This is a genomic window from Mesorhizobium koreense, assembly GCF_031656215.1.
GTDB lineage: Bacteria > Pseudomonadota > Alphaproteobacteria > Rhizobiales > Rhizobiaceae > Mesorhizobium_L > Mesorhizobium_L koreense.
Genome location: NZ_CP134228.1, coordinates 3,736,414 through 4,197,786, shown reverse-complemented (window position 1 = coordinate 4,197,786; position 461,373 = coordinate 3,736,414). Strand labels below are relative to the sequence as shown.

At 61.3% G+C, this 461,373-nt stretch carries 423 protein-coding genes, 7 tRNA genes and 15 pseudogenes (2 of these 445 cut by a window edge); 276 read left to right on the top strand and 169 right to left on the bottom strand.

From position 1 onward, the window contains the following. A protein-coding gene (locus tag RBH77_RS19975) for a LysR family transcriptional regulator (RefSeq protein WP_311029310.1) crosses the window boundary here: on the bottom strand, positions 1-623 show its 5' portion. 253 nt of this gene lie to the left of the window's left edge; 623 of the gene's 876 nt are visible here — the first part of the coding sequence; the start codon lies at positions 621-623; its stop codon lies beyond the left edge, outside the window. A gap of 239 nt (positions 624-862) precedes the next feature. Here RBH77_RS19975 and RBH77_RS19970 point away from each other — a divergent pair, with 239 nt between their 5' ends. Further along, positions 863-1,780 (top strand): NADP-dependent oxidoreductase, encoded by a 918-nt coding sequence (locus tag RBH77_RS19970; protein WP_311029309.1) that lies wholly within the window; start codon positions 863-865, stop codon positions 1,778-1,780. 137 nt (positions 1,781-1,917) lie between these two features. Further along, positions 1,918-2,061 carry a hypothetical protein gene (locus tag RBH77_RS19965; protein ID WP_311029308.1) on the top strand — a complete coding sequence of 48 codons (144 nt, stop codon included), beginning with the start codon at positions 1,918-1,920 and terminating at the stop codon, positions 2,059-2,061. 28 nt (positions 2,062-2,089) lie between these two features. On the opposite strand, the gene RBH77_RS19960 is transcribed toward RBH77_RS19965, so the two are convergent. Further along, positions 2,090-2,518 carry a hypothetical protein gene (locus RBH77_RS19960; protein WP_311029307.1) on the bottom strand — a complete coding sequence of 143 codons (429 nt, stop codon included), beginning with the start codon at positions 2,516-2,518 and terminating at the stop codon, positions 2,090-2,092. A gap of 91 nt (positions 2,519-2,609) precedes the next feature. Next, positions 2,610-2,957 carry a metalloregulator ArsR/SmtB family transcription factor gene (locus tag RBH77_RS19955; protein WP_442920459.1) on the bottom strand — a complete coding sequence of 116 codons (348 nt, stop codon included), beginning with the start codon at positions 2,955-2,957 and terminating at the stop codon, positions 2,610-2,612. Positions 2,958-3,203: 246 nt separating this feature from the next. On the opposite strand from RBH77_RS19955, the gene RBH77_RS19950 reads away from it, so the two are divergent. The 4 genes from RBH77_RS19950 (at position 3,204) to RBH77_RS19935 (ending at position 5,537) form a co-directional block, all read left to right on the top strand. Beyond that, on the top strand, positions 3,204-3,746 hold the full coding sequence (locus tag RBH77_RS19950; RefSeq protein ID WP_311029306.1) for a hypothetical protein: 543 nt from the start codon (positions 3,204-3,206) through the stop codon (positions 3,744-3,746). Continuing rightward, the gene (locus RBH77_RS19945) at positions 3,733-4,287 is read left to right on the top strand and encodes a hypothetical protein (protein WP_311029305.1); all 555 of its coding nucleotides are present in this window, start codon (positions 3,733-3,735) and stop codon (positions 4,285-4,287) included. Before RBH77_RS19950 ends, RBH77_RS19945 begins: the two co-directional genes overlap by 14 nt. A gap of 33 nt (positions 4,288-4,320) precedes the next feature. Beyond that, on the top strand, positions 4,321-4,692 hold the full coding sequence (locus tag RBH77_RS19940; protein WP_311029304.1) for a hypothetical protein: 372 nt from the start codon (positions 4,321-4,323) through the stop codon (positions 4,690-4,692). Positions 4,693-4,832: 140 nt separating this feature from the next. Next, a complete protein-coding gene (locus RBH77_RS19935) occupies positions 4,833-5,537 on the top strand; it encodes a polysaccharide deacetylase family protein (protein WP_311029303.1) in 705 nt (234 codons plus the stop codon). A 57-nt stretch (positions 5,538-5,594) separates the two neighbouring features. On the opposite strand, the gene RBH77_RS19930 is transcribed toward RBH77_RS19935, so the two are convergent. The 3 genes from RBH77_RS19930 to RBH77_RS19920 all read right to left on the bottom strand — a co-directional run bounded on the left by RBH77_RS19930 (position 5,595) and on the right by RBH77_RS19920 (position 7,943). Further along, positions 5,595-5,993, bottom strand: coding sequence for a DUF427 domain-containing protein (locus RBH77_RS19930; protein WP_311029302.1), 399 nt, complete (start codon positions 5,991-5,993; stop codon positions 5,595-5,597). Positions 5,994-6,045: 52 nt separating this feature from the next. After that, positions 6,046-7,440: an aminotransferase gene (locus RBH77_RS19925; protein WP_311029301.1), complete on the bottom strand. Its 1,395-nt coding sequence runs from the start codon at positions 7,438-7,440 to the stop codon at positions 6,046-6,048. Between the two features lie 98 nt (positions 7,441-7,538). Then, the gene (locus RBH77_RS19920; RefSeq protein ID WP_311029300.1) at positions 7,539-7,943 is read right to left on the bottom strand and encodes a hypothetical protein; all 405 of its coding nucleotides are present in this window, start codon (positions 7,941-7,943) and stop codon (positions 7,539-7,541) included. A gap of 184 nt (positions 7,944-8,127) precedes the next feature. Here RBH77_RS19920 and RBH77_RS19915 point away from each other — a divergent pair, with 184 nt between their 5' ends. Then, on the top strand, positions 8,128-9,768 hold the full coding sequence (locus RBH77_RS19915) for a fatty-acid--CoA ligase (protein ID WP_311029299.1): 1,641 nt from the start codon (positions 8,128-8,130) through the stop codon (positions 9,766-9,768). A 90-nt stretch (positions 9,769-9,858) separates the two neighbouring features. Then, complete coding sequence (locus RBH77_RS19910) at positions 9,859-10,578, top strand: DUF1499 domain-containing protein (RefSeq protein ID WP_311029298.1); 720 nt, start codon at positions 9,859-9,861, stop codon at positions 10,576-10,578. Here the strand turns inward: RBH77_RS19910 and RBH77_RS19905 are convergent. Then, positions 10,563-11,468 carry an MBL fold metallo-hydrolase gene (locus tag RBH77_RS19905; protein WP_311029297.1) on the bottom strand — a complete coding sequence of 302 codons (906 nt, stop codon included), beginning with the start codon at positions 11,466-11,468 and terminating at the stop codon, positions 10,563-10,565. The two genes, RBH77_RS19910 and RBH77_RS19905, sit on opposite strands and share 16 nt — an antisense overlap. 13 nt (positions 11,469-11,481) lie before the next feature. Then, the gene (locus RBH77_RS19900; protein ID WP_311029296.1) at positions 11,482-12,786 is read right to left on the bottom strand and encodes a UDP-glucose dehydrogenase family protein; all 1,305 of its coding nucleotides are present in this window, start codon (positions 12,784-12,786) and stop codon (positions 11,482-11,484) included. A 163-nt stretch (positions 12,787-12,949) separates the two neighbouring features. On the opposite strand from RBH77_RS19900, the gene RBH77_RS19895 reads away from it, so the two are divergent. The 5 genes from RBH77_RS19895 (at position 12,950) to RBH77_RS19875 (ending at position 18,215) form a co-directional block, all read left to right on the top strand. Then, positions 12,950-13,528 (top strand): sugar transferase, encoded by a 579-nt coding sequence (locus RBH77_RS19895; protein WP_311029295.1) that lies wholly within the window; start codon positions 12,950-12,952, stop codon positions 13,526-13,528. A 473-nt stretch (positions 13,529-14,001) separates the two neighbouring features. Next, positions 14,002-15,516 (top strand): site-specific DNA-methyltransferase, encoded by a 1,515-nt coding sequence (locus tag RBH77_RS19890; protein WP_311029294.1) that lies wholly within the window; start codon positions 14,002-14,004, stop codon positions 15,514-15,516. After that, positions 15,513-16,088: a DUF5681 domain-containing protein gene (locus RBH77_RS19885; protein ID WP_311029293.1), complete on the top strand. Its 576-nt coding sequence runs from the start codon at positions 15,513-15,515 to the stop codon at positions 16,086-16,088. The genes RBH77_RS19890 and RBH77_RS19885 overlap by 4 nt, the downstream gene beginning before the upstream one ends. Beyond that, entirely contained in the window at positions 16,085-17,503 is a 1,419-nt protein-coding gene (gene terL / locus RBH77_RS19880; protein WP_311029292.1) for a phage terminase large subunit, read from the top strand. Before RBH77_RS19885 ends, terL begins: the two co-directional genes overlap by 4 nt. 307 nt (positions 17,504-17,810) lie before the next feature. Then, positions 17,811-18,215: a hypothetical protein gene (locus RBH77_RS19875; RefSeq protein ID WP_311029291.1), complete on the top strand. Its 405-nt coding sequence runs from the start codon at positions 17,811-17,813 to the stop codon at positions 18,213-18,215. Positions 18,216-18,590: 375 nt separating this feature from the next. Here the strand turns inward: RBH77_RS19875 and RBH77_RS19870 are convergent, their stop codons facing one another. Next, positions 18,591-18,926 carry a hypothetical protein gene (locus RBH77_RS19870; RefSeq protein ID WP_311029290.1) on the bottom strand — a complete coding sequence of 112 codons (336 nt, stop codon included), beginning with the start codon at positions 18,924-18,926 and terminating at the stop codon, positions 18,591-18,593. 341 nt (positions 18,927-19,267) lie between these two features. Then, positions 19,268-19,477 (bottom strand): helix-turn-helix domain-containing protein, encoded by a 210-nt coding sequence (locus RBH77_RS19865; protein ID WP_311029289.1) that lies wholly within the window; start codon positions 19,475-19,477, stop codon positions 19,268-19,270. Between the two features lie 134 nt (positions 19,478-19,611). Between RBH77_RS19865 and RBH77_RS19860 the strand changes: the two genes are divergently transcribed. Continuing rightward, positions 19,612-20,193, top strand: coding sequence for a GIY-YIG nuclease family protein (locus RBH77_RS19860; RefSeq protein ID WP_311029288.1), 582 nt, complete (start codon positions 19,612-19,614; stop codon positions 20,191-20,193). 228 nt (positions 20,194-20,421) lie between these two features. Here the strand turns inward: RBH77_RS19860 and RBH77_RS19855 are convergent, their stop codons facing one another. Both RBH77_RS19855 and RBH77_RS24045 read right to left on the bottom strand, forming a co-directional pair. Next, positions 20,422-20,811 (bottom strand): hypothetical protein, encoded by a 390-nt coding sequence (locus RBH77_RS19855; protein WP_311029287.1) that lies wholly within the window; start codon positions 20,809-20,811, stop codon positions 20,422-20,424. Positions 20,812-20,858: 47 nt separating this feature from the next. Further along, a complete protein-coding gene (locus RBH77_RS24045; RefSeq protein ID WP_371832889.1) occupies positions 20,859-21,077 on the bottom strand; it encodes a thermonuclease family protein in 219 nt (72 codons plus the stop codon). On the opposite strand from RBH77_RS24045, the gene RBH77_RS19850 reads away from it, so the two are divergent. After that, a complete protein-coding gene (locus tag RBH77_RS19850) occupies positions 21,009-21,158 on the top strand; it encodes a hypothetical protein (RefSeq protein WP_311029286.1) in 150 nt (49 codons plus the stop codon). The genes RBH77_RS24045 and RBH77_RS19850 overlap by 69 nt on opposite strands. A gap of 116 nt (positions 21,159-21,274) precedes the next feature. Here RBH77_RS19850 and RBH77_RS19845 read toward each other — a convergent pair whose 3' ends face one another. From RBH77_RS19845 to RBH77_RS19835, 3 genes are all read right to left on the bottom strand, one after another. Further along, a complete protein-coding gene (locus RBH77_RS19845) occupies positions 21,275-21,469 on the bottom strand; it encodes a hypothetical protein (RefSeq protein WP_311029285.1) in 195 nt (64 codons plus the stop codon). Between the two features lie 126 nt (positions 21,470-21,595). Continuing rightward, positions 21,596-21,934 (bottom strand): hypothetical protein, encoded by a 339-nt coding sequence (locus RBH77_RS19840; protein ID WP_311029284.1) that lies wholly within the window; start codon positions 21,932-21,934, stop codon positions 21,596-21,598. Between the two features lie 226 nt (positions 21,935-22,160). Then, the gene (locus RBH77_RS19835; protein WP_311029283.1) at positions 22,161-22,442 is read right to left on the bottom strand and encodes a hypothetical protein; all 282 of its coding nucleotides are present in this window, start codon (positions 22,440-22,442) and stop codon (positions 22,161-22,163) included. Positions 22,443-22,635: 193 nt separating this feature from the next. Between RBH77_RS19835 and RBH77_RS24040 the strand changes: the two genes are divergently transcribed. The 6 genes from RBH77_RS24040 (at position 22,636) to rfbD (ending at position 28,855) form a co-directional block, all read left to right on the top strand. Continuing rightward, positions 22,636-23,046 carry a DUF2924 domain-containing protein gene (locus RBH77_RS24040; RefSeq protein ID WP_371832805.1) on the top strand — a complete coding sequence of 137 codons (411 nt, stop codon included), beginning with the start codon at positions 22,636-22,638 and terminating at the stop codon, positions 23,044-23,046. Next, on the top strand, positions 23,043-24,722 hold the full coding sequence (locus RBH77_RS19830; RefSeq protein WP_311029282.1) for a recombinase family protein: 1,680 nt from the start codon (positions 23,043-23,045) through the stop codon (positions 24,720-24,722). Before RBH77_RS24040 ends, RBH77_RS19830 begins: the two co-directional genes overlap by 4 nt. A 719-nt stretch (positions 24,723-25,441) precedes the next feature. Beyond that, entirely contained in the window at positions 25,442-26,317 is an 876-nt protein-coding gene (gene rfbA, locus RBH77_RS19825; protein ID WP_311029281.1) for a glucose-1-phosphate thymidylyltransferase RfbA, read from the top strand. Positions 26,318-26,323: 6 nt separating this feature from the next. Next, the gene (gene rfbC, locus RBH77_RS19820) at positions 26,324-26,878 is read left to right on the top strand and encodes a dTDP-4-dehydrorhamnose 3,5-epimerase (RefSeq protein WP_311029280.1); all 555 of its coding nucleotides are present in this window, start codon (positions 26,324-26,326) and stop codon (positions 26,876-26,878) included. Between the two features lie 16 nt (positions 26,879-26,894). Continuing rightward, the gene (rfbB, locus tag RBH77_RS19815; RefSeq protein ID WP_311029279.1) at positions 26,895-27,968 is read left to right on the top strand and encodes a dTDP-glucose 4,6-dehydratase; all 1,074 of its coding nucleotides are present in this window, start codon (positions 26,895-26,897) and stop codon (positions 27,966-27,968) included. After that, entirely contained in the window at positions 27,965-28,855 is an 891-nt protein-coding gene (rfbD, locus tag RBH77_RS19810; protein WP_311029277.1) for a dTDP-4-dehydrorhamnose reductase, read from the top strand. Before rfbB ends, rfbD begins: the two co-directional genes overlap by 4 nt. A 108-nt stretch (positions 28,856-28,963) precedes the next feature. Here rfbD and RBH77_RS19805 read toward each other — a convergent pair. Further along, positions 28,964-29,285: pseudogene (locus RBH77_RS19805) on the bottom strand (integrase core domain-containing protein); the annotation flags it as partial. 581 nt (positions 29,286-29,866) lie between these two features. On the opposite strand from RBH77_RS19805, the pseudogene RBH77_RS19800 reads away from it, so the two are divergent. The 11 genes and pseudogenes from RBH77_RS19800 to RBH77_RS19750 all read left to right on the top strand — a co-directional run. Beyond that, positions 29,867-30,208 (top strand): annotated as a pseudogene (locus RBH77_RS19800) (phosphomannomutase); the annotation flags it as partial. Positions 30,209-30,235: 27 nt separating this feature from the next. Then, positions 30,236-31,648 carry a mannose-1-phosphate guanylyltransferase/mannose-6-phosphate isomerase gene (locus tag RBH77_RS19795; RefSeq protein WP_311032622.1) on the top strand — a complete coding sequence of 471 codons (1,413 nt, stop codon included), beginning with the start codon at positions 30,236-30,238 and terminating at the stop codon, positions 31,646-31,648. Positions 31,649-31,758: 110 nt separating this feature from the next. After that, complete coding sequence (gmd, locus tag RBH77_RS19790) at positions 31,759-32,748, top strand: GDP-mannose 4,6-dehydratase (protein ID WP_311029276.1); 990 nt, start codon at positions 31,759-31,761, stop codon at positions 32,746-32,748. Positions 32,749-32,768: 20 nt separating this feature from the next. After that, positions 32,769-33,725: an NAD-dependent epimerase/dehydratase family protein gene (locus tag RBH77_RS19785; protein WP_311029275.1), complete on the top strand. Its 957-nt coding sequence runs from the start codon at positions 32,769-32,771 to the stop codon at positions 33,723-33,725. Positions 33,726-33,793: 68 nt separating this feature from the next. After that, positions 33,794-35,038, top strand: coding sequence for a class I SAM-dependent methyltransferase (locus tag RBH77_RS19780; RefSeq protein WP_311029274.1), 1,245 nt, complete (start codon positions 33,794-33,796; stop codon positions 35,036-35,038). 27 nt (positions 35,039-35,065) lie between these two features. After that, complete coding sequence (locus RBH77_RS19775; protein WP_311029273.1) at positions 35,066-35,746, top strand: hypothetical protein; 681 nt, start codon at positions 35,066-35,068, stop codon at positions 35,744-35,746. A gap of 91 nt (positions 35,747-35,837) precedes the next feature. Then, entirely contained in the window at positions 35,838-36,659 is an 822-nt protein-coding gene (locus RBH77_RS19770; protein WP_311029272.1) for an ABC transporter permease, read from the top strand. A gap of 7 nt (positions 36,660-36,666) precedes the next feature. Continuing rightward, positions 36,667-37,407, top strand: a complete 741-nt coding sequence (locus tag RBH77_RS19765) for an ABC transporter ATP-binding protein (protein WP_311029271.1) — start codon at positions 36,667-36,669, stop codon at positions 37,405-37,407. A 280-nt stretch (positions 37,408-37,687) separates the two neighbouring features. After that, entirely contained in the window at positions 37,688-40,135 is a 2,448-nt protein-coding gene (locus RBH77_RS19760; RefSeq protein WP_311029270.1) for an FkbM family methyltransferase, read from the top strand. A 14-nt stretch (positions 40,136-40,149) separates the two neighbouring features. Next, a complete protein-coding gene (locus RBH77_RS19755) occupies positions 40,150-40,560 on the top strand; it encodes a DUF6165 family protein (protein ID WP_311029269.1) in 411 nt (136 codons plus the stop codon). A 95-nt stretch (positions 40,561-40,655) separates the two neighbouring features. Next, a complete protein-coding gene (locus tag RBH77_RS19750) occupies positions 40,656-45,806 on the top strand; it encodes a glycosyltransferase (RefSeq protein ID WP_311029268.1) in 5,151 nt (1,716 codons plus the stop codon). Positions 45,807-45,966: 160 nt separating this feature from the next. Here RBH77_RS19750 and RBH77_RS19745 read toward each other — a convergent pair. Further along, positions 45,967-46,445 (bottom strand): annotated as a pseudogene (locus tag RBH77_RS19745) (transposase); the annotation flags it as partial. Between the two features lie 260 nt (positions 46,446-46,705). On the opposite strand from RBH77_RS19745, the gene RBH77_RS19740 reads away from it, so the two are divergent. The 4 genes and pseudogenes from RBH77_RS19740 to RBH77_RS19725 form a co-directional block, all read left to right on the top strand. Next, entirely contained in the window at positions 46,706-49,168 is a 2,463-nt protein-coding gene (locus tag RBH77_RS19740; RefSeq protein ID WP_311029267.1) for a glycosyltransferase family 4 protein, read from the top strand. 84 nt (positions 49,169-49,252) lie between these two features. Next, the gene (locus RBH77_RS19735) at positions 49,253-50,386 is read left to right on the top strand and encodes a glycosyltransferase family 4 protein (RefSeq protein ID WP_311029266.1); all 1,134 of its coding nucleotides are present in this window, start codon (positions 49,253-49,255) and stop codon (positions 50,384-50,386) included. Then, positions 50,383-51,501, top strand: coding sequence for a glycosyltransferase (locus tag RBH77_RS19730; RefSeq protein ID WP_311029265.1), 1,119 nt, complete (start codon positions 50,383-50,385; stop codon positions 51,499-51,501). The genes RBH77_RS19735 and RBH77_RS19730 overlap by 4 nt, the downstream gene beginning before the upstream one ends. A 319-nt stretch (positions 51,502-51,820) precedes the next feature. Next, positions 51,821-51,961: pseudogene (locus RBH77_RS19725) on the top strand (IS481 family transposase); the annotation flags it as partial. A gap of 544 nt (positions 51,962-52,505) precedes the next feature. Here the strand turns inward: RBH77_RS19725 and RBH77_RS19720 are convergent. Further along, positions 52,506-52,580: transfer RNA gene (locus tag RBH77_RS19720), tRNA-Gln, on the bottom strand. Between the two features lie 196 nt (positions 52,581-52,776). Between RBH77_RS19720 and RBH77_RS24085 the strand changes: the two genes are divergently transcribed. After that, on the top strand, positions 52,777-53,028 hold the full coding sequence (locus tag RBH77_RS24085; protein ID WP_442920458.1) for a transposase: 252 nt from the start codon (positions 52,777-52,779) through the stop codon (positions 53,026-53,028). A gap of 159 nt (positions 53,029-53,187) precedes the next feature. Continuing rightward, positions 53,188-54,543: a mannose-1-phosphate guanylyltransferase/mannose-6-phosphate isomerase gene (locus RBH77_RS19710; RefSeq protein ID WP_311029264.1), complete on the top strand. Its 1,356-nt coding sequence runs from the start codon at positions 53,188-53,190 to the stop codon at positions 54,541-54,543. Position 54,544: 1 nt separating this feature from the next. On the opposite strand, the gene RBH77_RS19705 is transcribed toward RBH77_RS19710, so the two are convergent. Then, positions 54,545-55,972: a phosphomannomutase gene (locus RBH77_RS19705; protein WP_311029263.1), complete on the bottom strand. Its 1,428-nt coding sequence runs from the start codon at positions 55,970-55,972 to the stop codon at positions 54,545-54,547. A 108-nt stretch (positions 55,973-56,080) separates the two neighbouring features. Continuing rightward, a complete protein-coding gene (galE, locus tag RBH77_RS19700) occupies positions 56,081-57,073 on the bottom strand; it encodes a UDP-glucose 4-epimerase GalE (protein WP_311029262.1) in 993 nt (330 codons plus the stop codon). 310 nt (positions 57,074-57,383) lie between these two features. On the opposite strand from galE, the gene RBH77_RS19695 reads away from it, so the two are divergent. Next, positions 57,384-59,186, top strand: coding sequence for an IlvD/Edd family dehydratase (locus RBH77_RS19695; protein WP_371832888.1), 1,803 nt, complete (start codon positions 57,384-57,386; stop codon positions 59,184-59,186). Positions 59,187-59,519: 333 nt separating this feature from the next. Beyond that, positions 59,520-61,643: an SDR family NAD(P)-dependent oxidoreductase gene (locus RBH77_RS19690; RefSeq protein WP_311029260.1), complete on the top strand. Its 2,124-nt coding sequence runs from the start codon at positions 59,520-59,522 to the stop codon at positions 61,641-61,643. Positions 61,644-61,768: 125 nt separating this feature from the next. Here RBH77_RS19690 and RBH77_RS19685 read toward each other — a convergent pair whose 3' ends face one another. Together RBH77_RS19685 and RBH77_RS19680 are read right to left on the bottom strand one after the other, a co-directional pair. Continuing rightward, positions 61,769-63,010 carry an O-antigen ligase family protein gene (locus RBH77_RS19685; protein ID WP_311029259.1) on the bottom strand — a complete coding sequence of 414 codons (1,242 nt, stop codon included), beginning with the start codon at positions 63,008-63,010 and terminating at the stop codon, positions 61,769-61,771. 29 nt (positions 63,011-63,039) lie between these two features. Continuing rightward, complete coding sequence (locus tag RBH77_RS19680) at positions 63,040-63,999, bottom strand: NAD-dependent epimerase/dehydratase family protein (protein WP_311029258.1); 960 nt, start codon at positions 63,997-63,999, stop codon at positions 63,040-63,042. A 297-nt stretch (positions 64,000-64,296) separates the two neighbouring features. Here RBH77_RS19680 and cysD point away from each other — a divergent pair, with 297 nt between their 5' ends. The 4 genes from cysD (at position 64,297) to RBH77_RS19660 (ending at position 69,193) form a co-directional block, all read left to right on the top strand. Beyond that, on the top strand, positions 64,297-65,220 hold the full coding sequence (gene cysD, locus RBH77_RS19675; protein WP_311029257.1) for a sulfate adenylyltransferase subunit CysD: 924 nt from the start codon (positions 64,297-64,299) through the stop codon (positions 65,218-65,220). Between the two features lie 2 nt (positions 65,221-65,222). Then, positions 65,223-67,142 (top strand): sulfate adenylyltransferase subunit CysN, encoded by a 1,920-nt coding sequence (gene cysN, locus RBH77_RS19670; protein WP_311029256.1) that lies wholly within the window; start codon positions 65,223-65,225, stop codon positions 67,140-67,142. Positions 67,143-67,173: 31 nt separating this feature from the next. After that, positions 67,174-67,977, top strand: coding sequence for a 3'(2'),5'-bisphosphate nucleotidase CysQ (cysQ, locus tag RBH77_RS19665; RefSeq protein ID WP_311032621.1), 804 nt, complete (start codon positions 67,174-67,176; stop codon positions 67,975-67,977). A 103-nt stretch (positions 67,978-68,080) separates the two neighbouring features. Then, positions 68,081-69,193: a DegT/DnrJ/EryC1/StrS family aminotransferase gene (locus RBH77_RS19660; RefSeq protein WP_311029255.1), complete on the top strand. Its 1,113-nt coding sequence runs from the start codon at positions 68,081-68,083 to the stop codon at positions 69,191-69,193. Between the two features lie 12 nt (positions 69,194-69,205). Here RBH77_RS19660 and RBH77_RS19655 read toward each other — a convergent pair whose 3' ends face one another. The 4 genes from RBH77_RS19655 to RBH77_RS19640 form a co-directional block, all read right to left on the bottom strand. Next, entirely contained in the window at positions 69,206-70,213 is a 1,008-nt protein-coding gene (locus RBH77_RS19655) for an NAD-dependent epimerase (RefSeq protein ID WP_311029254.1), read from the bottom strand. Positions 70,214-70,315: 102 nt separating this feature from the next. After that, a complete protein-coding gene (locus RBH77_RS19650; RefSeq protein WP_311029253.1) occupies positions 70,316-71,596 on the bottom strand; it encodes a nucleotide sugar dehydrogenase in 1,281 nt (426 codons plus the stop codon). Positions 71,597-71,677: 81 nt separating this feature from the next. After that, a complete protein-coding gene (locus tag RBH77_RS19645) occupies positions 71,678-72,622 on the bottom strand; it encodes a carbohydrate kinase family protein (RefSeq protein ID WP_311029252.1) in 945 nt (314 codons plus the stop codon). 97 nt (positions 72,623-72,719) lie between these two features. Further along, positions 72,720-73,868 (bottom strand): ROK family transcriptional regulator, encoded by a 1,149-nt coding sequence (locus RBH77_RS19640; protein ID WP_311032620.1) that lies wholly within the window; start codon positions 73,866-73,868, stop codon positions 72,720-72,722. Between the two features lie 306 nt (positions 73,869-74,174). On the opposite strand from RBH77_RS19640, the gene RBH77_RS19635 reads away from it, so the two are divergent. The 10 genes from RBH77_RS19635 to bglA all read left to right on the top strand — a co-directional run bounded on the left by RBH77_RS19635 (position 74,175) and on the right by bglA (position 90,416). Continuing rightward, complete coding sequence (locus RBH77_RS19635) at positions 74,175-75,206, top strand: sugar ABC transporter substrate-binding protein (protein ID WP_311029251.1); 1,032 nt, start codon at positions 74,175-74,177, stop codon at positions 75,204-75,206. A gap of 120 nt (positions 75,207-75,326) precedes the next feature. Beyond that, positions 75,327-76,403 (top strand): ABC transporter permease, encoded by a 1,077-nt coding sequence (locus RBH77_RS19630; RefSeq protein ID WP_311029250.1) that lies wholly within the window; start codon positions 75,327-75,329, stop codon positions 76,401-76,403. Then, positions 76,400-77,185, top strand: a complete 786-nt coding sequence (locus RBH77_RS19625) for an ATP-binding cassette domain-containing protein (RefSeq protein WP_311029249.1) — start codon at positions 76,400-76,402, stop codon at positions 77,183-77,185. Before RBH77_RS19630 ends, RBH77_RS19625 begins: the two co-directional genes overlap by 4 nt. A gap of 266 nt (positions 77,186-77,451) precedes the next feature. Continuing rightward, positions 77,452-79,923, top strand: coding sequence for a glycogen/starch/alpha-glucan phosphorylase (locus tag RBH77_RS19620; RefSeq protein ID WP_311029248.1), 2,472 nt, complete (start codon positions 77,452-77,454; stop codon positions 79,921-79,923). A gap of 29 nt (positions 79,924-79,952) precedes the next feature. Further along, entirely contained in the window at positions 79,953-82,160 is a 2,208-nt protein-coding gene (gene glgB, locus RBH77_RS19615; protein WP_311029247.1) for a 1,4-alpha-glucan branching protein GlgB, read from the top strand. Positions 82,161-82,188: 28 nt separating this feature from the next. Further along, positions 82,189-83,454, top strand: a complete 1,266-nt coding sequence (glgC, locus tag RBH77_RS19610) for a glucose-1-phosphate adenylyltransferase (RefSeq protein ID WP_311029246.1) — start codon at positions 82,189-82,191, stop codon at positions 83,452-83,454. A 3-nt stretch (positions 83,455-83,457) separates the two neighbouring features. Further along, positions 83,458-84,903: a glycogen synthase GlgA gene (glgA, locus tag RBH77_RS19605; RefSeq protein ID WP_311029245.1), complete on the top strand. Its 1,446-nt coding sequence runs from the start codon at positions 83,458-83,460 to the stop codon at positions 84,901-84,903. Continuing rightward, entirely contained in the window at positions 84,903-86,531 is a 1,629-nt protein-coding gene (locus RBH77_RS19600) for an alpha-D-glucose phosphate-specific phosphoglucomutase (RefSeq protein ID WP_311029244.1), read from the top strand. The genes glgA and RBH77_RS19600 overlap by 1 nt, the downstream gene beginning before the upstream one ends. A 73-nt stretch (positions 86,532-86,604) precedes the next feature. Next, the gene (glgX, locus tag RBH77_RS19595) at positions 86,605-88,773 is read left to right on the top strand and encodes a glycogen debranching protein GlgX (RefSeq protein ID WP_311029243.1); all 2,169 of its coding nucleotides are present in this window, start codon (positions 86,605-86,607) and stop codon (positions 88,771-88,773) included. A 20-nt stretch (positions 88,774-88,793) separates the two neighbouring features. Beyond that, positions 88,794-90,416 carry a beta-galactosidase BglA gene (gene bglA, locus RBH77_RS19590; protein ID WP_311029242.1) on the top strand — a complete coding sequence of 541 codons (1,623 nt, stop codon included), beginning with the start codon at positions 88,794-88,796 and terminating at the stop codon, positions 90,414-90,416. 9 nt (positions 90,417-90,425) lie between these two features. Here bglA and RBH77_RS19585 read toward each other — a convergent pair whose 3' ends face one another. Both RBH77_RS19585 and RBH77_RS19580 read right to left on the bottom strand, forming a co-directional pair. Continuing rightward, entirely contained in the window at positions 90,426-92,081 is a 1,656-nt protein-coding gene (locus tag RBH77_RS19585) for a pilus assembly protein TadG-related protein (protein WP_311029241.1), read from the bottom strand. A 69-nt stretch (positions 92,082-92,150) separates the two neighbouring features. Continuing rightward, complete coding sequence (locus RBH77_RS19580; protein ID WP_311029240.1) at positions 92,151-92,597, bottom strand: TadE/TadG family type IV pilus assembly protein; 447 nt, start codon at positions 92,595-92,597, stop codon at positions 92,151-92,153. A gap of 188 nt (positions 92,598-92,785) precedes the next feature. On the opposite strand from RBH77_RS19580, the gene RBH77_RS19575 reads away from it, so the two are divergent. Further along, positions 92,786-94,516, top strand: coding sequence for an AMP-binding protein (locus RBH77_RS19575; protein WP_311029239.1), 1,731 nt, complete (start codon positions 92,786-92,788; stop codon positions 94,514-94,516). Positions 94,517-94,632: 116 nt separating this feature from the next. Here RBH77_RS19575 and RBH77_RS19570 read toward each other — a convergent pair whose 3' ends face one another. From RBH77_RS19570 to RBH77_RS19555, 4 genes are all read right to left on the bottom strand, one after another. Further along, positions 94,633-95,730, bottom strand: a complete 1,098-nt coding sequence (locus tag RBH77_RS19570) for an NAD(P)/FAD-dependent oxidoreductase (RefSeq protein ID WP_311029238.1) — start codon at positions 95,728-95,730, stop codon at positions 94,633-94,635. A gap of 85 nt (positions 95,731-95,815) precedes the next feature. Then, positions 95,816-96,631, bottom strand: a complete 816-nt coding sequence (locus RBH77_RS19565) for a methyltransferase domain-containing protein (protein ID WP_311029237.1) — start codon at positions 96,629-96,631, stop codon at positions 95,816-95,818. Between the two features lie 46 nt (positions 96,632-96,677). Next, positions 96,678-96,809: a hypothetical protein gene (locus RBH77_RS19560; protein WP_311029236.1), complete on the bottom strand. Its 132-nt coding sequence runs from the start codon at positions 96,807-96,809 to the stop codon at positions 96,678-96,680. A 75-nt stretch (positions 96,810-96,884) separates the two neighbouring features. Then, positions 96,885-97,091, bottom strand: coding sequence for a hypothetical protein (locus tag RBH77_RS19555; RefSeq protein ID WP_311029235.1), 207 nt, complete (start codon positions 97,089-97,091; stop codon positions 96,885-96,887). Positions 97,092-97,269: 178 nt separating this feature from the next. On the opposite strand from RBH77_RS19555, the gene RBH77_RS19550 reads away from it, so the two are divergent. Further along, the gene (locus tag RBH77_RS19550; protein ID WP_311029234.1) at positions 97,270-97,476 is read left to right on the top strand and encodes a hypothetical protein; all 207 of its coding nucleotides are present in this window, start codon (positions 97,270-97,272) and stop codon (positions 97,474-97,476) included. A gap of 155 nt (positions 97,477-97,631) precedes the next feature. Then, positions 97,632-98,252 (top strand): putative adhesin, encoded by a 621-nt coding sequence (locus RBH77_RS19545; RefSeq protein WP_311029233.1) that lies wholly within the window; start codon positions 97,632-97,634, stop codon positions 98,250-98,252. A 459-nt stretch (positions 98,253-98,711) separates the two neighbouring features. Here RBH77_RS19545 and RBH77_RS19540 read toward each other — a convergent pair. From RBH77_RS19540 to betI, 7 genes are all read right to left on the bottom strand, one after another. Then, positions 98,712-98,788: transfer RNA gene (locus tag RBH77_RS19540), tRNA-Pro, on the bottom strand. A gap of 63 nt (positions 98,789-98,851) precedes the next feature. Then, positions 98,852-100,315, bottom strand: coding sequence for a betaine-aldehyde dehydrogenase (gene betB / locus RBH77_RS19535; protein WP_311029232.1), 1,464 nt, complete (start codon positions 100,313-100,315; stop codon positions 98,852-98,854). Between the two features lie 56 nt (positions 100,316-100,371). After that, a complete protein-coding gene (locus tag RBH77_RS19530; protein WP_311029231.1) occupies positions 100,372-100,518 on the bottom strand; it encodes a hypothetical protein in 147 nt (48 codons plus the stop codon). Positions 100,519-100,610: 92 nt separating this feature from the next. Next, positions 100,611-102,263 (bottom strand): choline dehydrogenase, encoded by a 1,653-nt coding sequence (betA, locus tag RBH77_RS19525; RefSeq protein WP_311029230.1) that lies wholly within the window; start codon positions 102,261-102,263, stop codon positions 100,611-100,613. 45 nt (positions 102,264-102,308) lie between these two features. Further along, the gene (locus RBH77_RS19520) at positions 102,309-102,944 is read right to left on the bottom strand and encodes a glutathione S-transferase family protein (RefSeq protein WP_311029229.1); all 636 of its coding nucleotides are present in this window, start codon (positions 102,942-102,944) and stop codon (positions 102,309-102,311) included. 30 nt (positions 102,945-102,974) lie between these two features. Next, positions 102,975-104,516 (bottom strand): choline-sulfatase, encoded by a 1,542-nt coding sequence (gene betC / locus RBH77_RS19515; RefSeq protein WP_311029228.1) that lies wholly within the window; start codon positions 104,514-104,516, stop codon positions 102,975-102,977. Further along, the gene (betI, locus tag RBH77_RS19510; protein WP_311029227.1) at positions 104,513-105,091 is read right to left on the bottom strand and encodes a transcriptional regulator BetI; all 579 of its coding nucleotides are present in this window, start codon (positions 105,089-105,091) and stop codon (positions 104,513-104,515) included. The genes betC and betI overlap by 4 nt, the downstream gene beginning before the upstream one ends. 169 nt (positions 105,092-105,260) lie before the next feature. On the opposite strand from betI, the gene RBH77_RS19505 reads away from it, so the two are divergent. From RBH77_RS19505 to RBH77_RS19495, 3 genes are all read left to right on the top strand, one after another. Beyond that, positions 105,261-106,427: an acetyl-CoA acetyltransferase gene (locus tag RBH77_RS19505; RefSeq protein WP_311029226.1), complete on the top strand. Its 1,167-nt coding sequence runs from the start codon at positions 105,261-105,263 to the stop codon at positions 106,425-106,427. A gap of 25 nt (positions 106,428-106,452) precedes the next feature. Then, a complete protein-coding gene (locus RBH77_RS19500) occupies positions 106,453-107,466 on the top strand; it encodes an asparaginase (RefSeq protein WP_311029225.1) in 1,014 nt (337 codons plus the stop codon). Positions 107,467-107,537: 71 nt separating this feature from the next. After that, positions 107,538-108,011 (top strand): GreA/GreB family elongation factor, encoded by a 474-nt coding sequence (locus RBH77_RS19495; RefSeq protein WP_311029224.1) that lies wholly within the window; start codon positions 107,538-107,540, stop codon positions 108,009-108,011. A gap of 265 nt (positions 108,012-108,276) precedes the next feature. Here RBH77_RS19495 and RBH77_RS19490 read toward each other — a convergent pair whose 3' ends face one another. The 3 genes from RBH77_RS19490 to RBH77_RS19480 all read right to left on the bottom strand — a co-directional run bounded on the left by RBH77_RS19490 (position 108,277) and on the right by RBH77_RS19480 (position 112,939). Then, positions 108,277-109,269, bottom strand: coding sequence for a magnesium transporter CorA family protein (locus RBH77_RS19490; protein ID WP_311029223.1), 993 nt, complete (start codon positions 109,267-109,269; stop codon positions 108,277-108,279). A gap of 80 nt (positions 109,270-109,349) precedes the next feature. Further along, a complete protein-coding gene (gene scpA, locus RBH77_RS19485; protein WP_311029222.1) occupies positions 109,350-111,503 on the bottom strand; it encodes a methylmalonyl-CoA mutase in 2,154 nt (717 codons plus the stop codon). After that, the gene (locus RBH77_RS19480; protein ID WP_311029221.1) at positions 111,500-112,939 is read right to left on the bottom strand and encodes a methylmalonyl-CoA mutase subunit beta; all 1,440 of its coding nucleotides are present in this window, start codon (positions 112,937-112,939) and stop codon (positions 111,500-111,502) included. Before RBH77_RS19480 ends, scpA begins: the two co-directional genes overlap by 4 nt. Before the next feature lie 198 nt (positions 112,940-113,137). Between RBH77_RS19480 and RBH77_RS19475 the strand changes: the two genes are divergently transcribed. Further along, positions 113,138-114,661: a helicase HerA-like C-terminal domain-containing protein gene (locus tag RBH77_RS19475; RefSeq protein ID WP_311029220.1), complete on the top strand. Its 1,524-nt coding sequence runs from the start codon at positions 113,138-113,140 to the stop codon at positions 114,659-114,661. An 87-nt stretch (positions 114,662-114,748) separates the two neighbouring features. Here RBH77_RS19475 and RBH77_RS19470 read toward each other — a convergent pair whose 3' ends face one another. After that, positions 114,749-115,459: a L,D-transpeptidase family protein gene (locus RBH77_RS19470; RefSeq protein ID WP_311029219.1), complete on the bottom strand. Its 711-nt coding sequence runs from the start codon at positions 115,457-115,459 to the stop codon at positions 114,749-114,751. Between the two features lie 177 nt (positions 115,460-115,636). Continuing rightward, on the bottom strand, positions 115,637-116,299 hold the full coding sequence (locus RBH77_RS19465) for a haloacid dehalogenase type II (protein WP_311029218.1): 663 nt from the start codon (positions 116,297-116,299) through the stop codon (positions 115,637-115,639). Between the two features lie 162 nt (positions 116,300-116,461). Between RBH77_RS19465 and RBH77_RS19460 the strand changes: the two genes are divergently transcribed. The 4 genes from RBH77_RS19460 to RBH77_RS19445 all read left to right on the top strand — a co-directional run bounded on the left by RBH77_RS19460 (position 116,462) and on the right by RBH77_RS19445 (position 119,614). Continuing rightward, positions 116,462-117,340, top strand: coding sequence for a branched-chain amino acid aminotransferase (locus tag RBH77_RS19460; protein ID WP_311029217.1), 879 nt, complete (start codon positions 116,462-116,464; stop codon positions 117,338-117,340). 99 nt (positions 117,341-117,439) lie between these two features. Then, positions 117,440-118,039 (top strand): superoxide dismutase, encoded by a 600-nt coding sequence (locus RBH77_RS19455; RefSeq protein ID WP_311029216.1) that lies wholly within the window; start codon positions 117,440-117,442, stop codon positions 118,037-118,039. 171 nt (positions 118,040-118,210) lie between these two features. Continuing rightward, on the top strand, positions 118,211-118,654 hold the full coding sequence (locus RBH77_RS19450; RefSeq protein ID WP_311029215.1) for a c-type cytochrome: 444 nt from the start codon (positions 118,211-118,213) through the stop codon (positions 118,652-118,654). Positions 118,655-118,672: 18 nt separating this feature from the next. Then, entirely contained in the window at positions 118,673-119,614 is a 942-nt protein-coding gene (locus RBH77_RS19445; RefSeq protein ID WP_311029214.1) for a cytochrome c, read from the top strand. Positions 119,615-119,620: 6 nt separating this feature from the next. On the opposite strand, the gene RBH77_RS19440 is transcribed toward RBH77_RS19445, so the two are convergent. Then, positions 119,621-121,714 (bottom strand): S9 family peptidase, encoded by a 2,094-nt coding sequence (locus RBH77_RS19440; protein WP_311029213.1) that lies wholly within the window; start codon positions 121,712-121,714, stop codon positions 119,621-119,623. Positions 121,715-122,220: 506 nt separating this feature from the next. Between RBH77_RS19440 and RBH77_RS19435 the strand changes: the two genes are divergently transcribed. Beyond that, entirely contained in the window at positions 122,221-122,646 is a 426-nt protein-coding gene (locus RBH77_RS19435) for a Ros/MucR family transcriptional regulator (protein ID WP_311029212.1), read from the top strand. Positions 122,647-122,734: 88 nt separating this feature from the next. On the opposite strand, the gene RBH77_RS19430 is transcribed toward RBH77_RS19435, so the two are convergent. Beyond that, entirely contained in the window at positions 122,735-123,010 is a 276-nt protein-coding gene (locus RBH77_RS19430; protein ID WP_311029211.1) for a cytoplasmic protein, read from the bottom strand. A gap of 315 nt (positions 123,011-123,325) precedes the next feature. Between RBH77_RS19430 and RBH77_RS19425 the strand changes: the two genes are divergently transcribed. Beyond that, the gene (locus RBH77_RS19425; protein ID WP_311029210.1) at positions 123,326-123,652 is read left to right on the top strand and encodes a helix-turn-helix domain-containing protein; all 327 of its coding nucleotides are present in this window, start codon (positions 123,326-123,328) and stop codon (positions 123,650-123,652) included. After that, positions 123,653-124,486, top strand: a complete 834-nt coding sequence (locus RBH77_RS19420; protein ID WP_311029209.1) for a DUF6456 domain-containing protein — start codon at positions 123,653-123,655, stop codon at positions 124,484-124,486. A 12-nt stretch (positions 124,487-124,498) separates the two neighbouring features. Here RBH77_RS19420 and RBH77_RS19415 read toward each other — a convergent pair whose 3' ends face one another. After that, entirely contained in the window at positions 124,499-124,930 is a 432-nt protein-coding gene (locus RBH77_RS19415) for a SufE family protein (RefSeq protein WP_311029208.1), read from the bottom strand. Between the two features lie 93 nt (positions 124,931-125,023). Beyond that, complete coding sequence (locus RBH77_RS19410) at positions 125,024-125,350, bottom strand: DUF5330 domain-containing protein (RefSeq protein ID WP_311029207.1); 327 nt, start codon at positions 125,348-125,350, stop codon at positions 125,024-125,026. 456 nt (positions 125,351-125,806) lie between these two features. Here RBH77_RS19410 and RBH77_RS19405 point away from each other — a divergent pair, with 456 nt between their 5' ends. The 3 genes from RBH77_RS19405 to RBH77_RS19395 are packed head-to-tail and all read left to right on the top strand — an operon-like array spanning position 125,807 to position 128,717. Then, positions 125,807-127,594, top strand: coding sequence for a sensor histidine kinase (locus RBH77_RS19405; RefSeq protein ID WP_311029206.1), 1,788 nt, complete (start codon positions 125,807-125,809; stop codon positions 127,592-127,594). Continuing rightward, the gene (locus tag RBH77_RS19400; protein ID WP_311029205.1) at positions 127,569-128,318 is read left to right on the top strand and encodes a peptidoglycan-binding domain-containing protein; all 750 of its coding nucleotides are present in this window, start codon (positions 127,569-127,571) and stop codon (positions 128,316-128,318) included. The genes RBH77_RS19405 and RBH77_RS19400 overlap by 26 nt, the downstream gene beginning before the upstream one ends. 54 nt (positions 128,319-128,372) lie before the next feature. Beyond that, positions 128,373-128,717 (top strand): DUF1491 family protein, encoded by a 345-nt coding sequence (locus tag RBH77_RS19395; RefSeq protein WP_311029204.1) that lies wholly within the window; start codon positions 128,373-128,375, stop codon positions 128,715-128,717. Between the two features lies 1 nt (position 128,718). On the opposite strand, the gene RBH77_RS19390 is transcribed toward RBH77_RS19395, so the two are convergent. Next, the gene (locus RBH77_RS19390; protein WP_311029203.1) at positions 128,719-129,714 is read right to left on the bottom strand and encodes a DUF2336 domain-containing protein; all 996 of its coding nucleotides are present in this window, start codon (positions 129,712-129,714) and stop codon (positions 128,719-128,721) included. Positions 129,715-129,894: 180 nt separating this feature from the next. Between RBH77_RS19390 and RBH77_RS19385 the strand changes: the two genes are divergently transcribed. After that, the gene (locus RBH77_RS19385) at positions 129,895-130,089 is read left to right on the top strand and encodes a hypothetical protein (RefSeq protein WP_311029202.1); all 195 of its coding nucleotides are present in this window, start codon (positions 129,895-129,897) and stop codon (positions 130,087-130,089) included. Positions 130,090-130,120: 31 nt separating this feature from the next. On the opposite strand, the gene RBH77_RS19380 is transcribed toward RBH77_RS19385, so the two are convergent. The 3 genes from RBH77_RS19380 to RBH77_RS19370 form a co-directional block, all read right to left on the bottom strand. Continuing rightward, a complete protein-coding gene (locus RBH77_RS19380; protein ID WP_311029201.1) occupies positions 130,121-130,660 on the bottom strand; it encodes a DUF1254 domain-containing protein in 540 nt (179 codons plus the stop codon). Continuing rightward, entirely contained in the window at positions 130,657-131,238 is a 582-nt protein-coding gene (locus RBH77_RS19375; protein ID WP_311029200.1) for a DUF1214 domain-containing protein, read from the bottom strand. Before RBH77_RS19375 ends, RBH77_RS19380 begins: the two co-directional genes overlap by 4 nt. 70 nt (positions 131,239-131,308) lie before the next feature. After that, positions 131,309-133,495, bottom strand: a complete 2,187-nt coding sequence (locus tag RBH77_RS19370) for a transglycosylase domain-containing protein (RefSeq protein WP_311029199.1) — start codon at positions 133,493-133,495, stop codon at positions 131,309-131,311. A 337-nt stretch (positions 133,496-133,832) separates the two neighbouring features. Here RBH77_RS19370 and RBH77_RS19365 point away from each other — a divergent pair, with 337 nt between their 5' ends. From RBH77_RS19365 to RBH77_RS19285, 17 genes are all read left to right on the top strand, one after another. Continuing rightward, entirely contained in the window at positions 133,833-135,641 is a 1,809-nt protein-coding gene (locus RBH77_RS19365) for an NAD(P)/FAD-dependent oxidoreductase (RefSeq protein WP_311029198.1), read from the top strand. A 283-nt stretch (positions 135,642-135,924) separates the two neighbouring features. After that, positions 135,925-136,440, top strand: a complete 516-nt coding sequence (locus RBH77_RS19360; RefSeq protein WP_311029197.1) for a hypothetical protein — start codon at positions 135,925-135,927, stop codon at positions 136,438-136,440. Next, complete coding sequence (locus RBH77_RS19355) at positions 136,364-138,814, top strand: baseplate megatron protein TIM-barrel domain-containing protein (protein ID WP_311029196.1); 2,451 nt, start codon at positions 136,364-136,366, stop codon at positions 138,812-138,814. The genes RBH77_RS19360 and RBH77_RS19355 overlap by 77 nt, the downstream gene beginning before the upstream one ends. 38 nt (positions 138,815-138,852) lie before the next feature. Then, on the top strand, positions 138,853-139,059 hold the full coding sequence (locus tag RBH77_RS19350) for a hypothetical protein (RefSeq protein WP_311029195.1): 207 nt from the start codon (positions 138,853-138,855) through the stop codon (positions 139,057-139,059). Positions 139,060-139,140: 81 nt separating this feature from the next. Then, positions 139,141-139,392, top strand: a complete 252-nt coding sequence (locus tag RBH77_RS19345; protein WP_311029194.1) for a hypothetical protein — start codon at positions 139,141-139,143, stop codon at positions 139,390-139,392. Between the two features lie 7 nt (positions 139,393-139,399). Beyond that, positions 139,400-140,068: a response regulator transcription factor gene (locus RBH77_RS19340; RefSeq protein WP_311029193.1), complete on the top strand. Its 669-nt coding sequence runs from the start codon at positions 139,400-139,402 to the stop codon at positions 140,066-140,068. Positions 140,069-140,096: 28 nt separating this feature from the next. Continuing rightward, positions 140,097-141,464 (top strand): ATP-binding protein, encoded by a 1,368-nt coding sequence (locus RBH77_RS19335; RefSeq protein ID WP_311029192.1) that lies wholly within the window; start codon positions 140,097-140,099, stop codon positions 141,462-141,464. A gap of 97 nt (positions 141,465-141,561) precedes the next feature. Next, positions 141,562-142,005: an RT0821/Lpp0805 family surface protein gene (locus tag RBH77_RS19330; RefSeq protein ID WP_311029191.1), complete on the top strand. Its 444-nt coding sequence runs from the start codon at positions 141,562-141,564 to the stop codon at positions 142,003-142,005. Positions 142,006-142,096: 91 nt separating this feature from the next. Then, entirely contained in the window at positions 142,097-143,218 is a 1,122-nt protein-coding gene (ccmI, locus tag RBH77_RS19325) for a c-type cytochrome biogenesis protein CcmI (protein ID WP_311029190.1), read from the top strand. Positions 143,219-143,222: 4 nt separating this feature from the next. Further along, complete coding sequence (gene ccmE, locus RBH77_RS19320; RefSeq protein WP_311029189.1) at positions 143,223-143,657, top strand: cytochrome c maturation protein CcmE; 435 nt, start codon at positions 143,223-143,225, stop codon at positions 143,655-143,657. Positions 143,658-143,665: 8 nt separating this feature from the next. After that, entirely contained in the window at positions 143,666-145,654 is a 1,989-nt protein-coding gene (locus tag RBH77_RS19315) for a heme lyase CcmF/NrfE family subunit (RefSeq protein ID WP_311029188.1), read from the top strand. Between the two features lie 5 nt (positions 145,655-145,659). Further along, positions 145,660-146,121, top strand: a complete 462-nt coding sequence (locus RBH77_RS19310; RefSeq protein WP_371832887.1) for a cytochrome c-type biogenesis protein — start codon at positions 145,660-145,662, stop codon at positions 146,119-146,121. Positions 146,122-146,272: 151 nt separating this feature from the next. After that, positions 146,273-147,802, top strand: coding sequence for a Do family serine endopeptidase (locus RBH77_RS19305; protein WP_311029187.1), 1,530 nt, complete (start codon positions 146,273-146,275; stop codon positions 147,800-147,802). 232 nt (positions 147,803-148,034) lie between these two features. Next, positions 148,035-148,709 (top strand): response regulator transcription factor, encoded by a 675-nt coding sequence (locus tag RBH77_RS19300; RefSeq protein ID WP_311032618.1) that lies wholly within the window; start codon positions 148,035-148,037, stop codon positions 148,707-148,709. A gap of 5 nt (positions 148,710-148,714) precedes the next feature. Beyond that, positions 148,715-150,145 carry a sensor histidine kinase gene (locus tag RBH77_RS19295; RefSeq protein WP_311029186.1) on the top strand — a complete coding sequence of 477 codons (1,431 nt, stop codon included), beginning with the start codon at positions 148,715-148,717 and terminating at the stop codon, positions 150,143-150,145. Further along, positions 150,145-153,105: a bifunctional [glutamine synthetase] adenylyltransferase/[glutamine synthetase]-adenylyl-L-tyrosine phosphorylase gene (locus RBH77_RS19290; RefSeq protein ID WP_311029185.1), complete on the top strand. Its 2,961-nt coding sequence runs from the start codon at positions 150,145-150,147 to the stop codon at positions 153,103-153,105. Before RBH77_RS19295 ends, RBH77_RS19290 begins: the two co-directional genes overlap by 1 nt. 61 nt (positions 153,106-153,166) lie before the next feature. Next, entirely contained in the window at positions 153,167-153,673 is a 507-nt protein-coding gene (locus RBH77_RS19285; protein WP_311029184.1) for an EF-hand domain-containing protein, read from the top strand. Between the two features lie 85 nt (positions 153,674-153,758). Here RBH77_RS19285 and RBH77_RS19280 read toward each other — a convergent pair whose 3' ends face one another. Both RBH77_RS19280 and pepN read right to left on the bottom strand, forming a co-directional pair. After that, positions 153,759-156,080, bottom strand: a complete 2,322-nt coding sequence (locus tag RBH77_RS19280; RefSeq protein WP_311029183.1) for a PAS domain-containing sensor histidine kinase — start codon at positions 156,078-156,080, stop codon at positions 153,759-153,761. A gap of 159 nt (positions 156,081-156,239) precedes the next feature. Beyond that, the gene (gene pepN / locus RBH77_RS19275) at positions 156,240-158,879 is read right to left on the bottom strand and encodes an aminopeptidase N (protein ID WP_311029182.1); all 2,640 of its coding nucleotides are present in this window, start codon (positions 158,877-158,879) and stop codon (positions 156,240-156,242) included. Between the two features lie 127 nt (positions 158,880-159,006). Here pepN and RBH77_RS19270 point away from each other — a divergent pair, with 127 nt between their 5' ends. Together RBH77_RS19270 and RBH77_RS19265 are read left to right on the top strand one after the other, a co-directional pair. Next, positions 159,007-161,313, top strand: a complete 2,307-nt coding sequence (locus tag RBH77_RS19270) for a xanthine dehydrogenase family protein molybdopterin-binding subunit (RefSeq protein ID WP_311029181.1) — start codon at positions 159,007-159,009, stop codon at positions 161,311-161,313. 107 nt (positions 161,314-161,420) lie between these two features. Beyond that, positions 161,421-162,332 carry a DMT family transporter gene (locus RBH77_RS19265; protein WP_311029180.1) on the top strand — a complete coding sequence of 304 codons (912 nt, stop codon included), beginning with the start codon at positions 161,421-161,423 and terminating at the stop codon, positions 162,330-162,332. Between the two features lie 48 nt (positions 162,333-162,380). Here the strand turns inward: RBH77_RS19265 and RBH77_RS19260 are convergent, their stop codons facing one another. From RBH77_RS19260 to RBH77_RS19215, 10 genes are all read right to left on the bottom strand, one after another. Beyond that, positions 162,381-163,268, bottom strand: coding sequence for a uracil-DNA glycosylase (locus RBH77_RS19260; protein ID WP_311029179.1), 888 nt, complete (start codon positions 163,266-163,268; stop codon positions 162,381-162,383). Between the two features lie 46 nt (positions 163,269-163,314). Beyond that, positions 163,315-164,043, bottom strand: coding sequence for a hypothetical protein (locus RBH77_RS19255; protein WP_311029178.1), 729 nt, complete (start codon positions 164,041-164,043; stop codon positions 163,315-163,317). Continuing rightward, the gene (locus RBH77_RS19250; protein WP_311029177.1) at positions 163,998-164,558 is read right to left on the bottom strand and encodes a DUF2269 family protein; all 561 of its coding nucleotides are present in this window, start codon (positions 164,556-164,558) and stop codon (positions 163,998-164,000) included. The genes RBH77_RS19255 and RBH77_RS19250 overlap by 46 nt, the downstream gene beginning before the upstream one ends. A 56-nt stretch (positions 164,559-164,614) precedes the next feature. Then, on the bottom strand, positions 164,615-166,294 hold the full coding sequence (locus RBH77_RS19245; RefSeq protein WP_311029176.1) for an electron transfer flavoprotein-ubiquinone oxidoreductase: 1,680 nt from the start codon (positions 166,292-166,294) through the stop codon (positions 164,615-164,617). A 294-nt stretch (positions 166,295-166,588) separates the two neighbouring features. Then, positions 166,589-167,701, bottom strand: a complete 1,113-nt coding sequence (locus RBH77_RS19240; RefSeq protein WP_311029175.1) for a tyrosine-type recombinase/integrase — start codon at positions 167,699-167,701, stop codon at positions 166,589-166,591. Next, positions 167,584-167,886: a helix-turn-helix domain-containing protein gene (locus tag RBH77_RS19235; protein ID WP_311029174.1), complete on the bottom strand. Its 303-nt coding sequence runs from the start codon at positions 167,884-167,886 to the stop codon at positions 167,584-167,586. The genes RBH77_RS19240 and RBH77_RS19235 overlap by 118 nt, the downstream gene beginning before the upstream one ends. Positions 167,887-168,727: 841 nt before the next feature. Then, complete coding sequence (locus RBH77_RS19230) at positions 168,728-169,315, bottom strand: VPLPA-CTERM sorting domain-containing protein (RefSeq protein ID WP_311029172.1); 588 nt, start codon at positions 169,313-169,315, stop codon at positions 168,728-168,730. Between the two features lie 1,184 nt (positions 169,316-170,499). Continuing rightward, the gene (locus tag RBH77_RS19225; RefSeq protein WP_311029171.1) at positions 170,500-170,697 is read right to left on the bottom strand and encodes a universal stress protein; all 198 of its coding nucleotides are present in this window, start codon (positions 170,695-170,697) and stop codon (positions 170,500-170,502) included. Between the two features lie 47 nt (positions 170,698-170,744). After that, positions 170,745-170,900 carry a hypothetical protein gene (locus RBH77_RS19220; RefSeq protein ID WP_311032617.1) on the bottom strand — a complete coding sequence of 52 codons (156 nt, stop codon included), beginning with the start codon at positions 170,898-170,900 and terminating at the stop codon, positions 170,745-170,747. Between the two features lie 81 nt (positions 170,901-170,981). Beyond that, positions 170,982-171,281 (bottom strand): hypothetical protein, encoded by a 300-nt coding sequence (locus tag RBH77_RS19215; RefSeq protein ID WP_311029170.1) that lies wholly within the window; start codon positions 171,279-171,281, stop codon positions 170,982-170,984. Between the two features lie 457 nt (positions 171,282-171,738). Between RBH77_RS19215 and RBH77_RS19210 the strand changes: the two genes are divergently transcribed. The 7 genes and pseudogenes from RBH77_RS19210 to RBH77_RS19180 all read left to right on the top strand — a co-directional run bounded on the left by RBH77_RS19210 (position 171,739) and on the right by RBH77_RS19180 (position 177,901). After that, complete coding sequence (locus RBH77_RS19210; RefSeq protein ID WP_311029169.1) at positions 171,739-172,167, top strand: Ros/MucR family transcriptional regulator; 429 nt, start codon at positions 171,739-171,741, stop codon at positions 172,165-172,167. Between the two features lie 446 nt (positions 172,168-172,613). Continuing rightward, positions 172,614-172,877, top strand: coding sequence for a hypothetical protein (locus RBH77_RS19205; RefSeq protein WP_311029168.1), 264 nt, complete (start codon positions 172,614-172,616; stop codon positions 172,875-172,877). Positions 172,878-173,195: 318 nt separating this feature from the next. Beyond that, positions 173,196-174,004 (top strand): annotated as a pseudogene (locus RBH77_RS19200) (IS5 family transposase). A 182-nt stretch (positions 174,005-174,186) separates the two neighbouring features. Continuing rightward, positions 174,187-174,384 carry a hypothetical protein gene (locus RBH77_RS19195; protein ID WP_311029167.1) on the top strand — a complete coding sequence of 66 codons (198 nt, stop codon included), beginning with the start codon at positions 174,187-174,189 and terminating at the stop codon, positions 174,382-174,384. Between the two features lie 1,095 nt (positions 174,385-175,479). After that, positions 175,480-175,686, top strand: coding sequence for a hypothetical protein (locus RBH77_RS19190; RefSeq protein WP_311029166.1), 207 nt, complete (start codon positions 175,480-175,482; stop codon positions 175,684-175,686). A gap of 147 nt (positions 175,687-175,833) precedes the next feature. Next, positions 175,834-176,251: pseudogene (locus RBH77_RS19185) on the top strand (DoxX family protein). Between the two features lie 756 nt (positions 176,252-177,007). After that, positions 177,008-177,901 (top strand): hypothetical protein, encoded by an 894-nt coding sequence (locus RBH77_RS19180; RefSeq protein ID WP_311029165.1) that lies wholly within the window; start codon positions 177,008-177,010, stop codon positions 177,899-177,901. 215 nt (positions 177,902-178,116) lie between these two features. Here RBH77_RS19180 and RBH77_RS19175 read toward each other — a convergent pair whose 3' ends face one another. After that, positions 178,117-178,770, bottom strand: coding sequence for a hypothetical protein (locus RBH77_RS19175; protein ID WP_311029164.1), 654 nt, complete (start codon positions 178,768-178,770; stop codon positions 178,117-178,119). 584 nt (positions 178,771-179,354) lie between these two features. On the opposite strand from RBH77_RS19175, the gene RBH77_RS19170 reads away from it, so the two are divergent. After that, a complete protein-coding gene (locus RBH77_RS19170) occupies positions 179,355-179,807 on the top strand; it encodes a hypothetical protein (RefSeq protein WP_311029163.1) in 453 nt (150 codons plus the stop codon). Positions 179,808-179,819: 12 nt separating this feature from the next. Then, entirely contained in the window at positions 179,820-180,236 is a 417-nt protein-coding gene (locus RBH77_RS19165; protein ID WP_311029162.1) for a hypothetical protein, read from the top strand. A gap of 265 nt (positions 180,237-180,501) precedes the next feature. Here the strand turns inward: RBH77_RS19165 and RBH77_RS19160 are convergent, their stop codons facing one another. Further along, the gene (locus RBH77_RS19160) at positions 180,502-181,197 is read right to left on the bottom strand and encodes a PEP-CTERM sorting domain-containing protein (protein ID WP_311029161.1); all 696 of its coding nucleotides are present in this window, start codon (positions 181,195-181,197) and stop codon (positions 180,502-180,504) included. Positions 181,198-181,398: 201 nt separating this feature from the next. Continuing rightward, positions 181,399-183,033 (bottom strand): VPLPA-CTERM-specific exosortase XrtD, encoded by a 1,635-nt coding sequence (gene xrtD, locus RBH77_RS19155; protein ID WP_311029160.1) that lies wholly within the window; start codon positions 183,031-183,033, stop codon positions 181,399-181,401. Between the two features lie 258 nt (positions 183,034-183,291). Here xrtD and RBH77_RS19150 point away from each other — a divergent pair, with 258 nt between their 5' ends. Together RBH77_RS19150 and RBH77_RS19145 are read left to right on the top strand one after the other, a co-directional pair. Next, positions 183,292-184,554 carry a glycosyltransferase family 4 protein gene (locus RBH77_RS19150; protein ID WP_311029159.1) on the top strand — a complete coding sequence of 421 codons (1,263 nt, stop codon included), beginning with the start codon at positions 183,292-183,294 and terminating at the stop codon, positions 184,552-184,554. Beyond that, positions 184,551-185,465: a glycosyltransferase family 2 protein gene (locus RBH77_RS19145; protein ID WP_311029158.1), complete on the top strand. Its 915-nt coding sequence runs from the start codon at positions 184,551-184,553 to the stop codon at positions 185,463-185,465. The genes RBH77_RS19150 and RBH77_RS19145 overlap by 4 nt, the downstream gene beginning before the upstream one ends. On the opposite strand, the gene RBH77_RS19140 is transcribed toward RBH77_RS19145, so the two are convergent. The 3 genes from RBH77_RS19140 to RBH77_RS19130 all read right to left on the bottom strand — a co-directional run bounded on the left by RBH77_RS19140 (position 185,412) and on the right by RBH77_RS19130 (position 189,026). Then, entirely contained in the window at positions 185,412-186,158 is a 747-nt protein-coding gene (locus RBH77_RS19140) for a glycosyltransferase family 4 protein (RefSeq protein ID WP_311029157.1), read from the bottom strand. The genes RBH77_RS19145 and RBH77_RS19140 overlap by 54 nt on opposite strands. Positions 186,159-186,695: 537 nt before the next feature. Further along, on the bottom strand, positions 186,696-187,646 hold the full coding sequence (locus RBH77_RS19135; protein ID WP_311029156.1) for a glycosyltransferase family 2 protein: 951 nt from the start codon (positions 187,644-187,646) through the stop codon (positions 186,696-186,698). Further along, positions 187,647-189,026 (bottom strand): O-antigen ligase family protein, encoded by a 1,380-nt coding sequence (locus RBH77_RS19130; protein ID WP_311029155.1) that lies wholly within the window; start codon positions 189,024-189,026, stop codon positions 187,647-187,649. A gap of 405 nt (positions 189,027-189,431) precedes the next feature. Between RBH77_RS19130 and RBH77_RS19125 the strand changes: the two are divergent. Further along, positions 189,432-189,548 (top strand): annotated as a pseudogene (locus tag RBH77_RS19125) (transposase); the annotation flags it as partial. Positions 189,549-189,781: 233 nt separating this feature from the next. On the opposite strand, the gene RBH77_RS19120 reads toward RBH77_RS19125, so the two are convergent. After that, complete coding sequence (locus tag RBH77_RS19120; protein ID WP_311029154.1) at positions 189,782-190,795, bottom strand: IS110 family RNA-guided transposase; 1,014 nt, start codon at positions 190,793-190,795, stop codon at positions 189,782-189,784. Positions 190,796-190,890: 95 nt separating this feature from the next. Here RBH77_RS19120 and RBH77_RS19115 point away from each other — a divergent pair. Then, positions 190,891-191,200 (top strand): annotated as a pseudogene (locus RBH77_RS19115) (integrase core domain-containing protein); the annotation flags it as partial. 283 nt (positions 191,201-191,483) lie between these two features. Here the strand turns inward: RBH77_RS19115 and tnpB are convergent. From tnpB to RBH77_RS19080, 6 genes and pseudogenes are all read right to left on the bottom strand, one after another. Beyond that, positions 191,484-191,908: pseudogene (gene tnpB, locus RBH77_RS24035) on the bottom strand (IS66 family insertion sequence element accessory protein TnpB). 1,195 nt (positions 191,909-193,103) lie between these two features. Continuing rightward, positions 193,104-194,213 (bottom strand): IS110 family RNA-guided transposase, encoded by a 1,110-nt coding sequence (locus RBH77_RS19100; protein ID WP_311029153.1) that lies wholly within the window; start codon positions 194,211-194,213, stop codon positions 193,104-193,106. A gap of 293 nt (positions 194,214-194,506) precedes the next feature. After that, a complete protein-coding gene (locus RBH77_RS19095; protein WP_311029152.1) occupies positions 194,507-195,727 on the bottom strand; it encodes a Coenzyme F420 hydrogenase/dehydrogenase, beta subunit C-terminal domain in 1,221 nt (406 codons plus the stop codon). After that, a complete protein-coding gene (locus RBH77_RS19090) occupies positions 195,727-196,908 on the bottom strand; it encodes a polysaccharide pyruvyl transferase family protein (RefSeq protein ID WP_311029151.1) in 1,182 nt (393 codons plus the stop codon). Before RBH77_RS19090 ends, RBH77_RS19095 begins: the two co-directional genes overlap by 1 nt. 130 nt (positions 196,909-197,038) lie before the next feature. Then, positions 197,039-198,433, bottom strand: a complete 1,395-nt coding sequence (locus RBH77_RS19085; RefSeq protein ID WP_311029150.1) for an oligosaccharide flippase family protein — start codon at positions 198,431-198,433, stop codon at positions 197,039-197,041. A 399-nt stretch (positions 198,434-198,832) separates the two neighbouring features. Next, positions 198,833-199,112 (bottom strand): annotated as a pseudogene (locus RBH77_RS19080) (IS701 family transposase); the annotation flags it as partial. Positions 199,113-199,233: 121 nt separating this feature from the next. Between RBH77_RS19080 and RBH77_RS19075 the strand changes: the two are divergent. The 4 genes from RBH77_RS19075 to RBH77_RS19060 all read left to right on the top strand — a co-directional run bounded on the left by RBH77_RS19075 (position 199,234) and on the right by RBH77_RS19060 (position 206,537). Continuing rightward, a complete protein-coding gene (locus RBH77_RS19075) occupies positions 199,234-200,094 on the top strand; it encodes a glycosyltransferase (RefSeq protein ID WP_311029149.1) in 861 nt (286 codons plus the stop codon). Further along, a complete protein-coding gene (locus tag RBH77_RS19070) occupies positions 200,091-203,363 on the top strand; it encodes a right-handed parallel beta-helix repeat-containing protein (RefSeq protein ID WP_311029148.1) in 3,273 nt (1,090 codons plus the stop codon). The genes RBH77_RS19075 and RBH77_RS19070 overlap by 4 nt, the downstream gene beginning before the upstream one ends. A gap of 160 nt (positions 203,364-203,523) precedes the next feature. Continuing rightward, complete coding sequence (locus tag RBH77_RS19065; RefSeq protein WP_311029147.1) at positions 203,524-205,224, top strand: type I secretion system permease/ATPase; 1,701 nt, start codon at positions 203,524-203,526, stop codon at positions 205,222-205,224. Next, positions 205,221-206,537, top strand: a complete 1,317-nt coding sequence (locus tag RBH77_RS19060; RefSeq protein WP_311029146.1) for an HlyD family type I secretion periplasmic adaptor subunit — start codon at positions 205,221-205,223, stop codon at positions 206,535-206,537. Before RBH77_RS19065 ends, RBH77_RS19060 begins: the two co-directional genes overlap by 4 nt. 206 nt (positions 206,538-206,743) lie before the next feature. Here the strand turns inward: RBH77_RS19060 and RBH77_RS19055 are convergent. Continuing rightward, positions 206,744-207,015, bottom strand: a pseudogene (locus RBH77_RS19055) (transposase domain-containing protein); the annotation flags it as partial. Between the two features lie 63 nt (positions 207,016-207,078). Between RBH77_RS19055 and RBH77_RS19050 the strand changes: the two are divergent. Then, on the top strand, positions 207,079-207,345 hold the full coding sequence (locus RBH77_RS19050; RefSeq protein ID WP_292236827.1) for a transposase: 267 nt from the start codon (positions 207,079-207,081) through the stop codon (positions 207,343-207,345). Then, complete coding sequence (locus tag RBH77_RS19045) at positions 207,228-208,097, top strand: IS3 family transposase (protein WP_311032616.1); 870 nt, start codon at positions 207,228-207,230, stop codon at positions 208,095-208,097. Before RBH77_RS19050 ends, RBH77_RS19045 begins: the two co-directional genes overlap by 118 nt. A gap of 118 nt (positions 208,098-208,215) precedes the next feature. Here RBH77_RS19045 and RBH77_RS19040 read toward each other — a convergent pair. Then, positions 208,216-208,712 (bottom strand): annotated as a pseudogene (locus RBH77_RS19040) (IS66 family transposase); the annotation flags it as partial. Positions 208,713-209,145: 433 nt separating this feature from the next. On the opposite strand from RBH77_RS19040, the gene RBH77_RS19035 reads away from it, so the two are divergent. From RBH77_RS19035 to RBH77_RS19015, 5 genes are all read left to right on the top strand, one after another. Beyond that, positions 209,146-209,781 carry a VPLPA-CTERM sorting domain-containing protein gene (locus RBH77_RS19035; protein ID WP_311029145.1) on the top strand — a complete coding sequence of 212 codons (636 nt, stop codon included), beginning with the start codon at positions 209,146-209,148 and terminating at the stop codon, positions 209,779-209,781. Positions 209,782-210,019: 238 nt separating this feature from the next. After that, on the top strand, positions 210,020-212,476 hold the full coding sequence (locus tag RBH77_RS19030; protein WP_311029144.1) for a tetratricopeptide repeat protein: 2,457 nt from the start codon (positions 210,020-210,022) through the stop codon (positions 212,474-212,476). Between the two features lie 48 nt (positions 212,477-212,524). Next, positions 212,525-214,093 carry a GumC family protein gene (locus RBH77_RS19025; protein ID WP_311029143.1) on the top strand — a complete coding sequence of 523 codons (1,569 nt, stop codon included), beginning with the start codon at positions 212,525-212,527 and terminating at the stop codon, positions 214,091-214,093. Between the two features lie 28 nt (positions 214,094-214,121). Beyond that, the gene (locus RBH77_RS19020; RefSeq protein WP_311029142.1) at positions 214,122-214,952 is read left to right on the top strand and encodes a CpsD/CapB family tyrosine-protein kinase; all 831 of its coding nucleotides are present in this window, start codon (positions 214,122-214,124) and stop codon (positions 214,950-214,952) included. Between the two features lie 12 nt (positions 214,953-214,964). Continuing rightward, positions 214,965-216,410, top strand: coding sequence for an undecaprenyl-phosphate glucose phosphotransferase (locus RBH77_RS19015; RefSeq protein WP_311029141.1), 1,446 nt, complete (start codon positions 214,965-214,967; stop codon positions 216,408-216,410). A gap of 117 nt (positions 216,411-216,527) precedes the next feature. Here the strand turns inward: RBH77_RS19015 and RBH77_RS19010 are convergent, their stop codons facing one another. The 3 genes from RBH77_RS19010 to RBH77_RS19000 form a co-directional block, all read right to left on the bottom strand. Continuing rightward, positions 216,528-217,367 carry an ExeA family protein gene (locus RBH77_RS19010; RefSeq protein WP_311029140.1) on the bottom strand — a complete coding sequence of 280 codons (840 nt, stop codon included), beginning with the start codon at positions 217,365-217,367 and terminating at the stop codon, positions 216,528-216,530. Positions 217,368-218,342: 975 nt separating this feature from the next. Continuing rightward, on the bottom strand, positions 218,343-219,005 hold the full coding sequence (locus tag RBH77_RS19005; protein WP_311029139.1) for a hypothetical protein: 663 nt from the start codon (positions 219,003-219,005) through the stop codon (positions 218,343-218,345). A 641-nt stretch (positions 219,006-219,646) separates the two neighbouring features. Then, on the bottom strand, positions 219,647-220,132 hold the full coding sequence (locus tag RBH77_RS19000; RefSeq protein WP_311029138.1) for an XRE family transcriptional regulator: 486 nt from the start codon (positions 220,130-220,132) through the stop codon (positions 219,647-219,649). A gap of 106 nt (positions 220,133-220,238) precedes the next feature. Between RBH77_RS19000 and RBH77_RS18995 the strand changes: the two are divergent. Together RBH77_RS18995 and RBH77_RS18990 are read left to right on the top strand one after the other, a co-directional pair. Continuing rightward, positions 220,239-221,397, top strand: a pseudogene (locus tag RBH77_RS18995) (DDE-type integrase/transposase/recombinase); the annotation flags it as partial. A 206-nt stretch (positions 221,398-221,603) separates the two neighbouring features. Then, complete coding sequence (locus RBH77_RS18990) at positions 221,604-222,224, top strand: hypothetical protein (RefSeq protein WP_311029136.1); 621 nt, start codon at positions 221,604-221,606, stop codon at positions 222,222-222,224. Between the two features lie 706 nt (positions 222,225-222,930). Here RBH77_RS18990 and RBH77_RS24080 read toward each other — a convergent pair. After that, positions 222,931-223,111, bottom strand: a pseudogene (locus RBH77_RS24080) (IS91 family transposase); the annotation flags it as partial. A 103-nt stretch (positions 223,112-223,214) separates the two neighbouring features. Between RBH77_RS24080 and RBH77_RS24075 the strand changes: the two are divergent. From RBH77_RS24075 to RBH77_RS18975, 3 genes are all read left to right on the top strand, one after another. Beyond that, positions 223,215-223,379: a hypothetical protein gene (locus RBH77_RS24075; RefSeq protein WP_442920457.1), complete on the top strand. Its 165-nt coding sequence runs from the start codon at positions 223,215-223,217 to the stop codon at positions 223,377-223,379. Between the two features lie 539 nt (positions 223,380-223,918). Further along, positions 223,919-223,995 (top strand) — tRNA-Pro (locus RBH77_RS18980). Positions 223,996-224,175: 180 nt separating this feature from the next. Beyond that, entirely contained in the window at positions 224,176-224,907 is a 732-nt protein-coding gene (locus RBH77_RS18975; protein WP_311029134.1) for a DUF502 domain-containing protein, read from the top strand. Here RBH77_RS18975 and recG read toward each other — a convergent pair. Next, a complete protein-coding gene (gene recG, locus RBH77_RS18970; protein ID WP_311029133.1) occupies positions 224,859-226,967 on the bottom strand; it encodes an ATP-dependent DNA helicase RecG in 2,109 nt (702 codons plus the stop codon). The genes RBH77_RS18975 and recG overlap by 49 nt on opposite strands. Positions 226,968-227,243: 276 nt before the next feature. Between recG and RBH77_RS18965 the strand changes: the two genes are divergently transcribed. After that, positions 227,244-227,528 (top strand): succinate dehydrogenase assembly factor 2, encoded by a 285-nt coding sequence (locus tag RBH77_RS18965; protein ID WP_311029132.1) that lies wholly within the window; start codon positions 227,244-227,246, stop codon positions 227,526-227,528. A gap of 10 nt (positions 227,529-227,538) precedes the next feature. Then, the gene (gene mfd / locus RBH77_RS18960) at positions 227,539-231,039 is read left to right on the top strand and encodes a transcription-repair coupling factor (RefSeq protein ID WP_311029131.1); all 3,501 of its coding nucleotides are present in this window, start codon (positions 227,539-227,541) and stop codon (positions 231,037-231,039) included. Positions 231,040-231,057: 18 nt separating this feature from the next. Here the strand turns inward: mfd and RBH77_RS18955 are convergent, their stop codons facing one another. Next, the gene (locus tag RBH77_RS18955) at positions 231,058-231,741 is read right to left on the bottom strand and encodes a DsbA family oxidoreductase (RefSeq protein WP_311029130.1); all 684 of its coding nucleotides are present in this window, start codon (positions 231,739-231,741) and stop codon (positions 231,058-231,060) included. Between the two features lie 12 nt (positions 231,742-231,753). Then, positions 231,754-233,556, bottom strand: a complete 1,803-nt coding sequence (locus RBH77_RS18950; protein ID WP_311029129.1) for an extracellular solute-binding protein — start codon at positions 233,554-233,556, stop codon at positions 231,754-231,756. An 818-nt stretch (positions 233,557-234,374) separates the two neighbouring features. Here RBH77_RS18950 and RBH77_RS18945 point away from each other — a divergent pair. After that, on the top strand, positions 234,375-235,010 hold the full coding sequence (locus RBH77_RS18945; RefSeq protein ID WP_311029128.1) for an invasion associated locus B family protein: 636 nt from the start codon (positions 234,375-234,377) through the stop codon (positions 235,008-235,010). 99 nt (positions 235,011-235,109) lie between these two features. On the opposite strand, the gene RBH77_RS18940 is transcribed toward RBH77_RS18945, so the two are convergent. The 5 genes and pseudogenes from RBH77_RS18940 to RBH77_RS18925 form a co-directional block, all read right to left on the bottom strand. Continuing rightward, on the bottom strand, positions 235,110-236,375 hold the full coding sequence (locus tag RBH77_RS18940) for an O-antigen ligase family protein (protein ID WP_311029127.1): 1,266 nt from the start codon (positions 236,373-236,375) through the stop codon (positions 235,110-235,112). Then, positions 236,372-237,907 carry an undecaprenyl-phosphate glucose phosphotransferase gene (locus RBH77_RS18935; protein WP_311029126.1) on the bottom strand — a complete coding sequence of 512 codons (1,536 nt, stop codon included), beginning with the start codon at positions 237,905-237,907 and terminating at the stop codon, positions 236,372-236,374. Before RBH77_RS18935 ends, RBH77_RS18940 begins: the two co-directional genes overlap by 4 nt. 111 nt (positions 237,908-238,018) lie before the next feature. After that, positions 238,019-238,570 carry a glycosyltransferase family 4 protein gene (locus RBH77_RS24030; protein WP_371832886.1) on the bottom strand — a complete coding sequence of 184 codons (552 nt, stop codon included), beginning with the start codon at positions 238,568-238,570 and terminating at the stop codon, positions 238,019-238,021. An 84-nt stretch (positions 238,571-238,654) separates the two neighbouring features. Continuing rightward, positions 238,655-239,155 (bottom strand): annotated as a pseudogene (locus tag RBH77_RS24025) (glycosyltransferase); the annotation flags it as partial. Positions 239,156-239,184: 29 nt separating this feature from the next. After that, on the bottom strand, positions 239,185-239,748 hold the full coding sequence (locus RBH77_RS18925; RefSeq protein ID WP_311029124.1) for a polysaccharide biosynthesis/export family protein: 564 nt from the start codon (positions 239,746-239,748) through the stop codon (positions 239,185-239,187). 210 nt (positions 239,749-239,958) lie between these two features. On the opposite strand from RBH77_RS18925, the gene RBH77_RS18920 reads away from it, so the two are divergent. Continuing rightward, entirely contained in the window at positions 239,959-242,085 is a 2,127-nt protein-coding gene (locus RBH77_RS18920; protein ID WP_311029123.1) for a GumC family protein, read from the top strand. Positions 242,086-242,151: 66 nt separating this feature from the next. Here RBH77_RS18920 and RBH77_RS18915 read toward each other — a convergent pair whose 3' ends face one another. Continuing rightward, entirely contained in the window at positions 242,152-243,378 is a 1,227-nt protein-coding gene (locus RBH77_RS18915) for a GNAT family N-acetyltransferase (protein ID WP_311029122.1), read from the bottom strand. Between the two features lie 84 nt (positions 243,379-243,462). Here RBH77_RS18915 and RBH77_RS18910 point away from each other — a divergent pair, with 84 nt between their 5' ends. After that, positions 243,463-244,518, top strand: coding sequence for a polysaccharide deacetylase family protein (locus tag RBH77_RS18910; protein WP_311029121.1), 1,056 nt, complete (start codon positions 243,463-243,465; stop codon positions 244,516-244,518). Between the two features lie 6 nt (positions 244,519-244,524). Here RBH77_RS18910 and hemB read toward each other — a convergent pair whose 3' ends face one another. Together hemB and RBH77_RS18900 are read right to left on the bottom strand one after the other, a co-directional pair. Further along, on the bottom strand, positions 244,525-245,556 hold the full coding sequence (gene hemB / locus RBH77_RS18905; protein WP_311029120.1) for a porphobilinogen synthase: 1,032 nt from the start codon (positions 245,554-245,556) through the stop codon (positions 244,525-244,527). An 89-nt stretch (positions 245,557-245,645) separates the two neighbouring features. Then, on the bottom strand, positions 245,646-246,476 hold the full coding sequence (locus RBH77_RS18900) for a DUF8605 domain-containing protein (RefSeq protein WP_311029119.1): 831 nt from the start codon (positions 246,474-246,476) through the stop codon (positions 245,646-245,648). A 134-nt stretch (positions 246,477-246,610) separates the two neighbouring features. Between RBH77_RS18900 and RBH77_RS18895 the strand changes: the two genes are divergently transcribed. The 10 genes from RBH77_RS18895 (at position 246,611) to RBH77_RS18850 (ending at position 254,761) form a co-directional block, all read left to right on the top strand. Then, entirely contained in the window at positions 246,611-247,654 is a 1,044-nt protein-coding gene (locus RBH77_RS18895) for an enoyl-CoA hydratase/isomerase family protein (protein ID WP_311029118.1), read from the top strand. Between the two features lie 38 nt (positions 247,655-247,692). Further along, positions 247,693-248,082 carry a DUF6163 family protein gene (locus RBH77_RS18890; RefSeq protein ID WP_311032614.1) on the top strand — a complete coding sequence of 130 codons (390 nt, stop codon included), beginning with the start codon at positions 247,693-247,695 and terminating at the stop codon, positions 248,080-248,082. Positions 248,083-248,216: 134 nt separating this feature from the next. After that, positions 248,217-248,732: a transcriptional regulator LdtR gene (gene ldtR, locus RBH77_RS18885; RefSeq protein ID WP_311029117.1), complete on the top strand. Its 516-nt coding sequence runs from the start codon at positions 248,217-248,219 to the stop codon at positions 248,730-248,732. Between the two features lie 387 nt (positions 248,733-249,119). Then, positions 249,120-250,376 carry a L,D-transpeptidase family protein gene (locus tag RBH77_RS18880; RefSeq protein ID WP_311029116.1) on the top strand — a complete coding sequence of 419 codons (1,257 nt, stop codon included), beginning with the start codon at positions 249,120-249,122 and terminating at the stop codon, positions 250,374-250,376. Positions 250,377-250,523: 147 nt separating this feature from the next. Then, entirely contained in the window at positions 250,524-251,837 is a 1,314-nt protein-coding gene (gene glyA, locus RBH77_RS18875; RefSeq protein WP_311029115.1) for a serine hydroxymethyltransferase, read from the top strand. A gap of 68 nt (positions 251,838-251,905) precedes the next feature. Continuing rightward, positions 251,906-252,142 (top strand): AbrB/MazE/SpoVT family DNA-binding domain-containing protein, encoded by a 237-nt coding sequence (locus tag RBH77_RS18870; RefSeq protein ID WP_311032612.1) that lies wholly within the window; start codon positions 251,906-251,908, stop codon positions 252,140-252,142. After that, positions 252,139-252,546: a type II toxin-antitoxin system VapC family toxin gene (locus RBH77_RS18865; RefSeq protein ID WP_311029114.1), complete on the top strand. Its 408-nt coding sequence runs from the start codon at positions 252,139-252,141 to the stop codon at positions 252,544-252,546. Before RBH77_RS18870 ends, RBH77_RS18865 begins: the two co-directional genes overlap by 4 nt. 8 nt (positions 252,547-252,554) lie before the next feature. After that, positions 252,555-253,019: a transcriptional regulator NrdR gene (gene nrdR / locus RBH77_RS18860; RefSeq protein WP_311029113.1), complete on the top strand. Its 465-nt coding sequence runs from the start codon at positions 252,555-252,557 to the stop codon at positions 253,017-253,019. Between the two features lie 3 nt (positions 253,020-253,022). After that, positions 253,023-254,153 carry a bifunctional diaminohydroxyphosphoribosylaminopyrimidine deaminase/5-amino-6-(5-phosphoribosylamino)uracil reductase RibD gene (gene ribD / locus RBH77_RS18855; protein ID WP_371832803.1) on the top strand — a complete coding sequence of 377 codons (1,131 nt, stop codon included), beginning with the start codon at positions 253,023-253,025 and terminating at the stop codon, positions 254,151-254,153. Beyond that, complete coding sequence (locus RBH77_RS18850; RefSeq protein WP_311032611.1) at positions 254,153-254,761, top strand: riboflavin synthase; 609 nt, start codon at positions 254,153-254,155, stop codon at positions 254,759-254,761. The genes ribD and RBH77_RS18850 overlap by 1 nt, the downstream gene beginning before the upstream one ends. Before the next feature lie 37 nt (positions 254,762-254,798). Here the strand turns inward: RBH77_RS18850 and RBH77_RS18845 are convergent, their stop codons facing one another. The 3 genes from RBH77_RS18845 to RBH77_RS18835 form a co-directional block, all read right to left on the bottom strand. Beyond that, complete coding sequence (locus RBH77_RS18845; protein ID WP_311029111.1) at positions 254,799-255,149, bottom strand: ArsR/SmtB family transcription factor; 351 nt, start codon at positions 255,147-255,149, stop codon at positions 254,799-254,801. Then, positions 255,136-255,582, bottom strand: a complete 447-nt coding sequence (locus tag RBH77_RS18840) for an SRPBCC family protein (RefSeq protein WP_311029110.1) — start codon at positions 255,580-255,582, stop codon at positions 255,136-255,138. Before RBH77_RS18840 ends, RBH77_RS18845 begins: the two co-directional genes overlap by 14 nt. Before the next feature lie 136 nt (positions 255,583-255,718). Then, on the bottom strand, positions 255,719-256,450 hold the full coding sequence (locus RBH77_RS18835) for a DUF899 domain-containing protein (protein ID WP_311029109.1): 732 nt from the start codon (positions 256,448-256,450) through the stop codon (positions 255,719-255,721). Positions 256,451-256,617: 167 nt separating this feature from the next. Between RBH77_RS18835 and RBH77_RS18830 the strand changes: the two genes are divergently transcribed. The 6 genes from RBH77_RS18830 to gltX all read left to right on the top strand — a co-directional run bounded on the left by RBH77_RS18830 (position 256,618) and on the right by gltX (position 262,975). After that, a complete protein-coding gene (locus RBH77_RS18830; protein ID WP_311029108.1) occupies positions 256,618-257,073 on the top strand; it encodes a 6,7-dimethyl-8-ribityllumazine synthase in 456 nt (151 codons plus the stop codon). A gap of 5 nt (positions 257,074-257,078) precedes the next feature. Next, entirely contained in the window at positions 257,079-257,579 is a 501-nt protein-coding gene (gene nusB / locus RBH77_RS18825; RefSeq protein WP_311032609.1) for a transcription antitermination factor NusB, read from the top strand. Continuing rightward, positions 257,576-258,781, top strand: coding sequence for an MFS transporter (locus RBH77_RS18820; protein WP_311029107.1), 1,206 nt, complete (start codon positions 257,576-257,578; stop codon positions 258,779-258,781). Before nusB ends, RBH77_RS18820 begins: the two co-directional genes overlap by 4 nt. A gap of 180 nt (positions 258,782-258,961) precedes the next feature. Then, positions 258,962-261,118: a sodium-translocating pyrophosphatase gene (locus RBH77_RS18815; protein WP_311029106.1), complete on the top strand. Its 2,157-nt coding sequence runs from the start codon at positions 258,962-258,964 to the stop codon at positions 261,116-261,118. An 88-nt stretch (positions 261,119-261,206) separates the two neighbouring features. Continuing rightward, positions 261,207-261,557 (top strand): VOC family protein, encoded by a 351-nt coding sequence (locus RBH77_RS18810; protein WP_311029105.1) that lies wholly within the window; start codon positions 261,207-261,209, stop codon positions 261,555-261,557. A gap of 44 nt (positions 261,558-261,601) precedes the next feature. Further along, the gene (gene gltX, locus RBH77_RS18805) at positions 261,602-262,975 is read left to right on the top strand and encodes a glutamate--tRNA ligase (protein WP_311029104.1); all 1,374 of its coding nucleotides are present in this window, start codon (positions 261,602-261,604) and stop codon (positions 262,973-262,975) included. Here gltX and RBH77_RS18800 read toward each other — a convergent pair. Further along, complete coding sequence (locus RBH77_RS18800; RefSeq protein ID WP_311029103.1) at positions 262,893-264,029, bottom strand: DUF2865 domain-containing protein; 1,137 nt, start codon at positions 264,027-264,029, stop codon at positions 262,893-262,895. The genes gltX and RBH77_RS18800 overlap by 83 nt on opposite strands. Before the next feature lie 312 nt (positions 264,030-264,341). Between RBH77_RS18800 and rpsD the strand changes: the two genes are divergently transcribed. Together rpsD and ttcA are read left to right on the top strand one after the other, a co-directional pair. Then, complete coding sequence (gene rpsD, locus RBH77_RS18795) at positions 264,342-264,959, top strand: 30S ribosomal protein S4 (RefSeq protein ID WP_311029102.1); 618 nt, start codon at positions 264,342-264,344, stop codon at positions 264,957-264,959. Positions 264,960-265,053: 94 nt separating this feature from the next. Continuing rightward, complete coding sequence (gene ttcA, locus RBH77_RS18790; RefSeq protein ID WP_311029101.1) at positions 265,054-265,911, top strand: tRNA 2-thiocytidine(32) synthetase TtcA; 858 nt, start codon at positions 265,054-265,056, stop codon at positions 265,909-265,911. Positions 265,912-265,931: 20 nt separating this feature from the next. Here the strand turns inward: ttcA and RBH77_RS18785 are convergent, their stop codons facing one another. The 9 genes from RBH77_RS18785 to phaC all read right to left on the bottom strand — a co-directional run bounded on the left by RBH77_RS18785 (position 265,932) and on the right by phaC (position 276,069). Next, positions 265,932-267,176: a multidrug effflux MFS transporter gene (locus RBH77_RS18785; RefSeq protein ID WP_311029100.1), complete on the bottom strand. Its 1,245-nt coding sequence runs from the start codon at positions 267,174-267,176 to the stop codon at positions 265,932-265,934. 132 nt (positions 267,177-267,308) lie between these two features. Continuing rightward, a complete protein-coding gene (gene grxD, locus RBH77_RS18780; protein WP_311029099.1) occupies positions 267,309-267,644 on the bottom strand; it encodes a Grx4 family monothiol glutaredoxin in 336 nt (111 codons plus the stop codon). Positions 267,645-267,763: 119 nt separating this feature from the next. Beyond that, a complete protein-coding gene (locus tag RBH77_RS18775; protein WP_311029098.1) occupies positions 267,764-267,997 on the bottom strand; it encodes a BolA family protein in 234 nt (77 codons plus the stop codon). Between the two features lie 13 nt (positions 267,998-268,010). Further along, positions 268,011-270,221, bottom strand: coding sequence for a phosphoribosylformylglycinamidine synthase subunit PurL (gene purL, locus RBH77_RS18770; protein ID WP_311029097.1), 2,211 nt, complete (start codon positions 270,219-270,221; stop codon positions 268,011-268,013). A 1-nt stretch (position 270,222) separates the two neighbouring features. Beyond that, positions 270,223-270,630 carry a hypothetical protein gene (locus tag RBH77_RS18765; RefSeq protein ID WP_311029096.1) on the bottom strand — a complete coding sequence of 136 codons (408 nt, stop codon included), beginning with the start codon at positions 270,628-270,630 and terminating at the stop codon, positions 270,223-270,225. After that, on the bottom strand, positions 270,627-271,295 hold the full coding sequence (purQ, locus tag RBH77_RS18760; RefSeq protein WP_311029095.1) for a phosphoribosylformylglycinamidine synthase subunit PurQ: 669 nt from the start codon (positions 271,293-271,295) through the stop codon (positions 270,627-270,629). The genes RBH77_RS18765 and purQ overlap by 4 nt, the downstream gene beginning before the upstream one ends. A 113-nt stretch (positions 271,296-271,408) precedes the next feature. After that, positions 271,409-272,485, bottom strand: coding sequence for an acyltransferase family protein (locus tag RBH77_RS18755; RefSeq protein WP_311029094.1), 1,077 nt, complete (start codon positions 272,483-272,485; stop codon positions 271,409-271,411). A 140-nt stretch (positions 272,486-272,625) separates the two neighbouring features. Beyond that, entirely contained in the window at positions 272,626-273,918 is a 1,293-nt protein-coding gene (locus RBH77_RS18750; RefSeq protein WP_311029093.1) for a YcbK family protein, read from the bottom strand. 312 nt (positions 273,919-274,230) lie between these two features. Beyond that, positions 274,231-276,069 (bottom strand): class I poly(R)-hydroxyalkanoic acid synthase, encoded by a 1,839-nt coding sequence (gene phaC / locus RBH77_RS18745; RefSeq protein WP_311029092.1) that lies wholly within the window; start codon positions 276,067-276,069, stop codon positions 274,231-274,233. A 116-nt stretch (positions 276,070-276,185) separates the two neighbouring features. Here phaC and RBH77_RS18740 point away from each other — a divergent pair, with 116 nt between their 5' ends. The 3 genes from RBH77_RS18740 (at position 276,186) to RBH77_RS18730 (ending at position 279,204) form a co-directional block, all read left to right on the top strand. Then, the gene (locus tag RBH77_RS18740; protein ID WP_311029091.1) at positions 276,186-276,569 is read left to right on the top strand and encodes a hypothetical protein; all 384 of its coding nucleotides are present in this window, start codon (positions 276,186-276,188) and stop codon (positions 276,567-276,569) included. A gap of 64 nt (positions 276,570-276,633) precedes the next feature. Then, positions 276,634-277,851, top strand: coding sequence for an LL-diaminopimelate aminotransferase (locus RBH77_RS18735; RefSeq protein WP_311029090.1), 1,218 nt, complete (start codon positions 276,634-276,636; stop codon positions 277,849-277,851). A 39-nt stretch (positions 277,852-277,890) separates the two neighbouring features. Next, positions 277,891-279,204, top strand: coding sequence for a homoserine dehydrogenase (locus RBH77_RS18730; RefSeq protein WP_311029089.1), 1,314 nt, complete (start codon positions 277,891-277,893; stop codon positions 279,202-279,204). Positions 279,205-279,240: 36 nt separating this feature from the next. On the opposite strand, the gene eno is transcribed toward RBH77_RS18730, so the two are convergent. Next, positions 279,241-280,530 (bottom strand): phosphopyruvate hydratase, encoded by a 1,290-nt coding sequence (gene eno, locus RBH77_RS18725; protein WP_311029088.1) that lies wholly within the window; start codon positions 280,528-280,530, stop codon positions 279,241-279,243. Next, positions 280,508-281,530 (bottom strand): phosphotransferase family protein, encoded by a 1,023-nt coding sequence (locus RBH77_RS18720; protein ID WP_311029087.1) that lies wholly within the window; start codon positions 281,528-281,530, stop codon positions 280,508-280,510. Before RBH77_RS18720 ends, eno begins: the two co-directional genes overlap by 23 nt. A 231-nt stretch (positions 281,531-281,761) precedes the next feature. On the opposite strand from RBH77_RS18720, the gene RBH77_RS18715 reads away from it, so the two are divergent. Then, positions 281,762-282,724 carry an AEC family transporter gene (locus RBH77_RS18715; protein ID WP_311029086.1) on the top strand — a complete coding sequence of 321 codons (963 nt, stop codon included), beginning with the start codon at positions 281,762-281,764 and terminating at the stop codon, positions 282,722-282,724. Here RBH77_RS18715 and RBH77_RS18710 read toward each other — a convergent pair. Next, on the bottom strand, positions 282,701-283,933 hold the full coding sequence (locus RBH77_RS18710) for a UbiH/UbiF family hydroxylase (RefSeq protein WP_311029085.1): 1,233 nt from the start codon (positions 283,931-283,933) through the stop codon (positions 282,701-282,703). The two genes, RBH77_RS18715 and RBH77_RS18710, sit on opposite strands and share 24 nt — an antisense overlap. Before the next feature lie 249 nt (positions 283,934-284,182). Here RBH77_RS18710 and pcsA point away from each other — a divergent pair, with 249 nt between their 5' ends. The 7 genes from pcsA (at position 284,183) to RBH77_RS18675 (ending at position 291,531) form a co-directional block, all read left to right on the top strand. Beyond that, positions 284,183-284,932 carry a phosphatidylcholine synthase gene (gene pcsA / locus RBH77_RS18705; protein WP_311029084.1) on the top strand — a complete coding sequence of 250 codons (750 nt, stop codon included), beginning with the start codon at positions 284,183-284,185 and terminating at the stop codon, positions 284,930-284,932. Next, entirely contained in the window at positions 284,907-285,887 is a 981-nt protein-coding gene (locus tag RBH77_RS18700; protein ID WP_311029083.1) for a quinone oxidoreductase family protein, read from the top strand. The genes pcsA and RBH77_RS18700 overlap by 26 nt, the downstream gene beginning before the upstream one ends. A gap of 118 nt (positions 285,888-286,005) precedes the next feature. Beyond that, the gene (locus RBH77_RS18695; protein ID WP_311029082.1) at positions 286,006-287,577 is read left to right on the top strand and encodes an ABC transporter ATP-binding protein; all 1,572 of its coding nucleotides are present in this window, start codon (positions 286,006-286,008) and stop codon (positions 287,575-287,577) included. Beyond that, positions 287,577-288,689: an ABC transporter permease gene (locus RBH77_RS18690; protein WP_311029081.1), complete on the top strand. Its 1,113-nt coding sequence runs from the start codon at positions 287,577-287,579 to the stop codon at positions 288,687-288,689. The genes RBH77_RS18695 and RBH77_RS18690 overlap by 1 nt, the downstream gene beginning before the upstream one ends. Continuing rightward, positions 288,676-289,650 (top strand): ABC transporter permease, encoded by a 975-nt coding sequence (locus tag RBH77_RS18685; protein WP_311029080.1) that lies wholly within the window; start codon positions 288,676-288,678, stop codon positions 289,648-289,650. The genes RBH77_RS18690 and RBH77_RS18685 overlap by 14 nt, the downstream gene beginning before the upstream one ends. Before the next feature lie 45 nt (positions 289,651-289,695). Then, positions 289,696-290,760, top strand: a complete 1,065-nt coding sequence (locus RBH77_RS18680) for a BMP family ABC transporter substrate-binding protein (RefSeq protein ID WP_311029079.1) — start codon at positions 289,696-289,698, stop codon at positions 290,758-290,760. Between the two features lie 135 nt (positions 290,761-290,895). Further along, complete coding sequence (locus RBH77_RS18675) at positions 290,896-291,531, top strand: glutathione S-transferase family protein (RefSeq protein ID WP_311029078.1); 636 nt, start codon at positions 290,896-290,898, stop codon at positions 291,529-291,531. 26 nt (positions 291,532-291,557) lie between these two features. Here the strand turns inward: RBH77_RS18675 and dprA are convergent, their stop codons facing one another. From dprA to RBH77_RS18655, 4 genes are read right to left on the bottom strand one after another with little or no spacing between them, the layout of a single operon-like run. Continuing rightward, positions 291,558-292,676 (bottom strand): DNA-processing protein DprA, encoded by a 1,119-nt coding sequence (dprA, locus tag RBH77_RS18670; RefSeq protein ID WP_311029077.1) that lies wholly within the window; start codon positions 292,674-292,676, stop codon positions 291,558-291,560. Continuing rightward, entirely contained in the window at positions 292,673-293,260 is a 588-nt protein-coding gene (gene plsY / locus RBH77_RS18665; RefSeq protein WP_311029076.1) for a glycerol-3-phosphate 1-O-acyltransferase PlsY, read from the bottom strand. The genes dprA and plsY overlap by 4 nt, the downstream gene beginning before the upstream one ends. A 41-nt stretch (positions 293,261-293,301) precedes the next feature. After that, entirely contained in the window at positions 293,302-294,588 is a 1,287-nt protein-coding gene (locus RBH77_RS18660) for a dihydroorotase (protein ID WP_311029075.1), read from the bottom strand. Next, the gene (locus tag RBH77_RS18655; RefSeq protein ID WP_311029073.1) at positions 294,585-295,544 is read right to left on the bottom strand and encodes an aspartate carbamoyltransferase catalytic subunit; all 960 of its coding nucleotides are present in this window, start codon (positions 295,542-295,544) and stop codon (positions 294,585-294,587) included. The genes RBH77_RS18660 and RBH77_RS18655 overlap by 4 nt, the downstream gene beginning before the upstream one ends. Before the next feature lie 215 nt (positions 295,545-295,759). Between RBH77_RS18655 and glpX the strand changes: the two genes are divergently transcribed. The 9 genes from glpX (at position 295,760) to RBH77_RS18610 (ending at position 303,484) form a co-directional block, all read left to right on the top strand. After that, positions 295,760-296,740 carry a class II fructose-bisphosphatase gene (glpX, locus tag RBH77_RS18650; RefSeq protein WP_311029072.1) on the top strand — a complete coding sequence of 327 codons (981 nt, stop codon included), beginning with the start codon at positions 295,760-295,762 and terminating at the stop codon, positions 296,738-296,740. Between the two features lie 32 nt (positions 296,741-296,772). Then, positions 296,773-298,560 carry a single-stranded-DNA-specific exonuclease RecJ gene (recJ, locus tag RBH77_RS18645; protein ID WP_311029071.1) on the top strand — a complete coding sequence of 596 codons (1,788 nt, stop codon included), beginning with the start codon at positions 296,773-296,775 and terminating at the stop codon, positions 298,558-298,560. A 196-nt stretch (positions 298,561-298,756) separates the two neighbouring features. Beyond that, positions 298,757-299,929 (top strand): 4-hydroxybenzoate 3-monooxygenase, encoded by a 1,173-nt coding sequence (pobA, locus tag RBH77_RS18640; protein WP_311029070.1) that lies wholly within the window; start codon positions 298,757-298,759, stop codon positions 299,927-299,929. Between the two features lie 12 nt (positions 299,930-299,941). Next, complete coding sequence (pcaC, locus tag RBH77_RS18635) at positions 299,942-300,349, top strand: 4-carboxymuconolactone decarboxylase (protein ID WP_311029069.1); 408 nt, start codon at positions 299,942-299,944, stop codon at positions 300,347-300,349. Between the two features lie 4 nt (positions 300,350-300,353). Continuing rightward, on the top strand, positions 300,354-301,094 hold the full coding sequence (gene pcaH, locus RBH77_RS18630; protein WP_311032608.1) for a protocatechuate 3,4-dioxygenase subunit beta: 741 nt from the start codon (positions 300,354-300,356) through the stop codon (positions 301,092-301,094). A 67-nt stretch (positions 301,095-301,161) separates the two neighbouring features. Then, entirely contained in the window at positions 301,162-301,389 is a 228-nt protein-coding gene (gene relB / locus RBH77_RS18625; RefSeq protein WP_311029068.1) for a type II toxin-antitoxin system RelB family antitoxin, read from the top strand. Further along, positions 301,373-301,639 carry a type II toxin-antitoxin system RelE family toxin gene (locus tag RBH77_RS18620; RefSeq protein WP_311029067.1) on the top strand — a complete coding sequence of 89 codons (267 nt, stop codon included), beginning with the start codon at positions 301,373-301,375 and terminating at the stop codon, positions 301,637-301,639. The genes relB and RBH77_RS18620 overlap by 17 nt, the downstream gene beginning before the upstream one ends. 11 nt (positions 301,640-301,650) lie before the next feature. Then, positions 301,651-302,265 (top strand): protocatechuate 3,4-dioxygenase subunit alpha, encoded by a 615-nt coding sequence (pcaG, locus tag RBH77_RS18615; RefSeq protein ID WP_311029066.1) that lies wholly within the window; start codon positions 301,651-301,653, stop codon positions 302,263-302,265. A 157-nt stretch (positions 302,266-302,422) separates the two neighbouring features. Beyond that, positions 302,423-303,484 (top strand): 3-carboxy-cis,cis-muconate cycloisomerase, encoded by a 1,062-nt coding sequence (locus RBH77_RS18610; RefSeq protein WP_311029065.1) that lies wholly within the window; start codon positions 302,423-302,425, stop codon positions 303,482-303,484. Between the two features lie 38 nt (positions 303,485-303,522). Here RBH77_RS18610 and RBH77_RS18605 read toward each other — a convergent pair whose 3' ends face one another. Beyond that, positions 303,523-304,746 carry a cytochrome P450 gene (locus tag RBH77_RS18605; protein ID WP_311029064.1) on the bottom strand — a complete coding sequence of 408 codons (1,224 nt, stop codon included), beginning with the start codon at positions 304,744-304,746 and terminating at the stop codon, positions 303,523-303,525. A gap of 99 nt (positions 304,747-304,845) precedes the next feature. On the opposite strand from RBH77_RS18605, the gene paaI reads away from it, so the two are divergent. Genes paaI through RBH77_RS18580 form a run of 5 tightly spaced genes read left to right on the top strand, consistent with a single transcriptional unit; the run spans position 304,846 to position 309,046 of the window. After that, positions 304,846-305,286 (top strand): hydroxyphenylacetyl-CoA thioesterase PaaI, encoded by a 441-nt coding sequence (paaI, locus tag RBH77_RS18600; RefSeq protein WP_311029063.1) that lies wholly within the window; start codon positions 304,846-304,848, stop codon positions 305,284-305,286. A gap of 37 nt (positions 305,287-305,323) precedes the next feature. Beyond that, a complete protein-coding gene (gene paaK / locus RBH77_RS18595; RefSeq protein ID WP_311029062.1) occupies positions 305,324-306,634 on the top strand; it encodes a phenylacetate--CoA ligase PaaK in 1,311 nt (436 codons plus the stop codon). Further along, on the top strand, positions 306,634-307,230 hold the full coding sequence (locus RBH77_RS18590; RefSeq protein ID WP_311029061.1) for a TetR/AcrR family transcriptional regulator: 597 nt from the start codon (positions 306,634-306,636) through the stop codon (positions 307,228-307,230). Before paaK ends, RBH77_RS18590 begins: the two co-directional genes overlap by 1 nt. A gap of 47 nt (positions 307,231-307,277) precedes the next feature. Continuing rightward, complete coding sequence (locus RBH77_RS18585; RefSeq protein ID WP_311029060.1) at positions 307,278-308,096, top strand: arylamine N-acetyltransferase family protein; 819 nt, start codon at positions 307,278-307,280, stop codon at positions 308,094-308,096. Between the two features lie 47 nt (positions 308,097-308,143). Then, positions 308,144-309,046: a PaaX family transcriptional regulator gene (locus RBH77_RS18580; RefSeq protein WP_311029059.1), complete on the top strand. Its 903-nt coding sequence runs from the start codon at positions 308,144-308,146 to the stop codon at positions 309,044-309,046. Between the two features lie 30 nt (positions 309,047-309,076). On the opposite strand, the gene RBH77_RS18575 is transcribed toward RBH77_RS18580, so the two are convergent. After that, complete coding sequence (locus tag RBH77_RS18575) at positions 309,077-309,508, bottom strand: PaaI family thioesterase (protein WP_311029058.1); 432 nt, start codon at positions 309,506-309,508, stop codon at positions 309,077-309,079. Positions 309,509-309,596: 88 nt separating this feature from the next. Here RBH77_RS18575 and paaA point away from each other — a divergent pair, with 88 nt between their 5' ends. The 6 genes from paaA to copM all read left to right on the top strand — a co-directional run bounded on the left by paaA (position 309,597) and on the right by copM (position 313,898). After that, positions 309,597-310,592: a 1,2-phenylacetyl-CoA epoxidase subunit PaaA gene (paaA, locus tag RBH77_RS18570; RefSeq protein WP_311029057.1), complete on the top strand. Its 996-nt coding sequence runs from the start codon at positions 309,597-309,599 to the stop codon at positions 310,590-310,592. Positions 310,593-310,597: 5 nt separating this feature from the next. Next, positions 310,598-310,885 (top strand): 1,2-phenylacetyl-CoA epoxidase subunit PaaB, encoded by a 288-nt coding sequence (paaB, locus tag RBH77_RS18565; RefSeq protein WP_311029056.1) that lies wholly within the window; start codon positions 310,598-310,600, stop codon positions 310,883-310,885. Continuing rightward, positions 310,885-311,649: a 1,2-phenylacetyl-CoA epoxidase subunit PaaC gene (gene paaC / locus RBH77_RS18560; RefSeq protein ID WP_311029055.1), complete on the top strand. Its 765-nt coding sequence runs from the start codon at positions 310,885-310,887 to the stop codon at positions 311,647-311,649. The genes paaB and paaC overlap by 1 nt, the downstream gene beginning before the upstream one ends. A 173-nt stretch (positions 311,650-311,822) precedes the next feature. Further along, positions 311,823-312,335 carry a 1,2-phenylacetyl-CoA epoxidase subunit PaaD gene (gene paaD, locus RBH77_RS18555; protein ID WP_311029054.1) on the top strand — a complete coding sequence of 171 codons (513 nt, stop codon included), beginning with the start codon at positions 311,823-311,825 and terminating at the stop codon, positions 312,333-312,335. A 10-nt stretch (positions 312,336-312,345) separates the two neighbouring features. Continuing rightward, entirely contained in the window at positions 312,346-313,425 is a 1,080-nt protein-coding gene (gene paaE / locus RBH77_RS18550; protein ID WP_311029053.1) for a 1,2-phenylacetyl-CoA epoxidase subunit PaaE, read from the top strand. 83 nt (positions 313,426-313,508) lie between these two features. Beyond that, the gene (gene copM / locus RBH77_RS18545) at positions 313,509-313,898 is read left to right on the top strand and encodes a CopM family metallochaperone (RefSeq protein WP_371832802.1); all 390 of its coding nucleotides are present in this window, start codon (positions 313,509-313,511) and stop codon (positions 313,896-313,898) included. Between the two features lie 29 nt (positions 313,899-313,927). Here copM and RBH77_RS18540 read toward each other — a convergent pair whose 3' ends face one another. Together RBH77_RS18540 and RBH77_RS18535 are read right to left on the bottom strand one after the other, a co-directional pair. Next, on the bottom strand, positions 313,928-314,260 hold the full coding sequence (locus tag RBH77_RS18540; protein ID WP_311029052.1) for a lipid-A-disaccharide synthase N-terminal domain-containing protein: 333 nt from the start codon (positions 314,258-314,260) through the stop codon (positions 313,928-313,930). Then, a complete protein-coding gene (locus RBH77_RS18535; RefSeq protein WP_311029051.1) occupies positions 314,257-314,997 on the bottom strand; it encodes a glycosyltransferase family 2 protein in 741 nt (246 codons plus the stop codon). Before RBH77_RS18535 ends, RBH77_RS18540 begins: the two co-directional genes overlap by 4 nt. Positions 314,998-315,208: 211 nt before the next feature. Here RBH77_RS18535 and RBH77_RS24020 point away from each other — a divergent pair, with 211 nt between their 5' ends. Beyond that, entirely contained in the window at positions 315,209-315,502 is a 294-nt protein-coding gene (locus RBH77_RS24020; RefSeq protein ID WP_371832801.1) for a GCG_CRPN prefix-to-repeats domain-containing protein, read from the top strand. Between the two features lie 49 nt (positions 315,503-315,551). On the opposite strand, the gene RBH77_RS18530 is transcribed toward RBH77_RS24020, so the two are convergent. The 3 genes from RBH77_RS18530 to RBH77_RS18520 form a co-directional block, all read right to left on the bottom strand. Next, a complete protein-coding gene (locus tag RBH77_RS18530) occupies positions 315,552-317,201 on the bottom strand; it encodes a thiamine pyrophosphate-binding protein (RefSeq protein ID WP_311029050.1) in 1,650 nt (549 codons plus the stop codon). Next, entirely contained in the window at positions 317,198-318,373 is a 1,176-nt protein-coding gene (locus tag RBH77_RS18525) for a CaiB/BaiF CoA transferase family protein (protein ID WP_311029049.1), read from the bottom strand. The genes RBH77_RS18530 and RBH77_RS18525 overlap by 4 nt, the downstream gene beginning before the upstream one ends. Positions 318,374-318,471: 98 nt before the next feature. Then, complete coding sequence (locus RBH77_RS18520) at positions 318,472-319,404, bottom strand: alpha/beta fold hydrolase (RefSeq protein ID WP_311029048.1); 933 nt, start codon at positions 319,402-319,404, stop codon at positions 318,472-318,474. A gap of 260 nt (positions 319,405-319,664) precedes the next feature. Here RBH77_RS18520 and RBH77_RS18515 point away from each other — a divergent pair, with 260 nt between their 5' ends. Then, positions 319,665-320,273 (top strand): hypothetical protein, encoded by a 609-nt coding sequence (locus RBH77_RS18515; protein WP_311029047.1) that lies wholly within the window; start codon positions 319,665-319,667, stop codon positions 320,271-320,273. Further along, complete coding sequence (locus RBH77_RS18510; RefSeq protein ID WP_311029046.1) at positions 320,270-320,632, top strand: DUF2019 domain-containing protein; 363 nt, start codon at positions 320,270-320,272, stop codon at positions 320,630-320,632. The genes RBH77_RS18515 and RBH77_RS18510 overlap by 4 nt, the downstream gene beginning before the upstream one ends. A 56-nt stretch (positions 320,633-320,688) precedes the next feature. Here RBH77_RS18510 and RBH77_RS18505 read toward each other — a convergent pair whose 3' ends face one another. From RBH77_RS18505 to RBH77_RS18485, 5 genes are all read right to left on the bottom strand, one after another. Then, on the bottom strand, positions 320,689-321,834 hold the full coding sequence (locus RBH77_RS18505; RefSeq protein WP_311029044.1) for a winged helix-turn-helix domain-containing protein: 1,146 nt from the start codon (positions 321,832-321,834) through the stop codon (positions 320,689-320,691). 171 nt (positions 321,835-322,005) lie between these two features. After that, a complete protein-coding gene (locus RBH77_RS18500; RefSeq protein ID WP_311029043.1) occupies positions 322,006-322,593 on the bottom strand; it encodes a sarcosine oxidase subunit gamma in 588 nt (195 codons plus the stop codon). Further along, entirely contained in the window at positions 322,586-325,579 is a 2,994-nt protein-coding gene (locus tag RBH77_RS18495) for a sarcosine oxidase subunit alpha family protein (RefSeq protein WP_311029042.1), read from the bottom strand. The genes RBH77_RS18500 and RBH77_RS18495 overlap by 8 nt, the downstream gene beginning before the upstream one ends. After that, entirely contained in the window at positions 325,576-325,878 is a 303-nt protein-coding gene (locus RBH77_RS18490) for a sarcosine oxidase subunit delta (protein WP_311029041.1), read from the bottom strand. Before RBH77_RS18490 ends, RBH77_RS18495 begins: the two co-directional genes overlap by 4 nt. A gap of 1 nt (position 325,879) precedes the next feature. Next, positions 325,880-327,139 carry a sarcosine oxidase subunit beta family protein gene (locus tag RBH77_RS18485; protein ID WP_311029040.1) on the bottom strand — a complete coding sequence of 420 codons (1,260 nt, stop codon included), beginning with the start codon at positions 327,137-327,139 and terminating at the stop codon, positions 325,880-325,882. A gap of 227 nt (positions 327,140-327,366) precedes the next feature. On the opposite strand from RBH77_RS18485, the gene RBH77_RS18480 reads away from it, so the two are divergent. After that, positions 327,367-327,615, top strand: coding sequence for a hypothetical protein (locus tag RBH77_RS18480; RefSeq protein ID WP_311029038.1), 249 nt, complete (start codon positions 327,367-327,369; stop codon positions 327,613-327,615). A 48-nt stretch (positions 327,616-327,663) separates the two neighbouring features. Continuing rightward, positions 327,664-329,154 (top strand): glycerol kinase GlpK, encoded by a 1,491-nt coding sequence (gene glpK, locus RBH77_RS18475; RefSeq protein WP_311029037.1) that lies wholly within the window; start codon positions 327,664-327,666, stop codon positions 329,152-329,154. Between the two features lie 72 nt (positions 329,155-329,226). Here the strand turns inward: glpK and RBH77_RS18470 are convergent, their stop codons facing one another. After that, positions 329,227-329,682: a BA14K family protein gene (locus tag RBH77_RS18470; protein WP_311029036.1), complete on the bottom strand. Its 456-nt coding sequence runs from the start codon at positions 329,680-329,682 to the stop codon at positions 329,227-329,229. Positions 329,683-329,832: 150 nt separating this feature from the next. Between RBH77_RS18470 and RBH77_RS18465 the strand changes: the two genes are divergently transcribed. From RBH77_RS18465 to RBH77_RS18445, 5 genes are all read left to right on the top strand, one after another. Continuing rightward, positions 329,833-331,065, top strand: a complete 1,233-nt coding sequence (locus RBH77_RS18465; RefSeq protein ID WP_311029035.1) for a 3-methyl-2-oxobutanoate dehydrogenase (2-methylpropanoyl-transferring) subunit alpha — start codon at positions 329,833-329,835, stop codon at positions 331,063-331,065. Next, positions 331,066-332,079, top strand: a complete 1,014-nt coding sequence (locus tag RBH77_RS18460; protein WP_311029034.1) for an alpha-ketoacid dehydrogenase subunit beta — start codon at positions 331,066-331,068, stop codon at positions 332,077-332,079. A gap of 4 nt (positions 332,080-332,083) precedes the next feature. Further along, positions 332,084-333,490: a dihydrolipoamide acetyltransferase family protein gene (locus RBH77_RS18455; protein WP_311029033.1), complete on the top strand. Its 1,407-nt coding sequence runs from the start codon at positions 332,084-332,086 to the stop codon at positions 333,488-333,490. Positions 333,491-333,501: 11 nt separating this feature from the next. Then, positions 333,502-334,896: a dihydrolipoyl dehydrogenase gene (lpdA, locus tag RBH77_RS18450; protein ID WP_311029032.1), complete on the top strand. Its 1,395-nt coding sequence runs from the start codon at positions 333,502-333,504 to the stop codon at positions 334,894-334,896. A 98-nt stretch (positions 334,897-334,994) separates the two neighbouring features. Continuing rightward, positions 334,995-335,070 (top strand) — tRNA-Lys (locus RBH77_RS18445). A gap of 392 nt (positions 335,071-335,462) precedes the next feature. Here RBH77_RS18445 and RBH77_RS18440 read toward each other — a convergent pair. The 6 genes from RBH77_RS18440 to RBH77_RS18415 form a co-directional block, all read right to left on the bottom strand. After that, positions 335,463-335,699 carry a formate dehydrogenase subunit delta gene (locus RBH77_RS18440; RefSeq protein ID WP_311029031.1) on the bottom strand — a complete coding sequence of 79 codons (237 nt, stop codon included), beginning with the start codon at positions 335,697-335,699 and terminating at the stop codon, positions 335,463-335,465. After that, positions 335,689-336,513, bottom strand: a complete 825-nt coding sequence (gene fdhD, locus RBH77_RS18435; RefSeq protein WP_311029030.1) for a formate dehydrogenase accessory sulfurtransferase FdhD — start codon at positions 336,511-336,513, stop codon at positions 335,689-335,691. Before fdhD ends, RBH77_RS18440 begins: the two co-directional genes overlap by 11 nt. 47 nt (positions 336,514-336,560) lie before the next feature. Continuing rightward, positions 336,561-339,449 carry a formate dehydrogenase subunit alpha gene (fdhF, locus tag RBH77_RS18430; protein ID WP_311029029.1) on the bottom strand — a complete coding sequence of 963 codons (2,889 nt, stop codon included), beginning with the start codon at positions 339,447-339,449 and terminating at the stop codon, positions 336,561-336,563. 62 nt (positions 339,450-339,511) lie between these two features. Then, the gene (locus RBH77_RS18425; protein ID WP_311029028.1) at positions 339,512-341,068 is read right to left on the bottom strand and encodes a formate dehydrogenase beta subunit; all 1,557 of its coding nucleotides are present in this window, start codon (positions 341,066-341,068) and stop codon (positions 339,512-339,514) included. Further along, positions 341,065-341,544 carry a formate dehydrogenase subunit gamma gene (locus tag RBH77_RS18420; RefSeq protein WP_371832800.1) on the bottom strand — a complete coding sequence of 160 codons (480 nt, stop codon included), beginning with the start codon at positions 341,542-341,544 and terminating at the stop codon, positions 341,065-341,067. Before RBH77_RS18420 ends, RBH77_RS18425 begins: the two co-directional genes overlap by 4 nt. A gap of 146 nt (positions 341,545-341,690) precedes the next feature. Continuing rightward, on the bottom strand, positions 341,691-342,590 hold the full coding sequence (locus RBH77_RS18415; RefSeq protein WP_311029027.1) for a LysR family transcriptional regulator: 900 nt from the start codon (positions 342,588-342,590) through the stop codon (positions 341,691-341,693). Positions 342,591-342,888: 298 nt separating this feature from the next. Between RBH77_RS18415 and RBH77_RS18410 the strand changes: the two genes are divergently transcribed. After that, positions 342,889-343,284, top strand: a complete 396-nt coding sequence (locus RBH77_RS18410; RefSeq protein WP_311029026.1) for an MAPEG family protein — start codon at positions 342,889-342,891, stop codon at positions 343,282-343,284. Between the two features lie 46 nt (positions 343,285-343,330). Here RBH77_RS18410 and RBH77_RS18405 read toward each other — a convergent pair whose 3' ends face one another. The 3 genes from RBH77_RS18405 to gpt all read right to left on the bottom strand — a co-directional run bounded on the left by RBH77_RS18405 (position 343,331) and on the right by gpt (position 344,935). Continuing rightward, on the bottom strand, positions 343,331-343,636 hold the full coding sequence (locus RBH77_RS18405) for a hypothetical protein (RefSeq protein WP_311029025.1): 306 nt from the start codon (positions 343,634-343,636) through the stop codon (positions 343,331-343,333). A 126-nt stretch (positions 343,637-343,762) separates the two neighbouring features. Continuing rightward, positions 343,763-344,254: an NUDIX hydrolase gene (locus RBH77_RS18400; protein ID WP_311029024.1), complete on the bottom strand. Its 492-nt coding sequence runs from the start codon at positions 344,252-344,254 to the stop codon at positions 343,763-343,765. Positions 344,255-344,434: 180 nt separating this feature from the next. Further along, the gene (gpt, locus tag RBH77_RS18395; protein ID WP_311029023.1) at positions 344,435-344,935 is read right to left on the bottom strand and encodes a xanthine phosphoribosyltransferase; all 501 of its coding nucleotides are present in this window, start codon (positions 344,933-344,935) and stop codon (positions 344,435-344,437) included. A 208-nt stretch (positions 344,936-345,143) separates the two neighbouring features. Here gpt and RBH77_RS18390 point away from each other — a divergent pair, with 208 nt between their 5' ends. The 6 genes from RBH77_RS18390 to RBH77_RS18365 all read left to right on the top strand — a co-directional run bounded on the left by RBH77_RS18390 (position 345,144) and on the right by RBH77_RS18365 (position 351,040). Then, positions 345,144-346,022, top strand: a complete 879-nt coding sequence (locus tag RBH77_RS18390; RefSeq protein WP_311029022.1) for an SDR family NAD(P)-dependent oxidoreductase — start codon at positions 345,144-345,146, stop codon at positions 346,020-346,022. A 9-nt stretch (positions 346,023-346,031) separates the two neighbouring features. Then, the gene (locus RBH77_RS18385) at positions 346,032-346,463 is read left to right on the top strand and encodes a MaoC/PaaZ C-terminal domain-containing protein (protein WP_311029021.1); all 432 of its coding nucleotides are present in this window, start codon (positions 346,032-346,034) and stop codon (positions 346,461-346,463) included. Between the two features lie 96 nt (positions 346,464-346,559). Next, the gene (locus RBH77_RS18380; protein ID WP_311029020.1) at positions 346,560-347,879 is read left to right on the top strand and encodes an NAD(P)H-dependent oxidoreductase; all 1,320 of its coding nucleotides are present in this window, start codon (positions 346,560-346,562) and stop codon (positions 347,877-347,879) included. Between the two features lie 140 nt (positions 347,880-348,019). Next, the gene (locus RBH77_RS18375; RefSeq protein ID WP_311029019.1) at positions 348,020-349,060 is read left to right on the top strand and encodes an ABC transporter substrate-binding protein; all 1,041 of its coding nucleotides are present in this window, start codon (positions 348,020-348,022) and stop codon (positions 349,058-349,060) included. Between the two features lie 67 nt (positions 349,061-349,127). Continuing rightward, positions 349,128-349,940, top strand: coding sequence for an ABC transporter ATP-binding protein (locus RBH77_RS18370; RefSeq protein ID WP_311029018.1), 813 nt, complete (start codon positions 349,128-349,130; stop codon positions 349,938-349,940). Then, on the top strand, positions 349,937-351,040 hold the full coding sequence (locus RBH77_RS18365) for an ABC transporter permease (RefSeq protein WP_311029017.1): 1,104 nt from the start codon (positions 349,937-349,939) through the stop codon (positions 351,038-351,040). Before RBH77_RS18370 ends, RBH77_RS18365 begins: the two co-directional genes overlap by 4 nt. A 3-nt stretch (positions 351,041-351,043) precedes the next feature. Here the strand turns inward: RBH77_RS18365 and RBH77_RS18360 are convergent, their stop codons facing one another. The 3 genes from RBH77_RS18360 to ku all read right to left on the bottom strand — a co-directional run bounded on the left by RBH77_RS18360 (position 351,044) and on the right by ku (position 355,504). Beyond that, the gene (locus RBH77_RS18360) at positions 351,044-351,841 is read right to left on the bottom strand and encodes an alpha/beta fold hydrolase (RefSeq protein ID WP_311029016.1); all 798 of its coding nucleotides are present in this window, start codon (positions 351,839-351,841) and stop codon (positions 351,044-351,046) included. Between the two features lie 289 nt (positions 351,842-352,130). Next, complete coding sequence (gene ligD, locus RBH77_RS18355) at positions 352,131-354,662, bottom strand: DNA ligase D (protein ID WP_311029015.1); 2,532 nt, start codon at positions 354,660-354,662, stop codon at positions 352,131-352,133. A gap of 5 nt (positions 354,663-354,667) precedes the next feature. Further along, positions 354,668-355,504, bottom strand: a complete 837-nt coding sequence (ku, locus tag RBH77_RS18350) for a non-homologous end joining protein Ku (RefSeq protein WP_311029014.1) — start codon at positions 355,502-355,504, stop codon at positions 354,668-354,670. A gap of 334 nt (positions 355,505-355,838) precedes the next feature. On the opposite strand from ku, the gene RBH77_RS18345 reads away from it, so the two are divergent. From RBH77_RS18345 to RBH77_RS18245, 21 genes are all read left to right on the top strand, one after another. Further along, positions 355,839-356,204: an NADH-quinone oxidoreductase subunit A gene (locus RBH77_RS18345; protein ID WP_311029013.1), complete on the top strand. Its 366-nt coding sequence runs from the start codon at positions 355,839-355,841 to the stop codon at positions 356,202-356,204. Beyond that, positions 356,195-356,776: a NuoB/complex I 20 kDa subunit family protein gene (locus RBH77_RS18340; protein WP_311029012.1), complete on the top strand. Its 582-nt coding sequence runs from the start codon at positions 356,195-356,197 to the stop codon at positions 356,774-356,776. The genes RBH77_RS18345 and RBH77_RS18340 overlap by 10 nt, the downstream gene beginning before the upstream one ends. A gap of 9 nt (positions 356,777-356,785) precedes the next feature. Continuing rightward, positions 356,786-357,388, top strand: coding sequence for an NADH-quinone oxidoreductase subunit C (locus RBH77_RS18335; protein ID WP_311029011.1), 603 nt, complete (start codon positions 356,786-356,788; stop codon positions 357,386-357,388). Beyond that, positions 357,388-358,578, top strand: coding sequence for an NADH-quinone oxidoreductase subunit D (locus tag RBH77_RS18330; protein ID WP_311029010.1), 1,191 nt, complete (start codon positions 357,388-357,390; stop codon positions 358,576-358,578). The genes RBH77_RS18335 and RBH77_RS18330 overlap by 1 nt, the downstream gene beginning before the upstream one ends. Positions 358,579-358,621: 43 nt before the next feature. Next, complete coding sequence (locus RBH77_RS18325) at positions 358,622-359,908, top strand: NADH-quinone oxidoreductase subunit E (RefSeq protein WP_311029009.1); 1,287 nt, start codon at positions 358,622-358,624, stop codon at positions 359,906-359,908. Positions 359,909-359,918: 10 nt separating this feature from the next. Then, positions 359,919-361,223, top strand: coding sequence for an NADH-quinone oxidoreductase subunit NuoF (nuoF, locus tag RBH77_RS18320; protein ID WP_311029008.1), 1,305 nt, complete (start codon positions 359,919-359,921; stop codon positions 361,221-361,223). A gap of 114 nt (positions 361,224-361,337) precedes the next feature. Beyond that, complete coding sequence (locus tag RBH77_RS18315) at positions 361,338-362,129, top strand: helix-hairpin-helix domain-containing protein (protein ID WP_311029007.1); 792 nt, start codon at positions 361,338-361,340, stop codon at positions 362,127-362,129. Between the two features lie 103 nt (positions 362,130-362,232). Next, positions 362,233-364,332, top strand: coding sequence for an NADH-quinone oxidoreductase subunit NuoG (nuoG, locus tag RBH77_RS18310; RefSeq protein ID WP_311029006.1), 2,100 nt, complete (start codon positions 362,233-362,235; stop codon positions 364,330-364,332). 73 nt (positions 364,333-364,405) lie between these two features. Continuing rightward, positions 364,406-365,386 (top strand): NADH-quinone oxidoreductase subunit NuoH, encoded by a 981-nt coding sequence (gene nuoH / locus RBH77_RS18305; RefSeq protein ID WP_311032604.1) that lies wholly within the window; start codon positions 364,406-364,408, stop codon positions 365,384-365,386. Between the two features lie 22 nt (positions 365,387-365,408). Beyond that, complete coding sequence (nuoI, locus tag RBH77_RS18300; protein WP_311029005.1) at positions 365,409-365,900, top strand: NADH-quinone oxidoreductase subunit NuoI; 492 nt, start codon at positions 365,409-365,411, stop codon at positions 365,898-365,900. 129 nt (positions 365,901-366,029) lie between these two features. After that, a complete protein-coding gene (locus tag RBH77_RS18295) occupies positions 366,030-366,653 on the top strand; it encodes an NADH-quinone oxidoreductase subunit J (protein WP_311029003.1) in 624 nt (207 codons plus the stop codon). After that, positions 366,653-366,961 (top strand): NADH-quinone oxidoreductase subunit NuoK, encoded by a 309-nt coding sequence (gene nuoK / locus RBH77_RS18290; RefSeq protein WP_311029002.1) that lies wholly within the window; start codon positions 366,653-366,655, stop codon positions 366,959-366,961. The genes RBH77_RS18295 and nuoK overlap by 1 nt, the downstream gene beginning before the upstream one ends. A 1-nt stretch (position 366,962) precedes the next feature. Next, positions 366,963-368,948, top strand: coding sequence for an NADH-quinone oxidoreductase subunit L (gene nuoL, locus RBH77_RS18285; protein WP_311029001.1), 1,986 nt, complete (start codon positions 366,963-366,965; stop codon positions 368,946-368,948). A gap of 1 nt (position 368,949) precedes the next feature. After that, positions 368,950-370,473: an NADH-quinone oxidoreductase subunit M gene (locus RBH77_RS18280; RefSeq protein WP_311029000.1), complete on the top strand. Its 1,524-nt coding sequence runs from the start codon at positions 368,950-368,952 to the stop codon at positions 370,471-370,473. Continuing rightward, entirely contained in the window at positions 370,470-371,906 is a 1,437-nt protein-coding gene (gene nuoN, locus RBH77_RS18275; protein ID WP_311028999.1) for an NADH-quinone oxidoreductase subunit NuoN, read from the top strand. The genes RBH77_RS18280 and nuoN overlap by 4 nt, the downstream gene beginning before the upstream one ends. Continuing rightward, positions 371,903-372,694 (top strand): biotin--[acetyl-CoA-carboxylase] ligase, encoded by a 792-nt coding sequence (locus RBH77_RS18270; protein ID WP_371832885.1) that lies wholly within the window; start codon positions 371,903-371,905, stop codon positions 372,692-372,694. Before nuoN ends, RBH77_RS18270 begins: the two co-directional genes overlap by 4 nt. Next, the gene (locus RBH77_RS18265; RefSeq protein WP_311028997.1) at positions 372,684-374,351 is read left to right on the top strand and encodes a ribonuclease J; all 1,668 of its coding nucleotides are present in this window, start codon (positions 372,684-372,686) and stop codon (positions 374,349-374,351) included. The genes RBH77_RS18270 and RBH77_RS18265 overlap by 11 nt, the downstream gene beginning before the upstream one ends. A 39-nt stretch (positions 374,352-374,390) precedes the next feature. Then, a complete protein-coding gene (gene mce, locus RBH77_RS18260; RefSeq protein ID WP_311028996.1) occupies positions 374,391-374,795 on the top strand; it encodes a methylmalonyl-CoA epimerase in 405 nt (134 codons plus the stop codon). Positions 374,796-374,818: 23 nt separating this feature from the next. After that, a complete protein-coding gene (locus RBH77_RS18255; RefSeq protein WP_311028995.1) occupies positions 374,819-375,085 on the top strand; it encodes a DUF1467 family protein in 267 nt (88 codons plus the stop codon). Positions 375,086-375,257: 172 nt separating this feature from the next. Next, positions 375,258-375,342, top strand: a tRNA-Tyr gene (locus RBH77_RS18250). A 32-nt stretch (positions 375,343-375,374) separates the two neighbouring features. Next, positions 375,375-375,448: transfer RNA gene (locus tag RBH77_RS18245), tRNA-Gly, on the top strand. 62 nt (positions 375,449-375,510) lie between these two features. On the opposite strand, the gene RBH77_RS18240 is transcribed toward RBH77_RS18245, so the two are convergent. Continuing rightward, on the bottom strand, positions 375,511-375,729 hold the full coding sequence (locus RBH77_RS18240; RefSeq protein WP_311028994.1) for a hypothetical protein: 219 nt from the start codon (positions 375,727-375,729) through the stop codon (positions 375,511-375,513). 247 nt (positions 375,730-375,976) lie between these two features. Here RBH77_RS18240 and tuf (RBH77_RS18235) point away from each other — a divergent pair, with 247 nt between their 5' ends. The 10 genes from tuf (RBH77_RS18235) (at position 375,977) to rpoC (ending at position 389,701) form a co-directional block, all read left to right on the top strand. Next, a complete protein-coding gene (tuf, locus tag RBH77_RS18235; protein ID WP_311028980.1) occupies positions 375,977-377,152 on the top strand; it encodes an elongation factor Tu in 1,176 nt (391 codons plus the stop codon). A gap of 116 nt (positions 377,153-377,268) precedes the next feature. After that, positions 377,269-377,344: transfer RNA gene (locus RBH77_RS18230), tRNA-Trp, on the top strand. 260 nt (positions 377,345-377,604) lie between these two features. Continuing rightward, a complete protein-coding gene (gene secE, locus RBH77_RS18225; protein WP_311028993.1) occupies positions 377,605-377,808 on the top strand; it encodes a preprotein translocase subunit SecE in 204 nt (67 codons plus the stop codon). Positions 377,809-377,835: 27 nt separating this feature from the next. Beyond that, the gene (gene nusG, locus RBH77_RS18220) at positions 377,836-378,363 is read left to right on the top strand and encodes a transcription termination/antitermination protein NusG (RefSeq protein ID WP_311028992.1); all 528 of its coding nucleotides are present in this window, start codon (positions 377,836-377,838) and stop codon (positions 378,361-378,363) included. 172 nt (positions 378,364-378,535) lie between these two features. Beyond that, complete coding sequence (gene rplK / locus RBH77_RS18215; protein WP_311028991.1) at positions 378,536-378,964, top strand: 50S ribosomal protein L11; 429 nt, start codon at positions 378,536-378,538, stop codon at positions 378,962-378,964. Between the two features lie 4 nt (positions 378,965-378,968). Further along, entirely contained in the window at positions 378,969-379,670 is a 702-nt protein-coding gene (gene rplA, locus RBH77_RS18210; RefSeq protein WP_311028990.1) for a 50S ribosomal protein L1, read from the top strand. A gap of 374 nt (positions 379,671-380,044) precedes the next feature. After that, complete coding sequence (gene rplJ / locus RBH77_RS18205; protein ID WP_311028989.1) at positions 380,045-380,563, top strand: 50S ribosomal protein L10; 519 nt, start codon at positions 380,045-380,047, stop codon at positions 380,561-380,563. A gap of 54 nt (positions 380,564-380,617) precedes the next feature. Then, complete coding sequence (gene rplL, locus RBH77_RS18200; RefSeq protein ID WP_311028988.1) at positions 380,618-380,998, top strand: 50S ribosomal protein L7/L12; 381 nt, start codon at positions 380,618-380,620, stop codon at positions 380,996-380,998. A gap of 201 nt (positions 380,999-381,199) precedes the next feature. Further along, the gene (gene rpoB / locus RBH77_RS18195; protein WP_311028987.1) at positions 381,200-385,366 is read left to right on the top strand and encodes a DNA-directed RNA polymerase subunit beta; all 4,167 of its coding nucleotides are present in this window, start codon (positions 381,200-381,202) and stop codon (positions 385,364-385,366) included. Between the two features lie 138 nt (positions 385,367-385,504). Then, a complete protein-coding gene (gene rpoC / locus RBH77_RS18190) occupies positions 385,505-389,701 on the top strand; it encodes a DNA-directed RNA polymerase subunit beta' (RefSeq protein ID WP_311028986.1) in 4,197 nt (1,398 codons plus the stop codon). 89 nt (positions 389,702-389,790) lie between these two features. Here rpoC and RBH77_RS18185 read toward each other — a convergent pair whose 3' ends face one another. Continuing rightward, positions 389,791-390,072, bottom strand: coding sequence for a transcriptional regulator (locus RBH77_RS18185; protein ID WP_311028985.1), 282 nt, complete (start codon positions 390,070-390,072; stop codon positions 389,791-389,793). Positions 390,073-390,517: 445 nt separating this feature from the next. Between RBH77_RS18185 and rpsL the strand changes: the two genes are divergently transcribed. The 34 genes from rpsL to RBH77_RS18015 all read left to right on the top strand — a co-directional run bounded on the left by rpsL (position 390,518) and on the right by RBH77_RS18015 (position 413,742). Further along, on the top strand, positions 390,518-390,889 hold the full coding sequence (gene rpsL, locus RBH77_RS18180) for a 30S ribosomal protein S12 (RefSeq protein WP_008837709.1): 372 nt from the start codon (positions 390,518-390,520) through the stop codon (positions 390,887-390,889). Between the two features lie 61 nt (positions 390,890-390,950). Then, the gene (gene rpsG, locus RBH77_RS18175; RefSeq protein WP_311028983.1) at positions 390,951-391,421 is read left to right on the top strand and encodes a 30S ribosomal protein S7; all 471 of its coding nucleotides are present in this window, start codon (positions 390,951-390,953) and stop codon (positions 391,419-391,421) included. A 27-nt stretch (positions 391,422-391,448) separates the two neighbouring features. Further along, positions 391,449-393,539 carry an elongation factor G gene (gene fusA, locus RBH77_RS18170; RefSeq protein WP_311028982.1) on the top strand — a complete coding sequence of 697 codons (2,091 nt, stop codon included), beginning with the start codon at positions 391,449-391,451 and terminating at the stop codon, positions 393,537-393,539. Positions 393,540-393,601: 62 nt separating this feature from the next. Then, on the top strand, positions 393,602-394,777 hold the full coding sequence (tuf, locus tag RBH77_RS18165; protein ID WP_311028980.1) for an elongation factor Tu: 1,176 nt from the start codon (positions 393,602-393,604) through the stop codon (positions 394,775-394,777). 66 nt (positions 394,778-394,843) lie between these two features. Then, complete coding sequence (gene rpsJ, locus RBH77_RS18160; RefSeq protein WP_007066362.1) at positions 394,844-395,152, top strand: 30S ribosomal protein S10; 309 nt, start codon at positions 394,844-394,846, stop codon at positions 395,150-395,152. A gap of 58 nt (positions 395,153-395,210) precedes the next feature. After that, entirely contained in the window at positions 395,211-395,933 is a 723-nt protein-coding gene (rplC, locus tag RBH77_RS18155; protein WP_311028978.1) for a 50S ribosomal protein L3, read from the top strand. Further along, entirely contained in the window at positions 395,933-396,553 is a 621-nt protein-coding gene (gene rplD, locus RBH77_RS18150) for a 50S ribosomal protein L4 (RefSeq protein WP_311028977.1), read from the top strand. The genes rplC and rplD overlap by 1 nt, the downstream gene beginning before the upstream one ends. Then, complete coding sequence (locus RBH77_RS18145) at positions 396,550-396,843, top strand: 50S ribosomal protein L23 (RefSeq protein WP_311028976.1); 294 nt, start codon at positions 396,550-396,552, stop codon at positions 396,841-396,843. The genes rplD and RBH77_RS18145 overlap by 4 nt, the downstream gene beginning before the upstream one ends. A 19-nt stretch (positions 396,844-396,862) precedes the next feature. Further along, on the top strand, positions 396,863-397,696 hold the full coding sequence (rplB, locus tag RBH77_RS18140) for a 50S ribosomal protein L2 (protein WP_311028975.1): 834 nt from the start codon (positions 396,863-396,865) through the stop codon (positions 397,694-397,696). A 15-nt stretch (positions 397,697-397,711) separates the two neighbouring features. After that, positions 397,712-397,990, top strand: a complete 279-nt coding sequence (rpsS, locus tag RBH77_RS18135) for a 30S ribosomal protein S19 (RefSeq protein ID WP_311028974.1) — start codon at positions 397,712-397,714, stop codon at positions 397,988-397,990. 2 nt (positions 397,991-397,992) lie between these two features. Then, positions 397,993-398,382 carry a 50S ribosomal protein L22 gene (gene rplV, locus RBH77_RS18130; protein WP_311028973.1) on the top strand — a complete coding sequence of 130 codons (390 nt, stop codon included), beginning with the start codon at positions 397,993-397,995 and terminating at the stop codon, positions 398,380-398,382. Beyond that, entirely contained in the window at positions 398,382-399,089 is a 708-nt protein-coding gene (gene rpsC / locus RBH77_RS18125) for a 30S ribosomal protein S3 (RefSeq protein ID WP_311028972.1), read from the top strand. The genes rplV and rpsC overlap by 1 nt, the downstream gene beginning before the upstream one ends. 31 nt (positions 399,090-399,120) lie before the next feature. After that, positions 399,121-399,534 carry a 50S ribosomal protein L16 gene (gene rplP, locus RBH77_RS18120; protein WP_311028971.1) on the top strand — a complete coding sequence of 138 codons (414 nt, stop codon included), beginning with the start codon at positions 399,121-399,123 and terminating at the stop codon, positions 399,532-399,534. A gap of 14 nt (positions 399,535-399,548) precedes the next feature. Further along, positions 399,549-399,749, top strand: a complete 201-nt coding sequence (gene rpmC / locus RBH77_RS18115; RefSeq protein ID WP_311028970.1) for a 50S ribosomal protein L29 — start codon at positions 399,549-399,551, stop codon at positions 399,747-399,749. 10 nt (positions 399,750-399,759) lie between these two features. Continuing rightward, entirely contained in the window at positions 399,760-400,002 is a 243-nt protein-coding gene (gene rpsQ / locus RBH77_RS18110; protein WP_311028969.1) for a 30S ribosomal protein S17, read from the top strand. 62 nt (positions 400,003-400,064) lie between these two features. Continuing rightward, complete coding sequence (gene rplN / locus RBH77_RS18105; protein WP_024585433.1) at positions 400,065-400,433, top strand: 50S ribosomal protein L14; 369 nt, start codon at positions 400,065-400,067, stop codon at positions 400,431-400,433. 11 nt (positions 400,434-400,444) lie between these two features. Further along, entirely contained in the window at positions 400,445-400,759 is a 315-nt protein-coding gene (rplX, locus tag RBH77_RS18100; protein ID WP_311028968.1) for a 50S ribosomal protein L24, read from the top strand. Next, positions 400,752-401,309, top strand: coding sequence for a 50S ribosomal protein L5 (gene rplE, locus RBH77_RS18095; RefSeq protein ID WP_311028967.1), 558 nt, complete (start codon positions 400,752-400,754; stop codon positions 401,307-401,309). The genes rplX and rplE overlap by 8 nt, the downstream gene beginning before the upstream one ends. Before the next feature lie 26 nt (positions 401,310-401,335). Then, positions 401,336-401,641, top strand: coding sequence for a 30S ribosomal protein S14 (rpsN, locus tag RBH77_RS18090; protein WP_311028966.1), 306 nt, complete (start codon positions 401,336-401,338; stop codon positions 401,639-401,641). Between the two features lie 12 nt (positions 401,642-401,653). Next, on the top strand, positions 401,654-402,052 hold the full coding sequence (gene rpsH / locus RBH77_RS18085; protein ID WP_311028965.1) for a 30S ribosomal protein S8: 399 nt from the start codon (positions 401,654-401,656) through the stop codon (positions 402,050-402,052). Positions 402,053-402,085: 33 nt separating this feature from the next. After that, the gene (gene rplF, locus RBH77_RS18080) at positions 402,086-402,619 is read left to right on the top strand and encodes a 50S ribosomal protein L6 (protein WP_311028964.1); all 534 of its coding nucleotides are present in this window, start codon (positions 402,086-402,088) and stop codon (positions 402,617-402,619) included. 74 nt (positions 402,620-402,693) lie between these two features. Further along, the gene (rplR, locus tag RBH77_RS18075) at positions 402,694-403,053 is read left to right on the top strand and encodes a 50S ribosomal protein L18 (protein WP_311028963.1); all 360 of its coding nucleotides are present in this window, start codon (positions 402,694-402,696) and stop codon (positions 403,051-403,053) included. Positions 403,054-403,124: 71 nt separating this feature from the next. Then, positions 403,125-403,688 carry a 30S ribosomal protein S5 gene (gene rpsE / locus RBH77_RS18070; protein WP_311028962.1) on the top strand — a complete coding sequence of 188 codons (564 nt, stop codon included), beginning with the start codon at positions 403,125-403,127 and terminating at the stop codon, positions 403,686-403,688. A 26-nt stretch (positions 403,689-403,714) separates the two neighbouring features. Next, on the top strand, positions 403,715-403,912 hold the full coding sequence (gene rpmD, locus RBH77_RS18065) for a 50S ribosomal protein L30 (RefSeq protein WP_311028961.1): 198 nt from the start codon (positions 403,715-403,717) through the stop codon (positions 403,910-403,912). Between the two features lie 19 nt (positions 403,913-403,931). After that, a complete protein-coding gene (gene rplO, locus RBH77_RS18060) occupies positions 403,932-404,405 on the top strand; it encodes a 50S ribosomal protein L15 (RefSeq protein WP_311028960.1) in 474 nt (157 codons plus the stop codon). A 127-nt stretch (positions 404,406-404,532) separates the two neighbouring features. Then, positions 404,533-405,873: a preprotein translocase subunit SecY gene (secY, locus tag RBH77_RS18055; protein ID WP_311028959.1), complete on the top strand. Its 1,341-nt coding sequence runs from the start codon at positions 404,533-404,535 to the stop codon at positions 405,871-405,873. Continuing rightward, positions 405,870-406,454: an adenylate kinase gene (locus RBH77_RS18050; RefSeq protein WP_311028958.1), complete on the top strand. Its 585-nt coding sequence runs from the start codon at positions 405,870-405,872 to the stop codon at positions 406,452-406,454. Before secY ends, RBH77_RS18050 begins: the two co-directional genes overlap by 4 nt. Positions 406,455-406,661: 207 nt before the next feature. Then, the gene (rpsM, locus tag RBH77_RS18045) at positions 406,662-407,030 is read left to right on the top strand and encodes a 30S ribosomal protein S13 (RefSeq protein WP_311028957.1); all 369 of its coding nucleotides are present in this window, start codon (positions 406,662-406,664) and stop codon (positions 407,028-407,030) included. A gap of 113 nt (positions 407,031-407,143) precedes the next feature. Next, positions 407,144-407,533, top strand: coding sequence for a 30S ribosomal protein S11 (gene rpsK / locus RBH77_RS18040; RefSeq protein WP_311028956.1), 390 nt, complete (start codon positions 407,144-407,146; stop codon positions 407,531-407,533). Positions 407,534-407,639: 106 nt separating this feature from the next. Continuing rightward, entirely contained in the window at positions 407,640-408,650 is a 1,011-nt protein-coding gene (locus RBH77_RS18035; RefSeq protein ID WP_311028955.1) for a DNA-directed RNA polymerase subunit alpha, read from the top strand. Between the two features lie 45 nt (positions 408,651-408,695). Continuing rightward, positions 408,696-409,127, top strand: coding sequence for a 50S ribosomal protein L17 (gene rplQ, locus RBH77_RS18030; RefSeq protein ID WP_311028954.1), 432 nt, complete (start codon positions 408,696-408,698; stop codon positions 409,125-409,127). Positions 409,128-409,316: 189 nt separating this feature from the next. Continuing rightward, a complete protein-coding gene (phoA, locus tag RBH77_RS18025) occupies positions 409,317-410,756 on the top strand; it encodes an alkaline phosphatase (RefSeq protein ID WP_371832884.1) in 1,440 nt (479 codons plus the stop codon). Positions 410,757-410,958: 202 nt separating this feature from the next. Beyond that, positions 410,959-412,422, top strand: a complete 1,464-nt coding sequence (locus RBH77_RS18020) for a DegQ family serine endoprotease (protein WP_371832883.1) — start codon at positions 410,959-410,961, stop codon at positions 412,420-412,422. Positions 412,423-412,431: 9 nt separating this feature from the next. Then, positions 412,432-413,742 carry a replication-associated recombination protein A gene (locus RBH77_RS18015; protein ID WP_311028951.1) on the top strand — a complete coding sequence of 437 codons (1,311 nt, stop codon included), beginning with the start codon at positions 412,432-412,434 and terminating at the stop codon, positions 413,740-413,742. Between the two features lie 190 nt (positions 413,743-413,932). Here the strand turns inward: RBH77_RS18015 and RBH77_RS18010 are convergent, their stop codons facing one another. Further along, positions 413,933-416,005 (bottom strand): ASKHA domain-containing protein, encoded by a 2,073-nt coding sequence (locus RBH77_RS18010; protein WP_311028950.1) that lies wholly within the window; start codon positions 416,003-416,005, stop codon positions 413,933-413,935. A 90-nt stretch (positions 416,006-416,095) separates the two neighbouring features. Between RBH77_RS18010 and RBH77_RS18005 the strand changes: the two genes are divergently transcribed. Beyond that, entirely contained in the window at positions 416,096-416,338 is a 243-nt protein-coding gene (locus tag RBH77_RS18005) for a hypothetical protein (RefSeq protein WP_311028949.1), read from the top strand. Between the two features lie 248 nt (positions 416,339-416,586). Here the strand turns inward: RBH77_RS18005 and RBH77_RS18000 are convergent, their stop codons facing one another. The 9 genes from RBH77_RS18000 to RBH77_RS17960 all read right to left on the bottom strand — a co-directional run bounded on the left by RBH77_RS18000 (position 416,587) and on the right by RBH77_RS17960 (position 426,392). Further along, complete coding sequence (locus tag RBH77_RS18000) at positions 416,587-417,567, bottom strand: methyltetrahydrofolate cobalamin methyltransferase (RefSeq protein ID WP_311028948.1); 981 nt, start codon at positions 417,565-417,567, stop codon at positions 416,587-416,589. Between the two features lie 74 nt (positions 417,568-417,641). Next, the gene (locus RBH77_RS17995; RefSeq protein WP_311028947.1) at positions 417,642-418,745 is read right to left on the bottom strand and encodes a methylenetetrahydrofolate reductase; all 1,104 of its coding nucleotides are present in this window, start codon (positions 418,743-418,745) and stop codon (positions 417,642-417,644) included. Beyond that, on the bottom strand, positions 418,742-419,380 hold the full coding sequence (locus RBH77_RS17990; protein WP_311028946.1) for a methylenetetrahydrofolate reductase C-terminal domain-containing protein: 639 nt from the start codon (positions 419,378-419,380) through the stop codon (positions 418,742-418,744). The genes RBH77_RS17995 and RBH77_RS17990 overlap by 4 nt, the downstream gene beginning before the upstream one ends. Then, on the bottom strand, positions 419,373-419,675 hold the full coding sequence (locus RBH77_RS17985; protein WP_311028945.1) for a virulence factor: 303 nt from the start codon (positions 419,673-419,675) through the stop codon (positions 419,373-419,375). The genes RBH77_RS17990 and RBH77_RS17985 overlap by 8 nt, the downstream gene beginning before the upstream one ends. 327 nt (positions 419,676-420,002) lie before the next feature. Beyond that, complete coding sequence (locus tag RBH77_RS17980) at positions 420,003-421,628, bottom strand: ABC transporter ATP-binding protein (protein WP_311028944.1); 1,626 nt, start codon at positions 421,626-421,628, stop codon at positions 420,003-420,005. Further along, complete coding sequence (locus RBH77_RS17975; RefSeq protein WP_311028943.1) at positions 421,625-422,497, bottom strand: ABC transporter permease; 873 nt, start codon at positions 422,495-422,497, stop codon at positions 421,625-421,627. Before RBH77_RS17975 ends, RBH77_RS17980 begins: the two co-directional genes overlap by 4 nt. Next, the gene (locus RBH77_RS17970) at positions 422,494-423,441 is read right to left on the bottom strand and encodes an ABC transporter permease (RefSeq protein WP_311028942.1); all 948 of its coding nucleotides are present in this window, start codon (positions 423,439-423,441) and stop codon (positions 422,494-422,496) included. Before RBH77_RS17970 ends, RBH77_RS17975 begins: the two co-directional genes overlap by 4 nt. A 76-nt stretch (positions 423,442-423,517) precedes the next feature. After that, a complete protein-coding gene (locus tag RBH77_RS17965) occupies positions 423,518-424,999 on the bottom strand; it encodes an ABC transporter substrate-binding protein (RefSeq protein ID WP_311028941.1) in 1,482 nt (493 codons plus the stop codon). Between the two features lie 109 nt (positions 425,000-425,108). Continuing rightward, on the bottom strand, positions 425,109-426,392 hold the full coding sequence (locus tag RBH77_RS17960) for an acetylornithine deacetylase/succinyl-diaminopimelate desuccinylase family protein (RefSeq protein WP_311028940.1): 1,284 nt from the start codon (positions 426,390-426,392) through the stop codon (positions 425,109-425,111). 198 nt (positions 426,393-426,590) lie between these two features. On the opposite strand from RBH77_RS17960, the gene RBH77_RS17955 reads away from it, so the two are divergent. From RBH77_RS17955 to RBH77_RS17940, 4 genes are all read left to right on the top strand, one after another. After that, positions 426,591-427,022 (top strand): L,D-transpeptidase, encoded by a 432-nt coding sequence (locus tag RBH77_RS17955; protein WP_311028939.1) that lies wholly within the window; start codon positions 426,591-426,593, stop codon positions 427,020-427,022. A gap of 96 nt (positions 427,023-427,118) precedes the next feature. After that, positions 427,119-429,968, top strand: coding sequence for a molybdopterin oxidoreductase family protein (locus tag RBH77_RS17950; RefSeq protein WP_311028938.1), 2,850 nt, complete (start codon positions 427,119-427,121; stop codon positions 429,966-429,968). Further along, on the top strand, positions 429,965-430,732 hold the full coding sequence (locus tag RBH77_RS17945) for a 4Fe-4S dicluster domain-containing protein (protein ID WP_311028937.1): 768 nt from the start codon (positions 429,965-429,967) through the stop codon (positions 430,730-430,732). The genes RBH77_RS17950 and RBH77_RS17945 overlap by 4 nt, the downstream gene beginning before the upstream one ends. Positions 430,733-430,735: 3 nt before the next feature. Next, positions 430,736-431,656: a dimethyl sulfoxide reductase anchor subunit family protein gene (locus RBH77_RS17940; RefSeq protein ID WP_311028936.1), complete on the top strand. Its 921-nt coding sequence runs from the start codon at positions 430,736-430,738 to the stop codon at positions 431,654-431,656. Here RBH77_RS17940 and RBH77_RS17935 read toward each other — a convergent pair. From RBH77_RS17935 to RBH77_RS17890, 10 genes are all read right to left on the bottom strand, one after another. After that, on the bottom strand, positions 431,634-432,605 hold the full coding sequence (locus RBH77_RS17935) for a lipid A biosynthesis lauroyl acyltransferase (protein WP_311028935.1): 972 nt from the start codon (positions 432,603-432,605) through the stop codon (positions 431,634-431,636). The two genes, RBH77_RS17940 and RBH77_RS17935, sit on opposite strands and share 23 nt — an antisense overlap. After that, positions 432,605-433,633, bottom strand: coding sequence for a zinc-binding dehydrogenase (locus tag RBH77_RS17930; protein WP_311028934.1), 1,029 nt, complete (start codon positions 433,631-433,633; stop codon positions 432,605-432,607). Before RBH77_RS17930 ends, RBH77_RS17935 begins: the two co-directional genes overlap by 1 nt. Positions 433,634-433,857: 224 nt before the next feature. Then, positions 433,858-435,129, bottom strand: coding sequence for a beta-ketoacyl-ACP synthase (locus tag RBH77_RS17925; RefSeq protein ID WP_311028933.1), 1,272 nt, complete (start codon positions 435,127-435,129; stop codon positions 433,858-433,860). 11 nt (positions 435,130-435,140) lie between these two features. Continuing rightward, a complete protein-coding gene (locus tag RBH77_RS17920; RefSeq protein ID WP_311028932.1) occupies positions 435,141-436,319 on the bottom strand; it encodes a beta-ketoacyl-ACP synthase in 1,179 nt (392 codons plus the stop codon). A 32-nt stretch (positions 436,320-436,351) separates the two neighbouring features. Continuing rightward, complete coding sequence (locus RBH77_RS17915) at positions 436,352-436,639, bottom strand: acyl carrier protein (protein WP_311028931.1); 288 nt, start codon at positions 436,637-436,639, stop codon at positions 436,352-436,354. A 125-nt stretch (positions 436,640-436,764) separates the two neighbouring features. Continuing rightward, a complete protein-coding gene (locus tag RBH77_RS17910; RefSeq protein WP_311028930.1) occupies positions 436,765-437,598 on the bottom strand; it encodes a metallophosphoesterase in 834 nt (277 codons plus the stop codon). 53 nt (positions 437,599-437,651) lie between these two features. After that, entirely contained in the window at positions 437,652-438,419 is a 768-nt protein-coding gene (locus RBH77_RS17905) for a hypothetical protein (RefSeq protein ID WP_371832799.1), read from the bottom strand. Positions 438,420-438,527: 108 nt separating this feature from the next. Further along, a complete protein-coding gene (locus RBH77_RS17900; protein WP_311028929.1) occupies positions 438,528-438,785 on the bottom strand; it encodes a hypothetical protein in 258 nt (85 codons plus the stop codon). Positions 438,786-438,917: 132 nt separating this feature from the next. Continuing rightward, the gene (locus tag RBH77_RS17895; protein ID WP_311032599.1) at positions 438,918-439,292 is read right to left on the bottom strand and encodes a TIGR02301 family protein; all 375 of its coding nucleotides are present in this window, start codon (positions 439,290-439,292) and stop codon (positions 438,918-438,920) included. A gap of 50 nt (positions 439,293-439,342) precedes the next feature. Next, positions 439,343-439,747, bottom strand: a complete 405-nt coding sequence (locus RBH77_RS17890) for an NUDIX hydrolase (RefSeq protein ID WP_311028928.1) — start codon at positions 439,745-439,747, stop codon at positions 439,343-439,345. A gap of 97 nt (positions 439,748-439,844) precedes the next feature. On the opposite strand from RBH77_RS17890, the gene RBH77_RS17885 reads away from it, so the two are divergent. The 3 genes from RBH77_RS17885 to RBH77_RS17875 are packed head-to-tail and all read left to right on the top strand — an operon-like array spanning position 439,845 to position 441,620. Then, entirely contained in the window at positions 439,845-440,594 is a 750-nt protein-coding gene (locus RBH77_RS17885; protein WP_311028927.1) for an SOS response-associated peptidase, read from the top strand. A gap of 42 nt (positions 440,595-440,636) precedes the next feature. Then, complete coding sequence (locus tag RBH77_RS17880; RefSeq protein WP_311028926.1) at positions 440,637-440,966, top strand: hypothetical protein; 330 nt, start codon at positions 440,637-440,639, stop codon at positions 440,964-440,966. 27 nt (positions 440,967-440,993) lie between these two features. Then, the gene (locus RBH77_RS17875; RefSeq protein WP_311032597.1) at positions 440,994-441,620 is read left to right on the top strand and encodes a LysE/ArgO family amino acid transporter; all 627 of its coding nucleotides are present in this window, start codon (positions 440,994-440,996) and stop codon (positions 441,618-441,620) included. On the opposite strand, the gene RBH77_RS17870 is transcribed toward RBH77_RS17875, so the two are convergent. Next, positions 441,617-441,781: a transcriptional regulator gene (locus RBH77_RS17870; protein ID WP_311028925.1), complete on the bottom strand. Its 165-nt coding sequence runs from the start codon at positions 441,779-441,781 to the stop codon at positions 441,617-441,619. The two genes, RBH77_RS17875 and RBH77_RS17870, sit on opposite strands and share 4 nt — an antisense overlap. A 48-nt stretch (positions 441,782-441,829) precedes the next feature. Next, the gene (locus tag RBH77_RS17865) at positions 441,830-441,997 is read right to left on the bottom strand and encodes a hypothetical protein (RefSeq protein ID WP_311028924.1); all 168 of its coding nucleotides are present in this window, start codon (positions 441,995-441,997) and stop codon (positions 441,830-441,832) included. A gap of 137 nt (positions 441,998-442,134) precedes the next feature. Between RBH77_RS17865 and cysS the strand changes: the two genes are divergently transcribed. The 6 genes from cysS to rarD all read left to right on the top strand — a co-directional run bounded on the left by cysS (position 442,135) and on the right by rarD (position 448,041). After that, complete coding sequence (gene cysS, locus RBH77_RS17860; protein WP_311028923.1) at positions 442,135-443,541, top strand: cysteine--tRNA ligase; 1,407 nt, start codon at positions 442,135-442,137, stop codon at positions 443,539-443,541. Beyond that, positions 443,538-443,921 (top strand): VOC family protein, encoded by a 384-nt coding sequence (locus tag RBH77_RS17855; RefSeq protein WP_311028922.1) that lies wholly within the window; start codon positions 443,538-443,540, stop codon positions 443,919-443,921. Before cysS ends, RBH77_RS17855 begins: the two co-directional genes overlap by 4 nt. Positions 443,922-443,944: 23 nt before the next feature. Continuing rightward, positions 443,945-444,439 (top strand): GFA family protein, encoded by a 495-nt coding sequence (locus RBH77_RS17850; protein WP_311028921.1) that lies wholly within the window; start codon positions 443,945-443,947, stop codon positions 444,437-444,439. Continuing rightward, positions 444,436-445,401, top strand: coding sequence for a prolyl aminopeptidase (gene pip, locus RBH77_RS17845; RefSeq protein WP_311028920.1), 966 nt, complete (start codon positions 444,436-444,438; stop codon positions 445,399-445,401). Before RBH77_RS17850 ends, pip begins: the two co-directional genes overlap by 4 nt. Then, the gene (gene cimA / locus RBH77_RS17840) at positions 445,394-447,010 is read left to right on the top strand and encodes a citramalate synthase (RefSeq protein WP_311028919.1); all 1,617 of its coding nucleotides are present in this window, start codon (positions 445,394-445,396) and stop codon (positions 447,008-447,010) included. The genes pip and cimA overlap by 8 nt, the downstream gene beginning before the upstream one ends. A gap of 113 nt (positions 447,011-447,123) precedes the next feature. After that, positions 447,124-448,041, top strand: a complete 918-nt coding sequence (gene rarD / locus RBH77_RS17835) for an EamA family transporter RarD (RefSeq protein WP_311028918.1) — start codon at positions 447,124-447,126, stop codon at positions 448,039-448,041. 4 nt (positions 448,042-448,045) lie between these two features. On the opposite strand, the gene RBH77_RS17830 is transcribed toward rarD, so the two are convergent. Beyond that, complete coding sequence (locus tag RBH77_RS17830; protein WP_311028917.1) at positions 448,046-448,657, bottom strand: LOG family protein; 612 nt, start codon at positions 448,655-448,657, stop codon at positions 448,046-448,048. Positions 448,658-448,769: 112 nt separating this feature from the next. On the opposite strand from RBH77_RS17830, the gene RBH77_RS17825 reads away from it, so the two are divergent. The 6 genes from RBH77_RS17825 to dnaE all read left to right on the top strand — a co-directional run bounded on the left by RBH77_RS17825 (position 448,770) and on the right by dnaE (position 457,215). Beyond that, on the top strand, positions 448,770-450,545 hold the full coding sequence (locus RBH77_RS17825; protein WP_311028916.1) for a LysM peptidoglycan-binding domain-containing protein: 1,776 nt from the start codon (positions 448,770-448,772) through the stop codon (positions 450,543-450,545). A 15-nt stretch (positions 450,546-450,560) separates the two neighbouring features. After that, positions 450,561-450,776 carry a hypothetical protein gene (locus RBH77_RS17820; protein ID WP_311028915.1) on the top strand — a complete coding sequence of 72 codons (216 nt, stop codon included), beginning with the start codon at positions 450,561-450,563 and terminating at the stop codon, positions 450,774-450,776. 50 nt (positions 450,777-450,826) lie between these two features. Further along, entirely contained in the window at positions 450,827-451,165 is a 339-nt protein-coding gene (locus tag RBH77_RS17815) for an ArsR/SmtB family transcription factor (protein WP_311028914.1), read from the top strand. 47 nt (positions 451,166-451,212) lie between these two features. Beyond that, on the top strand, positions 451,213-453,060 hold the full coding sequence (locus RBH77_RS17810) for an ABCB family ABC transporter ATP-binding protein/permease (protein ID WP_311032596.1): 1,848 nt from the start codon (positions 451,213-451,215) through the stop codon (positions 453,058-453,060). Positions 453,061-453,077: 17 nt separating this feature from the next. Then, positions 453,078-453,551, top strand: coding sequence for a GNAT family N-acetyltransferase (locus RBH77_RS17805; RefSeq protein WP_311028913.1), 474 nt, complete (start codon positions 453,078-453,080; stop codon positions 453,549-453,551). A gap of 133 nt (positions 453,552-453,684) precedes the next feature. Further along, positions 453,685-457,215, top strand: a complete 3,531-nt coding sequence (dnaE, locus tag RBH77_RS17800) for a DNA polymerase III subunit alpha (RefSeq protein ID WP_311028912.1) — start codon at positions 453,685-453,687, stop codon at positions 457,213-457,215. A 191-nt stretch (positions 457,216-457,406) separates the two neighbouring features. Here dnaE and aat read toward each other — a convergent pair whose 3' ends face one another. The 5 genes from aat to RBH77_RS17775 all read right to left on the bottom strand — a co-directional run. Continuing rightward, positions 457,407-458,024 (bottom strand): leucyl/phenylalanyl-tRNA--protein transferase, encoded by a 618-nt coding sequence (aat, locus tag RBH77_RS17795; protein WP_311028911.1) that lies wholly within the window; start codon positions 458,022-458,024, stop codon positions 457,407-457,409. 265 nt (positions 458,025-458,289) lie between these two features. Beyond that, entirely contained in the window at positions 458,290-459,633 is a 1,344-nt protein-coding gene (accC, locus tag RBH77_RS17790) for an acetyl-CoA carboxylase biotin carboxylase subunit (RefSeq protein ID WP_311028910.1), read from the bottom strand. A 15-nt stretch (positions 459,634-459,648) separates the two neighbouring features. Further along, positions 459,649-460,110, bottom strand: a complete 462-nt coding sequence (accB, locus tag RBH77_RS17785) for an acetyl-CoA carboxylase biotin carboxyl carrier protein (protein WP_311028909.1) — start codon at positions 460,108-460,110, stop codon at positions 459,649-459,651. 25 nt (positions 460,111-460,135) lie between these two features. Further along, positions 460,136-460,570, bottom strand: coding sequence for a type II 3-dehydroquinate dehydratase (gene aroQ / locus RBH77_RS17780; protein WP_311032595.1), 435 nt, complete (start codon positions 460,568-460,570; stop codon positions 460,136-460,138). A gap of 114 nt (positions 460,571-460,684) precedes the next feature. Next, a protein-coding gene (locus tag RBH77_RS17775; protein WP_311028908.1) for a DsbA family protein crosses the window boundary here: on the bottom strand, positions 460,685-461,373 show its 3' portion. Its footprint extends 133 nt past the window's final position; 689 of the gene's 822 nt are visible here — the last part of the coding sequence; the start codon falls outside the window, past its right edge; its stop codon occupies positions 460,685-460,687.

Sequence of the window (461,373 nt, the reverse complement as noted above, 5' to 3'; positions counted from 1 at the left end):
AGATGGTTCTGCACGCGCGTGCGGAATTCGCATTGGAGCCGATCAAGGTACGGTTGCTCCGCAAGGTCCGAAAGCGACACCCACGCCTTGTTTGCCAAGATGTGTCCTTGCGCCATCGCCAGCAACAGTCGCTCGCGGAACATTTCGACTGTAGCGATCTTGATGTTCCCGGCTATCGGATCCGTGCAGAAGCACCCGTCGATCCGGCCGCTGAGGAGGCACTCCTTTCCCTCGTCGCGCGTGATTGGCTGGAGAACCAGTTCGAGCATGGGCATCTGGAGAAGGGCATGATTTAGGAATCCGGTAATCAGCGATGGTGCGATGGTGTTCACAACGCCCAGCGTCAAGGTTTCGCGGCGGCCGTGAACTTTATTGAGGGATATCGCCCGAACCCGCTGCTCGCGGTCCAGGATCGCCGTGAATTCGGATCGTATGTCGCGGCCGAGCGTAGTTAGGCGACTATCTTTTCCATCGCGATAGACCAACGTTCCGCCCAGTTCTTGTTCGAGTCGCTGTATCGAGCGGGTGAGCGTGGGCTGAGACACCCCGCTCCGCATGGCTGCTTCGGTGAAGTTGAGAGTGTCCGCCAGGTTCAGGAAATAGCGAATCTGGTTGAAATCCATTGTTCTCCCTTCACGGCTTCCAACAACGTCCTTCAGGCCGAGCAAGCGCTGTCGATCGCAGCGATTAACAAGCCGCATGGAAACTATACATGCCGGCTATTGGAAATTTTCGCTCCGCATTGCGACATCCGACATCGACGGCGAACGCTATCCATAGGCTTCGACATGAGATGCCGAACGGCCTTTCCGTGCAAGCAGCATTTCTACCTGCGAAACAAATGACCGAGGAGACAATTCCGATGAAAGCAATCGTAGTGACGGACCAGGCTGCGGGGACGGCCGGGATGAAGCTGGTGGAGCGGCCCGAGCCGCAGGCAGCGATAAACGATGTCGTCGTTCGGGTTCATGCGGCGGGTTTCGTCCCGACTGAGTTGGAGTGGCCTTCGACCTGGGCCGACCGCCGCGGTCGTGACCGGACACCATCGATCCCTGGGCACGAGCTGGCCGGAGTGGTCACCGCTCTAGGCTATGGCACAACGGGGCTGTCGGTGGGACAGCGGGTGTTCGGCCTCGCGGACTGGCACCGCGACGGCACGCTTGCTGAGTACGTCGCCATGGAAGCACGCAACCTCGCGCCACTGCCGGGCGATGTCGACTTCACGGTGGGCGCGAGTTTGCCGATCTCGGGCCTGACGGCGTGGCAGGGACTATTCCAGCACGGCCGCCTTCAGGCGGGCCAGAGCGTCCTGGCTCACGGCGCGGCCGGCGCGGTCGGTTCGATGGTGACGCAACTCGCCCGGGTGGCCGGAGCCTATGTCATCGGTACCGGACGTGCTGCCGACCGTCGGAAGGCGCTCGACTTCGGCGCAAATGAATTCGTCGATCTCGAGAGCGACGCGCTGGAAGATGTTGGCCGCGTCGATCTGGTATTCGATGTCATCGGCGGCGAAATACAAAAACGGTCCGCTGCCCTGATCCGGGCCGGCGGGACGCTGGTGACCGTGGTCGGGCCGACCGAGTCACGGCCCGACGACGGCCTGGCCGTCGACTTCGTTGTCGAGGCCGATCGCGCTCAACTGAGTGAGATCGTCCAGCGGGTGCGGGATGGACGATTGCGGACGAACATCGGCAAAATCTCGGCCCTCGACGATGCCGTCGTCACCTTCAACGCTACCGAGCGCCGCGCGGGGAAGACGGTCATCCACGTTCGACCCTGAGGATTTGGCGAGAACCGCTGGAATCGCGGTAGGTCTAAGCGCTCGCGGGGCTCGTCAAGATTTCCGAGCGCATCGCCGCCCTCGCGGAAACCGATGCCTTCGAGAGGCAGCGGAGAAGCGACGAGGAACTCGCCGGGATGCTGGAGAAGATCGACGACCGCATCGTCTATCTCGCCTACGGCCGTGCGCAGCGTATCCTGGCGCAGCACGGCATCGTCGACAAAGAGGTGGAGCGGCGACTCGCCACCGTCGTCGCCGAGAGGACGCACTGCCCGGACTGACTGCTCGCCGCGTATTTGACGGCTGAGGTCAGTCCGCCTTACAGCGGCGGAATGCCTCTGGCTTTTCGGCGGTCCAGAAAAAGCCGTGCAGCGCCACGTCGATCCTGTCCGGCCCCAGATGCCTGAGGGTCGCGGTGCCGGAACTGACCGGGCTACCGCCCTTCCAGCATTGCGCGGGGAAGGTGACGGCGTCCTTGCTGGTACGAGCGGGTTTCTTCACCTCGCAGCCGATCTCGTAGAACTGGAAGCCGGATTTCACCACTTCGAGCATGTCCACCTCGCCGTTGATCTGCTCGCAGCGGTTCGGGTCCGTGGACCAGTGGCCTATGAAATCGTCGGGTACCTGCGCGGTCGCCGTGGCCGGCAGGGCAATGGCGGCTGCCAGTGTGGCAAACGCGGTCAGCCATTGTCTCGGTGCGTTACGCTCAATCGCGGCCGTTCGTTGAGCAAAATGCATCCGGATATCTCCTCGTGTGATGCCACCCTGTTGAAGCAATTGGCGGGGTCGCGCGGCAGGCCGGCGCCTGCGGGGAAAGGCCGCCGGCCGCTCACGCCAGGCCCTTCTCCTCGGCGTGCGTTGCCTCTTCAGTTTCCCGCGCCAGCGCGGCGCTCTCGCGCCGGATGGGACCGCCGACCGGGCAGATTTCCTGCACGAAGCCGGTGAGCGTGGAGGCCAGCGTGTCGGGCACCTGGCGGTAATAGACATATTTGCCGCGCTTCTCGCTCCGCACCAGGCCGGCATGTTCGAGCAGTTGCAGATGTTGCGAGATCGAAGGCTTCGACATGTCGAAGCGCGAGGCGATCTCGCCTGCGTTCATCTCGCGATGCGCGACATAGGCAAGGATCTTGCGGCGAACGGGTGAGGCAAGAGCCTCGAAGATGATCTGGATCGACATGAGGTCACTATATACTAAGTCAGTTAGGCAATCAATTAACCGTTGACAGATAGACGATAAGCTGATTACCTAAATGATACGAGTTGCGCCGACGTCTTGGCAGGGCCGATCATTTGGCAGGACGGGCGCGATCGAGGCGCTTTTCGGTGCTTCACATTCCGGGGCTGGATTTCAGGGGAAGGAAGGGCGGCAGGAGCAACCTGCTTGAGGCTCGGCGAGCCTCGGGCCGGCATGAAGGATCGAAGGATGCGCCCCTTCTGGAAAACCGTGCTCAGGCTAGCCGCCGATGCCACCGCCACCATCGGCTTCTTCTATCTTGCCATCCAGCCCAGCGCGATCGCGACCGGGGCAGCCGTCGCCAGTGTCGTTGTCTTCTCTGACTTCTTTTGGGGCATCATGGGCCATGCGAGGTCCGGCGCGACTTCCTTCGTCAGCACGACGTTCCTTGTCGCCTGGATGTCGATCTATGTGCTCTTCATCTTTGCCGCCGTAATGGAGGTCATGCGGCGCCTGCTCCGTCAGGAGAAACTGTCGACCTATCTGGCCTCGGCCGCGCTCGGGGTTCCGATCGCCCTGTTGCTGGCCGGCTATTTCGGACCGCTCCGCCCCGGCGCGGAAGGTTTTGCCGGCACGGATGCCATCGTGATCGTCGTCCTGGCCTTGGCCGGGGCGGTGGGAGGAACCGCCTACTGGCTGATAACCGTCAAGCTTCGCGCGATCCTGACGCATTTCTTCAGGCGTCTGCTGTGCGGCGTCGAGCCGCGGGCAACTTCATGTGCATTTTCCTGAGGAGGTTGCGATGACTGTATCCCGCTTTTCCAAGGTTGGCGGATTTTATGCCGCTATGTCGATGGCCATTCTTGCGTCGCCTTTTGCGGTCGGAGGCACGGCGGCTGCCCCGGCGAAGGATCTGCATCAGCACTGTCGCGAGGCGGGCAATGACGACACCATCCGGGAATATTCCCACGCCCTGTACCATGGGACAGTTGAAGCCTTCAGGACACTGTTTCCCGATGCCAAGGGGGCGCTGAGCGATTCCGATTTTCAGACACAGGCGCAATACCGCTGCATGAGCGGAAAGATCATGGTCTGCTTCGTGGGAGCAAACCTGCCCTGCGTGAAGATGAATGCGGATCGGCACAATGCCGGGGCGGAAGCGTACTGCCGTAGTGCCCGGGATGGAGATCATGTTTCCGCCGCGGCTGCCGGTCATGACGCCGTCTATTCCTTCCAGTGCCGTGGCGGCAAAGCGGAAATCGTCGGCGAGCCGTGGGCGCTCGATAAACGGGGCTTCGCAAGCAAGCTTTGGACCGAACTTCCCGATCGCTAGTCCGTGGCGCAGATCGTATGAGAGCCGGGAACTATGACCGACCCCGTCACTGGAGATGAGGGCAAGAAGGCGCTTGCCATCTACATCCTTCTGATCGTGTCTATGATGGCAGTGGGTGTCCTGACGATGCCTGTCGCCGTCATCATGACGTGTTTCGGGCTGATCAAGCGGAGCACACCACGATGGGTGCGTTCGCACTACTGGTTTCAGCTTCGAAACATCCTCGTTTTCGTGATCTCGATTGCAGCCATATTCGCGATGCTGCCCGGCGTGGCGGCCGAGGTGCGATGGGCGGGTTATGTTTTCCTGGCTGGTGTTATCGGTCTCGCGCTCTTCATCGTCCGGTGTTTCTGGGGTCTCGTAATCCTCAACCGGCGCCAGCCGATCCCACTCTGGCTGGTTTGAGCAAAAGATGGATTGGTTGGCCGCAAAGGCGCCATCTTTTCGGCGACAGAGATCGGCCGTTGAATTCGGTGCGATCCTCCATGCGCTTTCCTCGTCTTGTCTTGCTCGCTCTGACTGTTTTCCCGGCTAGCCTTCCTTCGATGGCAATGGCGCGGCCGCATCTGCCGGCGCTGGTTGAGCCAACCCTGCATATTGCGTCAGGCGGCGAAGCCGGCCCGCTCGTCGCGCTCACCTTCGACGCCTGCATGGGCCGAACCGACATGCGCATCCTCAACACGCTGATCGACAACCGCCTGCCGGCGACGATTTTCGTCACTGAGCGCTGGATCAGGAGCAATCGCGGCGTATTCGAGACGATGCTGAAGCATTCCGACCTCTTCGAGATCGAGGACCATGGCGCCAGGCACGTGCCGGCGGTCGACCGGCCTATACGCGTCTACGGCATAAAGGCGGCCGGTTCGGCCGAGGCGGTGCGGACGGAGGTGGCAGGAGGCGCCAATGCCATTCTGGAGGCGAGCGGCCGCCATGCCGGCTGGTTCCGCGGTGCCACGGCGAAATATACGCCAAGCGCGATCGCCGAGATCAGGGGCATGGGCCTTGAGGTCGCCGGCTATTCGCTGAACGGCGACGGCGGCGCCACCTTTAGCGCGCACCTGGCCGAAAAGAGCGTCGCGGCGGCAAAGGATGGCGACGTGGTCATCGCCCATATCAACCAGCCCGGCAGGTCGTCAGGCGGCGGCGTGGCCAAGGGTATCCTCGATCTGAAGACAAAGGGCTATCGTTTCGTGAAGCTCGCCGATGGCGGTGCCACAGGATCGGACGGCACGACCGGCGGGGCGAAGTAGAGGCCGGCTTCAAACAGGCTCATCCCGGCCACGGAGGGATGCTGTCGCCCGGCGTTTCTATGGGGTCCTGGCCCCCGCGTCGATCACGACCCGGTCCGGATAGAAGGCGCCGTGATCCTTGATCTCCAGCATCTCGTCATAGGGATGCTGATAAGCCCACATCACGTCGTTCGCCGCCTGGTCTTGCCCCTTCACCCGCCAGTAGCTGGCGTCGCCTTTGAAGGGGCAATGCGTGGAGGTTGCCGTCTTCTCCAGATGGACGAAATAGATGTCCTCGAAGGGGATGTAGAGGACCGGCTTGTAGTTTGCTTCCCGCAAGAGCTTGGCGTGGTCGGTCGAGGCGATGATGACGTCGTGGAATTTCACGTTCACCACGCCATCGAAGGGCTCGACGGTGATCGTGTGCTCCGGATGGTCGCGAAAGCCGGGGGAGGGGTTCACTTCGAGATTCGGCATGATGGCGTCTCCTTGATCCCGAAGATAGGTTCGGGATCAAGGCATTCCAGCCTCAGGCCGCGCGAAGTTCCTCCTTGCCGACCCAGGCTTCCGCGTCGTCGAGCGCTTTTTCCGTACGGTCGAACAATTCGTTCAACTCCGCCTCGGTGATGATCATCGGCGGGCAGAAGCCGATCGTGTCGCCCATGGCGCGCAGGATGGCGCCGTGGCCTTCGGCGAATTTCGCCATCTGTGCGCCGACGCCCTGTGTCGGGTCGAAGGAGCGCTTCGTCTTCTTGTCGGCCACGAGTTCGACGCCGCCCACCAGCCCGCAATAGCGCGCCTCGCCGACAAGCGGGTGTTCGCCGAGCCTTCTCATCCGCTTCTCGAAAACCGGCGCGAGCGAGCGGACATGACCGATGATGTCACGCTTCTGATAGATTTCGATCGCCTTGACGCCGAGTGCGCAGCCGAGCGGATGCCCGCCATAGGTGAAGCCGTGGCCGAACGTGCCGATCTTGGAAGTCTGGTCGACATAGGCGTCATAGATGTCTTGCGGCACCATCACCGCGCCGAGCGGCGCATAGGCGGACGTCATCTGCTTGGCAGCGGAAATCGTCTTCGGCGTCATGCCGAGCGTCTGGCTGCCCCACCAGTTTCCGGTGCGGCCGAAGCCGTTGATGACTTCGTCGTCGATCAGGAAGATGTCGTACTCGTCGAGTACTTCCTTGATCGCCGGGTAATAGCCCTTGGGCGGCACGATGACGCCGCCGGCGCCCATCACCGGCTCGGCGATCATCGCCGCGATCGTGTCCGGGCCTTCGCGCTCGATCAGGTCGCGCAGCGATTGCACGATGCGCGCCGTGAACTCGGCCTCGCTCTCGCCGGCCCGGCCGAAACGGTAATAATGCGGGCAGTCGGTGTGTAGCACGCGATCGACCGGCAGGTCGAAGGCTGCATGGTTGGCCTGAAGGCCGGTCAGCGATGCCGACATGATGGTGACGCCGTGATAGGCCTTCTGGCGCGAAATGATCTTCTTCTTGTTGGGTCGGCCGAGCGCGTTGTTGAGATACCAGGCGAGTTTCACCTGCGTGTCGTTGGCTTCCGAGCCCGACGAGGTGAAGAACACTTTCGAGATCGGCACCGGCGCGATCTCCTTCAGCTTCTCGGCAAGCTCGATCGCCGGCTCGATGCCCTTGGCGCCGAAGATATGGTAATAGGGAAGCTCCTTGAGCTGCTTCGCCGCCGCGTCGATCAATTCCTTGTCGCCGAAGCCGAGCCCCGCGCACCACAGGCCCGACATGCCCTCGATATAGGCCTTGCCGTGCGTGTCGTAGACGTAGATGCCTTCACCGCGCTCGATGACGAGCGTGCCCGTCGTCTTCAGCTTGTGAAGTGCTGTATAGGGATGCAGCACCGCTTCGATGTCGCGGGTCTGCAGATTGGTAAGGGGTCGCGTTTCAGCCATGATCGCCTCCGAGGGAAGGCGTGACTGTAGCGGCTCCGGCGACAAGCGTTAAGGGTCACGATGCCGCTGGTGCAAGACGCAGGCCTCGCTTGGTCCGATCAGGCCGCGACCGCCAGATGGTCCATCAGTCCGACATAGGCGGCGACGATGCCGGCGACCGGATGGCTGCTTTCCTCGACCGTCTCGACGCGCAGTGCCTCGCCGTCCTTCGGCAGCATCACCAGCACCAGCGCCCGCTCCTCGCCGGAACCGACCGATACCGCCGCCACGCGCTGGCAGTCCGTCTCCGCCGGCAGTGGCATGTCGAAGAGCACTTCGCCGCCGACGCTGTCGACCGCCGCCGTCACCGCCGCCTCGAAACCGGAGGATTGCAGGTCCTGCAATTGCAGCGCAAGTTCGAAGCCCATCGTGTCCGGCTTCTCGGCAACCTGCCCATCGTTATTTGCTGATACAGCGGGTGTTTCGCGGGGTGCTTCGTCCGCCACTACGTTCGACGCGTCCATCGGAGCCTCATATCGCTCACTCGCCCACGCCACCCATTAACAGACCTTAACGGCGAGAATGGCTCAATTGTGGCAACGGGAACGCTTGGCTGAGACGAAACGCCAATGGTCAAATATGTTGAAACGCTGGACTTTCGATCCGTTCGCGACACAATGGGTCAAGATCGGTTTCGGGAGGAACAATATGCAAGGACTGATGCAGGAATGGCCGTTGCTGTGCAGCAAGATCATCGACTATGCGGCACGTCAGCATCCACGCCGCGAAATCGTCTCGCGGTCGATCGAGGGGCCGATCGTGCGGACGACCTATACAGAGGTCCGCGACCGGGCGCTAAGGGTGGCCCAGCGGCTCGATCGTGATGGCTATAAGAAGGGCGACCGCATCGGCACGCTTGCATGGAACACCGCCCGTCATCTTGAGGCGTGGTACGGCATCATGGGCATGGGCGGCATCTATCATACGCTGAACCCGCGCCTTTTTCCGGACCAACTCGCCTGGATCATGAACCACGCCGAGGACAAATGCCTCTTCGTGGATCTCACTTTCGTGCCGCTGGTCGAGAAGATCGCGCCGAACATCCCTTCGCTGAAGAAAATCATCATCCTTACCGACGCGGCGCACATGCCCCAGACTTCCCTGCCTGCTGTGCCTTACGAGGAATGGCTGGCGGAAACGGACGGCGACTACCGGTGGAAAGACCTCGACGAGCATGACGCCGCCGGCATGTGCTATACATCGGGCACGACGGGGGACCCGAAGGGCGTCGTCTACAGCCATCGCTCCAACGTGCTCCATGCACTGATCGCGGTACAGCCCGACGCGATGGGGCTTTCCTCGCGTGATACGATCCTGCCCGTCGTGCCGATGTTCCACGCCAACGCCTGGGGCCTTGCCCAGAGCGCGCCGATGGTCGGCGCGAAGATGGTCATGCCCGGCGCGAAGATGGACGGCGCCTCGATCTACGAGCTTCTGGATACGGAGAAGGTCACCTGTTCGGGCGCGGTGCCGACAGTATGGCTCATGCTCCTTCAATATCTGGAGGAAACCGGAAAAAAACTGCCCTACTTGAACAGGGTGGTGATCGGCGGATCGGCCTGCCCACGCGAGATGACCCGCAAGTTCCGCGACAATTATGACGTGGACGTCATCCATGCCTGGGGCATGACCGAGATGTCGCCGCTCGGCACGCTCGGCACGATGAAGCCGGAGTATGCCTCGCTCGCCGGCGACGACCAACTCGATATCAAGGTCAAGCAGGGCTACCCGCCCTTCGGCGTCGAGATGAAGGTCACCGACGACGAGGACAACGAACGGCCCTGGGACGGCAAGACGTTCGGAAGGCTCAAGGTACGTGGGCCGGCCGTGTCGCGGGCCTATTACGGCGGCGCCGGCAAGGATCAGTTCGACGAGGACGAATGGTTCGACACCGGCGATGTCGCCCATATCGACCAGAACGGCTACATGCAGATCACCGACCGCGCCAAGGATGTGATCAAGTCGGGCGGCGAATGGATTTCAACCATCGACCTGGAGAATCTCGCGGTCGGGCACCCGGACGTGGCGGAAGCGGCGGTGATCGGCGTCAGACATGCACGCTGGGACGAACGCCCGCTTTTGGTGATCGTCAGGAAGCAGGGGAAGAACCCCTCGAAAGAGGAACTCCTCGGTTTCATGGAAGGCAAGATCGCCAAATGGTGGATGCCCGACGACGTGGCCTTCGTCGATGAAATCCCGCATACCGCGACCGGCAAGATCCAGAAGACGACGCTGCGCGACCGTTTCAAGGACTACCGCCTGCCGACGGAGGAGGCGGGAGCCGCGTGAGTTGAAACTCCAGAGACCCTGGTTTACCGGGTGATAGTACGCTTTGAACCGAAAACATCCGGCGCGGCTTTATGGTCGCGCCGGATCGCCTTGTTTTCTCTAGTGCTTTTTGTCGTGTCTGCGCTCGGCCATCGCCAGCAGTTCATCGACACTTTCGATTTCCTCTGGATATTGCTGCTGGTCGCGGCTCTTACCGTCGCGGCCCTTCTGCTCGTGGCGGTGAGCTTTCGCCGGGTGTGGGTGAGAGGCGATCGCGGCGGTGGCGCGGTAGTTGTTGCCGTTCTGGTCTCCCTGCTGGTACTGGCGCCGTTCGCCGTCACAGGGATCAGGGTCTTCTTTTATCCCCGTTTGAACGACATTTCGACGGACCTCGTAAGCCCACCGGTGTTTGCCGTGGCGGCAAAGGCGAGGCATGACCACATGAATCCGGTGCGGCCGATCGGTAGCGAGGCGGCGGCCCGTCAGGTCGCCGCCTATCCCGAAATCACCGGTCGTCGCTATAACGCGTCGCCTGATGATGTATTGAGCGCGGTGGATCAGGTGATCGCCGGCAAGGGGTGGAAAATCGTCTACCACCCGCCACTTGTCGACGGGGAGAGAGAGTATACGCTTGAGGCCGTGACGAGGACTTTCCTGCTCGGTTTTCCTTCCGACGTGGCGATCCGCCTCACTGACGAAGGCGAATCGACCTATGTCGACATGCGCTCGGCCTCACGCTACGGCGAGGGCGATTTCGGCTACAATGCCGCCAGCATTTCCGGCTTCCTCGGTGCGCTCGATATCGAGATGGCTGGTCAAGCCAATCGGTAGATCGAATCGATGGCGACTTCGCCCTCGGTTGCCACCTCCCCGCGCCCCACCAGATCCTCGAGATGCGCCAGGACCGAGAGCCCGGCCGCGCCGTGCAGGCGCGGATCGGTGCTGCGGTAGATCGTCTTCACCATTTCCGGAATGGTGCGGTCGCCTGCCTGCAGCCGTTCGACAATGGCGCGTTCACGCATCTTGCGATGGCCCTTCAGACCGCGCACGAACTGGGCCGGTTTGGCGACCGGTCCACCATGCCCCGGAAGATAAAGCCGATCGTCACGGTCGAGCAGCCGGTCGAGCGAGGCCATATAGTCCGACATGGCGCCATCCGGCGGAGCGACGATCGAGGTAGACCATGCCATGACGTGGTCGGCCGAAAACAGGATGCCGGTGCCTTCAAGAGAAAACGCCATGTGGTTTGCCGTGTGACCGGGCGTGAAAACGCCGCCGATGGCCCAGCCGTCGCCGGAGACGACTTCGCCGTCCGCGAGTTTCCGGTCGGGCCGGAAGTCGGTATCGGCGCTGGCGTCGAGCGGATTGGTTTCGCCGATGCGCAAAGGCCGGGCAGGGCGGTGCGGACCTTCCGCGACCACCGTGGCCCGGGTCGCCTCCTTCAGCCGCGCCGTCAGCGGCGAGTGGTCCCGGTGGGTATGGCTGACGAAGATGTGGCTGACCGGCCGTCCGGCGATCGCCTTGAGGAGTGCCTGGAAATGCGCCTCGTCTTCTGGGCCAGGGTCGATCACGGCAAGCGTATCGCGGCCGACGATGTAGCTGTTCGTGCCGTGGAAGGTGAACGGGCTCGGATTGTTCACTGTGAGCCGCAATATATCGGGCGCTACAGCGACGGCCTCGCCATAGGCCGGCTCAAAACTCATATCGAATTCCAGCGCCATCTACGTTCCGCACCTATCGCCGCCCGATGCTTTCATAGGCGAAACCCTGACTCTCGATCTCCGTGCGCTTGTAGATGTTGCGCAGATCGACCAGCGCCGGCGTCTTCATGCTCTTTTTCAGCCGCTTGAAGTCGAGCGAGCGGAATTCGTTCCACTCGGTAACGATAACCATGCAGTCGGCTCCCTCCGACGCCTCGTAGGCGCTGTCGGTATAGTCGATCGGCGGCAGCAGGTGCGCCGCGGCCTTCATGCCCTGCGGGTCATAGGCGCGGACGCGGGCGCCCGCGTCGACCAATGCCTGCACGACCGCGATCGAAGGCGCCTCGCGCATGTCGTCCGTATTGGGCTTGAAGGTGAGGCCGAGCACGGCGATGGTCTTGCCGCGCACATTGCCGCCGCAAAGCGTGATGACCTTGCGGCCCATCGCCCGCTTGCGCTGGTCGTTGACCGCGACCGCCGTCTCAATCAGCCGGACCGGCGTGCCGAGATCCTGCGCCGTCTTGACGAGCGCCATCGTATCCTTCGGGAAGCAGGAACCGCCATAGCCGGGACCGGCGTTCAGGAATTTCGAGCCGATGCGCTTATCGAGCCCGATGCCCCGCGCCACGTCCTGGACGTCTGCGCCTGCCTTTTCGCAGAAATCCGCCATCTCGTTGATGAAGGTGATCTTCATCGCAAGGAAGGCGTTGGCGGCGTATTTGATGGTCTCGGCCGTGCGCCGGTTGGTGAAGACGAGCGGCGACTGGTTGAGGTAGAGCGGCCGGTAGACGCGGCTCATCACGGCGCGCGCCCGCTCCTCGTCAGCGCCGACAACGATCCGGTCTGGCCGCTTGAAATCCTCGATCGCCGCGCCTTCACGCAAGAATTCGGGGTTCGAGACGACCGCGACGTCGGCCTTTGGGTTGGTCTCGCGGATGATCCGCTCCACTTCGTCGCCGGTGCCGACCGGCACCGTCGATTTGGTCACGACGACGGTGAAGCCGCTGATGGCCTTCGCGATCGAGGCCGCGGCGGAATAGACATAGGAAAGATCGGCGTAGCCGTCGCCGCGTCTCGACGGCGTCCCCACTGCGATGAACACGACCTCCGCTCCGACGACCGCCTCGGCGAGGTCGGTTGTGAAGGAGAGCCGCTTTGCGGCCACATTGTCTGCCACCAGTTGATCCAGGCCAGGCTCGTAGATCGGGATCACGCCCTGCCGGAGTTTCTCGATCTTCGTCTCGTCCAGATCGACGCAGACGACTTCATGGCCGAAATCCGCAAAGCAAGCGCCGCTGACGAGGCCGACATAACCCGAGCCGATCATGGCAATCCGCATGCGTCAGTCTCCAAATTTGTTGGGGGGTTGTTTCGTGAGAAGGGCTCGTTATCACTGAATGGGCCGTGGTGAAAGGTTGGGCGAAGGCTGAAGGTCTCACACTTGATTGCAGTATGTGCATTTATAGCTTAGCCGGTCACGGCGAGCGGAGAATCCCATCGAAATGATCCAGGGTACGTATAGATCGAAACGTATCCTGGATGTCGCGATCTCGGCACTTGGGTTGCTCCTTCTGTCGCCTGTCATCTTGATTGCACTCCTGGCGATACGGTGGACATCACCCGGACCGGGGGTCTTCTCGCAAACGCGAGTGGGTCGAAACGGCGTCGAGTTCCGCTGTCACAAATTGCGGACCATGTATGTAGGTACGGCCTCGGTTCCAACGCACGAGGTATCGACCTCGCGGATCACACCCATCGGCCGGTTCCTGCGCCACACGAAGCTCGATGAACTTCCTCAACTGTGGAACGTGCTGAAAGGCGAGATGAGCCTCGTCGGGCCGCGACCCTGCCTGCCGGAGCAGACGGTCCTCGTGGAGGCAAGGCGGCGGCGGGATGTCGCCGCGCTGCGGCCGGGGATCACGGGGCTGGCGCAGCTTCGTGGCATCGACATGACTGATCCGGAACGGCTTGCTGAAATCGACGCGGGCTACCTGACGGTCGCCTCGTTGCCGACGGATCTTGAAATACTGATCAACACCCTCATCAGCGGCGAGGCGCGCGGCGACAGGGCACGGACCTGACGGAGTTGGCTGTGTTGGTAGTCCTGAGCGGACCGGTCTCCGGCCGATTTTCTCCGGGAAAACGGGAATTTTTGCGCATTTTCGGCCAAGAAGGTCAATTTGCCGCCCAGATAGATAAGTCTAATGAATATGTTAGAAGGCGAATTCCCGTTTACAGAAATACGGGAATTCTAAGCGCCAGAAACGCGAATAGCCGGTCTCAGCTGCGGGAATTCTGTCCTTTCGCGCGTCAAATGCGGCATCCGATAAAGAGCAGATATCGCGCTGCGTAAACGTTGAATTTTACACAATATAACTGGCAATAACGAATAGTTACTACGCGACGTACCGCACTGGCGTCTGGAGATTACATGAGGGATATCTAATGTATGATTTCCTCTTGCCGAGCCTTATATCGGCCGCTTAAACTTGTCGCCAACCAGCTTGCTTTTGCCTGAGTGACACGGGACGTGCACGGAGGCGGAAGGCCGGAAATGGGGCGGAGCGGCTGGCCAGTCCTGGGCGGGATGCCCATCGATGCTGCAGCTCGAGAGGGAGTCTCGCTGCAGTTCTTTTCTGGAAAATTCAAAGCCCGTTTCGGCGGGCGTAGTCAGCTCATGGAGCGGAACATGCGATCGACTCGTATCGAGCGCCGCGATCTGCGGCGGCTCAAGGAATGGCCGGACAATCCGCGCGTCCACCCGCCGCGACAGGTCCGGCGGATGAAGAAAATTATCAGAGAACTCGGCTTTATCGGCACGCTAGTGGTTGATGAACACGGCGTCATCCTGGCCGGCCATCTTCGGAGAGTAGCAGCCTTGGCCGAAGGAATAGTGGAGGCAGACTGCGTCGTCGTCGAGGGGCTTTCGGAGGCAGAAAAACGTGCCTTTATCCTTGCCGACAACAAGCTGGGTTTGGGCTCGACCTGGGACATTGAGCGCGTGCAGTTGATGCTCGACGAAATCGTCCGGCTCGATGTTGACCTGGACCTTCCATTGACGGGTTTTGATGCCGCGGAAATCGACCAGCTGAAAATGGATCTTGCTCCGGAGGAGAAAGGACCGTCGCCGCGCGATGAGGCGATGCCGGAGCTGCGCAAGGGCCCTGCCGTATCACGACGCGGCGACATCATCAGGATGGGAACACATCGGCTCGTTTGCGGGGATAGCCGGGATCCTGAGACCTTTCGGACGCTGATGGGAAGAGAGCAAGCGGCGATCGTCATCAGCGACGCCCCCTACAACCTTGGCGCCAAGCAGATCGGCGGCAACGGCCGCATAAAGCACCCCGACTTCGAGATGGGCGTCGGCGAGATGGGGCGTTCAGATTTCACCGCGTTCCTTGCCGCCACCGTCGCCAATGCGGTCACATTTTGCCGAGACGGCGCCATCCATTTTTACTTCATGGATTGGCGGCATATGCGCGAGATCCTCGACGCTGGCGAGCAGGCAGGTCTGGGACTGAAGAACCTGGTCGTCTGGGACAAGATGGTCGGCGGACAGGGGTCCTTCTACCGCTCGCAGCACGAGCTGATCTTCTGTTTCCGACAGGGGGACGCGCCGCATCAGAACAATTTCGGGCTGGGCGAAGGGGGCAGGTATCGCACCAATGTCTGGAAATATCCCGGTCTCAACACTGGTGGGAAAGGGCGGTTGGAAAGCCTTGCAATGCACCCGACGGTGAAGCCTGTAGAAATGCTGGCGGACGCCCTGATCGACTGCTCGACTCGCGGCGACATTGTTCTCGATTTCTTCGCCGGCTCCGGTTCGACGCTCATTGCCGCGCACAAGACCGGCCGACGAGCCCGGCTCATCGAGATCGACCCGCATTACGTCGACATCATCGTGCGGCGCTGGGAGGTCTATGCACAGGACGACGCGATCTTCGAGGACACCGGTGAGACGTTTCGAGAACGGCAGGAGCGGCGAGCTCAGGAACGAATGACTGTCCGGCCTGGCCGGACGCCGACGTCGCGCGTGGTCTACTTTCCTGGGAGGGCAAGCATATGAGCCGCAAAAAGGACGATGAAGGCCTTGAGCCGGGTGGAGACGGCCTTGGCCGCGACGACATGGCGGCCGATGGTAGCTATCAGGTGGGCTACGGCCATCCGCCGCTTGCGACGCGCTTCCAAAAGGGTAATCAGGCGGCCCGTAAAAAGGGCCGCCCCAAGGGCCGAAGGAGCAATGCGGTCATCCTGAAGGAGATATTGGACTTCAAGGTCGATGCGACGTTTCCCGATGGTACGCGGAGAAAAATATCGCTTTGGGAAGCAGCCGCCAGAAAAATCGCGTTGAAAGCCGTCCAGGGCGATCTGAAGGCCTGGACTGAACTCAATCGCCTCTCCGCAGTCTACGGCATTAACCTGCTGGTTCCTCCGCTGCCGGAGGAACCCGTCAGTGATGAAGAGGCAAACGAGACGCAACGATTCTTCGGCGACTGGGTAGTCTTGAACCCCGCCCTCGCGCTGATGATGCTAAAGGCAACGCCTTGTCCTCCGATAACCTCAAAGATAGAGGGGCGGCCGACGGCGCGCCGGATCGACTTCCGGCTTGCCGGCTGGCCGGGCGAGGAGGCACGATGACGGTTCATGTACCGGTCACGCCTCGCGCCATCCATGACCATGTCCTACGGGCGGATTTTTTTCGATTTGTCGAGCGCGTCTATCGCGAGCTCAGGCCCGCGGATCCCCTCGTCTCGAACTGGCATATCGAGTATCTTTGCCGGGAGGCGATCGACTTCCTCGAAGGCGAGGACCTTCACCTCGTCACCAATCTGCCACCTCGGTCCCTGAAGTCCATCATCCTGTCGATCGCCCTTCCTGCCTATCTCCTCGGCCTGAAGCCGCACCTGCAGATGATCTGCGCTTCAAACAGCCTGGCCCTGGCGGAGGACCTTGCGCTGAAAACGCGGCAGGTCATGAACGCACCATGGTACTGCCGTCTCTTTCCCAGGACATTTATCAGCCGGGGCAACGAGCAGGGGACATTTACGACAGCGGGCGGCTATCGCCGTACGGCCTCGGTTGGCTCCGCGATCACCGGCATCGGCGCCGACATTGCCGTCATTGACGACGCAATGAAGGCGGACGAAGCGGAGTCGGACGCGGCGAGGGAGAAAGCGGCCAACTGGATCAAGTCTTCGCTTCTCTCGCGCGCCAACGACAAGCGCAAGGTAAAGGTCGTTCTGGCGCAGCAGCGGCTTCATGTCGATGATCCCGCGGGCGTCGTTCTGGAGATGCCAGGCACCCGGCACGTCCGGCTTCCGGCGATTGCTGACCGGACGCAAATCTTCCCTCTTGGCGGAAAGCGCATTTACACATGGAAGGAGGGCGAGCCGCTGCAGGCGGTGCGCGAGCCGCTCGGCATCGTCCTTCGCGAAAAGGAACGCATGGGCGCTCGCCGCTTTGCCGCCCAGATGCTGCAGGAGCCGGTGCCGCTGGAAGGCGGCATCTTCAAGAACAGTTGGTTCCACTATTACCTGGAACGACCGGCGATGAAGGCCGGCGACCGGCACATCTTCAGCTGGGATACCGCTATGGTGGATAGCGATAGCGCCGACTACAGCGTCTGCCTTGAGGTACTGGTAACTCAGACCGGCTACTACATCCTGAACGTCATCCGGGATCGCCTCATCTATCCTGACCTTAAGCGCAAGATCGTTGCCCAGGCAGCGGCCCACCCTTCGGCAATCATTCTGATTGAGGACAAAGGATCCGGAATCTCGGTGGCGCAGGATCTTCGTCTTCAAGGGGTGAAAATCGTTTCGTTCAAACCGGAAGGCCCGAAGGGAATGCGCGCCTCTTTGGCCTCCGACCAGTTCGAAGCCGGAATTGTTCACCTTCCTAAAAACGCCAACTGGGTGGGTGAATACGAGGCGGAACTGCTTGCTTTCCCCAATGGACGCAACGACGACCAGGTCGACGCTACCTCGCAGATGATCATCTGGAACGAGAAAAAGAAGCGCAGGCCCCCCACGACCATCTTCGGCAGCTATTGATAACGGTAGGATCTATCCGGATACTAGCCGCCACGGCTAGGAGCGGCGTTAGCGGCCCTCTTGGCTTTACCGTCCGTCCTGACATGAACCGCGCCTATACCGCCTGCAATTCCCATCAACCTCGAAGGAGGCCCGTGAATGAACCCAGCCGGCTACGCCACTGGTAGGCTTGTCACTGGACCACCCTAAATGGAAGCGGTTAAAGCGACAATGACATCGGAGAGGGCTACGCGAGGCCCCTTCCCGCAAGCCATCGGCTGAGGACAGCATCTCCCCACATTCAACAGAGACAAGGAGAAGCCGACTGATGGCGATGACGATTGAGGAAAGACGGGCGAAGAACCGTGAGTACATGCGGCGGTGGCGGGAGGCCAATCCTGAGAAGGCGCGGAGCCAGACCCGAGAGGCCGTGAGGCGGTACGACCGGGAGCATAGAGAGGAGAATCGTGAACGCGCGAGGCAATATCGGGCAACTCCAGAAGGGCAAGAGGCAAGCCGAGAGGCTGTGAGGCGGTACCGCGCCGAGACCGTCAGACCTCGCGTTCAGCGAGTGGCCCGGACCATCGAGATCGTGTTCGGCTTCCTCCCCGAGGAGCGCAAGCAGTCCTACAGCCTATGGCTTCTCGACTATGCGCACGAAGACCGGAACATAGGGCGGGCCCTCCGCCTCCACCGCGTGGACAGCCTCCTGGCAACCTACAGCGGCTTCTAGGAGATACGTGGAAGACACCGCCCCGTTGCACCTTGAGGACCTCGAGTTGTTCGCCAAGCGGGCGGCGCATCTTGACGAGTTGTGGGCAGACGCCCCCGAGCCCATCCACATTGACCGGCAGCTTTTGGCCCTCGCCACCGCTTGACATGAGGTACACCGACGGGCCATCATCAGGTACACTGTAATGGTGCTGCTGCCCCGAGGGAGCCCTTACCGCCAGCTAACAGATTTACCTTATCATTTCCTACCCTATCAACGGCAGCTCGATTTCGCTAGAAGGCCGTCCCGGGGAGCCAATTTTTCCAAGCACTTAGCAGAGTACGGAAAAGCCGAAAAATCGGCTGATCTACAGCATATCTACACAACTCGGCTTCGCTAGGCGCGATCTACACAAGGGATCGCCTCGGCTAAGGAGAGTGCGCTATGGAACAGGTTCCTGATGATTTGATCAGCGTCCTGCAGGCGCAGGCGAACTAGGATTGGCGCCCAATGGCACTGATTTGGGCCCTTCACCTTGCCGGCAATTTGATGACAGGCATCGCCATTGGGCTGGGCGTTGCCATCGGGCTCGTCTTTGCCGCGTAAGAAAAAGCCCGCATGGCGAACCGGACGGGCGATAAGCAGCGTCACTTGCCCGTCATCGCAGTTCCAACGCTTCCGGGCTTTCACTTTGGCGAGCATTCCGTCGACGCTCTTGGCTCGCTTTGCCATAATCTCCTCGAAAAGGTGGAACCCCTTTTTTGTCCGGCGTGCCTCGCATGTTACCGGGATTGCTCGGTGCCGGTGCGACCGGTTGTCCGGGCGCCGGAGGAGTGAAGCTTCGGTCTGTGCGCTCCAGGCTTGGATCCGGAGTTGAACTGTTGCAGCCGGCCGAATTGCCTTTGAACGAAGGAAGGATGTCCCTTGATCGGGAGAGAAGGGGAAACAGGTTCCGCCGCTGCTCCGTCAAACCGGCCACACTGCCTCTCCGCAGAAAACCGCGGCTGTTGAAGGTTACGTACTGGCATAGGGAGCGCACTATCTCGCACTTACCATTTCGCGGGCATACCCCGCTATGCCTTTTTGAAGAGATCGACGATATCGACCTTCAGCGCTTTCGCAATCCGTTCCAGCACATCCACAGACGGATTGCGACGTCCACCTTCAACCTGGCTGAGATAGGTCTGATGGACGTCGGCGCGCTCGCCGAGCTCTTCCTGTGTGAAGTCGAGCCTACGGCGTAAACGCTGAATATTAACCCCAACTCTCTTTCGGGCCTCCATCCGGCCAGAAAGGCGGCGTTAGTGGTGAATTCTCCATAGACGATAAGTAATAATCGAGCATTGCTGCAGGAAGTGGTCCGGTGCTGTCATGCACAGCGAGGGCAGCCAACAAGCGACGCATCATGGAGATTGATATGACTTATAATCTAACCGCCGCACCACAGGCACTACTCTGCCCTGACAAGTTGATACCGGTTTCAATGCTACTCAAAGATTCAGAAACCGTCCCAGCAGAGGCTGGGATTTATGCATGGTGGTTCCGGGGTGAGTTGGCTATTGTCCCATTGGAGGGAACATTAGGAAAAGATGAGTATCGACTTCTTTATATTGGTATTGCCCCCAGGCGCCCGAGCCGAGCAGGCAAAGAAAGCCGAAGCAATTTGCGCAAACGCATTGTGGGCAATCATCTCGGAAATAGTATCAGCCACTCGACCCTTCGTCGCTCGTTGGCCTGCTTGTTGGCGGAGGTAATGGATTTCCGCATCTACCGCGGCTCAGCTGGGAAGATGATCATGTCGCCGGAGGATGAACAGATTTTAACCAAATGGTTGAGCGACAACGCCGCAATATCTTGGCTCTCTGATAATGCGCCATGGTACCTAGAAGACCATCTCCTCGGCAGCAGGCTGGCCCTGCCGCTAAATATCCAAGGATCCAAGCACGGCTTCCGCCGGAAGCTCAAATCGCTTCGAATGGAAATAACGGTGAGCTCATAAAGCGGTTGACCTATTGGGCTTGGGCTCAGCAACGTTGGGCGGGACTCCAGCGGCGCTGACGGGTTCTGTTGTCCTTGGGCCAGTCAATTACAACGTGTCGCGGCTGTGAGACTTGGCCAGAGCTCGCCACTACAATCTTCGGCAACTATAGGTGGGTATTCGGACACCCAGATGACCGGTTGTTCAGAGAATCATCAACGCATTTTGAGAGCTGGAATAGATGCCCGTTCAGGTGGACGACGGCGTTACCCATGCATCGGCTCGGAATCTGGCCAAGCCGTGATAGGCGGAGTGTTCCTCATCAAGCCGTACCTCGTGGTAGTCGGGCCGCCACGAGGAGATGGAAACACCATTCACAATCGGGGTTTCGGCGAATATTACCCACGCTGCATCGATCAGAGTCGAAGCGGCCTCCTTTCCGGTGCTAATCCTGACGTGAACTGTGGCTATGAGGTCGATCGCACCATTTCCGGCACCAAAGGCCGTCGCGCCGATCCAGGCTGCTGGCTGATCCCGTGGCTCCGTCGCGAGTATCCTATCAACTCGCGCAGAAAAGACTGCATCGGCCCGAAGGCGCTCCACCATCGCCGCTTTCAGCTCTTCAGCTGGGTTACCCAAGGCAGTCTCCCCAATGGGCCAGAGGAGCTGTTTATCCCAGATCAGCGCTACAGGCGATGGCACCAGTTTCGGGTATCGCGATAATCCTTCCGCCCCGCCAGGCCCTTTGAAACAAGGATGCGGCCGGCAGTAGTATCGCCCACGGCTATCATGGCAAGTGATCGGCGATAGCGGTCCTTGATCTCGAGATCACGAACATGCGTGTCTGGCCGGCCGAGAAGCTGGCGCAACTCATCTCGTGCCTCAACCCCATGCGCGTCTTCGATCTCGATCGCATCCACACATGCCAGGCGGTATTTGATGCATCCTGCCACCACGTATCGCCATCAACGACGCAGGTGACGTGACGCGCGGCACGGTTGCCGCCATGGCAGACAGGCCATTCTGCGGCACCCGCAGGCATGGCCACGGTGCCCAGCACGCAAGCGGCAGCAATCGCGAGAGCGAAACGTGACATGGCCCCTCAGCCCGGAAAGAACGCATATAGCAGGGCAACAATACCTGCCGCGCCGATGAACGCAATTTGCGTCAGGCGATCGACCGTGCGTCGCCGGCACGCATCCAGGCGACCGTGTGAGAAGGCTAGAGCAATCGCTGCGGCACCGCTCAGCACGCTGAGAACGAGGACCGATCCAAGAACGACATAGAAAGGCAGCATAGAAAACCTCCGTGTGCATTGGAGGTATTATGCGGGCTCCAGTCGGGGGGTGGATAAGTCGGAACGAAAGTGATCAAATCACCGTCGCATATTCCGGGACCCGGTGACCAGTCAGCGCCGGGACGTTCAAGATGATTTTTGAGATGGCGGCGTAGAGCTGCAATCGACTGCGGCATAGGTCGTGTGAAATGCATTCTGCACGGTCCCGGCGATGACAGGGCACTCGCTAGCCTTCTCGATCGCCCTCACGTTTCTCTCATAGATCGCCGGGTCGGGTAAGAGAGAAGCGGCCGACGGAATGTTGGGTGTAGCCATCCACGAATTGTCGCTGCTCGTCTTTATCTTTCTGGCCATGTATTCCGCCCTATCAACGACGACCACTTGAGAGCCTGGATAGTACTCATTCACGGTGCTGCACCCAGCCATGGCAAACAGGCTTGCGGCGGCAAGAATTCGATATTTCATGGAATACGGTCACCCAACCTGGAACGGATCATGAAGTCACATGGCGGCAGAGTCCGGCGAGCTCTTGTATGGGTCATTCGCAGCCGGTGCGTCCACGCGGCGGCACCCACCACGTCGTACGGCTTCTCGGCGAACGCCCCGTCGTTGGGCAGCTTGAGCTGTGCGAGCGCTGACGTTGGCCGGGACTCGAGCGGCCGATGACCTCTGTCGTCTCCTGGCCAGCCAATTATAACGTCTCGCGGCTGCGAGGCTGGGCCAGAAGTTGGCTAAGCAATACGTCCGGATCACAATGTTGAAGCTCGGCGATCTCTTTGGCGGCCTCCTCCAGAGAGACAACATTGAAAAGTTTGGGGCCCTTTCCGGGCATAGGCACCTCGCAGACGTAGCTGTCGGTTCCATGGAGAATGTCAGGTTCGTAAGGAGATAGCGCGTAGATTTTGACGCAGGCGTCATTGTCACCGTTAAGTGGCAAGCGGTGCTTTAGGCGAATTAATTTTTTGATGCGCATTCGCGATATCCCGATCACGGACCCGCCGGCCCGTTCTAGCGAAAGATCATTGTCTGTTACTTCCCTAGATGGTGCCATTACAAGTCCTTTCTCAATCAGAAATCGAAATTTAAATAGAAAAAATTCCGCTACACATTAGGAGTTGAATGTAAGATGAATCGGAGCAATCATTCCATCGGAACGGAGCTGGTATATGAGTAAAAATGTAGAGTGCGTATCGATTGAAGAGGCAAGGGTATCATATGTCGATATTACTGGCACATCTGCGCCAAGAAGCCTAAATTTAAATCTTCTTAACCGAGCAATCTGCTGGCATAAGCAGTGCATTTGCCATAATGTGCCCATGCGGCACAAAAATATCCATGTGAGCGCTAAGCCGGCCCTCATAAAATCGATAACCGTCGGTCCTCCGCCTGGCAGCTTGCTGTTGAAGGAATGGCAAGGCACGGTCCACGAAGTGCGCCGAACGACAGAGGACCAGTATGTCTATAACGGCAAGAAATTCTCCAGTCTCACCGCCGTGGCCAGCTTTATCACGGGTTGCAAGCGTCCTGGACCGAGGTTTTTTGGTCTAGCGGATCAGATCGAGGGGCATCGTCGATGAAGCGTTGCGCAATCTATACGCGCAAATCGACTGATGAAGGATTGGACCTCAAATACAACTCGCTCGATGCTCAGCGAGACGCCTGTCTTGCTTACATTAAGAGCCAGAGCCACGAGGAGTGGGCTCCCGTCGAGGAGCAATTTGATGATGGGGGCTTCACAGGTGGCAATCTCGAGCGTCCGGCCCTCAAGCGACTGATCCGCGAGATCGAACGCGGGCACATCGATGTCGTGCTGATCCATAAAATCGATCGCCTTACCCGATCGCTGATGGATTTCGCCAAGCTTGCCGAGATGCTTGATCGGCACAATGTCTCATTCGTGGCCGTAACTCAGCATCTCAACACGGCTGATTCAGTTGGTCGGCTCAGTTTGAATATTTTGCTCTCGTTTGCGCAGTTTGAGCGCGAAATCGCATCGGAACGAATACGGGAGAAGATCCTGGCTTCAAGGCGGCGAGGGCTTTGGACGGGCGGCCATCCACCGCTTGGTTACGATGCCAAGGAGGGCTCACTTCTCGTCAATGAACAGGAAGCCGAACACGTACGCCATATATACCGCCGATATGTAGATCTTCGATCGGTTGATGATCTAAGGCTCGAGCTTCAGCATGATGGAATTCGCTCCAAAATCCGCCCTTATGGGAAAGGGGGAAGGGGAGGCGGCAAACCTTTTTCGCGCGGTGCTCTCTATGCCATTCTTCGCAATGTTCTCTACAGAGGGAAGATTCGCTGTGGTGACGGCGTTGTCGCCGGAATTCATGATGCAATCGTCCCAACAGATCTGTGGCTGGCGGCGTCGAGAGCCCTTGAAGCTGGGCGGCGCAGGCACGGCCCGGGCCGAAGTTCTTCGCCTGCAGTTCTCCTGGGGAAAATTTTCGATGCTAAGGGACGACGGATTACACGCTCATCGACGTTCAAGAAGGGAAAACAATATCGCTATTACGCGACCGCAGCATCACAACGGCTGCCGGTCGGCGAACGCGTACGAATCCCCTGTGATAAGTTAGATCGAGAAGTGTCCGAGGCTGTCGCGGCAAGAATTGCCGATCACACATGGCTCTTTGCCAATATTTTGACGTCCGCCAGCGACCGGTTGAAATACGCTACAGAGGCCCGCCGCGAGAAGGCTCTTCAGAACAATTGTGCTGCCTCGGAAGGTAGCCAGAACATGGCAGATGCGATCTCAAAGGTGACGATCGGAGATCAATTCACAACGATCGCAATCTCCAAGGCTAAACTTCGAGCCGCGCTGCTCGGCGCATCAAGCCGCCGTGAGAACCAGAATAAAAATGATATTGTGACAATCCAACATCCCACTGTTTTTCGGAGAAAGGGCAAGCAACTATGCGCGATTGTGCCCGGCAGACGCTCAAGGAGGCAGCGCGCCGATGATATTCTCGAAGAGGTTGCTCGAGCAAAAAATTGGTATGCCGGCCTTTGCAACGAAACGTTCCGGAGCCTCGCCGAGATTGCCGTTACTGAGAGAGTGTCGCCTTCGACGATAAGCAGACGAATTACACTAGCGTTTTTGAGCCCAACTATCGAGAATCGAATACGTGCGGGAAAAATTCCGGACCATCTTGATCGGCAGTTGGTCCTCAACAATTGTCCGCTTCCAGGGGATTGGGAGCTGCAGGAAAGGCTATTGTCAGAAAGTGTATTGACTAAAGAGTGACTTTAAAATTTTTGTACATCTATGAATGAAGAAGATTACTACATACAAAAATATTTATATACTCGCGATCAGTCAGCCGAAATTGGATTGAACATAGTTCTATCATGCCTAAGGATGCGCTCCCTTGGTAGGTATCGACCTTATACCGATCCCTTGAGCATTTCGAGTAACGAAATAATGGTCTTCGATAGGGTCAAAGGTCGCCTTTTGGCAGTTTGTGTCTCGGTCGCTTTCGCAAGCCGACGAATAGCACCGCCTCATGTGCGTTTTTCCTTTTCGTTTTCAACTCTTCCAGGTTCACTCCGAAAGCTGGCGTTAGGCGCTGTCGTTGACCCTACGGATGGACTTCTCTGGAACGGTTGGCTTGTACCGGCCGAAGAGATGAAAACCATCAAACAGGTTAGCATCGGGCAAGGGAAATGGCGTGCCACTGTCCGGCTAACGTCCAAGGATGTTTTCGAGCGCTGGAACTGCAGGAGTGCTCGGGAGCTCGTCGAACGATTTGGAGAGGTGTGAGTGGGAACGATCTGGACTGTGGTTAGCACGCTATATTAAGAGGTTGGAATGGGATGCTGATTTCGACTACTTATCTATGAATTTGATCAGCAGGATATCCATGTGCTCACAATTTATCCGAGGCAGGCGTTACAATCTGTGCCTTGGAGCATCGGTATGACTGTATTGTCTTCCTGAAGCTAATGGATCGGAGGTAGCAGGCTGTGAAAGGTATAGTTTTGGCCGGTGGTAGCGGCACACGACTCTATCCTGTGACGTTGGCCGTCTCCAAACAGCTCATTCCGATATATGATAAACCTATGATATACTACCCGATGAGCGTGCTGATGCTTGCCGGTATTCGGGACATTCTTGTAATATCAACCCCACGAGATCTTCCGGCATTTCAGGCACTGCTCGGCGACGGCTCCGGATTTGGCATTAATCTGTCCTATGCCGAGCAGCCACACCCCAGGGGTCTCGCTGAGGCTTTTGTCATCGGCCGCGATTTTGTCGGCGGCGATAGCGTGGCTATGATTCTTGGTGATAACATCTATTTTGGCCAGGGGCTTGCCGAAATCTGCCGGTCTGCCGCAATGCAAACCGAAGGTGCGTCGGTTTTCGCTTACTATGTTGATGATCCAGAAAGATACGGTGTCGTCACTTTCGATCGCGCATCAGGGAGGGCGCTAAGAATCGAGGAGAAGCCGATTGAACCAAAGTCAAACTGGGCAGTCACCGGCCTCTATTTCTACGATAATGAGGTGCTCGATATCGCCTCTGGAATTAAACCTTCTGCTCGCGGCGAACTTGAGATTACTAGCATTAACAACGTCTATCTCGAACGCCGCAAGCTGCAGGTTCATCGGCTAGGTAGAGGATATGCGTGGCTCGACACAGGCACGATCGATAGCCTTCAACAAGCTTCGTCCTTTGTCAGCATCCTAGAGCACCGCCAGGGTATCAAGATCGCATGCCCCGAGGAGATTGGCTTTAATTCCGGCTGGCTCAGCGCCGATCAGGTGATGGCGCGTGCAACACAGCTCGGGAAAAATGAGTACGCCGCTTATTTAAGGCGCGTCGTCAGCGAAGCAGGCTAAGTCGATATGCTTGAAGTCAAGGAACTCGGCCTGGACGGTGTCGTTGAAATTGTACCCCGACGCTTTTCGGACGCGCGCGGCTTTTTCTGCGAGACGTATAACGCCAGTACCTTTGCCGATGCCGGTATCTCTATGTCCTTTGTGCAGGACAACCACTCCTTTTCCGCGGTAAAGGGCGTCCTTCGCGGCCTGCATTATCAGTTGCCTCCGCGCGCTCAGGACAAGCTGGTGCGCGTGACCAGGGGGGCGATCCTGGACGTCGCCGTGGATATCCGGAGGCACTCGCCGGATTTCGGCAAGTGGGTTGCACTCGAAGTCTCAGCGGAAAAATGGAACCAGATCCTGGTACCGAAAGGCTTTGCGCATGGCTTCGTGACGCTAAGCGACGTCACCGAAGTGATCTACAAGGTCACGGATACCTATTCGCCGGGCCACGATCGTGCAATCCGCTTCGACGACCCCGACATAGGCATCGACTGGCCGCTACCGACAGCGGCGCTTGTCCTGTCGGACAAGGATCGTAATGCACCGCTCTTGCGGGCCGCCGATACGTTTGAGTGAGCGGGAGAATAGCCCGATGACGAACTTTCTTGTAACTGGAGGCGCGGGTTTCATCGGATCGGCTGTCTGTCGGCACCTTTGCGCGAATTCCGCAAATCACGTGACAAACGTCGATAAGCTGACCTATGCGGGCAATCTAGCGTCGCTGCGGCCGATCGAAAATCACACCAATCATCGCTTCGAGAAAGCCGATATCTGCGACGGCGCACGCATCCTTGACGTCCTGAGAAACGACAGGATCGACATCATCATGCATCTTGCGGCAGAAAGCCATGTCGATCGATCGATCGATGGACCGGGCGCGTTCATTGAGACCAATGTCGTGGGAACGTTCAGGCTGCTGGAGGCAGCGCTGGCCTATTGGCGCGAACTGCCCGAGCCAGCCAAGTATCGGTTTCGCTTCCATCATGTCTCGACCGACGAGGTCTTCGGCGACCTGCCGTTCGACAACGGTTACTTTACCGAGGAAACGCCCTACGCGCCCTCGTCGCCCTATTCCGCCTCGAAGGCAGCGTCCGATCATCTGGTCCGCGCATGGCATGAAACCTATGGGCTGCCCGTGGTCCTCTCGAATTGCTCCAATAATTATGGGCCGTTTCATTTCCCTGAAAAACTCATTCCTCTAGTCATTCTGAATGCGCTCGACGGACGGCAGCTGCCTGTCTACGGGACCGGCAACAACGTGCGCGACTGGCTCTTCGTGGAGGACCACGCGCGGGCATTGGAACTCGTGGCTGTCAGGGGTACTCCGGGGCAGGGCTACAATATCGGCGGAAGCTCGGAGCGTACCAACCTCGCAGTTGTTGAGGCGATTTGCGACACGCTGGACCGTCGCCGGCCACTCGCCAACGGGCGCCGCTATCGTGACCAGATCACGTTCGTCACCGACCGGCCCGGACATGATCGGCGGTATGCGATCAATGCATCCAAGATCGGGCGTGAACTGGGCTGGACTCCATCGGTCACGTTCGAGGAGGGTCTGTCGCGCACCGTGGACTGGTATCTCGACAACGAATGGTGGTGGGGGCCGATCCGGCGGGAGCGCTACACCGGAAATCGTTTGGGCACGGTGAGGCAAGGCGCGGCGTGAGGCTACTGGTCACCGGCAGGGCAGGGCAGGTCGCGTCGAGCCTGGCCGAGCGGGCGTCAACGATGGAGGACGTGGAGATCATATTCGCCGGGCGTCCCAGACTTGACCTGACCCGCGTAGAGACAATCGCGCCGACGATCGAGGCTGTGAGGCCTGATATCGTTGTTTCGGCAGCGGCCTATACCGCCGTGGACCAGGCAGAGCACGAACCCGAACTGGCCTTTGCCATCAATGCGACTGGCGCCGGCGAGGTGGCGCGGGCGGCCGCATCAGTGGGCGCGCCGATCATCCAGCTATCGACGGATTACGTTTTCGATGGGGCGCTCGACAGACCCTATAGAGAGGACGATGCGCCCGGTCCGCAATCCGTGTACGGAGCCTCGAAACTGGCAGGCGAGGAAGCCGTTGCTGCGGCCAATCCCCGCCATCTCGTTCTGCGTACCGCCTGGGTTTACAGCCCATTCGGTAAAAACTTCGTCAGGACCATGCTGCGGCTGGCGGCGAAACACGATGAGGTCTCAATCGTTTCTGACCAATGTGGTAATCCGACCTCGGCGCTGGATATCGCGGATGGAATCCTGGCCATCGCGCGGCAACTCCGTGAGAGGACGGACTTCGATCAGTGGGGCATTTATCACCTTGCCGGCAGTGGTGCGACAAACTGGGCAGACTTTGCCGTGGAGATTTTTGGCCTCTCGCGCTCCTTAGGCGGTCCGGCCGCGCGGGTAAGACCAATCGCCACGAATGACTATCCGACAATAGCGCGACGCCCTGCCAATTCACGACTGGAGACCAAGAAGTTGAGCCGGGTATTCGGTCATTTCATCCCTGATTGGCGTGGATCATGCCGATGTGTGGTCGGACGATTGTTGCAGCAAGAGAAATGACAAGCGATGCGCTACGCGCCTTCGCTCGTTGCTCAGCCCGCGTCCTACGGCGTAACAGAAACGGACGAGTGTAAGCTGCGGGTGCTTTCGGGACACCTCGTATCGTGATCATAGCTTCTCACGAAGCACCTCGTAAGGCGTCTTTCCGTTGAAGGCGCCGTGTAGTCTGGCGAAGTTGTTGAAGCGTTCCTACTCGTTGAGTTTTGCCACCAGATCGACGTCGCCTTTGTAGCTGAGCAACTGGTAGAATCCCTGTTTGATCCGACCGGTGCGAGCGTTCGATCTTACCGTTCAGCTGCGGCGTGGCGCGCTTGATGTAGGCGTGGCGGATGCCGTAGCCCTCTACCTGCCAGTGGAACTTCGCCTGGAACTGATGGCCATTGTCGGTTCTGATCTCACGAATGCGAAACGGTAAGCTCTTGATGATGTGGTGCCGTTGAAGCCATTCGTTAGAAAATTGGGCTGACATAGCTGTTTCTCTTGCTGAAATGATACAGCTACCGCGCCAAGATGCGAGGATGGCCCACGGCGCCTTCCGAAGCCATTTTCTGGAGAAGAGTGGTAGAGGCAGAGATGTGACGGCAGCGGTTTGAACTTTCTGTTCACCGCCGGCGAAAAGGCCTGGACACCTTCCAAATAGCAGGAAGGCCGCGTATCAGCGGTCTTGGCCCCCGTAATTTGCGATCCGGCTGTGGGCTGGCTCAGCCGGAGATTGACAAGCCACTTCGCGAAACCTAAGCACGGGCCACTTACGGGGTCGGGAGGCTCGGCAGCTCAAGGAGACCTTCTTGAAGGGAATTGCCCTTGTTGGAATCAGAGGAACATCCCTTTGTTCAGTAACATTAGCGACACCTAAGAGAAAACGGCGGGCCGCTCAAATGGCCTTGATCTATGGCAGGCATGCTAGCCGCGGATCCGCACTTGCCGTTGTGCCGTCACAGGCTGCGTAAAGGCGATGTCCCTTTGCTTAACCTGCGCCAGGTCAACTTTCTTCGGGGAGGATGGCGAGCGGTGACTTTGAAGTTTGGTACCAGTGGACTGCGTGGTCTTGTCAATGAGCTTCAAGGGTCGCCGGCATTCACCTACACCCTCGCTTTCGTGCGCATGCTGATGGGGCGGGGCACGTTGCACGAAGGTTCGAGGGTCTACGTCGGCGGTGACCTGCGCGCATCCAGTCCGGATATCGCCCAGCTTGTTCATGCTGCGATCGCTGAGGCCGGCCTGGTTCCAGTCGACCGCGGAGCATTGCCCACGCCTGCGCTTGCGCTTCACGCTAACAGCAAGAGCGCTCCGGCGATAATCGTCACTGGCAGTCACCTCTCCGAAGACAGAAACGGGCTCAGATTCTACCGGGCTCAAATCTTGGAAGGTTGAAGTTTGATCAATATCGTTCCTGTTATCATCAGTGGCGGTGTAGGTTCTCGGCTCTGGCCGATTTCTCGTGCCTTGCATCCGAAACCCTTTATCCCTCTGCCGGAGGGAGGGACGCTCATTCGCAAGACTTATGCCCGCGCCGTAGAAATCGAAGGTGTCGATCATGTTGTGACGGTCACCAACCGCGACCTACTGTTTCTTACCGCGGATGAATATGCGGAGGTGGCAGCGCCAGGCGTGAAGAATACATTTCTGTTGGAGCCGTTCGGCCGCGACACCGCAGCCGCGGTTGCGCTCGCGGCATTGCATGTCACACGACAGGACCCGGACGCCATTCTCCTCGTGCTCCCGGCGGACCATCTGATAGTGGACCATGCCGGTTTTCGCGCGAGCGTGGTGAAAGCGGCGTCGCTTGCGGCTTCGGGCCAGATCGTCACGTTCGGAGTGAAGCCTGACCGCCCTGAAACAGGCTTTGGCTATGTCGAGGCCGAAGGGGATACGGTCCTTCGGTTCGTGGAAAAACCAAATGCGGCCGCAGCCGTCCAATTTATCGCCAGTGGCCGCTTCTTTTGGAACTCAGGCATGTTCTGTTTTACGGCTGGCTCGATGATCGCAGCCATGCAAGATCTTTGCCCGGACGTCTTGTCCAGCGCGCGCACAGCGCTTGACAAAGGCAGGACCAACGATGCGAAAGATCAGCTTATTGTTGAGGTAGACAGGGAAAGCTTCGCGGCTGTTCCGGCCGTTTCCATCGACTATGCGGTGATGGAGAAGGCAAGCAATGTGGGTTTCGTGCCCTGCGGTTTCGATTGGTCGGACATCGGCTCGTGGTCCGTGCTATCCGAGCTTGTTTCGGCTGACGACAGCGGCAACCGAGCCACCGGCGAGGCAATCCTGCACGACGCGGCGAACTGCTACGTGCACAGCGAAGATCGGCTGGTAGGCCTTGTCGGCGTCTCGGATCTTTTGATCATCGACACGCCGGATGCGCTTTTGGTCGCGCACAAGGACAAGGCGCAGGAGGTGAAGGACCTCTACAACCGCCTCGGGGCGGAGGGGCACGACACCGCGACGATGCATCGCACAGTACACCGCCCCTGGGGTACCTACACCGTCCTGGAGGAGGGCCATCGATTCAAGATCAAGCGGATTGAGGTAAAGCCGAACGCTCGACTAAGTCTTCAGTCTCATCATCACCGCTCTGAGCACTGGGTCGTGGTGAGTGGAACCGCGAAGGTCGTCAACGGTGAGAATGAAATCCTGCTCACGACCAACCAGTCCACCTATATCCCATGCGGCCACAAGCATCGCCTGGAGAACCCCGGTATCCTGCCGCTTGTGATGATCGAGGTGCAATGCGGGGAATATCTAGGCGAAGACGACATCGTGCGCTTTGACGATGTTTATGGTCGGGCATAGCTCGGTTAAGGTGATGGCGACACTCTCGCAAATGGCTGACGCGCTTTGGCGCAAGGTGAGCGTTTTGCGGGTTCTTTCAGAAACGAAGATTAAATAGAAACGGCCCAACTATGGCTTCCAAGAGAGCATTTATTACTGGTGCCACAGGGCAAGATGGAGCCTATCTCTCCAAGTTTTTGCTCGAGAAGGGATATGAGGTCCACGGCCTGCTGCGACGCAGCGCTTCAGCCGATGTGGTCGGGTCCCGGCTAAAATGGCTCGGGATCGCGGACAAGATCGAGTTGCATGACGGCAACTTGACCGACTTGTCTGGCCTTATTCGGGTGCTAGGGGAGGTTCGTCCTGACGAAGTCTACAATCTTGCCGCGCAATCTTTCGTCAAGTCGTCGTGGCAGCAACCGTTGTTGACAGGCTCGGTGACCGGCCTTGGGGCGGCCAAAATGCTGGAAGCAGTGCGGATAGTGCGTCCGGAAGCCCGCTTTTACCAAGCATCCTCTTCTGAAATGTTCGGGCTTATTCAGGAGCCCATTCAGTCGGAACAAACCCCCTTTTATCCGCGCTCTCCATATGCGGCAGCTAAGCTCTACGCACATTGGATGACAGTCAATTATCGTGAGAGTTTTGGGCTCCATGCCTCGAGCGGGATTCTCTTCAACCATGAGTCGCCGTTGCGAGGTATCGAGTTCGTTACGCGCAAGATCACCGATGGTGCAGCACGTATCAAACTAGGGCTGCAGAAGCAGTTGGCCCTCGGCAACCTGGATGCCAAGCGCGATTGGGGTCACGCACGTGACTATGTGAAAGCCATGTGGTTGATGCTGCAGCAGGATACCGCGAGCGACTATGTTGTCGCCACTGGCAGCACCCAATCGGTCCGGGAGTTCTGCAAGCTTGCATTCGAGCACGTTGGCCTGAATATGGAAGACCACGTCACGATCGACGAACGTTTTCTGAGGCCTGCGGAAGTTGAAGTCTTGCATGGCGATCCAGCGAAGGCCAAAGAGAAGTTGGGCTGGGAAGCGGAAACGAGCCTCAAGGAGCTTGTCGTTGAAATGGTCGAAGCCGACCTTGAGCGTGTCAGGCGTGACCAGCACCTTTGAGATGGGCTAGCGAGATCGGCATGCGGGTTTTGATCACGGGTGCGCGGGGTTTTGTCGGTCCCTATGTTTTTGATGCGCTACACAGCATTTGCGGCAGCGACATAGCCGTGATTGCGACCTCCAAGGATGGAGGACTGCATCCCACACTCGGCCAGATCGAAGCGCTCGACGTGACCGACAAGATTGCCGTCCAAGAGGCGATCGTTCATCATGGACCGACGCATGTCGTTCACTTGGCTGCCGTCGCGGCGCTTGAAGCCGCGCGGGCCGACCTCGAAAGCACCTGGCGCATCCATGTGCAGGGCGCGCTCAACGTAGCCCACGCCATCCTTGAAAAGGCACCGAAGTGCTGGCTGCTTCATGTAGGATCGGGCTTGGTATACGGCGAAAGTGCAAAGGCGCTCCTTCCGCTCGACGAGAGCGCGTTGCTTGCGCCTGTCGACGACTACGCCGTCACCAAGGCGGCGGCCGATCTCGCGTTGGGAGCGCTCTCGCGTCGCGGTCTCAAATGCATTCGCCTGCGCCCCTTCAATCATACAGGACCGGGGCAAACGGAAGCGTTCGCTGTGCCGGCCTTCGCCATGCAGATCGCGCGGATTGAAGCAGGCCTGGCTCCCCCCGTCATTCGCGTCGGCAATCTGGATGCGGAGCGGGACTTCCTGGACGCGCGCGACGTCGCCGGCGCCTACGCGCGCGTGGTGCTGAGCAGCTCTGATCTGGCACCGAATACGATTTTCAATGTAGCATCCGGCATATCTTGGCGGATGGGAAATATTTTGGAGCGGCTCTTGGCGCAAAGCAGCGTCAAGATCGCCATGGAGCAAGACCTCCTGCGGCTGCGGCCCAGCGACCTGCCACGCATCGTCGGAGACGCAACCCGCGCTCGTAAACAACTTGGCTGGGTGCCCAAACACCGCTTCGAGGCGACCCTTGATGCGGTTCTGAACGACTGCCGCGCACGCGTAACCCAAGCATAGACGGCGTTGAATTGGCTTATAGCAGGCTACACAACTCGCCCCGATCAACAACTTGAGAGTACGAAATCATGAACGAGGTAAGCTATCACGCCATCGAGGCCTGTCGTGTCGGCAAGGACAAGGACCTCGTCTCCGTGCTCAATCTTGGCGAGCAGGCGCTCACCGGTGTGTTCCCCAAATCGGCGTCCGAACCCGTGACGGAAGGACCACTGGAACTGGTCTGGTCACCCTCCAGTGGACTTCTGCAGCTTCGGCATTCCTATGAGCCGAGCGAGATGTACGGCGATAACTATGGTTATCGCTCGGGCCTCAACCAGTCGATGGTCGATCATTTGATGCATAAGGTCCGGTTCCTTGAAAGGCTTGCCACTCCGCGCAGTGGCGACGTCGTTCTCGATATCGGCAGCAACGATTGCACGACCCTCAAAGCCTATTCGGCCGCAGGGCTCACGCGGATTGGCATCGATCCCACCGGCAGGAAGTTTGTGCAGTATTATCCGAATGATGTGAAACTGGTACCGGACTTTTTCTCGGCCGAAGCCTATCGTGGCGTCTCCCAAAAGCGCGCAAAAATCGTGACGTCGATTGCGATGTTCTACGATCTTGAAGATCCCATGGCGTTTGTCCGCCAGGTGGCTGAGGTCCTCGCCGAGGATGGCATCTGGCATTTCGAGCAAAGCTACATGCCGTCCATGCTTCGCCTCAACTCCTATGACACGATCTGCCACGAGCATATCGAATATTATTCTCTTGGAGTCGTCGCGAAGATCCTGGAGGCGGCCGGCCTCAAGATCGTCAATGTCGTCATGAACAATATCAATGGTGGCAGTTTCGCCGTCACCGCCGCCCACAAGGGCAACAAGAGCCTCAAGGCGGATCAAGCGGTCATCAATTGGCTGCTGGAACAGGAAGACCGCATGGGGCTATCCACACCGCGGCCGTTCCGCGACTTCGAGGAACGCGTGTTCCGGCACAGGGACGATCTGTCGCGCCTTATTCAGGCACTCGTCGCCGACGGCAAGAAGGTACTGGGCTACGGTGCTTCGACGAAGGGGAATGTTGTCCTGCAGTTCTGCAACTTCACGGCAGCCGAAATTCCAGCGATTGCCGAAGTTAACCAGGAAAAGTTCGGCCGCATGACCCCCGGAACGCACATTCCGATCATTTCCGAAGCGGAAGCGAGAGCGATGAAGCCGGACTACTTTCTGGTCCTGCCCTGGCATTTCAAGGATAGCATCCTGCGCCGGGAACGTGAATACCTCGCAGACGGAGGCAAGTTTATCTTCCCGCTCCCGGAGATAGAGATCATCTAGAAAAAGGAAATAACTTGGGCGCGGCGAATGATAGTTTTCGTCTCTGGAATGCCTCGAAGCGGATCTACATATTCCTTCAATGTAGTTAAGAGAGCGTTATTGCGTCGAGGGAGTGTTGCTTCTATCCTTGCCGATAAGCGCGAACAGCTCACGTCGGGTGAAACTACCCATGCTATCTATAAGGCGCACGATGCGGACGATGATCTGGTCCGGATGCTGCGCGACGGATTGGTGAAATCGGTCTGCACCATTAGAAAGCCAGAAAATGCTGTTCTGTCGTGGCTCAACACTTTTGGGGGCGAGCCGGCTGAGGTCGTCGATACTGTGATGCTGCCTTGGATGCGTCTCTTCGAACGTATCGCAAAGCATTCCCTTGTCATCGGTATGGAAGAGATCGAAAGCCGCCGTCTTCGTTCAACGTGGAAAATCGGGCGCTACACCTGTGCTAACTATAGTCCAGTTGAATGGATGAACGATTGTCGCCAGCTTAGTAAGCGGCGCGTCTCAACCTTGTTAACGAACATCGAAAATAAAAAGAGAAATATCATCGATCACGGTTGGACTTACTACGATGAGGAGACTTTTTTTCACCGACGTCATATTTCGGATCGGAGGAAATTTGAAAAAAGGTCAGAGGTATTGTTGGAGATTCGGTGCCGCCTCGCTCCATGGTTAGATCGCGACGGCAATCTCGTGCGTTTAGCCTAGAACAAGTGGCAAAGACGGTTCATCAACTTGATGTCACTAAGCCAATAATGTATCGCCTTTCGCGCACAGTCGGGGCCTGGGCAGAACACGCATGATCGGACATATGCTGCCGACTCAGACAGGCTTCCTCACAGAGGCATTCGCCGATATAGGCGTTGCGCTCGAAAAACATCACCTTGCGACGACGTTCAGTTGGCAGGACGTGGCGCAGCGTTACCGACGCTCGCGGGTCGGGGCGTTTTGGCTGACCATCAACATGGGTGTCATGATCGGCGCGCTCGGGTTTGTCTTCGGCACGCTTTTCCGTTCGCCGATGCAGGAGTATCTTCCCTACATCTGCGTCAGCCTGATTTTCTGGGGGTTCATCGCGTCGTCGATCAACGAGGGATGCACTGCCTTCATTGGCGCCGAGGGCGTTATCCTCCAAGTACGCATGCCGCTGTTCACTCACGTGTTGCGGACGCTATACCGCAATGCGATCATTCTTGGTCACAACATTCTCATATACCCTCTGGTCCTCGTGGCCGTCGGGCGCATTCCGTCATGGCACGTTCTCTTTGCGCTGCCTGGCTTTGTCATTTTGGCGCTCAACTTGCTCTGGATCATGCTTATTCTGGGGGTGCTGTGCGCCCGATATCGCGACATGACGCAAGTGATGCAGAATCTCCTGCAGGTCGTTATGTACCTGACCCCGGTGATGTGGATGCCACGCACGCTTCCGGAAGGCTTTTCGCGGCTCCTGCTGGATCTTAACCCTTTCTACCATCTCATCAGCGTGGTGCAGCAACCGCTTCTGGGGGGGAGGCCGTCCACGACCAATTGGGCGGCATGCATAGCGTTCGCGGTCGTCGGCTGGACGGTCGCGCTACTCCTGTTCGGCCGCTACCGTCACCGTATTCCCTATTGGCTTTGAGTATCCTATGGTTTCCATCACTTTGACCGGCGTCTCGGTCGAATTTCCGGTGTTCAACGCGGCAAGCCGCTCTCTCAAGAACCGGGTGCTTAGCGTCGCGACCGGAGGCGCAATCGACCGCCGGGGGGACGGCCATGTCATTGTACGCGGGCTCGAGAATGTCAGCCTTTCCTTGAAGGAGGGGGACCGGATCGGCCTCGTCGGCCACAACGGAGCCGGCAAGACGACACTGTTGCGCGTACTGTCGGGCATCTATAAGCCGACGGGCGGATCCGCGGAGATTCACGGCGAGTGCGTCTCGCTTATAAACATTGCGCTGGGCATCGATCCGGAGGCGACGGGCCGCGAAAACATCAAGCTCCGCGCAGCCATGATGGGCATGCGGCCGGAACAATTGCGGGAACAATTCGACGAGATCGCCGAGTTCACCGGATTGGGTGAATTCCTCGATATGCCATTCCGGACCTACTCGTCCGGCATGCAGCTTCGCCTAGCTTTCTCGACTTCCACGGCGATCCGGCCGGAAATACTCGTCATGGACGAATGGCTCTCCACCGGCGACGAGGATTTCAAGCACAAAGCCGACAAGCGGCTGCGCGAGATCGTCGACACAACCAAGATACTGGTCCTTGCCAGCCACTCGCGCGAGTTGCTGCAGAAGAATTGTAATCGCATTTTGTGGATGGAGCATGGTCGCGTGCTGATGGACGGCCCTACCAACGAGGTCTTGTCCGCCTATTTTGGTTGAGCTCGCCCTGGAACAGACGTAAGCATGAAGAGGTGTAGGCGATGCCAATCGCGGAATCTTACGTTTATCCAGGTCGAGACTCAACTAAGCTGTCAATGGAATGAGACGGTACGATAAAAAGCTGGATCTGATTCAAGGCGTTTGACCCGTTGTCTGTATGAAGTCAACTTAGGAAAAGACGGGATCTGGCAACGGTGGAGTCAACTTCGATGGTAGAGAGTTACACGCGACGGTATCTTCTGTGACTTTTATTTCGTACGCTCAAAACTTTGAAGATGTTATGCTCTGGCGGGCTTTGAAGCACATTCCGCACGGGTTTTGGATTGACGTGGGCGCGGCGCACCCAGACGAATACTCTATCACGCGGGCCTTTAGCGACCGTGGTTGGCGTGGGATTAATATCGAGGCCAATCCACCCTATGTAGCTCGCATCGCGGGAGCACGCCCCCGGGACGTAACTTTGGGCGTCGCTGCCGGCGCCGACACAGGGAGCACACGTTTCTTTGAAGTGGTCGGCACCGGCATGTCGACTATGGATCGAGACATTGCCGAGCAGCATCGATTGGCCGGATTCGAAGTCCGAGAGCACGAGGTTCCGTTACGGACATTGGCCTCGATCTGCACCGAGCACGCTCCAGCAGATATTCATTTCTTGAAAATAGACGTCGAAGGAGCTGAGCGCGACGTTCTGGCCGGGGCTGACTTTACGAACCATCGGCCTTGGATCGTCTTGGTTGAGGCGACGAAGCCGAATTCGCAAGAGCAAAACCATTTGGTGTGGGAGTCATTGCTGTTAGTTGCGAACTATCGGTTCGCGTGGTTCGATGGCTTGAATCGCTTCTACATTGCCGCAGAGTCCTGGAATGATTTGTCGCCTGCGTTCGAGACGCCGCCAAACGTGTTCGATGACTTTGTTCGCGCGACTGACACCGAGCATCTCAACAGGATCGTCGGTGCTGAGAAGCGAGCCGGGCAGGCCGAAGAGCGGGCGGGGCAGGCGGTGGCGCATATCGCGCTGGCTGACGCGCGTGTTGCCAAGGTAGCGGCTCGAGCGGCGCGAGCGGAAGCGCGTGCGGGGCAGGCGGTGGCGGAGGCTGACGCGCGCGCGGGAGAGGCGGAAACACGTATGGCGCGGGCGGAAGCGCATGCGGCAGAGGCAGAGGCTCGCATTGCGCAGTCAGAAGCGCGCGTGGCAAAGGCCGAGGCTCGCATGGCGCAGTCAGAAGCGCGCGTGGCAGAGGCGGAGACACGTACGGCGCAGGCGGAAGCGCGTGCAACTGCACATGCGGCTGAGATGAAAGCGCAATTGTCTCAATTGCGCGCCAGCACTTCCTGGCGAGTGACGGGTCCAATCCGTGCCGTTCGCGAACTCATGCGTGGTCGAGTGGGGCTCGCCTTGCAAGAGATAGGCATGGCACAGTCCACGGTGCAGCGCCTGAAGGGCATCATGTGTGAGGTCAATCGTACCCCCAAGAGAGCTGGGCGGACCGCCCTCAACTTTATCGCTCGTGCAACTTCCCCAATGGCAGCTCCGATGACGGAGCAGGATGTGGCCACGATTGCTTCTGGCCGCCCCTCAGCGTCGCTAAGCGGGCATCGCAGGGTCGGATGGATAACGACATGGAACGTCAAATGTGGCATTGCCGCCGCGGCGGCACATCTCATCGATGGCTTGCCGCAGGAGGATGTGGTTGTCTATGCCGCCCATCAGGAGCCTCGCATCCGGCCTGATGCACAAAACTGCCGTAGGATCTGGTGGCCGGGCAAGGGTGTGAATGGCCTCGCGGCCATACTCGTGAATCTAGAGCAGGATGAGGTCGGTGCGCTGGTCATCCATTTCAATTATGGCTTCTACAATCACGCCGAGCTTGATGCCTTCATCGAAGAGGCAGTCGCCCGTGGTATTGTAGTCATCATGGAGCTGCACTCCACGGTTGACCCTTCAAAAAAAGATCCAGACTTTCAACTAGCTGGCCTAATCTCCGGCCTCAGGAAGTGCCACCGCCTGCTGGCGCACAGTCAAGCCGACATAAACAGACTAAAGGCGCTGGGCTTGGTAGACAATGTGACGCTCTTTCCGCTCGGCATTATTTCCGGAGCGGATCGCCCAGTCGCGGCGCGACAGAACCGACACAGCGCGCTTATTGCTTCATTCGGGTTCTGCCTGCCCGGGAAGGGGCTTCCCGAACTTGTGGAGGCCATGGGAATTTTACTTGGCCAAAGGGTTTCCGTGCGCCTTCTGATGCTAAATGCGCAGTATCCTGCCGATGTCTCGGAAGCTGAGGTGGAAAAGGTAAGAGGAACGATCCGCCAACTCGAATTGGAGGGCCAAATCGAGTTCCGAACAGACTATCTTCCGGACGAAGAATGCTTGCTTTTATTGCAAGAGGCGGATCTGATCGTGAATTCCTATCAGGCGACAGGCGAGGCGGCGAGTGCCGCGGCACGGTTCAGTCTGGCGTCAGGCAGCCCCGTTCTGGTCACTCCGATTCCCATCTTCGATGATCTTGGAGATGCCGTTTTTCGTATGCCGGGTGTCTCGCCGGCCGAGATCGCGCAAGGGATCGTGGAGACACTCCATCATCTGGAACAAGATACGTCGCAATGCCGCTCGGTGCGCGCCGCTGCCGTACAATGGCGGAATGCACACGACTTTAGGCATCAAGGGGCAATTCTCATGGGAATGATCAAGGCGCTCAGTCACGACCTTGGACACGGGCACGCTTAGAGGAGAGTTTGGTCGTGGTAGATATATTGGCTCCCATATCCGTGGGAGAACTCTTTGATAAGATCAGCATCCTAGAGATCAAGTTGAAGCGTCTGGTCGATCCAGAAAAACTTGCGCACGTCCAGCACGAGCTAAGTCTACTCCTGGGGATCGCCAGCCAATCGGGTGTTGCGGATACCGAGGGGATTGCCCCTCTCCTAGCAACGCTGAAGGGGGTTAACACCGCTATATGGGAAGGGGAAAATCAGGTTCGTGATCTCGAGCATCGAGGCGTTTTCGGGAAAGCTTTCCTTGATGCGACTCTTGCTGTCCATCGTCTCAATGACGAGCGCGCGGCCACCAAACGAGCAATCAATATCCTGACCTCATCTTCCATCGTCGAAGAGAAAAGCCATGCTCGGGTGCGGTCGAAAGTAGTGCTGTGATGACGAAAATGAGTAGAGAGTCCGGACGCCGCACTCCCCGAGGCGCTTTCATCAACACGGCCCGGGCCAACTGCAGCATTTTCGAAAGCGGCAGGATGATCTACGAATGCGTTGCGAAAGATGAAGACTATTGGCTCGACTATCTGTCGCTCGATATGTTCGACGTTGATCTTTTTGCCAAGAAGGGAAAAATTCATCGTCTGTCGGCGGATGAGGTTGATGAACCGGCCGATGGGTACGATTTTTGGGTATTTAACTGGCATTTCTTTACTATGGGCTCGATCCTACCTATCGAGGTACTGTCACGACTTGCCGGCCCAAAGTTTTGTATTGTTCTTGAACTCGACCCTCAGGACCCTCTCAAGCTCACCCCGAAAGGTTTCGACGGCTACATCGCCCTCGATCCCCATGTAGAACGGACGTCGAGAATTTTCCCATTCCCACGGCCACTTGAGCACGAGCCCCGTAAGCCCTTACCGTCCGTTACCGACCGCCCACCTGTGATAGGCTCCTTCGGTTTCGGAACGCCAGGCAAGGGTTTTGAACTCTTGGTCGAATTGGTTAACCGAGAGTTCGATCGTGCCACGGTTCGGATCAACATTCCTCCGGGCACATATACCCATTTCTATGCTATCCACGACCAGGAATATCCGAAACACATTGAAGCCATGTGTCGGAAAATCGCCAAGCCCGGTATCGACATTGTTTTCTCCTATGATTTCCTAGATACGGACGCCCTTGTCGATTGGTGTGCAGCGAACGATCTAAACTGCTTTATGTACACGAGGCAGCAGACCGGCCTCTCTGCAACAACTGATCAGGCAGTTGCTTCCGGTCGGCCCCTTCTCACTTTGGCAAATGACACGTTCCGTCACATTCACAGTGACATCCGTCCCTATCCGGAAACCGGGCTCCGAGAGGCGCTCACGAGTACAACCGAAGGCGTGGCGCGGTTGCAGCAGAACTGGTCGCGCGAAAACTTCCGACGCACCTTTCATGAGATGTTGGAGAGCTTCGGGTTACCGCTGCCTGCCTCGAATGCGGCGGCACCCCGTTCCGCGTCCCCGTTAGCGCCGATCGAGGTTCTGCACGTCCATTTTGACAAAGACGAAGGCGGTGATCTTCTCAGCTATAGCCATCGGCTGAGCAATTCGCTCGCGCGCACCGGCGACTGGCGCGTTAAAACCGTGCGAATCGCGGCACCTGTCGATCTTCCGCTGCTCCTGGCCGACACCGAACCGGACGTGATTCTGTTCTCAAAGGCCGATGAGCTAGCTCCGACTGAACTTATGGAAGCTGTGGCGGGCGTGCCAGGCGCCAAGCCGGTGATACTGACCGACGATCCTGCCAGGTGGTCAGGCGGGCCATTCACCGTGCTGGCGAGGCAGCCAATTATCCCCTTTTGCACGGTCACGTCCAGTCTTCGGAAGGGACCTCCGACAATCTGGCTTGTCGGATTCGGCGATACGCGGTCTGAGTTGGAGAACGCGGTCCTGAAGATCGCCTCGGAACTTCCGGAGGCGTCCATTCTGATCGAGGCGGTGCCGGCTCAGCAGGCCGGTCTAGCTGCTCGCTTGGATGCTCTGCGAGCGCAACTTGTTGATAAGCCCTCTCTGCAACTGACCATCCAGCCCTTGCCATCGACGGGCACGGAGTTGATCGAGGCTGTCGGCTCGACTCACCTCACGGTCATCCATCACGACCCGGCCCGCGATGCCGAAATCGAGTCCTACGCGTGTCTCGCCATGATCACCGAGAGACCTGTGGTCTTTGCACGCGCGGCTAAGCAGAACTATGCGGGGAAGGGCGTGATCTTCGAGCAGTGGACCATGCGCGAGCTGTTGAAACTAGGAAACTCCGCGCAGATCAAGCTTCTGGCTGACTATGGTGAATGGAATCTCGCCGCAAATATTCGGGCTCTATGTCCAGTATCGCGGCGGAAATCAGGGAGCACGCTGCGGATGATGCCCAAGAAGGTTCGTACAGCAGCCGAGATATTGGCGGAGTTGGACGATCAGGCCTTTATCCATACAGCCTATGAGACTGTGTTGGGGAGAGCTCCTGATCCGAGTGGCACCGCAGACAATCTGTCACGGCTCGAACGTGGCGAATTTCGGGGGGCGGTGCTTTTGAGCATTGCCCGATCGCCTGAGGCCCGGCAGCGCGGCGTGGACATCCCGGGGATACCGGGACTTGCATGGCGGATGCGACTTCTTCGGATGCCTGTGGTCCGACATATCTTCCGCCGGACCCGCCGTGGTCGCGACCATATCGCGCAGAACGCATTGCGGCGTGGTACGCGAAGCGACAGTCGTTCGGATCCGACGAAGCATCCGCCTCTGACTAACGAGGATAGGGCCCGCAATCCGGCGTCTGCTCCCGCTGCCATGCCAAGGCAAACTGTGCGGTCATCTCTCCCTCAGCAGATCGGCATTCCCCTAGAGATCGTCGCAACAACTCGCATTGAACGGACTGCAATTGATGACGTATTTTTGCTCTTAGGGGTTCACGAACAGTTTGCGGAGGGTGTCAACGAACGGCTCCGTCATCTGAGCACAGCGTGGGCAGCACGCGGTCGGGTTCGGCCGGTAGTCTGGAGCACTGTATCACGGAAACTGCATCGGACGGACATCGGCGGTGCAGCGTTGTTGGACGAGCTAACTCTGGACCCGTCCTCTGATGGAGGGTGGCTTTTGGCGTCCAAGGCCTTGTACGCCGATCCTGGGGGGACGGATCTCGTGGGCGTCGATGTTGTCATGGAGGCGCATCGCCTTGGCTTGCGTACGGCCTTCATCTTCGAGGGGGCCGATGCCTTGCACAAGCAGAATGGACATCACGCAGCCAAGGCCCATGAGGAGTACATGCAGGCGCTCCTCCTCGCCGATGTTGTGCTGCCCGTGTCGTATGATGCCGCGGATGACCTTCTGTTTGTCTTTACGCAGTATCATTTTGCTGATTGGGGGCCGGTGATCGAAACCGTCGTGCCGCCGCCAATGGAAAGCCGACCGGATGCCGCGGCCTGGTCAACCTATGTCCGGCTCATAGGAGGAATTCTCCGGCGGACGTCGGATGCGGCACGCCGCATCAAGGCCTTCTACTACTGGATCTCGCCACTCGCCTCGCCGCCCCGCCTAGCTTTCGCGCAGGCACTGGGGCGGACTCTGGCCGAGATGGGGGTCCGGCTCATTCCAGTCAGGTGGAACGCCGAGACCGGCGACATCGAGGTCGCTATGCCGGCTGGCGACGATGGGTCCATCCCATGGAGCAATTGGGTCGATCCGCTTGCCCACGACGCGCCGAAATGGGTGCTCGCTGCTGCCGACGTCACGACACCCGATCTAAACGAGGCCAGATCCTTCATGGCGACTCGCGGCCTTCGGCTAGCGGTCATCTTCGGAGACGAGAACCGTCCGACGAGCCAAGCGATCTCGGGGATCGAAAGAACGGCGTATGAAGGGTTAGCCGAGGCGGATAAGATTTTAGCGCTTTCCGTGGACAGGTACGAGAACTTGTACCGGTTCTTGCTGTCTTGGCGGGGCAAGGTTCATAGTGCCGAGAATCGCTTTAAGACTTTGCCAGAACCAACCGAAAGGCTGGGTACACAGCGTCGCATCATGCCCCGGAGAGCGGATGTCGGCGCATTGAAATGCCTTGTGTGGGTCCCGGCGGGTCGGCCTGAAATCCTGACCAGGATCCTTGATGTGGCCGACAAAGCTACGCGCCAAACAGGTACGTCACTCAGCATAATTGTCCTTGATGCTTTGACGCCGGACATGGACGATATGGTGGGCGAGGGGTCTACGGTCACTCTCGACTGGTGCGGGGGATTGGAGCGGGAGAACGCCCTAGCAGAGGCCGATTTCGTCATTCATGCGGGAAAGTTTGGTGTGAATGAGCCAGATGTGTTGGATGCGCTGTGGAAAGGGGTGCCCTGCGTGGTCTCCGGCTGCGCGGACGTTGAGCCTGAACTCGGCACAGTCAACGTCGGATTTGAGAATGGCAACAGTTTGTTCGACGCAGTGGTGCGCATAATGTCGCCAGCCTGGCGCGAAACCCTCAGCGACGAGGCGGTGTCGAGGCCTGTCCGTGGTTGGTTGGACTATGCTCGAGCGCTGTGTGAAGAATTAGCCACTGATCAGCGCAACGATGCCCGGCAGTCGCTGGGTAAGTGGAATCAACAGCCATCCGCTTCGCTCATTAAACTAGCCCAGCGGCCAAAACTCTCAATTTGTCTTAGCACTTACAATCGGGCCGGCTGGCTGACGCGCAACCTTGCGAACATATATTCGCAGATTTCGGGCGAGCGGAACGACCTGGAAGTGCTTGTCGTGGACAACGCCTCGCAGGACAACACGCCGGATGTCGTCCAAGCGTTCTTCGATCGCTCGAATTTCCGTTTCCACCGGAATGCTAAGAATGTCGGAATGCTCGGCAACCTAGCGGTAACTGCACAGCGTGCCAGGGGTGAGTACGTATGGATCATTGGCGACGACGACCTAACGCGGGCAGGCTGCATAGCCACAGTGCTGGATGTCTTGCATCGTCATCCCAGGATCGGTCTCGTCTACCTCAACTACGGTTACACATCCGAAGCGAACCCGCTTGGCATTGCCGACCTGCAGAGCTTCCTCAATGCTTATAATGTGCTGGAACCGGCCGGGCCGGATGAACTATCAACGGTGAAGGATCTCGCTGCCAAGAATGAGAATTTCTATACTGCCATCTACTCGCATATATATCGGCGTGACCATGCCATGCGGTCCTATTGTCAGGAAACGAGCGGGCGTCCCTTCTCCTCGATGCTTACTTGTATACCGACTTCGCACTACGTATTGAACTATATGCCAGATGAAGCCGCTTATTGGATTGGAGAGCCGTCGCTGGTTGTGAATTCGAACGTGTCGTGGGTGGACTATGGCACGCTGTTTGATCTCGAGCAGTTGCCGCGTGCCTGGGATCTTGCCGAGCGCAACGGGGCGGACCAAGATGCAGTGGACCGGCGCCGAGCGAATCGGCTGTGGCTCGTTGCTATGATGTGGAAAGATATCTTCGAGAATGACCGGGCCAACAATAGTCCCTATTTCAATGCTGCCCGAGTTTTGATGCGATTGAAGCATTTGCCGGAAATTGATGCCTATGTACCCGAGATGCGCCGTATCTATGCGAAAGCACACGAAGTGGGCCATCCGGCAGCCGGCATGCCGCCTTCCGAACTGTTCAGTGCTTTTCCAATTCCGTGCCCCTGAGGGTCGGAAGCGGATGATGAAGAGCCGAATTCTCGGTGCGACCTAAGAATAACGGATAGTGGGTGACGTGCTCCCCGTTTTGTCCGCGCCTATAAGTTAGCCCTGTTCACGTTGTGGTCCGCTCCCCAACGCGCCCTCGGCAGGGGCTAGAGTTTTCCGGCCGCTTGAGCAGGATATGCACGCGCCGATAGCCGAAACGCACGCGGGTCTGACAAATCTCCCTCATCCGCTGCTCCAGAGCGGCCTGGTCGGGACGACGTGACTTGTATCGGTAGGTCTTCGGGTCGAACAGGATCGCCGCACAGGCACGGCGGATCGAGATTGCCCAGTCCGATCGCATCACGTCGACCAGCGTTCTCTTCCGGCCAAGCCTCAGGTTTTTCGCCGGACAATGTCCTGCAGCATCTCCTTGTCGAGGCTGAGGTCCGCCACGATCTTCTTCAGCCGGGCGTTCTCTTGCTCCAACTCGCGCAGCCGCTTCATGTCCGACGGCATCATACCGGAATACTTCTTCTTCCAGTTGAAGTAGGTCGCTTGGCTGATCCCGGCCTTCCGGCAGATCTCCGCCACCGGCGTTCCGTCTTCGCCCTGCTTGATGATGAACGCCTTCTGCGCGTCCGAAAATTGCGATGCCTTCATCGCTTCCGCTCCTCTCCCAGCCAGGAAAATGGCGCGGAAAACTCTAAGCCGATTCGAGGGCGTTTAGCGGAGGCAGATCAGGCCTCATAGGCAGGATGGTGGCAAACAGCTTCATCGCGTGCATTTGTCGTCTTTTGTCTGTGATCTCCGTGCCGCATTCTTTCTGTGCAGCCCCTCTGCCGACCACCCGGGCCACGAATTTGACAAGCGATGGTGCACTGCAATACCAAACATCGCCTCTTGGAGAGCCGAAAAGCGGAATGATCAAGAAGAAGCGAATTTTCTGGCTGGGCATGCACAAAGTGCTCTCGCAAACCGAACTTCCCCGCCTGCGGGCCCTTGGCTACGAAGTATTCAATCCACCGTATCTGAGTACCGTCCACGATCAGTCCGCCGTCTACGATTGGGTTCCGCCGGACTCCAGCCTGCCGAAGGAGGCTCTCGATATCCTAGCGAGGACCAACTTTTTCTATGATAAGATTCCGCCGGCAGCTGCGGAGGCTCTGAATGCTTATTTCGACGCAGCGATTGTGACGATCAACCCGCTGTGGCTGACCCATCTCCTGAAAGCCTATCACGGCCGAGTCATCTATCGCACATATGGCCAGCCTTACAGTCTGTCGGATGAATTGACCAACTTGGGAGCGCTGCCGCTTATCACGGAGCGGAACGACTTCTGGTTCTCGCCACACTCCGAAAAGGTGATCGAAATAGAGGACGATTGGCTACGATCGCGCATGATGATCGTTCCCTACTGCCTTACGCGCGACGTCCTCGATCGACGAGACACATGGGATCTCGAAGCGTCGGTGCCTGAGTTGGGATTGCTCTGCCCGAGGGTTGCGGACATTCCCTACTACACCACCAACTACCACACCTTGAAGCGCTATTTTCCCGCGAAAGGTTACAGGATTTTCGGCGCGCAGAACGTGCCTGTCCGCGACGAGCAAGTGATAGGGACGGCGGAACGATCCGAGTTCATCAGTCGATTGTCCCAGATGCGCGGATTTGCGTATCACTATCTGGAGCCGACTGTTTGCTATCTCCCGCCGATAGAGTTCATGACGCTTGGCGGTCCCGTGTTGTTCCAAAAAGGCTCTTTGCTTTGCCGGTATTTCTCGGCCGGGGCACCCGGCAGGGCCGACAGCATTGATGACCTGGTGAAGCAGTCGGAACGACTGAGGAAAGGCGACCGCGCTTTCTCGCGCGAACTCATCGAAAGCCAAGCCGAGGTTCGGAAACTGTACCAGCCAGAACATGTGTGGCCGATATTCGACGAGGCCATAACAAGAGCGCTTGGCGAAGCGGGGACGAACCGAGCGCCTCAGTTGATTTATTCGCCAACAGTTAAAATAGAGGCACCGACCGCCGAAACCGTTCTTGTAGCCTTCCACGGTTTTGGGCCGCTCGTGGTCCGCCAAAACGGCGAATACCATTGTGCGGAGGGAATCGCGCGGGTTATCCGTCAAATCGTTCGCGCGCTAGCTGATGTTGGCTTCAAGATCGTCGTCACGAGCCGGAGCGAGGACATTGGTCGAATTCACGGTTTCCTCAAGTCTGCCGCTGGATCCGATCTGAAGATCATGGTGATCGAGCAAGAGGCTCTTGGCGGCGGGAACGCGATAGGCCGCCTTCGCCAGATTGCATCGATGCGGCCATTTTCCGCCAATATAGACCACCTCAGGACACTGTACCACGCACGTGATTTTAAGAGAATGCCGCGCGCGCTTGCATCAATAGCGGCCGTTGCGACTTTCAAGGCCCTGCGCAAAGTGGAGCAAGCGCTGAACAATATTAGGCGTGCGAACTGCGCTATGCCACGTGCCGCATATGTTGATCTGATAAACGCAGACGCGAATATCGACCACGTGCTGATCTCGCACTATCATATGTTTCCCGAGCTTGCCCATCTGGAGGGCAAGAACGTCGTTCTGTATCTCCCTGACTACATGCCTCATTTTTATCAAGGCTCGGCCGAGATGGGCGCCTCGCGCCAATTTGCCATTGTTGGCAAAAAAATGGTCGCCAAGGCGAGTCGCATTCTGACGAACTCCGCGTTCACGGCGTCTTATCTACCGAAGACCACGCTTGCTCCCCGACCAGAATGTATCGTCCACGTCCCCCTGCCGTTTCTGAATGACAGCTCGCCCAGCGCAGAATCCTCTGACCGGCTTGGGACACTGCCGAAGTACTACGCATTTTATCCTACAAGGGACAGGCCCTCAAAACGTCTCACCGATTTCGCAAGGACAGTAGCGATCGTGAACGGGAGACTGAATGCGGCTGGAAGCGAGGATCGACTCGTTGGACTTTTGACCACCCCGCTATCTGGCAGGTCGGCGGCCGGGCCGGAGGAGCATCTGGTTTCGCTGCCGGAGCTCACAGACGCGGAACTCGGATATCTGTACGAGAATGCGCTATGTTTGCTGTTCACATCTGAAATGGAAGGGAACTTCCCGACACAGATAACCGAGGCGCTCCATCTGGGCGTGCCAGTGGTGGCGACGAATATCCCGCTCATTACATTGGAACTCGCAGAGGCATCTGCTTGCTTGGATCTGGTCGATGTCGGCGACTGCGAGGGGTTCGCGGACCGGGTGATGTCGATCTTTGAAGATCGTGCCGCGGTAGTGCTACGGCAGAAAGACGCCAAGGAAACTGCGTCCCGGAAATTTTCTTATGATAACTTCAAATACGGATTGTCTGAGTTATTCAGGCGGTAGCCAAATTTCCTCTCGCGAACGACCACCGTTGACATGTCCAACTAACTATAGTCCATCGGTCCCTCTAAGAAAGACGGAATCCCAGTGACGCGGTTGAAGATCGGGATCGATGGCAGGAATCTGGCATCGGCCACCGACGGTATCGGCCGATTCGTTCACAATTCGATCAAGGCTCTGGCGGCGCTTGGCGCCGATGTGGCGGTTTACGCGCCGGGAGCGGTCAGCGTGAGCTACGACATTCCGCGTGGCGTTTCCGTGCAGCTTGCCGGCTTCAAGGGGCCGGTCGCCCGAACGTATTGGGGTCAAGTCGTGCTGCCCTCCCTGGCTCGGCGCGATCATGTCGACGTGTTCTGGGGTCCGTCGCATCGCCTGCCTCTCGTTCTGGACAGCCGGATCGCACGGGCGGTCACGATTCACGATCTCGTCTGGATGCATGCGCCGGAGACCATGCGTGCTCGTACCTTGATCGGCGAGCGCCTGCTGATGAAACCGGCCTTGAGGACCGCTGATGTCGTGGTCGCGGATTCGACGTCCACAGCGGCCGCGTTGACGCGCGAATTCCCGTGGCTGAAGTCGCCGGTTAGGACGGTAGCCCCCGGCACTGCCGCGCTGCCGGCTCCGGCCGATGTTTCGAGCCTCGAGCCGCTCGGCATAACAAAACCCTACGCGCTTTTCGTCGGCACGCTCGAGCCCCGCAAGAACCTCGGCAATCTGATCAAAGCCTATGGTCTGCTGCCGGCCGGTATCCGCGTCGGCTGCGACCTTGTCATCGTCGGCGGCAAGGGATGGAAACAGACGCGCCTGGCCGACCAGGTGCGCAGCGGCGGGCTCGAGACCAGCATCAAGTTCACCGGCTTCGTTGATGATCGCGTGCTCGCCACGCTTTATGCGAATTGTGTGTTTTTGGCTATGCCGTCGATTTATGAAGGCTTCGGCTTCCCGATCGTCGAGGCCCAGTCATTCGGCAGACCGGTGCTGACGTCGAATACGTCGTCGATGCCTGAAGTCGCCGGAGACAATGCCGTCCTCGTCGACCCGAACGATCCCGCGGCGATTGCCGTGTCATTCGGTCGCCTTTGTACCGACGCGGAATTCCGAAACAAAATCGCCGCCGGTGCGCGCAAGAATGCCGGACGATTTACCTGGGAGAATCACGCCAAAGGGATGTTGCGGATATTTGAGCCGGCCATCCGGCAAAGACGAAGGACCGAGCTTTGAAAGTCCTGCATTTCTTCAAGACATATTGGCCGGATACGTTCGGCGGGGTAGAGCGGACGATCCATGCCATCGCTCAAAGCACGGCTGCTCATGGCGTCGAAACCGAAGTCCTGTCACTGAGCCGTGCTCCGGACAAAAATACAAAACGCCTCGACGGCCACATGGCCCGCAAAGCCAAGCTGGATTTCGAGCTGGCGTCGACCGGGTTCTCGCGCGAGGTCTTCCGCAAGTTCGGCGCGCTGGCCAAACAGGCCGACCTGGTCCATTACCATTTTCCATGGCCGATCATGGATATGGTGCATTTCCAATCTCACCACGGCAAGCCGGCCCTCCTCACCTATCATTCCGACATCGTCAAACAGAGGCTCGTCTTGCCGTTCTACCGGCCTTTGATGATGCGCTTCCTAGCAGACGTCGACGCGATCGTAGCGACATCACCGAACTACCTGGAATCAAGCTCTGTTCTCAGGGCTTTCAAGGCCAAATCGCAGGTCATTCCCATCGGTATCGACGAGGGCGCCTATCCCTCACCAAGCGAGGCCGATAACGGCTGGTGTGGCTCGGTGGTTCCCAAGCCGTTCGTGCTGTTTGTCGGTGTGCTGCGCTACTACAAGGGGCTGAATGTTTTGATCCGGGCCGCTTCTCAGGCGCGGTGCAAGATCGTGATAGCAGGGTCCGGGCCCGTCGAGCGCGAACTCAAACAACAGGCCGAAGCACTGCGCTGCGACAACGTGCTATTTGTTGGCGAGGTGGCGGAGCCGCGCAAGATGGCGCTGCTACGCAATTGTCACGGCTTGGTTTTTCCTTCGAACCAAAGGTCGGAGGCCTACGGGCTTTCGCTGGTCGAGGCGGCGATGTGCGGCAAGCCAATGATTTCTTGCGAAATCGGAACGGGCACAAGCTATGTCAATAGAGCCGGCCAGACCGGGCTCGTGGTTCCGCCATCGAATCCGGCAAAACTTGCCGAAGCGATCAACCGGCTGATTGACTCCCCGGTTGAGGCGGTGAGCTGGGGCCGAGCCGCGCGCGACCGGTATCTCCGCCTATTCACCGCTGAAAGAATGGGGAGATCCTATGCTGAACTCTACCGGCAACTTGAGGGTCGCAATCACTGAGCGATAAGGGCACAGCACGGCCTGCCCCGCTCCGAAGAGGAGACAGCCAATTCGTGTAACTCCCGCCGATACGGTCGTGACGATTGAAGGACCGAGCCTCCCAAAAACCCCTTAAGTGATCTCCTTCACTCCCTGCTGATGCGGCAACTGGACGGCGGGTCAGGTATTTGCAATCTGAAGTGGCGGTCGACAATAGTTAGTCGGGGGCCGTTCTGATAGTATCTACGCGCCTTGAGTCCGGTATTAGCCGATTGTAGATATGTCGGTACTCGCGGGACATTTCTAATAAGCTCCCAATTCTGCGGCAAAGGAGGTGTTCATGAGCAAGGATCAATGCGAGATCACATGCAAGCTTCGTATTCTTCAGCACGCTGAAGAGACTGGGCACGTCGCGAAGACGTGTCGATATTTTGGTGTCGGCCGCAGCAGTTTTTATCGGCGGCGCGACGCCTATGCTGAATGCCGTCGCAAGTATGTTCGCGAGGAAGTGCTTGATCAGGCCTTCGCCAATTTGCTCGACCAGTTACATTTCAATGAAGTGGCAGCCCTTAAAGCCAGCCATGCCGATGAACGCCGGGAGCACGAACAGGCAATTCACCGGTCTCAAGTCGAGTACAAGCGATCGGAGGATCGCCTGCACGCCATGTATCTCGATAAGCTTGATGGCCGCATCGACAACGCCTTCCACGATCGAATGTCGGCACAGTGGCGAACCGAGCAAACGCGGCCGCTTCGCGAGATCGAGCGCATGGTAGCGCTGAGGAATCATATATGGGCGATGGCATCCGCCTTTTGGAACTGGCGCGAAATGCCAGCCGGCTGTTTGTAAAACAGCCCTCTCACGAGAAAAAGGGACTGCTAAATCTGATGCTGTCGAATTGCAAATGGGACCAAGGGTGGTTCGCCCCGCTTTCAGGCAGCCGTTTGATTTACTTTCGGAAACAATCGTATCGGCAACGGCGACAGACGCCAAGAATACGAAGCTATCGCCAGAGCATACAGTTTGGCTGGGGCGCCTGGATTCGAACCAGGGAATGACGGTACCAAAAACCGTTGCCTTACCGCTTGGCTACGCCCCATAAGAAAACTTTCGACGACCCCCGGCTTATACGCAGCCGATAAATAGAGTGCAACGTGCCATTGGCCTATCCGCTGACGCTCTCCATGAGCCCCAACTCTGAAATGGATATGTGAAGGTACTGCGTTTTGAGCTGAAAAGTGCAGCATGACGCATTATGCCGGACTGGATTGACGTGCCTCCCCGGCGTTGGGAGAATGGAGGGTTCCGTGAAGAGATCGAAGTTTTCGGAGGCCGAGATCGCCTTCATTCTGCGTCGGGCGGAGGAAGGAACGCCAGTCGCGAAGGTATGCCACAAGGCCGGCATCTCGGACGCGACGCTTTATATCTATGGACGGCTCTCCCGGTGCAAGCGATTTGAGCAGGTTCCCGGCGGACTTGGGTGCCAACATCTATCCGGCGTCGCCAGGGATGCTGGCGCGCCCAAATGGGTAATCCGCGCGACGTGAGCCTCGATAACTGGGCGGCTTCGAAGAACCATTATAAAAGCTAGGTTCTATTGAAGCGTTACGATCCACCCATGCAATAGAGCGATGGCTACGAAGGGATGCTGATCAATGTTGCTACCGATTGTTTTGGCGGGCGGCTCTGGCACCCGGTTGTGGCCCTTGTCGCGAGAACTTTATCCGAAGCAGTTCCACGTGTTGGCTGGCAGCCACACGATGCTGCAGGAGACCGTAATGCGGCTTCGGGGGCTCGACTGCGAAAGCCCGCTGGTAATCTGCAATGAGGAGCACCGGTTCATCGCGGCCGAACAGCTTCGCCAGATAGGCGAGGATGGCGCCACAATCCTGCTCGAGCCTGTCGGGCGCAACACGGCGCCTGCGATTGCGCTGGCGTCGCTCTATGCGTCGCGCTCGGGAGAGGACCCGTTGCTTCTTGTCCTGGCGGCGGATCTCCTGATCCGGCAGGAGGATCGGTTCCACGAGAGTGTCGGAAAGGCTATTTCGCTCGCCGAAGGGGGCAAGCTGGTCGCATTCGGTATCGTGCCCGACCGGCCGGAAACGGGCTATAGCTACATCCGGCGTGGCGCCTCCCTCGGCAAGGACGGCTTCGTCATCGAAAAATTCGAGGAGAAGCCGGATCGTAAAACGGCGGTGGCTTACGTCAAGGATGGCGGCTGCTATTGGAACAGCGGCATGTTCCTGTTCCGCGCGAGCGTCTATCTGAACGAGTTGAAACGGTTTCAGCCTGCGGTTCTGGAAGCCTGCGAACCGGCGATCGGCGCGATCGAGCAGGATATGGACTTCGTACGGATCGATGCCGGCAAGTTCAGGACCAGCCCGGCGATATCGATCGACTATGCGGTCATGGAGAAGACCGGGGCGGCGGCAATGGTCCCCCTTGACGCGGGTTGGAACGATATCGGCTCGTGGTCAGCGCTATGGGACATCCAGGAAAGAGATGGCGAAGGCAATGCGCTTGCAGGCGATGTCCTGGCCCTCGACAGCAAGAACACTCTGGTGCGCGCTGAGAGCCGCCTAGTCGCCACGGTCGGCGTGGAGAATATGGTGATCGTCGAAACCAAGGACGCGGTTCTGGTTGCGCATAAGGACCATGCCCAGAACGTGAAGGGTGTCGTCGACCGTATCCGCAAGCTCGACCGGCAGGAACATATCAACCATCGCGAGGTCTATCGTCCGTGGGGGCATTACGACTCGATCGACTTCGGCGAGCGCGATCAGGTGAAGCGCATCACGGTGAAGCCGGGCGCCAAGCTTTCAATCCAGATGCACCATCATCGAGCCGAACACTGGGTCGTGGTGCGCGGTACGGCCAAGGTGCAAAAGGGAAATGAGACGATCATGCTGAGCGAGAATCAGTCGACCTATATTCCGCTCGGGGAGGTCCACGCCCTTGAGAACCCAGGAAAGATCCCGCTGGAACTGATCGAGGTCCAATCAGGATCGTATCTTGGCGAGGATGATATCGTCCGCTTCGACGACCGTTACGGGCGCAAATAGCCTATCCGCGGAAACTGCGGACGAGACCGAGCGCCTCGGTGATGAGTGCGTTGGCGCGGGCAAAGGTCGCCGCCTCCGTGTAGCAGCGCATTTCCGGCGCATTGCCCGACGGCCGCAGGTGAACGATCTCGCCGGACGAAAACGTCGCCCGCAGCCCATCGGTGCGATCGACCGAGACGGCGTCGCCGAGTGGCGAGAGGAATTGCTTTAGGGAATCGTTCTTCGCGGCCAGATGCGCCATCAGCGCCTGCGATCGCTCCACCGGGAAATTCTCCAGCCGGTCGCTGGCTGAGATCGGCAATGCCCAGCGTTCCGTCAGAGCGGACAAGGCGATCTTCTCCCGTCGCGCCGATTGCAGTACGGCGAGAATGGGGAGAAGCGCGTCGCGCGTCGGCAGTGCCGTTCCTCTCATGCCGGCGTGGTCGAAGGAGGAACCGAGGAGGAAACCGCCATTGGCCTCGAAGCCGACGACGGTCTTGCCGTTACCCGCCGCCGTCTGCTCCCCGACCCTCTGCATCGCTTCGATCACGAAGGGCGATCCGACCTTCGTGCGCAGAACCTCGAAGCCGAGGTCGGCCTTGATGCCGGAGTTGGAGGTGACCGGCGTGACGACGATGTCCGCACCGACCATCCTTGCCGTCACCAGCCCGATCATGTCGCCACGCAACTGCGCGCCGGTTTCATCGGCGATCAGCGGCCGGTCGCCGTCGCCGTCGGTGGAGACAATGGCGTCCAGCCGGTGCTCTTGCGTCCAGGCGGCGAAGGTGTCGATCGTTTCCGGCGGAACCGCTTCCGTATCGACCGCGACGAAATGCGAAGTGCGTTCCAGCGGTACGGTCTCCGCGCCGATGGAAGTCAGGAGTTCGGTCAGGAAGTCCCGCGCTACCGAACTGTGTTGGTAGACGCCGATGTTCATGCCTGACAGGGCCCCTTCGGCCGCCATCGCCCTGCCTCGGTCACGGTACCATGCCAGGGCCTCGATCTCACGTCGGACGACCGAGACGGGAGTAACGGAAGGTTGCTTGTCGGGCTCGGCCGCCTGGACGATGGCTGTCATAGCAGCCTCGTCCGACTTGTCGATTTCGGCGCCCGGAAGAAAGAACTTGATGCCGTTACGGTCGGCCGGGATATGGGAGCCGGTCACCATCAAGGCGGCCGCCTTGTTGGACCAGGCGAAGCCGGCAAGCGCGGGTGTCGGCAATTCGCCGCAATCGACGATGGTCAGCCCCGTCGCGGACAGAACGTCCGCGCAGATGGCGGAGATCGCGGGGCTGCTTTCGCGGAGATCGCGGCCGATGAAGAGTTGGTCGCCCGGTTGGGCCGCGCCTGTCTCGAACAGACGTCGGGCAAAGGCTCTTGCGTAGGCCGACGTCTGTGGGCCTAAAAGGTCGGTTGCCAGTCCGCGCAGACCGCTTGTCCCGAACTTCATGCGGATTCCTTGCTTATCGAGACCGGCAGAGTAACAAACTTCTCTTGTCGTACGTATGGCGGAAGAAGACGAAAGCCCTAGGCTTTCCGGATGAGATAGCGGCCTGCCTCAGATCGAATTCCTGCGCGAAAGCGCATCTTCCCACCGTAGGGCGTCGCGAACGATCAGATCGAGTTCGTTGCGGGCAGGCACCCAGCCCAGTTCGCGCTGTGCCAGTTCCGAATTGGCCACGATGGAGGGAGGATCGCCCGGCCTCCGCCCGGCCATTTCGACATTCAGATCCCGACCATGGACCCGGCGAACGCTGTCGACGACCTCCAGTACCGAATAGCCGTGGCCGTAGCCGCAATTCGCCACCATGCTGGCGCCGCCTCCGCGAAGGCGCTCGAGTGCGAGCCGATGGGCCGCGGCGAGGTCGCTGACATGGATGTAGTCGCGTACGCAGGTGCCGTCAGGCGTCGGATAGTCCGTGCCGAAGATCTCAAGCTTGGCCCGCTTTCCAAGTGCTGCCTCGCAAGCGACCTTGATGAGGTGTGTCGCTCCCTTCGTCGATTGGCCGGTGCGCCCCTTGGGATCGGCGCCGGCAACGTTGAAGTAGCGAAGCGCGGTGTAGCGGAAATCCGGAAAGGCCGTGGCGGCATCACGCAGCATCCACTCCGTCATCAGCTTCGATCGACCGTATGGGGATTCAGGCGCGAGGCCCGCTTCCTCGCGCACGGGCTCGAGCCCCGCCGCCCCATAAACGGCGGCGGTGGAGGAAAAGATGAAATGCCGCACACCGAGGCGGATTGCCGTTTCGATCAGTGTCCGGCTCTTGCAGGTGTTGTTCTCGTAATAGCCGAGCGGGTCGGCGACGGATTCAGGGACGACGATCGAGCCGGCGAAATGGATGACGGAATCCACTTCATGCTCGCGGATGACCGATTCGAGGAGCGCACGATCTGCGATGTCGCCGACGACGAGATGCGCCTCGGGAGCGACGGCCCAGTCGAAGCCGGTCGAGAGTCGGTCGATCACCACGACCTTCTCGCCGGCGTCGCACAGTTCCCATACCATATGGCTGCCGATATATCCGGCGCCGCCCGTTACGAGCACGCTCATGGGTGACCCCTCATTCCGTCTCTCGTCGCGCTGTTTGCTTGAGATTTGGGGGGAAAACAAGGCGGAATCCTCGCTTTCACGCGACGTGTGGCCTGGGAGCCTATAGCCGCGGGCGGGGATGATCGGTGTCAGCGAAGCATGTGGCCGCAGATGCTCCGCAATCATTTGCACTGAAGCAGACTCAGGGATAATCATTGCGCCGTGAGGCGAGCGGGTCCGGTATTCGGAGCGTGCCCGGCTTCAGCGACATATCAATCAGTGCGTGCGGCAGCTCATGGCTTCGAACCGCCGCCGTGAAGAGGCATCGATGATGAAGAATGGAATGGCGCGTCGGCGGTTGCGTTCGCAGGAATGGTTTGACAATCCCGACGATCCCGGAATGACCGCTCTCTATATAGAACGCTACCTCAACTATGGCCTCACCCGAGCGGAACTCCAGTCCGGCAAGTCGATAATCGGCATCGCCCAGACGGGATCCGACCTTTCCCCCTGCAACAGGCACCATCTGGAATTGGCCAAGCGCGTGCGCGAGGGCATCGTGTCGGCGGGAGGGATCGCTTTCGAGTTCCCTTGCCATCCCATCCAGGAGACAGGCAAGCGCCCCACCGCCTCGCTTGACCGTAATCTGGCCTACCTGTCGCTGGTGGAGGTGCTCTACGGCTACCCGCTCGACGGGGTGGTCCTCATGATCGGCTGCGACAAGACCACGCCGGCCCTTTTGATGGCGGCGGCAACGGTGAATATTCCTGCGATCGCGCTGTCTGTTGGCCCGATGCTGAACGGTTGGCATCGGGGCGAGCGCACCGGTTCAGGCACGATCGTATGGAAATCGCGCGAGCGCCTGGCCGCCGGCGAAATCGGCTATGACGAGTTCATGGATATCGTCGCTTCGTCCGCCCCCTCGACCGGTTATTGCAATACGATGGGCACCGCGACCACGATGAATTCGCTCGCCGAAGCGCTCGGCATGCAGTTGCCGTGCTCCGCCGCGATCCCCGCGCCTTATCGCGAGCGTGGTCAGATGGCCTATGAAACGGGAAAGCGGGCGGTGGCCATGGTCGAGGAGGATCTCAAGCCTTCCGACATCATGACGCGCGAGGCGTTCGAGAACGCCATCGTCGTCAATTCCGCCATCGGCGGCTCGACCAACGCGCCGATCCACCTTAATGCGATCGCACGTCATCTCGGCGTGCCGCTCGACAATGACGACTGGCAAGCCGTCGGCCACAAAATACCGCTGCTGGTCAATCTGCAACCGGCGGGTGAGTATCTTGGCGAGGACTATTGCCATGCCGGCGGCGTGCCGGCCGTCGTCATGGAACTGATGAAGGCAGGGCTGCTGCCGCACCCGGAGGCGGTGACCGCCAACGGCAAGACGATCGGCGACAATTGCGCGGACGTGGAGAATCTCGACCACAAGGTTATTCGGACCGTGGCCGACCCGCTCGTGAAAAGTGCCGGGTTCATCAATCTTAAAGGTAACCTCTTTGACAGCGCTATCATGAAGACGAGCGTCATCTCGGAGGAGTTCCGCAACCGTTATTTGTCGAACCCGGGCGATCTCGAAGCGTTCGAAGCCAAAGCGGTCGTCTTCGACGGGCCCGAGGACTATCACAAGCGCATCGAGGACCCGACGCTCGGCATCGACGAGCATACGATCCTGTTCATGCGCGGCGCCGGGCCGGTCGGCTATCCGGGCGCGGCGGAGGTCGTGAACATGCAGCCGCCCGCCAGTCTCATCAAGAAAGGCGTCCACGCGCTTCCATGCATCGGCGACGGGCGGCAGTCCGGCACTTCGGGCTCGCCTTCGATCCTGAATGCCTCGCCTGAAGCCGCGACGGGTGGCGGACTGGCGCTGCTGAAAACGGGGGATCGCGTCCGTATCGACCTGCGCAAGGGAACCGCAAACATCCTGATCGACGACACCGAACTTGCCCGCCGTCGCGAGGAATTGCAGAAGGCGGGAGGATACCACTATCCCGCTCACCAGACCCCCTGGCAGGAGATCCAGCGCGGTATGGTCGACGAACTCGCGGCGGGCATGATCCTCAAGCCGGCGGCCAAATACCGGCGTATCGCTCAGGAAAAGGGCATTCCGCGAAACAACCATTGAAGACAGCCACCGTGACATTCACTGCGACTGAGCAGACCGCAAAATTTATGACCACGTGGGCGTCCTTAGTGTTGACTTGACGACGGAAGCTTCGGGAAGGGAGAGCGAAATGGCGACCTGGAACTTCTTTTGTACCCACGTTCGGGACGGAAGAACTATTCTCTCGGATCTTCTATTCGCCAAGATCCGCCTGTTTGAGTATGATGCATTGAAGGTGCCTTCGACACGGGCACACAGGAACAGTTAGTCTGATAGATGCGCTCATCCGTACCATCCCTCTCAAACCTTCGCCCTTCCCTGCGGCGCTCGGTTATCATGTTCATGGACATTATCATGATCATGATCTCGGTACCTCTCAGCCTGCTGCTTTCCAATTCGTATCTCTCGTTCAATCCCCTTTCCTGGTATGGTGTGATCGGATGGTTTTTGATTGGTATAGCTGGCCATCTCTTTCTCAGGTTGAATGGGTTTTACAGGATGATGTGGCGGTTCGCATCGACTCCTGATTTCTATAATATCTTAAAAAATTGCGCTATACTGACAATAGGATTGTATTGCACGACACTCATCATTAGATCCGTACAACCAATCACTGGATTGAATGAGCGTGAATTTATTATTTTCTTTTTCGTTACATTCGCGTTCATCGCGACCCCCAGATTGTTCTATCGTTATCTTAGAGAGGGCGCGGGTTGGTTTTACGGAAGCGATGCCGCTTCCGGAAGAGAGTGGAAGCGGGCTTTGTTTTTGGGATCGCTTGAAGAGGCGAATGTCCTCATCAGCTATACCCGTGCCAATCTCCATGATTTCACGCGCATCATCGGCATCATAACCAACGATCCCCGGGCGGCTGTCGGCGCGAATATTCAGAGCGTGCCGATCGTAGGCCATGCCCATCGGGCGTCTCAGACCCTGGACGAATATTTCAAGGACACCGAAGGCGTAGACATCGTCATTTTTGGCCATGAGGCCGACAAGACTTTTCCCTATTTCCCGGAACTGGTCCGCATCGCGCGCAGGGGCGGAGCATCGGTTGAGCAGTTTACAGGCCTTTCCAATTTAAGACGCGGCGGCAAGCTCACTTTGGAAAGAGTCGAGATGGAGACCATCCTTCGCCGTTCGACGGTTCCGTCAGATCACAATCGCCTCGCCTCATTTATGAAACAAAAGAGGGTGCTCGTCACCGGCGGCGCGGGTTCGATCGGCAGGGTTCTCGTCAAGCGCGCTCTGGATCTGGGCGCGGAAGCGGTATTGGTTGCCGATATTTCCGAATTCAATATCTTCAGCCTCCAGGCCGGCTACATAGCGGAAACCGATTTGCCGCGGGTGACGCTGCGCATTCTCGACATCCGTGACGAGCGCCAGCTTTCATTGGCTGTAAAGGCGTTCCGGCCCGACGTCATCTTTCACGCCGCGGCGCTCAAGCATGTGCCGTTGCTCGAGGAGAATTGGGACGCCGCAATCAAGACGAATGTTTTCGGCACGCTGAACTGCGTCAAAGTCGCGGTAGAGTGCGCGGTTTCCCAGTTCGTGCTGATTTCGAGCGACAAGGCGGCCGATCCGCGATCAATGCTTGGCCTGACGAAATTAATGGCCGAATACATTACCAGTGGCATGCGTTCCCGGCATTCCACAGATGCGTCGACGAATTTGATCGGCGTGCGGTTCGGTAACGTGTTCGGAAGTGATGGTTCCGTATCCACCATATTCCAGGCTCAAATCGATGCCGGCGGGCCGGTGACCGTCACCGATCCATTGATGACGCGCTACCTGATGACGATCGGCGAGGCGGTCGATCTCGTCATAGTCGCTGCAGCCGCTTCCGCGTTGGAGCGCCGAGACGTGAGCCACGGCATCTACATGCTGGACATGGGCGAGCCGGTCTCGATCATGACCGTGGCGGAAAACATGATCAGGCTTGCCGGCAAGAGGCCCTACCAGGACATCGACATCGTCATAACAGGGATGCGTCCGGGAGAGAAGTTGCACGAATCGCTCTGCGCGCCCGGTGAACAGATGCTTGATGTAGGTGCGCCAAATATCTTTGGACTGCGCACCCGCGTCTTCGGCTGGGAGGATATCCAAACGGTTCTCAATGGGCTCGGTGCTGCCTTGCGCGATGGCGACAAGCAACGGGCGCGAACGACCATGGAGGAATTTTGCAGCTTCGAGGATGGAGCGCGCCCGTCGGAACCGGCAAACGGCCCGCAGTCGGGACAGTGCGGCGTGAACGGTCATTCCACATCCGATCTCAGGGAAGCCGTGGCGGATTCCTCCGCCGGACTGGCGCAGGCTATCTCTGATGGCGAGCCTGCGCTGTCGGCGGGCAACGGAAAGAGTTTGCCGCATGCATCGTCTGTCATCGCTCTGAACGGGTCGCATCCTTCGTCCGTGCCGGAACGGCCGGGCGAGACGCGTCTACCCTCTGCCCCTATGATCGGAAAAGCCGGTTCCTGAAGCATCCCGAAAACGGACACCGGTTTCGGGAGAACGGCATGCGCAAAATCAGGAAGCTAAAGCGCATGGGGCGAATCTGAACGATCGCGACGCGTTTTAAAGTAGAACCCAATTCCGCCGGAAGATCATCCACCCCCGGAGCGCGAGCCAAGGGCAGGCTCGCCCGAGATGCGGATTTCGCGGGCCGACGTTGCGCCGAACACCAGATAGGCTCCCGTTATTGTCGAGATCATGAACAGCGCGTCCATGATGTCCTGACCGAACATGATGCCTATCGCGCCGGAGAGAAGGAATGCGATTTCCATTCCGGCCAGGAAGGCGAAGCCGTAGGTTCCGATCTCATCTCTTTCGTGCCGTGCCGCCAGGATCAGTGGCGCGAAGATCATCGCCAACACGATCAGGATTCCGAGGATGCCGTCGCGAACGGCATAGTTCAGGAACACATCGTGGTAGTGAGTGTATACTAAACTGTGGCCGATCAGCTTGAGGCTGCGTTCTGCGAGCAGCGGGCCGGCGTTGCCAGGGCCTTGGCCGAAGATAGGCGCTTCCTCGAAAAGTTCCGTGCCCACGCGCCATATCACCAGCCGGCGCCCGAAGGATCCAGAATAATTGTTGGCATCTAGGGCGGTGGTCACATCCTGGACGGCGAGTTCCACCCGTCTTTCGATAAAATCGGCAGACAACACACCGATGCAGGCCGCGAGCACGAGTAAAATTGCGGCGGTGCGGCCGAACCCTTGCGACAGGAAGTGTTTTCGATAAATCAAAAAAACGACGATCGGCGCGATAAATAAGCCGGGCCAAAGAGCTCGCGTGCCGGAGAGGAGGATACACGCTCCCGATGCGCATATGGCCGCAACCATGAGTAAGCGCCGCCTGCCATCGGCGCGCAGGCAGCCGAGCCAGAGGACAGTATAACCGACCGTACTGGCGACGGCGAACGGGACGGCATTGCCGGCGCCTCCTTCGGCGCGCTCGTGAAGGACAAGCATCTGGAAAAGAGAGAAAAGAAGGGCGACAAACGCGCCTATGACTGCGGCGGTTTCGAGAGCATCCCGCATGTCTTCCCGCGACGAGACCGACAGGCGCGAGTAAAGCGGCAGGAAAGACAGGAAGACGAAATTCTCGACGATCTCCTTCAATGTCGGCATGCCGTTATAGGAGATGAAGCCGCAGAACGCCTCGACCACGAAAAAGAGAGCCATAACCAGGGCAAGCATGCGGGCCTGCGGCACACGCGACAATGGAAAGTCGCGGCGGAGGAGGCGTATGACAGCCCACAGAAAAGCCAGCGTCACAAGGACACTCGTCCCGCTGCCGATGACGGCCGAGCATGCCACGGTCCCGCCTATGGCGATCCTGTTCATGACGTCCATCGAAGGAAGGGCCAATCTTTTCAGGGTTCTGCTCCGTTTAGCGGCGGGCGGGCCAGGGCCATGAGCCCGCTGACGCTGTTTTCTGTAGCTATCCAGCCTGTATCTTCAAGTGCGGAGGGATCACAGATCTCTTCGGTAAACATCCCCAGCAACGCCTGCCTCTGTCCAGTAAGCGAAGCGAAGGTTTCGAGCAGGGCCGGCGGCAGGTAAAAGAGGCCGGACGAGCGGCCCGCGCCGTGTCGAAAAGCCGCGATGATTTCCGGGATCGTTACCGGCTTTCTGTCGCTGACGATATAGGCGCCGCTGACAGGCGTCGGATTGGCAAGGGCGTGGATGATGGCGCGGCCGAGCGCCTCGACATCGAGCAGGGAGCGGCGGTTTGCAAGACCAGCGAGTGGGAGCGGGTAGGGCATCCCGGCGAGCCGCAAGAGCTTGCCCAGATTTCCTTTCATTCCGCGTCCGTAGACGGGTGCCGGCCGCAATATCGTCAACCTGTCCGCCGAATTGGCGAATATTTCCGAGGCGGCTATTTCCCCGGCTCGCTTCGAGCGTCCGTAAGAACAGGACGGAGCGGGCGGCGTAGACGCCCCCACGGTGCCTCCAAAACCCTGGCCGACGACGGCGCGGATAGATGATATGAAGACGAACCGGCCAGGGATCACCCGATGAGCTACAGCCGCCAGCCTTTCGGTCAGCCGCGCATTGGCGTTCATGAAATCGTCTTCGCCTGCCGTCGCATTCCCATTGTTCAATGCGGCCGCGTGAATGGTGTGGACCGCGCCGGCAAGAGCCTTCTCGAATGCCTCGTTCGGCGCGTCAAAGGGGGGAAGGATCGCCGAGCGCGATCCATCCCCCGGAAAAAGATTTCTCGACAGGCGACGTACCGTAAAACCGGACTCGCCCAGTTGACGCACGACCGCTTCGCCCACCGGCCCGCGAGAGCCCGTTACCGCAACAATGGGATGGTGGTTGTCAGCCATACGAGCTTGCCGGATCGCACCAGATGAAGGGGCGGGCCAAAACAGCGTTCATGCCTCTCACCGGCTTTTCTCTCCTTGCCAACCTAACAGTGACCATGCTCCCGGTCGAGCCTCGTGGGGCCGATCGACCATTTTGCGGACGCGGGGAAAAAGATTGCGCGAGCAACCGGTTTTACGCAAAAGCCCTTCCACAAAAGGCACGTTGGCTGCCTTCGTCTCCTTGCCACTGAAAGGGTGAAGTGAGAGGCTGCACGCGATTTATGGCCGGGTCCGGCCAGAGAAACTGGAAATCCTTCGATGCCGCAAAGCTCGGCCCTTCTACGCCCGCTCACCCATCTGGATCGCCTTGAAGCGGAATCCATTCATATCTTCCGCGAGGTAGCTGCCAATTTCTCAAAACCGGTGATGCTTTATTCCATCGGCAAGGATTCTTCCGTTCTCCTGCATCTCGCGATGAAGGCCTTCTATCCGGCAAAGCCGCCTTTCCCGTTGCTGCACGTCGATACGACATGGAAATTCCGCGAGATGATCGCCTTTCGCGATCGGATGGCCGCGGAACTGGGGCTCGATCTCATCGTCCACATCAACGAGGAAGGCGTTCGCGATGGTGTCAATCCGTTCGACCACGGTTCGAATTTCCACACCCATCTGATGAAGACCGTCGCCCTGCGCCAGGCATTGGACAAATACGGTTTCGACGCCGCCTTCGGCGGGGCCCGCCGCGACGAGGAAAAGTCACGCGCCAAGGAAAGGATATTCTCCTTCCGCAATTCCGCGCACGGCTGGGACCCCAAGAACCAGCGGCCGGAAATGTGGAGGATTTACAATACGCGGATTTCACCGGGCGAATCGATCCGGGTGTTTCCCTTGTCGAACTGGACCGAGCTCGACATCTGGCAATACATCCTGCGCGAGGGAATTCCGATCGTCCCGCTTTATTTCGCGAAGAGACGGCCGATCGTCGAACGTGACGGCATGCTCATCATGGTTGATGACGATCGAATGAAACTACGTGACGGCGAAAGGATTGAGGAGCGGATGGTCCGTTTCCGCACATTGGGCTGCTACCCGTTGACCGGCGCGATCGAATCGGAAGCCGAAAACCTGGAAGCCATCGTGGAGGAGATGCTTACGGCACAGACGTCGGAGCGGCAGGGCAGGCTCATCGACAAGGACGAGTCCGGGTCGATGGAGAAGAAGAAGCGCGAAGGATATTTTTGACCTTGCAACAGCACCTGACGATCGATCCGGCGGAAGACGTAATCGCCGTGCGTGATTATCTGGCCGGCCAGGAACAGAAGACGCTGCTTCGCTTCCTCACCTGCGGCTCGGTGGACGACGGGAAATCGACTCTGATCGGCCGGCTGCTCTACGATACGAAGCTGATCTTCGAGGACCAGTTGTCGGCGCTCGAGCGCGATTCCAAAAAGCATAGCACGGCGGGAGACGACATCGATTTCGCGCTGCTTGTCGATGGGCTGGAAGCCGAGCGTGAGCAGGGAATCACCATCGACGTCGCCTACCGTTTCTTCGCCACACCGAAGCGCAAATTCATCGTCGCCGATACGCCCGGCCACGAGCAATATACCCGCAACATGGCAACCGGCGCATCCACGGCCGATGCGGCGGTCGTGCTGGTGGATGCAAGACAGGGTGTGCTTCGCCAGACGCGCCGCCACTCGATCATCGCCTCGCTGCTCGGCATCCGCCATGCGATCCTTGCGGTCAACAAGATCGACCTCGTGGATTTCGACCGTGCGACCTTTGAAAGGATCGCTGGGGAATATGAGGCCTTTGCCGGGAATCTCGGCTTCCGGACGGTGACCGCGGTCCCGCTTTCAGCCCGCCATGGCGACAATGTCACGCGGCCTTCCGAACGGACGGCCTGGTACACCGGTCGGGCACTTCTCGATTGGCTGGAGAACCTCGTTCTCGATGACGAGGTGAAGGAGCGTCCGTTCCGTTTTCCGATCCAGTATGTGAATCGGCCGAACCACGATTTCCGTGGCTTTGCCGGTACTGTCGCTTCCGGGGAGGTGTCGGCAGGTGATGCCGTGGTCGTCGCCAAATCGGGCCGTCCGTCGCGGGTCAGCCGGATCGTCGCCTATGATGGCGATCTCGACAGGGCTGTCGAAGGGCAGGCTGTCACCATCGTGCTGGAGGACGACATAGAGGCCTCGCGGGGCAATATGCTCGTTGCTCCCGATGCTCGCCCCGAAGTCTCCGACCAGTTCACGGCCAACATCGTCTGGTTCAACGAGCATGCGCTCCTGCCGGGACGCTCCTACCTGCTGCGCACCGAAACCGATCAGGCGAATGCCGCCATTACAGAACTCAAATACCGAATCGATATCAACAGTTTCGCTCACGAAGCGGCGAAATCGCTGGAGATGAACGAGGTCGGCGTCTGCAACATCTCGCTGCAGTCCCCCATCGCCGTCGATCCCTTCGGCGAGAACCGGGCGACCGGGTCGTTCATCCTGATCGACCGCCGTACCAACGCCACGGTCGGCGCCGGCATGATCGTGCACGGATTGCGCCGCGCGGGGAATATCCATTGGCAGGCGCTGGATGTCGACAGAAGCGCGCGCGCGGCATTGAAGGCTCAGCGGCCTTCGGTACTCTGGTTCACCGGCCTCTCCGGCTCCGGCAAATCGACCATCGCCAACCTTCTGGAGAAGAAACTGCATGCCGCTGGCCGTCACACCTATATCCTCGACGGCGACAATGTTCGTCATGGCCTGAACCGTGACCTCGGTTTCACCGAGGAGGATCGTGTCGAGAACATCCGCCGTGTCGCCGAGGTCGCCCGCCTGATGGCCGACGCGGGGCTGATCGTGCTGGTTTCCTTCATCTCGCCCTTCCGCGCCGAGCGGCGGATGGCGCGGGAATTGATGGGGGAGGGCGAATTCGTCGAAATCTTTGTCGATACGCCCTTCGAGGAATGCGCCAGGCGCGACCCGAAGGGCCTGTACAAGCGGGCGCTGAACGGCGAGATCAAGAACTTCACTGGTGTCGATTCGCCTTATGAGGCACCTGAGAACGCGGAAGTCCATCTCAACACCGAAGGAAGATTGCCCGAGGAAATGGTCGAAGTGCTGGAAAACTGGCTTGCGCGGCACGGCCTTGCCGAAGGCGGCTGAAGTGGCGATCTCGGAAGTTGACGGCGCGGCAATGCTTGCCGTCTTCGAGAATCTGGCGCTCGCCGCCGGCCGCCGGATCATGGAAGTCCGAACTGCCGGCATCGTCGCGGAACTGAAGTCCGATTCCTCGCCGGTGACCGAGGCGGACCGCGCCGCAGAAACGATCATCCTCGAAGGCCTTCGCAACTCCTTTCCAGATATTCCCTGTGTGGCGGAAGAGGAATGCGCTGGCGGCGGCGCGCCGGGCGATCTCGGCGAAGCGTTCTTCCTCGTCGATCCACTTGACGGAACGAAGGAATTCGTCGGTGGAAACACCGATTTCACGGTGAACATCGCACTGATCCACGATGGCGCGCCCGAACTGGGCGTCGTTCTCGCGCCGGCTACCAGCAGGATGTTCAGCGGCCGGCTGGACGGCGCCGAGGAGATTTCTGTCGGACCTGATTTCACGATTGTGTCGCGACACGCCATCGCCGTGCGCTGCGATATCCATCCCCCTCTCATCGTGGCCAGCCGCTCGCATCGTACGACCGAGACGAACGCCTACATTTCCCGATTCGACGGCGCGGAGACCATCTCGGTGGGGTCGTCGCTGAAATTCTGCCTGCTGGCGAGCGGCAAGGCCGACCTTTATCCGCGTTTCGGCCGTACGATGGAATGGGATACCGCGGCCGGCGATGCTGTGCTGCGGGCGGCCGGCGGCATGACTTTCACCCTTGACGGCAACCCTCTCACCTATGGCAAAAGAAACCAGCTGGAAGACGTCGATTTCGCCAATCCGTGGTTCATCGCCCGCTGCGATGGCTCCATGCGACCGATTGTCTTCACGAATTGAAACACTTGCTGGTCTAGATTGATCGCCACTCTCAAGACTTGAATCGGCTGCCGGTCTATCAGCCGAAAAGTCTCACCCACTTACCAGCCCATCCGGAGTTCCCATGCAATTCATCGATCTCGGCGCGCAGCGCGAAAGGCTGAAGGATCGCCTGCAACGCGCGATCGACGAGGTTGTCGCCGGCGGCAAATACATACTCGGTCCGCAGGTCGCGGAATTCGAGAAAAAGATGGCCGCCTATATCGGCGTCGAGCATGTCGTTGCCTGTGCCAATGGCACCGATGCGCTGCTTATGCCGTTGATGGCATACGGCGTCGGGCCGGGAGACGCGGTGTTCGTGCCGAGCTTCACCTTCGCGGCGACGGCCGAGGTCGTAGCGCTTGCTGGCGCGGAACCCGTGTTCATCGATGTCGACCCCGACACCTACAATATCGATACTGCCCAGCTTGAGGCGGCAATCGCCGAAACTCGCAAGGAAGGCCGCCTGACGCCAAAGGCGATCATTCCCGTCGACCTGTTCGGTCTGTCGGCCGACTATTCGGCCGTTGCCTCACTCGCCGACAAGGAAGGGCTGATCGTCATCGAGGACGCGGCACAAGCCATCGGCGGCGAGCGTGAGAATGTCCGTTGCGGAGCGTTTGGCGATGTCGCCTCGACCAGCTTCTATCCGGCCAAGCCGTTGGGCGCCTATGGCGACGGCGGCGCCATGTTCACCAACGATGCCGACCTTGCCGAAAAGCTGCGTTCCATTGCCTTCCACGGCAAGGGCGAGAGCCAGTACGACAATGTCCGTATCGGCCTGAACTCACGCCTCGACACGCTTCAGGCGGCGATCCTGATCGAGAAGCTAGCGATTCTCTCCGACGAGATGGAAGAGCGCCAGAAGGTGGCGCGGCGCTATGCGGAGGGACTGGGCGATGTCGTCAAGGTTCCGGTGATCCCGCGCGGCTACCGCTCGGCATGGGCGCAATATGCGATCGAGACGGAGCGTCGGGATGCGGTGCGCGCCGCGCTGAAGGAAGCCGGCATCCCCTCGGTGGTCTACTACGAGAAGTCGCTGCATCTGCAGAAAGCCTATGAGCACTATCCGCGTGCGTCGGCCGGCCTGCCTGTGTCGGAGACTTTGCCCAACCGTATCCTCTGCCTGCCGATGCACCCTTACCTGTCGGAAGCCGACCAGGGCAGGATCATCGAGACGATCCGCAAGGCTGTATAAGAGGCCAGCCGGTCAGGCTCCGTAATATTCCCGATACCACTCCACGAATCTGGCGATCCCGTCCTCGATCGGCGTCGAGGGCGAGAAGCCGACCGCGTCCCGTAGCGCGTCGATATCGGCATAGGTGGCCTCGACATCGCCCTTCTGCATCGGCAGCATGTTCATCTTCGCTTTCTTCCCGACAGCCTTTTCGATCGCGGCGATGAAATCGAGCAGTCTGACCGGCTGGTTGTTGCCGATATTGTAGAGTCGGTAGGGCGCCGAGGAGATGGCTGGATCCGGTGCCTCCGGATTCCATTTTCCGGAAGGTGTTGCGATACGGTCGGACGCTCGTACTACTCCTTCCGCTATATCGTCGATGTAGGTGAAATCTCGCCTGTGATGGCCGTGGTTGAAGACATTGATCGGCTCGCCTGCGAGTATGTTGCGGGTGAACATGAACAGCGCCATGTCCGGCCGCCCCCATGGCCCGTACACGGTGAAAAAGCGCAATCCCGTCACCGGCAGTCGGTAGAGATGCGCGTAGGAATGCGCCATCAGTTCGTTCGCCTTCTTGGTGGCGGCGTAGAAGCTGACGGGATGGTCGACATTGTCGGAAACGGAGAAGGGAAGCTTTTCGTTCGCTCCGTAAACTGAACTCGACGAGGCATAGACCAGATGCTTGACGCCGGAATGGCGGCAGCCCTCGAGAATGTTCAGGAAGCCGACGAGATTCGACTGGGCATAGGAGTCGGGGTTTTCGATGGAGTAGCGAACGCCGGCCTGGGCGGCGAGATGGATCACGGTAGCGAAGCGCCCTTTCGCGAAGAGCCTCCTCATTTCTTCCGTTGCGGCGATATCCTGCCGAAGGAAAGAAAAACCTTTCCGCCCTTCCAGGCGAGCGAGGCGGGCAAGCTTCAGCTTCGGATCGTAATAGTCGCTGATATTGTCCAGCCCGACCACTTCGTCGCCACGGTCAAGCAGTCGATGCGCGACGGCGGCGCCGATGAAGCCGGCGGCGCCGGTGACGAGTACGGTCATTTCCTACTCCTCAGAGCACGCATCGATCCTGTCGCGGACATCTCTGATCCATATCCCTTTCAAAATCAAAGGCATCCGGCGGAAATGTGAATCACCCTCTTATCAAAGCCGAAGATCGCTGTCCTCGACAGGAAAGACGCTTTTCACATCGAAGAAGATGCCGCCGGGCACGAGGTATCGGCGCAGTGCCTCGGCGCCCAGCGCGCGGAAGCGCTGGTGCGCAACGGCAAGGATCACGCCCTGATACGCGCTTTCCACCGGTTCCTCGACGAGCTGGATGCCGTATTGCCGCTCCGTCTCGCCGGCATCCGCCCACGGATCGTGGACATCTACGGCCATGCCATAGGCCGAGAGTTGCCGCGCTACGTCGATGACGCGCGTGTTGCGGATATCGGGACAGTCCTCCTTGAAGGCGAAGCCCAGGACGAGCACCCGCGCGCCGGAGCGGTTCATGCCGCGCGAGGCAAGCATACGCAGGAAACGGCCGGCGACGGCCTCGCCCATGGCGTCGTTGATGCGTCGGCCGGCGAGGATGATCTCGGGGTGGTGGCCGACTTCCTGCGCCTTATGGGTCAGATAATAGGGGTCGACGCCGATGCAGTGTCCGCCGACAAGCCCTGGCCGGAATGGCAGAAAATTCCATTTTGTGCCGGCAGCATCGAGCACGGCGGCCGTGTCGATGCCGAGCTTGTCGAACAGCGTGGAAAATTCGTTGACCAGTGCGATATTCACGTCACGCTGCGTGTTTTCGATGACCTTGGCGGCTTCCGCGACCCGGATCGAGGGCGCGCGATACGTCCCGGCTTTCACGACCGCGCCGTAGACTGCTTCGATGATTTCCAGCGTCTCGGGCGACGAGCCCGAGACGACCTTTACGATCCTGTCGATCGTATGTTGCTTGTCACCGGGATTGACCCGTTCCGGACTGTAGCCGGCGAAGAAATCCTCATTGAAGCGAAGCCCGGAGGCACGTTCGATGACCGGCACGCAGTCTTCCTCGGTGGCGCCGGGATAGACGGTCGATTCGAACACCACGATATCGCCCCTGCCGATCACTTTCCCAACCGTCTCGCAGGCCGCCATCAGGAGGCGCATGTCAGGCCGCTTGGCGGCGTCGATCGGCGTCGGGACCGTTACCACATGGAAATTGCATTGGGCGAGATCGTCGGGCGAGGCGGTGAAGTGCACTTCCGTGCGCGCCAGCGCTTCCGGCTCGACCTCCAGCGTCCGGTCGATGCCGTTCCGCAATTCCTCGATGCGCCTTGTGTCGTGGTCGAACCCGGTAACCGAAAAGCGCTCGGCGAAAAGCACGGCAAGCGGTAGCCCGACATAGCCGAGCCCGATAATGCCGATGCGGATGTCGTCCAGTTTCGCCACGTCCAACCGGTTCCGTTTACGCCCGGTTGCTCATAGGCGATCTTTGGCAATGAATTCAAACGGATTCAGGGAGCCTCGTCGCTCGTCTCAGGCCGTTGCTACCGGGAGCGCATCCAACTCGTGCCGCCAGGGCGGGTTAGCGCCGGCACGCGAGACGGTGACGGCGGCGACCTGCACTGCGAATTCCAGCGCCTGCCGGATGGAATCTTCGGAAAGGGCGGCAACGGATTCTTTCGAGAGCAGGCCGGAACTGTCGAGCGATGCGAGGATGCCGGCATTGAACGTGTCGCCGGCGCCGACCGTGTCGACGATATCGACCTTGCGGGCGGGTACGCTCATCTTGCCATGCCGGGAGTAGGCGTTGGCGCCGCGCGCTCCATGTGTCACCACGATCAGCTTCGGGCCTCGTTTCAGCCAGCCGGAGGCCGCCTCGTCCTGCGATCCCGCCTCGCCGAACCAGTCGAGATCCTCGTCGGAGAGTTTTACTATGTCGGCCATGTCGATCATGCGGTTCAGCCGCGCCATATGCACCGGCTTGTCGGGGATGAAATCGCGCCGGATATTCGGATCGAGCATCATGACGCGGTCCTTGCGCTCGCGCCGCATCAAGGCTTCGTAGGTCGATCCGCAAGGCTCGGCAATGAGCGTCATGCAGCCGAAGAGCATCGCCTTGATGCCCGCATCGAGCGCCGGCAGATCGGATTCCAGCAGCATGCGCCCCGCGCTGTTCTCGTCGAAGAACGTGTAGCTCGCCTGTCCACCCACTAGGCGAACGAAGGCGAGCGTGGTGTGATGGTCCGAGATATGGGCATAGCGCGTATCGACATGGCTTTCCGCGAGTGCTGCCTTGAGCATCTTACCGAAGAAATCGTTTGAAAGTCCGGTGAGGAGTCCGGCAGGCGCCCCGACGCGCCCGAGTGCGATAGCGCTGTTGAACAAGGCGCCGCCGACATAGGGCGCGAATGCTGGTTCGCCGTTCGGGGTCTGGCGTGGCAGCATGTCGATGAGCGTGTCACCGCAACAGAGGATCATACGAATCCTTCCTTCGAGCGCGGAGCACACGTCCCGCAGTCTTGAGATTTCGGCAAGGCAGTCGAACCTCCGTGGATATTCGCGGACATTTGCACCTTCACGATGCGCCCGACAAGGACGCCGCGCCGATCAGGAAGCGCTCGGAGAGCGGCAGGCTGGCGCCGCCGAGCGCGCGGGCATGATGGCCGACCGTACCCTCGCGGATCTCAGGCAGGCTGAGGCCTTCCGCGTCGAGCCTGGTAATTTTCTGGCGGATTGTGTTGACGAGGCGAGAGCGGACGTCGAGCGGCATCCATCCATCCACCACCGCCGCCTCGAAGTCGATCACCGAGGAAGCAGCTAGCGTGGCGTATGCGAGTGCGCCGGCCGCCGCCTCGATCCAGTTATCGAGGGCATCGCCCAGATCGCCCCAATCCTCGGGCGAGGTCCATAGATGCGAGGAGTCCTTGCCGTTTGCGTTCAAGGCGCGTTCGAGCACGGCGATGGAAGCGACATCGATCAGTTGCACCGGCTTGCCCGCTTCTCCCGGCACCGGCATCGAGCCGAGCGCGCCGGCATTGCCGGTCTGGCCGGCGAAAACGCTTCGGTTGATGGCGACGCCGCCGCCGGCGAAGGCGCCGATATAGTAGTAGACGAAATCGCTAAGGTCCCCGGCTTTTCCGAAGACGAGTTCCGCGTTGCAGGCTGCCGTGGCGTCGTTCTGCAGATAGACGGGGAAGGGGAGTTCGGCGGCGAGGTCGATGCGGATGTCGGTCTTGCGCCAGGCGTCCATCACTTGCCGCGGCGCGCCGGCCGCGTCGGCCCAGTTCCACAATTCGAAGGGGATGGCGATGCCAAGCCCGCCGATCCGCCGCTCCTGTTCGCCGCTCAGCCCGGATCGCATCTCGGCGATGCCTTTGCGCACGAAAGCGATCGTCTCTTCCGGTTGCGGGTAGGGATAAGGATGGTGGAGCATCGCTCGCACCCGGCCGAGGAAATCGATCAGGACGAGATCGGCGCTACGCCGCCCGAGCTTCAGTCCGAGGAAATAGGCGCCGTCGGGATTGAGCGACATCGGGATCGACGGTTGGCCGACCTTGCCACGCACCGGCGCGCCGCGCACCAGGAGCCCGTCTTCCTCGAGGCCGCGCATGATGACCGAGATCGTCTGCGCGGAAAGGCCGGTGACGCGCGCTATCTCCGTCTTTGCGAGGCTGCCTTGCTGGCGCACAAGTGTCAGCACGAGCCGCTCGTTATAGTCGCGCATGCCGCTCTGGTTGGTGCCGCGATGGAAGCGGCTGTCACCGGACGACCGTCCGGCCTGTATGGCGCTTTCGCTCCCCACGCGGCCTCCCAAAAGGGTATCGACTGACGGGTTTTGATCAGTCCCGCCCTGACAAGCATCGCCTTCTAATCCATGCCTGTCAATAATAATTCATTTTGATTTATATATTGACAGAAGCGAAGGGCTGGTATTTTCTTTGTCTTCATCCGGCGCTGAGATGGCCGGGTGCCGGCTTGCCGCGCCCTGCGGGCGAGATGTCCGCTCCATATGTCCACTGGGAGGATCAAGATGAGTAGGTTCACATTCACGAAACTTGCCGTTGCGGGCGCCGTCGCGCTCGGCGTGATGGCGGCCAGCCCCGCATGGGCCGCCGATATCGTCGGCCTGATCACCAAGACCGAAGGCAATCCCTTCTTCGTCAAGATGCGCGAGGGCGCGCAGGCGAAGGCCAAGGAACTCGGGCTCGACCTCCGCACCTTCGCCGGCAAGTATGATGGCGACAATGACAGCCAGGTCGCCGCGATCGAGAACCTGATCGCCGCCGGCGCCAAGGGTTTTGCCATCGTGCCGAGCGATTCCACCGCTATCGTGCCGACGATCAAGAAAGCGCGCGATGCAGGCCTGCTTGTCATCGACCTCGACACGCCGACCGATCCGATCGACGCCGTCGATGCCACCTTCGCGACGGACAATTTCAAGGCCGGCCAGCTTATCGGCGAATGGGCGAAGGGCACGCTCGGCGACAAGGCCAAGGATGCCAAGATCGCCTTCCTCGACCTCGCCACCAATCAGCCGACGGTCGACTATCTGCGCGACCAGGGCTTCATGCAGGGCTTCGGTATCGATATCAAGGATCCCAAGCACTACGGCGACGAGACCGATCCGCGCATCTGCGGCCACGAGATGACCGGCGGCGCCGAGGATGGCGGGCGTACGGCCATGGAGACGCTTCTTCAGAAGTGCCCCGACGTGAACATCATGTACACGATCAACGAGCCGGCCGCGGCCGGCGGCTACCAGGCGCTGAAGGCGGCCGGCAAGGACGACGGCTCGGTTCTGGTCGTTTCCATCGACGGCGGTTGCCCGGGCGTGAAGAACGTCAAGGCCGGTGTCATCGGCGCGACCTCGCAGCAATACCCGCTGAAGATGGCGGCGATGGCGATGGAGGCGATCGCAAAATTCACCAAGACCGGAGAAAAGCCCAAGCCGACCGAAGGCAAGGATTTCACCGACACCGGTGCCCAGCTCGTCACCGACAAGCCGGTTAACGGCGTCCCTTCCATAAGCACCGAGGAGGGCCTGAAGCTCTGCTGGGGCTGACCCTTTCCTGATCCGGCCCCGGAGGTTAGGCTTCCGGGGTTAGACTGAAGCAAACAGGGGAGTCGGAGTGCCGGCTCCCCGAACGGTCCCGCGATAAGGGGCCCTCAGGAGGAACGGGGAATGGATGAAGACGCGCGCGGTTCGACGCTTGCCGAAAGCGGCCTTCAGGGCGCGGATCAGTCCGTAGCGAGCTTCGAGGAGGAAGCGGTCACGCTCATAAAGCGGCTCCAGCATTTTCTCCATGAATTCCCGACCGCCGTTCCCTTCATCGTTCTCATCATCGGCATCCTGATCTTTTCCTTCACCGCCGGCGGCAAGTTCTTCGCGCCGTTCAACCTTTCGCTGGTCCTCCAGCAGGTGACGATCATCGGCATTCTCGGCATCGCCCAGACGCTGGTGATCCTCACCGCCGGCATCGACCTTTCGGTCGGCGCCATCATGGTGCTTTCCTCCATCATCATGGGCCGCCTCGCGGTCGTGTGGGGATGGCCGCCTGAGATCGCCTTCCTGCTCGGTTTCGTGGCGGGTATTGCCTGCGGTTTCATCAACGGCGTGCTGGTGGCGGTCATCAAGCTGCCGCCCTTCATCGTCACGCTCGGCACTTGGAGCATCTTCGGCTCGATGGTCATCTACGTCTCGCATTCCGAGACGATCCGCGCGCAGGACATCGACCAGATGGCGCCGATCCTGCACTGGACAGGCAACCGCATCATCTTCGGCCATGGCGCGCTGATCACCTATGGCTCGATCCTGATGATCGTGATCGCTATCGCCTGCTGGTACATCCTCAACCGCACGGCGTTCGGCCGCCACGTCTATGCCACCGGCGACGACCCGGAGGCGGCGCGCCTTACCGGCATCAACACCGGTGCGACGCTGGTCGGCGTCTATACGCTTGCCGGCTTCATCTGCGCCATCGCGGCATGGGTGTTGATCGGCCGCATCGGGGCGGCGAGCCCGCTCGGTAACCAGACCGCCAATCTCGACGCCATCACCGCCGTGGTCATAGGCGGAACGTCGCTCTTCGGCGGCCGCGGCTCGCTGGTCGGCACGCTTGTCGGAGCGCTCATCGTCGGCGTCTTCCGCAACGGTCTGGCGCTCTCCGGCGTTGAGGTGCTCTGGCAGGAGTTCGCCGTCGGCATCCTGATCATCATTGCCGTCACCATTGACCAGTGGATAAGGAAGATTTCCGTATGAACGCTGTGACGCCCGTTCTGGCGGCCAAGAGTCTCGTCAAGCGCTACGGCCGCGTCGTAGCCCTCGACAATGCCGATTTCGACCTCATGCCCGGCGAAATCCTGGCGGTGATTGGCGACAACGGCGCCGGGAAATCGACGCTGATCAAGGCGCTGTGCGGCGCGGTCAATCCCGACAGCGGCGCGATCGAGCTGAACGGAAAGCCGGTTCATTTCCGCTCGCCGATCGAGGCGCGTCATGCCGGCATCGAAACCGTCTACCAGAACCTTGCGCTTTCGCCGGCCCTGTCGATCGCCGACAACATGTTCCTCGGCCGCGAGATCCGCCAGGAAGGATTTGTCGGAAAGTTCCTGCGCCGCCTCGATCGCTCGAAGATGCAAAGAATAGCCCGCAGCAAGCTCTCCGAGCTTGGTCTGATGACCATCCAGAACATCAACCAGTCGGTCGAGACGCTCTCGGGCGGCCAGCGGCAAGGCGTGGCGGTGGCGCGCGCCGCCGCCTTCGGTTCGAAAGTGATCATCATGGATGAGCCGACCGCGGCGCTCGGTGTCAAGGAATCGCGCCGCGTGCTGGAACTCATCCTCGACGTCAAGAAGCGCGGCCTGCCGATCGTGCTCATCTCGCACAACATGCCGCATGTCTTCGAGGTGGCCGACCGCATCCACATCCACCGCCTGGGCAAGCGGCTCTGCGTCATCGACCCGAAACAATACACCATGTCGGACGCGGTCGCCTTCATGACCGGCGCCAAGGTTCCGCCCGAAGCCGCGCTGGCAGCTTGACTTTACGGTTTGGTCGGCGCGTTTCTGATAGGCAGGGCAGGACGTTCCAGTCTAGTAATGCCGACGGCATTCACGTCTGATTGTTCTCTGTCCGGTGCGTCCTTCGAGGCTCGCTCCGCTCGCACCTCAGGATGAGGGAATCGGAGCCTGCTCTCATCCCGAAGCTAGAACTCGGGTAGAGAGAGGATGTGGACAAGCGCCTGCCGTCCTCATCCTGAGGTGCGAGCGGAGCGAGCCTCGAAGGACGCACGGAAACAAGAAAAAGCATGACCAGCGCCACCCAGCCCGTTCCCTCCCAAGCCGCACCCGACGCCAAAACGCTGGCCGCCGAGATCCTTTCGTGCCTTACCTATCGGATCGGCAAGGACCCGACCGTTGCGACCCAGTACGATTGGCTTTCCGCCACCATCAAGGTGGTGCGCGACCGGCTGATCGAGAAATGGATCGCCTCGACCAAGAAGGCCTACGAAGAGCAGTCGAAGCGCGTCTACTATCTCTCGCTCGAATTCCTGATCGGGCGGCTGATGCGCGACGCCATATCCAATCTGCGCCTGATGGACGAAGTGAAGAACGCGCTTTCGTCGCTGGGCGTCGATTTCGACATCATCGCCGCTCTTGAGCCCGACGCCGCACTCGGCAATGGCGGCCTCGGCCGACTTGCCGCCTGCTTCATGGAATCGATGGCGACCGTCGACATTCCCGCCCACGGCTACGGCATCCGCTACGCCAACGGCATGTTTCGACAGGAAATCTCGGACGGTTGGCAGGTGGAATTGCCCGAGACGTGGCTCGACCATGGCAACCCGTGGGAGTTCGAGCGGCGCGAGCGTTCGATCGAGATCGGGTTCGGCGGCATGGTGGAGGCCGTGCCGGGTAGTGACGGGCGGCGCATGGCGTGGAAGCCGCAGGAGCGCGTGCTGGCCGTTGCCTACGACACGCCGGTCGCCGGCTGGCGGGCGAAGCGCGTCAATACGCTTCGCCTATGGACCGCGATGTCGGTCGATCCGATCCTGCTCGACCGGTTCAACGCCGGCGATCATGTCGGCGCCTTGAGCGAGAGCACGCAGGCCGAAACGCTGACCCGCGTGCTCTATCCGGCGGATGCGACGCCAGCCGGTCAGGAACTCAGGCTGAGGCAGGAATATTTCTTCTCCGCCGCCTCGCTGCGCGACATTCTCGACCGCCACCTGCACGAATATCCCGACCTCACTTCGCTTCCCGACAAAGCGGCGATCCAATTGAACGATACGCATCCGGCCGTAGCCGTGCTGGAACTGATGCGGCTGCTGGTCGACGTCCACGATTTCGAATTCGATGCGGCATGGGACATCGTACGTCGCACCTTCTGCTACACAAACCACACGCTTCTGCCCGAAGCGCTGGAAAGCTGGCCCGTCCCTCTTTTTGAAAGACTGCTGCCCCGGCACATGCAACTTGTCTATGCGATCAACGCCAAGCTGCTGCTCGATGCCCGGCGCGAAAACAGCTTCGATGATGGGCAGATCAGCGCCATCTCGCTGATCGATGAGAACGGCGAGCGGCGCGTGCGCATGGGCAATCTCGCCTTCGTCGGCTCGCATTCGGTGAACGGCGTTTCAGCACTTCATACGGAGCTGATGAAGAAGACGGTCTTCGCGGACCTGCATCGCCTCTATCCCCGCAGGATCAACAACAAGACCAATGGCATCACACCGCGCCGCTGGCTGCAGCAATGCGACCCCGGCCTTTTCTCGCTGGTCAGGCGGACGATAGGTGACAGTGTACTGGACGATATCGATGCGCTCTCCGGCCTGAACGCCCATGCCGACGATCCCGGGTTTCAGGAGGCGTTCGCGGAAGTCAAACGCGCCAACAAGGAGCATCTGGCCAAACTGGTGCGCGAGCGGATGGGGATCGACCTCGATCCGTCGGCGCTGTTCGACATCCAGGTGAAGCGCATCCACGAATACAAGCGCCAACTCCTGAATATCGTCGAGACCGTCGCGCTCTACGACCAGATGCGCTCGCATCCTGAAAAGGACTGGGTGCCGCGCGTGAAGCTTCTGGCGGGCAAGGCGGCGCCGACTTATCACAACGCCAAGCTGATCATAAAGCTCGCCAACGATTTGGCCCGAACGGTCAACAACGATCCTTCGGTGCGTGGGCTGCTGAAGGTCGTGTTCGTCCCGAACTACAATGTCAGCCTGGCGGAAGTGCTGGTGCCGGCGGCCGATCTGTCGGAACAGATCTCGACGGCGGGCATGGAGGCGTCCGGCACCGGTAACATGAAGTTCGCGCTGAACGGCGCGCTCACCATCGGCACGCTCGACGGCGCCAACATCGAGATCCGCGAACATGTGGGCGCGGAGAATATCGTCATCTTCGGCCTGACCGCCGAGGAGGTCGCCGAGCGTCGTCGCAACGGCTACAACCCGCGTGAACTGATCGAGCGCTCGCCGGAGCTTTCGCAGGCGCTGGCGGCAATCGCCTCCGGCGTCTTTTCACCGGACGACCGCGACCGCTACGCCGGCCTTGTCGGCGGACTTTATGAGCACGACTGGTTCATGGTCGCCGCCGATTTCGACTCTTACGCCGCCGCGCAGCGCGATATCGACGATCTGTGGCTGAGACCGCGCGACTGGTACGCCAAGGCGATCCGCAACACGGCGAACATGGGGTGGTTTTCTTCCGACCGTACCATCCGCCAATATGCATCGGAAATCTGGAAAGTGCCCTATAGTTCAGTACAGGGAAATTAGAAGTCAGTTGCAGGGAGTGCTGCCGTTCGATGCCCGGTGTTCGTAAAGGGGCCAAAGCCGAGAAGCCGCTGACCGGCGCGGCCGACATTCGGGCGATTGTCGCTGGCGAACACCGCGATCCTTTTTCTATCCTCGGCGTCCAGGAGACGGGCGGAAGGCTGGTCGCGCGCTGCTTCCTCCCTCATGCGGAACATGTCGCGGCCTTCACGCTTAGTGGCGAGCCGGCCGGCGAACTCACCCGCCGCGACGATGCCGGTTTCTTCGACGGCGCGCTTTCCATTCGCGAGCGCCAGCCGATCCGCTATCACGCCAGTAACCAAGGCGGCGACTGGTGGATCACCGATCCGTACTCTTTCGGGCCGGTGCTCGGGCCGATGGACGATTACTACATCGCCGAGGGCTCGCATCTGAGGCTCTTCGACAAGCTCGGCGCGCATCTGATCGAGCATGAGGGCGCGAGCGGCATCCATTTCGCCGTCTGGGCACCGAATGCGCGGCGCGTCTCCGTCGTCGGCCAGTTCAACGATTGGGACGGCCGCTGCCATGTCATGCGCAAGCGTGTCGATACCGGCATCTGGGAAATTTTCCTCCCCGATATCAGCGCCGGCCAGCCCTATAAATACGAGATCATCGGTGCGAAGGGCGAGAAGCTGCCGCTCAAGGCCGATCCTTTCGCTTTCCGTTCCGAGCTTCGGCCGGCGACTGCGTCGGTGACCGACCTGCCCATGCGCCATGAATGGGGCGACGGCAAGCATCGCGAATTCTGGCGAAGCGCCGATGCACGTCGCCAGCCGGTCTCCATCTATGAGGTCCATGCCGGATCGTGGCAGCGTCGCGACGACGGCTCGTTCCTCTCATGGGACGAACTGGCCGATCGCCTCATCCCCTATGTCGCCGACATGGGCTTCACCCATATCGAGTTCCTGCCGATCACCGAGCACCCTTACGATCCGTCCTGGGGCTACCAGACGACCGGGCTTTATTGCCCGACGGCACGCTTCGGCGAGCCGGTGGGCTTTGCGCGCTTCGTCGATGGCGCGCATCGCGCCGGCATCGGAATCATCCTCGACTGGGTGCCGGCGCATTTCCCGACCGACGAGCACGGGCTGGCGCGCTTCGACGGCACCGCGCTCTACGAGCATGCTGACCCGCGCAAGGGCTTCCACCCCGACTGGAACACCGCGATCTACAATTTCGGCCGCCGCGAGGTGATGGCTTATCTGGTCAACAACGCGCTGTTCTGGCCGGAGAAGTACCATCTCGACGGGCTGAGGGTCGATGCCGTCGCCTCGATGCTTTACCTCGACTATTCGAGGAAGGAAGGAGAGTGGGTCCCGAACGAGAAGGGCGGCCGCGAGAACCTCGAGGCGGTCCGCTTCCTGCAGGAGATGAACAAAGCCGTTTATGGCGCGCATCCAGGCATCATGACCATCGCCGAGGAATCGACTTCATGGCCTAAGGTTTCAGGGCCGGTGCACGAAGGCGGACTGGGCTTCGGGTTCAAGTGGAACATGGGCTTCATGCACGATACGCTTGAATACATGTCCAAGGAGCCGGTGCACCGGAAATACCATCACGAGCAGATCACCTTCGGCCTGACCTACGCCTTCAGCGAGAACTTCGTCCTTCCGCTCAGCCATGACGAGGTCGTGCACGGCAAGGGCACGCTGCTTACCAAGATGTCGGGCGACGATTGGCAGAAATTCGCCAATCTGCGGGCCTACTACGCCTTCATGTGGGGCTATCCCGGCAAGAAACTGCTCTTCATGGGGCAGGAATTCGCCCAACGCGCCGAGTGGAACGAAGCGAAGGGGCTCGACTGGTATCTCCTGGATTACGGCTCGCATGAGGGCGTGCGCCGTCTCGTTCGGGATCTGAACCGCCTCTATCGCGACAAGCCGGCGCTCCACGCACGCGACTGCGAGCCCGACGGCTTCGGCTGGCTGATCGTCGATGACAAGCAGAACTCGGTTTTCGCCTGGGTGCGTGGCGCGCCGGGCGCACGGCCGGTCGCTGTCGTTTGCAATTTCACGCCGGTGCCGAGAAGCGGCTACCGCGTGCCGCTGCCACATGCGGGGCGCTGGCGCGAAGTGGTGAATACGGATGCCGGGGCCTATGGCGGCAGCGGCATGGGGAATAACGGCATGGTCTCGGCGGTTGCCGAGGGGAAGGCGGCGTCGGCGCTGATGACTTTGCCGCCGCTCTCGACCATCATGATAGAATACGATCCAGAGTAGAAACTGTTTCGGATATGGGAGGGCTGAAATGGCGGATCTGAGACGGAGCCAGCCTCTGTCGCGCGATGCGATGGCCTATGTCCTTGCGGGAGGGCGGGGCAGCCGGCTGAAGGAATTGACCGACCGCCGCGCCAAGCCCGCCGTCTATTTCGGCGGCAAGACGCGCATCATCGACTTCGCCCTTTCCAATGCGCTGAACTCCGGCATCCGCCGCATTGGCGTCGCGACCCAGTACAAGGCGCATTCGCTTATCCGCCATCTGCAACGCGGCTGGAACTTCTTCCGTCCCGAGCGCAATGAGAGCTTCGACATATTGCCGGCAAGCCAGCGTGTTTCCGAGACGCAATGGTATGAAGGCACCGCCGACGCGGTCTACCAGAACATCGACATCATCCAGGACCATGGCGTGGAATACATGGTCATCCTGGCTGGCGACCATGTCTTCAAGATGGATCTGGAGATCATGCTGCGCCAGCATGTGGACAGCGGCGCGGACGTGACCGTCGGCTGCCTGGAGGTGCCTCGCATGGAGGCGACTGGCTTCGGTGTCATGCATGTGGACGCCAAGGACAAGATCATCGCCTTCGTCGAGAAGCCGGCCGATCCGCCCGGCATGCCCGACAAGCCGGATTTCGCGCTCGCTTCGATGGGCATTTATGTCTTCCACACCAAATTCCTGATGGAGCAGCTTCGCCGCGACGCGGCAGAAAAGGAGACCAGCCACGATTTCGGCAAGGACATCATCCCCTGGATCGTGAAGAACGGGAAAGCGGTCGCGCACCGCTTCACCCAGTCCTGCGTTCGCTCCAGCTTCGAGCACGAGGCCTATTGGCGCGATGTCGGCACCATCGACGCCTATTGGGAAGCGAATATCGATCTTACAGACATCACGCCGGAACTCGACATCTACGATCGCGACTGGCCGATCTGGACCTATGCCGAGATCAAGCCGCCGGCCAAATTCGTGCACGACGAGGAGGGAAGGCGCGGTTCGGCCGTGTCGTCGCTCGTCGCGGGCGACTGCATCGTCTCGGGTGCCGCGCTGCGCCGCAGCCTGATCTTCACTGGCGCGCGCATCAACTCCTTCTCCTCCCTGGAGGAATGTGTTGTGCTGCCGGACTGCTTCATCGGCCGCAATGCGAGCCTGAGCCGTGTCGTGCTGGACCGCGGCGTGCATATTCCCGAACGCCTCGTCGTCGGCGAAGACCCGGTGCTCGACGCCAAGCGCTTCCGCCGCACCGAGAAGGGGGTGTGCCTCATCACGCAAGAGATGATCGACCGGTTGGAATCCTGACATATGCGGGTCCTCTCCGTCGCCTCGGAAGTCTTTCCTCTGGTCAAGACCGGCGGGCTGGCGGATGTCGTCGGTGCGCTGCCGCCAGCGCTGGCCGCGCATGGCGTCCACGCAACGACTTTCGTGCCCGGTTATCCGGGGCTTGCCGCAAAGCTGAGGAAGAAGAAACAGGTCCATGCTTACGCGGACCTTTTCGGCGCCAGGGCTTCGATCCTGCGCGGCGAGGCGGCCGGGCTCGACCTCCTTGTCCTGAACGCCCCGACGCTCTTCGACCGCAAGGGAGGTCCCTATGGAGACGCCTCCGGCGCGGATTTCTCCGACAACTGGCGGCGCTTCGCGGCTTTTTCCCGTGCGGCCGCCGACATCGCGGGCGGTGCGGTCGAGGGCTACGTACCCGACCTCGTCCATGCGCATGACTGGCAGGCGGCGATGACACTCGCCTATCTGCGCTACGACGGAACGACCGTTCCGACCGTCATGACGGTTCACAATCTTGCGTTCCAGGGCCAGTTCCCGGCCTCGATCTTTCCCGAACTCGGTCTGCCGGCCTCCGCACTTTCCGTCGATGGCGTCGAATATTACGGCGGCGTCGGCTTTCTGAAGGCCGGTTTGCAGGCCGCAAGCGCCATCACCACGGTGAGCCCCACCTACGCGCAGGAAATACGCACGCCGGAGTTCGGCATGGGGCTCGACGGCATGATGAACGCGCGCTCCGGTGATCTCTTCGGCATCGTCAACGGCATCGACACCGATATCTGGAACCCGGAGACGGACCCGCATCTTGTCGCGAGATATTCGGCGCGCAGTCTCAAGGCCCGCAAGGCCAACAAGGCAGCGCTGGAGGAGCGCTTCGGCCTCGATCGCGGGCAGGGACCGATCTTCTGCGTGGTCAGCCGTCTGACCTGGCAAAAGGGTATGGACACGCTGGTCGAGACGGTAGACGGACTGGTCGCCGCCGGCGGCCGGCTCGCGGTGCTGGGTTCGGGCGACGCGGCGCTGGAAGGCGCGCTGCTTGCCGCCGCGTCCCGGCATCGCGGCAAGGTCGGCATGGTCGTCGGCTACGATGAACCGCTGTCGCACCTGATGCAGGGCGGCGCCGAGGCGATCCTCATCCCGTCCCGTTTCGAGCCCTGCGGGCTGACCCAGCTTTACGGTCTGCGCTATGGCTGCGTGCCGGTCGTGGCGCGGACCGGCGGGCTGGCGGACACGATCATCGACGCCAACGAGGCGGCGCTGTCGGCCGGCGTTGCCACCGGCTTCCAGTACGAGCCTTCCGCCCCCGGCGGGCTCTACCATGCCATTTCCCGCGCCATGGAAGCTCGTGCCCGCCCGGCCGAATGGGCGGCCATGCAGCGGCAGGGCATGAAATCGGACCTATCCTGGAAAAAAAGCGCGGCGCGCTATGTTGAGCTCTATCAATCCCTAATTGCCAAGAAGGTCCCCGCTTAATGATCAAGACGGTTCCAACGACGCCCTATATGGACCAGCGGCCGGGCACGTCGGGCCTCCGCAAGAAAGTGCCCGAATTCCAGCAGCCGAACTATGTGCAGAACTTCATCCAGTCGATCTTCGATTCGCTCGAAGGCTACAAGGGAAAGACGCTGGTGATCGGCGGCGACGGCCGCTACTTCAATCCGGAAGCCATCCAGATCATCGTGAAGATGGCCGCCGCCAATGGCTTCGGCAAGCTCATCATCGGCAAGGACGGCATCTGCTCCACGCCGGCCGTCTCCAACCTGATCCGTAAGAAGAAGACCTTCGGTGGCATCATCCTCTCGGCCAGCCACAATCCCGGCGGGCCGAAAGAGGACTTCGGCATCAAGTACAATATCGGCAATGGCGGACCCGCACCGGAGAAGATCACCGAGGCGATCTTTGCCCGCTCCAAGGGGATCGACCGCTACAGGATCGAGGATTTTCCCGACATCGACCTCGGCAAGATCGCCGCGATCGAGCGCGGCGGCATGGCCATCGAGATCATAGATCCCGTCAAGGATTACGCCGAACTGATGGAGGAGCTGTTCGATTTCGACGCCATCCGCAAGCTCTTCAAATCGGGCTTCCGCATGGTCTTCGATTCCATGCATGCGGTGACCGGTCCCTATGGCAAGGAGATCCTGGAGAACCGGTTGGGCGCGCCCGAAGGCACGGCGCGCAATTTCAGGCCGCTTCCCGATTTCGGCGGCCACCATCCCGACCCGAACCTCGTCCATGCGAAGCATCTCTACGATCTCGTCATGTCGGACAAGTCGCCGGATTTCGCCGCCGCGTCAGACGGCGACGGTGACCGTAACCTGATCCTCGGGCGCGGCATCTTCATCACGCCTTCGGATTCGCTTGCCATGCTGTCGGCTAACGCGCATCTGGCGCCCGGCTACAAGGGCGGCCTGAAAGGCATCGCGCGTTCCATGCCGACCAGTGCCGCCTCCGACCGCGTCGCGGCGAAACTCGGCATCGGCAGCTATGAGACGCCGACCGGCTGGAAGTTCTTCGGCAATCTGCTCGACGCCGGCATGGCGACGATCTGCGGCGAGGAAAGCGCCGGCACCGGCTCCAACCATGTGCGCGAGAAGGACGGGTTATGGGCCGTGCTTCTCTGGCTGAACATCCTCGCCGTGCGCGGCCTGAGCGTGCGGGAAGTCGCTGAAGATCATTGGAAGACGTATGGCCGCAACTATTATACGCGACACGACTATGAGGCGGTGAAGTCGGACGCCGCCCACAAATTGATGAGCGAATTGACGGCGAAGCTTTCCAGCCTTCCCGGTCAGAGCTTCGGCAAGGACAAGGTCGAAAAGGCGGACGATTTCGCCTATCACGACCCGGTCGATCATTCGGTCAGCGAGCATCAGGGCATCCGCATCTTCTTCGAAGGCGGCTCGCGCATCGTCTTCCGGCTTTCCGGCACGGGAACGGAAGGCGCGACCATCCGCGTCTATATCGAGCGCTACGAGGCCGATCCGGCCCGGCTCGATCTCGACACGCAGAAAGCGCTGGCCGATCTTATTGCCGCGGCCGGCAAGATCGCTGGCATCAAGGCGCATACGGGCCGTGACAGGCCGTCCGTCATTACCTAATTTAGGAATAAATGCAGGGTTTGCTCATTTGACACGCAGTAAGCAACTGGGGGCGGTTGCGAAAGAGGGGGGCGTGGAGTTCTCCGTCGTTTCGGGAACGGCGGAGAAAGTGACGCTTTGCGTGTTCGACGAGCAGGGGACGACGGAGACCGCTCGCCGCGACATGGAGCGCGGCGAGGACGGCGTCTGGTCCTGCTCTATCGAGGGGCTGGAAGAGGGAGCCCGCTACGGCTATCGCGCCGACGGCCGCTACGATCCCCATAACGGGTATTTCTTTGACCCGGCGAAACTGCTGGTCGACCCTTATGCGTTGGCGATCGACCGGCCCTACACCTACCGCGAAAGGCTGGCGGCGGCGCGCGGTGAAGGCGGCGACACGGCCGGCCTCGTCCCGAAGGCGATCGTGACAGCGACGCGCGGCAGGCTCTTTCCCCGGCCGCCTATGTTCCAGCCGGGCGGCCTGATCTACGAGGTGCCGGTGCGCGCCTTCACCAAGCGCCACCCCGCGATCCATGCTCCGGTGCGCGGCACGGTCGCGGCGCTCAAGCAGCCGGAAATCATCGAGCATCTGGTGAAGCTCGGCGTCGGCGCCGTCGAACTGATGCCCATCGCCGCATGGATCGACGAGCGGCATCTGCCGCCGCTCAACCTGCGCAATGCATGGGGCTACAATCCGGTCACCTTCATGGCGCTCGATCCGCGCCTTGCGCCGGGAGGCATCGCCGAATTGCGCGAGACGGTCGAAGCGCTGCATGAGGCAGGCATCGGCGTCATCCTCGACGTAGTGTTGAATCACACCGGCGAGGCGGATGCGGCAGGCCCGGTTCTGTCGCTCCGCGGCCTCGACCATCTCGCCTACTATCGGCATGTGGGCAGCCCGCCGCGCCTTGAAAACGTGACCGGCTGCGGCAACACGCTCGATGCCGACAGCCCGCTCGTCCAGAAACTCGTTATCGACACGCTGCGCCATTTCGTGACCCATGCCGAGGTGGACGGCTTCCGCTTCGATCTTGCCACCGTGCTCGGGCGGACAGCCGACGGTTTCGACGCAGACGCGCCGCTTCTGCGCATGCTACGCGAGGACTCGGTGATCGGCGACCGTATGCTCATCGCCGAGCCATGGGATGTAGGCGAGGGCGGCTATCGGCTCGGTCATTTCCCTCAGCCTTTCCTCGAATGGAACGACCGCTATCGTGACGATGTCCGCCGTTTCTGGCGCCGCGATAACGCCATGGCAGGGCCGCTTGCGACACGCCTTGCCGGGTCGTTCGATATTTTCGACGGCGCACCGGCGACGCGGACGGTGAATTTCGTCGCGGCCCATGACGGCATGACGCTCGCCGACCTCGTCTCTTACGAGCGCAAGCACAACAGCGCCAATGGCGAGGACGATCGCGACGGCCATAACGAGAATTTCTCCTGGAACAACGGCGTCGAGGGCAAGACGACCAACGCGGCCATCGTCGAGAGGCGCCGGCATGATTGCGCAGCGCTTCTGGCGACACTCTTCGCCTCGCGCGGCACCGTAATGCTGACTGCCGGCGACGAGTTCGGCCGCTCCCAGCACGGCAACAACAACGCCTACGCGCAAGACAACGAGATCACATGGCTCGATTGGGAAGGCGCCGACAAGGGCCTGCTCGCATTCGTAGAGGCGCTGGCCGCGCTTCGCCGTGAGTTCGACGTCCTCGGCGATGCGGCCATGCTCTCGGGAGAGGGGGGGACTGGTTCGGAATTTCCCGATGTCGCCTGGCTCACGGAGGAAAGCGATCCGCTGTCGCCCGAAAACTGGCAGGAGGAGGGCCGCCGGGCCTTCACCATGATGCTGCGCGAGGGGGCAGGGCAATCCGCCCGTCGGCTCGCCGTCTTCATCAACGCCAACGACCATCCGAGGGCCTTCACGCTGCCGGAGCGCGCCGGCCATGAATGGCGACGGCGTGCGGCATTTGACGCGCCTGCTTTGGGCGAGGTCGCGGCTGGCATTATTCCTGCTCCCGCACGTTCGGTACTCTTTTATGCCGAATCGCTGACAGACAGGGGCGTCGAGGATGAAATCGACCCCCACTCCGTTCCGGCCACCTCTCACGCGCTCGACGGGGAAGAGGAAGAGCCCGCCGCAACGCCTTATCCCCTTCCTCTACTCCACGAAAGTGGGGGAGAGGTGGTCGACGACGCCGATCAGAATGGGGAGAATCCGGCCGTTCGCCCCAACTCGCCAGGAGAGGCTAGTACCGACGAATGAACAGTGCCGACCAGCCGATAATGAGCAGGATCGAATGGTGGCGGGGATGCGCTATCTACCAGATCTATCCGCGCTCCTTCCAGGATACGACCGGCGATGGCGTCGGCGATCTGAAAGGCGTGGTGCGGCGGCTATCCTATGTCGCCTCGCTCGGCGTCGACGCAATCTGGCTGTCGCCCTTCTTCAAATCACCCATGGCCGACATGGGCTACGACATTGCCGACTATTGCGCTGTCGATCCGCTCTTCGGGACCATGGAGGATTTCGATGCGGTCATCGAGGAAGCCCATCGGCTCGGTCTCAAGGTAATCATCGATCAGGTTCTGTCGCATTCCTCGGACCGGCACGAATGGTTCGGGGAAAGCCGGTCGAGCCGCGACAACCCCAGGGACGATTGGTATGTCTGGGCCGATGCCAAGCCCGATGGCACCGCCCCGAACAACTGGCTATCGGTGTTCGGCGGCCCGGCCTGGGAATGGGATTCGGTCCGCAAGCAATATTATCTGCACAATTTCCTCGCCTCCCAGCCGGATTTGAATTTCCACAGTCCCGAGGTTCAGGAAGCGCTGCTCGCCTTGCTGCGCTTCTGGCTCGACCGCGGCGTCGATGCCTTCCGCTTCGACGCGGTGAATTACTATTTCCACGACCGTGCGCTGACCGACAATCCGCCGCTTTCCCGCACCCTTTCCTCCGACGTGCCCGACACCAATCCCTACGGATTCCAGCAGCATATCCACGACAAGACGCAGCCGGAAAATATCGGCTTTCTCAAGCGGGTAAGGTTGCTGCTTGATTCATATGACGAACGCATGTCGATCGGCGAGGTAGGCGACGGCGACCGCTCGCTGACGACTGTTGCCGCCTATACGGACGGCAGCGACAAGCTCAACATGTGCTACACGTTCGACTTGCTCGGCCCGGAACTTTCGCCGGCCCATATCCGCCGCTGCGTCGAGGCGTTCGAGGCGTCCGCTGCCGGCTGGGTCTGCTGGGCCTTCTCAAACCACGATGTCGCCCGTCACGTCTCCCGTTTCGCCAAGCCGGGAGACGATGCGGACCATCTGGCGAAATTCTGCGTGACACTGCTTTGCGGGCTGCGCGGCTCCATCTGCCTCTATCAGGGCGAGGAATTGGGGCTGACCGAGGCCGACATCGCGTTCGAGGACCTGCGCGATCCTTACGGCATCCGTTTCTGGCCGGGCTTCAAGGGGCGCGACGGTTGCCGCACGCCGATGGTCTGGGAGGAGCAGACGATCTATGCCGGCTTCTCGCGCGGCAAGCCTTGGCTGCCCATTCCGGAAGAGCACCGGCTGCGCGCGGTCTCCGCACAGCAACACGATCCGGCTTCGGTGCTGGCGCGCTATCGCGAGACGCTGACCTTCCGGAAGAAGCATCCGGTGCTTCTTGTCGGCGATATCCGTTTCGTCGAAGCGCCCGACGGTGTGCTCGCCTTCGAGCGCAGGTCGGGCGCGGATGCGATGCTTTGTGTCTTCAATATCGCCCGCGAGCCGATCACGTTCGAGCTTCCGGAAAAGTTCGGCAAGGCGCGTTTCATTGACGTTCCGGGCTTTCCTGCTCCCCGGCATGACGGGAAAAACATTTCCCTTCCGCCGCTTGGGATCGCTTTCGGAATCATCGGCTGAGGGCCGCCGCTACTGCACCAGCACCGAGTGCCCGCAAATGCCGCCGGTTACGCGAATGTCGGCCTCGCCAAGCTTGATGCCGAGCGTGGCTAGCACATTGTTCAAAAGCGTATCGATCGCGGGCGATGCGGCGCCAAGCGTGTTCGCCAGCGCCTTGCTGACGTCGCCGAGGGCAAGGCCGAGGCCACCGACCTTGACGTCGAGGTGGAGATCGCCGAGCAGCGACTTGAAGAGCGGTCCGGTGAAATTGTGCGTCGAGACGCTTTTGACGACGCCCTTTTCGATGTCGGCGGGGGAAAATTCCAGCTTTGTCGGGGAGGGATTGGAGATTGCCGCATGCGCCGTGCCGGCCGCCGTGACGAGGTGCAACACGTTCACAAGCTGCGCCGGCATCACCTGCGGAGGCTTGGCGAAATTCCCCATTGCCGCCGGATCGACCTCGCCGATCCACGCTTCGGCTACGCCGGGGCGGGCCTCGACCGTCACACGGAGGCTGTCGGGCCGGCCGGTCGGGCACGCCACATCGCCGAGCTTTCCTTCCGCATAGGCGAGCTCGAGATAGATCGGGACGCGGACCGATACGTCGAGCAGCTTGCCCAGCAAGCCGCCCGGCCCGCCAACCGCCACGACAAGGCTGAGCCGCGTCTGTGCGGTGCGCACGATGTCGCCCCTTTCGCCTATCGAGAACCATGGCGAGTTCTGCGGCGGTTCGCCGATGGCGAGGTTGAGCGTCACGCCGGCGATGCCGGGCAGGCCGGCGTCGAGATCGAGCGCCACCTGGTGCTTGCCTTCGGCGAGCAGCGCGCCCGTGGAGAGGAGCGACATGATATTTGCGCGCGCCGCGAGGCCCGGTGCTTTTTCGCCCAGCGCGAGCCGCCCGACCTGTCCCAGCGAGATGAGATGCGACAATGGAACGGTCATATCCGATGACAGGATCCCGCCAGCCACGGCCTTGAGCGCGGCGCTCGCCTCGGGCTTCGGGCTGACATCGGCGAGGGCGGAAACGAACTGGCCGATCGACACGTCCGACTGAAGCACCTCGTCATAGCTGCCGGCTTCGATATGCGCCTTCCCGGCAAGCGCGTCGAGAAAGCCTAAGACATCGACGTCGGCGCCGAGAAGCGCGTCGTAACTCATCGCGCTGAGTGAAAGTTCGGTGCCGAGGAGCTTGCCGAGCAGTTCGTTGACGATCCCGCCATCGAGGCTGGCGAGCCGCGAGCCGATCGAAAAGGCGGCCTTGTCGGACGCGCTGGCGATCGCCGTGGTTCCGATGACGGGATTCGGCAGAAGGTTGCCGGCAAAGAAGGTCGTGCCGACCGTATGCACGGTGACGCGCGCGGCGTTGGCGGGCGCCGCACCGGCCTGGAAGCGGTTCGCGACGGCGGTGTCGGGGTCCGGCACATAGCGGCCGCTCTCGACCAGCAGCGTGTTAGGCAGATTCGTCCCTCTCGGCTCGGTTAGCAAGGAGAGGCCGGTTACCCCATTCGCCTTGAACAGAGCCTCCGCCGCCTTGCCCGGCTCGGTGATGTCTGCCGCCGCCGCGATCGCGGCGAGGTCGGTCAGGTTCTGCAAATGTCGCCTTTCCAGGTAGAGCGAACCTTCGTCTACCGCGAACGCGGCAAGCGTCAGCGCCGCCGGCATCAGGAGCGCCGTCAGCGTTGCCACATTCCCTGAAGTGGAGCGGAGCAATGCGCGAAGGCTTCGCAATACCCACGGTTTCGGATCGTTCCCCATTCACTTGCCCCCGATACGGATTGTCGAGGAATGGCGGATGGTCATGCCCGGCAGCGGCAGGTTCGGCAGCAGGTTCCAGATGGGAAGGTCGCGCGTGTCGTAGCGAATGGCGACGGTGAATTCGTCGGCGTCGGCCGGGTTGTCCTTGATGTCGAGCGCCAGCTTCGATCGCTCGACAAAGGGATAGGCGGCGGCGTTGTTGTCGATGTAGCTGTCGGCGAGCCTTACGCGGTCGTTCTCGTTCAAGCCGGCGACGGCGGTGCGTGCCGCGTCCGCGGCGATCTGCTGGATCGAATGGCTGGCGCCCAGATAGATGCCATAGGCAACCATGCCGAACAGGAGCAGGATGAGAAGCGGGGAGACGATGGCGAACTCGACCGCCGAAGTGCCGGCGCGGCAGCGCGACAGATGCCGGAAATTCCTGTTGCCTGAAACGGTTCTAGCCATGGCCTCAAGCTAACTAGGAAATTATTCAGGCCGCGATTTCAGTGAATGCAACTTTAAATAGATCATCGGTTGCACCCCGGTTGTCTTGGTCCAAAAGTTCACGTGACTCTCGGCGACCGGAATTTGTATGAAGGGTAAAACGGTGGCCGGCCCTTACGGGCCGTCGCCAGCGATCGGGAGGAACAATCATGGACAGGAAAATTGAGAAGGGCGCCGCGTCGCTGGCGCCGATTAGCGGGCTGTCGCGGGTCCGCGGGGCCGACCGGCCACCGCTGCTTGAAGAAACGATTGCGGCCGCATTCGCGCGGACGGTGGCGCGGCACGGCTCTCGCGACGGCGCCATCTTCCTCGAGCACGGCATCCGCTGGACCTATGCCGAACTTGCCCGTCAGGTGGATTTACTGACGGCCGGCCTCCACAAGCTCGGCTTGAGGAAAGGCGACCGCGTCGGCATCTGGTCGCCCAACCGGCCCGAATGGGTGCTGACCCAGTTTGCGACCGCGAGGCTCGGCCTCATCATGGTCAACATCAACCCGGCCTATCGCCTCGCCGAACTCGAATACGCGCTGGTCAAGGTCGGCTGCAAGGCGCTGGTGACGGCGGCGAGCTTCAAGACGTCGGATTATCTCGGCATGCTGAAGACGCTGGCGCCAGAGATGACGGAATGCGCGCCGGGTGATCTCAAGGCGGAAAAATTTCCCGATTTGCGCATCGTCATCCGCACCGGCGAGGAAAAGACGCCGGGCGCCTATAATTTCGCCGATGTGGTGGCGATGGCGGACGAGGCGGCGCTTGCCGCGCTCGATCCCATCACCGCCTCCCTGAAGCCGGACGAGCCGATCAATATCCAGTTCACCAGCGGCACGACCGGGTCGCCGAAGGGAGCGACGCTGACACACAGGAACATCCTGAACAACGCCGCCTTCGTCACCGACGCGATGCATTTCACCGAGCAGGACCGGCTGGCGATCCCCGTGCCGCTCTATCACTGCTTCGGCATGGTGATGGGCACGCTCGGCTGCGTCACCAAGGGCGCGGCGATGATCTTCCCGAGTGAAGGCTTCGAGCCGGGCGCGACACTGAAAGCGCTCGCCGGTGAGCGTTGCACGGCGGCCTATGGCGTGCCCACCATGTTCGTCGCCGAACTCGATCATCCGGATTTCAAGAGCTTCGACCTTTCTTCGCTCCGAACCGGGATCATGGCCGGCTCGCCATGTCCGATCGAGGTGATGAAACGGGTCGTCTCCCAGATGCATATGAGTGAGGTAACGATCGCCTACGGCATGACCGAAACCAGTCCCGTCTCCTTCCAGAGCGGCACAGACGACCCGATCGAGAAGCGGGTCTCCACCGTCGGCCGCATCCTGCCGCATCTGGAGGTGAAGATCATCGGCGAGGATGGCAGGACCGTCCCCGTCGGCCAGAGCGGCGAACTTTGCACGCGCGGCTATTCGGTCATGAAGGGTTACTGGAACGACGAGGAGCGGACGAAGGAAGCGATCGACGCCGAGGGCTGGATGCACACCGGCGACCTCGCCACGCTCGACACGGAGGGCTATTGCAACATCGTCGGGCGCGTGAAGGACATGGTCATCCGCGGCGGCGAGAACGTCTATCCGCGCGAGGTGGAGGAGTTTCTCTACCGCCATCCGAAGGTGCGCGAGGTGCAGGTCTTCGGCGTGCCGGACGAGAAATACGGCGAGGAACTATGCGCCTGGATCGTGGCGCAGGCCGGCGATCCGCCGACCGAGGAGGAGATCAGGGAATTCTGCCGGGGCCAGATCGCCCACTACAAGATCCCTCGCTATGTCCGCTTCAGGGAGAGCCTGCCCATGACGGTCACCGGCAAGGCGCAGAAATTCATGATGCGCGATGCCATGATCGAGGAACTGCACCTGGAGGTAGCCAAGACGGCCTGAAGCGGCTGACTTTGTCGGCGCCGCCCGCCACCTCTCCCCTGAAGGGGAGGGGAAAAGCGGTCGCGGGCTTGGCTGCTTTGGGGGATCTGCGCATCAACCAAAATTCGATCTCGCCACTATAAGCTCTTTGCCACCGCCCCGATCTCCCGCGCAATCGCCAGCGAGGCGGTGAGTCCTGGCGATTCGAAGCCGAACAGATTGATGAACGGCGCGTTCGAGGTTTCGATAACGAAATCGTTCGGCTCGATACCAACAACCTTGACCCTGACCCCGGCATAATCCGGATAGAGAGCGCCGTCGGGCAAGGCCGACCAGTAGCGCCGGATCGCGGCATAGAAGGGCAGGGCGCGCTCGGCGTTGACCGCGTAATCCGGCCGATCGATCCACTCCACGTCCGGCCCGAAACGCGCCCGGCCGGCAAGGTCGAGCGTCAGGTGGACGCCGAGCCCGCCCCGTTCCGGCACCGGATAGATCAGCCGTGAGAAGGGCGCTCTGCCGGTGAGGCCGAAATAATTGCCCTTGGCGAATTTGAGTTCTGGCACGCCGGCAACGCCGCCGATCGAAAGCGCCACCTTGCGCGCCGCGAGCCCTGTCGTGTTGACGGCGAGTCGCGCGCGCAACGATACCGGCTCCGCGCCGCCGACACGAAGGATAACGCCATCCTTTTCGAGCGCGCCATCGATGACGGGGGCGTGGAAGGCGAAGACGGCGCCATGGTCTCCGGCTTCGCCCCGCAACGCCAGCATATAGGCGTGGCTGTCGACGATGCCGGTGCTCGGTGACAGAAGCGCGCCTGAGACATTGAGTGCCGGTTCCAGCGCTCGGGCCTTCGGGCCGGCGAGGAATTCGAGGTCGTCGACGCCATTGGCGCGGGCGTGCGCCGCAATGCCGTCGAGCGTGCCGACCTCGGCCTCGCTCGATGCGACCACCAGTTTGCCGATGCGGCGATGCGGGATGCCGTGCGACCGGCAATAGTCGTAGAGAAGGGCACGCCCCGGTGCGCAGAACCTAGCCTTCAGGCTGTCTGCCGGATAGTAGAGGCCGGCATGGATAACCTCGCTGTTGCGGCTCGAAATTTCCGTGCCGATCGCGCCGGCTTTTTCGAGCACGATCACCTCGCGTCCGGCCATCGCCAGTTCGCGCGCGACCGCGAGCCCGATCACGCCTGCGCCGATGACGACGCAATCGACCTCACTGTTTGTCTCTCCGGCCACTTCCTATCCTCGACACGTGGGCGCGATACTTTCTGGCGCAGCCTGATACGGCACGCAACAGCCGAAAGAAGAGGATGCATGCGCTTTATGCGGGAAGGCGCCCTGTCAGCCGGAAGAACATGTTGGAGATCACCTGCACGCCCGGATCGGCCAAATGGCTTTCGAGTGACGCCAGATCGCGATCGATTTCAGCCCGCGCGACAAAGCCGCCTTCGATCAGCCGCTCACGAACATTGCCGATCAGTGCGCTTGGGAATCGCCGGCGCTCGTGATCGGGTGGGAAGACATGAACGACGGCATCGACGCGGATATCCACCGCACCGGCATCGCGAAAAAGGCCGTGTGTGCGGCGGCCAACGGATAGATCGATGCCCTGCGCGCGCGCATAGGCTGAATAGGCATCGAGAAGACGGGTCCATGCCTCAAGCGGCGGATCGCAGCAATAGGGGAGATAGTCTGCCTCGAAGCTCGCCACCCATCCGCCCGGCCGGACGAGCGACACCATCTCCCGCACCATTCGCTCCGGTTCGGGAACGTTGACCAGCACGAGCCGCATATGAGCGCCGTCGAAGGAGCCGTGCGGCAATCCCGTATCGTATGCGTCGCTCTCGCGTATCTCGACATGAGACAAGCCGAGGTCGGTGACGAAGCGGCGCGCCAGTTCGACGAAACGCGGGCTGCGTTCTATGCCAAGTACCGATCCGGCAGGGCCGACCCGCTCCGCCAGGAGATGCAGGACGCCTCCCGGTCCGCAGCCGATATCGACCACGCGCTCGCCGGGCGTGATGCCGATCCTGTCGAGTTGTGCGCCTGAATCCGGGGCAAGCGTTGCGATCTGCCGCTTGAGCCGCACGACTTCGTTCTCGGCCCGCCCGAGCAGGTAATTGTCGGTTCGCGTCAATGCACTGATGTCCCGGTGGCAGGCGTCGGCTCCTGAACCGGCAGCGCTATTTCTTGCCGGTCGGCTTCGCGCCCGCTGCCGATGATTTCGGCTTCGACGTCTTCAGATGCTTCGAAGCCTCGCTCTTCTTCGCGGTGAGCGCGGTCTTGCCGCCGGCTTTGGTGGGTTTCGTGGCCATGCTGGAACCTCCCTCTCGACACCCCCAAAGCCATCAACCCCGGTGCGCCGATTTTGTTCCAGAGGCGGTGACCGCTCAATTATCCTTGGCGGCGAGCAGCGTGTTGATGACCAGTTCCCGCCCCTCCCGACTGATGCCGACCCCGCGTGGACGGTCCACGGCCAGACCGAGGGAAATGAGCCGCTCTGCCAGCTGACGTTCCAGATTTGGATAGGGGCCGCGGTTCATCCGCTTCAGCGCGGTCCGCTCATCCTCGGAGAGGTCGGCCCATTCAATCGGCATACCCTGCTGTCCGCTCCTTGCTGGATCGCCCGACGAAGTTTTTCAGTCTGGCCTTGAAAGGGTCTAACCGCGCGGTGCGCCGCTGTGAAGGCAGGAAAGCGGCAGCTTGTCGGAAAACGGGTGGAGAACGAGGGCATACGGGCCGACATTGTGGCTATCGAAACAGGGAGGAATGACAATGTTGCCGCAACTTTACGCACTGCATGTTCATGCCGCCAAACGAGGTGACGGTCTCAGGAACGAGTTCTTCCGGCGTTGCGGTGGCCTGGCGCTTACGCCGTTGCCGACTACCGTGCAAATCAGCGGCCCCGCACCGGCGGCCTTGCCGGCGAACACGTCGCGCGAGACGCCTGCGCAGGATGACGAATACCATTCAGCAAGCTGAATCAACCTGCATTTCAGCGGCGATGAGCCTGCTTCCTTGGGCCGCATTGCCAGTCCCGAGCTTAAGGTTGCGGCCTGATGACGCCGCTTACGAACCGCTTGAACGAGATATGATTTAGTGGAAATATCATCGGATCAACTTGGAGGGCTATACTTATGAGCGATTCCATTCCCGATGGAGCGACGCCTATTGGTTCAAAGCTTTATATGTTCAAATCGAAATCCAACAGCACAGACGCATTGATCTCTGCCCACGGCGGATATTACAAAGGCAACAGGTCTTTCCAGGTTCCGCATGGCGTCGAACTGATATTTTACGGTATACATGGAAATGTACTTTCCGACCCTGGTGTAAAACTTTCCGATACCAAAGCGAAAGTGGTAGAGACGATTGGCGGCGGAAAGCAGTGCACCGATTATGAGCTTTCAAAATATCAGGGTCGACACGGGGGATCGCCGGGCAAGCCCGCTGAAACTTATGAGCGCATTGCCAACCGTATCAACTACGTCGACGACAATTTAGCTCAGTTGTTTAAAATCGCGTCGACAGCGACGAACGAGAAGGTCGCGAAATCGGCTGTGAAAAACATACAAGATTCTCGATCGATGAGCTTGATCACCATCCGAAACCGATGGAACTCGCAGAACGTATACCTGAAGGACCTCCTCTCGATGGTGCTCAAATCCTATCCAGGCATCAAGCGATTCCACTGTTCTTTCTGCCGCGGCCTTGTAGGGGACGACAACGCCAAGACCTCCAAGGTGGAGTGGGCTTAAAAGGGCCGGTCTTTACTCGGTTGACCGGCCGCAGCCGCTGGAGCATTTTGTAGCCGGACGGGATCGGCTGGTGTCGCACAAATGCGGCTGAGGAAACCAAGTTGAAGCACTGGAGCAGCGGGGACCGCGTTCGTCAGAACGCTCGCTGCTTTAGCTTCGACGCCAAAAATTCCTGCCATCATCCAGTGTCTGCGCGGCGTTGCGCGTGACAACGCTTACCCCGGGTAGGGCACGCGGCGGTGTGACCTGTCGATGCAAGGCAACGTCGATATGTGGCGGGCCGTGGACTTATCCTGCCATGACCAAAGAGGCCTCGGAAAAACTACGGGCACCATCCCCTGGACTGTCAGAGACAGACGGGTGAGACGTTCATGTCAGGCGGGTCAAGGAGGCTTCGGCAATGATTTATCTCAATCATTGCCGTATAAATCGGATGTGCTTCCAAGTATTTGATTTTACTGGTCGGAGTGGCAGGATTTGAACCTGCGACCCCCTCGTCCCGAACGAGGTGCGCTACCAGGCTGCGCTACACTCCGCGACCAGACGGGCGGCTTATAGCGCCCGGGTTCCGATCCTGCAAGCGCTTATGGAGACCTGCGTCAGTACGGGCTCGCGACGTCGCCCGTTTCGACATAAACGCTCTTGATCTGCGAATAATGCGAGAGCGCTGCGAGCGCGTTTTCACGGCCGATTCCCGACTGCTTGTACCCGCCGAAGGGGAGTTCCACCGGCGTCAGATTGTAGTTGTTGATCCAGCAGGTTCCCGCCTGCAATTCCGCGATCACGCGATGGGCGCGGGGCAGGTCGCGCGTGAAGATTCCGGCGGCAAGGCCGAACTCCGTGTCGTTGGCGCGGCGGATGGCCTCTTCCTCCTTCGTGAAGGAAAGAACGGACATCACCGGCCCGAAGATTTCCTCGCGCGCGATCGTCATGCCGTCCTCAACATCGGTGAAAATCGTCGGCTCGACGAAAAGTCCGTTCTCGAAGCCTTGCAGCTTCGGCATGCCGCCGCCATGGGCGAGCTTCGCGCCTTCCTTCTTGCCGGTCTCGATATAGGCCAGCACCTTTTCATGCTGCACCCTGTTGATGAGCGGCCCCATTTGCGTCTCGGGATCGAGCGGGTCGCCGATGCGGATTTTCTTCGTCCGCTCCGTTAGCCGGGCGAGGAAGCGCTCGCGGATGCCGTCCTGCACGAAGACGCGCGTGCCGTTCGAGCAGACCTGGCCGGTGGAATAGAAATTCGCCATCATGGCGCCGCCGACGGCGTTCTCGACATCGGCATCGTCGAAGACGATGAGCGGCGACTTGCCGCCGAGTTCCATCGTGACGTGCTTCAGCTTCGAGCCGGCGGCGCCGGCTATTCTGCGCCCGGTCGGAACGGAGCCGGTGAGAGAAACCTTGGCGACGGCCTCATGGCCGACAAGGGCCGCGCCGACATCGCCGAAGCCTTGAACGACATTGAAGAGCCCATCCGGCAGGCCGGCTTCGGTATAGATTTCGGCGAGCGCCAGCGCGGAAAGCGGCGTGTTCTCTGAAGGCTTGAAGACCATGGCGTTGCCCATGGCAAGCGCCGGGGCCGATTTCCACGCCGCGATCTGGATCGGATAATTCCAGGCGCCGATGCCGGCGCATACGCCGAGCGGTTCCCGCCGCGTATAGCCGAACGGGCCGCCGAGATCGACATGGGAGCCGTGGAAGGCGGCGACCGCCCCGCCGAAGAATTCGAGCGCGTCGGCGGCCGAGGCGGGATCGGCGACCAGTGTCTCCTGCAAGGCCTTGCCGGTGTCGAGCGTTTCGAGCCGGGCGAGTTCGGCGTTGCGCTCGCGGAGGATATCGGAGGCGCGGCGAAGCACGCGCCCCCGCTCGACGGGTTTGAGGCGCGCCCATTCGGCCTGTGCAGAGCGCGCGGCCTCTATCGCCAGTTCGACGATGTTGGGCGTGGCGGCATGGAGATGAGCGATCGTCTCGCCGGTGGCGGGATAGATCACCTCCAGCCTCTGGCCGTGCTCGTCTTCGACGTAGCCGCCATTGACGTAATGCGATGCCGTCGGTTGCGCCTTCATGCGGGGCGGCTCCCATGGATTCGCCGGGCCTGTTGCGAACGGCCCGGGCGGAAATTTCAGTTCTTCTGTATCTTCAATCCGTTCTGGTCGAACTGGATCTGGACCCCCTCCGGCTTGGTGCGCTCATGATAGATATAGCCGCCGAGCGCGACCACGATCACCACGAGGGCGCCGATAATGAGATAGAGTTGGTTCTGCTTCACGGGAACGACCCTCCAGAGCCAAAAACGGCTCGATTCCCCTCGATAACGCCCATTCGGCGTTGAATCCAGCGGCGGCCGGCCCCATCCGCGGTTTACCGGTCGGATTCCCGCCAGCGCGGGTTGATCCACGGTTCTTGATTGGAGGGCGCTAACGGCGCCCTGTCGAGGATGTGGTCGGCCGCCTTCTCGCCGGTCATCAGCGACGGCGCGTTCAGATTTCCGTTGGTAATGCGTGGGAAGATGGAGGAATCGGCGACCCTAAGGCCTTCGACGCCGATCACCCGGCATTCCGGATCGACCACGCTCAAAGGGTCGTCCGCCGCACCCATCCGGCAGGTGCCGCAGGGATGATAGGCGCTCTCGACATGCGCGCGGATGAAGTCGTCCAGTTCTTCGTCGCTCTGCACTTGCGCACCCGGCGCGATCTCCTCGCCGCGGAAATCGTCAAAGGCCTGCTGCCCGAAGATCTCGCGCGTCAGCCTGATGCAATGCCTGAAATCCGCCCAATCGTCCGGATGCGCCATGTAGTTGAATCGGATCACCGGCTTGTCGGCGGGATCGATGGAACGCAGCGTTACCGAGCCGCGCGATTTCGACCGCATCGGCCCGACATGCGCCTGGAAACCGTGCGACTTCGCCGCCGCCTTGCCGTCATAGCGGATGGCGACCGGCAGGAAGTGGTACTGGATGTCGGGGTAGTCGATCCCGGCGCGCGAGCGCACGAAAGCCGCCGCCTCGAAATGATTGGACGCGCCGAGCCCGGTCTTGAAGAACAGCCACTCCGCCCCGATCAGAGCCTTGGAGAAGGGGTTCAGCTTGGAATAAAGCGTGATCGGCTTGGTCGAAGCCTGCTGGATGTAAAGCTCCAGATGATCCTGCAAATTCTGCCCCACGCCCGGCCGGTCCGCCACCAGTTCGATGCCGAGTTCCTTCAGATGCGTCGCCGATCCGATGCCGGAAAGCATCAGGAGCTTAGGCGAATTGATCGAAGAGGCAGCGAGGATCACCTCGCGCCGCGCCTTCACCACCTCCACCTTTCGCCGCCTCTCGATCTCCACGCCGACCGCGCGTTGATTCTCGATCATCACACGTCGCGCGAAACCGCTGACAAGACTCACGTTTTTCCGTTTCAGAGCCGGCCTCAGATAGGCGTTCGCCGCAGACCAGCGCCGCCCGTTATGGATCGTCTGCTCCATCGGCCCGAAGCCTTCCTGCTTCGACCCGTTATGGTCCGCTGTCGTCTCGAACCCCGCCTGCCTGCCTGCCTCGGTGAAGGCGGCGAAGAGCGGATTGTGGCTCGACCCACGCTGAACATGCATCGGCCCGTCCGTGCCGCGCCAGCCGGCCTCGCCGCCGTGGGAAGTCTCCATGCGCTTGTAGTAGGGCAGTACGTCGGCGAAGCTCCAGCCGCGCGCGCCCTCTTCGGCCCAATGGTCGAAATCGCGCGCATGGCCGCGCACATAGACCATGCCGTTGATCGAGGAGGAGCCGCCCAGCACCTTGCCGCGCGGTGTTGCCAGCACGCGCCCGCCGAGATGCGGTTCCGGCTCGCTCGAAAAACCCCAATCGTAGCGGCTCATATTGAGCGGGATCGACAGCGCCGCCGGCATCTGGATGAGCGGCCCGTAATCCGTGCCGCCATATTCGATGACGATCACCGAATGCCGCCCGTCCTCCGACAGCCGGTAGGCGAGCGCCGAACCCGCCGAGCCGGACCCGACGATGACGTAGTCGGCCTCAAGCATGAGGGGGGTACGCGGCCGTTCCGGCAAGCAACTGACCGGGCTGCATCACACCGCCCTCAACGTCTCATACGAAACCATCGCATGCTCGGCGAAGGCCGGGCGATCCTTGAGCCGCTCATAATAGGCGACGAGGTTCGGTGTCTCCGCCCTGTCGAAAGCCATGGTGAAATAGCGATAGAGCTGATGCGCGAAAGGGATATCGGCAAAGGTGAATTCGTTGCCGGCAAGCCACGGCCCGTCGCCGATGCGCCTGTCTGCGATGCCGGCGAGCCGCCTGAGCTGGGTTTCGAGACCGGCGACCGTCGCTGCGTTGCGCTCGCTTTCCCGCGTCCGCACGAGCTGACCGAAGATCTGTCCCATGGGCGGCGTGAAGCTCGTCCGCCCCCATTCCGCCCACTGGTCGAGCCGGCCGCGTTTGCCTGCATCCTTTGGCCAGAAAGGCTCGCTCGCATATTTCGCGCCGAGATAGCGAAGGATCGCCGCGCTCTCGAACATGGTGAGGTCGCCGTCCTGCATGGTCGGCACCAGCCCGTTCGGGTTCATCGCCAGATATTCCGGCGTATTCGTCCCTCCAAAAGAACCGCCGACGTCGAGCCTTCTGTGCGGCAGGCCGAGTTCGCCGATCGCCCACATGACGATCTGCACATTGGAGGAAGTCGCCCTTCCGTGAACCGTGATCATGTCGTTCTCCCTGTTTGCTGTTCCCCCAAGTCACTCTCCCCGGGGAAACCGTTTGTGCTCTTCGAGGTTGTCGAGGTTCATGTGGTTGCGCATGTAGCGTTCGGACGCGTTGCGCAACGGCTGGAAATCCCATGGGTAGTAGGCGCCGTTCCGGAGCGCCGGATAGACGACCCAGCGGCGCGCCTGGCTCTCGCGTACGGCAGCGTCGAAAGCGGCCATATCCCAACGCGAATGGACCTTCTCCATGAAGGACGCCATCAGCGCGGCGTACGCTGGGTCGGCCGCGAGGTTTTCCCGCTCGTCGGGATCCGATTCCAGATCAAACAGTTGCGGCGGGTCGATCTCGCAGTGAACGAACTTGTAGCGCCCGTCGCGGATCGCCACCATCGGGGCATTGGAGCCCTCGGCGGCGTATTCCATCAGCACCGGCGCCTTGCGCGCCCCTCCGTCCATCAGAGGCTTCAGCGACTGGCCGTCGGTCCAGGACATGATAGCGTCCATGTCCACGCCGGCGAGGTCGGCGAGCGTCGGCAGGATGTCGAGATTGGAGACGGGAGACTCGATCAGACCGGGCTTGATTCCCGGTCCCGCGATCATCAGCGGCACGCGAGCCGAGCCCTCATAGAACGACATCTTGAACCACAGGCCACGCTCGCCGAGCATGTCGCCGTGGTCGGAACAGAAGAGGATGATCGTGTCGTCCAGCATCCGCGTCCGTTCGAGAACGGAGACGAGTTCCCCGACCTTGTCGTCCAGATAGCTGATATTGGCGAAATAACCGCGCCGCGAGCGGCGGACATTCTCCTCCGTGATCGAGTAGCCCGCATAGTCGCTCGCTCGATAAAGGCGCTGCGAATGCGGGTCCTGCTTCTCAAAGGGGATGAACCCGACCCTCGGCTCGAGTTCGGCGCAGTCCTCGTAGAGGTCCCAATATTGCCGCCGCGCGACATACGGATCGTGCGGATGGGTGAAGGAAACGGTCAGGCACCAGGGGCGCCGGTCGGCGTCTTCCGACACGCGCGAGAACTCGTAGAGCTTCTGTGCCGCGTGGAATGAGACCTCGTCGTCATATTCCATCTGGTTGGTAATCTCGGCGACGCCGGCGCCGGTGACGGAGCCCAGATTGTGATACCACCAGTCGATGCGCTCGCCGGGCTTGCGGTAATCCGGCGTCCAGCCGAAATCGGCCGGATAGATGTCGGTCGTCAACCTCTCCTCGAAGCCGTGGAGCTGGTCCGGCCCGACGAAATGCATCTTGCCCGAGAGGCAGGTGTGATAGCCGCTCGCGCGCAGGTGATGCGCGTAGGTCGGGATGTCGGAGGCGAATTCAGCGGCGTTGTCGTAGACCCGCGTCCGCGACGGCAACTGCCCGCTCATGAAGGAAGCGCGGCCCGGCGCGCACAGAGGCGAGGCGGTGTAGTTGTTGGCGAAGCGCGCCGAGCGTGCTGAGAGCGCCTTCAGGTGCGGCGCATGCAGGAAACCGGCCGGTCCATTCGGGAAGAGCGTCCCGTTCAACTGGTCGACCATGAGGATGAGGATATTCGGGCGGCCGGTTCTGTGGGGCAAAGTCATCGGGCAAGCCTCAGTTCGACATAGTCTTCGACGAGCCGCTCGGCAGAGACCGCGTCGGCCGGTCCGTCCTTCAGAGCGCGGCGGATATAGAAGCCGTCGATCATGGCTGCGATCGTCTCGGCCGTGTCGATCGCTTCGATACGTGGCAGAAAGGCGGAAAGCCCGCTCATCAGATTCGAGTGGAGCCGCCTTGCATAGACGATGAGCAGCCGCCGCATGGGCGGCGATTTCTGCGCCTCGACATAGAAGGCGAGCCACGCGGCAACTGTTTCAGCGCGGAACTGGTGCGTGGAGAAATTGACCGCGATCACAGCGGAAAGTCGCGCGCGCGGCGTATCCGCCTTGCGCAGCGCCGTCATCAGATCCGTGCCGAGTTCCGAAAGCAGGTGCCGCATCGTTGCCTGGAGGAGTTCTTCCTTGGCGCCGAAATAGTGATGGGCAAGCGCCGAGGAGACACCCGCCCTCCCGGCAATCTGCGACATGGTCACGTCAAGCGCGCCACGCTCGCCGATCGCCGAGATCGTCGCATCGATCAGCGCCCGCCTCCTTAGCGGCTCCATTCCAAGCTTCGGCATATCCACCTCTTGCCGGAATTCTATTTTTAATTGACTGGTCAATCAACAAAAAATGACGATCGGGATGCGGTCGGCAGCGCTTTAAGTGCCGCTTGCGAGTATCCACCTTTAGGGAATAAACCGAATATTGGACCAATCGTGCCGCGCTGCGGCGGCAAAGGAGTTTGACATGACGGCTTGCATTGTTGGGTGGGCGCATCTGCCTTTCGGCCGGCATCCGGACGAGACGCTCGAAGGCATGATCACCAGGGTCGCGGCCGACGCGATCGAACATGCCGGCATCGGTCCGGACGATATCGACGAGATCGTGCTCGGCCATTTCAACGCGGGCTTCTCGGCCCAGGATTTCACAGCGAGCCTCGTACTTCAGGCCGGCGACCGGCTGCGCTTCAAGCCGGCGACGCGTGTGGAGAACGCCTGCGCCACCGGATCGGCGGCGGTCCGCCAAGGCATCCGCGCGATCGACGCGCATGCGGCCAAGGTCGTGCTCGTCGTCGGCGCCGAGCAGATGACGACGACGCCCGGCCCGGAGATCGGGAAGAATCTCCTGAAGGCGTCCTACCTGCCCGAGGATGGCGACACGCCGGCCGGTTTCGCCGGCGTCTTCGGAAAGATCGCGCAGGCCTATTTCCAGCGTCATGGCGATCAGTCCGATGCTTTGGCCGCCATCGCCGCGAAGAACCACAAGAACGGTGTCGAGAACCCCTACGCGCAGATGCGTAAGGATCTCGGCTATGATTTCTGCCGGCAGGAGAGCGAGAAGAACCCCTTCGTCGCCGGCCCGCTGAAGCGGACGGATTGCTCGCTCGTCTCCGACGGCGCCGCGGCGATCGTGCTCGCCGATGTCGATACGGCACTTTCGATGAAGCGCGCCGTTGCCTTCCGCGCCAACGAGCACGTGCAGGATTTCCTTCCCATGTCGAAGCGCGACATCCTGCTGTTCGAGGGTTGCGAGGAGGCGTGGGCGAGGGCGCTCCGCAAGGCCGGTGTCACGCTCGGCGACCTCTCCTTCGTCGAGACGCATGACTGCTTCACCATCGCCGAACTCATCGAATACGAGGCGATGGGGCTTACGCCGCGCGGGCAGGGTGCGAGCGCCGTGCTCGACGGCACGACGGCGAAGGACGGCCGCCTGCCGGTCAACCCTTCCGGCGGCCTCAAGGCGAAGGGCCATCCGATCGGCGCAACCGGCGTCTCCATGCATGCGCTTACCGCCATGCAGTTGATGGGCGAAGCCGGCGGCATGCAGATCGAGGGCGCGAAACTCGGCGGCATCTTCAACATGGGCGGCGCGGCAGTGGCGAACTACGTCTCCATCCTCGAACGCATCCGCTAGCGCGCGTTCGGGGGAGGGGCTTCGAATGGACGACCCGGTTCTGGTCGAGGTGATGCGTGGTGGCAGGGTCGAGAGCCGGCATCGCGGTGCAATCGCCATCCTTGACGCCGATGGCGCGGTGCATACGGCGTTGGGCGATATCGGCCGCGCCGTCTTCCCGCGCTCGGCGGTGAAGTCGATACAAGCGCTGCCTTTGGTCGAAAGCGGTGCGGCCGACGCGTTCGGCTTCGGCAAAAAGGAACTGGCGCTTGCCTGCGCGTCGCACTCCGGCGAACCGGCGCATGTGGCGCTTGCCGCTTCCATGCTGGAGCGGGCCGGGCTGGACGGGACGGCGCTCGAATGCGGCGCGCACTGGCCGAGCCGGCAGGAGGTAACGATCGAACTGGCGCGCTCCGGCGCTGCTCCGACGGCGCTGCACAACAACTGTTCCGGCAAGCATTCGGGGTTCCTTTCGGTCTGCCAGCATTGCGGCGTCGACCATCATGGCTATGTGCGGATGGATCACCGCCTTCAGGATATGGTCCGCGATGCGCTGGAAGGGGTGACCGGTGCGCCGCACGGGCTCGATAACAGCGGCACCGATGGCTGCTCGATCCCGACCTATGCGATACCGCTGAAAAGCCTGGCGCTTGGCTTTGCCCGCATGGCGACGGGAACGCGATTGGGGCCGAAGAGGGCGGAGGCTGCTAAACGGCTGTTTTCCGCCTGTACGGCCGAACCCTTCTATGTTGCCGGCACGGGTCGCGCCTGCACGAAGATCACGGAGGCGGGGAAGGGCCGCGTCTTCGTCAAGACGGGCGCGGAAGGTGTCTATTGCGCCGCCGTGCCGGAACTCGGTCTCGGCATCGCGCTCAAATGCGACGACGGCGCCGGTCGGGCGTCGGAAACGGTCGTTAGCGCTGTTCTGGCGCACCTGCTCCGGGACGACGCCGAGCTTTCCGGCAAGCTGGCCAACCTCGCGCAGCCGACGCTCAGCAATTGGAACGGCATCGAGGTCGGCAGCGTCCACCCAGCCTTCACGCTGGCGTCCGCCGGATAAGCGTCCGTGTCGATGTACTACCCCGGCCGCCTTTTCCTTGAGAAAGCGATACGGAGTGATAGAGTCCACGGATGAGCAGAGCGTTTACCCGCGAGCAGGATGACGACCGTTCACCGAGCGATATCGGCGAACGGCCGATCAGCGAGCATCGCAACCTCGTGACGCCGGAAGGCCTCCGCATGATCGAGGCGGAAGCGGCCGCGCTACGCGAAGACCTTGTGAAAGCCGAAGCGGAGGGCGAGCGCGAGAAGATCGCCCTGATTTCACGCGATCTGCGCTATTGGTCGGCCCGACGCGAGAGCGCTGAGGTTTCCGTGCCCGATCCTGAAAGCGACGTCGTTCGTTTCGGCATGAGCGTCACGATCGAAGCCGAGGACGGAACTCCGCACCGGTGGAAGATCGTCGGCGAGGACGAGGCCGACGCCACGAAGGGCAAGATCTCGCATGTTTCGCCGATGGCGGTAGCCTTGTTCGGTAAGAATGTGGGGGATCTTGCGACCGTGAACGGCAAGGAATGGGAGATTATTGCGCTGGGGACCTCTTAAGCGACAGGCTATGCCTTCGCTCTGCCGGCAATCGTGTAAGGCGCCAACCTCTCCTTGGCCTCGGCAAGTCGCTTCTTGAATTCGTCGGTCATGTACGGAGAGTTATCTCCCTGCGCCAGCACTGATAAAGCAACGTGATAGCGATCCATGCACTGGCGTGCCGTCGCAAGGCTCCGTTTGTCCTTTTCGGTCAGCTTCGATATGGTACAACTCCCGCATGAAATCCATGATTACCACACGCAGATGCCTGGGAAAAGCGATCCCGCTACAACCACCCCTTCCGGCGGAAATAGAGGATGGGCAGGATGGCCGAGACCAGCATGAGGCCGAGCGCATATGGATAGCCGGCCAGCCATGAAAGCTCGGGCATGTTGTGGAAGTTCATGCCGTAGATCGACGCCACGAGGGTAGGGGGCATGAAGACGACGGCGGCGACGGAGAAGATCTTGATGATCGCGTTCTGCTCGACCGATACCAGCCCCACCACGGTATCGAGCAGGAAGGTGATCTTGTTGGAAAGGAATCCGACATAGTCGTTGAGCGACTGGGTATCGCGCTCCAGCGATTTCATCCAGGCGCGGCTTTCCTTGCTGCTCTTGCCGTTGATCGCCCCGGCGGAGAGGTAGACGAGCATGCGGTTGATGCCCGCAAGGCTCTCCCGGACCTTCGAGAGGAAAGCGCCTTCCTTGCCGATGCTGCGCAACGCCTCGCGAAAGGCGGGTGTCCCCATCGGCCGCTCGCCGGGTTCCGTGCTGAACAGCATGGAGGAGGTGTCATCGAGGCCGCTTGCGACGTTTTCCAGTATGTCGGCGATGCGGTCGGTGATGGCTTCGATCAGCCCAAGGAACAGCCAGTTTGCATCGCATTTGGGCGCGATGATGCCATTGCCCGGCTTGGCGATCCGGGCTTCGAACTGCATGAAGGATTTTGGGTTGGAATAGCGCAGCGTGACGAGACGGTTGCCGGCGAGAATGAAGGTTATCGGCGCGATCCCCGGCGATCCGACATGCGAGGAGTGGAGTACCGAGGCCGTCATGAACTGCACGCCGTTTTCCGTATAGAAGCGGCTCGATTCCTCGATCTCGCGCATTTCGTCAGGATTCGGGATGCCGACGCCGAGCATCCGCTCGACGGCCTGCTCCTCGTCCTTTGTAGGTGTGTTGAGATCGATCCAGGCGACACCGTCCGGCACGCCGATTGCCGGATCGATGGCGGTGGGAAGCAGACACTCGCCCTCCCTGAGATACGCCGTCAGCATCGCAGCCTCCGCATCGCTTGATTATGCCGGGATACCGCCGAAGGGAGGCGGGAGTCCATATTGAGGGAGCGAGTCTCGCTTCAAGTGCCGTGGCGGCGCGCCGGCCCGGCAGCCGCCAGAAGCGTGTCGACCAGATTCTCCGCCGCTTCCGGGATCACCGTGCCGGGCGGGAAGATGGCATCGGCGCCGGCCTCGCGTACGGCCTCGAAATCGTCCGGAGGGATGACGCCGCCGGCGACGATCATAATGTCGCCGCGTCCGAGACGCTGAAGCGCTTCTTTCAGTTCTGGGATCAGCGTCAGGTGTCCTGCCGCGAGCGACGAGGCGCCGACGATATGGACATCGTTCTCGGCCGCGAGCTTCGCGATCTCCTCGGGCGTCTGGAACATCGCGCCGACCGTGACCTCGAAGCCGAGATCGGCGAAGGCGCTGGCAATCACCTTCTGGCCGCGGTCGTGACCGTCCTGACCCATCTTCGCCACCAGGATGCGCGGCTTCGTTCCTGTCAGCCGATCAAAACGCTCGACCTTGCCGAGAACGCGCTCGACGACGGCGTTTTCGCCGATCTCCTTGCGATATACGCCGGAAATGGTGCGGATCTCCGCGACGTGCCGACCGAAGGCCTTTTCCAGCGCCAGCGAGATTTCACCGACCGTCGCCTTGGCGCGCGCGGCCCTGACGGCTAGGCCGAGAAGGTTGCCCTTGCCGCTGCGGGCGGCCTCTGTCAGCGCGCCAAGCGAGGTTTCGACAGCCGCGACGTCGCGTGTGCCCTTGAGTTGCTGCAATTTGGCCAACTGGCGCGCGCGGACTTCAGCGTTGTCGACCTTCAACACGTCGACCTCGATGTCCTGCTCCGGCCGGTAGCTGTTGACGCCGACTACCATCTGCTCGCCTGAATCGATCCGCGCCTGTGTGCGCGCCGCCGCTTCCTCGATCCTGAGTTTGGGCACGCCTTTTTCGATGGCTGCCGCCATGCCGCCCAGTGTTTCCACTTCCTCGATATGGGAAAGCGCACGGGCGGCCAGATCATGCGTCAGCCGCTCGACATAGTAGGAGCCGCCCCATGGATCGATCACCCGCGTCGTGCCGGATTCTTTCTGCAACAGCAATTGCGTGTTGCGTGCGATGCGCGCGGAATGGTCGGTCGGTAGCGCCAGCGCCTCGTCGAAGGAGTTGGTGTGGAGCGATTGGGTATGCCCCTGCGTTGCCGCCATCGCCTCGATCATGGTGCGCATGATGTTGTTGTAGGGATCCTGCGCGGTGAGCGACCAGCCCGAGGTCTGGCAGTGCGCCCTCAGCGACAGCGAGCGCGGGTTCTTCGGCGCGAAATTCTTATGCATCAGCACCGCCCAGATGAGCCGTGCGGCGCGCAGCTTCGCCACTTCCATGAAGAAATTCATGCCGGCGTTCCAGAAGAAGGAAAGCCGGGGCGCGAACTTGTCGATGTCGAGGCCGGCGGCGACCCCCGCTCGCGCATATTCGACCCCGTCCGCGATCGTATAGGCGAGTTCGAGGTCGACCGTCGCTCCCGCTTCCTGGATGTGGTAGCCGGAGATCGAGATCGAATTGAATTTCGGCATATGCTCGGACGTATAGGCGAAGATATCCGAGATGATCCGCATCGAGGGTTTTGGCGGGTAGATATAGGTATTACGGACCATGAACTCCTTGAGGATGTCGTTCTGGATGGTCCCGGCGAGGTCCTTCTGGGCGACGCCCTGTTCCTCGCCCGCCACGATGTAGAGCGCCATGATCGGCAGCACCGCGCCGTTCATGGTCATCGACACCGTCATCTGGTCGAGCGGGATGCCGTCGAAAAGCTGCCGCATGTCGAGGATGGAATCGATGGCGACGCCCGCCATGCCGACATCGCCGGCGACGCGCGGATGGTCGCTGTCATAGCCGCGATGGGTGGCCAGATCGAAAGCGATCGAAAGGCCTTTCTGGCCTGCCGCCAGATTGCGCCGGTAAAACGCGTTCGATTCCTCGGCCGTCGAGAACCCGGCATATTGCCGGATCGTCCATGGCTGCTGGACATACATGGTGGGGTAGGGGCCGCGCAGATAGGGCGCGGCACCTGGGTAGGTATCCAGATAGGGCAGCCCGGCGAGGTCGCGTTCGCGGTAGCTGCGGCGGATCGCTATCCCTTCCGGCGTTTGCCGCCTGTCGCGCGGCGGCTTGGCCGCTTTGGCCCGGGCCTCGCGCCAGTCGATCGACGAAAAGTCTGGTATCACGCGTTGCTTCCAATCAACTGGTCGAGCCGCAGGGCCGGCAGGCGCTCGCAGAACACTGTGCCGTCTTCCGGCAGGGGCCGCTTATCGGCGTTCAGCGTCGATACGGCCCGCTCCTCGGGCGCCGGATAGATCGTCGTGCCGAGGATGGCCCGCTCGCCATCCCGGAACTTGGCCGTGCGCTCTTTCCGTGCCGCTTTCACCCGTTCCTGGAAGCGCCCCTTTGACAGGCTTTCGAGCATGCCGCCTTCTGCCTCGATCCGGCGGAATTCGTCCCAGGCCTTTTCGCATAGCGACCCGGTGAGCGCATCGATCGCGCCTGAACCGGCGGCGGGGTCAATGACGAAATCGAGATGGCTTTCGCCGGCGAGGATGAGCTGGGTATTGCGCGCGATACGGCGCGCGGCCGCGTCGGGAAGGCCGTGAGCGAGCGTATGCGGCAGTACGGAAACCGTATCGGCCCCGCCGATGCCGGCCGAGAATGCTGCGATGGTGTTGCGCAGGATATTCGTTTCGGCATCGCGCCTGGTAAGCATACGAAACGATGTTTCGGCGTGGACGCTGGCCTGCGAGGGCTCGATCGAGCATGCTTCCTGCGCTGCGATCCAGAGTTTGCGCAGCGCCCGGATCTTGGCGATCGACATGAGTTGATCCTGGTCGACGCTGAGCGCGAAGCCGATATGCGGCGCGGCGTAGACAAGCGGCTGCCGTTCCTCCTCGAACATGCGCAGATGCCAGATGGCGGCCGCCAGCATGGCGCCGAGCTCCTGCGCCTCGGTCGCGCCTGCATTGTGATAGACCCGGCCATCGGCCTCAAGCAGCACAGCCGGTACGCCCATTGCGAAGAAATGCGCCAGCGATTGCGGCATCGAGGCCTTCAGCGCTTCGATCGACATCCTGAGCCGTCCGGTGCCGACGAAATTCGCCGCCGGGTCGATACCGAAGGAAAGGCTGAGCTTGGTCGGATCGGCACGACGCTGCGTCAACAGTTCCACCAGCCAGTCGACCGACATCCGGCTGGAGGGATGCACGTCGATCCTCAAATGCGTCTTGTCGAGCGGAATGCCTTCCAGCGCCTGCAAGAGTGCCTCTGCCGTTCCAGGCAACCCATAACCGAAGGCGTTCGGCGCACCGTCGAAGATGATCGCGAGTCCGGTTGCGCCATTCTCGACGTCGTCCAGGGCCTGGGCGTTCGCCCTTTCAGGATCAGTGTCATCCACGCGCTGCACGATCGACCAGCATTTACGTGGATCGACGCGCCCCGAAGGCGCTACGTCGCGCGCGCGGTCGTAGAGCGGATCAATGCGGATCTCATCGTCCGTATAGGAAAGCAACGACTTGTCGAAATCGGCGCCACCCAGCGCCTTGGCGACAAGAGCCAGCCAACCACTCCGATCAGTCGTCGTCAGACGGGTCGTTCTGATGACGTCCGAATCCATGGAGCCTCCCTTCCGCTAATCAACAGTTGGTTGATTTTAGGATGTGCCGTTACATACCGCAATGCGTCATTCGGGCTACCGGCACCTGCCTCGTGGCCGCAAAATCGGCCTGCGGCATTGTCGCGTACCGCTTGCATTACTATAGGGGAACCGAGGCGGGCCGCCACCCGCGCCATTCAGAATTGGAGAATAGGCCAGATGACGGACGAGAAGAGCATTTTCCTCGGAGCGAGCCGCAAGCCGGACGACAGCTATCAGAAGCCGGAGGAATTGCTGCTGCGCTACGGCAACCGCCACGGCCTGGTGACGGGTGCGACCGGTACCGGCAAGACGGTTACGCTGCAAGTGCTGGCGGAAGGCTTCTCCAGACGGGGCGTTCCGGTCTTTTGCGCCGACATCAAGGGCGACCTGTCCGGCATTGCCATGAAGGGCGAAGCCAAGGATTTTCTCACCGCCCGCGCAAAACAGGTGAAGCTCAACCCCTACGAGTTCGAGCAGTTTCCGGTGATCTTCTGGGACCTCTTTGGGGAACAGGGCCATCCGATCCGCGCTACCGTATCTGAGATGGGGCCGCTTCTCCTGTCGCGGCTGATGGATTTGTCGGAGGCGCAGGAAGGCGTCATGAACATCGCCTTCAAGATCGCGGACGACGAGGGCCTGCTTCTTCTCGACATGAAGGATCTGCAGGCGCTTCTGGCCAATATCGCCGAGCGCGCCGACGAGATCGGCGTGAAATACGGTAACGTCACCAAGGCTTCCGTCGGTGCTATCCAGCGCACGCTCCTGATCCTCGACCAGCAGGGCGCCTCGCATTTCTTCGGCGAGCCGGCGCTCAAGATCAGTGATCTGATGCGCACGACGCCCGACGGACGCGGGGCCATCAACGTGCTCGCCGCAGACAAGCTGATGATGAACCCACGGCTTTACGCCACCTTCCTGCTCTGGCTCTTGTCGGAACTTTTCGAGGAACTGCCGGAGGTCGGCGATCCGGACAAGCCGAAGCTGGTCTTCTTCTTCGACGAGGCGCATCTCCTTTTCGACGATGCGCCCAAGATCGTCGTCGATCGCGTCGAGCAGGTCGTGCGCCTGATCCGCTCGAAGGGCGTCGGCGTCTACTTCGTCACACAGAACCCGCTCGACGTTCCCGATACGGTGCTGGCGCAACTCGGCAATCGCGTCCAACATGCGCTTCGCGCCTATACGCCGCGCGAGCAGAAGGCGGTGAAGACGGCCGCGGAAACGTTTCGGCCGAACCCCGATTTTGATTGCGCGAAAGTCATCACCCAATTGGGCGTCGGCGAAGCGCTGGTTTCGACGCTCGGCGAAAAGGCCGTGCCTTCGGTCGTCCAGCGCACGCTGATCCGTCCGCCTTCCTCGCGCATCGGCCCGATCACCGACGCCGAGCGCAAGACAATAATGGATGAGAGCCCGGTTTCCGGTCAATACGACAAGGCGGTCGACCGTGAATCGGCCTTCGAGATGCTGCAGAAAAAGGCGGGTGCTGCCGCCGAGGCAACCGAACAAGCCGATGGAAAGCCGCGCGGCGGCCAGTCTTCCGGCGGATCGGTATGGGGCGAGGTCGGCGATATCCTCGTCGGTTCCGGTGGCAGCCGGCGTCAGTCCGTCGCGGAAGCCGCGATGAAATCGGTCGTCCGTTCCGTAGGCTCGTCTCTCGGTCGGGCACTCGTGCGCGGAATATTGGGCGGCTTGACGAAGCGATAAGACTTTCGGCAAGCTTGAAAGAAAAATAAAATCAATCGTTTCAACAGTTTTCCCGAATCATCGGGAAAACTGTTGGGATCGCGTCGATCACACCACCAGCACTGGCGTCTTCACCGGCACGCGGCTATAGAGGTCGATGATATCCTGATTGATGAGGCGCACGCAGCCCGACGAAACAGCCTTGCCGATGGACCACCATTCGGGCGAGCCGTGCAGGCGGTAAAGCGTATCGACGTTGCCCTGGAACAGATAGAGCGCGCGGGCACCGAGCGGGTTGTCGAGGCCAGGCGGCATGCCGCCATTGGCGGCGCTGTATTTCGCCAGTTCCGGCTGCCGCGCGATCATGTCGTCCGGCGGAGTCCATTTCGGCCATTTCTGTTTCCACTGGACTTGCGCCCGGCCCGACCAGGAGAATCCCTGCCGTCCGATGCCGACGCCGTAGCGAAGTGCCTGACCGTCTTCCATGACGAGATAGAGGAACCGCGTCGGTGTGTGCACGACAATCGTGCCGGGCCGTTCCCCTGTCGGGTCCTCGACGATCTGGCGGTAATATTGCGGATCGATCTTCTGATAGGGGACAGCAGGGATGAGGCGTCCGTCATCCTCCAACGGTCCGTACATGGCCGCCGGACCGCTGAAAGCCGGTTCGGTTTCGTAAGGCGGAAATCCTTCCGCCGGTTCGATCGACGGCGGCGATGTCACGCATGCGGAAAGTGCGGTCGATGCGGCGCCGACTGCCGCCATGCCAAGAAAGCGCCGGCGGGTGAGCGCGGCCCGGTGAAGTTCGTTGCCTGTCATCTGTCTGCTTGAGCCCTGTGTGGATGCCCGGATCGTTTCGCCATCCTCCCCCGAAACAACGATTGCGGGAAAACAGCGGCGAAATGCGGCCGGAAGTGGACCGGCAGGTCTGAAACGAACAAACGTGCTGATTTGTTGCATCCCGGCAACGGAATACCCGCCTGACGGGAGCACCTCTCAGGTCGACGCTGCGAGCCGGTCCAGACTGGGCAGGATCACGCTCGGCTTATGGTCCATATATTCGTCCGGCTGGTTCGTGCGGTTGATCCAGACGGTGCGAAAACCGAATTTCGTGGCGCCCGCGATATCCCAGCGATTGGACGACTGGAAGGAGACGGCGTCGGGATAGAGCCGCCAGGCGGTGGTGACCAGTTCGTAGACGGACTGGTCCGTCTTGAAGCGCCGGATAGGATCCACGGAAAAGACATCATCGAGCACGGTGTCTAGCGCCGCTTTCCGGACCGCCGTTTCCAGCATGGCCGGCGAGCCGTTGGAGAGGATCGCCACGCGTGCGCCTTCCGCCTTGAGCGCTTTCAGCACTGCCGGCACTTCCGGATAGCAGTCGAGATCGCGATAGGCGTCGAGCAATTTCGGCTTCAGTGCCGGATCGGCGGAAGGATATTTGGCGAAGGCGAAATCGAGCGCCTGCTCGGTGAGCTGCCAGAAATCGAGATACGACCCCATCAGCGTCCGCACCCAGGAATATTCGATCTGCTTGATCCGCCAAAGCTCAGATATGGCCTGGCCGTCGGGGCCGACCTCGGCGGCGTGCCGGCGTACAGCCGCATGTACGTCGAAAAGCGTTCCGTAAGCGTCGAAGACAAAGGCCGAATACCGCATGCTATCCTCGGGGAGGGGAAATCCAGTGTGCAATCTTAACGCGTTGTCGCAACCGGCGCGACTATATCTGGACCACGATTTGTTGTGCCATGACGATTGACGATGGAAGGCAAAGCGCTTTCCATGGCGGTGATATGCTGATCACGTGGAGTGAATCCTCGAATGAAAGTGAATACTGCCGCCCAGACGACTACCTGGACCTACGTTGATGGCGATTGGCATGAGGGCAACGTGCCGCTCGTGGGGCCGCGCAGCCACGTCATGTGGCTCGGCTCGAGCGTCTTCGACGGTGCCCGCTGGTTCGAAGGCGTCGCGCCCGATCTCGATCGTCATGCCGCGCGGGTGAATGTCTCGGCTGCGGCGCTCGGCCTGAAGCCGACGATGAGCGCGGAGGAGATCATCGGTCTAACCTGGGAAGGCTTGAAGAAGTTCGACGGCAAGACCGCAGTTTACATCCGGCCGATGTATTGGGCCGAGCATGGCGGCTATATGGGCGTGCCGGCAGACCCGGAATCGACCCGCTTCTGCCTCTGCCTCTACGAAGCGCCGATGCAGGAGCCATCAGGTTTTTCGGTGGCGGTCTCGCCTTTCCGCCGTCCGACGATCGAGACCATGCCGACCAATGCGAAGGCCGGCTGCCTGTACCCGAACAATGCCCGCGCCATTACGGAGGCGAAGAGCCGCGGCTTCGATAACGCGCTGGTGCTCGACATGCTCGGCAATGTCGCCGAAACCGGCTCGTCCAACGTCTTCATGGTCAAGGACGGCCACGTCTTCACGCCGGCCGCCAACGGCACCTTCCTGTCGGGCATCACCCGTTCGCGTACCGTCGCGCTGCTCGCCGACTACGGGTTCCGCACAGTTGAAAAGACGTTGTCGGTCCTTGATTTCATGGAGGCCGACGAGATTTTCTCAACAGGCAATCACTCCAAGGTGGTGCCGATCACGCGCATCGAAAACCGCGATCTCCAGCCCGGCCCCGTCGCCAAGAAGGCACGCGAGCTTTACTGGGAATGGGCGCATTCGACAGCCGTCGGGTGAGCCGCTAAAAGAAGCCCGGACACGCCTCCCGGCCTTGTCCGGGACCCGAGAGAACCTATCTTGTCCATAACTTTCATCACGTAATGAGGGAGACCGATCATGGCCTTTGAACTGCCGCCGCTGCCTTACGACTACGAGGCGCTCCAGCCCTATATGTCCAAGGAAACGCTGGAATATCACCACGACAAGCACCACAAGGCCTATGTCGATAACGGCAATAAGCTGGCGGCCGAGGCGGGGATGGACAAGCTGTCTCTGGAAGAGGTTGTGAAGCAGTCTTTCGGCAAGAATGCCGGTCTCTTCAACAATGCCGCCCAGCATTACAACCATACCCATTTCTGGCCCTGGATGAAGAAGGGCGGCGGCGGCAAGAAGCTGCCGGGCGCGCTGCAAAAGGCGGTCGACAGTGACCTCGGCGGCTATGACAAATTCCGCGCCGATTTCATCAATGCCGGCGCAACGCAGTTCGGCTCCGGTTGGGCCTGGCTTTCGGTGAAGAACGGAAAGCTCGAGATTTCCAAGACGCCGAACGGCGAGAACCCGCTCGTCCACGGCGCGACGCCGATCCTCGGCGTCGATGTCTGGGAGCATTCCTATTACATCGACTATCGCAACGCGCGGCCGAAATATCTGGAGGCCTTCGTCGATAATCTGATCAACTGGGATCACGTGCTGAAGCTCTACGAGAAAGCTTCCTGATCGACCTCTCGTGAAGACCCCGGCATTGTCCGGGGTCTTTTTTCTTGACGATCCGTAACTGCGGAAACCCCCGACTTCACGCAAGAGTGAGAAGAAACGGAGGAATTAAACCGTCATCATCGGTGTTGTTGGCGACGGGCGCATCTGCCTGTGAACCCCGGGAGGAGAGGAATGAAGAAAATCGCACTTGCCGTTTCCGGCCTTATGTTGGCCGCCACCGTGGCCATGGCGGCGAACGACCCGATCGCGACGAGAAAGGCACTGATGGACGCCAATGGCGCGGCAGCGGGCGTTTCCGCCGCGATGCTGAAGGGTGACCTCGATTACAATCCGGCCGTCGCCAAATCAGCGATCATGACCCTGCGCGCGGTCTCGCATTCTTACGGCACCTTCTTCCCCGAAGGCTCGGACAAGGGCGATACCAAGGCTTCGCCGAAGATATGGTCCGATCATGCCGGCTTCGAGGCGGAATTGGCGAAATTCCAGGCGGACGCCGATGCCGCGGCCAAGGCGGCGGGTAAGGATGGTCCGGCCGATCTGGACGCCTTCAAGGCTGCGGTCACGCCGGTATTCAACCATTGCAAGACCTGCCATCAAGACTATCGCCTGAAATAGCGTAAGGTCCCGCGCCTCATGACGGTTCGCCGCCTGATTCTGGCCATTGTCGTTCTGGTGGTGGCCGGGGGGCTGGCGTTCTGGCTGCTTACGATTCCGCGCGGGCTTGATCCGAAAAGCGTAGCGAACCTCGCCCCAGGCGATGCAGCCAGGGGCGAGCGGATATTCTGGGCCGGCGGCTGCGTCTCCTGCCATGGCCGGCCCGGCGCCAAGGGCGATGCCCGGCTGGAACTGGCGGGCGGTCTGGAATTGAAGACGCCGTTCGGTGTCTTCGTGCCGCCGAACATCTCGCCCGACAAGGCGGACGGCATCGGTGCGTGGACGCTCGCGGATTTCGCCAATGCGCTGAAGCGCGGCGTCTCTCCGGACGGGCGACATTATTATCCGGCCTTTCCGTACCCATCTTATGCCCGGATGAAGCTTAGCGATATCGCCGACCTCTTCGCCTTCATCAAAACGCTGCCGCCGGTGTCAGGCAGGACGCCGCCCGACCGACTCTCCTTCCCCTATTCGGTGCGTCGCGGCATCGGATTGTGGAAGCTGCTCTATTTATCCGACAAGCCTGTTGTCAGCCTGCCAGCCGGTGCTTCCGAGAAGGCGAAGGAAGGACAGTATCTGGTCGAAGGGCCGGGCCATTGCGGCGAATGCCACACGCCGCGCAATTTCCTCGGCGGGACGAAGAACGATCTGTGGCTTTCCGGTGCGGTCGCCGTGGAGGGGAAGGGGCACGTGCCGAATATCACCTCCGGCGAGGGTGGAATCGGTGACTGGTCGGAGAAGGACATCGCCTATTATCTCGAAAGCGGCTTCACGCCTGATTTCGATTCGGTTGGAGGTGCCATGGTCGATGTTCAGGAGAACATCGCGCACCTCACCACCGCCGACCGCGAGGCGATCGCGGCCTATCTGAAGGCAGTCCCGCCGCATCCGAACGGCTATCCGGCCGAGAAAAAGAAGTAAGGGCGGCTACCCGCCCATCCTGTCCACGACCTTGAGCGCGAAGGCATAGACGAAGGCGATTTCCTCCAGCCGCGAGAAGCGGCCCGAAGCGCCGCCATGGCCGGCATCCATGTTGATCTTGAGGAGAACGGGGCTCCGTCCGGTCTTCTTCGCGCGCAGCCGCGCCGCCCACTTCGCCGGCTCCCAATAGGTGACGCGCGGATCCGTCAGGCCGGCGACCGCCAGGATCGGCGGATAGTCCTTCGCATCCACGTTGTCATAGGGGGAGTAGGATGCAATGGTCTGGTAGTCCGCACGGGATTCCTTGGGATTGCCCCATTCGGGCCATTCGGGCGGGGTTAGCGGCAATGTATCGTCCAGCATCGTGGCCAGCACATCGACGAAGGGAACCTCGGCGATAAAGCCCCCGAAGGCCTGCGGCGCCAGATTGGCGACGGCGCCGATCAGGAGCCCGCCGGCCGACCCGCCCTGCGCAACGATGCGGTCGTGATCGGTGTAACCTTCGGCCACAAGATGAAGCGCGGCGTGGACGAAATCGTCGAACGTGTTGTGCTTCTTTGCCTTCTTGCCGTCCTCGTACCAGGAAAAACCCTTGTCCTTGCCGCCGCGTACATGCGCGATCGCATAAACGAAGCCGCGGTTCACCAGCGAAAGGCAATTGGTGTTGAAGGACGCCGGGATCGTGATGCCATAGGCGCCGTAGCCGTAAAGCAGACAGGGCGCGCTGCCGTCGAGCGGCGTATCCTTGTGGTGGAGCAACGAGATCGGCACGCGTTCGCCGTCATATGAAGGCGCCATCAGGCGCCGCGTAACATATTGGTTGGCGTCATGGCCGGAAGGCACTTCCTGCGTCTTGAGCAGCGTCCTTTCGCGCGTGCGCATGTTGTAATCATAGACCTGCGATGGCGTGGTCATGGAGGAATACGAGAAGCGAATCGCATCCGCGTCGTATTCAAGGGCGCCCGAAAGGCCGAGTGAATACGCTTCCTCCTCGAAGGTGATCATATGTTCCTCGCCGGTGGCGCGCTCGCGGATAACGATGCGCGGCAGCCCGTCCTTGCGTTCGAGCCGCACCAGGAAGTCACGGAAGGCCATGATCGAGAGGACCAGCCTGCCGGGTTCGTGAGGGATAAGTTCGCGCCAGTTGGCCCGGCCCGGATCGCTGGTCGGCGCCGTCATGACCTTGAAATCCTTGGCGCCGTCGGCGTTGGTCAGGATGAAGAAGATATCGCCGCCGTCTTCGAGATCGTATTGCAGGCCTGTCTCGCGCGCCGCCACCAAATGCGGCTTTGAGCCTGGATCGTTCGCCGGAAGGATGCGGTATTCCGATGTCTCGTGATCGTGAATGGCGATGAATATCCATTGGTTGGTCAGCGTCCCGCCGACATCCATGAAGAAGCCGGGATCCTTCTCTTCGTAGATCGGCCGGTCACGCTTCTTCCCGAGCGTGTGGTAGTAGATTTTTGACGGCCGGTGATTGGCGTCGAGCCGCGTATAGAAGAAGCCGGCTGCCTCCGCGTCCCAGGTGCCTGCGCCGCCCGTGTCCGCGACGCTGTCGGCGTTATCGGCCCCGCCGTCGATATCGCGGACATGGAGCGTGTAAAACTCCGAACCCTTGTCGTCGAAGCCCCAGAGCAGCAGCTTGTGGTCGGGCGAATGATCCGCTCCCCCGAGGCGGAAATAGCTTTTGCCTTCGGCTTCCCTGTCGCCGTCGAGCAGGATTTGCTCCTCGCCACCCTCCCGTGGCGTCCGGAAGAAGCGCGGCTGCTCGCCGCCGGCCTTGAAGGATGTGCCATAGGCAAAAGCGCCGTCTTTCATCGGCACGGAGGAATCGTCCTCCTTGATGCGGCCTCGCATCTCCGAAAACAGCTTCTTCTGCAATTCGGCCGTGTCGGCCATCATCGCTGCCTGATAAATGTTCTCGGCTTCCAGATGCGACCGGATCGCCGGGTCGAGTAGGGAAGGGTCCTTGAATACCTCCTGCCAATTTTCCGCGCGTAACCAGGCATATTCGTCGACGCGGCTGACGCCGTGCCAGCTATCGGCCTTGGGCCGCGTCTCGGTCTGCGGCGCGGGAATGTCTGCGAATTTGGCGGTCATGAAGCCTCTGGGGGGGAAGTTTGGAAGAATGGGAAATCGGCTCGAAGGCGGTACGCCGTCGCTTGTTCCATCTTTTGGATATAACGCAATATGCGAAAAGTGTAAGACGGCCATGGAAATCACGCAGATGGCCGCATTTTCCGGTTGAACGGCTTTCGCCCGTCTCCGCCATTTGCCGCCCTGTATGAAAAGCTCCGCCGCATGGCAGGTCAGCAATATTTCAGAAACGGTCCGCATTTCAGGCACGGTCTGCCTGTCTCTCGCCGCAATGTTGTGAAACGCGTTAAAGTTGTGGCGTTCATTATTTCTGTAAGACTACAGGATAAATCGAGCATGTTTAGCCGGAAAATAGAATTAGTGAATTGACTTATACTATTCGAAGCGGCAGTTAGGTGCCGCCTGATGCGAGTCGTGTAAGCGTCAGCTTTCTTGGTTTCGTATCGCTGAATTCCGAGAAAAGAGACAAGCGGAACAGCAGAGTCCAAGTTCTATCGAAGGGTCAGAGAATGGATATGAATGAATCACCTGCCAGAAGCACCGACATGCTCATTGAGCTTACGGCCGATGTCGTTGCGGCTTATGTCAGCAACAATCCTGTTCCGGTCTCGGAGCTTCCGAATCTGATCGCTGACATTCATGCGGCGCTTGGTCGTGTGGGCGGCGCCAGCGAACAGGCTCCCGTCGACAAGCAGAAGCCGGCCGTCAATCCCAAGCGCTCGGTCCACGACGACTATATCGTCTGTCTGGAGGACGGAAAGAAATTCAAGTCGCTCAAGCGGCACCTGATGACCCACTACAACCTGACGCCCGACCAGTATCGCGAGAAGTGGAACCTCGATTCCAGCTATCCGATGGTGGCCCCGAACTACGCCGCGGCGCGCTCGCAATTGGCCAAGAAGATGGGCCTGGGCCGCAAGGCGAAGGGCCGGTAAGCATCTTCGGCGATGATAAGGCTACGGCGCCCGCGAGGCGCCGTTTTGCTGTCGGGCGCACGGATAAAATCTTCGTGCCGTCCAGTCCTCATTTGCTTCCGCGCAGGCGGTCGAGTGCCTGCTTCAGCGCGATATGCCTGTTGAGATCGTAGCTCCAATGGCGCCGCGCGCCCTTGATGCGTTCCCGTTCAATCAACCGCAGTAACCGCACTGTTATACGATCCCGCTCCATGGCGGATGCCGAGAGCAGTTCGGGAATGTCGATGCCGCAAGTGAGGAACAGCGCGGCGCGCTGCCGGGCCTCCGTCGCTATCCTCTCCTTCTTTCGCCTGTAGTCGTCGATCTCTTGGGTCAGCCGATCCATCGGGGTTCCTCGCGCAGTTGGGAGGCGAATTGTCGTGCGACCCATAAAGACGGGGAGAAAATTCGTTGGGGAAGGGCATAGGCGATGGGGAATAGGCCAGCGAAATCAATCCATTGATTGTTTCACACAGAATTTAATGTTCGTATTTTGTTCACGCATAGGCGCGGTTTCGATATAAGAACATATTCCTAATCAGGAGGGATATGTTCAGTGCAACAAGCGACAGCCACCCGACCCGCAACCACCTTGGAGATCGATCGAGCGCGCGAGGCGAGCCCGCCGTGCGTCGTTGGCGACTGCCGGGCGTCATATGGAATGAAGTACGATCGGGCAGTGGAATGGTGCGATTGCCTGATCGATATCGCCTCGGCCCTTTTCAATGTCAGTGGCAAGGAATTGCGGCGGCCGGGCCGTTCCACTCTGGACATCACCCGTGTGCGTCAGATCGCGATGTATGTAGGACATGTCGTGCTGCGGCTGACCATGGCCGATGTCGGACGTGGCTTCGGCCGCGACCGCACGACGGTGCTCTACGCGTGTCATTTAGTCGAGGACATGCGTGACGATGCCGATTTTGATCGCATCGTGGCGACGATGGAGCGCGTCGCCGGCGCCGCCTTCCGTGAGCGGGGTACGATCTGAATGGCGGCTCGGGAAAAGCCGGGCGAGACCGAAAGGAAAAGGCTCCGGATTCTGAAGTTCCTTGTGGCCGGTCCTGTGCAAATCAGGCCGGCATCGGATGAAAAGTCCGTCCTCCTGGAGAACGGCGAGCGCGGCACGATCGCCGCCAGACACGCCGAACTTGCGGCACTGGCCGCCGCCGGCCTGATTGCCCGCGCCGGTGGCGCCGTGCGCCTTTCGACCGCCGGCGAGGCGGCCCTGAGGCGAACGGCCGCGCGGAAGGATCCTTATCGCGAACAGCATGGCGAGGTCACGCCGCAGCGGTTCGATACGGCTGATGGCTGGATCGTCGCCGACGTGAATATGGCGGAATCGCCACTTGCCCAGCTTGCCCGCCGCAAAACGAAGGACGGTACTCCCTTTCTGGCCGAGGCCGAATGGCGCTCGGGCGAAAGGTTGAGGTCCGACTATACGCGCGCCCGCATCATGCCGAGGCTCGGCGCCAACTGGCAGGCCGCGATCGCGTCAGGGCGGCGCGACGGCGGTGCCGGAGGAATTGCCGAACTGACCGATGCGGCGCTTGCGGCGAGGCAGCGGATTGAGCATGCGGTCGACGCGGTGGGCCCGGAACTCTCCGGTGTCCTCATCGACGTATGCTGTTTCCTCAAAGGCCTGGAGACGATCGAGATGGAAAGAGGCTGGCCGGCCCGTTCCGCCAAGATCATGCTGAAATCAGCGCTAAGTGTGCTCAGCCGTCACTACGAGCGCCCGAAGGAAGAACGTCCGCATCGTCGCGTTCTGCACTGGGGAGCAGACGATTACCGCCCGCGGCTTAATCCCGTCGCTGCCGAATAGGCGGCGCGTCTCTCAGGAGCCTTCCATCGCAAGGGATTCTTCGGCGTCCCGCTTGATGCGCTTCACCATCGAGCGCAGGCCATTGGCGCGCTGCGGCGTCAGGTGCTCGTCGAGACCGAGTTCGGTCATGACGCCTTCCGCGTCGATCCGTCCGATCTCGCTGGCGTGCTTGCCTGAAAAAAGCGCAAGCATGATCGCCACCAGCCCGCGAACGATGTGGGCGTCGGAATCGCCGTCGAAGGTCAGTACCGGGTCGGGCTCCTGCGTGCGGTGGGTGAAGAGCCACACCTGGCTGACGCAGCCCTGCACCTTGTGCCCGGCATCGCGCGCCTCTTCGGGGAAAGGCGGAAGTTCATTGCCGAGTTCGATGATGTAGCGGTAGCGGTCTTCCCAATCGTCAAGGAAGGCGAAGTCGTCGCGTATGGCCTGAATATTGCTGGACATGTAATCGATATAGTGAGCGGCCGCCGTGCCGTCACGAAGATTCGGGACGTGCGGCGGCTTTTTTGGCTGGCGGGCCGGTAGGCCAGACCGGCGTTATTCCGCCGGTTTCTCGGCGCTTGCGATGCTACCGGTGGTCAGCGAGCCGTCTTTGTCGTCGAAATGCTTGTCGAGCATCTCGTATGCGAGTTTCGCGCCGGCGCGCGCCCTGACTCCGATCGTATGCAGCGCTTCCTGGCCGACGACGCAGACATCCGGCTTGCGCTCGCAGATATTGCCGATGTCGCTTGCCGCTTCGCGTGCCGCAAGAAGCGCAGTGACCGGGCTGACGGTGTCGGCTTTCTGAGTGCCGTCGCCGGCATCGAATGGGATGAGAAGCAGGACCAGCGAAAGCCAGAAGGCCGATTTGATGAGAAATCCCATTGTCCGTCCCTTTATCCGTCGGCCGTTCCTTCAAGTGCGGCCCTTTCCCGAACCGGATCATGGCAGGAGCGGGCAAAGGAGCGCTTGCCCGAACGCGGTGGATTTTCATCGAATAAGTATAAAATTTGAATGATCGGGCAGAGGCGGCACTTCGCTTCGAGCTGGGATCCGGAGCTTAAGATGCGGTTTACCGAACAAGCCGCCGGAATCCGCCATTCCGGGAAGATGGACACGCGTCAACCGGGGCGCGTGGAAATCGGGCTAAAGGTGCTTTCGTGCCTTACCCTCTGTTTACCATGGCCCGAATTGGCCGCTCGTTGGGGTGCCGGGAGCGCGATTTTGGTGCGACTGACGCCTTGGAGGCGCCTCGCCTTATCCTTTCCTTAAACGCTGGATGCGAGGGTCTGGCTTAACGAAAAACAGCCCGTGAATCGGGCAGGTAGAGAGTGCGTTCGGGTGAGTTTGGCAACGCCGAAATCCGCTGACTGGATCGCCGGCCTGATGGCGGGATGCGAAAGCCTCGTTCCCCCCGGTCTTATCGATCCGATGGAGCGTGGCCGACGTGCCCGCTTCGTAGGCACCGTCGTGGCGGCACCCTTTTTCGGCGTGGCGGGCTTCGCCTTTGCCTCCTATGGCAGGATGGATGCGGCGGTGGTCGCTGCATCGCTCTGCGCCCTTTGCGGCCTTTGCTGGCTTGCCGCGCTCCTCGTGGCCGTGAATGTCAGGCGGGTGCTGATCGAGGGGGGGATGCTCGTTCTCGCCTCGGTTTTCGCCGCCCTGGTGCTGGCGGCATCCGGTGGTCTGGCCTCCCCGCTTTCAGCGACCGTTTTGGCGCTCGCTTTCGAAGCTTGGTGGATAGGGCGGTCGCGTAACGCCGTGATCGCGGGCATGGTGGCGGTGTTCGCCGTCTTCGTGGCGCAGCTTCCGCTAGCGGGGATCATGGCGCCAGCGGCGGCTATTACAGTGTCGCCGTGGCAATGGCTGGTTCCGCTCGCCTATGGACTGACCGCATGGGCGCGACTGCGAACGCTTTTTCTTACCGTTCGAACCGTCAGCCCGGCGGACGAGGAACCGCTGCTTGAGGAGCGTATCGACGCGGTGGTGGTCAAGGTCGCCGCCAACGGTGACGTCGCCGATGTTTCCGATCAGGCCACGCGGCTCTTTCACCTGGCGCCGGAATTGCTTCTCGGCACCGGGCTGTTCGACCGCATCCATGTTGCCGACCGGGTCGCCTATCTCTGTGCGCTGTCGGACGTGAGGGAAGGCGCTGCGCGTGCGCGTGCCGATATCCGCCTCCGCATTCCCGGGCTGGACGGCAGGTCAGCCGATTATCATTCATATACGGTGGAGATGTTCCGCGCCGGCGAGGGAAGGGACATCGCCGCGCTGATACGCGACAATGGCGAGATGGCCGCGCTGAAGGCCGAGCTTGCCGGAGCGGCCGAACAAGCGAGCAGCAACGAGATTGCCAAGAACCGTTTTCTTGCTGCCGTCAGCCATGAGTTGCGGACGCCGCTCAACGCGATCCTCGGCTTCTCCGATATGCTAACGCATGAGATGTTCGGCCCCTTCGCCGACCCTAGGCAAAAGGAATATGTCGGACTGATCCACGAATCCGGCACCCATCTGCTTTCGGTCGTCAATTCGATCCTCGACGTTTCCAAGATCGAATCCGGCGCCTATCCGATCCATCCGGAGCCGTTCGCCTTCGCCGACGCGGTCGAGACGTGCCGCTCCATGATGGCGCATCAGGCATCGGTGAAGGCGGTATCGCTGCGCGTGGCTCTCGCCCCCGGCGTCGGCGAGGTCTGTGCGGACCGCCGTGCGATCCAGCAGATCCTGATCAACCTGGTGTCGAACGCGGTCAAGTTCACTCCCGAAGGCGGCAGCGTGGTGATCGGGGCCAAACAGACGGGAGAGCGGCTCCGTTTTTGGGTGAGCGACACCGGCATCGGTATCTCGCGAGACGATCTGAAGCGGCTCGGCCAGCCTTTCACCCAGGTGCAGAACGACTATACCCGCCAGTTCGAGGGCACCGGCCTTGGGCTGTCGCTGGTCAAGGGCCTTGTCGTGCTGCACGAGGGGGCGATGGCGATCGAAAGCGCGCCGGGCGACGGTACGACCGTGACGGTCACCGTGCCGATCGTCGGCCCGCATGCCGCTGCGCCAGCGGACGAGGTTGGCGCCGCAGGCGAGTATCTTTCGAACGGGGCAGGCAATGGCACGCAACGCAAGACGGCGTGAGCCGATATACGGCTCCTCCTTTGTCCGCGACGCGCTTGTCAGCGCCGGCGAAGGGGTGATGCGCAATCCACTCGGGGTCGGGGCCACGACCGCGTTTCTGGTGGCGTTTTCCTTCATTTCAGCCAATGCGCTCTGGTACCAGCCGCATTTCTACAAAGAGGCGTTCTTTTCGACCCGGAACACCGATGGCCGGCAGGGCGTCCGTGCCGCGACGCCTGCTCCCGCTTCGCATGCGTCCGCCTCCACCGTGGCGCCCGCTGTCGCCGATCCGCTTGTCCAGAAGGTCCAGGCCTCGCTCACCAGACTTAACTTCTATTCCGGTCCTGTGGACGGCCTCACCGGACCGCAGACCGGTCAGGCGATCGAAGCATATCAGAAGAGCGTCGGCTTGCCGGCCTCCGGCCATATCGACGGCTTCCTGCTGAAGCGACTCGGCATCCTCGACGCCGCAGCGTCGGCCAATATTCCGGCTCCGGCCCCGAGGCCCCAGGTCGATACGGCGACGACCCAATCCGTCTCGCCGGATGCCGATAAGGCACGCATCGTCAAGATCCAGGCGGGCCTCAAGGCATTTGGTAATGACGGCATTGAACTCGACGGGATGATGGGGCCGAAGACGACATCGGGCATCAAGGAGTTCCAGTCCCTTTTCGGGCTTCCGGTGAACGGCCAGCCGGACGCAGAGACCTACGCGAAGATGCAGGAAGTCGGGCTGATAAACTGACGGCGCAACCGGCGCCGGATTTATCGCTGCCTTGCGAACTGCTATTGCCTCGCCATGCGTGTGACATCCGATCTATGGGTCTCAGCCCTTCTGCGTCGTGTCCAGTCAGCGGGCGGTTTCGGCGCGGTCCTTAGACGTGGCGCATCCGAAGCGGGCGCGATATTCATCGTCAGTCGATCGCGGCTGGGCGAAGTGACCCTCTACGGTCCCGCTCCGCAGGTCGCCTACGAGGAAGGGAAGCCGCAGGAACGAGGTTTTTCGGAAATGCTCGGCCCTGCCGACGACGCGGCTATCGAGGCAAAGCTTGAGAAGGAAAGGCGCTTCGACCCCGATCTGTGGGTCGTCGAGATCGAGACCGGCCGGCCTCACGAGGAACTTTTCCCGGTAAGGACATCCTGAATCAGGACGCTTTCAGCGAAGCGGCGGTCGGGATGGCAATATCGGCATTGTCGCCGGAGCGCTCGCGGGCGGTGCGGGCCGATACGACCGAGAAACTGTCGACTTTCCAATAGCCGACCTTTTCGATCGCGGCATCTCGATGAAGCTGGCTGTAGCGTTCGAGGAAAAGACGGATCGTCTCCGGATGGGCGAAGTGCGAGGGGAACGCGGCAGCGGTCAGTAGGAAAGCTTGCGCTTCATCCAGGCCGAGCGCCTTCAGCGCCACCATGAGATAATAGTAGCTTCCGGTTTCCGTTAGCGTACGTGCGCGTTCGAATTCGATGTCGAGCGCGTCGGCAAGCGCGGTCTGGAAGAAGGCAGGTACGCCCGTCAGTGCGGTCGAGCGCAGCTTTTCGTAGTGACGGAAGCCGGCGCTCTCATCGAAGACCTTGCCAGAACGGTTTTCGAAACGGGCATGGCCCCCGGCGGACCGCATCATCGCCCGCAATTTTTGTCTTGTTTCCTCAGCTGTTGGCCGGTCTTCACTCAAGGCTGCAGGTTTGCGGGTCTCGGCGTGAAGCGGCATCTCGGGCACTTCCTTCCTGGGGGTGACGCTGTTGTTTGCGAAGTGGAAAATCCCGGCAGAGAGGCCGGAGCGTTGGGCGATGGCACGCGCATGCGCCGGGCCATGGCGGGAGATGAGGGTCACGAGGTCGAAATTTGAAAGCGCGGCCGAGCGGACCAGGACCGGAGCGGCGATATCCACCGGCTCGTTGGCGAGCCGCAGCACCAGCGCCTGCGGCGCGTAGGGCGATTCGCTGAGCGCCGCCGCGACGAAGCGCTTGGCGTCGACCGAGACCATGTCGAACAGTGACAGCGTCAGTTCCTCGAGCTGGTCAATATCGCGGCGGGACGGCCGGACGAGCGAACAGAAGGCCGTAACCGCGGCACGGAAGAGCCGCTCGGCTTTTTCCTTCTCGCTTGCGGTGAGAAGCTGCCTGAAGTCTGTCGAAGACACGCGGATACGCCCGATACTCACTCGAATCCCGGCTGCGCCGTGATGGCGAAAGCGGGATTTTCAAACAATTTGCTTTAATTTAGCGCCGATCCGTTAGCAGGCTGTTAACTCTAAGAGGCTCTTAATCGTCAGTGGAGGTGTTGCGTGTTTGCTCCGGAATTTCCGAGAGGAGACTTGAATATGGCAACGATACTGGCCTTTACCCCGCGTAAAACCGCAAGCGGTGGTTTCCCCGGCTCGCTGGCGAAAGCCGGCGATGTGATCATCTTCCCCGGCGTGCGTTACGAACAAGACCGTGTCGTGTCGCAAGCCGACGGGACAGCCGGCACAGGGAACCATGTCCCCGGGGCGGAAGGCAGCGAGCCGCGCCACTGAACGAGGCGTGCCTTGGTAACGTGTTCAGGGCTTATCGAAGCGCGCAGCTTGCGTCGTTCAGATAGTCGGCGATGGCCTTCTTCCATGTCTCGTCGGGGACGAAGCTGCGGATCGCGACGATGCCCCGTCCGACATCCGCTTCCATGAAGACGGATTTCTCGAATTCCTTCGGCAAACTTTTTTTGAGCTCGATCATCTGGGCCGGCGTGACCAGGACGAGATCAAGGTCGCCGAGCGTCTGGGCGCGGTCGTTCAGGCTGTAGATGTTCTGGCCGTGGCGATTGTAGACCGATACCGACCAGAAGGGTACGTGTCCGGTCGCCTTCACATGGACGACGCCTTCGGAAAGGTCGAAGCGGCAGGCGACGGCATCGAAGAACGGGTCGACGCCGCGAACAACGGGCGGTGCGTCCTCTCCACTCATTCTCGTGAAATGATAGTAGTCGGCGTGGGTCGCGAGCCGAGCCCAGGCATCGCGCTCCGAATAATGCGGCAGGATCAGGAGGATGATGGCGTGTACGACGCCTGCGCCGACCAGTCCCACCAGGATCGCGTAGAGCAAGCGGGTCATTCGCAGCCCAGCCTGGAAATGCGCGGCAGGACCACACGGGAAATCTCGGTGCTGCTTGCGATCGGCGTATCGTAAAGGGCGAGGACCAGCATCATGTGACCCGTCCCGGACAAGGGAAGCCAATTGCCCGGCGTCGGGTGCGGGGACATCGTAACCACGACGGAATCATCCGCGTCATGGAGCACGGCTGTCGACTGTAGCGCCGCCGGGCGGAGCCCCGTTTCCGGCAGCGGCCTCATTGCGGGGTCGGCCGCGTGGAGCGTCCAGAAGCGTGCGGCTGGCAGTTCCCCGGCGATACGGTAGGAACAGTTGCGCTCCAGCGCTGCGCCGGAACTGTCGTCCGAAGCGTGGAAGACCAGCCCCTCGGCGCGGCCGAGCGGCAGCTCGCCGCGGCGCGCCACTGCCGCCTTGGCATAAGCCGAGGCATCCGGAGTGCCGAGGTCCGGATTGGCCTGCCAGGGCCCGACGGCGAGCGTTTCCATCCCGAATCCGTGTTCGAGCGCATAGCGCAGGCTCCATGCGCCGCCGCCGATGGCGATGGCAAGCGCGACGAAGACAGGAACGACGGTGCGGAACATGAGGCGCCGGAACGGATGCTGATAGTCAGGCTGTACCTTGGAGGTGCCTGCCGAAGCAAGCGAGGCTGGTTCAGAGCGAGGAAAGCGCCTCCGGACCGATCGGCGTATTTATCACCGTGGCTTCCTCGAACATCTTTGCGATGTCCTTAAGCACTTTCGTCGTAGCCGAGGAGAGCAGGCGGGGGCGTTCGTCGCGCGGCGCCTCGTTGGCCTCGTCCTTGGCGCCCGCGACCTCCTTCGGCTTCAGCAGGCTGTCCTCGATGCCGAAGATCGGCTTCAACTCGATATTCTGCTCGGCATAGGCCATCAACCGTTCCCATGTCATGGCCGGCACGGTGCCGCCGGTCATGCGCTTCATAGGCGAATAATCGTCATTACCGATCCATACCGCACAGGTGTAATTGCCGGTGAAGCCGACGAACCAGGCGTCGCGGTAGGATTGCGTGGTGCCGGTCTTGCCGCCGACGAGCGTCATCGGCAGTTGCGCGCGCCGCCCGGTGCCGTGCTGCGTGACCCCGACGAGCATGGAATTCATCTCAGCCACGGCTTTCTCGGAAAGTACGCGGTGCGGTTTCGATGCATCGCGCGGATATTCCCAGATCACCTTTCCCGAACGGTCGGAAAGCTGCATGATGCCGTGGCGCGTGCCGGCGATGCCGCCATTCTGGAAGACACTGTAGCCGGTAGCCTGGTCCATGACGGTCATGCCCGACGTGCCGAGCACCATGGTCTTGTGGCCGTTGAGCGGCGATTCCACGCCCATCGCCTCGGCGAGTTGCTTGACCGGCGCGAGGCCGGTGACGTCATGTGCGAGGCGCACGGCGGCCGTGTTGACCGAATGCGCGAGCGCGTTGGCGAGCGTCATGATGCCGCCTTCGCCGCGCGAATAGTTGCCCGGTGACCAGCCGCCCCAGTTGATCGGCGCGCCGGATATCTTCGTCTCCGGCGTCAGCCCCTTCTCCATGGCAACAGCGTAGACATAGGGCTTGAAGGAAGATCCGGCCTGGCGCTCGGCGCGCGTCGCGCGGTTGAACTGGCTGGCGCCGTAATCGGTGCCGCCGACGATGGCGCGCACCGCGCCGGTATTGTCGATGACGACGATGGCGCCTTGCGAGGCGTCGTACTGCTTGCCGTACTGCCTGAGATTGAATTCCAGCGATTCCTCCGCCGCGCGCTGGATATTCATGTCGATCGTGGTCCGCGCGAGCAGCGAGTGCGTCGCCCCGCGCGGCACGATGCGCTTCACCTCGTCGAAGGTCCAGTCGAGGAAATAGTCGGGGCTCTTCCGGTCGTCGCGGTCTATGACGGTCGCCGGATGCAGCCTGGCCGAAAGCACCTGCCCCTCTGTCATGAAGCCGGCGTCGACGAGGTTTGTCAGGACCTGGTTGGCGCGGGCGCGCGCGGCAGGCAGGTTGACGTGCGGAGCATATTTGGTCGGCGCCTTGAACAGCCCCGCCAGCATCGCCGCTTCGGCGAGCGTGACATCCTTGATGTCCTTGCCGAAATAGAAATTCGCGGCCGCGGTAACGCCGAACGTGCCGCCGCCCATATACATGCGGTCGAGATAGAGCTGCAGGATCTCCTTCTTGGTGAGGTTGCATTCGAGCCACACCGACAGGAAGGCCTCCTTGATCTTGCGTTCCAGCGTACGCTCGTTGGAGAGAAAGAGGTTCTTGGCGAGCTGCTGGGTGATGGTCGATCCGCCCTGCACGACACCGTCCGCGCGCGCGTTCTGCGTCATGGCGCGCATGAGCCCGATGAAATCGATGCCGTAATGGTCGAAGAAGCGCCGGTCCTCGGTGGCGAGCACGGCCTTGATGAGATAATCCGGCATCTGGTCGACCGGCACGGACGCGCCCTGGATAAGGCCGCGCCGGCCGATGACATTGCCGTAGCGGTCGAGGAAGGTGACGGCGAAGTCGCCCTGGTTGCGCCAGTCTCGCGCCGTGTCGTCGAAGGCCGGCAGCGCCAGCGCCAGCATGAGGACGGAGCCCGCCGCACCGAGCGTGAAGGCTTCGCCGAGAAGCTCGAAGACGAGCTTTCTCCAGCCGCTGACGCGGAAGCGGCGGAAGAAGATGGTCAGGCTTTCCCAGAACTCGCCCAGACGGAACCCGGCCTCGTAAAGCGTGGTGTCGATCCAGGCGTCGACGGCGAGCAGGAACGTCGCCTTCGGGCCTTTCCGGTTTTTCAGCCCTTTACGATCCCGGGGGTCTGGCGAGCCGGGATCGGAGGGCCCGGCTCGGCTAGTCTTGTCCATGCGAGCGTCGCCCAACCTGCACACAACACCCCGAGCCATCGACGGCTCAGGGCAAAGCCTTATTTTTGTCCCATACGATTATGTGCGTCTTTCCCGCAAAGCTACAAGGACCGGAAAGCCACAACCGCCGATTATCGGCGGAGAGGGTAAAGGCCGCAGGAAAGTTTTCCTTCATGAATATGATGCCGCCGACACGCTGCAGCACTTACTTTCGCCTTTGTGGCAATACCGGCTCGCCCGAGCCTGTGCGACCATTCCCGCACGGGAAGTAGCGATGGGGGACATATCACCGGCGGTGTGGCCGCCTTCATTTTGTCAGTGCCAAGAGGAGGAGAACATGCTCGAAAAGACCCCTACAACACGCGTTCAGGCTTTCCTCGACCGGTTCGATAAGGCGCTCGAGACCGGGAAGATCGATGAGGCGGCCGGCATGTTTGCCGATGAATGCTACTGGCGCGACCTCGTTGCCTTCACCTGGAACATCCGCACGATGGAGAGCCGTGGCGAGGTGCGCGACATGCTTGAAGCACAGCTCAAATCCACGAAGCCGACAGGCTGGCAGGTCGCGGAAGGCGAGGAGGCTACGGAGGCGGACGGCGTCACCGAGGCATGGATCACCTTCGAGACGCAGGTTGCACGCGGCTATGGCCATATCCGGCTGAAGGATGGGCTGATCTGGACGCTTCTCACCACCATGGCGGAACTGAAGGGACACGAGGAGAAGGCAGGCTTCACGCGCCCGCTCGGGGCCAAGCACGGCCATGGCAAGGACCGCAAGACCTGGAAAGAAGAGCGCGACGATGAGATGGCCGAACTCGGCGTTTCCAGGCAGCCCTACTGTCTGATCATCGGCGGCGGCCAGGGCGGCATAGCGCTCGGCGCCCGGCTCCGGCAACTAGGCGTGCCCACCATAATCGTGGAAAAGAACGCGCGCGCCGGCGACAGCTGGCGCAAGCGCTACAAGTCGCTCTGCCTGCACGATCCGGTCTGGTACGACCATCTGCCCTATATCGACTTTCCGAAGAACTGGCCGGTCTTCGCGCCGAAGGACAAGATCGGCGACTGGCTCGAAATGTACACGAAGGTGATGGAGCTCAACTACTGGCCCTCCACCACCGCCAGGAAGGCGAGCTACGACGAAAAGGCCGGCGAATGGACCGTGATCGTCGAACGTGACGGGAAGGAGATCACGCTGAGGCCGAAACAACTCGTGCTGGCGACCGGCATGTCGGGCAAGGCCAACATGCCGAAATTCAAGGGTCAGGATGTGTTCAAGGGCGAGCAGCAGCACTCCTCGCAGCACCCCGGCCCCGATCGCTATCGCGGCAAGAAGGTGGTCGTGATTGGTTCCAACAATTCAGCGCACGACATCTGCGCGGCTCTGTGGGAAGGCGGCGCGGACGTCACCATGGTGCAGCGCTCCTCCACCCACATCGTCAAGTCGAACACGCTGATGGATATCGGCCTCGCCGCGCTCTACTCCGAACAGGCGGTTGAGAACGGCATGACGACGCGCAAGGCGGACCTGGTCTTCGCTTCTCTGCCCTACAAGATCCTGCACGAGTTCCAGATCCCGCTCTACGAGCAGATGCGCGAACGCGACAAGGATTTCTACGACGCGCTGGAGAAGGCGGGCTTCATGCACGATTGGGGCGACGACGGCTCGGGCCTGTTCATGAAATATCTCAGGCGCGGATCGGGCTACTATATCGATGTCGGCGCCTGCGATCTCGTGATCGACGGGTCGATCAAGCTGAAGAGCGGCAAGGGCGCGGCGGTGCAGGAGTTGACGGAAACCGGCGTCAAGTTCGTCGACGGAACCGAACTGCCGGCCGATCTGGTCGTCTATGCCACCGGCTACGGATCCATGAACGGCTGGGCTGCGGACCTGATCAGCCAGGAAGTGGCGGACAAGGTCGGCAAGGTGTGGGGCCTCGGTTCCGCCACCACGAAGGATCCCGGGCCCTGGGAGGGCGAGCAACGCAACATGTGGAAGCCGACCCAGCAGGAGGCGCTCTGGTTCCATGGCGGCAACCTCCACCAGTCGCGCCATTATTCGCAATATCTCGCCCTGCAGATGAAGGCGCGCATGGAAGGGATACCGACGCCGGTCTATCGGCTCCAGGAGGTGCATCACAGGGCATGAGCCCGAGCGGGTGCCGGATGAGGCCCGCTCATTGCAATATTAGGAAAAAAGTCCTTGACACCGTGACGGTGGTCTGGTAGGTTTTCGCTATCGTCCGAAAAGTGTGAGTTTCAGACGGCAAGGACAAGGAGAGCAGTTCTCTTCGAACCTGGCCGCTGGCGCACTTCGTTGCGACACGGTCGGGCGGTCCGTCAGGCGCGGGCCCTCCCCAACGCGCCTGACGGACCGGTCATTTCGCCGCCGGATCGTCCGGCGGCTCTCTCGAAAAATTTTGGAGATTGCCATGAGAGGGCGCATCGTCAGCGATGTGCAGTGGGCCGCTCTGCGCGAATTGCGCGAAGGCGAACCGCCGACCTTTCCGCGCCTGGCCGCCGCAGCGGAACTGCATCAAACGACAATCCGCGAACGCGCGTTGCGCCATAGCTGGGAAAAACAGCCCTATCGCCGCTCGGGTTCGCGGCCTCTCGAGCAGGCGGCGATCGAACTCTCCGATATCGAGATGCCGCCGGAGGAATTGCGCGGACGGCTTGCCGCCGTCCTGCCGAGACAACTCGGCCGTATCGTCGCGCTGGCCGAGCGCGGCCACATCGACAAGGCCGAAATCGATGCGCTGCACTCGATGGTACGGGTACTAGAGCGCTCGGAGGCGCTTTCCGCGGAGCCTGCGAAGGAACAACAGAAGAGAAGCGATGACGAACTCGCCGGAATGCTCCAGCGGATCGATGAGCGAATTGTTGAGCTCGCTGTGGCGCATGCAGAACGGCTGGTCCAGGCTCGAGATCAGGAGGGAATGGGTTGAAGCCATCCTTGCCGAGTGGTTCGGGCTTGCACTGGCGCAGCAATATTTCCCCGGCGGCGCCGACGACAATCGGCTGGTAACCGGCGGTCGCGGTTCCGGCAAAACCAGGCTCGGCGCCGAATGGGTGAACGGGCTGGTGCATGGCTTCCGTCCGTTCACCGACAAGGGTCGGCGCTACGGACGCATCGCGTTGGTCGGCGAAAGCCTGGGTGACGTCCGCGAGGTGATGATCGAGGGGCCGTCCGGTATCCGTGCGATCTCGCGTGGCGTGCCGCCCCGCTTTGAGGCGACGAGGCGGCGGCTCGTCTGGGAAACCGGAGCGGTGGCGCAGATCTTCTCCTCGGAGGATCCCGAGAGCCTGCGCGGCCCGCAATTTGATGCCGCATGGCTGGACGAACTCGGCTGCCCTGCCATCGATCTGGGGCCGAACCAGCCCAACGTCTTTCCGGATCCGAAATCCTCCGAAAGCGCGCCGCCTTATTTTTCAAGCGGCGGACGATCCGACCTCGCGCAACAGCGCTTTCTGGAGGCACATGGCCGGTACTGGGATTCCGATGAGCCCGGCTTCGAGGACAATGCAAACCCGGTCTCGCCCGTTTATGGCGGCCGCATGGTCGATCCTTCGCGGCTTTATCTCTGGTCCTGGGACGCCAGGCCCTATCCCGCCTTTCCGCTGCTCCGCGACGTATGGAGCGACGGCGGCAACTGGGCGCTCGGGCATTGGCTGAATGGAAGGCTGTCCGGCATCTCGCTAGGTGGACTTGTCCGCTCTATCGTTCAAGATCATGGTCTACCTGCCCCGGATACCCTGAAGGCGGACGGGTTCCTGGCAGGCTATGTAGTTTCCGATCCATCGTCGGCACGCTCCGCATTACAGCCTCTCGTCGATGTTTTTGGCCTCGGCGTGCATGAGGACGATGGCAAGCTGGTCTTCCGTTCGCCGACGACGCTGGCAGCCGCGCCTATCGAGATCACCGATGCGGCCGTGGATGGAAATTCCGCAGTGATCGAGAAAATCCGCGCTGCCGCGAACGACCTTCCCGTCAGCGCCACCTTGTCCTTCCAGGACGGCTTGCGCGACTATCAATCGGCGTCGGCGCGTGCGCTACGCGAGGGCGCGGCCTATGAACGGGAACGGACGCTTGCACTCCCGGCGATCATGGAGACGGGCGCGGCGGAAGCGCTTATCGCCGACTGGCTGCGCCGCACCTGGTGCGGCAAGGAAGAGATCAGCCTCGCGGTGCCTGCGGCTGCCGTCGTCCCTCAATCCGGCACGGTCATCCGGGTCTTAGGCAGCAATGCCGAATTTCTCGTGACCGGGATCGATGAGGGCGTCCTGTGCAGGCTTTCGGCGCGACGCGTCCTGCGGGTCGCCCCGGCGCCGTGGCGATCTGTCCTGTCATTCGATATGGCCTTTCCCAACGTCGTCGTCGGCGAACCGCTGGCCCTCTTCATGGACTTGCCGATGATTTCAGGCGGCGCGCCCGAAGATCAGTTCCGCGTAGCGGTTTGGTCGAATCCGTGGAAGACCGAAACGCTTTATGTCTCGCCTGAGGATACCGGCTTTAACCTCCGCGCCTCGATCGGTCTGCCTGCCGTCGTCGGCGAATTGCTGGAGCCGCTCGGCTCTGGCTTCTCCGGCCGGATCGATCGTTCCGAGACGATCGATATCAGGTTGTCCGACGGGGAACTGCAGAGCATCTCCGAGCTTCAATTCCTCAATGGCGGCAATGCAGCAGTTGTTCGTTCGGCAAGCGGCGCATGGGAGCTTATCCAGTTCCGGACGGCCGAAGAAACGGCGCCCTCCGTCTGGCGACTTGGCGGGCTATTGCGTGGTCAACTGGGCACAGAAGATGCAATGGCGGCCGGTGCCGTAGCCGGCGCCTCCTTCGTGCTTTTGGACGAGGCGGTGAAGCCGGCAGGTCTGCTTTCCTCTGAGATCGGGCTGCCGCTCAACTGGCGGATTGGGCCGAGCGGTGAGGATTTCTCGGGCCCGGCTTTCGGCGCATACACGGAGACGGGCGGATTGCGGGCGTTGACCCCATTGTCGCCCGTGCACCTGAAAGCGAACAGGCAGGCGGATGGCGATATCGATATCTCCTGGATCCGCCGTGGCCGCATCGATGCGGACAGTTGGCTCGGCTCCGAAATTCCTCTCGGCGAGGAGGCTGAAACTTATCGCGTGGATATCGCGACGGGCGGCGGGGACATAGTGCGCTCGCTGACGGCGTCGTCGCCCTCATTGACGTACACGGCAGCTTCGATCGCGGAAGATTTTCCTGCCGTGCCTGGAAGCATCCGGATCACTGTCCGTCAGATCAGCGCTGCCGTCGGCGCCGGTACACCGGCCTCGACCGTGCTTACCCTCGGCTGACGCCTCGCTCCGTTTTTCTCAACCGGAAAGGAAATGCAATGGACGCAATCAAACCCTGGTATCTTTCCCGCACCATCTGGGCTTCGATCGTGACGATCGCCATGTCGTCGGCCGGCCTGTTGGGTTTTTCCACGGGCGGGATCGATAGTTCGTCTCTGACGGATACGCTTCTCCAGGCGATCAGCGGCATCGCCGGCATGGCCGCGATCATTGCCCGCTTGTTCGCGACGCATCAGTTGAAATAGCGCCGGCTTCGATGCCCGGCCGGCGGATTTCCTCGGCCGGCATTCATTTCGCATTCAGCCGCGATGCGCTAGAAGGGCGGCATGAGACGTCGTCTTCCATTTTATTGTTCTGTCGCGGGCGCCCTTTCGGTCACGGTAGCCGCCATGGAGCCCGCCGCCGCGGCCGACTGCTATTCCGTCGGCCAGCAGGTTGCCGCCCAGAAGGGTGGACAACTCGCGAAAGCCAGGCCGGAGACGAGAGGTGGCAAGACGGTATGCGTAGTTGTCGTCCTCATTCCGGCCAAAGACGGGCAGCGCCCGCGTCGAGCCGAAATCGTCGTTCCGGCAGGGTAGCTAAATCATGCGCGTATTGATCGTCGAGGACGACAAGGATCTTAACCGGCAACTCGCCGAAGCATTTGCCGATGCCGGTTATGTCGTGGACCGGGCCTATGATGGTGAGGAGGGGCACTTCCTCGGCGATACGGAGCCCTACGACGCCGTCGTCCTGGATATAGGCCTGCCGCAGATGGACGGCATCAGCGTCGTGGAGCGCTGGCGCCGCGACGGCCGCAAGATGCCCGTGCTGATGCTTACGGCGCGCGACCGCTGGAGCGATAAGGTGGCCGGCATCGACGCCGGCGCGGACGATTATGTCGCCAAGCCCTTCCATATCGAGGAGGTGCTGGCGCGCCTGCGCGCCCTGATCCGACGCGCCGCCGGCCACGCATCTTCCGAACTAGGATGTGGGCCGCTCCGGCTCGACACAAAGGCTTCCAAGGCCGACATCGACGGCAAGCCGCTGAAGCTCACTTCTCACGAATTCCGCCTACTCGCCTATCTGATGCATCATATGGGCGAGGTGGTTTCGCGCACCGAACTCGTCGAGCATCTCTACGACCAGGATTTCGATCGCGATTCCAACACGATAGAAGTGTTCGTCGGCAGGCTGCGCAAGAAGATGGGCGTCGATCTGATCGAGACGGTGCGCGGCATGGGCTATCGTATGCGCGAGCCGGCTTCTTCATGAGCATCGCTCGCAGAAGGCGCATCCGTCCGTGAACCTCGGCCCCCGTTCGGTAGCCTTCCGCGTCATTGCCTTCTCGACCCTGTGGGCGATCATAACGCTGGTCATCATCGGCACGGTCATCTCGGCGCTTTATTACCGGTCGAGCGTGCGCAGTTTCCGCACTCTCCTCTCAGCGCACCTCTTCAATCTGGTCAGTTCCGTCAGCGTCTCGAATGACGGCACGTTGTCTGGTAGCCCTGACTTAGGGGATTTGCGCTTCAGCGAACCGGGTTCGGGGTGGTATTGGTCGGTCACGTCTGTTTCGGGTGGGCTCCACGGCGATCTTCGCTCGCCCTCGCTTACGGGATCCATTCCCGGACCAAGGAGGGCTACCCCCTTCGATGCGGATTTCCGGCGTAACTATCGTGTGAGAGGCCCGGGTGGAGACCGGCTGGAAGTGTTGGAAAGCGAGGTCGTCCTCGACACGAACAACCGCGTCGCGCGCTTCCTCGTGACCGGCAACCGCAACGAATTGCTGGCCGAGATCGATAGTTTCCAGCATCGGGTCTATCTCTATCTATCGCTGTTCGGCATCGGCATGATCTTGATCAATGCCATCGCCATACTGCTCGGCCTTCGCCCGCTCGACAGGGTCAGACAATCGCTCCAGCGCGTCCGCGAGGGCTCCGCGCAGCGACTTGACGGCGATTTTCCCGCCGAGATCGAGCCGCTTGCAATCGAAACCAACGCGCTGATCGACAACAGCCGGCGTATGATCGAGCGATCTCGATTGCAGGTAGGAAACTTGGCGCATTCGCTGAAGACGCCGATAGCCGTTCTCCAGAACGAGGGTCGTGCGATCGGAGGCAAGCGGGGCAAGTTGGTGATCGAGCAGACTGCCGCAATGCAGCAGCAGGTCGACCATTATCTGCGCCGTGCTCGCATTGCAGCGCAACGCGACAGCATCGTCTTCCGAACCCCCCTCTCACACCCCTTGCAGCGGCTGGTGAGGGTAATGGTCAAGCTCAATCCGGATATCAGGATCGGGCTCGATCTACCGGAAGGCCAGGTCGTCTTTGCCGGCGAAACCGAGGATTTCGAGGAAATCGCCGGCAATCTCCTCGAAAACGCCATGAAATGGGCCCGAAGCGAGGTATCGATTTCGCTACGCGCGTCGGATGCGTCCAATAGGGATGGGACGGCAACGCTTGTCATCGAGGATGACGGGCCCGGAATCCCGCCTGAAAGAGCGGCGGAGGCATTGAAGCGCGGAAAGCGGCTGGACGAGACCAAGCCCGGCTCGGGCCTTGGTCTCGCCATCGTCTCGGACCTGGTGGAGGAATATGGCGGGACGCTTGAACTCGGCCGCGCGGAACCTGGCGGCCTCAAGGTAGTTGTACGGCTGCCGGCCGCCTGAACGTTCGACTTGCTTGTGTTGCAGTGCGATAAGGGCCAAAATCTGATTGCATGAATCAGGCGGCGGGCGATTGGTTCGTGAGAGGAAGCGGCATTTGGTGATCAGAGGGCTTGTAGGGGTCGGATGCGCGATTGCGATGGCGCTCGTTTCGGGTTGCGGGTCGCCACGTGCCAAGGTTTCCGCGGCTGCCAACCCGGCTATAGCGGCCTATGCCGGGCCGCGCACAGGCAATCCGATCCTCGACGCCATGGCCGGTGGGCTCGTCGGGGGTCCGATCGGCTCCGGGTTCACATCGAAGGATCGACGCGCCGCGCTTGAAGCGGAATACAAGGCGCTCGAATACACGCCGAGTGGCCAGAAAGTGGCTTGGCAGGGCAAGACTTCCGACCTTCACGGAGAAGTGACGGCCGGGCCACCCTACCAGGTAGGCTCGCAAAACTGCCGGCAATATTCCGATACAGTCTATTCGGGCCAGGCCGCGCATACTGCCAAAGGCACGGCTTGCCGCAATCCGGACGGAAGTTGGACGCCGCTTACCTGACGCCGGCCAACCCGGTATCGATCTTCCGCCCGCCAAATCGCCGCAGGCGAGTGCTGTTGGCTTTACCATGCCCTGCGGCTATTGAACCGGCATGTGGTTCTGGGTCGTTGCCGCGCTTCTTACGCTGGGCGCCTCTCTGGCGATACTGTTTCCCATGTTGCGTGCGGAGCGGCGCGCGGCGGACGCCGACGCCTACGACATCGAAGTCTATCGCGATCAGCTTTCCGAACTCGATCGTGATACCGGCAGGGGCTTGATCCGGCCGGTGGAGGCCGAAGAGGCACGCGCCGAGATCGCCCGTCGCATCCTTCGCGCGGGCAAAGCGGAAAAGGGTGACAAACCAATCGTCCGCGGTAGAAGCGGGCGCTTGCTTGCCAGCGCGGCCGTGCTCGCCGTGCCGCTGGTGAGTTGGAGTTTCTATGGCGTGCTCGGCTCCCCCGATCTCCCGTCCGAGCCACTCGCCGCCCGTCTCGCCAAGAACCCCGCCAATTCTACTATCGACGAACTTGTCGCGCGCGCCGAGCATCATTTGGCGGAAGTGCCTTCCGACTTCCGCGGCTGGGATGTGCTGGCGCCGATCTATGTCCGCATGAGCCGTTTCGCGGACGCCGCCAACGCGTATCGCACCGCAATCAGGCTCGACGGTTCCAGCGCCACGCGTGAGGCTGGCCTCGGCGAGGCGCTCGCGGCCGAACAGGGTGGGATGGTCTCGGCCGAAGCCGAAGCCTCCTTCGAAAAAGCGCTTACACTTGATCCCGGGAACGCCAAGGCCCGTTTTTTCCTCGCCACCGCTCAAGCCCAGGAAGGCAAAACGGGCGAGGCGGCCAGGGGGTGGAACGCCATGCTCGCCGATCTTCCACAGAATTCGCCCTGGCGAGCCGCCGCCGAACAGGCGCTTGCCGCCGTCGACAAGCAGCCGGCCGCAATGCCCGGCCCGACGCAGGATCAAATGACCGCTGCCGCCTCCATGTCGGCGGGTGACCGCGACGCCATGATAGAAACCATGGTATCGCGGCTCGATGACGAGTTGCGTAAAAAGCCCGACAATCCGGACGGTTGGAGACGGCTCGTTCGCTCCTACATGGTTCTGGGAAAGAAGGCGGAGGCCGAGGATGCCCGCAAGCGAGGCATGGCGGCGCTCGGCGCGGGCAGTGATGCGGCGAAGGAACTCGACAAATTCGCCATTTCCCTCGGCCTGACGCGGACGGAGTGACAGGATGACGCGCAAGCAAAAGCGTCTCTCGGTGATCGCTGGCGCGCTTTTCTTCCTCGGTGCGGCGACGACGCTCACCTTCGTGGCGCTCGGGCAGAAGGCTTCGTATTTCTACATGCCGTCCGATCTGAAGACGGCCTCGGTCGAACCGGGACAACGCATCCGCCTCGGCGGATTGGTGGCGAAGGGCAGCATCGTTCATGGGAAAGGTGCGGAGATCGCCTTCGGCGTCACCGATGACAAGGACACGGTCAAGGTGACCTATACTGGCATTCTTCCCGATCTTTTCAGGGAAGGGCAGGGGGTCGTCACCGAGGGCTCGTTCCGCTCGGACGGTGAGTTCGTAGCCGACAGCGTCCTTGCCAAGCATGACGAGCGCTATATGCCCAAGGAAGTCGCCGAGGGCCTGAAGGAAAAGGGCGTCTGGCAGCCGGACTGAGAACACATATGGTAGAAACCGGACATTTCGCACTCGTTCTCGCATTCGCCATGGCACTGGTGCAGTCCCTCGTGCCGATCACCGGCGCGCGCATCGGCGACGAACGCCTGATGGCGGTAGGGGTACCGGCCGCGATAGCCGGTTTCCTGCTTACGGCCCTCTCCTTCGCCGCCCTGGTCGCAGCCTACGTGCAATCCGACTTCTCGGTCGCCAATGTCTGGGAAAACTCGCATTCGCTCCAGCCATTGATCTACAAGATCACCGGAACATGGGGAAACCACGAAGGCTCGATGCTTCTGTGGGTTCTGATCCTGACCCTGTTCGGCTCTCTGGTCGCGTTGTTCGGCGGCAATCTCCCGCCTTCGCTCAAGGCGACGGTCCTTTCCGTTCAGGGCTGGATCGGCGCCGCATTCTTCCTCTTCATCCTGACCACGTCCAATCCGTTCACCCGACTGAACCCGGCGCCGATCGAGGGTCGAGAACTCAATCCCATCTTGCAGGATTTGGGTCTCGCAGTGCATCCGCCGCTTCTCTATCTCGGCTATGTCGGCTTCTCGATCTCGTTTTCTTTCGCGGTCGCGGCCTTGATAGAGGGACGTATCGACGCGGCATGGGCGCGCTGGGTCAGGCCCTGGACGCTGCTCGCCTGGCTCTGCCTGACCGGTGGCATCTCGATGGGCTCCTACTGGGCCTATTACGAGCTTGGCTGGGGCGGCTTCTGGTTCTGGGACCCCGTCGAGAACGCTTCGTTCATGCCGTGGCTGGCGGGAACGGCGCTCTTGCACTCGGCGCTGGTGATGGAGAAGCGGTCGGCGCTGAAGATATGGACCATCCTGCTAGCGGTCCTCACCTTCTCCTTCTCGCTTCTCGGTACTTTCCTTGTCCGCTCCGGCGTGCTTACTTCCGTTCACGCCTTCGCCACCGATCCGAGCCGGGGCATCTTCATCCTGTGCATCTTGACGCTCTTCATCGGCGGTTCCCTCGCGCTCTTCGCCTTTCGCGCCAACACGCTGACGAGCGGTGGCTTGTTCCATCCGATCTCGCGCGAGGGCGCGCTCGTCCTCAACAATCTGTTCCTGACGACCGCCGCTGCGACCGTCCTGGTGGGCACGCTTTATCCGCTCGTCATCGAGGCGCTCAGCAAGGATCGGATTTCTGTCGGTGCGCCCTTCTTCGAATTGACCTTCGTGCCCCTGATGGTGCCGCTTCTCTTCGCTGTGCCGTTCGGGCCGATGCTGGCCTGGAAGCGTGGTGATCTCTACGCCGCCGGCCAACGCCTGTTCGCCGCCTTCGCCGGTGCTCTGTTCGTCGGCATGTGCGTGCTCCTCTTAGTTGACCGCGCCGCGGTTCTAGCCGCGTGCGGTATCGGCCTGACGGCCTGGCTTCTGCTCGGCGCTCTCACCGATCTTGTTCTGCGCTCGGGCGTTGGCACAGTCCCGGCGAACGTGGCATGGCGACGCTTTGCCGGACTGCCGCGCTCGGTCTTCGGGACCGCGCTTGCACATATGGGACTCGGGCTGACATTGCTTGGCATTGTCAGCGTGACCACGTTCCAGGGCGAGAAGATCGTGGCGCTCAATCCCGGCGATAATCTCACTGTTTCGGGCTATGTGCTGCATTTCGAGGGCATGAAAGCCGGACAAGGCCCGAATTTCACCGAGAGCCGTGGCGTCTTCGATATCATGTCCCCCAGCGGCGTATCGCTCGGCAAGATTGCCTCCTCCAAACGCTTTTTCCCGGCAAGACAGATGCCGACCACCGAGGCCGGTATTCGTACCTTCGGCCTTGGCCAACTCTACGTGTCGCTCGGCGATCCAGACGCGAGCGGCGCCATGGTCGTGCGCGCCTGGTGGAAACCGCTCGTCCTGTTGATCTGGCTGGGCGGAGTCGTGATGATGCTGGGTGCCGCCATCTCGCTTCTTGACAGGCGCCTTCGTGTCGGCGCGCCATCGCGGCGGCGCAAGGTGGCCACGAAGCTGGCGGAGAGCCCGTCGTGAGGCAGGTGCTGCGGGCGCTCTGCCTTGCCGCCACGCTGGCGCTATCGGCCGGCGTGACACAGGCATGGGCCGTGCGGCCCGACGAGATGCTCTCCGACCCGGCGCTTGAGGCACGGGCAAGGGCGCTTTCAAGGGAGCTTCGTTGCCTCGTCTGCCAGAATGAATCGATCGACGATTCCAGCGCGGATCTTGCCCACGACCTGCGCGTACTAGTCCGCGACCGCATCAAGAAGGGCGATACCGACAAGCAGGCTCTCGCCTATATCGTAGCCCGCTATGGCGAATTCGTCCTTCTGAAGCCACGCTTCGACCTGCGTAACGCCGCGCTATGGGGCACGCCTGTCGTGCTGCTCCTTGCTGGTGGACTGTTCATGCTCCTAGGCGCCCGCCGTCGCCGGGATACGTCCCCGCCGCTTTCGAGCGAGGAGAAGAAGGAACTGGACGCGATCCTCTCCGGCCGGGAATGATCCCTGGCAACCGCGCGGGGCCTGGTTCCTGCCTCTTGATACCATTACGAAAATTTCATTCGCCGGAAACGGCATCGTAATGTCGTGTGCCCTATCTGTCTCTCTACAAGATGCATTACACCGCGTCTCACAGAGAAGAGGACACGACAAGATGAACAACCCGACCCCTCCCCATGGCGCAATCCGCAAGCGCCTTCTCGCGGCAGCCGCGGCGATTGCGCTGACCGGCGCCGCCGGCTTCGCCGTCGTTTCCAACACGGTTCCCGTTCTGGCTGACCCCGTGTACGTCAAAACCCCTCAGGCGATGCCGAGTTTCGCCGACGTCGTCGATCAGGTTTCGCCGGCTGTGGTCAGTGTGCTGGTCAAGTCTCGCGTCGAGCCTACCGCGGCCGACGGCTCACAATTCTTCTTCAGCGGCCCCGGCTTCGACAATCTGCCGGATGATTCCCCGCTGAAGCGCCTCTTCAAGCAATTCCAGGATCAACAGAAACACCGCCATCACGATGACGACCATGGCGGAAAGCTTCGCCCGACCGCCCAAGGCTCCGGCTTCTTCATCTCCGAGGACGGCTATCTCGTCACCAACGACCATGTCGTGAAAGGCGGCGGCGCCTTTTCAGTGCGCATGGACGACGGTACGGAATATGACGCGAAGCTCATCGGCACCGATCCGCGCACCGATCTTGCGGTGCTGAAGGTCGACGGCAAGGGCAAGAAGTTCACCTATGTCCAGTGGGCTGACGATTCGAAAGTCCGCGTCGGCGACTGGGTCGTGGCGGTAGGCAACCCGTTCGGCCTTGGTGGCACCGTCACGGCGGGTATCGTCTCGGCGCGCGGCCGCGATATCGGCGCGGGCCCCTATGACGACTTCATCCAGATCGACGCTGCCGTCAACCACGGCAATTCCGGCGGGCCCGCCTTCGATATGAACGGCGAAGTCGTCGGCATCAATACCGCGATCTTCTCGCCTTCAGGCGGCAATGTCGGCATCGCCTTTGCCATTCCTGCTTCGACCGCTAAGGGCGTTGTCCAGGATCTCATCAAGGACGGCCAGGTCGATCGTGGCTGGCTCGGTGTGCAGATCCAGCCCGTCACCAAGGACATTGCGGACTCTCTCGGCCTTTCCGACCAGAAAGGTGCACTTGTCGCGGAGCCGCAGGGTGATAGTCCGGCCAAGGCTGCGGGGATCAAAGCCGGAGACGTGATCACTGCGGTTGATGGCAAGACCGTCGATTCACCGAAGGAACTGGCGCGACTGATCGGCGGCATGAATCCCGGTAAATCCGTCGCGATCAAGGTCTGGCGCGATGGCTCGGACCAGACCTTCAATGTCAAACTCGGAGATATGCCGGCGCCTGACAAGATGGTTTCCGCCGACAAATCGAACCAGCAGGACAACAACACCGCCGACACGCTCGACAAATTCGGCCTGACGGTGACGCCGTCGGACGACGGCAAGGGGCTTGTCGTCACCGATGTCGATCCGAACAGTGACGCGGCCGACCGCGGCATCCGCGCGGGCGACGTGATCGTGGCGGTCAACTCAAAGGACGTGAACTCCGTTTCGGATGTCGACCAGGCCGCGTCGGAAGCAGCCAAGGCCGGTCGCAAAGCGGTACTGGTCAGGATCATGCGTGACGACAACAGCCGGTTCGTCGCCCTGCCGGTGGCAAAGGGCTGACAGGCCGCCGACACGGCCCACACTCGGATGCGTCCCCGGCCGGCCCATACTCACACCCCCATGGGTGGGCCCGGGGAAGCATCCGGATCGGCGTAAGTTGATTGTTCTTGCCGATCCAGCGGCAGCGGGTCCCATCGCCCGCTGCCGTCTTTGCAATCAGCAGCCTCGACAGGGAGACCCGGTCATGGTTAGTCAGACAGCGAACGCGGGCGATTTGGCGAATAAGACGTCCATGAAGATACTGGTCATCGAGGACGATCGGGAGGCTGCCGATTATCTTGAAAAGGCTTTCGCGGAGGCGGGTCACAATGCCCACCTCGCCCGCGACGGTGAGGCGGGATATACGCTGGCGCGCAACGGGGATTACGATGTTCTTGTCATCGACCGCATGCTGCCTCAGCGCGACGGGCTTTCGGTCATTGCCGGCCTGCGTGCCCATGGCGACGACACCCCCGTCCTGATCCTTTCGGCGCTTGGCGAGGTGGACGACCGCGTGACCGGCCTTCGCGCCGGCGGCGACGACTATCTGACCAAGCCCTATGCTTTCTCCGAACTGCTCGCGCGCGTGGAGGTTCTGAACCGCCGCGCCGCCGGCAAGGACGTGGAGACAGTCTATAGAGCCGGGGACCTCGAGCTTGACCGCCTTTCCCACACGGTGAAGCGCGCAGGCAAAGAGATCACGCTGCAGCCGCGCGAGTTTCGGCTACTTGAATATCTGATGCGCCATGCCGGTCAGGTCGTGACCCGCACCATGCTTCTGGAGAATGTCTGGGACTACCATTTCGATCCGCAGACCAATGTGATCGACGTGCATGTCTCGCGCCTCAGGAGCAAGATCGAGAAGGGCTTCGACGCGCCCGTCCTGCACACGATCCGCGGCGCGGGATACATGCTCAAGGCAGGTTAAACTCTATGGCGGCGCTGCACGCCATCATGAAGACGACGGCGGCGCGGCTTTCGGCGCTCTACCTGATCCTTTTCGCGATCTGCGCAATATTGCTCGTCTTCTACATGACTTCGCTTTCGGTGCACATGCTGGAGGCGCAGACACGCGACACGATCAACGAGGACGTGCAGCGTCTCGCCGCCGGCTACGAGCGCGGCGGCCTTCAGCTTCTCGTCCGCGTGATCGAGCAGCGCTCGCGGCAGCCCGGTGCCAATCTCTACCTGATCGCCGACCCGAACGGCCGCATCCTTTCGGGCAATGTCGAAAGTCTCGATCCGGGCGTGCTTTCCACCAATGGATGGACCGAGCGGCCGTTCTCCTACGTTCGTTACGGCGAGGGAGCGGGTGAGCGGGCGAACCAGCCCAATACGGGGCGGGTGACGGAGCACCGCGCGATCGCGGTGGTCCTGCGGCTCCCCAATCAACTCATCCTGCTCGTCGGTCGCGATCTGGGGGAACCCGAGCGCTTCCGCCTCGTCGTGCGCCGTTCGCTCATGTTCGCGCTCGGTACGATGGGGCTGGGCGCGCTGCTCATCTGGTATTTCGTCGGCCGCCGCGCGCTGAAGCGCATAGACAACATTTCCGCGGCCAGCCGGCGCATTATGGGCGGCGACCTCAGTGGCCGACTGCCGGTGATCGGGGCAGGGGACGAATTCGACCGTCTTGCCGAAAACCTCAACATGATGCTCGGGCGCATCGCCGAGCTGAACGAGGGTCTGAAACAGGTCTCGGACAATATCGCGCACGATCTGAAGACGCCGCTGACACGGTTGCGCAACCGTGCGGAGGCGGCGTTGGCCGGAAAGCGCAGCTCAGCCGAGTATCGCGAGGCGATTGAAAGTTCTATCGCGGAATCCGACCAGCTCATCCGTACCTTCAATGCGATCCTCATGATCTCACGCCTGGAGGCGGGCTATTCAGCCGAATCGACGGTGCCGATCGATCTCGATACCATCCTTCACGATGTGGTCGAGCTTTACGAACCGGTGGCGGAGGAGATGGGAGTGGGTCTGGAATCCGGAGCGGACGGCAAGCATAGGATCGTGGGAAACCGCGAACTGATCGGGCAGGCACTCTCGAACATCGTGGATAACGCTATCAAATATTCGGCCGGCTCGTCCGAGAAACCGGTGGTGACGGTGAAGGCGGAAAGCACCGACAGCGAGATCCGCCTGACCGTGACCGATAATGGCCCCGGCATACCTGAAGACGACCACGCCCGGGCGACCGAGCGCTTCGTGCGGCTTGAGCAGAGTCGGTCCAGGCCAGGCTCCGGACTCGGGTTGAGCCTTGCCAAGGCGGTCATGAAATTCCACGGTGGGCGGCTCGACCTTTCTTCCGTGCATCCGGGACTGAGGGTCTCGATGGCGTTTCCGGCAAGCAAGGAAGCGAATTGATGGGGAAGAAAGCGGCGTCCCTCGATGGCGAGGGCTGGTTCGGCGTGCCCGTCAGGCCGCTCGTTCCGCTGGACAGGACTTCGGCGGAAGAGGAGATCGCCGCGTTTGCGGATGCCGCCCGTGAGGGCGGCTTTCGTCGGCTTGCCGCGCTTCTTTCCGCGCCGGGTCCGTTAAAGAACTTTCTGGCTGCCGCCTTCGATCTTTCCTTTTTCCTGCGCGATTGCGCTCGCCGCAGGCCCGAAATGCTGGATCGGCTTTTCGATGAGCCGCTCGATCACCGGCTTCGCTCCCTCGCCGAAGAGATCAAGCAGGTGCCTTTCGGCCCTGACGTGACGGAGCAATCGCTGATGGCGTCGCTGCGCCGGCTGAAGACCGAGGCGCATTTCCTGATCGCACTTGCCGATCTTGCCGGGGCAGGCGCCGAGGGAACGGTTCGGCGGCTGAGCGCGCTTGCCGAGGCTTGTGTCGGTACAGCGGTGGATTTCCTCCTGCGGGAAGCCCACCGGCAGGAGAAGCTGAAACTCCCCGATCCGGAAAAGCCTGCCGAAGGCTCGGGCTGGATCGTGCTCGGCATGGGCAAGCTCGGTGCCTCGGAGCTCAATTTCTCCTCCGATATCGACCTTATCGTCTTCTTCGACCCGCACGCACCAGCCATCATCGACCCGCTCGAGGCGGGAGACCTCTTCGCCCGGCTGACGCGGCGACTGGTGCGCATTCTGCAGGACCGTACCGGCGACGGCTATGTCTTCCGCACGGATCTGAGACTGAGGCCAGACCCCGGTTCGACGCCGCTTGCCATATCGGTTCCCGCCGCGCTGCATTATTACGAAAGCCGCGGCCAGAACTGGGAGCGCGCAGCCATGATCAAGGCGCGGCCCGTCGCCGGCGACATGAAGGCTGGCGAGGCCTTCCTGAAGGAATTGCAGCCCTATATCTGGCGCAAATATCTCGATTATGCGGCTATCGCCGACGTCCATTCCATCAAGCGCCAGATCCACGCCCACAAGGGCCATGGCGAGATCGCGGTGGCGGGGCATAACGTGAAGCTCGGGCGCGGTGGCATTCGCGAGATCGAGTTCTTCGTCCAGACGCAGCAATTGATCGCCGGCGGCCGCTTTCCGGAACTGCGCGGTCGCGAGACGGTACCGATGCTCGCCGTGCTTGCCGCGCGCGGGTGGATCACGGCCGAGGCGCGCGACGCTCTGGTGCGGCAATACTGGTTCCTGCGCGATGTCGAGCATGCGATCCAGATGGTCGCTGACGAGCAGACGCATACGCTACCTGAGGACGACGAGGGGCTCGAGCGTATTGCACACATGCTGGGCTTTGCCGATCGTGAGGCATTCGCGGACGCTTTCCGGCAGTCGCTCCAGCAGGTGGAGGGACACTACGCGGCGCTCTTCGAGACCGCGCCGCAGCTTTCCGCCGGTATCGGCAATCTCGTCTTCACCGGCGATGTCGACGACCCCGATACGCTTCGGACCCTTTCCGGCTTGGGCTTCGAGCGCCCGAGCGATATCTGCCGCACCATACGCGGTTGGCATTTCGGGCGATACCGCGCGACGCAGTCGGCCGAGGCGCGCGAGCGGCTGACCGAACTGACGCCGGCACTGCTCCAGGCTTTCGGCGAGACACGCCGGGCCGACGAGGCGCTGATGCGGTTCGACTGCTTTCTCGCCGGCCTGCCATCGGGCATCCAGCTTTTCTCGTTGCTGCAATCCAATCCTACGCTCTTGAAGCAACTGGCGACGGTCATGGGCGCGGCTCCGCGCCTCGCCGCCATCATCACTCGTCGCACACATGTCTTCGATGGCCTTCTCGACCCCGGTCTCCTGAACGAGCTCCCGAACCGCTCCTATCTCGCTGCCCGGCTTTCGGCCCTGCTGGAGGGAACCCGGCAATACGAGGACACGCTCGACAGGCTGCGTATCTTCGCCGACGAGCAGAAATTCCTCATCGGCGTTCGGCTTTTAACCGGCGCCATAGATGCGAACCGTGCCGGCATGGCCTTTTCGGATCTCGCCGACTTGACGATCGGCGCGGCGCTCGACTCCGTTATCGAGGAATTCGCCGTCCGCCACGGTAAGGTATCGGGTGGCGCGGTCGCAATCCTTGGAATGGGTAAGCTCGGCAGTCGGGAACTGACGGCCGGGTCCGACGTGGATCTCATCCTGCTCTACGACCACGACAAGGACGCGGAAGAGTCGGACGGCGAAAAGCCTTTGGCGCCATCGCATTATTACGCCCGGTTGACTCAACGCCTCATCGCCGCCGTGTCGGCACCCACGGCGCAGGGAGTGCTCTACGAACTCGATTTGCGCTTGCGTCCTTCCGGCAACAAGGGACCGGTCGCGACCCATATCGAATCCTTCGTCAAATATCAGCGCGAACAGGCGTGGACCTGGGAACATATGGCGTTGACGCGGGCGCGCGGCGTTGCCGGCGACGCGGAATTCCTGGCCCGCGTCGAGCGCGAGGTAGAGGAGGTTGTCTCGCAGCCGCGCGATACGGCGAAACTCGCGAAAGACGCCCTGAAGATGCGCGCCCTGATCGAGGAGGAGAAGCCGCCGCGCGATATCTGGGACCTGAAGCTCATTCCCGGCGGCCTGATCGATCTTGAGTTCATCGCGCAGGTAGCGACGCTCTCGGGCAAGATCACGGGAGAAAGCCGCCCGACCGGAACGGCCGAGACACTCTCACGGTTGTCGCCCGATTTTGCGGACTCGCAGATCGTTCAGGAACTGTTCAGCTCGCATTCGCTCTACTCGACCCTGACACAGATCATCAGGCTGTGCCTGACCGGTCCGCTCGATCCGGACGACATTCCGCCGGGGCTTGTCGATTTGCTCCTTAGGAATACCGACCTGCCGGAACTTGGCGTGCTGGAGGCGCATATCAAGGAGACGTCGCGGCAGGTTCGCAAGGATTTCGAACTGCTGCTTCGTGGGAAGCGCACATAGGCGATGGGTTGCCGGGCGCTTTCCGTTCGCATCGGGGGTGACGATGCAACAGGAGAAGACCATGAGGAAATCCACTAGACTGGCACTCGGTTTCGCCGCCCTTGCGGGCGCCATCGCCACCGCTGCCTATGCGGCGGACGGCCCCAAAAACTGGGGAATGAACGGCATGCGTGGCAACATGCACAAGGCGGATGCCGACAAGAGCGGCGATATCACCTTCGACGAGTTCTCCGCGGCGATGAAGGGCCGCATCGACACCGCCGACGCCAACCATGACGGCAAGGTCACGGTCGAGGAACTCGCAGCCCAGCTCGAGAAGGCCCGCTACGAGCGCATGGCCAAGCGCATGATCGCCCGTTTCGACACGAACGGCGACGGCGAACTGACCCAGGACGAGGTCGAGGGCCGGCAGAAGAAGCTCTTCGCTCTCCTCGACAAGAACGACGATGGCAAGATCGAAAAGAGCGAAATGCGCGGCATGGGCGGTTGGCACCATCGCGGCGGCTGGCGCCATCATCAGGGCGGCGGCCAGGGGCATGATGGCCCCAACGGCGGCGACGTCGAATAAACGCCGGATCGGGCGGGAACGGCGGAAGCCCCGGAGCAATTTGCTCCGGGGCTTTTCATTTGGAAGCAATAGTCGCCGTCAGCTTTTACGCGGCCTGCCGGATGGGCGGCTTCCGCTCCGGAATGCGGATGGAGACGATCGTACCGACACCATCGGTCGAGCGGATCTTCAGCGCACCGCCATGCAGTTCCGCCAGCGAGCGTGAGATTGCGAGGCCGAGCCCGGAGCCGGCATGGCTCTTGGAAAACTGGTTCTGCACCTGCTCGAAAGGCCGGCCGAGCTTCTTCAGCGCCTCGCGCGGGATGCCGCAGCCGTTATCCTCGATGGTGACAACCATGGCGCCATAGGCCTTGCGGGCGCGCACCAGGATGCGGCCGCCTTCGCCGGTGAACTTCACCGCGTTCGACAAGAGATTGATCGTGATCTGCTTGATGGCGCGACGATCGGCGAAAAGCGTCATGGAATCCGCGATCCGTGTCTCCACCCTGATAGACTTCTGCGCCGCCTGCAGCGAGATCACCTTCACGGTCTCGGTAATAAGCGGGCCAAGGTCGATCTGCTCGCGGTCGATGGAGAACTGGCCGGCCTCGATCTTCGACATGTCGAGGATGTCGTTGATGACACCGAGAAGATAGCCGCCGGCGCCATGGATATCCTTGACGTACTCCTCGTAGCGCTCGGAGCCGAGGGGTCCGAACAGGCTCTGCTGCATAAGTTCCGAAAAGCCGATGATGGCGTTGAGCGGGGTCCTCAATTCGTGTGACATGTTGGCGAGGAATTCGGACTTGGCCCGGTTCGCTGCTTCGGCTCGTTCGGTTTCCTTGAGATAGCGGCGGTTGAGTTCGGCGAGTTCCCCGGCGCGCTCCTCCTCGGCCTTGCGGGCAACGCTGAGGTCATGGATGGTCGCCATCTGCCGCCGCTCGCTGTCGACCAGCTTTTCCTGATGCTGCTTGAGAAGCGTGATGTCGCTGCCGACCGAGACCGTGCCGCCGTCGCGCGTCGTCAGTTCATTCACCTGCAGCCAGCGCCCGTCCGCGAGATGCCTTTCGAATGTGATGGCGCCGCGCATGCCGCTCGCCAGCCGCCGCTCGGCGAGGAGAGGCTTCATCCGCGCTTCGATATCTGCCCGCGAAGTGCCTGGCATGACGTCCCGATCGGAGAGGCCCGCGTCCTGCTGGAACTTCGTGTTGCACATGACGAGCCGCCCGGCAGCGTCCCACAACACGAAGGATTCAGTGATGTTCTCGATCGCGGTGCGTAGCCGCTGATCGGCCACTTCCGTCTGCCGCGCCAGATGCAATTGCTCGGTAACGTCGACCGCGATGCCGATCAGGTGCAGTTCCGGTGCATCGGGGTCGGTGACCTGGGCGCGGGCGCGCATCCAGACCCATCGCCCGTCCGCGTGGCGCATGCGAAAGACCTGGTCGATATGATCGGTCTCGCGCGACACGATCCGGTTGGCGATAGTGAAGAGGTCACCGTCGTCCTCGTGGATGATCTGGGCCACCTCGCCGAAGGAGAGCATCGCTTCGCACGGCTTGTAGCCCAGCATGTCGTACATGGAGCGCGACCAGTACATCCGCCCACGCGCCATGTCCCAATCCCACAGGCCGCAGCGGCCACGCACCAGCGCCAGGTCGATGCGCTGATGCGCCTGCAGATAGATCGCGTCGGCCGATTCGGCCCGCGCCACTTGGCTGAAATAAGTGTAGAGGATCATGAGGAGGATGGCGGTGGTCAGCACATAGAGCGTCACGTTCAGCGTCACGCTCCGTCGCCATTCGGCGAAGACGGTCCTGACCGGAACCAGAACCGCCGCCGAGCCCTTGCCGTCGTCGAGCCGGTTCATCGCCGCGTACCATTCCGCACCGCCGATCCGGACCTTCATGACGCCGGCCCTTTCTCCGAACAGGAAAAGCGGTTGGCCGCCATGGACAAGAGCGCGCAGCGATTTGCCGGACCATTGTTCGGCGGATGTCGTCACGGCGGTGATGCGGAAGTCAGGGTCGGTCAGGGCAACGACATAGCCGTCGCCGAAAGCGCCTAACTCACTCGTCTGGCGGACGAGGTCTTGATCATGCAGATGGCCGTCCTTCCGGTTCTTGAGGAAAGTAGCGGCGGAAAGCTGATTGGCGGCAAGCGCGAGCGTCGACTTCACGCTACGCTCGACATCCTCATGCGTATTCATCAACGCGACTATACGGGTGGCTGCGATAATGATGAGGAACAGGACGATCATCGCCGGAATGGCGCGGCGCAGAATGGGCTCGGCGGCCAGCAGGCGCCGATAAGCCGGAGCAGCGATCATTCGAGCATTTCCTGCTAGCCCCAGGCCGGTCGTTCTTCGGCCTGTTCGCTTGGCAAAAAAGGCACCCCCGGGCGCGCCCCACGCGTCCGCCTTTGCCATTCCAGATGGCTCCTCTAATAAACTGCCTGAAAAACGATTACGCGCTACGCCGCACTTCCGAATCATCCATAAAGAATCAAAGGTGATTCGCCTTGTCCAGACCCTTTGATCGTCAAGTGCGGATTATTTTTCTTCACCGGACTCGGATTGCGGCGTTTTTTACGCCAGCGTCCGCTCGACGATATCGCGCAAATCCGCTGAAAGGCCAGGCGTCGAGGCGATGCCTGCCAGCACGATGCGGGCCTGCTCCTGCCTTTCCGGCTCGAAGGAACGCCATGACCTGAGCGCGGTGGCAAGCCTTGCCGCTACCTGCGGGTTGCGCTTTTCCACCTTCAGCACCGTTTCGCCGAACAGCCGGTAGCCGGCGCCGTCGCGGCGATTGAAGCCAGTCTGGTTGGCGATGGCGAAGGTGCCGACCAGAGCCCGTACGCGATTGGGATTGGCGATGGAGAAACGCTTGTGCTCCATCAGCGCTGCCACGCTCTCGACGGTCTCGGGGCCGGGGACGGTTGCCTGGATCATGAACCATTTGTCCATCACCAGCGGATCCGGGCCGTAGTGCTTCTCGAAAGCGGTAAGTGCCGCGGTCGACACTTTCGAGCCCCCATGCCGGTGCGCTAGCACCGTCAGCGCTCCCGCGCGGTCGGTCATGTTGGTGGCGGTCCTGTATTGATCGGCGGCGCGCGTCGGGTCGCCTCCGGCCGAAAGATAATCGAGCAGCACGTTGCGCAAGGCGCGCCTGCCGGCGTTCGCCGCGTCGGGGCTGAACGGCGCCTTGTCCGAAAGCTTCTCGTACAGCTCAGCGAAAGTTTCGCCATTGGCGGCGGCGATCGCCGAGACCAGCGCTTCGCGCGCCTCGAAGATCGCGTCGGGGTCGATGTTACTGCCGATTTCGCGTGCGATGTCCGCCTCGCCCGGGAGGGCTAACGCCAGCGCGCGATAGGCCGGTTCCAGCGTCTCGTCCTCGGCGATGGCACCCGCAAGCGCTATCGTGCCGGCGTTGAATTTCGGCGTCTTGCCGCCGCGTTTCTGACGGGAAGCGGCGATCAGTGCATCGGTGAAGAGCGTGTTCAATGCCTGCCAGCGAGAATAGAGGTCGTCGTCGTGGCGGGCGAGGAATATTCTGTCCTCGCTCCTCTGCTGCACCGATAGTGTGATCGGCGCCGAAAAGCCCCGGTTGAGCGAGACCACCGGCCGCTGCGGAAATCCGCCGAAGCGGACTTGGTGGCGACGCTTGCGGATATGGATGACGCCGTTTTCGACAGTTGCGCCTTCGGCCGAAGTATAGGCAGCGTCGTGGCCGTTGCTGCCGACCAGCCCGAAGGCCAGCGGAATGTGCATCAGGCGCTTGCGGCTTTCGTTCGGCGTCGGCGGCACCGATTGCTCGATATCGAGGATAAGTTCGGCGGACGCCGGGTCGTGCGAGGTCTTCACCGTCAGATTCGGCGTTCCCGCCTGATTGTACCAGAGCGAGAATTGCGACAGATCCTGCCCGGAAACGTCCTCGAAGACCTTCAGGAAGTCCTCGACGGTCGCCGCCTCGCCGTCATGCCGCTCGAAATAGAGATCCATGCCGCGCCGGAACGCGTCTTCGCCGAGGATCGTACTGACCATGCGTACGACTTCGGAACCCTTCTCGTAGACGGTCGCCGTATAGAAATTGTTGATCTCGCGATAGCGCCGAGGCCTCACAGGATGCGCGAGCGGCCCCTGGTCCTCGGGAAACTGGTGCGCGCGCAGTGTCCTGACCTCGGCGATGCGCTTCACCGCGCGCGAGCGCTGGTCGGCGGAGAATTCATGGTCGCGGAAGACGGTCAGCCCCTCCTTCAGGCAGAGCTGGAACCAATCCCGGCAAGTGATTCTGTTGCCGGTCCAATTGTGGAAATATTCGTGCGCGATCACCGCCTCGATATTGGCGTAGTCGGCGTCGGTGGCAGTTTCCTCGTCGGCGAGCACGTATTTATCGTTGAAGACGTTCAGCCCTTTGTTCTCCATCGCCCCCATGTTGAAATCGGAGACGGCCACGATGTTGAACACGTCGAGATCGTATTCGCGGCCGAATTTCTCTTCGTCCCAGCACATGGAGCGCTTGAGCGCGTCCATCGCATAGACCGCACGCGCTTCCTTACCGTGCTCGACAAATATGCCGAGTTCGACCCTGCGGCCCGATTTGGTGACGAAATGGCTCCTTATCGATCCGAGGTCGCCGGCAACAAGCGCGAAAAGATAGGAGGGTTTGGGAAAGGGGTCGTTCCATTCGGCGTAATGGCGTTCGCCGTCGAGGTCGCCATGCGCGCCGGGATTGCCGTTCGAGAGGAGCAGCGGCGCATCCTTCTTCGGCGCCTCCATGCGTACGCTATAGATCGACAATATGTCCGGGCGGTCCAGGAAATAGGTGATGCGGCGGAACCCTTCCGCCTCGCATTGCGTGCAATAGACGCCGTTCGAGCGGTAAAGCCCCATGAGCTGGGTGTTGGTCTGAGGGGAGAGGCGCGTCCCGATCGTCAGCACGAAACGCTTGGCGCGCGGCGGCTTGACGGTCAGGAGGTCGGGCGTCGCCTCGAAATCACCGGGCTTTGCCGGCTTGCCGTCGATGGCGAGACCGACGAGTTCCAGCCCATCGCCGTCGAGCACGACAGGCGCCGTGTCGGCAACGCCGGCGCGGCGTTCGAACGTCAGTTCCGCGGTGACCAATGTCGCTTCTGGCGACAGGTCGAAATCGAGATGCGTCAGCGGGATGAGATAGTCGCTGGGGCGGTAATCCTCCAGGCGGAAGACCTGGCCTGTATCCGAACGCATCATGGACCTTCCCGCAAGCGGCACGCTGGCATAACAAAATTGAAGCGCTGCTCTTTACACGAAACGACTGCTCGACAAAACTGTCCGCCGGTTCAGCCGATCATTTCCACGCCAAGCAGGATAAGCCATGAACGTCATGACGCCGAAATTCGGCATGGGCGCGTCGGTCCTTCGCAAGGAGGACAACGCGTTTATCACCGGAAAGGGACGCTACACCGATGACATTACGCTCCCCGGCATGCTGCACGGCTACGTGCTGCGCTCGCCGGTAGCGAATGCGCGCTTCAAGGTGGTGTCGACCGGGGAGGCGAAAAAGGCGCCCGGCGTCCGGCTGGTGCTGACGGGCAAGGATATCGCCCATCTCGGCGATCTGCAGTCGCACGGCATGCAGAAGCAGCCCGACGGTACACTGCCGCCGAATCGCGACATACCGATCCTCTGCCGTGACAAGGTCCATCACGTCGGCGACGCCGTCGCTTTCATCGTGGCGGAAAGCCGGGCCCAGGCGCAGGATGCCGCCGAACTGGTCGAGGTCGACTACGACAGCGAGGGCGCGGTGGCGGACACGCGCCACGCACTCGACAAGGATGCGCCACTGGTCTGGCCCGAGCTTGGCTCGAACAAAGTCGTGCTCAACCATATCGGCGACAAGGAAAAGACGGCCGCGGCCTTCAAGAAGGCGGCAAGCGTCACGCGCATCGAGTTCGTCAACAACCGGCTGATCACCAACTACATGGAGGTGCGCTCGGCGGTCGGCGAATGGCGCGCCGACGAAGACCGCTACGTGCTGACCGCCGGCACGCAGGGCGTGCATGGCGTGCGCGACATCATCGCGAAAGAGGCGTTGAAGGTACCGCCGGAGAAGCTGCGCGTCGTCACGCCCGACGTCGGCGGCGGCTTCGGCACCAAGACTTTCGCCTACCGTGAATATGTGCTGGTTCTGGAGGCGGCCAAGCGCCTCGGCGCGCCGGTCAAGTGGACGGCGGATCGCGGCGAGCATTTCCTTTCCGACACACAGGGGCGCGACAATTTCGTCATCGCCGAGATGGCCATGGACAAGGATGGCCATTTCCTTGCCCTCCGGGTGAACCTGATCGCCAATCTCGGCGCCTATACCTCGCAATACGGCCCGTTCATCCCCTATCTCGGCGTCACCATGTCGACCGGTGTCTATGACCTCCCGGCGATCGACGTGGACGTGACCTGCGTCTATACGAACACCGTGCCGGTTGATGCCTATCGCGGGGCAGGGCGCCCTGAGGCTGCCTTCCTGCTGGAGAAGCTGGTCGACGAATGCGCGCGCGATCTCGGTCTTCCGCGCGAAGAAATCCGCCGACGCAACTTCATCAAGCAGTTCCCCTACAAGACCCAGACCGGCCGCATGTACGACACCGGCGACTTGAACGGCCATATGACGCAGGCGATGGAGCGCGCCGGCTGGGCAAGCTTCGACAAGCGCTTGGCGCAGGCGAAGAAGAACGGCAGGATCCGTGGCATCGGCATGTCGACCTATATCGAAGCCTGTGCTTTCCCCGGCTCGGAACCGGCTTTCGTCGAGTTGAACGGCGACGGCACCGTCACGCTGAAGATCGGCACCCAGTCGAACGGGCAGGGCCACGCGACAGCCTACGCGCAATTCGTCGCCGAGAAGCTCAATCTCGACATCGACAAGATCACCGTGCGGCAGGGCGATACCGACGAGCTCGGCGCGGGCGGCGGCACGGGCGGCTCGCGCTCGATACCGCTCGGCGGCGTTTCGGCGGCGCGCGCTGGCGAGGATCTGGCGGAGAAGATCAAGAAGATCGCCGCCGACGAGCTTGAGGCCTCTGCCGGCGACATCGAGCTCTCGGACGGAACCGCGCGCATCGCCGGCACCGACCGTGTGATCGATTTCGCGGCAATCGCCAAGGCAGCGAAGAACCCGGACGATTTGAAGGGCATGGGCGAGTTCAAGCAGGACGAATGCACCTACCCGAACGGCACCCATATCTGTGAGGTCGAGATCGATCCCGAAACCGGCGTGACGAAAGTCGTCGCCTACACGATCGTCGACGATTTCGGCGCCACCGTGAATCCGATCCTGCTTGCCGGGCAGATCCATGGAGGCATCGTGCAGGGCATCGCCCAGGCGTTGACGGAGAACACGGTTTATGCGGACGATGGCCAACTTCTGACCGCGAGCTTCATGGACTACACCATGCCGCGCGCCGACGATTTCCCGTTCTTCTCCTTTGAGACGCACAATGTGCCGTCCACGACGAATGCGCTCGGCATCAAGGGCGCGGGCGAAGCGGGCACGATCGGCGCTACGCCGGCGGCGCTGAATGCGGTGACCGACGCGCTCTACCGGGAATACGGCATAAGGCATATCGACATGCCGACAACGCCTGGCCGCGTGTGGAATGCCATCCGGGAGGCGACGAAGACGAAGTGAGGGGAAGCAGGCTGCTTCCGGGGGGAGCGGAACCGGATTGTCCGGAAGGGACGGCGGCAGCGGCACCATGCCATATGGCCGCCTCAGGGGAGGACACCGGCCGGCCGATGACGGCGATTGTGTTGAAGGTCCTGTCCGTCATGGTCTTCGTCGCGATGTCGACCCTCATCAAGGCCGCCGGCGAACTGCCGACCGGGCAGATTGCCTTCTACCGCTCGCTCTTTGCCATCCTGCCGATCATCGTCGTCTTCGCCTGGCGGCGGCAATTGCTCAGATCTTTCCAGACCAAGCATCCGTTTAGCCACGTCGCCCGCGGCGTCGTCGGCGTTGTTGGCATGTGGTTCAGCTTCTACGGCCTGACCCGCCTGCCTTTGCCCGAGGCGATCACGATCAACTACGCCCAGCCTCTGATCGTGGTCGCGGCGAGCGCCATCTTCCTCGGCGAGATCGTACGCGCCTATCGGTGGAGCGCGGTGGCGGTCGGATTCGCCGGCGTGGTCATCGTCTCCTGGCCGAACCTGACCCTTTTTTCCTCTCCCGAAGGCTTCGGCCAGAAACAGGCGCTCGGCGCGGTTGCGCTACTGATCTCGGCGCTGATTTCGGGTATCGCGATGCTGCTCGTGCGTCGTCTGGTCAAGACCGAATCTTCGGCCACGATCGTGCTCTACTTCTCGGTGACCGCGACCGTCATGTCGCTTGTCACCCTGCCGCTCGGCTGGCAGAGCCTCACTCAGGCACAGCTTGCCTGCCTGGTATTCGCCGGCATATGTGGTGGCCTCGGCCAAATTCTGCTGACCGAAAGTTACCGTCATGCCGGCATGTCGGTCATTGCGCCTTTCGAATACACTTCGATGATCCTGGCGATCATCTCGGGCTATTTCGTCTTCGGCGACATACCGACGGCCTATACGATCGTCGGTGGTGCGATCGTCGTCGGGGCCGGTCTGTTCATCATCTGGCGCGAGCAGCATCTCGGCCTGCCGCGCGGCGCGGCGCGCAAGCTGGTGCCCCCGCAGTGAACAGGTGGAATTGTTTCTGGAAACAAGGGCTTGCCGGCGACAGGTGAATCAGTCTGCCAGCCGGGCCTTTATCTCGAGGAAATCCCGCCAAGCCAGCTTTTTGGCAGCCGGGTTGCGCAGCAGATAGGCCGGATGCAGCGTCGGCATTGTTGGGATTACGATACCGTCCGCCGTCCGGTGCTCCTGCCAGTTGCCGCGCATCCGCATGATGCCGACCTGTGTGTTCAGGAGCGTCTTGGTTGACGGATTGCCGAGCGTGACCAGCACCTTCGGTGCGGCAAGTTCGATCTGTCGCTCGATGAAAGGCCGGCAGATTTCGGTCTCTATAGGTGTCGGCGTGCGGTTTCCCGGCGGCCGCCAGGGAATCACATTGGCGATGTAGGCCGACTGCCGGTCGCGCCCGATCGCCGCCAGCATCCGGTTCAGAAGCTGACCGGAGCGACCGACGAAAGGCAGGCCCTCGATATCCTCGTCCCGTCCCGGCGCCTCGCCGACGAACATCAGGTCGGCCTCAGGATTGCCATCGGCAAAGACGAGGTTCTTGGCCGTGAATTTCAAATTGCAGCCGTCGAAGGCAGCGAGTTGTTCCCGCAATTCGTCCAGCGTCCGCGCCTCACGGGCAAGCTCGCGCGCTCGAGCTACCTGCGCCCCGTCGGGAATGCTGGCAGGTTGAGGCCGGCCCGTTTCCCGCCTTGCGGGCGACATACTGCGCAGGGCAGGGGAAGGCTCGTTTCGTTGTGGAGACGAGGGAGCGGCAACCCGTTCCGGCTGCGCTACAACCGCTTTTTCGCTTGCGCCGGCAGAGCTTTCCGGTGTCTCCGCTTGAGCAAACCAGTCCGTGGCTCCCTCGGAAAGCACCTCGTCGGCGCCGGCATCCGCGTAAAAATGCAAAAGCTCGCGCAATGAAGCGGATGGCGTATCGGCATCGGGAACCATAGGCTTGGCGTGGCAGATCACGCCGCCATTTGCAAGGATCAGGAGATCACGAAGAAGGAATGCGCGGGTCCTGCCGGAGATAGAAAATCGGGTCTGGCGTGAAGTCGGAGATGAAAAAGCCGAACGTTGCGAAGCTTTTCGGGTCGACATGGCCGTCGCGGAAGAGCAGCCGGTCGTAGGGCTCATAGTCGCGATGATAATCGGTGAAGTGGTCGGATTGCAGCCCCTCGTCGCTGAGCTTGCGTTGGTTGAAGGAAAGCCCGTCGCCGAAATCACTCGGCTGGCCGAGCTGTTCCTGAAGTTCGAACTCGAATTCCACCCAGCCCAGGCCGCTGCCATTGTGCACGACAAGGCGCAGGTGCAGGAAGCCGTTGGCGTAGTCGCCGGATTCGCCATAGGAACGCAGCGGTCGCGCCGCGCGGATCACCAGCGTTATCGCACTCGCTGAGGAAAGCTCTTCCTTCAGGATTATCGGGTCGGCGGTGCTTCCCGTGCCCGAGATGCCGGTGATGCGAAAGCCGCCGAGTTCGTCGGAGAAAGAATAGGATCCGGCATAGAAGCGGCCGTCATCGGCGGCCCCCGCGCCGCAAATCAGCGGCACGAGCAACAGGACGCCATATCTTCGCGCATCCGCCAAAGCCGGCCCCATTATCGAGACCCGTTGTTCCGGTTGCCATGGATCGGTGTCGAAGTATCGCGCGGATTGGCTCTGGCGGGAAGAGGTGTCCCTCAGCGGTGCGGCAAGGATGCCGCGACCGACTGTGCGCCGCGCCATGTCATGAAGCCGCCGATAACGAGAGCTACAGCCATCAGCAAGAGCGTCGGGACGCTTTCGGGATCCGGCTTGAAGACCATGTCGGCTACGATCACAGCGAGCACGATCGTATCGAACCTGCCTATGACCAGAAGACGTTGCGCTTCCGCCGAAGCGAGCGTGCTTTCCGGCCCGTATTTCCGGATTGCGGAAGAAAGCCGATTGCTGGCCTGCCTGATCACTGCCGCGCCATAGACGGCCGAGACGGCGAACCCGGCGAGCCCGATCAGGATCCAAAGCGTTTGGAAGTCCCAGGCGATCCATGTCATCGCCAGACCACAAAGGAGGGCGCCGAGGGCTGCGGGACCGAAGATCCGCGTCAGGGTGGCAACGTCCCGGCTGGCGACGGAGACGATCGCTGCCTTGTCCTTGCGCGCCACAGCCGCCCTGCCGAGGATCAGGAGCGTCACGCCGCTGCCCAGCCAGACGATGACGCAGGCGATGTGGAGAAACATGAATAGCTGGTAGAACTGCATCGTCGTTGCACTCCACCCGTGAGGAGACGCCGGCGTCGGCGCAGCGTCTCCATCGGTTACATATTCGGATAAACCGGGCCTTCGCCGCCCTGTGGCGGCACCCAGTTGATGTTCTGGTTCGGGTCCTTGATATCGCAAGTCTTGCAGTGGACGCAGTTCTGCGCGTTGATGACGAAGCGCACGTCCCGAGCCTTAGGATCGGTCGCCGCATTGCCGTCCTTGTCCACCCACTCATAGACGCCGGCAGGGCAGTAGCGCGTCGAGGGGCCGGCAAAGACGTCGTGCTCAGACCGCTTCTGCAATTCCGCATCGCCGACGATCAGGTGTACCGGCTCGTTTTCCTCGTGGTTGGTGTTGGATAGGAAGACGGAAGACAACCTGTCGAAAGTCAATTCCCCGTCCGGTTTGGGATAGGAAATCGGGCTGTGTTTCTCCGCCGGCTCCAGCGTGGCGTAATCCGGCTTGCCGTGCTTCAGCGTGCCGAAGAGCGAGAATCCGAAGAGCGTATTCATCCACATATCGAGCCCGCCGAGCGCGATGCCGCCGATCGTGCCGTAGCGCGACCAGAGAGGCTTCACATTGCGCACCTTCTTCAGGTCGCGGCCGATATCGGATTTCCGCCAGGCGTCCTCGTAAGAGGTAAGCTCGTCATTGGCGCGGCCGGCAGCGAGCGCTTCGGCCGCGTGTTCGGCCGCCAGCATGCCGGACAGCATCGCGTTATGCGAACCCTTGATGCGCGGCACATTGACGAACCCAGCCGAGCAGCCGAGCAGCACACCGCCTGGAAAGGAAAGCTTCGGCACGGACTGCCAGCCGCCCTCCGTGATGGCGCGGGCGCCGTAGGAAATGCGCTTCGCGCCCTCGAACGTGTCTCGGATCGCGGGATGCGTCTTGAAGCGCTGGAATTCCTCGAAGGGCGAAAGATAGGGATTCTTGTAATTCAGATGGAGGACGAAGCCGACTGCCACCTGATTATCCTCCAGGTGGTAGAGGAACGAGCCGCCACCGGTCTTCATGTCGAGCGGCCAGCCAAAGGAGTGTTGGACCAAACCCGGCTTGTGGTTCTCCGGCCTGACCTGCCAGAGTTCCTTCAGCCCGATACCATATTTGCCGGGCTCATGCCCGTCGGCAAGGCCGAAGCGGGCGATCAGCTTCTTGGCGAGCGAGCCGCGCGCGCCTTCGCCGATCATCACATACTTCCCCATTAGCGCCATGCCCGGCGCGTAGTTCGGCCCATGCGTACCATCGCGCTCGACGCCCATGTCGCCTGTGACGACGCCGGCGACGGCCTGGTTCTCGTCATAGACGACATCGACCGCCGCGAAGCCTGGATAGATCTCGACACCGAGCGCCTCGGCATGCGCCGCCATCCAGCGGCAGACATTGCCGAGCGAGACGATGTAGTTGCCGTGATTGTTCATCAGCGGCGGCATCATGAAGTTCGGCAACCGCAGCGATCCGCCGGGGCCGAGGAAAAGGAAGCGGTCGTCGGTGACCGGCACCTTGAAGGGATGGCCTTCCTCCTCGCGCCAGCCGGGCAGGAGCCGGTCGATACCGATCGGATCGACGACGGCGCCAGAAAGGATATGCGCGCCGACTTCCGCGCCCTTTTCCAGAACGACGACGGAAAGCTCCGGATTGACCTGCTTCAGCCGGATCGCGGCGGCGAGCCCCGCCGGCCCCGCGCCGACGATGACCACGTCGAATTCCATGCTTTCACGTTCGACTTCAGCCATCCGGAAAACCTCCTCGCCGACCGCCTGACGGCGGCACCAATTCGTGTCGCCGCTCCATAACCCAGATTTCACCCGCTTGGAACCGGACCAGCGCGTTCGTTGCCTGCGGCAAGCCGGAACGAAGCATGCCAAGGCGATTTTTATCGATTTCGTGCCAGTATGAACGACTTTAAGCCGCTTCCATTCTTCATCCGCAGAAAAGAGGTTGCGCCGGAAGCGCCGAGAATATAGGGCTTTGCGCGGTTCGGAGCGTAGCGCAGCCCGGTAGCGCACTTGACTGGGGGTCAAGGTTGCTCAAGCTGATTTCTTTTTTCCGTTCAGGTCGTTAGGTGCCGCGCCTGAAGCGCTGGTGTGATTTCCGGTGTGATTTGCTGCATCCATGGCAACACGCATGTCTTCGATTAGCGCGTGCGCATATTTCGCGGTCGTCGTGATGTCCTCGTGGCCGAGCATCCGCTGGACGACCTTGAGATTGCCAGCCCGGAGGGTTCTCGTTGCAGCCGTATGACGCGTGTCGTGGAAGCGGAAGTTCTCGACGCCAGACTTCTCGCGGTAGCGGCGCCATGCAGTCTTGAAGCCTTCCATCGTGATAGGATAGCGTTTCCCTCGAACCAGAGCCAAACGCCGGTTCGTCCTCTTCGCTACATAAGTGAAGACCGCCGTTGAGTGGTGGCCCCTGAGAGGAAGGAGCAGATCGCAGGCAGCATCGGTCATCGGCAGAATGCGGCTCTTGTCGCCTTTGCCTACGACGGTGATGGTCTTGCCGAAGAAATCCACTCGCGACCAGGCCAGATCAACGATCTCCATCCGTCGGCAGCCGGTCAAAATCGCAAAGCGAACGGCCGGAGCGTAATCATCGCGCATGGCGGCTAATAGCAGTCTCTCCTCGTCTATGCTTGCCTCGCGCACCCGCTCCTTCGGTTCCTTGAGCAAATGTCGGCTCCAATCGATATCGGCTACCGGCACCTTCCAGGTTTTCTTTGCGCGCGTCATGATCCCACGCAACGGGACAGTGGTCGTACGATTGACGGTAGCGTTGCTGACGCCGTCGCCGCGGCGGGTCGATACCATCGCAGCAACCATAGAGTCCGTGATGTGGTCGAGCATGATATGTTTGCCGAAATATTCCAGGAGCCAGCCCATGAACCGGAAGCAGTTGTCGGCGTTGGCTAGGTGCTGACCGACCTCGTGCCAGTAGCGGGAGGCGGCGATCTCAAGGGACATTGGCCCTTCGGCGGTGAAAACGACAGCCTGCCTGAAGCGCTCCCGAGCTTCCCGTCGCTTCTCGTCTAAGATGCGTTGTGCCTGGCGCTTATTGCTCGTTCCCGTGGCACCTGAAAATCGACGACCGTGAAACTGGAAGTCATAGGTATATTCTGATTTGCCGTGTTTTCGATATACCGGCATGCGTTCTTACTCCGACGTTCTACGAATTCGAGAAGGTCGTCTTCCTTGTAGCGACGGGTCGGTCGCCTGCCTTCAAGACCGATATTCACCCAGCGTAGCTGACCTGCATCGGTGAGCCAACGCAAATGCTTGGGACTAATTGCAAGAAGCTCTGACGCTTCGGCGGGAGTGAGAAGACGACGCATAATTTAATGATAGCGAAAATCAGATTGGAATGCAGTGGACGTAACGTAAGCCCGAGCAGATTCCGATTACACTTTCCACCAACGAGCCGCTTCTGGTGCCAGATGATCGCCAGAGCCTATATTCCCGGGCAGCACTGGATATTTTCGGGGAATGGCTAGCTTCCGCCGGATGGGAACAATGCGGTGGATCCCTATGGGTGGCCGTGGAGATGGATCGTGGCGCAGAGATCGAAGTCCTAGAAGAATGCTACAGGCACGATGGGAATGCCTTCTGGTGCCAGCATAGTCTGGAGGATGAATCCTCCTCCACCCTATTCCGCTTTGTCCAGAGAATGAAGGCAGCGCTTGCCTGCAATTGGAGACACTTTCGACGCTTTCAGCGGAACGCTTCCGTTCGGTGGCTGCCACCACTGTGCTGCATGCCACAGGCATATTTGTAGTGATCTCGGGCGAGATGAAAGCGGTCGATGAAGCAGGCAGGCCGCAACCACGCTATTCCATTACTCTCGAAATTATCGTCTAGGGAGCAAGCTGTCAGGAATTGCCGATGGCGGTCACAACCATGAGCGGGTGACGGTAGCCACCAACGCTATTGCTGCATTCATCAGAAAGCAGTCTGATCAAGTCGGTTTCGCCATCTTGGCCCACAGCTGAGTCATCACCACTTCTTCGCCTGGATCGGCCGAAAAAAGGCGCCTCGTAAAGAAGTTTGAGGCCATGATTAAACTCAACTCGATCCCGCTCTGCGCCGGACTCGATCCCGCTCTGCGCCGGCCACTTCCGCCATGAGTTTCGAAAGCGATTCTAAGACCAGACCTTAGGATCGTCTTCAGTGATCAACTTAAATAGCGGCTGAAATTTTTCTGCGACGCAGCCATGTCAGAAGACCCAAGCCCCCAAAGGCTGTACCTAGAAGAGGTAGAGCGGCAGGCAAAGGAACCGCTGATATAGCGCCATTGAATGCCCGAAGATTGCTGAGGCCACTACCAGCGCCGCTTACCGAGAAATTGCTTATCAGTGTAGGATAAAGAAATGCAAAAGCGCCGCCGCCAAAATGCATGTAAAAGACATTTGCAAGAATATTGGAGGTCGCGCTACTGGCGCCAGTACCTAAATCACATCCAGCGGTCCCTGTTGCGCAACCGTCGACGCTACCAGAGATAGTGAGCGGCTGATTGAACCAAGCCGAAGATTCCAGCAGCAATTCAATATGCGACGGAGTTTGCGGATTTACTTCTCCGTTGGAAGTCGCGAACACAAAATCTGTCCAACCGGGAGTCACAGTAAAGGAATCCCAACCAGACAACGGAATAGCATCAAGACCTGCAGGATGAGTAACCGATGCGATGGCGCGATTACCACTAGCGCCAGCGGCCAACAACAACAAAGTCGCTCCAAAAATCGCGTAATTCCGAAGGACAGAACGCATATTCACCACCCGCTTAGAAATTCACTCTATCATTAATGGCACATTAATTAATAGAAATGTCAAGCACAATGTATGGCGCCGCATGTCTTCTTGAATAGCGGCAGGGCAGCGGAAGGAGTAAGCGCTCGGAATATGAAAGCCCCGGCAAGCGCTCGGGTAAAGGCACCTGCGAGAAAGCCTGTTCAGTTTCGTTCGTCAAAGCGAAGTCAAGTCGAACCCGCTTCCAATATTTATCAATGCGAGTTAGCATTTGATCTGGATTGTGTCGGTGTCGACCTGTTCGCTGGTGAACAGTATTTCTCTATGAGATCGCTCTCGAAATCGGCGCCACTGTTAAGCAGATTGCTCACCTCTCACTGCAGCGCAGCCTACCTTCCCCTGACGTCAGCCAATCATCGTGACCACAATGACCGGAATATTCAACTTATACGGTGGGCCTCCCTAATGGGACTGGCCTGGCCTGGCACTTCGAACTGAGGGGCTAACGATATTTACTGCATCTTCCGATTGCGTAGCGATGTTTACACTTCAACCTAGAGGATGTTGCGGATGTAAACTTACAAGCCAAATTCAGGTCGATTCATGCGTTTCGGCCCTCAAAATGTGGAACTCGATGTCAACAAAACGGGCTGAAAACGGGCGTTAAGTTGACAGAGCTTTACATTAAGTTGACACGAGAACCCGTTTTTAGGCTTTTTTGATTTTTGCCAACATGAGCGTTAGCTAAAGCAAAGCTCCGTGCATCCGATCAGTGCACAATGCAAATACCGGAATGCGCCCGCTGTGAAATAGCGCGTGTGATATTTCCACTGTCCCAGAAGCATCGAGATCCGTGCGGTGGAAACGCCTTGCCTGGCAAGGGCGAAAACATTTTCATGAGCCTGCTCTGGACTTGCTGCGGAATGAATACTGGCAACGAGACCTCAATGCGGCCGTCAACGCTTTTGACTGCTCGGCCGACGAGTTCCAACTGAACAGGCTAAAATTTTTGAGGTGCATCTACGTAGAATAAAGGAGGGTGTTTGGACGCGCCGCTGTTATCCTTGGACTTCATTTTAATTTCGGCTTACCTCCCGCGCTCTCGGGAAGGCAGCCTACGCGCCCTTTCTATCATACCTCGACAAATCATAGCCCCGACCGACCTCACTATCTTGGCGGTGATCGCTGCGTAGTTCATCGCCCGTTTACCGGACAACTAGCACAGGGATCTGGTTATGGGTCAGAACCTCGATGGTCTGGCTTCCCAGAAACAGCCTGCTCAGCCCTCGCCGCCCGTGGGATGCCATGACGACCAATGCACAGTCTCTCTCCTTCGCAACATCGACTATCGCCTCAGCCGGCCTCGCCTCTTTAATAAAGACAGTATCGGCAGGGACGCCCATGCTGGCGGTCGCCGCCTTGGCCTTGTCAAGATTGCCGTTGCGCTTTCCTATTGCTGTCGCCTGTAGGTTTCAAAGTCAATTGTGGCCACAGCCGCGCTCGCGCCCGTCTCACCGCCGAAGAGGTAAGGGGATAATGGTTCGCTGACATTCAGGATCGTAACCTTGCTGCCGAGTTGTTTGGCAAGAGAAAGGCCATGATCTATGCCTTTTTTCGTAAGCTCGGAGCCATCAGTCGCAATAAGGATACATTTGGGAGTTCTCGTTCGATTTGCCTTACTTTAACGCTATCCGGTGGCGGGGAAGATCCAAATCGACTGATTGTCGCTGCCTGCCTCGATCGCCATGACGGCCAGATCGCGATACCGCGCGATTGCTTTAGGCGACGAGGAATAGGGCTTGATCGGGTGGGTTTTCAGGGCGGCCACATCGCCCGCCTCGACGAGCACGACGATCTCGGCAACAGGATTTTCCGCTGCCCCCCAGCGTCCATCAAGCGCAGCAACGATCGGATCATCGACCTTTTGAAGCAGTTCAGAAAGCTGCTTTCCGGCATCTTTGGCGGCCGAGTAGCTTATTACCGGCAAAGCCTACAACGTAGATATCGATATCGTCTTGTGGTGGGAAAAGCCTCGCTGAAATACCAGAGCATTTTGAAATCGCGAGATTCTAGGTTCCCGGTCCGCCTGAGGCAATATTGCCGGCGTATATTGGCGTCACGATTCCTAGAAGTGCGGCAGGCCGGTATCCCGTGCGTCGTACCCGGCGCGGGCACGGTCATCTGCAACACTAGAAAAGATAAGGCCGGCGCTGGCCGCCCTCGGTGTTTCATCCAGCTCGTCCACCCGGCGTCAGGAAAGCTTTCACGATCAATATGGCGATGGCTGAAAGGGAAGGCAGGCCGGCGGTGTGAGCGACAGGAACCTCTGTCGAGCCGAGCTATCCCCGGCAGACTGTCGATGAAAGATCGATATCTCCTTGTGAAGACGCGCCGGCTCCACTAGGGCAATCTTGCAGGGTGGCTTTCTCCGAAGGGCTTTAGTCATGAACGATGAATTGGTTGAGCTTACCGCTGATATTGTCTCCGCTTATGTGAGCAAGAATGCTGTCCCTACTGCCGAATTAGCCGGGGTGATCGCCAGCGTCCATCAGTCTCTCCGTACTCTCAAAGGGGGCACTGCTGCACCAACCGAAGAACAGCAAACGCCATCGGTGAATCCGAAGCGGTCAGTCCATAATGACTATATTGTCTGCCTGGAAGACGGGAAGAAGTACAAGTCGCTTAAGCGCCACTTGGCGACGCATCATGGTATGTCCCCGAACGAATACCGCACAAAATGGAATCTTCCTTCCGACTATCCGATGGTGGCGCCCGGATACGCGGCAGCACGTTCTGCGCTCGCAAAGTCGATGGGTCTTGGCAGGAAATCGGCAGGAAAGCCTGCCCCGAAGGCTCGCAAGGCAAAGGCATAGTAGGCCTACTGGTCAGCCATTAATGCAGCACATTTCGCTTCGAAAGCATGGTCACGACGCGCCCCGACTGGCCGGCGCGGGGCGGGGGGCTTGGGATGTCGCGCCGGCCAGCGCGGCTCCCTTTCGGGTCCGCTGCAGATACTCTGACACGGCTATCTGATCAGCGATACTCGGCTTTTCGGTTACAACGACAATGGGCGCGCCATGAGCGCGCCCGCTCGGTTAGAGTGAATTATGGCTTCCTTTGCGGAAGAACAGCCGAGCCTGCCAAAGGTGCGACGACCATTTTAAATGCGTGTCGCAAATACACGCTGATCTACAATGAGCGCAAGACTATCAACCCGGGCGCACCGCTGCTCGCCGGATGCGATCAGCGCCGCGTTCGCCAGACCGGCTTGCGGATGATCTCGATCCTTTCCAGGTGACGGATGACGAACTCATGCCGCTTGCCGGTCAAGGTGGGTTATGAGATCGTGTCGATCGATACCGAAGGCAGGGGACAAATGCCAATCAGGAAAGCTGCCGAGACGAGCGCCTTCGGCCCCGACGAAATTGCCATGTTCTGGCGCGTGTTCAGCGTGATGAAAGTGGAAGGGGAAAGCGAGGCTGACGCTGAGCACCGGGCCTCGCGCATCATCGCGAACTATGAAGCTGGCATCCGCGACGAGAAAGAATTGCTTGAACTCTCGCGGAAGCCGCTTGGCAGATGAAAGACGGGCCCAATCCTGCGGAGAAGCCGACCCGGGGGCAGACCGAGACCGCCGTATTAGCTGTTGGTCGAATTGACAATACGCAGCCGCAATTTCCCGCTGACAGGAATTGGCGGAAACTTGCTCCACGGCCCTCCGCCCCCCGCGCTATGCCTCCAGACGAGACGGAGGCCTATGGTCAATGTGCCGCGATAGAAGCCGTACCGCTTGTGGATAGGGTCGGCGCGATTACCTTTGATGCCGGAGGTAGTGCGACAAGCCATAGATCCCCTAGAGTCTGTTATGGACTTGTGAGTCTGAATGGATTCAAGGGCTTAGATGGGATCACATCGCAAGCCTTATCCGTCCGACGTTTCCAACGAAGAATGGTCACTGCTGGCGCCTTATCTGACGCTTCAGCGTGAGGATGCGGGTCAGCGGGAGCACAGTCTTCGAGAGGTATTCAACGGCCTGCGCTATATCGTGAAGACCGGCGCGCCATGGCGGTGGATGCCGAACGATCTGCCGCCGTGGGCGGCGGTCTACCAGCAGACGCAGCGGTGGCTGGCGGCAGGCTGTTTCGAAGCCCTGATCGACGATTTGCGAACGATGCTGCGGCTGGCCGCCGGTCGCAAGGCCGAGCCGAGCGCGGCCATCATCGACAGCCGGACGTTGCGCTCCACGCCGGAGAGCGGCGAACGGGCCGGCTATGACGGCGCCAAGCGCAAGAAGGGCTCCAAATTGCACATCGCCGTCGATACGCTGGGCCATCTGCTGGCCCTTCACGTCACGCCTGCCAGTGCTCAGGATCGCGATGAGGTCGAGAATCTGGCCAGAATGATCCAGGCCGTCACAGGTGACAGCGTCGAGATCGCATGGGTCGATCAAGGCTATACCGGCGAGCGGGCAGAGCAGGCTGCGGCCAGGCACGGCATCGACCTCAACGTGATCAAGCTGCCTGAGGCGAAGCGCGGCTTCGTCCTTTTGCCGCGCCGGTGGGTGGTCGAGGATCCTTCGCATGGACGACACGCTTCCGAAGGCTCGTCAAGGACTATGAGCGCTACGCCCAAACCCTCGCTGGTCTCCATCTCGTCGCTTTCGTCACCCTCATGACAAAACAGGCCGCCGCCATCCTTACAAATTCATAACAGCCTCTAGCCCCAATTCAGGCGTAGCCGGGTTCCTACTTCTTTTGATCGGACGCCTGACCCTATGCCGGTAGGCTAAGCTGCTATCAGCCTCGATCATCTTGGCCGCAGATCATTTATTCATGGATAGACTTCAGTCGGCCATAGTGATTTGATGGGATAAGGATATGGAGGGTCAGTAAATGGCGGGTATTGTCACGGTGATTCTGACAATTGTGGCGCTCGTGGATGGAGAACATTCGATGGAAGCGCAGGCGAAAGACATAATAGAAAATGCGCAGCAACACTTTGCTCCAGATCAGGTGAGGGTAGATAAGGTTGAATTCTCAGTTCCAAATGAAATCGGTGTGCCTAGTTCCCTTCGTAAAACAAAAGCATAGACCGGTATGACTGCGCTGCCAACGAAACTGAGAAATTGTGAAAGCCTGAGCACGCCTGTCTGTTGAAACGTGTCGCCGCCACGCTCCATGGTACAGCTACCAGATAAATTTCTTTCGGGATGGAGACGGATGGCGAAAACTTGCATGTTTTGGGGCGTCGTTGCTCTCAGTTGGCGAGATCAATTGGCTCGTTCGCGGCCTTTGAAGTGGCGGTCACCCCGCTTAATACGGGTAGGTCGATAAAGACTACACGGCAGCTTTTGGAAAAGAAGCGAGTGATCGAACGGTGCGAATAAGGAAAGTCCATGGCAATCGGCCATATCCTGATACTCAGATGGCTTTGCGACGACCAGCAACTGGCAAATTAGCTGCGAAGCTGCGTCAATTCGGCCGATCGGGCAAAGTTATCTTGACCACGCTGGCTGCGTCGTCAGATTGTGCGGCGTCGGTCACACACCCGACGAACGTCTGGCGCTGCCGAGGTTTTCCCTAAGACCAGGGCAGCGCCGGGCGGGGTGTTCATTGTTTTTCGTTTCAGCCTGAAAACTTTTGTTATGGAACCGTGCGGGAAGAATGTCGGTTTCCTCCGATCATTCGAACGGAGGGGCTGTTTGATGTTACCCGCGCGCACATATTGGACGCTTTCCGTGCTTGTTCTTCTGTCCGGCCTGGTTGCAGAGATCGTGATGGTTGGAGCGCTCTAGTCTGAGTACAATAGCTGCGCTTAGATCAGCCAGTTAGCGCGTTTGATACTGACTGGCGCGTCATCCGCCTAAGATATGCAGTGGCAGGGCCGCTTCTCCGCAGCGCCCAGCTGTGTTTTAGATTGCCAGTCAGCCATGCCGTGCGCTGACGGCCCGGTTGCTCTTTCTCACCCGAACATCCCAGGCGGCCGAGCTTTTTCTTACCCACCAGCGTATTTAGGTAGTCGGTTCGCTTGATCTGATAAGCCCGATCGTTCCTTGTCCGCTTCTGGACTTGGCCCCTGCAGATGAGATTTTCCCCATGGCATTTCCAAGAAGTACGATGAGATGGATCCCGTCGTTGACGCGCCCACAACCTACCCGCACATTAATGCTGGGAAGGGAGTGTCGGATGGTGCCAAATTACTGGGTGTCCGCGCTGCGGGAGCAGGGCGATTTGACGAAAGAGGTTTCCAAGAAGATCCGAACGGCGCTCGATCGCCCCGATCTTACGCAGGATCAGGCCCTGAGTATTTGTGGCCTCGTCGAGATGGGCGCGGGGGCCTTGGACCGATTCATCCGTTCGGCGAAACAGCAGAACCTTTCTGCCCAATACTAAGAGGCCGCGCAAATCTTGGCAGACATCTGGCATGCCCTGGCCCTCGATGCCTCATCTAAGCTCAAGGCCATGGAAGATCGCGTACCCAACTCTTGATCCGATTCGTCGCCGACCCCTGTTGACAGTCTGTCGCATGGCGCAGCAGGACTGTTGGTGCCGGCGCTCTCCGGCGTTTATTCCAGCTTGCACAATTTTGTCGAGACGCTTCCGCGCGTGGTCGCCGGTGTGGCCTTGGTGACACACCGTCTCGGCAAGATCGGCGATCCGTTTGGATCGGCAGGCATGGTTGAGAGCCTCGGCTTCTATCCAGGCGCCTTTGGTTCGCTGATGCTCTCGCTGACCGAATTCCTCGGCGGGATATTCATAGCGCTCGGTCTTGACGCGCCCCGCGTCTTTGGCGGCAACATTCGTGCTGCTCGTTGCCGTATGGTTTCATTGGATCACTGCCGGCCAAGGCTATTGCGGTGCGGAGAAGTCGATCCTGTGGGCCGCGGTCTTTTTCTTCTTTACCATCAGTGGCGGCAACCGCCATTCGATCGATGCGAAGATTGGTCGAGCGTTCTGAACAAGGACGATGTTATTATGCTGACCGGCACGGGGCGGGGGCTTTTGGGGTGTCGCGCCGGCCAGCGCGACCCCATAACGGGTCCTTCAAACAACTTGGCATAGCGAGTTGACAAAGGAAACTTGGCCTTTCGGTCACAACCGAAACGAGCGCTCGAAGCACGCTAGTCCTCACAGGTAAGCGGATGATCTCTGCGCCGGCCGCGGCAAAAAGTGCAAGCAGCGTCTGTCAGTCACAGCGCCCATGCTTATCCTTTCCGCCGCTTGGGGCAATTCGATCCGTGGGACAACGTTCCGTAGCTAAGTCTACGCAGCCCTAGATGGCCGCGTTGTCGGAGATCCATCTCTCCAGCGCCGCAAGCACGTCAGGTTGAAGGCGTGCGCCCCGATTGAGCGCCAATCCAAGCGAGCCGTTCATACTGGGAAACCCAAGCTTCACCATCACTTCGCCCATGCTGAGGAAGGCGGGTGCGGGATTTCCGGATCCCGATAGCCAACAGGGCCTCTCGAAGAGACGCGTATTTACCAGTCAGGTACTCAGAATACACATCGTGATGCCTCAATTCCAGTTGCCGCAAATAATAGGCGTTCGAACGATCCTGCTTGCGGGGCATCAGATCTCCATTGGCTAAGATGATAGACACGGCTACCAACTTTACGCCGCGTAAACCGCAGTTCAATCGCGATATAGCTATAGGACAAATATGCGGCGTGGCTGGCCGCAATGATGGTTGAATAGGTTGGCCGAGGAGGAAATATGACGGGGCAATTAACCAATAGCAACTGCGACGAGAGCGCCACTGAAGATGGCCCCGCCAACATGGACGTGGCCGAACTGGATCTTGTCCTGGCAGACCTAGATATCGAGGCCGAGCGATGCAAAATTGCGACAAACCTGATTCCGATTCATTCTCCGAAACCTCAGGGGCCAGAAAGGCTTCCTGTGTTGGATGGGACTGGCGCGATAGTAGATTCCCCTTTGCCCCTTGTCCTTCTTCCGCCTAGCGATAACCAAGAGCAGCCCGAAGCTCCGTCGACCAGCCTTCCCATCAGGCGCAGCTCCAGACTTCAGGCCGCTGTGGATGGGATAGGTCCGGCTCTGGGAAAACCTTGGCGCCAGTTGTGGGCACACGAGAAGCTGGCGCTTTCGTTCCAGGTCGCCGAAGCCGCCGGTGCCGTCGCATTTACTCTGAATCTTTCCTCGAGGGGCCAGCGCACCTTGATCAGTCAAACGGACCCGGCGCGGTTGATGTCTCACTATCTCAACCGGGAATGTAAGCGGCGGCTTGGGAGTAGCCCGCGCTATAGCTTTATTTTCGAGTTCTCGCCATCCGGCCGCCTGCATCTGCACGGCGTGGTTGTTCCAGACCGAATGGACGAAGAATACCTCGATGCGCTTGATCAAGCTCTTATGTTGGCCGGCGGCAGTGTAGGGGGAGCTCAGATCATCCGGACCAATCAGAATTATCTGGACAGGCTCTCCGACGGCCTCGGCTGGGCGGCGTACGCCCAAAAGAATTTCAATGATACGGCTCGTCTCCTTGGAACTGACAAGATCAGTTTCATTTCGAATTCGCTCAAGAGGCTATGCCGGTCACCTGGTCGAGGCGGTAACGGTGATGTCTCGACGACTGCGAGCGCTGCTGATTGACCTACTGGGTCGAAGAGGCGGACATCGCTATGACCTCGAAATTGGAAAGATTCAGCGCAATCCGTAAGCATCGCAGCTTCACTGGGCCTGCTTCACAGGCAAGCTCACTGGCGCGTTCCAAACGTCGAGATGTCTCTGCGCTATGGAATCGACGGAGCCCGCCAGTGACGACCTATGCGTTACCAGATAGCTCCTCCGCCGCTCGTGTCGTATTTCTATTTATCCAGGATCAGAAGATAACGCTTCGCGGCATTTAAAGACCATTTATCAGTCTGCGGTCCTTTGAAACCGAGTTCATTAAGACGGTGCATCAGAGCGGACGGTGATAGTTGCTCGCCGGCGGGAAGCGCTGCTCTCATCTCATCCACGATGGGTCTGATGCGTTCGGCCAGACGCTTGGCACGCACCTTATTTGCCCTGGCGCCAAGTGCTTGATTGTGGGCGATGTTACCGGCGGAACTCTGCGTCTTCTTCCGACCGACGGCAATTTTTTCACCACGCCGGTAGCGATCAATGGCCATCCCGTGGATCGTCTGTCTTGTCGCTTGTTCGAAATCCCGCCAGAATCGACCGGTAGCAGCATCCCACACGTCGACTTCCAGGCTGTCGGGCCGATCCGAGCACCGCCGGAACTGCTCTATGGGAACACCGCGGAGAAGCTCGGCCAAATCGCCGACAAGTAGCGCCGTTCCATTCTTTCGCGCAAAGGCCACAGCTTGGTCAAAGACCGCATAGTCGAGAAAGGCTTTCTGCCGGTAGGTAGTCGTCATCATGAAGCGCTGCCCAAGACTACGCCCCGAAGCGAAGGCGCGAGCCCTGATCCGCAATAATTGCCGTTGGACGGCCGGGAGCTTGATGCCTTCGTCCAATGATCTCGGTTTTCGTGAGACGTGCGCAAAGACAAAGAAAGGGACGAGATTGGAAACATCCATCTGACAAGACTGAACATAGTTTAGAGATGTCACAAGCGATGCACTTGCGTGCTGCAGTTTGCCTACTACGCGTGAAACCGGCGCCCGCGCAAGGGCGGTCGGTGCTTCTCCGCTTTTGCGTAGCGATACGCGGTTCCTGGGGCCGGAGCAGCTTCATTCCCGTCCGCATCTCGCCTTTTTGTTTAAGGTACGTTTCTACAATCTACAGCACATAGATATATAGACACGCGATGGACGGGAGCACTGTTCCGGGTCCATACGCGTTCCGGCTCGATTTCTGCGGTAGAGCTTCATTGGCGAGCGTTCCGGTTTTTCTGCACAGGCTTGCGCACTCACTGCGCCACACTCGCCACCGACTGCCCCTGCGACAACCAGAACATATCCGGTCGAGATGCTCAGGCTTCCCGTTCTGTCGAACGCAGCCTGTACGGGCATTCGGCGGCGCGAGCGACTTGCAGCAGTCCGGATGGGCTCCCCGCTATAATGGAAATGTAATAGCATCAAACCCAACAGGAGCCGACATGCTTGTAGAATGCGCCAACGGAGTTGTTGAAATCCCCGACCTCGAACATGAGTTGAAGTTCATGCAGAATGAGGAATCGATCCGGATCGACTTCCCTGACCATATCAGGGAAGAATTCGAGATGGCCGGTATAGTCGTGCCGATCAAGGATCTGTTGTATTGGTTTGGGGACGGATTTTCGCCGGAATATCAGCTCAAGGCACAGAAGCTCCGCGAAATCGCCGATCGCTATTATGGCATCCCTGATGATGGCGTAGATATCCTCGGCGATCCCAATTTGATCGAAGATATCGAAACGGCGGTAAACGAATTTTGGCCGAAGAACACCGCCTTGACTCCTGGCAATGATTCACGTGCAGCGATTTGTCGAAAATCAGTCACGGACCCGTTGGGCTGCCAGATCAGCAGTGCTGGTTACACTGGTACAATTTCGTTCCAGTGCATAACCTGAAAGGTTGGTAAAATGAATGTGGAAGTAAATAAGAGCGGTATGTGGATCGACATGCCGCCGGGGTTTGTAGACAAGACGCGCTGCAAGACTTTGCATGTCGATGCGCGCTACTTCTACGAAGCGCTCAGCGACATGTTGGAAGAAGATGGCGAGTATCGGTTTGCTGCCATGATTCGGGATGTCGCGTCGAGCTACGGTGGCGATGGTGACCGCATCAAGTTCGCCGACAAGAACGGCGACTCCGCTCAGAGCTATGGTGATTGGGACAGTTTGCCAGACGACGAGAAGCGCAATCGTGGAAACCGGAACGCGATCATTCGGATTTTGGATCGGGTCCGTTCTCAGGTCTTGTCTATGAGTGATTCTGCCACCAACACGGAATGGATTAGCAACGCGCGGCTTGGACTGACGGACCTGTTCTTCGAGTAGTCAAGCTAGGAGGTCTGCCGAAAAGCGGACCTCCGTTCATCCACTGTTACTATTGTCTTTTTGACGTTCCGGTAGGGCGTTCAGCCTTTTCGGCGTTCCGTGCTTCAAGCCGACCAACAGTCAGCTGCTGGGCCGAATGGACGTTGCCATTACAAACCTCACTCGTACCTACCGTCACTCACTTGAGCGACGGTAGGCAGGTTGTTTTCATTGCTGAAGGAAAATCTGAGCCGACAAATCGCAGGTCTAACGCTCTGTCAGAATATCAGCTGCGGGCACCAGCCAACTTTCTCCGCCCGGCTAATCCGAATAGCCCCAATAATCCAAATGCCAGGAGGCCAGCGGTCGCGGGTAATGGAACGGGCGTCGCGCTCACCAGGTTTTGCCCGTATCCGTTACGCGGATCTAGACTTTGGTAAAATGTCAGGTTGAAGTGTTGGCTTGCCGAGGCGCCGAGGTTCCCAAGGAAGGAGTTTGCGTAATTTACGGCGGTAGTCGCCGCAGTGGCAGACCATTCCCCGTTCCTCACATCGAAGACGTTACCGGTCTCGTAAATCAGTTCCCAGAGCGCCATCTGAAAGCCGGCAGACTCGTTATTGTTGATAAGCATAGCATCCGAATAGTTGTTATCAAAAAGGCTCTGGATATTGCCAATTTTAGTAGGCGACAACACTTCTCGGTTAGTAAACGGAGCAATAGTAAAGTCATACTTCCCTGGTAGAGACAGGTAGTCAAGCACGTCCAGGCACCATGCTACAAATTTATTTGTGCCATCCGTCAGGCGAAACCCTCCGGCACTTGCCCTGATATCTGAGCGATTAGATATATTTGAAACAGTTGCATGACCGCCGCCATCAAACACATCAGAATTATTCTGCTGCGACAGCGTTGTCGATGCTCCTGCTGCGGTGGAGATTGCAACTGAAGCGGCAAGAGCTACCGCGAAAACTAAACGTCTCATTAATATCACCCCAACACTTTACCCCGCATCACAGTTGAAATTAGTTTGCCTTGCAACCTGTGTAAACAGTTTTTTAAGCTTCCTTACCATATGCTTAATAGGCGCGCCGCTGGTTTCGCGCCCGATACAAATGGAATGCGGCTGTTGGAACGAACCGCTGGTGTCCGACAAATCGGCAACAGGCTACCATCGCCGGCGCGATCACGAATTTGGTTGCGATGGGGCCGTAGCCCCACGATCCGGGAAATAGTCAGGCAATATCGGGGCGATCTTTTCGAGGAATGAGGCGAGGCGTGCGCTTGCGTCGACGATGCCCCGCGATGGATCGATCGGAGTCGTCAGGCGCACAAGCCCCCCGTCCGACCGGCCCTGAGTAATAGTGTTCCACACCGACAGGAATTTTGCCTCGTAGTCGTTGGTCGCACGTCGTCCCTGCTCCTCGAACCAATAGTACACCAGCTGCCGATCCAATCCCTTCTGTATCACTGCGCGGTTCACGTGATAGATTTGTGTCGTCCCGCCTTGCTGGATCGTTATCGGGACCTGCTCCCATTGTGATACTTCCCAGCCTCCTCCAGGCAGGCATATTTCTGGTGAATGGATCCCACTACCTTCCGTTTGAGATTTGTAGAACGACATGAGGAGCCCCACCTCCTGGCCATTCGCGTTATAGTTCGCCAGCAGATAGTCGTCAGCCGCCAGGACGCGCGCCGTGTCCGGGTCAAGCACCAATGCTGAGCCTTGCCAATGGTCGATCTGTAGGGGAAACGTCGCAAACGATGCACGGTCCACATGAGGGGCCGCAGAGGATGGCAGCAATTGCCAAGCCAAGCCCGCCGCCAACATTGTCAATGCAGCGCCAATCAGTGCACCATTGCTCGCTGCGTCCAGAAATCTGGCGAGCGGTTGATGAATGCCTTGATAATCGAGACGCAGGACATGTGTAGTCCGAGGGAACCCGAATGAAAAGAACCGCCAAAGGATCCAAGCCTCGAAATAAAGGATAATCGTGCACGTTAGGAAAATTACCCATCCTTCGAAGAAGTGGAGAAAGCCCTCAGCTTGCGATATGCCGAATTGGTTGACCAGAACCCCTATCATGCCAATCCGAAAGCTGTTCATAAGGATTGTAATAGGGATGGTAGACAAAAATATCACCACCCGGTGCCAGTTTGGTCCGTTGTAGAGAACACTCATTAGCCAGCCGAAGCTGAACAGCGGAAACAAATATCGTAGCCCACTGCAAGCTTCCGCCACCTGGAGTTTATAGTTGCCGAGATCAATTATATTGCCATCAAGGTAGACGGGAATATTCGCCATCTGGATAAACGAGACTCCGAGGGCAGAAGATAGAAGCTGCAGCTTCGTCGATACCGTGAGGTAGATGAATTGTGGCAGCGGCAGCATGAAAATAAGGTGCAGCCATCCCGGCCAGAATCGCCACCCCTCACGCGTCCCAGCCAGCAGAAGAACGAAGGCGCCGATCGCAAGAATGAAGCCGTAAGTTATGATGTCAGGAATTCGAGCTAGGTTTCCGATAAGCCCGACCCCGATGGCGATTACAAAAACGACTAGGCCGAATACCCTCGGTCCGCGATCACTTTTCACCGGCTGACGGTGGATCTCCCGCAAAGTTAGATAGGTGGTGATGAACGGCACTAGCGGTCCGTAACTGTATTCAGGGCGAGCCCACGCGGCACCCAGAGACGCTAAGCCGTTCCAAAAGAACAATGCGGCACCGGTAGCTGCAACGAACACCCAAGGGACAGCACGGGAAAGCACCGCTGTCGGCTTTTGCTGCGCACCGGACGCGAGGTTTCTGGCCGACGCATCCATACTTATTCCCCTCGCCCAAGAGTTCGGTTCGTCTCGCTTTACCTACAATGACAGCGTTAGCCGTTACCGATCGAAAACACAGATTAAGGACTAATACGATTGGGGTAAAGACGCTCTCTACCCTCGACAGACTCCAAGGTAAACGTTGGCACCGGTAACCATTGCTGCCAATTCTGGCGATCAACGGTTGACTTGGCAATTTTCATTGGTCAAGAATCGGTTAAAGTGCTCGGAACTATTTGGCGGGGTTCGTGTAAATTGAGTAAGGAAGCAGTAGCGCCGCGCAGCGCCGCGGGAAAGGTTCTTATTATTGTTGAAAATCTTCCTGTCCCTTTTGATCGAAGGGTATGGCAGGAAGCGACCGCTCTTCACGGAGCAGGGTATGAGGTTTCTATTATTTGCCCAAAGGGCAAGGGCCACAATGAAAGTTACGAGGTACTAAACGGCATTCGGATTTATCGCCATGCGCTTCCTTTGGAGGCGTCGGGTGTGTTGCAATACGCTGTTGAATACTCTTTCGCGCTGTTTTCAGAGTTCTTTCTCTCACTCCGGGTCTGGCGCCGACATGGTTTCGACTTGATCCACGCCTGCAACCCACCGGACCTCATTTTTCTTATAGCGCTGGTGTACAAGCTCTTTTTCGGGAAGAAATTTCTTTTTGACCAGCACGATATCAATCCAGAGCTCTATGAAGTGAAGTTCGGCCGGCAAGGCCTTGTTCATTTTGTCCTTCGGCTCCTGGAGAGATGCACCTATCGTCTGGCCGATGGAAGCCTCGCCACCAGCGAAGCGCTTAAAGAGCGAGCCGTAGCCTCGGGGCTGGTTCCGAGAGATAGGGTCTGGGTGGTCCGGAGCTTTCCCGACTTGGATCGCTTTCAGCGATCTCTACCCGATCCTATACTGAGAAGAGGGCATAAATACCTAGTTGGCTATGTCGGCATCATGGCGGAACAGGATGGTGTAGAATTGCTGGTTCGCGCGATGGCCCATGTCGTCAAGGTAAAGGGCCGCGAAGATATTGGCTGTATTGTTATAGGCGATGGGCCCGATTTTGATCGGTTGCGTGGCCTCATGGCAGAGCTTGGCCTCGGCGATCACATGCAGTTTGCCGGCTACCTTTCAGGAGATAAATTGTTCTCCGCTCTTTCTTCCTGCGATATCGGGGTCATCCCCGATCCATCGAACGTCTGCAATGATAAGCTTTCGATGAATAAGGTCTTTGAATATATGGCCCTGGGCTTGCCATTCGTGCAGTTCGACCTCCCACAGGCCAAAGCCGATGCAGGCGACGCATCTATGATTGTCGGCAGCCCGACACCCGAGGCGCTTGGAGATGGCATGATAGAGCTTCTTGGCGACGCGGACAGGCGGGAGCAAATGGCTGCTTACGCTATTGCGCGCGCTCATAGGGAATTTCACTGGAAGGTAGAGAAGCAGACTCTGCTTGAGGCTTATGGCACGTTGCTACCGGCCGCCTCGGAAAAGGGGACTGCCGCATTAGTGGATGCTCCGCAGCAATGACGCAACGGGCTTCCCCTCAGATCAGCGTTATCGTTCCGTATCTCAATCAGCCGGAACATCTAGCCAATTGCTTGCGCTCACTTATGCAGCAGACATACGATCTCGAAAATGTCGAGATTATTGTCGTAGACAATGGCTCTAGGGAACTTCCAGAGGCAATCTGCGCACAATTCGATAATGTCCGCCTTATACAGGAACTAACGCCCGGTCCTGGGCCAGCGCGAAACAGAGGCGTCTCGGTTTCCAGAGCCCTTCTCCTAGCCTTTATAGATGCCGACTGTATCGCCGACAAAAATTGGCTCTCCGTTATTGCCTCCGCCTTTACCGATCCGCGGGCCGAGATCATTGGCGGTGACGTGCGCATTGCCCTGGCCAACCCCGCTCGGATGACGATGCTGGAAGCGTACGAAAGTATCTACGCCTATCGCCAGCAGGAATATATCGAGCGACAGGGGTTTTCAGGAACGGGCAACTTGGCTTTGCGTCGAGATATCTACGACAACGTTGGACCATTCGCTGGAATTGATGTCGCCGAAGACAGGGAATGGGGTCATCGTGCCGGCCTTGGTGGACACGTGATCTACTATCTTCCGGAAATGATCGTCTACCATCCCGCACGCCGTTCGCTATCTGAGTTGCGCACCAAATGGCGCCGCCACGTCGCCCACGACTACGCGGAGCATGTGCACGGGCCATTGGACCGGACACGCTGGGCGGCTAAGGCCTTCGTGCTGGCCCTGTCGCCCGTTGGCGAAATTATAAAGATCGCGCGCTCCGACCGGGTTGGCACGATTCATGATCGGGTTCTTGCATTCGTAGCTCTGAGTCAAATCCGTATCTACAGATCCTGGCGCGTGCTATCGGCCGTGCTCATCAAGAATGCTCGCGCCAGCCAAATGTGGAACAGATAGCGATATTTCTTTCCGGTAGTCGATGACTTGCTGGTAGCGTTTGACCATGCGGCCGATTTTTGGGCCCCAAAGGCCTATCTCGCTGACGCGTTCTTGCGCCCCTCTTCTAAGCCGATCACGAAGTGCCGCATCGCTCGAAAGTTGGCATATGGCATCGGCTAAGGCCTGAGCAAATTGATCCGGGTCCTTAACTTCAACTTTTATTCCGCATTCTTCGTCAACAATGTAGTTAGGTCCACCAATATTGGTTGTAATAATCGGTAGGCCATATCTCATAGCCTCAAGCAACACGCCCCCTGTTGGTTCGCGAAAGCTAGGAAAAATGAATGCATCATGGATCGCATAGAGGCGTTCGACGGTGGTCCGGTCGACGCGCCCGAGAAAACTGATACGATCTGCAATGCCTAGCGACAACGCTTCCTTTCGGCATAATTCCAAATCTTCGCCTGCTCCAGCGGCTGTCAGAGTTGCATCGCATCTGTCCGAAAGTCGAGCTATTGCTCGTACTGCGTCGCGCAATCCCTTAGATCGAATGGCGCGCCCGACATAAAGCAAACGAAGAGGCCCTTTCGCCTTGTCATTGACCTCAATAGCCGCAAGCCCGTCAATACCCACCTCGCACTCCACGTCGAATGCCTTCAGTGGGACAGACGCTAGCCGCTCTTTGAGATAGGGAGCCGCGCCAATCACCATATCGGCCTCGGCGAAGGAGCGTCTAAGTACCGGGTCGATTTGAAGGCGTAGATGATCGAGTGATCTCAGACGCGTGTAAATTGGCACTGAACCCAGTTCAGAAGACATACCTTGTGGCGCTAAGACCCCACCCGATAAGGGTCCTATCAGATATGGTAGCTTAAATCCTTGGCAGGGAGCCGGGTATCGGATAGCTATCGGCGTTAAATGATGGAAAACGTCAAAACGGTGTCCGGTGTGGAGGAGCCGGCGAATTACTCGACGCGCTCTGATGTAGTAATGTGGATACCATGGCTTAGCCATAGCATTAAAGCGCTCAAACTGGCTGAACCATGAGAGCTCAGGCCACTCAATAACAGTTGCACGCGGAATCTGCTCAGAAGGCCGGACTCGACCCCGACGATATTGACACAAAAGAGTGACATCGCAAAATTCTGCCAGACCAGAAACCCATCTATAGGCATTGAAACTCTCACCAACGTCGTCCCGGTCACAGTGAGATGCCAAAACCAAAACACGCATATCGACGCTCGACATTCACAACTGCAAAGTGCGGCCAGTTGACCAAGCCTGACCATGATGTCGGACAACTTGCCAGAAGTGATTGCGTCTCTCCTTGGAGATACAATTTCCAGTCAATAGCGCGACAATTGTCCAAAACAGAGCCCGGCTCGTATTAAAGCCGAGTAAAAGTAACCAGGCAACGGCACCGGCCGCACGACCCCCATGTTTGAAGTGAAGTCGGACTGTAGCGCTCGTCAGCATCAAATCGCGTTTGTAATTTAACTTCTTTGCAGAAGCCCCTCCGTGGTGTGTAATGTCTCCCACCGGGACAAAGCGCAGCCCCCATCCTGCGTTCTGAAATCGACGGCACCAATCTGTCTCCTCGCCGAAAAAGAAAAAGTCTTCATCAAGAAGCCCCACCTCATTTACTGCCTGAGCCCGAACCAACATATAGCAACCAGAAACGACCTCGACGTCTCGTTCGTCACTGCGGTCCCAACGACGCATTTGATATCTGTCGAAGAAAACGGGCCAGCCGAGTTTCCACAAGCCGGTCATAAGGATTGCGAGATTCAGAAGGGATGGAAAACCACTGCAACTGAGCTGGACGGTTCCATCTGTGTTAAGAACCCGGCATCCCATGACGCCAACCGAGGGGTGGTGTTCCATGTACCTCAGCGACTGCTCGAGAACACCCTCGTGTACAATTGTATCGGAGTTCAAAAGAAGATGGTATTTGCCATTTGAGAGTTTGATTGCCTGATTATTCGCTGCAGCAAATCCACGATTGCGTTTATTCCTGACCAACAATACGTCAGGAAAACGAGACAGCAACATCTCAATTGAGCCGTCAGTGGAGCCATTATCCACCACAATAACTTCTGCGTTGATAGCCCCTACCGTTGTGTACACGGATGTCAAGCAGTCCTGCAATAACTCCCTTGTGTTCCAGTTGACAATGATGATCGAGAGAACGGCTGACATTCAGTTGCCGTGGCCCCTTGGATAAAATGTAGAATCAGAATTACCCACAACATAGATTGCTCTATGCTTATCTTGGCTCGCTGAGGTTCTACGCATCCCATCGTCGAAATCATCGCGCAACATCCACACCCCGCTCCCGAGTAAGAATAGAAACCAGCAATATATGGCATTCCAATAATCAACTGTGCATCCAGCAATAATTAGACCCGCAAGAGAGGTGAAAATACCAGATCTGTACTTGATAATATTATTATTAGTATATTTAATTCTTCCAACATCACGAAAAAGGAATATGAAGGCGGCTGCGAGCAGAATGAACGCCGGTAGGCCATAGCGGACGGCGATTACGAGCCAAAAGTTATCCATGCTGGAACTCATCCAAGAAGGGTGCTCCCAGTCGGCAAATCCGATGCCGAAGAACGGGTGACGCCAAACTTCTGCTGTTCCATAATTCCAGATCAAGATACGGTTGTATGAGCTACCTGTACTGAAAGTTAGGTAAGTCACAATGACATGAAAGGGTGTACGATTCGAAAGAAGATCAATGAGCAGATAGACCGAAACAATAAGTGCACTAAGAATTCTCCAACGGTATGCGATGGTTTTTGTAATCTTATCCCACCCGATGAGGACGTATTGTACAAACAAGGCAGCGAGTGCACCGGACGACAATGAAAGGACGGAGGCGAAACTAGCCGCGACCAACCAACCAATGCCGCCTACCGGCTTCGAGCGGACAATCTTCGCATAATACATAAGTCCTAACAAAGAGGACGCAAACGCGCCATACAGGATTGGATGCTCAAACACCACCTGAGCTCGATGTAACCCGAAGCGAGGTGCCTGGTTACCCTTGGGTATCACATTGAAAAACGGTCTGATCGTATCGAGAACTATAGGATGATCAGTGATCGTCTCATAGAGAGCTAAGGGCAGCATAACTAAGAGCATAATGAAAATGGCACGCAAGAACTGCTGGAACGTTTTCTCATTTCTAATGAGCGATCGGCCTATCAGATAGGCACCGAGAGATTCGATGATAAAGATACCAACTGCTTGGACTGCCGAGTCGAAGGGGGTGGTTACGAAAAGGGCAATTGCACCCCAGGCAGCGAACAACATCATACATTTATCTGTCGCCCTTATCTTACCTAGTTTTCCCGATAGTAGTGCCAAAAACCCGGGTATGAATAGAAGGATGATCACCACTCGATATGGTGAAAGTCGGATCGAACCGATGAAAAAGCTAATTGGTAAGGCGAGGGAAATCAGGAAAATAACGATGAATGGTGAGGGATGCACAGTGCTGTTTTTGACAAGCTCGCTGCCACGAGGAGCTATCCCCTGCTTAATGCCGAGTTCGTTCTGATTATTACCCATTGTTACCGTTATCTCGACTTCCAGGCAGCGCCAGCCTGCCAGCTTACCCTATTGAAACGCCAATCCGAGCTGCGATGGTCAAGCATGATTGTCAATATTTCTCTATAATTGAATCTCGCCTCATTCAAGTTACAGACCGGCTTGACCTAAAGCCGCGCAAACTCCTCCGGTTTGAGATGTGGATTGGCACGTTGTAGGCTCACCATCTTGCGGATCGCTGTCGCTCATTTTGCATAGCCTTGATGGCTGCCCGGGATCAGCGCCAGCCGTTCGTCGCACGCCTTGCACAACCAGCAACACCAGAGTTTGATCGCGCCGTCCCAGCCATGTGCTGAGATCCTGACAGGCCAGTATCGCTCCAATCTCCGGTCTGGTGAGAACTGAAGCTGCCGCTGACGTGCTCCCCTGAGGCGATCGAGATTTTCCGACGAACAGATCATCGGTATTTTGAAGGAACACCAGGCGGGGCTTTCGGCGACGGAGCTTTGCCGCAAATACGGTGTGAGCGATGCGACCTTTTACATCTATGGACGGCTCTCCCGGTGCAAGCGATTTGAGCAGGTTCCGGCGGACTTGGGTGCCAACATCTATCCGGCGTCGCCAGGGATGCTGGCGCGCCCAAATGGGTAATCCGCGCGGCGTGAGCTTCAACAACTGGGCGGCTTCGAAGAGCCATTATAAAAGTCAGGTTCCTCACGCGCCGATCACGTCGGCCGGTACACTTCTCTGATCGTTCACACATCTCCAGACGTCCGTCAGGCCGCTCGGTATTCCGTTCCCGCTTTCAGCATCGCGAAGATGACGCGCGCATTCTTGTTAGCGACCGCGACGATTGTCTTGGCTGCGCCGCGTCGCCCCTGGAGATCCCTGATCCAAGCGCCTTGTGCGTCGTTGCGAGCTGCCGAGGTACGGACGACGGCTCGTGCGCCATGGATTAGCAGGGTCCGCAGATGGCGGTCTCCGCGTTTGGAGATGCCAAAGAGTCGCTGCTGATTGCCACTCGAATGCTGACGGGGCACGAGACCCATCCACGCAGCGAGATGCCTGCCATTGGCAAACTCGGCTCCGTTGCCGACCGCAGCCACAATCGCCGTCGCCGTCTTTGGACCCACTCCCCTGATCTTCGCGAGGCGGCGACAGGTCTCGCTTGAACGGAAGACTTTCTCGATCTCTCTATCGAACCAGGCAATCTGATCGTCGAGGGTGCGGAAGATGGCGTAGAGCTGCGCCAGCATCAACCGGAAGATATTACTGATTTCCGAGGAGCTATCGTCCAGCAAGATCCGGATCTCGCGCCGCGCGCGGGTGATCGACTGCGCGAATGCGATGCCTCGGTCGAGCAGCAGGCCGCGCATCTGGGCAACCAGCGCGGTTCGGTGGTTCACCAGACGCTGTCGGCCACGATGAAGCGCCTGGATATCTTGTTGCTCGAGCGTCTTGCCGGGGACGAACCGCATGTTGGGTTGTCTCACGGCACGGCAAATTGCAGCAGCGTCGTTGCGATCATTCTTTTGATGCTGAGCGAACGGCTTCACGTATTGTGGAGCTATGATCCGGACCCGATGCCCCGCAGCTTCGAATCGACGCTGCCAATAGAAAGCACCAGCGCAGGCCTCTATCGCGATAGTGCACGGCGGTAGCGCCTCCACTTCAGCCATCAGCCGATCTCGCCGGACGCGCCTTTGCAGAACCACCCGCCCGTCAGCAGTCTCGCCGTGCAGCTGGAAGACGTTCTTTGCCAAGTCGATCCCAAGGAATGCTACTTCCATTTTCCATCTCCTTCCTGTTGAGGCCTACAACCTCGGGCGAAGAGGGAGAGCCGTCCATCCCATTAAACGGCGCTCGAAGTATGGCGGCATGGACGTATTCGAGGACGATCCGGGTCGACCAGGGTTCGGAGTTCATCTCCCGCGACCTCGATCTCTGGGCCTACCAGAAAGGTGTCGAATTGGACTTCTCCCGGCCGGGCAAGCCAACGGGTAATGCCTTCATCGAATCCTTCAACGGCAAGTTCCGCAGCGAATGCTTCAACGCCTACTGGTTCCTGACGCTTGACGACGCCCGTTTTAAAATGGAGGAATGGCGTAAGGACTACCGTCCGCCCCGATAGCGCCATCGGCGACAAGCCGCCGATATCGCTCATAAAAGGCTCATTGGCAGCTTCCGCCACCTGAGCCAGACACCCCGGAAGTTCCCGCCCGGGGCGATCCACCTCCCAACGTGAACAGGGCCAACTTATAGGCGCGGACAAAACGGGGAGCAGGTCACCGCTTGTCGCATCGCTTGCTCGGGATCGTGAGCACGCGTTGAATGTGGGCGCTGTGCGCTGGCTCCTCGAACGACGCGTATCCGAAGAAGGACCGAATAGCCGTGAGACGGAGGTTCCGCCTCCTTATCGAGGCGGTTTGGCCCAATCACGACGTTGCCTTCAGTGCACGGATCACGGCCGCAAAAGTCTTATCGTCGGCCCCCGGCCGACCCGCATGGCGATGCCACGACGCTGTCACCACTGCGGGAACAAACAACGGTTCGGGTGCCGACGATGCGTCCGGTGAGGGCCGCGGTCAGCGCCGTGTGCAAGCAAAAATCCTCAGCGGTCGCCGTTGGCCGCCAGGTCCTCCGAGGCATGTGCCAGTCGATGCCTTCGAGCAGATAGCCGAGCTGTGCCGGGGTGATGGTGATCATGCCGTCGACCGGCGACGGCCAGATGAAGGGGCCGCGCTCGAGCTTCTTCGAGATAGGCAAGCGCCCTGGCCGTCGTGCCATAGAACCTTGATCAGGTCGCCGCGGCGACCGCGGAAGACGAACAGATGGCCATTGTGCGGATCGCGCTTCAGCGTCTCCTGCACCACAAGCGCCAAACCCGGAAAGCCCTTCCTCATGTCGGTGTGGCCAGTCGCCAGCCATACTCGCACGCCGTTCGGAACCGGGATCATCGCGACCCAAGCGCGTCCAGCACGCGCCGAAGCACCTCGATATCCACATCGCGATCCGCGCGGACGCGCCGCCGCCGCCAAGTTCGATCTCGACGATGCCGCTCTCGCGGCGCCGTCGGCCGGGAGAGGCCGATGGCGCTGGCACACCGCCGGCGGGCACGACAGCTGTGGTGACGATCTCCACCGGGACCAGTTGCGAGGGGCCGGCGTCGACCCGATTGCACAGGTCCTTGCGCCATCGAAAGAGTTGGCTGACGTTGAATGCTCGTCGATCGCGCAACTTCCGACCCCGCGCCAGGCTCGAACGACGCCGCGACTAGACATTCCTTTTCCTAACGTGACCATCGCCGGCGCCTCTCGACCGACGTGATCACCTCCACCCGCGGCGTCGTCATAGGGTGTCAATGACCGTGGAATCGGGACCCTGTATTTTCGCGCAAAAGGCTCATTCCATGAAAAATCACATCATAGGGCTACTCCTAGGATCGCCCCTAGGACTTCCGATGTCCGCCCTCTCAGCCTACAAGGCGGCCATCATCGGAGGATACGACGATGCCGCCAACGGCTGACGAGCGGCCCGATGCAACGCGAACAACTGCCGCGGGGACAAGGCATATCGCCGGGCTACGCGCTCACGGTCCCGCCGGCCGCATAGCTTTCCGCCACGATCCGTGCCTTCTCGTCTGGTAACCATTCGCGCCGACGACCGGAGCTGGTGAAGATCTTCAGCCGACGAACCGGCTCTTCATCCCTGGACTTAAGCGTAAGCTCTGAAATCGTCATGTGTCGAAGCCCTCAAAGGCTCCGAACATCGTTCCTCAAGGCCACGCACGACAGGTGCTGCTGGAACAGCGCTCTGATGTCCGCTGTCAAGGTTTGGAACGTGGACGTCCGGCCGATCGAGAGGTCGGCTGTTCATCCTGATGATCGCGCATGGGTGGAGGCGGAACTGAAGGACGTCGGTGATCAAGCTCTGATGCGCGGATTGGCTACCGCATTCCCGATTGTGCGTCCGGGGCTGTTCCTATCTTACTGCGGGCGTCGGTCGATTGCCGGCCACAAAGCGTCTGACGGGCATTCCCCTGCCGTGGTCCCGCCTCCGCCCATGAGCGAAGGATGCGTGTCGCGTGCTGCGACTAGATCAGGTTGCGTGCGCCTCCCTGGCAACGGCCCACATGAAGCCGACCAGTTCGCGGGCTATCGCCGTACAGACCACTGTCGTCTTCTTGCCTCGTCCGATCAACATCCGGTAGCGGGCCGTCAGTCGGGCCTGCGCCTTCCAGGCGATCTCTCTCACCCTTGGCGGCGCCTGCTCCAGACGATACAGCTTCTTCGCGCCGACTCTCGGCGCATGCCTATAGGTCCATGCGCTCTCGACCAGCATATGACGAACGCGGCCATTCCCTGCCTTGGTGATGCCACCCCGTCTGACTGTCTCTCCGGTCGACCGCTCACCAGGAACAAGGCCAAGATAGCCCATGAGTTGGCGCGGGCTTTCGAAACGGCGCACGTCGCCGATCTCGGTGACAAACGTCACAGCAACAACCAGATCCACACCACGTAATGTCTGCAGCGCCCGCACGATCGGCGCCAATGACCAGGCCGGAATGAACTCCTCGATCACACGCTCCAGCCGATCGACCCGCTCTTTCGAGATGCGAACCGCCTCGACCATCTCTTGGAGCGCGATCTGATGTGCAGGATGATCGAACTGGTGCGCCTGCAGCCAGCAGAGATAGCGCATCGTCCAGCCCTTCTTGCGTGGATAGATACGTCCGTGCTTGAGCATGAAGGCGCTCACATGCTGCCGGAGGACCCGAAGTGTCTCAACTGCGGCCGCCCGGGCGCGGACGAGATCCCGCATGGCTTCGTGGCCTTCATCGGGAACCCATACCGCCGTCAGTTCGCCAGCGCGCAGCAACCTGGCCAATCCGAGGGCATCCCGGCGGTTTGTCTTCAACCGATCACCAAGCTTCCTTGGGATCAGCGATGGGGCGACCACCATGCATTCATGGCCAAGCGATCGGATCAACCGATAGAGACCGTAGCCGGTCGGGCCGGCCTCGTAGCAGAAATGGACTCGATCGAACCTGGTGGCGATCCGCTCGATAACTCGGCGCATGCTCGTATCCGACGCGTCGACCTCGCCGAAGAAGCGAACTTCTCCCTCCCCGCCGGCATCCGCAATCGCGATAGCGTTCTTCAGCTTTGCGACATCGATTCCGACAAATGCTTCCCTATAATCTGCCACGGCTCGTCCTCCTGTGATGAGGATCGGCTCGGCCCGCCCGAGTAACCCTCGAACGCGCAGTGTAGGGCGAGCCACCTCACCGACAGAGGCGGACATACGGTCTTACCCCGTATCACCGAGAAGCCCGGCCAGAGATACACCCAAGGCAGGAAGGCTAATAGAAAGTAGGCGGCACGGCTCGTCATCGCCGACATTCTTCAAGGCATCATATTGGTCATGCTACTCTCACGCGGCCGCGGCCGCGGACTCGACTGGACGGTACTGGCTGAAAAAGTTTGCCCGTTGTCACCATCTTATAGCTGGTGTCGATGAACTAATATTCGCCGAACCATTCCCAGAAAGCTCTTTAGGTTTGCCCTAAGGCCCGCCATACCGGCGGCGTGAACCAGATTGAACCCTTGAAATACTGGGACTTGCCGTCCGAAAACGAACAGGGCCAGCAGCCGAGACAATATAAGCCGTTTGCGGTTGGCTTGCGAGGGTTGCATTTGCTGGACCTCCTCGATGTTGAGAGGCTCGGCCCGGATGCAGCCTGCCAAAAGCGCTGATCGTACCAGATTCTCTCCAGATGTCGTTCTCGCTATTATCAGGCTTCGGCCTTCTTGCTCTTCGAAAAGCGGATAGCCTTTCTCGTCGCCATGCCACGCATCGGCGCAGACCACGTCGGCGAAACCTCCCGTACCGTCCGGACATATCTTACAGCGAAACTGAACACGCTTGCTGAGGATGTCACCCCAGGACTCCATGTAGCTCAGGCTTTTCTCGGTTCCGTCCTTCAGAATTGCAGTCGCTCTTCCTGGCCACCCTTCGCCTCGATAGCGGAAGCGCGATACTTCGGCCTCGTTCACACCGAGTTTCTCAAGGATCGCATGCGCGCCATGTATACTCGGCACGCCGGCACAGAAAAAGGAGATCATGAAGGGAATCTTCTTCTCTAACCGGGGATCGCTACGGGCCAACGCCCGAGCCGCGGCAATGTCACAAGGCTTGCCGACAAGAGCAAATTTCCCCGGCTCCTCTAGTTCGCTCATGAGGTTGCTCAGTGGCGCGGAAGGCGCATAGCGCGATCCTGCGGCACGTAGGACATCCGCGCGATCGAGGCTCATGACCGTCATATTGGTGAGCGGATATATGTCGGACGCTGCCGTTTCTACTGCCCGATCGACCTGTCCCGTTTCGAGAAGGTGCAAGAGGATTGCCGAAAGAGCGCCTCCCGAAGCAGCGTGATGACGAAGCGCGGAATCGGTTGACGCGCCAGCGCGCACGGAAATGATGGGTCCCCAAAGTCGGTGATCGTCACCTTCCTTGACACACTGCGTCAAACGCGCTCCCGGGCAGATATCGGTGATCAGCCGATCGATGTGCGGCCTCAGGGGGCCGGTCTGCTCAGGGCGCAGGTAGCCATCATCGGACACCGTCATATGTAATGCGCCTTCCGACAGAGACGCGCATAAACCACAACCGACACACAGGTTGGCCGAAGCAATCCTTTCCAATGAAAGTGACTGTACCATCACGGCAGTCTTCCGATTTCTTGCAGCGCGCCACGCAAGACGTCTTCATAAGCGGAAAGCTTCCCATCCGCCGCCATCAGTGCCTTCTCCCCATCGAGCCTGAGTTGCCCGCGTCGCTCATAAGCCGTGATGACCGCATCGCTGATTTCCTCAGCAGTTTGTGTCTTACAGTCTGCAAGGTGTCGATAGCCAAGGGTTCCGAACAGGCCCGAGAATTTCCGACTATATGCGATCGGGAGCACCGGCACGCCCGACGAAAAGGCAGCGATGCATGCATGCATGCGTGACCCAGCGAAGAAATCCATTGTGGCGATATAGGACTTCGCGGCGGACGGATTATCAAAGCGGGGTGCGACCACAACTCCAGGGAACTCGATCGCCAGTGTCTTGGCCACACGGTAATCATCCTCCACAGCATGTCGTTGCGAATTTACGTGGCCGACGAGGTGCAACTCGCAATCCGGCAGCGCGACGAAATGTGCGCAGAGAGATCGGGCTAGGGCCGGATAGTCCGCGAGAAGGGAGAACATATTGTCTTGGCTGTAGCCGCCGTTGAACAGCAGACCAGATATATTGAGGCCGACCCGAACTGGGCCGTTGACGCGGGGGGGAGGGGGGTCGAAAGGCAGGCGAATCGCCAAATCAGTCGCTTCGATCAGTTTTCTGTCGAGTCGCATCTCGCGCATATAAGCGGTGGACAAGGCATCGCGCGTCACGATCTTTCGCGCACCGCGAATTGCCAGAGATGCAAGCCAGCGGGTCCACCAGCGCTCAAATGGTCCGATGGTTTGCGGGCTGAGGATTAGGGGCCGCCGCCCCGCCAATACAACGGCTTTAGAAAGGACATTGAAGATGAAACGCCACGTTCCGTAAATGTCAGCAAAGCTATCACCTGCCGAAATGTCTAGAATGAGATCGCAACTGCGGATGGCGGCATAGAGCCCGCCTGGACGTGGTACGTCGCGAGCGCGCAGAGGCACCACTTCTACGTTCGTTCCTTGGATATAGACTGGCCCGGGATCGCGCCAGCCGAGAATCTTGAAGCGAACGCCAAAGCCGAGGTCCCGAGCCAGCCCCTCTAGCACTGCGATATGTGCTGCAGTCAGCGCGCCAATCCCGAGATTATCAGAATTGGCCGAATGCCACAGAAGGCCAATTGTTTTCAAATTCGGTCCGGTCATCTTGACTGCAGGCTCATCTAGATTTCCACCGTAGCTGCAATAAGCGGACGGCATTTAGGACAATCAGTTCCGATTGGTATTCACAAATATCCAGAAACAAGTTGATGCATTGATAACTAAAATATCTAATTTAAACAAATCCATGTGCCCGCCCCCAGCTTATGAGCTCCTTCATAGATAATATAAAAAGTATAAATGACATAAGTAAAAATAAAAATTCAACAATACTTATATATTTTACTGCAGAGAAAGATGTGAAAAGTGCAGACGATGCAAGAACAAGGAAGAATGAGAAAATAGAGAATATTAGAGGCTGTACAGCAATACGTAGCCTATGACTAATTAGATAAAGCGAAACAAAAAAACCAAAGATCTCTCCAAAAATAGATATGGTAATAATCGTAATAATACCAAAACCAAATTGTATAAATATCCATGCAATCGGGAAGAAGAGGGATCGAATGACATTTGCAATCATTGGGTTCTTTGTGTCTGCCTTAGCAGTCGCCACAATTGCAGGGCCAACCCTTCCAATTCGGATCGCTTGCATCATGCTAAGCCAGAACAGCAGCGAGGCTGCTGACTCGTATTTCGCACCATAGAGAGTCTTTATGAGAGCCGGACCAAAAAAAGCAAATAGTACAGATAGCAATACGCCTGATAGTAGCGCGGCTTGCGACGTAACAACATATAATCTATGGAACTCATTAGTATTTATCTGAGACTTGCTCAATTGAGGAAGAAAAAACGTATTAAGTGTGTTGTTGATAACTAGTGTCGGTGTCAACGCAACCGTGAACGCTGCCGAAAATAGACCAAGCTCCTTCATTCCAAAAAGACTTCCCACCAGTACTCGATCGCCATGAAAAATCAGGAAAAGAAGTATGCTATTTAACAGGAGAGGCCAACCGAATTGGATAGCTTCCCGTGCCGTACTGCCATCCCATCCCCAGCGGTATGATCGCTCAGCAACGAAATGGGACATCAGCGTAAACAGTGCTTGTTGCAGTACTATTGCGTAGAGCATGACGCGGAAGTCATGGAATAGCATAGCGAGGGGGATCGCTGCGACGGTTGAACTCGCCGTAGACAGCAAGTCCACCTTTATCGACGGCCAGAAGAGCATTTCCCGCTGAAAACGGAATAAATCGAGATGGGACAAGCCCCGCATGAGAGGGATAAGCGCGAGAGTTTGAAAAGCCCACACTTTATCGGAAACGCCAAAAACCGCGGCTAAAGGACCTGCAATCAAAAAAAGCAGGATCGCACCAATTGCGCCCCGAAGCGCCTGCAAGCTTTGAGTGGTTGCTTGCAAAGTGGTCGAGACGCCACCGAGCCTTTGAACCAGAAAACGGTCGAGCGCTATATTTCCAATTGTCTCCATTAGAGACATTACGATGGCAAAGGTGCTCGCTATGCCGAAGTCTTCGACGCTGATCAGTCGCGCAATTAAAATGTTGCGTCCAAGCCTCAAGAGTGCGGCTACAACATTGCTAGCACCGAGTATGATACCATTCCTGAGCATTAGGTACCTATCCTGTCTCTGCTGGCCTAGCTCTAAACGGGATGAACTACAAACATCATTTATTCAAAAGTGTTGAGCCATCGTTATCACCAATATCTCCTGGTCTCTGGGATCTGAGCGCCCCTGCTAACCTCGCCATTTCTGCTGGATTGTGGCCCCATCCGTTGTTTGTGACGGTGGAGGATTTCGATGTGAGTGCAATAGGTTCTTCAACATCGATGACCGGCTTCTGCGGCTAGCGGCCTTCGTCATCAACTCAAGACCCATGGGCAGATAATAGGTTTGGGACATTCCGGCCCGATCTGGAAAGGGCGCTATCACTCCTTTGGCGCTTTCAGATCCGGTTTGATCGGAGGCGGATACGATAGTGGGGACATTGCTCTGGCAGCGGTTGGTCATAGGATGGTGATGACGGCGCGGCGAACGGCCAGCATGCTCGGCTGAGGCGGTCTGGCGCAGCTTCTTTTTTCTCGTCCGGCCTAGCTCTGCGGGAAGGCGTAGGCAATCATGGCCATCAGTGCATCACGGTAAAGCCCTTGCCAGGAGCGGCCCTCGAAGTGGTCGAAATCGAGTTCCTCCTTCATCTGCCGATGAACCCACTCGCATACCCAGCGACCTTTATGGTGGCCGCAAGTGTCTTCAAGTTCGCCTCTGCCGGAAGATCGGAGAGATGGTATTTGCGCTACGTAGATGATCGGCGCCCATCCACAGTTCAACCAGAGCTAACGCAGGATAAGATGGGCGGCTAGACCAACAGATGGTCATCTATCCCATCTCCCTGGTATTCCAAGCTTCGCGCTATGGACGAATATCGACTGCGTCACGACCCGTTGCTGCGCCGGACATACCAGTGCGCGGACTGTGTTCTAGGTATCGGATCTTATGTTCAAGACCAGCTTGGCTCTATGAAGATCAACCGTTTCGAGGCAATGGCCGACACAGGACTGCAAAATATACCAGAGGCCATTGATCGCACGGGTCGCGGTTCTCAAGTTCGGTGCCTCTACGTCGGCCGACTCGTCAGAACCAAAGGTATTCAAGAGGCCATTCGCTCAATGGCCGTTACGGCCGACTACGAAGGATTGCCCTTGACCCTCGATGTCGTCGGAGAAGGGCCGGAGCGCCCAATTTGCGAAGAGCTTATTGCCAAGCATCACCTGGAACACCGGGTAAAACTACAGGGATGGAAGTCGAAGCATGAAGTCGCGAAATTTTATCGTGAGGCCGACATCTTCATTTTCCCCAGCTACCGGGAACAGGGCGGAAACGTAGTTTCAGAGGCGATGAGTTATTCATTGCCGCTCATTATCATCGACCGGGGCGGTCCCTCGAGCGCGACGTCTGACGAGTGCGCCATCAGGATACCTGTAAGCAGCCCAGAACAAGTGGCCTATGACATAGGTAACGCCATTCGGCGTCTTGTCGATAACCCCGATCTGCGCCATAGGATGGGTGCGAGCGCGTATGCTCACGCGCAACAGACTGCTCTTTGGTCTTCAAAGGTAGACGCGATTGACGCAATCTACGAACGGACCATCAGCGACCATGTTTCGAATACCGCACCCTTCGTAAGCGCTTTAAATCACCGGTACTGTCATGGTGAAGTCACCGCCGCTGCCCTTATCAGTCCCAGCTATGTATCGGCATCGCCATACAGATGAACGATTTTGCGCCGATGGGCATCTTCTCCAAGTTAGTTAGGAAACTGGAGCCACTCTTGTACTTATCTCATCACGAGCAGCGAGCGAGTGCGGGCCTGTTTCTGTTGTGTATAGCAGTATTCTTTGTTAATTTCCAATCAAATTCTTTTGCTAATTGTCAATTTAATTTCAAGAATATTACAGATGGAAAAGATGTACATGTGCGGCGTTATAATAATCATCCGACTACCAAGGGAGGTTATTTTAACGTATATATAAAATTGAAGCTAATTCGAGGCGATATTCTAAACTTTCGGGTGCCAATAAATAGAAAAATAGGTTCAAACGACACGGCGGTCAAAATGTCTAATATCGAGGTGACTTCAACCGCAGAGCTTATTTCGGCGCTATCCAATGCGACTGACGGTGAGACCATACTGTTGGCCCCCGGCAGCTATGGGACTCTTAGTCTTTATGACGCCCGCCAACCGTTCGCAAAATTTACGAACCAGGTCACCATTAAATCGGCAGATCTGAACAATTTGGCGCAATTCTCGTCACTCCATCTGAGTGGCGTGGAAAACCTAACTTTTGATTCTGTCAACTTCAGCTATACACCTGCCCTAGGAGCCCCTGACTACGACAAGCCATTTACTGTTGACCGTTCCTCCAATATCACAATCCAAGACTCGATTTTTAGCGGCGCAGTTGCTGAAGGACTTGGTGTTACCGAAGACGGGTACGGGACTGGCCACGGGCTCACTGTCTCCAATTCGAGCGCCATAACCATCGAGAACAACGAATTCAGCAACTTTCTGCGGGCGGCAGTATTCAGTGGAGACAATGGTGTTGTGGTTAAAGACAACAATATCCACGATATTCGTTCCGATGGACTTGATTTCGCGAACGTTAACGACGTCCAGATTATGAACAACTACATCCACGATTTCAAGGGCGCCCCCCGCAGTGGCGACCACATGGACATGATCCAGTTCTGGACCAATGGCACGACCAGCCCATCTGCGAATATCACCATCAGCGAGAACTTCCTTGATAGTGGAGGAGGCTCTTCAACTCAGTCGATTTTCATGCGCAACGAGGAAGTTGACAGTGGGCGTGCCGGCAAGGAGATGTATTATAAGAATATTATAATTAAGGACAATATTATTTATAATAGCCACCTACATGGAATTTCGGTTGGTGAAGTGGATGGAATAACGATAAGCAATAATACCATTCTACAAAACCAGAGCTCTGGCGATCCACAAGTGCTCGTGACTGTTCCAACAGTAACAGTTTCGTCAGCATCCGATGATGTAAAAATTACGAACAATATTGTTGATAATTTGAATCTAAGCCCGGTTGACGGGCAATTATTTGAGAATAATCTTGTTGTTCAAAGCGTGGATCCGAGCCAGTCGAATTACGTCGGTGATCTCTTCGTGAATGCCCTTGCCGGTAGTAAGGCGACTTTGGCGGATTTACAAGCAGTTCCGGATGGCCTCATTAAGCATATGAATGTTGGTGCCTCCCTCACGGAATACCAGCCATCGACGACGACTGCTTCTGGTGTGATTAGCGATGAGGCGGGAAGGGGGCTTGATCTCCTGCATCATACGTTTGATGTCTCTGATCTTCATATCCCGAACGAAGTTCTCAATCTCAATGGAGCAAGTATCAGTTGGGACTTTGGTGATGGCAGCCAGTCCGGCAATGTTGACGCGCACTCTTACGCCCATGCCGGCTTGTATGATGTGACCGCGACGATTTTGCTCGGAGGCGGTGAAACCATTGAACTCGGAAAGACAATCCAGGTGCAAAGTCCGGTCGCTCTGCTCGCCGATTTCGATCACGGTGCGCAGGACCTCTCCGATGTGATCAATCCTGTTAAGATCGGCGAGGACGTGACGTTCGAGCCGCATGGCGACGGTCAGGCTATTCGGTTGAATGGCGATGTCGTAACATATGATCAAACACCTGACTTCTACAACAATTCCGAATATACGATGCTTGTCGACTTCAAAAAAGACGCCGGCCATGAGACCGAGGGTGGTCGCCTTGTAAATTATTCCGGAAGCTTCGTCGTATTTGTTGGCGCCGATGAACTTAGTGTTGCTGTTACGACGGATCACGGACAGATTTGGCTGAAGGCCAAGGGCGTGGGCATCGCTAATACAGACTGGCATAACTTAGCCATTACTTTTTCCGGTATCGATGGGATGGCGGCACTCTATTTGGACGGAAACGAGATTGCGCATGCAGACGGGCTCGAAGGCTCAACCCAGGTTGGAATGGATAGTCAGCCCATCACTTTGGGCGATCCTTGGGGGCAAGGCTTCAACGGCTTGATCGACAACTTCGGGTTTCTCAAGGGCGTTCTCACTGCAAGTCAGATTGCTTCCAGCGACTCGTTTCTGAGCAATCTCCAAGCGCACGACCCAATGGGGTCCGTGATCGATGGTACTCAGCCTTCCTCTTCGTCCGACTCCTCAGCTTCGCAAGGAACTACGGACGCGCCGACAACATCGCCAAGCCCTAACGTCATCAATGGCTCGGGCGGCAACGATCATATCGACGGAACCGACGGTGCTGACGATATCCACGGCGAGGCTGGCAAGGATCACATCTATGCCGGCGGGGGCGATGACATCGTTCACCTCGGCAATCAGGGCTGGGGATTGGCGGACGGCGGCACGGGCAATGACATTCTCTTTGGCGGCTCGGCTAATGATACGCTTGTGGGCGGTGCAGGAGACGACGCTGTCTATGGCGGTGCCGGAAACGACAGGCTCTATGGTGGCAACGGCAACGATATGCTGGTCGGTGGAATGGGTCGGGACTGGCTTTACGGAGAGGAAGGAAACGATACGCTTATCGCGAGCAATGCAGAGTATAATTCGTTAGATGGCGGCGACGGCAATGATATGCTGATTGGCGGATCTTCGCGTGATTATCTGGTTGGTGGCGCAGGCGATGATGTTCTGATCGGAGGTGGTGGAAAGGACGATCTTACAGGTGGTGCTGGAGCAGATAAGTTTGTCTTCGGTCCAGATAGTGGTCCTGATCATTTGCTCGATTTTAACCCTCAAGAAGATATGCTTGTTCTGCAGGGGCTGAATTTCCAGTCCGCTAACCAGGTTCTATCGGGGGCCTTTAATGATAAGGGCAGTCTTGTCGTGCCGCTCGACGAGCCGGATGCGTCCTTTTCGTGGTCTTCTTCAGACTACATATTGGTCGTTGGCGTCCACCTAGATGAGCTCACCAATGCCAACATCTCGCTCGTGGCCTGAAATTCGGCGGTTGCTGCAAACCTCACCTAGTCAGCCAAGTTTCCAGCCGAGCAACGATCTTAAGACACCGCCGATCGGAAAACCACGGGTCGGCTCAAGGCCCGCAACTGAAGATAATCCACCGTTTAAAGATATAACGACCGAGGCAAGGAACATTTTGTTGTTCGTTGCTGGCTTCAGCTTAGTGATCAATATGTTGATGCTGGTGGGGCCGGTCTACATGATGCAGGTCTACGACCGCGTGCTTACATCCGGCAGCGTTCCGACGTTGGTTTACCTTGCACTTCTTGCCGCAGGGCTATTAATCTGCAGCGCGCTTTTGGAAGGTGCTCGGGCGCGCGTCCTGGTTCGCTTGGGCGGACGCTTGGACGAATTACTGAGCGCACAGCTGTTCGCCAGGCTCGCGTCACCCGACCCTTCTCTTGGCAATGCCAAAGCGCGCGCTCTGCGCGACCTCGACGTCTTGCGCAACTTTCTCACGGGGGCAGGGCTCTTTTTCTTTTTCGACGCGCCTTGGACCCCGCTTTTTTTAGGAGTGATCTGCATTCTGCACCCACTTCTTTTCGTCGTTTCCCTCGTCGGTGCCGTCGCATTATTCGCGCTTGCAGTTGTAAGTGAGTTGGTGACGCGCCGCCCACTGACGGACGCCGGATCGCATATGGCCGCTGCGATGCAGTTTGCAGCCAATGTGGCAGCAAATGCCGATACAGTCGAGGCGATGGGGATGATAGCCGGCCTTCGGGAGCGATGGCTGATACAATGGCGTCATGGGCTTTCACTGCAGTCCGCCGCCAGCGATCGTGCAGGTCTGCTAACCGCAACCACAAAGTTTGTTCGGCCAATGTTGCAGATTGCCATACTGGGTGTGGGTGCCTATTTGGCATTGCAGCAAAAGATCTCGCCCGGCGCGATGGTTGCGGCGTCCATCATGATGGGACGGGCGCTCGCACCCGTCGAAGGCGCCATCGGAAATTGGCGTAGCTTTGTTCTCGCACGGGGCGCCTATGGGCGAATTCGTAAGGTTCTCACCTCGCCTCCCCGTAAGGCATCCAAGCTCCCACTCCCTAAGCCAGACGGCTTTGTTTCCGTTGAGCAGCTGGTTGGTGCTCCGCCTGGAGCCGAGAGATTGGTTATTCAGAACATCTCTTTTCGGCTCGAGGCTGGTGAAGCATTGGGGATTGTCGGCCCAAGCGGATCCGGCAAGTCCACGCTTGCGAGGTTCATTGTGGGCGTTTGGGCTCCCAGAAGCGGTTGCGCTCGACTCGCTGGGGTCGATGTCGCTGGCTGGAATCGGAACGAGCTTGGGCCACATCTCGGCTATTTGTCCCAGAACATCGAGTTGTTTGATGGAACGATCGCCGAGAATATTGCACGGTTCGGAGTCGTAGATGCTGAAGCCGTTATCACTGCGGCAAAATGGGCAGGCGTGCATGAAATGATTTTGCGTATGTCCAATGGATATGACACACGGATCGGGCTCGGCGGGAACGTGCTGTCAGGTGGACAGCGGCAAAGGATCGGGTTGGCGCGGGCTTTGTACGGCAATCCCTCACTCGTCGTGCTCGATGAACCAAATTCGAATCTCGACGGTCAGGGCGAAGCAGCTCTGCTTTCCTCATTGAGGGAACTGAAAGAGCAGGGAGCGTCTGTCATTCTCATCTCTCATCGGCCGTCAGTACTGGAGGCGGTGGATAAGATTCTTGTGCTAACAGACGGGAATATCACAGAGTTCGGATCTCGGCAGGATGTTCTGTGGAAACTGATGCCTAAAGTAGCTGACCATAGGGGAGGGCTTCGCGAAGTCCAACCGGCCGAGCAAGAGCTCTCCACAACTGCTGCGCTCCAGGGCGCGCCAAGATGAGCATTGGTGCAAAAACGGGGCTGGTGCCTCCGACGAATGCCCGCCCTGCAATCATTTTCGGGCTAGCAGTGATCCTTTTTGGGGTTGGTACATTCTGCACCTGGGCTGCAGTTGCAAATCTCTCAAGCGCGATCATTGGGGCCGGAATCGTCAAGGTCGTTTCCAATCGCAAGGAGGTCCAGTCACCAGACGGTGGCACCGTGCGTCTTATCAACGTTAGAAATGGACAAAAGGTGAAAATTGGCGATGTCCTTATTCAGCTTGATCAGACGAAGGAACAGGCTTCTCTAGATGTCATTCGAAGTAATTATGATCTCGCTCAGGCGACCGTAGCAAGGCTCGAAGCCGAGCGCAGTGGGGCAGAGAATATTCAGTTTCCGCAGGACCTGCTGTCTCGTGTGGATGATTCCGATGTTACCGACATCCTTAGAGGTCAGCAGCAATTATTTCAGGTAAGGCGGCAGACCTTGTCGGGGCAGGTCAACTTGATCCGCGAGCAGATAAGACAATTGAAGGAACAATCCCGGGGTTTGGTCGCGCAATCCCAGGCCCAAGCCGACCAGATCGCTATCAGCCAGAGCGAGCATGATGATTTAAGTCAACTCCTCAACAAAAAACTTGTTTCCCGATCGAGGGTCCTAGAACTCGAGCGCGAGGCGGCGCAGCTGAAGGGCAAGAAGAACGATTTCGAGGCGCAGATTGCGGCAACTGAAGCACAGGTTGCTCAGGCTAACTTGCAAATACTACAGCAGCGCATGACCTTCGTGAAAGAGGTCAACGATGAACTCGGAAAACAGCAGTCGAGCGTGTTTACGCTTGGGCAGCAGTTGCTGGATGCTAAGCATTCTCTAGACCAAAAGATAATACGCGCCACGGCAAACGGCATCGTTGTCGGACTGGATGTCCACACAATCGGTGGCGTTGTTGAACCAGGGGCAACCCTGTTAGAGATCGTTCCGGTTGAGGATAATCTGGTAATTGAAGCCCGTATTCGCCCAACAGACATCGACAATATTTCTTCCGGCATGGAGGCGGATGTAGTGTTTCCAGGCCTCCCCCGGCGCGAAATGCCGCGCTTGATGGGCGCAGTAACATATGTCTCTGCAGATGCGATAACTGATCAAAAAACTGCAGCTTCCTACTTTGTTGCCAACATTTCTCTGTCGCGTGGCGAGGAACAAAAGCTCGATGATCATCCGTTGCTGCCAGGAATGCCTGCGGAAGTATATATCAAGACAGGCGAACAGACTCCATTTGCCTATCTAACCCAGTCATTCCGGGAAAGCCTCGATCACGCATGGCGAGAGCCCTAGGAAGGTTCCTATTCGGAGGCGAGTGTGCCTTTATGCTGACGCGCTCTGCGATGGTTCGTACAGCATAGCATAGGCGACGCCGGCCGATCGCCTCCCTGCCATGGCCGATCATCACGGGCGTAAGCCTAGAGCAGGCCGATCTTGGTCCAGCCGCGGCCGGGATCAAGGTATGCGGTGTTCCGAGGCCACGGCCTTAAGTGGTTCGGCTACGTAGGCCAAGGCAGGAGGTCGTCAATCTGGCTTTGAGGATGGCCGGCGACGATGCGAGCGATGACATCGGCGAGATAGAAGTGTGTTTTGACGCCATTGAGCTTGCAGGTCTCGATGAACAAGGCGATTGTCGCCCAATGTTCGGCGCCGCCGTCTGACCCGGCGAATAGCAAGTTTTACGATTCAAGGCAATCGGCCGAATGGTGCGTTCGACGACGTTGGAGTCGATCTCGATCCTGACGTCATCAAGGAAGCGCGTCAGACCCTGACGTGCTCCCCTGAAATGTCCTCGCTTTGAGGTTAGCCTGTCATCCGGATGAGGAGACAGGCCATGAAGCGATCGAGATTTTCCGACGAACAGATCATCGGCATTTTGAAGGAGCACCAGGCGGGGCTTTCGGCGACGGAGCTTTGCCGCAAGTACGGTGTGAGCGATGCGACGTTCTACAAGTGGCGCTCGAAGTATGGCGGCATGGACGTATCGGAGGCGAAGCGGCTGAAGAGCCTGGAGGAGGAGAACGGCAAGCTGAAGCGCCTGCTGGCCGACGCCATGCTCGACGTCTCGACCTTGCGCGAGATGCTCGGAAAAAACTTCTGACGCCTGGGTCGAGGAGGACCGCCGTGACCTGGGCGATCGAGAACAAGGGCTATACGCAGCGTCGTGCTTGCGGGCTCGTCGGCATGGAGCCGCGGGTCTACCGCTATCGTTCGAGCCGACCGGACGACGCTGGCCTGCGAAAGCGGTTACGGGAACTAGCGGCCGAGCTCCGACGCTTCGGCTATCGCCGGCTGCACCTTCTGCTAAAGCGCGAAGTCGTGGCGGTGAACTGGAAGAAGCTCTACCGGCTCTATCGGGAAGAGCGGCTGACAGTGCGCAAACGCGGCGGCCGCAAGCGTGCGCTCGGCACGAGAGCACCGATGGCGATCCCGCAGGATGCCAACCAGCGCTGGAGCCTCGACTTCGTCTCCGACACGCTCACCGACGGCCGCCGCTTCCGGATCCTGTGCGTCATCGACGACTTCAGCCGGGAGTGCCTGGCCACCGTCGTCGACAACTCGATCTCGGGCGAACGCGTCGCCCGCGAACTCGACATCATCGCCGAGCATCGCGGCTACCCCTGCATGATCGTATCGGACAACGGCACCGAGCTGACCTCGAATGCCATCCTGGCATGGCAGGAAGACCGGCATGTCGAATGGCACTACATCGCGCCCGGCAAGCCCATGCAGAACGGCTTCGTGGAGAGCTTTAACGGTCGGCTGCGCGACGAGTGCCTCAACGAGCGGCTCTTCACCAGCTATCGGCATGCCCGAGACAGCATCGAAGAATGGAGGATCAACTACAAGTGAACCGCCCGCACACGAGCCTCGACGGGCTCACCCCGAACGAATTTGCAAACCGGTCCAGATCGGACCACAACGTGAACAGGGCCAACTTATAGGCGCGGACAAAACGGGGAGCACGTCAACCCGTCCAGCGTGAGAGCGCATAACGGATAGCCTCCGTCAGCTTGGTCTTCTGGCTGATGAGAGTGCGTTGCTCTCGAAGCCATGGCTCGAGGGCGTGGATGACGGAACGACTTGTCTCCTGCCAGATGACGCGGCGTTCATCGGCGGCGCGACCGCGGATCTCGCTCTCGACGCGGTAGAGTTGAGCGATGCGAGCGAGCGCCTCCGGGCGATCGGCGGGGGGATCGGCTGCTCGGCCTTGCGGTCCGGCGCGTAGAGATAGGCAACGCCCGGTGGATCGATCTCGCCCCACGGACGGTCATCACTTGCGTATACGAACAGCTGCCCGGTCTTGGCCCGCCCCCGTCCCGGATCAAGCACTGGCGCCGTAGTCTCGTCGGCGAAGAGTTTGTCCGATGCCTTCAGACGCCCGAACGTCCGTTCATGCACGGGACGAAGCAGGAAAGCCGCCTTGCCGACCCAATCAACCAGCATCGAACGATCAAGATTGACGCCGTCTTGCGCTTGCTTGGCCGCCTTCGGCGCTTCCGTGGCAGGTTCCGCAATGACGGCCGAGACAAATAAGGATTCCGATGCGGCTTCAGGTGGCTGTTGCATCATTTGCCGTGCTGCCCGTCGAGACCGAGCACCGTTTCGGCAAGCAGGGACGCATCGCGGATTATCTTACGCCGTTGAGCTTCTCCACCGGATCACCAGCTTCATCCAGCCGCATACAGCGCTCACCAACATCCCAGACAAGCAATGGGCATGAAATCAAAATCTCAGCCTGAAACGCGAGCTTGTTCGAGTCATCCACCTGAGGGCAGTTCAGATTAGACGCAGTTTACCACTTTTGCGAGAATCGAATTGACGCGGCCCCCCCGTTGCTGTTAACTTTTTATTAAGGGTATGGGTCAGCTCAAAATATTTTGAGTGAGTGGGGTATGTCATGGGATTGCACAATTTCGTGCCTATGAGGGCCGCTGTTGTTGGTGGGGTGTTGTTTTCGGTATCATGCATCGGGACCCTCCCGGCGAAGGCGATTACGGTCAGTTCTGCTGATCTTAATGCTTTCAATCAGGTCGGGGAGTCAGGCCCTTCCGTTATCACCTCTCGAACAGATTCAGTGATCGCGAAGTTCTCGACATTATTCCCTATGCTGAATGGATACCAGTATGCGGACATTGGAACCGCGGCGACTATTCACTATGATCAATTGGACAACACGTTTAAGCTAAACGTATCAAATAATAATGAAAATCCGTGGGACTTCTCGCTTATATTGAATGGTGTCCAATATGCAACAACAACAATAGCAAACGGCAGTTCAGCGATATTGAGCGCGACGCTGTTGGGTAGCGGTACTATTAGTTCTGTTGCGGTTCGGGTGGCGGGAATACTTCCGCTTGGTGACCCTAACAACCCCAGTGAAACAAGCTATCCTGACCGAAATGCGGAGTACTCCATATCGGCGGTTCCGATTCCTCCCGCGCTCTTCCTGTTCGGAACCGGAATGATTGGCTTGGGGATGCTTGCTCATCGGAGGAAGCACAGGGTCAAACCAAGGTCAATCTCGTTGAGCTAGAGAATATGCTCTAGGACTTTGTGAGCATTCTGCGCTCTCGGTAGCCTATGCGCGCCGGACTCATGTATCTTCACTTATATATATAGTTAATCTGGTAAGATAAAAGACTGACTGTAGCTTACATACGGTCGGTCTTTAACCTTATTTCAATCTTGTCAAAACTTTACCTTCGAAATTATCGATGATTCTGGTAGAGAACTGTTCAGGTAGTTCAAGGGACGTGGGCGAAAGAGTAACTATGTTCAGAGTAACGCGTTTGCGTGGCGCTTTTTTTGTTGCCTTAGTGGCTTCGACAATGATGTCGATTTCCGGATGCGATTCAGCCGAGGAGCGCGCACAGTCATATTACAAAAGTGGTCTTGAACTCCTTGCGAAAGGCGAGCCCATTAAGGCCAGTCTGGAATTCCGCAACGCGATAAAACTGGACAGCAATTTTGTCGAGGCGCTTTTTGCTTTAGGTAAAGTAGAGGAACAGCAGGGCCGTTTTGACTCGGCGGCGAAGATTTATCTCTCGGTAGCCGAGAAAGATCCCAAGCATGTGAAGGCGCGCGTTCGTTTATCCTATATTTTCCTGGCAGCGGGCCATCCGGACGCGGCACTCAAATATGCAGAGCAGGCTGTCTCCGTCGCTTCGGACGATCCGGAAGCAATGGTGGCGAAGGCTGCGGTGCAATTAAAACTCAATAATCGCGGCGATGCCGTGCAGCTTTCTCAAGCTGCGCTCAAAAAGGATCCGCATGACGTTGACGCGATGATGGTGCTGGCGTCGGAGCGCATCCTGGCTTCTGATCTCCAGGGTGCGCTTGATTATCTCAATAAGGCTCCGGCAGGCAGCGAACGCAATATCGGTCTACAGGTGCTTCGCCTCAACGTCCTCGATAAGCTCAATGACCAGCCCGGCGTCGAGAAGCTTCTGAAGAAGCTCGTTACGCTCTTTCCTGAGAACTCTGCTTTTCCACTCAGTCTTGCAAGGTGGTATCTCAGCAAGGGCCGGGGTGATGATGCAGAGAAGACGATGTACCAATTCGCGGCTGACAATCCCGAGAATGATCGGGCCCAACTCGGCCTGATTACCTTTCTTAACAAAGAAGACGGGCCTCAAGCCGCAGTTGAGGAGGCAAATAAGATTGTCGAGGCTCGTGCGAAAAGGGGAAAGGACGCTTTTACCCTTCGCATGGCCATCGCACAGCTGGAGTTTGCGGCCGGGAATCAGTCGAAGGCAGTAGATTTGATGCATTCGATTATAGACAGCGCTTCGAACGATGAAAATCGCAACAAGGCCCAGATACAGCTCGCCACGATGTTTACGAGGAAGAAAGATTGGGTTGGGGCCGAAAAGCTGACAAACGCTGTGCTTGAGAATGACAGTAAGAATGTGGATGCGCTTCGCGTTCGTGCGTCGGTTCGGTTATCCGAAGGCAATACAGACAAAGGGATCGATGATCTTTTGGCTGCGTTGAACGAAGCCCCAGACGATACCCAACTGCGCAGCCTTCTGGCAGAGGCTTACGAGCGCAAGGGCTCGGTTGTCGTGGCCGGAGAGCAATATGCCAAGGCGATGAGCCTCGACAATAATTCGCCAACTACTGGCCTGCCCTATGTGCGTTTTCTCCTGCGTTACGGTAGGACGGATCAGGCGTTGAATGTGCTGGAGAGCGTTCGCAAGGCCGCTCCGAAGGATCGTGAAGTGCTGAAACTGCTCGCCCAGCTCAAGCTGGATGCCGGCGACTGGGTAGGAGCCCAACAAATAGCCGATGCACTGCGTCACCTCGATAGGGGCCCAGCGGATCCCTCAGCGGACAGGATTGCCGCCGCCGCCCTCGGTGGCCTAGACAAGTACAATGAAAGCATCAGTCTGCTTCAGAAGTCGCTGACGACCAATGCTGACAGTCCGAGTCTGCTGTCGGACCTTGTGCGCACCTATATGAGGGCGGGTCGGCAGTCGCAAGCAGAGCAATATCTCAAGACAGTTCTGAAGGAGAATTCCAGCAACGTAGAGGCGCATATTCTGCTTGGGTCCGTTTACATGTCCACAAACAGAAGTGATCTGGCTAAACAGGCCTTCCAAGATGCCGCAGTTGCGGACAAGAAAGGCGTTCTGGGAGACGCTTCCCTTGCGCAGTTCTATCTCGCAACAGGGGATCCTCAAAAAGCGGAGGCTGTCGCGCGCGAAGGCCTGACGCGTGACGACAAGAACCAGATGCTGCATTCGCTTCTAGGTACCATCTACCAGCAGCAAGAAAGGTTTGATGACGCCATTGCGCAGTATGAATTGCTGTTGAAGGCCAATCCCGGATCGCCGGTCGCAGCGAACGATCTCGCCAGCCTTCTGTCGGAGCGCCGCGGCGACAAGCAGTCTCTCGATCGGGCTTTTGACATCGCGCAGCGGTTCCGAAACTCCCAGATCCCTCAGTATCTCGATACACTTGGCTGGATCTACTATCTCCGGAGCGAGTACGCCTCGGCGTTGCCTCTAATTCGGACCGCCGCCCAAAGAATGCCGCGGAGTGCTCTTGTCCAGTATCATCTTGGGATGGTGTTGAAAGCGCTTGGTCAGCAGGAGCCTGCCGTTGCGAGCCTGAAGCAGGCTATATCCCTAACTCCGCCGCTCATCAAATCCGACATGGACAAGGCACAGGGTGCACTTCAGCAATTGGCAACCAAACCGCCGCATTCTGCAAAAGCTGCGAACTAGCTCTTGCGACGCTGAGCCGGCTTTGTCAGGCAATAGATGGATTAGCGCATGGAACAAGAACTCGATCTGAGGAGCTATTTTGCAGTTCTTCGCAGGCGTTACCTTTACCTGGTGATACCAGCGATCCTGATATGCGGATCCGTGGCAGTAATCGCCTATCTGCTTCCGAAGATCTATCAGGCCAGCGCAACGATCCTTGTCGAAACTCAGCAGATCCCCACCGATCTAGCCGCTCCCACGGTAACTGCAAATGCTGCCGAACGCATCCACGTGATACAGCAGCGGCTGCTAGCACGGGACAATCTTCTGCAGATTGCGAACAAGTTCAGCCTGTACGATTATGAAGGCGAGTCTCGCTCCCCGACATCGATCGTAGAGAACATGCGGGACGCGATCGACATTGAACAGATCGACGTGAGCAGCCGGACGTCGCGGCGGGATGGCAGTGTAATCGGCTTTACAGTGTCCTTCGAGTATCGGAATCCCACCACCGCCTCCAGGGTCACCAATGAACTGGTTCAATCGATCCTATCTCAGAACGTTGAATCCCGGCTGAGCCGAGCTACCGAAACCAGCAGCTTTTTCAGGAGCCAACTGGACGATCTGCGTCAACGGCTGCATGTGGCGGAACAAAAGATCGCCAATTTCAAGCGCGACAACAACGCCGCTCTGCCGGAAACCCTGCCTGATCGTCGCCAGCAGCTCGACCAGATCAATGCCAAGATCGGCGAGCTGAACCAGAGGATACAACTGGCTAGCAGCTCGGATCCTGCACTTGCTTCGGCAGATGGAGGCGACCTCCAGAGCCTGACGTACAGCCTGCAGGCTCAGAAGATTAATCTGGACGCTTATCAAAAAAAGCGGGTCGCGGTGGGACCTCTGGTTCAGAAAGGTTACTTTCCAAAGAACCAGCTTGCCGAGCTCGATCGACAGATTGGAGTGACGAAGGTCCAGATCGCGTCACTTGAGGCGCAGATCGCCTCGAAAGGGGGAGCCACATTAAATGGAGACCTGGTCAGCGCTCTGAAGTCACAACGAGATGAGTTGAAAGAGCAAGCGAATGCGCTGAATGCAAACATTTTGACGACACCGACTGTCCAAGCCGAACTCAGCAGCCTGGAGCGAGACCATCAAAGTCTGCAGAGCGAATACCAGCAAAGCCAAGCAAAGCTTGAAGATGCGATAACAGGCGAGCGCCTGGAACAGGATCGGCAAGCCGAGCGATTTGAAGTTATCGAACAGGCCAGCATACCTACGCGGCCAACCAAGCCGAACCGCCCGAGGATCATCATGGCTGGGTCATTTGGTGGCTTCGCTTTCGGGGCAGGCTTAGTGGTCCTGCTTGAGATGTTCGACAATAGCATCCGCACCGCCGCCGACTTGGAAAAACACGTTCGGCTCAAGCCGATAGCGGAAATTCCATATGTCTCGACAATCGCCGAGCGGCGGCGTGGCCGATGGCGTTTCGCCTTAGTCGTTATCGTTATTGTTGGCGTAATCATTGGAATGCTTACTGCTATCCATTTCTACTATATGCCGCTTGATGTCCTTGCCGACCGCGTATGGCAACAGATCAATATCTGGCTCCCGATTAGCAGCCGTCTGATCGCGCATTGACGCCCCGAACCTGCCACCGGAGCAACTCATGGAACATATAAGAGAAGCGCTTCTCAAAGCCGACCCATCGCTTGGCGCAGTGAAAAAGGAGGGGGCGGCCCGTTCTCCCGCGGCGATTGCTCCTGAACATAAGAATGAGGCCGCCAGCGTTCCGCTGGCGCAGCCTGCTTGGAAACCTCGGCAGGTCGAACTGGAATCACACCATCTGGAAGCAAACCGGATCGTCTCAGCTGCGATGGATGATCCGGCACATGTCTCATTCAACATCCTACGCACAAGGGTCCAGAAACTCCAGCGTGACAGGAACTGGAAAAACTTTGTCGTGACGTCGCCAACTCAAGGCTGCGGGAAGACGATGGTAGCCGTAAATCTCGCTTTCAGCATGGCCCGCAATCCCAATTGCCGGACGGTGCTGGTGGACCTGGATTTGAGAAAGCCATCTGTTGCGAAAACGCTCGGAATTGCATCAAGCGGCTCCATTGGACAATTTCTCCAAGGCGAGGGCAGGGCAGAAAGCTGCTTTGTTCAAATCAATCCCAATCTGATCGTTGGTTTGAACGTCGACAGAACAAGGCAGTCTTCTGAGCTTGTCCAGTCGTCCCGCATGGGCGAGTTACTCAGGTTCGTCGTAGATTCCTTTGCGCCGGATGTTGTGCTTTATGACCTTCCCCCCATGCGCAGCAGCGACGATGCATTGGCCTTCCTACCCAAAATAGACGCGGCGCTTCTTGTTGTCGCTTCTGGCACGACAACCGTTTCGGAGCTTGATGAATGCGAACACCAGCTCAGCCATTTGGATAAGCTGCTTGGGATCGTAATCAACAAGAGCGCAAGAGACACAAGGGACTACTACTACTGACAGGAGGATCGGTTGAACCAGCTTCCGAACGTTGTGCTCAACCAACCGCCCACTACGCGGCCGGCTCGATTTTCAATTTCGTCCACCGTCATTTCTGGGATAGCCGTTCTTCTTGATTCCGCCATGATCCTTGGCGCCGGGCTAATAACCTATCTTTTCCTGATCAGCGTGAATGTCGTTACAGGAAGCTTCTATGCGACCTGCATTTGTTGCATCTGGATTACGGTGCTTTTACTCTTTCAATTTTCCGAGCTCTATCGCTTTGACGCAATCATTCGGCCGCTGCCAAACCTCGATAAGATGATCATAGCGTTTGCCACGGGCTTCCTTTTCCTGCTGGCTGCCGCTTTTGCGGTAAAACTGTCGTCGACGCTCTCGCGCGCATGGATAGGCGCATTCGGTGCCAGTACCATGCTTCTGACATTGACCGGGAGGATTATTCTCAGTCGCAGTGTACTGTATCTTTGCCGAAAAGGCGTCTTCTCGCGGAACATGATCATCGTGGGCAGTCAACGCAACGTTACTCGACTGACCCAACGAATGCTTGATCTCAATCCCGGCTTCATCACTGTAACGGCTCTTTTCCTGGACTTGCCGTCCGATGTCACTATCCAGGGGACACCCGTAATGGGCAATCTTGAAGCCATTCCGTCTTTCGTCCGCGCTTCAAGAGTTGACGATATTGTCATTGCGCTTCCATGGTCTGATGAGCATAGAATCCTTGCACTTGTGGAGAAGCTTCGCGAGCTTCCCGTCAATATTTACCTCGGCTCGGATCTCATCGGCTTTCGCCTCGATTTCAGCGAAGCACCCGGCCACTTCGAAAGCGCCCCGATATTCTCGGTTGCTGGCCATCCCATGTCTGGCTGGGCGGTGGCGATTAAAGCTGCCGAGGACTATGTTCTTTGTTCCGTTCTCCTCGCCGTCGCGGCAATCCCTATGGCATTCATCGCATTGCTTGTGCGCCTTGACAGTCCGGGGCCTGTAATCTTCAGGCAAGAGCGTCTCGGCTTTAATAATGGAGTGTTCCAGATATACAAGTTCCGGACCATGCGCATCAGCGAGCCCGGAACCATAACGGTCCAGGCCAAAAAGGCCGACCCGAGAGTCACGCGGATTGGACGTTTCTTACGCCGCTCAAGCCTCGATGAACTTCCCCAACTATTTAACGTCTTGCTCGGCAACATGTCACTGATTGGACCGCGCCCCCATGCAGTCGATCATAACGCAGAATATTCCCGTTTGATTCGGGGATATTTTGCGCGCCACCGCGTAAAGCCTGGCATGACGGGATGGGCGCAGGTCAATGGTCTGCGTGGCGAGACTAAAACTACCGAGAAGATGGAGGCACGTATACGGCACGACGTCTACTATACAGAGAATTGGTCGCTCGGGTTTGATTTGCTCATCTTGCTGAGGACGGCAGTTGTTCTTATTACGGGGCAGAATGCATACTAGGCCCGGGTCGTCTCATGCGAAAAGGCTTTTTCTTGCTATTCTTTGGAGAATTTAAAGAAGCCTGAGCGTTGTCGGAGGCCGATGCGATGCGTTCTTGGTCAGCCCCGGGCCACTTCCCTAAAGCGGCTTTACCGCTGACGGCAGCGGGAAAACACCATACTGGCGCTTATCATTAAGCACCTGTTGCACAATATCAGCCGTGATAATCGGTTCTTCCATCGCATAGCCATACATAAGCGAGGTGTCACATAGAATATTGATCAGGCGTGGCGTGCCTCGTGTCGCGGAAGAAATGAGATGGTAGGCGTCATCGGCGAACAATCGCCGGTTCGCGCCCGCTGTTTTCAGCCGATGATCGATGTAGTGACTTACATCACCATGCTCGAGCAGAGCCAGGTGGAAATCGGAGGAAATCCGTTGAACGAATTGCGTCAGTTCGGGAGCACTGAGAAGTTGCTTCAGTTCGGGCTGACCACTGAGAATAATTTGCAGCAGTTCCTGCTCATGGGTGTTGATATTCGAAAGCATCCGTAGTTCTTCAAGCGTATCGGTGCCAAGGTTTTGTGCCTCGTCAATGATAAGTACGTTGCGCTTGCCCTCATGATGAGCCTTGGACAGAAACGTTTCAAAGCGCTTGTAGAGGGATACGTAGGACTGGTCTTCGTACTCCTGATCAAATGCCATGAGCACCCACTGCAACAGTTCGCCGCGCCCACCCTGAACGTTGCTGAGCAAGGCGACGTTCATATGGACCGGAAGCTTACCTAGTAGCTGCCGTATAAGAGTAGTTTTTCCGGCGCCGATTTCCCCCGTGATAACCGTAAAACCAGCGTGGTTCGCGATACCATATTGCAACATGGCGAACGCCATGCTGTGTGGCTTGGCCCAATAGATGAAAGTTGGGTCCGGAACGACCGCAAAAGGCGCGCTCTTGAGGCCGTAATAGGAATAGTACACGCTCTATCTCAATTCTAGGCGGCTAGATCAGAAGCCGCCGTTTCATTTCTCTTCCCGAGAAGAGGTCTATCGGCGCGTTTTCGCGCGCGCAATATAGACTGACCAACGTGGTGAAGATTTTGAGGGTAGCCTGCCCCTATGAGATATCCAGTTTCAGTCTTAATGCATGACGGGCTCAACAGCCATATCGGAGCGACCAATGATTGAGCTGCTCCACGGTGTGGTGTAGGCTGTAGAATGGTCTCCGCTGCCGGTGGTTTGTAGTCAGAGCGATGAGTGTGGCCGCTTGGTGTTGTCCTGATGCGGAACGGCACCCAGCGAGCCATCGACAATGTGACCGATATGACGATAGTCATCGTCTCGGAGCTTTGCGTCGAAGTGCTCGAACAAGGACTGAACGCAAAAAAACTTCTAAATGCAATCTGCCGAACTCGTTTTACTGTTGCCATTTCTCCTGGGCGGCTGATATTCTCATTCGTACTCGTCCGCCCTCGGTGAACTGTCACGTAGTTCGGATCCCTGAGGAAAGTGAATCAAGTCATGACGTTGGCTTTATTAGCCTATCTAGCGATTGTCTTGATTTTCTTCATCTCCACGCTCAGCGAGGGAATTGAGAAACAAGCCCAGTGGGACGCTTACAGAATAGCAGGCCTTGTTGCCTGCTTCTTCTGGCCATGCGTTCTTTTACTTGGGATTCGTGCAGCCCTATTGGTGCCGGCTGATAGAGAATAGGATGGCTCCGGTGTAGCAACAAACGTCGCTGCAAACGGCTGCGATCAAAAGTCCGGTTGTCTTGACTTCTCTGCAATCAAGACGGAATGTTGCGGCCATCGTGGCTCTTTCATATGGGAGATGGTCGACCCGATTGCTGCTATACCGATATCTTGGGGGAGGGGAGCCATGAACATATGCAGAGGGCCGGTCCTTCGACCGACCCTTCTATCAAATTTCAAACTTCCAAACTAGCGTTGACTTTCAGGCCCTTTTCCTGAGCCCAGTCATAGCCAACAGGCCAGCGAGACCACTCAGCAGCAACAAAGCCGTAGCGGGCAGTGGCACCACGGTTCCTTCCACATGAAGCACAGAAGGATCACCATTCGCTGCGGCATAAATCAGCCGGAACGAACCGCCGTCAAAAGTGAATGGGGTGGTAATCTGAGTCGTTGGCCCCGCGGATGACGCTGTCTCCACATTGTCGTCGAAGAACGTCATGCCGTCATCATGCGAAATCATGCCGGTCCCACTGACAATCGCATTGAAGGCGGTCGCCTTAATGTCAAAGAGCGTAGTCGTACCGAATTGATTATCGCCACTACCTGCCCCCCTGCTCAAGGTATAACTTGAAAGATCAACGCCGACCGGCACCGTATAGGAACCGCTTCCAGTATTGAGAAATTCCGCAATGCTGGGGGCTCCTGATGCGGTGTCCGTTTTAAAGTCAAGTGCACCAGTATAGGTAATGGTTGTCAATTTCGTATGCGACGAAATATTCAACTCCGTTGCCGAAGCTTCCGCGGAATTATGTCCGGCATCATAATTATAGATATCTATCATGAACGTGCCGCTGACCGTTGCGGCATGCGCAGCCCCTGCCGCAACTGATGTCGCCAACGCCAACCCTAATGCCCAAGCTTTCATCGGGATAATCCCCCTAAACCGCACAAACCGCATCTTAACCTTTGGTAAACTATCCTTCTACATCGACCGCGTCAAGCGCTATCCTTGTATTTCATTGGCTTTGTTCGTCTTGGGGTGGTGGGGGCAAAGGACAAACGGAACCATTGTCGGGTCTGCGCTACAAGCCGTATCGGAAATGTTGAAAATATAAAGCAAAGCAACCCGTCTATTAGAACAGATTTCGACCGTAATGAATCGGAAGGGAGCCTCCTTACTGGCGGCAGTCTGCTTCATCCCACCGGGGGGAATTGAGGGCTAGTATAGATGGGCCAACCTATCTCGATGGATATACTCGCGGTTTCCCGCGCGAGCTGCAAACCTTGCGTACGTCGCTCATCGACGCATGAATGGTTTGTCGGAAACATCGATACGTCTCGAGCCGTCGTGTTGAATAAAACGGCATGACGCTCATCGAATCGTTTCTCTAGCGGGCCGGAAAATCATCCGAAGTTTCTGCACCTGTTTGACCGTGGGCGGAGGATATGAATCTCAGGACGCGAGCCTGATCACCTCGAGCCAGAACCGCTCGTTAGGGGTGATCTCGTGGTCACGGATATGGGTGATTTGCTGCCAGACTTCGGCAAACGAGTCCTGATTGCCACTCATTTGCCAAAGATTCCACGAATGGCCGATCGTGCCTTTGAAGTCAGGTTCGGATTGGTGTGATCGGACGCCCGACGGATTTCCTCGAGCCACGCGACTTCGTTCTCGGTAACCAAGGTTCCAAAGATTTGACGTACAGCCAGTTCGGTCGTGTCGCTGCCGCGTTGCTCGATCGCCAACTGGAAGAGCATCACGGGATCGCATGTAAGAGCCGTGGCTAGAGCCGATACCCTGTCGAGGGGCAACTTGGCCGTGCCGGCCTTGATCATGGCGAGCATGTTCGGATTGACGAAGCCTGCCTCGCTGGCGATCGCGGTCTGGGTCTTCTTCGGCCTTAGCTCCAGAATGCGTTTCTGAAGATATTTCGCGAGCCTGGTGGCCGCGTACGGCCTCCCCTTACGGTTACTCATCATCGTCGTCCTCTGAAATTGCAGCATCGATGCGCTGCTGATTTCGTTATAGCGACGGCCTGTCGGGGATTTCATGGGATCTGGCGGGATAAAAAGCTATCGTTGCGGCTTTATGCGCAGAGCGGCTTCCAGCCCCGGCGCTATCTATAAATCTCGTGCTTTGTGAGGGGAAGCGAGCGCCCGGTGCCAAGGCATCGCCCAGAGCCTGTATTACACTTGGTCGAAGGAGTTCATGGAAGCCGGCAAGCGTCGGCTGGCCGGTGACACCGCCCGTGCCGCGACCACCAGCGAAGGGGCTGCGGCGAGAGTCCCGCTCCCTGAAAGAGGCCGCCGCCGATCCAACGCTCGAGAACCTGCTGCTTGCTGCTTAAAGAGAACATAATCGCAGATGGGGACGACGAAGAAGTGCCCCGTATCCGATTAGCTCGAGATCGTCAGGATCGTCGCGCAGTCACAACTCCCGGCGAAGCCGACCTTCCACCAGTTGAGTGTTGCGCGCCGGCTTTCACAGCTGGTATGGCCGCTGTCGCAAAGGGGTCCCGAAGCGCTGGAGGACCGGTCCTCGGCGCCGAGCCGGGTGTGGAACCGCCGCATCCTGGTAGGTATCCATGTTCAGATCATCGAACTGGCGCTGGGACAGGCCGAGCTGAGCCCCCCGCGAGTTGACCATGCGCTTCACCGGCGAGAGTGCTATACTTCGTGTCGGGATCCTCGGTTTATCGCCTGCTCAAGGCCTATGACCTGACCACCAGCTCGGCCTTCATAGTCATCAAAGCCGCTGACGAGTTCCCCGACAAGACGACAGCGCCGAACCGGCGCAGGCAGACCGATTTTACCTATCTGAAGATCATCGGCGGAGGGTCTATCTGTCGACAACCCTCGACGACTTCTCCCGCTACATCATCTCCTGGAAGCTGTGCACCACCATGAAGGCCGAGGGATGTCACCGACACGCATGGCGTTGCAGACTTCCGATTGCGACAGCGCCAAGGTGGTGCAGCGGCCTCGGCTCCTGTCTGACAATGTTCCGTTCTACGTATCGTCCGATCGCGCCGCCTGGCCATCCGTAAAGGGCATGAAGCATACGCGCGGCGCTCCATGCCATCTCCAGACCCAGGGCAAGATCGAGCGCTGGCATCAGGCGCTGAAGAACCGCGTCCTGCTGGAAAACTACATGCCGGGTGATCTCGAGCGGCAGATCGTGGCCTTCGTCGAACACTACAACCACCGCCGCTACCATGAGAGCCGCGGCAATCTCACTCCTGCCGACGTCTGCCTCGGGCGGTGACATCGTCACACTGGAAAGGGAAAGCATCAAACACGAAACCATCAGACAATGACGCTTGCTTGCTTCATCGAGAAGCGGCCGCCCAAAATGACAACCCTGATAGGCCAGAGCCTCCGTTAGCTCACCATGCTAATTGTCTCAAAAAGTCTGACGGCGAACAAAGTGCACATTGGTAATATGACTTGGCAGTCAAGTGGGCGTTATTCGGCATTCTGAAAACAGGACTCGCATTAGCCTTAAGGAAGTGTTACTCACCTATTGTTTTCCGCGAGTGCTGATCGTTATGCGATTTTGGGGGTAGAAATGAAAGCCTTGAAAATTCTGTTGATTGCTGCGGGAATCGCAGCGGCGTCGGCTTCATCAGCAAGTGCTTCAACGACTTACGCGACACTTGTTGATTACAATCCGGTTGGAACCATTGCTGCCGACCGTTCGGTTCCCTCCAACGCCCTGGGGCCGTCGGACGGCCTGTTTCTGTCGCTTGGTCTTACCGGCTCTGCGGTGTTCTCATTCGGTACGGATTTCACTGGTCCTGCGGCCGTGGTGGAAGTGACAAATGGAAACCGCAGTGACTATCTTGAAACAGCTCAGGTTTGGGGAGGGACCTCGTACGATCCGGGGACGAACAGCCTTGCTAGCTTCGCTTTGTTGGGCGTCATCAACAATAGCCTTCCTACTGCCATACTGGCGTTTACTGGGATCTACAAGTACCTCGCAATCGTCGATACGTCGTCTGGTGCTGGTCGCGACGGCTTTGACATTGACTCGGTCAGTGTGTCAGCCGTGCCGCTCCCAGCCGGGGTTGTGCTTCTTGGCTCCGGTGTTGCGTTGCTCGGGTTCGTTGGTCGGCGGCGGAAGCGAACGGCAGTCGCTGCCTAACTCACTAGCGCATTTGCTCGTTTTAGAGGCGCTACTTCAGCGCCTCTTGCCTTTTTTGCACGCGATTGGGATTGCAGAACTCGATCATATTCACAAGGCCGCCCGCCAATTCGGACAGTCGGCTGTATGGTAGCGCCATTGCCGCTAGTTGCAGCACTGAAATACATAGTAATCGGACGCGAAATGGCTGCTTCTGACTAGCCAGCGCTCGAAGCGCCGGCCGGCGTACGAAAGTCCCCAACGAGGGAACCCGCGGTCCACAGCCGGTGGTTATGGAGATTTCGCGTTTCTGCTGATGTCACCGATGGTACGACCACGGCCGGGAGGCACGGGGATGGATGCGGACAGGCCGCTTCGTTGCGCCTGCATGCGGTGTTGTCGGAATAGTGAGCGGCTAGGCGCGGTCCTGTCGCCGTCGGATGTGGAGCAGGAAGCGGCGAATGAACTCGTCGGTCCGAGGATATGACTTGCTGGCGATCGGTGCCGAAACCGATGAGTCGCCGGTTGCGCGACCCAGTGTGTGTAGCGGGCGAGATAGGCGAGCACGGGTTCCGGCCCGATGGAAGGGCGGCTTGGCATAGAGACCACCTAACGCTTCCTCCGAACCGGAGACAGGTCACGCATGAAGACCTGTCTCTTCTCTAGGTCCGCCATCGTGCCAGAGAAGGTGAGCATTTTGGACAATGCGGTTGCGGCAGCTGTTCTAGGCGAAGCGCCATTGCCGTAGTCATCGCAGGCTTCGACGTGACCGCCGAGCGCAGTGATGTGGCAGTGCTCGGTCACTGACATCATTTTTAGCTGGATAAGGCTAAGGTGCCCAGCTTGAACGGCCCGGCAGCGGGACCGGTCGCACGAAAGATATCGGCGACCTCGATTGAGGCAGGCACGCCTCAGCCGTCGCATGACCTCGCCGGGTGTAAAGATACCAAGCTCGTCGAGCGGGCTGGTCACAGTGCGCACCGTGCGGGTCGCAATGTTAGTATAGAGCGGGTGCACGGGAACGCCGACCTCGCGCTGCTCGATCTGGAACCGCCGCAGATCATCCGTAACCGCCGTGTCGAACGCCCGCCCGAGGAATGTGGCGAAACGGCCGATATCGCGGATGTAGTTGCGCTTGGTCGCCATCGCGAAATGGCGCATGGTAATGTGGTTTAGCCGCTGGCGCAGTGGGCTGATCGGAGTGGCAGAAAGGGTCTCGGTCATCGTCGGGTCCCTCCTGGTTGAAAGGAGCTGGGATGGCCCGCACACGCCGGACCTTACCACTGGCACCGATCCCGCGCAGCGGGTTCGTTCCTTGGCCCACCACCGCCGTTCATTCAAGTCGCAGTGAATTTCTGCTTTACTCCTCCGCCTGAAGCCAACGGATTGACGGGCATTCGGTATTCCGCAGAGCGGTCATTCATTGCTTGGCGGATCCTGCAAATTTGCTCGGCGTGATCAAATGGGCTGGCCCGCCTGCTCATGTCAGATCCTGGATTAATACAATTGACCTGTTCACCCAGGGATTGGCTTTTTCCATCTCCTTACCCCTTCTCAACCTACGGGGCGAACAGATGTGGAACATTCGGTGTGATTTCCGGTGTGACTTTTGACCACGAAAGGCACACCGGGATACGTTTTGTTCTGTTTTCACGAATTTCGTCCACTTGGCCTCTTGCGTCAGAACCCTTGAGAATATAGGGCTTTGCGCGGTTCGGAGCGTAGCGCAGCCCGGTAGCGCACTTGACTGGGGGTCAAGGGGTCGTGGGTTCGAATCCCGCCGCTCCGACCATTTTTTTCGATTCATGTCGACCGCCAATGATGATCGAAGCCCTCTCGGGCTGCCCGTGCCGTTCTGGCGAGGCCAATAGGTCACATCATATTTCTGTGTGTATCCAAGCGCGATAGACTACCTTATGACTGTTTCTGCGCGGCAGGATATTGCCGGGCGGATGGAGGGGCTGACGGCCGAATGACACGTCTCAGGAATTATTTCCTCACAGGGTTCATAGTCTGTGCGCCACTGGCGATCACGATCTACATTGTCTGGTCGCTGATCGGGTGGGTCGATTCGTGGGTCAGGCCCTTCATTCCGCACCGCTATGACCCGGATGCCTACCTCGGGTTCCATATTCCAGGCTACGGGCTGGTCGTCGCCGTCGTCGGCATTACGCTGATCGGCTTCCTGACCGCGAACATCGTCGGGCGCAGCATCGTCTCGTTCGGCGAACGCCTCCTGAGCCGGATGCCGCTGGTGCGCGGCGTCTACAAGGCGCTGAAGCAGATCTTCGAGACGGTCCTGTCGAACAAGAGCGACATGTTCCGCACGGTCGGCATGGTCGAGTATCCGCGCAAGGGCGTGTGGTCGATCGTCTTCGTCGCCGGGGAAAAGGAGACGGAGATCAACGCCAAGCTCGATCCCGAAGGCGATCCGCTGCTTGCCGTCTTCATGCCTTGCACGCCCAACCCGACGACCGGCTTCCTCATGTATGTGCCGAAATCGGAAGTCGTCATCCTCGACATGACGATCGAGGACGGCGCCAAGCTGATCGTTTCGGCCGGGCTGGTCGCGCCGGACTACAAGAAGAAAGTCATCACCATGGCTGGCCAGACGATCGACGGCACGATCGCCAACCCGACATTGGCCGAAATAGCTCAGCCGGCGCGCAGCAAGCGCACCGCATCGTCGCGCCCGAACAGGTAGAGCAGCGTCCGCACCGCTTCCCCGCGCGGGGAAGTGAGTTCCGGGTCGCGGGCAAGCAGAAGCCTCGCGTCGTCGCGCGCCGTCTCGAGCATGTCGGCATGCTCCTCGATGCGCGCGACAAGAAAGCTCGGCGCGCCGGATTGCCGCGTGCCGAGCAACTCGCCTTCACCGCGCAATTTCAGGTCTTCCTCGGCAATGACGAAACCGTCCTCGGTCTGGCGCATGACTTCCAGCCGGCGGCGCGCGACCTCGCCGAGCGGCGCCTTGTAGAGAAGCACGCAGGTGGAAGCGCGGTCGCCACGCCCGACGCGGCCGCGCAATTGATGGAGCTGCGCCAGCCCGAAGCGTTCCGCATGCTCGATGACGATGATGGTAGCGTCCGGCACGTCGATGCCGACCTCGATCACCGTCGTGCCGACGAGGATGCGCGTCTCTCCGTTCTTGAAGGCGAGCATCGCGGCGTCTTTGTCGCGCCCGGCCATGCGGCCATGGATCAGGCCGACCGCATCGCCGAATTCGTTGCGGAGAGTGGCGGCGCGGTCCTCGGCCGAGGTCAACTCGATCTCTTCGGATTCCTCGACCAGCGGGCATATCCAGTAGATTTTCTGGCCTTCGGCGATCGCTGTGTGGATGCGGCCGATAAGTTGGTTGAGACGCTCGAACGGCAGCGTAACGGTGGTGATCGGTCGGCGTCCGGCGGGCTTTTCGGTGAGGCGCGAAACGTCCATGTCGCCGAAGGCGGTGAGCACCAGCGTGCGTGGGATCGGCGTCGCGGTCATCACCAGCATGTCCGGGGCGTCGCCCTTGGCGGTCATGGCGAGGCGCTGGTGGACACCGAAGCGGTGCTGTTCGTCGATAATGGCAAGCACAAGATCGTGGAAGGCGACGTGCTCCTGGAACAACGCATGCGTGCCGACGACAAAATGGATAGACCCGTCGGCGAGACCGGAGAGCACTGTCTCCCGGTCCCGGCCCTTTTCGCGCCCGGTCAGGATCGCCGTCTTGAGCCCGGCCTGTTCGGCAAGCGGCGCGATGGTGGCGAGATGCTGGCGGGCGAGGATTTCGGTCGGCGCCATCAACGCCGCCTGTCCGCCGGCTTCCGCCGCCCGCGCCATGGCGAGCAGTGCAACCACCGTCTTGCCGGAGCCGACATCGCCCTGGAGCAGTCGCAGCATGCGTTCCGGCTTGGTAAGATCGGCGTGGATTTCGGCGAGCGCCTGTTCCTGGGAGCGGGTCAACGAGTAGGGCAGCGCCGCGCGTATCTTCGCTTCCAGTGCGCCGTCGCCTTGCAGAGCGCGGCCGGACAACCGGCGCGTCCGTGCGCGCACCAGCGCCAGCGCGACCTGGCCGGCAAGGAACTCGTCATAGGCAAGCCGCCGCCATGCGGCATTCTGCGGAGAGGCATCGATGGGGTCCGTCGGGTTGTGGATGCGCTTCAGCGCAAGATCGAAGGCCGGGAATGTCTGGCGGCGGAGGATTTCCGCGTCCTGCCATTCCGGCATTTCGGGCAGGCGCCCCAGCGCCTGGCCGATCGCCCGCCGCAACGTTTTCGGCGAGAGCCCGGCGGTCAGTGGGTAGACCGGCTCGATCAGCGGCAGGCTGTCAGCTTCCTCGGCGGATGCGATGTGGTCCGGATGCACCATCGAGGGTCGCCCGTTGAACCATTCCATCCGCCCCGAAACGACGATCTCCGCGCCGACCGGCATGATCTTTTCCAGCCATGGTCCATTGGCGTGGAAGAAGGTCAGCGCGATCTCGCCCGTCTCGTCGAACGCATAGACGCGATAAGGCACCGACCGCTTGCCACGCGGCGCCGGCTGGTGGCGGTCTACCGTTAATTCCAGCGTCACGATCTGCCCCTCCGCCGCTTGCGCGATGCCCGGCCGGCTGCGCCTGTCGATGACGGAATTGGGCAGGACGAAGAGAAGATCGCCGACCCTCGCTTCGCGCGTGCCAAGGTCTGCCGGCACGATATTCTCCAGCATCGCCACGACCTTCGGCCCCACGCCCTCGAGCGAAGTGGCCGGCGCGAACAGCGGATCGAGAAGGGCAGGGCGCATGACCGAAGGTGTAACGGCTAAGGGCCCTTACGCAACAGGTGTCAACCGTTAACCCAATGATTTCACTACATTTCTTCCTTGTATAATAAAAGCAAAACGCCTAAATTGGAAATGTCGCGTACGATGATGGACATCCCAAACGGAACGCAAGTTCGATAGGCGCGCGGATCGAAACCTTGTCTAATAGTATGAGTGTGTCATATGGGCCCCCGCAACCTTCTTTCGGGGGCCCCGTCGTTTGAGGTCCAATGATATTGGAGCTATGCAAGAGGATTTATGGCCGGAAACCCCTCCAATCAGAACCTCGACCCTCGCCGGCGCAAGGCGCTTTTCCGCTCCTGGCATCGCGGCATGCGCGAGGTGGACCTTATCCTGGGCGGCTTCGCCGATGCTGAGATCGCGTCCTTGACCGATGCGGAACTGGACCAATATGAAGAGCTTCTCGGCGTGCCGGACGGCGATCTCTTGCGATGGGTCACCGGCGAGCGCCCCGTTCCCGAAACCTACCGGAATCCCGTCATGATGCGGATATTGGCAAGCCGGCGATCGATATTCGTCTGAAACGCCACCTATGACACTGATCAATTCAATCGGGCTGAAGAACCGCGCGGCGTCCGTGATCGTGGACGGCGTGGCCGACGGCTATGAGGCTTTCGCGCTTGCCGAAGCCGCCATGGAAGCGGCGCCCGACGGGCCGCTGGTCTTCGTCGCCCGCGACGGGCAGCGTCTGCCTTCGCTTGTCGAGGCGCTTGCCTTCGCCGCGCCGGGGCTTCCAATCCTCGAACTGCCGGGCTGGGATTGCCTGCCTTATGACCGCGTTTCGCCTGGCGCCGGCGTGTCGGCACAGCGCCTTGAGGCGATGGTGCGAATGGCGGCGCTCCGCAGAAAACCGCATCGGGCGCTGATCCTGACCACCGCCAACGCGCTCCTGCAGCGGATGCCACCCGCCGAAGCGATCGAGGCGCAGGGATTTTCCGCCCGCCCCGGCAACCAGGTCGACATGAACCAGTTCATCGAGCGGCTGGAGCGAAACGGCTTCGAGCGCGTCTCGACGGTGCGCGAGGTCGGCGAATACGCGGTGCGCGGCGGCATCCTCGATCTCTTCGCGCCCGGAAGTGCCGAGGCGCTCCGGCTCGACTTCTTCGGCGATACGCTGGAATCGATCCGCGCCTTCGACGTAGCTTCCCAGCGCACCACCGGCCAGCGCGACCGCATCGCGCTTGAAAGCATGAGCGAGGTGTCTCTGACGGAAGAGAATATCGCCCGCTTCCGTCGCCAGTATATCGAAGCGTTCGGGGCTCCGTCCCGCGACGACGCGCTCTATGCCGCAATCAGCGAGGGAAGGCGCTTTGCCGGGATGGAGCACTGGCTTCCTTTCTTCTACGACGGGCTGCAAACGGTGTTCGACTACCTGCCGGATGCGCCGTTCGTCTTCGACCATCTGGCACATGAAGCGCTTGCCGAGCGTCATGCGCTGGTCCTCGATCACTATGAGGCGCGCAGGGAACAATCGGAGGCTTCGCCGCTCGGCGAATCGGTTCCCTACAAGCCGGTTGCGCCCGAAAAGCTTTTCCTCTCTCCCGATGCGGTGGCCGATTTCCTGAAGGCGCGCCTGTCGGTCGAATTCAGCCCGTTCGATGCTCCGGAAGCATCGGACCGCAAGGTGCTTCACGCCGGATCGAGGGCAGGGCGTTCCTTCGCCGAAGAGCGCGCCAATCCGTCCATCAACGTCTTTGCGCGCGCCGTCGACTATATCGGCAATCTGAGGGCCGCGAAGAAGCGTGTTGTCGTCGCCGGCTGGAGCGAGGGTTCGCTCGACCGGCTCTCGCAGATCCTGGCCGAGCATGACCTTGGCAATGTCGCCCCGGTCGAAACGCTGGCCGGGCTGGACAAGCTGCCGCCTGAAAAGGTCGGGCTCGCGGTCTTGCCAGTCGAATCGGGCTTCGAGACGGAGAAGCTGGTGCTGGTCGCCGAGCAGGATATCCTCGGCGACCGGCTGATCCGTCGCGCCAAGCGCCGGAAGCGCGGCGCCGATTTTATCGCCGAGGTCGGTGCGCTCGCGGTCGGCGATATCGTCGTGCATGCCGATCACGGCATCGGCCGCTTCACCGGCCTGCGCACGATCGAGGCGGCCGGCGCGCCGCATGATTGCCTCGAGATCCTCTATGCGGGCGACGACCGGCTATTCCTGCCGGTCGAGAACATCGAGCTTCTGTCGCGCTTCGGCTCGGATTCCGAAGGCGTGATGCTCGACAAATTGGGTGGCGTCGCCTGGCAGTCGCGAAAGGCGAAGCTGAAGCGTCGCCTTCTGGAGATCGCCGGGCAGCTTATCCATATCGCCGCTGAACGCCAGATGCGTTCCGCGCCGAAGATGCTGCCGCCGCACGGCCTTTACGGCGAGTTCGCCGCGCGCTTCCCCTATGACGAGACGGACGACCAGCAGACCGCGATCGAGGCGGTGCAGGACGACCTTGCCGCCGGCAAGCCGATGGATCGGCTGATCTGCGGCGATGTCGGTTTCGGCAAGACGGAAGTGGCGCTGCGTGCGACCTTCCTCGCTGCCATGGACGGGTTCCAGGTCGCGGTGGTGGTGCCGACGACGCTGCTCGCGCGCCAGCATTTCAAGACCTTCTCGCAACGCTTCGCCGGCCTGCCGGTGAAGGTGCGCCAGGCCTCGCGCCTAGTCGGCTCGAAGGAATTGGCCGAGAACAAGAAGGGGATCGAAGACGGCACCGTCGATATCGTCGTCGGCACCCATGCCCTGCTCGGCAAGTCCATTTCCTTCAGGAATCTCGGCCTTCTCGTCATCGACGAGGAGCAGCATTTCGGCGTCAAGCACAAGGAACGGCTGAAGGAACTGAAGAGCGAGGTCCACGTGCTGACGCTCTCCGCCACGCCGATCCCGCGCACGCTGCAACTGGCGCTGACGGGGGTGCGCGAATTGTCGCTCATCACGACGCCGCCGGTGGACCGCATGGCGGTGCGCACCTTCATCTCGCCCTTCGACGCGCTGGTGATCCGCGAGACGCTTCTGCGCGAGCGCTATCGCGGCGGCCAGAGCTTTTATGTCGTGCCGCGCATTTCCGACCTCGCGGAAGTCCATGATTTCCTGTCGCGTTCCGTGCCCGAACTGAAGGTCGCGGTGGCGCATGGGCAGCTTCCGGCCGGCGAACTCGACGACATCATGAACGCCTTCTATGACGGGCAGTACGACGTGCTTTTGTCGACCACCATCGTCGAATCCGGCCTCGACATCCCCACCGCCAACACGCTGATCGTGCATCGGGCCGACATGTTCGGGCTGGCGCAGCTCTACCAGCTTCGCGGCCGGGTAGGGCGCTCGAAACTCAGGGCCTATGCGCTGTTCACGCTGCCCGCCAGGCGCAAGCTGACCGGTATGGCGGAGCGGCGGCTGAAAGTGCTGCAATCGCTTGACACGCTCGGCGCCGGCTTCCAGCTTGCCAGCCACGACCTCGACATTCGCGGCGCCGGCAATCTTCTGGGCGAGGAGCAGTCGGGCCATATCAAGGAGGTCGGCTTCGAACTCTACCAGCAGATGCTGGAAGAGGCGGTGGCCGAACTGCGCGGCGCGGACGAGCCGGTCGGCGCCGGCTGGTCGCCGCAGATCACCATCGGCACCGCCGTGATGATCCCGGAAAGCTACGTGCCCGACCTGCAACTCCGCATGGCGCTCTACCGGCGGCTGGCCGAGATCGAGAATACCGAGGATATCGATGCCTTCGGCGCCGAACTGATCGACCGCTTCGGCTCGCTGCCGCTGGAGGTCGAGCACCTCCTGAAGATCGTCTACATCAAGATCCTCTGCCATCGCGCCAATATCGAGAAGCTCGATGCCGGGCCGAAGGGCGTGGTCGTCCATTTTCGCAACAAGGAATTTTCTGATCCGGTGGCGCTGGTGCGCTTCATCGGCGAGCAGGGCTCGCTGGCGAAGATCCGGCCCGACCAGAGCGTCGTCCTCGTGCGCGACTGGCCGACGGCGGAAAAGCGGCTCTCCGGTTCGGCGGTCGTGGTGACGCAACTGGCTCGGCTGGCCGAGAAAGTCGCGGCGTAGGGAAGAAGCAGCCGGTCCTTACCCCGCCGCGCTGTCCAGTTCACCGCGTTCCTTGGCTTCGGACACTTTGCGGATGGCGTCGGCGAGTGCCGCCGTCTCCTGCGCGCCCATCACGGCATAGCGCCCCTCGATGAGGAAGCACGGCACGCCGGTGATGCCCATGCGACTGGCGGTGGCGATCTCGGTGCGGACCTCTTCCTTGTCGGCGTCGGTGGCTAGAAGCGTGCGCGCCACCGCTTCGTCCATGCCGCTTTCGCGCGCCGCCTCGATCAATACCTGATGATCGCCGATATTCTGGCCTTCTTCGAAATAAAGCTGGAACAGCCGGCGAGCCACCTTGCCCTGGATAGCGTCGCCGGCGCTGGCCGCCCAGCGGATCAGCCGGTGTGCGTCGAGCGTGTTGGGCGAGATTTTGATGGCATCGAAATCGAAGGCGATGCCTTCGGCTTTTCCCGTTTCCTCAAGCCTGGCGTGAATTTGCTGCAAGTGGTCGCCGTCGCCGAATTTCGCCCACATATATTCCTTGCGGTCCGTGCCCTCGGGCGGAATGGTCGGGTCGAGCTGGAACGGCCGCCAGCTTATGGAAACATCGATGTCCGGCAACGACGCGACGGCCTTGTCGAGCCGCTTCTGCCCGACGAAGCACCAGGGGCAGACCGCGTCGGAGACGACATCGATGGTGATTTCCTTGCCGGCATTCATTGTCTGACCTTCCTATCGACGCTTCCACCATGTCGGGAACTGGTAGCCATATAGGGATGTCTTTTCAGGATGCTCGTAATCCTTCCAGCGGGCAACCCATTGTGCCGGCGGATGATAGAGCGGCGCGACGTAGAAGCCGCTCAGAAGCACCCGGTCGAAGGCGCGGACAGCGGTGACGAACTGATCTTCTGTACGGGCTTCGAGGAGGTCGCCGATCAACCCGTCCACGGCCGGATCGGCGACGCCGGCGAAATTGTAGGTCCCGTCGAGATCGCGCGAGGCCGATCCCCAGCGCCCGACCTGCTCGGTTCCGGGCGAGAGCGACGACGGATAGTTCTGCAGGATGACGTCGAAATCGTAGGTCGATATGCGCTGCTGATATTGCGCGGTATCGGCGCTGCGGATCGACGCCTCGATGCCGAGCTTGGCGAGCGTCCGCTGCCAGACCATGGCGATCTGGTCGCCCGTATTGCCGTTGAGCAGGATCTCGAAGGTCAGCGGCTTGCCATCCGGCCCGACCATGCGGTGACCGTCGAGCCTGTAGCCGGCCGCCGTCAGCGTGTCGTAGCCTTTGCGCAGGAACGCCCGGTCATGGCCGCTGCCGTCCGAGGCCGGCGGCGACCATTTGCCCTCCATGATTTCGGGCGTGACGGCTTCAGGGTAGAGCTTCAGGAGCGCGCGCTCCGCCGGGCTCGCGGGAACACCGTCGGAAGCCAGCACCGAGCCGTCGAAATAGCTTTTCGTTCGTTCATAAGCGCCGGCGAACAGATTGCGGTTCGCCCATTCGAAGTCGAAAAGGCCCGCAAGCGCCTCGCGTACCTGCTTGTTCTTGAACACTTCTCGCCGTGTATTCATCACGAAGCCGAGCATGCCGGAGGGAAGGCCGGTCTCGAATGTGTCCCGTACGATGCGGCCGTCCTTGACGGCGGGGAAATCGTAATCCTCTTTCCATTTGAGTGGATCGCCCTCGACACGGACGTTGACGAGCCCTTTGCGGAAGGCCTGGAACATCGCGTTTTCGTCGCGGAAATAGTCGATACGGATCTCGTTGAAGTTGTCGAAACCGACCTTGGAGGGGATATCCTTGGCCCAATAGTCCGGGTTGCGCTTCAGTACGATCGCCTCGCCGGGGCGAATGGAGCCGTAGACATAGGGGCCGCTGCCGATCATCGGCTTCAGCGTCGATTTGTCGAAATTATCGGCGTCGGTCGCGTGCTTCGGCAGGACCGGCATCAGCCCGAGGATGAGCGGCAGTTCGCGGTCGGGCTGCTTGAAGGTGAAGCGCACGCCGTGTTCGCCCACCTGTTCCATCTTCGCGACCTTTTTCAGCGTGACGCCGTAGCGCGGATAGCCCTTTTCGCCGAGAAGCTTGACCGTGAAGAGCACGTCTTCCGGCGTGACCGGCGTGCCGTCGGAAAAGCGCGCCCGCTCGTCGAGCGTGAATTCGACATAGCTGCGGGCGTCGTCCGTCTCGACGCTCTTGGCGACGAGCGGATAGAGCGTGAACGGCTCGTCATAGGAGCGCTGCATCAGGCTGTCATAGACATTGTAGCCGTACTGCAGGTCCACAATACCGCGTGCGGCGGTGCCCTCGACGATGAAGGGATTGACGCTGTCGAAGGTGCCGGGGGCGCCATAGTCGATGCGACCGCCCTTGGGCGCGTCGGGGTCGGCGTAGGGAAAATGCGTGAAATTCTCCGGCAGCGCCGGGTCGCCGTGCATGGCGATGGCGTAGGATGGTTGCGCGACGGCGCTCGTGGTCGACGGAACAACAAGGGCGAGAGCGAGAAGCGTCGCGCGTAGCAGGCAGCGCATTGCGGTTCTCCGGGAGATTGCGCGCGAGTTGATTCGTTCCGGACCTTATCATGTCAGGTAAGGTGGGGCATGGAGGGCGGAGTGTCCTTGCCTGAAGCTCATTGCTGTTGTGGACATCCTTTCCTGTCCTCCGCCCCTTATGATCTTTCCGTATCTATCATCGTGCACGCTCCGTCCTCGCCACGCTGCCTTCCGGCCCTGGTTACTGAAAGTCGGGAAGCGGGGCACGAGGCCGTGCCTTCCGAATTAAAACAGGTGGCGCGACAATCGCGCCCCGCCGGCGATTTCTGTTCCCACCTGTTCCGCTGCTCCCGAAGCGCTCTTCTGCCTCGGGTCTGTGTGCCTTCTACCGGCACGCAGGGGTCATAGTGCCCCCAGGGGAACCTCCAGACGGAACCTCCCCGGCCGTGATGCCACGTCGGCATCACGGCGGAGGCGCCGGCTCCTCCCCACGCAATCACCGTCATGATCGGTGTTCCCGATGGGAGGAACTGACGGGGATTATGGACGAAGCGCGGAAGGCATGGAGAAATGAGGAAGAAGAAAATGCGGAAAGTCAGCCAGGTAAGCGGGTCAAGGAGGCGACCGGCGTGGTTCTTTCCACGCTTTCCCTCCGCCCAGCCGGCCTTTCCTCATCCATCGGGCAAGAGACGTAGCGGTCCCGAGCGTTTCTCTGCCTCGAACACTGGATTTGATCGTCATTGCAGTGTAACACGCCCCGACCAGTCATTCTGTTGCCTCATTTCGCCAACAGGAAGCGGGGGAATTTCGGTCGAAAGGCCGTAGACGGGGCACTCTCCAAGAGGATTTTCCATACGATGACACGCCACACCAACCAAGCGGGTCGACTGACGGTTGCGGCGGCCGGGCTGGCTGCCGCGATGGTCGCCTTCGCGCCTGCCGCCCAAGCCCAGGACGCGCCGAACCAGCCTCCGCGCGGCTGGTTCAAGGCCTGTTCCAAGCAGCAGGATGTCGATATCTGCAACGTGCAGAACATCATCATGGCCGATACCGGCCAGTTGATGACCGGCATCAGCATGATCGACATCAAGGGCAAGGTGAACCGCAAGGTCTTCCAGGTGACCGTCCCGACCGGACGCATGATCCCGCCCGGCGTCGGCGTTCAGGTTGACGGCGGGAAGGCGCAGAAGCTCGACTACGTGATCTGCTTCCCCGATCGCTGCGTGGCTGAAGCGCAGCTCACCGATGCGCTCGTGGCCTCGTTCAAGAAGGGCCAGAAGCTGACGCTTACTTCCATCAACTTCCAGAACCAGCCGAATCCGATCGACATCTCGCTGGCGGGTTTCACCGGCGCTTTCGACGGTCCGCCGCTGAAAGAGTCGGACCTCCAGGATCGCCAGAAAAAGCTTCAGGATTTCGTGGCCAAGAACAACGAGGACTTCGCCAAGAAGCTGAAGGAAGAGCAGGACAAGGCCAAGCAGGGCAAGAACTGACACCCTCCGGCTGAATTTCAGGGACCCCGTCCGCGTCGGACGGGGTTTTTGTTTGTGCGCTAATGGCGCGCACCCGAAGAGGGGACTTCGCCTGTCGGTTCAGGAAGCGGGAAGCAGTGTCGAACCTCGCCGTGCCGTTCGGGCAATCGTCCTTTGATGGCGCTGTTCCAGCGCGATGGCGCCCCAGATCAGGCCGAGCAGCATGTAGACATGGCGCCAATGGTCGATGTCGATGATCGTCCCGAGGCCGAGGTGGCTGACGAATACGACGTAGGCGCACAACAGGTAGGGCTGCCAGGGCCGGTCGCGGAAGAGGATGCGGAAGCCGGCTGCGAGCGTCCAAAGCACAAGCCCGACGAATGCGGCGAACCCCAGCCAGGAATAGTCGAGCAATGCCTTCAGCCAGATGTCGTGCGTATCCTCGCCGAAGAGGCGCCCGAAATTGAGCGCGCCGATGCCGAGCGGATGTTCGAGCGCCATCATCGCTCCGTAGCCATAGCGCGCGAAACGGCCGAGCCGGCCGGCGTCGTAGGATTGTTCGAGCCGTGCGCGCGAGCGGAAGAATTCGTCCATGCCCGGTATCTGGAGGACCGCGATCACGACCAACGCCACGATAGCGAAAGCAAGGATCGCCATCACGACGATCTTCAGCCTGAAGCGACCGCTGTTGCTCTCCAGGAAGAGTGCCGCGGTGAGCAGCATGGAGGAGACCACCAGCACGCCCCAGGCCCCGCGGGAGAAAGACAGGAAAACGCCCATCGCGATGATGAGCAGGGGAGGAGTCAGAAGCAGGAGGTTGCGCGGACGCCCCGCCAGGATGCGGTGGAGCAGATAGATCGCCGGCAGTGCCAGGAACGGCCCGAAGACGTTGGGATCCTGGAACGCGCCCATGGCGCGGTCGTAGCGCGTGAACATTGCCGCGCCCGGAAAGGCATGGAAATAACCCAATATGCCGAGCGTCGCCGTCACGAGTGCCGCCACGACCCATGCGGTGAAAATGAGCGGATAGATATCGGGCCGCTGTTCGGTGATGGATGCATAGAAAATCGCGGTGAAGGACAGGAAGAACGACACGGCGAGGTAGAACGGCGTCTGGTAGAGTTCTCCCATCTGCGTCATGGCGATCAGCCCGCCGATGTCGAACAGGATCAGGAGAGTGACTAGCGGCGCGATGCCGCGCGAGATCCTGAGGCCGAAGAGCGCCCACACCGGTATCAGCACGGCCATGTAGAGATCGTATGGCGCCGGCTCGTCGATGACGAAGCCCGACAGGAAAACGCCGAAGAACACCGCGCCCGATGTGATCAGCGCGATCAGCTTGGCGTTCACCGCATAATGCGGGACATCGTGGGTTATCGCGCTCAATACGCGTTTTCCGTATTGAGCAGTCGAACCGGGGTCAGGAGCAGGATCTTGAGGTCGAACCAGAGCGACCAGTTCTCGATATAGGCGAGATCGTATTCGGTGCGCATCCTGATCTTCTCGTCATTATCGATCTCACCGCGCCAGCCATTGATCTGTGCCCAGCCGGTGACCCCCGGCTTGACGCGGTGGCGGGCGAAATAGCCGTCGACGACCTCGTTGAAGAGCCTGCTGTGCGACTGCGCCGCGACCGCGTGCGGACGCGGGCCGACGAGCGACAGGCTGCCCAGCAGCGCGTTGAAGAATTGCGGCAATTCGTCGATCGATGTGCGGCGGATGAAGCGGCCCACCCTGGTAACGCGCGGGTCGTCCTTTACCACGACATTGCGCGCCGCCGGGTCGCATTGGTCCGTATACATGGAACGGAATTTGTAGACCTCGATCACCTCGTTGTTGAAGCCGTGCCGCTTCTGGCGGAAGATCACCGGCCCCTTGCTGTCGAGCTTGATCGCGATGGCCGTGGCGATCATGATCGGCGAGAAGACCAGGATGCCGAGCAGGCTGAACAGGATATCGAAGGCACGCTTGGCCACCGAATCCCAATCGTTGATCGGCTTGTCGAAGATGTCGAGCATCGGCACTGAGCCGATGAAGGAATAGGCGCGCGGCCGGAACCGAAGACGGTTCGAATGGGCCGACAGTCTTATGTCCACCGGCAGCACCCACAGCTTCTTCAGCATGGAAAGCACACGCGTCTCCGCCGTCATCGGCAGGGATACGATCAGCATGTCGATGCGTGCGATGCGGGCGAACTCGATCAGCTCGAGGATGTTGCCGAGCTTGGGATAGCCGGCGACGAGCGGGGGCGAACGGCGCTCGTCGCGGTCATCGAAAATACCGCAGATGCGGATGTCGTTGTAGGGCTGCTGCTCGAGCGCCCGGATCAGCCCTTCCGCCGTGGGCCCGCCGCCGACAATGACGGCGCGCCGCTCCATCATGCCGTTTCGTGCCCAGCGCCGCATCAGCCGTGAAACGACGATGCGGAGCACGAACAGGGTGACGAGCCCGGCGGCGAACCACTCGGCGAACCAGAAGCGGGAGAATTCTTCCGAGACTTTGAAGAGAAAGCCGGCAAGCGCCAGCAGCGCGAAGGTGCCGGACCATACGATTACGAGCCTGGACGCATGCGCCAGCGGCCGACGCAAGGTGGCCATCTGATACGCGTCGGCGAATTCAAGCAGGACGACCGCCAGTAGCGCGCCGACGAGGACGACACCCACATATTGAGGCGCAAACGACAGAGAGCCGAAACGTACCGTATGGGCGGCCAGCCCCGCCAATACTATCAGCGCGAACTCGATCAGCCGCAGCATGCCGCTGACCATGACCGGCGACATCGAGTCCTGTCGATACTGGATGGCGATCTGCCGAGCGGTTGCGTTGAGGCCGCTTGGACGTTCTGCGTAAGCGCGATCGTCGTCGAAGGCGCGTACGGCGCCGACCGAGAAGCGGTGCGCCGGGTCGATTTCGTTCATTTACTCGCCCACCTGTCTGCGGCGGGGGAGATAGCAGAAAGCGGCTAATGAACCTTTGAGAGGATTGGTATAGTTTTTATCAATGCGGACGCGTAGCGGTCCCGCCGCGCTTCAGGCCGCGGGTTCGAGCGCGGCAAAATAGGCCTCTTCGATCGCGCGTGCCATCACGTCGCCACCGAAGCGCGCCCGCAAATCTGCTTCGCTCGGCATCGAGGAGCGGAACCGGATCGGATCGCAGATGGCGGACGCCATGCGCTCGGCAAGTTCATCCGCGTCCGGCCTGACCAGCGCCGATGAATTGGCGCCGAATATCTCCGGTATGCCGCCGACCGCGGTCGCGATCATCGGCATACCGGCGGCAAGTGCCTCGAGCACGATGTAGGGCATCGCCTCGGCGCGCGAAGGCACCACGACGGACCGGGCGAGGGAGAAGGCCTGACGGGCCTGCATCGGCTCCAGGAAGCGCACCTGCTCGCCGAGTTTCAGCCGCTCGACCTGGCGCAGATATTTGTCGCGGTCCGGGCCGGCGCCGACCATGACCGCCGTGAGCGGCCTTCCGAGCCTTGCCTGCGCCCTTGCCAGGGCGTCGATGAAGATGTCGGGACCCTTGAGATCCCGCATCATGCCGATGAAGAGGAAGTCGGCGGCATCGTCCGCTGGCACCGCCCGTTCGAATTCGTGTGGCGCGAGGCCGTTATAGACGAGGTTCGAATGCGCCTTCGGCTCGCCGATTTCGCTGAGGAAGGTTCGGCGTTCGTAATCCGAGACGAAGATGATGTGGTCGGTTAGCCGGTCCATCACCCGTTCGAGGGTGAAGAAGAATTTCCCGGCCGTCGTCCTGCCGTCATAATGCAGGCTGCCGCCATGCGGCGAATAGAACCGGCCGGGGCGCGGGGCGGACAGGCGCTGGAGCGTCCCGAACAGCCTCGCATAGGCGCCGCCCTTGGCGCCGTGGCCGTGCAATATGTCCGGTTTCAGCCGCCTGATGAGGCCATAGGTGCGTAGCGCCGCGCCGATATCGCCAAAGCCGAGGTGGCGTTGCATCGGCGTGCGGTGGACGCCGAGCGCGAGCTTGTCGCGCATATCGTCGAAAAGCCGGTCCTCGTAATCGCCGCCTGTCGTCGAATCGCAAATGATGCCGACCGCGTGGCCGGAGGCGACCTGCGCGTCGGTCAGGTCACGGACGTGGCGGAAAATCCCGCCGACGGGCGACCTGAAGCAGTGGACGATGCGCAGCGTGCGGGGCACAGGGTCTCCATGTGGCCCTCGCCACCGGGTCAGAAGAGCCGCTCCCGGACGTAGACCGTGTCGCCCGGCAGCAGCGGGTCGGTTATCAGTACACGGCCGGTCATTACCTTACCGTTGATGGTCCGCGTGACGTCGACATTGCCCTGGTAGGCGCGGGGCGAGAAGCCGCCCGCCGCGGCGATGGCCTTCTGTGCGGTCATGCCGGGTACGTAGGAATATTGTCCGGCCCCGCCGACCTCGCCCATGATGAAAACCGGACGGTAGCGCTCCACCTCGACCGAGACGTCGGGATCGCGCAGATAACCTTTGCGCAATTTGGCGGCGATTGCCGCCTCCATCTGCTTGAGGGTGTAGCCGCGTGCCGGAATGGAGCCGACCAGCGGGAAGGCGATGTAGCCGGCCTGATCGACGCTATAGGTGTTCGTCAGCCCTTCCTGGCCGAAGACGGTCACGCGGATCTGGTCGCCGGAATCGAGCAGATACGGCTTTCCGAGCGAGGCGTGGAAGGCAGCCGGAGCAGGCTGGTAGCTGGAACATGCCGCCAGGAGGAGGGCGGAGAGAACAGCGCAAAGGATCGGAAGAAAGCGCATCATGGCCGGACATGCACCTGTGGCTGCGGGATCGGACGCGACCCCCGTGCTGTGGTCTTATCGTCCTGTTAAGGTTAACGGCACGTAAAAGCCTGTGATGCCGCTCTACGGGTTCGGCAGACGCCGAGGGCGGTTAACGCTTCCTTACGCGTATCTTAACGCGGTGGTTACCATAATCGGTCTAGCGTCCGGCTCTGCATTGGAGTTGCTTTGATGCCGGGTATCCGATCCGCCGCCAATGATGTCGATGTCGATCTGGGCGCGCTCTTCTCGAGCCTGGCCAGGCGCTGGCCGCGCATCCTTTTCGCCGCTCTGATCATTACCGCGATCGCTTTCGCGTTCGCGTGGCTCGCCACGCCGAAATACAAGGGCGAGACGCGAATCCTGATCGAGACACGGGAATCCGTTTTCACGCAGCCCGACCCGGCGTCGAACGCCAATTCGCCCGTGCTCGACGAGGAGGGCGTCACCAGCCAGGTGCAGGTCATCTCCTCGACGGAAGTCCTGAAGAAGGTCGCCAAGCAGCTCGATCTCGCTTCGCGCGACGAGTTCAACGATGGCGGGGAGATCGGCCCGATCGGCCGGGTGCTCGTGCTGGCGGGGCTGAAGAGCGACCCGAGCGAGATACCGGCCGAAGAGCGCGTGCTGCAGGCGATGCGCGACAGGCTGGAGGTCTATCGCGTCGAGAAATCGCGCGTCATCGTCGTCGACTTTTCCTCGGCGGACCCGAAGCTAGCGGCGGCGGTGCCGAACGCCATCGCGGAAACCTATATTGCCGTCCAGAAGGACGCGAAGCTTGAATCGAACAGCGACGCGACGAGCTGGCTGGCGCCGGAAATCAAGGACCTGACCAAGCGCGTGAAAGATGCCGAGGCGAAGGTCGCGGATTATCGGGCGCATTCCGACCTGTTCCTCGCCGACAACAACTCGGCGTTGATCACCCAACAGCTTTCGCAGATGGCGACCGAACTGTCGCGCGTACGTGCCGACCGCGCCGCGGCGGAGGCGAAGGCGCTCAGCGTCAAGGCGGCGCTCGCAAGCGGCGGATCGCTCGATGCGCTGCCCGATGTGCTTTCGTCCGGCCTTATCCAGCGGCTACGCGAGCAGCAGGTGCAACTGAAGGCGAATATCGACCAGCTTTCGACAACGCTCCTGCCCAACCACCCGCGTATCAAGGCGCTTCGCTCGCAACTCGCCGGCCTCGACCGGCAGATCCGCGCCGAGGCGGAGAAGGTCCTTGCCGGCCTGAACACGGAGGCCGATACGGCTAAATTGCGCGAGCAGCAGCTTCTCGCCGACCTGAACAAGGCCAAGGCCGAATCCTCGCGGGCGGGCAAGCAGGAAGTCGAATTGCGGGCTCTCCAGCGCGAGGCCACCGCCCAGCGCGATCTCCTCGAATCATATCTGACGCGCTATCGCGAGGCGTCGTCGCGGCGGGATCGCGACTACCTGCCGGTCGATGCGCGCATCTTCTCGCGCGCCACGGTGCCCGCCGTTCCCTATTTCCCGAAAAGTATCCCGATCGTCGTGGCCGCCTTCATCGCCTCGCTCCTTATCATGGCGGTGATTACGCTGTTGCAGGAACTTTTCTCGGGTCGTGCGATGCGGCCGGCGCGCGGAACCGGGTTCGGCCCGGTAGAGGAAGTCGCGATGCCTGGCAGCCCGTCACGGCGCGACGATCCGGCGTTTTCTCCCGCAGCCGTTCCCTCGGCGGAGAGCGAGACCGCCCACGCAGCAGGCATTTCGAAAGTTTCCGTCGAGCGCGCCGCGGAGAAGCTGATCGCCGGCGGCGCTTCGCGTGCGATCTTCGTATCGCCGGAGGGCGACGAGGCTGCGGCCGCTTCAGTGATGGTGGCGCGCGAGGTAGCCGATGCAGGCTTGCGCGTCCTCCTGCTCGACCTGACGTCCTCGGGCGCGGCCTCGACGCCGATGCTGGAGAGCAATTCCTATCCTGGCGTCACCAATCTGCTTGCCGCGGAAGCCCAGTTCACCGACGTCATCCATGTCGATCTCTACTCGGACTGCCACGTCATGCCGGTTGGCACGGCTGACCCGGAACGCGCCATGCGCGCCGTCGACCGTCTTCCGATCATCCTCAATTCGCTGACGACCGCCTACGACGTCGTGGTCGTTGAGTGCGGCCCTGCCGAAGCGGCGAGCATCCGCCGCCTCGTATCGGACGGCGCGGAAGTGCTGGTGAGCGTCATCGAATCCGAGGACGCGAGCGTCGCCGAGACGGCAGCGGCGCTGGAAGCGAGCGGTTACGGTGACCTCATGCTGGTCACGCCGGCTGGCCATCTGCCGCCGCATCCGCCGGTGCCGGACCGAAGCGCCGCGTGATCTCTCAAGGCGTTTTTGCCTGAACTCCAGCCGACCCCGAACTCGGGCCGGCGTAGGACCCTCAATTCAGTCGTTTTCAGCGGGCGCGGATTTGGTGGCGCTACCGGCGCGTGCCATGCGTACCAGCCGCCACGCAAGCGGATTGTTCTTGATCATGCCTTTCGCCCGCGCCTTCGCACGCCTCATGGCGGTGGCGGCATGTCCCTTCGCGGTAAGCGGGAAGAAAACATCGAACTGCCTTGTCTCGACCTCGCACCAGGCACGCTTATAGGGTTCGTCGCCGACGCTGAAGTCGAAGAGGCTGATGTCTTCCGAGGAGGCCACCTCGATGTCATGGAAAAAGAGGAACTCGCCCGGGCTTGCGGCGTAAAGCTCGTCCTCCGCGAAGGCGGCGAAGTCGCAGATGATCCGGCCCCTGGTTCGGCTGCAGGCGGAGACGGCCCTGAGCTTGCCTCCGACTTCGAGGCCGCTGAGGAAGAACCGACGCGTGCCGTCCTTTGCCGCAACGGTGAAGAGATCCTGGAAAAATGCCGTGATTTGAGGCGGCGCGAAGACGTCGGCCACGCCCATCTTGCGAAAACGTTCGTGTTTCATCGCGAACAGGGCCGAAAGCAATCGCCCGGCTTCCTCTGGCGTCTCCGCCCGGATTAGGCGATAACCGCCCGCCGCCTCGAATTTACGCAGTTGGGCGCGCATTTTTTTGCGCTTCCGCTTACCGCTCATGCGATCGACGAGCGGTTCGAAGCCGCCGGTAAGATCGGCTGCGAGCGCGAGGTTCGGACTGTCCGAGTGAGGCAGAGCGCGGAGTGGATTGTCGAGCCCGTCGAGGCAAGGGGACAGCCGCTCGAGCGCGATCATGTCGATGTCGGGCCGTGCCGCTGCCAGCGCCCGGAAGGCGGCTGTGAGTTGCAAGCCTGTATCCGGCCGGCTTTGGAATGCCTGCATGGTCGGAAAGAAGCTTCCATTGGCATGGCTTCCGCCCGGTATGCGGGCGGTCCGGCAAAGGCCTTCCCGCACCACCTCGAGCGGCATGGCGAAGAGGGGGTCGGTGCCTTGCAAGGCGGAAACGAATACGCAGTCCGAATTGACGTTTCCTGCCCAGGCAGCCAGCCATTCGGCGCGCTGCGGCGGCGCTGCAACCGTGGAATCGGCAAGCTGCGAATAGGCGTCGATGGTGGAAGAGGAAACAGGCTCGACGGAGAAACTTATCGGCCCGGAAGCATGCTTATCTCCCGGCGCCGCGTGCCCGTGCGCCGTCTGGCCCGCGAAAAAGCGCTCCGTCGTGTCAACCATACCTCAATCCTTCGTGCGCTAGCATCGCGCCACGAGCGGACTTTGCACCGCATGGCGCTACTCCTAGCCGCAAAAGGTGAAGGAATGATCGACAGGAACGAGGCCCTGCGGAAGCTTGCCATGAACATGGCGCGCTACAGCGGCATCGCGCCGCTCGCCAAGCCGCTGATGGGTGGGCTGGGCGCGATCCTGATGCTCCATCATGTTTCGGACAGCGCACCGAAGCCGCTCGGATTGAACGCGCACCTGACGATCACCCCCGGCTTCCTCGATGAAGTCCTGACCCTGATGAAGGGGATGGGTTACACATTCGTGGATATGGACGAGGCGCTGGCGCGTATCCGCAAGCCTCCGTCCGGATCGCGGTTTGCGACGATCACCGCCGACGACGGCTACCGCGACAATCTTGTCGAGGCGCTCCCGGTTCTGGAGAGGCACGCCGCGCCGATCACCGTCTATGTGGCGCCTGGTCTGGTCGAGGGCGTCGCCGATGTCTGGTGGGAATTGCTCGAGGATATCGTGACCGAGGCGGACACCGTGCGGCTTGACTGCAATGGCGCGTCGGTGGAATTCGACTGTCGGACGGAAGCGGCCAAGCGGGACAGTTTCTGCAGGATTATGAAGTGCTTGTCGGAGGATATTTCCGAAGAAGATCAGCGTGATGTCGTGCGCGGCATGGCGAGAGAGGCCGGGATCGATGCAAAGCCCGGCCGAAACAATGTGATGAGCTGGAAGGAGATATCCCGCATCGCGCGCCATCCGCTGGTCACCATCGGGGCGCACACGGTCCACCATTTCAATCTGAAGCGGCTTTCCGAACATCAGGCGCTTTCCGAGATGGCGGACGCCGCGGTCAGGATCGCGGATGCGACGGGAGAGCAACCGCGCCACATGGCTTTTCCCTACGGCTTTCCGTCCGCGGTCGGCCGAAGGGAAGTGGAACTCGCCAGGAAAGCCGGCTTCGCGTCTGCGGTCACGACAAGGCATGGCCTGATCCGGCCCGGCCACGCCCGGCACCTTCGCGCCCTGCCGCGCATCTCGCTCAACGGCCGCTACCAGAATATCGGCTATGTCCAGACGATGCTGTCAGGCGTGACGACGCCGCTTGCCAATGCTGGCAGGCAATTGGTCACGGTGTAGCGGACACTACGCCTTCAGCCGTTCCGCAACCTCGGCCGCGAAATAAGTCAGGATACCGTCGCAACCGGCCCGCTTCAGGGAAAGCAGGCTTTCCATCATCGCCCGCTCACCGTCCAGCCAGCCGTTCTGCCCGGCGGCCTTGATCATCGAATATTCGCCCGACACCTGGTAGGCGAAGGTCGGCACGGCGAATTCGTCCTTCAGTCGGCGGACGATATCTAGATAGGGGAGCCCCGGTTTCACCATCAGCATGTCGGCGCCCTCAGCGAGATCCTGCTCGGCCTCGCGCACCGCCTCGTCCGCATTGGCCGGGTCGAGGTAATAGGTGTTCTTGTCGCCCTTGAGCACGCCTTTGGTGCCGATAGCCTCGCGATAGGGGCCGTAGAAGGCGGAGGAGAACTTGGTCGCGTAGGCCATGATCGCCACGTCCTGGAAGCCGTTCGCGTCGAGCGCGTCGCGAATGGCACCGATGCGGCCGTCCATCATATCCGACGGGGCGACGATGTCGGCGCCGGCGGCGGCTTGCAGGACGGCAGCGGCCGTCACCTGCGCGACGCTCTCGTCGTTGACGATGATGCCCTCTCTCAGGATGCCGTCATGGCCGTGGCTGGTGAAGGGGTCGAGCGCCGCATCGGTGATGATGCCGATCTCGGGCACGGCATCCTTGATCGCGCGGGTGGCGCGGTTGATCAGGTTGTCGGGATCGAGGATCGCCGAACCGGTCTCGTCGCGCAGCGCCATGTCAACGTTCGGGAAGGTGGCGATTGCCGGTATGCCAAGCTTCACCGCCCGTTCCGCCTCACGCACGGCGACATCGACGCTGAGGCGGAACACGCCCGGCATCGCCCCGATCGGCTCACGCCGGTTTTCGCCGTCGATGAGGAAGAGCGGCCAGATCAGATCGTCGACGGTCAGCCGGTTCTCGCGCACCAGCCGGCGCGACCAGTCGGTCTTGCGCATGCGCCGCAGGCGGCGTCCCCCGGTGATTTCGTCGACGCTTCTGCTGCCTGCAGGCAACTCACGGCTGAACTTGTTCATGGCTGGGTCCTGATCCTGGCTCCTTGGCCGGCTTCTAGCACTTTCAGGCCGAAGCACCAATGCGACGGTTTGCGGCGGAAAGGCCCTGCCTATTTCGGCGCCGGATCGCCGTTGCCCGACAGGATCTGCGCCGCGCCGCGTATCGCGTTCTGGAAGGCCTTGTCGAAGCTTGCCGCACGGACCTGCCATATCGCGGTGCCCGTCCCGTCGAAGAACCGCCACTCGGCGATCCAGCCGAGGTTCCTGTCGCTCCAGATGATCGAGCCCGCCAGCGCCCGGCTGCCGCCGATCTCACCGGCAAAGGCATCGAACACAGCCATGTTGGTCCGGGGCAACGTCCCGGCGTCCAGGCCGATCCGCCGGAGGTCCCGCTTCTTCGGGAAGAAGACAGGGATAGCCAGCGCGTCGGACGCTTCGGTGAAAGCCTCGCGCATGATCGCGCTTTCGCGATCGTCCGCGGCGAGCACGAAGGCGGCCGGGCCATTGCGCACCGAGACGAAAAGCGCGATCCGCGGCCTCGGCTCGAGCCACGGTCTCCGGCCGAGCGATGTGAGCGCGGCATCGACCTTGTCGCGCGAGAAATCGCAAGCGAGGTCGAAAGGCCGGTCGCGTGTGCCCTGTTCGTCATGGGTCGGGATGCCCGACATGCGATCATGGTAGTGATAGGCCGTCACATAGTCGGAAGCTTTCGCGAGAACAGGAGCGAGGCGGGGGTCGTCGAGGATACGCTGGTCGCCCGAGACCTTCAGAAGCACCGAACGCAGGCAATCCTCGAAGCCTTTCAGGCGGGTCTCCTCGCGCGTCCCGGTGACGATGGTTCCAGCCTTGTAGAGCCCGGCAATATCGGGCTCCGCCGCCCGGCTGGTCAGGGACCAGGTCAAGGCTATGAAGAGGAGGGCCAGGCCGAACAGTCGCGTCATGGGGGCACAGGAGCCTTTTGAACGTCAATCCAAACCGCAGATGAACCCGCTTGGCAAGGTTTCCGCGGCATTGACGATAGGGCACGTCGTGCGTAGCACTCGGAAGGGGTGGTGAACGAGGGATTCTCCTGACGATGGATTTTGGCGGCGGCGACGACATCCGCTTCGAACGCATCGGCAAGGCGGGCGTCGCGACGTTGACCCGGCCGAAGGCCCTCAACGCCGTCAACCACCGCATGGTCAAGGCACTCTCCGCCGCGCTTGCCGCGTGGGAGAAGGACCGCGCCGTCGAACTCGTCGTTATCAAGGGCGAGGGCCGCGCCTTCTCGGCAGGCGGCGACATCCTCGACGTATACGAAGCGGGCAGGGCAGGGCGGCCGAAATACGAATTCTTCGCCGACGAGTATCGGCTGAATGCGCGGATCGAACGCTATCCGAAGCCTTATGTGGCGCTCATAAACGGCATCGTGATGGGGGGAGGCGTCGGCGTCTCCGTCCATGGCTCGCACCGCGTGATGACTGAGAACGCCGTCTTCGCCATGCCGGAGGTCGGCATCGGCTTCTTCCCGGATGTCGGCGGCAGCCATGTCCTGCCTGATCTTGGCGGCCATTTCGGCTTTTATCTCGGCCTCACAGGAAACCGCATCCGCTATGGCGACGCGCTCTGGTCGGGCCTTGCCACCCACACGGTCTCGTCGGAATATCTCGACGGACTTCTGGAACATCTTTGCGATACAGGCGATGCGGGCTCTGCCCTGCGGGAGGTTTTTCGTGCCGCGCCGCGGGAGACCCCGACTGAAGTGGTCCATGCGATCGCACGGCATTTCTCGAAGCCCAGCCTGCGGGAAATCCTGGCAAGTCTCGAGCAGGCCGCAGCCGACGAACCGTTCGCCGCCGAGACGCTCGCCACGATCGCGAAGCGCTCGCCGACCAGCCTTGCCATTGCCTTCCGGCAGATCGCGGCCGGCCACACGCTTTCCATGGACGAATGCATGAGGATGGAGTTTCGTATCCTGAACCGCATGCTGACCGGCCACGATTTCTACGAGGGCATCCGCGCCGCACTCATCGACAAGGGCTCGACGCCGCAATGGTCTCCCGCCACGCTCGATGCGGTCAGGCCAGAGGATATCGAGGCCTATTTCGCACCGCTCGGAGACCGGGAACTGGTGTTGTGACCTACGACCCGCACGAGAACCGCTTCGCCGGTCCGTCCATGACGGCTATCGCGTTCGAATGGTTCCAGCGGCTGGTGGCGCTCTACTGCCTGCTTTTCGGCATCTATTACTGGGTGCGGCTGGTCGGCTTCTACCCTGGCTCGCTTTGGCGGTTCGACCTGATGCCGACGCAATGGCAGGTCGTCACCGCGATGCTCGCCGTTCTCTTCCCCGTTGCCGCCATCGGGCTGTGGATGCTCTCGTCTTGGGGACCGGTCATCTGGTTCATCTGTGCCGCGACCGAAGCGGTCATGTATGGCGGACTGCCGCAACGCTTCGGTCGGCTGGATCCGGTGCTCATCGTCCACCTCGCCGTCGCTCTTGTCTATGTAGGCTTCCGGGCGACGCTCTTCTTTCAAAGGCGGCGGGCCGCGTTAACCACACATTAGTCCTCTTTCAAGACGATCTCTAGTAAGCACCTGTTAAGCTTGGCGTTTAAGTCGAATTTTAGATGTATTCGATAGGGTGCGGCCAAGGTGAAAAAAACAAAAATCACCGGGCGTCAACAGAGAGGCTAAGTAAGATGATCAATTCGCGTCAGGCGGCGAAGCCCGCTTTGGAAAACGACGATCGGCGTCAGGCGATCCGTTCCCTTTATCTTGAATCGCTCCAGCTCGTGGAGCGGCTGCACCGTCGCCTGCTGGACGTGGTCAAGGATGAATTCGACCGCAACGGCCGTTCCGACATCAACGCCATCCAGGCGCTGCTGCTGTTCAACATCGGTAATTCGGAGCTGACCGCCGGCGAACTGCGTTCGCGCGGCTACTATCTCGGCTCGAACGTGTCCTACAATCTGAAGAAGCTGGTCGATCTCGGCTTCATCAGCCACCAGCGTTCGCGCATCGACCGCCGCTCCGTCCGCGTCAGCCTGACACCGAAAGGCCAGGAAGTCGCCGAGGTCGTCTCCGGCCTCTACGAGCGCCACATCGGCTCGATCGAACAGGTGGGCGGCATCAATTCGGAAGAATTCCAGCAGATGAACCGCGTCCTCCAGCGCCTGGATCGCTTCTGGAACGACACGATTGCCTATCGGATGTAATTCCCGGCATCCGGCCTTCAGGCTGTTGCTCTTCCGCAACGCCGCCCTACAAACCGACCGCAGCCGGCCGCTCAAGCGTGCTGGCTGCCGCCGTTTCGATCACATAAAGTTCAGCGGCCCGGCCGTGGCCGCATTGCCGCCATATTGCGATGAGAGCGGAAATCCAAGGCTTGGATATCTTCCCGATCGCCGACCGGTTCCCGGAGTTTGAAAATTGGGGAACCTGAAAATCGGACGGGCGTTGAGGGAGGCTTGGGCGGTGGCAGCTTATTAACGTTACCAGCCTATGTCTGTGTGTCGGTCTTGCGGGTCGTGCTTCTGAATAGCGGTTACGGTACCCGCTGGCCCCAAGCGCCAGTCCGGAATGGAATTGTGTCGGGAAAAACCATGAAAACGAATCGCCGTCATTTTCTCGCGAGCGCCGGCGCGCTCATGGCAGGCGCCTGGTCGAGCGCCGCTTTCGCGCAAAGCGCGATCGATGAGGTGCTGGGCGCGCAGCGGCGCGGTACGTGGTCGACGCAGTTCGACGCGCGCGGCGCCGAGAGCAGTGCCGCGGTGGCGACGAATTTGCCGATCTTCAGCCCGCAGACGCTGACCTTCGTGGAAATGGCGATCCAGCAATATCAGCAGATCGTGGCGAGCGGCGGCTGGCCCGAGGTACCCGCCGACAAGAAGCTTCAGATCGGCGTTTCCGATCCGGCCGTGGTGGTGCTGCGCAAGCGCCTCATGGTTTCCGGCGATTTGCCGGAGCAGGCCGGCATCTCTCCCGCCTTCGACAGCTATGTCGATGCGGCGGCCAAGCGCTTCCAGCTTCGTCACGGGCTGCCCGGCGACGGTGTTTTGGGCAAATATTCCTTCGCTGCGATGAACGTGTCGGCGGATGTCCGCCTCGGCCAGTTGCAGACCAATCTCGTGCGGCTTCGCTCCATGTCGGGCGACCTCGGCCCACGGTACGTCGTGGTCAATATCCCGGCCGCGCAGATCGAGGCGGTCGAGAATGGCAGGGTGGTTTCCCGCCACACGGCGATCGTCGGCAAGATCGACCGCCAGACCCCGCTTCTGAATTCCAAGATCAATGAGATCATCGTCAATCCGTACTGGAACGCGCCGGTCTCGATCGTCCGTCGGGACATCATCCCGATCATGCGCAAGAATCCGAACTATCTGACCGACAACAACATTCACCTTCTGGCGCCGGACGGCAAGGAAGTCGATCCCACCACGATCGACTGGTCGACCGACGACGCCACCAAGTACCGCTTCCGGCAGGACCCGGGCAAGATCAACGCCATGGCTTCGGTGAAGATCAACTTCCCGAGCCCCGACGGCGTCTATATGCACGATACGCCGCAGCAGGGCCTCTTCAACCAGCTCATGCGTTTCGATTCGTCCGGCTGCGTGCGCGTCCAGAACGTGCGCGATCTCGTCTCCTGGCTCTTGCGCGGCACCGATGGCTGGGATCGCCAGCGGCTGGAAGCCACGATCAAGAGCGGGGTGAACACGCCGGTGGAACTGACCGACCCGACGCCGGTCCATTTCGTCTACATCACGGCATGGTCGACCGGCCCGGGCGTCGTGCAGTTCCGTGACGACATCTATGGACGCGACGGGGCGCAGGAACTGAAGATGTCGAGCGCGACCTGAGCGTCGAATAAAGCCGCGCGCGCGTCTTCCCGGGCGCCGCGCGCCATTGCCGCAATCCAGCCAGCAAATTTCGCCCCTCGAACCGTGGCAGGGCGCCGTCAGGTATGTTAATGGCGGCCGGCACCCCCACCCAGCGAGGAATCGGCCATGGCTACCGCGACCGCCGTCTCAAGCCAGATCGACGGCTTTTTCACAACACCGCTCGAAGAACGCGACCCGGAGATTTTCGGCGCCATCCGCGATGAACTCGGTCGCCAGCGCCACGAGATCGAGCTGATCGCCTCGGAAAACATCGTCAGCCGCGCCGTGCTCGAGGCGCAAGGCTCGATCATGACCAACAAATACGCCGAGGGTTATCCGGGCAAGCGCTACTATGGCGGTTGCCAGTTTGTCGATGTCGCCGAGGAACTCGCGATCGAGCGGGCGAAGAAGCTGTTTTCCTGCAACTTCGCCAACGTCCAGCCGAACTCAGGCAGCCAGATGAACCAGGCCGTGTTCCTCGCGCTCCTGAAGCCGGGCGACACCTTCATGGGGCTCGATCTCAATTCCGGCGGCCATCTGACCCACGGCTCGCCCGTCAACATGTCGGGCAAGTGGTTCAACGTCGTCTCCTATGGCGTGCGTCCCGACGATCATCTGCTCGACATGGATGCGGTCGAGAAGCGGGCGCGCGAGACCAAGCCGAAGCTGATCCTCGCTGGCGGCACAGCCTATTCCCGCTTCTGGAACTGGGAACGCTTCCGCGAGATCGCCGAAGAGGTCGGTGCCTATCTGATGGTCGATATGGCGCATATCGCCGGTCTGGTGGCCGGCGGCGCGCATCCCTCGCCATTGCCGCACGCCCATGTGGTGACGACGACTACCCACAAGTCCCTTCGTGGGCCAAGGGGAGGGATGGTCCTCACCAACCACGAAGATATTGCAAAGAAGATCAATTCGGCTGTCTTTCCCGGCCTTCAGGGAGGCCCGCTGATGCATGTCATTGCTGCCAAGGCGGTCGCGCTCGGCGAGGCGCTGAGGCCGGAATTCCGTATCTACGCGCATGAGGTCGTGACCAACGCAAAGGCGCTGGCCTCGTCCTTGCAGGAGACCGGGCTCGACATCGTCTCGGGCGGCACGGACAACCATCTGATGCTGGTCGATTTGCGTCCGAAGAACGCCACGGGCAAACGTGCGGAAGCCGCTCTCGGCCGCGCCAACATTACCTGCAACAAGAACGGTATCCCCTTCGACCCCGAAAAACCTTTCGTTACGTCCGGCATCCGGCTCGGCACGCCGGCCGGCACCACGCGTGGCTTCGGTCAGGCCGAGTTCCGCGAGATCGGCAAGCTGATCGCGGAAGTTCTCGACGGGCTGAAGGTCGCCAATTCGGACGAGGGCAATGCGGCGGTCGAAACCGCGGTGCAGAAGAAGGTGCTGGCGCTGACGGAAAGGTTCCCGCTCTATCCTTATCTGGGGTGAGGGCGTCGGCCTTGATTCAAATCGGCCTCGGTAATACTTTCAGGAAAACAATTCTTACCGAGGCTGCCATGAGCACGAAAGTGACCACAAAGGGCCAGGTGACCATTCCGAAGGCCGTGCGCGATCTTCTGGATCTCAAGCCGGGCAGCGAAGTGCGGTTTCGATACAACGACAACCGCGACATCGTTCTCGAACGCGCGGATGGCGAGCGGCCGCCAAGCAAGTTTCGAAAGCTGCTAGGTCATGCGGGGCCGGGACCGACTACGGATGAGATCATGAAGATGTGGCGCGGCGACGACGATTGATCTTGGTCGACACCAACATTCTGCTTGATGTGGCGACCAGGGATTCCCATTGGGCGGAATGGTCGCTCCAGGCTGTTGAGCAAGAAGCGGTCAAGGGGCCGCTCTGTATCAACGCCATTGTCTACGCGGAGCTATCGACCCGTTATGCAAGTGTCGAGGCGGTCGATAGCTTTATTGAGCAGATGGGCGTCAGCATAATAGAGATACCGAGAACCGCTGCTTTTCTGGCTGCCAAGGCCTATACCTACTACCGTAAGGCAGGCGGCACTCGAACCGGGGTTCTGTCGGACTTTTTCATTGGCGCCCACGCTGCCGCGCTGGATATTCCCGTGCTGACCCGCGATGTTCGGCGCTATCGCACTTATTTCCCGAATCTGCGCCTAGTCGCACCGCAACTGAATTGAGCTAAACCATGCGCTGCCCCTATTGTCAGTCCGAAGACACGCAGGTGAAGGATTCGCGCCCGGCGGAAGACGGCTCGGCCATCCGCCGCCGGCGCGTCTGCCCCGATTGCGGCGGACGTTTCACTACTTTCGAGCGCGTCCAGCTTCGCGACCTGGTGGTGGTGAAGAAATCCGGCCGCAAGGTTCCGTTCGATCGCGACAAGCTGGCACGCTCCTTCGACATCGCGCTCAGGAAGCGCAACGTCGATCCCGAACGGGTCGAGCGCGCCGTCACCGGTATCGTCCGCCAGCTCGAAAGCTCCGGCGAGGTGGAAATTCCCGCCGGCGACATCGGCAATCTGGTCATGGAGGCGCTTAAGGCGCTGGACGATGTAGCCTATGTCCGTTTTGCCTCGGTCTATCGCAATTTCCGCGAGGCCAAGGATTTCCACGAATTGCTCGGCGAACTGAAGGCCGACGAGACCACCGGCTGAACGATGGCCATGGCCACCCCTGCGTCCAGTGCCAGGGATGAGATCGATCGCCGCTTCATGGCGGCAGCGATCCGCCTGTCGCGCCGGCATCTCGGCCTGACTGGAACCAATCCTTCCGTCGGCACGCTGATCGTACGTGAGGAAAGCGGTGGGCCGATCATTGTCGGCAGCGGTGTAACCGCCGTCGGCGGTCGCCCCCATGCCGAGCCTCAAGCGCTTTATGAGGCCGGCGAACGGGCGCGCGGCGCCACGGCCTATGTGACGCTGGAGCCTTGCGCCCATCATGGGCGGACGCCTCCCTGCGCGGAGGCGTTGGTTACCGCAGGCGTCGCGAGGGTGGTCGGCGCGACAAGCGATCCTGATCCGCGCGTTTCGGGGAAGGGCTATGCCATTCTCCGCAAGGCCGGCATTGAAGTCGTCGAAGGCGTTTTGGCCGAAGGAGCGGCTGACTTGATGGCCGGCTATCTCATGCGCTCTTCGCGGAAACGGCCGGAAGTAACCGTAAAGCTTGCCGTATCGCGCGATGGGCGCATCGGCATTCCGGGTGTGGGTCAAGTCGTGATCACTGGCGAGATATCGCGTCGGCAAGTGCACCTGATGCGCGCTGAAGCCGACGCGATTTTGATTGGCATCGGCACGGCGCTTGCCGACGATCCCGAACTTACCTGCCGCCTGCCCGGACTGGAGGCACACTCTCCGGTCCGTATCGTTCTCGACGCGCACACGCGGTTGCCGCTCGACGCGAAAATGGTCAGGCACGCGCGCGAGGTGCCGGTCTGGATCGCGGCCGCAGCCGGTTGCGACAGGAACCGCAGGGCTGCACTCGAAGGTGCGGGCGTGCAGTTTCTTGCTACCGAGGCCGCGAATGGCGGCTTCGCCCTGCCGGAACTCCTGGAAGACCTCGCCGCGCGCGGAATTTCGACGCTGATCGCGGAAGGCGGAGCCGAGACGGTCCGCCGCTTCCTCGACGAGGATCTTGTGGATCGCGTCGCCCTTTTCGTCGGCCCCGGCGAGATCGGTCCGCAGGGCCTTCTGTCTCCCATCCGGCCGGACCGGATGCGCGAGGGCTTTCGTCTGACGCGCGAAGCGCGCTATGGCGAGGACAGCTACAGCGAATGGGTGAGGAAAGCCTGATGTTCACCGGCATCGTCACCGACATCGGCACCGTTTCGGCCGTCACGCCGAGGAAGAAAGGCGTCCATGTCAGGGTCGAGACGGCCTACGATCCTGAGACGATCGCGATCGGCGCGTCGATCGCTTGCGCCGGCGTCTGCCTGACTGTTGTCGGCCTGCCGGAACAGGGCTCGAACCAGCGCTGGTTCGAGGTGGAGGCCTGGGAGGAAGCGTTGCGGCTTACCACCGCCGCCGACTGGCGGGCCGGCACCCGCATCAACCTCGAACGGGCGCTGAAGATCGGCGACGAACTGGGCGGCCATATCGTTTCCGGCCATGTCGACGGCATGGCGGCCATCCTGTCGCGTGAGGACGAGGGCGAGGCCGTGCGCTTCACGCTGGAAGCACCGGCGGAGCTTGCGCGTTTCATCGCCCCGAAAGGCTCGGCCGCGCTCGACGGTACCTCGCTCACCGTCAACCATGTGGACGGCAACCGCTTCGACGTTCTCCTGATCCATCATTCGCTCGCCGTCACGACCTGGGGCGAGCGAAAGGCGGGCGACCGCGTCAATCTCGAAGTCGATACGATGGCGCGCTACGCCGCGCGGCTGGCAGAGGCGAGCGGCTGAACTCAAATCGAGATTTGGCTTAAATCGAAACTAATCACTATGAGCTCTCCACGAATGATTTGAGCCGGCCAAGCGCGTCGTCCCATTGGCGCGAGACTTCGTCCAGATAGGCGCGGATTTCCTCGATCGTCTCAGGCCGGAAACTGTACCGGCTTTCCCGCCCGATGCGGCTGCTTGCGACAAGCCCCGCTTCCTCCAGCACGTTGAGGTGCTTGGTCACCGCCTGGCGGGTGATTGCCGTGTCGGCGGACAGGCTGGCGATGGAACGGGGAAGCCCGTCGCTCAGCCGATGGATGAGGGAAAGCCGGGTCCGGTCGCCGAGCGCCGCGAAAATCGCAGCCGGCGCATGAACCGTGGCGGCTGCCCGGGAGGCCCTAATGTTCGACATGGGCCTTGATGTTTTCCATTTGCGCGGCCCAGCCGCCTTCGTTCATGCGGATAGCCTCGGGCATCCGGTGCTTCGGCAGCTTGTCGAAGCCCGATTCGGTCACCGTCAGCCTTGTGCCCTTTCCGGAAGCCTCCAGCCGGAATTCGACCAGCGTCGGCGTCTCCTTGGAGTAATCGGCCTTGGGATCGACCGCATAAGGGTGCCACGTAAAGGAGAAATAGCGCGGTTTCTCCATCTTCACGATCGTCGCTTCCCAGACGAGATGCTCGTAGCCGGGATAAGTTATGTGACCGCGTGAGACTTCGCCCGGTGCAAAGGACGCCTCAAGTTTTACGCGGAACCATTCGCCGAATTCCCGGTAGTCGGTGAGTGCCCGCCATACACGTTCGACGGGGGCATTGAGTTCGACATGCTTCTCGATGCGATCGGTCATGATGCAACCTCCTGATTGCCTATCATATAGCCGCTGACTGCGAAAAGGCAACAGAAAGGTTGCATAAAACCGAAGAAACGGCAGGCGCCGATCTATGCCTGCCGCCTTCGAGCTCTTCGGGGATCCGACCAGCCTTCTACTTCCGGAAGGCCGCCTCCCCTGCGTCCGACACTTCCACCCATTTCTTGTCCGGTGCGGCGCCAGGGATGTAACTGTCGTTCCAGTTCCACCATTTGTAGGGCGGGCTCTGCGGATAGCCCTTCGGGGAATCCTCCCAGTTCTCCTGACGTCCGAGCGCTGTCATGTCGAGATAGCTCCAGACGGTGCCCAGCGCTTCGTCGCCGCGCCAATTGATGAAATAGGTGCGGTAGATGCGCTCGCCGTCGCGGATGAAGGCGTTGTGACCGTGCCATTCGTCCACGCCGAAATCGGCATCGAAACTATCGGTGATGGTGTACCAGGGGATTCTTTCCCATCCCATGCGTGCTTTCAGGCGCTTTATGTCGGCCTGCGGCGCGCGCGAGGCATAGGCCAGCGTCGTGTCGCGGGCGTTCAGATGGGCGAGGTTGGAAACCTGGTCGGCGCCGAGCGAACAGCCGATGCAGGCATGTTCCGGCCAGCCATGCACGCCGGGCTCGAAGAAGGCGCGGTAGATGATGAGTTGCCGCCGACCCTCGAACAGATCGAGCAGGCCGACCTTGCCGTCAGGCCCGTCGAATTCGTAGGTCTTCTCGACGGCCATCCACGGCATTCGCCGCCGCTCGGCGGCCAGCGCGTCATGGGCGCGCATGTCGGCCTTCTCCTTGACGAGAAGCTTTTCGCGCGCTGCATCCCACTCTTGCGGTGAAACGATCTGTGGGGTCTTCATGGCGTGTTGTCCTTTCCGCTTGCTCTTGCGTCACGGGAAGAAGACTAACGCCGGGTGCTGCGGCAGCGGGAGTTACAAGTGTGGCGGGATTCCGATCAATGGCGGCTGGCTGGCGCTTGCGCCGATGAACGGTTCGGCCTAAGTCACGCGCTCTTTCGGAGATATGCATGGCCGACCAGCAGAAACTTCATCTTCTCATCGTCGAGGCGCGCTTCTACGACGATCTGGCGGACGCGCTTCTGGGCGGCGCCAAGGCGGCGCTCGACCGTGCCGGCGCGACCTATGATGTCGTGACGGTCCCCGGCGCGCTGGAGATACCGGCCGCGATTTCCTTCGCGCTGGATGCGGCCGAGGACGGCGGTAGGGAATATGACGGCTTCGTCGCGCTCGGCTGCGTCATCCGCGGCGAGACGCATCATTTCGACATCGTGGCCAACGAGTCGGCACGTGCACTCATGGACCTTTCCGTCGAGGAATCGCTTGCTATCGGAAACGGCATCCTCACCGTCGAGAACGACGAGCAAGCTTGGGCCCGTGCGCGGGCGAACGAAGGCGACAAGGGCGGCTTCGCGGCGCGCGCCGCACTCACCATGATAGAGCTTCGCCGCAGGCTGGGAGCCTGATGCCTATGCCCGCAGCCGGCAAGGACGACACGCCGCCGGCGACCCGCCCGGCCAACAAGCGCGGCACGGCGCGGCTGGCGGCCGTGCAGGCGCTCTACCAGATGGATATCGTCGGGACTGGCCTCTTGGAGATCGCGGCCGAATACGAAGCCTATCGCCTCGGCAAGGAGGTCGACGGCACGGTCTATCGCGAGGCGGACGCGCAATGGTTCCGCGCCATCCTGTCCGGTGTGGTCGAGCACCAGAAGGAAATCGACCCGGTCATCGGGCAATCGCTTACCGAGGACTGGCCGCTTTCCAGGCTCGATTCGACGCTCAGGGCCATCCTGCGCGCCGGCGTCTATGAGTTGATGAAGCGCGCGGACGTGCCCGTCGCCGTCATCGTCTCGGAATATGTCGACATCGCCAAGGCCTTCTACGACGAGGACGAGCCGAAGCTCGTCAACGCGGTGCTCGACCGGGTTGCGCGCCGCGTACGCGGCGAGGGCAGGGGGACGGGCGCTTGAGCGTCGCCGCCGCCTACGAGGCGCGGCGCACGGCTCTGATTCTGGCTTCGGCGCAGGCCGTGCTCGGTTCGGGCGGGCCGATCTGCTTTTCGCTGGGCGCACTGGCCGGCAATTTCATGTTGGGTGCCGACAAGTCGCTGGCGACCGCTCCGCTTACCGGCTACAGCATCGGCCTTGCATTGGGGGCGCTGCCTGCAGCCGGCGTCATTCGCGCGCTCGGCCATCGCAACGGCTTCATGACCGGAACCCTGCTCACGGCGCTCGGGGGGCTGTTCGCGACCATCGCGCTTTTTCAATCGAGCTTCTGGCTGTTCGCCTTCGGCTTGCTTGTAGTTGGCGGTGGCAATGCCTTCGTTCAGCAATTCCGCTTCGCGGCGGCCGACAATGCGCCGCCCGAATTCAAGGCGCGCGCCATCTCCTTCGTGCTTGCGGGCGGCATCGTCACTGCCGTGATCGGGCCGCAGACGGTGATTTTTACGCACGACCTGCTGGCGCCGGTTCCTTTCGCTGGTTCCTTCGCCGCCATTATCGTGCTGGCGGCGATTGGCGCCGCCATCCTGTTTTTCCTGCGCAAGGAAACCGGCATCGTAGCCAGGAGAGCCGGATCCGATTCCGGCCGCACGCTTGCTCAAATCGCCACGCAACCCCGCTACGCCGTGGCGCTCGGCTGCGGCGTGGCGTCCTACGCGCTGATGACGTTCGTCATGACCGGTGCGCCGCTGGCCATGGTCGGCTGCGGCTTCTCCTCGGATCAGGCGACGCTGGGCATCTCCTGGCACGTCATGGCCATGTTCGGGCCGAGCTTCTTCACGGGCCGGCTCATCTATCGCTTCGGCGCCCCGACGATCGTGGGCAGCGGCTTCGTCCTGCTGATTTCCTGTGCGCTGGTGGCCATGTCCGGCATCCATCTCTGGCAATTCTGGACGGCCCTGATCCTGCTGGGTCTCGGCTGGAACTTCGCCTTCATCGGCGCCACTTCGATCGTCGCGCAGTGCTATACGCCGGAGGAGAAGGGCAGGGCGCAGGGCTTCCACGATTTTGTGCTGTTCTCTAGCGTCGCCTTTGCATCCCTGATGTCGGGTGCGGTCTATAATGGCTGGGGCTGGGACGTGCTGGTGAGAATCGTCCTTCCGGTCGCGGTTCTCGGATTGCTGGGTATCTGCTTCCTGCGCTTCAGGGATCGGCGCGTAACGGCGGACTGACGCCCGGTCCTTATCCTTTTGGCGAAAACCGGGCGAAAACCGGGCAAAGACTAAGCGATCGCTTGACGTTCCGCGGTTGGTTACGCATAAGCCGCGGCGAAGGGGAGGATTTCGCCCAAGGGAATCGAGCCCCCGTTTTACCGGTTCCAGGAGGGGTTCCGCGGAACCACATCAAGGGAAATGACCATGCTTTATGTCGTCATCGCCTGCGGCCTGCTTTCGATTGTGTACGCCATCTGGGCGACACAGTCGGTGCTCGCCGCGGACCAGGGCAACGCCCGCATGCAGGAAATCGCCGGCGCCATCCGCGAGGGTGCGCAGGCTTACCTCGCGCGGCAATACACCACCATCGCCATCGTCGGCGTCATCGTGTTCATCCTCGCCTGGTGGCTGCTTTCGATCAGTGCCGCTATCGGTTTCCTGATCGGTGCGGTGCTTTCCGGAGCAGCCGGTTTCATCGGCATGAACGTTTCCGTCCGCGCCAACGTGCGTACCGCACAGGCCGCATCGAGCAGCCTGGCAGCGGGTCTAGAGATCGCCTTCAAGTCCGGCGCCATCACCGGCATGCTGGTGGCGGGCCTCGCGCTTCTCGGCGTCTCTGTCTACTACCTGATCCTGACCCACTTCATGGGGCTCGACCCGGCCAGCCGCGAGGTGATCGATTCGCTTGTGGCGCTGGGCTTCGGTGCCTCGCTCATCTCCATCTTCGCCCGTCTCGGCGGCGGCATCTTCACCAAGGGTGCTGACGTCGGCGGCGACCTCGTCGGCAAAGTCGAGGCCGGTATCCCGGAAGACGATCCGCGCAACCCCGCCACCATCGCGGACAATGTCGGCGACAATGTCGGCGACTGCGCGGGCATGGCGGCCGATCTCTTCGAGACCTATGCGGTGACGGTCGTCGCCACCATGGTTCTCGGCGCCATCTTCTTCGGTGGCATGCCGGTCCTGGCCAACGTGATGCTCTACCCGCTGCTCATCTGCGGCGCTTGCATCGTCACCTCGATCGTCGGCATCTTCTTCGTCAAGCTCGGAGCCAACGGCTCGATCATGGGCGCCCTCTACAAGGGCCTGATCGCGACCGGCATCCTGTCTATCGTCGGCTTGATCGTCGCCAATTCGCTCACTATCGGCTGGGGCGATGTCGGCACGGTGAAGTCGCTGACCGGCGGGGCCGACACGGTCATCAACGGTACGGACCTCTTCGTGTGCGGCCTGATCGGCCTGGTCGTCACCGGCCTGATCGTGGTGATCACCGAATACTATACCGGCACCAACAAGCGCCCGGTGAACTCCATCGCCCAGGCGTCGGTGACCGGCCACGGCACAAACGTCATCCAGGGCCTCGCCGTCTCGCTTGAATCCACCGCGCTGCCGGCGATCGTCATCATCGGCGGTATTATCGCCACGTTCCAGCTTGCCGGTCTGTTCGGCATCGCCATCGCGGTCACCACCATGCTCGGCCTTGCCGGCATGATCGTGGCGCTCGACGCCTTCGGCCCGGTGACCGACAATGCCGGCGGCATCGCCGAGATGTCGGGCCTTCCCGCGGAAGTGCGTCACTCGACCGACGCGCTCGATGCGGTCGGCAACACCACCAAGGCGGTGACCAAGGGCTACGCCATCGGTTCGGCCGGCCTCGGCGCGCTGGTGCTGTTCGCCGCCTACTCGAACGATCTGCGCTATTTCGCGGCCAACGGGGACAAGTTCCCCTACTTCCAGGGCATCGGCGAGATCTCCTTCGACCTGTCGAACCCCTATGTCGTCGCCGGCCTGATCTTCGGCGGCCTCATCCCCTACCTCTTTGGCGGCATCGCCATGACGGCGGTCGGCCGTGCGGCAGGCTCGATCGTCGAGGAAGTGCGCAAGCAGTTCCGCGAGAACCCGGGCATCATGCAAGGCACGTCCAAGCCGAACTATGCCCGCGCCGTCGACCTGCTGACCAAGGCGGCGATCAAGGAGATGATCATCCCTTCTCTCCTGCCGGTTCTGGCTCCGCTGGTCGTCTATTTCGGCGTACTGCTTATCTCCGGTTCGCGCGCGTCGGCCTTCGCGGCCCTCGGCGCATCGCTCCTCGGCGTCATCGTCAACGGTCTGTTCGTGGCCATCTCGATGACCTCCGGCGGCGGCGCCTGGGACAATGCCAAGAAGAGCTTCGAGGACGGCTTCACCGACAAGGACGGCGTCAAGCACCTGAAGGGCTCCGAGGCGCACAAGGCTTCGGTGACCGGCGATACGGTCGGCGATCCCTACAAGGACACTGCCGGCCCGGCCGTGAACCCGGCCATCAAGATCACCAACATCGTGGCGCTCCTGCTGCTCGCTGTGCTGGCGCATTGATCTTCTGGCCGGCTGTCGTCGGCGGATGAACTGAAATCGGGCCTCGCGGTGCAGACCGCGGGGCCTTTTGCCTACAGGAAACTGGCTCATGAAGGTCAAGCGCATCGTCGCTAACGTCGAGACGGGGAATCCCGCCGATGCCGAGCGCTTCTATCATGACGTGCTTGGCCTCGATGTCCTGATGGACCATGGTTGGATCGTCACCTATGGGTCGCATGACGCCATGAGCGTACAGGTGAGCTTCGCCTCGGAAGGCGGCTCCGGGACGCCGGTGCCGGACTTGTCGATCGAGGTGGATGATGTCGATGCGGCCCTCGACGCCATGCGGCAAGCCGGTTTCAGGATCGAATACGGTCCGGCGGACGAACCCTGGGGCGTCAGGCGATTCTACGTGCGCGATCCCTTCGGTCGTCTCGTTAATATACTGTCGCATCGGTAGCGCCCACATTGCCAACCGGCCGCGCCTCGGCTAACCCGGCGCGCATGACCGTCACCGTCCGCTTCGCCCCGTCTCCGACCGGCTACATCCATATCGGCAACGCGCGCACGGCGCTGTTCAACTGGCTTTTCGCTGAAAAGCATGGTGGCCGGTTCGTCCAACGCTTCGACGACACGGACGTCGCCCGCTCGAAGCAGGAGTATGTGGACGGCATCCTTGCCGACCTCGAATGGCTTGGCATCCGCCCCGACCGGGTCGAGTACCAGTCCAGGCGCTTTGCTGCCTATGATGCGGCCATTGAGAAATTGAAGGCCGAGGGCCTGCTCTATCCATGCTACGAGACGCCGGAGGAACTGGAGCTTCGCCGCAAGATCAGGCTGTCGCGGCGCCTGCCGCCGGTCTACGGGCGTGAAGCACTGAAGCTTACGGACGCGGAGAAAAAGGCGCTCGAGGCCGAAGGCCGCAAGCCGCACTGGCGTTTCCTGCTGCCTAATTTTGCGAAATCGCCTTTCGAGACGGAACGGACGGAAATCCATTGGGACGATGTGGTGCGCGGTCGCGAGACGGTCGATCTTGCTTCCTTGTCCGATCCGGTTTTGGTCCGCGCCGATGGGACCTATCTCTATACGCCAACCTCCGTCGTCGACGATATCGATATGGGGATCACGCATGTCATCCGCGGTGACGACCACGTCACCAATACCGGCGTGCAGATTGCATTATTCCGGGCGCTGGGCAGCGAACCGCCGGCCTTCGGCCATCACAACCTGCTGACAGCCGCCTCCGGCGAGGGGCTTTCCAAGCGCTCTGGTGCGCTGTCGATCCGGGGGCTGCGCGAAGCGGGACTGGAGCCGATGGCGGTCGCCTCGCTTGCGGTCCTGATCGGCACATCGGAGAGCGTTTCGGCAATGCGTTCGATGGAAGAACTCGCGGCGCATTTCGATCCGGCGGCGACATCGCGCTCGGCGTCGAAGTTCGATCCCGACGAATTGAAGGTACTGAACCGGGCGCTGCTTCATGAAATGGAGTTCGGTGATGTGAGGGAGCGCCTCGCCGCACTTGGTATCGAAAGCGCGAAAGCTGAACCGTTCTGGCTGGCCGTGCGTGGCAATCTCGATATCTTCGCCGATGTCGCCCGGTGGTGGCGGATTGTCCAGGATGGCCCGGCGGATAAATCTGGCCTTCCTGCCGACGACCTGGAATTCGTGCGTTCCGCCTTCGGCCTGCTACCGCCGGAGCCCTGGGATGGTTCCACTTTCAGGAGTTGGACTGACCGGGTGAAGGAAACGACCGGCCGCAAGGGCAGGCCGCTCTTCGCGCCGCTCAGGCTTGCACTTACGGGGCTTTCTTCGGGGCCGGAGCTCGCAGATCTAATGCCTTTGATGGGTCGGGAAGGAATCTTGGCCCGACGACCCTGACCTTGCGATCCTTGTCGGCGAGGGGCGTGGGCTCGCTTGCCACCGCTTCGCCGGCGGGATTGACGGCTTCGGCCTTGACCGCCGGCTCTTCCTTGGGCTGAGCGAGGGCCTGCGAGGCGGGCGCTTCTTCTCCCGGCTGATCCTCGCCAGGCGGTGTGGCCGCGATGATCGAAGACCGCTTGCCGACGGCGCAGGTGCAGCCGGGAACGCGCGGCGCGCCCGCCTTGCGGTAGAGGAAGGCGGTCGGAAGGTCTTCGTAAGGCGCGCCTGCGAGCGAAACCATGCTCTCCGATTCCTCGCTCGACACATGGTAGTAGAGTTCTACCTTCGTGCCGGGGCATCTCGCCTGGCAGGTCTGCTCGTCGCGCGCGAAATTGGCGGGCGAGGTGGCAAACGAAATCGGGAAATAATAGCCGTCGCAGGTCCTCACGCACATGGTCCGATAGGTGCCGGACGCGTCGGCGCCGCTCTCGTTCGGTTCGCCGGCGGCCGGCATTTCGTCACCTTCCTGCGGTGGGCCGGAGCGGTGGATGACGACGCCCGGATCGGCGCGGCTGAAAAGCGCGCTGCTGTCGCTGTCCGGGCTGACGGGGGCCGGCAGCCTTCGCGCCGCCACCTGCTCCTCGCGGCAGCCATTGGCGTCTATCGCCGCGAGGATCTCCTGTCGGCTCGGCGCGTCCGCTTTCCGCGCGAACGCGTCGCGCCGCCGCTCAAGCATCGCCATATTGCGTTCCATCTTGCCGATCGTGCGTGCAATGGGGTCACAGCGGCCGGATGGATCATCGCGCAGATCGCCGAACAGCCCCGCGCAGCCGCTGCGCCGCGCGATGCGGTGCGTACGGGAAAGCTCGTCCTCCTGGTCGGCGATCGCACGCTCGTAGCGCTTGAGCATGGTTGCGTTTCTTTGCGTGGCGGGAGCGGATGCAAGTTGAGCTCTGAGATGCCGGCAATAACGTGTGTCCGCCGCCGTCGCGCCCGCTGCCAGGCCGACAAGCAGGAAGGCGGCAGCGATCGTTGCCGTGATCGTTCCCCATATCCCGCGCCCCAAAGCCATGGCACCCCGCTTGTAGCTTTGCCTATTGTTTTAGCATCCCGATGGGGCATTGTCGTCGTGGACAATCCAAAGTGGTGAACGCGGAACGGTTCGCGCGTTCTCACAGCAGTTGACAAGGGCCGTGCTCTCGACTACTTCACCGCCAGCGTCGGACAGCAATGCCCGGCGCTTCATTTATTTGACGTGTCCCGTGGGCCTTTCCGCAAAGCGTGCGTGGAAGACCCTGTCAGGTTCCGGAAGGGACCAGAGGAGGGCGCGTTTCCTTCGCCCGGAGCATGAGGTTCCGGGCGTGATCATTTGAAAGGAAATGCGATGAGCAAGCGCGAATCGGCAAAATACAAACTTGATCGCCGGCTTGGCCAGAATGTCTGGGGCCGCCCGAAATCCCCGGTAAACAAGCGTGAATACGGCCCCGGCCAGCACGGCCAGCGCCGCAAGGGCAAGCTGTCGGATTTCGGTATCCAGCTCCGTGCCAAGCAGAAGCTTAAGGGGCACTACGGCGATGTCTCCGAAAAGCAGTTCCGCAAGATCTACGACGAGGCGAACCGCCGCAAGGGCGACGCTTCCGAGAACCTGATCGGCCTGCTCGAATCGCGCCTCGACGCCATCGTCTACCGCGCCAAGTTCGTCCCGACGATCTTTGCGGCGCGCCAGTTCGTCAACCACGGCCATGTCAACGTCAACGGACGGCGCGTCAATATCGGCTCCTATCGCTGCAAGCCTGGCGACGTGATCGAGGTGCGCGAGAAGTCGAAGCAGCTTGTCGTCGTCCTGGAGGCGGTTCAGCTCGCCGAGCGCGACGTGCCGGACTATATCGATGTCGACCACACCAAGATGACTGCGACATACGCGCGCGTGCCGGCCCTGGCGGACGTTCCGTTCGCTGTCCAGATGGAGCCGAACCTCGTCGTCGAGTTCTATTCGCGCTGATTTCTTTCGCACATCGGATCAAAAAGGCCGTGCCGCAAGCGCGGCCTTTTTCTTTGCCTCGTTCCGGTTTAGACGGGTGCGGAAGGAGCCGATCATGAATGTGCATGTCGCCACAAAGCAGGAGACTGATGCCGATGCAGGCGGCTGCCATCCGCTTTTCCGCGATGCGCCCTCGACGGTCGAGTTCAACAAGCTGCGCAAGCGGCTTTTGCGCGACACGCGCCAGGCTATCTCCGATTTTGCCATGGTCCGCGAGGGGGAACGCTGGCTGATAGCGCTCTCGGGCGGCAAGGATTCCTACGGCCTGCTGGCGCTGCTGCTCGACCTCAAATGGCGCGGCCTGCTGCCGGTCGAGCTTCTTGCCTGCAATCTCGACCAGGGCCAACCGAACTTCCCGAAGCACGTCCTGCCCGATTACCTTAACGGCCTCGGCGTGGAGCACCGCATCGAATATCAGGACACCTATTCAGTCGTGACCGACAAGATCGGCGAGGGTGCCACCTATTGCTCGCTCTGCTCGAGGCTGCGCCGCGGTCATCTCTACCGCATCGCGCGCGAGGAAGGCTGCGCCGCGCTGGTGCTCGGCCACCACCGCGAGGATATCCTGGAAACCTTCTTCATGAACCTGTTCCATGCCGGACGGCTGGCCGCCATGCCGGCGAAGCTCCTGAACGACGAAGGCGACGTGATGGTGCTCAGGCCGCTTTCCTATTGCGCCGAGGCCGATCTTGCGCGCTTCGCGGATGCGATGCGCTTTCCCATCATCCCCTGCGATCTTTGCGGCAGCCAGGACGGTCTTCAGCGCAACGCCATGAAAGCGATGCTGGAGGATATCGAGCGGCGCATGCCGGGTCGCAAGGACACCATGATCCGGGCGCTGACCAATGTGCGCCCCTCGCATCTTCTCGACCGCAAGCTCTTCGATTTCGCCGCCCTCGGCGTCGCGGGCTGACGACCGGGCCCAAAGCTCTCTCAGATCGGAGGATTATGCGGCTCGAACAGTCGGCCGCGCTCGGCGATCAGCACCATGGCGAGCGCCGCCAGCGACACGATGCAGAAACCGGCGGCGAGCGGCGTCACCGTGCCATTGAAGGCTTGGCCGATGAGCGTGCCCAGAATACCGCCGGCGAAGGTCTGCATGAAGCCGAGGAAGGAGGAGGCGGTTCCGGCAAGCCAGCCGAGCGGTTCCATGGCAAGGGCGTTGAAATTCGCGCCCAGCGCGCCGAAGGGGATCATCGCGGCCGCGAAAAGGGCGATGAAAAGCAAAAGCGGGATCGGTATCAGCAGGGAGAGCGTGAGCCAGAGCAGGCTGATGGCGAGAAACAGGAAAAGCGCTGCCTGCGACATGCGCCGCATGCCGAAGCGCCCGACGAACCGGGAATTGGAGTAGTTCGACAAGGCCAGCAGGCCGGCCACGCCCGCGAAGATGACCGAGAACATCCCGCCGACGCCGTAGATGCCCATGTAGATCTGCTGGGCGCTATTGATGAAGCCGAACATGGCGGCGTAGATGAAGGTGCCGGCCAGCGTGTAGCACAGAGCGATGCGGTTGGTCAGCACCACGCGGAAGCCGCCGAGTACCGCTTCGGCGGTGAAAGGCCGGCGGTTTTCCGGCGCCAGCGTCTCGGGCAGCCGCCACAGGCTCCAGACCGAAACGACGATACCGCCGATCGACATGGCCACGAAGATGTAGTGCCAGGTGCCCAACAGCATGATCAGTTGCCCCATGCCCGGCGCGACCACAGGCACGGCCATGAAAACCATGAAGATCAGCGACATCACCTCCGCCATCCGCCGCCCCTCGAACACGTCGCGGACCATGGAGACTGCGATCACCCGCGTGCCGGCCGTCCCGACGCCCTGGATGAAGCGGCTGAGGAGCAGAAGCTCGAATGTCGGCGCGACGGCAGCGGCGGCGGCAGCTGCGACGTAGATCACGAGCCCGACGACGAGCGGTATGCGTCGCCCGAACCGATCCGAAACCGGTCCGAAGAAAAGCTGCGCCACGCCGAAGCCGACGATGTAGCTGGTCAGGACATACTGGCGATGGTTCTCATTGGCGACGCCGAGGCTTGCGCCGATCTGCTGGAGCGCGGGCAGCATGATGTCGATGGCGAGCGAGTTGGTCGCCATCAGCGCGGCCGCCAGCGTTATGAACTCCCAGCGCTTTATCGCCAGAGCCGCGATGGATGATTTCGCGGCGATGCCCTGGTCCATTGTGTCGGTCCGGAAAGGTCAAGAAAAAATGCGCCGGCAATCCGGCGCATCGGTGATTCTTTGGCGATTCAGGGCCCCGCTGCGAGGGCCACTTGCTGTGGAGCAGGCGGGACGTGCCCGCCTGTGACAGGATCAGGCGGCGCCTTTGACGCTTATGCCCTTCTCGTCGAAGAAGGATTGCAATTCGCCCGCCTGGAACATCTCGCGGATGATATCGCAGCCGCCGACGAACTCGCCCTTCACATAAAGCTGAGGGATGGTCGGCCAGTTCGAATATTCCTTTATGCCCTGGCGCAGCTCGTCCGAGGTGAGCACATTGATGCCCTTATAGTCGACGCCGACATAATCGAGGATCTGCACGACCTGACCGGAAAAGCCGCACTGCGGGAAACCCGGCGTGCCCTTCATGAAGAGCACCACATCGTTGCCCTTTACCTCGTTGGCGATGAATTCATTGATACCGCTCATCTCGATTATCCTTGCATGCGCCGGCCGAGTCCGACGTGAAATCCGTACGCTATGTAACACCTAAGCCCGACGGTTTGAAGGGTGACAGGCCGAATTGGGATGATCCAGCGGCGCGAGGCTCAATCCGGTGCGCTGGTCTGCAAGGCAAGCGCGTGCAACGCGCCGCCCATCCGGCCCTTCAGCGCCTCGTAGACCATCTGGTGCTGCTGCACGCGGCTCTTGCCGCGGAAGCTCTCGGCCACCACTTCGGCCGCGTAATGATCACCGTCGCCGGCAAGATCGCGGATGGTCACGGTCGCATCGGGTATGGCTTCGCGGATGAGCCGCGCGATCTCGTTCGCATCCATCGCCATCTGTCGTCCTCGCTCAGTTGTCCATGAAGCGCGGGAACCAGCCCTCATGCGCTGCCTTGAGATCGGCTATCGGTATCGCACGCGCCTCGCCGAGTTTCAATTCCGCGCCGCCGGTTATGCCGATGCGTTGAACCGGAACGCGTGCATCCGCCGCTCGATCCATGATGTTCTCCGCCCTTCCAGCTTCCACGGTCACGACGTAGCGGCCCTGGTCCTCGCCAAAAAAGGCGGCGACGGGAGAGACGCCGGCCGGTGCGTCGATTGCCGCGCCGATACCGGAAGCCATCGCCATTTCCGCGAGCGCTACAGCAAACCCACCGTCGGAGCAGTCATGCACCGCGGTTGTCGCACCTTCTCGGATGAGCGTGCGGACAAAATCGCCGACCTTTTTCTCATGTGTGAGGTGGACCGGCGGCGGCGGGCCTTCCTCGCGGCCGTGAATGATGCGCAGGTAGGCGGATTGGCCGAGATGGCCGCCATAGGCTGCGGGTGCGCCGAAAAACAGGATCGCATCGCCTTCGCCGGCAAAGGCGATGCGTGCCGTCTTCCGCCAATCGGGGATCAGCCCGACGCCGCCGATGGTCGGTGTTGGCAGGATGCCGCGTCCGTTGGTTTCGTTATAGAGCGAGACATTGCCGGAGACGATCGGGAAATCGAGCGCCTTGCAGGCCTCACAGATCCCCTTCACTGCCATGACAAGCTGGCCCATGATCTCGGGCCGCTCGGGATTGCCGAAATTGAGATTGTCGGTGGCGGCGAGCGGCTCGGCGCCGGTGGCGGTCAAATTACGCCAGCATTCCGCCACCGCCTGCTTGCCGCCTTCGAACGGATCGGCCTCGCAATAGCGCGGGTTCACGTCGCTGGCGAAAGCGAGCGCCTTGGTCGGATGCCCCTCCACCCGCACGACGCCGGCGTCGCCGCCCGGCCTCTGCAGGGAATTGCCCTGAATCAGCGTGTCGTATTGTTCGTAGACCCAGCGCCGCGAGGAGAGGTCAGGCGAGCCGATCAGCTTTATCAGTGCGTCGGCAACGTCGGCTTCAGGAACGCGGTCAACGGAGAGTGGGGCCGGGCGATTCGGCTCGACCCAGGGGCGGTCATATTCCGGCGCCTGGTCGCCCAATTCCTTGATCGGCAAATCGGCCTTCGTCTCGCCCTTGTGCAGGATGCGGAAGCGCAGGTCGTCGGTCGTGTGGCCGACCACGGCGAAATCGAGCCCCCATTTCCTGAAGATTGCTTCCGCTTCGGCCTCCTTTTCGGGGCGGAGGACCATGAGCATGCGCTCCTGGCTTTCCGACAGCATCATCTCGTAGGCGCTCATGCGCTCCTCGCGCACCGGCACCTTGTCCAGTTCGAGTTCGATGCCGAGATCGCCCTTGGCGCCCATCTCCACCGCCGAACAGGTAAGGCCGGCCGCCCCCATGTCCTGGATGGCGATGACCGCGCCCGACGCCATCAGTTCGAGGCAGGCTTCGAGCAGGCATTTCTCGGTGAAAGGATCGCCGACCTGAACGGTCGGGCGCTTCTCGTCGATCTTCTCGTCGAATTCGGCGGACGCCATGGTAGCGCCGCCGACCCCGTCGCGGCCGGTCTTGGCGCCGAGATAGACGACGGGCAGGCCGACGCCCTTGGCCTCGGACAGGAAGATCGCGTCGGTCTTTGCCAGTCCCGCCGCGAAGGCGTTGACAAGGATGTTGCCGTTATAGCGGGCGTCGAAGTTCACCTCGCCGCCTACGACGGGCACGCCGAAGGCATTGCCATAGCCGCCGACGCCGGCAACCACGCCGGCCACAAGATGCCGTGTCTTCGGGTGTTCCGGCTCACCGAAGCGGAGCGCGTTCATCGCTGCGATCGGACGCGCGCCCATAGTGAACACGTCGCGCAGGATGCCCCCGACACCGGTCGCCGCGCCTTGGTACGGCTCGATGTAGGAGGGGTGGTTATGGCTCTCCATCTTGAAGACGACGCAGTCGCCGTCGCCGATATCGACCACGCCGGCGTTCTCGCCCGGTCCATGGATGACGCGCGGCCCTTTCGTGGGCAGCGTGCGCAGCCATTTCTTGGAGGATTTGTACGAACAGTGCTCGTTCCACATCGCCGAGAAGATGCCGAGCTCGGTGAAACTCGGTTCGCGCCCGATCAGGTCGAGGATGCGCTGGTATTCGTCGGGCTTCAGCCCATGCGCAGCGACGAGTTCGGGCGTGATGGCGGGATTGGGACTGCTCATTCTATGCCGCGCAGGAATTGGAACCGCCGGTCCAGCGCTTGAGGTCGGCGCCGATGCGGCCTCCTGCCGGCTGGTTCAATAGCGGGCCGTAGGCCGTCGCCTTGACCGGCTTGCCGTCCGCCTCAATGACCAGCTTGGGAAGCCCTTGCGCCGCCTTCCGGTCGACAACGAGGATGCGGGGTTTGCCGGCCTGGGTGTCGAGTTCCGGGATTACGCTGTAGCCTTGGAAATCCTTGTCCTTGGACCTGACCCAGCAGGTATGCGCATTGGCGTTGACGCGCTGGAGGAGGGCGACGGCCGCCGAATTCTCTCCCGCTGCGGTCTTGTGGCCGCCCGACTGGCAGCCCGCGACAGCGGCGAGCAAGGCGACGCCGGCGGCCGTCGAAAGTCGCATCATGCCTTTGCTCATGCGGCTTTCCCCAAAATGCCCTCGAAAAGCGCCCGTCCGTCGGCGCCGCCATGTGCCGCTTCGATCAGGTTTTCCGGATGCGGCATCAGCCCTAGCACGTTACCGCGCTCGTCGATAATGCCGGCGATGTCGTTGATCGAGCCGTTCGGGTTCGTGCCCTCGGCATAGCGGAACACGACCTGGCCTTCGCCCTCCAATCGCGCCAGCGTCTCGGCGTCGGCGAAATAATTGCCGTCATGATGGGCGACCGGACAGCGGATTACTTGCCCGGGGGCGTAGTGGCGCGTGAAAGCGGTGTTTGCATTGGCAACTTCGAGTTTCACTTCACGGCAGACGAAGCGAAGCGAAGCGTTGCGCATAAGCGCGCCGGGAAGAAGGCCGGCCTCAAGCAGGATCTGGAAGCCGTTGCAGACGCCCATGATCAGTACGCCCTTTTCCGCCTTCTCCGCCACGGCACGCATGACCGGCATGCGCGCCCCGATCGCGCCGCAGCGCAGATAGTCGCCATAGGAGAAGCCGCCGGGAATAACGATCAGGTCGACGTCGGGGATTTCCGTATCGGTCTGCCAGACGGTGACGGGCGGCTTTCCCGAAACCTTGGTCAGCGCCGCGATCATATCGCGGTCACGGTTGAGGCCGGGGAGCAGGACGACGGCGGATTTCATGGGCAAAGCGGGGCGCTAGTGGTGGACACCTTGCGCTCCTTACCCGAAAGCGGCCGGGATCGCGAGCCCCGCCGGCCCGACTTCACGAAAAAGCCGGGGACGGATCGTCGCGCCTATTCGGCCGGCGCGACCGCTGTTTTCCCGGCGCGGCTGCCGGGCGTGCCGGGGATATGCGCCCATGCGGGGCGCTCGAACAGGAATTCGGCCACTCCGAACCGCTTTACAAGTAGATAGAGCACGACCGGCGCGGCTACGGCCATCACCAGCACGGCGATGCTGAGTTCGCTGGTTCCGGTGAGGATGCCGGTCTTCATGGCGATGATGCGCACCGCCGACATCGGCAGCGTGAAGGCGAGATAGACGACAAGCGAATGCTCGCCCAGCCAGCGCAGCCAGTCGGTATAAGGCAACCGCATCAGGAGATAGCCGAGCGTGCAGAGCGCGATGGCGCCGGCGACCGCGAGCGTCAGATGCAGCGGCGGGAAGGCCGCGAGCCCCATATGCATCTCCATCGGTTCCGGCCTTCCGTCCGGCCAGAAGACGAGGAAGGCTTCGCCAAGCGCCCACAGCGCCAACGCGGCCCAGGCAAGGGCAGGGCGGCGGGCGGCGGCCTCCACGATGCGGAACACATGGGCCGAGCAGGCATAGCCAATATAGAAGAAGACGAAATAAGCACAGAACTGCGTCACCGCGTAGCTCGGGGATTCGATGTGGGCCATTTGCAGCACAGCCGCGACCGCGATCACCAGCCAGTGCGGCAGCTTGGCTTGCCAGACCAGTTTTCCGGCCAGGCTGAACACGGCAAGCATGTAGATGAACCAGAGCACGCCGTAGGGCTCGACGATGGCCAGCGCCAGACCGGAAAGCATGCCGGGAACGTCGCGCCCGGCGATGCCGACCTTCAGGACATAGTCGATCGTTACCCATACGGCATAGAAATAAAGGTAGTGTACGACACGCCGGTCGGCATAACGCCGCCAGTCTCGCTCGATGACCTTCGACAGGAACAAGCCGGAGATGAGGAAGAATTCCGGCATGCGGAACGGCGTGGCGAAGCCGATCACGTAGTGAAGCACGCCCACGTCGTCGGTGTATTTGCCGACATTGTAGGCCGCGTACATCATCACCACGAGGATGATCGACAGCCCCTTGGCGGCGTCGACCCAGTCGTATCGGCGTCCGTCACTCATTCTACCGCACCCGCATCTGGTCGGGCGCGATATTATCGATAAAGCCCTCAGGCAGGGTTAAGCGGGAAGGTAAAGATGAAACTAATCGGCCGGTTCCGGGGCGAGCCGCTTTCGAGTTTGAGAACCGCTTCAGCTACTGCCTATCGCCGATGCCGTTTGCGCCTGCAGCGCCAGTTCCAGTCGCGCTCCGGGCCGATATCGATATGGACGGATTTCGTATAGCAGTAGGTGCCAACGCCGCCGCGGCCCGGCATGGAGCGGGCAAAGGTGGCAAGTTCCCATTTGCTGACGCCAGGCATCTGCACGTCGGCCGCGGCGCAAAACATATGCAGCGAATTGTGCGCGCCACGCGCGGCGGCGTTGTGGACACGGCTGCGATAGCCGGAAGTCACGACCAGCTTGTGCCCGTAATGCTGCTCGATCTTCTTCAGCACCGCAAGGAGCGCGGGGCGAAGGCAGGCGGTGTCCACGGTGTCCCGTTGCAGGATGAGGCCGTGCGGATCAAGCCTGGCCATACCCGCCGCCGACGCCACTTCCACCGGCGCGGCGTCTTCCTCGTTGATGTCGACGTCGCTGTTGTCGCCGATATCCGATTTGCGCGTGATCTCGAATAGGGAATCGCTGTTGCGCACGCCCGGCAGCGAATTGCCCGCGCCGTAATGCTGCACGGCCGGGGCTTCGTCGTCGGAAGCCATGTCGACGATTGGCTTGGCGGAGGCATGCGCGTCGATCAGCGGCTTGACGTTGCTCTCCTCCAGAGAAGCGACGACCTGCGGCTGCTCTTGCGCGGAAGCTCTGGTGACGACGTTATGGCCGGAGGAAGGAGCGAAGAGCGATGCGAAGAAGCCGCGCGGCTTTTGCGGCGCCGGTGCGGGTGTGGCTCCGGCATAGGCCGCCGCTTGCGGAGGAGCGGCCTCGGCTGCCGCGGGAATATCGACGGGCACGGGAATCTGGCGGTTCGCTACAGGATTGGGCTGGGGGACCAATGCCACTTCAGGCAAGGCCGCGGCCGTCGTGGCAGGCGCGGCGGCGAGCGCCGGCATGGCGGCCGCGAACGGGTTCTCCGGATTGGGGGTTGGCACATAGGCGACGATGTCCGGCAGAAGGAAAGCGTCGGCGCCTTGCGGATCCGTCGGAAGCGCCGGTGCTGCACCCTCCGGCGCGGGCGTCGCATCGGCGGGCGGCTGACTGGCTACGCTCGCTCCCGGCGCCGGATTCGCCGGTACCACCGTCGAAGTGCCGGGGTCGGTATTCGTCGCCGCATGGCTGGCGGCTACGTCCGCCATCATGCCCGGCACTGTCGGTGCGGCCGGCGTCATCGCGAATTGCATGCTGGGGTTGTTGGTGGTGCAGGACGACACCACGAAAGCCAGGGAACCGGCGAGTAAAGCCGTTCGGAACAGTCGGGCGGAGTGCCGTCGGGCTGATCTCAAAACGTCTTTCCCCTATTTCGACGCTTGCATCCCTCGCGCCGGCGGTCATTCCCTCTGCGCTTGCCCTATGGGGCAACGCCTTCACGCAAAATCCGGCATGTGCCGGCAAACACGCATTCGATTATCCGGTGCAAGCGGTGCACTCTTGCCGCAACCGGAAGCCTTCGCGGATGATTTCGCAAAGACAAAATCTGCCCGCCCGAAGCGGGGCGTTGCCGAAGCGCAACTTGCGTTGCAACTTATTGAGGGTCAAGCGGATTTGGTTTGCATAGTTGCCAAAATGCAACGAAATCCGATCACTGATTGTGAGCGTCAGACACGCGCCGTTACGTAGGCGCCGGGGGCGTCGCCGAGCGGCTTCAACTTCTTGCCGGGCTTACGTGCCGGTACGCGCTCATTGTCGTGGCGCTCGATCCAGGATTGCCAGTATGGCCACCATGAGCCGGGATGCTCATGCGCGCTGGCCAGCCAGTCTTCCAATGCGCCGGCCGGCCTCGCGCCGGTCCAGTACTGGTACTTGTTGGCAGCCGGCGGGTTGACCACGCCGGCGATATGGCCGGAGCCTGCAAGCAGGAATTCGACATCGCCGCCGAAATAGCGGCTGCCGAAGAAGACCGAGCGGAGCGGCGCGATATGGTCTTCCCGCGAAGCCTGGTTGAAGATCGGGATAGTGATATCGGAAAGCGACAGTTTCCGACCGCCCAGTTCCATCGTGCCGCCGCTCAGATTGTTCTCCAGATAGCAGTTGCGCAGGTAATAGGAATGGTTCGCCGCAGCCATCCGCGTCGAATCGGAATTCCAGTAGAGCAGGTCGAAGGGCAGGGGCTCCTTGCCTCGGAGATAGTTGTTGACGACATAGGGCCAGATCAGGTCACCGGAGCGCAGCATGTTGAAGGCCGTGGCCATCTTGTTGCCTTCGAGATAGCCCTTTTCGTTCATCGATTTTTCGAGGGCCGAAATCTGGTCCTCGTCCACGAACACTTTCAGATCGCCGGCATAGGTGAAGTCTACCTGTGTCGTGAGGAAGGTCGTGGTTTTGATGCGCTCGTCGCCTTCCTGCGCGAAAAGCGCCAATGCCGCGGCAAGCAGTGTCCCGCCGACACAGTAACCGATCGCATTGACCTCCTTCTCGCCAGTTTCCTTCTCGACTGTATCGAGCGCGAACCGCAAACCCTCCTCGATATAGGCTTCCCAGTCCTTGCGTCCGTGGCGCTCGTCCGGGTTGACCCATGAGATGACGAAGACGGAATGGCCCTGCTCGACCGCCCAGCGGATGAAGGATTTCTGCGGGTTGAGGTCGAGGATGTAGAATTTGTTGATCCAGGGCGGGCAGATGAGCAGCGGTCGCTTCAGCACCTTCTCCGTCGCGGGATCGTACTGGATGATTTCCGCCAATTCACTCCGCGCAACCACCTTGCCGGGGGTCATGGCAAGGTTCTTTCCGATGGCGAACCTGGAGTAGTCGGCCTGGCGCAGCCGTAATTCGCCGCCTCCCGCCGCGATGTCCTCCGCCAGCATCTTCATGCCGGCAACAAGGTTCTCGCCGTTGCTGGCAACCGTTTCCCGGAAAAGCTCGGGATTGGTGAGGATGAAATTCGAAGGCGAGATCGCGTTGGCGACCTGCTTCACGTAGAAGCTTGCCTTGTGCTTCGTGTGTTCGTCGAGCCCCTCGGCATGCTCGACGAGATCGTTGGCCCAGCGGCTTGTGACGAGATAGGTCTGCTTGAGGAAATCGAAGAAAGCGTTCCTGCCCCATTCGGGGTCCTGGAACCGCTTGTCTCCCTTCTCGGGTTTGACGCTCTCCTCGGCGGCAGCCTCGTCGCCCTCGCCGAGGCGGCGCAGCGAGTTCGTCCAGACCTCCATGTAGCCGGAGAAGAGGCGGGTTTGTGCCTCGACCGCGCGCGTCGGGTCCGACAGCCAGTACTCGGTGAGTTTGGAGAGGGTCTTGACCATGTCCGCCACGGGCTCGGCCACCACGTCGTGCCGGACACCTTCTTCACGCGGCTTGACCCAGGCGGATGCGGCCTTGCCGGCTTCCTCGATCATGCGGGCAAGGTTGAGGGCGAAGCGATCGGGGTCGCTGATGACGTATTGCTCGACGGAAGAGGGCGGGCTTTCCTTCCGCTCCGCCTCTTTCTTCTTGTCCGTCATCGTCTTACTACTCCTCCGCGACGCGTCGAACTTTCGTTCAGCGTCTTAATGCCATAATATCATGTGAGTTCGATCCGGGTCCAACCGGAAACCCGCGCGAAAGCTAGGAATATATGATGAAATCTGGTGCGGGTAGCGAGGCTGATCGCCGCGTCGGACCGATTGCCGCAATAGCCGTTCTGGCTTCCTTGATGCTGCTCGGCGGATGCGCATCCGACTTCGCCATCGAGGATGCGGTGCCGCACCCCGCCGCTAACGGGACATACGGGGGACCGCGCGACACGGGCCAGTATCCCAATCTCAATATCCGGCAAAAGGGGGCGACCGCACAGCTTACCGACGCCGAGGTGGCCGCCAAGACCAAGGAACTCGATTCGGCGAAGGCGAGTCTCGGCGCAAAGCCCGCCGACACGTCGGGCGCCGATGCCGACGTCGCCAGGATGCGGCAGGTTGGCAAGGAGCATAATGAACAGGTGCTGAAAGAAATCGAGGGACAGTGACGACCATGTGCATCGGGTGTATATCGCCCGCGCACTCGGCTCCCCAATCGACCGGAACAACACGATGGAAGAGTTTCACAAGGTCCGCAGGCTCCCGCCATACGTCTTCGAGCAGGTGAATCGGCTGAAGGCGAGCGCCCGCGCACAGGGCGCCGACATCATCGATCTCGGCATGGGCAATCCGGACCTGCCGACGCCGAAGGCGATCGTCGATAAATTGTGCGAGGTCGTGCGCGACCCGCGCACGCATCGCTATTCCTCCTCGCGCGGCATCCCGGGCCTGCGTCGTGCGCAGGCGAACTATTACGCAAGACGCTTCAACGTGAAGCTTGACCCGGACAGCCAGGTGGTCGCGACGCTGGGCTCGAAGGAAGGCTTCGCCAACATGGCGCAGGCGATCACCGCGCCGGGCGACGTGGTCATCTGTCCCAATCCGACCTATCCGATCCACGCCTTCGGCTTCATCATGTCGGGCGGCGTCATCCGCTCCATCCAGGCCGAGCCGGACGAGGGCTTCATCCGCGCGCTGGAGCGCGCGGTCAGGCACTCGATCCCGAAGCCGCTGGCGCTGATCCTCAACTATCCGTCCAACCCGACGGCGCATGTGGCGACGCTCGACTTCTACAAGGACATCGTCGCCTACGCGAAGAAGAACGACATCATCCTGTTGTCGGACCTCGCCTATGCCGAGATCTATTTCGACGCCGCGCCGCCGCCCTCGATCCTGCAGGTGCCGGGCGCGATGGATATCGCGGTCGAATTCACCTCCATGTCGAAGACTTTCTCCATGCCCGGTTGGCGCATGGGCTTTGCCGTCGGCAACGAGCGGCTCATCGCGGCGCTTACCCGCGTGAAATCCTATCTCGACTACGGCGCCTTCACGCCGATCCAGGTGGCGGCGACGGCGGCGCTCAACAGCGACGGCGCCGAGATTGCCGAAGTACGTGACGTCTACCGACGCCGTCGCGATGTCATGGTCGAGGCGTTCGGCCGTGCGGGCTGGGACATTCCCGCGCCTGCCGCGACCATGTTCGCCTGGGCGCCGATCCCGGAGCCTTTCAAGTCCCTCGGTTCGCTGGAGTTCTCGAAACTCCTGATCGAGAGGGCCGATGTCGCCGTCGCGCCGGGCATCGGCTTCGGCGAGCACGGCGACGATTTCGTCCGCATCGCTCTCGTCGAGAACGAGCACCGCATCCGGCAGGCCGCGCGCAACGTCAAGCGCTTCCTGACGTCCGCGTCCTCGACGCTCGACAACGTCATCCCGCTCAGCGCCCGGCGCTGAGCGTTTCAATCGATTCTGTGATCCGAGGGGCGGCAGTAGATGGCCGAAGCGTTGCGTGTTGGGATTGCCGGGCTGGGCACGGTCGGTGCGTCGGTCGTCCGCGTGCTTGCCGAGAAGGCAGATGAACTGACGCGGCAATGCGGCCGGTCGATCGCGGTGACCGCCGTCTCCGCACGTGACCGGAGCCGCGACCGCGGTATTTCGCTCGACAATGTGAAATGGTTCGAAGATCCGGCGGCGCTGGCGAAGTCCGCCGACATCGACGTCTTCGTGGAACTGATCGGCGGGGAGGAAGGGGCTGCGCGGCAGAGCGTGCGAGCAGCGCTCGATGCGGGCCGTCACGTCGTCACGGCGAACAAGGCGCTTCTCGCCCGCCATGGCCTGACGCTGGCCGAGGTGGCGGAAAAGAAAGGCGTGCTTCTGAACTACGAGGCGGCGGTGGCCGGCGGCATCCCGGTCATCAAGACCTTGCGCGAGGCTCTGGCCGGCAATTCGGTCGGCCGCATCTTCGGTATCCTCAACGGCACCTGCAACTATATCCTGACACGCATGGAGGCGGAGGGGCTTTCCTTCGACGAATGCCTGAAGGACGCGCAGCGGCTGGGTTACGCCGAGGCCGATCCGACTTTCGACATCGAGGGCCACGACACCGCGCACAAACTCGCCATCCTAACCAGCATCGCCTTCGGCTGCCGCATCTCGGCCGGCGACATCTATATGGAGGGCATCTCCAACATTACGCAGGCCGATATCCAGGCGGCGGGCGAACTCGGCTATCGCATCAAGCTTCTCGGCGTGGCGCAGGCGACCGAGACCGGCATCGAGCAGCGCGTCCATCCGACCATGGTGCCGACCGCGAGCGTGATCGCGCAGGTGCACGGCGTCACCAATGCGGTCGCCATCGAGACGGACATCCTGGGTGAACTTCTACTGTCGGGGCCGGGGGCAGGGGGAAACGCCACCGCTTCCGCCGTCATCGGTGACATCGCCGACATCGCCAAGAGCCGGCCGGGTTTCCAGCACGGGCCGGTTTTCGGATGGCCCGCAAAGGAACTGAAACCCTATCGCAAGGCGCGGATGCGCGCACATGCCGGCGGCTATTTCATTCGGCTGACCGTGCATGACCGCATCGGCGTCTTCGCCGCGATCGCCAAGCGCATGGCCGACAGCGATATCTCGCTGGAATCGATCGTCCAGCATGCAGGCGGAAAACGCTCGGACGACCAGAAGACGGTGATACTGGTGACGCATGAAACGACGGAAGCAGCCGTCCGCCGCGCCGTTGAAGGTATCACCAGGGACGGCCATCTGATCGACAAGCCGCAGGTGATCCGCATCGAGAGGGCGGGCTGACGGCTGCTACGGTGGCTGACGCTTCGGTCTCGTCCGTTACCTTTTTACCGGAGCGGAGAGCGGCGCCCAGCCGACAAACGTACCGGCTCCAGGCTCTTCGGCGATCCGCAGGCACTCGTTCCATTTGGCCATGCGTTCGGACCGCGCGAAGGAACCGACCTTCAATTGACTGGCGCCGAGCCCGACCGCCAGATGGCTTATCGAGACGTCCTCCGTCTCGCCCGAGCGCGCCGAGACGATGGCGCGCCAACCGGCTGCGCGGGCGGCGTCATACGCCGCGACCGCTTCGGTTACCGTGCCCGCCTGGTTGACCTTGATGAGCGCAGTATTGCAGGCGCCGGCGGCAACTGCTTCGGCCACAAGGCCGGCATTGGTCACCAGATAGTCGTCGCCGACGATCTGCAGCCGATCGCCGTAGCGGCGCGTGAATTCGCGCATGCCTGCGGTATCGTCTTCCGCCAGAGGATCCTCGATAGACGCGATGGGATAGGCTTCCAGCCAGCGCCCCAGTTCGGCGGTCCATTCGCCGGAGGTGAGTGTCCGGTCCTCCAGCGCCAGACGGTATTGGCCGCCCCGGCCGAATTCGGAGGCCGCGATGTCGAGCGAAATCACCACGCGCTCTCCCGGCTTTTCTCCCGCCGCTTCTATCGCCGCGACCAGCGTCTCAAGCGCTTCCTCGTTGCTGCCGAAGTCGGGCCACCAGCCGCCCTCGTCGGCAACTCCGGCACTCTTGCCGCGCGCCGACATGATCGAGCCTGCCGCGTGGTAGATCTCGGCGGTGATCTCCAGCGCCTCGTCGAAGCTTTCCGCGCCCGGCACCATCACCATGAAATCCTGGACATCTACCCGGCGCCCTGCATGCGCCCCGCCGCCGAATATCTGGATTTCGGGAAGCGGGATCGAAGGTTTGCGGCCATAATAGGCGGCGACGTGGCGCCAGAGCGGCAGGCCGGCCTCGGCGGCGGCGGCGTGAAGCGCGGCGAGAGAGACGGCGACCGTCGCATTGCCACCGAGCAGCGATTTGAGCGGCGAGGGATCGAGCGCGGTGAGTCGTCCGTCTATACCCGCCTGGTCGCCACCTTCCGCGCCGACAAGCGCGGGCGCGATACGTGTTTCGATGTTTTCGAGCGCGGTGCGGACATCGAGGCCCTCCAGCCTGGTGCCGCCATCGCGTAGGTCCATCGCCTCACGCGTGCCGCGTGAGGCCCCGGCGGGTGCGATCGCGCGACCCCATGCGCCGCTCTCCAGCACAATCGTCGCCTCGACGGTGGGATTGCCGCGGCTGTCCCATACCCGACGGCCTTTAACGGACGCGATTTTCGACATCGTTCAATTCAGCCTTCAGCGTGGTGACAAGTTCCCCCAGCGTAGCGACGGGGTGCGAAATAAGCGGCACGGCAAGCGCGCGCACCGTCGCTCGACTTGCCTCGGATAGATATTCGACGGGCGATTTGCCGTCGACCCTGGCCAGCATCAGCGCTGGCAGAAGTGCTGCTACGCGTTCCTCCATCGCCTGCGGTTCCTCCCAGGCGATATGCGACGAATACGCGGCCCAGAAGCGGCCGACGGAGCCAAGGAGCCTGTCGCGCGAAGCCGGCAGATGCACGGATTTCAGGATCAGATGGTTGAGGCAGAAGGCTACGTCGAAGCACGGATCGCCCATTGTCGCGCATTCGGCGTCGAGCAGGATCGGGTCGGCGCCGCAAAACAGGATATTCTTGGGGCTGACGTCGCCATGAACGAGCGCGATTTCCGACGCATAGAGCCTCTCGGCCAACGCGATGAGTCTGGAAGCGAGGTCTGGATGCTTCCCCGCCGTGAAGGCCAGGTAGGGCTCCAGCCTGAGCGAGCGGAAATCGTCGCGGTTGAAGAAGGGCGAGCGGTCGAAGTCCAGCCGCGTGGAGGCGGCATGGATGCGGCCGAGGACATCGCCGACGCGCTCGGCTTCTCTCCGACCGGGCGCTTCCTTCAACAAGGCCGTCTTCCAGAGATAGATGTCTGTTCCGGCGAGGTATTCCATGGCGAAGCCGTGGAGGCTTGCGGAGATACCGAGGAGACGCGGCACGCTTTTCGGCGCTACGGTTCCGGCGAAGGAAAGCCACGCATATTCGGCGCGGTTGCGATGAACCGGCGCACGCCAGTCCTCTGCCACTTTGAGGCGCGGCAAGGCGAATTTCACGCAAATGTCGCGGTCCACCAGACTTACCACCGCGATGTCGGAGGCGACGCCGCCACTGAGCGGCTTGACCGCGATGATCTTGTCCGGCCGGGCGATGCCGAGTTCCTCGACGAGCGCGGTGCAGCGCTGATCCATTTCGTCGGGCAAGGAAGCCTCCGTACTGCCCAACGGCGGTCGCAATTCCGTTCAGGCCCGGCTGAAGCCAGTACGTCACCACACTTGCCCGGACAAGCCTTGTCTTCCCGGTTGGGAATCCAACTGCGACGCTCTTCTTCAAAAGAGCGACACCCGCGCCCGCCACGAAGCAAGCTTGAAGGAAAACCGTGCAAATGGCATGTGCGCGGTTGAAGTTTCTCTGTATCGAGCCGGAGGCTCTGAATGTCGGATGTCTTCGGCCTCGTCCTGCCGTTCTTCGGGCTGATCTTCGTCGGCTACGTGGTGGCACGCATCGTGCGCCAGCCGATCGAGGCGCTTGGCTGGATGAACATCTTCGTCATCTATGTCGCGCTGCCGGCGCTGTTCTTCCAGCTTCTCTCCAAGACGCCGATCGAAAAGCTCACCGAATGGACCTTCATGTTCGGCTCGGTGTTTTCCACCTTCATCATCTTCATGATTATGTTCTTGTCCTCGCTCGTCTTATCGCGCGGCGAGATCGCGGAGAGCACGATACGTGGCCTTTCGGCAGCCTACGGCAATATCGGCTATATGGGGCCGGGCCTCGCGATACTGGCGCTCGGCGAACAGGCGGCCGTTCCGGTCGCGCTCATCTTCTGCTTCGAGAACATCATGCATTTCACGATTGCGCCGATGATGATGGCGCTCGCCGGCAGCGACAAGGAGCCGCCGCTGCAACTTGCTGCCGGCGTCGTGAAGAAGATCGCGCTTCACCCTTTCATCATCGCGACCGCTTTCGGGGTCGCAGCCGCCGCGTTCGGTTTCCACGCGCCGGTGGCGCTCGACCGGTTGCTTGACTATCTGGCGAAGGCGGCGGCACCCTGCGCGCTGTTTGCCATGGGCGTCACGCTGGCTCTCAGGCCACTGAAAAGGGTGCCGAGGGAACTTGGTGCCATCGCGCTCCTGAAACTCGTGCTGCACCCGGCGCTTTGCTACGTGATGCTGAGCCTTGTCGGCAACTTTTCGCCGACATGGGTGTTCGCGGCCGTGCTACTTGCCTCGCTGCCGACCGCGACCAACGTCTTCGTCATCGCCCAGCAGTATCATGTCTGGGTGGAGCGGGCCTCGGCCAGCATCCTTTTGACGACGGTGCTGTCGGTCGGAACGGTGACTATGCTGCTCTATTTCATCACGAGCGGGATGCTACCGCCGGATCTCTTCCCCTGACGGCCGACCTGACTCCGTCACGCGCCCGCCGAATGCGTGCCGCCAGCCGCTGCCGGGGCGCAGGCCCTCGCGCATGAAGAAGCCGCGCAAGGGCGCGAAGCCGGCGAGCAGACCGATGCCGGCGCTGCGCATGAACTGCGCCGGCAGGAAATCGGAGAGAAGCGAATAGTTGAGCATGTTGACGGCACTGCTGCGCGCCATGATGTCGGGCCGCCGCCGCGCGTCGTAGCGCAGGAGTGCTGCCGGTGAGCCCGGATCGCCGCGGCTTGCGCGTGCGATGGTGACGAGATCCTGAATGTCACGGACCCCGAGGTTGAGCCCCTGCGCACCTATCGGCGGGAAGAGATGCGCTGCCTCGCCCACCAGCGCCACGCGCCTTGCGCCGAATCGCGACGGCATTGCCGAGGAGAGCGGATAGACCTGCCGGCCCGGTTCGACCTCGACCTTGCCGAGCATGGACTGCATGCGCCCTTCGATTTCTTCGGAGATCGCATTATTGCTCATTTCCATCAGCCGTTCCGCCGCTTCGGGGCGCACGACCCAGACGAGGCTCGATCTCTGACCGGGAAGGGGAACTTGCGTGAACGGTCCGGTCTCTGTGTGGAACTCGGTGGAGACATTGCCGTGGTCGCGGCTATGCGCGAAATTGAGGACGAGTGCCGACTGCGGGTGGCCATGCCGGTGGGTGTGGATGCCCGCCGCTTCCCTTGCCGGCGAGGAACGTCCGTCCGCCGCGACCACCAGGCGCGCCGTGATCGTGTCGCCATCCAGGTCCGCTACCGCCTCATGGTCGGAAAGCCGGTATCCGGAAACGAGCGATTCGCGCCATTCGATTGCGCCGTGTTCCCGCACGGCGGCTTCCAGACGGTTCAGCAGATGCCTGTTGGGTATATTGTAGCCAAAGGCGGTCTCGCCGATCTCGCTGGCGCGAAAGGTCACCGTGGGGCTGCGGATGAGCCTCGATGTTCCGTCTACGATGCGCATGGCGCGCAGCGGCGCGCCGCTTTCGGCAACCACGTCGAAAAGCCCGAATTCCTTCAGGAGAGCCAGCGAAGGCATCATCAGCGCCGTGGTCCTGCGGTCGTCAGGTGGCGCGGGCGGGCCGGCAAGCGTTATGGAGAAACCGTTGCCTGCGAAGGCGAGCGCAGCGATCATGCCGGCCGGGCCGGCGCCCGCCACCAGGATTTCCGAAGAATTCGTTTCGGCCATCGCTTCTGTCCTCGCTTGCGCCGGTATCCGCCGGTGAGAAAACAGTAATCTCTATATGGGGTCCAGGCGGCGGCGCGCAACGCGGCCCGTCATTGCACATTCTATCCCGCTTCCACTTTCCCGCGCTTCGTTTTATTCTCCCGGACGGAGAGGACGATCGATGGCCATTATTGACGGGGCGATGGGCGGTGAATTGCCCTGTCGTTGGGCGGCGGCGGGCGTTGGCTGCATGCGGAGCCGTGCCCGATCGTGAAGCGTAAGAAAGTCACCTGGCCTCAGGCGCGCGCGTTTTCAGTCCATCTGCTCACCGCGTCGGGCTCTTTCCTTGCCTTCCTCTCGCTGGTGGCAGCGAGCGAGGAGCGCTGGCCCGCCATGTTCTGGTGGCTGGGCTTAGCCCTTTTTGTCGACGGCATAGACGGACCCATCGCACGCAAGCTGCAGGTTAAGGAAATCCTGCCGACATGGTCGGGCATCATGCTCGACAATATCATCGACTACGTCACCTATGTGCTGATTCCGGCCTTCGCGCTCTACCAGCGCGGTTTCATGGGGCCGGGTCTCTCCTTCACGTCGGCCGCCCTGATCGTGATCAGCAGCGCCATCTACTATGCCGATACGGGAATGAAGACGAAGGAGAACTTCTTCAAGGGCTTCCCGGTCGTCTGGAACATGCTGGTTTTTACGCTTTTCGTCATCGAACCGGGAGAGTACCTCTCCTTCGCCGTGGTGGTGGCGGCCGCTATCCTGACCTTCGTGCCGATGAACTTCCTGCATCCCGTGAGGGTCAAGCGCCTGCGCCACATAAACCTGCCGGTCTTCCTCGTCTGGTGCCTTTTCGGCGTCATGGCGCTGCTCGAAGGGATGGAGGCGCCGCCTTTGATCAAGGCCGGCATTGCAATCACCGGCATATATCTCTTTTTTGTCGGCGGCATCATGCAGATGTTCCCGAAGCTTGGACTGAAAGGCAAGAATGATGAGCAAGGCGATCCGCATCCATGAGCATGGAGGACCCGAGGTCCTGAAATACGAGGAGGTCGATCCCGGCAAGCCGGGCAGGGGCGAAGTCCTCATCGAGCACAGCGCGATCGGCCTCAATTTCATCGACGTCTATTTTCGTACCGGCCTCTATCCGCCACCGGGCGGCAGCCTGCCCATCACCCCGGGCGGCGAAGGTGCAGGCAAGGTCCTGGAAGTCGGCGAAGGGGTCGGAGACCTGAAGCCGGGCGACCGCGTCGCTTATGCGGCCGGTACCGGCAGCTATGCCGAACGGCGCGTGATCGCCGCGGATCGTCTGGTGAAGGTGCCGGACGGCATCTCGGACGAAATTGCCGCCGGCATGATGCTGAAGGGCATGACGGCGGAATATCTTCTCCGCCGCACCTTCAAGGTGAAGAAAGGCGACACGATCCTCTTTCACGCGGCGGCGGGTGGCGTCGGCCTGATCGCCGGACAGTGGGCGAAGCATCTCGGCGCGGTCACGATCGGCACGGCGGGTTCGGCCGAGAAGGTGGCGCTCGCCAAGGCGCACGGCTTCGACCACGTGATCAACTACCGCGAGCAGGACTTTGTCGAGGAGGTGAAGAAGATCACCGGCGGCAAACTCTGCGAGGTGGTCTATGATTCGGTCGGCAAGGATACGTTCGAAGGATCGTTGAACTGCCTGAAGCCGATCGGTCTTCTGGCACTGTTCGGCGCGTCGTCCGGCCCGGTGCCGCCGTTCAATCTCGGTGTGCTCGCCCAGAAGGGGTCGCTTTACATCACGCGCCCCACGCTCTTCACCTATGTGGCGAGCCGTACCGATCTGGTGCAGTCAGCGAATGCGCTATTCGACATTGTGAAGAGCGGCGCGGTCAAGATCGAGGTCAAGCAGCGCTACAAGCTTGCCGATGTCGCCAAGGCGCACCGCGATCTGGAAGGCCGGAAGACGACGGGCGTTACCGTCCTCGTGCCTTAATCCGGCGTTTGACTTGGCCTGAAACGGTTGAAGCTATTTCAAACAGGCCGCGCTTTGCGAGTGCGGCCTTTCTCGCCTAAGGTCGTGCCGGGAACATAAAAGCAGTCCGGAGGAGATATTGGACGCTGAAGGCGGCAATGCCGGGGAAGCCTTGCTCGATGTGCGCGGGCTGACCAAGATTTTCGGGTCGCTAAGAGCCTGCGACGGCGTCGATCTGAAGATCAATCGTGGCGAGATACATGCCCTTCTCGGCGAGAACGGCGCCGGCAAGTCCACCTTCGTCAAGATGCTGTTCGGTTCGCTGGAGCCGTATTCGGGCGAAATCTGGTGGAAGGGCGAGAAGGTGCGGATCGCCAGCCCCGGCGAGGCCCGGCGACTCGGCATCGGCATGGTCTTCCAGCATTTTTCGCTCTTCGATGCCCTGACCGCGGCTGAGAATATCGCCCTTTCGCTGGATGATGGTTCGCCGATCGGTGCGATCGCGGCCAAGGCGCAGGCGCTTTCCTACAGCTACGGCCTGCCGCTCGATCCTTACTCGCTCGTCGGCGACCTGTCGGTCGGCGAGCGCCAGCGCATCGAGATCATCCGCTGCCTCTTGCAGACGCCGGATCTCATCATCCTCGACGAGCCGACCTCGGTGCTGACGCCGCAGGAGGCGGACAAGCTGTTCGAGACGCTGGAACGCCTGCGCTCCGAGGGCAAGTCGATCCTTTACATCTCGCACCGCCTCGAAGAAGTGAAGCGCATGTGCGACGGTGCCACCGTGCTGCGCCACGGCAAGGTCGTCGGGCATTGCGATCCCCGTCAGGAGACGGCCGCCTCGCTAGCGCGCATGATGGTCGGCAGCGAGGTGAACGCGGTCACCCGCTCGCCGGTCGACACCAAGGCCCATCATTCGCCGCTTCTCGAGATCCGCAATCTCAGCCGCAAGGCCGCGACGCCCTTTTCCGTGCCGCTCAGGGGGATCAGCCTCTCGGTCAAGGCCGGGGAGGTTATCGGGATCGCCGGCGTCGCCGGGAACGGGCAGGGCGAGTTCTTCGAAGCCGTATCGGGCGAGGCGCTTCAGGACGATGCCGGTTCGATCCGCATCTCGGGCAAGGACGCCGGGCATCTTTCCATATCGAAGCGCCGGCTGCTCGGTGCCGCTTTCGTGCCCGAGGAACGGCTCGGCCATGGCGCGGCACCCTTGATGTCGCTCTCGGAGAACCTGCTCCTGTCGCGTTATTCGACGGACGGCAAGGCCTTCCTCGGTCCGCTTGGGACGATCCGCACCGCCACGATCGAGAGTGCTTCCGAGCGCATCATCGAGCATATGGACGTGCGCATGAGCGGCAAGGACCCGGAAGCGGCCGCACTCTCGGGCGGCAATCTGCAGAAATTCATCGTTGGACGCGAACTCGACCGCCAGCCGAGCGTGATGGTGGTCAACCAGCCGACCTGGGGCGTCGACGCGGGTGCCGCGGCGCGCATCCGCCAGGCGCTCATCGAGCTCGCGCGCAGCGGTTCCGCCGTGCTCGTCATCAGCCAGGACCTCGACGAATTGTTCGAGATTTCCGACTACATCGCCGTCATGCATGATGGCGCGATGTCGGCGCCGCTTCCGATCGCCGAGGCGACTTTCGAGAAGATCGGCCTCCTGATGGGCGGTGCCGCTCCCGAACAGGCGCATCCTGTCGGGGAGATGGCCTGATGCGCATTGAACTCATCAAGCGGCCGCAGCATTCGGTTCTGTTCTCCGCACTTTCGCCGTTCATCGCCTTTGCACTTACGGTTATCTTCGGCGCCATCCTGTTCGCGCTGCTCGGCCGCAATCCCGTTACGGCGATGTATATCTATTTCGTGTCGCCGCTGACGCAGGTCTGGCAGATTCACGAACTGGCGGTGAAGGCAGCCCCCCTGATCCTGATCGCCGTTGGGCTCGCGGTCTGCTACCGGTCCAACAACTGGAACATCGGCGCCGAGGGCCAGCTTACGATGGGCGCCATCGCCGGCTCCATCCTTCCGGTGCTGGTGCCCGAGTACCAGGGCGTTTTCCTGCTGCCGCTGATGCTCATCATGGGCATGCTCGGCGGTGCGCTCTACGCAGCCATACCGGCTCTTCTCAAGGTGCGGTTCAATACGAACGAGATCCTGTCCAGCCTGATGCTGGTCTATGTCGCGCAACTCTTCCTCGACTGGGTAGTGCGCGGTCCCTGGCGCGATCCGCAAGGCTACAATTTCCCGCAGACGATCCAGTTCAGCGATGCGGCTACGCTGCCGGAGCTCTTTCCCGAATCGGGCCGCGCGAGCTGGGATTTCGTCTTCGCCATCGTCGCCGCGCTTATCGTCTGGTTCCTGATGGCGAAGACGTTGAAAGGCTTTGAGGTCAAGGTGATCGGCCAGAGCCCGCGCGCCGGCCGCTTCGCCGGTTTCTCCACAGGGCGCATGGTGCTGTTCGCCTTCCTGGTCTCCGGCGCTCTCGCGGGCCTCGCCGGGATTTCCGAGGTCTCAGCGACGATCAACCAGTTGCAGCCGGTGATCTCGCCCGGCTACGGCTTCACCGCCATCATCGTGGCCTTTCTCGGCCGCTTGAACCCGATCGGGATCATCGCCGCCGGGCTGGTGCTCGCGCTCTCCTATCTCGGCGGCGAGGCGGCGCAGGCGGCGATCGGCATCTCGGATAAGACCGCGCGCGTCTTCCAAGGCATGCTGCTCTTCTTCGTCCTCGCCAGCGACACGCTGATCTACTATCGCATTCGCCTGGTCACGGGCCGTAAAACCGCTGGTAAAGCCACTGGGGAGGCCGCTCTTGAACATTCTTGAAGCTGTCCTCATCACCATCGTAACGGCGTCCACGCCGCTTCTGATCGCGGCCATCGGCGAACTGGTGGTCGAACGTTCCGGCGTGCTGAACCTCGGTGTCGAAGGAATGATGGTCATGGGCTCGGTCAGCGGCTTCGCCGCAGCCTTCATGACCGGATCGCCCTGGCTGGGCGTGCTTGCCGCCATCATCGTCGGTGCGGTATTTTCGCTGCTGTTCGCTTTCCTTACCCTGACATTGGTGACGAACCAGGTGGCCACCGGCCTCGCGCTGACGCTGCTTGGCCTCGGCCTCTCGGGCATGCTCGGCGAATCCTTCGTCGGCCATCCGGGCATTCGCATGAACGATATCCACATCCCCGGCCTGAGCGATCTGCCGCTGGTGGGCGGGCTGCTCTTCGGCGAGGACCCGCTTTTCTACCTTTCGATCCTGCTCGTCATTGCCGTCTCGTGGTTCCTGTTCAAGACGCGGGCCGGCCTCACGCTCCGCTCCGTCGGCGACAATCACGGCTCGGCGCACGCGCTTGGCATTCCGGTGATCGGCATCCGCTATCTGGCGGTGATGTTCGGCGGTGCCTGCGCGGGCCTTGCCGGCGCGCAGCTTTCGCTGGTCTATACGCCGCAATGGGTGGAGAACATGACAGCGGGCCGAGGCTGGATCGCGCTTGCGCTGGTCGTCTTCGCCTCATGGCGGCCGTGGCGCGTCTTTGCCGGAGCCTATCTCTTCGGCGCGCTCACCATCGCCCAGCTTCACGTGCAGGCGATCGACCTCAATACGCTCGGATTTCTCCCGAGTCCGGTTTACTGGCTGTTGGCGGCGATCAAGTCCGTGCCGACGCAGTTCCTTTCTTCGCTTCCCTATCTGGCCACCGTCGTCGTACTTGTTCTAATCTCACGAAACAGGCGGTTGACGATGGTGAACACGCCGGCTTCGCTCGGGCGTGCCTTCGTGCCGGATCGCTGACGGAAAACGACAATTGGAAGTACAAAGTCTCAGAGAGGTAACACGATGAAGAAGCTTCTATTCGCACTGACCGCCGCGGCCGCCATGGTCATGGCGGTAAACGCACAGGCCGCCGACAAGCTCAAGGCCTGCTTTGTCTATGTCGGGCCGATCGGCGATTTCGGCTATTCCTACCAGCATGAGCAGGGCCGGCAGGACGTCATCAAGCACTTCGGCGACAAGGTCGAGACGACCTATCTCGAAAACGTCAGCGAAGGTCCCGATGCCGAGCGCGCTTTCGAGCGGCTGGCGCGCCAGCACTGCAACATGATCTTCGGTACGTCCTTCGGCTTCATGGATTCCGAGCTTAAGGTCGCGAAGAAGTTCCCGAAGGTGATGTTCGAGCACGCGACGGGCTTCAAGACGGCCGCCAACATGGGCATCTACAACGCGCGCTTCTACGAAGGCCGCTATGTGATGGGCCAGATCGCGGCGAAGATGTCGAAGACCGGCGTTGCCGGCTACATCGTGTCCTTCCCGATCCCGGAAGTCGTGATGGGCATCAACTCCTTCATGCTCGGCGCGCAGTCGATCAACCCTAATTTCAAGCTCAAGATCGTGTGGGTGAATAGCTGGTTCGATCCGGGCAAGGAAGCGGATGCGGCGAAAGCGCTGTTCGACCAGGGCGCCGACATCATTACGCAGCACACCGATTCGACTGCAGCGCTTCAGGTCGCGGAAGAACGCGGCAAGCTCGGCTTCGGCCAGTCGTCGGACATGATCAAGTTCGCCCCGAAGGCGCAGCTGACCTCCAACACCGACAATTGGGGCCCGTATTATATCAAGCGGGTCCAGGCGGCTCTCGACGGAACGTGGAAGCCGGACAATGTGTGGCTGGGCATCAAGGATGACGTCGTCAAGCTGGCGCCCTTCACGAACATGCCCGACGACGTGAAGGCAATGGCCGAAGCCACGGAGAAGAAGATCTCCGGCGGCTGGAATCCCTTCACCGGCCCCATCTATCGGCAGGATGGATCGGAATGGCTGAAGGACGGCCAAGTGTCCGACGACAAGACGCTGCTCGGCATGAACTTCTACGTGAAGGGCATCGACGACAAGCTGCCCAAGTGAGTTGAGCAGCAGATATTGAATGAGGGAAGGGTGCCCGCAGCGGCGCCCTTTTTCTTTGGTCGGACCACCCTATCCTGACATCCAGCTGTCAGGAGCCGGATGGTACCGTCAGGGCGGAAACTCGGAGATATAACGATGCTGGAATTCTACCACACACCCTTCTCGCGGTCGTTCGGCGTTCACTGGCTGCTTGAGGAACTTGGCCAGCCTTATGAGATGAAAATCATCGATGTCAGGGCAAAAGGCGGTGCCGCCGAGAGTTATCGCGCAATCCAGCCAAGCAAGAAAGTGCCGGCCGTTGTCGTTGATGGAACCATCGTCACGGAGCGGGCGGCGATCAGCATCTATCTCGGCGACCGCTTTCCAGAAGCGGGCATGGCGCCTGGGATCGGCGATCCTGAGCGGGCGCCATATCTGACGATGCTGGTCTACTGCGACTCCGTCCTTGATCCGGCGATCGCCGCCAGGGCCAATGGCTGGAATTACGAAAGCAGCAACAGTTTTTCCTTCGGCCTGTTCGACGACATGGTGGCCTATGTGGAGCGGGTCCTTTCCCAAAAGCCATATGCTGCCGGCGACAATTTCACCGCGGCGGACACGCATCTGGCGAGCAGCATCCAGTTCACCATGGACATCATCAAGGTGCTTCCGGAAAAGCCGGTTTTCCGCGATTATCTCGCCCGTGCCCTCGCAAGGCCAGCGTACAGGCGCGCGATGGACAAGGACATGGAACTCATGAAGACGGTCACGCCGCCTCCCGGCATGCGATGAATGGCGCACGGAGCATCAGCACTCCGTCACAGCAGGGAGACGTTGCCGCCCGCATGGCGCTCGAGCCGGCCAGCCAGATCCAGTTCCAGCAACACCATGAAGACCTGCGCCGGATGAAGCCCTGTGTGCCGGATGATCTCGTCTATGCCGGTCGGCACCGGGCTCAGCGCCTCCAGTACCTTTTCACGGTCGGAGTCCCCCGGCGGCGCGGCGGCGGAGAAGTCCGGCGGCTCGTCGAAATCGGTACGTGGAGGCGGCGCCCCGATGAGTGGCGCGATCTGTTCAAGTACGTCCTTCACCTCGGTCACCAGGATGGCGCCGTCCTTCAACAGGCCGTTCGTGCCGGCGGCGCGCGGATCGAGCGGCGAGCCGGGGACGGCGAAGACGAGCCTCCCCAACTCGCCGGCAAGCCGTGCACTAATGAGCGAGCCCGAGCGTTTCGCGGCCTCCACCACGACAAGGCCATAGGCAAGGCCGGCGATGATGCGGTTTCGACGCGGAAAATCACGCGCCCTTGGCTCCCAGCCGAACGGCATCTCGGAGATGATTGCACCGCCCGTCCGCGCGATCTCATTGCATAGATCGATATTCTCCGGCGGGTAGGGCAGGTCGAGTCCGCCTGCCAGCACAGCGATGGTGCCGGTGCCGAGGCTGCCGCGATGCGCTGCCGTGTCGATGCCGCGTGCTAGCCCGGAAACGATGGCGTAGCCCTCCCGCCCGAGTTCGGTTGCGAGCGACTGCGCTATGCGGATGCCCGCGAGGGAGGCGTTGCGCGCGCCGACGATGGCGACGGGCGGCAGCGAAAAGACTGCCGCCTCGCCCTTGATCGCCACCAACGGCGGCGGCAGTTCCATCCGGCGTAGCATCAGCGGATAGTCGGCCTCGCCGATCGCGACAAAGCGGGCGCCGGCGCGGGTTGCCAGTTCCATCTCGGCTTCCGCTTCGGCGAGCGAAGGTATTCGGACAGTCCGCATGCCGCCGCCGCTCAGCGTTAGCTCCGGCAGCATGGCGATGGCGTTATCGGCAGAGCCGAAGCGGTTGATCAGGTCGCGGAAGGTGGCGGGGCCGACATTGTCGGTGCGGATGAGCCGTAGCCAGGAAAGCCGCTGCCGGTCGCTCAGCGCCGGTGCGGCGGGGTTGGTCACCCTTTGCTTCCGATCTTTGATTCCGTGCCTTCTATCAACCGCATGATGTTGGGGCGGTGTTTGATGAAGACGATGGCACTCATGACCGCGAAAAGCTCGGCAAGTTCCAGCCGGCCGAGGAATACGAGCGCGACCGGCACGGCGACCGCCGCGACCAGCGCGGCAAGCGATGAAAAGCGCGTGACGAAGGCAACCAGCAGCCAGGCGACGGCGAAGACGATCACGCCTTCCCAGGCGAGCCCGAGCAGTACGCCGAGATAGGTGGCAACGCCCTTGCCGCCCTTGAAGCCGAGCCAGACGGGGAAAAGATGGCCGAGGAAGGCGCCAAGGCCCGCCAGCATGGCCGGATAGAGGCCGAGATAGTGCAAAGCGAGCCAGACAGGCACGGCACCCTTGAGCGCATCGAGGATGAGCGTCAGCGCCGCCAGCCCCTTGTTGCCGGTCCTGAGCACATTGGTAGCGCCGATATTGCCCGAGCCGATATTGCGCACATCGCCAAGGCCGGCGGCACGGGCCAGCAGGTAGCCGGAAGGGATCGAGCCGAAAAGATAGCCGACGACCAGCGCGCCGAGCACGTAAAGCATGTTTCCCCTCCCGAGCCCAGTGTCGGACAGTACGTCAAACGCTAGGCAGTGAACACTGTGCGGCCTGCAACCATGGTTTGCAAGACCTTGCCTTGCAGCCGTGCGCCCTCGAAACAGGTGTTCTTGGAGCGCGATCTTATATCCGCTTCGCGCACGATCCATGGTTCGTCGAGGTCGACCAGCGCGAGATCGGCCGTCGCGCCGGGTTTCAGCGTACCACCTTCAAGCCCGAACAGTTTCGCGGGTCCGGTGGACAGCGCCTCGACCAGCCGGAGGAGAGGCACCTCTTCATTGTGGTGAAGCCTGAGTGCCGCGCCGAGCAGTGTCTCCAGCCCGATCGCGCCGGCTTCCGCGTCGGCGAAGGGCAGTCGCTTGGTGTCGACGTCCTGCGGGTCGTGCGAGGAAACGATGATGTCGATCGTGCCGTCGCGCAATGCCTCGATCATCGCCTGGCGGTCGTCCTCCGCGCGCAGCGGCGGCGACAGGCGGAAGAAGGTGCGGTATTCGCCGACATCGTTCTCGTTCAGCGCCAGATTGTGGATCGACACGCCGGCGGAAACATTGGCGCTTTCCTGCTTGGCGCGCGCGATCGCCTCGGCCGCCATCGCGGTCGAGATTTTGGCGGCATGGTAGGCGCCGCCGGTCAGCCGCGCGAGCCTGAGGTCGCGTTCGAGCGGGATCGCTTCCGCCTCGCGCGGGATGCCGGGCAGGCCGAGCCAGCTTGCATAGAGCCCCTCGTTCATGACCCCGGCCGCAGCGAGGTCGGCATCCTGCGTCTCATGCACGATCGTGGCGCCGAAATCGCGCGCATAGGTGAGCGCACGGCGCATGACGGCACTCGATGCGATCGTGTGGCGGCCGTCCGTGAAGAACGCGGCGCCCGCTTCGCGCAGCAGGCCGAATTCGGTCATCTCGCGGCCTTGCAGTCCACGCGTGATCGCCGCCGCCGGCAGCACATTGACGACGGCTGTGTCGCGCGCGGTACGGAGCACGAATTCCACCAGTGCCACGTCGTCTATCACCGGGTTCGTGTCCGGCATCATCACCAGCGAGGTGACACCGCCGGCGGCTGCCGCATGGCTTGCCGAGGCGATGGTCTCGCGATGTTCCGCGCCCGGCTCGCCGATGAAGACGCGCGCGTCGATCAGGCCGGGGATTACCGCCTTGCCCGCGCAATCGATCACTTTCGCGCCGTCCGGCGTGCCCTGGTTCAACGCACTCGCACCGGCCGCCGCGATCTTTTTCCCTTCGATGACTACGGAACCGCGTTCGTCCACCCCGCGCGAGGGATCGATGACGCGGGCGTTATGGAAGACAGTGGTGCTCACGCCGCGCGTCCTTCGGCGTTGCGGCGCGGGTCGAGCAGGGCCTCCATCACGGCCATGCGCACCGCGACGCCCATCTCCACCTGTTCCTGGATGACGCTTTGCGATCCGTCGGCGATTGCGGAAGCGATTTCCACGCCCCGGTTCATCGGGCCGGGATGCATGACGAGCGCGCCTTCCGCCGCCGTCGCAAGCTTTGCTGCATCAAGGCCGAAATAACGGAAATATTCGCGTGTCGAGGGCACGAAGGCGCCGGCCATGCGCTCGCGCTGCAGGCGCAGCATCATCACCACGTCGACGCCCTTCAGCCCTTCCTCCATGGAATGGAATACCCTGACGCCCATCTGCTCGATGCCGGCAGGCAGCAGCGTCGAGGGCGCGACGACGCGCACGCTCGCGCCAAGCGCATTCAGGAGAAGGATGTTGGAACGCGCCACTCGGCTGTGCAGGATATCGCCGCAAATGGCGACGGTGAGGCGATTGAGCGGCCCTTTGGCACGGCGGATGGTGAGCGCGTCGAGCAATGCCTGTGTCGGGTGCTCATGCGTGCCGTCGCCGGCGTTGACGACCGAGCAACCTACCTTCTGGGCCAGAAGCGCCGCCGCGCCGGCCGACTGGTGACGGATGATGAGGATATCAGGCCGCATCGCATTCAGCGTCATCGCCGTGTCGATCAGCGTCTCTCCCTTCTTCACCGAAGAGGAGGCGACGGCCATGTTCATCACGTCGGCGCCGAGCCGCTTGCCCGCGAGTTCGAAGGAGGACTGCGTCCTCGTCGATGCCTCGTAGAAGAGATTGATCTGCGTGCGCCCGCGCAGCGTGGCCGTCTTCTTCTCCGGCTGGCGCGAGATGGCGATCGCCGCTTCGGCGCGTTCGAGCAGGAGCTCGATATCCGTCGGCGACAGCATCTGTATGCCGAGCAGGTGGCGGTGCGGAAAAAGGGGAAGAGCCTCTGGCATTAAAGCCGCGCTATAGGCTACGGGCGGCAGCAGGGCAAGCGCCCTGTTGTGAGCTAATGCCGCTTGTCCAACGGAACCGCGCCGGGAAAACTCGCCTGGCGAGGGAAGCGCCCCATATTGGCCCCATAACGCCCCGAAGTCGCTATCTCTCTTGCGGTTGTCATGCCGCTTTGACAATAAGGGGCAGCGTTGCCAACCGTTCACAGGGATTATCCATGGCGCATCACGACATCGTTGCCGGTCTCGACCGTATCCTCACCCTCGAACTCGTCCGCGTGGTCGAGCGCGCTGCGGTAGCGGCCGCCCGGCTGAGAGGGCGCGGCGACGAGAAGGCGGCCGATCAGGTGGCGGTGGACGCGATGCGCGCCGAACTCAACCGCTTACCGATCCGCGGCACCGTCGTCATCGGCGAGGGCGAGCGCGACGAGGCACCGATGCTCTATATCGGCGAGGAAGTCGGCACTGGCGAAGGCCCCGAAGTCGATATCGCGCTCGATCCGCTGGAAGGCACGACGATCTGCGCCAAGAACCTGCCCAACGCGCTTGCCGTCATCTCGATCGCGGAGAAGGGGACACTGCTCTATGCCCCGGATGTGTACATGCAGAAGATCGCCATCGGCCCCGGCTATCCGAAGGGGCTCGTAGACATCGACGCATCGGCGAAGGACAACATCGCCAATCTCGCCAAGGCCAAAGGCGTGCCTGTCGAGGAGGTGACTGCCTGTATCCTCGACCGGCCTCGCCACGCCAAGCTGATCGAAGAGGTGCGCTCCACCGGTGTCGCGATCCGTCTGATCGGTGACGGCGACGTGGCCGGCGTTATCCACACCACCGACCCGGACGAAACAGGCATCGACATCTATCTTGGCACCGGCGGAGCGCCTGAAGGCGTGCTGGCGGCTTCGGCCCTGCGCTGCATAGGCGGGCAGATGCAGGGACGGCTCTTGCTCGACACGCCCGAGAAAGTCGCTCGTGCCGCGAAGATGGGCGTTTCCGATCCGAACAAGGTCTATACGATGAATGAGATGGCGCGGGGTGAGACGCTGTTCGCGGCGACGGGCGTCACCGACGGCAACATGCTTTCCGGCGTTCGCTTCGGTCGTCACGACATCCAGACGCATACGATCGTCATGCGTTCATCCTCGGGGACCGTGCGCGAGATCAAAGCCCGTCACCAGGACATGGATAAGTTTTAGGATCGCGCCCTTCCGGCTATTCTGGAAGCGTGATGGCGGAGGAAAAGCGGTTCTTTCTGGACGTGCGGCGCTCGGCGAACGGCGTTGCCTGGGTGCACCGGCTCGATCGACGCCAGGAGAACACCGCGCTGGCGATCGCGCAGGCCGACGGCATTCCCGACCTCGTGGCGCGCGTCTTGGCCGGCAGGGGAGTCGGCGCGGATGAGGCGGCGCGCTTCCTCGATCCGACGATCCGCGATCTCCTGCCGGATCCCGCTTCGCTGAGCGGCATGGATGCCGCGGCAGAGCGGCTCGCTCGCGCTATCGGCCGCGGCGAGCGCGTTGCCATCTTCGGTGATTACGATGTCGACGGAGCAGCTTCCTCGGCGTTGATGAAGCGGTTTCTCAGCCATTATGGCGTCGAATCGGAGATCTATATCCCCGACCGTATCTTCGAAGGCTATGGCCCCAATCCCGACGCGATGCGGGAACTTGTCGCGCGCGGTGCTTCGCTGATCGTTACGGTCGATTGCGGGACGAACAGCGGGCCATCTGTCGCCGCGGCCAACGAGGCCGGCGCCGAAGTGGTGGTGATCGACCATCACCAGGTCGGCGGGCCCCTTCCAGACGCCGTTGCCGTGGTCAATCCCAACCGCGAGGACGATCTGTCGGGGCAGGGATATCTCTGCGCGGCGGGCGTCGTGTTCCTTGTCATCGTCCAGACCATGAAGCTATTGCGCGAGGCGGGCCATCCACTGCCGCCTCCGGATTTGCTCGGCTTGCTCGATCTCGTGGCGCTTGCGACGGTCTGCGATGTCGTGCCGCTCACCGGCGTCAACCGCGCATTCGTGGTCAAGGGGCTGGCCGTAGCGCGGCGCCTCGGCAATCCTGGCCTCGCCGCGCTGGCGCGTGTAGCCCGCATCGGCGAGCCGCTCGGACCCTTCCATTTCTCGTTCCTGATCGGTCCGCGCATCAATGCCGGTGGGCGCATCGGCGATGCCGCGCTCGGCTCGCGCCTGCTCGCAACCGATGATCCGGTGGAGGCCGCTGCGATAGCCGAGACGCTTGACCGGCTGAACCAGGAGCGGCAGGCGATGGAGCATGCCATGCTGGAACAGGCGCGCGCCGAGGCCGACGCGGAACTCGCGCGCGGCGCTGGGCCGGCAATCCTCGTCACCGGCAGCGATGATTGGCATCCGGGCGTCGTCGGCCTGCTCGCCTCGCGGCTGAAGGATCACGCGCGCCGGCCGGTCTTCGCCATCGCCTTTGGCGTCGACGGCATCGGTACGGGCTCGGGCCGTTCCATCGTCGGCTTCGATCTCGGCCGGCTGGTGCGCGAGGCGGCCGAAAAGGGATTCATCGTCAAGGGCGGCGGCCATGCCATGGCGGCCGGCATCACTATCGAGCGGACGCGGCTCGGCGATCTGCGTGCCTTCTTCGAGGAGCGGGCGGGGGAAGAAGTCTTTCGGTTGAACAGCGAGGAGACGCTGAAGGTTGACGCTGCGCTGTCGGCGGAAGGAGCGACGGTCGAACTTCTCGATACGCTGGAACATGCCGGGCCTTACGGCGCCGGCCATCCTGCGCCGATCCTCGTCCTGCCGCGCCACCGCATCATCGATATCCGCATTGTCGGCAACGGCCATATGCGCGTCGCCTTCCGTTCGGAAATGGGCGGCAGCCTGCAAGGCATGGCCTTTCGTGCGGAGAACACGGCTCTTGGTGCATTCCTCGTCGCGGGCCGGGGGCAAACGGTGCACGTCGCCGGCACGCTCTCCTCGAATTTCTGGAATGGCCGCCGCAGCGCCCAATTCCGGATCGTCGACGCGGCGGCGGTGACGTGAACTCGGTCGGTTGGCCGCCGGCTGTCGATCCAATCGCCTCTAGCATATCCCGCCATAGAAGCGGTAAGTGGGATTCGGGTGCTGCTCATGGGCGGGCGATCCGTCTATGGTTGTGTAATCCAGTTTATGCAGCCGTTGTACATTGCCGATCGCGCGTCGATCACGAGCATGCAGCCGGGATCGAGGGGAGATTTAATTGCGGTCACAGGTTCTAATCATCGGTTCGGGACCGGCCGGCCTGCTGCTCGGGCAATTGCTCACCAATGCCGGCATCGACAATGTCATTCTGGAACGGTCGACCAAGGAGCACGTCCTGTCGCGCGTGCGTGCCGGCGTGCTGGAGGAGGGGACGGCGGCCATGCTGGAGGAGGCTGGCGCCGGCCAGCGGATGCGGCGCGAAGGCCTGCCGCATGATGGTTTCGACGTCGCCTTCGACGGCAAGCATCACCGTATCGATCTTTTTGGCCTGACGAATGGCAAGCGCGTGATGGTCTACGGCCAGACCGAACTGACGCACGACCTGATGGATGCTCGGGAGAGAGCCGGTGCGGCGTCGATCTACGAGGCGGCGGAGGTCACGCCGCACGACTTCGATCGCGATACGCCCTATGTGACATATAAGAAAGACGGCACAACGCACAGAATCGACTGCGATTTCATCGCCGGCTGCGACGGCTATCACGGAGTGAGCCGGCGCTCCGTGCCGGAAAGCGCCCTCCGCTTGTTCGAGCGGACCTATCCCTTCGGCTGGCTCGGCATTCTCGCCGACGTGCCGCCCGTCAGCCATGAACTCATCTATTGCAACCACAAGCGCGGCTTCGCGCTCTGTTCGATGCGCTCGATGACGCGCAGCCGCTACTACGTTCAGTGCTCGCTCGACGATCATGTGGAGGACTGGCCGGACGACCGCTTCTGGGACGAGATTCGCCGGCGGCTGCCGGAGGACGTGGCCGGGCGCATGACGCTCGGCAGATCCTTCGAGAAATCGATCGCGCCGCTCCGCTCTTTCGTTGCCGAGCCGATGCGCTTCGGCCGCCTTTTCCTCGCCGGCGACGCCGCGCATATCGTGCCGCCGACTGGCGCCAAGGGCCTCAACCTTGCCTGCGGCGACGTGCGTTATCTCTTTGATGGGCTTCGGGAATATTATGCCGGAAAGTCGGCTGCAGGCATCGACGCCTATTCGCAAAAGGCACTGGCGCGCGTATGGAAAGCGGAGCGCTTCTCATGGTGGATGACGACGACGCTGCATCTGTTTCCCGAGACAGGCACCTTCGGGCAGCGTATCCAGGAAGCGGAACTCGATTATCTGGTCCATTCGCGCGCCGCCTCGACGGCGCTGGCGGAGAATTATGTGGGACTGCCGTTCTGAGGGAAGAGGAAGATGACCGAAAAAGGCGATACAACCAGGGATTGGTACGGCGAGGGTATGGCAACACGGCGATCCGTACTCGGCGCTGCCTATGTCGACCGGACTCAGGACACCAAGACCGAATTCGATGCGCCGTTCCAGCAGTTGATCACGGAATCGGCCTGGGGCCATGTCTGGTCGCGGCCGAATATCACGAAGCGCGAGCGCTCTATGATCACGCTGGCACTGCTCGCCGCCCTCGGACAATGGGACGAGCTTGCGTTGCACACCCGCGCCACCGCCAATACGGGGGCGAGTGCGGAAGACATACGCGAAGCGATGCTGCATGTCGGGATTTATGCGGGCGTTCCCGCCGCCAACCACGCGATGAAGATCGTCAAACAGACGCTCGCCGAAATGAAGGCTTCGGAAGGAAAGTAAATTGATATCGAACCGGAAACCCGAAACGGGATCGTTTTTCCAGCGCGACCGCCTCTGGCATCCGCCGGCTTATGCGCCGGGCTACAAGACGACGGTGCTGCGCTCGCCGAAATATGCCTATCTTTCGCTCGACAACACGATCAGCGAGATCACGGGACCGGTCTTCGGCCATTCCATCCTGGGCGAATTGGACAACGATCTGATCCATAATTTCGCCAAGCCGGGCGAAAGCGCCATCGGCGAGCGTATCATCGTCCACGGACACGTGCTCGATGAGCGTGGCATTGGTGTCGGCGGTGCCTTGGTGGAATTCTGGCAAGCGAACGCCGGCGGGCGTTACCGCCACCAGAAGGAAACCTATATGGCGCCGCTCGATCCGAATTTCGGCGGCTGCGGGCGGACCATTACCGACGAGAACGGCTATTATGCCTTTCGCACCGTCCGGCCCGGCGCCTATCCCTGGCCGAACGGCCCTAACGACTGGCGCCCAGCACACATCCATTTCTCGATTTTCGGGCACGGCTTCGCCCAGCGCCTCATCACCCAGATGTATTTCGAGGGCGATCCGATGATCCCAAATTGTCCGATCGTGCGCACCATCAACGACCCGAAGGCGATCGAAGCCTTGATTGCGCCGCTCGACATGGCGGCGACTATCCCGATGGATGCCCGCGCCTACAAGTTCGACATCGTGCTGCGTGGCCGGCGTTCCACCATGTTCGAGAACCGGAAGGAGGGGAATTGATTGGCAAGAGCGGCGAAAGTGAATACATTGGATACATGTATCGGATGCCATATCGCGGAGCTCGTGAATGCCTACGTCCATTCGTCTGAATCCTGAGATCGAGCGGCGTCTCGAGCAATTGGCGGCAAAGACAGGCCGAACAAAAGCTTATTACCTTCGAGAGCTCATCGAGCGCGGATTGGAAGACGTCGAAGACTATTATCTTGCCGAGGCAGCGCTGGAGCGATTGAGAAAGGGAGAGGAACAAATCCATTCCTCTGCCGAGGTGAGAAAAGAGCTTGGCTTGGACAATTGACTACCTGACCTCCGCCAAGCGGGAATTGCGGAAGCTGGACCGGCAAGTTGCGAGTCGGATTGTCGACTATATGGACGGTCGAATCGCAGCCATGGAAAATCCGAGAAGCTTGGGAGCCGCGCTTGTCGGTTCCAAAGACAGGCTATGGCGCTACAGGGTCGGAGACTATCGTATTGTCTGCGAGATCCATGATGCGCGGCTGATCGTCCTTGTAGTGCGGATTGGTCACCGCAGTGACATTTACCGATAAGGGAATTCGTGATGATTCAATCTCTCAACCGTCTCAGGGAAACGCCGTCTCAGACGGCCGGTCCCTACGTCCATATAGGCTGTGTGCCGAATTTCTCGGGCATCACCGGTGTCTTCCCAGAAGATCTCGGCAGCACCATGGTCAACGACAAGACCCGGGGCGAGCGCATCACCATCCGTGGCAATGTGATCGACGGTTCCGGTTCGCTGCTACGCGATGCGCTTCTCGAAATCTGGCAGGCGGATGCGGACGGGCTCTACAACAGCCCTTCGGAGATGCGCGGCGCGGCCGACCCGAATTTCACCGGTTGGGGCCGTAGCCCGACCGACATGCAGACCGGCGAGTATGTTTTCCACACGATCAAGCCTGGCAAGGTGCCGTTCCGCGACGGGCGACCGATGGCGCCTCACGTCACTTTCTGGATCGTCGCGCGCGGCATCAATCTTGGCCTGCAGACACGCATGTATTTCGGTGACGAGAAGGAAGCGAATGAGGCCGACCCGATCCTTTCGCGTATCGAGCATCGTGTGCGCGTGCCGACCCTGATTGCACCGCGCGATGGCGATACCTACACGTTCGATATCCGTCTGCAGGGGGACGGAGAGACGATCTTCTTCGATATTTAGCCTGTGGCTATAATATTGCGTCCTTCGAGGCTCGCTTTGCTCGCACCTCAGGATGAGGGAGGGGAACGCCGATCTTCCTCATCCTGAGGCGCCCGCGAAGCGGGCCTCGAAGGACGGCACTAGAGAGATGAGTCGAAATTTAAACGTCGGTTGTACGATGACGGTTTCCGCCTTCGATCATCCTTTCCTGTCCGGCCTGCTCGGCGACGAGGAAGTGGGAGCTTTTTTCTCGGCCGGGGCCGAGTTGAAGGCGCTGCTCGATTTCGAAGCGGCTCTTGCTGCGGCCGAGGCGGAGAAACGTGTTATCGCGGAGGCCGCCGGAAAGGCTGTCGCTGAAGCTATCGCAGGCTTCGCGCCGGATATCGGAAAGCTCTGCGAAGCAACCGCGCGCGACGGGGTTGTCGTGCCGGAACTTGTCCGACAATTGCGCGCTGCTGTCGGGAAGCCGCATGCGGAGTATGTGCATTTCGGCGCGACAAGCCAGGACGTGGTAGATACGGGCTTCGCGCTCAGGATCGGCAAGGTGCTCGATATCTTGCAGGATCGTATCGAGGCGCTCATCGAACGTCTCGGCGAACTCGACATGCGCGATGGCGCCGTCCCGGTCATGGCCCATACGCGCATGCAGGCGGCCATTGAGGTGCCGGCCTCGCGCAAGATATTGAGCTGGCGTGAGCCGCTTCTTCGCCATCGCGCAAGGCTGTCCGCGGTGCGCGAGGGAATCGCCGTACTGACCTTCGGTGGGGCGGCCGGTACGCTCGACAAGCTCGGTTCGGCCGGCGAGCAAGTAGCGGCGCGGATGGCGAAACGCCTCGGTCTCGGTCTCGTTCCGCGCGCCCGTCACTCCGAGCGCGATGGGCAGGCGGAGCTTGCCGGCTGGCTGTCGCTGGTCACCGGCAGCCTTGGCAAGATGGGCGCCGACATCGCGCTTGCTGCGCAAAGCGAAATCGGCGAGATACGGTTGAAGTCCGGTGGCGGCTCATCCGCAATGCCGCATAAGGTCAATCCCGTCGGCGCAGAGGTGCTGGTCTCGCTGGCGCGCTTCAATGCGACGCTCGTCTCAGGCATGCATCAGGCGCTGGTGCATGAAAACGAGCGTTCCGGCACTACGTGGACACTCGAATGGATGCTCCTGCCGCAGATGGCGGTGGCGACTGGAGCCGCGCTCAGGGCGGCGAACGAATTGACAGCCAATATCGAATTCACGAAGGACGGTTGAGCGCTGCTACAGCCTATTAGGACTGCTCCGCAATGCCCTCATCCGATTCTTGCCGGAAACTTTGAGAAGCCTCTGAACCGTACGCGCCCCGTTCGCCGCGCTTCGCCGTTCAGCTTGTAACCCGGAAAGCGTTTCAGAAAGCGCGAGACGGCGATACGGCCTTCCATCTTGGCAAGCGAAAAGCCGACGCACAGATGCGGACCGCCGGCAAAGGCGAGGTGCTTGTTGGGCTTGCGCGACAGGTCGAGCCGATCGGGTTCGGGAAACTGGCATGGGTCGCGGTTGGCCGCGCCGATGGCGAGATGGATGCGGGTGCCAGCCGGCAGCGTCTCGCCATGGAATTCCACCGGTTCGACGGTGCGGCGATTGCCGAGTTGGTTCGGGCTCTGGAAGCGCAGGAATTCATCCACCGCCGTCTGGATGAGATCGGGATCGGCCAGCAGGCGTTGCCGCTCGTCAGGCCATTGGAGCAGTTCGTAAAGCGCGTTACCGATCAGGTTCGTCGTCGTCTCGTGGCCGGCGTTCAGGATGAAGATGCAGTTCTGCAGCAATTCCTCATCGCTCAGTTGCTCGCCCTCGTTACCATTTATCAGGCGGGTCAATACGTCGGTCGCCGGATCGCCGGGCTTTTTCCGCCGCGCGTCTGCAAGTTTCTTCAGGAACGCCTTGAAATCGGTGACGGCGCGGTTGCCGCGCTCTTTCTGCTCAGGCAAAAGCACCGGCTCGAGGGCGCCGAGCACCGCCAGCGACCAGTCGCGCAGCGGCCCGCGCTCCTCATGCGGAATGTCGAAAAGATTGCCGATCACCTCGACAGGGATCGCCGAGGCGAAATCCTCGATCAGGTCGGCCTCGCCTTTGTCCGCGAGACCGTCCAGCAATCGATCGACCAGCGCGACGAGATCCGGCTCCATGGCGGCGATCGCCTTCGGCGTCATGGCGCCGACCATGATCTTGCGCACGCGCGTGTGCAGCGGCGGGTCGTTGAAGACGAGGCTCGTCGTATGATGCTCGTAAAGCGGGCTCGGGCCGAATTTCGGCAGGAACTCGACTTTCTTGTCTGAGGAGAAAACCTTGGTGTCGCGATAGACGTGATCGAGATCGGCGAAGCGGGACAGCATCACCGAACCGTCGGCGAAATGCTTCAGCGGCGCGTATTCGAGGAGTGCACGATAGACTGGAAACGGATCCTCGGCGAAACCTTCCGGCAGAGCGGTCAGCTCGAAATCTTCGGCAAGGCTCCTGTCGGCCAATGATCGCTCCATCCTGCGCGGCTGGTCTCCCCGTATTGCTGCCGCGGAAGTATTATTGACCGCACGGTCGGGCTATGCAAGGCTTCGAGGAAGTTACGTTTGGGAGGAGTGATGGCGCTGTCGGCTCAGCAGGTGGCGGAACGGAGCGCGGAAGCCATGTGGGCGCGTGACAGCGCCTCTAAATGGCTCGGCATGACGCTCGAAACGGTTGGGCCAGGCACGGCGACAGGCTCGATGACGGTCGAGAAGCATCACACCAACGGCCACGATATCTGCCATGGCGGCTACATCTTCACGCTTGCGGATTCCGCCTTCGCCTTTGCCTGCAATTCCTACAACCGTCTGGTCGTCGCCCAACACAATTCCATCACTTTCGTCGCGCCCGGGAAACTGGGCGACAGGCTGACGGCAATCTGCCGGGAAGTCGCCCGCTACGGCCGCTCCGGCATCTACGACGTGAAGGTGACGAACCAGGAAGGCGTGCTTATCGCCGAATTTCGCGGCATGTCGCGGACGATCGAAGGCAAACATTTCGACGGCGAACAGCTTTAGCCGTTAGGCACCTGTGTCGGGGCGAGGGAGGTATGAGATGAAGGATTTGACCCCGAGGAAAGAGGATCTCGATCCGATCGAGATCGCCTCGCGCGACGAGATCGAAGCGCTGCAACTCCTCAGGCTTAAATGGTCGCTGAAGCATGCCTATGAGAATGTGCCGCACTACAAGAAGGCGTTCGACGCGAAGGGCGTGCATCCCTACGATTTGAAGCAGCTTTCTGACCTTCGGAACTTCCCCTTCACGGCGAAGCAGGATCTCCGCGACAATTACCCGTTCGGCATGTTCGCGGTGCCGCGCGAGAAGGTGCTGCGCATCCACGCCTCTTCCGGTACGACCGGCAAGCCGACCGTCGTCGGCTACACCGAAAACGACCTGCATGTCTGGGCCGATTGCATGGCCCGCTCGCTCAGGGCATCGGGAACGCGGCCGGGCGATGTCGTCCACGTCGCCTATGGCTATGGCCTCTTCACCGGTGGCCTCGGCGCGCATTACGGTGCCGAGAGGCTCGGCTGCACCGTGGTCCCGGCGTCGGGCGGCATGACGACGCGGCAGGTGACGCTGATCGAGGATTTCAAGGCGACCACCATCATGGTGACGCCGTCCTATATGCTTTCTATCCTCGACGAATATCGTGCGCAGGGGCTCGACCCGAGAAAGAGCCCGCTCGAGGTCGGCATCTTCGGAGCGGAGCCATGGACCAACGCCATGCGTGCCGAGATCGAGGAGGCGTTCGACATGCATGCCGTCGACATCTATGGCCTGTCGGAGGTGATCGGGCCGGGCGTCGCCAATGAATGCGTGGAGACCAAGGACGGCCTGCATGTCTGGGAGGACCATTTCTATCCTGAAATCATAAACCCGGAGACCGGCGAGCCGGTCGCGGACGGTGAGAAGGGCGAACTCGTCTTCACCTCGCTCACCAAGGAAGCCTTCCCGATCGTCCGCTATCGAACGCGCGACCTGACAAGGCTTCTGCCCGGCACCGCTCGCTCCATGCGGCGCATGGAGAAGATCACCGGCCGTTCCGACGACATGATGATCCTGCGCGGCGTCAACGTCTTCCCGACGCAGATCGAGGAGCAGATCCTGACGATCGACGGGCTGGCGCCGCATTTCCAGATCGAGCTTACCCGCGAGGGGCGCATGGACGAGATGATCGTCCATGTCGAGGTCGCTGCAGCCGATATAGCCGAGGAGCATCGTATCACCGCGTCGAATGCGCTGCGCGAGCGCATCAAGGCCGTCGTCGGAATCAATGTGCGCGTCGATGTGTTGCCCCCGGAAAGTGTCGCGCGCAGCCAGGGCAAGGCGGTCCGGATCGTGGACAAGCGGCCGAAGGCCTGATGCCCCGCACCCGCGCCAGGGACTATGACGACAAACGTGAGGCGATCCTGCACCGTGCCGCGATCGTCTTCGCGCGCGATGGGTATGACCGCGCTTCCATGGCCGGGCTGGCGGCCGAATGCGGCGTCTCCAAGGCGCTGCTCTATCACTACTACGCCTCCAAGGAGGCATTGCTTTTCGGCATCCTTTCCGACCATTTGCAGGCGCTGGTTGATGTGGTCGAAGCGGCCGACAATCTCAGCCTTGAACCCGAAGATCGATTGGTCCGTCTGGTGTCGGCGTTGCTGGACGCCTATCGCGACGCCGATGCCGAGCACAAGGTGCAGATCAACGCGCTCACTCTGTTGCCCCAAGCGGAGCAGGGGGAATTGAAGGCATTGGAACGGCGGCTGGTGGCCATTTTTGCTGAAGCGATCCGTGCCGTCGAGCCGTGTGTTTTCGAGAATGATCGCCTGTTGAAGCCGGTGACCATGAGTCTCTTCGGCATGCTGAACTGGTTCTATATGTGGTTTCGCGAAGGAGGAGCGATAAGCCGCTCGGAGTATGCCGCGCTGGCCACGAAGATGCTGATAAACGGGGTAAAGGGCTTGGCTTGAAGGAGTGATTTGGATATCCGGCCGCAATCATGGCGACGGGGCAGCGAATGACCGAAGGTTTCCGGCTGAACGACTATCTGGCGCGGATCGGCTTCGAGGGAAAGACGGCGCCGGATTTCACGACACTTTCCACGCTCCACGCTGCCCATGTGGCTACGATCCCATTCGAAACGCTCGACCCGTTCCTTGGTCGTCGTGTCTCGATCGACCTTCCGTCGATCCATGAAAAGATGATCGAGGGCCGGCGCGGCGGCTATTGCTACGAACAGAACACGCTTTTTCGGGCGGCGCTGGAAGCGATCGGCTTCAAGGTCGCGGCCTTGGCGGGGCGGGTGCGCTGGATGTCGGGGCCCGAAGCGCCGCTCGGGCCGCGCACGCATATGCTGCTCAAGGTCGAACTCGCCGAAGGACTGTGGCTCGCCGATGTCGGCTTTGGAGGTTGCCTGCTCGATCGGCCGCTCAGGCTCGAGACCGGCGTTGAACAACGCACCGGAGCCGGAATCTATCTCCTGCGCGAGAACGGCGGGCTGTTTTCGCTCGATGCGCAACAGCCCGGCGGCTGGCGGACGGCGTATCTATTCGACCTGACACCGCAGGAAAACTCGGACTACGAGATGGCCAACTGGTACAGTTCGACCCATCCGCGCTCCATCTTCCTTGAAAATCTGATCATGGAGAAAGTTGCCGACGGCCGGCGCTACAAGCTTGTCAATCGTCGCTACGTTGTCGAGGAAAGCGGTGGCAGGGTCATCGAGGGACGCAACGTCGAAAGCGCCGAAGATCTCGACGGGATCCTTCGGGAAGCGTTCAATGTGATCCCACCTGTGCCGGTGACGGATGTTTTCGCTCGGATCAGGCCGGCATAGGCTGCCTTGTCCGGTTTCGGTCGGTGCTTGCGGAGGACGTGCCTGCCGTGCCATCTGGCCTTATGGACGCTCCATCCAGACCCGCCGAGGCGGCGCTCGACCGGCTGATAACTCGGCTGCACGAACGTGGCCGCCCGCGCGTCTGGTCGCTCGTCATCACCGTATTCGGCGACGCCGTTGTGCCGCGCGGTGGGCGCGTGGCGCTCCAGGCATTGCAGGACATCATGGGGCGCTTGCGCATCGAGGCAGGTGCGCTGCGGACCGCGATGTCCAGGCTCGCCGCCGATCATTGGGTGACGCGCGAACGTGACGGCCGCAACAGCTTCTACCGGTTGGCGGAGGAGGGGCGGCATGCATTCGACCTTGCTACGCGGCGCATCTATGCCGCCGTACCGCCGGACTGGGATGGCACCTGGACGGTCGCCGTCGCACCGCCGGCGAGCGACGGCGGCGACCTGCGCGGGAGGATGGAAGAGGCTGGTTTCCTGCCCGTCGAGGGTAGTGTCTACCTCAGGCCGGGCAACATTCCGGTCATCGCCGGGGAACTCGCCGGCATGCTGGTCATCCATGGCAGTAGCGCCGAGCATCCCGAGGCCATGCGCATGCTGTGGCCAAGCGAGGAGGTCGCGACGGCGTACGGTGCGTTCATCGAGGTCTATCGGCCGCTGTCCGGCGCGTTGAAACGGGGAGGAGTTTTTCGGCCGCTCGATGCGATCGCGGCGCGTACGCTTCTCATCCACGACTGGCGGCGTATCGTGCTGCGCGATCCCGGCCTGCCGCTGGCGTTGCTGCCGAAGGACTGGCCCGGCGAGCAGGCGCGCTCGCTCGCGCGCGACATCTATCGACGGCTGGCCGAACCGAGCGAAGTCTGGCTCACCCAAGCCGGCATGCCGCCACTTGTGCACCCGGACGAATTTGCCGGGCGTTTCGGGCTGGGCGGACGGCTTTGAAAGGGTAGGGGTAAGGCGCTCCATCCCCTCTCATTCCTCCATATAGGCAAACGCCATCGTCGCCGAGACCGCGACGCGCGTATCGCCTTTTGCCCGCTGCTCGACGCGGACGAAGGCCATGCGCTTGCCGTTGGAAATCACGTTGGCACGTATCTCGACGTCGCCGGGCGGCAGCGGCCGGATGAAATGGGTGGTGAGATCGACGGTCGTGCAGATGCGGAAGCGGCCGTTCATCGCCGCGAGCGTCACCACAGAGACCGTATCCGCGGCGGAAGCCGTCGCCTGCCCACAGACGACGCCACCGACATGGACGAGCCTCGGATTGGCCGGCAGGAGGAACGTTCCGCCATGTTCATCGAAGCCCGTCGCCTGTAGTCCGAGATCGACGATCCATGGCGCGAAAATGCGCTGCAGCAGATTATTGGCCTGGTCGATGCCAAATTTGGGGCCGAATTCGCTCATCTTTCCCCTCGATAATATGTTACGAAAATTTGCAATTATCAGATATTTATGTTACATATTGCGTATCGGTCAGCATGGAGGAGATGCGATGTACAGCCAAGGCCTGATCGGCGCCAAAACCGAAACGGACGAGGATGAAGCCTTCCTGGCCGCTTTCCAGGCGCGTATCGATGCCGACGAGAAGATCGAGCCCAACGACCCGATGCCGGAAGGCTATCGCCGCACGCTGATCCGCCAGATCGGCCAGCACGCGCATTCGGAGATAGTCGGCATGCTGCCGGAGGGCAACTGGATTACTCGGGCGCCATCGCTTCGCCGCAAGGCCGCGCTGCTTGCCAAGGTGCAGGACGAAGGCGGGCACGGCCTTTATCTCTATTCGGCCGCGGAGACGCTGGGCGTTTCCCGCGAGGAGATGACCGAGGAACTGCTTGCCGGCAAGGCGAAATACTCCTCCATCTTCAATTATCCGACACTGACCTGGGCGGACATAGGCGCCATCGGCTGGCTGGTCGACGGCGCGGCGATCATGAACCAGATCCCGCTCTGCCGCTGCTCCTACGGACCCTATGCGCGCGCCATGATCCGGGTCTGCAAGGAAGAGAGCTTCCATCAGCGTCAGGGCTACGAGATCATGATGACACTCGCACGCGGCACGGCGGAGCAGAAGGACATGGCGCAGGATGCGCTCTCCCGCTGGTGGTGGCCGTCGCTGATGATGTTCGGGCCATCCGATTCCGACAGCCAGCACGGCGACCAATCGACCAAATGGAAGATCAAGCGCTTCAGCAATGACGAGCTGCGCCAGCAATTCGTCGACGCCACCGTGCCGCAGGCCGACTTCATCGGGCTCAAAATGCCCGATCCTGACCTGAAATGGAACGATGAGAGCAGCCACTATGATTTCGGCCCGATCGACTGGGACGAGTTCTGGCGCGTGGTGAAGGGTGGCGGCCCAATGAACCGCGAGCGCATCGCCGAGCGCCGCAAGGCCTGGGAGGAAGGCGCCTGGGTGCGTGAGGCCGCCCTTGCCCATGCCGAAAAACGCCGGGCGCGCGAAGCGGCAACGAGGATGGCGGCGGAGTGATGACGATGGCGAAGAACCAGATCCCTCTTTGGGAAGTCTTCATCCGCCCCCGCAATGGGTTGGCCCACAAGCATTGCGGCTCCGTGCATGCCGCCGATGCCGTGATGGCGCTGCAAGCGGCGCGCGACGTTTACACGAGGCGTGGCGAGGGCACCTCGATCTGGGTCGTTCCGTCCGCTTCGATCACTGCTTCCGACCCGTTGCAGAAGGAAGAGAATTTTGAGCCGGCAGCCTCGAAAATCTACCGGCATCCAACCTTCTACGACATCCCCGACGAAGTGGGGCATATGTGATGGCCGTGCTGGATAGGGAAAAATTCCTCGAATTCCTGCTGCGCCTCGCCGACGATCATCTGGTCCTCGGCCACCGGCTCTCGGAATGGTGCGGCCATGCGCCGATGCTGGAAGAAGACCTCGCCATGCCGAACATGGCGCTCGATTTGATCGGGCAGGCGAGGGCGCTCTACGCCTATGCCGCCGAGGTGGAAGGCGAAGGCCGCACGGAGGACGATTTCGCCTATCTGAGGCGCGAGCGCGAATACCGGAATTGCCTGCTCGCCGAGCGGCCGAATGGCGATTTCGCGCGCACGATGCTGCGCCAGATCTATTTCGCCGCCTTCATGGAACCGATGTGGCGCGCGATGACGACCTCCAACGATGAGACGCTTGCCGGTATCGCGGCCAAGGCAGTCAAGGAAGCCGCCTACCATATCCGCCATGCCGGCGAGTGGGTGGTGCGCCTCGGCGACGGCACTGAGGAAAGCGCTCGGCGTATGAAGGCGGCGGCGGAAGAACTGGCGCCCTATGTCGGCGAGCTGTTCGAGACGGATGAGGTGACGGAGGCGATGACCGAGGCCGGCGTCGCGCCCGATCCTGCGTCGCTCCGGCCGGAATTCGACCGTACGATCGGCGCGGTCTTCGCCGAGGCGGGGCTTGAAGTTCCCGCCGCGCCGTGGGTGCAGAGCGGTGGCCGCCGGGGCCGTCACGGCGAAGCGATGGGCTACCTGCTTGCCGAGCTGCAATACATGCAGCGCACCTATCCGGGAGCGGTGTGGTGAATCATTTGGCTTCATACGGAGAGGAGAGGCGGGACAGCACCCCCCTCTGCCCTGCCGGGCATCTCCCCCTCAAGGGGGGAGATTACGTCGGCCGCAAGGCCAGCCCGCATTCTGCAACTTTGGCGATTAGCGCGACCCTCGATGACCGCCTGATCTCCCCCCTTGAGGGGGAGATGCCCGGCAGGGCAGAGGGGGGTGCGAAAGAACGCAGGCTTGCCAGGAAAGCATATGAAGCCGCCGCTTCCGTCGTCGATCCGGAGGTCCCCTGCGTGACGATCGCCGATCTCGGCATTCTGCGCTCCGTGGAACTCAACGGCGATGTCGCCGTGGCGAAGGTGACGCCCACCTATTCCGGCTGTCCGGCGGTACTGGCGATCGAGCTTTCGGTGGAGGCGGCGTTGCGCGAGGCCGGTTTCGACGCGCGCGTCGAACGCGTCATTTCGCCAGCCTGGACGACGGACTGGATCACGGCAGAGGGGCGGGAGAAACTGCGCGCCTTCGGCATCGCGCCACCCGAGAAGGCATCGAATTCAATCCGCGCGCTCTTCGGCGAAGTGCAGGTCGCCTGCCCGAAATGCGGCTCGAGCGATACGGCGAAGGTTTCCGAGTTCGGCTCGACCGCCTGCAAGGCGCTCTATCGCTGCAATGCCTGCCGTGAACCATTCGACTATTTCAAGTGCATATAGGACCCCGCGAATGGCAGCGCGCTTCCATGAACTGACCGTCGCCGAGATCGTCCGCGACACGCCGGATGCGGTGGCGATCGGCTTTTCCGTGCCGCCGGAACTTGCCGAGGAATTCGCTTTCCGGCCGGGTCAGTATCTGACGCTCGCCGCTGAGATCGAGGGCGAGGAGGCCCGCCGTTCTTATTCCATCTGTTCCATGCCGGGCGATCCGCATCTGAGGGTCGGCGTGAAGAAGGTCGCGGACGGCCGCTTCTCGCGCTTCGTCAACGAGCGCCTTGCCGTCGGCCAGTCGGTGCGCGTTATGACGCCGGAAGGCCGCTTCACGGCGTTGATCGGCGGGCGGCATGACTATCTCCTGATCGCTGCCGGGTCCGGCATCACGCCGATGCTGTCGATCGCGCGCACCGTGCTCGGCCATGAGCCGGACAGCGCGGTCACGCTCATCTACGGCAACCGCTCAACCGACACGATCATGTTCCTGGAGGAACTGGAGGATCTGAAGGACCGCTATCTCGGCCGCTTCACACTTATTCATCTCCTGTCGCGCGAAGCGCAGGATGTAGACATCCTTAACGGCCGCATTGACGGGGCGCGCATCGGGCTTCTCGCCGAACGCGGGCTGATCGACCCGGCGGGTGCGGACGGCGTCTTCTTGTGCGGGCCGGGCGCTATGATCGACGACGTGGCAAAGACGTTGCGCGCGATCGGCGTCGAGGAAGACCGAATCCGCTTCGAGCGCTTCACCCCGTCCGGTGAGGCTCCACGGCCACGGAAGGTCTCGCGAGAGGTCGAGGCGGCGGTGGCGAAAGGCGTGCCGGTCGAGGTGGTGCTCGACGGCGTGCGGCGGACGTTCCCCGTCACCAATCCCGAGCAGACCGTGCTCGACGCGGCGCATGCGGCCGGCATCGAGCTCCCCTATTCCTGCGCCGGCGGTATGTGCTGCACCTGCCGCTGCCGGGTCGTGGAGGGGCAGACCGAGATGGCGGTGAACTTCTCGCTGCAGCCCTGGGAGATTGAGGCCGGTTTCACGCTCGCCTGCCAGACGCGGCCGCTGAGCGGCAAGCTGGTACTTGATTTCGACGCGGCCTGACCTTCCTGCTCTTGACCTTCCTGTAACTGGAAGCCCTAGCTTTCGGAAATCGGGCCGGCAGGGCAGACAGGAGCGAAATTATCATGAGATGGACGATTATGCTGGCCGCGATCGGGCTGCTTTCGTTAGCGGCGGCGGCGTCCGGTGCCGAGAAGACGCACGACATGAAGATGGACCATTCCTCGTCGCACCAGATGGGGAACATGAAGATGGGCCATTCGCCTTCCGACAAGGCTTTCGAGACGGCGATGGACAAGATGCACAAGGGCATGATGATCGACTATTCGGGGAACGCCGACGTCGATTTCGTACGCGGCATGATCCCGCATCACCAAGGCGCGATCGACATGGCCAAGGTCGAGCTTCGATACGGCAAGGACCCGGAACTGCGAAAGCTTGCACAGGAGATCATCACAGCGCAGGAACGCGAGATCGCCGGCATGAAGGCGTGGCTCGAAAAGCATGGCAAGTAGGCTTGGGGCCGGGTGATGCCGGCCGCCGATCAATCCACCCTGTTCATCGACGCACGCTTCTCGTTCGCGATCAGCCACAGATTGCGGATGTAGATGACCAGGCCGAGCCCCTGGCCGGCGATGAAGACCGGATCCTGCCGCTTGATCGCGTAGACGAACAGAAGCGCGCCGCCGCCGAGCGAGAAGAACCAGAAGGCGATCGGCACTACCGAGCGCTTGGCCCGTTCGGACGCGATCCATTGCACCAGAAAGCGCATGGTGAAGAAGGCCTGTGCGATAAAGCCGAGAAGGATCCAGCCGTTGAACTGGTCGATGAAAACCTTTTGAAACCAGTCTACGAGATGGACGAAGGTGGTGGTCATTTCTGCACCTCGGTAACTTGGGGCACCACCTTGCGGCGCCGGCGCAGCCACCAGACGCCGATAAGGTCCAGGGCCCCGCGCAATCCCCGGTCGATGATGCCGTAATTCGATTTTCCATGACGCCGCTGGCGGTCGACCACGTCGATATGGACGACGGCGAAACCCTCGCGCACGACCAACGCCGGCAGATAGCGATGCCAACCGTCGAAAAAAGGCAATTGCCTGAAGAGCGCGGTCGGCAGCGCCTTCAGCCCGCAGCCGGAATCGCGCGTACCGTCGTGCAGCACTGATTCGCGCAGCCTGTTGGCAAAGCGCGAGGAAAGCCGCTTCAGCCTCGTATCTGTGCGCTTCAGGCGCTGGCCGGCGACGATGCCGGTATCCGGTCCGGCGGCAAGAAGTGCGTCGACGAGATTCGGGATATAGACCGGATCGTTTTGCCCGTCGCCGTCCATGGTCGCGACGATCTCCCCGCTTGCGGCAAGGACGCCGGACCGGACGGCAGCGGACTGGCCCGCCGAACGATCATGCGCGACCAGCCTCACAGGCGAGCCGACCATCCGCATCCGTTCCGCCACCATGCGGCGCGTTCCATCGGACGAGCCGTCGTCGACGACGATGATCTCGAACGGACGCCCACGAAGCGCCTGCTCGACCTCATCCAGCAGGAAGGCAAGGTTGGCCTCCTCGTTCCGGCAGGGGATCACGACCGAGATTTTCGGGTTGTCGGGTAGGCTCATGGAGACCGCGCAGTAAGTTCCGGCGCCTCATAGCATTCTGAGAAAGGCAACGCCACAGGCGCATCGACGGCCAGTCTGTCCTTTCGCCGCCGGCCGTGCTCGTGGGAAGTTGCCTCCTAAAAAAGATTCCCCGCCACAATCCGGAAAAACGGCAGAAACATCGGTGAGCTACGGAGATGTGTCCGTACATACCAACTGAAAGGAGTGTCTCATGCGTAGCTCGATTCTCTGTCTGACGGCCGCGTTCTCGCTCATGTTAGCGGTACCGGGCGTGGCCAGTGCAGGCGTAATGGCGCCCGTCGCACAGGCCTCAACCGCTGCGGCGTCCGTCGGTGGCGATTTACCCCTGGTTCTTGTCGCGGGCGGTTGTGGCGCGGGCTTCCATCGCGGCGCATATGGCCGTTGCAGGCCAAACGTGGCTCCGAGGTATCCCGTGCGCCATGTCAAGCGCTGCGTGCGGCGCTGGACGCACTACGGCTGGCGAACCGTCTGTCGATACTACTAGGATCGACCTGGGAGGATTGTGGAACCGGACGTAATGGCCCGGCTCCGCTTCAGCGCTTCTCGCGAATGTCCGTCAGCGTCCGGGTTGGCGTTATCGCCTCCGGATCGAGCCGGATTTCGATGATGGCCGGCTTGCCGGAATTGCGCGCTCGCTCGAAGGCGGGCGCGAAATCCTCCGTCTTCGCGACCGTTTCGCCATGCCCACCATAGGCGCCGGCGAGCGCAGCAAAATCCGGATTGTTGAGGCTCGTGCCAGACAGGCGGCCGGGATACTCGCGTTCCTGATGCATGCGGATCGTGCCGTAGATGCCATTGTTGACGACGATGACGATGATCGGCACGTCGTATTGGACCGCAGTGGCGAATTCCTGCCCGTTCATCAGGAAACAGCCGTCGCCGGCGAAGGCGACGACCAGTCTTTCAGGATAAAGCTGTTTCGCGGCGACGGCGGCGGGCGTGCCGAAGCCCATCGAGCCGGAAGTTGGCGCCGCCTGCGTGCCGAAGCGGCGGAAGCGGTGGAAACGGTGGATCCATGTGGCGTAGTTGCCGGCGCCGTTGGTGATGATCGCATCTTCCGGCAGTACGTTCTCCAGATATTTCATGATCGGCCCCATCAGGACCGGTCCGGGACCTGTCTCGGGCGGCGTCGACCATTGGAGATAGCTTTGATGCATCGCAGCGGTGTCGGCCGCCCATGCGGGTGTGGCCTTCGGCTTGCGGGCGGCGAATGCCGCCGCGAACGCGATTGGGGACGCATTGATGGCAAGCGTCGGGCGATAGACGCGGCCGAGCTCGTTCGTGTCCGGATGGATATGAACGAGCTTCTGGTCGGGATAGGGGCTCTTCAGAAGCGTATAGTCGGAGGAAGGCATTTCACCGAACCGCCCGCCGACCAAAAGCACGACGTCGCTTTCCTTGATGTGCTGGGCAAGTTTCGGGTTGAGCCCGATGCCGACATCGCCGGCATAGTTCGGGTGCAAATGGTCGAACAGCATCTGACGGCGGAAGGAGCAACCGACCGGTAGCGCCCAGTTCTCCGCCGCGCGTGTGAAATCAGCGACGGCCTGCTCGTTCCAGCGCGTGCCACCGAGGATGGCGAACGGCTTTTTCGCGCTGCCGAGCAGTTCTTCAAGGGCAGCCATCTGGGCTTTGCCCGGCACGGTCTCGACCGGCGTCCAGGCCTGGGCCGCGGGCGTTTCTGCTTCCTCGGTCAACACGTCTTCCGGCAGCGCGATCACGACCGGCCCCGGCCGGCCGGAGGTGGCGATCGCGAAGGCGCGGGTGACGAGTTCGGGAATGCGTGCCGGATCGTCGATCTCGGTCACCCATTTGGCCACGCTGCCATAGAAGGCGCGGTAGTCGACTTCCTGGAAGGCCTCGCGGTCGCGCGCTTTTCGAGCGATTTGGCCAATGAACAGGATCATGGGAATGGAATCCTGCCTTGCGATGTGGATACCGGCGGATGCGTTGGTGGCGCCGGGCCCGCGCGTGACGAAGCAGATGCCGGGCCGGCCGGTCAGGCGGCCATAGGTATCGGCCATCATTGCTGCCCCGCCTTCCTGACGGCAGACGATGGTGCGGATTTTCGAATCGTGCAGCGCGTCGAGCACCGCGAGATAGCTTTCGCCCGGCACGCAATAGAGGCGATCGACGCCGTTCGCCTCCAGCGCCTCGACGATCAACTGGCCGCCGGTCTTCATGGCTTTCTCCCGTCCAGTTCCCGCAGGATTTCTTCCGTGTGCTCGCCGAGGCGGGGCGAGGGCCGTTCATAGGAAAGGGGCGTTTGCGACATCAGCATGGGCGCACGCACCGAAGGCAGGACATTGCCGTCCGCATCTGCGAGGTCCATGCGCATTCCGCGCGCGACGATCTGCGGATCCTCGAACATCTCGGCGATATTGTTGATGGGGCTCGCCGGAACCGTCGCCTTTTCGAGCGCGGCAAGCAGCGGTGCCTTTTCGCGATCCGCGAGTTCGGCGAGGAGCCTTTCGCGCAGGCGTGCGCGGTTCGCGACACGCGCGGGGTTGGTGGCGAAATCGGGGTCTTCCGCAAGTTCGGGAATGCCCAGCGCACCGCAGAAGCGCTGGAACTGACCGTCATTGCCGACCGCGAGGATGATGTGCCCGTCCTTCACCGGCAGCACTTCATAGGGCGCGATGTTCATATGGGCATTGCCCATCTGCACTGGCGCCTTGCCGGAGACAAGATAGTTGAGGTTCTGGTTGCCGAGGATGGAGCATTGTGTGTCGAGCAGCGCCATGTCGATATATTGGCCCTCGCCGGTCTTCTCGGCGTGGCGGAGCGCAGCCTGGATGGCTATGACCGAATAAAGCCCGGTGAAGATGTCGGAGACCGCGACGCCCACCTTCTGCGGCTCGCGGCCGGGCTCGCCGGTGATCGACATGAGCCCGCCGATCCCCTGGATGATGAAATCGTAGCCGGCTCGCGGCGCATAGGGTCCCGTCTGGCCGAAGCCGGTGATCGAGCAATAGACGAGGCGTGGGTTGAGCGCCTTCACGCTCTCGTAGTCGAGGCCGTATTTCTTCAGGCCGCCGACTTTGAAATTCTCGATCACCACGTCGGCTGTGGCGATCAGCTTCTTCACCGTTTCAGCGCCTTCTGGCTCGGAGAAATCGAGCGCGACCGAGCGCTTGCCGCGATTGGCGGAATGATAATAGGCGGCGGAAAGGTTTTCGCCGCCCTTGCCCTTTACGAAGGGCGGTCCCCAGCTTCGCGTGTCGTCTCCGGCCTTGGGGTTCTCTATCTTGATGACATCGGCGCCGAGATCGGCCAGCAACTGCCCGGCCCACGGGCCGGCGAGGATGCGGGCAAGTTCGATGACACGGATGCCGGAAAGCGGAGGAGGGGGCATGGGAGGGCTCGGACCGGGAAGGATTGCTCAACTTCTTCCTTGCCTTCCAAAAGCGCGAATGTAAACGGCCCGAACTGCCCATCCGATGGGCCAGCAGTTCAGTGACAGGCTGCCATGTTCGCCCATTCCACAAAATCGGCCACCACCGTCTCGCGGTTCATTTCGTTCAGGGATTCGTGGCGCGTGTCCGGATAGATTCTCGTGGTCACGCCGGAAAAACCCAGCCGACGAAGGCGGGCTTCAAGGTTACGGACAGCCTTGCCGCCAGCCGTCGCGGGATCTTTATCCCCGCCGACCAGATGAAAAGGCAAATCTTTCCTGACATCGGCGAGGTTGCGGTCGTCGGAGCCGTGGAAGATGAGATCGAATATATCCCGCCACATGGACACCGATGCATCCCAACCGCAAAGCGGATCGGCGATGTAAGCATCTACTTCCGCCCTGTCGCGCGATAGCCAGTCGAATCCCGTACAGCGGTCGGGTATCTGCCGGGCCCACGCTTGGAAGGTGAGCTTGGGCAACAGGCGGGACGGAACGTCGGAGCCAAGGCGGAAGCGTTCCCAGAGAAGCAGGAGCCTTGCCAGCCGCTCCGCCGGCCCGGCGGAGAAATTGGCATTCCAAATGGCTGCGCCCGCAATCCGCTGGCTGTGACGCTGGACGAAGTTGAGCGCGATCAGCCCGCCCATCGAATGACCGAAGACGATCACCGGCAGGCCGGGATGCTCCCTGGCAATAAGATCATGGATGGCAAGCACGTCGGCGATAACTTTTTCGGCGCCGCTCTCGCGCGCGAATATGCCTGACGGCGCATCCAGCGCCGTCGTCCCTCCATGGCCGCGATGGTCGTGCGCATAGACTTGGAAGCCAGATGCGGCGAGATGATCGGCGAAGCGCGCATAACGCGCGGCGTGCTCGGCCAGCCCATGGTTGATTTGCACGACAGCGCGAGCCGGTTCGGCCACCTTCTTCACAAGAAGGTTTAGCACCGCACCGGTCGGCGAAGCAAAGGCGCGTCGTTCCTCGAATGGCATCCGTAGCGATCCTTCCGAAGAGAGAGGGTTAGCCGCTGGGCTACGCTGCGGCAATGGCCGCCATCAGGCGTTTCTCGCGCGTAACGACTCGTTCGTCAGAGTTTTTGATAGGAATTTATTCACGCCCTCACGACTGCGCTTACGCTTCCGCGGATTGAAATGAAACGCGGGAGGAAGCCCTGCAATCTTCGACCGAAAGTCGTCTAGCGCTCAAAATCAAAATTGCCTCGCTGCTTGTAAGCAAAGCCCATTTCGACCTGTTGCTCTACAAGGCGGGGTTCCGGCCGGACGAGCCGCGCGTCCCTGCCGGCAATCCTGATGGTGGACAATGGACCGATGGTGGAGGGTCTGACTCCTCCTCCCGTACAGCGTCATCCGACCGGCCCAGCCGGATTTTACAGATCAACGACGATGATGTCCCGGACATTACCGACCATCCGCCGTTGCGTCCCCGCGACCGCTACGCCATCGCGCGTTTCGTGCTTCGACGCTCGCCTCTTGGTCGGGCGGCGTTGGCCGCGTGGCGTATTTATGAACTTGCGAACGACGCTTTTGCCTATTTCGACGAGCCGAAGACGCTGGAACAACTGCAGGAGGCAGCGAAGGAACCGAAAACCGGCTACGACATCCACCACATCGTCGAGCAAAAGCCAGCCAGCCGCGACGGTTTTCCGGAGACCTGGATCGAGTCGCCGGAAAACAAGGTGCGTATTCCAAGGTTCAAGCATTGGGATATTAATCGATGGTATAGCAAGCCAAACGAAGAGTTCGGGGGGATCTCGCCACGTGATTACCTTAGAGGAAAACCTTGGCAGGATAGGTATGAATTGGGGTTGAAGACGCTCAAAAAGTTTGGGGTACTGAAATGAAATTGACAGAAATGGCAGTGAACAAACTAGTCTCTAGTTTCGAGCAGCATTGTCTAGAGCAGTACAAAGCTGATCTCGATTTCAACATGCGTCGCTATAATCGGGCGTTCGACGCCATGATGGCCGTTTCGAACGAATTGCGCAGCCGGCCCGGCGACCAGAGGCGGGCACTCGCAAGCTTGTACGATCACTCAAATGAACAGGTCAGGTTGAAGGCAGCCATCCATACGTTGGCGCTATTCCCAGATGATGCACGCGCGGTCATGCAGAAACTGATCGGCGACAGAATTTACCCACAGGCAGGAGACGCGGGGATGCTATTGGATAGCTTGGATGAGGGCCGCTACGTGCCGGAATAGACAAACGCCGGGTCAAGCACGTTTGCGAAAGGCCTCTACCCGAAAATTTTCATGTCTCACGCAAGCTGAAATCGCTCGAACCGCTCCAGTTCCTCCTCGATGGCCTGCTTGTGCTGTTCAGCCGACCCACTTCCGACCCACGTCCATTGCTGGATGAGCAGCTTTCCCGCACCGCGGTCGGTCTTGAGGTCGAGCACGGCGACGATCTCGTCCCCGGCCAGCACCGGCAATGAAAAATAGCCGAAGACGCGTTTCTCCTTCGGCACGTAGGCCTCGAACTTATGATCGTAGCCGAAGAATAGCGCCAGCCGCTTCCTCTGGATCACCAGCGGATCGAAGGGCGAAAGGATATGGACGGGCGGGTTTTCCGGTGACGGCGGCGCATCGAGCATATCGGGCATGGCCCAGTGCTCGGCCCTCCCAGCGCCCTCGATCGTGACCGGCACGAGTTTCTTCCCGCGCACGCGCCGTTCGATGATCTTCCGCACCGCCGGCTTCCTCGGGGCGTCGAGGTGGCAGGCTGACTCCAGGCTGACGATCCCTTGCGCCCTCAGCGCCCGGTCGAGAACGTATTCGGCGAACTGGTTTTCCGTCGCCGGGCGCGGGCGCTTCTCCCAGCCGAAATGCCGCTCCATCAGGTCGTAGGTCTTCAGCATCCCCTCGCGCGCCGTGATCGCCAGCACCCCGCGATAGAAGAGAAGCTGCAGCGCCCGCTTCGACGGCTTGCGGCTCGCCCACAGATGCTCCTTCTCCACCAGCACGTCATCGTCGATGTCGCGGATGGTAATCGGCCCGTCCTTGCGGATCAGCCGCATCACCTTCCTAATGTCCTTGTCTGTGATACCCGGATACCAGCGGTTCGGCTTCGCCTCGCCCCGCTTCATCATGCCGAGATAGAGCCGGATATCGCGCGCCGGCACGTAGGAAAGGGCGTGCGTCCAGTATTCGAAGACGGTTTTGTCGACGCTCTGCGCCCGCTGCAGGTCCTCGCGCCGATATCGGGGGATGCGTGTATAAAGGATGTGGTGGTGAGAGCGCTCGATGACGTTGATCGTGTCGATCTGGACGTAGCCCAGATGCTCGACTGCCAGCCTTGTCGCCTCCGGGCCGGAGCCGAAAGGGTCTGCCTCGTCAAGCCGCTGGGCATGAAGCCAGATGCGACGGGCTTCCGTGCTCGAAATCTCCAGGCGTTTCTTCTGCAATGGCGATTCCTCTCCGCACTATTCTGCCGGTTCGGCGGGGAAGGGGAAGGGCCGGAAGTGCAGGGTTCCTGACAGGTAATGGCAGGAGCCTTCTGGCCACGGCTCGCCACGCTGCGTCCTCAAACGGCTTTGCGCCACCTAGGTAGGGCGGAAAAGGCTCTCGACCGAGCTTCAGCGCACCTCGTAGCCGACTTCCTCGGCGCTGTGGCCGAGCATCTTCCAGAAGGAGCGGGCGAAGGAGCGGAAGACATAGAGATCGAAGCTGTCCTCGTCGGTGCGCTGGATCTGCGCGAAGATATCGTGATGCACGGTCGCGACGCCCGAGCCGACCGGAAAGGCCGGCAGCGCGAAATCGATGGCGAAGAGTTTCGACAGGACCCATTCGGCCTTCGGCCCGGCGATGCGGATCGTGGTGCGGCCGTGTGACAAGTCGGTCACCGTGCCGATGTCGGCCGCAATCGCCTCGCGCAATCGAACCGCCAGATCATCAGCCTGATCGACGAGGAGGAAGCGCCCCGGCGCGATGCCGAACGCGCCTTTCCCGTTGGCATAGGTTCCTGCGCCCGCGCCGTCAGGCAGGGAAAGCCCGGTCGACTTGCGGATAGCGGCGATCAGCTTCTTTTCCTCGCCGTGCCAGGCGGCCGCTTCCACGATCGAGCCCGGCTGCGTCTCGGAAAGCACGACGCCGACGCCGGCGGCGAAATTGCCGTGCGAGCCCGGCTTCCACACCGGCGCCAGCGGAGAAAGCGGCTCAACCATGCATGCGACTCCCTTCGGGATCGTAGAAATGGTGGCTGACGATCTCGATCGGGCCGAAGCGCTTGCGGACGGGATCGCAGGACCATGCGCGCTGGCCGATACGTTCCTTGCCGCCCTTGACCAGCGCCAGCCCGATATATTTGCCGAGCGCCGGCGAATAGCAGACGGCGGTGATGTGGCCGATATCCTCGCCGGGCTCCTCCAGCGAACCGCCGGTCACGATATGGGCGCCGCCGTTCAGCGCCCGGCCTTCGAGCGAGACGACGCCGACAAGCTTCAGCCGAGACGGCGAAAGCAGACCCTCGCGATCCATGACGGCGGAGCCGGCGAAGGGCTTTTTCTTCGACAGCATCCAGTCGAGATAGAGGTCGCGGGCAGTGGTGCGGCCGTCGATCTCGGAGCCGGTGACGTGGCCCTTTTCTATGCGCAGCGTGCCGAGCGCCTCCATGCCGTAGGGCACGATGCCGAAGGGCTTGCCGGCTTCCATCAGCGCTTTCCAGACATGAGTGCCGAAGCCCGCGCCGCAATAGACCTCGTAGGCCATCTCGCCGGAGAAGGAGAGCCGGCAGATCATCACCTTCACGCCACCGATCTCGCCGTGCACGATGCCCATGAAGGGCAGCGTTTCGTTGTCCACCTTCGTGTCGGTAACGCAGGCGGCGAGCACGTCGCGGGCCTTCGGCCCCGCGATCGCAGCGCCCGCCCATTCGTCGGACACGGAGGTAAGATGGACGCGCAGTTCCGGCCAGACGATGTCGAGGTAATATTCAAGCTGCTGCATGACCTTGCCGGCATTGGCCGTGGTCGTGGTCATCAGGAATTCCTGCTCGCCCAGCCGCCAGGTCGTTCCGTCGTCATAGGCGATGCCGTCCTCGCGCAGCATCAGCCCGTAGCGCGCCTTGCCGACGGCGAGCGTGGAGAACATGTTGGTGTAGACGCGGTCGAGGAACTCGGCGGCGTCCGGGCCCTGAACAGCGATCTTGCCGAGGGTGGAAACATCGACGATGCCGACGGTCTCGCGCACGGCCTTTGCCTCGCGCACGTAGGCCTGTTCCACCGTTTCGCCCGGATGGCCGTAGATCTGCGGCCGGAACCACAGGCCTGCGGCATACATTCGCGCGCCTTGGGCCACATGCCAGTCGTGCATCGGGGTCAGCCGATCAGGCCTGAGTTCCCCGTAGCGCTCGCCGGCGAGCGCGCCGAGCGAGACCGCCGCGAAGGGTGGGCGGAAGCGGGTCGTGCCGACCTCGGGGATGGACAGGCCGCGCGCGTCGGCCATGATGGCGAGGCCCGGAACGTTGGAGGTCTTGCCCTGGTCCGTCGCCATGCCAAGCGTCGTATAGCGCTTCAGATGCTCGACCGAGACGAAGCCTTCGCGGTGCGCCAGTCGCACGTCCTCTGCCGTCACGTCGTGCTGGAAATCGACGAAGGCTTTCCCGTCCGCGCGGATTTCGCGATAGGGCGCGGGATGCGGATCGAGCGCCGGCGCGAAGACCTTGACCGGTCGTGCACGCGAAGCCCTTGCTCCGGCCGCCTTCTCGCCGGCCTTGCGGCCTTCGGCGATGGCGGTCTCGGTATCGGCCGCGCCGGTGAAGGCGCCGGCGCCGATCCAGTTCTGCGTCGGAGCAGGCGGCATGAAGGCCTGCCGCTCCGCATCCCATTCCGGCCTGCCGCCGGCCTGGCTTGCAAGATGCACGACCGGTGACCAGCCGCCCGAAACGGCGAGACAGTCTGCGACAATGGTGCGCGGCTCGCCAGACAGCGCGCCGGTGGAGTTGTCGAAGCGCTGGACCTTGATGCCGGTAAGCGCCTTGCCGCCCTCTGCCTCGATGACCGCATAGCCGAGGAGCAGTTCTGCGCCGGTCTGCGCGGCAAGGTCCCGCGCGGCGGTCGAGACATCGGGTCGGACATCGACGATTGCCGCGATCGAGGTGCCTGCCTGCCTCAGTGCAGCGGCGGCACGGTAGGCGCCGTCATTGTTGGTGAAAATGCCGATATTGTCGCCCGGCAGCACGCCGAATTCGTTGGCATAGCGTTCCGCCGCGGAGGCGAGCATCACGCCGGGCCTGTCGTTGCCCGGGAAGATCAGCGGCCGCTCGAAGGCGCCGGTGGCCAGCACCACCGTGCCGGCACGAATCGTCCAGTGGCGGTGGCGCGGCTCGCCCTTGCCCGGCGTCAGCTTGTGGTCGGCGACCCGCTCCAGGGCTGCGAGTGTATTATTGTCGTAATAGCCCCACACCGTCGTGCGCGGCAGGATGCGCAGGTTGGGGAACGCCGCGAGTTCCGTGGCCGTCGCCTCGGCCCATTCGGCCGCGTCCTTGCCGTCGATAGTTTCGCCCGACCATTTGGCCGACCCGCCGGGGGTTGCGTCGAGGTCGGCAAGGATGACACGGCCACCAGCCGCCGCTGCCGCCTTTGCTGCGGACAAGCCGGCAGGTCCGGCACCGACGACGAGCACGTCGCAGAAGGCGTTCATCTTCTCGTAGTGGGCATTGTCGGCGGCGTAGCCTGCACTGCCGAGACCGGCGGCGCGACGGATGAAATGCTCGCAGAACATCCAGAAGCGCGTACCCTTCAATGGGCCGACGACCGGACCCATGAAGGTCTTGTAATAGAAGCCAGCGGAGAGCAGCTTGCCGCCGAACTGGTTGGCGGCGCCGATATCGAAGCCGAGGCTCGGGAAGCGGTTCTGGCTGGCGGCGGAAAGACCGTCGTAGATCTCGACCATCGTCGCCGGGATGTTCGGCTCGCGGACGTCGCCGCTCAGGATCGTGACCAGCGCGTTCGGCTCGTCGATCCCAGCCGTCAGGACGCCGCGCGGACGATGGTATTTGAACGAACGCCCGAAAAGCGTCACCCCGTTCGCCAGAAGCGCGGAGGCGAGCGTGTCGCCGGCGTGCCCCGTATAGGCCTGGCCGTCGAAGGTGAAGCGGATGGTGCGGGCGCGGTCGATGCGGCCGCCCGACGCGGCGCGGCGCGGGCTCATGCCTTGCCTCCGCTCTTGTGGCGGACCGCCGATTTGCGCTCCTCGTGTTCGCGGGCGAAGCCGACGGAGGAGATCGCGTGGGTCAGCGTGCTGCGCACCGCGACGAGGTGGCTGCGGCAGCCACCCGAATGCTGCCAGTATTCCTTATGGTCGCCGACCGTGTTCACGCGCTGGTAGACATAGTCGTACCAGACCTCTTGGTCGGTCGAGGCCGGATCGGGACGGACCCGGTTGGCGTCGCCCTGGTAGGTGAATTCGGAAAGATCGCGCGGTCCGCAATAAGGGCAGGTGATCAGCATCTCAGTGCAGCCGGGGCGTGGCGCCCTGGCCCTTCTCGTCGATGAGGATGCCGCGCTTGAAACGGTCGAGCGTGTAGGCGGCGTTGATGGCGTGCGGATGGTCGCGGGCGATGGTGTAGGCAAAAGCCCAGCCGGAGGCCGGCGTCGCCTTGAAGCCGCCGTAGCACCAGCCGCAATTCAGATACATGCCGGGAAGGGGGCCGGTCGTGATGATCGGCGAACCATCCATCGTCATGTCCATGATGCCGCCCCAGGAGCGCAGGAGCCTGACGCGCGCAAGCCCTGGGAACATGGCGACCATCTCGCTCATGACCTCCTCGACGATCGGCAGGTTGCCGCGCTGGGCATAGGTGTTGTAGCCGTCGATGTCGCCGCCGAAGACCAGCCCACCCTTGTCGGACTGCGACATGTAAAGATGGCCGGAACCGAAGGTGACGACCGTGTCGACGAAGGGCTTCAGCGATTCGGACACGAAGGCCTGCAGTACGTGGCTTTCGAGCGGCAGCTTGTCGATGCCGGCAAGCTTCATGACGTGGCCGGTCATCCCGGCGACGGCCACCGCTGTCTTCCCTGCGCGGATTTCGCCGCGGGTCGTCTTGACGCCGGTGATCCTGTCGCCGTCGCGCAGGAAGCCGGTGACTTCGCAATTCTCGATGATATCGACGCCACGTCGATCGGCGCCGCGCGCGAAGCCCCAGGCTACGGCGTCGTGACGGGCGGTGCCGGCGCGCGGCTGCATCAGCCCGCCGACGATCGGGAAACGGGCCGAGGCGGAAACGTCGAGACCCGGAACCTTGCGCGCCACTTCGTCGGCCGAAAGCAGTTCCGCGTCGGCGCCGTTCAACCGCATGGCGTTGCCGCGGCGAGCATAATCGTCCATCTGCGCCGGCGTGTGGGCGAGGTTGAGCACGCCGCGCTGCGAGAACATGACGTTGTAGTTCAACTCATGGGAGAGGTTTTCCCACAGTTTCATCGAATGCTCGTAAAAACGCACGCTTTCGGGCAGCAGGTAGTTGGAGCGGACGATGGTCGTGTTGCGCCCGATATTGCCCTGGCCGAGCCAGCCGCGCTCGATAACGGCGACATTGGTGATTCCGTGCTCGGCGGCCAGATAGTAAGCGGTGGACAATCCATGGCCGCCGCCGCCGACGATGATCACGTCATAGGCGGGCTTCGGATCGGGCTTGCGCCATGCGGGTTTCCAGTCCCTGTTGCCCGAAAAGGCATTGCGCAACAGCGATAGTGCCGAATATTCCGCCATATTCCCCTGCCGAAGCCGTCTTTCGACGCTGAGCGAAAACCTACAGATAGTGGGATAAAGCCAAGGCGAGGAAAGCGCCATGGCTTTTCGGGCAACCGACCTCGGATTTCCCCGATCGTTCATTCTCCGTTCGGGCTCGACTTGTCGTCGGCGACGACCCCGCTATAAGTCTTTCCCGATCGTCAGGGAGGCGGTGGCGACACCGGCCGGCAATGGAACGCATAATCATGAGCGCCTTGTTCGTCTTTTTCGCCGTCGGCCCGACACTCGCGGCCGACATTGCAAACGGCGACGCTCAACGCCAGACCATCACGATTATGGAGGCGGGCCGCGTCTCCGAGCGGACCCTCGATCCGGGCGAGCATGCCGATCTTTGCCAGAACGGATGCATCGTCGCCTTTCCCGACGGCAGCCAGATGGCATTGAGCGGCATGGAAAGCGTGGAAATAAGGAATGGCGCCGGCCATCTGAACTGACGTCGCGACCGAAGCGCCGCGGTCCACAGGCCGGAAGGAGGGGGAAGAATGAGCGGATATATTCTGGCGATCGACCAGGGCACGACATCGAGCCGTGCCATTGTCTTCGACGGCGCCATGAAGATCGTGGCGCAGGGCCAGCAGGAGTTTCCGCAGATCTATCCGGCCTCCGGCTGGGTCGAGCATGACCCCGAGGACATCTGGAACTCGGTCGTCGCGACGGTGAAAACCGCGCTTAGGAAGGCGAAGCTCAAGGCGGGAGATATCACGGCCATCGGCATCACCAACCAGCGCGAAACCGCAATCATCTGGGATCGCGCCACCGGCAAGCCGATCCACAACGCCATCGTCTGGCAGGATCGGCGCACCGCGCCGCTTTGCCAAAAGCTTAAGAAGAAGGGGCTGGAACCGAAATTCTCGCGCAGGACGGGCCTCCTGCTCGATCCGTATTTCGCAGGCACCAAATTCGCCTGGCTGCTCGACCATGTGAAGGGCGCACGAAAGCGCGCGGCGAAGGGAGAACTCGCCGCCGGCACGATCGATACGTTCCTGATATGGCGGCTCACCGGCGGCCGCAAGCATCTGACGGAGGCAACCAACGCCTCGCGGACGCTGCTCTACGACATCGGCCGTAACGAATGGGACGAAGAACTTCTGAAAATCCTCGATGTCCCGTTGAATATCCTGCCGCAAGTGAAGGATTGCGCGGACGATTTCGGGGTGACGGACAGGGCGCTCTTCGGTGCCGAAATCCCCATCCTCGGCGTCGCGGGCGACCAGCAGGCGGCAACCATCGGCCAGGCCTGCTTCAAGCCGGGTATGATGAAATCGACTTACGGGACGGGCTGCTTTGCGCTGCTCAACACCGGTGCCGAGATGGTGCGCTCGAAGAACCGGCTGCTCACCACCATCGCCTATCGGCTGAAGGGCAGGACGACTTATGCCCTGGAAGGCTCGATCTTCGTCGCGGGTGCTGCGGTGCAATGGCTGCGCGATGGCATGAAGATGATCGGCCACGCAAGCGAAAGCGGTAAACTCGCCGCGAAGGCCGATCCGGCGCAGGCGGTCTACCTCGTGCCGGCCTTCGTCGGCCTCGGTGCGCCGCATTGGGACGCCGACGCGCGCGGCGCTGTCTTCGGGCTGACGCGCAATTCAGGGCCGGCGGAACTGGCGCGTGCGGCGCTCGAATCGGTCGCTTTCCAGACGCGCGACCTGCTCGATGCCATGCGCAAGGACTGGAAAGGGTCCGCCCGCACCGTTCTCAGGGTGGACGGCGGTATGGTGGCGTCGGACTGGACCATGCAGCGGCTCGCCGACATCCTCGATGCACCGGTCGACCGGCCGGAAATCCTTGAAACCACGGCGCTCGGAGCGGCATGGCTCGCCGGATCGAAGGCCGGCGCGTGGCCGAACGCCACCGACTTCGCCAAATCCTGGGCGCTGGAGCGACGTTTCCAGCCGGCAATGGATGCCAAAACCCGCTCCGCAAGGATCAAGGGCTGGAAGGACGCCGTGCGCCGCACGAAAAGCGTGTGCTGAAACCGCCTTTCGACCCAAAAGAAAAGCCCCGGCCGGGGCCGGGGCTCCTCGTCTATGCGGACGGACGCCGGCTCAGTAGGGTGACACACATTGGCGGCGAGGTCCGTTGTAAGGCTGATAGGTGTTGTCCGACGCGCGATACGAACGGTAGCGGTCGTAGCACCACTGGACATGCGCGCTGCCGCCTCGCGGAGCGTTGACGATGGCGTTGCCGATGATCGCGCCGCCGAGGATCGCGGCCGGGAACCACCAGCCATTATATTCGCGATAGCCATGCCGGTAGTGACGATAGCCACGATGGCCGTTGTACCAGCCGTAGCCGCCATGACTGTAGAAACCGCGGCGGTCATGGCTACGGTAGTGGCGGCGGTCATGGCCACGCCAGTGACGATTATGGTCGCGGGCGACACGAAAGTGGCTACCATGACGAGCACTCAAGCCGGTCGTATCCTGGCCTTGTGCCGCCGCAGGCGCTATCATCGATAACGCGAGAACACCCGCGCACAGAACTGAAATCAATCGTTGCATGTCCTTACTCCTCAACTTCTCGGGTGTCCCTTTCCTGCAGAAACGGACGTAAGCCTTGAATAGTTCCATAGCAAGGTGTCCACTCTGGATGCCGTGCTGTACGGCGCCGGCGAAATGCGGCAAAAAGATAGGTCGGCGAGGAAACGACAGATGGCGATAGAGGCTCCACTTTCGCTGCATGTACCGGAACCCGAGGTTCGGCCAGGCGGAAAGCCGGACTTCTCCGATGTGAAGATCGCCGCGGCTGGATCGGTGCGGCGACCGGAGGTCGACGCAAAACCGGAGGATCTCCGCGACCTCGCCTACTCGATTATTCGAGTGCTGAACCGCAAAGGTGAGGCCGTTGGGCCATGGGCAGGCCTGCTTTCCGATGACGAATTGAAGGAAGGGCTGAGGCACATGATGACCTTGCGTGCCTTCGACGCACGCATGCTGATCGCCCAGCGCCAGGGCAAGACCTCCTTCTACATGCAGCATATGGGCGAGGAGGCTGTGAGTTCCGCTTTCCGCCGTGCGTTGAAGCCGGGCGACATGAATTTTCCGACCTACCGGCAGGCCGGGCTGCTGATCGCCGGCGGCTATCCGATCGCCGAGATGATGAACCAGATCTTCTCCAATGAGCGCGATCCGCTCAAGGGAAGGCAGTTGCCGATCATGTACTCCTCCAAGGACCACGGCTTCTTCTCGATCTCGGGTAATCTCGGCACGCAGTTCGTGCAGGCGGTGGGCTGGGCGATGGCCTCGGCCATCAAGAAGGATACGAAGATCGCGGCCGGCTGGATCGGCGACGGCTCGACGGCGGAATCGGATTTCCACGCCGCGCTGGTCTTCGCCTCGACCTACCGGGCGCCGGTTATCCTCAACATCGTCAACAACCAGTGGGCGATCTCTACCTTCCAGGGCATTGCGCGGGGTGGTTCGGGCACGTTTGCGGCGCGCGGGCTGGGTTTCGGCCTGCCGTCGCTCAGGGTCGACGGCAACGATTATCTGGCCGTCCATGCGGTCGCCTCGTGGGCAGCCGAGCGGGCGCGGCGCAATCTGGGCCCGACGCTCGTCGAATACGTAACCTACCGCGTCGGCGCGCATTCGACTTCCGACGATCCGTCCGCCTATCGGCCGAAGACCGAGTCCGAGGCTTGGCCGCTCGGCGATCCTGTGTTGAGGCTGAAGAACCATCTGATCGTGCGCGGTGTCTGGTCGGAAGAACGCCACAAGCAGGCCGAGGCGGAAGTGCTCGACACGGTCATTGCCGCGCAGAAGGAGGCGGAGGGCCACGGTACGTTGCATTCGGGCGGTCGGCCCTCGGCCCGCGACATGTTCGAGGGCGTCTATGCCGAGATGCCGCCGCATCTGAGACGCCAGCGTCAGGAGGCTGGGGTTTAGATGCCGCGGCGTACGATGATCGAGGCGATACGCGACGCGCTCGACGTATCGATGGGTCGGGACGACAATGTCGTCGTCTTCGGCGAGGATGTCGGCTATTTCGGCGGCGTATTCCGCTGCACGGCGGGGCTGCAGGCGAAGTACGGCCGCGACCGCTGTTTCGATACGCCGATCAGCGAGCTTGGCATCGTCGGCACGGCGATCGGCATGGCGGCCTATGGCTTGCGACCCTGCGTAGAGGTGCAGTTCGCCGACTATGTCTATCCAGCCTATGACCAGATTGTCTCGGAGGCCGCTAGGCTGCGCTATCGCTCGGCGGGCGAGTTCACCTGTCCGATCGTGATCCGTATGCCGACCGGTGGCGGCATCTTCGGCGGCCAGACGCACAGCCAGAGCCCGGAGGCGCTGTTCACGCATGTGTCGGGTCTGAAAGTGGTGGTGCCGTCCAACCCGCACGACGCCAAGGGATTGTTGATCTCCGCTATCGAGGACCCGGATCCGGTGATCTTCCTGGAGCCGAAGCGGCTCTATAACGGCCCCTTCGACGGCCATCACGAACGGCCTGTGACGCCATGGTCGAAGCACGCGCAAAGCGAGGTGCCGGACGGGCACTACACGGTCCCGCTCGGAGAAGCGACGGTCCGGCGGGAAGGGAGTGCGATCACCGTGCTTGCCTACGGAACGATGACACATGTGGCCGAGGCGGCGGCCGAGGATACCGGCATCGACGCGGAGGTGATCGATCTGAGAACGCTCCTGCCGCTCGATCTCGATACGGTGAAGAAGTCCGTGGAAAAGACCGGACGTTGTGTGGTGGTGCACGAAGCGACGCTGACCTCGGGCTTTGGGGCGGAGCTTGCCGCACTGGTGCAGGAGCACTGCTTCTTCCATCTGGAGGCGCCGGTCAGGCGCGTCACCGGCTGGGACACGCCTTATCCGCATGCGCAGGAATGGGACTACTTTCCTGGACCCGAGCGGATCGGCCGCGCGCTTCGCGAGACGGTGGAGGTCTGATCCCATGAGCAAGGACAGGGCCGAGCGCACGATCAAGCTTCCGGATGTGGGCGAGGGCGTCGCCGAGGCAGAACTCGTCGAATGGCATGTGAAGGTCGGTGATCTGGTGCGTGAGGACGCAGTCCTCGCCGCCGTCATGACCGACAAGGCGACGGTGGAGATACCCGCGCCGGCCGATGGCGAGATTACGTGGCTCGGCGCGGAGGTTGGCGATACGGTCGCGGTCGGCTCGCCGCTGGTTAGGATGAAGGTTGCGGGCGAGGGTGATTCTGCTCCCGGCGAACAAGCGCAAGACGAACCGCAGGATACCCCCACCCCCAACCCCTCCCCACAAGGGGGAGGGGGACAGCCGGCCGCTCCGCCCAGCACTCCACCTGCCAAGGTCCGGCAAGCTGAAATGCCGCCAACCGACAAGGGCGCAAAGGGTGCAGAACCAGCGTCTCCCTCCCCCTTGTGGGGAGGGGACAGGGGTGGGGGGCGTGGCCGAGCCGCCGCAAAAGAGCCGCTCCGTCCCCGCCCCACGGCCTCACCGCGCGGCGAGGGCCAGAAGCCGGTCGCTTCGCCCGCCGTCCGACTGCGCGCGAAGGAGGCAGGCATCGACCTCAGGCAAGTGGCGGGCACCGGGCCGGCCGGTCGCATCACGCACGAGGATATCGACGCCTTCTTCGCGCATGGCCCCGAGCGAGCGCGAAGCAGGGCGCTTTCCCTGAACAACGAGGTCGAGGACGTCAAGGTGATCGGCCTGCGCCGCCGCATCGCCGAGAAGATGGCGCTCGCCAAGGCGCGCATCCCGCACATCACCTATGTCGAGGAGGTCGATGTCACAGCGCTCGAGGAACTGCGCGCGGCGATGAACAAGGAAAAGCGTGCCGATCAAGCGCGGCTGACGGTGCTGCCCTTTCTGATGCGAGCCATGGTTAAGGCAGTCGGTGAGCAGCCCGGCATCAACGCAATCTTCGATGATGAGGCCGGCGTGATCCACCGCCATGGCGGCGTCCATGTCGGCGTCGCCACGCAGACGCCGGGCGGTCTGATGGTGCCGGTGGTGCGGCATGCGGAGGCGCGTGATCTGTGGGATTGCGCGGCGGAGGTGGCGCGCCTGTCGGAAGCCGCGCGTGCCGGGACGGCAAGCCGCGAGGAGCTTTCCGGCTCGACAATAACCATCACCTCGCTCGGCGCGATCGGCGGCGTGGTGACGACGCCGGTGATCAACCACCCGGAAGTGGCGATCGTCGGCGTCAATAAAATAATGGTGCGGCCTGTCTGGGACGGTGCTTCCTTCATTCCCCGCAAAATGATGAACCTTTCCTCAAGCTTCGACCATCGCGTGGTCGACGGCTGGGACGCGGCGGTCTTCGTGCAGCGGCTGAAGGCGCTGTTCGAAACGCCGGCCCTGATATTTATGGATTAAGGCGGGCAGCCATGAAGGAAATCTCCTGCAAGCTCCTCGTCATCGGCGCCGGGCCGGGCGGCTATGTGTGCGCCATCCGCGCCGGGCAACTCGGTGTCGATACGGTGATTGTGGAGAGGGCGAAGCCCGGCGGCACCTGCCTCAATATCGGTTGCATCCCTTCCAAGGCGCTGATCCATGCGGCGGAGGAATATGCAAGGCTCGGGGCGATGGTCGCCGGAGCGAGCCCGCTCGGCATAACCGCTCAGAAGCCGACACTCGATCTTTCGAAGACCGTCGCCTGGAAGGACCATATCGTCGGGCGGTTGACCGGTGGCGTGGCCGGTCTCTTGAAGAAGGCGAAGGTGAAGAGTGTCCAGGGACAGGCGATGTTCCGCGACGGCAAGACGGTGGACGTGGAGACCGAGACCGGAACGCAGACCATCCGCGCCGAGACGATCGTCATCGCTACCGGCTCGGTGCCGGTCGAGCTTCCCTCGCTTCCCTTCGGCGATAAGATCATCTCCTCGACCGAGGCACTGTCGTTGAAGGAGGTGCCGGAAAAGCTCGCCGTGGTCGGCGGCGGTTATATCGGGCTGGAACTCGGCACAGCCTTCGCCAAGATGGGTTCGAAGGTCACGGTGGTGGAGGCGCTCGACCGCATCCTGCCGCAATACGACGCCGAACTCACTCAGCCGGTTGCGAGGCGGCTGGGCGAACTCGGCGTAGAGGTGCTGACAGGCGCGAAGGCGAAGGGACTGGCCGGCAAGGCCGGCGCGCTGCTGGTCGAAATCGCCGGTAAGGAAAGGAAGATCGCCGCCGATCACGTGCTGGTGACGGTCGGCCGCCGGCCGCTCACGGAAGGCTGGGGCATGGACGAATTGGTGCTCGACCGCGAGGGCAGGGCGATCCGCATCGACGACCAGTGCCGCACTTCCATGCGGGGCATTTTCGCCATAGGCGACGTGACCGGAGAACCGATGCTGGCGCATCGCGCCATGGCGCAGGGCGAGATGGTGGCGGAGATCGTTGCCGGCCACAAGCGAAGCTGGGACAAGCGTGCCATCCCCGCCATCTGCTTCACCGATCCGGAAGTGGTCAGCGTCGGCCTGTCGCCGGATCAGGCCGCAGCCGGCGGGCGCGAGGTCAAGGTCGGGAACTTCCCGTTCCGCGCCAACGGCCGCGCCATGACGCTATTGGGGGAAGACGGCTTCGTGCGCGTCGTCGCGCGCGCCGACAACCATCTGGTGCTCGGCATCCAGGCGGTCGGGGAGGGGGTCTCGGAGCTCGCCGCCGCCTTTTCCCTTGCCATCGAGATGGGCGCGCGGCTGGAGGATATCGCCGGCACCATCCATGCGCACCCGACCCTGGGCGAGACCTTCCCCGAAGCGGCCATGAAGGCGCTCGGACAGGCCATCCATATCTGAGAAACGTGCGCGCGGCGGCCGCGCCTTTTCCGGTTGACCGGCCCGGCCGCCCTCCTTATGTTCCGCGCACTTTCGGGGCGCCGCTTCGCGCCTTCAGGGAGCGCGTAGCTCAGCCGGTAGAGCAACTGACTTTTAATCAGTAGGTCCAGGGTTCGAATCCCTGCGCGCTCACCAAAAGCACTAATAGAATCAATAGTCTACAGAAAATCGAAGAGCGGCCGGCCCGCTTGGTTTGTGGAAAAGGTTACAGGGCAGGTAACAAAATCCTCTCGTATGAAAAACCCGCCGCCTCTTGCGAAGCAGCGGGTTTGCCCCCGAAGGGGGTGCCTAAGACATTAGCTTGATAGCACGGAAAGGCGATTTGACAAAACGCTACACGCCCTTTTCGTCTCGCCATGTGACGCGCCGCACCCATAGCACCGATCAAGCCGCCGTATCGTCATGGCCTCTACACTGCCAGGGACCTGTGACAGCGGCCTGGATTAAGCGAAAACGTATATGCACGTTTTGAGGTTAACCAACTGATATTAACTGCATGCGGGTTGGGTGATGTATCCGTCTACTCCTCAGGCGGCGGGTCTTTCCTCGGGTGGCGGCTGCCGCACCGCAGGCGCGGCCTCCAGCACAAGCTCGTCGAAGCCCTTATCGCCGGCCTTGATCAGTTCGAAGAACTGGCGGCGCATGCGCGGCTCCCAGAACTTGTTGATGTGCTCCGCCACGCCGGCCACGCCTTCGGCATGCGGCTTGGAATGGAAGAACCTGGCGATCTGGTTTGCCTGGTAGACAAGCTTGTCAGGCGACATGGGCGGCTGCTCCGGCTCTGATGCGGTCTGGACGGGTGAATATCTCGAAATCGTCGCCTCGCACCAGTGCGACGAGCGTCATCCCAACTGCTTCCGCCGTGCGGAGGGCGAGCGCGGTCGGCGCGGAAACGGCTAGCAATATGGCGGTGCCGATGGCGGCGGTCTTCTGAACCATTTCGACAGAAACGCGGCTGGTTATGACGATGGCGCCCTTGCGGCCATCGATCCCTTTTCGCGCCAGCGTGCCGGCCAGTTTGTCGAGTGCGTTGTGGCGGCCAACATCCTCGCGCGCGGCGACGATCCCATTGCCCGGTACATAGAAGCCGGCGGCGTGGACCGCGTGCGTTTCGGCATTGAGCGGCTGATGCGATGTCAAAAGCCGTGCCGCGCGCGCTATGTCGTCCGCGTCGAGTACGATACCTGCGTTCTTCACTTCCGGAACGGGTCGCAATGCCTCCTCGATCGATTCGATACCACAAAGACCGCAGCCGACTGGCCCTGCCATGTGCCGTCTGCGCGCCTCGAAGGCAGCGTTCGCCTTGTCCTTCAGCGTCATCTGGATGTCGACGCCTTCGTCATGATCCACGATCGCCATTTTCTCGATATCGTCCGGCGAGGTGGCGATGCCCTCGGTGATGGCGAAGCCGACCGCGAAATCCTCCAGATCGGCGGGGCTCGCCATCATCACGGCGTGGGTTGTGCCGTCGAAGGAAAATGCGACCGGAACTTCTTCCGGCACCAGCCGTCGCCCCGAGGCAATAACTCCGTTGCGCAGAGCAATCTGCGAGACAGGATGGCGGACGGGACGGGTCATTGGGGATTTTCCACCCTGCCCGATATGGGGAGGATGAAGAGCGATCCTCACTCCGCAGCCTCCACATTGACCCGGCGGCGCGTGCGGCGTGACAGGTCCTCATATTCGATCTGCCATTCGCTTGGGCCGTTCGACGGCGAAACCTGCACCGCCGTAACCTTGTATTCGGGGCAGCTCGTCGCCCAGTCGGTGAAATCGGTGGTGACGACATTCGCCTGCGTGGTGGGGTGGTGGAATGTCGTGTAGACGACGCCCGGCGCTACGCGGTCGGTGATAAGCGCGCGCAGCGTCGTCTCACCGGAGCGGCTCGCCAGCCTCACCCAGTCGCCTTCGCGAATACCGCGATCCTCTGCGTCATGGGGATGGATTTCCAGCCGGTCCTCCTCGTGCCAGGCGACATTGCCGGTGCGGCGCGTCTGCGCGCCGACATTGTATTGCGAGAGGATACGGCCGGTCGTGAGCAGCAGCGGGAAGCGCGGCCCCACCTTTTCGTCGGTCGCGACATATTCGGTGCGCACGAAATTGCCCTTGCCGCGTATGATGCCATTGATGTGCATCACCGGCGTGCCGAGCGGTGCCTTCTCGTTGCAGGGCCATTGCACCGAGCCCTCGCGTTCCAGCAGATCGAAGGAAACGCCGGAGAAAGTCGGGGTCGTCGCCGCGATTTCGTCCATCACCTGGGAAGGGTGCGTGTAGTTCCAGTCGAGGCCGATGGCGCGGGCCAGTTCCTGCGTCGCTTCCCAGTCGGCATAGCGCGCCCTTGGCTCAATGACCTTGCGCACCAGATTGATGCGCCGCTCGGCGTTGATAAAGGTGCCGTCCTTCTCCAGGAAGGTGGAGCCCGGCAGGAACACATGGGCGTAGCGTGCGGTCTCGTTGAGGAAGAGGTCGTGCACGACCACGCATTCCATCGCCGCGAGGCCGGCGGCCACATGCTTGGTATCGGGGTCGGACTGCAGGATGTCCTCGCCCTGGATGTAGATGCCCTTGAACGTGCCGTCGACGGCGGCGTCCAGCATATTGTTGATCCTGAGGCCCGGCTCCTTGTCGAGCGTCACGCCCCAGAGATCCTCGTATATCTTGCGCACCGGATCGAGCGCGATATGGCGATAACCGGGAAACTCGTGCGGGAAGGAGCCCATGTCGCATGAGCCCTGCACATTGTTCTGGCCACGCAACGGGTTCACGCCGACGCCGTTCTTGCCGAGATTGCCGGTCGCCATGGCGAGGTTTGCCAGGCCCATGACGGCCGTCGACCCTTGGCTGTGCTCGGTCACGCCGAGGCCGTAATAGATGGCGGCGTTGCCACCGGTGGCGTAAAGGCGTGCGGCCAGGCGGATCACTTCCGCGTCATCCAATCCGCAGACTTTCGCCGTCTCCTCGGGGCTGTAGCGTGGATTGGAGACGAACTCCGCCCAATCCTCGAAGGCATCCCAATCGCAATAGGTGCGGATATAGGCCTCGTCGTAGAGCTTTTCCGTCACCACGACATGGGCGAGGCCCGTCAGGATGGCGACGTTGGTGCCGGGCTTGATCGGCAAATGATAGGCTGCTTCGACATGCGGTGAGCGCACGAGGTCCGTTCGCCGTGGATCGATGACGATGATTTTTGCACCTTCCCGCAGTCTTTTCTTCATGCGCGAAGCGAAGACGGGATGCGCGTCGGCCGGATTGGCGCCGATCAGGAGTATCACGTCGCACGCCTCGACGGAATCGAAATCCTGCGTGCCGGCGGACGTGCCGAGCGTGGTATTGAGGCCATAGCCGGTCGGCGAATGGCAGACGCGCGCGCAGGTATCGACGTTGTTGTTGCCGAATCCCTGCCGCACCATTTTCTGCACGAGATAGGTTTCCTCGTCCGTGCAGCGCGAGGAAGTGATGCCGCCGATGGAACCACGGCCGTATTTTTTCTGGATGCGCTTGAACTCGGATGCTGCGCGGGCGAGCGCGTCTTCCCACGTCGTTTCCCGCCACGGATCGGTGATCTTCTCACGGACCATCGGGGTGAGGATGCGGTCGGGATGCGAGGCGTAGCCGTAGGCGAACCGGCCCTTGACGCAGGAGTGCCCGTGATTGGCCTTGCCGGCCTTGTAGGGCATCATGCGCACGATCTCGTCGCCCTTCAGTTCGGCCTTGAAGTTGCAGCCGACGCCGCAATAGGCGCAGGTCGTGACAACCGAACGATCCGGCATGCCCTTTTCCAGAACCGCCTTCTCGCGTAGCGCATCGGTCGGGCACGCCTGCACGCAGGCGCCACAGGAAACGCATTCGGAATCGACGAAATTCTCGTTCATGCTGGCGACGATGCGGCTTTCGAAGCCACGGCCCTCGACGGTCAGCGCAAAGGTGCCCTGCACATCGGCGCAGGCGCGCACGCAGCGTGAGCAGACAATGCATTGCGAGGGATCGTAGGTGAAATACGGATTGCTCTCGTCTTTCACCATATGGTCGATGGTGAGATGACCACCGCCAGGCGCGACGCCGTCGGCCACATGGTTACGGCCCTCGACGCCATAGCGGTTCCCCGCGAGGCCCACGAGCGAAATCACATGGTCGAATTCGCTGGCGCCAGTGCCGGCCTTCTCGTTCCAGCCGAGTGGATGATCGGAAACATAAAGCTCCATCACGCCCTTGCGAATGGCGTCGAGGCGGTCGCTTTTCGTATGCACCACCATGCCCTCGACGGCCGGGGTGGTGCAGGAGGCAGGGGTGCCGTTTCGACCTTCGATCTCGACCAGGCAGATTCGGCAGGAACCGAAGGAGTCCAACGTGTCGGTCGCGCAGAGTTTCGGTATTTCGACACCGGCTTCCATCGAGGCGCGCATGATGGATGTGCCCTCTGGCACAGTGACGGACCTGCCGTCGACCGTTAGCGTGACCTGCTTTTCGGCTTTCGAAGCCGGCGTTCCATAATCGGCTTCCTGAATGAGGGACATGGTTGTGTCTCCTGTTCCTTGACGGTTGTCTCTCTCCCCATGAGGAGGGAGGCGCGTAGCCGTTATTCCGCCGCCTCGCGGACCGGATGCGGGCGGAAATCCTCGGGAAAATGTCTCAACGCACTCATCACCGGATAGGGGGTAAAGCCGCCGAGGGCGCAAAGCGATCCGAACTTCATCGTGTTGCAGAGGTCTTCGAGCAATTCGATCTGCTTTTCTGGCTCCACACCATGCGCAATCCGGTCGGCGACCTCGACGCCACGCACCGCACCCACACGGCAGGGCGTGCACTTGCCGCAGCTTTCTATCCCGCAGAATTCCATGGCGAAGCGGGCCTGCTTCAGCATATCGACCGTGTCGTCGAAAACGACGATCCCGGCATGTCCGATCAGGCCATCCTTTGCGGCGAACGCTTCGTAATCGAAGGGCGTGTCGAAAAGCTCACGCGGGAAATAGGCTCCGAGCGGCCCCCCGACCTGTACGGCGCGGACCGGGCGGCCGGATTTCGTGCCGCCGCCGATCTTGTCGACGATCTCTCCCAGCGTCAGGCCGAAGGCCGCCTCGAACAGGCCGGGATATCTGGCGTTGCCGGCAATCTGGATCGGGATAGTGCCGCGCGAGCGCCCGAGGCCGAAATCCTTGTAATAGGCCGCCCCCTTGTCGAGGACGATCGGGACGGAGGCCAGAGAAATCACGTTGTTGATGACGGTCGGACGACCGAACAGGCCCTTATGCGCAGGCAGCGGCGGCTTTGCTCGCACCTGGCCACGCTTGCCTTCGAGACTGTCGAGCAACGCCGTCTCCTCGCCGCAGACATAGGCGCCGGCACCCATCCTCACCTCGATGTCGAAGGCGTGTATCGAGCCGAGGATCGATTTGCCGAGAACGCCAGCTTTCCGGGCAACCGCAAGCGCCTCGTTCAAAGCCCTTTCGGCGTGCGGATATTCGGAGCGGAGGTAGATGTAGCCTTTGGTGGCGCCGACCGCGATCGCAGCGATCGTCATGCCCTCGATCAGGATGAACGGATCTCCTTCCATGATCATGCGATCGGAGAAGGTGCCACTATCACCCTCGTCGGCATTGCAGACGATGTATTTGAGTTCGCCCGGCGTATCGAGGACGGTCTTCCATTTGACACCAGTCGGGAAACCGGCGCCGCCGCGCCCGCGCAGGCCGGAATCAGTCACCTGCCGGACGATGTCCGTCGGCGTCATCGTCAGCGCCTTCTCAAGCCCGACGAGTCCACCATGGGCCTTATAGTCATCGAGCGAAATCGGATCGGTAATGCCGACGCGCGCGAAGGTGAGGCGCGTCTGCCGCGCCAGATAGGGAATCTCCTCAGGGTCGCCGAGCGACAGGGCGTGTTTACCGCCTGATAGAAAATCCGCATCGAAGAGCGAGGCGACATCCTTTGCCGTCACCGGCCCGTAGGCGACACGGCCCTGGCTCGTCTCGACCTCCACCATCGGCTCCAGCCAATAGAGGCCGCGCGAGCCGTTGCGCACGAGTTTCGCGTTGATGCCACGCGTCCTGATTTCGCTTGCAATCGCGTCGGCCACCTTGCCGGCGCCAAGCGCGAGTGCGCCGGAATCGCGCGGGACGTAGATCGTCACTGTCATTGACGCACCTCCGCGACGATCTCGCCGATCCTGTCCTCGTCGAGCCGGCCGATGACCTCGCCGTCGAGCATGGCTGACGGCGAGCAGGCGCACAGCCCGAGGCAATAGACGGGCTCCAGCGTCACCGCGCCGTCCTTGCTCGTCTCGTGCCAGTCGACACCAAGCGCATCGCGCAGCCGGTCGGCCATTTCATCGCCGCCCATCGCCTGGCAGGATTCGGCACGGCATACCTTAAGCACGTGACGGCCGGCAGGCTGGTCGCGATAGTCGTGATAGAAACTGACCACGCCGTAAACATCCGCGCGCGACAGGTTCAGACCAGAGGCAATCACCGGCAGCGCTTCCCGTGGCACATATCCAAACTCATTCTGGATTTCATGAAGGATGGGTAGCAGCGGGCCTTCCAGCTTTTTCATCTCGTCGACAATCGATGTAGCCCGGGCCGTGATCCCAACGTCTTCTGACTGCATTTTCATGCATGATTTCCATAATCTATGAATTACGTCACTGTTTGACACAAAAAGCAGAGAAAATTACCGGAAATCAATATGCGTGTTTCGTCGATCGATAGAAATTATCTATCGATGAGGGCAGGCTTCTTGGCTGTCGGCAGTCGCTAGTATTACTTCTCAGCCTGAAGAATCCGCGCGAGCGACATGGCTTCATCAACCAGCGCAGCTACAAGAGGGGTATTCGGCTCTCGGTGCGTCGTCACCAATCCAACGCTGTGGCTGGCGTCGGGGTCAATGATCGGGATGGCACGGATTGGCTCCGCAAAGCCCAATGTTTCTGCCAGATTGAGCGGCATGATGGAGGACCATTTGCCAGTACGGATGTGCGAGAACAGCACGATCATCGAGTTCGATTCCAGCGTTGGGCGGACCTGTTCTCCGACCTCGGACAGATGCTGGTCGATGATGCGGCGATTCTGCATGTCCGGGGTCAACAAACATAGCGGCATGCGGCTGACTTCGGCCCAAGTCACGGCGCGGCGGGTAGAATAGGGATTTCCCGCTGCGGTAATTAACTGGTAGCGTTCGGTGTACAGGGGCACGCTGGTCACCCTGCCCAGAGGTTCATTGTCGAGATAGGTGATTCCCGCATCGATCTCGAAATTGCCGAGCAAAGACAATATCTCGATGGATGTCCGCGACAGTATCGAGAAGGTCACGCCAGGATGCTTTTCCCGGAAGGGCGTGGTCAATCGCGGCATCATGGCCAGAGCCGTCGGAATGGTTGCGATGCGAATGCGCCCGGACAGGCCATGGCGTGCAGCACGCATCTCCTCATGCATCGAATGTGCGTCGCCAACGATCCGCCGCGCCCAGGCCAATACCTGCGTACCTTCCGGGGTTAAGCCCTGGAAGCGCGAACCACGCTTGACCAGCATGACGCCGAGTTGATCTTCAAGCTGCTTGATCGCTGCTGAAAGGGTTGGCTGCGTGACGCCAGACATCTCGGCAGCGCGGCCGAAATGCTCTTCTCGCGCCAGGGCAATGAAGAATTCCAGTTTATCGATCATGGGACCTCGGAGCTTGGCGGATGAACTACCGGCATCGTGTATAAAGTGAGCAAAAACTTGCGGCTCGCAATACGATCCAGAATGGCAATATCCGGGAACCGATCCGGAATGGACGGCTACATTGACCGGAAAGACATCGACCCTGTGAAGCCGCCGACCATCTAACAAGGAAGCAAGGTCTCACTTACGAAGACAAGCGGCACGCTTCTGGTGTGCTACCTTGCTTGTCAGGCGCCACTAGGTCTGTTCCTTTATGCCAATCCGCCATCAGGGTTGGAGCTTGCCGAAAGGAATTAATGTGGAGAGATATTATCCGGTCGCTATCGTGACCCTGCTTTGCGGTCTGCTTATCTTCGCGATGGCGCTCACAGTTGCCAGGACGCATTCAAAGACGGGCATATTGGCTCCGGCCATGACGGGTGACCCGCTTCTTGAGCGAGCGATCCGCGCGCATTCGAATACGCTGGAATGGCTGCCGATCTTCCTTCCGGCCATGTGGCTGTTTGCCATCTACTGGAGTGCAGCATGGGCGGCAGGTCTCGGCCTTCTGTGGCTGGTCGGTCGCGTGGCCTATTTCGCCGGATATCTCTCCGCGCCGCTCAAAAGATATCCGGGTTTCTTCACACAGGCCGTAGCGACCTTCGCGCTTCTGCTCGGCGCGCTGGGGCGCATCATCTATCTCGCCTTCTCGTAAGGCAGTATTCGCAGCAGGCGCGAAACGGTTCCCGCAGACAGGCAGTTCAGTGCGGCGTCGCCGCCCATTCCGGCAGTGGCTCGATGCTCCTGTTGAATCGTCGCCACCACGCCGCTTCGTCCATGTTCGAGGCGGCGCGGAGCAGGGCGGTCGCCTGCGCAAATGCCTGCCTGGCGATTTCATTGAAGGTGAAATCGGGATCGTAAGGCACGGAAACGACAAGTTCCTGGCCGGTTTGCCGCCCTTCGTCCTCGACCTGGAAATAGAGCCAGACGATAAATTGGGCGCCCTTTTCGGTACCTTCCATATTGCTGATCTTGATCGAATCTATTCCGGCTGCCGTGATCTTCATCTGCGTCTCCCTGGCAAGGCCTTTCCAGCCGAACTAAAAGCGACGGGCGCGGAAGCGGTTCCCGCGCTTGTTCAGGCATGGTGAATGGTTTGCAAACGAGAGGGTACGGCCCGGCGGAGAGCGACGTCAGCCGGCGTATCGTGAAGGATCGGCTGCGAAACGCGCGATCAGCTTGACGAGATCGGGCTCGTTGACCATGCGGGTCGCTTCGCGCGGCTTAACCCATTTGCGCTTGCGCTGGCCCTTTTCGCGCCATTTGGAGGCGACTTCCTTCACCTCAAGCGGGAAGACGCGCACCTCGCACGGCGATTCGGTACCGGAGGAATGCACCTTGTTGTAGAAGTAGCTGCCCGCGGTGGTCTGCGCGATGCCGCCTGAGATGCCGGCTTCTTCGACAGCCTCACGGGCGGCCGCCTCGTAAAGCGGCTCGTCATCCTCGGGCCAGCCCTTGGGCAGAACCCAGCGTCCGGTATCGCGGCTGGTGATCAGCATCACCTCGACGCCGTCGTCCGTTTTCCGCCAGGGCAGGGCTGCTACCTGCAGCCGACAGCGCTCGGCGCCGAAGAGGCGGCGCACGCGCTGTGGCAGGAGGCTGTTCGAAAAGGGCCCGGTCAGCATCGGAAGAGCATCAGTTCCAGCGAATCACCTTACGCACATGGTTACCGCAAATCCGTGCATCAAGTGTGAATTTGCCCGAAATGGCGGAAAAACGTGCACAGCTATACATTAGCCGGCAAATCTGGCTGATTTCTGTAAAACGTCAAGCCCCCCAAAGGGATGCCCGGATTTCAGGCCGTGTCAGCCGCGGTGATCGTCGGCAATCGGCTTCTGATAGGAAAAGCCCATGTCCCACGGGAAATAGATCCATGTGTCCTGCGAGACTTCGGTGATGTAGGTGTCGACCAGCGGCCGGCCCTTGGGTTTGGCGTAGACGGTGGCGAAATGCGCCTTTGGCATCATGGCGCGGACGATCGCGGCCGTCTTGCCGGTATCGGTCAGGTCGTCCACGATCAGGATGCCTTCGCCGTCGTTTTCCAGGAGCGTCGGGGAAATCTCCTTGAGGACGGCGAGTTCGCCCTGCTCGGTGTATTCATGGTAGGAGGCCACGCACACCGTCTCGATCATGCGTACGCCGAGTTCACGCGAGATGATCGCGGCCGGCACCAGTCCGCCGCGCGTGATGCAGACGATGGCCCGCCAGGCACCGTTGATGCCGGCCAGCCGCCAGGCAAGTGCCCGCGCGTCCCTGTGGAACTGGTCCCACGAGACGGGAAATGCTTTTTCAGGAAGAGAGGACATCGGCGGCACTCCGGCTGGGCTCTGGAATGCGCCCTGCGATAGCCGGATTGTGCGGCGATTGGCAAGAGGACTTGTTCCGGTGATCGCTGCTGTTGGTACAGTTCAGGATGTCGACGGGGGAGACATCCGATTTCGTTCGGTATAAGCAGCACGGACCCCACGTGAATGGCATCATGGCTGCACGGCGATTCCATATTCGGACAGAAAAGTGAGCGAGACCGGCAGGCCGCGAGCGGCTGCATCGGATGAGACATTCGGTCTCGACGACGAGGCGCTGGCTACCCATCCGACGGTCTATGCGGAGAGCATCCTTGCCGGGAAGACTGCCCTGATCTCGGGCGGGGCGGGCGGCCTTGGCCGCGCGACTGCATGGCTGATGGGCCGGCTTGGCGCCCGCGTCATTCTTGCCGGCCGCGACGAGGCAAAGCTCGCCGAAGCAGCGGAAACCATGCGAGCGAAGGAAATCGACGCGGGTTTCCACGCGCTCGATATCCGTGAGCCGGACGCGGTGCAGGTCCTCTTCGATACATTTGATGGGGCGGGCGGCATCGACATGCTGGTCAACAGTGCCGGCGGGCAATATCCGCAGGCGGCCATCGACTTTTCGGTGAAGGGCTGGAACGCCGTCGTCAACACCAATTTGAACGGCACCTGGTACATGATGCAGGCGGCTGCCCGGCACTGGCGGGATACGGGCAGGCCGGGCAGCATCGTCAACATCGTCGTCGTGGTCTCCCACGGTCTCTATGGCTTGGCGCATACCGTGGCTGCGCGGTCGGGCGTCGTCGGACTGTCCCGCGCCGTGGCCGTGGAATGGGCGCCGCTCGGCATCCGCGTCAACTGCATCGCACCGGGCGCCATCGAGACGCCTGGCTGGAAGGTGTATACGGCCGAGACGCTGGCAGGCTATCCTGACTCGAACCCAATGAGGCGCGTCGGGACGGCATGGGAAATCGCGGAAGCCTGCGTCTATCTGGCAGGCCCGGCGTCATCCTATGTCACGGGCGAGGTCTTGAACGTTTCGGGCGGCAGCCAGCTCTGGGGCGAGACGTGGGCGATCCCGAAGCCCGATTATTTTAAGGTTTAGGAGGCGGGTTTGGCAAATAGACCCTTGATTGCGGGCGAAACGATCGCAACGGCCGGCAGGACGATCGGAGAGGGCGACATCGCGCTCTTCGCGGGGCTCGCAGGCGATTTCACTCCGATACACATGGATGCGGCGTTCGCGGAGACCACGCCCTTCGGCGAGCGTATCGCACACGGGCCGCTTACCATGTCGGCAGCGATTGGCCTCCTGACGCAGACAGGTCTTCTTGGCGAGCGCGTCATCGCGCTGGTCAACCTCAACTGGGACTTTTCAGGCCCTGTCCGGATCGGCGATACCATACGCGCAAAGGTGACGGTCCAGGAGATACGACCGACGTCGAAAGAAGGCCGCAATCTCGTCACCTTCCTGCTGGACGTGGCCAACCAGCACGGGGAATCCGTGCAGACCGGCCATATGCGTGTCGTCGTGAAAACGGATTAGTCGTAAAGCGCACAACATATGACGGTATCCCTTCGTTCCCCCGTAACTGAACGCATCGAGCCTTCCGAAACGGCGGCTGGCAGGAGTTTGAGTTCCATGACCAATGTCGCGCCCGTCGGACTTGCCCGGGACCTTGCCGAGCGTGCGAAAGCGGGCAAGCCGGTCCGCATCGGCCTCATCGGCGCGGGCGAGATGGGGACGGACATCGTCACCCAGGTGGCGCGCATGCAAGGCCTGACCGTGGGGGCCGTCGCCGACCACAAGATCCGCAATGTCAGCCACGCGGCGGAAATCGCCTATGGCGAGAAGGGACATGTGCGCGAGGTTGAGAACGGGGCCGATCTCGACCGGGCCATGGAGGCGGGAAAGATCGCGGCCACGCACGACGCCGATCTCGTCATCGGCAGTGACCTGATCGACGTGGTGGTCGACGCGACCGGTATTCCTGCCGTTGGCGCGGAAGTCGGCCTGAAGGCGATGGAGCACGGCAAGCATCTCGTCATGATGAATGTCGAGGCGGACGTCACCATCGGCGCCTATTTGAAGAGCGAGGCGGAGCGGCTCGGCATCATCTATTCGCTGGGCGCGGGCGATGAGCCCTCCTCCTGCATGGAACTGATCGAATTCGTCTCGGCGCTCGGCTACCCGATCGTGTCCGCCGGCAAGGGCAAGAACAACCCGCTGCGCTTCGACGCGGTGCCGGAGGACTATGCCGAGGAGGCCGAGCGGCGGAACATGAATGTCCGCATGCTGGTCGAGTTCGTTGACGGCTCCAAGACCATGGTCGAGATGGCTGCTATCGCCAATGCGACCGGCCTGGTTCCGGACTGTTCGGGCATGCACGGTCCCGCCGCTTCGCTGGAAGAGCTTTCGACGACGCTGGTCCCCGAAAAAGATGGCGGCGTGCTGTCGCGCGCGGGCTGCGTCGACTACACAGTGGGCAAGGGGGTGGCGCCGGGTGTCTTCGTCGTGGCCGACATGTCGCATCCGCGTCTTTCCGAGCGGATGGAGGACCTGAAACTCGGCAAGGGGCCGTATTTCACCTTCCACCGGCCCTATCACTTGACCTCGCTCGAAGTGCCGTTGACTTGCGCGCGCGTCGTGCTTCACGGCAAGGCCGATATGGTGCCGCTGGCAAAGCCCGTCGCCGATGTCTGTGCCGTGGCCAAGAAGGATCTGGTTCCCGGTGACAGGCTCGGACTGGTCGGCGAGCATACCTACCGCGCCTGGATCATGAAGGCGGACGAGGCGCGCGCCGCCGGCGCCATACCTTGCGGGCTCCTGCAGGGCGGTACCGTCACGCAGCCGATCCGCAAGGGCGAACTCATCACGCGCGCCAATGCGGCGCCGCCGGTCGGGTCGAAGATCGCCGAGCTTCGCGCTCGGCAGGACCGGCTCGTTTATGGCGACGCTTGAAGAGGCGCGATCCTGCGGTTTTGGGTTGCGCCGCGCCGCCTGACCGGGTAGGGCGCTTCTCCAACGAATTTTGCCGCATGCCGGCGTTGGGGGAGCTGTCGTGGCTCGCCGTGCACGGATAAGCCAAGGGAGAAGAAGAAATGGCTTGGGACGGAAGATTGAAAGCCTGGGTGGCCGCGCTGGTCGGTACGCTCTTTCTGGCGGCCGGGGTAACCGGGGCAGCCGCCGAAACGCCGGCGCCGCTCGACCCGCCGCAGAAGGTGAAGGTCGCCTATGTGCCGATCATGAAATTCGCCACGATGTATGTCGCGGCGGGCAGGGGGCTGTTCAAGAAATACGGGCTCGATGTCGATCTCGAAAAGGTCAAGTCGGGCACCGAGGCGATCGCCTTCCTCACCCAGGGCAGCGTCGACGTCGGCGGCATCGCCATCGTCACCTCGCTGTGGAATAGCTGGAACCGAGGCCTCGATATCCGCGTCATCGCGCCGGGCGGGCTCGAGCCGTTGAAGAACAGCCCGACCGCGCTTCTGGTCGCCACCAAGTCGGCCGGCACGGTCAAGGACATCGCCGACCTCAAGGGCAAAAAGCTGGCGGTCGCCGGCGGCCCCGGCAGCGGCGGCGAATATCTGGCGGCGAAGGCTCTGGAGCGCGCCAAGCTGACCATACGCGATGTCGAACTGGTCAATATCGGCAACCCGGACATCCCGGCTGCGTTGCAGTCCGGCTCCGTCGATGCCGCGATCGCCGGCACGCCCTATTCCGATCAGGCGGTCGAGTCCGGTTCCGCCAAAGTGCTGGCGACCGATCTGACGCCAGGCCTGATGACTGTCGCCTTCGTCGGTTCGGGCAAGTTCATCAAGGAGCGGCCGGAGGTTGCCGAGCGCTTCGTGCTGGCGCTGGCCGAAGCGGCGCGGATGATGCAGGGCGAAGACTATCTCTCCAAGGAGAATATCGACGCCTACATGAAATATACCGCGACCACGCAAGAGGCGCTTAAGAAGGCGACGCCGGCCGTTTACGATCCGAACATGGAGATCCCGGTCAAGGGTCTGGCCGATGTCGAGCGCGTACATCGCGAGAACGGCCGCACCGACTACGACACCCCGATCGACCTGAAGAAGGTGGTCGACACGCAATTCGTCGACAAGGCGCTCTCCGCTCTCGGAGAAGCGAAGAACTGATGGTGCTCGGTGCGGGGTCCGGCCAGCCGGCGCCGGACCCTTCTCCGGCAGGACCGGAGCCGTTCTCATGACCGAAACCAATGCGCGGGCGCCGGGAACGGCGCCCCGTATCGTTACGCGCAACGTCACCAAGGTCTACGACACCCTGGCCGGCCCGATGGTCGCCGTGGACGATTTCAGCCTCGATGTCGCAGACGGCGAATTCGTCTGCATCGTCGGCCCGTCCGGTTGCGGCAAGTCTACCTATCTCAGGATGCTCGCCGGCCTCGATACGCACAGTTCCGGCACCATCCAGATCAGGCCGGGGAGCGATCCGAAAAAGCCGCTGAACAGCGTCGTCTTCCAGGAATACGCAGTTTTCCCTTGGAAGACCGTCATCGAGAACGTCGCCTTCGGCCTTCAGATGCGCGGTGTCGGCCGGGCGGAACGGCTCGAAATAGCTCGTTATTGGCTCGAGCGGGTCGGCCTGCGCAAATTCGCCGACTACTACCCGCACCAGATTTCAGGCGGCATGAAGCAGCGTGTGTCGATTATCCGCGCGCTCGCCAACGATCCCGAAGTGCTCCTGATGGACGAGCCTCTCGGCGCGCTCGACGCGCAGACACGCATCGTCCTGCAGGACGAACTGCTGCGTATCTGGGAGGAAACGCGCAAAACCGTTGTCTACATCACCCACAGCCTCGACGAGGCGATCCTGCTCGGCGACCGGGTGATCCTGATGACGGCGCATCCCGGCCGGCTGCTCACCACTTTTCACATAGGCATCCAGCGGCCGCGTACGGTGGAAACGCTGAATACGCCTGAATTCGCCGAACTGCGCGGCGCGATCTGGGAGCAACTCGGGCGCGAGGTGACGCGCGCGATGGAGATGCAGTCGTGAGCGCGCCGGCGGAACGACCGCTCGCGGTGGACGGATCGTCGGCCAGCGATGCCACCGCTAGCAAGGCGCCTGCGACGGGGCTGCCGCTTCCCGCTATGCTCGGCATCCTTGCCGGCGTCTGCCTGCTCTGGAACGGCGTTCTCTATCTGACAGGGCTATGGGCGCCGCTCTGGTGGATGGCGCTCTTCGGCGATTTCGTGCTGGTCGTGCTGGCCGCCGAGCGGATCGGCCGCGACGTGCCGCCGAAGCGCCGCAAGCTCTACGAGCGCACGCTTGCCTTCGGCTTCCCTGTGTTGGCGCTGGTCGCGTGGCAATGGATCGTCGATGCCGGCATCCTGAACCCTCTGTGGTTCCCGCAGCCGACCCGCATCGCTGCCGCGCTTTGGGACGTGACGGTTCATTTCGACCGTTTTTCCGAAACGAGCCTGCTCGGCCGTCCCTGGCTGATCCCGTGGAAATTCGAGAGTGACGGCTGGGCCGGTGTCTGGAGCCTTTTCGCCGAGAGCCATGTCTGGGCGACGCTCGGGCGTGTCGCCGCCGGCTTCGTCATCGGCGCGATCCCCGGCATCCTGCTCGGCGTCATCATGGGCATCAACCAAACAGTGAGGCTCATGCTCGACACGACGCTTTCCGCCATCTACGTGCTGCCGAAGATCGCGATCTTCCCGATCGTGATGCTGATGTTCGCCGACCCCTTCGGCGAGGGGCCAAAGATTGCGGTGGTGGCGCTATCCGTCTTCTTCCTCATGACCATCAATACGATGGCGGGCGTTCGCGACATTGATCCCGTCTTCGTCATGGCCGGGCGCAATTACGGCGCGCGCGGCCTGTCGCTTTACCGGCACGTCATCATTCCCGCGGCGCTGCCGGTCATCTTCGCCGGGCTGAGGCTGGCGCTCGGAACGGCGCTCATCGTTATCATCTCGGTCGAGTTCCTGCGCGCCAAGCAGGGCGTCGGCTACATGACATTCTACTATTGGGAAGTGCTGAACCCCGAGAAGATGTACGCCGGGCTTGTGGTGGTCATGATCCTCGGCGTGGTGCTGACCTACGGGCTGCAATGGCTGCAGAAAAAACTCATGCCGTGGGCGCGAGGATGAAGCTCAAGGTGCCGCCAGAAGCCGCTCGCGGATGATGGCGTTGTATTCGTCAGGGCGGGTCACGTAAGGGTAATGGCCGCCGACGCGGAACCGCCTGATCTCGGCCCCGGGATAGCGCTCCTCCACGGCGCGCCGTGCTTCCGGGCCGATTAGCGGGTCATCCACCGATTCTATGATGACGATCCGTTCGGGCGCCACTGCGAGCGGCGGTACGGCCTGTGAATTCTGCAGCGCCATTACGCGCGCTTTCAGCCCTTCGCCGCCGACCGTCTCGGCACTTTCCATGAGCTTTTTCTTCAGGTCGGCGAAAACGGGCTCAGACTCGTCCCAACCCGCGACCGATTTCAGGATGAGTTCCTTGTGCTGCTCGCCGTTCATCGCTTCCATCGTGTCAAGCGGCGGCAGACGTTTTCGCGAGGGAACCGGATCGACCAGAGAATTGCCGATGAAGAGCGTCTCGATTCGGTCCGACGCGCGGTCGGCGAGCCATTGCGCGGCAAAACCGCCGAAAGACGAGCCGAGGATGTGGAAAGTGTCGATCCCTAGTTCGTCGAGCAAGGTAATGAGGCTGTCGACCAACCGGCCGAGGTTGCGTTCGATCGGGTAGGTAAGCGCGATGACCCTCGCGATATCGCGCAATCCGTCGATCTGCGCCCGAAATATTCCCGCGGTGCCGAGCGTGCCGGGCAGGAGCACCAGCGTCGGCGCATCGGGCGAGGGCATACCGGTGTCGATGACGTCCCATTCGAGGCCATTTGCCTTGAACATCGTGCCTTCGGGTGCGCCGGTCCTACTCGCCATTCTTCATTCTCCTGCCTGCGCCGTGGCCGGCGTCTTTGTTGCCGGAACTGCTATGCAAGGAACTCCCCGCATGCAAGGGCAGAATGCCTGCGCTCCAGAAAGGCGGGCACGAGAAAGACAGGCTCTGAGGGAAAAGGGGGGACGATGACGGTTGCCAGGGCGGGCAAGGTTTTTTGGGGGGGAACCGTCCGCCATCGTCCTGGCTTCTTAACCGACAGCAACGGGATTGGTTCCGGTCGGCTGCATTTTTTTCTAGAATTTTTTGCCGACCCAGGCAGCGGTCGCGACATCAGCTGAGCGTATAGCCCTCCTTGAAGAAGTCGCGCCAGATGTCGGCCTTTTCAACCTTGGCGCGGCCGCCCGCATCGCCGATTGTGTAGTCGCCCGGTCCGACATTACCCTCCAGCGCCTTCCAGTCGATCGGCATCGACACGGTCGCGTTCGGCTTGCCGCGCGAGGAGTAGGGCACCACAGTGGTCGAGCCACGCCCGTTCCTCAGATAGTCGATGAAGATGCGCCCGGCGCGCGCCTTCTTCGAAAGCGTTGCCGTGTAGCGCTTTGGCGAAGCTTGCTCCATCGCCCAGGCGAAATCATGCGCGAACGTCTTCACGCGCTCCCAATCCGCCTTCGGCTTGAGCGGCACGACGACATGAAAACCCTTGCCGCCCGAAGTTTTGACGAAGTTCGGCATTTCGAGTTCGTCGAGCCGCGAATGCACGTCCAGTGTCGCTTCGCGGACAGCCGCCACATCGAGCCCTTCGTCGGGGTCGAGATCGAAGATGATCTGATCGGGTTTTTCGATCGTGCCGATCTTCGAGCCCCAGATGTGGATCTCGACGACGCCATTCTGAACGAGCGCCGCCAGCCCGTCGAAATCCTCGATGTAAAGGAGTTCCTCGCCGTCCTTGGGATCGGCCATGCGCAGGATCTTCTCGTGCATGCCGGGCGAGGCGTGTTTCTGGAAGAAGCGCGGGCCGCCGACGCCGTCCGGCGCGCGCACCAGCGCCAGCGGCCGGTCGATGACGAATTGCTCCATCAGCGGCCAGACCTCCTCGTAATAGTCGAGCAGGACCTGCTTGGTGATGCCGGCTTCCGGCCACAAGAGCTTGTCGGGATGGGTAAGGGTCACGCTCGTTTGGGCTCCCTTCTTTGCCGAGGCACGCTTCGATACGTCCTTTTTCTTGGCGCTTTTCGCGCCGGCCTTGGCGGTGTCTTCCGGCTCCTCGATGACCACGTCTTTGGACGGCTTGTCCTCGCGCAGCCCCTGGAAGGAGGCATGGCGCAATATACGATCGGCCGTCCACGAGCGGAACTCGACTTCCGCGACCAGATTGGGATCGACCCAGATTGCCTGCTTTTCCTTCGATCCCGGGCCGGTCAGTGGCGATGTCTTGCGTTTCAGCCGGTCGAGCTTCTTCTTCAAATCGACTCCCGCTTTCGCCGAGAAGCCCGTGCCGACATGGCCGGCGCTCTTCAACTTTCTGCCCTCGTAGTAGCCGACGATCAGCGAACGGAGGCCGCGCCCCGTCTTGTCCGAGGGCAGGTAGCCGGCGATGACGAACTCCTGCCGCTGCGTGCACTTGGACTTGATCCATTCGTGCCCGCGCCCCGAATGGTAGGCGGCGTCGGCGCGCTTGGATACCACGCCTTCCAGCCCCATACGGCAGGCATGTGCCAGCATCGTCTTGCCCGGTTCGGTGAAGTGCTCGCTGTAACGCACCGGCCCTTGCTCACCGAGGGGCTTGAGCAGGTCGCGCAGCCTTTCCTTGCGGTCGGCCAGCGGTTCGCCCGAAACATCCATACCGTCGAGAAAGAGGAGGTCGAAAACATAGTAGACAAGCTTTTCCGTTCGCCGGCCTGACAGGGCCGCCTGAAGCCCGGAAAAGGAGCTTATGCCATTGTCGGCGAGAACGACGATCTCCCCGTCGAGGATGGCGTTCTCGCAATCGAGCGAGGCGAGGGCGTCGGCGATCGCCTTGCCGAAGCGGTCGCTCCAGTCGAGGCCCCTGCGGGTCAGAAGCTTCGGCCTGCCGCCGGAGAGATGCGTCTGGATGCGATAACCGTCGAACTTGACCTCGTGCAGCCATTCGCCACCCGTTGGCGGTGCGGTTTGCAACGCGGCGAGGCACGGCGGCACGAAATCGGGCATCGTGGCCTGCTTACCTGGGCGAGAAGCCTTTTGAGACCGGCCCTTTGGGCCTGAGCTTTTCCCGGCGGTCGACTTGGAATGCCAGACATCCGCCTTGCCGTTCTTGCCGATCTCGTCGATCGTCAGGCCGGATTTCACCGATTGCGGCGCCTCCTCGAGGATATCGCCGCTTCTGCTGGCCGCCGAATCGTCCGACTTGATCAGCAGCCAGTTGTCGCGTTTCTCGCCGCGCTGCGGCTTCAGCCGCACCAGATGCCAACGGCCGTTCAACTTGTTGCCCTTCAGCTCGAAGTCGATATGGCCCTTCTTCATCCCGGCTTCGGGATCGCCTTCCGGGATCCATTCGCCGTTGTCCCAGACGATGACGGCGCCGCCTCCATATTCGCCTTGGGGGATCGTGCCTTCGAAATCGCCATAGTCGAGAGGGTGGTCCTCGACATGGACGGCAAGCCGCTTCTCGGAAGGATCGAGGCTCGGGCCGCGCGTCACCGCCCAACTCCACAGGACGCCATTGTGTTCAAGGCGGAAATCGTAATGCAGGCGGGTCGCGGCATGCTTCTGGATCACATAGAGCCCGCCGGCACTCTTCGATTTGTGCGCTTTTCCCTTGCCGGAAGGCTCGGCCGTCTTCCGGAAGTCACGCTTACGCTGATATTCTTGAAGTCCCGCCATGCGCGCTACGCCGATTTGCGCTTCTTCGAATTGCCGGCTTTCGAGGCCGATACCTTGCCGCCGCCTTCTTCGACCAGGCTCTTCTTCAAGGCATCGAAGAGATTGACGACGTTGGAAGGCCGGGCTGCAGGCTTGGCCTTGGGCGGCCTCCTGCCCTTCTTCTTGGCCTCGATAAGGTCGATCAGGGCATCCTCGTATTTGTCCTCGAATTTCGAGGGATCGAATTTCATCTTCTTGCGGTCGATGATGTCGGAGGCGAGTTCGATCATGTCCTTGTCGATCTTCACGGGTTTCAGCCCGTCGAAAACATCGTCCGCCCTGCGCACTGTCTTGTCGTAGCGGAGTGTGGTGAGGAGCATGCCCCTGTCGTGCGGTTCGATGACCACCGGCCGCTCGCGGCGATAAAGCACGATGCGGGCGAGTCCCGACATCTTCTTGTCCTTCATGGCGTCGCGGATGACGGCAAACGCTTCCTCGGACACCTCGTCGGCGGGCGTCAGGTAGTAGGGCGTGTCGAGATAGACCTGCTCGATATCGGCCTTCGACACGAAGCCTTCGAGATTAAGCGTATGCGAGGATTCGATCTCGACCGCATCGATCTCGTCTTCCTCGACGAGGAGATATTCGTCGTCGCCGGTCTCGTAGCCCTTTACTTCGTCCTCGTCCTTCACCGGCTTGCCGGTGGCGGAATCGACATATTGCCGATTCACCGTGTTGCCGGTGGCGCGGTTGATGATGCGGAAATGGATTTTCTCGCTTTGCGTCGTAGCGTTGGTCAGTTCCACCGCGCAGGTCACCAGCGAGAGTTTCAGATAGCCTTTCCAGGTCGGGCGCGGTGCCATTCAGCACTCCTTCACGAGCATTGGAAGACGGTCGATCCCGCCAGCTTTGGCCATTATGCGCGGTTTTCCAGCAGAAATCGGAAACATGTCGCACAACGCGGACACATGCCAGAGGTTCCGGAGCCTATATCTGCCTCGCTGGTCGTCCAGGCTGGACTATCCTTCCGAGGTCTTTTGTCGCCCCAATCCGGCCACCTTTTACTTGCGCCGTCCCGCCGCGTGCGCTAACCCTCGCCGCGTTGCAACACAGGCATTGCCGCACCCGTCACTCCGCCTAGAATGGCGGCGGCGCGACTCTCCCGGAGCCCGCGCGGCAGGCAATGGAAAGTCGAACATGAACGAACTGATAAGTTCATATCTGCCCGTCGTCATCTTCATCGCGGTTGCGCTGGTTGTCGGGCTTGCGCTCATCACCTCGCCCTTCATCATCGCCTACCGGAACCCGGACCCCGAGAAGCTGTCCGCCTATGAGTGCGGTTTCGACGCTTTCGACGACGCGCGCATGAAATTCGACATCCGCTTCTACCTGGTGTCGATCCTCTTCATCATCTTCGATCTCGAAGTGGCCTTCCTCTTTCCCTGGGCCGTATCCTTCTCGAAGATCGGCTGGCTCGGCTTCTGGTCGATGATGGTCTTTCTCGCCGTCCTGACGATCGGCTTTATCTACGAATGGAAAAAGGGAGCGCTGGAATGGGATTGAGCGATAGTTCCGCCACCCTCGTCGCGCCGAAGCCGAAGGGCATACTGGACCCGGCCACCGGCAAGCCGGTCGGCGCGGACGACCCGTTTTACGGCGGGATCAATGACGAGCTCGCGGACAAGGGCTTTCTCGTCACCTCTTCGCAGGCACTGATCACCTGGGCGCGCTCGGGCTCTTTGATGTTCATGACCTTCGGGTTGGCCTGCTGCGCGGTCGAGATGATCCAGACCTCCATGCCGCGCTATGATTCGGAGAGGTTCGGCGTTGCGCCGCGCGCCTCGCCACGCCAATCGGACGTGATGATCGTGGCCGGTACGCTGTGCAACAAGATGGCCCCGGCGCTCAGGAAGGTCTACGACCAGATGCCGGAGCCGCGCTACGTCATCTCCATGGGCTCCTGCGCCAATGGCGGCGGCTATTATCACTACTCCTATTCGGTCGTGCGCGGCTGCGATCGCGTGGTGCCGGTGGACATTTATGTGCCCGGCTGCCCGCCGACGGCGGAAGCGCTGCTCTACGGCATCCTTCTGCTGCAGAAGAAAATCCGCCGCACCGGCACGATCGAGCGTTGAGGAGATTCTATGAGTGACGCTCTTGGCGCCCTGGACGTCCGCCTCAAGGAAGGGCTCAACGACCGGATAGCTTCTTCCGTGCTCGCTTATGGCGAGCTGACGGTTACCGTCCCGAAGAACGACATAATCGAGGTACTGACTTTCCTGCGCGACGATCCGGAATGCCGCTTCGTCTCCTTCATCGACATATCGGGGGCGGACTATCCGGAGCGCGAGGAGCGCTTCGATGTCGTCTATCACCTCCTGTCGCCGAAGAAGAACATGCGCGTCCGCGTCAAGGTGCAAGCCGACGAAGAGACACCGATCCCGTCGGCCACAGCCGTCTATTCCGGTGCGCTCTGGTATGAGCGTGAGGTCTATGATCTTTATGGCGTGCTCTTCACCGGGCATCCGGATCTTCGCCGCATTCTGACCGATTACGGCTTTGAGGGGCACCCGCTGAGGAAGGATTTCCCGCTGACCGGCTTCGTCGAGGTCCGCTACGACGACGAGGTGAAGCGCGTCATCTACGAGCCCGTCGAGCTGAAGCAGGAATTTCGCAATTTCGATTTCCTTTCGCCATGGGAAGGCACCGACTACGTGCTTCCGGGCGATGAGAAGGCGAAGCAGTGATGACCGAACACAACGTCCGCAACTTCAACATCAACTTCGGCCCGCAGCATCCAGCCGCGCATGGCGTTTTGCGCCTTGTGCTCGAACTCGACGGCGAAGTGGTCGAACGCGTCGACCCGCATATCGGGCTTTTGCATCGCGGCACCGAGAAACTGATCGAGGCGAAGACCTATCTGCAGGCCGTACCGTATTTCGACCGGCTCGATTATGTCGCGCCGATGAACCAGGAGCACGCCTTCGCGCTCGCCGTGGAGCGTCTGCTCGACATTAAAGTGCCGATCCGCGGGCAGTTGATCCGCGTGCTCTATGCCGAGATCGGCCGCATCCTTTCGCATCTCCTCAACGTCACCACGCAGGCGATGGACGTCGGCGCGCTGACTCCGCCGCTCTGGGGTTTCGAGGAGCGCGAAAAGCTGATGGTCTTCTACGAGCGCGCGTCCGGTGCGCGCATGCACTCGGCCTATTTCCGTCCGGGCGGCGTGCATCAGGACCTGCCGGAAAAGCTGGTCGAGGACATCGGCAAGTGGATCGAGCCGTTCTACAAGACGCTCGACGATCTCGAAGTGCTTCTCACCGACAACCGCATCTTCAAGCAGCGCAACGTCGATATCGGTGTCGTCTCGCTGGAGGATGCGTGGGCCTGGGGTTTCTCCGGCGTGATGGTTCGCGGTTCGGGCGCGGCCTGGGACCTGAGACGCTCGCAGCCCTACGAATGCTACCCGGAGATGGAATTCCAGATCCCGGTCGGTAAGAATGGCGACTGCTACGACCGTTACGTTATCCGCATGGAGGAGATGCGCCAGTCCGGCAAGATCATGAAGCAGTGCGTGGAGCGCTTGCTCGGCAAGGAGAAGGTCGGCCCCGTTTCCAATACCGATGGCAAGATCGTGCCGCCGAAGCGTGGCGAGATGAAGCGTTCGATGGAAGCGCTCATCCACCATTTCAAGCTTTATACCGAGGGCTACAAGGTTCCGGCCGGCGAGGTCTATGCGGCGGTCGAGGCGCCCAAGGGCGAGTTCGGCGTCTATCTGGTGTCGGACGGGACCAACAAGCCGTATCGCTGCAAGCTGCGCGCGCCGGGCTTCGCGCATCTGCAGGCGATGGATTTCCTGTGCAAGGGGCACATGCTGGCCGACATCTCGGCCATCCTGGGGTCGATCGACATCGTCTTCGGTGAGGTCGACCGGTGAGCCGCCGCCGGAAGGCAGCGCGCGTATGGGAATGTGAGAAGCAATGAGCGTACGCAGATTAGCAGAAGTACAGCCCGACAGCTTTGCTTTCAGCAAGGCCAATGCAGTCGTGGCGAAAAACTGGATCGGTAAATACCCGAAGGGGCGGCAGCAATCGGCCGTGATCCCGCTGCTTATGATCGCGCAGGAGCAGGAAGGCTGGGTTACGCGGCCGGCGATCGAGCAGGTGAGCAAGATGCTCGACATGCCGCTCATCCGCGTGCTCGAGGTCGCAACCTTCTATACGCAATTCCAGTTGAAGCCGGTCGGCACGCGGGCGCACGTACAGGTCTGCGGCACGACGCCCTGCATGCTGCGCGGTGCCGAAGCACTGATGGATGTCTGTCGCGAGAAGATCCATCCCGAACAGTTTCATACGAACGCGGACGGAACGCTGTCCTGGGAGGAGGTCGAGTGCGCCGGCGCCTGCGTGAACGCGCCGATGATCATGATCTTCAAGGATACTTATGAGGATCTGACGCCGGAACGCCTTGCCGAGATCATCGATGCCTTCGAGGCGGGGAAGGGCGCTTCCGTCAAGACCGGAACCCAACTGAAGGACCGCTACACTTCGGAACCTGAAGGCGAGCGTACGACGCTTCTGGACGAAGCCGCGCTCTCGAAGTCGGGCGGAGCCAAGGCAAAATCCGGCGCGGCCAAGAATGGCGCCGCAAAGGAGCCAGCCATTCCGCCGAGCAAGGCGTCGAAGCCGAAGACCCATGCCGCCGAGACCGACGCGAGCGTGAAGTCGCCTTCGCCGAAAAAGGCGACGGGCAAGCAGGAAGATGCCACCAGCGTGCCGCCGCTGCCGCTTAATAAGAAGCGCGCCAACGAGACGCTGGACGATGCCGGCGCTCCCGGCCGTCAGCGCAAGGGAAAGCCGGGCGGTCCTGCGCCGAAGAGCGCCTATAAATCGCCGGAACTACTGAAAGGCGAGCCGATCGGAGCCGACGCCAAGAAGACCAGGGCGGCTGCCAAGGCGCCGCTGGCCGAGGCAAAGCCGACGCTCGATTCGCCGAACCGCCCTGTCGGCATCAAAAAGCCGGCCAAGCCCGACGACCTGAAACTCATTTCGGGCGTTGGCCCCAAGTTCGAGACGATCCTGAACGGGCTCGGCATCTACAAGTTCGAGCAGGTGGCTTCATGGCAGAAGCGCCAGCGCGAATGGGTGGACGGCTACCTGAATTTCTCCGGCCGCATCGAGCGAGACGACTGGGTAAAGCAGGCCAAGGCGCTCGCAAAGGGCGGCGAAGCCGAATACATCCGCGTCTTCGGCAAGAAGCCGCGTTGAGGAGCAGGATATGCTTGCTGATCGGGACCGCATCTTCACCAACATCTACGGCCAGTTCGACCGCTCGCTGAAAGGCGCGATGGCGCGCGGGCATTGGGACGGCACGGCCGGCATCATCGCCAAGGGCCGCGAGTGGATCGTCAACGAGATGAAAGCGTCCGGCCTGCGCGGGCGCGGCGGCGCCGGCTTCCCGACCGGCCTGAAATGGTCGTTCATGCCGAAGACCTCGGACGGCAGGCCTTCCTACCTCGTCGTCAACGCCGATGAGTCGGAGCCCGGCACCTGCAAGGACCGCGACATCATGCGCCACGACCCGCATACGCTGGTCGAAGGCTGCCTGATCGCCGGCTTCGCCATGGGCGCGGAAGCGGCCTACATCTATGTGCGCGGCGAGTTCATCCGCGAGCGCGAGGCGCTCCAGCGCGCGGTCGACGAGGCTTACGAAGCCAAGCTGATCGGCAAGGGCAACAAGAACGGCTGGGATTTCGAGATCATCGTCCATCACGGCGCCGGCGCCTATATCTGCGGCGAGGAGACGGCGCTGCTCGAAAGCCTCGAAGGCAAGAAGGGCCAGCCGCGCCTGAAGCCGCCTTTCCCGGCGAATGTCGGCCTCTATGGCTGCCCGAGCACGGTCAACAACGTCGAGTCGATCGCGGTCGCTCCGACGATCCTGAGGCGCGGCGCGGCATGGTTCGCGGGCATCGGCCGGCCCAACAATACCGGCACCAAGCTTTTCTGCATCTCCGGCCACGTCAACAAGCCGTGCACGGTCGAGGACGCCATGTCGATCCCGTTCCGTGAACTGATCGAGACCCATGCGGGCGGCATTCGCGGCGGCTGGGACAATCTTCTGGCCGTCATCCCGGGCGGCGCCTCGGTGCCGCTGGTGCCGGCGGCCGAGATCATGGACTGCCCGATGGATTTCGACGCGCTGAAGGACCTGAAATCCGGCCTGGGCACGGCGGCTGTCATCGTCATGGACAAGTCGACCGATATCGTGAAGGCGATCGCGCGGCTCTCCTATTTCTACAAGCACGAAAGCTGCGGCCAATGCACGCCCTGCCGCGAGGGCACGGGCTGGATGTGGCGCGTCATGGAGCGGCTGGTGCGCGGCGAGGCGCAGAAGCGCGAGATCGATATGCTGCTCGACGTGACCAAGCAGGTCGAGGGCCACACGATCTGCGCGCTCGGCGACGCGGCGGCGTGGCCGATCCAGGGACTGGTCCGGCACTTCCGCCCGGAGATCGAGCGGCGCATCGACGAGTTCACCCGCAACGCGCACCGCGCCGAACCGGTGCTCGTCGCGGCGGAATAGGAAATTTCAAGAAGACGAGAGTTTCAAAAAGACAAGACGGGGCAGGAAAAAAGGAAACGACAGGAGAGGGTAACGGAAGACCGGCAGGAAGATAATCCCAAGAGGAGAAGACCGATGTCGATATTTCCCATACCCGAGACGTTGATGCCTGACATGAGCAAGATCGAGGCGATGAACAAGGAGTTTGCGGCGCTGCTGTCCCACGGCGACAAGAACTATCCCGCGAACCTGATGATGCATCCGGCGGGAAGCGCGGCGGCAATGTCGGCGCTTTCGATGGGTGTTGCCGGCCATGCCCTCGGCATCTGGATGGGCGCGATGGCTGGTTCCATGGAAGCCACGCGCCAGCTTTGCGAAATGAAGATACCCGGCATGGAAATCTTCGGCTTCGGCGCCAACTGGGATGACAGCGACTGCGATGTCGATGCTGCCAAGCCCGAGCCGAAATCGCCGGTATCGCGCGCGAAATCCGCGGCCAAGACGCTGATGGCCGATCTGGAGAGCGCTTCGGCCGATTTTGTCGGCGCGGCCAGCAAAGTGGCAGGCGCCGCCGGCGGGACCGCGAACGCAAAGCCGTCCGTCAAGGAAGTCAAAGCGTCGCCCGCGCCGGTTCGCGTGACGGATGAAGTGCCGGCCGCGAGCGCCTCCAAGATCCTGCCGGAGGATTTCCGCCGGCCAGGCGCGATCGATAAGCCGGAAAGGCCCGACGATTTGAAACTGATCTCGGGCGTCGGCCCGAAGCTGGAGCAGGTGCTGAACGGCCTTGGCGTCTGGACGTTTGCGCAGATCTCCGGATGGACGGCCGAGGAAATCGCGTGGGTGGACGACTATCTCGCCTTCGCCGGTCGCATCGGGCGCGACGAATGGCTGAAGCAGGCGGCGGAACTGGCGGGGAAAGCCGACTGAGGCGGAAGCCGCGCCGGCGAAAACAGGTTTGAAAAGCGGCCGGGCGGACTGGCCACGGACGTTTGGATGGCATACGAAGCGGCGAACGCCGCAGGGGCAAGGAATGGCTAGACTTAAAGTCGACGGCAAAGAGATCGAGGTGCCCGATCACTACACGCTGCTGCAGGCGGCGGAGGAGGCCGGCGCGGAAATCCCGCGCTTCTGCTTCCATGAGCGGCTTTCGATCGCGGGTAATTGCCGCATGTGCCTTGTCGAGGTGAAGGGCGGGCCGCCCAAGCCGCAGGCTTCCTGCGCGATGGGCGTCCGCGACCTGCGCCCCGGTCCGAACGGCGAGCCGCCGGAAATGTTCACCAACACGCCGATGGTGAAGAAGGCGCGCGAAGGCGTGATGGAGTTCCTGCTCATCAATCATCCGCTCGATTGCCCGATCTGCGACCAGGGCGGCGAATGCGACCTGCAGGACCAGGCGATGGCGTTCGGCGTCGATTCCTCGCGCTTTTACGAGAACAAGCGCGCCGTCGAGGACAAATATATCGGCCCGCTGGTGAAGACGATCATGACGCGCTGCATCCACTGCACGCGCTGCATCCGCTTTACCACCGAGGTCGGCGGTGTCTCCGAACTCGGCGCGACGGGGCGCGGCGAGGATATGGAGATCACCACCTATCTCGAGCGCGCCATGACGTCGGAACTACAAGGCAACGTCATCGACCTCTGCCCTGTCGGCGCGCTGACCGCGAAGCCTTATGCCTTCCAGGCGCGGCCGTGGGAACTCACCAAGACCGAATCGATCGACGTGATGGACGCGGTCGGCTCCGCCATCCGCGTCGATACGCGTGGCCGCGAGGTGATGCGCATCCTGCCGCGCACCAACGACGACGTGAACGAGGAGTGGATTTCCGACAAGACGCGTTTCATCTGGGACGGGCTGAGGACGCAGCGCCTCGACCGGCCCTATGTGCGCAAGGGCGGCAAGCTAGTCGCGGCGACCTGGCCGGAAGCGTTCGAGGCGATCCGCGCTGCGGTTGCGAAGACGAGCGGCGACAGGATCGGCGCGATTGCCGGAGATTTGGCCGCTGTCGAGGAAATGTACGCGCTGAAGCTCCTGATGGCATCGCTCGGCTCGGCCAATATCGATTGCCGGCAGGATGGCGCGGCGCTCGACCCAGCCGGGGGCCGCGCGGGCTACATCTTCAATCCGACCATCGCCGGCATCGAGCAAGCGGACGCTCTGCTTCTGATCGGTTCCAACCCGCGCTTCGAGGCATCGGTGCTCAACGCGCGCATCCGCAAGCGCTCGCGTCAGGGAAATTTTCCGATCGGCGCGGTCGGCGATATCGGCGACCCGCGCTATGACTACGAGGCGCTGGGCGCCGGTCCGGACACGCTGAAGGAACTTCTCGACGGCAAGGGCAAGTTCGTCTCGGCGCTGAAGAAGGCCCAGCGTCCGCTCATCATCGTGGGGCAGGGGGCGTTGGCCCGGCCGGACGGCGGCACGGTGCTCGGCCTTGCGGCGAAGCTCGCCGCCGACCTGAAGGCGGTGCGCGAGGACTGGAATGGTTTTGCCGTGCTGCATAGCGCGGCGGCCCGTGTCGGCGGCCTCGACATCGGCTTCGTGCCCGGTATTGGAGGAAATGGCGAGGGCGGCAAGGACGTGGCCGGTATGATGGGCGGCGCGCTCGACGTGCTCTTCCTACTCGGCGCCGACGAGATGGACATGAGCGCCATCGGCAACGCTTTCACCGTTTATATCGGCACGCATGGCGACGCCGGCGCGCACCGTGCCGACGTGATCCTGCCGGGCTCGGCCTACACGGAGAAGTCCGGCACCTACGTCAACACCGAAGGCCGCGTGCAGATGGCCAATCGTGCCGGTTTCGCGCCGGGGCAGGCGAAGGAGGACTGGGCGATCCTGCGGGCGCTTTCGGATGTCTTCGGCCACAAGCTTCCGTTCGATTCGCTCTCCCAGTTGCGCGCCCGGCTCTATGATGACTATCCGCTGATGGCGGCCATCGACGAAATCCAGCCAGGCGAGACAGCCACGATCGCGAAGCTTGCCAAGGCAGGCGGCCGGCTGGGCAAGGCGCCCTTCGTCCCGCCGGTCAGGGATTTCTACCTGACCAATCCGATCGCGCGTGCCTCCGCCGTCATGGCCGAGTGCTCGGCGCTGGCATCGAACGGCTTCAAGCAGGCGGCGGAATAGGGGCAGGCAAGTGGATCTCTTCTTCGACACCTACGTCCTGCCGGCTCTGATCATCCTCCTGAAATCGGTGGTGATGATCGTCATCCTCTTGGTTGGCGTCGCCCTGATACTCTATGCCGACCGCAAGATATGGGCTGCCGTGCAGTTGCGCCGAGGCCCGAACGTCGTCGGTCCCTGGGGCGTGCTCCAGCCTTTCGCGGACCTGTTCAAATTCGTCTTCAAGGAGCCGGTTATTCCGGCCGGCGCCAACAAGGGCGTGTTCCTGCTGGCGCCTTTGGTGTCGGCGGTGCTGGCGATATCGGCCTGGGCGGTGATCCCCATCGATGCCGGCTGGGCGATCGCCGACATCAATGTCGGTATCCTCTATGTGCTCGCGATCTCGTCGCTCGAGGTCTACGGCGTCATCATGGGGGGCTGGGCGTCGAACTCGAAATACCCGTTCCTCGGCGCGCTGCGTTCGGCGGCGCAGATGGTTTCCTACGAGGTCTCCATCGGCTTCGTCATCATCACCGTGCTTCTCTGCGTCGGTTCGCTCAACCTCACCGACATCGTTATGTCGCAGAAGGACGGGCTCGGCACGCATCTCGGCCTGCCGAACACCTTCCTCGACTGGCACTGGCTGTCGCTCCTGCCGATGTTCGTCGTTTTCTTCATTTCCGCGCTGGCCGAGACCAACCGCCCGCCCTTCGATCTGGTCGAGGCGGAATCGGAGCTCGTTGCCGGACACATGGTCGAATATTCCTCGACGCCGTTCCTGCTCTTCTTCCTCGGGGAATATGTGGCGATCGTACTGATGTGCGCGCTTGCCACGATCCTCTTCCTTGGAGGCTGGTTGCCGCCGCTCGACTTCGCGCCTTTCACCTGGGTACCGGGCTTCATCTGGTTCATCCTGAAGATGCTGCTCATCTTCTTCATGATCTCGCTGGTGAAGGCGTTCGTCCCGCGCTACCGCTACGACCAGTTGATGCGGCTGGGCTGGAAAGTGTTCCTGCCGATCTCGCTGTTCATGGTGGTCGCGACCGCGGTGTTCCTGAAAGTAACGGGGCTGGCATGATGGGTGTCTTCGGAGAAGTCCAATGAGCGCGTTCGCACAGGCGGCGAAATCGCTGATCCTGAAGGAATTCTGGGAAGCCACCGTGCTTTCCCTGAAACTGTTCGTTGCGCCGAAGGCGACGATCAACTATCCGCACGAGAAGAATCCGCAGAGCCCGCGCTTCCGCGGCGAGCATGCCTTGCGCCGTTATCCGAACGGCGAAGAGCGTTGCATCGCCTGCAAATTGTGCGAGGCGATCTGCCCGGCGCAGGCCATCACCATCGAGGCAGGCCCGCGCCGCAACGACGGCACGCGTCGCACGGTGCGCTACGACATCGACATGGTGAAGTGCATCTATTGCGGCTTCTGCCAGGAGGCCTGCCCGGTCGACGCGATCGTCGAGGGACCGAATTTCGAGTTCTCCACGGAGACGCGCGAGGAACTTTATTACGACAAGGAAAAGTTGCTCGCCAACGGCGACCGCTGGGAGCGCGAACTGGCTCGCAATATCCAGTTGGACGCCCCCTATCGGTGACGTCTGGCAAAGTGGACGCGCCAGAAAGGCTCGTCTAAGAGACACGCGATTCTTCGGGCTTGAGCGCAGGGAGAGTCGGAATCGGGAAGGGCGTCTTGTCCCTTCCGGGAAGGGAAACCGGGGGAACCCATGCTGACTGGACTAGAGGCGGCGTTCTTTTACCTCTTCGCCTTCATACTCGTTGGCTCGGCCTTCATGGTGATTGCGGCGCGCAATCCCGTGCACTCGGTGCTGTTCCTGATCCTCGCCTTTTTCAATGCGGCTGGGCTGTTCCTGCTGTCCGGAGCGGAGTTCCTCGCGCTCATCCTGCTCGTCGTCTATGTCGGCGCGGTCCTGGTGCTGTTTCTGTTCGTGGTGATGATGCTCGACGTCGACTTCGCCGAGATGAAGCGGGGCGTGCTCGAATATGCGCCAGCTGGCGCGCTGGTCGGCATCATCCTGCTCGGCGAACTGATCGTGGTTCTCGGCGGCTACACGTTTACGCCCGAGCTTGCCAAGAGCATTGCCAGGCCGATCCCATCCCTGGCGCAGCGCTCCAACACAGGTGCGCTCGGCGACATCCTCTATACCGATTATCTGTTCTATTTCGAGGTCGCCGGCCTGCTGTTGCTGGTGGCGATGGTCGGGGCCATCGTTCTGACATTGCGTCACAAGCAGGCGGTCAAGCGCCAGTCGATCATCGCACAAGTGGCCCGCAACCCAAAGACCGCCGTAAAACTGCACGACGTCAAGACAGGCGAGGGAGTGTCCTGATGGAAGTGGGCATCGCACATTACCTGACCGTATCGGCGATCGTGTTCACGCTCGGTGTCTTCGGTATTTTCCTGAACCGCAAGAACGTGATCGTCATCCTGATGTCGATCGAACTCATCCTGCTCGCGGTCAATCTGAACTTCGTCGCCTTCTCGGCGGCGCTCGGCGATCTTGTCGGTCAGGTCTTTGCGCTCTTTGTGCTGACGGTGGCGGCGGCCGAAGCGGCGATCGGGCTTTCCATCCTCGTCGTCTTCTATCGAAATCGAGGCTCCATCGCCGTCGAAGACGTCAACATGATGAAGGGCTGAAATGTACCAGGCAATTGTCTTCCTGCCCCTCATCGGCTTCCTGATCGCCGGCCTTTTCGGCGGCTCGATCGGGGCCAAGGCGTCGGAGTACGTCACCTCCGGCTTGCTGGTGGTGTCCGCGGTCCTGTCGTGGATCGCCTTCTTCCAGGTCGGCTTCGGAGATGTGGAGACGTTCGTCGTCCCCGTCCTCTCCTTCATGAAATCAGGCGGGCTCGAAGCCGACTGGGCGCTCAGGATCGACACGCTGACCGTGGTGATGCTGGTGGTGGTCAACACCGTCTCGGCGCTGGTCCACATCTATTCGATCGGCTACATGCATCACGATCCCGATCGGCCGCGTTTCTTCGCCTATCTGTCGCTTTTCACCTTCGCCATGCTGGCGCTGGTGACGGCCGACAATCTCATCCAGATGTTCTTCGGCTGGGAAGGCGTCGGCCTCGCCTCCTATCTCCTGATCGGTTTCTGGTACAAGCGGCCTTCCGCCGTCGCCGCTGCGATCAAAGCCTTTGTCGTCAATCGTATCGGCGATTTCGGCTTCCTGCTCGGCATCTTCGGCGTCTTCGTGCTGTTCGGCTCGGTCAATCTCGGCACCATCTTCGCCAATGCCGCAAGCTACCTGCCGGCGGCTGGCGCTGCCGCAGGCGAGCCTGTGCTTACCTTCCTGGGCCATGCGCTCGACAAGCAGGCGGCGATCACGGTGGTGTGCCTGCTCCTTTTCATGGGCGCCATGGGCAAGTCGGCGCAGGTGCCGCTGCACACCTGGCTGCCGGATGCGATGGAAGGCCCGACACCGGTCTCCGCGCTCATCCATGCCGCCACCATGGTCACGGCCGGCGTCTTCATGGTGGCGCGGCTGTCACCGCTCTTCGAGCTTTCCCACACCGCGCTGTTGGTCGTGACCATCATCGGTGCGATCACGGCTTTCTTCGCGGCGACGGTCGGACTGGTGCAGAACGACATCAAGCGCGTGATCGCCTATTCGACCTGCTCGCAGCTCGGCTACATGTTCGTGGCGCTCGGCGTCGGCGCCTATGGCGTCGCCATCTTCCACCTGTTCACCCACGCTTTCTTCAAGGCGCTGCTCTTCCTGTGCTCGGGCTCGGTCATCCACGCCGTCTCCGACGAGCAGGACATGCGCAAGATGGGCGGTCTCAGGAAGCTGATCCCTTACACCTACTGGACGATGATCATCGGCACGCTGTCGCTCACCGGCGTCGGCATTCCGCTGACGATCATCGGTACGGCCGGTTTCATCTCCAAGGACGCCATCGTAGAATCGGCCTTTGCCGGCCAGAACGCGGCCGCGACCTTCGCCTTTATACTGCTCACTGTCGCCGCGGCCTTCACCGCGTTCTACTCATGGCGGCTGATCTTCATGACGTTCCACGGCAAGCCGCGCGCCAGTCATGAGGTCATGCACCACGTGCATGAATCGCCGCCGGTCATGCTGGTGCCGCTCCTGCTGCTTTCGGTCGGCGCGCTCCTGGCAGGCGCTGTGTTCAAGTTCGCGTTCATTGGCGAGGGCTATCACGAGTTCTGGCGCACCGCGCTGTTCACGCTGCCGGGCAACGAGGTCGTCGAGGCTATCCATCACTCGCCCGTGCTGGTCAGTCTTGCGCCGTTCATCGCCATGGTCGTGGGAACCTGGGTCGCCTGGGTATTCTATATCCGCTCGCCCAAGGCGCCGCACGAACTCGCAGAACAGCATCGCGGCCTCTACGCCTTCCTGCTCAACAAGTGGTATTTCGACGAGGTCTACGATTTCCTCTTCGTCAATGGAGCGAAGCGCCTCGGCCATTTCCTGTGGAAGCGCGGCGACGGCACGATCATCGACGGGCTCGGCCCGGACGGCGTCTCGGCGCGTGTCATCGACGTCACCAACCGCGTTGTCCGGCTGCAGACGGGCTATCTCTACCACTACGCTTTCGTGATGCTGATCGGCATCGTCGCGCTCATCACCTGGATGATGCTCGGAGGTTCTCTCTGATATGACCGACTGGCCCATCCTATCGACGGTCACCTTCCTGCCACTGGTCGGCGTCGTCCTCATCCTTTTCATCAGGGACGAGAGCGAGGCGGCGCGGAAGAACATCCGCATGATCGCGCTCCTGACGACGATCGTCACCTTCCTGGTGTCTCTCCTGATCTGGATCGGCTTCAACCCGTCCGATGCCAGCTTCCAGATGGTCGAGAAGCACGAATGGCTGGATTCCGGGATTTCCTACCATATGGGCGTCGACGGCATCTCCATGCTGCTCGTCATCCTGACGACGTTGATGATGGTGTTCACGATCCTGGCAAGCTGGCGGGTTCAGGATCGCGTCAAGCCCTACATGATCGCCTTCCTGGTGTTGGAGATGCTGATGATCGGCGTCTTCTGCGCGCTCGACATCGTCCTGTTCTACGTCTTCTTCGAGGCTGGGCTGATCCCGATGTTCATCATCATCGGGGTGTGGGGCGGCAAGCGGCGCGTCTATGCTTCGTTCAAGTTCTTCCTCTACACGCTGCTCGGCTCGGTGCTGATGCTGCTCGCCATCATGGCGATGTTCTGGCAATCGGGCACGACCGATATTCCAACGCTACTAACGCATAATTTCCCTGTCTCCATGCAGCCATGGCTGTGGTTCGCCTTCTTCGCCTCCTTCGCGGTAAAGATGCCGATGTGGCCGGTGCATACCTGGCTGCCCGACGCGCATGTGGAGGCGCCGACGGCCGGCTCGGTTATCCTGGCGGCGATCCTCTTGAAGATGGGCGGCTACGGTTTCCTGCGCTTCTCGCTGCCGATGTTTCCCGACGCGTCGGCCATGTTCGCGCCCTTCATCTTCACGCTGTCGGTCGTCGCCATCGTCTACACCTCGCTCGTGGCGCTGATGCAGGAGGATATGAAGAAGCTCGTCGCCTACTCCTCCGTCGCTCATATGGGCTTCGTGACGATGGGCATCTTCGCCTTGAACCAGCAAGGCGTGCAGGGAGCTCTCTTCCAGATGATCTCGCATGGCCTGGTCTCCGGCGCGCTCTTCCTTTGCGTCGGCGTCCTCTATGACCGGCAGCATACGCGCGAGATCGCCACCTATGGCGGACTGGTCAACAACATGCCGAAATATGCCGTGGCGCTGATGATCTTCACCATGGCCAATATCGGCCTGCCGGGCACGAGCGGGTTCGTCGGCGAGTTCCTGACGCTGATGGGCGCATTCGAGGCCAATACCTGGGTGGCGCTTTTCGCCACCACGGGCGTCATCCTGTCGGCGGCCTACGCGCTCTGGCTCTATCGGCGCCTCATCTTCGGCGTGCTTTCCAAGGAGACGCTGAAGGGCATGCTCGATCTCTCGACGCGGGAGAAGGCGATCCTTTATCCGCTGATCGTGCTGGTGATCTTCTTCGGCATCTATCCGGCGCCGATCCTCACCGCCACCGCGACCTCCGTCGACAATCTCGTCAACAACGTCACCATCTCCATCCAGGCGGGGCACCGTACCGCTTCGGCGCAGCAACAGGCAATCGCCCGATGACCGCAGACCTCGCAACGAGCCTATCCATAGCGCTGCCCGAACTTATTCTTTCGGTCGGCGCCATGGTCGTTCTGATGATCGGCGTCTATGCCGGCAAGAGCGCGACGGGTGTCGTCAACGTGCTGTCCGTCCTGTTGCTTGCCGCAGCCGCGATCTGGCTGATGACCACGGACGCCAGCGGAGAGGCGTTCGGCGGCGCCATCGTTCTCGACCCGTTCGCGCGCGTGATGATGGTCCTGACGTTGATCGGCTCGGCCGTCGCGCTCGTCATGGCGGTGCGCTTCGCCAGCCACGCCGGCTTCTACAGCTTCGAATATCCGGTGATGATCCTGCTTTCGACCGTCGGCATGATGCTGATGATCTCGGCGCACAACATGATCAGCCTCTACCTCGGGCTGGAACTGCAGAATCTAGGCCTCTACGTCCTTGCCGCCTTCCATCGTGACAATCTGCGCTCGACCGAGTCCGGCCTTAAATATTTCGTGCTGAGCTCGCTCTCCTCCGGGCTTTTGCTTTACGGCATTACGCTGGTCTACGGCTACACCGGCAGCGTCGGCTTCCAGGAGATCGCCTCGGCGCTTTCCGCCGGTCCGCGCTCCATCGGCCTCCTCTTCGGTATCGTCTTCGTGCTCGCCGGCCTGATCTTCAAGATCTCGGCGGTGCCGTTCCATATGTGGACGCCGGACGTCTATGAGGGCGCGCCGACGCCGGTCACCGCGTTCCTTTCCTCCGCGCCGAAGATGGCGGCGATGTCTTTCCTGGTTCGCACCACGGTCGATGCATTCCAGCCGGCGGCCGCGGACTGGCAGCAGGTCATCGTCTTCGTCTCGATCGCGTCGATGGCGCTGGGCTCTTTCGCGGCCATCGGGCAGCGCAATTTCAAACGGCTGATGGCCTATTCCGCGATCGGCCATATGGGCTTCGCGCTGGTGGGGCTTGCCGCCAACACGCCGGCCGGCGTGCGCGGCGTCGTCATCTACATGCTGATCTACCTTGCCATGACGCTCGGCACCTTCGCCTTCATCCTCTCCATGCGGCGCAAGGATGAGCAGGTCGAGAGCATCGACGATCTGGCCGGTCTCGCCACCACCAATCCGATGATGGCGACGATCATGACCATCCTACTCTTCTCGCTCGCCGGCATCCCGCCGCTCGCCGGCTTCTGGGCTAAATGGTACGTCTTCCTCGCCGCGATCAACGCGCATCTCTACGCGCTTGCCGTGATCGGCGTCCTTACCTCGGTGGTCGGCGCGTTCTACTATCTGAGGATCATCAAGATCATGTGGTTCGACGAGGCAGGCAAGGGCTTTTCGCCGATGGCGGCGGAAATGCGCGTCGTCTTCGGGCTCTCCGGCGCCTTCATCCTCTTCTATGTCCTGATCGGTGGGCCGCTCGGGCGCGTGGCCGAGGCCGCCGCAAGGAGCTTCTACTGACGAGCGTGTCGGGACAGCCGATCGCAGGGCTGGCCGCTTATCGCCGCCTCTCGTTGGGCGAGGTCGCCTCGACGAACGCCTCGGCACTGGCAGCGGCCCGCGAAGGTGATGTCGGCAATCTCTGGGTCACCGCCATACGTCAGTCGGCCGGCAAGGGCAGGCGCGGACGAGAATGGGTGTCGGAACCCGGCAATCTATACGCTTCGCTGTTGTTGATCGATCCCGCGCCCGTCTCGCGGATCGGGACGCTGCCGCTGGTGGCCGGGCTCGGTGTATATCGCGCCCTTCGTTCCTTCTTCGCGAACAATCCGCAAGCGCTTGCCATCAAATGGCCGAACGATCTTCTGGTCGACGGACACAAGATCTGTGGCATCCTGCTCGAAAGCGGGACACTTGCGGATGGTCGGCTGGCTGTCGTCATTGGCTGCGGCATCAATTGCTCCACGCATCCCGAAAATCCGCTCTATCCGACGACCGATCTCGCCGAATGTGGCATAGAGGTCGAACCGGAACGGGTGTTCCCATCGCTCGCGGCGGAGATGGCCGGCGTGCTGGCCGAATGGAGCGGCGGCGCCGGCTTCGCTCGCATCCGGGAGGACTGGCTGTTCGCCGCCGACGGCAAGGGCGGCCCGGTTACCATCAGACGGCAGGATAGCGAGACGGCAGGCATTTTCGAGGACATCGACCGGGACGGCTATCTTTTGTTGAACGTGGCGGGTGAACGACGCCGCATCTCCGCGGGCGATCTTTTCTTTTCGACTGGTGAGGGCAGGGCATATGGCGGATAGCAACGAGCTTGTCTTCGTGCCGCTGGGCGGGGTCGGCGAGATCGGCATGAACCTGGCACTCTATGGCTATGGACCTGCGAGCGCGCGCGAATGGATCATCGTCGATTGCGGCGTCACCTTTCCGACGCCCGAACTGCCCGGCGTCGACCTGGTCTTGCCCGATACGCGCTTCATCGAGGAGAACGTTTCCTCGCTCCACGGCATGGTCATCACCCATGCGCACGAGGATCACTACGGCGCTGTGCTCGACATCTGGCCGAGGCTCGGCGGCGTCCCTGTCTGGATGACGCCGTTCACGGCCGGCCTGCTGGCGGCCAAGCGAGCCTCCGAACCGGGCGCGCCGCAGGTGCCGGTGAAGATATACAACGCCGGTGAGCGCTTCATCGTCGGGCCGTTCGAGATCGAGGCGATTGCCGTCAACCATTCTATTCCGGAGCCGGTATCGCTCGCCATCATCTCACCGGCCGGCACCGTCGTCCACACCGGCGACTGGAAGATCGACCCGGAGCCGACCATCGGTCCGCTGATCGACGAGGCGCGGTTCCGCGCTATCGGCGACCGGGGCGTTCTGGCGCTCGTCTGCGATTCCACCAACGCGCTGCGCGAAGGCGAATCGCCGTCCGAAGAAGCGGTGGCAAAAAGCCTCGCCAAATTGATAGCGGAGGCTCCCGGCCGCGTGGCCGTGACGACCTTCTCCTCCAATGTCGGCCGCATCCGCTCGGTTGCGGAAGCCGCGCGAGACGCGGGCCGCAAGGTGATGGTGATGGGCCGCTCGCTGAAGCGCGTCATCGATGTCGCCACCGAGATCGGCTATCTCGAAGGCTTGCCCGAATTCATGGACGAGGACGAATACGGACTGACGCCGCGTGCCGAACTCGTCATCCTGTGCACGGGAAGTCAGGGAGAACCGCGCGCCGCGCTTGCCAAGCTCGCGCGCGACGAGTTCAAGAACGTATCGCTGGCGAAAGGCGATACCGTGATCTTCTCCTCGCGCGTCATCCCCGGCAACGAGAAGGCGATCCTTTCCATCAAGAACGGCCTCATCGACCAGGGCGTGACGGTCATCGAGGATTCGGACGCGCTGGTGCACGTGTCCGGTCATCCGCGCCGCAACGAGTTGAGGCGCATGTATGAATGGCTGAAGCCGAAGATTGCCGTGCCGGTGCATGGCGAAGCGGCGCATCTTGTCGCGCACGCGGAACTGGCGAAGGCAGCCGGCGTCGCCGACGTGCCGAGAGTCCGCGACGGCGACATGGTACGGCTCTCGCCCGGCAAGGCGGAAGTGGTCGACCAGGTGCCGTTCGGCCGCGTCTATAAGGACGGCAAGCTGATCGGTGGCGATGAGGCGGTCGGCCTCAAGGAGAGGCGGAAGCTTTCCTTCGCGGGGCATGTGGCCGTCAATGTCGTCCTCGATGACGGCTATGAGATGGCCGGCGATCCGGATCTCGCCGCGATGGGCCTGCCGAAGGAAGACGCGACGGGAGAGGATTTCGAGGAGCTTCTGGTCGACGCCGCTGTCGGCGCCATCGACAGCATCCCGCGCCAGCGGCGCCGCGATCTCGATCTTGTCTCGGATGCCGTCCGCCGTGCCGTGCGCGCCGCCGCCAACGAGGCCTGGGGCAAAAAGCCCATCGTCACCGTCTTCGTTACGCGATAGGGAGCGAGCCTCGAAGGACGCACGAATAGGAATGTAGCCATGCTCGGCCGTCTCAACCACGTTGCCATTGCCGTTCCCGATCTCGCGGCCGCGGCTGCCTCCTATCGTGATACGCTCGGCGCGAAGGTCGGCGAACCGCAGGCCTTGCCGGAGCATGGCGTCACCGTCGTCTTCATAGACGTGGGCAACACCAAGATCGAACTGCTGGAGCCGTTGGGCGAAGCTTCGCCGATCGCCGCTTTCCTCGAGAAGAACCCGTCCGGTGGCATGCACCATGTCTGCTATGAGGTCGGCGACATTCTGGCGGCCCGCGACCGGCTGAGGGCGGCAGGCGCTCGTGTGCTTGGCGATGGCGAGCCGAAGAGCGGCGCGCATGGCAAACCGGTGCTGTTCCTTCATCCGAAGGATTTCCAGGGCACGCTGATCGAACTCGAACAGGCCTGATCGAGGCCGGACGGGACGCCGGGATGGGCTGGATCACGATCGCCGCGCTTTTCTTCGTCATCTGGTGGGTGATGCTGTTCGCTTCGCTCCCGATCGTTTTTCACAAATCGGGAAGTCAAGCGGACGAGTCCTCCGAAGGCGGGACCGACACCCGGAGGAAGTCGAGACGCGGTCTCGTCGTCATTCTGGTCAACACGCTGGCTACCGCCGTCATCGTCGGGGCGCTAGCCGTTGCCGTCAATATCTACGGCCTCAACCCCGATGTCTTTCCGCATATTATTCCGGAATGAGAAGAACGGTTGCGGCACGGCGCGAGCGGTTTGTATCGCGCCTTGCGATCCTCGGTCAGCGCGGTTGACAGGGCAGGGGCTTCTCGCCATAAGGCCCATCGCGAGGGCGGCGCGTGCCAAGGCATGCAGTGCGTTCGCAAAGCGTCTGGTCGCATGGCTCCGGCGAAAGCACGGAGGGGTGTCCGAGTGGTTAAAGGAGACGGACTGTAAATCCGTTGGCTAAGCCTACGCTGGTTCGAATCCAGCCCCCTCCACCAGCGCCGTAGCCGCCGCAGCCCGATAAAGGGGCGCGGGTGTAGCTCAATGGTAGAGCAGCAGCCTTCCAAGCTGAATACGAGGGTTCGATTCCCTTCACCCGCTCCAACTCTCAATGTCTGAAACTGTCTGCTTTCGATGAAAGCGCGGCTCGTGGCCGGAACGCCGGGTCAGCCGGCCTTGCAGACAAGCTTGCTCTCCGACTTCAAGCCGCCGCTCGTCGTCGGTCCTTCGAGCGAGACATGCTTGCCTTTAGCTTCCGCGCGCAACTTCGCCAGTTCGCTCTCGCAAGTGGCCTTCGTTTGATAATGCGCCGATTGCAGCGGCGTGCAGCTATTGAGGTCCGCGTGTCCGATATAGGTGCTGCACAGCAAGATCATGAAGGTCATCGCGCATCCTCTCCAACCCGTCCCCGCAGAAAGCTCATGCCCGGTATTCGGGGCTCAATTGCGGCGGCTCCAACCGAAGCCGGGCTATTTAAATCCACGTGTCGCGCACCTAAATATGGGCTTTCAGGAAATCGTGCAGTGATTCCGGTGCGGGACTCTTGTCGAAAGAGGGCTTGAGTTCTTCGGCTGTTGCCGCTAATCGCCCCGCATCCGGTTAAAAGCTGCTCGAAAGAACCAGGGATAGAAAATGGCCAAAGCGAAATATGAGCGTACGAAGCCGCATGTGAACATTGGGACGATTGGTCATGTTGACCATGGGAAGACGTCGTTGACGGCAGCGATCACGAAGTTTTTCGGGGAGTTCAAGGCGTACGACCAGATTGACGCGGCTCCGGAGGAGAAGGCGCGTGGAATTACCATTTCCACCGCCCATGTGGAGTACGAGACGGACAAGCGGCATTACGCGCATGTGGATTGCCCGGGTCACGCGGACTATGTGAAGAACATGATCACGGGTGCCGCGCAGATGGACGGCGCGATCCTGGTTGTGAGTGCGGCGGACGGCCCGATGCCGCAGACGCGCGAGCACATTCTCCTGGCGCGTCAGGTCGGCGTTCCCTCGATCGTGGTGTTCTTGAACAAGTGCGACCAGGTGGACGATGCGGAGCTTCTGGAGCTTGTCGAGCTCGAGGTTCGCGAGCTTCTGTCGAAGAACGAGTTCCCCGGCGACGACATTCCGATCGTGAAGGGTTCGGCGCTGGTTGCGCTGGAAGACGGCGACAAGAAGCTTGGCGAGGATGCGATCCGCGAACTGATGGCGGCGGTGGATTCCTACATCCCGACGCCGGAGCGTCCGATCGACCAGCCGTTCCTGATGCCGATCGAGGACGTGTTCTCGATCTCGGGCCGCGGCACGGTCGTTACGGGTCGCGTCGAGCGCGGCATCGTGAAGGTTGGCGAGGAACTCGAGATCGTCGGCATCCGTCCGACGCAGAAGACGACGTGCACGGGTGTGGAGATGTTCCGCAAGCTTCTGGACCAGGGCCAGGCGGGCGACAACATCGGCGCGCTGTTGCGCGGCATCGACCGCGAGGGCGTTGAGCGCGGCCAGGTTCTGTGCAAGCCCGGTTCGGTGAAGCCGCACACGAAGTTCAAGGCGGAGGCGTACATCCTGACGAAGGAGGAGGGAGGCCGTCATACGCCGTTCTTCACCAACTACCGTCCGCAGTTCTACTTCCGCACGACGGACGTGACGGGGATCGTGACGTTGGCCGAGGGCACCGAGATGGTGATGCCGGGCGACAACGTGACGGTGGACGTGGAACTGATCGTGCCGATCGCCATGGAGGAGAAGCTGCGCTTCGCCATCCGCGAAGGCGGCCGCACCGTCGGCGCCGGCGTCGTCGTCTCGATCAAGGAATAAGAGGGTATGGGGAGCGGCTTGTCGCCGCTCCCCGATCCATAAGGCGACGCGATCCGCCTTGCCAAGCGCCGGCAAACCGACTATCCGGTCTTCGCCCCGCTGACGGGGCCGGCGATAGGGGTATAGCTCAGTTGGTAGAGCGGCGGTCTCCAAAACCGCAGGTCGGGGGTTCGAGCCCCTCTGCCCCTGCCATCCGCCGGGCGGAGTTTTGCGGTGGAAAGGGCTTGCGCCGGAAGGCTGGAGCCTTTATGTAACGGGCAAGCAAGGTGCGTGGAGCCTGGGATTCGGCTTGACGCGCCTGAATTGCATGGAAAAATATAGCCGATTCGGTTGTGGGTCGCGTGCAGGGCGCGATTTATGCGGCCGGTTAAGGCGACAGGGGCCGGGCTCCCGGCTTAGGGCGAGGCGATCTGGCGTGCCGGACGCTACGATAAGAGCGGCAAGAGCAGCATATGGCGTCAAAAACGACGAATCCTTTTACCTTTCTCCAGCAGGTGCGGGCGGAAGGCTCGAAGGTCACGTGGCCGACCCGTCGGGAGACGCTGATTTCCTCGTTGATGGTGATCGCGATGTCGTTCCTGGCCGCGATCTTCTTCTTCGCCGCTGACCAGATCATGAGCCTGGGGGTCGAGTTCATTCTCGGCCTCGGACGATAACACCGGCGATTACGGAGAGAATCTGAGATGACTGCGCGGTGGTACATCGTCCACGCCTACTCGAATTTCGAGAAGAAGGTCGCCGAGGACATCGAGAACAAGGCCAAGCAGAAGGGCCTTGGCGATGCGATCGAGCAGATCGTCGTGCCGACCGAGAAGGTCGTCGAGGTACGGCGCGGCCGCAAGGTCGATGCCGAGCGCAAGTTCTTTCCGGGTTATGTGCTGGTCCGCGCCAATCTCACCGACGCGGTGTTCAGCCTCATTAAGAATACGCCGAAAGTGACGGGTTTTCTTGGCGATTCCAAGCCGGTGCCGATCACGGATGCGGAGGCCGAACGCATCCTGCATCAGGTGCAGGAGGGCGTCGAGCGGCCGAAGCCGTCGATCACCTTCGAGATCGGCGAGCAGGTGAGGGTGGCCGACGGGCCTTTCGCCTCGTTCAACGGCTCGGTGCAGGAAGTGGACGAGGAGCGTTCGCGCCTGAAGGTCGAGGTTTCGATCTTCGGCCGAGCGGTGCCCGTCGATCTGGAGTTCGGGCAGGTCGAGAAGACCTGACCGGAAATCCGCGCGGCCGCCTCGGTGGCGCGCGGAAGGCGGGGCGCATGCCCGGCCTGAACGGTGGGAGGAAGGGCGGCCTGGCCGGCCGTTGACTTCCGGACCACCAACTGCGGTCGCTGGCTCCTTGGAATGAGGATCGGCCGGCAAAAAATGAAAGAGGCAGAGAGATATGGCTAAGAAAGTTGCAGGCCAGCTCAAGCTCCAGGTCCCGGCCGGATCGGCGACGCCGTCGCCCCCGATCGGCCCGGCGCTCGGTCAGCGTGGCATCAACATCATGGAGTTCTGCAAGGCGTTCAACGCGCAGAGCCAGGAGATGGAAAAAGGTTCGCCGATCCCGGTGGTGATCACCTACTACCAGGACAAGTCGTTCACCTTCACCATGAAAACGCCGCCGGTGGCCTACTTCCTGAAGAAGGCTGCGAAGCTCAAATCCGGCTCGAAGGAGCCCGGAAAGGTCAGCGCCGGCAAGGTCGACCGGGCAAAGGTGCGCGAGATCGCCGAAGCGAAGATGAAGGACCTCAACGCCAACGACGTCGAGGCCGCGATGCGCATGGTCGAGGGTTCCGCCCGCTCCATGGGCCTGGAAGTGGTGGGCTGATCCGATGGCACAGAAGATTGCAAAACGCGTTGCCAAGGCCCGCGAGGGTATCGACCGCGACAAGAGCTATTCGCTCGATGACGCCGTGAAGCTCCTCAAGGAGCGGGCGACCGCCAAATTCGACGAGACGATCGAGATTGCGATGAATCTCGGTGTCGATCCGCGCCATGCCGACCAGATGGTCCGCGGTGTGGTCAATCTGCCGAACGGTACGGGCCGCAACGTCCGTGTCGCCGTCTTTGCCAAGGACGCGAAGGCGGAGGAGGCCAAGGCCGCCGGAGCCGACATCGTCGGCGCGGAGGATCTCGTGGCCAAAGTGCAGGGCGGCGAGATCGATTTCGACCGCTGTATCGCAACGCCCGACATGATGCCGCTGGTCGGCCGTCTGGGTAAGGTGCTCGGCCCGCGCGGCATGATGCCGAACCCGAAGGTCGGTACGGTTACGGCCGATGTGGCCGCTGCCGTCAAGGCGTCCAAGGGCGGTGCGGTCGAGTTCCGCGTCGAGAAGGCCGGCATCGTGCATGGCGGCGTCGGCAAGGCCTCTTTCGATGCGGGCAAGATCGCGGAGAACGCGCGCGCTTTCGCCGATGCGGTCATCAAGGCCAAGCCGACAGGCGCAAAGGGCAACTACGTCAAGAAGGTCTCCATGACCTCGACGATGGGCCCGGGCCTCAAGATCGACGTGTCAAGCCTGACGGCGTCCTGATTTTCCGCGGGCTGGCTCCGGCTGGCCCGCGCATCAAGAATTCCGGCCCCTCGCCAGAGGGTCCGGATACCGGAGGCCCACAAGGCTTCCGGAATCCTGTCCGAGATTGCGGGTGGCTCGCCTTAATTCCCATGGAGCCTGCATGAGACGGGTAAGAGCCGATTGAAGGACGTTCCGGCTGAGCCGGTCGTCCGGAATGAGGTTCGAACCGTGTTTGCCTTTTGCCTCACCTGCCTCTCCGGCTCAGGAGCGGCATGGCGAAAGGGGGCAGGATCCTCGAACGCCGTTCGGGTCGATCCTTCTGGATAGCCCGCCCGGCAAAAGGCAACCGGCAGCCGTTCCCGCAAGGGGCGGTCGCCAACTGGAGATAGGCAGTGGATAGAGCGGAAAAGCGCGAATTCGTCACGGGCCTGAACGACGTGTTCAAGAGCACGGGTTCGGTGGTCGTGGCCCACTATGCCGGTCTGACCGTTGCGCAAATGAACGACCTCAGGTCGAAAATGCGCGCCGCGGGCGGCACCGTCAAAGTCGCGAAGAACCGTCTCGCCATCATCGCTCTTCAGGGCACGGAATCCGAAGGCATGCAGGCGCTGTTCAAGGGACAGACGCTGATTGCCTATTCGGATGATCCGGTCACGGCACCGAAGGTCGCATCCGACTTCGCCAAGACGAATGACAATCTCGTCATTCTCGGCGGAGCGATGGGGTCGACCACGCTCGATGCGGACGGGGTCAAGGCGCTTGCGGCCTTGCCTTCGCTCGACGAGCTCAGGGCCAGGATCGTCGGCATGATCTCCACGCCGGCGACCCGGATCGCACAGATCGTCAACGCACCGGCGGGCCAGCTTGCCCGTGTGTTTGGCGCTTATGCCCGGAAGGACGAGGCGGCATGAGGCCGTTCCTCGCTGTCATCGAAACACGTTCGAACCTTGTAAAGGAATATTGAAATGGCTGATCTCTCAAAGATCGTTGAAGACCTGTCGAAGCTGACCGTCCTCGAGGCGGCCGAGCTTTCGAAACTGCTCGAAGAGAAGTGGGGCGTTTCCGCCGCCGCTCCGGTGGCCGTCGCTGCTGCCGGCGGCGCTGGTGCCGCCGCTGCGGCTCCGGCCGAAGAGAAGACGGAATTCGATGTCATTCTCGCCGAAGCCGGCGCCCAGAAGATCAACGTCATCAAGGAAGTCCGCGCCATCACCGGTCTTGGCCTGAAGGAAGCCAAGGATCTGGTCGAAGGTGCTCCGAAGGCGGTGAAGGAAGCCGTTTCCAAGGACGAAGCGGAAAAGATCAAGGCCCAGCTCGAAGGAGCCGGCGCCAAGGTCGAGTTGAAGTAGTCGATCGCATTGTCGGGCCGGCGGACTTCTCCGTCCGCCGGCCCCGCGATCGGGAGGAAGAACCCTTTTCCCGTGGGCCGCGAGCGGCCTTCGGGAAACGGGTTTTCTCCGTTTTGAACGGGCCGCCGGCCGAATAAGTCGGCAAGTCCGGTGCAGGTAGCAAGATAAGGCAGCCAGGATTGGCAGCAAGAAGGAGCGACGATGGCCCAGACCCAGACGTTTAATGGCCGCAGGCGCGTGCGCAAGTTTTTCGGCAAGATCCCCGAAGTCGCGGAGATGCCGAACCTGATCGAAGTCCAGAAGGCTTCCTACGACCAGTTCCTCATGGTCGAGGAGCCTGAGGGCGGCCGTTTGGACGAAGGTCTGCAGGCAGTATTCAAGTCCGTCTTCCCGATTTCCGATTTCTCGGGATCTTCGATGCTGGAATTCGTGAAGTACGAGTTCGAGGCGCCGAAGTTCGACGTCGACGAATGCCGTCAGCGTGATCTGACCTATGCGGCGCCGCTGAAGGTGACGCTGCGCCTCATCGTGTTCGATATCGACGAGGACACGCAGGCCAAGTCCATCAAGGACATCAAGGAGCAGGACGTCTACATGGGCGACATGCCGCTCATGACGTCGAACGGCACCTTCATCATCAACGGCACCGAGCGCGTGATCGTGTCGCAGATGCACCGTTCGCCGGGCGTCTTCTTCGATCACGACAAGGGCAAGTCGCATTCTTCGGGCAAGCTGCTCTTTGCGGCGCGCGTCATTCCTTATCGTGGATCGTGGCTCGATATCGAGTTCGATTCCAAGGACATCGTGCACGCCCGCATCGACCGCCGCCGCAAGATTCCGGTGACCAGCCTTCTGATGGCGCTCGGCATGAACGGCGAGGAGATCCTGTCTACCTATTACGACAAGATCACCTATCAGCGTGACGGCGACCATTGGCGCATCCCGTTCAACGTCGAGCGTTTCCGCGGCCTCAAGGCCGTCGGCGACCTTGTCGATGCCGACACGGGCGAGATCGTCGTGGAAGCCGGCAAGAAGATCACCGCACGTCAGGCGCGCCAGCTTGCCGAAAAGGGCTTGAAGGCGATCAAGGCGACCGACGAGGACCTGGTCGGCTCCTACATCGCCGAGGACATCGTCAACCCGGAGACGGGCGAGATCTATCTCGAGGCCGGCGACGAACTGGAGATGACGGTCGATGCGAAGTCGGGCGAGCGCAAGGGCAATCTTGTCGATCTCCTGGCCTCGAACGCGGACCAGATCGAGATCCTCGACATCGACCACGTCAATGTCGGCGCCTATATCCGCAACACGCTGGCCGTCGACAAGAACGAGTCGCGCCAGGAAGCGCTGTTCGACATCTACCGGGTGATGCGCCCGGGCGAGCCGCCGACGCTGGAGACGGCGGAAGCGATGTTCAATTCGCTGTTCTTCGATTCGGAACGTTACGATCTTTCGGCCGTCGGCCGGGTCAAGATGAACATGCGTCTTGAACTCGACTGTCCCGATACTGTGCGCGTGCTGCGCAAGGAAGACATCCTTGCCGTCGTCAAGACGCTGGTTGAACTCCGAGACGGCAAGGGCGAGATCGACGATATCGACAATCTCGGCAACCGTCGCGTGCGCTCTGTCGGCGAATTGATGGAGAATCAGTACCGCGTCGGGCTGCTCCGCATGGAGCGTGCGATCAAGGAGCGCATGTCCTCGATCGAGATCGACACGGTCATGCCGCAGGACCTGATCAACGCCAAGCCGGCGGCGGCCGCCGTGCGCGAGTTCTTTGGCTCCTCGCAACTTTCGCAGTTCATGGACCAGACCAACCCACTCTCCGAGATCACGCACAAGCGTCGCCTCTCCGCGCTTGGGCCGGGTGGCCTGACCCGCGAGCGCGCCGGCTTCGAGGTGCGCGACGTCCACGTCACGCATTATGGCCGTATCTGTCCGATCGAGACGCCGGAAGGCCCGAATATCGGCCTTATCAACAGCCTGGCGACTTTTGCTCGCGTCAATAAATACGGCTTCATCGAGAGCCCGTACCGCAAGATCGTCGACGGCAGGGTATCGAGCGATGTCGTCTATCTGTCGGCGATGGAGGAGGCCAAGCACTATGTTGCGCAGGCCAACGCCGAACTCGACAAGAACGGCGCCTTCGCCGATGAATTCGTCATCTGCCGCCATGCGGGCGAAGTAATGATGGCTCCGCGCGAGAACGTCGACCTGATGGACGTTTCGCCGAAGCAGATGGTGTCGGTCGCCGCGGCGCTCATCCCGTTCCTCGAGAATGACGACGCCAACCGCGCCCTGATGGGCTCGAACATGCAGCGTCAGGCCGTGCCGCTGGTGCGTGCCGAGGCTCCGTTCGTCGGCACCGGCATGGAACCGGTGGTGGCGCGCGATTCCGGTGCCGCGATCGGTGCTCGCCGGGGCGGCGTGGTCGACCAGGTCGACGCGACGCGTATCGTCATCCGCGCGACCGAGGACATCGAGCCGGGCAGGTCCGGCGTCGACATCTATCGGCTGCAGAAGTTCCAGCGGTCGAACCAGTCCACCTGCATCAACCAGCGCCCGCTGGTGCGCATGGGCGACCGCGTGAACAAGGGCGACATCATCGCCGACGGCCCCTCGACGGATCTCGGCGATCTGGCGCTCGGCCGCAACGTGCTCGTCGCCTTCATGCCGTGGAACGGCTACAACTATGAGGACTCCATCCTCCTCTCCGAGCGCATCGTCGCCGACGACGTCTTCACCTCGATCCATATCGAGGAGTTCGAGGTCATGGCGCGCGACACCAAGCTCGGGCCGGAGGAGATCACGCGCGACATCCCGAATGTGTCGGAAGAGGCGCTGAAGAACCTCGACGAGGCCGGCATCGTCTATATCGGCGCGGAAGTGCAGCCAGGCGACATCCTGGTCGGCAAGATCACGCCGAAGGGCGAAAGCCCGATGACGCCGGAAGAGAAGCTTCTGCGCGCCATCTTCGGCGAGAAGGCTTCCGACGTCCGTGACACCTCCATGCGCATGCCGCCCGGGGCGTTCGGCACGGTCGTGGAAGTGCGCGTCTTCAACCGCCACGGCGTGGAGAAGGACGAGCGCGCCATGGCGATCGAGCGCGAGGAGATCGAGCGTCTCGCCAAGGACCGCGACGACGAGCAGGCGATCCTCGACCGCAACGTCTACAGCCGCCTCAGCGACATGCTCGACGGCAAGGAGGCGATCGCCGGTCCGAAGGGCTACAAGAAGGGCAGCAAGCTCAACGCCGAGATGCTGGCAGAGTATCCGCGCTCGCAGTGGTGGCAGTTCGCCGTCGAGGACGGAAAGCTGCAGGGCCAGCTCGAGGCGTTGCGCGGCCAGTACGACGATTCCAAGAGCGCGCTCGAACAGCGCTTCATGGACAAGGTCGAGAAGGTGCAGCGCGGCGACGAGATGCCGCCCGGCGTGATGAAGATGGTCAAGGTCTTCGTCGCGGTGAAGCGCAAGATGCAGCCGGGCGACAAGATGGCCGGCCGTCACGGCAACAAGGGTGTCGTGTCGCGCATCGTGCCGGTCGAGGACATGCCGTTCCTGGAGGACGGTACGCATGTCGACATCGTGCTCAATCCGCTCGGCGTGCCGAGCCGCATGAATGTCGGCCAGATCCTCGAGACGCATCTCGGCTGGGCCTGCGCCGGCATGGGCAGGCAGATCGGCGAATTGATCGAGGCCTACAAGGAGAGCGGCAACATCAAGCCGCTCAGGGCCAAGGTCGAGAACCTGATCCCGTCGAACGACCGCAACGAGCCGGTGAGGAGCTACGACGACGAGTCGGTCGTCCGCCTCGCCGACCAGATGAAGCGCGGCGTGTCGATCGCCACGCCGGTATTCGACGGCGCGCACGAGTCCGACATCAACGGCATGCTGGAAGAGGCGGGCCTCAATTCCAGCGGCCAGTCGACGCTCTATGACGGACGCACGGGCGAACCTTTCGATCGCAAGGTGACGGTGGGCTACATATATATGCTCAAGCTTCACCATCTCGTGGACGACAAGATCCACGCGCGTTCGATCGGACCGTACAGCCTGGTCACCCAGCAGCCGCTGGGCGGCAAGGCGCAGTTCGGCGGCCAGCGTTTCGGCGAGATGGAGGTGTGGGCGCTCGAAGCCTATGGCGCCGCCTACACGCTGCAGGAGATGCTGACGGTGAAGTCGGACGACGTGGCCGGCCGCACCAAGGTCTACGAGGCGATCGTCAGAGGCGACGACACGTTCGAGGCGGGCATTCCCGAAAGCTTCAACGTGCTGGTCAAGGAGATGCGCTCGCTCGGCCTCAATGTCGAACTGGAGAATACCCAGGTCGAGGAACAGCCGGTCAGGATTCCGGACGCCGCTGAGTAACATCGAGGGGGAGGGGTGCTTCGGTGCCCCTCCCTCGACCTCGCTTCGCACGGCCGCCTTTCCCCAGGCATTGGCCGGGCGCGAAGGCAAGAATTGCACAAAGAGGGCTTTACGACGGAGCCCCACAAGGAGAATGGCATGAACCAAGAGGTCATGAATCTCTTCAATCCCCAGACGCCGGCGCAGACCTTCGATTCCATCCGGATATCGCTGGCCAGCCCCGAGAAGATCCAGTCATGGTCGTTCGGCGAGATAAAGAAGCCGGAGACGATCAACTACCGCACGTTCAAGCCTGAGCGCGACGGCCTGTTCTGCGCGCGCATCTTCGGCCCGATCAAGGACTACGAGTGCCTGTGCGGCAAGTACAAGCGCATGAAGTACAAGGGCGTCATCTGCGAGAAGTGCGGCGTCGAGGTCACGCTGTCGCGTGTTCGCCGCGAGCGCATGGGCCATATCGAGCTTGCCGCGCCCGTCGCCCATATCTGGTTCCTGAAGTCGCTGCCGAGCCGCATCGGCACGCTGCTCGACATGACGTTGAAGGATATCGAGCGCGTTCTCTATTTCGAGAACTACATTGTCACCGAACCCGGCCTGACCGCCCTGAAGGAGCATCAGCTCCTTTCGGAGGAGGAATACATGATGGCCGTGGACGAGTATGGCGAGGACAGCTTCACCGCCATGATCGGCGCGGAGGCTATCCATGACCTGCTCGCCGCGATGGATCTGGACAAGATCGCTGGCGAACTCAGGACGGAACTGGCCTCGACCACTTCGGAGCTGAAGCAGAAGAAGCTCCTGAAGCGACTGAAGGTGGTCGAGAATTTCCTCGAATCCGGCAACCGGCCGGAGTGGATGATCATGAAGATCGTCCCGGTCATCCCGCCGGACCTGCGCCCGTTGGTGCCGCTCGACGGCGGCCGCTTCGCGACGTCGGATCTGAACGACCTCTATCGCCGCGTCATCAACCGCAACAACCGCCTGAAGCGGCTGATCGAACTGCGTGCGCCGGGGATCATCATCCGCAACGAGAAGCGCATGCTGCAGGAGGCCGTCGACGCGTTGTTCGACAATGGCCGCCGCGGACGCGTCATCACCGGCGCCAACAAGCGTCCGCTGAAGTCGCTGTCCGACATGCTGAAAGGCAAGCAGGGCCGCTTCCGGCAGAACCTGCTCGGCAAGCGCGTCGACTATTCCGGCCGTTCGGTCATCGTGACCGGCCCGGAGCTCAAGCTGCATCAGTGCGGCCTGCCGAAGAAGATGGCGCTCGAACTGTTCAAGCCGTTCATCTATGCGCGGCTCGACGCCAAGGGCTATTCGTCCACCGTCAAGCAGGCGAAGAAGCTGGTCGAGAAGGAAAAGCCTGAAGTCTGGGATATCCTGGATGAGGTCATCCGCGAGCATCCGGTGTTGCTTAACCGCGCGCCGACGCTGCACCGTCTTGGCATCCAAGCTTTCGAGCCGACCCTGATCGAGGGCAAGGCGATCCAGCTTCATCCGCTGGTCTGCACGGCCTTCAACGCGGACTTCGACGGCGACCAGATGGCAGTCCACGTGCCGCTGTCGCTGGAAGCCCAGCTCGAAGCGCGCGTGCTGATGATGTCGACCAACAACATCCTGCATCCCGCGTCCGGCGCGCCGATCATCGTGCCTTCGCAGGACATGGTGCTTGGTCTCTATTACCTCTCGATCGTCAACCAGAACGAGCCGGGAGAAGGCATGGTGTTCGCCGACATGGGCGAGCTGCACCATGCGCTGGAGACCAAGGCGGTCACGTTGCACACCAAGATCAAGGGCCGCTACAAGGGCGTCGATGCCGACGGCAACGAAGTGTCGAAGATCTACGACACCACGCCCGGCCGCATGATCATTGGCGAGCTTCTGCCGAAGAATGTCAACGTCCCCTTCGAGACGGCCAACCAGGAGATGACGAAGAAGAACATCTCCAAGATGATCGACACGGTCTATCGTCACTGCGGTCAGAAGGAGACGGTCATTTTCTGCGACCGTATCATGGCGCTCGGCTTCAGCCATGCCTGCAAGGCCGGCATCTCGTTCGGCAAGGACGACATGCTCATTCCCGACACGAAAGCCGATCTGGTCGCCAAGACCGAGGCGCTCGCGAAGGAATACGAGCAGCAGTACAATGACGGCCTGATCACGCAGGGCGAGAAGTACAACAAGGTGGTCGACGCCTGGGCCAAATGCTCGGAGAAGGTCGCCGAGGAGATGATGGCTCGCATCAAGGCGGTGGAGTTCGAGGATAGCGGCCGTCAGAAGCCGATGAACTCGATCTACATGATGTCGCATTCGGGCGCCCGCGGCTCGCCGACGCAGATGCGTCAGCTTGCCGGCATGCGCGGCCTGATGGCCAAGCCATCCGGCGAGATCATCGAGACGCCGATCATCTCGAACTTCAAGGAAGGACTGACCGTTCTGGAGTACTTCAACTCCACGCACGGCGCCCGCAAGGGTCTGGCCGATACCGCCTTGAAGACCGCGAACTCTGGCTACCTGACCCGTCGCCTCGTCGACGTGGCGCAGGATTGTATCGTGGTCGCGACGGATTGCGGCACCGACAGGGGCCTGACCATGCAGCCGATCGTGGATGCGGGGCAGGTCGTCGCTTCGCTCGGCCAGCGCGTGCTTGGCCGCACCGCGCTCGACGATATCGTGCATCCGGTTTCCGGCGACATGATCGTCAAGGCCGGCAAATTGATCGACGAGCGCGATGTCGAGCAGATCGAGAAGGCCGGCATCCAGACGATCCGCATCCGCTCGGCGCTGACCTGCGATGTCAGGGTCGGGGTATGCGCGGTCTGCTACGGGCGCGATCTGGCCCGCGGCACTCCGGTCAATATCGGCGAGGCGGTCGGCGTCATCGCGGCGCAGTCGATCGGCGAGCCGGGCACGCAGCTCACCATGCGTACCTTCCACATGGGCGGCACGGCGCAGGTCGTGGACCAGTCGTTCCTTGAATCCTCCTATGAGGGCAAGGTGCAGATCCGCAACCGCAGCGTGGTGCGCAACTCCGATGGCCAGCTCATGGTGATGGGCCGCAACATGGCGGTGCTGATCCTCGACGAGGCCGGCAAGGAGCGCGGCGTCCACCGCATCACCTATGGCTCGCGTCTCTATGTGGATGATGGCGACACGGTGAAGCGCGGCCAGCGCATCGCCGAATGGGATCCGTACACGCGGCCGGTGCTGACCGAGGTGGAAGGCACGGTGGAGTTCGAGGATCTCGTGGACGGTATCTCCGTCCAGGAGACCACCGACGAATCGACCGGCATCACCAAGCGCGAGGTCATCGACTGGCGGTCGACCCCGCGCGGCAGCGATCTCAAGCCGGCGATGACGATCAAGGACGCCAAAGGCAAGGTTGCGAAGCTCGCCCGCGGCGGCGACGCCCGCTTCCTGCTCTCCGTCGAGGCGATCCTGTCGGTCGAGCCGGGCGCGCATGTGAAGCCCGGCGACGTGATCGCGCGTATTCCGATGGAAAGCGCCAAGACGAAGGACATCACCGGTGGTCTGCCACGGGTGGCCGAACTCTTCGAGGCACGTCGTCCGAAGGATCACGCCATCATCGCGGAGATCGACGGCACGATCCGCTTCGGGCGCGACTACAAGAACAAGCGCCGCATCATGATCGAGCCGCACGACGCGACGCTGGAGCCTGCCGAGTACCTGATCCCGAAGGGTAAGCCGTTCCATCTCCAGGACGGTGACACCATCGAGAAGGGCGACTATATCCTCGATGGCAACCCGGCGCCGCACGACATCCTGGCGATCAAGGGCGTGGAGGCTCTGGCTTCCTACCTCGTCAACGAGATCCAGGAGGTTTACCGGCTGCAGGGCGTGTCGATCAACGACAAGCATATCGAGGTGATCGTTCGGCAGATGCTGCAGAAGGTGGAGATCACCGTGCAGGGCGATTCGACCTACATCCCGGGCGACCATGTCGACATGATCGAACTGGACGAGGTCAACGAACGCCTGGTCGAAGAAGGCAAGAAGCCCGCGGAAGGCCAGCCGGTGTTGCTCGGCATAACCAAGGCCTCGCTGCAGACGCCGTCCTTCATCTCGGCCGCCTCCTTCCAGGAGACGACGCGGGTGCTGACCGAAGCCGCAGTGGCGGGCAAGACCGACACGCTGCAAGGCCTGAAGGAGAACGTCATCGTGGGCCGCCTGATCCCGGCCGGCACGGGGGGCGCGATGAGCCAGATCCGGCGCATCGCCACCTCGCGTGACGACCTCATCATCGATGAACGCCGCAAGCAGGCCAACGCCGAGATGGCGGAGCCGATGCTGACCGACATGACCAACGCCGCCGAATAGGCCGGACGTCAGTCACAGGAAGAAGGGGAAGGGGCCGCGTCGGTCCCTTCTTCGTTTCAAGAGTAGTCTCGCGGGACAAGACGGCGGCCTCAGGCCGGCTCGTCGAACGTAACGATGGAAACCTCGCCCTCGGTTGCGCCTTGCCAGGCGGAAAGGTGCGGCTCCTCGTCCGGCGCGCCTTCCATTTCGCCGATCTGGTCGAGTTCGGCTTCGGCATAGCCTTCCTTGGCGAGCGCCTCCAGCGCGCGGCGTACGGCCGAATCGTCGTCCGGCGCCACCAACATCACGTGAACGCCTTCCGACTCGCCGCCCTTACGGCGCCATACGCGACCAACGATGATGGTGACCGGACGCTCCTCATTGTCGTTCATGGCCGGCTTCCTTCCGATGGATTCGTTTCCCGATCGATCCTCGCATGGATGGAAATTGTGACACAGTGGAGATTCCGTCACTTTTGCTCTTGAAGGGGAGGCGTGGGGCAACAATATTGCGTGGGCTGGCATCTGCCTTTCCGACGCATGATTATTGCGCCGAAAGGGTTGACGCCTCGGCGGGTTTTGCGTATTACCCGCCGCGTCTGAGCCGATGTGAAGCATCGCTTTTCGGAACGTCGCGTTCCGGAGTTCGCTTCAAACAGGGCTCGTTCTACGAGCGAAAAGACATTTCCGGCGTGCACGAAGCGGTTTCGCTTCCTCTGCGGATTGTTCGGGCAGGACCGCGAAAGAGTGGTTTGTGCCCGAATTTGCGTATGGAAATGGCGCCTGAACGGCCCTGTCGGGCTTTGGACACGGAATTTTTGAGAAAGAGGAAGGTTTTATGCCTACCGTCAACCAGCTGATCCGCAAGCCGCGCATTGCGCCGGTGAAGCGCAACAAGGTGCCGGCCATGCAGGCGAACCCGCAGAAGCGGGGCGTCTGCACGCGCGTCTATACCACGACGCCGAAGAAGCCGAACTCGGCGCTCCGCAAGGTTGCGAAGATCCGCCTCACCAACGGCTTCGAGGTGATCGGCTACATTCCCGGCGAAGGCCACAACCTTCAAGAGCACTCCGTGGTCATGATCCGCGGTGGCCGCGTGAAGGACCTTCCGGGTGTGCGCTACCACATCATTCGTGGCGTGCTCGACACCCAGGGTGTGAAGAACCGCAAACAGCGCCGCTCAAAATACGGCGCCAAGCGTCCGAAGTAGGGTTTTCCGGCTTCGGCGCTTTTGTTTTGTGCGCCGGGCCTCGAGATTGAGAGACGAGAACATGTCCCGACGTCACAGAGCGGATAAGCGCGAGATCAATCCGGATCCGAAGTTCGGCGATCTGGTTGTCACCAAATTCATGAACGCCGTCATGTACGACGGCAAGAAGTCGGTCGCCGAAACGATCGTCTATGGCGCACTCGACCAGGTGCAGGCCAAGACGAAGCAGGAGCCGGTGGGCGTTTTCCATCAGGCGCTTGAGAACGTCGCGCCGCATATCGAGGTGAAGTCCCGCCGCGTTGGCGGCGCCACCTATCAGGTTCCGATCGATGTGCGCCCCGAGCGCCGCCAGGCGTTGGCGATCCGCTGGCTGATCGCTGCCGCGCGTGCCCGCAACGAGACGACGATGGTCGACCGTCTTTCCGGCGAGCTGATGGACGCGGCCAACAACCGCGGCTCCGCTGTCAAGAAGCGTGAAGACACGCACAAGATGGCCGAGGCCAACCGCGCATTCGCGCATTACCGCTGGTAAGCGCGAAGAGAGACGAGAGACACGACGATGGCCCGCGAATACAAGATTGAGGACTACCGCAACTTCGGTATCATGGCGCATATCGACGCCGGCAAGACGACGACGACCGAGCGCATCCTCTATTACACCGGCAAGTCCCACAAGATCGGTGAAGTCCATGACGGCGCTGCCACCATGGACTGGATGGAGCAGGAGCAGGAGCGCGGCATCACCATCACGTCGGCCGCGACGACCACCTTCTGGCAGGGCCGCGACGGCAGGAAGCGCCGCTTCAATATCATCGATACGCCGGGCCATGTCGACTTCACCATCGAAGTCGAGCGTTCGCTCCGCGTGCTCGACGGCGCTATCGCGCTTCTCGACGCCAATGCCGGTGTCGAACCGCAGACCGAGACCGTGTGGCGTCAGGCGGACAAGTACCATGTGCCGCGCATGATCTTCTGCAACAAGATGGATAAGATCGGTGCCGATTTCTATCGCTCGGTAGAGATGGTTAAGACCAGGCTGGGCGCCAATCCCGTCGTCCTGCAGCTTCCGGTTGGCGCCGAGAGCGATTTCAAGGGCGTCGTCGATCTGATCGAGATGAAAGCCTACATCTGGCACGAGGAGACCCTCGGGGCCGCTTGGGACGTCGTCGAGATTCCGGCCGACCTGAAGGACAAGGCTGAGACCTACCGCGAACAGATGATCGAGCTCGCCGTCGAAATGGACGACGATGCGATGAACGCATATCTCGAAGGCAACATGCCCTCGAACGACGAGATTCGTCGGCTGATCCGTAAGGGCACGGTCGAGGTCAAGTTCTTCCCGATGTTCTGTGGCTCGGCTTTCAAGAACAAGGGCGTGCAGCCTCTCCTCGATGGTGTTGTCGATTTCCTGCCCGCGCCGGACGAAGTGCCGGCCATCAAGGGCATCGATCCCAAGACCGAGGCGGAGGTCGTGCGTCATTCCACTGACAACGAGCCGCTTTCGATGCTCGCTTTTAAGATCATGAACGATCCCTTCGTCGGCTCGCTCACCTTCTGCCGCATCTATTCCGGCAAGCTCGTCAAGGGCGTGTCTCTGGAGAATACGGTGAAGGGCAAAAAGGAACGCATCGGCCGCATGCTGCAGATGCATTCCAACTCGCGCGCCGACATCGAAGAGGCGTTCGCTGGCGATATCGTGGCGCTTGCCGGCCTCAAGGAGACGACGACCGGCGATACGCTGTGCGACCCGGTTCATCCGGTCATCCTGGAGCGCATGGAGTTCCCCGATCCGGTCATCCAGATCGCCATCGAGCCGAAGACCAAGGGCGACCAGGAGAAGATGGGCCTGGCACTGCATCGGCTTGCCGCCGAGGATCCGTCCTTCCGCGTCAAGACCGACGAGGAAAGCGGCCAGACCATCATCGCCGGCATGGGCGAGTTGCACCTCGACATCATCGTTGACCGCATGCGTCGTGAGTTCAAGGTCGAGGCGAATGTCGGCGCGCCGCAGGTGGCCTATCGCGAGACGATCACCAAAGCTGCCGAGATCGACTACACGCACAAGAAGCAGACCGGTGGTTCGGGCCAGTTCGCCCGCGTTAAGATCATCTTCGAGCCGAATCCCGAGGGCGAGGATTTCGTGTTCGAATCCAAGATCGTCGGCGGCGCCGTTCCGAAGGAATACGTCCCTGGTGTCCAGAAGGGCATCGAGAGCGTGCTTTCCTCCGGTCCGATCGCCGGCTTCCCGATGCTCGGCGTCAAGGCAAGCCTCATCGACGGCGCTTACCACGACGTCGACTCGTCGGTGCTGGCGTTCGAAATCGCGTCGCGTGCCGCGTTCCGTGAAGGCGCCCAGAAGGCGGGCGCGCAGCTTCTCGAGCCGATCATGAAGGTCGAGGTGGTGACGCCGGAGGATTATGTCGGCAACGTCATCGGTGACCTGAACGGCCGGCGCGGCCAGATCCAGGGGCAGGAGAGCCGCGGCATCGCCGTGGTGGTCAACGCCATGGTGCCGCTCGCCAACATGTTCAAATATGTCGACACGCTGCGCTCGATGTCGCAGGGCCGCGCCCAGTACACGATGCAGTTCGATCATTACGAGCCGGTTCCGACGGCAGTCGCCCAGGAAATCCAGAAGAAATATGCGTAACGGGCGGTTGCGCCTGAACCTTAACGTGACGCCCGAACGGGCTTAGACAGTGGAGACCTCACATGGCCAAAGCGAAATATGAGCGTACGAAGCCGCATGTGAACATTGGGACGATTGGTCATGTTGACCATGGGAAGACGTCGTTGACGGCAGCGATCACGAAGTTTTTCGGGGAGTTCAAGGCGTACGACCAGATTGACGCGGCGCCGGAGGAGAAGGCGCGTGGCATCACGATCTCGACGGCGCATGTGGAGTACGAGACGGACAAGCGGCATTACGCGCATGTGGATTGCCCAGGTCACGCGGATTATGTGAAGAACATGATCACGGGTGCCGCGCAGATGGACGGCGCGATCCTGGTTGTGAGTGCGGCGGACGGCCCGATGCCGCAGACGCGCGAGCACATTCTCCTGGCGCGTCAGGTCGGCGTTCCCTCGATCGTGGTGTTCTTGAACAAGTGCGACCAGGTGGACGATGCGGAGCTTCTGGAGCTTGTCGAGCTCGAGGTTCGCGAGCTTCTGTCGAAGAACGAGTTCCCCGGCGACGACATTCCGATCGTGAAGGGTTCGGCGCTGGTTGCGCTGGAAGACGGCGACAAGAAGCTTGGCGAGGATGCGATCCGCGAACTGATGGCGGCGGTGGATTCCTACATCCCGACGCCGGAGCGTCCGATCGACCAGCCGTTCCTGATGCCGATCGAGGACGTGTTCTCGATCTCGGGCCGCGGCACGGTCGTTACGGGTCGCGTCGAGCGCGGCATCGTGAAGGTTGGCGAGGAACTCGAGATCGTCGGCATCCGTCCGACGCAGAAGACGACGTGCACGGGTGTGGAGATGTTCCGCAAGCTTCTGGACCAGGGCCAGGCGGGCGACAACATCGGCGCGCTGTTGCGCGGCATCGACCGCGAGGGCGTTGAGCGCGGCCAGGTTCTGTGCAAGCCCGGTTCGGTGAAGCCGCACACGAAGTTCAAGGCGGAGGCGTACATCCTGACGAAGGAGGAGGGAGGCCGTCATACGCCGTTCTTCACCAACTACCGTCCGCAGTTCTACTTCCGCACGACGGACGTGACGGGGATCGTGACGTTGGCCGAGGGCACCGAGATGGTGATGCCGGGCGACAACGTGACGGTGGACGTGGAACTGATCGTGCCGATCGCCATGGAGGAGAAGCTGCGCTTCGCCATCCGCGAAGGCGGCCGCACCGTCGGCGCCGGCGTCGTCGTCTCGATCAAGGAATAACGGATCAAAGGGTCCGGCGCGGGTGCGGGGGAACCTTCCCCCGCTCCGGCGGACAAGGAAATTGACATGAACGGACAAAATATCCGCATTCGCCTCAAGGCGTTCGATCATCGGGTGCTCGATGCCTCGACGCGCGAGATCGTGTCGACCGCCAAGCGTACCGGCGCCAATGTCCGCGGCCCCATTCCGCTGCCGACGCGTATCGAGAAATTCACGGTCAACCGCTCGCCGCACATCGACAAGAAGAGCCGCGAGCAGTTCGAGATGCGCACGCACAAGCGGCTGCTCGATATCGTGGATCCGACCCCGCAGACGGTCGATGCGCTGATGAAGCTTGATCTTGCTGCCGGTGTGGATGTCGAGATCAAGCTTTAACGAGCCAATTCCATGAGCCGGCGGAAAACCAAAGGCTCCTCTGAAGGAAGATGAACCGATGCGTTCAGGTGTAATTGCACAGAAGGTGGGAATGACCCGCATCTATAACGATGCGGGCGAGCATGTTCCGGTCACGGTTCTCCGCATGGAGAACTGCCAGGTCGTGGCTCAGCGCACCGAAGAGAAGAACGGCTACACGGCGGTCCAACTCGGCGTCGGGCTGGCCAAGGTCAAGAACACGACGAAGGCGCTTCGCGGCCATTTCGCCAAGGCTTCCGTGGAGCCGAAGGCCAAGGTCGCCGAGTTCCGTGTGTCGCCGGAAAACATGCTGGAAGTCGGCGCGGAGTTGACCGTGGAGCATTTCGTTCCCGGCCAGCGGGTCGATGTGACCGGCACGACGATCGGCAAGGGTTTCCAGGGCGTGATCAAGCGCCACAATTTTGGCGGCGGTCGCGCCACCCACGGTAACTCGGTCTCGCACCGCACCCACGGCTCCACCGGTCAGCGCCAGGACCCCGGCAAGGTGTTCAAGGGCAAGAAGATGGCCGGGCACATGGGCGATGTGCGCGTCACCACGCAGAACCTCGAGATCGTCTCCACCGATGGCGAGCGCGGCCTGATCCTGGTGCGCGGCGCAGTGCCCGGTTCGAAGGGCGCATGGATCATGGTGCGCGATGCGGTGAAGTTTGCGCTTCCCAAGGACGCGCCGAAGCCGGCCGCCATCCGTGCCGCCAAGTCCGACAAGGCTGAAGCCGCTCCGGCGAATGAAGGGGCCGAATAATGGATCTCAAGGTAACAACCCTCGCCGGTAAGGACGCCGGGAAGCTGACGCTTTCCGATGAGATTTTCGGGCTCGATCCGCGCGAAGACATCCTGCAGCGCGTCGTGCGCTGGCAGCTTGCCACGAAACAGCAGGGCACGCACAAGGCGAAGGGCCGCGCGGAGATTTCCCGCACCGGCGCCAAGATGTACAAGCAGAAGGGCACGGGCCGCGCCCGTCATTCTTCCGCGCGGGTGCCGCAGTTCCGCGGCGGCGGCAAGGCACACGGCCCTGTGGTGCGCGATCATTCGCACGACCTGCCGAAGAAAGTCCGCGCGCTCGGTCTGAAGCATGCGCTGTCGGCCAAGGCGAAATCGTCCAGCCTGATCGTCATCGACGATCTTTCGGTGAAGGACGCCAAGACGAAGGCGCTTGTTTCCAGCCTTGCGGCGCTCGGTCTTTCCAATGCGCTGATGATCGGCGGCGCCGAGCTTGACCAGAACTTCAAGCGCGCGGCGTCGAACATTCCCAATATCGACGTGCTGCCGGTTCAGGGCATCAACGTCCATGACATTCTGCGTCGCGGCACGCTGGTCCTTTCCAAGGCGGCGGTCGAGGCCCTCCAGGAGCGGTTCAAATGACGGATCTTCGCCACTACGATGTGATCGTCAGCCCGGCCATTACCGAGAAATCGACGATGGCGTCGGAGCAGAACCAGGTCGTTTTCAACGTCGCAAAGAAGGCGACGAAGCCGGAAATCAAGGCTGCGGTCGAGGCGCTGTTCGGCGTCAAGGTCACCGGCGTGAACACGCTCGTGCGCAAGGGCAAGGTGAAGCGCTTTCGCGGCACCATCGGCCGGCAGGGCGATATGAAGAAGGCGGTCGTGACGCTGGCCGACGGCGATTCAATCGACGTCGCAACCGGTCTCTGAGAAGCCGAGGTAGAGGATAATGGCACTCAAACATTACAATCCGGTCACGCCGGGCCAGCGCCAGCTGGTCATCGTCGATCGCTCCGGCCTCTACAGTGGCAAGCCGGTGAAGGGACTGACCGAAGGTCTGGTCTCCAAGGGCGGTCGCAACAATTCCGGCCGTATCACCGCTCGTTTCCAGGGCGGCGGTCACAAGCGCACCTATCGCGTCATCGATTTCAAGCGGCGCAAGTTCGACGTGCCGGCGACGGTGGAGCGGCTCGAATACGATCCGAACCGGTCGGCATTCATTGCGCTGGTCAAGTATGAGGACGGCGAGCTTTCCTACATCCTGGCGCCGCAGCGCCTGGTCGCTGGCGATACCGTGATTGCTGCCGAGAGCGCCGACGTGAAGCCCGGCAACGCCATGCGGCTGTCGTCGATGCCGGTCGGCACGATCGTGCATAACGTGGAACTGAAGCCGGGCAAGGGCGGCCAGATCGCTCGTTCCGCCGGTACCTATGCGCAGCTTGTCGGCCGCGACCAGGGCTGGGCGATCCTGCGCTTGAATTCAGGCGAGCAGCGTGTCGTCCACGGCTCCTGCCTGGCGACGGTGGGGGCGGTTTCCAACCCCGACCACGGCAACATCAGTCTCGGCAAGGCCGGGCGCAAGCGCTGGCTGGGCAAGCGCCCGCACAATCGCGGCGTCACCATGAACCCGGTCGACCATCCGCATGGCGGCGGTGAAGGCCGCACCTCCGGCGGCCGCAATCCGGTCACGCCCTGGGGCAAGCCGACCAAGGGCAAGAAGACGCGGTCCAACAAGGCGACCGACAAGTTCATCATGCGCTCGCGCCACCAGCGCAAGAGCTAAGGAAAGGGTTCTCCAGTGTCCCGTTCAGTTTGGAAAGGCCCGTTCATCGACGGCTATCTTTTGAAGAAAGCCGACAAGGTGCGCGAGGGCGGCCGTAACGAGGTCATCAAGATGTGGAGCCGTCGCTCGACGATCCTGCCGCAGTTCGTCGGCCTGACCTTCGGTGTCTACAACGGCCAGAAGCATATTCCGGTCTCCGTGTCGGAAGACATGGTCGGCCACAAGTTCGGCGAGTTTTCCCCGACGCGCACCTATTACGGTCACGGCGCGGACAAGAAGGCGAAGAGGAAATAATCATGGGCAAGCCAAAGGCTCCGCGGCGGCTTGAGGATAACGAGGCGCGCGCCGTGCTGCGCACGATCCGCATCAGCCCGCAGAAGCTGAACCTGGTTGCCGCGCTGATCCGTGGCAAGAAGGTGGCGACTGCGCTGTCGGACCTCGAATTCTCGCGCAAGCGTATCGCCGGCACCGTGAAGAAAACGCTGGAATCGGCCATCGCCAACGCGGAGAACAATCACGACCTCGACGTCGACGCGCTGATCGTGGCGGAAGCCTATGTCGGTAAATCGATCGTCATGAAGCGCTTTCATGCGCGCGGTCGCGGTCGCGCCAGCCGTATCGAGAAGCCGTTCGCCAACCTGACCATCGTCGTCAGGGAAGTCGAAGAGAAAGTGGAGGCCGCCTGATGGGCCAGAAAGTCAATCCGATCGGTCTGCGTCTCGGCATCAACCGGACCTGGGATTCGCGCTGGTATGCGAATACCGGCGAGTACGGCAGGCTTCTGCACGAGGACATCAAGATCCGCGATCTCATTATGAAGGAGATGAAGCAGGCCGCGGTGTCCAAGGTCGTCATCGAGCGCCCGCACAAGAAGTGCCGGGTCACCATCCATTCGGCGCGCCCAGGCCTCATCATCGGCAAGAAGGGTGCGGACATCGAGAAGCTGCGTCGCAGGCTTTCCGAGATGACCAACGCCGAAACGCATCTCAACATCGTCGAAGTGCGCAAGCCGGAGACCGATGCCACGCTGATCGCGCAGTCGATCGCGCAGCAGCTCGAGCGCCGTATCGCCTTCCGCCGCGCAATGAAACGTGCCGTCCAGTCGGCGATGCGCCTCGGCGCCGAGGGCATCCGCATCAACTGCTCGGGCCGCCTCGGCGGCGCGGAGATCGCGCGCATGGAATGGTATCGTGAAGGCCGCGTGCCGCTGCACACGCTGCGCGCCGATGTCGATTACGGCACGGCCGAGGCGAACACCGCCTACGGCAAGTGCGGCGTCAAGGTGTGGGTATTCAAGGGCGAGATCCTCGAGCACGACCCGATGGCGTCGGAGCGTCGTGCGGTTGAAGGCGACCACACGCATGGCGGCGGTCGCCGCCGCGAGAACGCCTGACAAGGGCAGGAAGAATCTGGAGTAACACAAGATGCTGCAGCCAAAGCGCACGACTTACCGCAAGCAGTTCAAGGGCCGCATCCATGGCGTTGCCAAGGGTGGCACGGATTTGAACTTCGGCGCTTTCGGACTGAAGGCGCTGGAGCCGAACAGGGTGACGGCACGCGAGATCGAAGCAGCCCGTCGCGCCATCACGCGCCAGATGAAGCGCCAGGGCCGTGTCTGGATCCGCATTTTCCCGGACGTTCCGGTGACTGGCAAGCCGACCGAAGTCCGCATGGGCAAGGGCAAGGGCGCTGTCGACTACTGGGCCTGCCGGGTGAAGCCCGGCCGCATCATGTTCGAGCTCGACGGTGTCGATGAGGAGACCGCGCGCGAAGCGCTTCGTCTCGGCGCCGCCAAGCTCTCGGTCAGGACGCGCTTCGTCCAGCGCATCGCGGAATAGGAAGGGTTTTGGCCATGAAGACCGATGAAGCCCGGGGAATGACCCCAGACCAGTTGAATGACGAACTGGCCAAGCTGAAGAAGGAGCAGTTCAACCTGCGTTTCCAGAAGGCGACCGGACAGCTCGAGAAAACCGCGCGCGTCCGCCAGGTTCGGCGTGACATAGCGCGCATCAAGACGATCGCGGCCGAGAAGGCCGCCGGCAAGAAGGCATAAGGACAAGACCATGCCAAAGCGCATCCTGCAGGGCACCGTCGTCAGCGACAAGAACGAGAAGACGGTCGTTGTCGATGTCGAGCGCCGTTTCACGCATCCGGCCATGAAGAAGACCGTGCGCCGCACGAAGAAGTATCAGGCGCATGACGAGTCGAACGCGCACAAGGTCGGCGATACGGTGTTCATCCAGGAATGCGCGCCTATCTCGCGCCGCAAGCGCTGGACCGTCATCACCGAAGAGCAGGCGCAGTAAGAAAAGCAAGGACAGCCGGGGAGGGCGCATCCCGACCCGGATAATCAGGAAAGCGGTCAGTCATGATTCAGATGCAAACAAACCTCGATGTCGCCGACAATTCCGGCGCGCGTCGTGTCATGTGCATCAAGGTGCTGGGCGGCTCGAAGCGCAAATATGCCTCCGTCGGCGACATCATCGTCGTCTCGGTCAAGGAGGCTATCCCGCGCGGCCGCGTGAAGAAGGGCGATGTGATGAAGGCGGTCGTGGTGCGCACGGCCAAGGACATCCGCCGTCCCGACGGCAGCGTCATCCGGTTCGACAAGAATGCGGCGGTCCTCGTCGACAACAAGAAAGAGCCGGTCGGCACGCGTATCTTTGGGCCGGTGCCGCGCGAGCTGCGCGCCAAGAACCACATGAAGATCATCTCGCTCGCGCCCGAAGTGCTGTAAGGAGCCGGAAAGTGCAAAAGATCAAAAAGGGCGACAAGGTTGTCGTGCTCGCCGGCAAGGACAAGGGTCGCACCGGCGAGGTGGTGAGCGTATCTCCGAAGGATAGCCGCGCCGTCGTTCGCGGCGTCAACCTGATCCGGCGCCACCAGCGCCAGACGCAGAGCCAGGAAGGCGGCATCATCACCAAGGAAGCGCCGATCCATCTGTCCAACATCGCGCTGGCCGATCCGAAAGACGGCAAGCCGACCCGTGTCGGCTTCACCTTCCAGAAGGACGGCAAGAAGGTGCGCGTCGCCAAGCGCTCGGGAGAAACCATCGATGGCTAAGACCGTATACGAGCCGCGGCTGAAGAAGCTCTACAACGAGAATATCCGCAAGGCGCTCCGTGAAGAGTTCAAGTACGAGAACGAGATGCAGGTTCCGCGTCTCGACAAGATCGTCGTGAATATGGGTGTCGGCGAAGCGACGGGCGATTCCAAGAAGCCTTCCGTCGCGGCGGAAGATCTCGGCCGCATCACCGGCCAGAAGGCCATTGTGACCCACGCGCGCAATTCGATCGCCGGCTTCAAGGTCCGCGAGAACATGCCGATCGGCGCCAAGGTCACACTGCGCCAGGACCGCATGTACGAATTCCTCGACCGCCTGGTCACGATCGCGCTGCCGCGCGTTCGCGACTTCCGCGGACTCAATCCCAAGAGCTTCGATGGCCGTGGCAACTTCGCCATGGGCATCAAGGAGCATATCGTGTTCCCCGAGATCAACTACGATCAGGTCGATCAGATCTGGGGAATGGACGTGATCGTCTGTACGACCGCCAAGACGGATGATGAGGCCCGGGCGCTGCTCAAGGCCTTCAACTTCCCCTTCCGGCAGTAACGGCAGGCGAGAAAAAGGAAAGCAACATGGCAAAGACCAGTGCAGTCGAAAAGAACAAGCGCCGCCGCGCTCTCGTCAAGAGCTATGCGGCCAAGCGCAAGGAGCTGAAGGCCATCGTCATGGACCAGAAGCTGCCGATCGAGGAGCGCTTCCGTGCGCAGTTGAAGCTTGCCGCACTGCCGCGCAACTCTTCGGCCACGCGCATCCGCAACCGCTGCGAGGTGACGGGCCGTCCGCGCGCCTATTACCGCAAGCTCAGGATGTCGCGTATCGCGCTGCGCGAACTCGGCGCCGTCGGCCTTGTGCCGGGCCTGGTCAAGTCGAGCTGGTAAGGAGGGTTTGAGATGTCTGTGAGTGATCCTCTCGGCGATATGCTGACCCGCATCCGCAACGCCATCGGCCGCAAGAAGGATAAGGTCTCGACGCCAGCTTCCACGCTTCGCGCCCGCGTTCTCGATGTGCTGAAGGCGGAAGGCTATATCCGCGACTACAGCCAGGTCGACTATGACAACGGCAAGTCGGAACTCGAGATCGAGTTGAAATATTTCGAGGGCCAGCCGGTGATCCGCGAGATCGCCCGCGTCTCGAAGCCCGGCCGTCGCGTCTATGTGTCGGTGAAGTCGATCCCGCAGGTCGCCAACGGCCTCGGCATCGCCATCCTGTCGACGCCCAAGGGCGTGATGGCCGACCATGAAGCGCGTGAGCAGAACGTCGGCGGCGAAATTCTCTGCCAGATATTCTGATCGGGCCAAGGAAAGAAAAGGCGAGGACAAGAAATGTCTCGTATTGGAAAGAGGCCGGTTTCCGTGCCGCAGGGTGTGACCGCGACGGTTGACGGCCAGACCGTGACCGCGAAAGGCCCGAAGGGTGAACTGAAATTCGTCGTCAACGACGAGGTTCTGGTTAAGCTCGACGATGGCCACATCAAGGTCGATCCGCGCGACCAGTCCAAGGCGGCACGCTCCAAATGGGGCATGTCGCGTACGCAGATCGTCAACATCCTGACGGGCGTCAAGGACGGCTTCGAGAAGCGCCTGGAGATCAACGGCGTCGGCTACCGTGCAGCGATGCAGGGCAGGAATCTGCAGCTTGCGCTGGGCTTCAGTCACGACGTCGTTTACGAGACCCCGCAGGGGGTCACGATCGCGGTGCCGAAGCCGACGGAAATCGTCGTGTCCGGCATCGACAAGCAGGCGGTTGGACAGGTTGCGGCGGAGATCCGTGAGTTCCGCGGCCCCGAGCCTTACAAGGGCAAGGGTGTGAAATACGCGGACGAGCGGATCGTTCGCAAGGAAGGCAAGAAGAAGTAGTTCGTCGGTCGTAGATCGTTGGTCGTTGCGAACATCGACCGACGACCAGCGACTGACCGGCAGGGAAAGAAGCCATGGTTTCCAAACTATCCGTAAAGCGCCGCGCCGCCCGCGTCCGCCGCCAGATCAGGGCGAACAATACCGAGCGCCCGCGCCTCTCGATCTACAGGTCGGGCAAGAACATCTACGCCCAGGTCATCGACGACAAGGCGGGCCGCACTCTGGCGGCCGCTTCGACGCTCGACAAGGATTTGAAGAGCGGCTTGAAGACCGGTGCCGATATCTCGGCCGCCTCGGCCGTCGGCAAGCTCATCGCCGAGCGCGCCGGCAAGGCGGGCGTGAAGGAAGTGGTCTTCGACCGCGGCCCTTATATCTTCCATGGCCGCGTGAAGGCGCTTGCCGAGGCGGCTCGCGAAGGCGGCCTGAGCTTTTGATTTTCACCGCCGGCGCCAATGCGCGCCGGTATCGTCAACCCGTGTCTCCGGAAAAGAATAAGGATTAGGATATGGCACAGGAACGCAGGGAAGGCGGTCGTGGTCGCGACCGCGAGGAGCGCGACAGCGAATTCGTCGACAAGCTCGTCCACATCAACCGCGTCGCCAAGGTGGTGAAGGGCGGCCGCCGCTTCGGTTTTGCCGCACTCGTCGTCGTCGGTGACCAGAAGGGCCGCGTCGGCTTCGGCCACGGCAAGGCGCGCGAGGTGCCGGAAGCCATTCGCAAGGCGACCGAGAGCGCCAAGCGCGACATGATCTTCGTGCCGCTGCGTTCGGGCCGTACGCTGCACCATGACGTCGAGGGACGGCATGGAGCGGGCAGGGTGTTGCTGCGCGCGGCCAAGCCCGGTACCGGCATCATCGCCGGCGGTCCGATGCGCGCCGTCTTCGAAACGCTCGGCATGCACGACGTCGTCGCCAAGTCGATGGGCACATCCAACCCTTACAACATGGTGCGCGCGACCTTCGATGCCCTGAAGAACCAGAAGCATCCGAAGGAAGTCGCGGCGCAGCGCGGCATCAAGTACTCGACCCTTCAGGCGCGCCGTGGCGCGGCCGTCGGGGCCGAAGAATAAGCCGGGCAGATCAGGAAGATACGACCATGGCCAAGAAAGAAAGCAAGACCATCACGGTCGAACAGATCGGCAGCCCGATTCGCCGTCCGAAGGACCAACGCGCGACGCTGGTCGGTCTCGGCCTCAACAAGCTGCATCGCCGCCGCACGCTGGAGGACACGCCTTCGGTTCGCGGCATGATCGCGAAAGTGGAACACCTCGTCCGCGTTGTGGACGAGGCTTGAGAAGCGCTGGAGAATTCCGATGAAACTCAACGAACTGCGCGATAATGACGGTGCCACCCAGGCCCGCAAGCGCGTTGGCCGCGGTATCGGTTCCGGCTCCGGCAAGACCGGCGGTCGCGGCGTGAAGGGCCAGAAGTCCCGCTCGGGCGTCGCCGTCAACGGGTTCGAAGGCGGCCAGATGGCGCTCTATCGCCGCTTGCCGAAGCGTGGCTTCAAGAACCTGTTCGGGTCCGATTTCAACGTCGTTTCGGTCGCGCGTATTCAGGCTGCGGTCGACGCCAAGAAGCTCGATCCGAAGGAGACGGTCACCGTCGAGAGCCTTGTGAAGGCGGGCGTTGTCCGCCGCGCAAAGGACGGCGTGCGCCTGCTTGGCGACGGCGAACTGAAGGCCAAGCTTGCCTTCGACATTGCCGGTGCGTCCAAATCGGCGATCGAGAAGATCGAGAAGGCCGGCGGCTCGGTCAAGTTGCCGCAGAAAGCCGCAGCCGAATAACGCGGAACTGGCCCCGTTGTGAACGGCGGTCGCTTGCATCCCGGTCGGGCGGGGCCTATTTCTCGCACCGGCGATCCGCGCGCCCCGGCCTTCCGGGGCGCTTGCGTGACCAAGCGGAGAATATTGTATGGCATCGGCTGCTGAACAACTGGCATCCAATCTGAATTTTTCCGCCTTCTCCAAGGCGGAAGAACTGAAGAAGCGCATTTGGTTCACGCTCGGCGCGCTGCTTGTCTACCGGCTCGGCACCTATATTCCCATTCCTGGCATCAATCCCGAGGCTTTCGCGCAGGCGTTCCAGCAGCAGAGCGGCGGCGTGCTCGGCATGTTCAACATGTTCGCCGGCGGCGCCGTGCAGCGCATGGCCATCTTCGCGCTCGGCATCATGCCCTACATCTCCGCCTCGATCATCATGCAGTTGATGACGTCGGTCATCCCTTCGCTTGAGCAGCTCAAGAAGGAAGGCGAGCAGGGCCGCAAGGTCATCAACCAGTATACGCGCTACGGCACGGTTGTTCTCGCGCTCGTACAGTCCTACGGCATCGCCATCGGGCTGCAGAGCGGCAACAATATCGTCACGAATCCGGGCTTCACCTTCCTCTTCTCGGCGACCGTTACACTGCTCGGCGGCACCATGTTCCTGATGTGGCTCGGCGAGCAGATCACCGAGCGCGGTATCGGCAACGGTATTTCGCTCATCATCATGGCCGGCATCGTCGCGAACCTGCCGCATGCGATCTCCAACACACTGGAGCAGGGGCGTACGGGCGCCATTTCGACCGGCATCATTCTCCTGGTCGCCGTGGTCGCGGTCGTCACCGTAGCCGTCATCGTCTTCTTCGAACGGGCGCAGCGGCGGTTGCTCATCCAGTACCCGAAGCGTCAGGTCGGCAACCGGATGTTCCAGGGCGATACCTCGCACCTGCCGCTCAAGCTGAACACGTCCGGCGTCATCCCGCCGATCTTCGCCTCCTCGCTGCTTCTGCTACCGGCGACGGTCGCGGGTTTCTCCAACACGGCGAACTTCCCCGTCTGGGCGCGTTCGATCCTTGCCGCGCTGGGCAATGGTCAGCCGCTCTACATGGTGCTCTATGCCAGCATGATTGCCTTCTTCACCTTCTTCTATACGGCGATCGTCTTCAATCCGAAGGATACCGCCGACCAGTTGAAGAAGCATTCCGGCTTCATACCGGGCTATCGCCCCGGCGAGCGCACGGCCGACTATATCGACTATGTCCTCACGCGTATCACCGCAATCGGCGCCGTCTATCTGGTGCTCGTCTGCCTCTTACCCGAATTTCTAATTACGACCTTCCACGTTCCGTTCTATCTTGGCGGTACGTCGCTCCTGATCGTGGTCAGCGTCACGCTCGATACGGTGGCGCAGATCCAGGGCCATCTCATCGCGCACCAGTATGAGGGCCTGATCAAGAAGTCGAAATTGCGTGGAGGAAAGAGGGGACGATGAGGCTTATTCTGCTCGGGCCGCCTGGCGCCGGAAAAGGAACGCAGGCGAAGGTTCTGACCGAGAAGCACAGGATCCCGCAACTTTCGACCGGCGACATGCTGCGTGCGGCCGTCGCGGCGGGGACCGAGGTGGGAAAGCGCGCGAAAGCGGTCATGGATTCAGGCGAGCTGGTCTCCGACGAAATCGTCAACCAGATCGTTTCGGAGCGGATCGATCAGGCCGACTGCGCCAACGGCTTTATCCTAGACGGTTATCCACGCACGGTTCCCCAGGCGGAAGCGCTGACCGGAATGCTCAAGCAGAAGGGCCTGCGTCTGGACGGCGTCGTCAATCTGAAGGTGGACGAGGACGCGCTGGTGCGCCGCATGGAATCGCGCGTGCGCGAGACGATCGCCGCGGGCGGCAAGGTGCGCGCCGACGACAACCCGGAATCGTTCAAGAAGCGGCTGGAGGAGTACCGCGAGAAGACGGCGCCGCTTGCCGATTATTATAGGGGGACCGGCGAGTTGAGGTCGGTCGACGGCATGGCCGACATGAAGGCGGTGACGGCAGAGATCGAGAAGGTTCTGGAGACGGCGTGACCGCGCCTTCCGGTCGTGCCGGATTGCCGTGCTGGAGGTGTTGACTTTCCGGCGTGATTCCGCCTAAGAGAGCGCCAATTCGCTTTCAATTAGAGCGGTCGGCGCCGATCAGGGTTGATGAGGATCGGGCCGGGCGCTTTTGCATTGTCCGGCCAGTGTCGAATAAATGCCCGGACCGGGCGAACGAACATATCAAGGAGAAGCGGCGTGGCCCGTATCGCTGGCGTCAATATTCCAACCAATAAGCGCGTTGTGATCGCGCTGCAGTACATTCACGGCATCGGCCCCACCTTCGCGAAGCAGATCGTGGAGAAGGTCAACATTCCGCTGGAGCGCCGGGTCAATCAGTTGACCGACGCCGAGGTGCTCGCCATCCGCGAGACGATCGACCGTGACTATCAGGTCGAGGGCGACCTTCGCCGCGAAGTGTCGATGAACATCAAGCGCCTCATGGACCTCGGCGCCTATCGCGGCCTGCGTCATCGTCGCTCCCTGCCGGTCCGTGGCCAGCGCACGCACACCAATGCGCGGACGCGGAAAGGTCCGGCCAAGGCGATTGCCGGGAAGAAGAAATAAGGTATTCGGCGACAGGCATTCGGCAGTCGGGGAAACGATTGCCGATCTGCCGATTGCCGCAGGTGTAGCCGCTGGCATTACGGCGGCGTTGATATCAACCGGAAGGACTTTTAATGGCCAAGGAAGCCGTGCGCGTTCGCCGTCGCGAGCGTAAGAACATCTCGTCGGGCGTTGCTCACGTCAATTCGACCTTCAATAATACGATGATCACCATCACCGACGCGCAGGGCAATGCGATTGCCTGGTCGTCGGCGGGTGCTCAAGGGTTCAAGGGTTCGCGCAAGTCGACCCCGTTCGCGGCGCAGGTCGCTGCCGAGGATGCGGCGAAGAAGGCGCAAGAGCATGGTATGCGCATGCTTGAGGTCGAGGTCTGCGGCCCCGGCTCCGGCCGTGAATCGGCTCTGCGCGCCTTGCAGGCGGCGGGCTTCACCATTACATCCATTCGTGACGTGACCCCTATCCCGCACAATGGTTGCCGGCCGCGCAAGAAGCGCCGCGTCTAAGTCTTAGATTCATCTGCCGCAATGAGCGCTCTTCGGGGCGCTCCTCTTCGGTTTCCAGATCGCCCGCCACGATTGGATGGTGGCGGGGACAAGGAAGGAAAACGAAATGATCCAGAAAAACTGGCAGGAACTCATCAAGCCGAACAAGGTGGAGTTCTCCTCCAAGGGCAAGACCACGACCACGCTGGTGGCCGAGCCGCTGGAACGGGGCTTCGGTCTTACGCTCGGCAACGCTCTGCGCCGCGTGTTGCTCTCCTCACTGAGGGGCGCCGCCGTCACCGCTGTCCAGATCGACGGCGTGTTGCATGAGTTCTCCTCTATCCCGGGTGTGCGCGAGGATGTTACCGACATCGTCCTCAACATCAAGGAAATCGCCATCCGCATGGAAGGCGACGGGCCGAAGCGCATGGTCGTGCGCAAGCAGGGTCCGGGCGTCGTAAGCGCCGGCGACATCCAGACGGTCGGTGATGTCGAGATCCTGAACCCGGAGCATATCATCTGCACGCTGGACGAAGGCGCGGAAATCCGCATGGAGTTCACGGTCGACAGCGGTAAGGGCTATGTGCCGGCCGAGCGCAACCGCGCCGAGGACGCACCGATTGGCCTGATCCCGGTCGACAGCCTTTATTCGCCGGTGAAGAAGGTCTCCTACAAGGTCGAGAACACCCGTGAGGGCCAGGTTCTCGACTACGACAAGCTCACCATGTCGATCGAGACCGACGGTTCGGTCACAGGCGAGGACGCGGTGGCGTTTGCCGCGCGCATCCTGCAGGACCAGCTTGCGCTCTTCGTCAATTTCGAGGAGCCGCACAAGGAGCAGCCGCAGGAGCAGGTCACGGAACTGGCCTTCAATCCGGCGCTGCTCAAGAAGGTGGATGAGCTGGAGCTTTCGGTCCGTTCGGCCAACTGCCTGAAGAACGACAACATCGTCTATATCGGCGACCTGATCCAGAAGACTGAAGCCGAGATGCTGCGCACGCCGAATTTCGGCCGCAAGTCGCTGAACGAGATCAAGGAAGTGCTCGCCGCCATGGGCCTGCATCTCGGCATGGAAGTGCCGGACTGGCCGCCGGAGAACATTGAAGACCTCGCCAAGCGCTACGAAGATCAATACTGAGACGCGGCACACCGCTCTCTATAAGGAAACCGAAGGAGAAGGCTCATGCGTCATGGACGTTCCGGCCGCCGGCTGAACCGCACCGTCAGCCATCGCAAGGCCCTGTTTTCCAACATGGCCGCTTCGCTCATCGAGCATGAGCAGATCACGACGACGCTTCCGAAAGCCAAGGAACTTCGTCCGATCGTCGAAAAGCTTGTCACGCTTGGCAAGCGGGGCGATCTGCACGCCCGTCGTCAGGCAATCGCCGCCATCGGCTCCGATGCGCTGGCGAAGCGTCTGTTCGAGACGATCGCGCCGCGCTATGCTACGCGCAACGGCGGTTATCTGCGCATCATGAAGGCGGGCTTCCGCCATGGCGACAATGCCGCGATGGCTGTCATCGAATTCGTCGACCGCGACACCTCCGCGAAGGGTGCGGCGGATCGTGCACGCACTGCTGCCGAGGAAACCGAGAGCGAGGCCGAAGCAGCCTGACCGCGCTATCCTACGAGTCAGTCGAGAAGGGGCCTTGCGGCCCCTTTTTGTTATCCGCAGTCAGGCACGGATGGTCGCCGGTGGATCGTCATCAAATCGTAGCGGCTTCGTCATCCGCCGGTCATGCCTCTTGGACAGAAGAAACGACACTGGTCTTCCATGATTGTCCAAAGGATGCCTGTCATGAAAATCTCCCGACATTTTCTCTCTACGACCATCGCGCTCGCGGCCCTCACCGTCTCCTTGCCCGGCCATGCCGAGGACGCCGGAGCCTATCTCTCGCGCGCGGCGCGGGGCGACATCACGCTGCCGGGTGGCGCGCGACGGCTTGCCGGCGATGCCACGGAGCAATTCAAGGCGCTTGTCGATGACGGGGAAGTGCGAAACGTGATCCTGCTCATCGGCGACGGCATGGGCGATTCCGAGATCACCATCGCCCGCAACTATGCGGAAGGTGCCGGCGGTTTCTTCAAGGGTATCGACGCGCTGCCGGTCACCGGTCAATACACCCATTATTCGCTCGATCGAAAAACCGGCAAACCGGACTACGTGACGGACTCGGCCGCATCGGGAACCGCCTGGTCGACCGGCGTGAAGACCTACAACAACGCCGTTGGCGTCGACATTCACGGCCAGCCGCACAAGAACCTGATCGAGCTTGCCAAGGCAGCCGGGCTCGCGACCGGCGATGTGTCCACGGCGGAAATCCAGGACGCCACGCCGGCCGTCCTTCTGGCACATGTTTCGCTGCGCAAATGCTACGGACCGGAAGAGACAGCTAAGAACTGTCCCGAGAATGCTCTGGAGAATGGCGGCCTCGGCTCGATCAGCGAGCAGACCCTGAACACGCGCGCGGATCTGGTCATGGGCGGTGGCGCGAAGTCGTTCGATCAGATCGCCGCGGCCGGCGAATGGAAGGACAAAAGCCTGCTCGACCAGGCGAAGGAACGCGGCTTCAATATCTTCACGAACCTCGATGAGATGAACGCACTCACCGAGGCGAGCCAGGACAAGCCGGCGCTCGGGCTCTTTGCGTCGGGCAATATGCCGGTCCGCTGGACGGGGCCGAAGGCGAGCCATCACGGCAATATCGATCAGGCGCCCATCACCTGCCAGCCGAACCCGGAGCGCACTCAGACAATCCCGACACTCGCGGCGATGACCGAAAAGGCGATCGAACTGCTTAAATCGAACGAGAAGGGCTTCTTCCTGCAGGTCGAGGGCGCATCGATCGACAAGCAGGATCATGCGGCCAATCCCTGCGGGCAGATCGGCGAGACCGTCGATCTGGACGAAGCGGTCCAGGCGGCACTCGCCTTCGCCAAGGCCGATGGAAAGACGCTGGTGATCGTCACGGCCGATCACGCCCATTCGAGCCAGATCATCCCCAACGACACGAAAGCGCCGGGGCTGTCGGAAGCTCTGATGACGCGTGATGGCTCGGTCATATCGGTCAGCTACGGCAATTCGGAGGGCGATTCCCAGGAGCATACCGGCGCGCAGTTGCGGGTCGCAGCTTTCGGCCCTCAAGCTGCGAATTTCGCCGGGCTCACGGATCAAACGGACATGTTCTACACGATCCGCGATGCGCTTAAGCTCGGCGAAGGCCAGCGTGCCGCCGCCAATTGACCGTTTTCGTTTCGCCGCTTTGGAACCCCGGCCGCCGGCTGGGGTTTCTTTTTGGTGCGTCGTCGGTGCGGAGAAGACGAACAGCCTTTCAATTTGCACAATCCTCTGTGAGAACGGCGGCGATACGACCAATGGCGGGAAAGCGGGTATGCGGAACGGCAAAAAGCGTTTCATAACTCTGGTGGCCGGTGCTCTGACCGGGATGCTGATCGTCTCATTCGCATTTGAGGCGACAGCCGAAGAGAAGGGCACGCTGGGTGGCGTCCTGTCCGATTTGCTGGGCAACGGCCAGAACCAGGGCCAGCAGAAGCCGGACGAGAGCCAGGCGGGAAAGGCCGACGGCACATTGCGCCGCGTGCCGTTCGGGCGCGAGGAGATGGAACTTTCCTTCGCGCCGCTGGTCAAGCGCACCGCGCCGGCCGTGGTTAATGTCTACGCGTCGAGCAAGGTCAGGGTGCAATCGCCCTTCATGGACGACCCGTTCTTCGGCCGCTTTTTCGGCCAGCAGATGCCGCCGCGCGTCCAGTCCTCGCTCGGCTCCGGCGTGATCGTCGATCCTTCGGGCATCATCGTTACCAACAACCACGTCATCAAGGGCGCCGACGAGGTCAAGGTGGCGCTGTCGGACGGGCGCGAGTTCGAGTCGAAGATCCTGCTCAAGGACGACAAGGTCGATCTGGCCGTGCTTAAGATCAAGGCGCCGGACCCTTTGCCGACAATCCCGCTTGGCGATTCCGATGCGCTGGAAGTCGGCGATCTCGTTCTCGCGATGGGTAACCCCTTCGGCGTCGGCCAGACCACGACGAGCGGCATCGTCTCAGCCTTGGCACGGACCCATATCGGCGTCTCCGACTACTCGTTCTTCATCCAGACCGACGCGGCCATCAATCCGGGGAATTCCGGCGGTGCACTCATCGACATGAAGGGTGAACTCGTCGGCATCAACAGCGCAATCTACAGCAAAAGCGGCGGCTCGATAGGTATCGGCTTCGCCATTCCATCAAACATGGTACGTGCCTTCGTCCAGTCGGCGAAGAGCGGCGCCGACTATTTCGAGCGTCCCTTCATCGGCGCCGAATTCCAGGAGGTGACGCCGTCGGTAGCCGAAGCGCTCGGCATGAGCCGCCCGGCTGGGGCACTGGTCTCCTCGGTGATGAAAGACGGCCCCGCCGAGCAGGCCGGGTTGCGGCCAGGCGATGTCGTGACTGCGATGGACGGCGCACCGATCGACGATCCGCAGGCGTTGAATTTCCGCCTCTCCACCCAGCCGATCGGCGGCACATCGACCCTCGACATGTTGCGCGATGGCAAGAAGCAACAGGTGAAAGTGAAACTGGAGCGTGCTCCGGCCGGCCAGTCCTCAAAGGAAATCACCATCGATGGCGACAGCCCCTTCGGCGGCGCGAAGGTGGCGGCGCTGTCGCCGCGTCTGGCGCAGCGGCTAGGGATGCCGACGGATTCAGAAGGCGTGGTGATCGTCGATCTCGAGAACAACTCTCCGGCACAGAGCCTCGGCTTCGACAAGGGGGATATCATCAGCGAGGTCAACGGCACGGCGATCAAGAGCGTGGACGATCTTCAGAACGCGGCCTCGCGCCAGACGCGGCTGTGGCGTTTCACGATCATGCGTAACGGCCAGACAATCCGCCAGATCCTGCGGTTCTAACCGGCTTCCATGGCTGACCTTTTCGAGCAATCCTCGCCCAAGCCTGCCGAGCCCGGCCGGCCGCTCGCCGATCGGCTGAGGCCGATGCGGCTGGAGGATGTCGTTGGCCAGGAGCATTTGACCGGGTCGGGCGGGGCGCTGACCCGGATGATCCGTTCCGGCTCGCTCGGGTCCATGGTCTTCTGGGGGCCTCCCGGCACCGGCAAGACCACGGTTGCGCGTCTTCTGGCCGGCCAGACCGGCCTTGCCTTCGAACAGATATCGGCGATCTTCTCCGGCGTTGCCGACCTCAAAAAGGTATTCGAGGCGGCGAGACTGCGCCGCGCCAATGGCCGTCAAACCCTGCTTTTCGTCGACGAGATCCATCGCTTCAACCGCGCCCAGCAGGACAGTTTCCTGCCGGTAATGGAGGACGGCACGGTTGTCCTTGTCGGCGCCACGACCGAAAACCCGTCATTCGAACTCAACGCCGCATTGCTGTCGCGGGCGCGCGTGCTCGTCTTCCACGCGCTCGATGAGGAAAGCATCGCCAAACTTCTTTCCCGCGCCGAGGAGGTGGAGGGCAGGGCGCTGCCGCTCGACGCGGAGGCGAGGGCGGTTCTGCTTCGGCTGGCGGACGGCGATGGCCGTGCCGCGCTGACGCTGGCCGAGGAGATCTGGCGCGCGGCGGGCGAGGGGGAGATCTTCGACGCGGACGGGCTAATGCGCATCGTGCAACGGCGGGCGCCGATTTACGACAAGGGCCAGGACGGGCACTACAATCTGATCTCGGCGCTGCACAAATCGGTGCGCGGCTCGGACCCGGACGCCGCGCTCTACTATCTGGCGCGCATGTTCGACGCCGGCGAGAACCCGCTCTATATCGGCCGGCGGCTGGTGCGCATGGCTGTCGAGGATATCGGGCTTGCCGATCCGCAGGCGCTTGTCATCGCCAATGCCGCCAAGGACGCCTACGACTATCTCGGCTCTCCGGAAGGCGAACTGGCGCTGGCCGAGGCCTGCATCTACCTCGCTTCCGCACCGAAATCGAATGCCGCCTACACCGCTTTCTCCGCTGCTACTCGAGCCGCCAAGGAAAACGGTTCGCTGATGCCGCCAAAGACGGTCCTCAACGCGCCGACCAAGCTGATGAAGGGGGAAGGCTACGGCTCGGGCTATCGCTACGACCATGACGAGCCGGATGCCTTTTCCGGCCAGGATTATTTTCCCGAGAAACTCGGCCGGCAGAAATTCTACGATCCCGTCGACCGCGGCTTCGAACGCGAAATTCGCAAGCGGCTGGATTATTGGGCAAAGCTCAGGGAAGAGAGGGAGAAATAACCGTCGCCATTCCGAGCAGACACCTGTGACGGTGTACCCCCACCCCTAACCCCTCCCCACAGGGGGGAGGGGAACTCTGCTCCCAAGCTGCTCGGCGCAGACTTGTCGATTTTTATCTAGAAAGTGATGCCGGCGTTTCCCTCCCCCTTGTGGGGAGGGAACAAGGGTAGGGGTAGGAGGCAGCGCGATTCTATCCGCCCCGTCGCCGCGCCGCGCGCTCCTCGCGTGAGCGGCGGCGCGGCGCGTTGTCCACACCGGCAAGGCCGGCATCGGCGAGCTTCGGCTCCGGCATCTTCACGACGGTACGGAGCTTCGGGAACGAATCGACCTTGTTGGGCAGCGCCATCGCGTTGATGAAGAGCTGCTGGAAATCGGGTTCCAGCGCGGTCTCGATCTTGTCGATACTGGCGACTTCGCGCTCGATCTCGCGGCGGTGATCGCGATTGAGGAGCGCCATCAGCGCGCCCGTGCCGGCCGCATTGCCGACCGCCTTGACCTCGCCGAGGTCGCAATCGGGGATAAGACCGAGCACCATCGCGTATTTTGGGTCGATGAAAGAGCCGAAGGCACCGGCGAAGCGGATCGTGTCCACCTCCGTGATACCCTGCTTTTCCATCAAGAGCTTGATGCCGGCATAAAGCGCTGCCTTGGCGAGCTGGATGGCGCGGATGTCGTTCTGGGTGACGGTGATGCGAGGACCGCCTTCCACGCTCTCGCGCAGCAGATAGGAGAAGGTGCGCCCATTCTGGAAAATGCGCGGCGTGACCGCCGCAAGCGCGCCGTCGATGACGCCATCCTCCGAGATCAGGCCGGAAAGGTACATCTCCGCCACCACTTCGATGATAGCCGAGCCGCAGATGCCGGTGACGCCGGTTGCCTTGGCGGCTTCCTCGAATCCTTCCTCGTCGGACCATTTGTCGACGCCGATCACCCGGTACTTCGGCTCGTGGGTTACGGGATCGATGCGGACGCGTTCGATGGCGCCGGGCGCAGCGCGCTGGCCCGACGAGATTTCGGCGCCTTCAAAGGCCGGCCCAGTGGGCGAGGAGGCGGCGACGACATGGCCGCGCTTGCCAAGCACGATCTCGGCGTTGGTGCCGACATCGACCAAGAGCATCATCTTGTCTTGCCGGTAAGGCCCTTCCGACAGGGTGGCGCCGGCGGCATCCGCCCCGACATGGCCGGCGATGCAAGGCAGCATATAGAAGCGGGCGCCGCGATTTACGTCGATGCCGATATCGTGTGCCCAGCCCTGCACCGCGCCGGATACGGCGAGCGCGAACGGCGCCTGGCCGAGTTCGGTCGGGTCGATGCCGAGGAACAGGTGGTGCATGATCGGGTTGCAGACAAATACGCTGTCGAAAATGTCGTTGCGGTCAACGCCGCCTTCGTCGCAGACCTTGCCGATCAGCCCGTTGACCGCCTCGTGCACGGCTTTGGTCATCGCCTCGCGTCCGTCCGGGTTCATCATGACGTAGGAGACGCGGCTCATCACATCTTCGCCAAAGCGGATCTGCGGGTTAGGCGCACCGGCGGAAGCGACGATGCGGCCAGAGAGCAGCGACACCAGATGCATGGCGATTGTAGTCGAGCCGATGTCACAGGCGATGCCGTAGGCTTCGTTCTTCAGCCCCGGATAGAGCGCGATCACCGTGGCGCGCGACAGTTCCATATCCTTGTGGATCGCGGCGGTGACGGCCCAGTTCTCCTTGCGCAGGATCTTCTGGACCTCCGGAATGATATGCTGCGCGACGCGCAGGTCCTTCCAGCCCCAATCCTTCGCCAGCACCGCCTTCAGCCGATCGAGATCGCCGAGTGGCTTGTGCATGTCGGGCTCGTCGACCTCGACATAACACATCTGGATCGCCGGATTGCGCTCGATCACGCGGTCGGTAGCAGCCTTGCGGATCGTCTGCGCGTTGATGACGGTGTCCTGCGGCACGTCCACGACGAGATCGCCCTGCACGGTGGCGGAGCAGGAGAGGCGACGGCCCTCGGGCAACCCACGCACGCGCTCGTAGCGCTCTTCCTTCGGCCCCTTCGCCGAGATGTGATCGAGCGATGAGACGATTTTGTGTTTCGCGAAATTGCCTTCTTGGATTTCGATCTGGCAACGCCCGCAGGTAGCGCGCCCGCCGCAGACGCTTTCGACATAGACGCCGAGCGAGCGGGCAGCGTCCAGGATCGGCGTGCCGATGGGGAAGCGGCCACGCTTGCCCGAGGGCATGAAGAGAATCAGGGGATTGGGCGCTTCGCTGTTCATTTCGCTGCCAGTTTGCCGAGAAATTTACTTCCCGCCTTTACGCTTCATTGCTGCATATGGGGGATGATCCGCCGCTGAGCGAGTGGAACGATGTCCGATATTCTCTTTTCAGCGGTGACCACCGGGTTCTTCATGGTGCGGCTCTTCAGAGGACCGTGGTTGAAAAACCCGCAATATCTGGCGGCCGCTATTTGCGGGTCGATCCTCGCTGCCTTGACGCTCCATCTCTTCTGGCCCGTCATGGACGACAGTTTTGTCGTCGGTGGCGGCGCCGGCCTTGCCGGTTCATGGGTCGGCATGGCGCTGTTCGATCTGGCGGTCGGGGCGGTTTGAATCCTGTTGATCGGGCGTACGTCCTTCGAGGCCCGCTGCGCTCGCATCTCGGGATGAGGACGGCCACGGCTACGAGAGAGTCGCGGCATTCTGGCGCGCCGAGCCGCGGCAATACGCTTGCGCAAACCGCTCAGAACTTGGGATGACGCGCACCATCCTCCCTCATCCTGAGGTACGAGCCCGCAATGGCGCGCCGCATATTGGCGCAATGTTTGGAGGGCGAGCCTCGAAGGACGCACGGTAAAACCTCACCCCGCTGCCCGGCGTGCCTCGCGGCCGCCGCGTCGACGGCCGCCGCTGGAAGCGGCCGCGCCTTCCGCCGGCGTGTTGACCGCGATGGGCGCTGCTACCGGTTGGCCGGCCACGGCGGGCTTGTAGTCCTTGTAGGTCTTGATCCAGGTCATGCAGTCCTTGTCGGTGCCGGCGAGCACGTTGGCGCCGCGCACGGCCTCCATCTCCTGCGGGCGGCAAGGGTTCATGATCGCTGAGGTCATACCCGCGCCGATCACCATGGGGATGAAGGCGCCGTTGATACCGTGCCGGTGCGGCAGGCCGAAAGAGATGTTGGAAAGCCCGCAGGTCGTGTTGACCTTCAGTTCTTCGCGCAAGCGCCGCAGAAGCGCGAAGACCTGTCGGCCGGCATCGCCCAGCGCGCCGATCGGCATGACCAGTGGGTCGACAACCACGTCTTCCGGCTTGATACCGTAGTCCATGGCACGTTCGACGATCTTCTTGGCGACGGCGAAGCGGACATCCGGGTCCATGGAGATGCCGGTCTCGTCGTTGGAGATCGCCACGACCGGCACGTTGTATTTCTTGATCAGCGGCAGGATCGCCTCGAGCTTTTCTTCCTCGCCGGTGACGGAGTTCACCAGCGGGCGGCCCTTGGCGACCTTGAGCGCGGCCTCGATGGCTCCGGTTACGGATGAATCGATGGAGAGCGGAAGATCGACGAGCCCCTGCACGATTTCCAGGGTCTGGACAAGCAGGCCGGGCTCGGTCGCGTTCGGATCCACCGCCGTCACACCGGCATTGACGTCGAGCATGGTGGCACCGGCGGCCGCCTGTTCCAGCGCATCCTTCTTCACGGTCTCGAAATTGCCTTCGACCATCTCGGCGGCGAGCTTCTTGCGGCCGGTCGGATTGATGCGCTCCCCGATGACGCAGAAGGGTTGGTCGAAGCCGATGACGATTTCGCGGGTCGCGGATGCGACGATGGTTCGAGTCATGGTTATCTCCATTTGATATAAAGACTTCTTTATATCGTTATCTCTTCTCGATCAACGGCCGTGAGGCCATCTGTTCAGTTCGCTGCCTTTTCAACCCGGTCGGCGGGTTGTTCGGTGATATTTTCGTGCAGGATCCTGTCGAGGCGGTCGGCGACGACCTGGTCGTCGTGCCGCGCCTCGCGCTTCCAGGGCTGCCGGCCTTTCAGGACGCCGGATTCGGCGACGATCTCGGCGACATATTCCTCCTGCCGGTAGGCCATGACATGGACGCCGGCGACACCGGGGATTTCCTTCACCTCATTGATGATGTCGATGCAGAGTCGCTTGCCTTCCTTCTTCTGGTCGGCGGCTCCTTCAAGGCGCTTTATGATGGCGTCGGGGATGTGGATGCCCGGCACGTTGGAGCGGATCCAGCGCGCCGTCTTGGCCGAGGCAAGCGGGCCGACGCCGGCCAGGACGAAGCATTTTTCCGTGAGGCCGAGATCTCGCACGCGCTGCATGTAGGTGCGGAACATCGCCACGTCGAAGCAGTACTGGCTCTGCACGAACTGCGCGCCGGCGGCGATCTTCTTGGCGAGCCGCATCGGCCGGAAATCATAGGGTGGTGCAAAGGGGTTGATGGCTGCGCCGAGAAAGACGGCGGGCGGCGTGGTCAGCTTGCGGCCGGAAAGGAACTTTCCCTCGTCGCGCATGGTGCATACCGTTTCGAGCAGCGACATGCAGTCGAGGTCGAAGACCGGCTTGGCGCCGGGCTGGTCGCCGGCCTGCACGCCGTCGCCGGTAAGGCACAGGATGTTGGCGACACCCATGGCGGCGGCGCCCAGCACGTCGCCCTGGATGGCGATGCGGTTCTTGTCGCGGCAGGCGATCTGCATGATCGGTGCGTAGCCCATGCGGGTCAAAAGCGCGCAGATGCCGACCGACGACATATGGCAATTGGCGCCGGATGCATCGACCGCGTTGATGCCGTCTACCCAGCCGTCGAAGACGGCAGCGCGCTGGTAGACGTCCTCCGGATTGGCGCTGTCGGGCGGGTTGAGCTCCGCCGTGACGGCGAATTCGCCGCGCCGCAGGACACGCTCAAGCCGGCCGAGCGAGGAATGGCCCGGCAGCGGGTCGAGCGGCAGGTGGACGCCCGCCGGGTTTTCGTCGGGCTGTGTTGGGCGCAGAGGGGTCATGCCCTTGCCTTGTCCCGCTCGGCCGCCGCCAGCGCGGTAACGCGCAGCCACGCCGACGTCTCGCGCAGCGACTGATCCACGGGCTTCTGGACTTTCAGGATGGCGTCGCCGTGGCGCATGTTGCGCGAGCCTTCCCACGCCTTGACCCAGACGCAGGGCATGTCCGGCTCGACCTCGCAATTGCCGTTGGCGCGCACGCCGCCGCAAGGACCGTTCCTGAGCTGTTTGGGGCAGTTCATCGGGCATGACATGCCGGTAGAGGAGAGAACGCATTGCCCGCACATGCGGCAGTCGAACATAAAGCCCTTGACGCGCTTCTCGACGAACTTGACCGGACCTTCGGCGCGCCCGTAGCCGATCGCCTTCCACAAGGGATGAAGGGCGAGGAAAGCGTCGGCGAAGCGCGCATAGAACCATTCGAGGAAGCGCGAATGCCTGACCGACCAGAGCCGTACGGTATAACGCCGCTGGACGCGTCGCTGAGGCGATATGTCGGCCGGCTTGTAGTCACTCTTTGGTGCCGTCTTCTTGACGATCGTCGCCTGGGTTACGCCACCCGAAGCGGAAGGCGGCGTCGGTTTCGCTGCGCCGTCAGCCGGGCCGGAAGCGGTGGTGGAGGCGGGCTTCTCAGCCATTTTCCTTACCGCCCGCCTTGACCAGCGCAACCAGTCGCTCGCGGTTGTATTTCGTCTCGAGGTCGGCGAGCGCCTTGTCCGCCTCCGCTTCCAGATCGTCGCCGACGGGAATCGGATCGGCCTTGCGCCATTGTTCGAGATAGTCCCCCGTGGCGGACGCGCCGGTGCGCATGGCGCACATGTCGATCGCCTCGGTAAAGCGCACGGAGAGTTCGCGCTTGGCGTTCTGCCGCCCCCGCTTGACGATGACTTGCGCCGGTATATCGCGCCAATAGACAATGATAAGATCAGCCATCTCTGCCTCGTGCCTTCCTGATGTTGAGCATTGCCGTAACGGCTGAAACGCCGCTAGTTACGAGACGACGCGCGCGCATTCAAAAGCGACGTGCTTTGTTCAACCCGGGTATGTCCTTCGAGGCTCGCTTCGCTCACACCTCAGGATGAGGGCGGCTTGTGCCTGCTTTCCGGCGCTCGTCACAACGTATCGGGATTGGTGCGACCGGCAGGCTCCCTAACTCTGAGATGCGAGCGCGGCCCGATCGAGCAAGGAGAAATATTCGTATCAGACACAGACCTCCTCATCCTGAGGTGTGAGCGAAGCGAGCCTCGAAGGACGCAATGCTTATCCCTGCATTTCCAACCGTCGGGCAATAGCGCGGTGCAGATCGGGAGCGGCGGCGACCAGCGCTTGCGCGGCTTCCGATTGCGGATGATCGAGAATGTCGCCGGTGCGGCCCCGCTCGACGATACGCCCCTCATGCATAACCATGACATCATCGGTGATGGCGCGCGCCACCGTCAGATCGTGTGTAATGAAGATATAGGCGACGCCGAGCTTCTGGTTGAGATCGGCGAAAAGGTCGAGGATTTGCGCGCGGATCGAGACATCGAGCGCCGAGACGGGCTCGTCCGCGACGATCAGCTTGGGGCGAGTGATGACGGCGCGGGCAATCGAGATACGCTGCCGCTGCCCACCGGAGAATTCGTGCGGGTATTTGTCCATGTCGGATGGAGCGAGGCCGACCTCGGCAAGGGTGGCGGCGATCATCTCGCGCCGCTCCTTGGAACCTGGCCGCTTTTCCAGAAGATGCAACGGCTCGCCGACCAGCTTCTCGACCTTGTGACGCGGGTCGAATGAGCCGTAGGGGTCCTGGAATACGACCTGCATGTTCTGACGGGAAGGGCGCAGTGCTGCCTCGTTTTTATCCCCAAGCGATTGCCCTAGCAGCTTTATGTCGCCGCCTGTCGGGTGATCGAGCGCCAGGATCATGCGCGCCAGCGTCGATTTTCCGCAGCCCGAGCGCCCGACCAGCGCCACGGACTGGCCGGGCTCGACCGAGAACGAAACCTCGTCCACGGCGCGGAAGGGTGCCGGTCGACGGAAGAGCGAGGCGCGGCGGCCGGGATAGTCCTTTGTAACGGAGGAGACTTCAAGAAGAGGCGCTGACCGCCTCGAAATATCAACTGCGGCTCTCCTTGCAGGCACGTGCATCGAAGCCTGCGCGAGTTGCCGCGTATAGGGGTGCACCTGTCCGGACAGCGTCCGCGCCGTCTCGCCTTCCTCCATGACTTCGCCATGGCGCATGACCGTCACGCGGTCGGACATGTCGGCGACGACTGCGAGATCATGCGAGATGAGGAGGAGTCCCATCCGGTCCTCGTCGACGAGGCCGCGCAACAGTTCGAGGATCTGCTTCTGCAGTACTACGTCGAGCGCCGTCGTCGGCTCGTCGGCGACTAGCAATTTCGGCTTCAATGCGCAGGCGATCGCGATGACGACGCGCTGCCGCTGGCCGCCGGACAGTTCATGCGGGTAGCGCGACAGCGGGAATTTTGCTTCCGGCAGGCCGACCCGATCGAGCATGGTGCGCGCCCGTGCCTCAGCGTTAGCTCGGTTTGCGCCGGTATGCCAGCGTATGCCCTCGGCGACCTGCTCGCCGATCGTCTTGACCGGATTGAGCGCCGTCATCGGCTCCTGAAACACCATGCCGATATCGTCGCCGCGTAGCCTGCACATAGCCTCTTCCGGGGCGGACAGGATGTCGATGCCGTCGAAGACGACGCGGCCCGAAGCACGCGCGCCGATGGGCAGCAATTGCATCACGGTAAGAGCCGTCATCGACTTGCCGGAGCCGGATTCGCCGACCAGCCCCATGATCTCGCCTTCGCCGATCGAAAGATCGACACCGCGCAGGATGGGGACGCCACCGATGTCCAGCGACAGCTTCTCGATCTCCAGGAGGCTCATCGCCGGCGCCTCAGCTTGGGGTCGAGCACGTCGGAAAGCCCGTCGCCGAGAAGGTTGAGCCCGAGCACCGTGATGACGATGGCGAGCCCGGGGAAGATCGCCATATAGGGCGCCACCATCATGCGCGTCTGCGCGTCGAACAGCATCCGCCCCCAACTCGGCATGGGCGGCTGTGCACCGAGGCCGAGATAGGAAAGCCCTGCTTCGGCCAGAACGCCGAGCGCGAATTGGATCGTGCCCTGGACAAGCAGCAGATTGGCGATGTTGGGAAAGATGTGCTCGACGGTGATGAGCGTTGTGCCCTTGCCGGAGGCGCGCGCGGCAAGGATGAATTCGCGCGGCCACAGCGCCAGCGCGCCGGCGCGGGCGACACGCGCGAAGACCGGGATGTTGAAGATGCCTATGGCGATGATGGCGTTGACCGCGCCCGGCCCGAAAATCGCAGTGATCATGATGGCCGACATCAGGGCAGGGAAGGCGAAGACGACGTCGTTCAGCCGCATGATCGCCTCGTCCAGCCAACCGCCACGCGCGGCTGCCCAGCAGCCGAGCGGTACGCCGATGCCCATGCCGATGCCGACGGCGACCAGCGCCACTGCAATCGAGTTGCGCGATCCGACCATGATCATGGAAAGGATGTCGCGGCCGAAATTATCAGTGCCGAACCAGTGCGTGCCCGACGGCGGCTTCATCCGGTCGGAGACGACGAGGTTCGCCACGTCATAGGGTGTCCAGATAAAGGAGAGCAGCGCCATCAGGGCGATGGCGAGCGTGATGACGAGCCCCGCCACGAACGAGCGGTTGGCGAGCGCGGCGCGAACGAAGTCGCGGAAGCGCGCAGGCGTGTCGCTGCTGGTCACCGCGCTCATCGTGCGTGCCTCAGGCGCGGATCGACCAAGGGGTAGCATAGGTCGACGACAAGATTGATCAGGACCACCGAAGCGACGAGGACCATGATGATACCTTCCACCACGATCAGATCACGCTGGGTAATCGCCTGGTAGACAAGCCGGCCGAGGCCGGGGAGATAGAAGACGTTCTCGATGATGATGGTGCCGGCAAGCAGGAAGGCGAATTGCAGGCCGATGATGGTCATGACCGGGATCATGCCGTTGCGCAGCGCGTGGCGGAGCAGCACCCGGCGACGCGGCAGGCCCTTGGCACGCGCGGTGCGGATATAGTCCTCACCGAGCACTTCGAGGAGTGCCGAACGGGTCACGCGTGCGAGGATCGCGGCCTGAGGCAGGGCAAGCGCGACCGCCGGCAGGATGAGCCCCTTGAGGCCGGCCCAGATGCCCGCATTCCATCCGGAAAAGCCGCCCGCCGGGACGAGCCGCAGCCAGACGGCGAAAACATAGATCAGGAGAAGCGCGAACCAGAAATTGGGGATGGCGACGCCGAGCTGCGCGACGCCCATGACGGTGGTGTCGGATGCCTTGCCGCGCCGCGAGGCGGAAAAGACGCCGACAGGAATGCCGATGACGGCGGATAGGAGAAGCGCGATCAGCGCCAGCGGCAGGGACACCGCGCCCCGCTCGACGATCAGGTCGCGGACAGGCGAGGAATAGGTGAAGGATTTGCCGAAATCGCCGGTCAGCATACCGCCTGCCCAGTGCAGGTAGCGCAGGACCAGGGGCTGATCGAGGCCCATCTGGTGACGCAACGTTTGGACGGCATCGGCGGTTGCGTTTATGCCGAGCATGAGCCGTGCCGGATCGCCCGGCAGTACCTCCAGCACCGCGAAGATCACGATAGAGGCAAAGACCAGCGTGACGATACCGATGGCGACGCGCTTGACGATATAGGCGGTCATTGGTTGGCCGTGCCGGAAAAGCAATTGCCCCGGAAGCGGCCGCTAGCCGGGGCAATCGTCGTGACGATGATAAGGATCAGTCCGCCCATTTCACCTGCGTCAGGTCGTTGGCCTGGATCGGCGAATTGGCCCACATGCCTTCGAGCTTGGCATCCCAAACACCGATCTTGGGCAGTTCGAACAGATAGACCGCCGGCACGTCATGGGCGAGGATCTTCTGAGCTTCGCCGAGCAGTTCCAACCGCTTCGCCTGGTCGACCGTCCTGCTCAACTCCTTGATCACGTCGTTGAACTTCGGGTTGTCGTACTGGAAGTAATAGCCGGGCCGCGAATAGATGCCGATATCGGCTGGCTCGGTATGGGAGATGATCGTCAGGTCGAAATCCTTGTCGGTGAAGACCTGCTTCAGCCAGTCCGCCCACTCGACCGGGATGATCTGAAGGTCGACGCCGATCTCCTTCAATTCAGACTGGATCACCTGGCCGCCGTCACGTGCATAGGGGGTGGGCGGCAGCTTGAGCGTCGCCTTGAAGCCATCCGGCAGGCCGGCCTCCTTTAGATATTCCTTCGCCTTGGCCACGTCGTATGGATAGACGCCGGTCAGGTCTATATAGCCGGCGTCGGCCGGCGAGAAATGCGAGCCGATCGGCGTACCGAGGCCGCTCGACGCTGCGTCGATGACGGCCTTGCGGTTGATGGCCGAGGCGAGCGCCTGCCGCACCGCCAGTTTGTCGAAGGGCGGCTTCTTGTTGTTGATCGACATGATCGTCTCGCCTTCGGTAGTGCCTATCACCACCTTGAGGTTCGGATCTGCCTTGATCTGGTCGAGCGCGTCGCCGACCGGTGCGTTCGGGAAGGCCTGCACGTCGCCCGAAAGCAGCGCCGGAATGGCCGCGGCGGCATCAGGGATGATGCGGAACACCGCCTTGTCTAGCGCGACAGGCTTGCCCCAGTAATTAGGGTTCTTGACCAGTGTGATTTCCGAGCCCTTTGCCCAATGATCGAACTTGAAAGGCCCGGTGCCGATCGGCTTTTCCTTGTTGCTGGAAGCCGATTCGGGCGCAACCATCACGGCATCGCCCCAGCCCATGTCGTAGAGGAAATCACCCTGTGGCTCGTCGAGCGTCACCTTGACCGTCGTCGGGTCGACCACCGCCACGTCCTTGATGTGGGCGAAGAGTGCTTTCTGCGCGTTGACTGAATCAGCGCTGCGCGCCCGGTCGAGCGAGAACTTCACGTCGTTGGCGTCAAAATCGGTGCCGTCATGAAATTTCACGCCTGAATGCAGCTTGAACGTATAGACGGTGCCGTCCTTGGAGACCGTCCAGCTTTCGGCGAGATCGGGCAACACCTCACCCTTCGATCCGATGCGGGTCAGCCCCTCGAAAACGTTGGCGTAGACCACTTCGTCGATCGCCGCGGCGGCGCCGGCCGTTGGATCGAGATGCGGCGGCTCCAGCACCATCCCCAGCGTCAGGTCGGTCCGCGCGGCTAACGCAGCGCTACTGGTGGCGAGCGCGAAGGCCGCTGCCGTCAAAACCGTCTTCCAATACCTCATATTCTTCTTGCTCCCGCAGAGGCCATTTTACTGCGGGGATAGAAGCCTGAATCCGCGCGTGAGTAAATCACGATTCTACTCCTGAAGCGGAAGCATGCCGGGAATGCGGTCAGCGGCCGCCTATAGTACGGTTGAGGAGCACATCGAGCCCGATCGCCATGACATTGGCGGATTGGACCATGTCGTCGATACCCACCCATTCGTCCGGCTGGTGCGCCAGATCGAGAATGCCGGGACCGTAGGCAATGCAGTCATGGAGATGGCCGATGCGCGCGATGTGCTTCTGGTCGTAGGTGCCCGGCGAGATGACATAGTCGGGTTCACGCCCGAAAATATGCCGGATTCCTTCCGCCACGGCAGCGACGACCGGCGCGTCGCGTTCCGTCATCGTCGGAAGAACTTCCATCAGGTCGTTGATCGTATAGTCGAATTTGGCGCGCTCCCGTTTCAGCCGATCGAGGATGGCGACGACCTCGCTCTTGACCTCGCCGATCTTTTCCTCGAGCAGGAAGCGCCGGTCGATCACCAGCCGGCACGTATCCGGCACCGTCGGGGAGGGCAGGCCGGGGCGAAAATCCTCCGTCTGGCCGCCATGGATCGAGTTGATGTTCATGGTCGAGCGCCGGGCGCCTTCCGGCACGACGGGCATTTTTGTCTGCTTGCGGTCGAGCGCCGGAAAAAGCTCTTCCTCGAACGCATGGAGCACCGCTCCCATATGCCGGACGGCGCTGTCGCCGAGGAAGGGCATGGAACCGTGCGCGATGCGCCCTTTCGTCTCGATCTCCGCCCACCAGACGCCGCGATGGCCAAGGCAGATGCGGTCCTTGTTGAGCGGTTCGGGGATAATGACGTGGTCGACGCGCGGCCGCGAGAACAGTCCCTTTTTCGCCAGGTAGGCGACGCCGCCGAAGCCGCCGGATTCCTCGTCCACGGTGCCCGATATCTCTATCGCGCCGTAGAAATCCGGCGATACCGCGAGGAATGCCTCGACCGCGATGATGGAGGCGGCAAGCCCGCCCTTCATGTCGCAGGCGCCGCGCCCGTAGACCCTGCCGTCCCTGACTGCGCCGCCGAACGGGTCCACGGTCCATCCTTCGCCGGCCTCGACCACGTCGATATGCGAATTGAAGTGGACGACCGGCCCAGGACCGCGCCCCTCGATGCGCGCGACGACGTTGGTGCGCGGATAGCGGTCGGTATCGCCGGGCGTTCCTTCGCCGCGCATAAAGCTGACGGCAAAGCCGCGCCGCCTGAGCCGTTCGCCGACGAATTCCGCGCAGGGCGTATAGGCCTCGCCCGGTGGGTTGATGGTCGGGAAGCGGATGAGGTCGGCGGTAAGCTGAACGAGGTCTTCGACCCGTTCGTCAATCGCCTTTGCAAATCTGTCGATCATGAAGGCAGGGATGCAGCGAATGTGACGGCTTGGCAAGAGCCTCAATGCCGCCTTCTCGCGATTGGAGAGGCGGGAAGCTATCCTGTTTTCGCAACCCTTCGCGCGGAGGCGACGAAATTGGAACTTTCGGTTGCAGAAATCGGTTCGGCCGGTCTTTAATGACCCTTTCGTAAGCGTTGTGTGCGTGAGGGGGAACAAATGAGGGGAGTTCTTGCCGTTGTTCTGCTCGGAGCGGCAATGGTCTTCTGTGCCGCCGGAACAAGTGAGGCGGCTTCGCTGACGGCCCGGATCGATATTTCCAGCCAGACGATGACCGTCTCCGAATATGGCCGCGTGGTTCATCGTTGGAAGGTCTCGACGGCGCGGAACGGCTATCGCACGCCGCGCGGAACCTATCGGCCGATCCGGCTGCACCGAATGTGGCGTTCGCGCAAATACCACAATTCGCCGATGCCTTATTCGGTCTTCTTCCATGGCGGCTATGCGATCCACGGCACCTATGAGACACGCAGCCTCGGCCGGCCCGCCTCGCATGGTTGCGTGCGACTGCATCCGCAAGATGCCGCGACGTTCTTCGCCATGGTGAAGGAAATCGGCCCACGCAACACGCGCATCTTCGTGATGAATTGATTTCCTGGCTTAACAGGTCGGTGCACGGTTTCCATCGCAAGGGCATTCTCTTTTGGCCGAGCCTTGGGTAGGACTTAGGCCAAGGGAGCACTATTTATGAGCACCGAGCCGAATCTGGCGTTGTCGGAGCCGATCGCCGACGAGGTCCGCAAGACGACCTGCTACATGTGCGCGTGCCGATGCGGCATCAATGTCCATCTCAAGGATGGCAAGATCCGTTACATCGAGGGCAACCGCGACCATCCGGTCAACCGCGGTGTCCTCTGCGCCAAGGGCTCGGCCGGGATCATGCAGCATTACGCGCCGGCGAGGCTGCGCGCGCCCCTGTTGCGAACAGGTCCGCGCGGCTCGGGCGAGTTCCGCGAGATTTCGTGGGATGAAGCGCTGGAAACGGCGACGAAATGGCTCGGCGAGGTGCGTGCCCGCGATCCGAGGAAACTCGCCTTCTTCACCGGGCGCGATCAGTCCCAATCGCTGACGGGATTCTGGGCGCAACAATACGGCACGCCGAACTATGCCGCCCATGGCGGCTTCTGCTCCGTGAACATGGCGGCCGCCGGGATCATGACCATCGGCGGCGCGTTCTGGGAGTTCGGCGCGCCCGACTGGGATCGCACGAAGCTCTTCGTCATGTTCGGCGTTGCCGAAGACCATGATTCGAATCCCATCAAGATCGGTTTGTCGAAGCTGAAACAGCGCGGCGCGCGCTTCGTCTCCGTAAATCCCGTCCGCACCGGTTATTCCTCGGTCGCCGATAGCTGGGTCGGCATTCGGCCGGGCACCGACGCGCTTTTCGTGCTTTCCGTCGTGCACGAACTCCTGAAGGCGCGGAAGATCGATATCGATTACCTGATCCGTTACTCGAACGCGCCCTGGCTCGTGATCGATGCGCCGGGAACGCCCGATCACGGGCTTTTCGCGCGCGATGCCGAGGGTAAGCCGCTCGTCTTCGAGACCGTGACCGAGCGTGTCGCGCCGGCTGGCACCGGCGGGGCGCGGCCGGCGCTGTCTGGCTCGTTCACCCTGCCGGATGGGCGCAAAGCACGGCCTTCCTTCCATCTCTTGGTGGAGAAATATCTCGATCCTGGATACGCGCCGGAGGCGGTTGCCGAAGAGACCGGCGTTCCGGCCGCAACCATCCGAGGACTTGCGGCCGAAATCGCGCGCGCTGCCTTTGACGAAGCGATCGAGATAGACCAGCCATGGACCGACATTTACGGCGAGCGCCACCAGAGCTTTAAAGGTAGGCCGGTCTCCTTCCACGCTATGCGCGGCATCTCCGCTCATTCCAACGGCTTCCAGACGACGCGAGCTTTACATCTCCTTCAAGTGCTTATCGGCTCGATTGATTGCCCCGGCGGCTTCCGCTTCGAGCCACCTTATCCGAAGCCGTTGGAGGCGCACCCGACTCCGCACGGGAAGGCCGAGCATTTCGGCTCAAACAAGCCGCTGTCGGGGCCGCATCTCGGCTTTCCACGCGGGCCGGAGGACCTCTTGATAGACGAGGCCGGCCAGCCGTCGCGTCTCGACAAGGCTTTTTCCTGGGACGCGCCTATCGCCGCGCATGGCATGATGCACATGGTCATCGCGAACGCCCATGCCGGCGATCCGTACCCGATCGACGTACTGTTCATGTATATGGCCAACATGGCCTGGAACTCGTCGATGAATACGGCCGGCACGATGAAGATGCTGACCGACAAGGACGAGGCGACCGGCGAATACCGCATTCCGAAGATCATCTACTCGGATGCCTATGATTCGGAGATGGTCGCCTATGCCGACCTGATCCTGCCGGACACGACCTATCTGGAGCGCTACGACTGTATTTCGCTGCTCGACCGGCCGATCTCCGAGCCGGATGCGGTGCAGGACGCCATACGCTGGCCTGTGATCGAGCCGGATCGCGATGTGCGCGGCTTCCAGACGGTCCTGCTTGATCTCGGCGCGCGCCTTTCGCTGCCAGGCTTCGCCGACCCGCGCGGTATCCCGCTCTACAAGGACTATGCCGATTATATCGTGCGCCATGAGCGGCGGCCGGGGATTGGCCCGCTGGCCGGCTTCAGGGGACGCGAGGGCGACCGCTCGGGGAGGGGAGCTTCCAATCCCGACCAACTGAAGCGCTATATTGAGAACGGCTCCTTTTTCTCCGCCCACATCCCGCTTGAGGCGCAATTCTTCAAGCACGCCAACCAGGCCTATCAGGATTTCGCGGTGAAGATGGGCTTCTTCGACACGCCGAAGCCGGTGATCTTCCAGCTTTACTCCGAGCCCTTGCAGAAATTCCGTCTGGCGGCGGAAGGTTTGCGCGAGCCGGTGGCGCCCCAGAGCCATAGGGAACGGATCCAGGCGGCGTTCGATCCGCTGCCGGACTGGTTCCGTCCCTTCGAGGAAGCGGCGATCGACCGCGCCGAATTCCCCTATCATGCCATCTCGCAGCGGCCGATGGCGATGTACCATTCCTGGGGATCGATGAACGCCTGGCTGCGCCAGATCCATACGAAGAACCCTCTGTATGTGCCTGGAAAGATTTGCGATACCCACGATCTGAAGAGCGGTGACTGGGTCTGGCTCACCTCCCGGCATGGCCGCATCAAGGTTGAGATTCAGCGCACCGACGCCGTCAACGACGGGACGATGTGGACATGGAATGCGGTCGGCAAGCGCCGGGGCGCCTGGGCGCTCGACAAGGACGCGCCCGAGGGGACGAGAGGTTTTCTCCTCAACCATCTCATCCATGAACTTCTGCCGCCGAGGGGCGATGGCATGCGATGGTCGAATTCCGACCCGGTCACCGGGCAGGCTGCCTGGTACGATCTCATGGTACGTATCGAAAAGGCAGATACGGGCGGGGAAGCGGAGCCGAATTTCCCTGCTATTCTCCGGCCTGTCGATATACCCGAGCCGCCGGATGAGCTTCGTTACGGCCAGGAGTGGGCATCTTGACCAGCCTTCCAACGCATCCGACACCCAAAAAGCTCGGCCTCGTCATCGATCTCGACATCTGCGTCGGCTGCCATGCCTGCGTGGTCAACTGCAAGGAATGGAACACCGGCGGCTATGGCGCGGCCCTTTCGGACCAGCACCCTTACGGCGCCGACGTCTCGGGTACGTGGCTGAATCGCATCCACACTTTCGAGGTGACGCCTGAGGGCGGCGAGATCGTAGGCGAGGCGGGCGAGGCGCGCATCGTGCATTTTCCCAAATCCTGCCTGCACTGCGAGGATGCGCCCTGCGTCACCGTCTGCCCGACCGGGGCGTCCTACAAGCGGGCCGAAGACGGCATCGTTCTGGTAGACGAGGATAAGTGCATCGGCTGCGGGCTATGTGCCTGGGCCTGCCCCTATGGTGCGCGCGAGATGGACCTTGCCGCCGGCGTCATGAAGAAATGTACGCTTTGTATCGACCGCATCTACAACGAGACTTTCGAGGAGGTCGATCGCGTGCCGGCCTGCGTCCGCACCTGCCCGGCCAACGCGCGCCACTTCGGCGATTTCGCCGACCCGAATTCGGCCGTCTCGGTCATGGTAGCCGAGCGCGGCGGCATGGACCTGATGCCGGAGCAGGGGACACGGCCGGTGAATAAATACCTGCCGCCCCGGCCACGCAAACCGTTATCGGAAAGTGCGGCGATGTTCTCCGTTGCCGAGGACACGGATGGAGCGAAGGGTTTCTTCGCCTGGCTCGACGGCATGCTGGATCGAATCTGACCGATGCACCCCGCTCCATCGATTATCTTCTTCACGACCGCCTCGGGCCTCGGCTATGGACTGGCCGCGTTGCTAGGGCTCGGCGTCCTCGACCCGGCGGCTATTTCAACCGCCATCGCCTATCTCGTGGCGCTGGCGCTGATAGCTGGCGGCCTCCTCTCTTCGACACTCCATCTCGGCAATCCGCAGCGTGCCTGGCGGGCGCTCTCGCAATGGCGATCAAGCTGGCTGTCGCGCGAGGGTGTGATGGCCATCCTGACTTTCATCCCGCTCGTGATCTGCGCCTGGGCGACGCTTTTCAATCGCACCTATTTGCCGATACCCGGCGTGATCGGGGCGCTTTTCTGCCTCGTCACGGTCTATTGCACCGCGATGATCTACGCCTCGCTCAAATCGGTGCAAGCGTGGAATACCCGCCTTACGCCGGCTTGTTACCTTCTGTTCGCGGGGGCAGGTGGAACCGTACTCGCAACGTTCTTCGCGCTGTGTGGCAAGGGTTCAGTGCGCCCGCTGGCCTTCGTGGCAATCGTGCTGATCGCGGCCGCCTGGATCGCTAAGCTGCGCTGGCGCGACCGGATGCTGACGGCGACGCCCCTTTCGACGCCCGAAAGCGCCACCGGCCTCGGCTCTATCGGCTCGGTCGCGCTTCTTGAGCGCCCGCACGTCATCGAGAATTACCTGACAAACGAGATGGGCTTCAAGATTGCGCGCAAGCACGCCGCAAAGCTGGCGCGCATCGCTTTTGGTCTGGGTGGCGTCGTGCCCGCCCTGCTCCTGATTGCGGTCCTTGTCGCGGGGCAGGGGCTCGTGGCGACGATTGCATCGGCGATTGCCGTCGTTGCTTTCGTGGCCGGCATTCTGGTCGAGCGCTGGCTTTTCTTCGCTGAGGCACGGCATGCCGTCATGAACTACTACGGGCAGTAGCTGCGACTTTCCGCTGTTCCCGGCGCCGTGCGCTGATTTCCCAGCGCTTGTGGAACCACATCCATTGCCCGGGTGTTTCTCGCACCCAGCCTTCCACTACGTCTGTAAGCAATTGTGTCGTCCGCTGGACGTCGATCGCGCCGGCGCCGCCGCGCGGAAGCTCCAGCTTTTCATGTAGTTCGATCCTGAAGCGGTTTCCGGGCAAGCGGATGCAATGGGCGGGATAGACGTCGCAATCGAAATGCCGGGCAAGCCGTGCCACGAGAGGACTCGTCTCGCACTCCCGTCCGAAGAAATCCGTGAGCAATCCGTTGCGGAACTTCTGGTCGACCAGCACACCGATATTGCCGCCGGCTTCCAGCACACGTGAAAGGGCGAAGGCGACACCTGGGGCGGAAGCGAGCATCCGGCCCATGGCCGAGCGGCGTGTGGAAAAGACGTAGTCGGCGATATAAGGGTTGTTCGGAGGGCGGAACATCACTGCGAGATCGAGATCGAAAGCGGCGGCGGCAACCGGAAGAAGCTCGAAATTCCCAAGATGGCCGGTGAAGAGGATATGCGGTTTCTTCTCGTCTCGAAGGCTGAGGAAGCGCTCCGCGCCAACCACTTCGACCCTGCCCGGCGTCGCTGCCTTCGGATCGAAGTCGAAGAGCTGATCCAGGAAGATATATTCGGCGCCGAGCCGTGCCATGTTCTCCCACATGTCGAACGCGATTTCCCGGCGTGCGGCTTCGTCCAGTTCGGGATAGGCGTGGCGCAGATTGTCGAGAGCTATTCTGTGACGGCCGCTCAGCGGCCCGAGCCGGCGCGCCATACCGCCGGCGAAATCCATCGCCCGGTCGGGCGGCAGCTTGCGCAGGAGCCACAGGAGCGTCAGCGCGGCACGCGCGATCAGCCAGTAATTGGCCTGTTTCAGCCACCGCGACGCGCGGTAGAGGAACCGCTTCATCAGCCGACGCGCAGGATTATCTTGCCGAACACGTCACGGCTTTCCATGCGCTTCAGCGCCTCGCCGATGCCGTCGAAATCGACTTCCGTGTCGATCACGGGATGGACGAGCCCCGCCGCCATCTTCTGCATGGCATTGGCCATGTTCTCCATGCGGCACCCGAACGAGCCGAAGATCTTCAGTTGCTGCTGGAAGAGTTGCATGAGGTTCATCGGCGTCGAGACGCCGGAGGTCGAGCCGCAGGTGACGAGACGGCCGCCGCGCTTCAAGCAGAGCATCGATCCTGCCCAGGTGTCGGCGCCGACATGCTCGAACACCACGTCGACGCCCTTTTTCTTCGTGATCTTGCGCACCGCGCCCTCGAAGCGATCCTCGCGGTAGTTGATGACGTGATCGGCGCCGAGCGCCTTCGCCTTTTCCATCTTGGCGTCAGAGCCGACCGTCGTGATAACCGTACAGCCCATCTTCCTTGCAAGCTGGATCGCTGCCGAGCCGATGCCCGACCCGCCCGCGTGGACGAGGACCGTCTCGCCCGGCTCCAGCTTTGCGTTGTCGAAAAGCATGTGCTCGACCGTGCCGAAGGTCACCGGCGCGACCGCCGCGCCGATCTCGTCCACCCCGGGGGGCGCCGGCACGAGAAGGCGGGCGGGCAGGTTGATCTTCTCCTGGGCGAAGCCGTCGAGATGGAAGCCGTGGACGCCGCCGACATGTTCGCACAGATTGTCGCGCCCCTCGCGGCAGGCCCGGCAAAGCCCGCAGGTGCGCGCGCCGTAGATCGAAACGAGCTGGCCGGGAAGAAGACCCGCGACTCCGAAGCCGATCGCCTCGATCACGCCCGAGGCTTCGGCGCCGATCGTAAGCGGCATCTTGCGTTTGGCAAACGCCATGCCGCGCCAGCCCCACACATCGATATGATTGAGCGCAACCGCCTTGATGCGAACCGTCGCCTCGCCGGTAGCGGGCGAGGGCGGTGGGGGTATGTCGACCGCTTCAAGCTGGCGGTCAGCAATTAACTGCAATGCGCGCATGGGTTCCCGGGAAGATTGAAATTACGTGCGTCCTTCGAGGCTCGCTTCGCTCGCACCTCAGGATGAGGATCGCAGCAGAGGCAGACTTCGTTCATCAGGGTCAGAAAGACTGGCGCCGACCTCTCAACGGAGAAAGCCGGGCACGAGCCGTCCTCATCCTGAGGTGCGAGCGAAGCGAGCCTCGAAGGACGCACCGATACACCAAAGCGTTCAATGCATGCCGATTAGGCCGGTTCGCGCGCCATTACAAGGCAGGCGTTCTGGCCGCCGAAGCCGAAGGAGTTGGACAGGACCGCCTTTATATCCGCCGATCGTTTGACGTTCGGGACCACGTCGAGGTCGATGGCCGGGTCGGGATTGTCGTAGTTGATGGTCGGAGGGATGACGCCTTCGCGCATGGTGAGGAAAGAAAAGGCCGCTTCCACGGCACCGGCCGCCGAAAGCGTGTGGCCAATCATCGATTTGTTGGACGAGATGGGAATGGAGCGCATGCGCTCTCCGAAGACGGTCGAGAGCGACAGATGCTCCATCTTGTCGTTTTCGGGCGTCGAGGTGCCGTGGGCATTCACATAGTCGATGCCGGTTTCGTCGAGACCGGAATCGGCAAGTGCCGCACGCACCGCTGCGATCGCGGGCGAGCCGTCGGGCTTGGAACGGGTGCGGTGGAAATCGTCGGCCTTCTCGCCGCAACCCCTAAGCACGCCGAGGATTTCAGCGCCCCGCGCCCTTGCGCTTTCGAGCGATTCAAGCACGAGCGTCGCCGAGCCTTCCGCCAGCACGAAGCCGTCCCGATCCTTCGAGAAAGGCCTCGATGCCTTCTCGGGCTCGTCGTTGCGTGTCGAGAGCGCCGAGAGAAGTGAAAATCGGATGAGCGCCTCGGCGGTGGCTGAACCGTCCGTGCCGATCGACAGCGCCCGGTCGGCCTCGCCACGACGGATCGCCTCTACGCCGAGTTGGATCGCCGTTGCACCGGACGCGCATGCGGTGGAGAGCGTGATCGGCAAGCCCTTTGTGCCGAAACGGTCGGCGAGGCGGCCTGCGACCGAGCCGAACTGCGTCGTGTCGAAATAGCCGGATGCTTCGGGTTTCACCGCCCCCGCCATCAAGCGTTCATAGCCGGTTTTCCCAGGCGCCATCCGATAGAGATCGAAGCGGCTGGACCAGTCGAGTTCGACTGGCGGCGCGGCCAGGAAAAGCGGGCCGCCGAAATTGTCGTCGCTCAGTCCCGCTTCGCCGAGCGCCTCGATCGCGGTCGTCTCGGCCATTTCGTATGTAAGCGCGCTCGAGCCCCTGCCGCTCGATCCAAGAAAGTCGACCGTTCCGCAGATGCGTGTCCTGAGATCGTCGGTCGGGAAACGGCTGATCGTGTGGATGCCCGACCGACCGGCTGTCAGCGCATCCCAATTGTCTTTCTTGCCGACGCCGAGCGAAGTGATGACGCCGATGCCAGTGACGACCACGATGGGCCTGCCGAGATGATCCGTCGCTTTCGACATCGCCTGCCTCTCTACGCCGCGCCGATGAGCGCCATGCCCTCGAAATGGCTCGACCCGACGGCCGTTGCAAGGACAGTGCGCGGATCGCCCGCAAACGCAGGCTCGCTCGGATCGAACGGCGGATAGGCTTCACCATGCGCGACGGCGAGCGCCGCAAACGCCATGGCGAAGGGAAACTGTGCCTCCTTCACATGCCCGGTCAGCGTAGTCAGTCCGCGCAGGGCGTATCGGTCCTCGAGCGCTTTCCGCTCGGCGATGGTCGCTTCGTAGGCACCCGACGCGGCGGAAAGGACGAGATGCGGGCCGGTCTCGCCGGCCAGTCCCGCCGCCATCTCACGAAGCCTGTTCTCCAGCGTTCCGTTCGAGCGACGGACGCGATCCGAAACGACGTTGCCGATCCGCGCGTAGATCCGGGCGCCGCGGGCCTCGGCATGCTTGCGCGATTCGAGCACAAGGAATGCGCCGCCTGACCCGGTAAAGACGCCTCCGCCTTGCGACGGGTCACGGTTCCATACCGGTTGCCATTGTCCCCGCTGCAACTGGCCTCCCAACTGATAGGCGAGCAGCATGTCGGGATGTTCGGTCTGGAAGGCGGCGCCGACCAGCGCATGGCTCGACTGGCCGGAGCGGATGCGGGCGGCGGCCGTCTCGACGGCGGCGACGCCTGCGCCTTCCTCGCCCATGAAGGTGCGCGAAGAACCGGTGACCTTGTGCACGATCGAGATGTTGCCGGCGAGCAGGTTCGACAGTTGCGCCAGGAAAAGCGTCGGGCGCAGGTCGGTCATTAGTTTCTGGTTCAGCAGAACCGCCCGGTCGTTGGTGTCGAGTGACGCGGCAAGGATGCTCTCGTCCACCTCCTGGTCGCGTTCGCCGCCGCCGGCCGCCACGATCATGTCCATGGTTGCGCACAGCGATTCGTCGCCCTTCATTCCGGCGTCATCGAGCGCGAGGCCGGCGACATAGGTGCCGAGCCGTTGCCATGTCTCCATCTGCCGCTGGTCGCCGCGCTTGGCGATCTGCAGGCTCCAGTCGATTTCGGGCAGCGGGTGGACGGTAAAGGGAGCGAACCGTTCCGTGTCGATAACCGGCACGGGGTGATCCGCCGTCATCTTCTCCCAGTGGACGTCGTTTCCTTCGCCGAGGGAAGAGACAAGGCCGATACCGGTGATGACGACGTCGTGCGGGCTCATGGAATTCTATTGGCCGGAGGGGCCGCGGCTGGTCAAGCCGTCTTCGCCTTGGCCGCCACCAGTTCGTCGATCTTGGCGCACAGGTTCTTCATGACGAAATACTGTTCCGTCGAGACCTTGCCGTCATTGACCTCCTGGGTCCATTTCTCCAGCGGGACCTTAATGCCGAATTCCTTGTCGATGGCGAATACGATGTCGAGGAAATCGAGGCTGTCGATGCCGAGATCGTCGATCGTATGGCTCTCGGGCGTGATGCTGTCACGGTCGATCTCGCTCGTATCGGCGATGATGTCCGCGACCTTGTCGAATGTGGATGACACGTCGAATCCCTCAATTGCGCATTTGCTTCGCGTTGGCTGCGCTGTCTAATCGGTTTTTTCAGGCAGGAAAAGGGCCGAGCCGGAAAGAGGCGCATTCGGTCGGGTTATAAGCCGCGCCTCGTCGCCTATGGTTGGGGCGCCGACCCATGTACGTATGCGTACTCATCCGGAATGTCTTTCCAGACGATCTGGCCGTCCAGCATGAAGTCGATGGTGTGGACGACGACGGCATCGCTCGTGACGAGGGCGACGTTGTAATTGGGCGCGATCGGGCCGAAGCCGGTTCGCCGCCTGTCTCCGATCTCCGGCCAGCACGGATGATTGGTCGAGCGCGGCGCCGAGAAGGGAACGCCCTCAAGCGCGCCGGAGAGCGAATAATGCGTGTGGCCGAAGAAGATATGGCGCACCAGGTCGCGGTTTTCCCGCAGAAGGTTCCTGATCCCGGTATCGTCGATGAGGTTCAGCACATCGGCAGCCCAGACTCCGACCACGACCGGATTGTGGTGCATGAAAAGCAGGACGGGCATCGCGTCCCGCCGCGCCTCTTTCAGCTTGTCCGACAGCCAGCCCAGGCGCTTTTCGCACAAATGGCCGGCATGGGTGCCGGGTTCACTGGTATCGAGCATGACAAGGCGATAACCGTCCGCGTCGGCGACATATTGAATGAAGCCGTTCTCGTCGGCGGGGTGATCCACGAACGTCGCGCGGAATCGCCCGCGATGATCATGATTGCCGAGAAGCAGGTGCAGCTTGAGCGGCGAGCCCGATAGCAGATCCTTGAGCCGCTGGTAGGACGGCGTCTGTCCGTCATGCGTCAGGTCGCCGGTCACAACGATGGCGTCAGCGTCGGAAAAATGCTTCTCCACATGCGCCAGGCAGCGCTGGAATCGGTCGATCGGATCATAGCCGTCGATCGATTCGCGATGGATGTGGATATCGGACAGATGAACGAGCTTCATGGGTGAACCGCCGAATCTTGTCGGTTGGAAGGAACAGGCAGGATGTAGGGGCTTTAGTCGCCGGCCACGAAGAAGGCCCAGCGTCCCTGAGGCGTGATGCCGACACGATAGAAGACATAGGCGTCGTAGGTCTTCATGTCCTCATAGTCGCCGGCCGTGACGATCTTGAACAGTTCCACACGCTGGCGGGCATCGAGACGCGAAAGCGGCATCGCGTAGAAATACGGCCATACATATGCCTCGTCGGGCTTGCCGACGTTGATATGGACGTAGCCGGTCTCCAGCAGCATTTCGAGGATGGCGAGGATTTCCTGCCCGTCCGTATCGCCCGAAAGGTCGTGCAGGAAGGTGATGGGATCGCCGTCGATCTCTGTCAGCGAGAGTTGGGTCTGTTCGTTCCCGCTGCCTATCAGCGGGCGAAGCTTCTCGATATCGCCGGATTTGCAGGCTTCCACGATCTTGTCGTGCATCTCTCGCACGGCGGGTGGCAGTTTGCTGAGGTCATAGGACACTTCGGGAAGCGGCGCGTTCGGATCGACCTGAGGCCTCACCACATCAGGTGTCTGCGCGTTGTCCGGCTCCGCCGCATCCGGATCGTCGGGCTGGCTGTCGTCATTCAGTTGCGGCGCGTTTGCCGGCGGCACGGCCTGGCTGTCGGAATCGGCATTCGGCTGCTTCTGACTGTCGGCTGTGGGTGCCTCCTCGGCACGGATCTCACTGAGCGCCCACGCCGGCCCCGACGCAACGAGCATGGCTCCGAACAGGGCCAGTGCAAGGACCGGAAACCGCGCGTTCCGGCGCAAGGGGGGGATGATCGACATCGTGGTCCTGCCTGTCTGCCGCTCGCGAGCAACCTGTTTGGCTCGCGCACTCCTTCGTGGAGCGATTCCTGCGCTCGGACGCACTAAGAAGACAGGTTCAGCGGACAGTCAATGCCGTACGAGATCGGGCTCGAATTCGCCGGCGATGACGCGGTCGCGCATACGGTCAAGCAGCGCCAGCGCCGCCTGTTCGCCGCCCGACCGAAGCAGTTCCGCAAAGGCCGTGGCAAGCGCGGCTTCGGCCAGGATTTCCGGCTCGATGCCGGCGGAAATGCCTTCCGCCCATGCCTCGCTCTGGCTTTCGAGCGCGGTCAGCCTCTTTTCTTCCCGTATCAGTGCGTCGATGTCGCTGACGCTCCGGTCCATAGCTTACGTCCACCCTTTTAAGCGGCGGCCGCATTCGTTCGAATCCGACGCCGGTTCTTAATGTCCCGTTAAGCGTTCTAGCACAGTTAAAATGCTACGCATCCGGCCATTGGCAAAAAAGTTAACCGCTTCCTAATTTCCGAACCTGTTCGCCGTGTCGCGGCTGAGCGCCTCGCCCTCCTTCATGTAGCGGGCGATGGCCTCTGTCGCCGAGGCCGTGCAGGTGTGATAGATGTCGCTGTAGGTGCGGTAGCCGCGGTTGAAACTGCCGACGAGTTGCGCACGGCGATCCGGGTCGGGATGTTCGGTGATCAGGATTGCATCCATGGCCTCACGCCAGTCGTCTCCCTTCTCGCCGCACAGATTGCGCAGATATTGCAGCGAGCCGAGGATTTCAGCGAGCCGGAGAAGGTTTTTCTCGTAAGGCGCCTCGACCGCGTGGGCGGGCAGCGCGGAAGCGGCAAGTAGCACCGCCAGAAGGAATCGCATCAAGATCGCCCGAGCCATGCGCTCCTTGTGAGCGAGGATTCGGGCCGCGGCAAGGCGCCACTTTGCCGTCAGCATCCGAGGATCCGGCGCGCAACCTCCAGTGTAGAAGCGGTGATCGACAGGGTCTCCATTTCCTCGACCCCGTACCAGCCGACGCTTGCGGCGTCGTCACGTGCGGTCGGTTCGCCTTCCAGATAGGTGCCGGTGAAGACATGCAGCCGGAAGAGCACCCCGCCGCTTTCCTTATCTCCACCCAAGTCCATGACCTGGAAGAGAGCGAGTTTGCCCACTTCAAGACCCGTTTCCTCGAAGAGTTCGCGCCGCGCGGCTTCCTCGGGGGATTCACCCGCTTCGAGCCGGCCTCCGGGGAATGCGAGCAGGCCGCGCGCAGGCGCCCGGCCGCGTTCCACGAGCAGGAAGCGGTCGCCACGGCGTAACGCCACGGAAGCGGCGAGGATGATGCGGTCCGTCACGCCGTCAGAATTCGGGATCGTTGGAAGACCGTCAATCGCAATCGTTGCGTAAGCGCCGGAACATTTCTACGTAGGACCGGATATCCAAGGACGGAATATGTGCGGACGCTTTGCCCTGACGCTGAAGCCTGAGGAAGTGGAAGCCTTCTTCGCGCTGCTGGAACTCGAGGATTTTCCGCCGCGCTACAATATCGCGCCGACACAGCCGATCCTCATAGTGATGGCAGGCGAGGGCGGGGGCGCGCCCGGTTCCAACCTGCCGGACCGGCGCGCGCTCCTTGTGCGCTGGGGGCTCGTTCCAGCCTGGGTAAAGGATCCAAAAAGCTTTCCGCTCCTCATCAACGCGCGCTCCGACACGGCGCTGGAAAAGAATACCTACAAGACGGCGATGCGGCACCGGCGGGCGCTGGTGCCCGCCTCCGGTTTCTATGAGTGGAAGCGCGAGGGCAGAAACAGGGCGCAGGCCTATTGGGTACGTCCTAAGGGCGGCGGACTTGTCGGCTTCGCCGGGCTGATGGAAACCTGGTACGAGCCGGGCGGCTCGGAGATCGACACCGGTGCTATCCTGACCACCAACGCCAATACCGATATCGCCCATATCCACGAGCGCATGCCGGTCGTCATCAAGCCGGAGGATTTTTCGCGCTGGCTCGATTGCCGCTCGAACGAGCCGCGCGACGTGGCGGACCTTCTGCGTCCGGCCGATCCGGGCTTCTTCGAGGCGATCCCCGTTTCCGACAAGGTCAACAGAGTGGCCAATACGGGCCCGGAGATACAGGAACCCATCGACGCCAGCGAATCAGAGGCTGAAAAGAAACCGGTTAACGTCCAGTTGAGGCTTATTTAACCCGCATTCGATTAAAGTTGCGCCGAGTTTGGGCGTATCGAAATGATCAAGGAATTTACGGTGGAATTGAGCGCGGAGGACGAGATCGCCATCCGCGAGGCGCTTTCCGCGTGCCCGTCCATCCATCCCGAATTCCATCCGGGCCGAAAAACCTTCGCCTTCAACGATGCTGCGCTGATGGCCATCTGCAACGGCGATTTCGAGTGTTTCCTCTGGTCGGCCTTCGACCGGGTCGAGGAACGTGGCGACGTGATCGCGCTTTCCAAGGGCAACGACCTCGTCTTCTATCTGCCGGTGGCGAAGCTGGACGATCCGCAAATCCGCCGCGCCATCTTCGATTACGTCACCGGGCGCGTCGGCCTGAACGGCTGAGATCGGCGATATCACCGTATGCCCGGCTTGTTCAGCGCTGCGACTTCCGGCTTCCTGCTCGGCGGGTCGCTCATCATCGCGATCGGCGCGCAGAACGCCTTCATCCTGCGACAGGGGCTCCTGCGCGAGCATGTATTCGTGCTTTGCCTGATCTGCTCGCTCGCCGATGCGGTGTTGATCGCCGCCGGCGTTGGTGGGCTCGGCACGTTGGTCGCTTCCTCACCGAAGCTCATCATGGCCGTGACGATCGGCGGCGCGATATTCCTGGGCTGTTACGCGGTGCTTGCCTTTCGGCGCGCCATGCATCCCGAAACGCTGCGGGCGGCGCGAGGCGGCGGGGGAAGCCTGAAAGCCGCGGTCGCGGCATGCCTCGCCTTCACCTTCCTCAACCCGCATGTCTATCTGGATACGGTGCTGCTGCTCGGCTCGCTGTCGGGCCGCTTTGTCGGGGCGCCGCGACTTGCCTACGGGATCGGCGCCGCCACGGCGTCGTTCGCCTGGTTCTTCGGCCTTGGCTACGGCGCGCGTCTCTTGCAGCCGTTCTTCGCCAGGCCGTCCGCCTGGCGCATCCTCGACATTATCGTCGGCCTCGTCATGGCCGGTATCGCCGTCAGCCTCGTTGCGAGGCTTTTCGGTCAAGTATCAGCCGGTTAGGCGTGAGCCCGGCGGGCCTCAGGCGTCTTCTTGCCTTTCTTGGCCGTGCACATCAGTGCCGCCTGTAGCGAAGCCTGGCCGATCGCACGATATTGCGCGATGAGGGCTTCCGCCGGCTTCGGCTCGGCGGGCTTTCGTCGGATTTTCCTTGAACTTGTCATTGTCTTCTTCCTGCTTGCTTGCGGGGAGCGGCGCAGATCGTCCCGGATTCAGTCGAATTCGTGGCGAATTTGATTCAATCCTTCCGGATCGTCAAAGACTGCCCCGCTATGCTTAACGAAGTCCTGATAACCAACGAATGGGGAGCCGTTTGGTTCGCATTTCGGCATTTCCGCGTCGATTTTTTGCGCCTTGACGTAAAATGCCCATGAGGCCATAAAGCGCGTCCATGAAAACGCCTTTCGCCATTACCGGCATTTGCATTATCGGCTAGCAGCCTGCTGGCCCGGACGTTTTCGCTCTCTTTCCTGGATAGAAAAACGCTCCCGGCCGGTGGCCAGGGAGAACTTTGCGCATGTCGGCAACGACGCAGGGTCTGAAACTTACCAACACGCTGACGCGGGCGAAGGAACCGTTTCGCCCCATCGATCCGCATAATGTGCGCATGTATGTGTGCGGGCCGACCGTCTACGATTTCGCCCATATCGGCAATGCGCGCCCGGTCATCGTCTTCGACGTGCTCTTCCGGCTTCTGCGCCATCTCTACGGCGTTGATCACGTCACCTATGTGCGCAACATCACCGACGTGGACGATAAGATCAACGCCCGTGCGCTGCGCGATTTCGGGACGGAGATCGAGGCCGGTCGGGTGACGCTCAACGAGGCCATCCGACGGGTCACGGAGAGGACGGCCGACCAGTTCCACGAAGATGTGGCGGCGCTTGGTTGCCTCAAACCCACCTTCGAGCCGCGCGCGACCGAATTCGTGCTTCCGCGGCCGGACGGCAAGGCCGACATGGTGACGTTGATTGGCCAGCTCATCGAGCGCGGCCACGCCTATGAAGCAAATGGCGAAGTCCTGTTCGACGTCGCGTCGATGCCGGACTATGGCCGGCTTTCACGGCGCAATCTGGAGGACCAGCAGGCCGGCGCCCGTGTCGCGGTCGATGCGCACAAGAAGAACCCGGCCGATTTCGTGCTCTGGAAGCGGTCTTCACCCGAGGAACCGGGCTGGGAAAGCCCTTGGGGCAGGGGGCGTCCAGGCTGGCATATCGAATGCTCGGCGATGTCGGCCGCCTTCCTTGGCGAGACTTTCGATATCCATGGCGGCGGCCTCGACCTGATCTTTCCCCACCACGAAAACGAGATCGCCCAGTCGCGCTGCGCCCACGGCACGCCGGTGATGGCCAATTACTGGCTGCACAACGGCTTCCTGCAGGTGGAAGGCCGCAAGATGGCGAAGAGCGAAGGTAATTTCGTCACCATCCACGAACTTCTCCGCACCGAAAAATTCGGCGGCCGCAAATGGCCGGGCGAAGTGCTCCGGCTCGCCATGCTGATGACGCATTACCGCGAGCCGATCGACTTTTCCGTGCGCAAGCTGGAGGAGGCGGAAAATGTCCTGGCGAAGCTCAGGCGCAAGGCGAACAATGCGACAGCCGGGGCAGTCGATCCTTCGTTCATCGACGCGCTTTCGGACGATCTGGACCTGCCTCAGTACGTGCGCCTTCTGAACGCGACGGACCTGCCCGAACCGGCGCTGGTCGCCGCTGCCGCGCTGATCGGGATCGATCTCTCGGCGATCGAAACCGATATCGATGTCGCGAATTTTGTCGAGCGCCGCCTTACCCTGATCCGCGAGAAGAACTGGGCGGAAGCCGATCGCATCCGCGACGATCTCCTTGCGCAGGGTATCCAGTTGAAGGACGGCAAGGATCCGGTCACGGGCGAGCGCGTGACGACTTGGGAGGTGAAGAGATGATAGACCATACCGGAATCGCCGTTCGCGACTTCGATGCTTCGAAGCGGTTCTATGATGCGGCGCTGGCGCCGCTCGGCGCTTCGTTGGTGATGATGGTCCCGGAAGAATATACCGACGGCCTCAAGGTCGGCGGCTATGGCTATGATCGGCCGCAATTCTGGCTGCACGAGGGAGCCGAACCGGGACACGGCCGTCACTATGCGTTCACGGCCGACACGAGGGCGGAGGTCGACGCTTTCTACGAAGCCGCGCTGGCCGCCGGCGGCCGCGACAATGGTGGTCCCGGCCTGCGCCCGCATTATCACCCGAACTACTACGGCGCATTCGTCTTCGATCCGGACGGCAACAATATCGAAGCGGTATGTCATACGCCCGACTGACACGGACGCGGGACAGGAAAGCCATGAGCCTCGACAACAAACCGACCTATTCCGGCGGCTGCCAATGCGGTGCGGTGCGGTTCCGCGTGGAAGGGCCGCTTGACGGTGCGTCCGTCTGCCATTGCCGCATGTGCCAAAAGGCGTTCGGCGCGTTCTATGCGCCGCTCGTCTCCGTCAGGCATGCGACGCTGGTCTGGACGCGCGGCAAACCGAAGCGCTTCCAGAGCTCGAATATCGCCATGCGCGGCTTCTGCGCCGAATGCGGCACGCCGCTTACCTACGAGGCGCCGGACGGGATCGCGCTCGCCATCGGCACCTTCGACGACCCTGAGGAGATCGCGCCGGCGATCCAGTGGGGCATCGAGGCGAAGCTGCCTTACGTGGATGACATCCCGGCTCTGCCGGGCGAGGACACGATGGCTGACCCGAAGGCTGTAGCCTTCCTGGCCCATCTCGTCTCCTACCAGCATCCGGACCATGACACGGAAGAGTGGCCTCCAGCGGAGCATCGGAGATGAGCGGGGATTTGCACGGCCTCTATCCCGAGATCGAGCCCTACGCTTCGGGCCATCTCGATGTCGGTGACGGCCACGAAATCTATTGGGAACGCTGCGGCACACCCGGCGCCAAACCAGCCGTCTTCCTGCATGGCGGGCCGGGTGGCGGCTGCTCGCCAAGCCACCGCCGCCTCTTCGATCCGAAGCGCTACGATGTGCTCCTCTTCAACCAGCGCGGCTGCGGCCGCTCGCGGCCCTATGCCGAACTCGAGGCCAACACCACCTGGCATCTGGTCGCCGATATCGAGCGGTTGCGCGAGATGACGGGCGTCGAGAAATGGCAGGTCTTCGGCGGGTCATGGGGCTCGACACTGGCGCTTGCCTATGCCGAAACGCATCCCGAACGGGTGAGCGAACTCATCGTGCGGGGCATCTATCTGCTGACCCGCGCCGAACTCGAATGGTATTACCAGTTTGGCGTGTCGCAGATGTTCCCGGACAAATGGGAGCGGTTCCTGGCGCCGATCCCCGAAGCCGAACGCGGCGACCTAATGGCGGCCTACCGCAAGCGCCTCGTCGATGATGACAAGGCCGTGCAACTCGAAGCGGCGAAGGCATGGAGCGCCTGGGAAGGCGAGACGATCACGCTCCTTCCCGAGCCCGCAACCAGCGACAAGTTTCATGAGGACGATTTCGCCATCGCCTTCGCGCGCATCGAGAATCACTATTTCGTCCATGCCGGCTGGCTGGAAGAAGGGCAACTCCTGCGTGATGCCGGCCGGCTGAAGGATATTCCGGGCGTGATTGTCCATGGCCGCTACGACATGCCCTGTCCGGCGCACTATGCCTGGCAATTGCACAAGGCCTGGCCGAAGGCGGAATTCCACCTGATCGAAGGCGCGGGCCATGCCTATTCCGAGCCGGGCATCCTCGACCGGTTGATACGGGCGACCGATGGGTTCGCTGGGAAAAGCCATGAGTAAAGAACGTCTCTACCTCTTCGACACCACCTTGCGCGACGGCCAGCAGACGCCGGGCATCGATTTCTCGATCGAGGACAAGATCACCGTTGCCCGGATGCTGGACGAATTCGGCATCGACTATGTCGAGGGCGGCTATCCCGGCGCCAACCCGACTGACACCGCCTTCTTCGACGGGAAGCGCACGAGGCGGGCCGCCTTCGTCGCCTTCGGCATGACCAAGCGCGCGGGCGTATCTGCGTCCAACGATCTCGGCGTGGCCGCGCTCCTGCAATCCTCGTCGGACGCGATCTGCTATGTTGCCAAGAGTTGGGACTACCATGTGAAGGTGGCGCTCGGCTGCACCAACGAGGAGAATCTGGAATCCATCCGCGCTTCGGTCGAGGCCGCGGTCGCCGCCGGCAAGGAGGCAATGGTCGATTGCGAGCATTTCTTCGATGGTTACAGGGCCAATCCGGCCTATGCGCTCGCCTGCGCGAGGGCGGCTTACGAGGCAGGCGCGCGCTGGGTGGTGCTGTGCGACACCAATGGCGGAACCCTGCCGGCTGAAATTCGCGCGACTGTCGAGGCCGTCATCCAGGCCGGCATTCCGGGCGCCAATCTCGGCGTCCATGCGCATGACGACACCGGGCAGGCGGTCGCCAATTCGCTGGCTGCAGTGGAGGCCGGTGCGCGGCAAATCCAGGGCACGTTGAACGGCATCGGCGAGCGCTGCGGTAACGCCAACCTGATCTCGATCATCCCGACGCTGATGCTGAAGCCGGCCTTCGCGGCGCGCTTCGAGATCGGCGTCACCCCGGAGGCGCTTGCCGGCGTCACGCGTCTGTCGCGCGCCTTCGACGAGTTGCTGAACCGTTCGCCGGAACAGCAAGCGCCCTATGTCGGCGCCTCCGCCTTCGCCACCAAGGCCGGCATCCATGCCTCCGCGATCGCCAAGGAGCCGGCGACCTACGAGCACGTCGCGCCCGAGGTGGTCGGCAATCGACGCCGGGTCATGGTCTCCGACCAGGGCGGCAAGGCGAATTTCATCGCCGAACTGAAGCGCCGCGGCATCGATGTCGCTCGAAACGATCCCCGCCTCGACACGTTGATCTCGCTGGTCAAGGAACGCGAGGCCGAAGGCTATGCCTATGAAGGGGCGGATGCGAGCTTCGAACTTCTGGCGCGTCGCACGCTCGGAACGGTTCCGTCCTTCTTCACGGTCGACAGCTTCCGCTGCATGGTCGAGCGCCGCTTCGACGCCAACGGCAATATCAAGAGCGTGTCGGAGGCCATCGTGAAGGTGAATGTCGACGGCGAGGAGAAGATGTCGGTCGCGGAAGGCCACGGACCGGTCAACGCGCTCGATATCGCGCTGCGCAAGGACCTCGGCCGATACCAGTCCGAGATCGCCGATCTGGAATTGGTGGACTACAAGGTGCGCATCCTGAACGGCGGCACCGAGGCGATCACCCGCGTGCTGATCGAATCGCACGACGGAGAGGGCGGCCGCTGGTCGACGGTCGGCGTATCCGACAACATCATCGACGCTTCGTTTCAGGCACTGATGGATTCCATCGTCTTCAAGCTGATGAAGAACCGCGAACTCGCCGGACTGGTCGCAGCCGAATAGAAGCCTGTCCATCAGCCGAACGCGAAACAAGCATCAGCAATTTGAACTGGTAACCTGGCGCTTCGTGTGTTTCTTGCGGCGCGCGGGGCGCAACGCCTCCGCCGGGAAAGCCTATGGATACGACTGCTTCCGTAACCGCCGTTGAGGGCGACACACCGCGCGGCTTCGCTTTTGCGGTGGCGTGCTACACGCTTTGGGGCCTGCTGCCCTTCTACATGAAGGCGGTGGAGCATATGCCGGCAGCGGAAGTCGTCGCCCATCGCATCATCTGGTCCCTGCCGATTGCCGGCGTGACGCTCTATGCACTCGGCCGCACGGCCGATGTGAAGCGCGCGCTCCGCTCACCGCGGACGCTCGCAATGGCGGCGCTTACCGCCTCGATCATCACGATCAACTGGGGAACCTATGTCTGGGCGATTGCCGCCGGCCGGACCATCGAGACGGCGCTCGGCTACTACATCAACCCACTGGTCTCGATCGTCATGGGCGCGGTGCTGCTCGGCGAGAAGCTGAGCCGCATGCAGATGGTGGCGGCGGCGCTCGCTACACTTGCGGTCGTCATTCTTGCCGTCGACGCCGGTGGCGTTCCATGGGTGTCGCTGGTGCTGGCGTTTTCCTTCGCCATCTACGGCTTCCTGCGCAAGACATTGCCGATCGGCCCGAGCCAGGGCTTTTTCCTGGAAGTGATGATCCTGATGCTGCCCGCGATCGGCTACGTGCTTTGGCTGCAGTCGAGGGGGGAGAGCCATTTCCTTGTCTCGGAGCCGGGCAATGTAGCGTTGCTGTTGGGCTGTGGTCCGGTCACGGCCGTGCCGCTCATCCTCTATGCCTTCGGTACCAAGCTCCTGCGCTATTCGACCATCGGCATCCTGCAATATATCGGCCCCACCATGATCTTCGCGATCGCGGTGTTTATTTTCCATGAGCCGTTCGGGACGACGGACGCCATCGCCTTCGGCCTGATCTGGCTGGCGCTCGTCATCTATAGCTGGTCGATGGTCCGCGGCCGGCGTGCGCTCCGGCCTGCCTAGCGGCCTACATCCGCTCGATCGCCGAAGCGTTGCCTTCGTCCGTAACGTGCGGCTCGCCTTGCATGCGAAGGAGGGTCGGGACGATCTCGGCAGCGTCGTCGATGACCAGGGGCGCTATCTTTTGTGCCGTATGGAGGAAGCCTTCCCCCTTCATATGGTCGAGCAGCTTCATCATGGGCGACCAGAAGCCGCCGATATTCGCCAGGACAATCGGCTTGTCGTGGCGACCGAGCTGCGCCCAGGTCATCATCTCGACGATTTCTTCCAGCGTGCCGATCCCGCCGGGCAGCGCGACGAAAGCGTCGGATTCCTCGAACATGCGGTGTTTGCGGGTATGCATGTCCTCAGTCACGACGAGTTCGTCGAGGCGCGCGAGCGCGGCCTCCGTCGCCTCCTTGGTGATGAGGAAGCGCGGGATGACGCCGATGACGGTTCCGCCGGCTGCGCTGATGCTCGAGGCGACCGCACCCATGATGCCCTTGCCGCCGCCCCCATAGACGAGCCTGAGCCCGGCCTCGGCCATAGCCTTGCCGAGGGTGTGCGCCGCCCCGACGTATAGGGGATCCCGGCCGGGCGAGGAGCCGCAATAGACGCAGATGGAGCGAATCTTTTTCATGAAACCGAATGGTGTTGATGACCGTTGCCGCGTCAAGATCATCGCGGCCTTTTTCTTGTAGGGGCAATGGAAAAGCGGTAGACCAAGAGGCAGGCGGCTAAGGGATTAGAATATGGCGAACGGCATCAGAAACGCGCTTCTTTTCGGGGGTGGCGCGCTGGTGGCTGCGCTTGCGGTGGCCTACGGGCTGGGCGCCTTCTCGCCGGCGCCGGTGGAGAAGGTCGCCCAGACGGCTGAGCCTGCCGGAAATTCGATGACGGCGAAGGAAGGGCGCGTGCCCGCTACGCCGCAAAAGCCCGCCGATCCGGCGCCTGAAAAGCAGGCTGCTGCGCCCTCCGGTCAGGCGGAGGCAGACAAACCGGTACCGAAGGAAAATGCGACGCCTGCCGGTGATGCGGCAACGCCGAACGGTGCTGCCGAGACGAAGTCCGGCAGCAAGGCCACCGCCGAACCGCAGGCAACCAAGGCCGATGAGGGGGCCAAGACCAAAGACGTCACGGCACCGAGCTTTGATGTCGTCAGGGCCGAGGGAAACGGTTCCATCGTCATCGCGGGCCGGTCGGCGCCCGGCGCGAAGGTTGAAATCCTTTCGGGCAAGAGCGTCCTCGGCGCGTCGACGGCGGGTGCGGAAGGCGACTTCGCCATTGTGCTCGACGATCCCTTGAAGCCGGGCGACTATCAACTCGTGTTGCGTGCTACGACGCCCGCCAATGTCGCGATGTCGAAAGAGACGGCGGTCGTTTCCATCCCCGAGCATCAGAACGGTCAGGTCCTGGCCTTAGTCGAAGCGCCTGGGCAGCCGAGCAGGCTGATCACGGTGCCGAAGCCGGAGAAGGCGGCGGCTGCTGCCCCCGCACCGGCCGCTCCTGCGTCTGCGCAGCCCGGCACGGCGCAGGATACGCCCAAGCAGCATCCGGCAGCAACGCAGCCTTCCAGTGACGGAACCAAGCAGGCGGGTTCCGGCAATGCCGGGGCCGGGCAGGAAACGGCGGCAAGCGATGCGACGCCGACCGGGGAAGGAACGGCGGCTGGGACGGCGCAGCCGCCGGCGAAGGCGTCAACGGCTCAATCCGGGAATGCGCAGCCCCAGGTTTCCGTCGAAGCGGTCGAGATCGAAGGCAACAAGATCTTCGTCGCCGGCGTGGCCGATCCAGGCAGTACGGTTCGTGTCTATGCCAACGACATGGTGCTGGGCGAGGCGAAGACGTCTCCCGTCGGCCGCTTTCTCGTCGAATCCATCCATGAACTCGCGGTCGGCGACTATATCATCCGCGCCGACATGCTGGCGCCCGATGGGGTGAAGGTCGCGGCGCGCGCCGCCGTTCCCTTCACGCGCGCGCCAGGGGAAAGCGTGGCTGCGGTCGCCTCCGGCGAAGCCGGTTCCGACAAAGCGTCGAATGGCACCGCCGCTCCGGCCGGTTCGGGGAAGGCTGCGCCCTCCGGTACCGCCACTTCGAATAATGGGGCAAATTCAACGGCTCCCTCGTCGGAAGCTGCGTCGGCGGGCCAGCCTTCGTCCGGCGGGGCGAGCAACGGTGGGCAGCAGGCCGCCGCATCAGGCGCCAAGGGCTCCGCGGTCCTGCCTTCGCTCGACAGCGATATTTCGAAACAGCCGCCGACCGTCGTATTGCCCAAACTGCAGGAGACGACCGGTGCGGTCATCATCCGGCGCGGCGATACGCTCTGGCAGATATCGCGCAGGGTTTACGGCCACGGCGTCCGCTATTCCACGATTTATCTCGCCAACCAGGACCAGATCGAGAATCCTGACCTCATCTGGCCGGGCCAGATCTTCGCCGTTCCGGGCGAGACGAAGGAGGGCGACTCTGCCGACATGAAGGCAATTGCCGGCCAGGCGACGGAGTTGCCGAAGAAGGCGGTCGAATAGGCGGCGCAACCTGGAATGGACCGGCTGACCGCCTTCGGCCTGTTTGCCGTAACGCTCATGCTCGTCACCTATGCGCTGGAAGACCGTGCGCGCTGGGCGACGCTTGCCTTTGCCTTTGCATGCGTCCTCGGTTCGGCATACGGCTTCCTGCAGGGTGCGTGGCCGTTCGGTGTCGTGGAGGCCGTATGGGCGGCAGTCGCGGTCCGAAAATGGTATCGGCGAGCATTTTGAACAGGGGTGACGTTGCACGCCGGCAATTCATCGTTTATCGTCGATAGACGATGAATTCGATAGAAACAGCCGACGCGCTCAAAAATCTGTCGCTGGCCCCCGCGCTCGCGGCATTGTCGCATCCCGTGCGCATCCGCATCTTGCATCATCTCTGCCGGACCGAGACATGCTGCTGCAAGGATGTGGTCGAGCAATTCGACTTGGCGCAGTCGACGGTGTCGCAGCACCTGAAAGTGCTGGTCGACGCCGGGCTCGTGCGCTTCAGGTCGGAGCGGCCGCGTTCCTGCTATTGCGTTGACCGGGACGCGCTGGATGCGCTGCTGCGCTCGGTCAATACCCTCTTCGATCCCGAAACCGCTGCACCGCGCCCGGTGTGTGGCGCGAAATAGCATCCAAAGGACTCGTCGTGGCCGACAAGACCGTCTCCGACAGCTCGATGCTGAGGACACTCCTCAATCTGTGGCCCTATATGTGGCCGCGGGACCGCATGGACCTGAAGATGCGGGTCGTCTGGGCGGCCGTGCTTCTGGTCGTCGCCAAACTCGTGCTCATGCTGGTGCCCTATTTCTTCAAATGGGCGACCAATGCGCTGAGCGGCGAACTGTCGCCCCCCGCCTATATCCCTGCGATCCTGATCGCACCGGTGATGCTGGTCGTCGCCTACAATTTCGTGCGCGTGGCGCAACTCGGCTTCAACCAGATGCGCGATGCTCTCTTCGCGCGGGTCGGCCAGTATGCGGTGCGCCAGCTTGCCTACCGCACCTTTGTCCACATGCACGAGCTGTCGCTGCGCTTCCACCTCGAACGGCGGACGGGCGGGCTTTCGCGCATCATCGAGCGCGGCACGAAGGGCATCGAGACGATCGTGCGCTACACGATCCTGAGTACCGCGCCGACGATCCTCGAATTCGCGCTGACGGCGATCATCTTCGCCTTCACCTACGGGCTGGTCTACGTCGTGGTGGTAGCCGTCACCGTGGTGGTCTACACATGGTTCACGGTGTGGGCGAGCGACTGGCGCATCGCCATCCGCCGCGAGATGAACGATTCCGATACGGACGCCAACACAAAGGCGATCGATTCGCTCCTCAATTTCGAGACCGTCAAATATTTCGGCAATGAAATGATGGAAGCGCGCCGCTTCGACCGTTCCATGGCGCGCTACGAGGCGGCGGCGACCAAGACCTGGACTTCGCTAGGCTGGCTGAACTTCGGTCAGGGGGTCATCTTTTCGATCGGCATGGCCGTGTGCATGGGGCTCTCGGCGCATGCGGTGGTGCAGGGCACGCAGACGATTGGCGATTTCGTCTTCATCAACGCCATGCTGATGCAGCTTGCCGTGCCGCTCAATTTCATCGGCTTCATCTACCGCGAGATCCGTCAGGGCCTGACCGACATCGAGCAGATGTTCGATCTGCTTGACGTGAAGCAGGAGGTGACGGACCGTTCCGGCGCGGCCGATCTGGCCGTGGCAAAAGGCGCGATCTCCTTCCGCGACGTGCACTTCGCCTATGACGAGGCTCGCCCTATCCTGAAAGGCGTCAGCTTCGAGGTTCCGCCGGGCAAGACGGTAGCGATCGTCGGCCCGTCGGGCGCGGGAAAGTCGACGATCTCGCGCCTGCTCTTCCGCTTCTACGATATCCAGGAGGGCGCTATCCTGATCGACGGCCAGGACGTAAGGGACGTGACGCAGACGAGCCTGCGCGCCGCGATCGGGATGGTGCCGCAGGATACCGTGCTTTTCAACGACACCATTGCCTACAATATCCGCTACGGCCGGCCCGACGCCGACGAAGAGGAAATCCACAAGGCGGCCGAGCTTGCCCAGATCGCCGGCTTCATCCAGCACCTGCCGGAAGGCTACAAGGCGATGGTGGGCGAGCGAGGGCTGAAACTTTCCGGCGGCGAGAAGCAGCGTGTGGCCATCGCCCGCACCATCCTGAAGGCGCCGCCGATCCTGATCCTCGACGAGGCGACCTCGGCGCTCGATACGCATACCGAACAGGAAATCCAGTCGGCGCTCGATCTCGTCAGCCGCGGGCGCACGACGCTGGTCATCGCGCATCGCCTCTCCACCGTCGTCGCCGCCGACGAGATCATCGTCCTGCAGGACGGGCTGATCGCCGAGCGTGGCACGCATGGTGCGTTGCTGCGGACGAACGGCCTCTATGCCTCCATGTGGTATCGCCAGCGTGAGGCGACGGAGGCGGAGGAGCGCCTGCGTCAGGCCCGCGAGACTGACGAACTCGGCGTGGTCGTACGCCGCCGCACGGCCGAGGTCTGAAACTATTGAAGGCAGCCATGAAAGCCGATCGCATCCAGGTCTTGGTCCGGCCAGCCGAACGGCACGATATCGGCGCCATCGTCGCGCTTTTCGCAGATGACGCGGTCGGCGGGCACGGCGATACCACCGACGAGAGCGCACGCCCGCGATACGAGGCTGCGTTCGGACGCATCGCCGCCAGCCCGAACGACATGCTCTACGTCGCCGAATGGAAAGGCGAGGTCGTCGGCACGTTCCAGACGACGTTGGTGACAACGATGAGCGGGCAGGGATCGTCCAGCCTGACGGTCTCGGCTGTACAGACCCGTGCCGACTTACGCGGACATGGGATCGGCGAGCAGATGATGCGCTTCGCGATCGAGGAGGCACAGGCGAAGGGCGCCCGGCTGGTGCAATTGATGTCCAGTGGCAGGCGCCTCGACGCACACCGCTTCTACGAACGGCTCGGTTTTGTCAGGAGCCATGCCGGTTTCAAGATGAAGCTGCCGTAGGAAAAGCATTTCAGTCGGGTTGGTCATGAGGCGCGCTTTCTTCTTCGACAGCCTCATTTCTCCTCGACGGGCGACCGCCTATCCCCGACAATGGACATATCCAGATAGATTCTCACGAAGCGGCAGCGGTTCCATGGCCAGCGACAAGATACGCGATCCGATCCTTCGCGCGGCCAAGGGCGATGCCGAAGAACCCGCACAGCCACAGGAAAGCCGCCTCTTCATCCATCTTCACGTGCATTCGGCCTATTCGCTGCTCGAAGGCGCGTTGCCGGTTGCGAAGGTCGTCGCGCTCGCCAAGGCGGACCGGACGCCGGCCATCGCCATCACCGATACCAACAACCTCTTCGGCGCGATGGAATTTTCGCAGAAGGCCGTGAAGGACGGTATCCAGCCCATCATCGGTTGCCAGCTCGATCTTTCTTTCGTCGGCGAAACGGTGGCCAGCCCGCGCAATGGAAAACGCGGTGGGCCCGAAATGGCTCCGGTCGTGCTTATCGCCGCCACCGAGGCGGGCTATGCCAATCTGGCTCGGCTGGTCAGCCGCGCCTATCTCGACACGCCGCCATCGGAGCCGACCCATATCCTTTCGGATTGGCTTGAAGGTCTTTCGGACGGCATCATCTGCCTGACTGGCGGCGAACGCGGGCCGGTCGGCAAGGCACTGAAAGAGGAGCACGCGGCGCTGGCTGAAAGCCGGCTTCTCTTCCTCAAGGAACGTTTCGGCAACCGGCTTTATCTCGAGCTTCAGCGGCCGCGTGGCTACGACCGCGCCGTCGAAGCGGCGTCGGTCGATCTTGCCTACCGGCACGAACTGCCGCTGGTGGCGACCAATGAGGCCTTTTTCCCGAAGCGGGAAGACTACGAGGCGCATGACGCATTGCTCGCCATTGCAGAGGGCACGGTCGTCGCCGTGGACGAACGCCGGCGGCTGACCGAGGAGAGCCATCTGAAGAGCCAGACCGAGATGGTCGCGCTCTTCGCCGATCTCCCGGAAGCCGTGGACAACACGGTCGAGATCGCCCGCCGCTGCGTCTATTACCCGAAGAACCGCGCCCCGATCCTGCCGCGTTTCACCACCGCGAAGACCGATCATCCGGAAGAGGCGGAGAAGGCCGAGGCGGAGGAACTGAGGGCGCAGGCGTGGCAGGGGCTAGACACACGCCTCGCCGCGCATGGCATGACGCCCGGCTACACCGAGAAGGATTATCGCGAGCGGCTCGAATTCGAGCTCGGCATCATCGAGCGGATGAAATTTCCGGGCTATTTCCTGATCGTCTCGGACTTCATCAAATGGGCGAAGGCCCACGGCATCCCGGTCGGCCCGGGGCGCGGCTCGGGCGCCGGCTCGCTTGTTGCCTGGTCGCTCACCATCACCGATGTCGACCCGCTGCGCTTCTCGCTTCTGTTCGAGCGCTTTCTCAATCCCGAGCGTGTGTCGATGCCCGACTTCGACATCGATTTCTGCCAGGACCGCCGCGATGAGGTGATCCATTACGTGCAGGAACGTTACGGCCGCCAGCAGGTGGCGCAGATCATCACCTTCGGTACGCTGCAGGCCCGCGCGGTTCTCCGTGACGTAGGTCGCGTCCTTCAAATGCCCTACGGCCAGGTCGATCGGCTCTGCAAGATGGTGCCTGCGAACCCCGCCCACCCGGTCAAGTTGGCGGAAGCAATCGCCAACGAGCCGCGCTTCGCCGAGGAGGTCGAGAAGGAGCCGATCGTCCAGACGCTTCTCGACATGGCGCAGAAGCTCGAAGGGCTCTACCGTCACGCCTCGACCCATGCGGCCGGCATCGTCATCGGCGACCGCCCGCTTTCCGAACTGGTGCCGATGTACCGCGACCCGCGCTCCGACATGCCGGTCACGCAGTTCAACATGAAATATGTCGAACAGGCGGGGCTGGTGAAGTTCGACTTCCTCGGCCTGAAGACGCTGACGGTACTCAACACCGCCGTGAAACTCATCAAGCGTCGCGGCGTCGACATCGACCTCGCCAAGCTGCCGCTCGACGACGCGGAAACCTACGCCATGCTGTCGCGCGGCGAGGTCGTCGGCGTGTTCCAGGTTGAAAGTGCGGGCATGCGAAAGGCGCTGATCGGCATGAAGCCGGACCGTATCGAGGATCTGATCGCGCTGGTCGCGCTCTACCGGCCGGGACCGATGGAGAACATCCCGACCTACAACGCCAGAAAGCATGGCGAGGAGGAGATCGCCTCGATCCATCCCAAGATCGACCATCTGGTGGCCGAGACCCAGGGCGTCATCGTCTACCAGGAACAGGTGATGCAGATCGCGCAGGAACTCTCCGGCTACTCGCTCGGTGAGGCCGATCTGCTCCGTCGCGCCATGGGCAAGAAGATCCGCGCCGAGATGGACCAGCAGCGCGTCCGATTCGTGGATGGGGCGGTGGAGCGCGGCGTCGACAAGGCGCAGGCGAACATGATCTTCGATCTGCTCGCCAAGTTCGCTGATTACGGCTTCAACAAGAGTCATGCGGCTGCATACGCTCTCGTCTCCTACCAGACCGCCTATCTGAAGGCGCATTATCCGGTGGAGTTCCTTGCCGCCTCGATGACGCTCGACATGTCGAACACCGACAAGCTCGGCGATTTCAGGCAGGATGCGCTCCGCCTCGGCATCGACGTGGTACCGCCTTCGGTGACGACCTCCTATCGCGATTTCGAGGTCGGCGAGAATCGAATCTTCTATTCGCTCGCGGCCATCAAGGGCGTCGGCGACGCGGCGGTCGAGCATATCGTGGCGGTCCGTAGAGAAAGGCCGTTCACGAGCATCGAGGATTTCTGCGCCCGTATCGATCCCAGGACCGCGGGAAAACGTGTCTTCGAAAGCCTGATCGCGGCAGGTGCCTTCGATTGCTTCGGCCATGACCGCGCGGCGCTCACGGCGGGCGTCGACCGGCTGATGGGCATGGCCGCGCTCGCACAACAGGAAGCCTCGCTCGGTCAGGGGAATATGTTCGGCGCCGCTGCCGAAGGTCCGGCGGAAAAGCTCCGCCTGCCCGCCGTCGAGCCATGGCTACCGGCGGAAAAGCTGCACCGCGAGTTCCAGGCGGTGGGCTTTTATCTCTCGGCGCATCCGCTCGACGGCTACAAGAAGTTGCTCGAGAGGATGCGCGTGCAGAACTGGGCGGAGTTTTCAAATGCGGTGAAGCGCGGCGCGGCGGCCGGGCGGCTTGCCGGCACCGTCACTTCCAAGCAGGAACGCAAGACGCGCACCGGCAACAAGATGGGCGTCATCCAGCTTTCCGATACGACCGGCCAGTTCGAGGCAGTGCTGTTTTCCGAAACGCTGGCGCAGTACCGTGATCTTCTGGAGCCCGGCCGCTCCGTCGTCATCACCGTCTCGGCGGAGGATAGGCCGGAAGGCATCAGCCTTCGCATCCAGTCCGTGCAGGCGCTCGACGAGGAAGCAAGCCGCATGCGCCAGGAAATGCGCGTCTTCCTGCGCGACGCGGCGCCCGCGAATGCGCTCTCCGCGCGGTTGGATCGCGGCGGGGAGGGGCAGGTCTCGGTCGTGCTCATCAAGGAGGGCGGCGAGGCCGAGGTCGAGATCGAACTGCCCGACCGCTACCGCCTTTCCCCCCAGATCGCCGCCGCCATCCGCGCCGTTCCAGGTGTGGTGGAGGTAGAACTGGTGTGAGAATTTTGCGCGGCCGTTACCCCCACCCCTAACCCCTCCCCACAAGGGGGAGGGGAACTTTGTGCCAGCGCCATGTAGTACAATCCTTCGGCGATTTTTGACACGGAGGGCGGTGACGGCGTCTCCCTCCCCCTTGTGGGGAGGGGTTAGGGGTGGGGGCATTCTTGAGGTCCGGTCAATTCGCGCGATTGTCACCCGAACGTCGCCGGTTCGCCCTTCAGCGCCTCTTCCAGCAGCCGCTCATATTTGCGGCGTGGCACGTCGATCGCACCAAAGCGCTTCAGGTGTTCGGTGGTGAACTGCGTGTCGAGAAGCTGGAAGCTCCGTGCGCTCAGCCTGTCGACGAGGGCGGCGAGGCAGACCTTGGAGGCGTCGCGCTCACGCGAAAACATGCTTTCACCGAAGAAGACTCGGCCAAGGGTGACCCCGTAGAGTCCGCCGGCGAGTTGTCCCTCGCGCCATGCCTCGACCGTATGGCAATGTCCGAGTTCGAAGAGACGGGTGTAGGCCTCGCGGATCGGCTTGTTGATCCACGTGCTTCGCCGCTCCGGCCGTTTCTCCGAGCAACCCTCGATCACGCCGGTGAAGTCGCGGTCGAAGGCAATCTCGAAAGCGCCATGGCGGATGGTCTTGGCAAGGCTTTTCGGTATGTGGAAAGCGTCGAGCGGGATAATGCCGCGCGTCTCCGGCCTGACCCAGAATACCTCCGGGTCATCAGCGCTTTCCGCCATCGGAAAGACGCCGGACGCATAGGCTCTCAGTAAAAGGTCGGTCGGTATGCCGGAGCCGGGCGCGAGCGGGCGGGTCATTTTCGGCTCGGCCACGGTGCGTCCTTCGAGGCTCGCCCGCAAATGGCTTGGCTCAGTCGGACAGGTCGCGCGGGCTCGCACCTCAGGATGAGGAAGGCTCGCGCCTTGTCTTCAAACCCGACCATGTCGGAGGATTTGGATGCATCGTCAGTGAAGGCGGACATGTGACAGGCGCCGCCCGCCCTCATCCTGAGGTGCGAGCCCGCACGGCGTCGATATCTGTTCGCGAACATCTCCGGGCGAGCCTCGAAGGACGCACCTGGCGCTAATCCGCCTTGGCCAGGTATTTCTCCAGCCAATGGATATCATAGTCGCCATTGGCGATATCGGGATTGCCGATCAAATCCTGGAAAAGCGGCAATGTGGTCTTGATCCCGTCGACGACGAATTCGTCGAGCGCCCGGCGAAGCCGCATCAGCGCCTCGACGCGGTTGCGGCCGTGGACGATGAGCTTGCCGATCAGGCTGTCGTAGTAGGGCGGGATGCGGTAACCGGAATAGACGCCCGAATCGACGCGTACGCCAAGGCCACCCGGTGTGTGGAAATGGTCGATCGTGCCGGGCGAGGGCGTGAAGGTGCGCGGGTCCTCGGCATTGATGCGGCATTCGATGGCGTGGCCGTTGAACTGTATGTCCTTTTGCCTGACCGACAGGCCGCTTCCGGAAGCAACCCGGATCTGCTCGTGCACGAGATCGATGCCAGTGACCGCCTCCGTGACCGGATGTTCGACCTGGAGGCGCGTGTTCATTTCAATGAAATAGAATTCGCCGCCCTCGTAGAGGAATTCGATCGTACCGGCGCCTGAATAGCCGAGGTCGGCTATGGCATTGGCCACCGTCATGCCGATCTTGTCGCGCTCCTCGGCGTTGAGCGCGGGCGAGTTCGCCTCTTCCCAGACTTTCTGGTGGCGGCGCTGCAGCGAGCAGTCGCGTTCGCCGAGATGGACCGCCTTGCCGGCGCCGTCGCCCATCACCTGAACCTCGATATGGCGCGGCTTCTCCAGATATTTCTCGATGTAGACGGCGTCGTCGCCGAAGGCCGCACCCGCTTCAGTGCGCGCGGTGGAGAGTGCGATCGAAAGGTCTTCCGGACCGCGCGCCACCTTCATGCCGCGCCCGCCGCCGCCGGCGGCCGCCTTGATGATGACCGGGTAGCCGATCTCGCCGGCGATGCGCGCCGCCTCCTTATCGTCGGTGACACCGCCCTCGGAGCCAGGAACGACGGGAATCCCGAGCCGCTTTGCCGTGCGCTTCGCTTCGATCTTGTCGCCCATGATGCGGATGTGTTCCGCCGAGGGGCCGATGAAGGTGATGTTGTGCGCGGCGAGGATGTCGGCGAACTTGGCGTTCTCCGAAAGGAAGCCGTAGCCCGGATGGATGGCGTCGGCGCCGGTAATCTCGCAGGCGGCGACGATCTGGTGGATATTCAGATAGCTCTCGCGCGAGGCTGGCGGCCCGATGCAGACGCTCTCGTCGGCGAGCCGCACATGCATCGCGTCGGCGTCGGCCGTCGAATGCACCGCCACCGTCTGGATACCGAGTTCCTTGCATGCGCGCAGGATGCGCAGCGCAATCTCGCCACGGTTGGCAATGAGAACTTTCTGGAACACGCCTTCGGCTCCCACTCAGTCGATGATCACGAGGGGCTCGCCATATTCGACCGGCTGCCCGTCCTCGACCAGTATGGCGCTGACTGTGCCCGAACGAGGCGAGGGGATCTGGTTCATCGTCTTCATTGCTTCGATGATGAGCAGTGTCTGGCCCTCGCGCACGCTCTGGCCCACCTGGATGAAAGGGTCGGAGCCGGGCGCGGGCGAGCGATAGGCGGTGCCGACCATCGGCGAGGGTACGGCATTCTTCGCCGTGTCGGCCACCGGCGCTACGGCAGGCTGGGCTGCCGCCACGGCTTGGGGGCTGGCGGCCACGGCTGGAATGCTGAAGGATTGCGCCGCCGCGGCGGCCTGCCGCGAGACGCGCACGCGGAAATCGCCGCTTTCGACCTCGATCTCGGTCAGATTTGTGTCGTCCAGAATGCCCGCCAGATCGCGGATGAGTTGCTGATCGACATCGTTCTTCTTGATAGGCATTCGATTGCGCCCCTTTTTCTTTTTCTCAAAGCCGCGCGGCAAGCGCCCGCAACGCCAGTTCGTAGCCAAGCGGCCCGAAGCCGCAGATCATTCCGGTCGCGACCGGCGCGACCATGGAGACGTGCCGGAACGGTTCGCGCGCGTGGATATTGGATAGATGTACTTCCGCCACCGGTAACGGAGCCACCGACCGGATGGCATCGTGGATGGCGATCGACGTGTGGCCGTAAGCGCCCGGATTGATGACTACGCCAACGGCTTTCTCGCCCGCCTCCTGGATCCAGGAGACGAGATCGCCCTCATGGTTCGATTGCCGGAAATCGACTTCGAGGCCGAGCGCCTTGCCGGCCGCCTGGCAATCCTTCCCGATTTCGTCCAGCGTCTTGCCGCCGTAGATACCGGGCTCACGCTTGCCGAGCATGTTGAGATTGGGGCCGTTGATTACAAAAACCGTTTTCAGAAGAAAGTCCTTTCGCCGCGCGCGGAACCTCTACATCGGCTTAGAGGCTCTTAAACCGCTATGCAAACGGCGCAAGGCCTTCTGTTGGTGTCCACAACCGGAAAAGCACAGAATTCAGCACGTCGTGTGGTCGCAGGCGCGCACATTGGCAAGCTTTTCGTCGAGCACTTTCTTGCCCAGCGCACCGAAGACGACCTCGTCGCCGACCACATAGGACGGCGTGCCGGAAATCGACAGCTTGTTGGCGAGATCGTAGGTGCTCTGGATATCCTTCTGGATGGCCGGGTCCTTCATTTCCTGGCGCAACGCGGCTTCGTCGGCGCCGAGCGAGACGGCTATCTTGATGGCCTTCGCCTCGTCGGCGCGGCCATTGCCGCCGAGAAGCTGCAGGTGGAAATCGCCGTATTTCTCGGGCATCAGCTTCTTGAACGCCATTGAAACGACGCTTGCCTTGGCCGAATCCTCGCCAAGAATCGGGAACTCCTTCAGCACGAAGCGTAGATCCTTGTTCTCCTTGACGAGCGCCTGCATGTCGGGGAGCGCGCCTTTGCAGAAATGGCAATTGTAGTCGAAGAACTCGACGATGCTGATCTTCCCGTCGGGGTTGCCGACGATACCGTCATAGGACGCATCGAAGATCTGCTTGGCGGAATCCTTGATCACTTTCTCCTGGGCTACCCTTTGCGCTTCGCTCTGCTTCTTTTCGAGCGCATCCTGCACCTCGAGCATCACTTCGGGATTCTTCACGAGGTAGTCGTGGATGATCGCCTCTATGGCAGCCTTGTCGGCGGCGCTGCTGAACG

Bases quoted from the DNA above. Each gene is read 5' to 3' on its own strand.
- RBH77_RS18835 (WP_311029109.1), bottom strand. From the start codon at position 256,450: ATGAAGACCCCACAGATCGTTTCACCGCAAGAGTGGGATGCAGCGCGC.
- RBH77_RS18710 (WP_311029085.1), bottom strand. From the start codon at position 283,933: ATGGCCGAAACGAATTCTTCGGAAATCCTGGTGGCGGGCGCCGGCCCG.
- rplR (WP_311028963.1), top strand. From the start codon at position 402,694: ATGGTTTCCAAACTATCCGTAAAGCGCCGCGCCGCCCGCGTCCGCCGC.
- RBH77_RS19060 (WP_311029146.1), top strand. From the start codon at position 205,221: ATGAGCATTGGTGCAAAAACGGGGCTGGTGCCTCCGACGAATGCCCGC.
- RBH77_RS17950 (WP_311028938.1), top strand. From the start codon at position 427,119: ATGAGCACCGAGCCGAATCTGGCGTTGTCGGAGCCGATCGCCGACGAG.
- rpoB (WP_311028987.1), top strand. From the start codon at position 381,200: ATGGCCCAGACCCAGACGTTTAATGGCCGCAGGCGCGTGCGCAAGTTT.
- RBH77_RS18590 (WP_311029061.1), top strand. From the start codon at position 306,634: ATGCCCCGCACCCGCGCCAGGGACTATGACGACAAACGTGAGGCGATC.
- RBH77_RS19765 (WP_311029271.1), top strand. From the start codon at position 36,667: ATGGTTTCCATCACTTTGACCGGCGTCTCGGTCGAATTTCCGGTGTTC.
- RBH77_RS19705 (WP_311029263.1), bottom strand. From the start codon at position 55,972: ATGAAGTTCGGGACAAGCGGTCTGCGCGGACTGGCAACCGACCTTTTA.
- RBH77_RS19860 (WP_311029288.1), top strand. From the start codon at position 19,612: ATGACTTATAATCTAACCGCCGCACCACAGGCACTACTCTGCCCTGAC.
- RBH77_RS18830 (WP_311029108.1), top strand. From the start codon at position 256,618: ATGGCCGACCAGCAGAAACTTCATCTTCTCATCGTCGAGGCGCGCTTC.
- rpsK (WP_311028956.1), top strand. From the start codon at position 407,144: ATGGCCAAGGAAGCCGTGCGCGTTCGCCGTCGCGAGCGTAAGAACATC.
- RBH77_RS19075 (WP_311029149.1), top strand. From the start codon at position 199,234: ATGGACGAATATCGACTGCGTCACGACCCGTTGCTGCGCCGGACATAC.
- RBH77_RS18020 (WP_371832883.1), top strand. From the start codon at position 410,959: ATGCTGATCGTCTCATTCGCATTTGAGGCGACAGCCGAAGAGAAGGGC.
- RBH77_RS19575 (WP_311029239.1), top strand. From the start codon at position 92,786: ATGGACAGGAAAATTGAGAAGGGCGCCGCGTCGCTGGCGCCGATTAGC.
- RBH77_RS19785 (WP_311029275.1), top strand. From the start codon at position 32,769: ATGCGGGTTTTGATCACGGGTGCGCGGGGTTTTGTCGGTCCCTATGTT.
- RBH77_RS17900 (WP_311028929.1), bottom strand. From the start codon at position 438,785: ATGGACCGGAGCGTCAGCGACATCGACGCACTGATACGGGAAGAAAAG.
- RBH77_RS19345 (WP_311029194.1), top strand. From the start codon at position 139,141: ATGAGACGTCGTCTTCCATTTTATTGTTCTGTCGCGGGCGCCCTTTCG.
- RBH77_RS18000 (WP_311028948.1), bottom strand. From the start codon at position 417,567: ATGACTCGAACCATCGTCGCATCCGCGACCCGCGAAATCGTCATCGGC.
- RBH77_RS19465 (WP_311029218.1), bottom strand. From the start codon at position 116,299: ATGCGGTATTCGGCCTTTGTCTTCGACGCTTACGGAACGCTTTTCGAC.
- RBH77_RS18735 (WP_311029090.1), top strand. From the start codon at position 276,634: ATGGAAGAGTTTCACAAGGTCCGCAGGCTCCCGCCATACGTCTTCGAG.
- RBH77_RS19830 (WP_311029282.1), top strand. From the start codon at position 23,043: ATGAAGCGTTGCGCAATCTATACGCGCAAATCGACTGATGAAGGATTG.
- RBH77_RS18700 (WP_311029083.1), top strand. From the start codon at position 284,907: ATGAGCAAGGCGATCCGCATCCATGAGCATGGAGGACCCGAGGTCCTG.
- RBH77_RS19875 (WP_311029291.1), top strand. From the start codon at position 17,811: ATGGCGATGACGATTGAGGAAAGACGGGCGAAGAACCGTGAGTACATG.
- RBH77_RS19655 (WP_311029254.1), bottom strand. From the start codon at position 70,213: ATGACCGTACTCGTCACCGGCGCCGCCGGCTTCATCGGCGCCGCCGTC.
- RBH77_RS19580 (WP_311029240.1), bottom strand. From the start codon at position 92,597: ATGGCTAGAACCGTTTCAGGCAACAGGAATTTCCGGCATCTGTCGCGC.
- RBH77_RS18280 (WP_311029000.1), top strand. From the start codon at position 368,950: ATGACCGACTGGCCCATCCTATCGACGGTCACCTTCCTGCCACTGGTC.
- secY (WP_311028959.1), top strand. From the start codon at position 404,533: ATGGCATCGGCTGCTGAACAACTGGCATCCAATCTGAATTTTTCCGCC.
- RBH77_RS18935 (WP_311029126.1), bottom strand. From the start codon at position 237,907: ATGAACGAAATCGACCCGGCGCACCGCTTCTCGGTCGGCGCCGTACGC.
- RBH77_RS19450 (WP_311029215.1), top strand. From the start codon at position 118,211: ATGAAGAAAATCGCACTTGCCGTTTCCGGCCTTATGTTGGCCGCCACC.
- RBH77_RS19385 (WP_311029202.1), top strand. From the start codon at position 129,895: ATGGCAACGATACTGGCCTTTACCCCGCGTAAAACCGCAAGCGGTGGT.
- RBH77_RS19300 (WP_311032618.1), top strand. From the start codon at position 148,035: ATGAAGATACTGGTCATCGAGGACGATCGGGAGGCTGCCGATTATCTT.
- bglA (WP_311029242.1), top strand. From the start codon at position 88,794: ATGAGCAGGATCGAATGGTGGCGGGGATGCGCTATCTACCAGATCTAT.
- RBH77_RS18740 (WP_311029091.1), top strand. From the start codon at position 276,186: ATGAAATCTGGTGCGGGTAGCGAGGCTGATCGCCGCGTCGGACCGATT.
- rplE (WP_311028967.1), top strand. From the start codon at position 400,752: ATGGCTAAGACCGTATACGAGCCGCGGCTGAAGAAGCTCTACAACGAG.
- ku (WP_311029014.1), bottom strand. From the start codon at position 355,504: ATGGCACCGCGCCCGACCTGGAAAGGCTATCTGAAACTCTCGCTGGTG.
- RBH77_RS19470 (WP_311029219.1), bottom strand. From the start codon at position 115,459: ATGACAGGCAACGAACTTCACCGGGCCGCGCTCACCCGCCGGCGCTTT.
- RBH77_RS18415 (WP_311029027.1), bottom strand. From the start codon at position 342,590: ATGATCGATAAACTGGAATTCTTCATTGCCCTGGCGCGAGAAGAGCAT.
- RBH77_RS18255 (WP_311028995.1), top strand. From the start codon at position 374,819: ATGGGCTGGATCACGATCGCCGCGCTTTTCTTCGTCATCTGGTGGGTG.
- rplB (WP_311028975.1), top strand. From the start codon at position 396,863: ATGGCACTCAAACATTACAATCCGGTCACGCCGGGCCAGCGCCAGCTG.
- ccmI (WP_311029190.1), top strand. From the start codon at position 142,097: ATGTGGTTCTGGGTCGTTGCCGCGCTTCTTACGCTGGGCGCCTCTCTG.
- RBH77_RS18510 (WP_311029046.1), top strand. From the start codon at position 320,270: ATGAAATTGACAGAAATGGCAGTGAACAAACTAGTCTCTAGTTTCGAG.
- RBH77_RS19195 (WP_311029167.1), top strand. From the start codon at position 174,187: ATGGCGGGTATTGTCACGGTGATTCTGACAATTGTGGCGCTCGTGGAT.
- RBH77_RS17930 (WP_311028934.1), bottom strand. From the start codon at position 433,633: ATGCGCGCATTGCAGTTAATTGCTGACCGCCAGCTTGAAGCGGTCGAC.
- RBH77_RS18330 (WP_311029010.1), top strand. From the start codon at position 357,388: ATGACCGAACACAACGTCCGCAACTTCAACATCAACTTCGGCCCGCAG.
- pcaC (WP_311029069.1), top strand. From the start codon at position 299,942: ATGACCGAAAAAGGCGATACAACCAGGGATTGGTACGGCGAGGGTATG.
- RBH77_RS19490 (WP_311029223.1), bottom strand. From the start codon at position 109,269: ATGCTGACGGCGTATCTCAGGGAGGGCGAGTGTCTGCTTCCCACCGCC.
- RBH77_RS18360 (WP_311029016.1), bottom strand. From the start codon at position 351,841: ATGGCGAGTAGGACCGGCGCACCCGAAGGCACGATGTTCAAGGCAAAT.
- RBH77_RS17865 (WP_311028924.1), bottom strand. From the start codon at position 441,997: ATGGCCTCATGGGCATTTTACGTCAAGGCGCAAAAAATCGACGCGGAA.
- RBH77_RS19370 (WP_311029199.1), bottom strand. From the start codon at position 133,495: ATGGACAAGACTAGCCGAGCCGGGCCCTCCGATCCCGGCTCGCCAGAC.
- RBH77_RS19435 (WP_311029212.1), top strand. From the start codon at position 122,221: ATGGATATGAATGAATCACCTGCCAGAAGCACCGACATGCTCATTGAG.
- rpsC (WP_311028972.1), top strand. From the start codon at position 398,382: ATGGGCCAGAAAGTCAATCCGATCGGTCTGCGTCTCGGCATCAACCGG.
- RBH77_RS18530 (WP_311029050.1), bottom strand. From the start codon at position 317,201: ATGAAGACCGGCGGCCAGTTGATCGTCGAGGCGCTGGAGGCGAACGGC.
- rplA (WP_311028990.1), top strand. From the start codon at position 378,969: ATGGCACAGAAGATTGCAAAACGCGTTGCCAAGGCCCGCGAGGGTATC.
- RBH77_RS19495 (WP_311029224.1), top strand. From the start codon at position 107,538: ATGAGCAGAGCGTTTACCCGCGAGCAGGATGACGACCGTTCACCGAGC.
- rpsH (WP_311028965.1), top strand. From the start codon at position 401,654: ATGTCTGTGAGTGATCCTCTCGGCGATATGCTGACCCGCATCCGCAAC.
- RBH77_RS18800 (WP_311029103.1), bottom strand. From the start codon at position 264,029: ATGGCTTTGGGGCGCGGGATATGGGGAACGATCACGGCAACGATCGCT.
- RBH77_RS19900 (WP_311029296.1), bottom strand. From the start codon at position 12,786: ATGCGGATTGCCATGATCGGCTCGGGTTATGTCGGCCTCGTCAGCGGC.
- betB (WP_311029232.1), bottom strand. From the start codon at position 100,315: ATGAAGGCGCAACCGACGGCATCGCATTACGTCAATGGCGGCTACGTC.
- RBH77_RS19410 (WP_311029207.1), bottom strand. From the start codon at position 125,350: ATGGGATTTCTCATCAAATCGGCCTTCTGGCTTTCGCTGGTCCTGCTT.
- RBH77_RS19395 (WP_311029204.1), top strand. From the start codon at position 128,373: ATGCGTGTGACATCCGATCTATGGGTCTCAGCCCTTCTGCGTCGTGTC.
- RBH77_RS19840 (WP_311029284.1), bottom strand. From the start codon at position 21,934: ATGAAATATCGAATTCTTGCCGCCGCAAGCCTGTTTGCCATGGCTGGG.
- rplC (WP_311028978.1), top strand. From the start codon at position 395,211: ATGCGTTCAGGTGTAATTGCACAGAAGGTGGGAATGACCCGCATCTAT.
- RBH77_RS19740 (WP_311029267.1), top strand. From the start codon at position 46,706: ATGATCAAGAAGAAGCGAATTTTCTGGCTGGGCATGCACAAAGTGCTC.
- RBH77_RS19120 (WP_311029154.1), bottom strand. From the start codon at position 190,795: ATGGAAGTAGCATTCCTTGGGATCGACTTGGCAAAGAACGTCTTCCAG.
- mce (WP_311028996.1), top strand. From the start codon at position 374,391: ATGCTCGGCCGTCTCAACCACGTTGCCATTGCCGTTCCCGATCTCGCG.
- RBH77_RS18295 (WP_311029003.1), top strand. From the start codon at position 366,030: ATGCTGACTGGACTAGAGGCGGCGTTCTTTTACCTCTTCGCCTTCATA.
- RBH77_RS18755 (WP_311029094.1), bottom strand. From the start codon at position 272,485: ATGAGTGACGGACGCCGATACGACTGGGTCGACGCCGCCAAGGGGCTG.
- RBH77_RS18340 (WP_311029012.1), top strand. From the start codon at position 356,195: ATGGGATTGAGCGATAGTTCCGCCACCCTCGTCGCGCCGAAGCCGAAG.
- RBH77_RS18965 (WP_311029132.1), top strand. From the start codon at position 227,244: ATGGCCGGAAACCCCTCCAATCAGAACCTCGACCCTCGCCGGCGCAAG.
- RBH77_RS19240 (WP_311029175.1), bottom strand. From the start codon at position 167,701: ATGCCGGTATATCGAAAACACGGCAAATCAGAATATACCTATGACTTC.
- RBH77_RS18010 (WP_311028950.1), bottom strand. From the start codon at position 416,005: ATGAACAGCGAAGCGCCCAATCCCCTGATTCTCTTCATGCCCTCGGGC.
- RBH77_RS19885 (WP_311029293.1), top strand. From the start codon at position 15,513: ATGAGCCGCAAAAAGGACGATGAAGGCCTTGAGCCGGGTGGAGACGGC.
- glgC (WP_311029246.1), top strand. From the start codon at position 82,189: ATGGCGGATCTGAGACGGAGCCAGCCTCTGTCGCGCGATGCGATGGCC.
- RBH77_RS17920 (WP_311028932.1), bottom strand. From the start codon at position 436,319: ATGAGCCCGCACGACGTCGTCATCACCGGTATCGGCCTTGTCTCTTCC.
- nuoF (WP_311029008.1), top strand. From the start codon at position 359,919: ATGCTTGCTGATCGGGACCGCATCTTCACCAACATCTACGGCCAGTTC.
- dnaE (WP_311028912.1), top strand. From the start codon at position 453,685: ATGGCCAGCGACAAGATACGCGATCCGATCCTTCGCGCGGCCAAGGGC.
- RBH77_RS19440 (WP_311029213.1), bottom strand. From the start codon at position 121,714: ATGACCGCCAAATTCGCAGACATTCCCGCGCCGCAGACCGAGACGCGG.
- RBH77_RS19895 (WP_311029295.1), top strand. From the start codon at position 12,950: ATGATCCAGGGTACGTATAGATCGAAACGTATCCTGGATGTCGCGATC.
- RBH77_RS19000 (WP_311029138.1), bottom strand. From the start codon at position 220,132: ATGAAATCCCCGACAGGCCGTCGCTATAACGAAATCAGCAGCGCATCG.
- rplP (WP_311028971.1), top strand. From the start codon at position 399,121: ATGCTGCAGCCAAAGCGCACGACTTACCGCAAGCAGTTCAAGGGCCGC.
- purQ (WP_311029095.1), bottom strand. From the start codon at position 271,295: ATGAAATCCGCCGTCGTCCTGCTCCCCGGCCTCAACCGTGACCGCGAT.
- RBH77_RS17995 (WP_311028947.1), bottom strand. From the start codon at position 418,745: ATGACCCCTCTGCGCCCAACACAGCCCGACGAAAACCCGGCGGGCGTC.
- RBH77_RS18575 (WP_311029058.1), bottom strand. From the start codon at position 309,508: ATGAGCGAATTCGGCCCCAAATTTGGCATCGACCAGGCCAATAATCTG.
- RBH77_RS19940 (WP_311029304.1), top strand. From the start codon at position 4,321: ATGACCGACCCCGTCACTGGAGATGAGGGCAAGAAGGCGCTTGCCATC.
- RBH77_RS19695 (WP_371832888.1), top strand. From the start codon at position 57,384: ATGAAGAATGGAATGGCGCGTCGGCGGTTGCGTTCGCAGGAATGGTTT.
- RBH77_RS18465 (WP_311029035.1), top strand. From the start codon at position 329,833: ATGGCGATAGAGGCTCCACTTTCGCTGCATGTACCGGAACCCGAGGTT.
- pcaG (WP_311029066.1), top strand. From the start codon at position 301,651: ATGATTCAATCTCTCAACCGTCTCAGGGAAACGCCGTCTCAGACGGCC.
- RBH77_RS19260 (WP_311029179.1), bottom strand. From the start codon at position 163,268: ATGGTTCCCGATGCCGATACGCCATCCGCTTCATTGCGCGAGCTTTTG.
- nuoN (WP_311028999.1), top strand. From the start codon at position 370,470: ATGACCGCAGACCTCGCAACGAGCCTATCCATAGCGCTGCCCGAACTT.
- RBH77_RS19430 (WP_311029211.1), bottom strand. From the start codon at position 123,010: ATGGATCGGCTGACCCAAGAGATCGACGACTACAGGCGAAAGAAGGAG.
- glpX (WP_311029072.1), top strand. From the start codon at position 295,760: ATGGCGCATCACGACATCGTTGCCGGTCTCGACCGTATCCTCACCCTC.
- tuf (WP_311028980.1), top strand. From the start codon at position 393,602: ATGGCCAAAGCGAAATATGAGCGTACGAAGCCGCATGTGAACATTGGG.
- RBH77_RS19625 (WP_311029249.1), top strand. From the start codon at position 76,400: ATGAACGCTGTGACGCCCGTTCTGGCGGCCAAGAGTCTCGTCAAGCGC.
- cysD (WP_311029257.1), top strand. From the start codon at position 64,297: ATGCCGCAAAGCTCGGCCCTTCTACGCCCGCTCACCCATCTGGATCGC.
- RBH77_RS19600 (WP_311029244.1), top strand. From the start codon at position 84,903: ATGATCAAGACGGTTCCAACGACGCCCTATATGGACCAGCGGCCGGGC.
- eno (WP_311029088.1), bottom strand. From the start codon at position 280,530: ATGTCGAAAATCGCGTCCGTTAAAGGCCGTCGGGTATGGGACAGCCGC.
- RBH77_RS18050 (WP_311028958.1), top strand. From the start codon at position 405,870: ATGAGGCTTATTCTGCTCGGGCCGCCTGGCGCCGGAAAAGGAACGCAG.
- RBH77_RS19365 (WP_311029198.1), top strand. From the start codon at position 133,833: ATGCTCGAAAAGACCCCTACAACACGCGTTCAGGCTTTCCTCGACCGG.
- RBH77_RS18005 (WP_311028949.1), top strand. From the start codon at position 416,096: ATGTCCGATATTCTCTTTTCAGCGGTGACCACCGGGTTCTTCATGGTG.
- rpmC (WP_311028970.1), top strand. From the start codon at position 399,549: ATGAAGACCGATGAAGCCCGGGGAATGACCCCAGACCAGTTGAATGAC.
- rfbC (WP_311029280.1), top strand. From the start codon at position 26,324: ATGCTTGAAGTCAAGGAACTCGGCCTGGACGGTGTCGTTGAAATTGTA.
- RBH77_RS18955 (WP_311029130.1), bottom strand. From the start codon at position 231,741: ATGAATGCCGGCAAGGAAATCACCATCGATGTCGTCTCCGACGCGGTC.
- RBH77_RS18420 (WP_371832800.1), bottom strand. From the start codon at position 341,544: ATGAAAATGCAGTCAGAAGACGTTGGGATCACGGCCCGGGCTACATCG.
- RBH77_RS18495 (WP_311029042.1), bottom strand. From the start codon at position 325,579: ATGAGCCCGCGCCGCGCCGCGTCGGGCGGCCGCATCGACCGCGCCCGC.
- rplL (WP_311028988.1), top strand. From the start codon at position 380,618: ATGGCTGATCTCTCAAAGATCGTTGAAGACCTGTCGAAGCTGACCGTC.
- RBH77_RS17810 (WP_311032596.1), top strand. From the start codon at position 451,213: ATGCTGAGGACACTCCTCAATCTGTGGCCCTATATGTGGCCGCGGGAC.
- RBH77_RS19290 (WP_311029185.1), top strand. From the start codon at position 150,145: ATGGGGAAGAAAGCGGCGTCCCTCGATGGCGAGGGCTGGTTCGGCGTG.
- RBH77_RS19560 (WP_311029236.1), bottom strand. From the start codon at position 96,809: ATGGCCACGAAACCCACCAAAGCCGGCGGCAAGACCGCGCTCACCGCG.
- lpdA (WP_311029032.1), top strand. From the start codon at position 333,502: ATGAAGGAAATCTCCTGCAAGCTCCTCGTCATCGGCGCCGGGCCGGGC.
- RBH77_RS19140 (WP_311029157.1), bottom strand. From the start codon at position 186,158: ATGGTGATTGGCGCGGCTCCCTATCTCAAAGAGCGGCTAGCGTCTGTC.
- gltX (WP_311029104.1), top strand. From the start codon at position 261,602: ATGACCGTCACCGTCCGCTTCGCCCCGTCTCCGACCGGCTACATCCAT.
- RBH77_RS18345 (WP_311029013.1), top strand. From the start codon at position 355,839: ATGAACGAACTGATAAGTTCATATCTGCCCGTCGTCATCTTCATCGCG.
- RBH77_RS18775 (WP_311029098.1), bottom strand. From the start codon at position 267,997: ATGGCGATGGATGCGAACGAGATCGCGCGGCTCATCCGCGAAGCCATA.
- RBH77_RS18455 (WP_311029033.1), top strand. From the start codon at position 332,084: ATGAGCAAGGACAGGGCCGAGCGCACGATCAAGCTTCCGGATGTGGGC.
- RBH77_RS19870 (WP_311029290.1), bottom strand. From the start codon at position 18,926: ATGGCAAAGCGAGCCAAGAGCGTCGACGGAATGCTCGCCAAAGTGAAA.
- aat (WP_311028911.1), bottom strand. From the start codon at position 458,024: ATGACCCGCCCGCTCGCGCCCGGCTCCGGCATACCGACCGACCTTTTA.
- RBH77_RS18460 (WP_311029034.1), top strand. From the start codon at position 331,066: ATGCCGCGGCGTACGATGATCGAGGCGATACGCGACGCGCTCGACGTA.
- rpsQ (WP_311028969.1), top strand. From the start codon at position 399,760: ATGCCAAAGCGCATCCTGCAGGGCACCGTCGTCAGCGACAAGAACGAG.
- betI (WP_311029227.1), bottom strand. From the start codon at position 105,091: ATGCCGAAGCTTGGAATGGAGCCGCTAAGGAGGCGGGCGCTGATCGAT.
- RBH77_RS18810 (WP_311029105.1), top strand. From the start codon at position 261,207: ATGAAGGTCAAGCGCATCGTCGCTAACGTCGAGACGGGGAATCCCGCC.
- RBH77_RS17850 (WP_311028921.1), top strand. From the start codon at position 443,945: ATGAGCCTCGACAACAAACCGACCTATTCCGGCGGCTGCCAATGCGGT.
- ccmE (WP_311029189.1), top strand. From the start codon at position 143,223: ATGACGCGCAAGCAAAAGCGTCTCTCGGTGATCGCTGGCGCGCTTTTC.
- RBH77_RS19005 (WP_311029139.1), bottom strand. From the start codon at position 219,005: ATGAAAGCTTGGGCATTAGGGTTGGCGTTGGCGACATCAGTTGCGGCA.
- RBH77_RS18480 (WP_311029038.1), top strand. From the start codon at position 327,367: ATGAGCGCCTTGTTCGTCTTTTTCGCCGTCGGCCCGACACTCGCGGCC.
- rpsL (WP_008837709.1), top strand. From the start codon at position 390,518: ATGCCTACCGTCAACCAGCTGATCCGCAAGCCGCGCATTGCGCCGGTG.
- RBH77_RS24020 (WP_371832801.1), top strand. From the start codon at position 315,209: ATGCGTAGCTCGATTCTCTGTCTGACGGCCGCGTTCTCGCTCATGTTA.
- RBH77_RS18900 (WP_311029119.1), bottom strand. From the start codon at position 246,476: ATGACGCGACTGTTCGGCCTGGCCCTCCTCTTCATAGCCTTGACCTGG.
- RBH77_RS19025 (WP_311029143.1), top strand. From the start codon at position 212,525: ATGGAACAAGAACTCGATCTGAGGAGCTATTTTGCAGTTCTTCGCAGG.
- RBH77_RS19620 (WP_311029248.1), top strand. From the start codon at position 77,452: ATGACCAGCGCCACCCAGCCCGTTCCCTCCCAAGCCGCACCCGACGCC.
- RBH77_RS18715 (WP_311029086.1), top strand. From the start codon at position 281,762: ATGTCGGATGTCTTCGGCCTCGTCCTGCCGTTCTTCGGGCTGATCTTC.
- nuoK (WP_311029002.1), top strand. From the start codon at position 366,653: ATGGAAGTGGGCATCGCACATTACCTGACCGTATCGGCGATCGTGTTC.
- rpsE (WP_311028962.1), top strand. From the start codon at position 403,125: ATGGCACAGGAACGCAGGGAAGGCGGTCGTGGTCGCGACCGCGAGGAG.
- RBH77_RS19630 (WP_311029250.1), top strand. From the start codon at position 75,327: ATGGATGAAGACGCGCGCGGTTCGACGCTTGCCGAAAGCGGCCTTCAG.
- nusG (WP_311028992.1), top strand. From the start codon at position 377,836: ATGACTGCGCGGTGGTACATCGTCCACGCCTACTCGAATTTCGAGAAG.
- RBH77_RS18035 (WP_311028955.1), top strand. From the start codon at position 407,640: ATGATCCAGAAAAACTGGCAGGAACTCATCAAGCCGAACAAGGTGGAG.
- RBH77_RS19920 (WP_311029300.1), bottom strand. From the start codon at position 7,943: ATGGACGCGTCGAACGTAGTGGCGGACGAAGCACCCCGCGAAACACCC.
- RBH77_RS19955 (WP_442920459.1), bottom strand. From the start codon at position 2,957: ATGTCGATCCAGATCATCTTCGAGGCTCTTGCCTCACCCGTTCGCCGC.
- RBH77_RS19050 (WP_292236827.1), top strand. From the start codon at position 207,079: ATGAAGCGATCGAGATTTTCCGACGAACAGATCATCGGCATTTTGAAG.
- pepN (WP_311029182.1), bottom strand. From the start codon at position 158,879: ATGCGTTCGGATACAGGCCAGGTCTTCCGCCTGGAGGATTACCGCCCC.
- RBH77_RS18870 (WP_311032612.1), top strand. From the start codon at position 251,906: ATGAGCACGAAAGTGACCACAAAGGGCCAGGTGACCATTCCGAAGGCC.
- gmd (WP_311029276.1), top strand. From the start codon at position 31,759: ATGGCTTCCAAGAGAGCATTTATTACTGGTGCCACAGGGCAAGATGGA.
- rplF (WP_311028964.1), top strand. From the start codon at position 402,086: ATGTCTCGTATTGGAAAGAGGCCGGTTTCCGTGCCGCAGGGTGTGACC.
- RBH77_RS17970 (WP_311028942.1), bottom strand. From the start codon at position 423,441: ATGACCGCCTATATCGTCAAGCGCGTCGCCATCGGTATCGTCACGCTG.
- rpsJ (WP_007066362.1), top strand. From the start codon at position 394,844: ATGAACGGACAAAATATCCGCATTCGCCTCAAGGCGTTCGATCATCGG.
- accB (WP_311028909.1), bottom strand. From the start codon at position 460,110: ATGCCTATCAAGAAGAACGATGTCGATCAGCAACTCATCCGCGATCTG.
- RBH77_RS19925 (WP_311029301.1), bottom strand. From the start codon at position 7,440: ATGGCTGAAACGCGACCCCTTACCAATCTGCAGACCCGCGACATCGAA.
- RBH77_RS17820 (WP_311028915.1), top strand. From the start codon at position 450,561: ATGGACCGGCTGACCGCCTTCGGCCTGTTTGCCGTAACGCTCATGCTC.
- RBH77_RS19685 (WP_311029259.1), bottom strand. From the start codon at position 63,010: ATGAACAGGATCGCCATAGGCGGGACCGTGGCATGCTCGGCCGTCATC.
- RBH77_RS18490 (WP_311029041.1), bottom strand. From the start codon at position 325,878: ATGCTGATCACCTGCCCTTATTGCGGACCGCGCGATCTTTCCGAATTC.
- RBH77_RS19850 (WP_311029286.1), top strand. From the start codon at position 21,009: ATGCGTGTCTGGCCGGCCGAGAAGCTGGCGCAACTCATCTCGTGCCTC.
- ribD (WP_371832803.1), top strand. From the start codon at position 253,023: ATGGCCATGGCCACCCCTGCGTCCAGTGCCAGGGATGAGATCGATCGC.
- gpt (WP_311029023.1), bottom strand. From the start codon at position 344,935: ATGTCCTCTCTTCCTGAAAAAGCATTTCCCGTCTCGTGGGACCAGTTC.
- RBH77_RS19210 (WP_311029169.1), top strand. From the start codon at position 171,739: ATGAACGATGAATTGGTTGAGCTTACCGCTGATATTGTCTCCGCTTAT.
- RBH77_RS18945 (WP_311029128.1), top strand. From the start codon at position 234,375: ATGACACGCCACACCAACCAAGCGGGTCGACTGACGGTTGCGGCGGCC.
- RBH77_RS19865 (WP_311029289.1), bottom strand. From the start codon at position 19,477: ATGGAGGCCCGAAAGAGAGTTGGGGTTAATATTCAGCGTTTACGCCGT.
- RBH77_RS18675 (WP_311029078.1), top strand. From the start codon at position 290,896: ATGCTGGAATTCTACCACACACCCTTCTCGCGGTCGTTCGGCGTTCAC.
- RBH77_RS18370 (WP_311029018.1), top strand. From the start codon at position 349,128: ATGACCGAAACCAATGCGCGGGCGCCGGGAACGGCGCCCCGTATCGTT.
- rarD (WP_311028918.1), top strand. From the start codon at position 447,124: ATGGATACGACTGCTTCCGTAACCGCCGTTGAGGGCGACACACCGCGC.
- RBH77_RS19935 (WP_311029303.1), top strand. From the start codon at position 4,833: ATGGCAATGGCGCGGCCGCATCTGCCGGCGCTGGTTGAGCCAACCCTG.
- RBH77_RS18185 (WP_311028985.1), bottom strand. From the start codon at position 390,072: ATGAACGACAATGAGGAGCGTCCGGTCACCATCATCGTTGGTCGCGTA.
- RBH77_RS19350 (WP_311029195.1), top strand. From the start codon at position 138,853: ATGGACGCAATCAAACCCTGGTATCTTTCCCGCACCATCTGGGCTTCG.
- RBH77_RS19690 (WP_311029260.1), top strand. From the start codon at position 59,520: ATGATCATGATCTCGGTACCTCTCAGCCTGCTGCTTTCCAATTCGTAT.
- RBH77_RS19550 (WP_311029234.1), top strand. From the start codon at position 97,270: ATGTTGCCGCAACTTTACGCACTGCATGTTCATGCCGCCAAACGAGGT.
- RBH77_RS19280 (WP_311029183.1), bottom strand. From the start codon at position 156,080: ATGGCAAAGGCGGACGCGTGGGGCGCGCCCGGGGGTGCCTTTTTTGCC.
- RBH77_RS17985 (WP_311028945.1), bottom strand. From the start codon at position 419,675: ATGGCTGATCTTATCATTGTCTATTGGCGCGATATACCGGCGCAAGTC.
- betA (WP_311029230.1), bottom strand. From the start codon at position 102,263: ATGCTTGAGGCCGACTACGTCATCGTCGGGTCCGGCTCGGCGGGTTCG.
- RBH77_RS18585 (WP_311029060.1), top strand. From the start codon at position 307,278: ATGACCGAAGGTTTCCGGCTGAACGACTATCTGGCGCGGATCGGCTTC.
- RBH77_RS19930 (WP_311029302.1), bottom strand. From the start codon at position 5,993: ATGCCGAATCTCGAAGTGAACCCCTCCCCCGGCTTTCGCGACCATCCG.
- RBH77_RS17910 (WP_311028930.1), bottom strand. From the start codon at position 437,598: ATGAAGCTCGTTCATCTGTCCGATATCCACATCCATCGCGAATCGATC.
- galE (WP_311029262.1), bottom strand. From the start codon at position 57,073: ATGAGCGTGCTCGTAACGGGCGGCGCCGGATATATCGGCAGCCATATG.
- RBH77_RS19130 (WP_311029155.1), bottom strand. From the start codon at position 189,026: ATGGGTAATAATCAGAACGAACTCGGCATTAAGCAGGGGATAGCTCCT.
- RBH77_RS19020 (WP_311029142.1), top strand. From the start codon at position 214,122: ATGGAACATATAAGAGAAGCGCTTCTCAAAGCCGACCCATCGCTTGGC.
- RBH77_RS19095 (WP_311029152.1), bottom strand. From the start codon at position 195,727: ATGGTACAGTCACTTTCATTGGAAAGGATTGCTTCGGCCAACCTGTGT.
- paaB (WP_311029056.1), top strand. From the start codon at position 310,598: ATGGCGAAGAACCAGATCCCTCTTTGGGAAGTCTTCATCCGCCCCCGC.
- paaI (WP_311029063.1), top strand. From the start codon at position 304,846: ATGGCGCTGTCGGCTCAGCAGGTGGCGGAACGGAGCGCGGAAGCCATG.
- RBH77_RS18240 (WP_311028994.1), bottom strand. From the start codon at position 375,729: ATGACCTTCATGATCTTGCTGTGCAGCACCTATATCGGACACGCGGAC.
- ligD (WP_311029015.1), bottom strand. From the start codon at position 354,662: ATGGCGGGACTTCAAGAATATCAGCGTAAGCGTGACTTCCGGAAGACG.
- cysQ (WP_311032621.1), top strand. From the start codon at position 67,174: ATGCTTGCCGTCTTCGAGAATCTGGCGCTCGCCGCCGGCCGCCGGATC.
- nrdR (WP_311029113.1), top strand. From the start codon at position 252,555: ATGCGCTGCCCCTATTGTCAGTCCGAAGACACGCAGGTGAAGGATTCG.
- RBH77_RS17935 (WP_311028935.1), bottom strand. From the start codon at position 432,605: ATGAAGCGGTTCCTCTACCGCGCGTCGCGGTGGCTGAAACAGGCCAAT.
- RBH77_RS17805 (WP_311028913.1), top strand. From the start codon at position 453,078: ATGAAAGCCGATCGCATCCAGGTCTTGGTCCGGCCAGCCGAACGGCAC.
- RBH77_RS19165 (WP_311029162.1), top strand. From the start codon at position 179,820: ATGAATGTGGAAGTAAATAAGAGCGGTATGTGGATCGACATGCCGCCG.
- pip (WP_311028920.1), top strand. From the start codon at position 444,436: ATGAGCGGGGATTTGCACGGCCTCTATCCCGAGATCGAGCCCTACGCT.
- paaD (WP_311029054.1), top strand. From the start codon at position 311,823: ATGCCCGGCAGGGCAGAGGGGGGTGCGAAAGAACGCAGGCTTGCCAGG.
- RBH77_RS19265 (WP_311029180.1), top strand. From the start codon at position 161,421: ATGACGGCGATTGTGTTGAAGGTCCTGTCCGTCATGGTCTTCGTCGCG.
- mfd (WP_311029131.1), top strand. From the start codon at position 227,539: ATGACACTGATCAATTCAATCGGGCTGAAGAACCGCGCGGCGTCCGTG.
- rpoC (WP_311028986.1), top strand. From the start codon at position 385,505: ATGAACCAAGAGGTCATGAATCTCTTCAATCCCCAGACGCCGGCGCAG.
- RBH77_RS18880 (WP_311029116.1), top strand. From the start codon at position 249,120: ATGAAAACGAATCGCCGTCATTTTCTCGCGAGCGCCGGCGCGCTCATG.
- RBH77_RS18500 (WP_311029043.1), bottom strand. From the start codon at position 322,593: ATGGTTGAGCCGCTTTCTCCGCTGGCGCCGGTGTGGAAGCCGGGCTCG.
- RBH77_RS18850 (WP_311032611.1), top strand. From the start codon at position 254,153: ATGTTCACCGGCATCGTCACCGACATCGGCACCGTTTCGGCCGTCACG.
- RBH77_RS19835 (WP_311029283.1), bottom strand. From the start codon at position 22,442: ATGCGCATCAAAAAATTAATTCGCCTAAAGCACCGCTTGCCACTTAAC.
- RBH77_RS24085 (WP_442920458.1), top strand. From the start codon at position 52,777: ATGGAGGGTTCCGTGAAGAGATCGAAGTTTTCGGAGGCCGAGATCGCC.
- RBH77_RS19230 (WP_311029172.1), bottom strand. From the start codon at position 169,315: ATGCGTTCTGTCCTTCGGAATTACGCGATTTTTGGAGCGACTTTGTTG.
- RBH77_RS19400 (WP_311029205.1), top strand. From the start codon at position 127,569: ATGGCACGCAACGCAAGACGGCGTGAGCCGATATACGGCTCCTCCTTT.
- RBH77_RS17855 (WP_311028922.1), top strand. From the start codon at position 443,538: ATGATAGACCATACCGGAATCGCCGTTCGCGACTTCGATGCTTCGAAG.
- RBH77_RS19455 (WP_311029216.1), top strand. From the start codon at position 117,440: ATGGCCTTTGAACTGCCGCCGCTGCCTTACGACTACGAGGCGCTCCAG.
- RBH77_RS17975 (WP_311028943.1), bottom strand. From the start codon at position 422,497: ATGAGCGCGGTGACCAGCAGCGACACGCCTGCGCGCTTCCGCGACTTC.
- RBH77_RS19250 (WP_311029177.1), bottom strand. From the start codon at position 164,558: ATGCAGTTCTACCAGCTATTCATGTTTCTCCACATCGCCTGCGTCATC.
- RBH77_RS18540 (WP_311029052.1), bottom strand. From the start codon at position 314,260: ATGACCACCACCTTCGTCCATCTCGTAGACTGGTTTCAAAAGGTTTTC.
- rplO (WP_311028960.1), top strand. From the start codon at position 403,932: ATGAAACTCAACGAACTGCGCGATAATGACGGTGCCACCCAGGCCCGC.
- purL (WP_311029097.1), bottom strand. From the start codon at position 270,221: ATGAGCAGTCCCAATCCCGCCATCACGCCCGAACTCGTCGCTGCGCAT.
- RBH77_RS18610 (WP_311029065.1), top strand. From the start codon at position 302,423: ATGACGGTTTCCGCCTTCGATCATCCTTTCCTGTCCGGCCTGCTCGGC.
- RBH77_RS19480 (WP_311029221.1), bottom strand. From the start codon at position 112,939: ATGGATTCGGACGTCATCAGAACGACCCGTCTGACGACGACTGATCGG.
- RBH77_RS18440 (WP_311029031.1), bottom strand. From the start codon at position 335,699: ATGTCGCCTGACAAGCTTGTCTACCAGGCAAACCAGATCGCCAGGTTC.
- RBH77_RS18145 (WP_311028976.1), top strand. From the start codon at position 396,550: ATGACGGATCTTCGCCACTACGATGTGATCGTCAGCCCGGCCATTACC.
- hemB (WP_311029120.1), bottom strand. From the start codon at position 245,556: ATGAACAAGTTCAGCCGTGAGTTGCCTGCAGGCAGCAGAAGCGTCGAC.
- RBH77_RS19545 (WP_311029233.1), top strand. From the start codon at position 97,632: ATGAGCGATTCCATTCCCGATGGAGCGACGCCTATTGGTTCAAAGCTT.
- rplD (WP_311028977.1), top strand. From the start codon at position 395,933: ATGGATCTCAAGGTAACAACCCTCGCCGGTAAGGACGCCGGGAAGCTG.
- RBH77_RS19170 (WP_311029163.1), top strand. From the start codon at position 179,355: ATGCTTGTAGAATGCGCCAACGGAGTTGTTGAAATCCCCGACCTCGAA.
- fdhD (WP_311029030.1), bottom strand. From the start codon at position 336,513: ATGACCCGTCCCGTCCGCCATCCTGTCTCGCAGATTGCTCTGCGCAAC.
- RBH77_RS19305 (WP_311029187.1), top strand. From the start codon at position 146,273: ATGAACAACCCGACCCCTCCCCATGGCGCAATCCGCAAGCGCCTTCTC.
- cysS (WP_311028923.1), top strand. From the start codon at position 442,135: ATGTCGGCAACGACGCAGGGTCTGAAACTTACCAACACGCTGACGCGG.
- RBH77_RS17965 (WP_311028941.1), bottom strand. From the start codon at position 424,999: ATGAGGTATTGGAAGACGGTTTTGACGGCAGCGGCCTTCGCGCTCGCC.
- RBH77_RS19780 (WP_311029274.1), top strand. From the start codon at position 33,794: ATGAACGAGGTAAGCTATCACGCCATCGAGGCCTGTCGTGTCGGCAAG.
- RBH77_RS19035 (WP_311029145.1), top strand. From the start codon at position 209,146: ATGGGATTGCACAATTTCGTGCCTATGAGGGCCGCTGTTGTTGGTGGG.
- RBH77_RS18655 (WP_311029073.1), bottom strand. From the start codon at position 295,544: ATGCCAGAGGCTCTTCCCCTTTTTCCGCACCGCCACCTGCTCGGCATA.
- RBH77_RS19770 (WP_311029272.1), top strand. From the start codon at position 35,838: ATGATCGGACATATGCTGCCGACTCAGACAGGCTTCCTCACAGAGGCA.
- RBH77_RS18910 (WP_311029121.1), top strand. From the start codon at position 243,463: ATGATCGACAGGAACGAGGCCCTGCGGAAGCTTGCCATGAACATGGCG.
- RBH77_RS18605 (WP_311029064.1), bottom strand. From the start codon at position 304,746: ATGGAGCGATCATTGGCCGACAGGAGCCTTGCCGAAGATTTCGAGCTG.
- RBH77_RS18845 (WP_311029111.1), bottom strand. From the start codon at position 255,149: ATGTCGAACATTAGGGCCTCCCGGGCAGCCGCCACGGTTCATGCGCCG.
- rpsN (WP_311028966.1), top strand. From the start codon at position 401,336: ATGGCAAAGACCAGTGCAGTCGAAAAGAACAAGCGCCGCCGCGCTCTC.
- copM (WP_371832802.1), top strand. From the start codon at position 313,509: ATGAGATGGACGATTATGCTGGCCGCGATCGGGCTGCTTTCGTTAGCG.
- paaK (WP_311029062.1), top strand. From the start codon at position 305,324: ATGAAGGATTTGACCCCGAGGAAAGAGGATCTCGATCCGATCGAGATC.
- RBH77_RS18375 (WP_311029019.1), top strand. From the start codon at position 348,020: ATGGCTTGGGACGGAAGATTGAAAGCCTGGGTGGCCGCGCTGGTCGGT.
- RBH77_RS19180 (WP_311029165.1), top strand. From the start codon at position 177,008: ATGACGGGGCAATTAACCAATAGCAACTGCGACGAGAGCGCCACTGAA.
- RBH77_RS19760 (WP_311029270.1), top strand. From the start codon at position 37,688: ATGCTCTGGCGGGCTTTGAAGCACATTCCGCACGGGTTTTGGATTGAC.
- RBH77_RS19520 (WP_311029229.1), bottom strand. From the start codon at position 102,944: ATGATCACGGTTCACGGAAGGGCGACTTCCTCCAATGTGCAGATCGTC.
- betC (WP_311029228.1), bottom strand. From the start codon at position 104,516: ATGACTTTGCCCCACAGAACCGGCCGCCCGAATATCCTCATCCTCATG.
- RBH77_RS18840 (WP_311029110.1), bottom strand. From the start codon at position 255,582: ATGACCGATCGCATCGAGAAGCATGTCGAACTCAATGCCCCCGTCGAA.
- RBH77_RS18520 (WP_311029048.1), bottom strand. From the start codon at position 319,404: ATGCCATTCGAGGAACGACGCGCCTTTGCTTCGCCGACCGGTGCGGTG.
- plsY (WP_311029076.1), bottom strand. From the start codon at position 293,260: ATGCTTTACGTGCTCGGCGCGCTGGTCGTCGGCTATCTTTTCGGCTCG.
- ttcA (WP_311029101.1), top strand. From the start codon at position 265,054: ATGAATGTGCATGTCGCCACAAAGCAGGAGACTGATGCCGATGCAGGC.
- RBH77_RS19775 (WP_311029273.1), top strand. From the start codon at position 35,066: ATGATAGTTTTCGTCTCTGGAATGCCTCGAAGCGGATCTACATATTCC.
- RBH77_RS19245 (WP_311029176.1), bottom strand. From the start codon at position 166,294: ATGGCTGAAGTCGAACGTGAAAGCATGGAATTCGACGTGGTCATCGTC.
- RBH77_RS17815 (WP_311028914.1), top strand. From the start codon at position 450,827: ATGAATTCGATAGAAACAGCCGACGCGCTCAAAAATCTGTCGCTGGCC.
- RBH77_RS17925 (WP_311028933.1), bottom strand. From the start codon at position 435,129: ATGTCGAAAGCGACGGATCATCTCGGCAGGCCCATCGTGGTCGTCACT.
- RBH77_RS17830 (WP_311028917.1), bottom strand. From the start codon at position 448,657: ATGAAAAAGATTCGCTCCATCTGCGTCTATTGCGGCTCCTCGCCCGGC.
- RBH77_RS19160 (WP_311029161.1), bottom strand. From the start codon at position 181,197: ATGAGACGTTTAGTTTTCGCGGTAGCTCTTGCCGCTTCAGTTGCAATC.
- RBH77_RS19475 (WP_311029220.1), top strand. From the start codon at position 113,138: ATGACGGACGAGAAGAGCATTTTCCTCGGAGCGAGCCGCAAGCCGGAC.
- RBH77_RS19915 (WP_311029299.1), top strand. From the start codon at position 8,128: ATGCAAGGACTGATGCAGGAATGGCCGTTGCTGTGCAGCAAGATCATC.
- RBH77_RS19950 (WP_311029306.1), top strand. From the start codon at position 3,204: ATGCGCCCCTTCTGGAAAACCGTGCTCAGGCTAGCCGCCGATGCCACC.
- RBH77_RS17880 (WP_311028926.1), top strand. From the start codon at position 440,637: ATGATCAAGGAATTTACGGTGGAATTGAGCGCGGAGGACGAGATCGCC.
- RBH77_RS17870 (WP_311028925.1), bottom strand. From the start codon at position 441,781: ATGACAAGTTCAAGGAAAATCCGACGAAAGCCCGCCGAGCCGAAGCCG.
- RBH77_RS19415 (WP_311029208.1), bottom strand. From the start codon at position 124,930: ATGTCCAGCAATATTCAGGCCATACGCGACGACTTCGCCTTCCTTGAC.
- phaC (WP_311029092.1), bottom strand. From the start codon at position 276,069: ATGACGGACAAGAAGAAAGAGGCGGAGCGGAAGGAAAGCCCGCCCTCT.
- RBH77_RS19145 (WP_311029158.1), top strand. From the start codon at position 184,551: ATGACGCAACGGGCTTCCCCTCAGATCAGCGTTATCGTTCCGTATCTC.
- paaA (WP_311029057.1), top strand. From the start codon at position 309,597: ATGTACAGCCAAGGCCTGATCGGCGCCAAAACCGAAACGGACGAGGAT.
- relB (WP_311029068.1), top strand. From the start codon at position 301,162: ATGCCTACGTCCATTCGTCTGAATCCTGAGATCGAGCGGCGTCTCGAG.
- RBH77_RS19750 (WP_311029268.1), top strand. From the start codon at position 40,656: ATGATCTACGAATGCGTTGCGAAAGATGAAGACTATTGGCTCGACTAT.
- fusA (WP_311028982.1), top strand. From the start codon at position 391,449: ATGGCCCGCGAATACAAGATTGAGGACTACCGCAACTTCGGTATCATG.
- recG (WP_311029133.1), bottom strand. From the start codon at position 226,967: ATGCGCCCTGCCCTTCTCGATCCGCTGTTCGCGCCGGCCACTTCGCTC.
- RBH77_RS19355 (WP_311029196.1), top strand. From the start codon at position 136,364: ATGAGCGAATTGTTGAGCTCGCTGTGGCGCATGCAGAACGGCTGGTCC.
- RBH77_RS18485 (WP_311029040.1), bottom strand. From the start codon at position 327,139: ATGGCGGAATATTCGGCACTATCGCTGTTGCGCAATGCCTTTTCGGGC.
- paaE (WP_311029053.1), top strand. From the start codon at position 312,346: ATGGCAGCGCGCTTCCATGAACTGACCGTCGCCGAGATCGTCCGCGAC.
- RBH77_RS18925 (WP_311029124.1), bottom strand. From the start codon at position 239,748: ATGATGCGCTTTCTTCCGATCCTTTGCGCTGTTCTCTCCGCCCTCCTC.
- RBH77_RS18785 (WP_311029100.1), bottom strand. From the start codon at position 267,176: ATGGACCAGGGCATCGCCGCGAAATCATCCATCGCGGCTCTGGCGATA.
- RBH77_RS18975 (WP_311029134.1), top strand. From the start codon at position 224,176: ATGACACGTCTCAGGAATTATTTCCTCACAGGGTTCATAGTCTGTGCG.
- RBH77_RS19070 (WP_311029148.1), top strand. From the start codon at position 200,091: ATGAACGATTTTGCGCCGATGGGCATCTTCTCCAAGTTAGTTAGGAAA.
- tuf (WP_311028980.1), top strand. From the start codon at position 375,977: ATGGCCAAAGCGAAATATGAGCGTACGAAGCCGCATGTGAACATTGGG.
- RBH77_RS18405 (WP_311029025.1), bottom strand. From the start codon at position 343,636: ATGAAGATCACGGCAGCCGGAATAGATTCGATCAAGATCAGCAATATG.
- RBH77_RS18380 (WP_311029020.1), top strand. From the start codon at position 346,560: ATGACCAATGTCGCGCCCGTCGGACTTGCCCGGGACCTTGCCGAGCGT.
- RBH77_RS18265 (WP_311028997.1), top strand. From the start codon at position 372,684: ATGGCGGATAGCAACGAGCTTGTCTTCGTGCCGCTGGGCGGGGTCGGC.
- rfbB (WP_311029279.1), top strand. From the start codon at position 26,895: ATGACGAACTTTCTTGTAACTGGAGGCGCGGGTTTCATCGGATCGGCT.
- rpsD (WP_311029102.1), top strand. From the start codon at position 264,342: ATGAGCAAGCGCGAATCGGCAAAATACAAACTTGATCGCCGGCTTGGC.
- RBH77_RS19295 (WP_311029186.1), top strand. From the start codon at position 148,715: ATGGCGGCGCTGCACGCCATCATGAAGACGACGGCGGCGCGGCTTTCG.
- RBH77_RS19505 (WP_311029226.1), top strand. From the start codon at position 105,261: ATGACGGCTTGCATTGTTGGGTGGGCGCATCTGCCTTTCGGCCGGCAT.
- RBH77_RS18815 (WP_311029106.1), top strand. From the start codon at position 258,962: ATGACCATGCTTTATGTCGTCATCGCCTGCGGCCTGCTTTCGATTGTG.
- nuoI (WP_311029005.1), top strand. From the start codon at position 365,409: ATGAGCGCGTTCGCACAGGCGGCGAAATCGCTGATCCTGAAGGAATTC.
- glpK (WP_311029037.1), top strand. From the start codon at position 327,664: ATGAGCGGATATATTCTGGCGATCGACCAGGGCACGACATCGAGCCGT.
- nuoL (WP_311029001.1), top strand. From the start codon at position 366,963: ATGTACCAGGCAATTGTCTTCCTGCCCCTCATCGGCTTCCTGATCGCC.
- RBH77_RS19970 (WP_311029309.1), top strand. From the start codon at position 863: ATGAAAGCAATCGTAGTGACGGACCAGGCTGCGGGGACGGCCGGGATG.
- RBH77_RS19640 (WP_311032620.1), bottom strand. From the start codon at position 73,868: ATGCGCGACTATAACGAGCGGCTCGTGCTGACACTTGTGCGCCAGCAA.
- RBH77_RS19285 (WP_311029184.1), top strand. From the start codon at position 153,167: ATGAGGAAATCCACTAGACTGGCACTCGGTTTCGCCGCCCTTGCGGGC.
- RBH77_RS19905 (WP_311029297.1), bottom strand. From the start codon at position 11,468: ATGGCGCTGGAATTCGATATGAGTTTTGAGCCGGCCTATGGCGAGGCC.
- RBH77_RS18525 (WP_311029049.1), bottom strand. From the start codon at position 318,373: ATGCCCCCTCCTCCGCTTTCCGGCATCCGTGTCATCGAACTTGCCCGC.
- RBH77_RS19315 (WP_311029188.1), top strand. From the start codon at position 143,666: ATGGTAGAAACCGGACATTTCGCACTCGTTCTCGCATTCGCCATGGCA.
- RBH77_RS19660 (WP_311029255.1), top strand. From the start codon at position 68,081: ATGCAATTCATCGATCTCGGCGCGCAGCGCGAAAGGCTGAAGGATCGC.
- RBH77_RS18315 (WP_311029007.1), top strand. From the start codon at position 361,338: ATGTCGATATTTCCCATACCCGAGACGTTGATGCCTGACATGAGCAAG.
- RBH77_RS19845 (WP_311029285.1), bottom strand. From the start codon at position 21,469: ATGCTGCCTTTCTATGTCGTTCTTGGATCGGTCCTCGTTCTCAGCGTG.
- grxD (WP_311029099.1), bottom strand. From the start codon at position 267,644: ATGAGCGGTATCAATGAATTCATCGCCAACGAGGTAAAGGGCAACGAT.
- nusB (WP_311032609.1), top strand. From the start codon at position 257,079: ATGCCCGCAGCCGGCAAGGACGACACGCCGCCGGCGACCCGCCCGGCC.
- RBH77_RS19635 (WP_311029251.1), top strand. From the start codon at position 74,175: ATGAGTAGGTTCACATTCACGAAACTTGCCGTTGCGGGCGCCGTCGCG.
- RBH77_RS17895 (WP_311032599.1), bottom strand. From the start codon at position 439,292: ATGGCTCGGGCGATCTTGATGCGATTCCTTCTGGCGGTGCTACTTGCC.
- RBH77_RS17825 (WP_311028916.1), top strand. From the start codon at position 448,770: ATGGCGAACGGCATCAGAAACGCGCTTCTTTTCGGGGGTGGCGCGCTG.
- RBH77_RS19135 (WP_311029156.1), bottom strand. From the start codon at position 187,646: ATGTCAGCCGTTCTCTCGATCATCATTGTCAACTGGAACACAAGGGAG.
- rpmD (WP_311028961.1), top strand. From the start codon at position 403,715: ATGGCCAAGAAAGAAAGCAAGACCATCACGGTCGAACAGATCGGCAGC.
- RBH77_RS19500 (WP_311029225.1), top strand. From the start codon at position 106,453: ATGGACGACCCGGTTCTGGTCGAGGTGATGCGTGGTGGCAGGGTCGAG.
- secE (WP_311028993.1), top strand. From the start codon at position 377,605: ATGGCGTCAAAAACGACGAATCCTTTTACCTTTCTCCAGCAGGTGCGG.
- RBH77_RS19360 (WP_311029197.1), top strand. From the start codon at position 135,925: ATGAGAGGGCGCATCGTCAGCGATGTGCAGTGGGCCGCTCTGCGCGAA.
- recJ (WP_311029071.1), top strand. From the start codon at position 296,773: ATGGCGGAGGAAAAGCGGTTCTTTCTGGACGTGCGGCGCTCGGCGAAC.
- RBH77_RS17960 (WP_311028940.1), bottom strand. From the start codon at position 426,392: ATGATCGACAGATTTGCAAAGGCGATTGACGAACGGGTCGAAGACCTC.
- RBH77_RS19425 (WP_311029210.1), top strand. From the start codon at position 123,326: ATGAAGTACGATCGGGCAGTGGAATGGTGCGATTGCCTGATCGATATC.
- RBH77_RS19085 (WP_311029150.1), bottom strand. From the start codon at position 198,433: ATGCTCAGGAATGGTATCATACTCGGTGCTAGCAATGTTGTAGCCGCA.
- RBH77_RS18690 (WP_311029081.1), top strand. From the start codon at position 287,577: ATGCGCATTGAACTCATCAAGCGGCCGCAGCATTCGGTTCTGTTCTCC.
- RBH77_RS19255 (WP_311029178.1), bottom strand. From the start codon at position 164,043: ATGGCGCGGCGCACAGTCGGTCGCGGCATCCTTGCCGCACCGCTGAGG.
- rplV (WP_311028973.1), top strand. From the start codon at position 397,993: ATGGGCAAGCCAAAGGCTCCGCGGCGGCTTGAGGATAACGAGGCGCGC.
- RBH77_RS19340 (WP_311029193.1), top strand. From the start codon at position 139,400: ATGCGCGTATTGATCGTCGAGGACGACAAGGATCTTAACCGGCAACTC.
- ldtR (WP_311029117.1), top strand. From the start codon at position 248,217: ATGATCAATTCGCGTCAGGCGGCGAAGCCCGCTTTGGAAAACGACGAT.
- RBH77_RS18895 (WP_311029118.1), top strand. From the start codon at position 246,611: ATGGATTTTGGCGGCGGCGACGACATCCGCTTCGAACGCATCGGCAAG.
- glgB (WP_311029247.1), top strand. From the start codon at position 79,953: ATGCCCGGTGTTCGTAAAGGGGCCAAAGCCGAGAAGCCGCTGACCGGC.
- xrtD (WP_311029160.1), bottom strand. From the start codon at position 183,033: ATGGATGCGTCGGCCAGAAACCTCGCGTCCGGTGCGCAGCAAAAGCCG.
- RBH77_RS19225 (WP_311029171.1), bottom strand. From the start codon at position 170,697: ATGGGCGTCCCTGCCGATACTGTCTTTATTAAAGAGGCGAGGCCGGCT.
- RBH77_RS19965 (WP_311029308.1), top strand. From the start codon at position 1,918: ATGCTGGAGAAGATCGACGACCGCATCGTCTATCTCGCCTACGGCCGT.
- RBH77_RS18915 (WP_311029122.1), bottom strand. From the start codon at position 243,378: ATGGTTGACACGACGGAGCGCTTTTTCGCGGGCCAGACGGCGCACGGG.
- fdhF (WP_311029029.1), bottom strand. From the start codon at position 339,449: ATGTCCCTCATTCAGGAAGCCGATTATGGAACGCCGGCTTCGAAAGCC.
- RBH77_RS18325 (WP_311029009.1), top strand. From the start codon at position 358,622: ATGAGCGTACGCAGATTAGCAGAAGTACAGCCCGACAGCTTTGCTTTC.
- RBH77_RS17990 (WP_311028946.1), bottom strand. From the start codon at position 419,380: ATGGCTGAGAAGCCCGCCTCCACCACCGCTTCCGGCCCGGCTGACGGC.
- rplN (WP_024585433.1), top strand. From the start codon at position 400,065: ATGATTCAGATGCAAACAAACCTCGATGTCGCCGACAATTCCGGCGCG.
- rplQ (WP_311028954.1), top strand. From the start codon at position 408,696: ATGCGTCATGGACGTTCCGGCCGCCGGCTGAACCGCACCGTCAGCCAT.
- RBH77_RS19645 (WP_311029252.1), bottom strand. From the start codon at position 72,622: ATGATCCTCTGTTGCGGTGACACGCTCATCGACATGCTGCCACGCCAG.
- glgA (WP_311029245.1), top strand. From the start codon at position 83,458: ATGCGGGTCCTCTCCGTCGCCTCGGAAGTCTTTCCTCTGGTCAAGACC.
- RBH77_RS18425 (WP_311029028.1), bottom strand. From the start codon at position 341,068: ATGACAGTGACGATCTACGTCCCGCGCGATTCCGGCGCACTCGCGCTT.
- RBH77_RS19680 (WP_311029258.1), bottom strand. From the start codon at position 63,999: ATGGCTGACAACCACCATCCCATTGTTGCGGTAACGGGCTCTCGCGGG.
- RBH77_RS17885 (WP_311028927.1), top strand. From the start codon at position 439,845: ATGTGCGGACGCTTTGCCCTGACGCTGAAGCCTGAGGAAGTGGAAGCC.
- RBH77_RS18535 (WP_311029051.1), bottom strand. From the start codon at position 314,997: ATGAGCCTACCCGACAACCCGAAAATCTCGGTCGTGATCCCCTGCCGG.
- RBH77_RS19555 (WP_311029235.1), bottom strand. From the start codon at position 97,091: ATGCCGATTGAATGGGCCGACCTCTCCGAGGATGAGCGGACCGCGCTG.
- rplK (WP_311028991.1), top strand. From the start codon at position 378,536: ATGGCTAAGAAAGTTGCAGGCCAGCTCAAGCTCCAGGTCCCGGCCGGA.
- RBH77_RS19375 (WP_311029200.1), bottom strand. From the start codon at position 131,238: ATGTTCCGCACCGTCGTTCCTGTCTTCGTCGCGCTTGCCATCGCCATC.
- paaC (WP_311029055.1), top strand. From the start codon at position 310,885: ATGGCCGTGCTGGATAGGGAAAAATTCCTCGAATTCCTGCTGCGCCTC.
- RBH77_RS19445 (WP_311029214.1), top strand. From the start codon at position 118,673: ATGACGGTTCGCCGCCTGATTCTGGCCATTGTCGTTCTGGTGGTGGCC.
- RBH77_RS18950 (WP_311029129.1), bottom strand. From the start codon at position 233,556: ATGCGCTGCCTGCTACGCGCGACGCTTCTCGCTCTCGCCCTTGTTGTT.
- RBH77_RS18400 (WP_311029024.1), bottom strand. From the start codon at position 344,254: ATGCTGACCGGGCCCTTTTCGAACAGCCTCCTGCCACAGCGCGTGCGC.
- RBH77_RS19270 (WP_311029181.1), top strand. From the start codon at position 159,007: ATGAACGTCATGACGCCGAAATTCGGCATGGGCGCGTCGGTCCTTCGC.
- nuoH (WP_311032604.1), top strand. From the start codon at position 364,406: ATGATCGTCATCCTCTTGGTTGGCGTCGCCCTGATACTCTATGCCGAC.
- RBH77_RS17980 (WP_311028944.1), bottom strand. From the start codon at position 421,628: ATGAGCCTCCTGGAGATCGAGAAGCTGTCGCTGGACATCGGTGGCGTC.
- rpsG (WP_311028983.1), top strand. From the start codon at position 390,951: ATGTCCCGACGTCACAGAGCGGATAAGCGCGAGATCAATCCGGATCCG.
- RBH77_RS18890 (WP_311032614.1), top strand. From the start codon at position 247,693: ATGACGGCTATCGCGTTCGAATGGTTCCAGCGGCTGGTGGCGCTCTAC.
- RBH77_RS17955 (WP_311028939.1), top strand. From the start codon at position 426,591: ATGAGGGGAGTTCTTGCCGTTGTTCTGCTCGGAGCGGCAATGGTCTTC.
- glyA (WP_311029115.1), top strand. From the start codon at position 250,524: ATGGCTACCGCGACCGCCGTCTCAAGCCAGATCGACGGCTTTTTCACA.
- RBH77_RS19420 (WP_311029209.1), top strand. From the start codon at position 123,653: ATGGCGGCTCGGGAAAAGCCGGGCGAGACCGAAAGGAAAAGGCTCCGG.
- RBH77_RS18730 (WP_311029089.1), top strand. From the start codon at position 277,891: ATGGCCGAAGCGTTGCGTGTTGGGATTGCCGGGCTGGGCACGGTCGGT.
- RBH77_RS24040 (WP_371832805.1), top strand. From the start codon at position 22,636: ATGAGTAAAAATGTAGAGTGCGTATCGATTGAAGAGGCAAGGGTATCA.
- RBH77_RS17905 (WP_371832799.1), bottom strand. From the start codon at position 438,419: ATGTCGATCATCCCCCCCTTGCGCCGGAACGCGCGGTTTCCGGTCCTT.
- RBH77_RS19235 (WP_311029174.1), bottom strand. From the start codon at position 167,886: ATGCGTCGTCTTCTCACTCCCGCCGAAGCGTCAGAGCTTCTTGCAATT.
- RBH77_RS19960 (WP_311029307.1), bottom strand. From the start codon at position 2,518: ATGCATTTTGCTCAACGAACGGCCGCGATTGAGCGTAACGCACCGAGA.
- RBH77_RS19890 (WP_311029294.1), top strand. From the start codon at position 14,002: ATGGGGCGGAGCGGCTGGCCAGTCCTGGGCGGGATGCCCATCGATGCT.
- RBH77_RS19380 (WP_311029201.1), bottom strand. From the start codon at position 130,660: ATGACCCGCTTGCTCTACGCGATCCTGGTGGGACTGGTCGGCGCAGGC.
- RBH77_RS18920 (WP_311029123.1), top strand. From the start codon at position 239,959: ATGCCGGGTATCCGATCCGCCGCCAATGATGTCGATGTCGATCTGGGC.
- RBH77_RS18680 (WP_311029079.1), top strand. From the start codon at position 289,696: ATGAAGAAGCTTCTATTCGCACTGACCGCCGCGGCCGCCATGGTCATG.
- nuoG (WP_311029006.1), top strand. From the start codon at position 362,233: ATGGCTAGACTTAAAGTCGACGGCAAAGAGATCGAGGTGCCCGATCAC.
- RBH77_RS19030 (WP_311029144.1), top strand. From the start codon at position 210,020: ATGTTCAGAGTAACGCGTTTGCGTGGCGCTTTTTTTGTTGCCTTAGTG.
- terL (WP_311029292.1), top strand. From the start codon at position 16,085: ATGACGGTTCATGTACCGGTCACGCCTCGCGCCATCCATGACCATGTC.
- RBH77_RS18335 (WP_311029011.1), top strand. From the start codon at position 356,786: ATGAGTGACGCTCTTGGCGCCCTGGACGTCCGCCTCAAGGAAGGGCTC.
- cimA (WP_311028919.1), top strand. From the start codon at position 445,394: ATGAGTAAAGAACGTCTCTACCTCTTCGACACCACCTTGCGCGACGGC.
- RBH77_RS19190 (WP_311029166.1), top strand. From the start codon at position 175,480: ATGGTGCCAAATTACTGGGTGTCCGCGCTGCGGGAGCAGGGCGATTTG.
- RBH77_RS17940 (WP_311028936.1), top strand. From the start codon at position 430,736: ATGCACCCCGCTCCATCGATTATCTTCTTCACGACCGCCTCGGGCCTC.
- RBH77_RS19090 (WP_311029151.1), bottom strand. From the start codon at position 196,908: ATGACCGGACCGAATTTGAAAACAATTGGCCTTCTGTGGCATTCGGCC.
- RBH77_RS19460 (WP_311029217.1), top strand. From the start codon at position 116,462: ATGAAAGTGAATACTGCCGCCCAGACGACTACCTGGACCTACGTTGAT.
- RBH77_RS18765 (WP_311029096.1), bottom strand. From the start codon at position 270,630: ATGAGCAAAGGCATGATGCGACTTTCGACGGCCGCCGGCGTCGCCTTG.
- RBH77_RS18015 (WP_311028951.1), top strand. From the start codon at position 412,432: ATGGCTGACCTTTTCGAGCAATCCTCGCCCAAGCCTGCCGAGCCCGGC.
- RBH77_RS18470 (WP_311029036.1), bottom strand. From the start codon at position 329,682: ATGCAACGATTGATTTCAGTTCTGTGCGCGGGTGTTCTCGCGTTATCG.